This is a genomic window from Streptomyces sp. NRRL B-24484, from assembly GCF_000717715.1.
GTDB lineage: Bacteria > Actinomycetota > Actinomycetes > Streptomycetales > Streptomycetaceae > Kitasatospora.
Map to the genome: position 1 here is coordinate 55495 of NZ_JOAI01000001.1, position 396651 is coordinate 452145.

At 73.7% G+C, this 396651-nt stretch carries 349 protein-coding genes, 1 tRNA gene, 1 pseudogene and 3 riboswitches (1 of these 354 only partly in view); of the genes and pseudogenes, 147 read left to right on the plus strand and 204 right to left on the minus strand.

Going from position 1 to position 396651, the window contains the following annotated elements:
* From IE98_RS0100255 to IE98_RS0100265, 3 genes are all read left to right on the plus strand, one after another.
* Window positions 1-138 carry the end of an SDR family oxidoreductase gene (locus IE98_RS0100255; RefSeq protein WP_030262041.1) on the plus strand. It extends 1251 nt beyond the left edge of the window, so 138 of the gene's 1389 nt are visible here — the last part of the coding sequence; the start codon falls outside the window, past its left edge; the stop codon is at window positions 136-138.
* Window positions 139-239: 101 nt separating this feature from the next.
* Window positions 240-734, plus strand: coding sequence for a peptidylprolyl isomerase (locus tag IE98_RS0100260; protein WP_030262044.1), 495 nt, complete (start codon window positions 240-242; stop codon window positions 732-734).
* Between the two features lie 182 nt (window positions 735-916).
* Window positions 917-1486, plus strand: a complete 570-nt coding sequence (locus IE98_RS0100265) for an NUDIX hydrolase (protein ID WP_052389951.1) — start codon at window positions 917-919, stop codon at window positions 1484-1486.
* 30 nt (window positions 1487-1516) lie between these two features.
* Here the strand turns inward: IE98_RS0100265 and IE98_RS51815 are convergent, their stop codons facing one another.
* Window positions 1517-1648: a hypothetical protein gene (locus IE98_RS51815; protein WP_267882306.1), complete on the minus strand. Its 132-nt coding sequence runs from the start codon at window positions 1646-1648 to the stop codon at window positions 1517-1519.
* Between the two features lie 520 nt (window positions 1649-2168).
* Window positions 2169-4517 carry a Tex family protein gene (locus IE98_RS0100275; protein WP_052389952.1) on the minus strand — a complete coding sequence of 783 codons (2349 nt, stop codon included), beginning with the start codon at window positions 4515-4517 and terminating at the stop codon, window positions 2169-2171.
* Window positions 4518-4730: 213 nt separating this feature from the next.
* On the opposite strand from IE98_RS0100275, the gene IE98_RS0100280 reads away from it, so the two are divergent.
* The gene (locus tag IE98_RS0100280) at window positions 4731-6044 is read left to right on the plus strand and encodes a glycosyltransferase family 87 protein (protein WP_063748842.1); all 1314 of its coding nucleotides are present in this window, start codon (window positions 4731-4733) and stop codon (window positions 6042-6044) included.
* Between the two features lie 33 nt (window positions 6045-6077).
* On the opposite strand, the gene IE98_RS0100285 is transcribed toward IE98_RS0100280, so the two are convergent.
* Window positions 6078-6524 (minus strand): MarR family winged helix-turn-helix transcriptional regulator, encoded by a 447-nt coding sequence (locus IE98_RS0100285; protein WP_030262054.1) that lies wholly within the window; start codon window positions 6522-6524, stop codon window positions 6078-6080.
* Window positions 6525-6675: 151 nt separating this feature from the next.
* Here IE98_RS0100285 and IE98_RS0100290 point away from each other — a divergent pair, with 151 nt between their 5' ends.
* Together IE98_RS0100290 and IE98_RS0100295 are read left to right on the plus strand one after the other, a co-directional pair.
* The gene (locus tag IE98_RS0100290; protein ID WP_030262057.1) at window positions 6676-7050 is read left to right on the plus strand and encodes a cupin domain-containing protein; all 375 of its coding nucleotides are present in this window, start codon (window positions 6676-6678) and stop codon (window positions 7048-7050) included.
* Window positions 7051-7129: 79 nt separating this feature from the next.
* On the plus strand, window positions 7130-7864 hold the full coding sequence (locus tag IE98_RS0100295) for a DUF4230 domain-containing protein (RefSeq protein WP_078660673.1): 735 nt from the start codon (window positions 7130-7132) through the stop codon (window positions 7862-7864).
* A gap of 74 nt (window positions 7865-7938) precedes the next feature.
* On the opposite strand, the gene IE98_RS0100300 is transcribed toward IE98_RS0100295, so the two are convergent.
* The 8 genes from IE98_RS0100300 to IE98_RS0100335 all read right to left on the minus strand — a co-directional run bounded on the left by IE98_RS0100300 (window position 7939) and on the right by IE98_RS0100335 (window position 15035).
* A complete protein-coding gene (locus tag IE98_RS0100300; RefSeq protein ID WP_030262062.1) occupies window positions 7939-8205 on the minus strand; it encodes a hypothetical protein in 267 nt (88 codons plus the stop codon).
* 103 nt (window positions 8206-8308) lie between these two features.
* Complete coding sequence (locus IE98_RS0100305; RefSeq protein WP_030262065.1) at window positions 8309-8851, minus strand: gamma carbonic anhydrase family protein; 543 nt, start codon at window positions 8849-8851, stop codon at window positions 8309-8311.
* Between the two features lie 63 nt (window positions 8852-8914).
* On the minus strand, window positions 8915-9706 hold the full coding sequence (locus IE98_RS0100310) for an SGNH/GDSL hydrolase family protein (RefSeq protein WP_030262069.1): 792 nt from the start codon (window positions 9704-9706) through the stop codon (window positions 8915-8917).
* A gap of 82 nt (window positions 9707-9788) precedes the next feature.
* Window positions 9789-10205, minus strand: coding sequence for an avidin/streptavidin family protein (locus IE98_RS51820; protein WP_030262072.1), 417 nt, complete (start codon window positions 10203-10205; stop codon window positions 9789-9791).
* 130 nt (window positions 10206-10335) lie between these two features.
* Complete coding sequence (locus tag IE98_RS47605) at window positions 10336-11250, minus strand: hypothetical protein (protein ID WP_030262075.1); 915 nt, start codon at window positions 11248-11250, stop codon at window positions 10336-10338.
* A gap of 14 nt (window positions 11251-11264) precedes the next feature.
* Window positions 11265-12110, minus strand: a complete 846-nt coding sequence (locus IE98_RS50370) for a papain-like cysteine protease family protein (protein WP_052389953.1) — start codon at window positions 12108-12110, stop codon at window positions 11265-11267.
* A 171-nt stretch (window positions 12111-12281) separates the two neighbouring features.
* Window positions 12282-12941, minus strand: coding sequence for a hypothetical protein (locus tag IE98_RS48805; RefSeq protein WP_030262079.1), 660 nt, complete (start codon window positions 12939-12941; stop codon window positions 12282-12284).
* Between the two features lie 81 nt (window positions 12942-13022).
* Complete coding sequence (locus IE98_RS0100335) at window positions 13023-15035, minus strand: RICIN domain-containing protein (RefSeq protein WP_234443369.1); 2013 nt, start codon at window positions 15033-15035, stop codon at window positions 13023-13025.
* A gap of 468 nt (window positions 15036-15503) precedes the next feature.
* On the opposite strand from IE98_RS0100335, the gene IE98_RS0100340 reads away from it, so the two are divergent.
* Together IE98_RS0100340 and IE98_RS0100345 are read left to right on the plus strand one after the other, a co-directional pair.
* The gene (locus IE98_RS0100340) at window positions 15504-16337 is read left to right on the plus strand and encodes a DUF4184 family protein (protein WP_030262084.1); all 834 of its coding nucleotides are present in this window, start codon (window positions 15504-15506) and stop codon (window positions 16335-16337) included.
* Between the two features lie 7 nt (window positions 16338-16344).
* Window positions 16345-16860 carry a DinB family protein gene (locus IE98_RS0100345; protein WP_030262087.1) on the plus strand — a complete coding sequence of 172 codons (516 nt, stop codon included), beginning with the start codon at window positions 16345-16347 and terminating at the stop codon, window positions 16858-16860.
* 30 nt (window positions 16861-16890) lie between these two features.
* On the opposite strand, the gene IE98_RS0100350 is transcribed toward IE98_RS0100345, so the two are convergent.
* On the minus strand, window positions 16891-17484 hold the full coding sequence (locus IE98_RS0100350) for a dihydrofolate reductase family protein (RefSeq protein WP_030262090.1): 594 nt from the start codon (window positions 17482-17484) through the stop codon (window positions 16891-16893).
* A 103-nt stretch (window positions 17485-17587) separates the two neighbouring features.
* The gene (locus IE98_RS47615; protein WP_420706144.1) at window positions 17588-17947 is read right to left on the minus strand and encodes a substrate-binding domain-containing protein; all 360 of its coding nucleotides are present in this window, start codon (window positions 17945-17947) and stop codon (window positions 17588-17590) included.
* Here IE98_RS47615 and IE98_RS47620 point away from each other — a divergent pair.
* Entirely contained in the window at window positions 17855-18451 is a 597-nt protein-coding gene (locus IE98_RS47620) for a hypothetical protein (protein WP_030262097.1), read from the plus strand. The genes IE98_RS47615 and IE98_RS47620 overlap by 93 nt on opposite strands.
* 90 nt (window positions 18452-18541) lie before the next feature.
* Here IE98_RS47620 and IE98_RS0100365 read toward each other — a convergent pair.
* Window positions 18542-18895 (minus strand): annotated as a pseudogene (locus tag IE98_RS0100365) (winged helix-turn-helix transcriptional regulator); the annotation flags it as partial.
* 85 nt (window positions 18896-18980) lie between these two features.
* Between IE98_RS0100365 and IE98_RS0100370 the strand changes: the two are divergent.
* The gene (locus IE98_RS0100370; RefSeq protein ID WP_030262102.1) at window positions 18981-20192 is read left to right on the plus strand and encodes a pyridoxal phosphate-dependent aminotransferase; all 1212 of its coding nucleotides are present in this window, start codon (window positions 18981-18983) and stop codon (window positions 20190-20192) included.
* 110 nt (window positions 20193-20302) lie between these two features.
* Window positions 20303-20785, plus strand: a complete 483-nt coding sequence (locus IE98_RS0100375) for a peroxiredoxin (protein ID WP_030262104.1) — start codon at window positions 20303-20305, stop codon at window positions 20783-20785.
* A 54-nt stretch (window positions 20786-20839) separates the two neighbouring features.
* Here the strand turns inward: IE98_RS0100375 and IE98_RS0100380 are convergent, their stop codons facing one another.
* From IE98_RS0100380 to IE98_RS0100405, 6 genes are all read right to left on the minus strand, one after another.
* Entirely contained in the window at window positions 20840-22453 is a 1614-nt protein-coding gene (locus IE98_RS0100380; protein WP_043173172.1) for a purple acid phosphatase family protein, read from the minus strand.
* Window positions 22454-22586: 133 nt separating this feature from the next.
* The gene (locus IE98_RS0100385; protein WP_030262110.1) at window positions 22587-24941 is read right to left on the minus strand and encodes a glycosyl hydrolase family 95 catalytic domain-containing protein; all 2355 of its coding nucleotides are present in this window, start codon (window positions 24939-24941) and stop codon (window positions 22587-22589) included.
* Window positions 24942-24958: 17 nt separating this feature from the next.
* Window positions 24959-26905, minus strand: a complete 1947-nt coding sequence (locus tag IE98_RS0100390; RefSeq protein WP_030262113.1) for a beta-galactosidase — start codon at window positions 26903-26905, stop codon at window positions 24959-24961.
* A gap of 48 nt (window positions 26906-26953) precedes the next feature.
* Entirely contained in the window at window positions 26954-27919 is a 966-nt protein-coding gene (locus IE98_RS0100395) for a carbohydrate ABC transporter permease (protein WP_030262115.1), read from the minus strand.
* A complete protein-coding gene (locus IE98_RS0100400) occupies window positions 27916-28920 on the minus strand; it encodes an ABC transporter permease (RefSeq protein ID WP_199922847.1) in 1005 nt (334 codons plus the stop codon). Before IE98_RS0100400 ends, IE98_RS0100395 begins: the two co-directional genes overlap by 4 nt.
* Window positions 28921-29011: 91 nt before the next feature.
* Window positions 29012-30688 (minus strand): extracellular solute-binding protein, encoded by a 1677-nt coding sequence (locus IE98_RS0100405; protein WP_030262120.1) that lies wholly within the window; start codon window positions 30686-30688, stop codon window positions 29012-29014.
* A gap of 533 nt (window positions 30689-31221) precedes the next feature.
* On the opposite strand from IE98_RS0100405, the gene IE98_RS0100410 reads away from it, so the two are divergent.
* The 3 genes from IE98_RS0100410 (at window position 31222) to IE98_RS0100420 (ending at window position 35386) form a co-directional block, all read left to right on the plus strand.
* The gene (locus tag IE98_RS0100410; RefSeq protein WP_030262132.1) at window positions 31222-34041 is read left to right on the plus strand and encodes a glycoside hydrolase family 3 protein; all 2820 of its coding nucleotides are present in this window, start codon (window positions 31222-31224) and stop codon (window positions 34039-34041) included.
* 132 nt (window positions 34042-34173) lie between these two features.
* Window positions 34174-34836 (plus strand): ThuA domain-containing protein, encoded by a 663-nt coding sequence (locus IE98_RS0100415; protein ID WP_030262134.1) that lies wholly within the window; start codon window positions 34174-34176, stop codon window positions 34834-34836.
* Between the two features lie 76 nt (window positions 34837-34912).
* The gene (locus tag IE98_RS0100420; protein WP_030262137.1) at window positions 34913-35386 is read left to right on the plus strand and encodes a Dps family protein; all 474 of its coding nucleotides are present in this window, start codon (window positions 34913-34915) and stop codon (window positions 35384-35386) included.
* 47 nt (window positions 35387-35433) lie between these two features.
* Here the strand turns inward: IE98_RS0100420 and IE98_RS0100425 are convergent, their stop codons facing one another.
* Window positions 35434-36201 (minus strand): aminotransferase class IV, encoded by a 768-nt coding sequence (locus IE98_RS0100425; RefSeq protein WP_030262139.1) that lies wholly within the window; start codon window positions 36199-36201, stop codon window positions 35434-35436.
* Window positions 36202-36285: 84 nt separating this feature from the next.
* Here IE98_RS0100425 and IE98_RS0100430 point away from each other — a divergent pair, with 84 nt between their 5' ends.
* Window positions 36286-36771 carry a hypothetical protein gene (locus IE98_RS0100430; protein ID WP_030262142.1) on the plus strand — a complete coding sequence of 162 codons (486 nt, stop codon included), beginning with the start codon at window positions 36286-36288 and terminating at the stop codon, window positions 36769-36771.
* 3 nt (window positions 36772-36774) lie between these two features.
* Here the strand turns inward: IE98_RS0100430 and IE98_RS0100435 are convergent, their stop codons facing one another.
* Window positions 36775-37179, minus strand: a complete 405-nt coding sequence (locus IE98_RS0100435) for a hypothetical protein (protein WP_030262144.1) — start codon at window positions 37177-37179, stop codon at window positions 36775-36777.
* A 240-nt stretch (window positions 37180-37419) separates the two neighbouring features.
* On the opposite strand from IE98_RS0100435, the gene IE98_RS0100440 reads away from it, so the two are divergent.
* Window positions 37420-37854, plus strand: a complete 435-nt coding sequence (locus IE98_RS0100440; protein WP_030262147.1) for a CBS domain-containing protein — start codon at window positions 37420-37422, stop codon at window positions 37852-37854.
* Between the two features lie 57 nt (window positions 37855-37911).
* On the opposite strand, the gene IE98_RS0100445 is transcribed toward IE98_RS0100440, so the two are convergent.
* On the minus strand, window positions 37912-39567 hold the full coding sequence (locus IE98_RS0100445) for an FAD-binding dehydrogenase (protein ID WP_030262150.1): 1656 nt from the start codon (window positions 39565-39567) through the stop codon (window positions 37912-37914).
* Between the two features lie 292 nt (window positions 39568-39859).
* On the opposite strand from IE98_RS0100445, the gene IE98_RS0100450 reads away from it, so the two are divergent.
* Complete coding sequence (locus IE98_RS0100450) at window positions 39860-40786, plus strand: SGNH/GDSL hydrolase family protein (RefSeq protein WP_052389954.1); 927 nt, start codon at window positions 39860-39862, stop codon at window positions 40784-40786.
* 36 nt (window positions 40787-40822) lie between these two features.
* Here IE98_RS0100450 and IE98_RS0100455 read toward each other — a convergent pair whose 3' ends face one another.
* The 4 genes from IE98_RS0100455 to IE98_RS0100470 all read right to left on the minus strand — a co-directional run bounded on the left by IE98_RS0100455 (window position 40823) and on the right by IE98_RS0100470 (window position 46940).
* Window positions 40823-41755 carry a nucleotidyl transferase AbiEii/AbiGii toxin family protein gene (locus tag IE98_RS0100455; RefSeq protein WP_052389955.1) on the minus strand — a complete coding sequence of 311 codons (933 nt, stop codon included), beginning with the start codon at window positions 41753-41755 and terminating at the stop codon, window positions 40823-40825.
* Between the two features lie 107 nt (window positions 41756-41862).
* Entirely contained in the window at window positions 41863-44307 is a 2445-nt protein-coding gene (locus tag IE98_RS0100460) for an endonuclease/exonuclease/phosphatase family protein (RefSeq protein WP_106976474.1), read from the minus strand.
* 280 nt (window positions 44308-44587) lie between these two features.
* Window positions 44588-45544, minus strand: coding sequence for a serine protein kinase RIO (locus tag IE98_RS0100465; protein WP_078660679.1), 957 nt, complete (start codon window positions 45542-45544; stop codon window positions 44588-44590).
* Window positions 45545-45833: 289 nt separating this feature from the next.
* The gene (locus IE98_RS0100470; protein WP_043173173.1) at window positions 45834-46940 is read right to left on the minus strand and encodes a HoxN/HupN/NixA family nickel/cobalt transporter; all 1107 of its coding nucleotides are present in this window, start codon (window positions 46938-46940) and stop codon (window positions 45834-45836) included.
* Between the two features lie 313 nt (window positions 46941-47253).
* On the opposite strand from IE98_RS0100470, the gene IE98_RS0100475 reads away from it, so the two are divergent.
* Both IE98_RS0100475 and IE98_RS0100480 read left to right on the plus strand, forming a co-directional pair.
* Complete coding sequence (locus IE98_RS0100475) at window positions 47254-48192, plus strand: hydrolase (RefSeq protein WP_030262167.1); 939 nt, start codon at window positions 47254-47256, stop codon at window positions 48190-48192.
* A 172-nt stretch (window positions 48193-48364) separates the two neighbouring features.
* On the plus strand, window positions 48365-50314 hold the full coding sequence (locus IE98_RS0100480) for a CocE/NonD family hydrolase (RefSeq protein WP_030262170.1): 1950 nt from the start codon (window positions 48365-48367) through the stop codon (window positions 50312-50314).
* A gap of 62 nt (window positions 50315-50376) precedes the next feature.
* Here the strand turns inward: IE98_RS0100480 and IE98_RS0100485 are convergent, their stop codons facing one another.
* The 6 genes from IE98_RS0100485 to IE98_RS0100510 all read right to left on the minus strand — a co-directional run bounded on the left by IE98_RS0100485 (window position 50377) and on the right by IE98_RS0100510 (window position 57273).
* Window positions 50377-51579, minus strand: coding sequence for an NAD(P)/FAD-dependent oxidoreductase (locus tag IE98_RS0100485; RefSeq protein ID WP_030262173.1), 1203 nt, complete (start codon window positions 51577-51579; stop codon window positions 50377-50379).
* 111 nt (window positions 51580-51690) lie between these two features.
* Entirely contained in the window at window positions 51691-52632 is a 942-nt protein-coding gene (gene sigJ, locus IE98_RS0100490) for an RNA polymerase sigma factor SigJ (RefSeq protein ID WP_030262176.1), read from the minus strand.
* 212 nt (window positions 52633-52844) lie between these two features.
* Complete coding sequence (locus IE98_RS0100495) at window positions 52845-54185, minus strand: GH1 family beta-glucosidase (RefSeq protein WP_030262178.1); 1341 nt, start codon at window positions 54183-54185, stop codon at window positions 52845-52847.
* Window positions 54186-54205: 20 nt separating this feature from the next.
* Window positions 54206-55048, minus strand: a complete 843-nt coding sequence (locus tag IE98_RS0100500; protein WP_030262181.1) for a carbohydrate ABC transporter permease — start codon at window positions 55046-55048, stop codon at window positions 54206-54208.
* Window positions 55041-55955, minus strand: a complete 915-nt coding sequence (locus tag IE98_RS0100505) for a carbohydrate ABC transporter permease (protein WP_078660680.1) — start codon at window positions 55953-55955, stop codon at window positions 55041-55043. The genes IE98_RS0100500 and IE98_RS0100505 overlap by 8 nt, the downstream gene beginning before the upstream one ends.
* 1 nt (window position 55956) lies before the next feature.
* On the minus strand, window positions 55957-57273 hold the full coding sequence (locus IE98_RS0100510; protein WP_030262188.1) for an ABC transporter substrate-binding protein: 1317 nt from the start codon (window positions 57271-57273) through the stop codon (window positions 55957-55959).
* 164 nt (window positions 57274-57437) lie between these two features.
* On the opposite strand from IE98_RS0100510, the gene IE98_RS0100515 reads away from it, so the two are divergent.
* Both IE98_RS0100515 and IE98_RS0100520 read left to right on the plus strand, forming a co-directional pair.
* Entirely contained in the window at window positions 57438-58679 is a 1242-nt protein-coding gene (locus IE98_RS0100515) for an ROK family transcriptional regulator (protein ID WP_043173174.1), read from the plus strand.
* A gap of 381 nt (window positions 58680-59060) precedes the next feature.
* Window positions 59061-61583 carry a discoidin domain-containing protein gene (locus IE98_RS0100520; RefSeq protein ID WP_030262192.1) on the plus strand — a complete coding sequence of 841 codons (2523 nt, stop codon included), beginning with the start codon at window positions 59061-59063 and terminating at the stop codon, window positions 61581-61583.
* Window positions 61584-61671: 88 nt separating this feature from the next.
* Here the strand turns inward: IE98_RS0100520 and IE98_RS0100525 are convergent, their stop codons facing one another.
* A complete protein-coding gene (locus tag IE98_RS0100525) occupies window positions 61672-63903 on the minus strand; it encodes an MMPL family transporter (RefSeq protein ID WP_030262194.1) in 2232 nt (743 codons plus the stop codon).
* A gap of 331 nt (window positions 63904-64234) precedes the next feature.
* Between IE98_RS0100525 and IE98_RS0100530 the strand changes: the two genes are divergently transcribed.
* Together IE98_RS0100530 and IE98_RS0100535 are read left to right on the plus strand one after the other, a co-directional pair.
* Window positions 64235-65362, plus strand: a complete 1128-nt coding sequence (locus IE98_RS0100530; protein WP_234443357.1) for an alpha/beta hydrolase — start codon at window positions 64235-64237, stop codon at window positions 65360-65362.
* Between the two features lie 107 nt (window positions 65363-65469).
* Window positions 65470-67728 carry an ArnT family glycosyltransferase gene (locus IE98_RS0100535; RefSeq protein WP_030262199.1) on the plus strand — a complete coding sequence of 753 codons (2259 nt, stop codon included), beginning with the start codon at window positions 65470-65472 and terminating at the stop codon, window positions 67726-67728.
* Window positions 67729-67873: 145 nt separating this feature from the next.
* On the opposite strand, the gene IE98_RS0100540 is transcribed toward IE98_RS0100535, so the two are convergent.
* Entirely contained in the window at window positions 67874-68617 is a 744-nt protein-coding gene (locus IE98_RS0100540) for an HNH endonuclease family protein (RefSeq protein WP_030262202.1), read from the minus strand.
* A gap of 96 nt (window positions 68618-68713) precedes the next feature.
* The gene (moaA, locus tag IE98_RS0100545) at window positions 68714-69754 is read right to left on the minus strand and encodes a GTP 3',8-cyclase MoaA (RefSeq protein ID WP_052389956.1); all 1041 of its coding nucleotides are present in this window, start codon (window positions 69752-69754) and stop codon (window positions 68714-68716) included.
* 131 nt (window positions 69755-69885) lie between these two features.
* On the opposite strand from moaA, the gene IE98_RS0100550 reads away from it, so the two are divergent.
* The 5 genes from IE98_RS0100550 to IE98_RS0100570 all read left to right on the plus strand — a co-directional run bounded on the left by IE98_RS0100550 (window position 69886) and on the right by IE98_RS0100570 (window position 74638).
* A complete protein-coding gene (locus tag IE98_RS0100550) occupies window positions 69886-70488 on the plus strand; it encodes a nucleotidyltransferase family protein (protein ID WP_030262208.1) in 603 nt (200 codons plus the stop codon).
* 203 nt (window positions 70489-70691) lie between these two features.
* Window positions 70692-71510 carry a hypothetical protein gene (locus IE98_RS0100555; protein ID WP_234443358.1) on the plus strand — a complete coding sequence of 273 codons (819 nt, stop codon included), beginning with the start codon at window positions 70692-70694 and terminating at the stop codon, window positions 71508-71510.
* Window positions 71511-71655: 145 nt separating this feature from the next.
* Window positions 71656-72456 (plus strand): hypothetical protein, encoded by an 801-nt coding sequence (locus tag IE98_RS0100560; RefSeq protein WP_030262214.1) that lies wholly within the window; start codon window positions 71656-71658, stop codon window positions 72454-72456.
* 239 nt (window positions 72457-72695) lie between these two features.
* Window positions 72696-73502 carry a (2Fe-2S)-binding protein gene (locus IE98_RS0100565; protein WP_030262217.1) on the plus strand — a complete coding sequence of 269 codons (807 nt, stop codon included), beginning with the start codon at window positions 72696-72698 and terminating at the stop codon, window positions 73500-73502.
* 131 nt (window positions 73503-73633) lie between these two features.
* Window positions 73634-74638, plus strand: coding sequence for a DUF2637 domain-containing protein (locus IE98_RS0100570; RefSeq protein ID WP_030262219.1), 1005 nt, complete (start codon window positions 73634-73636; stop codon window positions 74636-74638).
* Between the two features lie 31 nt (window positions 74639-74669).
* Here IE98_RS0100570 and IE98_RS0100575 read toward each other — a convergent pair whose 3' ends face one another.
* On the minus strand, window positions 74670-76886 hold the full coding sequence (locus IE98_RS0100575; RefSeq protein ID WP_078660681.1) for a SpoIIE family protein phosphatase: 2217 nt from the start codon (window positions 76884-76886) through the stop codon (window positions 74670-74672).
* Between the two features lie 233 nt (window positions 76887-77119).
* Window positions 77120-77455, minus strand: coding sequence for an ATP-binding protein (locus IE98_RS50375; protein ID WP_234443359.1), 336 nt, complete (start codon window positions 77453-77455; stop codon window positions 77120-77122).
* A gap of 716 nt (window positions 77456-78171) precedes the next feature.
* Between IE98_RS50375 and IE98_RS0100585 the strand changes: the two genes are divergently transcribed.
* From IE98_RS0100585 to IE98_RS0100595, 3 genes are read left to right on the plus strand one after another with little or no spacing between them, the layout of a single operon-like run.
* A complete protein-coding gene (locus tag IE98_RS0100585) occupies window positions 78172-78882 on the plus strand; it encodes an urease subunit gamma (RefSeq protein ID WP_030262226.1) in 711 nt (236 codons plus the stop codon).
* Complete coding sequence (locus IE98_RS0100590; RefSeq protein ID WP_420706146.1) at window positions 78879-80603, plus strand: urease subunit alpha; 1725 nt, start codon at window positions 78879-78881, stop codon at window positions 80601-80603. Before IE98_RS0100585 ends, IE98_RS0100590 begins: the two co-directional genes overlap by 4 nt.
* Window positions 80604-80632: 29 nt before the next feature.
* The gene (locus tag IE98_RS0100595) at window positions 80633-81670 is read left to right on the plus strand and encodes an agmatine deiminase family protein (RefSeq protein WP_030262232.1); all 1038 of its coding nucleotides are present in this window, start codon (window positions 80633-80635) and stop codon (window positions 81668-81670) included.
* A 110-nt stretch (window positions 81671-81780) separates the two neighbouring features.
* Here the strand turns inward: IE98_RS0100595 and IE98_RS0100600 are convergent, their stop codons facing one another.
* Window positions 81781-81987: a hypothetical protein gene (locus IE98_RS0100600; RefSeq protein WP_030262234.1), complete on the minus strand. Its 207-nt coding sequence runs from the start codon at window positions 81985-81987 to the stop codon at window positions 81781-81783.
* Window positions 81981-82211, minus strand: a complete 231-nt coding sequence (locus IE98_RS0100605; RefSeq protein ID WP_159400792.1) for a hypothetical protein — start codon at window positions 82209-82211, stop codon at window positions 81981-81983. Before IE98_RS0100605 ends, IE98_RS0100600 begins: the two co-directional genes overlap by 7 nt.
* A 108-nt stretch (window positions 82212-82319) precedes the next feature.
* Between IE98_RS0100605 and IE98_RS0100610 the strand changes: the two genes are divergently transcribed.
* The 5 genes from IE98_RS0100610 (at window position 82320) to IE98_RS0100630 (ending at window position 85573) form a co-directional block, all read left to right on the plus strand.
* The gene (locus tag IE98_RS0100610) at window positions 82320-83111 is read left to right on the plus strand and encodes a GntR family transcriptional regulator (RefSeq protein ID WP_043173176.1); all 792 of its coding nucleotides are present in this window, start codon (window positions 82320-82322) and stop codon (window positions 83109-83111) included.
* A 233-nt stretch (window positions 83112-83344) separates the two neighbouring features.
* Window positions 83345-83737: an apotyrosinase chaperone MelC1 gene (gene melC1, locus IE98_RS0100615; RefSeq protein ID WP_030262243.1), complete on the plus strand. Its 393-nt coding sequence runs from the start codon at window positions 83345-83347 to the stop codon at window positions 83735-83737.
* A gap of 50 nt (window positions 83738-83787) precedes the next feature.
* Window positions 83788-84615 (plus strand): tyrosinase MelC2, encoded by an 828-nt coding sequence (melC2, locus tag IE98_RS0100620; RefSeq protein ID WP_030262246.1) that lies wholly within the window; start codon window positions 83788-83790, stop codon window positions 84613-84615.
* Between the two features lie 102 nt (window positions 84616-84717).
* Window positions 84718-84879 (plus strand): hypothetical protein, encoded by a 162-nt coding sequence (locus IE98_RS48810; RefSeq protein ID WP_159400793.1) that lies wholly within the window; start codon window positions 84718-84720, stop codon window positions 84877-84879.
* Window positions 84880-84946: 67 nt separating this feature from the next.
* On the plus strand, window positions 84947-85573 hold the full coding sequence (locus tag IE98_RS0100630; protein ID WP_030262248.1) for a TetR/AcrR family transcriptional regulator: 627 nt from the start codon (window positions 84947-84949) through the stop codon (window positions 85571-85573).
* A 39-nt stretch (window positions 85574-85612) separates the two neighbouring features.
* On the opposite strand, the gene IE98_RS44115 is transcribed toward IE98_RS0100630, so the two are convergent.
* Complete coding sequence (locus tag IE98_RS44115; protein WP_052389959.1) at window positions 85613-87571, minus strand: protein phosphatase 2C domain-containing protein; 1959 nt, start codon at window positions 87569-87571, stop codon at window positions 85613-85615.
* 319 nt (window positions 87572-87890) lie between these two features.
* Between IE98_RS44115 and IE98_RS0100640 the strand changes: the two genes are divergently transcribed.
* From IE98_RS0100640 to IE98_RS0100655, 3 genes are all read left to right on the plus strand, one after another.
* Window positions 87891-88382 (plus strand): hypothetical protein, encoded by a 492-nt coding sequence (locus IE98_RS0100640; RefSeq protein ID WP_030262254.1) that lies wholly within the window; start codon window positions 87891-87893, stop codon window positions 88380-88382.
* A 122-nt stretch (window positions 88383-88504) separates the two neighbouring features.
* Complete coding sequence (locus IE98_RS0100645; protein ID WP_030262257.1) at window positions 88505-89206, plus strand: DUF3105 domain-containing protein; 702 nt, start codon at window positions 88505-88507, stop codon at window positions 89204-89206.
* On the plus strand, window positions 89206-89904 hold the full coding sequence (locus tag IE98_RS0100655) for a DUF305 domain-containing protein (RefSeq protein WP_078660710.1): 699 nt from the start codon (window positions 89206-89208) through the stop codon (window positions 89902-89904). The genes IE98_RS0100645 and IE98_RS0100655 overlap by 1 nt, the downstream gene beginning before the upstream one ends.
* A gap of 66 nt (window positions 89905-89970) precedes the next feature.
* Here IE98_RS0100655 and IE98_RS0100660 read toward each other — a convergent pair whose 3' ends face one another.
* Entirely contained in the window at window positions 89971-91464 is a 1494-nt protein-coding gene (locus IE98_RS0100660; RefSeq protein ID WP_030262264.1) for an MFS transporter, read from the minus strand.
* A gap of 129 nt (window positions 91465-91593) precedes the next feature.
* Between IE98_RS0100660 and IE98_RS0100665 the strand changes: the two genes are divergently transcribed.
* Window positions 91594-92145, plus strand: a complete 552-nt coding sequence (locus tag IE98_RS0100665; protein WP_078660683.1) for a MarR family winged helix-turn-helix transcriptional regulator — start codon at window positions 91594-91596, stop codon at window positions 92143-92145.
* 69 nt (window positions 92146-92214) lie between these two features.
* Here IE98_RS0100665 and IE98_RS0100670 read toward each other — a convergent pair whose 3' ends face one another.
* Window positions 92215-92721: a methylated-DNA--[protein]-cysteine S-methyltransferase gene (locus IE98_RS0100670; RefSeq protein WP_030262269.1), complete on the minus strand. Its 507-nt coding sequence runs from the start codon at window positions 92719-92721 to the stop codon at window positions 92215-92217.
* The gene (locus IE98_RS0100675; protein WP_078660684.1) at window positions 92718-94361 is read right to left on the minus strand and encodes an AlkA N-terminal domain-containing protein; all 1644 of its coding nucleotides are present in this window, start codon (window positions 94359-94361) and stop codon (window positions 92718-92720) included. The genes IE98_RS0100670 and IE98_RS0100675 overlap by 4 nt, the downstream gene beginning before the upstream one ends.
* Window positions 94362-94596: 235 nt before the next feature.
* Between IE98_RS0100675 and IE98_RS0100680 the strand changes: the two genes are divergently transcribed.
* Window positions 94597-95625 carry a LacI family DNA-binding transcriptional regulator gene (locus IE98_RS0100680; protein ID WP_030262273.1) on the plus strand — a complete coding sequence of 343 codons (1029 nt, stop codon included), beginning with the start codon at window positions 94597-94599 and terminating at the stop codon, window positions 95623-95625.
* Between the two features lie 55 nt (window positions 95626-95680).
* Window positions 95681-96697 (plus strand): aminoglycoside phosphotransferase, encoded by a 1017-nt coding sequence (locus IE98_RS0100685; RefSeq protein ID WP_030262275.1) that lies wholly within the window; start codon window positions 95681-95683, stop codon window positions 96695-96697.
* 28 nt (window positions 96698-96725) lie between these two features.
* Here the strand turns inward: IE98_RS0100685 and IE98_RS0100690 are convergent, their stop codons facing one another.
* Both IE98_RS0100690 and IE98_RS0100695 read right to left on the minus strand, forming a co-directional pair.
* Window positions 96726-97280 (minus strand): Uma2 family endonuclease, encoded by a 555-nt coding sequence (locus tag IE98_RS0100690; RefSeq protein ID WP_078660685.1) that lies wholly within the window; start codon window positions 97278-97280, stop codon window positions 96726-96728.
* A 128-nt stretch (window positions 97281-97408) separates the two neighbouring features.
* Entirely contained in the window at window positions 97409-98671 is a 1263-nt protein-coding gene (locus IE98_RS0100695) for a glycoside hydrolase family 16 protein (RefSeq protein WP_030262278.1), read from the minus strand.
* A 345-nt stretch (window positions 98672-99016) separates the two neighbouring features.
* Here IE98_RS0100695 and IE98_RS0100700 point away from each other — a divergent pair, with 345 nt between their 5' ends.
* Together IE98_RS0100700 and IE98_RS0100705 are read left to right on the plus strand one after the other, a co-directional pair.
* Window positions 99017-99448: an ASCH domain-containing protein gene (locus tag IE98_RS0100700; protein WP_030262281.1), complete on the plus strand. Its 432-nt coding sequence runs from the start codon at window positions 99017-99019 to the stop codon at window positions 99446-99448.
* Window positions 99449-99494: 46 nt separating this feature from the next.
* Entirely contained in the window at window positions 99495-100175 is a 681-nt protein-coding gene (locus IE98_RS0100705; protein WP_030262284.1) for a VOC family protein, read from the plus strand.
* A 120-nt stretch (window positions 100176-100295) separates the two neighbouring features.
* On the opposite strand, the gene IE98_RS0100710 is transcribed toward IE98_RS0100705, so the two are convergent.
* A complete protein-coding gene (locus tag IE98_RS0100710; protein ID WP_030262287.1) occupies window positions 100296-103184 on the minus strand; it encodes a glycosyl hydrolase in 2889 nt (962 codons plus the stop codon).
* Between the two features lie 367 nt (window positions 103185-103551).
* Here IE98_RS0100710 and IE98_RS0100715 point away from each other — a divergent pair, with 367 nt between their 5' ends.
* From IE98_RS0100715 to IE98_RS0100730, 4 genes are all read left to right on the plus strand, one after another.
* Window positions 103552-104859, plus strand: a complete 1308-nt coding sequence (locus IE98_RS0100715) for an extracellular solute-binding protein (RefSeq protein WP_420706153.1) — start codon at window positions 103552-103554, stop codon at window positions 104857-104859.
* Window positions 104860-104933: 74 nt separating this feature from the next.
* Window positions 104934-105905, plus strand: a complete 972-nt coding sequence (locus IE98_RS0100720; protein ID WP_030262292.1) for a carbohydrate ABC transporter permease — start codon at window positions 104934-104936, stop codon at window positions 105903-105905.
* Window positions 105906-105910: 5 nt separating this feature from the next.
* On the plus strand, window positions 105911-106747 hold the full coding sequence (locus IE98_RS0100725; RefSeq protein WP_106976483.1) for a carbohydrate ABC transporter permease: 837 nt from the start codon (window positions 105911-105913) through the stop codon (window positions 106745-106747).
* Between the two features lie 49 nt (window positions 106748-106796).
* On the plus strand, window positions 106797-108221 hold the full coding sequence (locus tag IE98_RS0100730) for a GH1 family beta-glucosidase (protein ID WP_030262297.1): 1425 nt from the start codon (window positions 106797-106799) through the stop codon (window positions 108219-108221).
* Between the two features lie 137 nt (window positions 108222-108358).
* On the opposite strand, the gene rsgA is transcribed toward IE98_RS0100730, so the two are convergent.
* Entirely contained in the window at window positions 108359-109468 is a 1110-nt protein-coding gene (gene rsgA, locus IE98_RS0100735) for a ribosome small subunit-dependent GTPase A (RefSeq protein WP_052389962.1), read from the minus strand.
* A 464-nt stretch (window positions 109469-109932) separates the two neighbouring features.
* Between rsgA and IE98_RS0100740 the strand changes: the two genes are divergently transcribed.
* From IE98_RS0100740 to IE98_RS0100765, 6 genes are all read left to right on the plus strand, one after another.
* A complete protein-coding gene (locus IE98_RS0100740) occupies window positions 109933-111609 on the plus strand; it encodes a carbohydrate binding domain-containing protein (RefSeq protein ID WP_030262300.1) in 1677 nt (558 codons plus the stop codon).
* 319 nt (window positions 111610-111928) lie between these two features.
* Window positions 111929-113026, plus strand: coding sequence for a multiple monosaccharide ABC transporter substrate-binding protein (gene chvE, locus IE98_RS0100745; RefSeq protein WP_030262301.1), 1098 nt, complete (start codon window positions 111929-111931; stop codon window positions 113024-113026).
* A gap of 83 nt (window positions 113027-113109) precedes the next feature.
* Window positions 113110-114702, plus strand: coding sequence for a multiple monosaccharide ABC transporter ATP-binding protein (gene mmsA / locus IE98_RS0100750; RefSeq protein WP_078660688.1), 1593 nt, complete (start codon window positions 113110-113112; stop codon window positions 114700-114702).
* A 3-nt stretch (window positions 114703-114705) separates the two neighbouring features.
* On the plus strand, window positions 114706-115941 hold the full coding sequence (mmsB, locus tag IE98_RS0100755) for a multiple monosaccharide ABC transporter permease (protein WP_030262303.1): 1236 nt from the start codon (window positions 114706-114708) through the stop codon (window positions 115939-115941).
* A 134-nt stretch (window positions 115942-116075) separates the two neighbouring features.
* Window positions 116076-116540 (plus strand): RICIN domain-containing protein, encoded by a 465-nt coding sequence (locus IE98_RS0100760; RefSeq protein ID WP_030262305.1) that lies wholly within the window; start codon window positions 116076-116078, stop codon window positions 116538-116540.
* Window positions 116541-116586: 46 nt separating this feature from the next.
* Window positions 116587-117789 (plus strand): MFS transporter, encoded by a 1203-nt coding sequence (locus IE98_RS0100765; protein ID WP_052389963.1) that lies wholly within the window; start codon window positions 116587-116589, stop codon window positions 117787-117789.
* An 85-nt stretch (window positions 117790-117874) separates the two neighbouring features.
* Here IE98_RS0100765 and araA read toward each other — a convergent pair whose 3' ends face one another.
* Genes araA through araB form a run of 3 tightly spaced genes read right to left on the minus strand, consistent with a single transcriptional unit; the run spans window position 117875 to window position 121841 of the window.
* Window positions 117875-119383 carry an L-arabinose isomerase gene (gene araA, locus IE98_RS0100770; protein WP_030262309.1) on the minus strand — a complete coding sequence of 503 codons (1509 nt, stop codon included), beginning with the start codon at window positions 119381-119383 and terminating at the stop codon, window positions 117875-117877.
* 14 nt (window positions 119384-119397) lie between these two features.
* A complete protein-coding gene (locus tag IE98_RS0100775; protein ID WP_030262311.1) occupies window positions 119398-120069 on the minus strand; it encodes an L-ribulose-5-phosphate 4-epimerase in 672 nt (223 codons plus the stop codon).
* On the minus strand, window positions 120066-121841 hold the full coding sequence (araB, locus tag IE98_RS0100780) for a ribulokinase (protein WP_078660689.1): 1776 nt from the start codon (window positions 121839-121841) through the stop codon (window positions 120066-120068). Before araB ends, IE98_RS0100775 begins: the two co-directional genes overlap by 4 nt.
* Window positions 121842-122405: 564 nt before the next feature.
* On the opposite strand from araB, the gene IE98_RS0100790 reads away from it, so the two are divergent.
* Window positions 122406-122915, plus strand: coding sequence for a hypothetical protein (locus tag IE98_RS0100790; RefSeq protein ID WP_030262314.1), 510 nt, complete (start codon window positions 122406-122408; stop codon window positions 122913-122915).
* A 51-nt stretch (window positions 122916-122966) separates the two neighbouring features.
* On the opposite strand, the gene IE98_RS0100795 is transcribed toward IE98_RS0100790, so the two are convergent.
* The 3 genes from IE98_RS0100795 to IE98_RS0100805 all read right to left on the minus strand — a co-directional run bounded on the left by IE98_RS0100795 (window position 122967) and on the right by IE98_RS0100805 (window position 127503).
* A complete protein-coding gene (locus IE98_RS0100795; protein WP_234443360.1) occupies window positions 122967-124079 on the minus strand; it encodes a LacI family DNA-binding transcriptional regulator in 1113 nt (370 codons plus the stop codon).
* 1467 nt (window positions 124080-125546) lie between these two features.
* Complete coding sequence (locus tag IE98_RS0100800; protein ID WP_030262320.1) at window positions 125547-125816, minus strand: DUF5133 domain-containing protein; 270 nt, start codon at window positions 125814-125816, stop codon at window positions 125547-125549.
* A 316-nt stretch (window positions 125817-126132) separates the two neighbouring features.
* Complete coding sequence (locus IE98_RS0100805) at window positions 126133-127503, minus strand: YihY/virulence factor BrkB family protein (protein ID WP_078660691.1); 1371 nt, start codon at window positions 127501-127503, stop codon at window positions 126133-126135.
* Between the two features lie 224 nt (window positions 127504-127727).
* Here IE98_RS0100805 and IE98_RS52180 point away from each other — a divergent pair, with 224 nt between their 5' ends.
* From IE98_RS52180 to IE98_RS0100860, 11 genes are all read left to right on the plus strand, one after another.
* The gene (locus tag IE98_RS52180) at window positions 127728-127811 is read left to right on the plus strand and encodes a putative leader peptide (RefSeq protein WP_317634116.1); all 84 of its coding nucleotides are present in this window, start codon (window positions 127728-127730) and stop codon (window positions 127809-127811) included.
* A gap of 190 nt (window positions 127812-128001) precedes the next feature.
* A complete protein-coding gene (locus IE98_RS0100810; RefSeq protein WP_030262326.1) occupies window positions 128002-129726 on the plus strand; it encodes a nitrite/sulfite reductase in 1725 nt (574 codons plus the stop codon).
* Between the two features lie 150 nt (window positions 129727-129876).
* A complete protein-coding gene (locus IE98_RS0100815) occupies window positions 129877-130083 on the plus strand; it encodes a hypothetical protein (RefSeq protein ID WP_030262329.1) in 207 nt (68 codons plus the stop codon).
* Entirely contained in the window at window positions 130080-130778 is a 699-nt protein-coding gene (locus tag IE98_RS0100820) for a phosphoadenylyl-sulfate reductase (protein WP_030262331.1), read from the plus strand. The genes IE98_RS0100815 and IE98_RS0100820 overlap by 4 nt, the downstream gene beginning before the upstream one ends.
* A gap of 56 nt (window positions 130779-130834) precedes the next feature.
* Entirely contained in the window at window positions 130835-131416 is a 582-nt protein-coding gene (cysC, locus tag IE98_RS0100825) for an adenylyl-sulfate kinase (protein WP_052390010.1), read from the plus strand.
* Complete coding sequence (gene cysD / locus IE98_RS0100830) at window positions 131413-132351, plus strand: sulfate adenylyltransferase subunit CysD (RefSeq protein WP_030262336.1); 939 nt, start codon at window positions 131413-131415, stop codon at window positions 132349-132351. The genes cysC and cysD overlap by 4 nt, the downstream gene beginning before the upstream one ends.
* Window position 132352: 1 nt before the next feature.
* Window positions 132353-133672: a sulfate adenylyltransferase subunit 1 gene (locus IE98_RS0100835; RefSeq protein ID WP_030262339.1), complete on the plus strand. Its 1320-nt coding sequence runs from the start codon at window positions 132353-132355 to the stop codon at window positions 133670-133672.
* Between the two features lie 250 nt (window positions 133673-133922).
* A complete protein-coding gene (locus IE98_RS0100845; RefSeq protein WP_078660692.1) occupies window positions 133923-135071 on the plus strand; it encodes an aliphatic sulfonate ABC transporter substrate-binding protein in 1149 nt (382 codons plus the stop codon).
* Between the two features lie 134 nt (window positions 135072-135205).
* Window positions 135206-136015 (plus strand): ABC transporter ATP-binding protein, encoded by an 810-nt coding sequence (locus IE98_RS0100850; RefSeq protein ID WP_030262348.1) that lies wholly within the window; start codon window positions 135206-135208, stop codon window positions 136013-136015.
* A complete protein-coding gene (locus IE98_RS0100855) occupies window positions 136002-136901 on the plus strand; it encodes an ABC transporter permease (RefSeq protein ID WP_030262350.1) in 900 nt (299 codons plus the stop codon). The genes IE98_RS0100850 and IE98_RS0100855 overlap by 14 nt, the downstream gene beginning before the upstream one ends.
* Before the next feature lie 11 nt (window positions 136902-136912).
* On the plus strand, window positions 136913-137692 hold the full coding sequence (locus tag IE98_RS0100860; RefSeq protein WP_052389964.1) for a sirohydrochlorin chelatase: 780 nt from the start codon (window positions 136913-136915) through the stop codon (window positions 137690-137692).
* Window positions 137693-137705: 13 nt separating this feature from the next.
* Here IE98_RS0100860 and IE98_RS48815 read toward each other — a convergent pair whose 3' ends face one another.
* The 3 genes from IE98_RS48815 to IE98_RS0100875 all read right to left on the minus strand — a co-directional run bounded on the left by IE98_RS48815 (window position 137706) and on the right by IE98_RS0100875 (window position 139154).
* Complete coding sequence (locus IE98_RS48815; RefSeq protein WP_159400794.1) at window positions 137706-137879, minus strand: hypothetical protein; 174 nt, start codon at window positions 137877-137879, stop codon at window positions 137706-137708.
* A gap of 193 nt (window positions 137880-138072) precedes the next feature.
* The gene (locus IE98_RS48820; RefSeq protein WP_030262356.1) at window positions 138073-138528 is read right to left on the minus strand and encodes a hypothetical protein; all 456 of its coding nucleotides are present in this window, start codon (window positions 138526-138528) and stop codon (window positions 138073-138075) included.
* Entirely contained in the window at window positions 138525-139154 is a 630-nt protein-coding gene (locus IE98_RS0100875) for a TetR/AcrR family transcriptional regulator (protein WP_030262359.1), read from the minus strand. Before IE98_RS0100875 ends, IE98_RS48820 begins: the two co-directional genes overlap by 4 nt.
* A 105-nt stretch (window positions 139155-139259) precedes the next feature.
* On the opposite strand from IE98_RS0100875, the gene IE98_RS0100880 reads away from it, so the two are divergent.
* Window positions 139260-140357, plus strand: coding sequence for a hypothetical protein (locus tag IE98_RS0100880; RefSeq protein ID WP_063748843.1), 1098 nt, complete (start codon window positions 139260-139262; stop codon window positions 140355-140357).
* A gap of 14 nt (window positions 140358-140371) precedes the next feature.
* On the opposite strand, the gene IE98_RS41870 is transcribed toward IE98_RS0100880, so the two are convergent.
* On the minus strand, window positions 140372-141376 hold the full coding sequence (locus IE98_RS41870) for an SMP-30/gluconolactonase/LRE family protein (RefSeq protein ID WP_052389965.1): 1005 nt from the start codon (window positions 141374-141376) through the stop codon (window positions 140372-140374).
* A 116-nt stretch (window positions 141377-141492) separates the two neighbouring features.
* Here IE98_RS41870 and IE98_RS0100890 point away from each other — a divergent pair, with 116 nt between their 5' ends.
* On the plus strand, window positions 141493-142353 hold the full coding sequence (locus IE98_RS0100890; protein ID WP_043173178.1) for a helix-turn-helix transcriptional regulator: 861 nt from the start codon (window positions 141493-141495) through the stop codon (window positions 142351-142353).
* 7 nt (window positions 142354-142360) lie between these two features.
* Here IE98_RS0100890 and IE98_RS0100895 read toward each other — a convergent pair whose 3' ends face one another.
* The 6 genes from IE98_RS0100895 to IE98_RS0100920 form a co-directional block, all read right to left on the minus strand.
* Window positions 142361-142954 (minus strand): hypothetical protein, encoded by a 594-nt coding sequence (locus tag IE98_RS0100895; protein ID WP_030262370.1) that lies wholly within the window; start codon window positions 142952-142954, stop codon window positions 142361-142363.
* Between the two features lie 14 nt (window positions 142955-142968).
* Window positions 142969-143904, minus strand: coding sequence for a WXG100 family type VII secretion target (locus IE98_RS0100900; protein ID WP_052389966.1), 936 nt, complete (start codon window positions 143902-143904; stop codon window positions 142969-142971).
* Window positions 143904-144224, minus strand: a complete 321-nt coding sequence (locus IE98_RS0100905) for a hypothetical protein (protein WP_030262374.1) — start codon at window positions 144222-144224, stop codon at window positions 143904-143906. The genes IE98_RS0100900 and IE98_RS0100905 overlap by 1 nt, the downstream gene beginning before the upstream one ends.
* 218 nt (window positions 144225-144442) lie before the next feature.
* Window positions 144443-146098 (minus strand): DEAD/DEAH box helicase, encoded by a 1656-nt coding sequence (locus tag IE98_RS0100910; protein ID WP_030262376.1) that lies wholly within the window; start codon window positions 146096-146098, stop codon window positions 144443-144445.
* 174 nt (window positions 146099-146272) lie between these two features.
* Window positions 146273-146476, minus strand: a complete 204-nt coding sequence (locus IE98_RS0100915; protein WP_030262380.1) for a cold-shock protein — start codon at window positions 146474-146476, stop codon at window positions 146273-146275.
* A gap of 302 nt (window positions 146477-146778) precedes the next feature.
* Complete coding sequence (locus tag IE98_RS0100920) at window positions 146779-149022, minus strand: MMPL family transporter (RefSeq protein ID WP_030262382.1); 2244 nt, start codon at window positions 149020-149022, stop codon at window positions 146779-146781.
* Window positions 149023-149512: 490 nt separating this feature from the next.
* Here IE98_RS0100920 and IE98_RS0100925 point away from each other — a divergent pair, with 490 nt between their 5' ends.
* The 3 genes from IE98_RS0100925 to IE98_RS49960 all read left to right on the plus strand — a co-directional run bounded on the left by IE98_RS0100925 (window position 149513) and on the right by IE98_RS49960 (window position 153833).
* Window positions 149513-151744, plus strand: a complete 2232-nt coding sequence (locus tag IE98_RS0100925; RefSeq protein ID WP_052390012.1) for an MMPL family transporter — start codon at window positions 149513-149515, stop codon at window positions 151742-151744.
* 113 nt (window positions 151745-151857) lie between these two features.
* Window positions 151858-152745 (plus strand): phosphotransferase enzyme family protein, encoded by an 888-nt coding sequence (locus tag IE98_RS0100930; protein WP_030262387.1) that lies wholly within the window; start codon window positions 151858-151860, stop codon window positions 152743-152745.
* Between the two features lie 116 nt (window positions 152746-152861).
* Window positions 152862-153833 (plus strand): polysaccharide deacetylase family protein, encoded by a 972-nt coding sequence (locus tag IE98_RS49960; RefSeq protein WP_234443361.1) that lies wholly within the window; start codon window positions 152862-152864, stop codon window positions 153831-153833.
* Window positions 153834-153864: 31 nt separating this feature from the next.
* On the opposite strand, the gene IE98_RS0100940 is transcribed toward IE98_RS49960, so the two are convergent.
* From IE98_RS0100940 to IE98_RS0100950, 3 genes are all read right to left on the minus strand, one after another.
* On the minus strand, window positions 153865-154593 hold the full coding sequence (locus tag IE98_RS0100940; protein WP_030262392.1) for an exonuclease domain-containing protein: 729 nt from the start codon (window positions 154591-154593) through the stop codon (window positions 153865-153867).
* 217 nt (window positions 154594-154810) lie between these two features.
* A complete protein-coding gene (gene efeB / locus IE98_RS0100945; RefSeq protein WP_030262394.1) occupies window positions 154811-156046 on the minus strand; it encodes an iron uptake transporter deferrochelatase/peroxidase subunit in 1236 nt (411 codons plus the stop codon).
* A gap of 229 nt (window positions 156047-156275) precedes the next feature.
* Window positions 156276-157535: an SAV2148 family HEPN domain-containing protein gene (locus IE98_RS0100950; protein ID WP_030262397.1), complete on the minus strand. Its 1260-nt coding sequence runs from the start codon at window positions 157533-157535 to the stop codon at window positions 156276-156278.
* A gap of 414 nt (window positions 157536-157949) precedes the next feature.
* Between IE98_RS0100950 and glgX the strand changes: the two genes are divergently transcribed.
* The 3 genes from glgX (at window position 157950) to treZ (ending at window position 164258) form a co-directional block, all read left to right on the plus strand.
* A complete protein-coding gene (gene glgX / locus IE98_RS0100955) occupies window positions 157950-160064 on the plus strand; it encodes a glycogen debranching protein GlgX (protein ID WP_030262400.1) in 2115 nt (704 codons plus the stop codon).
* A gap of 85 nt (window positions 160065-160149) precedes the next feature.
* A complete protein-coding gene (gene treY, locus IE98_RS0100960) occupies window positions 160150-162522 on the plus strand; it encodes a malto-oligosyltrehalose synthase (protein ID WP_030262403.1) in 2373 nt (790 codons plus the stop codon).
* A complete protein-coding gene (gene treZ / locus IE98_RS0100965; RefSeq protein ID WP_267882307.1) occupies window positions 162519-164258 on the plus strand; it encodes a malto-oligosyltrehalose trehalohydrolase in 1740 nt (579 codons plus the stop codon). Before treY ends, treZ begins: the two co-directional genes overlap by 4 nt.
* A 90-nt stretch (window positions 164259-164348) precedes the next feature.
* Here the strand turns inward: treZ and IE98_RS0100970 are convergent, their stop codons facing one another.
* Window positions 164349-165086 (minus strand): SDR family oxidoreductase, encoded by a 738-nt coding sequence (locus tag IE98_RS0100970; protein WP_030262408.1) that lies wholly within the window; start codon window positions 165084-165086, stop codon window positions 164349-164351.
* Between the two features lie 92 nt (window positions 165087-165178).
* Between IE98_RS0100970 and IE98_RS0100975 the strand changes: the two genes are divergently transcribed.
* Complete coding sequence (locus IE98_RS0100975; RefSeq protein WP_043173182.1) at window positions 165179-166054, plus strand: LysR family transcriptional regulator; 876 nt, start codon at window positions 165179-165181, stop codon at window positions 166052-166054.
* A 27-nt stretch (window positions 166055-166081) separates the two neighbouring features.
* Here IE98_RS0100975 and IE98_RS0100980 read toward each other — a convergent pair whose 3' ends face one another.
* From IE98_RS0100980 to IE98_RS0100990, 3 genes are all read right to left on the minus strand, one after another.
* On the minus strand, window positions 166082-166900 hold the full coding sequence (locus IE98_RS0100980; protein WP_030262414.1) for an MBL fold metallo-hydrolase: 819 nt from the start codon (window positions 166898-166900) through the stop codon (window positions 166082-166084).
* Window positions 166901-166943: 43 nt separating this feature from the next.
* Window positions 166944-167837, minus strand: coding sequence for a transketolase family protein (locus tag IE98_RS0100985; RefSeq protein ID WP_030262417.1), 894 nt, complete (start codon window positions 167835-167837; stop codon window positions 166944-166946).
* Between the two features lie 92 nt (window positions 167838-167929).
* The gene (locus tag IE98_RS0100990) at window positions 167930-168634 is read right to left on the minus strand and encodes a transketolase (RefSeq protein WP_030262420.1); all 705 of its coding nucleotides are present in this window, start codon (window positions 168632-168634) and stop codon (window positions 167930-167932) included.
* Window positions 168635-168690: 56 nt separating this feature from the next.
* On the opposite strand from IE98_RS0100990, the gene soxR reads away from it, so the two are divergent.
* Both soxR and IE98_RS0101000 read left to right on the plus strand, forming a co-directional pair.
* Window positions 168691-169158 (plus strand): redox-sensitive transcriptional activator SoxR, encoded by a 468-nt coding sequence (soxR, locus tag IE98_RS0100995; protein WP_030262426.1) that lies wholly within the window; start codon window positions 168691-168693, stop codon window positions 169156-169158.
* 130 nt (window positions 169159-169288) lie between these two features.
* The gene (locus IE98_RS0101000; RefSeq protein WP_078660693.1) at window positions 169289-170137 is read left to right on the plus strand and encodes an SAM-dependent methyltransferase; all 849 of its coding nucleotides are present in this window, start codon (window positions 169289-169291) and stop codon (window positions 170135-170137) included.
* A gap of 96 nt (window positions 170138-170233) precedes the next feature.
* On the opposite strand, the gene IE98_RS0101005 is transcribed toward IE98_RS0101000, so the two are convergent.
* The 5 genes from IE98_RS0101005 to IE98_RS0101025 form a co-directional block, all read right to left on the minus strand.
* Window positions 170234-171142: a carbohydrate ABC transporter permease gene (locus tag IE98_RS0101005; RefSeq protein ID WP_078660694.1), complete on the minus strand. Its 909-nt coding sequence runs from the start codon at window positions 171140-171142 to the stop codon at window positions 170234-170236.
* Window positions 171139-172455, minus strand: coding sequence for an ABC transporter permease subunit (locus tag IE98_RS0101010; protein ID WP_030262434.1), 1317 nt, complete (start codon window positions 172453-172455; stop codon window positions 171139-171141). The genes IE98_RS0101005 and IE98_RS0101010 overlap by 4 nt, the downstream gene beginning before the upstream one ends.
* 7 nt (window positions 172456-172462) lie before the next feature.
* Window positions 172463-173788, minus strand: a complete 1326-nt coding sequence (locus tag IE98_RS0101015; protein WP_030262438.1) for an ABC transporter substrate-binding protein — start codon at window positions 173786-173788, stop codon at window positions 172463-172465.
* A 357-nt stretch (window positions 173789-174145) separates the two neighbouring features.
* Window positions 174146-175840: a glycoside hydrolase family 13 protein gene (locus IE98_RS0101020; RefSeq protein WP_043173184.1), complete on the minus strand. Its 1695-nt coding sequence runs from the start codon at window positions 175838-175840 to the stop codon at window positions 174146-174148.
* A 240-nt stretch (window positions 175841-176080) separates the two neighbouring features.
* Window positions 176081-177349 (minus strand): extracellular solute-binding protein, encoded by a 1269-nt coding sequence (locus tag IE98_RS0101025; protein WP_030262443.1) that lies wholly within the window; start codon window positions 177347-177349, stop codon window positions 176081-176083.
* 147 nt (window positions 177350-177496) lie between these two features.
* On the opposite strand from IE98_RS0101025, the gene IE98_RS0101030 reads away from it, so the two are divergent.
* The 3 genes from IE98_RS0101030 to IE98_RS0101040 are packed head-to-tail and all read left to right on the plus strand — an operon-like array spanning window position 177497 to window position 181093.
* Entirely contained in the window at window positions 177497-178000 is a 504-nt protein-coding gene (locus IE98_RS0101030) for a PadR family transcriptional regulator (RefSeq protein ID WP_030262446.1), read from the plus strand.
* On the plus strand, window positions 177979-178755 hold the full coding sequence (locus tag IE98_RS0101035; protein ID WP_030262449.1) for an ABC transporter ATP-binding protein: 777 nt from the start codon (window positions 177979-177981) through the stop codon (window positions 178753-178755). The genes IE98_RS0101030 and IE98_RS0101035 overlap by 22 nt, the downstream gene beginning before the upstream one ends.
* A 4-nt stretch (window positions 178756-178759) precedes the next feature.
* On the plus strand, window positions 178760-181093 hold the full coding sequence (locus IE98_RS0101040; protein ID WP_030262451.1) for an FtsX-like permease family protein: 2334 nt from the start codon (window positions 178760-178762) through the stop codon (window positions 181091-181093).
* Between the two features lie 183 nt (window positions 181094-181276).
* Here the strand turns inward: IE98_RS0101040 and IE98_RS0101045 are convergent, their stop codons facing one another.
* Together IE98_RS0101045 and coaE are read right to left on the minus strand one after the other, a co-directional pair.
* On the minus strand, window positions 181277-181927 hold the full coding sequence (locus IE98_RS0101045) for a TetR/AcrR family transcriptional regulator (protein ID WP_030262453.1): 651 nt from the start codon (window positions 181925-181927) through the stop codon (window positions 181277-181279).
* Between the two features lie 151 nt (window positions 181928-182078).
* Window positions 182079-182666 carry a dephospho-CoA kinase gene (gene coaE / locus IE98_RS0101050; protein WP_030262457.1) on the minus strand — a complete coding sequence of 196 codons (588 nt, stop codon included), beginning with the start codon at window positions 182664-182666 and terminating at the stop codon, window positions 182079-182081.
* Between the two features lie 207 nt (window positions 182667-182873).
* On the opposite strand from coaE, the gene IE98_RS0101055 reads away from it, so the two are divergent.
* Complete coding sequence (locus IE98_RS0101055; protein ID WP_030262460.1) at window positions 182874-183761, plus strand: alkaline phosphatase family protein; 888 nt, start codon at window positions 182874-182876, stop codon at window positions 183759-183761.
* 43 nt (window positions 183762-183804) lie between these two features.
* Here the strand turns inward: IE98_RS0101055 and IE98_RS0101060 are convergent, their stop codons facing one another.
* The 3 genes from IE98_RS0101060 to IE98_RS0101070 form a co-directional block, all read right to left on the minus strand.
* Window positions 183805-184458, minus strand: a complete 654-nt coding sequence (locus IE98_RS0101060; protein ID WP_030262462.1) for a class F sortase — start codon at window positions 184456-184458, stop codon at window positions 183805-183807.
* A gap of 29 nt (window positions 184459-184487) precedes the next feature.
* The gene (locus IE98_RS44125) at window positions 184488-184997 is read right to left on the minus strand and encodes a hypothetical protein (protein WP_052389969.1); all 510 of its coding nucleotides are present in this window, start codon (window positions 184995-184997) and stop codon (window positions 184488-184490) included.
* A gap of 176 nt (window positions 184998-185173) precedes the next feature.
* Window positions 185174-185815 (minus strand): MBL fold metallo-hydrolase, encoded by a 642-nt coding sequence (locus IE98_RS0101070; protein WP_030262468.1) that lies wholly within the window; start codon window positions 185813-185815, stop codon window positions 185174-185176.
* Window positions 185816-185879: 64 nt separating this feature from the next.
* On the opposite strand from IE98_RS0101070, the gene IE98_RS0101075 reads away from it, so the two are divergent.
* Both IE98_RS0101075 and IE98_RS48825 read left to right on the plus strand, forming a co-directional pair.
* A complete protein-coding gene (locus IE98_RS0101075) occupies window positions 185880-186296 on the plus strand; it encodes a MarR family winged helix-turn-helix transcriptional regulator (protein WP_030262470.1) in 417 nt (138 codons plus the stop codon).
* 120 nt (window positions 186297-186416) lie between these two features.
* On the plus strand, window positions 186417-186563 hold the full coding sequence (locus tag IE98_RS48825; protein ID WP_159400795.1) for a hypothetical protein: 147 nt from the start codon (window positions 186417-186419) through the stop codon (window positions 186561-186563).
* A 25-nt stretch (window positions 186564-186588) separates the two neighbouring features.
* Here IE98_RS48825 and IE98_RS0101085 read toward each other — a convergent pair whose 3' ends face one another.
* Both IE98_RS0101085 and rpsA read right to left on the minus strand, forming a co-directional pair.
* On the minus strand, window positions 186589-188847 hold the full coding sequence (locus IE98_RS0101085; protein ID WP_052389970.1) for an MMPL family transporter: 2259 nt from the start codon (window positions 188845-188847) through the stop codon (window positions 186589-186591).
* A gap of 204 nt (window positions 188848-189051) precedes the next feature.
* Window positions 189052-190542 carry a 30S ribosomal protein S1 gene (gene rpsA / locus IE98_RS0101090; protein WP_030262476.1) on the minus strand — a complete coding sequence of 497 codons (1491 nt, stop codon included), beginning with the start codon at window positions 190540-190542 and terminating at the stop codon, window positions 189052-189054.
* Window positions 190543-191065: 523 nt separating this feature from the next.
* On the opposite strand from rpsA, the gene IE98_RS0101095 reads away from it, so the two are divergent.
* Together IE98_RS0101095 and hrpB are read left to right on the plus strand one after the other, a co-directional pair.
* The gene (locus IE98_RS0101095; protein ID WP_043173244.1) at window positions 191066-191857 is read left to right on the plus strand and encodes a class I SAM-dependent methyltransferase; all 792 of its coding nucleotides are present in this window, start codon (window positions 191066-191068) and stop codon (window positions 191855-191857) included.
* Window positions 191858-191863: 6 nt separating this feature from the next.
* Complete coding sequence (hrpB, locus tag IE98_RS0101100) at window positions 191864-194359, plus strand: ATP-dependent helicase HrpB (protein ID WP_030262489.1); 2496 nt, start codon at window positions 191864-191866, stop codon at window positions 194357-194359.
* A 114-nt stretch (window positions 194360-194473) separates the two neighbouring features.
* On the opposite strand, the gene IE98_RS44130 is transcribed toward hrpB, so the two are convergent.
* On the minus strand, window positions 194474-194977 hold the full coding sequence (locus IE98_RS44130; RefSeq protein WP_052389971.1) for a hypothetical protein: 504 nt from the start codon (window positions 194975-194977) through the stop codon (window positions 194474-194476).
* A 96-nt stretch (window positions 194978-195073) separates the two neighbouring features.
* On the minus strand, window positions 195074-197752 hold the full coding sequence (gene polA, locus IE98_RS0101110) for a DNA polymerase I (RefSeq protein WP_078660696.1): 2679 nt from the start codon (window positions 197750-197752) through the stop codon (window positions 195074-195076).
* A gap of 252 nt (window positions 197753-198004) precedes the next feature.
* Between polA and IE98_RS0101115 the strand changes: the two genes are divergently transcribed.
* The 7 genes from IE98_RS0101115 to IE98_RS0101145 all read left to right on the plus strand — a co-directional run bounded on the left by IE98_RS0101115 (window position 198005) and on the right by IE98_RS0101145 (window position 205281).
* Window positions 198005-198460 (plus strand): PaaI family thioesterase, encoded by a 456-nt coding sequence (locus IE98_RS0101115; RefSeq protein ID WP_030262504.1) that lies wholly within the window; start codon window positions 198005-198007, stop codon window positions 198458-198460.
* A 234-nt stretch (window positions 198461-198694) separates the two neighbouring features.
* A complete protein-coding gene (locus IE98_RS48830; protein WP_159400796.1) occupies window positions 198695-199252 on the plus strand; it encodes a Tat pathway signal sequence domain protein in 558 nt (185 codons plus the stop codon).
* Window positions 199253-199539: 287 nt separating this feature from the next.
* Complete coding sequence (locus IE98_RS0101125; RefSeq protein ID WP_030262515.1) at window positions 199540-200766, plus strand: branched-chain amino acid ABC transporter substrate-binding protein; 1227 nt, start codon at window positions 199540-199542, stop codon at window positions 200764-200766.
* A gap of 168 nt (window positions 200767-200934) precedes the next feature.
* Window positions 200935-201864, plus strand: coding sequence for a branched-chain amino acid ABC transporter permease (locus IE98_RS0101130; protein ID WP_030262518.1), 930 nt, complete (start codon window positions 200935-200937; stop codon window positions 201862-201864).
* Between the two features lie 17 nt (window positions 201865-201881).
* Complete coding sequence (locus IE98_RS0101135) at window positions 201882-203708, plus strand: branched-chain amino acid ABC transporter permease (RefSeq protein ID WP_063748844.1); 1827 nt, start codon at window positions 201882-201884, stop codon at window positions 203706-203708.
* Between the two features lie 8 nt (window positions 203709-203716).
* Complete coding sequence (locus IE98_RS0101140; protein WP_052389974.1) at window positions 203717-204568, plus strand: ABC transporter ATP-binding protein; 852 nt, start codon at window positions 203717-203719, stop codon at window positions 204566-204568.
* A complete protein-coding gene (locus IE98_RS0101145) occupies window positions 204565-205281 on the plus strand; it encodes an ABC transporter ATP-binding protein (RefSeq protein ID WP_030262525.1) in 717 nt (238 codons plus the stop codon). The genes IE98_RS0101140 and IE98_RS0101145 overlap by 4 nt, the downstream gene beginning before the upstream one ends.
* A gap of 81 nt (window positions 205282-205362) precedes the next feature.
* Here the strand turns inward: IE98_RS0101145 and IE98_RS0101150 are convergent, their stop codons facing one another.
* Window positions 205363-206022 (minus strand): ANTAR domain-containing response regulator, encoded by a 660-nt coding sequence (locus IE98_RS0101150; RefSeq protein WP_030262528.1) that lies wholly within the window; start codon window positions 206020-206022, stop codon window positions 205363-205365.
* A gap of 96 nt (window positions 206023-206118) precedes the next feature.
* On the opposite strand from IE98_RS0101150, the gene IE98_RS0101155 reads away from it, so the two are divergent.
* Together IE98_RS0101155 and IE98_RS0101160 are read left to right on the plus strand one after the other, a co-directional pair.
* Window positions 206119-206193, plus strand: a tRNA-Leu gene (locus IE98_RS0101155).
* A 110-nt stretch (window positions 206194-206303) separates the two neighbouring features.
* Window positions 206304-207077 (plus strand): helix-turn-helix domain-containing protein, encoded by a 774-nt coding sequence (locus tag IE98_RS0101160; RefSeq protein ID WP_030262531.1) that lies wholly within the window; start codon window positions 206304-206306, stop codon window positions 207075-207077.
* A gap of 18 nt (window positions 207078-207095) precedes the next feature.
* On the opposite strand, the gene IE98_RS0101165 is transcribed toward IE98_RS0101160, so the two are convergent.
* Both IE98_RS0101165 and pyk read right to left on the minus strand, forming a co-directional pair.
* Window positions 207096-208097, minus strand: a complete 1002-nt coding sequence (locus tag IE98_RS0101165) for a hypothetical protein (protein ID WP_030262534.1) — start codon at window positions 208095-208097, stop codon at window positions 207096-207098.
* 186 nt (window positions 208098-208283) lie between these two features.
* The gene (gene pyk / locus IE98_RS0101170) at window positions 208284-209711 is read right to left on the minus strand and encodes a pyruvate kinase (protein ID WP_030262536.1); all 1428 of its coding nucleotides are present in this window, start codon (window positions 209709-209711) and stop codon (window positions 208284-208286) included.
* A gap of 410 nt (window positions 209712-210121) precedes the next feature.
* Between pyk and IE98_RS0101175 the strand changes: the two genes are divergently transcribed.
* Complete coding sequence (locus IE98_RS0101175; protein ID WP_030262538.1) at window positions 210122-211936, plus strand: bifunctional metallophosphatase/5'-nucleotidase; 1815 nt, start codon at window positions 210122-210124, stop codon at window positions 211934-211936.
* Window positions 211937-211989: 53 nt separating this feature from the next.
* On the opposite strand, the gene IE98_RS0101180 is transcribed toward IE98_RS0101175, so the two are convergent.
* The gene (locus IE98_RS0101180) at window positions 211990-213360 is read right to left on the minus strand and encodes an aminotransferase class III-fold pyridoxal phosphate-dependent enzyme (RefSeq protein WP_052389976.1); all 1371 of its coding nucleotides are present in this window, start codon (window positions 213358-213360) and stop codon (window positions 211990-211992) included.
* Window positions 213361-213459: 99 nt separating this feature from the next.
* Window positions 213460-213681 (minus strand): DUF6296 family protein, encoded by a 222-nt coding sequence (locus IE98_RS0101185; protein ID WP_030262542.1) that lies wholly within the window; start codon window positions 213679-213681, stop codon window positions 213460-213462.
* A 154-nt stretch (window positions 213682-213835) separates the two neighbouring features.
* On the opposite strand from IE98_RS0101185, the gene IE98_RS48835 reads away from it, so the two are divergent.
* On the plus strand, window positions 213836-214732 hold the full coding sequence (locus tag IE98_RS48835) for a hypothetical protein (protein ID WP_159400797.1): 897 nt from the start codon (window positions 213836-213838) through the stop codon (window positions 214730-214732).
* An 89-nt stretch (window positions 214733-214821) separates the two neighbouring features.
* Window positions 214822-215355: a GNAT family N-acetyltransferase gene (locus IE98_RS0101195; RefSeq protein ID WP_030262546.1), complete on the plus strand. Its 534-nt coding sequence runs from the start codon at window positions 214822-214824 to the stop codon at window positions 215353-215355.
* Window positions 215356-215365: 10 nt separating this feature from the next.
* Here the strand turns inward: IE98_RS0101195 and IE98_RS0101200 are convergent, their stop codons facing one another.
* The 21 genes from IE98_RS0101200 to IE98_RS0101295 form a co-directional block, all read right to left on the minus strand.
* Window positions 215366-216208: an alpha/beta fold hydrolase gene (locus tag IE98_RS0101200; RefSeq protein WP_030262548.1), complete on the minus strand. Its 843-nt coding sequence runs from the start codon at window positions 216206-216208 to the stop codon at window positions 215366-215368.
* 64 nt (window positions 216209-216272) lie between these two features.
* Window positions 216273-217730: an aldehyde dehydrogenase family protein gene (locus tag IE98_RS0101205; RefSeq protein ID WP_030262550.1), complete on the minus strand. Its 1458-nt coding sequence runs from the start codon at window positions 217728-217730 to the stop codon at window positions 216273-216275.
* Window positions 217731-217798: 68 nt separating this feature from the next.
* Window positions 217799-218665 carry a helix-turn-helix domain-containing protein gene (locus IE98_RS0101210; protein WP_030262552.1) on the minus strand — a complete coding sequence of 289 codons (867 nt, stop codon included), beginning with the start codon at window positions 218663-218665 and terminating at the stop codon, window positions 217799-217801.
* Window positions 218666-218928: 263 nt separating this feature from the next.
* A complete protein-coding gene (locus IE98_RS0101215; RefSeq protein WP_030262556.1) occupies window positions 218929-220389 on the minus strand; it encodes a glutamate synthase subunit beta in 1461 nt (486 codons plus the stop codon).
* The gene (gene gltB, locus IE98_RS0101220) at window positions 220382-224977 is read right to left on the minus strand and encodes a glutamate synthase large subunit (RefSeq protein ID WP_030262559.1); all 4596 of its coding nucleotides are present in this window, start codon (window positions 224975-224977) and stop codon (window positions 220382-220384) included. The genes IE98_RS0101215 and gltB overlap by 8 nt, the downstream gene beginning before the upstream one ends.
* 482 nt (window positions 224978-225459) lie before the next feature.
* Entirely contained in the window at window positions 225460-226200 is a 741-nt protein-coding gene (locus IE98_RS0101225; protein WP_030262564.1) for a VIT1/CCC1 transporter family protein, read from the minus strand.
* Window positions 226201-226409: 209 nt separating this feature from the next.
* Entirely contained in the window at window positions 226410-227342 is a 933-nt protein-coding gene (gene lgt, locus IE98_RS0101230) for a prolipoprotein diacylglyceryl transferase (RefSeq protein WP_052389978.1), read from the minus strand.
* 96 nt (window positions 227343-227438) lie between these two features.
* Window positions 227439-228272, minus strand: a complete 834-nt coding sequence (locus IE98_RS0101235; protein WP_030262570.1) for a DsbA family protein — start codon at window positions 228270-228272, stop codon at window positions 227439-227441.
* Between the two features lie 80 nt (window positions 228273-228352).
* Window positions 228353-228868: a MauE/DoxX family redox-associated membrane protein gene (locus tag IE98_RS0101240; protein ID WP_078660697.1), complete on the minus strand. Its 516-nt coding sequence runs from the start codon at window positions 228866-228868 to the stop codon at window positions 228353-228355.
* Between the two features lie 149 nt (window positions 228869-229017).
* Window positions 229018-229284: a hypothetical protein gene (locus tag IE98_RS0101245; protein ID WP_030262577.1), complete on the minus strand. Its 267-nt coding sequence runs from the start codon at window positions 229282-229284 to the stop codon at window positions 229018-229020.
* 241 nt (window positions 229285-229525) lie between these two features.
* A complete protein-coding gene (trpA, locus tag IE98_RS0101250; protein ID WP_030262579.1) occupies window positions 229526-230335 on the minus strand; it encodes a tryptophan synthase subunit alpha in 810 nt (269 codons plus the stop codon).
* Window positions 230336-230337: 2 nt separating this feature from the next.
* On the minus strand, window positions 230338-231585 hold the full coding sequence (gene trpB, locus IE98_RS0101255; protein WP_030262582.1) for a tryptophan synthase subunit beta: 1248 nt from the start codon (window positions 231583-231585) through the stop codon (window positions 230338-230340).
* Window positions 231586-231632: 47 nt separating this feature from the next.
* Entirely contained in the window at window positions 231633-231785 is a 153-nt protein-coding gene (gene trpM, locus IE98_RS52455; RefSeq protein WP_420706148.1) for a tryptophan biosynthesis modulator TrpM, read from the minus strand.
* Window positions 231786-231793: 8 nt separating this feature from the next.
* A complete protein-coding gene (gene trpC, locus IE98_RS0101260) occupies window positions 231794-232600 on the minus strand; it encodes an indole-3-glycerol phosphate synthase TrpC (protein WP_030262585.1) in 807 nt (268 codons plus the stop codon).
* Window positions 232601-232882: 282 nt separating this feature from the next.
* Complete coding sequence (locus tag IE98_RS0101265; RefSeq protein ID WP_030262587.1) at window positions 232883-233314, minus strand: DUF2752 domain-containing protein; 432 nt, start codon at window positions 233312-233314, stop codon at window positions 232883-232885.
* Window positions 233315-233451: 137 nt separating this feature from the next.
* Entirely contained in the window at window positions 233452-233709 is a 258-nt protein-coding gene (locus IE98_RS0101270; protein ID WP_043173247.1) for an HGxxPAAW family protein, read from the minus strand.
* 111 nt (window positions 233710-233820) lie between these two features.
* Entirely contained in the window at window positions 233821-234417 is a 597-nt protein-coding gene (locus IE98_RS0101275; RefSeq protein WP_030262592.1) for a TIGR02234 family membrane protein, read from the minus strand.
* A gap of 180 nt (window positions 234418-234597) precedes the next feature.
* On the minus strand, window positions 234598-235176 hold the full coding sequence (locus IE98_RS44140; RefSeq protein WP_078660698.1) for a Uma2 family endonuclease: 579 nt from the start codon (window positions 235174-235176) through the stop codon (window positions 234598-234600).
* An 8-nt stretch (window positions 235177-235184) separates the two neighbouring features.
* Window positions 235185-236702: an anthranilate synthase component I gene (locus tag IE98_RS0101285; RefSeq protein ID WP_030262598.1), complete on the minus strand. Its 1518-nt coding sequence runs from the start codon at window positions 236700-236702 to the stop codon at window positions 235185-235187.
* A 133-nt stretch (window positions 236703-236835) separates the two neighbouring features.
* The gene (gene hisI / locus IE98_RS0101290; RefSeq protein ID WP_030262602.1) at window positions 236836-237210 is read right to left on the minus strand and encodes a phosphoribosyl-AMP cyclohydrolase; all 375 of its coding nucleotides are present in this window, start codon (window positions 237208-237210) and stop codon (window positions 236836-236838) included.
* Between the two features lie 94 nt (window positions 237211-237304).
* Window positions 237305-237784 (minus strand): hypothetical protein, encoded by a 480-nt coding sequence (locus IE98_RS0101295; RefSeq protein ID WP_030262605.1) that lies wholly within the window; start codon window positions 237782-237784, stop codon window positions 237305-237307.
* A 120-nt stretch (window positions 237785-237904) separates the two neighbouring features.
* On the opposite strand from IE98_RS0101295, the gene IE98_RS0101300 reads away from it, so the two are divergent.
* Window positions 237905-238219, plus strand: coding sequence for an MTH1187 family thiamine-binding protein (locus IE98_RS0101300; RefSeq protein ID WP_030262608.1), 315 nt, complete (start codon window positions 237905-237907; stop codon window positions 238217-238219).
* A gap of 65 nt (window positions 238220-238284) precedes the next feature.
* Entirely contained in the window at window positions 238285-238803 is a 519-nt protein-coding gene (locus tag IE98_RS0101305) for a hypothetical protein (protein ID WP_159400798.1), read from the plus strand.
* Between the two features lie 49 nt (window positions 238804-238852).
* Here IE98_RS0101305 and IE98_RS0101310 read toward each other — a convergent pair whose 3' ends face one another.
* Entirely contained in the window at window positions 238853-239545 is a 693-nt protein-coding gene (locus tag IE98_RS0101310) for an ester cyclase (protein WP_030262613.1), read from the minus strand.
* 455 nt (window positions 239546-240000) lie between these two features.
* Window positions 240001-240291, minus strand: a complete 291-nt coding sequence (locus IE98_RS0101320) for a hypothetical protein (RefSeq protein WP_159400799.1) — start codon at window positions 240289-240291, stop codon at window positions 240001-240003.
* Window positions 240292-240606: 315 nt separating this feature from the next.
* Between IE98_RS0101320 and IE98_RS0101325 the strand changes: the two genes are divergently transcribed.
* From IE98_RS0101325 to IE98_RS0101340, 4 genes are all read left to right on the plus strand, one after another.
* Complete coding sequence (locus tag IE98_RS0101325) at window positions 240607-241620, plus strand: hypothetical protein (RefSeq protein ID WP_159400800.1); 1014 nt, start codon at window positions 240607-240609, stop codon at window positions 241618-241620.
* A gap of 55 nt (window positions 241621-241675) precedes the next feature.
* Window positions 241676-242041 carry a hypothetical protein gene (locus tag IE98_RS0101330; protein ID WP_030262622.1) on the plus strand — a complete coding sequence of 122 codons (366 nt, stop codon included), beginning with the start codon at window positions 241676-241678 and terminating at the stop codon, window positions 242039-242041.
* Between the two features lie 117 nt (window positions 242042-242158).
* On the plus strand, window positions 242159-242806 hold the full coding sequence (locus IE98_RS0101335; protein WP_030262625.1) for a TIGR03085 family metal-binding protein: 648 nt from the start codon (window positions 242159-242161) through the stop codon (window positions 242804-242806).
* Window positions 242807-242942: 136 nt separating this feature from the next.
* Window positions 242943-243722, plus strand: a complete 780-nt coding sequence (locus tag IE98_RS0101340) for a VOC family protein (RefSeq protein ID WP_030262627.1) — start codon at window positions 242943-242945, stop codon at window positions 243720-243722.
* A 49-nt stretch (window positions 243723-243771) separates the two neighbouring features.
* Here IE98_RS0101340 and hisF read toward each other — a convergent pair whose 3' ends face one another.
* From hisF to hisD, 8 genes are read right to left on the minus strand one after another with little or no spacing between them, the layout of a single operon-like run.
* Window positions 243772-244542 (minus strand): imidazole glycerol phosphate synthase subunit HisF, encoded by a 771-nt coding sequence (hisF, locus tag IE98_RS0101345; RefSeq protein ID WP_030262630.1) that lies wholly within the window; start codon window positions 244540-244542, stop codon window positions 243772-243774.
* Window positions 244539-244973 (minus strand): RidA family protein, encoded by a 435-nt coding sequence (locus IE98_RS0101350; protein WP_030262633.1) that lies wholly within the window; start codon window positions 244971-244973, stop codon window positions 244539-244541. The genes hisF and IE98_RS0101350 overlap by 4 nt, the downstream gene beginning before the upstream one ends.
* Window positions 244970-245695 (minus strand): bifunctional 1-(5-phosphoribosyl)-5-((5-phosphoribosylamino)methylideneamino)imidazole-4-carboxamide isomerase/phosphoribosylanthranilate isomerase PriA, encoded by a 726-nt coding sequence (gene priA / locus IE98_RS0101355; RefSeq protein WP_030262636.1) that lies wholly within the window; start codon window positions 245693-245695, stop codon window positions 244970-244972. The genes IE98_RS0101350 and priA overlap by 4 nt, the downstream gene beginning before the upstream one ends.
* Before the next feature lie 17 nt (window positions 245696-245712).
* Complete coding sequence (hisH, locus tag IE98_RS0101360) at window positions 245713-246348, minus strand: imidazole glycerol phosphate synthase subunit HisH (protein WP_030262639.1); 636 nt, start codon at window positions 246346-246348, stop codon at window positions 245713-245715.
* A gap of 31 nt (window positions 246349-246379) precedes the next feature.
* Complete coding sequence (locus IE98_RS49965) at window positions 246380-246532, minus strand: hypothetical protein (RefSeq protein ID WP_030262641.1); 153 nt, start codon at window positions 246530-246532, stop codon at window positions 246380-246382.
* Entirely contained in the window at window positions 246529-247122 is a 594-nt protein-coding gene (gene hisB / locus IE98_RS0101370) for an imidazoleglycerol-phosphate dehydratase HisB (protein ID WP_030262644.1), read from the minus strand. The genes IE98_RS49965 and hisB overlap by 4 nt, the downstream gene beginning before the upstream one ends.
* A gap of 6 nt (window positions 247123-247128) precedes the next feature.
* Window positions 247129-248226, minus strand: coding sequence for a histidinol-phosphate transaminase (locus IE98_RS0101375; RefSeq protein ID WP_234443362.1), 1098 nt, complete (start codon window positions 248224-248226; stop codon window positions 247129-247131).
* Window positions 248223-249530 (minus strand): histidinol dehydrogenase, encoded by a 1308-nt coding sequence (hisD, locus tag IE98_RS0101380; RefSeq protein ID WP_030262647.1) that lies wholly within the window; start codon window positions 249528-249530, stop codon window positions 248223-248225. Before hisD ends, IE98_RS0101375 begins: the two co-directional genes overlap by 4 nt.
* 93 nt (window positions 249531-249623) lie before the next feature.
* Between hisD and IE98_RS0101385 the strand changes: the two genes are divergently transcribed.
* Genes IE98_RS0101385 through ybaK form a run of 3 tightly spaced genes read left to right on the plus strand, consistent with a single transcriptional unit; the run spans window position 249624 to window position 252541 of the window.
* Entirely contained in the window at window positions 249624-251204 is a 1581-nt protein-coding gene (locus tag IE98_RS0101385; protein WP_030262650.1) for a hypothetical protein, read from the plus strand.
* 60 nt (window positions 251205-251264) lie between these two features.
* Window positions 251265-251993: an LON peptidase substrate-binding domain-containing protein gene (locus IE98_RS0101390; RefSeq protein WP_030262653.1), complete on the plus strand. Its 729-nt coding sequence runs from the start codon at window positions 251265-251267 to the stop codon at window positions 251991-251993.
* A 53-nt stretch (window positions 251994-252046) separates the two neighbouring features.
* Complete coding sequence (gene ybaK / locus IE98_RS0101395; RefSeq protein ID WP_030262665.1) at window positions 252047-252541, plus strand: Cys-tRNA(Pro) deacylase; 495 nt, start codon at window positions 252047-252049, stop codon at window positions 252539-252541.
* Between the two features lie 9 nt (window positions 252542-252550).
* Here the strand turns inward: ybaK and IE98_RS45615 are convergent, their stop codons facing one another.
* From IE98_RS45615 to IE98_RS0101415, 4 genes are all read right to left on the minus strand, one after another.
* Window positions 252551-253327, minus strand: coding sequence for a hypothetical protein (locus tag IE98_RS45615; RefSeq protein ID WP_063748845.1), 777 nt, complete (start codon window positions 253325-253327; stop codon window positions 252551-252553).
* A gap of 73 nt (window positions 253328-253400) precedes the next feature.
* Window positions 253401-254198 (minus strand): ABC transporter permease, encoded by a 798-nt coding sequence (locus tag IE98_RS0101405; RefSeq protein ID WP_030262672.1) that lies wholly within the window; start codon window positions 254196-254198, stop codon window positions 253401-253403.
* Window positions 254195-255193, minus strand: a complete 999-nt coding sequence (locus tag IE98_RS0101410) for an ABC transporter ATP-binding protein (RefSeq protein ID WP_052390016.1) — start codon at window positions 255191-255193, stop codon at window positions 254195-254197. Before IE98_RS0101410 ends, IE98_RS0101405 begins: the two co-directional genes overlap by 4 nt.
* A 199-nt stretch (window positions 255194-255392) precedes the next feature.
* Window positions 255393-256577: an NYN domain-containing protein gene (locus IE98_RS0101415; protein WP_030262678.1), complete on the minus strand. Its 1185-nt coding sequence runs from the start codon at window positions 256575-256577 to the stop codon at window positions 255393-255395.
* Window positions 256578-256739: 162 nt separating this feature from the next.
* On the opposite strand from IE98_RS0101415, the gene IE98_RS0101420 reads away from it, so the two are divergent.
* Complete coding sequence (locus tag IE98_RS0101420; protein ID WP_052389979.1) at window positions 256740-257501, plus strand: hypothetical protein; 762 nt, start codon at window positions 256740-256742, stop codon at window positions 257499-257501.
* 89 nt (window positions 257502-257590) lie between these two features.
* Here IE98_RS0101420 and IE98_RS0101425 read toward each other — a convergent pair whose 3' ends face one another.
* Window positions 257591-258619, minus strand: a complete 1029-nt coding sequence (locus IE98_RS0101425; protein WP_030262683.1) for an aspartate-semialdehyde dehydrogenase — start codon at window positions 258617-258619, stop codon at window positions 257591-257593.
* A 267-nt stretch (window positions 258620-258886) separates the two neighbouring features.
* On the minus strand, window positions 258887-259762 hold the full coding sequence (locus tag IE98_RS0101430) for a dihydrodipicolinate synthase family protein (RefSeq protein WP_030262687.1): 876 nt from the start codon (window positions 259760-259762) through the stop codon (window positions 258887-258889).
* Between the two features lie 72 nt (window positions 259763-259834).
* Between IE98_RS0101430 and IE98_RS0101435 the strand changes: the two genes are divergently transcribed.
* Complete coding sequence (locus tag IE98_RS0101435) at window positions 259835-260734, plus strand: LysR substrate-binding domain-containing protein (RefSeq protein WP_030262689.1); 900 nt, start codon at window positions 259835-259837, stop codon at window positions 260732-260734.
* Window positions 260735-260759: 25 nt separating this feature from the next.
* On the opposite strand, the gene IE98_RS0101440 is transcribed toward IE98_RS0101435, so the two are convergent.
* Complete coding sequence (locus tag IE98_RS0101440) at window positions 260760-261521, minus strand: class I SAM-dependent methyltransferase (protein WP_030262691.1); 762 nt, start codon at window positions 261519-261521, stop codon at window positions 260760-260762.
* A gap of 78 nt (window positions 261522-261599) precedes the next feature.
* Here IE98_RS0101440 and IE98_RS0101445 point away from each other — a divergent pair, with 78 nt between their 5' ends.
* Together IE98_RS0101445 and IE98_RS52185 are read left to right on the plus strand one after the other, a co-directional pair.
* Window positions 261600-262046, plus strand: coding sequence for a type II toxin-antitoxin system PemK/MazF family toxin (locus IE98_RS0101445; protein WP_030262694.1), 447 nt, complete (start codon window positions 261600-261602; stop codon window positions 262044-262046).
* A gap of 123 nt (window positions 262047-262169) precedes the next feature.
* Window positions 262170-262955 (plus strand): RDD family protein, encoded by a 786-nt coding sequence (locus IE98_RS52185; RefSeq protein ID WP_052389980.1) that lies wholly within the window; start codon window positions 262170-262172, stop codon window positions 262953-262955.
* A 60-nt stretch (window positions 262956-263015) separates the two neighbouring features.
* Here IE98_RS52185 and dnaE read toward each other — a convergent pair whose 3' ends face one another.
* The gene (dnaE, locus tag IE98_RS0101455; RefSeq protein ID WP_030262699.1) at window positions 263016-266549 is read right to left on the minus strand and encodes a DNA polymerase III subunit alpha; all 3534 of its coding nucleotides are present in this window, start codon (window positions 266547-266549) and stop codon (window positions 263016-263018) included.
* A 317-nt stretch (window positions 266550-266866) separates the two neighbouring features.
* Here dnaE and IE98_RS48840 point away from each other — a divergent pair, with 317 nt between their 5' ends.
* Window positions 266867-267457, plus strand: a complete 591-nt coding sequence (locus IE98_RS48840; RefSeq protein ID WP_030262701.1) for a hypothetical protein — start codon at window positions 266867-266869, stop codon at window positions 267455-267457.
* Window positions 267458-267534: 77 nt separating this feature from the next.
* Window positions 267535-268872, plus strand: coding sequence for a DUF2252 domain-containing protein (locus IE98_RS0101465; RefSeq protein ID WP_030262704.1), 1338 nt, complete (start codon window positions 267535-267537; stop codon window positions 268870-268872).
* 114 nt (window positions 268873-268986) lie between these two features.
* Here IE98_RS0101465 and IE98_RS44150 read toward each other — a convergent pair whose 3' ends face one another.
* Together IE98_RS44150 and IE98_RS0101475 are read right to left on the minus strand one after the other, a co-directional pair.
* Window positions 268987-270783, minus strand: coding sequence for a trypsin-like serine protease (locus IE98_RS44150; protein ID WP_159400801.1), 1797 nt, complete (start codon window positions 270781-270783; stop codon window positions 268987-268989).
* A gap of 233 nt (window positions 270784-271016) precedes the next feature.
* Window positions 271017-271514, minus strand: coding sequence for a hypothetical protein (locus IE98_RS0101475; protein ID WP_030262711.1), 498 nt, complete (start codon window positions 271512-271514; stop codon window positions 271017-271019).
* Between the two features lie 529 nt (window positions 271515-272043).
* Here IE98_RS0101475 and IE98_RS0101480 point away from each other — a divergent pair.
* Window positions 272044-275502 carry an ALF repeat-containing protein gene (locus IE98_RS0101480; protein ID WP_078660701.1) on the plus strand — a complete coding sequence of 1153 codons (3459 nt, stop codon included), beginning with the start codon at window positions 272044-272046 and terminating at the stop codon, window positions 275500-275502.
* A complete protein-coding gene (locus tag IE98_RS0101485) occupies window positions 275499-275834 on the plus strand; it encodes a hypothetical protein (RefSeq protein ID WP_234443363.1) in 336 nt (111 codons plus the stop codon). Before IE98_RS0101480 ends, IE98_RS0101485 begins: the two co-directional genes overlap by 4 nt.
* Before the next feature lie 144 nt (window positions 275835-275978).
* Here IE98_RS0101485 and IE98_RS0101490 read toward each other — a convergent pair whose 3' ends face one another.
* The 3 genes from IE98_RS0101490 to IE98_RS0101500 form a co-directional block, all read right to left on the minus strand.
* The gene (locus IE98_RS0101490; protein ID WP_199922848.1) at window positions 275979-276398 is read right to left on the minus strand and encodes a DUF3052 family protein; all 420 of its coding nucleotides are present in this window, start codon (window positions 276396-276398) and stop codon (window positions 275979-275981) included.
* A 2-nt stretch (window positions 276399-276400) separates the two neighbouring features.
* Entirely contained in the window at window positions 276401-277015 is a 615-nt protein-coding gene (locus IE98_RS0101495) for a dienelactone hydrolase family protein (protein ID WP_324605741.1), read from the minus strand.
* A gap of 103 nt (window positions 277016-277118) precedes the next feature.
* Window positions 277119-279443 (minus strand): collagenase, encoded by a 2325-nt coding sequence (locus tag IE98_RS0101500; RefSeq protein WP_420706149.1) that lies wholly within the window; start codon window positions 279441-279443, stop codon window positions 277119-277121.
* A gap of 277 nt (window positions 279444-279720) precedes the next feature.
* Between IE98_RS0101500 and IE98_RS0101505 the strand changes: the two genes are divergently transcribed.
* Window positions 279721-281385 carry an alkaline phosphatase D family protein gene (locus IE98_RS0101505; protein WP_052389984.1) on the plus strand — a complete coding sequence of 555 codons (1665 nt, stop codon included), beginning with the start codon at window positions 279721-279723 and terminating at the stop codon, window positions 281383-281385.
* A gap of 93 nt (window positions 281386-281478) precedes the next feature.
* Here IE98_RS0101505 and IE98_RS0101510 read toward each other — a convergent pair whose 3' ends face one another.
* The 9 genes from IE98_RS0101510 to IE98_RS0101550 form a co-directional block, all read right to left on the minus strand.
* Entirely contained in the window at window positions 281479-284142 is a 2664-nt protein-coding gene (locus tag IE98_RS0101510; RefSeq protein ID WP_030262730.1) for an MXAN_6230/SCO0854 family RING domain-containing protein, read from the minus strand.
* 179 nt (window positions 284143-284321) lie between these two features.
* Window positions 284322-285191, minus strand: coding sequence for an ABC transporter permease (locus IE98_RS0101515; protein ID WP_030262732.1), 870 nt, complete (start codon window positions 285189-285191; stop codon window positions 284322-284324).
* Entirely contained in the window at window positions 285188-287962 is a 2775-nt protein-coding gene (locus IE98_RS0101520) for an alpha/beta fold hydrolase (RefSeq protein ID WP_030262734.1), read from the minus strand. Before IE98_RS0101520 ends, IE98_RS0101515 begins: the two co-directional genes overlap by 4 nt.
* Before the next feature lie 55 nt (window positions 287963-288017).
* Window positions 288018-288632, minus strand: a complete 615-nt coding sequence (locus IE98_RS0101525; RefSeq protein ID WP_030262737.1) for an O-methyltransferase — start codon at window positions 288630-288632, stop codon at window positions 288018-288020.
* Between the two features lie 77 nt (window positions 288633-288709).
* Window positions 288710-289315, minus strand: coding sequence for an SUKH-4 family immunity protein (locus IE98_RS0101530; RefSeq protein WP_052389985.1), 606 nt, complete (start codon window positions 289313-289315; stop codon window positions 288710-288712).
* A gap of 87 nt (window positions 289316-289402) precedes the next feature.
* A complete protein-coding gene (locus tag IE98_RS0101535; RefSeq protein ID WP_030262742.1) occupies window positions 289403-290704 on the minus strand; it encodes an SUKH-4 family immunity protein in 1302 nt (433 codons plus the stop codon).
* A 73-nt stretch (window positions 290705-290777) separates the two neighbouring features.
* A complete protein-coding gene (locus IE98_RS0101540; RefSeq protein WP_043173188.1) occupies window positions 290778-292568 on the minus strand; it encodes a hypothetical protein in 1791 nt (596 codons plus the stop codon).
* Between the two features lie 37 nt (window positions 292569-292605).
* Window positions 292606-294030, minus strand: coding sequence for an SUKH-4 family immunity protein (locus IE98_RS0101545; protein ID WP_159400802.1), 1425 nt, complete (start codon window positions 294028-294030; stop codon window positions 292606-292608).
* Window positions 294031-294127: 97 nt separating this feature from the next.
* Window positions 294128-296866, minus strand: a complete 2739-nt coding sequence (locus IE98_RS0101550) for a toxin glutamine deamidase domain-containing protein (protein ID WP_159400803.1) — start codon at window positions 296864-296866, stop codon at window positions 294128-294130.
* A 1681-nt stretch (window positions 296867-298547) separates the two neighbouring features.
* Between IE98_RS0101550 and IE98_RS48845 the strand changes: the two genes are divergently transcribed.
* Both IE98_RS48845 and IE98_RS0101560 read left to right on the plus strand, forming a co-directional pair.
* Window positions 298548-298796 (plus strand): hypothetical protein, encoded by a 249-nt coding sequence (locus tag IE98_RS48845; RefSeq protein ID WP_159400804.1) that lies wholly within the window; start codon window positions 298548-298550, stop codon window positions 298794-298796.
* Between the two features lie 96 nt (window positions 298797-298892).
* On the plus strand, window positions 298893-299255 hold the full coding sequence (locus tag IE98_RS0101560; RefSeq protein WP_159400805.1) for a hypothetical protein: 363 nt from the start codon (window positions 298893-298895) through the stop codon (window positions 299253-299255).
* A 217-nt stretch (window positions 299256-299472) separates the two neighbouring features.
* Here the strand turns inward: IE98_RS0101560 and IE98_RS0101565 are convergent, their stop codons facing one another.
* Window positions 299473-299856 carry a WXG100 family type VII secretion target gene (locus IE98_RS0101565; protein ID WP_052389987.1) on the minus strand — a complete coding sequence of 128 codons (384 nt, stop codon included), beginning with the start codon at window positions 299854-299856 and terminating at the stop codon, window positions 299473-299475.
* Between the two features lie 188 nt (window positions 299857-300044).
* The gene (locus IE98_RS0101570; RefSeq protein WP_030262763.1) at window positions 300045-301076 is read right to left on the minus strand and encodes a saccharopine dehydrogenase family protein; all 1032 of its coding nucleotides are present in this window, start codon (window positions 301074-301076) and stop codon (window positions 300045-300047) included.
* Between the two features lie 122 nt (window positions 301077-301198).
* Here IE98_RS0101570 and IE98_RS0101575 point away from each other — a divergent pair, with 122 nt between their 5' ends.
* Window positions 301199-302182 carry a helix-turn-helix domain-containing protein gene (locus tag IE98_RS0101575; protein ID WP_043173190.1) on the plus strand — a complete coding sequence of 328 codons (984 nt, stop codon included), beginning with the start codon at window positions 301199-301201 and terminating at the stop codon, window positions 302180-302182.
* Window positions 302183-302240: 58 nt separating this feature from the next.
* A complete protein-coding gene (locus IE98_RS0101580) occupies window positions 302241-302759 on the plus strand; it encodes a nuclear transport factor 2 family protein (RefSeq protein WP_043173192.1) in 519 nt (172 codons plus the stop codon).
* Between the two features lie 48 nt (window positions 302760-302807).
* On the opposite strand, the gene IE98_RS0101585 is transcribed toward IE98_RS0101580, so the two are convergent.
* The 5 genes from IE98_RS0101585 to IE98_RS0101605 form a co-directional block, all read right to left on the minus strand.
* Window positions 302808-303524, minus strand: a complete 717-nt coding sequence (locus tag IE98_RS0101585) for a hypothetical protein (protein WP_030262769.1) — start codon at window positions 303522-303524, stop codon at window positions 302808-302810.
* A gap of 129 nt (window positions 303525-303653) precedes the next feature.
* On the minus strand, window positions 303654-305570 hold the full coding sequence (locus tag IE98_RS0101590) for an SUKH-4 family immunity protein (protein ID WP_030262772.1): 1917 nt from the start codon (window positions 305568-305570) through the stop codon (window positions 303654-303656).
* Between the two features lie 73 nt (window positions 305571-305643).
* Entirely contained in the window at window positions 305644-305931 is a 288-nt protein-coding gene (locus tag IE98_RS0101595) for a hypothetical protein (RefSeq protein WP_030262774.1), read from the minus strand.
* Between the two features lie 59 nt (window positions 305932-305990).
* Entirely contained in the window at window positions 305991-306290 is a 300-nt protein-coding gene (locus IE98_RS52460; protein WP_078660702.1) for an Imm49 family immunity protein, read from the minus strand.
* 28 nt (window positions 306291-306318) lie between these two features.
* A complete protein-coding gene (locus IE98_RS0101605) occupies window positions 306319-306672 on the minus strand; it encodes a hypothetical protein (RefSeq protein WP_159400806.1) in 354 nt (117 codons plus the stop codon).
* A gap of 166 nt (window positions 306673-306838) precedes the next feature.
* Here IE98_RS0101605 and IE98_RS0101610 point away from each other — a divergent pair, with 166 nt between their 5' ends.
* The gene (locus tag IE98_RS0101610; protein WP_030262780.1) at window positions 306839-308146 is read left to right on the plus strand and encodes an SUKH-4 family immunity protein; all 1308 of its coding nucleotides are present in this window, start codon (window positions 306839-306841) and stop codon (window positions 308144-308146) included.
* A gap of 29 nt (window positions 308147-308175) precedes the next feature.
* On the opposite strand, the gene IE98_RS0101615 is transcribed toward IE98_RS0101610, so the two are convergent.
* From IE98_RS0101615 to IE98_RS0101640, 6 genes are all read right to left on the minus strand, one after another.
* A complete protein-coding gene (locus IE98_RS0101615; RefSeq protein ID WP_030262783.1) occupies window positions 308176-308787 on the minus strand; it encodes a hypothetical protein in 612 nt (203 codons plus the stop codon).
* A gap of 88 nt (window positions 308788-308875) precedes the next feature.
* Window positions 308876-309382 carry a hypothetical protein gene (locus tag IE98_RS44160; RefSeq protein WP_159400807.1) on the minus strand — a complete coding sequence of 169 codons (507 nt, stop codon included), beginning with the start codon at window positions 309380-309382 and terminating at the stop codon, window positions 308876-308878.
* Between the two features lie 46 nt (window positions 309383-309428).
* Window positions 309429-309908, minus strand: coding sequence for a GNAT family N-acetyltransferase (locus tag IE98_RS0101625; RefSeq protein ID WP_052389990.1), 480 nt, complete (start codon window positions 309906-309908; stop codon window positions 309429-309431).
* A 1-nt stretch (window position 309909) separates the two neighbouring features.
* Entirely contained in the window at window positions 309910-310848 is a 939-nt protein-coding gene (locus IE98_RS0101630) for an RluA family pseudouridine synthase (RefSeq protein WP_030262799.1), read from the minus strand.
* 112 nt (window positions 310849-310960) lie between these two features.
* Window positions 310961-311674, minus strand: a complete 714-nt coding sequence (lspA, locus tag IE98_RS0101635; RefSeq protein WP_420706151.1) for a signal peptidase II — start codon at window positions 311672-311674, stop codon at window positions 310961-310963.
* A 101-nt stretch (window positions 311675-311775) separates the two neighbouring features.
* The gene (locus tag IE98_RS0101640) at window positions 311776-312282 is read right to left on the minus strand and encodes a TraR/DksA family transcriptional regulator (protein ID WP_234443365.1); all 507 of its coding nucleotides are present in this window, start codon (window positions 312280-312282) and stop codon (window positions 311776-311778) included.
* 626 nt (window positions 312283-312908) lie between these two features.
* Here IE98_RS0101640 and ileS point away from each other — a divergent pair.
* Entirely contained in the window at window positions 312909-316037 is a 3129-nt protein-coding gene (gene ileS, locus IE98_RS0101645; protein ID WP_030262804.1) for an isoleucine--tRNA ligase, read from the plus strand.
* A 347-nt stretch (window positions 316038-316384) separates the two neighbouring features.
* Here ileS and IE98_RS0101650 read toward each other — a convergent pair whose 3' ends face one another.
* The 16 genes from IE98_RS0101650 to rsmH all read right to left on the minus strand — a co-directional run bounded on the left by IE98_RS0101650 (window position 316385) and on the right by rsmH (window position 334667).
* The gene (locus IE98_RS0101650) at window positions 316385-317728 is read right to left on the minus strand and encodes a DivIVA domain-containing protein (protein WP_030262806.1); all 1344 of its coding nucleotides are present in this window, start codon (window positions 317726-317728) and stop codon (window positions 316385-316387) included.
* 49 nt (window positions 317729-317777) lie between these two features.
* Window positions 317778-318068, minus strand: a complete 291-nt coding sequence (locus tag IE98_RS0101655) for a YggT family protein (protein ID WP_030262809.1) — start codon at window positions 318066-318068, stop codon at window positions 317778-317780.
* A 75-nt stretch (window positions 318069-318143) separates the two neighbouring features.
* A complete protein-coding gene (locus IE98_RS0101660; protein WP_030262811.1) occupies window positions 318144-318752 on the minus strand; it encodes a cell division protein SepF in 609 nt (202 codons plus the stop codon).
* A gap of 210 nt (window positions 318753-318962) precedes the next feature.
* Entirely contained in the window at window positions 318963-319751 is a 789-nt protein-coding gene (locus IE98_RS0101665; RefSeq protein ID WP_078660703.1) for a YggS family pyridoxal phosphate-dependent enzyme, read from the minus strand.
* On the minus strand, window positions 319748-320482 hold the full coding sequence (gene pgeF, locus IE98_RS0101670; protein WP_063748846.1) for a peptidoglycan editing factor PgeF: 735 nt from the start codon (window positions 320480-320482) through the stop codon (window positions 319748-319750). The genes IE98_RS0101665 and pgeF overlap by 4 nt, the downstream gene beginning before the upstream one ends.
* Before the next feature lie 11 nt (window positions 320483-320493).
* A complete protein-coding gene (gene ftsZ / locus IE98_RS0101675) occupies window positions 320494-321708 on the minus strand; it encodes a cell division protein FtsZ (protein ID WP_030262817.1) in 1215 nt (404 codons plus the stop codon).
* A gap of 365 nt (window positions 321709-322073) precedes the next feature.
* Entirely contained in the window at window positions 322074-322826 is a 753-nt protein-coding gene (locus IE98_RS0101680) for a cell division protein FtsQ/DivIB (protein ID WP_052389993.1), read from the minus strand.
* Complete coding sequence (murG, locus tag IE98_RS0101685) at window positions 322819-323925, minus strand: undecaprenyldiphospho-muramoylpentapeptide beta-N-acetylglucosaminyltransferase (protein ID WP_030262822.1); 1107 nt, start codon at window positions 323923-323925, stop codon at window positions 322819-322821. Before murG ends, IE98_RS0101680 begins: the two co-directional genes overlap by 8 nt.
* 6 nt (window positions 323926-323931) lie before the next feature.
* Window positions 323932-325302 carry a putative lipid II flippase FtsW gene (gene ftsW / locus IE98_RS0101690; protein WP_063748847.1) on the minus strand — a complete coding sequence of 457 codons (1371 nt, stop codon included), beginning with the start codon at window positions 325300-325302 and terminating at the stop codon, window positions 323932-323934.
* 64 nt (window positions 325303-325366) lie between these two features.
* Window positions 325367-326794, minus strand: coding sequence for a UDP-N-acetylmuramoyl-L-alanine--D-glutamate ligase (murD, locus tag IE98_RS0101695; RefSeq protein WP_030262828.1), 1428 nt, complete (start codon window positions 326792-326794; stop codon window positions 325367-325369).
* A complete protein-coding gene (gene mraY, locus IE98_RS0101700) occupies window positions 326791-327852 on the minus strand; it encodes a phospho-N-acetylmuramoyl-pentapeptide-transferase (RefSeq protein WP_030262830.1) in 1062 nt (353 codons plus the stop codon). The genes murD and mraY overlap by 4 nt, the downstream gene beginning before the upstream one ends.
* A complete protein-coding gene (locus IE98_RS0101705; protein ID WP_030262833.1) occupies window positions 327849-329252 on the minus strand; it encodes a UDP-N-acetylmuramoyl-tripeptide--D-alanyl-D-alanine ligase in 1404 nt (467 codons plus the stop codon). The genes mraY and IE98_RS0101705 overlap by 4 nt, the downstream gene beginning before the upstream one ends.
* Window positions 329249-330937 carry a UDP-N-acetylmuramoyl-L-alanyl-D-glutamate--2,6-diaminopimelate ligase gene (locus IE98_RS0101710; RefSeq protein WP_078660704.1) on the minus strand — a complete coding sequence of 563 codons (1689 nt, stop codon included), beginning with the start codon at window positions 330935-330937 and terminating at the stop codon, window positions 329249-329251. Before IE98_RS0101710 ends, IE98_RS0101705 begins: the two co-directional genes overlap by 4 nt.
* Window positions 330937-333051: a peptidoglycan D,D-transpeptidase FtsI family protein gene (locus IE98_RS0101715; protein ID WP_052389994.1), complete on the minus strand. Its 2115-nt coding sequence runs from the start codon at window positions 333049-333051 to the stop codon at window positions 330937-330939. Before IE98_RS0101715 ends, IE98_RS0101710 begins: the two co-directional genes overlap by 1 nt.
* The gene (locus IE98_RS0101720) at window positions 333048-333506 is read right to left on the minus strand and encodes a cell division protein FtsL (protein WP_234443366.1); all 459 of its coding nucleotides are present in this window, start codon (window positions 333504-333506) and stop codon (window positions 333048-333050) included. The genes IE98_RS0101715 and IE98_RS0101720 overlap by 4 nt, the downstream gene beginning before the upstream one ends.
* A gap of 192 nt (window positions 333507-333698) precedes the next feature.
* Entirely contained in the window at window positions 333699-334667 is a 969-nt protein-coding gene (gene rsmH / locus IE98_RS0101725; protein WP_030262842.1) for a 16S rRNA (cytosine(1402)-N(4))-methyltransferase RsmH, read from the minus strand.
* A 536-nt stretch (window positions 334668-335203) separates the two neighbouring features.
* On the opposite strand from rsmH, the gene IE98_RS0101730 reads away from it, so the two are divergent.
* From IE98_RS0101730 to IE98_RS0101745, 4 genes are all read left to right on the plus strand, one after another.
* Complete coding sequence (locus IE98_RS0101730; RefSeq protein WP_030262845.1) at window positions 335204-335743, plus strand: beta-class carbonic anhydrase; 540 nt, start codon at window positions 335204-335206, stop codon at window positions 335741-335743.
* Between the two features lie 349 nt (window positions 335744-336092).
* Window positions 336093-337118, plus strand: coding sequence for an AAA family ATPase (locus tag IE98_RS0101735; protein WP_030262848.1), 1026 nt, complete (start codon window positions 336093-336095; stop codon window positions 337116-337118).
* Window position 337119: 1 nt separating this feature from the next.
* Window positions 337120-338463 carry a DUF58 domain-containing protein gene (locus IE98_RS0101740; protein ID WP_030262852.1) on the plus strand — a complete coding sequence of 448 codons (1344 nt, stop codon included), beginning with the start codon at window positions 337120-337122 and terminating at the stop codon, window positions 338461-338463.
* A complete protein-coding gene (locus IE98_RS0101745; protein ID WP_030262855.1) occupies window positions 338460-340898 on the plus strand; it encodes a transglutaminaseTgpA domain-containing protein in 2439 nt (812 codons plus the stop codon). The genes IE98_RS0101740 and IE98_RS0101745 overlap by 4 nt, the downstream gene beginning before the upstream one ends.
* 100 nt (window positions 340899-340998) lie before the next feature.
* Here IE98_RS0101745 and IE98_RS0101750 read toward each other — a convergent pair whose 3' ends face one another.
* The 3 genes from IE98_RS0101750 to IE98_RS0101760 all read right to left on the minus strand — a co-directional run bounded on the left by IE98_RS0101750 (window position 340999) and on the right by IE98_RS0101760 (window position 343073).
* Window positions 340999-341382 (minus strand): DUF3040 domain-containing protein, encoded by a 384-nt coding sequence (locus IE98_RS0101750; RefSeq protein WP_030262858.1) that lies wholly within the window; start codon window positions 341380-341382, stop codon window positions 340999-341001.
* Between the two features lie 272 nt (window positions 341383-341654).
* The gene (locus IE98_RS0101755) at window positions 341655-342407 is read right to left on the minus strand and encodes a methyltransferase domain-containing protein (protein ID WP_030262861.1); all 753 of its coding nucleotides are present in this window, start codon (window positions 342405-342407) and stop codon (window positions 341655-341657) included.
* 144 nt (window positions 342408-342551) lie between these two features.
* Window positions 342552-343073 (minus strand): SAV_6107 family HEPN domain-containing protein, encoded by a 522-nt coding sequence (locus tag IE98_RS0101760; RefSeq protein WP_052389995.1) that lies wholly within the window; start codon window positions 343071-343073, stop codon window positions 342552-342554.
* A gap of 625 nt (window positions 343074-343698) precedes the next feature.
* On the opposite strand from IE98_RS0101760, the gene IE98_RS0101765 reads away from it, so the two are divergent.
* Both IE98_RS0101765 and IE98_RS0101770 read left to right on the plus strand, forming a co-directional pair.
* Window positions 343699-344307 (plus strand): DUF4126 domain-containing protein, encoded by a 609-nt coding sequence (locus IE98_RS0101765; RefSeq protein WP_030262870.1) that lies wholly within the window; start codon window positions 343699-343701, stop codon window positions 344305-344307.
* A 63-nt stretch (window positions 344308-344370) separates the two neighbouring features.
* Window positions 344371-345756, plus strand: a complete 1386-nt coding sequence (locus IE98_RS0101770) for a phytoene desaturase family protein (RefSeq protein WP_030262873.1) — start codon at window positions 344371-344373, stop codon at window positions 345754-345756.
* A gap of 16 nt (window positions 345757-345772) precedes the next feature.
* On the opposite strand, the gene IE98_RS0101775 is transcribed toward IE98_RS0101770, so the two are convergent.
* Both IE98_RS0101775 and metF read right to left on the minus strand, forming a co-directional pair.
* Window positions 345773-346621 carry a hypothetical protein gene (locus tag IE98_RS0101775; RefSeq protein ID WP_030262875.1) on the minus strand — a complete coding sequence of 283 codons (849 nt, stop codon included), beginning with the start codon at window positions 346619-346621 and terminating at the stop codon, window positions 345773-345775.
* 87 nt (window positions 346622-346708) lie between these two features.
* Window positions 346709-347623, minus strand: a complete 915-nt coding sequence (gene metF, locus IE98_RS0101780) for a methylenetetrahydrofolate reductase [NAD(P)H] (RefSeq protein ID WP_030262877.1) — start codon at window positions 347621-347623, stop codon at window positions 346709-346711.
* Between the two features lie 167 nt (window positions 347624-347790).
* Here metF and IE98_RS0101785 point away from each other — a divergent pair, with 167 nt between their 5' ends.
* A complete protein-coding gene (locus tag IE98_RS0101785) occupies window positions 347791-348915 on the plus strand; it encodes a polyprenyl synthetase family protein (RefSeq protein WP_043173196.1) in 1125 nt (374 codons plus the stop codon).
* A gap of 159 nt (window positions 348916-349074) precedes the next feature.
* Here IE98_RS0101785 and thiE read toward each other — a convergent pair whose 3' ends face one another.
* From thiE to IE98_RS0101800, 3 genes are all read right to left on the minus strand, one after another.
* Window positions 349075-349719 (minus strand): thiamine phosphate synthase, encoded by a 645-nt coding sequence (thiE, locus tag IE98_RS0101790; RefSeq protein ID WP_030262883.1) that lies wholly within the window; start codon window positions 349717-349719, stop codon window positions 349075-349077.
* On the minus strand, window positions 349719-350084 hold the full coding sequence (locus tag IE98_RS0101795) for an Rv2175c family DNA-binding protein (protein ID WP_030262885.1): 366 nt from the start codon (window positions 350082-350084) through the stop codon (window positions 349719-349721). Before IE98_RS0101795 ends, thiE begins: the two co-directional genes overlap by 1 nt.
* A 117-nt stretch (window positions 350085-350201) precedes the next feature.
* The gene (locus IE98_RS0101800) at window positions 350202-351404 is read right to left on the minus strand and encodes an NAD(P)/FAD-dependent oxidoreductase (protein ID WP_030262886.1); all 1203 of its coding nucleotides are present in this window, start codon (window positions 351402-351404) and stop codon (window positions 350202-350204) included.
* Between the two features lie 68 nt (window positions 351405-351472).
* Window positions 351473-351585: riboswitch (TPP riboswitch) on the plus strand.
* Between IE98_RS0101800 and thiO the strand changes: the two genes are divergently transcribed.
* The 4 genes from thiO to pknB all read left to right on the plus strand — a co-directional run bounded on the left by thiO (window position 351580) and on the right by pknB (window position 355615).
* The gene (gene thiO, locus IE98_RS0101805; RefSeq protein ID WP_030262887.1) at window positions 351580-352734 is read left to right on the plus strand and encodes a glycine oxidase ThiO; all 1155 of its coding nucleotides are present in this window, start codon (window positions 351580-351582) and stop codon (window positions 352732-352734) included. Its footprint overlaps the riboswitch before it by 6 nt.
* Window positions 352728-352952: a sulfur carrier protein ThiS gene (thiS, locus tag IE98_RS0101810; protein ID WP_030262890.1), complete on the plus strand. Its 225-nt coding sequence runs from the start codon at window positions 352728-352730 to the stop codon at window positions 352950-352952. The genes thiO and thiS overlap by 7 nt, the downstream gene beginning before the upstream one ends.
* 2 nt (window positions 352953-352954) lie before the next feature.
* On the plus strand, window positions 352955-353752 hold the full coding sequence (locus tag IE98_RS0101815) for a thiazole synthase (protein ID WP_030262892.1): 798 nt from the start codon (window positions 352955-352957) through the stop codon (window positions 353750-353752).
* Between the two features lie 114 nt (window positions 353753-353866).
* Window positions 353867-355615: a Stk1 family PASTA domain-containing Ser/Thr kinase gene (pknB, locus tag IE98_RS0101820; protein WP_052389996.1), complete on the plus strand. Its 1749-nt coding sequence runs from the start codon at window positions 353867-353869 to the stop codon at window positions 355613-355615.
* Window positions 355616-355642: 27 nt separating this feature from the next.
* Here pknB and IE98_RS0101825 read toward each other — a convergent pair whose 3' ends face one another.
* A complete protein-coding gene (locus IE98_RS0101825) occupies window positions 355643-356272 on the minus strand; it encodes a sulfite oxidase-like oxidoreductase (RefSeq protein ID WP_030262897.1) in 630 nt (209 codons plus the stop codon).
* 189 nt (window positions 356273-356461) lie between these two features.
* Here IE98_RS0101825 and bfr point away from each other — a divergent pair, with 189 nt between their 5' ends.
* Window positions 356462-356941, plus strand: a complete 480-nt coding sequence (gene bfr / locus IE98_RS0101830) for a bacterioferritin (protein ID WP_030262899.1) — start codon at window positions 356462-356464, stop codon at window positions 356939-356941.
* Window positions 356942-356965: 24 nt separating this feature from the next.
* On the opposite strand, the gene IE98_RS0101835 is transcribed toward bfr, so the two are convergent.
* A complete protein-coding gene (locus tag IE98_RS0101835) occupies window positions 356966-357220 on the minus strand; it encodes a (2Fe-2S)-binding protein (protein WP_030262902.1) in 255 nt (84 codons plus the stop codon).
* Window positions 357221-357382: 162 nt separating this feature from the next.
* On the minus strand, window positions 357383-358732 hold the full coding sequence (locus IE98_RS0101840; protein WP_030262905.1) for a class II 3-deoxy-7-phosphoheptulonate synthase: 1350 nt from the start codon (window positions 358730-358732) through the stop codon (window positions 357383-357385).
* Window positions 358733-359033: 301 nt separating this feature from the next.
* Here IE98_RS0101840 and IE98_RS0101845 point away from each other — a divergent pair, with 301 nt between their 5' ends.
* Window positions 359034-360971 carry an anthranilate synthase family protein gene (locus IE98_RS0101845; RefSeq protein WP_030262908.1) on the plus strand — a complete coding sequence of 646 codons (1938 nt, stop codon included), beginning with the start codon at window positions 359034-359036 and terminating at the stop codon, window positions 360969-360971.
* Window positions 360972-361081: 110 nt separating this feature from the next.
* Here IE98_RS0101845 and IE98_RS0101850 read toward each other — a convergent pair whose 3' ends face one another.
* From IE98_RS0101850 to IE98_RS0101860, 3 genes are all read right to left on the minus strand, one after another.
* Window positions 361082-361753 carry a response regulator gene (locus IE98_RS0101850; protein ID WP_030262911.1) on the minus strand — a complete coding sequence of 224 codons (672 nt, stop codon included), beginning with the start codon at window positions 361751-361753 and terminating at the stop codon, window positions 361082-361084.
* Window positions 361753-362868: a MacS family sensor histidine kinase gene (macS, locus tag IE98_RS0101855; RefSeq protein ID WP_030262915.1), complete on the minus strand. Its 1116-nt coding sequence runs from the start codon at window positions 362866-362868 to the stop codon at window positions 361753-361755. Before macS ends, IE98_RS0101850 begins: the two co-directional genes overlap by 1 nt.
* A gap of 143 nt (window positions 362869-363011) precedes the next feature.
* Window positions 363012-363869, minus strand: coding sequence for a lysophospholipid acyltransferase family protein (locus IE98_RS0101860; RefSeq protein ID WP_030262918.1), 858 nt, complete (start codon window positions 363867-363869; stop codon window positions 363012-363014).
* A 289-nt stretch (window positions 363870-364158) separates the two neighbouring features.
* Here IE98_RS0101860 and IE98_RS0101865 point away from each other — a divergent pair, with 289 nt between their 5' ends.
* The 3 genes from IE98_RS0101865 (at window position 364159) to IE98_RS44165 (ending at window position 366583) form a co-directional block, all read left to right on the plus strand.
* Entirely contained in the window at window positions 364159-364962 is an 804-nt protein-coding gene (locus IE98_RS0101865; protein ID WP_043173197.1) for an alpha/beta hydrolase, read from the plus strand.
* 10 nt (window positions 364963-364972) lie between these two features.
* Window positions 364973-365587 (plus strand): hypothetical protein, encoded by a 615-nt coding sequence (locus IE98_RS0101870; RefSeq protein ID WP_052389998.1) that lies wholly within the window; start codon window positions 364973-364975, stop codon window positions 365585-365587.
* Between the two features lie 63 nt (window positions 365588-365650).
* Complete coding sequence (locus IE98_RS44165; protein ID WP_052389999.1) at window positions 365651-366583, plus strand: DUF4352 domain-containing protein; 933 nt, start codon at window positions 365651-365653, stop codon at window positions 366581-366583.
* Between the two features lie 48 nt (window positions 366584-366631).
* Here the strand turns inward: IE98_RS44165 and IE98_RS0101885 are convergent, their stop codons facing one another.
* The 5 genes from IE98_RS0101885 to IE98_RS0101905 form a co-directional block, all read right to left on the minus strand.
* Entirely contained in the window at window positions 366632-367432 is an 801-nt protein-coding gene (locus IE98_RS0101885) for an endonuclease/exonuclease/phosphatase family protein (protein WP_052390022.1), read from the minus strand.
* A 67-nt stretch (window positions 367433-367499) separates the two neighbouring features.
* Window positions 367500-368441, minus strand: a complete 942-nt coding sequence (locus IE98_RS0101890) for an ROK family glucokinase (protein ID WP_030262931.1) — start codon at window positions 368439-368441, stop codon at window positions 367500-367502.
* Window positions 368442-368637: 196 nt separating this feature from the next.
* Window positions 368638-368925 (minus strand): DUF5304 family protein, encoded by a 288-nt coding sequence (locus IE98_RS52465; protein WP_043173199.1) that lies wholly within the window; start codon window positions 368923-368925, stop codon window positions 368638-368640.
* A 395-nt stretch (window positions 368926-369320) separates the two neighbouring features.
* Entirely contained in the window at window positions 369321-370490 is a 1170-nt protein-coding gene (locus IE98_RS0101900; protein WP_030262936.1) for an ArsA family ATPase, read from the minus strand.
* A 6-nt stretch (window positions 370491-370496) separates the two neighbouring features.
* Window positions 370497-370931 carry an SRPBCC family protein gene (locus IE98_RS0101905; protein ID WP_030262938.1) on the minus strand — a complete coding sequence of 145 codons (435 nt, stop codon included), beginning with the start codon at window positions 370929-370931 and terminating at the stop codon, window positions 370497-370499.
* A gap of 386 nt (window positions 370932-371317) precedes the next feature.
* Between IE98_RS0101905 and IE98_RS0101910 the strand changes: the two genes are divergently transcribed.
* A complete protein-coding gene (locus IE98_RS0101910; RefSeq protein WP_030262941.1) occupies window positions 371318-373111 on the plus strand; it encodes an AMP-dependent synthetase/ligase in 1794 nt (597 codons plus the stop codon).
* A gap of 104 nt (window positions 373112-373215) precedes the next feature.
* Here IE98_RS0101910 and IE98_RS0101915 read toward each other — a convergent pair whose 3' ends face one another.
* Window positions 373216-374349, minus strand: a complete 1134-nt coding sequence (locus IE98_RS0101915; RefSeq protein ID WP_030262945.1) for a glycosyltransferase family 4 protein — start codon at window positions 374347-374349, stop codon at window positions 373216-373218.
* A gap of 191 nt (window positions 374350-374540) precedes the next feature.
* Between IE98_RS0101915 and IE98_RS0101920 the strand changes: the two genes are divergently transcribed.
* Window positions 374541-375929: a glycosyltransferase 87 family protein gene (locus IE98_RS0101920; RefSeq protein ID WP_234443367.1), complete on the plus strand. Its 1389-nt coding sequence runs from the start codon at window positions 374541-374543 to the stop codon at window positions 375927-375929.
* 128 nt (window positions 375930-376057) lie between these two features.
* Window positions 376058-376981: a carbohydrate kinase family protein gene (locus IE98_RS0101925; protein ID WP_030262950.1), complete on the plus strand. Its 924-nt coding sequence runs from the start codon at window positions 376058-376060 to the stop codon at window positions 376979-376981.
* Here the strand turns inward: IE98_RS0101925 and IE98_RS0101930 are convergent.
* The 6 genes from IE98_RS0101930 to IE98_RS0101955 all read right to left on the minus strand — a co-directional run bounded on the left by IE98_RS0101930 (window position 376966) and on the right by IE98_RS0101955 (window position 384307).
* Window positions 376966-378045: a hypothetical protein gene (locus tag IE98_RS0101930; RefSeq protein WP_052390000.1), complete on the minus strand. Its 1080-nt coding sequence runs from the start codon at window positions 378043-378045 to the stop codon at window positions 376966-376968. The two genes, IE98_RS0101925 and IE98_RS0101930, sit on opposite strands and share 16 nt — an antisense overlap.
* A gap of 257 nt (window positions 378046-378302) precedes the next feature.
* The gene (locus tag IE98_RS0101935; protein WP_030262953.1) at window positions 378303-379361 is read right to left on the minus strand and encodes an NlpC/P60 family protein; all 1059 of its coding nucleotides are present in this window, start codon (window positions 379359-379361) and stop codon (window positions 378303-378305) included.
* 238 nt (window positions 379362-379599) lie between these two features.
* Complete coding sequence (locus tag IE98_RS0101940) at window positions 379600-380667, minus strand: C40 family peptidase (protein ID WP_030262956.1); 1068 nt, start codon at window positions 380665-380667, stop codon at window positions 379600-379602.
* 10 nt (window positions 380668-380677) lie between these two features.
* Window positions 380678-380866, minus strand: a riboswitch (cyclic di-AMP (ydaO/yuaA leader).
* A 359-nt stretch (window positions 380867-381225) separates the two neighbouring features.
* Window positions 381226-382254 (minus strand): C40 family peptidase, encoded by a 1029-nt coding sequence (locus IE98_RS0101945; protein ID WP_030262959.1) that lies wholly within the window; start codon window positions 382252-382254, stop codon window positions 381226-381228.
* 190 nt (window positions 382255-382444) lie between these two features.
* Entirely contained in the window at window positions 382445-383806 is a 1362-nt protein-coding gene (locus tag IE98_RS0101950; protein WP_030262962.1) for an NYN domain-containing protein, read from the minus strand.
* 228 nt (window positions 383807-384034) lie between these two features.
* Window positions 384035-384307, minus strand: a complete 273-nt coding sequence (locus IE98_RS0101955) for a hypothetical protein (RefSeq protein WP_030262964.1) — start codon at window positions 384305-384307, stop codon at window positions 384035-384037.
* Window positions 384308-384457: 150 nt separating this feature from the next.
* Between IE98_RS0101955 and IE98_RS0101960 the strand changes: the two genes are divergently transcribed.
* Together IE98_RS0101960 and IE98_RS0101965 are read left to right on the plus strand one after the other, a co-directional pair.
* Window positions 384458-385303, plus strand: a complete 846-nt coding sequence (locus IE98_RS0101960; protein WP_106976480.1) for a rhomboid family intramembrane serine protease — start codon at window positions 384458-384460, stop codon at window positions 385301-385303.
* Window positions 385300-385581 carry an Lrp/AsnC ligand binding domain-containing protein gene (locus IE98_RS0101965; RefSeq protein ID WP_030262969.1) on the plus strand — a complete coding sequence of 94 codons (282 nt, stop codon included), beginning with the start codon at window positions 385300-385302 and terminating at the stop codon, window positions 385579-385581. Before IE98_RS0101960 ends, IE98_RS0101965 begins: the two co-directional genes overlap by 4 nt.
* 30 nt (window positions 385582-385611) lie before the next feature.
* Here IE98_RS0101965 and IE98_RS0101970 read toward each other — a convergent pair whose 3' ends face one another.
* The 3 genes from IE98_RS0101970 to IE98_RS0101980 form a co-directional block, all read right to left on the minus strand.
* A complete protein-coding gene (locus IE98_RS0101970) occupies window positions 385612-386982 on the minus strand; it encodes an aminotransferase class V-fold PLP-dependent enzyme (protein ID WP_030262972.1) in 1371 nt (456 codons plus the stop codon).
* A 49-nt stretch (window positions 386983-387031) separates the two neighbouring features.
* Window positions 387032-387149, minus strand: a riboswitch (SAM riboswitch).
* A gap of 114 nt (window positions 387150-387263) precedes the next feature.
* Window positions 387264-388337 (minus strand): anthranilate phosphoribosyltransferase, encoded by a 1074-nt coding sequence (gene trpD / locus IE98_RS0101975; protein ID WP_043173200.1) that lies wholly within the window; start codon window positions 388335-388337, stop codon window positions 387264-387266.
* 130 nt (window positions 388338-388467) lie between these two features.
* A complete protein-coding gene (locus IE98_RS0101980; RefSeq protein WP_030262978.1) occupies window positions 388468-388893 on the minus strand; it encodes a hypothetical protein in 426 nt (141 codons plus the stop codon).
* Window positions 388894-389216: 323 nt separating this feature from the next.
* Between IE98_RS0101980 and IE98_RS0101985 the strand changes: the two genes are divergently transcribed.
* The 5 genes from IE98_RS0101985 to IE98_RS0102005 all read left to right on the plus strand — a co-directional run bounded on the left by IE98_RS0101985 (window position 389217) and on the right by IE98_RS0102005 (window position 394003).
* On the plus strand, window positions 389217-389837 hold the full coding sequence (locus IE98_RS0101985) for a cytochrome c oxidase subunit 3 (protein ID WP_030262982.1): 621 nt from the start codon (window positions 389217-389219) through the stop codon (window positions 389835-389837).
* Window positions 389838-389992: 155 nt separating this feature from the next.
* Window positions 389993-390799, plus strand: a complete 807-nt coding sequence (locus tag IE98_RS0101990; RefSeq protein WP_030262986.1) for a c-type cytochrome — start codon at window positions 389993-389995, stop codon at window positions 390797-390799.
* An 8-nt stretch (window positions 390800-390807) separates the two neighbouring features.
* Entirely contained in the window at window positions 390808-391860 is a 1053-nt protein-coding gene (locus IE98_RS0101995; protein ID WP_234443368.1) for a ubiquinol-cytochrome c reductase iron-sulfur subunit, read from the plus strand.
* Complete coding sequence (locus tag IE98_RS0102000; protein WP_030262992.1) at window positions 391857-393515, plus strand: cytochrome b; 1659 nt, start codon at window positions 391857-391859, stop codon at window positions 393513-393515. Before IE98_RS0101995 ends, IE98_RS0102000 begins: the two co-directional genes overlap by 4 nt.
* A 119-nt stretch (window positions 393516-393634) precedes the next feature.
* Window positions 393635-394003, plus strand: a complete 369-nt coding sequence (locus IE98_RS0102005; protein WP_030262994.1) for a GntR family transcriptional regulator — start codon at window positions 393635-393637, stop codon at window positions 394001-394003.
* A 16-nt stretch (window positions 394004-394019) separates the two neighbouring features.
* On the opposite strand, the gene IE98_RS0102010 is transcribed toward IE98_RS0102005, so the two are convergent.
* From IE98_RS0102010 to IE98_RS0102020, 3 genes are all read right to left on the minus strand, one after another.
* Entirely contained in the window at window positions 394020-395288 is a 1269-nt protein-coding gene (locus tag IE98_RS0102010) for a L,D-transpeptidase (RefSeq protein WP_052390001.1), read from the minus strand.
* 181 nt (window positions 395289-395469) lie between these two features.
* The gene (locus IE98_RS0102015) at window positions 395470-395868 is read right to left on the minus strand and encodes a cytochrome c oxidase subunit 4 (RefSeq protein WP_030263000.1); all 399 of its coding nucleotides are present in this window, start codon (window positions 395866-395868) and stop codon (window positions 395470-395472) included.
* Window positions 395868-396651: cytochrome c oxidase subunit I (locus IE98_RS0102020; RefSeq protein WP_043173273.1), on the minus strand; the 784-nt coding region annotated here is incomplete at its 5' end. The genes IE98_RS0102020 and IE98_RS0102015, both read right to left, overlap by 1 nt.

The window sequence follows — 396651 nt, forward strand, 5'->3', positions numbered from 1 at the left end:
AAGGCGGCCGCGGGCTTCCGCACCCCGCTGGACATCGTCGACGGCGCCGCCCGGATCTACGACCCGATCGTCCGCGGCGAGTCCGGCGCGCCGGTGTCGGGCGTCTTCCTCAAGGACTACCGGGAGGCCGCCTGGTGACACGCCCGGGCAGGGGCCGGAACGGGGCGCCGACCGGCGGATGCGGGCGCCGCCACCGGGTGCTGTCGGCCTCCGGCCCCGGTCCGTGCCATGATTCCCCCATGGCTTCGAACGTTTTCTTCGACATCACGATCAACGATGAGCCGGCCGGTCGCATCGTCTTCAAGCTGTACGACGATGTCGTCCCCAAGACCGCTCAGAACTTCCGCGAGCTCGCCACCGGCCAGAACGGCTTCGGTTACGAGGGCTCCGGCTTCCACCGCGTCATCCCGAACTTCATGCTGCAGGGTGGTGACTTCACCAACCACAACGGCACCGGTGGCAAGAGCATCTACGGCGAGAAGTTCGCGGACGAGAACTTCGAGCGGAAGCACGACCGCCCGGGCCTGCTCTCGATGGCGAACGCCGGCCGCAACACCAACGGCTCGCAGTTCTTCATCACCACCGTCGTCACCAGCTGGCTGGACGGCAAGCACGTCGTCTTCGGCGAGGTCGTCGAGGGCCTGGACATCGTCAAGCTCATCGAGTCCAAGGGCTCGGACAGCGGCCGCACCTCGGCCAAGATCACCATCGCCAAGTCCGGCATCGTCGAGTAAGGCCCACCGGGCCCCGCTCCGGCCCGCCGTTCGCCCCCGCCGCCTCGGCGCGGGCGAACGGCGGGCCTTCGCACGTCCGGGCCCGTGCGCCCGCGCACGGTCCTTGAACGACGGCTCACCCTTCCGGTCGACGCGTCCCCGAACGCGCATCGACGGGGCGGTGGGCGGACTAGGATCGATCAATGACGGACACCACGGACAGAGCAGGGGAACTCGCGGCGCTGGCGGCCCGGTTCCCGCACCTGCACGCCCCGCAGCGGTGGGCGTGGGGCGGCATCGACGCACAGTTCTCCACGGAGCTCCCGCCGGACGAACTGATCACCAACATCCATCTGGTGGGCTTCACCGAAGGCGGGGTGGTGCTCTGCAGGGACGCCCGCGGGCACTGGTTCCTGCCGGGCGGCACCCGCGAGGCGGCGGAGTCGGTGGAGTCTTGCCTGGTACGGGAGTTGCGTGAGGAGGCGGGCGCGCGGCTGCTCTCCCCGCCGGTCTGGATCGGCCACCACCACGCCGTCACCGACGCCCCGGAGCCGTACCGGCCGTGGCAGCCCCACCCCGAGAAGGCCTGGCTGTGGGGCTGGGCCGAGGTGGTGGTGGACTCGCTGCCGACCAACCCGGACGACGGCGAACAGGTCGTCGAGGTACGGGCGATGTCCCCCGAGGAGGCCCAGCGCCTGCTGGTGCGCGGCCGGGAGGCCTGGTGGGGCGAGTTGGTGGCCCTGGCCGTCGAGTCCCGCGCGGCCCACGGCTGACCGCAGCCCCGCTCCGGCCCGCCCCGGCCCTCAGGACGGGTCGAGGGGGACGACCTGCCGCACGACGGGCACGAGGCAGCGCTGGGCGCTGCACGCCCCGTAGCTGAACACGGCTCCGGCCGGGCCCGTCCCGGCGCCGCGGACCGGCACGGTGAGGGTCACCGGGCCGTCCGGGTAGACCGGCAGGGCGACGCCGAGGCCGGACGGGCTGACGGTCAGCAGGGGCCGGTCCGCCGTCGGCGCGCCGGCCGCCGCGAGCGAGCCGTTGAGCCCGAGCCTGGTGGGGATGCCGAGCCCGGAGACTCCCCCGTCGGGGAGGTCGACGCTGTAGAGGTGGAAGCCCGGTTCCTGCGGGGTGAAGGTGGCCCGCAGGAGCCGGGGCGAGGCGCCGGCGGCGTCCAGCCGGAGTTCGACCGAGACGCCGCCGGTCGGTCATGGATGACCTGGGGAGGACAGCGGGCAGCCGTACGTGCCCCGACGGGGGTGCCCGCCCGAGGAGCCGTCCTCGCGGCCCCAGGCGGGCACCCGGGACGGACGCGGGCGGACTGCGCGTGTCGGGGCGGGTGTCACGGCGCCACGGGCCGGCCGACTTCGGTACGGCGGCACGCCGGCGGAGAGCACCCGGCCCCGGCCGCGGACCGTCCCCGGGTGGGACGGTCGCGGCCGGGGCCGGCGACTGCCGTTACCGGGTCAGGCCAGCCCGGCGGAGGGCGTCGGCCATGGCGGAGTTGACGGCCGGTGCCTGTTCGCGGCCGCCGCCGCGACGGTCCTGGCGGGGCGGGCGGGAGCCCCCGCGGTCGCCGCCGCCACGCCGGTCGCCGCGGTCGCCGCGCTCGCCCCGCTCGCCGCCCGGGCGAGGGGCGGCCTCGTCGTCCAGCCGCAGGGTCAGGCCGATCCGCTTGCGCGGCACGTCGACCGAGGTGACCTTGACGCGGACGATGTCGCCGGGCTTGACGACGTCCCGCGGGTCCTTGACGAAGTTCTTGGACAGTGCGGAGACGTGCACCAGGCCGTCCTGGTGAACGCCGATGTCGACGAAGGCGCCGAAGGCGGCGACGTTGGTGACGACGCCCTCCAGCACCATGCCGACCTCCAGGTCCCCGATCTTGTCGACGCCCTCCTTGAAGGTGGCCGTCTTGAAGGCGGGGCGGGGGTCGCGGCCCGGCTTGTCGAGCTCGCCGAGGATGTCGGTGACGGTCGGCACGCCGAAGGTGTCGTCGGCGAAGTCCCCCGGGCGCAGCGAACGCAGCACCGAGCCGTTGCCGATCAGTGCGGGCAGGTCGCCGCCGGTGGCGGCGAGGATGCGGCGGACGACGGGGTAGGCCTCGGGGTGCACGGCGGAGGCGTCCAGCGGGTCGTCGCCGCCGGGGATCCGCAGGAAGCCGGCGCACTGCTCGAAGGCCTTCGGTCCGAGCCGGGCGACGTCCTTGAGCGCGCGCCGGGTGCGGAAGGGCCCGTTGGCGTCGCGGTGGGCGACGATGTTGTCGGCGAGGGTGCCGGTGATGCCGGAGACCCGGGTGAGCAGCGGCGCGGACGCGGTGTTGACGTCGACGCCGACGGCGTTGACGCAGTCCTCGACGACGGCGTCCAGCGAGCGGGAGAGCTTCACCTCGCTGAGGTCGTGCTGGTACTGGCCGACGCCGATCGACTTGGGGTCGATCTTGACGAGTTCGGCGAGCGGGTCCTGCAGGCGGCGGGCGATGGAGACGGCGCCGCGGATGGAGACGTCCAGCCCGGGCAGTTCCTGCGAGGCGAAGGCCGAGGCGGAGTACACGGAGGCGCCGGCCTCGGAGACCATGACCTTGGTGAGGCCGAGGTCGGGGTGGCGCTTGATCAGGTCCTCGGCGAGCTTGTCGGTCTCCCGCGAGGCGGTGCCGTTGCCGATGGCGACCAGGTCGACGGCGTGCTTCTTCGCCAGGGCGGCGAGGGTGGCGAGCGCGGCGTCCCACTTGTTGGCGGGCTGGTGGGGGTAGATCGTGTCGTGGGCGACGACCTTGCCGGTGGCGTCGACGACGGCGACCTTGACGCCGGTGCGGAAGCCCGGGTCGAGTCCCATGGTGGAGCGGGTGCCGGCGGGGGCGGCGAGCAGCAGGTCGCGCAGGTTGGCGGCGAAGACGCGGACGGCCTCGTCCTCGGCCTCCTGCCGCAGCCGGGTGCGCAGGTCGATGCCGAGCCGGACGAGGATCCGGGTGCGCCAGGCCCAGCGGACGGTGTCGGTGAGCCACTTGTCGGCGGGCCGGCCGCGGTCGGCGACGCCGAAGCGGGCGGCGATCCGCTGCTCGTAGTCGTTCTCGCCGGGCAGGTCGCCGTCCTCGCCGTCGTACGGCGAGAGGTCCAGGTCGAGGACCTCCTCCTTCTCGCCGCGCAGCATGGCGAGGATGCGGTGCGAGGGCAGCTTGGTGAAGGGCTCGGCGAAGTCGAAGTAGTCGGCGAACTTGGCGCCGTCCTGCTCCTTGCCCTCGCGGACGGCGGCGACCATGCGGCCCCTGGTCCACATCCGCTCGCGGAGCGAGCCGACCAGGTCGGCGTCCTCGCCGAAGCGCTCGACCAGGATCGAGCGGGCACCGTCCAGGGCGGCCGCGGTGTCGGCGACGGCCTCGCCGAGGTACCCGGCGGCGAGGGCGGCCGGGTCCTGCGAGGGGTCGGCGAGCAGGGTGTCCGCGAGCGGCTCCAGGCCGGCCTCGCGGGCGATCTGGGCCTTGGTGCGCCGTTTGGGCTTGAAGGGCAGGTAGATGTCCTCCAGGCGCGCCTTCGAGTCGGCGGCGAGGATCCGCGCGCGCAGCGCGTCGTCCAGCTTGCCCTGGGCCTCGACGGACTCCAGGACGGCGGTGCGCCGCTCCTCCAGCTCGCGCAGGTAGCGCAGCCGCTCCTCGAGGGTGCGCAGCTGGGCGTCGTCGAGCGCGCCGGTGGCCTCCTTGCGGTAGCGGGCGACGAAGGGAACGGTCGCGCCGCCGTCGAGCAGGTCGACGGCCGCCTTCACCTGCCCTTCGCGGACGCCCAGCTCTTCGGCGATCTTGCGTTCGACCGGCATGGTCACGGGGCCTGCCACCTTCTCCCGGGGTTCCTCCTGGTACGCCCTGCATTCTGGCAGGTACGGCCTTCCGGATCGGGCCGGGCCGTGTCCTGCGGGCGGCGTGGCGCGTTGTGCTGACGGTCGGTGACACACGGTTTCACCGCGATTACCCGACTCGATTTGTCTGATATGAGATAGATCCCAGGCACGCGAAGCTTCTCCGTGGAGGCGATGGTGGCTCAGGCCCCGACCCCGGTCACCCAGTGGGGAATGCCCCTGGGCGGGCCGTTCCGCTGGACGCGGCCCGCGACCTGGCCCCGCGAGGCGCTCGCCCTGGCCGGGTACTGGACCGCCTCCCGCCTCGTCATGATCGGCATGCTCCGCTCCGGCAAGGCCGAGCAGGCGATCGAGGTGCACCGCACCTACTACCACTGGTTCCTGGTCCTCAGCGACGGCCACTTCCCGGTCGGCGACGTGACCTGGCAGTACCCGCCCGGCGCGGCGCTCGCCATGCTGGCCCCCGGGCTGCTGCCCTTCCTCACCTACCTGCAGGCCTTCGCCCTGCTGATGCTGCTCACCGACGCGGTCACCCAGGCCGCGCTGGTCCGGGTCTCGCTGCGCCGCAACGGCGGGGTGCACCGGGGGCGGTCGACGGCGGGGGCCTGGATGTGGGCGCTCTCCCTGCCGCTGCTGCTCGGCCTGCCGTACGGCCGCTACGACCTGCCGGTGACGGCACTGGCGATGGCCGCCCTGCTGCTGATGCCGAGCCGGCCGCGGGCGGGCGGGGCGCTGGCCGGGATCGGCGCGTTGGTCAAGGTGTGGCCGGCCCTGGTGGTGCTGGGCGCGCCGCGCGGCAAGGGGACCCGGCAGGCGTGGACGGGGATGTGCCTGTCGGCGGCGGCGCTGCTGCTGGTGATGGCCACGCTGTTCGACGGCGCGATGGACTTCCTGACCGCACAGCGCGGCCGGGGCGTGGAGATCGAGTCGCTCGGCGGCAGCGTGCTGCACGTGGCCCGGGAGCTGGGCTGGCCGGGCGAGGTGGAGATGCACTACGGCTCGCTGGAGTTCCTCGGCCCGCACGTCGGCCTGGTGGCCCGGGTGTCGCTGGTGCTGACGGCGCTGGCCTTCGGCTGGCTGCTGCTGTGGCGCTTCCGGGCCAGGCGGTGGAACCCGGCGCTGCCGTACGACGCGGCGCTGACCGCGGTGCTGCTCTTCACCGTGACCAGCCGGGTGATCAGCCCGCAGTACCTGATCTGGCTGATCGGGCTCGCCGCGGTCTGCCTCACCGTACGGGGCTCCTCGCAGCGGCCGGTGGCGGTGGTCATCCTGCTCGCGGTGGGCGTCACCACCGTCGACTACCCGCTCTTCTTCGACGCGATGATCAAGGGCGGCTGGCAGCCGACCCTGGTGATCGTGGCCCGCAACGGCCTGCTGCTCGCCGCCTCCCTCTGGTCGGCGGCCCGGCTGTGGCGCGTCTCGGTCTCCCCGGTCGCCGCCCTCCAGGAGGCCCCCCGCGTCAGCCGCGGCCCCATCCGGGTGGCCTGAGGGCCGGGAGCACACCGCCCCGCCCGGCCGCCGTCACCAGACCGGCCGGATGCGGCCGCTGGGGCCGAGCGCGGCGAGGTCGGCGGTGAGCCGGTGCAGGCGCTGGTCGCCGAGCGCCTCCCGCCAGGGCCGGACGGCGTCCGCGGCGGCCTCGTCGGCGGCGCGGGTGCAGGCCCACCCCCGCTCGGTGAGGACGACCAGCCGGGCGCGGGCGTCGGCCGGGTGCGGGTGGCGCTCGACGTACCCCTTGCGGACGAGCTCCTCGACCATCTGACTGGCCGCCTGCTTGGTCACCCCGAGGTGCTCGGCGAGTTCGCCGACGGTGGCGCCGTCGGGGGCGAGCCGGACGAAGGCGAAGCCGTGCGCGGGCCGCAGGTCCTCGAAGCCGCGGGCCCGGACGCCGTCGTCGATGCTGCGGACCAGGTCGGCGGCCAGGCCGATGACCAGGGGCGGCAGGGCGCGGGCGGCGGTCTCGTCCATGGCCGTCAGTCTAGGTGCTTGACGATCTCCGGGTCCCGAGGGCACATCGACCTCCACAACAGTCCAGCGGCTTGACCAAATCGTCAATCCGCTTGACCATATAGTCAAGCGAACTGACCTTCTTCACGCCAATCACACCAAGGAGACAGCTGTGCCAGTCGTCCGTCCCGACCACGCCACCGTGTTCGACCTGCACGGTGCCCGTTTCACCTCGCACGCCTCCGCCGCCACCGGGGCCGAGCGGCTCCGCGCCTGGCGGCTGGACGTCCCCGCCGGCACCACCGGCGTCGAGCACTCCGTCAGCGCCGAGGAGGTGCTGCACCTGCTCGACGGCTCGCCGGTCGTCACCCTCGACGGCGAGGCCACCGTCCTCGTACCGGGCGACACCGTCGTCGTCCCGGCCGGCAGCCGGCTGAAGGTGGACAACCCGGGGCCCGGTCCCGCCGCCGCCTGGGTCACCACCACGGCCGGGCTGCGGGCGACGCTGCCCGACGGCTCGGTGGTCGACCCGCCCTGGGCCGTCTGAATCGAACTCCGGATCGGGGGAAGGATCCGCGGGTCGGGCCGGACACCCGGGCCCGCCACCGATTCCAGGAGGTTCCGCGATGGCCCGCCGGTCCGCACCGAACCGCACGTCCGAGCACGACGACGAGTCCGAGGCGGACAGCGGACCCGCGGGCGGGCGGACCGCCCGCGGCGGGCGCGGCCGGCTCCCCTGGTACTTCGGGGTGCCGGTCGCGCTGGCCGCCGTCCTCGTCCTGCTGCTGGCGGTGGCCAAGCTCGACCTGCTGCCCGGCCTGCCGAACCCGTTCGCCGAGCGGGAGGTCGACCGCAGCGGGCCCGCCGTCCTCAAGTCCATCCAGAACATGAGCCGCTACACCGCGGCCACCGGCAACTTCCAGGTCATCGTCGACCTGGACCAGGACGCCAAGTTCCTGCCCTCGCAGCTGCTCGGCAAGCGCACCCTGTACGTCGCCACCGGCAGCGTCGGCGCCTACGTCGACCTCGGGGCGCTGCCGGAGGGCGCGGTGACCGTCTCCGCGGACCGCCGGACGGCCGCCATCGCCCTGCCGCACGCGAAGCTGGCCGACGCCACGCTGGACGTCCGCCGCTCCTACGTGTTCTCGCAGCAGCGCGGACTGTTCGACCGGATCGGCGACTTCTTCTCCGGGAACCCCGGCGACCAGCAGCGGCTGGAGGTCCTGGCGACCGAGAAGATCCAGACCGCCGCCCACGACACCGCGCTCACCGCCACCGCCGAGACCAACACCACCGCCGTGCTCCAGGGGCTGCTGCGCTCGCTCGGCTTCACCACCGTCACCGTCACCACCACCGGCTGACCGGGCCCGGGAGCGCACTTCGAGAGCGCCCGGACGGTCGGCCCAGGGGCGCGCGGGGGGCGCCTCCCGGGCGCCTAGCGGACCTTCCGGCGTTCCCACATCGGGGCGACGACCGCGACCAGGGCGACCGCGAAGCCGATCTGCAGCAGGTGGCGGGTCCAGTCGATGCCGCCGGTGTGGGCGACACCGAGCCAGCCGGCGACGCCGTTGCCGAGCAGTGCACCGGCGGCGCCGAGCAGCATCGTCAGCCACCACGGGATCGCCTGCGGACCGCGCAGGACCAGCTTGGCCAGGACGCCGAGGACGAATCCGATCAGCAGGATCCACAGCAGTTGGAACACGGTTCCTCCGCTCCGCCGGGCCTCCGCCCGCCCCGGCACCGCCGCTGGTTGTGGGTGATCACCAGCTTGCGTCCTGCCGGGCCGCTCAGCACGTCGGGGCGGTTCAGAGCGGCCGGACCCCCGGGGCGCCGACGCCGCGGTGGGCCTCGGCGAGCAGCAGGTAGCCCTCGGCGTTGGCCCGGATCCCGGCGCGCTCCTCGTCGGTGAGCGGGCGCCGCACCTTCGCCGGGACTCCGGCGACCAGGGAGCCGGGCGGCACCTCGGTGCCCTGGGTGACCACCGCCCCGGCGGCGATCAGCGAGCCGGTGCCGATCCGGGCCCCGTTGAGCACCGTGGCGCCCATGCCGACCAGCACGTCGTCCTCGACCGTGCAGCCGTGCAGCACCGCGTTGTGGCCGACCGAGATCCGCTCGCCGAGCTCCAGCGGGAAGCCGGGGTCGGCGTGCAGCGTGCAGTTGTCCTGGACGTTGGTGTCGGCGCCGACCGTGATCGTCTCGGCGTCGCCGCGGAGCACCGCGCCGTACCAGATGCCCGCGCGGGCGGCGACGGTGACCGCACCGACCACGACCGCGTTGGGGGCGACGAACGCCGAGGGGTCGACGGCGGGCACCCGGCCCGCGACGGCGGCGATCAGCGGCTCGGCCATGGTCGGTGCTCCTGGTCTCGATCGGTGCGGGGACGGCGGGTACGGGAGGGTCGGCCCTCGGGGTCAGCCCTCGTACGGGAGCAGCTCGGCGCGCTTGGGCGGGCGGCCGTCGCCGGAGGAGCGGCCGGTGAGGCGGCGGCCGATCCACGGGCCGAGGTGGCTGCGCAGCCAGCGCAGGTCGGAGCCGACCTTCGCGGTACGGCTCTGCGGGGCGGCGGGCGGCAGCGGGATGCGCCAGTCCTGGGCGGCGGGGCGGCCGAGTGCCTCGAGGACGGCGACGGCGACCCGGTGGTGGCCCTCGGCGGAGAGGTGGAGGCGGTCCTCGGCCCACATCCGCGGGTCGTCGAAGCAGGGGGCGCTGAAGAGGTCGACCACGACCGCCCTGCCGCCGGAGTCGCGGGCGATGCCCTCGACGAAGGCCTTGAGCTCCAGGACGGCCGGCAGCAGGCGGGTGCCGCCGGGCATCCGCCTGCTGGGGTCGGTGCTGGTGAACATGACCACGGTGGCGCCGCCGGCGAGCAGGGTGCGGGCGGCGACGCCGAACCGGTCCCTGACGTGGGCGATGTCGCAGCCGGGCCGCAGCACGTCGTTCAGGCCGCCGGCCAGGGTGACCAGGTCGGTGCCCATCGCGGCGGCCGGGCCGACCTGCTCGTCGCAGATCTGGCCGATCAGCTTGCCGCGGACGGCGAGGTTGGCGTAGCGGAACCCGCCGCCGTCCTGCTCGGCGGCCAGGGCGGCGGCGACGCGGTCGGCCCAGCCGCGGTAGTGGCCGTCGGGCAGCAGGTCGTCGCACATGCCCTCGGTGAAGGAGTCCCCGACGGCGACGTAGCTGGTGAAGGTGGCTGTGTTCTCCATGGCCCGACGATCGTACGCGCACCTGCTACCGGTCGGTACGAAGGGGCGCCCCGGAGCCGGGGCGCCCCTGGTGGGCGTGCGGTCAGCTCGGGTGGGAGGCGGGGCGGCGGCCGCGCAGGTGCCGCTCGACGTCCTCGGGGGCGGGGGCCTGGCGGGTGAAGACGTCCTGGCCGACCACGGTCGACTCCCAGACGTCGGCGGAGGCGGCCGAGCGGGTGAGCAGCCAGGTGGCGAGGATGGTCTCGTCGCCCTCCAGGTACTGCCCGCTCCAGCTGGTGACCGAGCCGGCGTCGCCCCGCTCGTTGCGCCAGGCGACCGTCCAGCCGACCGCGGTGCCACGGCCCTGCCCGGCGGGCGCGTCGTGGCGGCCGGTGAGCTCGTACGGGCCGGCCACCTGGCCCGCGCCCGACACGTACGTCCCGGTCAGGCCGCCCGACGTGTCGTCGGTGAGCCGCATGTGCGAGCCGAACTCGTTGTACCAGTCTCCGGCGATGGTCATCGATGGTCTCCCTGGGCGGACCCGTTCCGGCGGCCGCACCCGGTCGGGCGGCCGCGTGCCTCTCCCAGGATCGGGCCGGGGGGTGGGCTTCGCACCGCAACCCGGCCGGTGCGCGGGTCGCCGGCGCCGCTCAGGCGGTGCCGGCGGAACGGCGGCGGAGCAGCGCGGTCGCGGCGCCGCCCAGGGCGAGCGCCCCGGCGGCTGCGGCGGCCCACCAGGCGGTGCGGTCGGCGGGCGCCGCGGCGGGCGCGGCCGCCGCGACCGGGGAGGCGTCGGCCGCCGGGGCGGCACCGGCCACGGGTGCAGCAGTGCCGTCGAGGCCGGGGTAGCCGCCGGCCAGGCCCTTGCGGTCGTAGGCGGAGCCGGGCAGCTTGTCGCCGTAGCGGGCGTTGACCAGCTTCTGGTAGGCGGCGAGGGTGACGCTGTGCCTGCCGCCGAGGCCGCTGGTCGCCTCCTGGTTGAGCGCCTCGACCTGGCCCTTGTCGGTGAGCCGGTACCAGGCGTTCAGCTGCGGCTCGGTGAAGGTGCGGGCCTGCGCGGTGCCCTGTTCGGCGAGCGAGACCTCGGCGTCGCCGTCCCGGATGCCGGCGAGCTGCCAGCCGCTGCCCTTCTGGTCCTGCGGGGCGAGCAGCACGGCGGCCCGGTGGCCGTCGGCGGCGGCGACCCGGGAGGCCAGGTAGGAGAGGCGCAGCGCGCCGTCGGCGGTGGGGCGGGCCTTGCCGGTGACGAAGTCGGGGGCGAGTTCGTAGAGCGCCACCGGGTTCTTCAGGTCGAAGACGGGCGGCCCGGCCGGGGCGGCCGCGCTGCGCGGGGCGCCGACCGTGCCGCCGTCGGCGGCGGGGGCGGCCGGGGCGGCGGACTGCTGCCGGGTGACGGTCAGGAAGCGGGACACGGTGTCCCGGACCTGGCCGGACTGCAGGACCTGCTGGGCGGATCCGAGGTCGGGGCCGTCCGCGGCCTGCGCCGGGGAGGCGGAGGCGAGCAGGGCGAGGCCGGCGGTGGCGGCGAGCACGGCCGCCCGGCGGAACTGCGGGGTGGTGGTCACGGTCGGTCGTCTCCTCAGCCGTGGATGCCGATGCGGGAGTGGGTCCACTGGAACGAGTTGTTGTTGACGTAGGTGTTGTAGTTCCACCAGGTGTAGGTCTGGGTGGACGGCCACGGGTCGCCGACCGCGATCATGTTGCTGGTGCTGTCGTAGCCGTAGATGACGTTCATGTGGCCGCCGCCCGAGCGCCAGCCGATCCGGACGGCGAACGGGCGGCCGCCGGCGATCTCGGTGGTGGTCTCGGCGAAGGAGGCGCTGCGGTAGAGGCTGCGGCCGCTGGTGGAGAGCCCGAGCCCGGCCAGGCCGTTGGCCATGTCCTCCAGCGTCGCGGGCTGGTTGTTGCAGTCCACCCAGGTGCCGCGGGCGGCGAGCCGGCAGAACTCCTCCTGGCTGGTGCTGCGGCCCCAGTAGGTGGCGATGGTCACGCCCGAGGCGTCCCAGCACCACTGCGTCCTGACCTGCTTCTGCATGCCGATGGCGAGGGTCTTGGTGCCGGTGCTGGTGGTGGTCGTGGTGGAGCCGCAGACCTGCAGGCCGTTGGTGTTCTCCCGGATGAAGGCGTCGGCGATGTAGTAGGTGCCGGACCATATCCAGCGGGTGTTGCCCTCGACCTGGTCGCCGGTGGTGCGGCAGGCGGTCGGGACGTGGTCGCCGACCGCCGAGCTCCCGAGGATGCGGGCGGTCAGCGAGGGCTGGGTGCGCTGGTTGACGGTGCGGTAGCCGCCCTGGCCGCCGGTCACGGTGCCGGTGGTGCCGGCCTGGGCGAAGACGCCGATGGCGAACAGCAGGGCGCCGGAGAGCGCGGCGACGATCGCGGCCAGCAGGGTCTTCCTGCCGCGGGACGCGCGGAGTCTGTGCATGGTGCTCCTTGATCCGAAGGTCCGGGCCCGGCCGGCGGGGTCGCCGGCGGCGCGGACGCGTGGGCCGGATGCGCCCGGTCGGGACGTGCCCGGTCGGGACGTGCCCGGTCGGGACGTGCCGGGTCGGGACGTGCCGGGTGCGGGCCCACGGAGGGTGGGGACGGCGCTCCGTCAGGAACGGGCGGAGCGGCGGAGGATGTGGACGGCGGCCGCGACGGCGCCCCCGGCCAGCACGGCGGTGCCGAGGCCGGCGAGGGCGAGCAGCCAGGCGGGCCGGTCGCGGTCCTCGTCGGACGCGGCGGCGGCCGGTGCCGGGCTCCCGGAGGACGCGGGGCCGCCGGACGGGGCCGCCGTTCCCGCCGGGACGGGGTCGGCGACGGTGCCCGGCGAGGGGGTCGCGGCGGTGGGGCCCTGGGTGGCGGCGGTCGGTCCGGCCGACGGGGCGGAGCCCGGCGGGTCGGTCACCGGCACGTCCAGGGTGCCCTGGTAGCGGCCGAGTCCGGGGAAGGCGGTCTCGGCGGTGACGGTCCAGTGGCCGGGCGGCAGCACCTCGGCCGTGGTGAGGACGCCGGGCCGGCCGGGCACCGCCACCAGCCGCCAGGGGCCGAGGGCGGTGCCGTCCGGGGCGGTCGCGGAGAAGGTGCCCGCGATCCGCTCCTCGACCGGGTCGCGGTCGTTCTCCCACAGGGCGGTGGCCTGCGGGTGGCCGCCGGTGCTGCCGGTGACGGTGAGGGCGATGGTGTCGCCGTGGGCGTGGGCGGTCGCGGCCGGGCCGAGGACGAGGAGGCCGGCGAGGACGGCCGAGGCCGCTGCGGAACGTCGGTCGGGCATGGGCGTGCGCTCCTGGGCAGTGGGTGGTGCGGTGGGGGCCCGCCCGCGTGGCCGGCGGGCCCCCGGTGGCTCGGCGGGGCGTCAGGACGCCTTCTGGACCGTCCAGGTGTGGTAGCCGGAGCCGTTCGGGTCCTGGAGTTCCATCAGCCAGGCGCCGTAGTAGGGGCGGCCGGAGATGCCGAGGACGAGCGAGCTGTCCCGGGCGGTGACGGTGACGCCGCCGCCGGCGGTCGCGATCCGCCACTGCTGGGCGGCCGAGGAGCCGTTGCAGGGCTGCTGGTACACCCACTGGCCGGCGCCTGCGGCGCCGCCGAGCTGCAGGCACTTGCCGGAGACCGCGGAGCGGATCCGGGCGTAGCCGCTGCCGGCGTCGTCGAAGTACCAGCGCTGGCCGGTGTACCCGTTGGGCTGGGAGGCGACCAGCACGGTGCCGTCGGCCGACTTGCCGCCCCAGATCTCGGCGGCCAGCCCGCTGGCGCCGTTCACCAGGGTGTAGGCCGCGCTGGGCGTGGTGGTGCTGCCGGCCTTCGGGGTGTGGAAGGTGACGGTGCGGCCGGGCGCGGAGTCCTTGCCGGCGCTGTCACGGAAGGCCACCGCGACGCTGTAGTCGGTGTCGGGGCGCAGGTTGTAGATGCGCACCGAGTTCTGCTGGACCCAGGTGAGGAAGGCGCCGTTCAGCCGGACCTGGTACCAGTCGGCACCGTTGACGGCGGGCCAGTTGAGCACCGCGGAGTCGGAGGCGAGGCTGCCGACGGTCGGCACGGGGCCGGTGGTGCCGGTCGGCCCGGTCGGGCTCGGCTTGGGCGACGGGGTCGGCGAGGAGGTCGGCGACGGGCTCGGGTTCGGGTTGGGGTTGGTGCTGCCGCCGCCGGTCATCAGGAACTGGTTGTTCGCGATGTTCCAGTGGGTGGCGAGGTAACTACCGGCCTTGGGGCTGGTGTTGTAGTAGTCGTCGTGGTTGCAGTCGAGGCGCTCGTCGTGGCCGCGCTCGGGGCAGACCGTCCGCATCGTCGGGTAGTACGGCGAGTCGGAGTAGCACATGACGTCCCACTCGTCGGTGCAGTGCGCGCCGCGGCTGGTGTTGGGCGCGCTGTTGTTCACCGCGCCGAGGTTGTGGCCGAGTTCGTGCGCGGCGGTGGAGCCGCTCCAGCAGCCGGAGTCGGTGCGGCCGTACGAGGGGCCGAAGTTGGACAGGTTGTCCTGGCCGGGCCGCTCGTCGCCGTTGAAGGTGCCGATGCCGCAGTACACGTTGGCGTCCGCGAAGACCATGTACTTGCGGTCCTTGCGGTTGAAGCCCTTCTGGGCGAGGGCGTTGTTCATCGCGCTGAACTCGGCGAGGGCCGAGTCGGGCAGCTCGACGTTGAGCACCGAGGGCGTGCAGTCCGCGGCGGTGACGTAGCGGATGTGCCGGACGCCGCCGGTCTCCTGGGCGCTCGCGTAGTAGATGGTGTCCGCGTCGGCGGCCCACTTGCGGAAGGACGCGGCGTACTGCGCGTAGCGGTCCTTGCCGGGGCCGTGGGCGTACACCACCTGGACGCGGTTGCCGGTGCTGCCGTCGCCGTCGCACTGGACGGTCTGGTCGGCCGGGCCGGCGGCCGCGGTGCGGGCGGGCTTGGCGGTCGCGCTCGGCGCCGGGGCCGCGGCGGCGGTCCGGGCGGCCGTGGCGTCGACGGCCGCCTCCGTGCCGGCCGTCGGTGCCTGCGCGGCCTGGCCCGCGGGGGCGGTGCTGCCGGGTGCGGCGGCGGGCTCCTCGGTCTTCACCGCCGGCGGTGTGTCCTTCTTGACGTCCACGCCCTTGGGGGGCGTGTCCGGCCCGTGGGTGCAGTTGCCCTCGGCGGTCCGCAGGACGCCGACGCACTTGTCGCCCTTGGGTGCCGCTTTGAGGCCGGTGTACACCAGGCCGCGCGGCGGGTCGTTGCTCGGTATCGAGGCCACCGGGTCCGGGGCCTTGTCGTGCGCGGGTTCGGCGGCCGGCGCGGACCCGTCGGCGGAGACGCCGGCCGCAGCCGTCGTCCGCTCATCGGTGAAGACGCCGCCCATCGCGGCGCTGCCCACGAAGACCCCCGTTGCGGCCACCACGGCGGCGACCAGCATCACGCGGGTCCCCTTCCGCCGCCTGACCACTCTTCTACGACCGGACAAAACCAGACCTCATTCCTTGGAGGGGTTGAGTGCCGGGAATCCTGCCAGAACGTCCGATCGGCTTGGATACGCGTGTTCTACGCGCGAAGAAGTACGGGGTTCAACGACTCCACAATTCCTCCGGACGGTCGGTCAAGAATGCTGTGGAGAACTTGAGTTGGTCATCACGAGGAGGATTGGTCCAGACCGTTGAGCCATCCGATCCGTATGCGACGTTATTCAAACGTTATGTTTCGTGATCTACCGTTAGACGGCCCGTCAAATAGTGAAATTGCACAGAGTAGGTGCAATATCACTCAGCATCATGGCAAGAAGATTCCATTTGGAGATGTCCCAGCCGCGCTTATGGCGCCGAAGTGACGGTCCGTCATCACGTCGCCGCGGGGCGGACACAACGGGCACACCGGATAGCGTGGGCGGATGCCGTTCACCCTGAGCCATCCCGCCGCCGTGCTGCCGCTGATCGTCCGCGGGCGGGGCCGCGGGCCGCTGGTCGCCGCCGCACTGGTCGCCGGGTCGACGGCGCCGGACGTGCCGTACTTCGCCGACTCGGTCGTGCCCGGGACGTTCGGGCTGGGGACGGTGACGCACGCCTGGTGGGGCGTGCCGACCGTGGACGTGCTGGTGGCCGCCGCACTGGTCGGGCTCTGGGAACTGCTGCTGCGCGAACCGCTGCCGGCCCTGCTGCCCGCCCGCTGGGCGGCACGGCTGCCGGCCGGCGCACCCCGCCGGAGCGGCGGCGCGCTGCGCCGGACGTGGTGGTTCGCGGTGTCGGCGGCCCTCGGTGCGGCCACCCACGTCGGCTGGGACGGCTTCACCCACCCGGGCCGCTTCGGCGTCCGGCTGTTCCCGGTGCTGGACCGCCCCGTTCTCGCGGGCCGGCCGCTCCACGCCGTGCTGCAGTACGGAACGTCCGCCGTGGCGCTCGCCGTCCTCGCGTGGTGGCTGCTGCGCGGGTTCCGGCGCCGGGCCGGCCTCACCGCGGACGGTCCGCTCCCCCGGCCGGTGCCCGTCCTGGGCCGGCGGGCGCGGTGGGCGGTGTACGCGTGGATCGTGCTGGCCGCCGCCGTGGGCACCGCGCTGCGGATCGTGCAGTGGTCCGGCGGCCCGGGCGCGGAGCCCGGGTACGAGCTCGTCCCCACCGTCGCGTTCGGCTCGCTCGCGGGGGCCGGCCTGGCGCTGCTCTGCTACGGCGCCCTCCGGCGGCTGACGGCGGGAAAGGCACTGGCGCGGCGCTTCGACCGGGCGGCATGATCGCGCCATGACCTGGACCGCACCCGACACCAAGCGCACCGGCGGCTCCCTCGTGGCCGGCGAGCGCGAGATGCTGACCGGCTACCTCGCCTGGCAGCGCGACACCTTCCTGTTCAAGTGCCGGGGCCTGACGGGCGAACAGCTCGCACTGCGCCCGCTGCCGGAGTCGAACCTCTCGCTGCTGGGCCTGATCCGGCACTTCGCGAAGGTCGAGCGGACGTGGTTCCGCGAGCGCTTCGCCGGCCTGCCGGTACCGCGGCTGTACTCCGAGAGCCCGAACAAGGACGCCGACTTCGACGAGCTCGACCCGGCACGGGCCGAGGAGGACTACGCCCGGCTGCTGGAGGAGCGCCGGCTCGCCGACGAGGTCCTGGCCGGCGCCTCGCTCGACGACACCTTCGTGCTGGACGGCGAGGAGTGCTCGCTGCGCCTGGTGCTGTTCCACCTGGTGTCGGAGTACGCCCGCCACAACGGCCACGCCGACCTGCTGCGCGAGCACACCGACGGCGTCACCGGCGGCTGACCGGGCCGGGGGCGGCCGGCGGCCGGCCGTTCAGTCGCGGCGGACCCGGAAGCGCAGGTGGCACACCCGGTCGCCCTGGACGATCTCCGGGTCGTCCAGCACCAGCGGTGAGCCGTGGTAACCGCCGAAGTAGTGCACGCCGGCGCCGAACACCACCGGGACGAGGTCGACCAGCACCTCGTCCACCAGGCCCGCCGCGAAGGCCTGGCCGCCGACGTCGCCCGGGGTGACGGCGACGTCCCCGTCCCCGGCGTGCTGCTTGGCGAGGGCGACCGCCTCGGCCGGGCCGCCGGTGACGAAGGTGAACGGTGCGTCGGGGAAGTCCCACTCGTCCGGCGGGCGGTGGGTGACCACGAAGACGGCCTCGCCGACCGGCGGCCTGCCGTCCCAGCCGTTGGTGATGTCGAACAGACGGCGGCCGATCACCGTGGCGCGGACGGTGGACCAGGCGGAGCGCAGGTACTCCGCGCTGGCGGCCGAGACCCGGAACACCCGGTCCGGATCGGCGCCGGTGACCTCCACGTCCCCGTTGGCGTACCAGTCGAACAGGGCCCCGACCTGGTCGGAGTGGTCCGCGATGAATCCGTCCAGGGACATCGAGGCCTGTGTGATCACCCGTGCCATGTCCGCCTCCTGCCGCCCGCCGGCGGCCCGCCGCCGCCTGCCGCCCACCGTAGGGGCGGGCGGCCCGGGCGGGGCGCGGGACACACCGCGGCGGCCGGCACGCTCAGCCGGCCGGCGGGGCGGTGGACTCCCGGACCATCAGACGGGTGGCGAGCTCGACCCGAGGCAGGTCGACCTCCTCGCCGTCGACCAGCCGCAGCAGGGTGCGGGCGGCCATCGCCGCCATCTCCTGCAGCGGCTGGCGGACGGTGGTCAGGGTCGGGTTGCTCCACCGGGTGACCGGCACGTCGTCGAAGCCGACGGTGCTGAGGTCGTCCGGGATCCGCAGGCCGCGCTCGCGCAGCGCCGTGCAGGCGCCGAAGGCCTGCAGGTGACGGCCGGCAGCCCCAACCTGATCAGCCAGTACCGGGCCGAGGTCGACGAGATGGTCACCCGGCTCAAGGGCTACGACCGGCCGGTGCACCTGCGGATCGGCTACGAGTTCGACGGCCCGTGGAACTGCTGCGGCGCCGACTTCTACAAGCAGGCCTTCGCCTGCGTCAAGGGCCGGATCGACGCGCTCGGCGCGGCGAACGTCGCGACCGTCTGGCAGAGCGCCGCGTGGCCGCTGAACACCGACACCGACCACCCCGAGTGGAACCACGTCGTCACCGACCCGACCAACTCCCCCACGCCGGCGCCGACCCCGACGGGCAGCCAGGCGCCGTACACCCAGGGCGTGGCCGCCGGCTCCTCCCCGGTGGTGTGGTTCAGGCCGAACGGTTTCACCGCCTCCTTCGTCACCGTGCACCTCACGGTGAACGGCGGCGCGCAGGGCAACTACTTCCTGAGCCGGAACGCCGCGCAGGGCCGCTGGGAGCAGCCGGTGTCGGTGCGCTCCGGCGACCGGGTGAGCCACTGGTTCGACTACCAGCCGACCACCCAGACCTACCAGGTCTCGACCCCGGTCTTCACGGCCACCGTCTGATCCGGTGCGCCGACGGGCCCGGTGCGCCTCGCGCGTACCGGGCCCGTCCGCGTGCGCCGTGGGGCCCCGGGTCCGTCAGCCGACCGCGGTGTACCAGTGCTCGCGGACGGCGTCGGTCGGCCGGGGCTCGCCGAGGTCGGGGCCGCCCCAGACGGCGAGCGCCTCCAGGACGGGGCGCAGCTCCTGGCCCCGGGCGGTGAGTTCGTACACCGAGGCGTTGGCGGGGCGTTCCAGTCGGCGGCGTTCCACCAGTCCTTCGCCCTCCAGCTGCTTGAGCCGGGCGGCGAGGATGTCGGTGGAGACGCCGGGCAGGTCGGCGTGCAGGTCGGTGTAGCGGCGGGGCCCGCCGAGGAGTTCACGGACGATCAGGAGGCTCCAGCGCTCCCCCACCGCGTCCAGGGCGCGGGCGACGGCGCAGTACTGGTCGTAGCTTCGGCGTGGCATGGGGATCAGCATAGCCAAAAGGTTGGACTTTCCAAGTGGTTACTTGGTAGAACAAAGCAACCAGAGGTGAGGTCGGGAGGCCGCAGTGGAGTTTCGGCAGTCCAGCAAGCTCAAGGACGTGTGCTACGAGATCCGTGGCCCGGTGGTCGACCAGGCGAACGCCCTGGAGGAGGCCGGGCACAGCGTCCTGCGGCTGAACACCGGCAACCCCGCGCCGTTCGGCTTCGAGGCACCGCCGGAGATCCTCCAGGACATCATCCGCAACCTGCCGAACGCCCACGGCTACAGCGACTCGCGCGGCATCCTGCCGGCCCGCCGCGCGGTGGTGCAGTACTACCAGCAGCGCGGCGTCACCGGCATGACGGTCGACGACGTCTACCTCGGCAACGGCGCCTCCGAGCTGATCCAGATGGCCGTGCAGGCGCTGGTGGACGACGGCGACGAGGTGCTCGTCCCGATGCCGGACTACCCGCTGTGGACGGCGGTGGTGCGGTTCGCCGGCGGCCGCGCGGTGCACTACCTCTGCGACGAGCAGGCCGACTGGTTCCCCGACCTCGACGACATCGCCTCGAAGATCACCGACCGCACCCGGGCGATCGTCGTCATCAACCCCAACAACCCGACCGGCGCCGTCTACTCGAAGGAGCTGCTGGCGGGCATCCTCGACCTCGCCCGCCGGCACGGCCTGATGGTGCTGGCCGACGAGATCTACGACAAGATCCTCTACGACGGCACCGAGCACCACTGCCTGGCCGCGCTCGCCGACGACGTCCTCACCCTCACCTTCAACGGCCTGTCCAAGGCGTACCGGGTGGCCGGCTTCCGCAGCGGCTGGCTGGCCGTCTCCGGCCCCAAGCAGCAGGCCTCGGACTACCTGGAGGGCCTGACCATGCTGGCCGGCATGCGACTGTGCCCCAACGTGCCGGCGCAGTACGCCGTCCAGGCGGCGCTCGGCGGCCACCAGTCGATCAACGACCTCACCCTGCCGAACGGCCGGCTCACCGAGCAGCGCGACGTCGCCCACCGGGCACTGAACGAGATCCCGGGCGTCAGCTGCGTCAAGCCGAAGGGCGCGCTGTACGCCTTCGCCCGGCTGGACCCGGAGGTGCACAAGATCGTCGACGACGAGCGGTTCGTGCTGGACCTGCTGCTCCGCGAGAAGATCCACGTCGTCCAGGGCACCGGCTTCAACTGGCCGCGCCCGGACCACTTCCGCTTCGTCACCCTGCCGCGCGCCGACGACCTGGAGACGGCGATCAGCCGGATCGGCCGCTTCCTGGCCACGTACAGGCAGTGAGCGGCGGCCCGGCCGCCCGGCGGGGTGCATGACACCCGCCGGGCGGGGGGCTAGCATCGGGCTTCAAGAGACAGACAGGTCTGTCCACCTGATGCCCGAAGGGGACCTCCATGCCCAAGCCGCCCGAGGCCGGAACCCAGGCCCCCGACTTCGCCCTGCCCGGCCTGCTCCTCGACGGGGACACCGCGCAGCGCCAGGAGTACCGGCTCTCCGACGCCAAGGGCGGCGGCCCGCTGGTGCTGGTCTTCTACCCCGGTGACGACACGCCCGTCTGCACCAGGCAACTCTGCGAGTACACCTCCGACCTGGAGCGCTTCACCGGCCTCGGCGCCACCGTCTGGGGCATCAGCCCGCAGGGCCTCGACAGCCACGAGCAGTTCGCCCGCCGACACCGGATCGCCTTCCCGCTGCTCGCCGACACCGAGCGGACGGTCGCGAAGGCGTACGGCATCGCGGTGCCCGGACTCGGCCTGCGCCGCTCGGTGTTCATCCTGGACGGCGGCCTCGCCGTCCGCTGGAAGCACGTCGCCCTGGCCGGCCTGACCTTCCGCCACAGCGACGAACTCGCCGCGGAGCTGGCGAAGTTGGGCTGAACGACGACACCGGGCCCGCCTCCCCGACCGGAGGCGGGCCCGCTGCGTGCGGCGTCAGTGCGCCGTGCACTCGCCCGCCCGGCGGGCGATCGTGTAGTGGTCGACCTGCGTGCCGTCCTCGGCGAGGGCGGTGACCTTCATGGTGGCGGTGCGGCCCTTGTGCGCCGGGGCGACGTCCACCCGCACGAAGGAGTAGCCGGTGTAGCGCACCCGCGACCACTCCACCGTCTCCGGCACCTTCACCCCGCCCTTGGCGAAGTGGAAGGTGTCCACCGAGTCGCGGCGGTTCTCGTGGCCCTCGTAGGTGTCCGGCGCGTCGAAGGAGTACAGGCTGCGGCCGGCCGCGCCCGCCGTCACGTACACCACGCCGTCCTTGGCCGGCTCGACGGTGCCGCCGCTCGGCACCGCCTTCGCCACCTTGTTGCCGAGGATCGCGTCGGTGCGCTCGTACACGTGGTTGTGGCCGTTGACGACCAGGTCGACCCGGTACTTCTCGAAGAGCGGCACCCAGGCCTCGCGGACCCCGCCCTCGGAAGCGTGCTGGTGGGTGGTGGAGAAGGCGCAGTGGTGGAAGAAGACCACCACGAAGTCGACGGCCCCGTCGGCGCGCAGCGATTGCAGCGTCCGCTCCAGCCAGGCGGTCTGCCGGCCCGCGGTGAGGCCGAGGTTGGCCGGGATCTCGTAGGAGACGTCATTGGCGTCCAGCGAGACCACGCCGACGTTGCCGTAGACGAAGGAGTACACGCCGGGCGCGGTGCGCGGGTCCGGGCCGTTGCCGGGCAGGAAGAACCGGGCGTCCTCGCCGCCGTAGCCGTGGTGCGAGTACCAGGCCTCCATGTCGTGGTTGCCGTACGAGACCATCCACGGGACCTTCGCGGCGACCGTCTCGGTCTGCACCAGGAAGGCGTCCCAGGTGGTGGCCGAGTACACCGACTTGTCGGAGTCCTGGCCGGAGCCGGCCGGGTCGGCGTAGCAGATGTCGCCGGCGTGCAGGTGGAAGGCCGGCTTCTGGGCCAGGATCACGTGGTCGTTCCCGGCGGCGTGCGAGGAGACGCCCTGGTCGCCGAAGGCGGTGAAGGTGAACGGCTCGTACGGGCGGCCGCCGCGGCCGTGCCGGGCCGGTGCGGTGCGGAAGGTCGACAGGGTGGAGACCGCCTGGCCGGAGGCCGGGTCGAAGCCCTGGTGGCCGACGCCGTAGTAGTAGGTGGTGTCGGGCTGCAGGTGGTCCAGCGCGACGTGCAGGTAGTACTGGTCGACCGGGGTGCCGGTCGGGGTGAGCGCCGGGGTGTGCAGGGCGCGCACCTCCGCCTCCACCTTGTGCGAGAGGTCCCACGGATGGCGGCCGAAGCGCAGGAACGGCCGCTTCACCGGCACCGGGACCTGCCAGGAGATCCGGAACTGGGTGTCCGGCCGCGGGCCGAAGGCGAGGTGGCGGCCCGTCGGGGCGACCAGTGCGCCGTCGATGCCGTCGGTGACGGAGCCGCCGGCCGGCGCCGCCGCGGCGGTGCCGCTGCCCAGCGCACCGCCGACGGTCAGCAGACCCACCGTCACCGCCGAGGAGCGCAGCATCCTGCGCCGGGACAGCCTGCTGCGCAGGTACTCGTGCTGCTCGGCCGTGCTCATGCGGTCGGCGAGCCCCGCGGGCACGCCCATGTTCGGGATATCCATGCCCGGGAGGCTCCCAGCGGTGGTTGGCCCACGGAGGGACTCCGGGTGAACGGGCGCCGTCGTGCCGGTCTGCCGCCGAGCAAGAATCGGCCATCCGTTCGCAAAGTCCCCGGCCCGGCGGGCCGACGGCCCGTCAGAGCTCCACGGTGACGGTGTACAGCCGGCCCGCCGCCAGCTCCAGCAGCTCGCCGCCCTCCTTGTGCAGCGGGACGATCCGCAGCTCCACCGTGCAGGCCCGCTCGGCGCGCAGCGCCAGGGTGACCTGCTCGGGCGACCAGGACAGTTCCTCGACGACCGCCCCGAAGCGGGTGCGCGCCCCGGTGAGCCGGCCGCTCGGCAGGGCGGCGGGCAGCGCCGGCAGCACGGTCAGGTGGGCCGGGCGGCCGGGGCGGCCCGGGCGGGAGCGCAGCAGCATCTCGGTGAGCACGCCGGGCAGGGCGTGCGCCACGTCCGCGTTGAAGACGTCCCGGTCCGGGTAGTGGCTGCTCATCAGCGAGCGGAAGAAGAAGCCGCGGACGAGCAGGTGGGCGAGCTGGCAGGTGAGCAGCCCGGCGTCGTCGAGCCGGGCGGCGGCCAGCGCCCGGTGCAGGTGGCCGTGGCCGGAGTGGTTCTCGTCGCCGCGCAGCAGCAGCGCGGCGCGGGCGGCCGCGGCGAGCCCCGGGGTGGTGTCCGGGGCGATCTCGCCGAGCGGCCAGACCGGGTAGAGGTGGCTGACGTGCCGGTGGTCGTAGCCGTCCCGGTGGCCGGGCCAGGCCCATTCGGCGAGCGCGCCGTCCTCGTTGACCCGGTAGTCGGGCAGCCGGGCGGCCAGGGCCCGCCAGCCGGCGGTGCGGGCGGCGGGGGCGGCGCGGTGCCGGTCGGCGAGGTCGGCGGCGGTGGTGAGGGCGTGCCGGGCGGCGGCGACGTCCATGGTGGCGTTCACCGAGGCCGCGGCGGGCGCGGGTGCGCCGGTGGCCGGGTCGACGGGGTGGTTCTCCGGCGAGTAGGAGGGCACGATCGCGATCCGGCCGTCCGGGCCGGTGCGGGTGAGGAAGTCCTCGTAGAAGGCGGCGGTCTCCAGCAGGGCGGGCAGCAGCTCGCCGGTGAGGAGGGCGGTGTCCCCGGTGGTCTCGGCGTGCTCCAGCAGCGGGTGCAGCAGCCAGTCGGCGCCCGCCGTCCACAGGTGGTGCGCCCAGCTGGGGTTGAAGTGGTACTGCAGGCCGTTGGTGCCGTCGGTGTGGGCGGGGGCGACCGCGCCGCGGGTGCCGTAGAGCCGGCGGGCGTTGGTGCGCCAGTCCGGCAGCTGGTCGCGGACGAGGGCGGCGAGCGCCAGCGAGGCCTCGGGCAGGCCGGTCGCGGCGGCGCCGGCGAGCTGCAGGTTGAGGTTGGCGTTGGTGGTGAAGGCGCCGCCCCAGGCGGACGCCCAGTCGCCCGTCCACAGGCCGCACAGCCGCGGCGGGCGCGCCCCGGAGGAGGCCAGCAGGTGGTAGCGGCCGGCCGCGAACAGCGACTCCAGCAGCGCGAGTTGCAGGGTGGACGGGTCGGCCTCCTGGCGGGCCAGCAGCTCGGCGACGGGCAGCTCGCGGTCGGCGGCCGGGGCGTGCAGGTCGAGGGCGACCCGGTCGTAGGCCGCGGTGTGCAGGTCCAGGTGGCGCTGCAGCAGCAGCTCGTAGTCCTCGGACAGCGCGTACAGGCCGGTGTCCAGCCGGCCGAGGCAGCCGTCGGGTTCGGTGACCGGGCCGCGGGCGGTGCGGGTGAGGAGCAGCAGCTGGCGGGCGCCGCTCACGTGCACCCGGGGGCCGTCGCAGCGGACGGTGCCGCCGGGGGCGAGCAGCCGGGTGGCTCCGCGGTAGCCGAGCTCGCTGTCGGGGTAGCGGACGCGCAGCCGCAGCAGGGCGGTGTCCCGCGGGACCTCCCCTTCGGGGGCGGGGATCTCGGCGGGGCGGTAGACCGAGCGGACGGCGGCCCGCAGCTCCTCGGGCGCGCCGGGCAGCCGGGTGTCGAGGCAGACCTCGGCCTCCACGGCGCCGCCGCTCGGCGCGGTCAGCAGGTGCACCACCACGTCGTCGGCGCGGGAGACGAAGGTCTCGCAGCGCCACCAGCCGTCCGCCTCGTGCCATTCGGCGGCGGCGACGCCGGTGCGGAGGTCCAGGGTGCGCCGGTAGCCGTCGGCCTCGGCGGCCGGGCGGCGGACGCGGACGGCGAAGCCGGGGTGGAAGGACTGCACGTACCGGGGCTCCCAGTCGCCGCCGAACGCGGCCACCGCCTCCGCCTGCCGGCCCGCCAGCAGGGCGTCCTGCACCTCGGCGAGCACGGGGGCGAGCAGCGGCGGTTCGGCGCCGCTCGCCGGGTCGGGGCGGACCAGGTCGTGGTGGGTGATCACCAGCCGCTCGTCCTCGGTGCGGCCGTGCACGAGGACGCCGTGCCGGCCGTTGCCGCCGAGGTAGGCGTCCTCCCAGCGGGCGGCGGGTGCGGTGTCGTGGATGCCGTGCGTGGGGGCGTCGGGCATGGCGGAGTCCTGTCGGGTCACATGGGCCGCAGCACCGCTGCGCCGTGGGGGGCGAGGTGCAGGGCGGCGGTGTCGCGGGCGGTCAGCAGGTTCCGGTGAGGGCCGGACAGGGGGAGGTGCACCGGGGCGGCGGTGTGGTTGAGCACGAAGAGCAGTCCGCCGCGCCGGACGGCCTCCACTCCGTCGGGGAGGCCGGGCAGTTCGGGGTGCACACCGGCGGCGTCGGCGGCGCCGGCGAGCAGTCGCCGCAGGACGGCGGGGTCGGGCAGGGTGGCGAGGTAGTGGGCGCGGCCGTGCCGGGTGGCGGCGGGCATGCCGTCGGCGAACGAGGCGATCACCTCGGTGCCTTCGGCGAGGCGCAGCTCCTCGCTCCACAGGTCCGCGGTGCCGCCGCCGTCGAGGTCGGCGGGCGCGTCGAGCGGGCGCCATTCGAGCGGGTGGACGCCGAACAGGTCGCGCAGCCGTCCGTCCGTGCCGCCGGGACGGATCGTGTCCTGGTCGTCGGCGACACCGGTGAAGAAGCCGGCGACCAGGGTACCGCCGCGGCGTGCGTGGGCGACCAGGTTCTCGACGGCCCGGTCGGAGGCGAGGTAGAGGTTGGGGACGACGACCAGCCGGTAGCGGGTCAGGTCGGCCTCGGGATGGACGTAGTCGGCGGTGAGGTGGGCGTCCCAGAGGGCGCCGTGCCAGGCGAGGGCGAGCGGGACGAGGTCGACCCGGTCCGAGGGGCGGCCGGGCTGCTCCAGGGCCCACCAGTTCGGCCAGTCGAAGACGACGGCCACCTCCGCCCGGACGTCGGTGCCCACCACCTCGGCGAGCAGCGGGAGTTCGCGGCCGAGCGCGCGGACGGCCCGGTGCTGCGGAGTGTCCGCCCCCGCGTGCGGCAGCAGCGCGGAGTGGAACTTCTCGGCGCCCTGCCGGGAGGCCCGCCACTGGAAGAAGCAGAGGCCGTCGGCGCCGCGGGCGACGGCCTGCAGCGCCTCCAGACGGAGCCGCTCGGCCGGCTTGGCCCGGTTGACGCCGCGCCAGTTGACGGCGGACGCGGCCATCTCCATCTGCAGCCAGGGACCGCCGGCCTGGGAGCGGGTCATGTCCTGGCCGATCGAGGCGCGGACGACGGCCCGCGGGTCCGCCGGGTCGGGGTAGGCGTCGAGCGAGACGACGTCCTGCTCGGCGGCGAAGGCCCAGCAGTCCACGTGCGGGTAGAGGGTCATGGAGTTGGTGGTGACCGGCAGGTCGGGGCTGTGCCGGCGCAGCACGTCGCGTTCGGCGGTGAAGCACTCCAGCAGCACGTCGGAGCAGAACCGGCGGAAGTCCAGCACCTGCGCCGGGTTGGGCAGGTAGGGGGCGGCGAGCGGCGGCCCGACGGTGGACCAGCTGCTGTGCTGCTGGCTCCAGAAGGCGGTGCCCCAGGCCTCGTTGAGGGCGGCCAGGCCGCCGTGCCGCCTGCGCAGCCAGTCCCGGAAGCGCTCGGCCGTCTCCTCGCAGTGGCAGACCGGCCCGTACTCGTTGTTGACGTGCCACATCCGGACGGCCGGGTGGCGGCCGAACGCGGCGGCGAGGTCCTCGACCAGGGCGAGCGCGTGGCGGCGGTAGTCGGCGGAGGACGGGCACCACTGGTTGCGCGAGCCCCAGTGCAGGCGGGTGCCCTCGGCGGTGACCGGCAGGGTGCCGGGATGGAGCTCGCCGAGCCAGGGCGGCGGGGAGGCGGTGGGGGTGGCCAGGCAGACCTCGATCCCGCCTTCGTGCAGCAGGTCGAGGACGCGCCGCAGCCAGCCGAACTCCCGTGCGCCCGGGACGGGTTCCAGTCGGGCCCAGGAGAAGACGCCGACGGTCGCGGTGGTGACGCCGGCCTCGCGCATCAGCCGGACGTCCTCGGCCCAGGTCTCCTCGGGCCACTGCTCGGGGTTGTAGTCGCCGCCGAACAGGATCCGGCCACGGGTGGTGTCGGCGAGGGACGGCACGGGGGGTCCTTTCGAACGGCGGCGGGTGGTCGGTCGGCCTCTCGCTGCTCAGCCCTTGACGGCGCCGATCAGCATGCCCTTCTGGAAGTGCTTCTGGACGAACGGGTAGACGCAGACGACCGGCACCAGGGCGATCACCATGACCGCCATCTGCACCGAGAGCCCGGGCACCGCACCGGTGTTGATCGCCTGCGACATGCCGGTGGGGGCCTGGTGGCGCAGCACGAAGGAGTTGAGCACGTTCTGCAGCGGGTAGCGGCTCTGGTCGTTGAGGTAGAGCGAGGCGTTGAACCAGGAGCTCCAGTACCCCACCGCGTAGAACAGCGAGATGACGGCGACGACCGCGCGGGAGAGCGGCAGCACGACCTGCCACAGGATCCGCCACTCGCCGGCGCCGTCGATCCGGGCGGCGTCGACGAGTTCGGGGGCGGTGCCCATGAAGAAGGAGCGCAGCACGAGCAGGTTGAACACCGAGACGCAGCCGGGCAGGATCAGCGACCAGTAGCTGTCCATCAGGCCGAGGTTCTGGATCAGCAGGTAGCCGGGGATCAGGCCGGCGCCGAAGAACATCGTGATCATCATCATGGCGAGGATCGGCCGGTGCGCGAAGCTGCCGGGCCGGGAGAGGCCGTAGGCGGCGAGCACCGACACGGTCATCGAGACGGCCGTGCCGACCAGGGTGATGCCGGTGCTGACCAGCACGGCCCGGGTGACGGCGCCGCCGGAGAGCACCTCGGCGTAGGCGCGGACGGTCAGGTGCCCGGGCACGACGACCAGGCCTCCGGCGTCGGTGACGGTCGCGGCGTCGGAGAGGCTGGTGACGACGACCACCCAGAGCGGGCCGAGGACGAGCAGGCAGATGCCGGTCAGGGTGAGGCCCTTGAGGCCCTTGCCGACGGGCCCGGCCTCCTCCTCCCAGGCGGGGCGGGCGCCGGGCTCGGAGGGGCGGAGTCCGGCCGCGGCGGCCGGGTGCGCGGTGGTCGGCTGTACGGGGTCCACGGGTGCGGTGGTCACTTGGCGTACACCCCCTGCTCGCCCAGCTTGTGGGCGGCCTTGTTGGCCAGCAGCACCATGCCGAGACTGAACAGGCCCTTCACCAGGCCGGCCGCCGCCGCGTAGCTGAAGTCTCCGCTGCGGATGCCGCGGAACCAGACGTAGGTGTCGAGCACCTCGGAGACGCCGACGCCGACCGCGTCGCGCTGCAGCAGGATCTGCTCGAAGCCGACGGAGAGCGAGTCGCCGACCCGCAGCACCAGCAGCAGTGCGATGACCGGGCGCAGCGCGGGCAGGGTGACGTGCCACATCCGCCGCCAGCGGCCGGCGCCGTCGACGGCGGCGGCCTCGTACAGCTCGTCGGAGACGGCGCTGAGCGCGGCGAGGAAGACGATGACGCCCCAGCCGGCGTCCTTCCAGACGGACTGGGCGGTGAGCAGGTACTTGAAGAGCGTGGGGTCGGTCATCAGGTCGAAGCCCTCGACGCCGTGCCGGCGCAGCAGTTGGGCGATCAGGCCGGCGCCGCCGAGCATCTGCTGGAAGACCGTGACGACGAGCACCCAGGAGAAGAAGTGCGGCAGGTAGAGGACGCTCTGCACGAGGGTGCGCAGCCGGCCGCTCATCACGCTGTTGAGCAGCAGCGCGAGGGCGATCGGGATCGGGAAGAACAGCAGCAGCTGGACGGCGGTGATGGAGAGGGTGTTGCCGACCACCTCCCAGAAGCGCGCGTCGCCGAAGACGGCGGCGAAGTTCTCGAAGCCGACGAAGGCGCTGCCGGTGATGCCGCCGCCGTAGACGTCGTAGTCCTGGAAGGCGACGACGTTGCCGAGCAGGGGTACGTAGGTGAAGACCAGGAGCAGGCCGACGGCGGGCAGGGTCATCAGCAGCAGGGTGCGGTCGCGGCGCAGCCGCTGCCTGCGGGTGATGCCGTGCCGGGGTGCGGCGGGCCCTGCGGGTCGGCTGTCGGCGGGTGGGGCCGGCGGCGGTGCCGGCCGGTCGGCTGCTGGGGCCCTGCTGGTCATGGTGGGTGCTCCGCCCTGGCCGCCGGTGCGATGCGCCACCGGGCGGCCGTAGTGCATGTCGTGGGGTGCGCCGGCGCGGCCGGCGCGCGGGTCAGCTGGCGGACTTGTCGAGGATGTCCTGGTAGAAGGCGCGCAGTTCCTCGCCGCCGTTCTTGCGCCAGTTGTCGACCGCGTCCTTGACGTCGGAGATCTTCTTGCGGTTGCGCACGACGTCCTTCTGCAGGTCGTCGAACGGGGTGTAGAGCGAGGCGTAGCGGCTCGGCTCCTGGATCTGCATCGCGTAGAAGAGCGGCTTCTTGGCGAAGGCCATCATCCGGCCCATCCAGTTGGCGAAGTCGGTGGCGGCCTGCGGCTGGTCGGGCCAGGCGATGGTGGCGGCCGGCGAGGCGAGGAACTCGTAGGAGGAGATGACCTCCTTGGTGCCGAGGTCGGTCTGGACGGGGGTGCCGGAGGCGTCGCGGTTGTAGTGGACGCCCTCGACGCCGAACTTCTCCAGCACGAACTCCTTGCTGCCGAACGGCGCGGCGGCGTAGTCGGCGACGGCGAGCAGTTCCTCGATCTTCTCGGCGGGCAGCTTGGCGGAGAGGAAGCTGAAGATGCCGGCCGGGTTGCCGATGTAGAGCTCAAGCCTGCCGCCGTCGTGGGCGAAGAAGTCCATCGGCTTGATGCGGAACTTCGGGTTGGCCTTGGCCTGTTCGTTCATCATGCCGCGCATGACGTCGCCGTCGTTCATGATGAGCGACTGGCCGGAGGTGAAGCGGGTCTTGGCGTCGTTGGCCTTGCCGGCGACGGAGTCGGGGTGGACGCTGCCCTGGGCGTAGAGCTTCTGCGTCCAGGAGAGCGCCTCGATGTACTCGTCGGTCTCGACCAGGTGGACGAGCTTGCCGTCCTGCTGCTTCCAGTAGCCGGGCATCGTGCCGGGGACGCAGTTGAACATGACCTGCGCCGTCCACCACATGTCCTCGCAGGCCCAGACCTTGGCGGTGGGGCTGGTGATCTCCTTGGCGAGGGCGAGGAACTCGTCGGCGGTCTTCGGCAGCGTCCAGCCCTTCTCGGCGAAGACGTCGGCCCGGTAGTAGGGGACGACGCCGCCGAGCGGGCGGTTGGGCATCGGCAGGCCGCGCAGCTTGCCGCCGAACATGCACATCTTCCAGGCGTCGGTGGGGATCGCGGCGAGGTTGGGGTACGTCTTGGCCTTGTCGCCGGAGAGGTGCGGGCCCAGGTCGGCGGCCTTGGCGCTGATGGCGTTGGGGATCTGACCGTTGATGTTCCAGCCGGGGACGCAGAACAGGTCGGGGATGCTGTCGCCGGCGAGCACCGCGCCGAGCTTGTCCTGGTAGGTGACGCCGTCCTGCAGCTGCCAGTTCACCCTGATGCCGAGCGCCTCGTCCATCGCGGCGAAGTACTTGCTGCCCTTGCCCGGGTCGGAGCCCCAGAGCGGGGTGAAGAAGGTGTACGAGCCGCCCTTGCCGGGCTTGTCGGCGACGGAGGCCTTGAGTTCGGCGGGGAACTTCAGGAAGGCCGGGGTGGAGCCGTTCGCGCCGGGGATGTCCGGGGTGACGAGGGTGGAGGCGGCGAAGGCGGGCAGGGCGTTCTGCAGGGCGCTGCCGGTGGCGACACCGCCCTTGCCGCCGGTGCGGCCGGTGCCGGAGGAGCAGGCCGTCAGCAGGCCGCCGCCGGTGACCGCGGCGGCTGCGGCGACGGCGGTGCCGAGGAAGCCTCGGCGGGACGGGCGGGGGGCGGAGCCGACTCTGTCAGCGCTGGTCATGGCGGGTGGGGCCCTTCGTCGTGAGGTGGGGCGGGCACGGTGCGGCCGGTACGGGGCGGCCGGCGGCTCGGCCGCGCCCGGCCGGCGGCGTCCCCGGGTGCGGCTGGGTGGTGGGAGCTTCCGCGGCGGGCCGCGGGGTGTGGCGGCGGTGCGGGGCGGTCCGGGGCGGTACGGGGGCGGTACGGGGGGTGGCGCAGAAGGGCGCCCCGGCGGTGCGGCGGGGGGTCCGGCCGTACTGTCGAAGCGCTTCAACGTGGCGCCGAGGCTAGGCCAGCCGCGGCCGTCGCACAAGGGTTTGCACGTGCTTCACGGTTCAGGACTTGACGGCGACACAGGCCGTGCGACCGCTTCGGGACAGCCACCTGCGACCCTGTCGAATCGGTCTGGACCAGCGGGAACACCGTAAGCGGCGGACCCGGGACGGCGACCGGCCGTCTTGACAGCCTGCGACGCCACTGCCAATTTCGAAGCGCTTCGACCGACCACCTCATGAAGCATCAGCTCCGCCCCCGTGCCGCACCGGAGGACCATCCATGCCCGACGCCCCTTACCGCGACGCCCGGCTGCCCGCCCGCCGGCGGGTCGAGGACCTCCTGGCGAGGCTCACCACCGACGAGAAGATCGCCCTGCTGCACCAGCACGCGCCCGCCGTCCCCCGGCTCGGACTGGCCGCCCACACCACCGGCACCGAGGCGCTGCACGGCGTGTCCTGGCTCGGCCCGGCCACGTCCTTCCCGCAGGCGGTCGGCCTCGGCGCCACCTGGGACCGCGCGCTGCTGCGCCGGGTCGGCGAGGCGGTCGCCACCGAGGTCCGCGCCTTCCACGAGCGGCCCGCCGCGCCCGGCCGCGCCCGGATCGGCCTCAACGTCTGGGCGCCCGTGGTCAATCCGCTGCGCCACCCGCTCTGGGGCCGCAACGAGGAGGGCTACGCCGAGGACCCGCTGCTGACCGCCGAACTCGCCACCGCCTACACCGGCGGCCTGCGCGGCGACCACCCCGTGCACTGGCGCACCGCGCCCACCCTCAAGCACTTCCTCGGCTACAACAACGAGACCGACCGCACCACCAGCTCCTCCGACCTGCCGCCGCGCGTCCTGCACGAGTACGAACTGCCGTGCTACCGCGGCCCGGTGGAGGCCGGTGCGGTGGCCGCCGTGATGCCCTCGTACAACCTGGTCAACGGCCGGCCCGCGCACCTCACCCCCTACCTGAAGGAGGAGCTGCGGCAGTGGAAGAACGGCGCCGACCTGCTGGTCTGCAGCGACGCCGAGGCGCCGTCCAACCTGGTGGCCGCCCAGCGGTGGTCCGCCGACCACGCCGAGGCGCACGCCGCCGCGCTGCGTGCCGGGGTGGACAGCTTCACCGACCACGGCACCGACTCCCCCGTCACCACCGCCCGGCTCACCGAGGCACTGCGGCGCGGCCTGATCACCGAGGCGGAGATCGACGCCGCGGTCGGCCGGCAGCTGCTGATGCGGATCAACTGCGGCGAACTCGACCCGGAGCTCGACCCGTACGCCGGCACCGGCCAGGACGTGGTCGGCTGCGAGGCGCACCGCCGGCTCGCCCGGCAGGCCGCCCGGCAGGCCGTGGTGCTGCTGCGCAACGAGGGCGGCCTGCTGCCGCTGCCCGCCGACGGCACCCTCGCCGTGCTCGGTCCGCTCGGCGACGACGTGCTGCGCGACTGGTACAGCGGCTCGCTGCTGCACCGCACCACCCTGCTCGACGCCCTGCGCGAACGGCTCGGCGCCGACCGGGTGCTGTACGCCGACGGCCTGGACCGGATCGCACTGCGCTCCGCCGCCACCGGCCGCTACCTCTCGGCCGCCCCCGACGGCACCCTCGCCGTCTCGGCCGGGCACGTCGGCGGGCACGAGGGCTTCGCCGTCCAGGACTGGGGCCACGGCGTCACCACCCTGCAGGCCCACGACGGCCGCTACCTGACCAAGGACGGCTACGGACTGCTCGCCGCCACCGCCGACCACCCCGACGAGTGGGTCGTCCAGGAGACCTTCCGGCTGGAGCGCGGCGAGGACGGCCGGGTGCGCGTCCAGCACCTCGGCAGCGGCCACTGGGTGGCCCTCGCCGCCGGCAGCGACGCCCTGACCACCCACGCGACCTCCCGCGAGCAGGCCGAGCCGTTCACCGTCCGCACCGTCTCGGCCGGTGCCGAGCGGGCCGCCGCTCTCGCCGCCGCGGCCGGCACGGTGGTCGTCGTGGTCGGCAACGACCCGCACGTCAACGGCCGGGAGACCGAGGACCGCACCGACCTGGCCCTGCCGCCGCAGCAGGAGGAGGTGCTGCGCGCGGCCCGCGCCGCCAACCCGCGGACCGTCCTCGCCCTGGTCAGCAGCTACCCGTACGCGCACGAGCGGGCCGCCGCCGACGTCCCGGCCGTGCTGTGGACGGCGCACGGCGGCCAGGAGGGCGGCGCGGCCCTCGCCGACGTGCTGCTCGGCGACCACAACCCGTCGGGCCGGCTGCCGCAGACCTGGTACCGCGCCGACCAGCCGCTGCCCGGGCTGCTGGACTACGACGTCATCACCGCCCGCAGCACCTACCTCTACCTCGACGAGGAGCCGCTGCACCCCTTCGGCCACGGCCTCTCCTACACCGAGTTCCGCTACGGCGCGCTGACCGCCGCCGTCGACGGCGACCACGCCCTCGCGGAGCTGACCGTCGCCAACCGCGGCCCCCGCGCCGGCGCCGAGGTCGTCCAGCTGTACGGCCGTGCGCACGACGCCCCGGTCGCCACCCCGCTGCGGCGGCTGGTCGGCTTCGAGCGGATCGAGCTCGCCCCGGGCGAGGAGCGGCGGGTCGCCTTCCGCGTCGCGCTCACCGCGCTCGGCCGCTTCGACCCGGGGCACGGCCGCTGGACGGTCGACCCGGGCCGGTACACCCTCGCCGCCGGCGCCTCCAGTGCCGACCTGCGGGCCGCCGCCGAGCTCGCCCTGACCGGCCCGCCCGTACCGCCCCGCCCCGGGCTCGCAGGCCCGATCGCCGCCCGGGACTTCGACGAGGCGGCGGGCGTCCGGCTGGTCGAGCGCACCCGCGGGGGCGGCGAGGCGGTGGCGGGCGGAGGCGCCGCCCCGGCCCGACTCGGCTACCGCGCCGTGGACTTCGGCGACGGCGCGACCCGCGCCGAGCTCACCGTCGCCCGCGGGGCGGCCGGTCCGGCCGCCGTCGAGCTGCACCTGGCCGGCGCGGTCACCCGGATCGAGGTGCCCGGCACCGGCGGCCGGCACGCCTGGACGACCGTCCGGGCCGACCTCGCCGCGCCCGCCAAGGGTGTCCACGAGCTGCGGATCGTGCTGCGCGGCACACTGCGGCTGGCCGAGGTCGCCTTCGGCTGAGCCGAGTGCCGGCCCCGCGGCGGTCGTTGCGGGGCCGGCACTTGGCGATCCGCGCACGGATCGCGCACGGAGGGTGCACGGACCGTCCGAGCCCTCCCCGGGCGCGCACCCGCTCCGGCAGGATCGGCCCCCATGACCGCCAGGATTCTCATTCACACCCGCAACCTGCTCTTCCCGCACGAGTCCGTCGTGGACGGCGTGCGCGCGCTGCGCGAACTCGGCGCGGACCACGGCTTCGACGTGGACGCCACCGACCAGCCCTCGGAGTTCCGCCCGGGCTCGCTGCGCCGCTACGCCGCCGTGGTCTTCCTCTCCACCGGCGGCGACGTGCTGGACGAGCCGGGCCGGGACGCCCTGCGGGCCCACCTCGGCGCCGGGAACGGCTGGATGGGCGTGCACTGCGCGGCCGGCACCGAGATGGAGTGGCCCTGGTACGAGGGCCTGGTCGGCGCCCGCTTCCACAGCCACCCGCCGATCCAGACCGCCACCGTCCGCACCGCCGACAGCGGCCACCCGGCCACCTCCCACCTGCCGCCCAGCTGGACGTGGACCGACGAGTGGTACAACTTCCGCACCGACCCCCGGGAGCTCGGCGTGCGGGTGCTGCTCACCGTGGACGAGGACGGCTACGAGGGCGGGCTGATGGGCCCCGGCCACCCGATCGCCTGGTCCGGCGAGCACGACGGCGCCCCCACCTTCTATACCTCGATCGGCCACGCGCCGGAGGCCTACCGGGACGCCTGCTTCCGGGCGCACCTGCTGGGCGGTGTCCGGCATGCGCTCGGCGAGAAGTGAGAGATGCCCGGTTTGACCGATTTCCTGTGAGAGGCTGGCGGGCGCCGCAGTCGGACGAGCCCGAGGAGCAGCCCCGATGTACGCCATCCACAGCCCGCTGCCCGACGCCGACCGCACCACGGTCGGCGAGGCGCTGCAGGGAGCCCTGGTTGACCTGGTCGACCTCTCACTGGTCGGCAAGCAGTTGCACTGGAACGTGGTGGGCCCGCGCTTCCGCTCCGTCCACCTGCAGCTGGACGAGATCGTCGCGCTCGCCCGGCAGCACGCCGACACGGTGGCCGAGCGGGCCGCCGCGATCGGCTTCCCACCGGACGGCCGGGCGCGGACCGTCGCCGACAGCAGCGGCATCACCGCCCCCGCCTCGGGCCCCGTCCAGGACGACGACACGGTGGCGGCCCTGGTCTCCGCCCTCGGCGCGGTGATCGCCCGGATGCGGCAGCGGATCGCGGCCACCGCCGAGCCGGACCCGGTCAGCCAGGACATCCTGATCGGCCTCACCGCCGACCTGGAGAAGTACTCCTGGATGGCGCAGGCCGAGCACACCGACTGAGCCCGCCGCGGTGCGGGGCCGCGCGGGGACCGCCCCGCGCGGCCCCGCTACAGCCGCTCCCCCGGCACCGCCGCGTACGCCGCCCGCAGCGCCGACACCACCGGGTGCGCCACCGCCAGCGGCGTCCCGTCGACGGCCGCCACCGGCCGCACCCCGACGGCGGCGTTGGTCGCGAAGGCGGCCTCGAAGCCCGCCGCACCGGTGATCCGCTCGGCCCGCCACGGGTGGGCGGCCTGCAGCAGTTCCATGGTGGTGCCGCGCAGCTGATCGGCCGTCGGCCAGACGACCTCCGCGCCGCGGACGAAGCCGATGTTCCAGGTGCCGCCCTCGGAGACCGCCCCGGAGGCGTCGGTGAAGAGGGCGTCGTCGTAGCCGGCCGCCTGCGCCGCCCGCCGCTCGCGCAGCGCCCCGAACAGGCCGACCCCCTTGACGTGCGGCGCGTCCCGCTCGTACCGGACGGTCCGCACCCGCAGCGGCGGCAGCTGGGCCGGCCCGGCCGGACGGGTCGTCACCAGCACCCGCGGGCTCGCCGCGGCGCCGATCCGGCCGAGGTCCAGCTCCGGGTCGAAGACGGTCACCCGCACCGTCGCGGCCCCGGCCGTCGGCGCCGCCCGGCGCGCGTACGCCCGGACGCGCTCCAGGTCGAGGGCGGTGCCGAACAGTTCGCGGCAGTCCCGCTCCAGCCGGGCGAGGTGCAGCCCGAGGCCCCTGACCAGGCCGTCCTCCACCAGCACGGTGGTGAAGTGCCCGTAGTTGGTGAGCGCCAGGGCCTGCAGCTGTGCGGCCGTGGCCGGCCGCCCGTCGAGTTCCGCCATGCGCCCAGCATCGCAGCAGTCGCCGCGGTAGCCTCGGCTCGGCCCGGCGGGTACGGGCCGGCGGCGGCGACCGGTGAGGACGGCATGACGGCGATCGCGGTGACCGGGCACCTGGACCTCTCCGACCGGACGGTGCCGCTGGTGCGGGAGGAGCTGCGGGCGCTGCTCGCACCGCACCGCGCAGCCGGGTTGACGGGCCTCTCCTGCCTTGCCCCCGGGGCGGACTCGCTCTTCGCCGAGGAGGTGCTCGCCGCCGGGGGGCGCCTGGTCGCCGTCCTGCCCTCGGCGCGCTACCGCCGCTGGCTGGCCGAGCCGGACCGGCCGCGGTACGACCGGCTGCTCGGCCGCGCCGCCGAGGTGGTGGTGCTGCCGCACCGGGAGCAGTCCGACGCCGCCTACCAGGCCGCCAATGCCGAACTGCTGCGCCGCGCCGACCTGGTGGTCGCGGTCTGGGACGGCCGGCCGGGGCGCGGCCTCGGCGGCACCGCCGACATGGTGGCCACCGCCCGGCGGGCCGGGGTGCCGGTGCGGGTGGTCTGGCCGGACGGCTCGGCCAGGCAGGCGGCCTGACGGTCAGCCGGGCAGGTTCTCGCGGATCCGCCGGGAGACGGTGAACTCCTGCAGGTCGAGGGTGCCCGGCGCGGGCACCAGGCCGGGGCCGCCGGCCCGCACCCACTCCACCACTTCGTCGATCATGTCCTCGGAGAGCACCCAGCCGAGCCAGACCGGCCGCCCGCCGGCCTGCCGCCCCTCGGTGGAGGGGCCGACCACGACGACGTTGGAGTGTCCGCAGGCGTCCAGGCAGTCCACCGCGCGGACCTTGCCCGCCGTGCCGATCCCCTCGCGCAGCCGGGCCAGCTGGCCCTGGTGGTCGACGCCGGGGTGCTTGGCCGTCGTGCCGCAGCAGCAGCCCCGGCAGACGGTGACGGTGACCGGTGCGGCCGCGGCGGGCGGCTGGCTGCGGGGACGACGGGCCATGGGTTCCCTCCCTGGTGCCCGCCGCCGCGCACCGCCGAACGGGTGACGGCTCCGAGGACGGCGGACCGGTACGAACGGCGCCGCCGGAACGGTCGGCACCCGGGGAGATTCTGCCGCAGCGGGCCGCCGGCTCGGCGCGCGACCCCGGACGGGGATGCATATGGTGATCGCACCATCACGCTCCGCGCACCGTCGCGGCCGCGCCCGCGGCCGCCCCCGCGGACGACGAGAGGAACCCCCGTGACCACAGCCAGTGACATCATGCACCGCGGCGCCCAGTGCATCGACGCCGACCAGACTCTGATGGCCGCCGCGAAGATGATGCGCGACATGGAGGTCGGCGCCCTGCCCATCTGCGGCCCGGACGGGATGCTCAAGGGCATCATCACCGACCGGGACATCGTGGTGAAGTGTCTGGCGGCCGGCAAGGACCCGTCCACCATGATGGCGATGGACCTGGCCGGCCACCTGCACTGCGTGAAGGCCGACGACGACATGGAGGCGGTGCTCAAGAAGATGGAGCAGCACCAGATCCGCCGGATGCCGGTGATCGAGAACGGCCGCCTGGTCGGCATGATCAGCGAGGCCGACCTCGCGATGGGCCACCGCGACGGCCAGCGCCTGACCGACCGTCAGATCATCGAGTTCATGGACAGCATCTACGTGAGCCGCTGACGCCGCGACGCACCCCGGGGCGCGGAGGACCGCAGGGTCCGCCGCGCCCCTCGGGCGTCAGCCGGTCGCCGCCGCCGCGGCCCGGCCCGCGGCCCGGCCGGAGAAGAGGCAGCCGCCGAGGAAGGTGCCCTCCAGGGCGCGGTAGCCGTGCACGCCGCCGCCGCCGAAGCCGGCCGCCTCGCCGGCCGCGTACAGGCCGTCGAGCACGCCGCCGTCGGCGCGCAGCACCCGCGAGGAGAGGTCGGTCTCCAGCCCGCCGAGCGACTTGCGGGTGAGGATGTTGAGCCGGACGGCGATCAGCGGGCCGGCCTTGGGGTCGAGCAGGCGGTGCGGGGACGCGGTGCGGATCAGCTTGTCGCCGAGGTAGCGGCGGGCCCCGTGGACGGCGGTGACCTGGAGGTCCTTGGAGAACGGGTTGGCCATCTCGCGGTCCCGGGCCTCGACCTCGCGGCGCAGCTCGGCGGCGTCGATCGGCGACTCGGGCGTCCTGGCGTTCATGCCGCGGACGAGCTCGTCCAGGGTGTCGGCGACGACGAAGTCCACGCCGTGCTCCTTGAACGCCTCGACCGGACCGGTGGCGCCGGGCAGCGCCCGGCCGAGCACGCCCTTGATGGACTTCCCGGTGAGGTCGGGGTTCTGCTCGGAGCCGGAGAGGGCGAACTCCTTCTCGATGATCTTCTGGGTGAGCACGAACCAGGTGTGGTCGTACCCGGTGGTCATGATGTGTTCGAGGGTGCCGAGGGTGTCGAAGCCGGGGAAGAGCGGGACGGGCAGCCGGCGGCCGCGGGCGTCCAGCCAGAGCGAGGACGGGCCGGGCAGGATGCGGATGCCGTGCATCGGCCAGATCGGGTCCCAGTTCTGGAGGCCCTCGGTGTAGTGCCACATGCGGTCGCCGTTGATCAGGTGGCCGCCGGCGTCCCCGGCGATGCCGAGCATCAGGCCGTCGACGTGGGCGGGCACGCCGGAGAGCATCCGCTCGGGCGGGGTGCCGAGCCGGGCGGGCCAGGCCTTGCGGACCAGGTCGTGGTTGCCGCCGATGCCGCCGGAGGCCACGATCACGGCCTGCGCCCTGAGTTCGAAGGAGCCGGCGACCTCGCGGGAGCTGGACTCGCCGCGCTTGGCCGCGCTGGGGACGAGGATCTCGCCGCTGACGGTGTCCAGGGTGCCGCCGGTCGCGGCGAGCGCGGTGACCCGGTGACGGAAGCGGAAGTCGACCAGCCCCTTGCCGGCCGCGGCCTTGACCCGGCGGGCGAAGGGCTCGACCAGGCCGGGGCCGGTGCCCCAGGTGATGTGGAAGCGCGGCACCGAGTTGCCGGGGCCGGTGGCGGTGAGGCCGCCGCGCTCGGCCCACCCGACCACCGGGAAGAATCGCACCCCGCGCTCGTGCAGCCAGGCGCGCTTCTCGCCCGCGGCGAAGTCGACGTACGCCTCGGCCCAGCGGCGCGGCCAGGCGTCCTCGGGGCGGTCGAAGCCGGCGGTGCCGAGCCAGTCCTGCCAGGCGAGGTCGCGGGAGTCCCGGATGCGCATGCGGCGCTGCTCGGGCGAGTCGACCAGGAAGAGACCGCCGAAGGACCAGTGGGCCTGACCGCCGAACGAGGCGGCGGGCTCCTGGTCGAGGAGGATCACCTTGCGGCCCGCCTCGGCCAGTTCGGCGGTGGCGACCAGGCCGGCGAGGCCCGCTCCGATCACGATCACGTCGGCGTCGAGTGCCATCCGGGCGGTCCTCCAGGGCTGGGAGCGGCTTGTCGATCTCGGTGTGACCAGCATGGTGCGCCCCTGGCCGGGCGCAGGTCAACCGGCCGGTAACCCCACCGCCGGAATTTCGCTCCACCGAGTAGTGGAAATGCCGAACGCTTCACCGTGGAGCGTAATTCGGGGCGCGATCCGACGGAATTCCGGGCGCGAATTGAGCGTCGAATATCTGGACAACTGCGTTAACGTGCCAGTAACTTACTGGACAGTAACGCCCCCACCCCTGCCCCGTTTCTCTTCCCCAGGAGGAACCGTGTTCAGCCGTGCCCTGAAGCGCTCGTCCGTCCTGGTCGGCGCCGTCCTCGCGAGCACCGCCGCGGGACTGCTCGGCGCCCCCGCCGCGAACGCCGCGGACGCGGGCGGCGACTACGTCGCCCTCGGAGACTCGTACGCGGCCGGCGCCGGCGTCCCCTCGCAGTACGCCGGGCTCTGCCTGCGGTCGAGCAGGAACTACGGCCACCTGGTCGCAGCCGAACTCGGCAGTGCCAGTTACCGCGACGCGACCTGCGGCGCCGCCAAGGTCTCCGACCTGACGGAGGCCCAGTACGACGCGTTCATCCGGGTCAACGACCCGCAGCTCGACTCCGTCTCGGCCGGCACCGACCTGGTCACCCTCGGCATCGGCGGCAACGAGCTCGGCACCTCCGACCTCGGCATCGGCGACGTCATCGCCACCTGCATGGCGGGCGCCGTGGTCAACCCCTTCGGCACCCCCTGCAAGGACGTCTACGCCCACGGCCACTGGGACTTCCGCACCTGGTCCTGGCAGTGGGGCGAGGACACCCTGGTCAACCGGATCGACGCGGCCGGCCCGCAGGTCGCCGCCGCCCTGCAGAAGATCCACGCCAAGGCGCCGCACGCCAAGGTGCTGCTGGTCGGCTACCCGTCGGTGCTGCCCGACAACGAGCGCAACTGCATCGGCCGCCAGCCCATCACCACCGGCGACGTCGCCTACCTGCGCGGCATCCTGCACCGGCTGAACGACAAGCTCGCCGCCACGGCCGCCGCCAACGGCGCGACCTACGTCGACACCCTCACCCCCACCCGCGGCCACGACGTCTGCTCCGACGACCGCTGGATCGAGGGCGCCCTGCCCGGCTCCCCCGCCGTGCCCTTCCACCCCAACGCCACCGGCGAGAAGGTGATGGCCCGGGCCGTCCTCGCCGCACTCGGCAAGTAGCGGCGGCCGGCCGACGCCTGAGGGTGCCCGGCACCCTCAGGCGTTCACCGTGAGGGCACGCGCCAGGCGGTCGAGCCACTCCCCGGGGGCGCCCGGCAGCCCCTGCGGGTCGACCCGGCAGTGCGGCAGGTCCGCCGGACCCACGGGGTGCGGCGCACTGCGCAGCACCCGGCTCAGCAGGCGGGCGTCCAGCGCGGTGGCCGGGTGTTCGGCGAGCAGCACCGCGTCGTGGAGGTCCTTGCCGCGGGCGGTGCCGCCGCCGGTGCCCTCGGCGAGCAGCCACAGCAGCTTCCAGGCGAGCGACAGCTCTCGGCTCGCGGTGGGCAGGACGGCGGGCGGCCCGCCGTCGGCGCGCGGTATCGCGGTGAACACCGGGGGCTCGGGCAGCGGTTCGTCCCACGCGAAGTCGATCCGCAGGGCGCCCGACGGGAGCCCGGCGGCCGTCCACGGGACGGTCAGCCGCAGGCCGGTGGCGCCGCCGTAGAGGTCGTAGTGGCCGCCGAGGCCCTCGTGCCGGGCGGCCCCGGCGTCGAGCCGCAGGCCGGGCGCCGCCCCGGGCTCGTCGCGCAGCCGGTCGAGCAGGTCGCCGTACGGCACGTCCTCCGGCTCGGTGTCGTACAGCCAGTGCAGGCCCTCGGGCGGGAGCCGGACGCGCGGGCCGCGCGGCTCGGCGCCCTCCGGGTCCCAGGGTTCGGCGGCGCCCGCGCCGTGCGCGGTCTCCGGATCGCAGAGCACGGCGTCGGCGGTGTCGAGGTGCGGGTACGGGTCCAGCGGGTCGATCGGCACCGCGGGAACGGGACGCAGCACGAAGTCGAGGTCGGCGGGCAGCCGGGCGGTGTCCGGGCACCAGGCGGCGAGGACGGCACTGCCGCGCAGCACCAGGCCGTCGATCCACGGTGCGTCGGCGACGGTCGCGAGCACGTGGTCGAGCACGGCCCGGTGGGCCTCGGCGGTCGTCCGGCTGGTCACGGGCGCACGCTAGCGGCCGGCGCCGACAGCCGGACGGCCGGGGAACGCCGGCGGGGCGCCGCCCCCGGGGGAAGGCCCCGGGCCCCCCCCCGCCGTTCAGCCGCGGGTCACGGCTTGATGCGCACGATCTGCGGGTCGTGGTCGCTCGCCTGGGCGGCGAACTCGCTGTTGATGTGCACCACGTCGTAGTCGACGTGCTGGCGCTTCAGGCCGGGGCTGACCAGGATGTGGTCGAGCACCTGGGAGTTGCCCTGGTAGACGTACGAGTAGCGCTCGGAGGCCGGCAGCTCGTTGACCAGGTCGCGGAGCACGCCGCCCTCGGTGAGGGTCTGCAGCGCGGGCGAGAACTGGTAGTCGTTGAAGTCGCCGAGGGACACCACGCGGGCGTTCGGGTCGGCGGCGAGCAGCTTGGCCACGAAGGCGTGCTCGACGGCGGCCTGCTTGGTCCGCTGCACCTCGGAGCTGCGGGTCGGGGCCTGGAAGCGGCTGTCGATGCCCTGGTCGCCGCCCTTGCTGTTGAAGTGGTTGGCGATCACGAAGACCGGCTTGCCCTTGAACGAGAACTGGCCGACCAGCGGCTTGCGGCTGGTGGTCCAGGCCTCGTTGCCCGGGTCGATGCGGCCCGGGGAGGCGGTCAGCGCGGTGGCCTTGCCGGTGCCGGTGACGTCGACCGCGGTGGTGGCGTCGCCGCCCGGGATGTCGGTGAAGGATATCCGGGCGGGGTTGAAGAGGAAGCCCTGGCGGATGTTGCCGCCGGGCTCGCCGCCGTCCTTGCCGTCGACCGGGTCGATGGAGCGCCACTCGTAGGCCGGGCCGCCGGCGGCCTTGATGGCCGCGACGAACTTGGCGACGGTGGCGCCGGCGGTGACGGTGCCGTCGTTGACCGCACCGTTGTCGTCCTGGATCTCCTCGAGGGCGACCACGTCGGGCGAGCGCAGGTTGGTGACGATGCCCTGGGCGAGCTGGGCGAACTTCTCGTCCGGGTCGGACGGGTCGAGGTTCTCCACGTTGTACGTGGCGATGGTGGCCTCGCTCGGCAGCGGGCGGGCGGTGACCTCGCGCCCCAGCCCGTTGTCCTTGAGCGCGCCCATCGTGGTGGCCGCGACGGTGTAGCCGCCGAACTGGTTGTAGTCGAGCGGGCCGGCGGTGGTGCCGGTGAGGCGGTCGCCCACGTCGGCGACCGGGAAGGCGCCGTCGGCGGCCGGGATCAGCGACTGCACCATCAGGCGGCCGGTGTTGGGCTTGTCGTAGCCGAGGTAGACGACGCCGCCGCGGCGGGTGGCCGGGTCCTCGCAGGCGGCGTCCACCCACAGCTCGTTGTACTTGTCGGTGGCCTGGACGACGCGGGCGTCGGCGACCTCGACCCGCATGCCCTCCAGCGACTCGTACAGGTCGAGCGCGTACGTCGCGGGCTGCAGCGGCAGGTTCTCGATGGTGGCGCCGGCGGCCTCGGGGGCGTAGGCGGCGGGGATGCTGCGGCTGTCCAGGCGGACGGCGGCGGGCAGCGGGTTGCCGGAGGAGAGCACGGTGGTCTTCGGCGCGCTCAGCTCGGTGACGGACTGGCTGCCGCCGGTGAACGACGGGTAGTACTCGGTGACCTTCGCGGTGACCAGCACCGAGTCGCCGACCGCGACCGTCGGGGCGGCGCTGCCGGTGTAGACGAAGATCGCCTCGCTGGTGGCCGGGTCGGCGTCCGGAGTGGCGTCCTGGATCCAGAAGCCCTTGGAGCCGGTGGTGCGCACGCCGGTGACGATGCCGGGGATGCCGGGGATGGTGCTGCCGGCCTTCGGGGATATCCGGGTGTTGCCCTGGATGTCGTGGATCCGGACGGTGCCGGGCTCGGTCGGGCCGGTGGAGCCGGAGCCGTCGCCGGCGTCGGCGGTCTCGCCCTTGCTGTTGACCGGGGTCGGCACGTCGGCCTTCAGGTCGGCGGCGTTGTCGTCGGTGTCGGGCAGGCCGGCGCCGCGGGCGACCGAGGCGGTGTTGCTCGCGCCGGCGGCGGAGGCGCTGCCCTCGTGGACGACGGCGGTGCCGAAGCCGACCAGGTCGCGGATCCGGGTGTCGGCGGCGCAGTCGGCGGCGGTCTTGCAGGTCAGCGGGGCGGTGCCCTGGACGAGCGCGACGGTGCCGGAGGTGCCGGAGAGGGCGAGGGTGCCGGAGGCGTCCGGGGTGGGCAGGGCGACGGTGCCGCCGGTGCCCGCGGCCTCGGCGATCAGGAAGCGGCCGCCGGGCGCGATCGCGCCGCTCAGCGGGGTGACGCTCCAGGTGCTGCTGGCACCCGGGGTGCCGGAGATGTACTGGACGCTCCAGCCGTCGAGGCCGAAGGCGGCGCCGCCCTTGTTGGCGAGCTCGATGAAGTCGTTCTTCAGCGTGGCACCGGAGTTGCCGCCGCCGCCGTAGACCTCGGAGACGACCGCGTCGGCGGAGGGCGCGGCGGTGGCGAAGGGCAGCGGCACGAGGACCAGCGAGGCCGCCACGGAGGAGGACAGCACGGTCGCGCGCAGCAGTCTCCGGCGGGAGCGGGGGTTGCGGGCGGCGGTGGTTTCGGTCACCGGGAGGGGCTCCTTAATCTGCCGGCGGACGCGGGTCCACCGCGTGCGGGCAGCACGGTCACCCGGCGGACGTGGGCTCGCCGGGTGCTGAGGGTGTGTCAGAGTTGGTGACTACTCGCGTAGATACCGTGCAGTAAGATACGCGCGTAGAAGGTGACACGACAAGACATCCTGCGTTAACTCTCGGCAGACGCCGCACGCCCTCCGGTCACCGAGGCACCGTCAGGGTCCGTACCGGGCAGGCCGCGAGGGTCTGCCCGGCACGGACGGGCCGGCCCGGCTACCCCAGGCGGGCGTCGGCGGCGAGCGAGCCGACCAGGTCCCCGACCCGGCCCTCGGGCAGCCCGCGGGAGACGAACCAGGCCCCGACGTTGCGCACGTCCCGCTCCAGGAAGGACAGCCCGCGCGGGTTGGCGACCACGTCGACGATCTGCGGCACGTCGATGATCACCAGCCGGCCGTCGTGGACGAGGATGTTGTACGCGGAGAGGTCGCCGTGCGCGTAGCCGTCGACCGCGAGCACGGACAGGCTGCGGCCGAGCTGCTCCCACAGGTCCTCGACGTCGGCCTCCTCGGCGCGGAGCTGGGCCAGCCGGGGCGCGGCCGCACCGTCCGCGCCGCCGACGAACTCCATCAGGATCTCCGTCCCGGTGATCTGCACCGGGTACGGGACGGCCACCCCGGCCGACCAGAGCCGGCACAGTGCGGCGAACTCGGCGCCGGCCCACTGCCCGGCGATCGCCTCCTTGCCGAAGGCGGTGCGCTTGGCCATCGCCCGGGTGATCCGGGACTCCTTGTGCTGACGGCCCTCCAGGTAGCCGGAGTCGCGGTGGAACATCCGGTGCTGGGCGTCCCGGTAGCGCTTGGCCGCCATCAGGGTGCGGCGGCCGGTGCCCGGCACCGCGCGCTCCAGCAGGAAGACGTCGGCCTCCTTGCCGGTCTTCACGATCCCGAGCTCGGTGTCCACGGCCGCGAGTTCGGTCACCACCCAGTCGGGGCGCGGCTCGGGCCCCTTCTCGGTGGGGGTGGACCGGTCCCAGGTGGACCAGCGGTCGCCCTCGGCCGGGCCGTCGGACGCGGCCGGTGCGGGGCCGTCGGAGCCCTCCGGGAAGGCCGCCGCGGAGGAGGAGTACTCGGACTCGAAGTCGTCGAACCGGTCGGACCGGCGGCCGCGCCGCTGGCCGCCCTTGGGACGGATACGGGAGAAGGAATCGCTGTCGGCAAAGCGCTCGCGCACTGCGGTGGCTCCTGAGGAGTGGCCCACCGGGCGCGTCGGACGCGACGTGCTGTCAGCCGGTGGGGAGGTGACGATCGAGGAGGGCGTATGGCGCGCACACGAAGGCGCGCCGCGACACGGCGGCAACCATCCGGACACACCTCCTCGACGTCGGGTCCTCGCACGGCGTTCGCGAGGACGTCAGCACACTAGCCGCTCCCCGCGGCAGCGCAACCGATTATTCGACCGGGCGACCCGTCAGGGACGCGCGGGGCACTCCGGCCGCCGCGCGCCCCTGAACGGCCCGCCCTCAGTCGGCCTCGGCGGGGGCCGGCTCGCGGACGGCCGCGGACCACTTCTGCTCGACCTTGCCGAGCTTCCAGTAGGCGATGGCACCGGCCCAGGTGACCACGAAGAGGCCGACGATGGCGTAGCCGACCATGTTGAGGTCGAGTTCGGCGATCCAGCCGATCGGGCCGGTGGTGACGCCGAGCTTCTCGGCGAGCAGGCCGACCAGCTCGACGACGCCGATGACCAGGGCGACCAGCACCGACAGGCCGGTGACGGTGAGGTTGTAGTAGATCTTGCGGACCGGCTTGGAGAACGCCCACTCGTAGGCGAAGTTCATGAACGAGCCGTCGATGGTGTCGAGCAGGCTCATGCCCGCCGCGAAGAGGATCGGCAGCACCAGCAGCGCGTACCAGGGCAGCGAGAAGGCGGCGGCGCCGCCGGCCAGCACGAGCAGCGAGACCTCGGTGGCGGTGTCGAAGCCGAGGCCGAAGAGCAGGCCGACCGGGTACATGTGCCAGGGCTTGGTGACGGCGCGGGTCACCCGGCCGAGGATGCGGTTGAGGAAGCCGCGCCTGTCGAGCTGGCGCTCCAGCTCGGCCTCGTCGAACTCGCCGTCCTTCATGCTGCGGAAGACCTTGAGGATGCCGTTGAAGGCGCCGAGGTTGATCAGGCCGATCAGCACCAGGAAGGTGCCGGAGACGGAGACGCCGATCAGTCCGGTGGCGGTGTGCAGCGCGGACCCGTCGGACTCGACCTGCCCGGCCAGCGAGCGGATGCCGAAGGCGAGCAGCGCGCAGAGCCCGAAGACGATCGAGGAGTGGCCGAGCGAGAACCAGAAGCCCACCGACAGCGGCCGCTTGCCCTGGCCCATCAGCTTGCGGGTGGTGTTGTCGATCGCGGCGATGTGGTCGGCGTCGAAGGCGTGCCGCATGCCGAGGGTGTAGGCGGTGAGGCCCATGCCGGCGCCGAAGACCTGGCCGCCGACGTCGTAGTGGTGCGGGGCGATGACGGCGAGCAGGGTGAACCAGCCGACGACGTGGAGGGCCAGCACGAAGCCGCCCATGCCGGCGAGCCGGAGCCACTCCTCGCGGGTGAGCCGGTCGCGCAGACGGCTTGGCGTTGACATGGGAGTCCTCCCGGCAGCGGACGGATGAGCCGAGCCATCCTGTCGCCCCCGGAACTCAATTGCAAGTTATGTGCAACTGCTGAGCCGGGGCATTCCGAGCTGCACCGATGCACCGGGGGCGCATTTCGCGCAGGACATGTCACACGACGTACCCGATCCCTTAACCTCCCGCGTCTTCCTCCAGCCCCTTCTACGCGCGGATACTCGGCTCGGTGCACGGATCTACGCGCGGATACCCCATCTGTCCGCGTGCCCTTCCGTGCGCGGGTACCACTGCCCCCCGATCCCCCAACACCTCTCGGAGGAACGGCAGATGATCGGCACTCGCACCATCCGCACCAAGGCGGCGCTGGCCGCCACCGCGATCCTGGCGGCCACCCTCACCGGCCTCGCGGCGCCCGCCGCCCCCGCCGCGGCCGCCACCCCCCACCGGGTGCTCTTCGACAACAGCAAGGCCGAGACCGCCGGCAACGCCGACTGGATCATCAGCACCAGCCAGCCGGACCCGCTCGGCCAGAACGCCAACCCCGGCACCGAGAAGAGCTGGACGGGCGCCCTCTCCGCCTGGGGCGTCGCCCTGCAGAAGGCCGGCGGCTACAGCCTCAGGACGCTGCCGTCCGGCTCGACCATCAGCTACGGCACCGGCGCCGCGCTCGACCTCGCCAACTTCGACACCTTCGTGATCCCCGAGCCCAACATCCGCTTCTCGACCGCCGAGAAGACCGCCATCATGCGCTTCGTGCAGAACGGCGGCGGGCTCTTCCTCGTCTCCGACCACAGCAACAGCGACCGCAACAACGACGGCTGGGACTCCCCCGAGATCATCAACGACCTCTTCACCGGCAACGGCGTCGACAACACCTCGCCGTTCGGCTTCTCGGTCGACGTGAAGACCATCAGCACCGACAACCCGCGGGCGGTCAACGACTCCGCCGACCCGGTGCTGCACGGCGCCTTCGGCACCGTCACCGGCTCGATCCTGCGCTCCGGCACCACCTTCACCCTCACCCCCTCCGCCAACTCCTCCGTCAAGGGCCTGGTCTACCGGACGGGCTACAGCGGCAACACCGGCGCCTTCTTCGTCACCAGCACCTTCGGCAGCGGCCGGGTCGCCGCCTGGGGAGACAGCTCCCCGATCGACGACGGCACCGGCCAGTCCGGCAACACCCTGTACGACGGCTGGAACGACCCCGCCGGCACCGACGCGGCGCTCGCCCTGAACGCCACCGCCTGGCTCGCCAAGGCGTCCTGAGCCCGCCGGCCCGGCAGTCCCCGTCCCGCGGTGCGCGCCGCGGGACGGGGACTGCCGGGCCTCCCCGGACCGACCGCGGCCCGCCCCGGCCCGGTGGAAATGGCGCCCGGCCGCGCCCATCCTGGGGAGGTCGGGCCCGCCCCGGGCCGCCGTACGACCCCACGGAGGGCCCATGCAGCAGCCGGCCCCGTACCCCTACCGCACCACCCGCGAGGACGTCCGGATCGCCATGCCGGACGGCACCCGCCTCGCCGCCCGCCTCTGGCTGCCGGTCACCGACCACCCGGTGCCCGCCCTGCTCGAACACCAGCCCGGCGGGCTGGGCGACACCACCGCCGTCCGCGACGCCCAGCGGCACCCCTGGTACGCCGGCCACGGCTACGCCTCGCTGCGGGTCGACGCCCGCGGCCACGGCAGCTCCGAGGGCGCCCCCGCCGACCCGGCCTCGCCCGCCGGCACCGCCGACGGCCTCGCGCTGCTCGACTGGCTCACCGCCCGGCCCTGGTCCAGCGGCCGGGCCGGCGCCTTCGGCATCGGCCGCGGCGGCACCGCGGCCCTCGCGCTCGCCGCGCACGCCCCCGAGACGCTCGCCGCGGTGGTCGCCGTCTGCGCCGACGACCGCACCGCGCCCCTGCGGGACCTGGCGGGCGCCCCGCTCGCCGCCGCCGTGCACGGAGAGTCCGCCGCCCGGCTCGCGGCCGCCTGCCGCCCGCCCGACCCCCGGTACACCGGCGACGGCTGGCGGCGGCTCTGGCTGGAGCGCCTCGCCGCGCTCGATCCCGGCGCCGGCGACGAGGGCGAGCGGATCGGGCTCCGGGCGGTGCGGGCCGCCGTCCTCGCCTTCGGCGGCTGGGCCGACCCGCAGGCCGGGACGGTGCTCCGCCTGGTCGAGGAGCTCGGCGGGAACGCCCGCGGGATCCTCGGCCCCTGGCCGCACGAGTACCCCGACGAGGGCCTGCCGCCCGGGCCGGCCATCGGCTTCCTCCAGGAGACCCTCCGCTGGTGGGACCACTGGCTCAGGGGCGCCGACACCGGCGTCCTCAAGGAACCGGCCCTGCGCAGCTGGATGAACGAGTCGGTGCCGCCCGCCACCTCCTACGCCAACCGGCCCGGCCGCTGGATCGGCGACGAGAGCTGGCCCTCCCCCGACGTCCGCGAGGTGCACTACGGCCTCGACGACGCCCTGCGCACCGCCGGGACGCCCTCCGGCGAGCGCTTCGTCCCCGTCCGCTCGCCGCAGCACACCGGCATCGACGCCGGGGCCGTCCGGCCGCTCGGCGGACCCGCCGACCTGCCGCCGGACCAGCGCGAGGAGGACGGCCGCTCGGTCTGCTTCGACTCGGTGCCGCTGCCGGAGCCCGCGGAGGTGCTGGGCACCCCGTCGGTACGGCTGCGGGTGCGCATGGACGCCCGGCACGGGCAGGTCGCGGCGCGGCTGTGCGATGTCGCCCCGGACGGCTCCGCCACGCTGGTCAGCCGCGGGGCGGCGGCCCTGGCGGGCGGCATCGGGCCGGTGGAGGTCGAGATCGGGCTGGCCGCGGTCGCGCACGCCTTCCCCGCCGGGCACCGGATCCGGCTCGCGCTGTCCTCGGCCTACTGGCCGTGGCTCTGGCCGGTGGTGGAGACCGGCGGCTTCGAGGTGGACCCGGGCGGTTCGGCGCTGACGCTGCCGGTGCGGCACCTGGCCGCGGACGCGGGCAGCGGGCCGGTCTCCTTCGACCCACCCGAGCAGGCCGCGGCGCCGGCCGAACTGCACACCGAACCGCTCACCGCCCACCCGGAGCGGCAGGCGGTGCACGACGTGGCCGCCGGCGAATGGCGCCTGCAGCTGGCCCGCCCGGAGGGCGCGGTGGTCCACCCCGACGGCCTCGCCGAGGAGGAGCACGTCCTGGAGGCGTACCGCATCCGCTCGGACGACCCGCTGAGCGCGCGGGCGCGCACCGACCGCACCCTGCGGCTGGAACGGACCGACATCGGCTGGGACGTCACCCTGCAGATCCGCTCCGAGGCGAGCTGCGACGCCGGGCACGTCACCGTCCGCGACCACGTCCGCGCCTTCGAGGGCGGCGACGTGGTCTTCGAACGCATCTGGCGCCGCCGCCTCGCCCGGGGCGATCGCTAGGCCTCTCCGGAGGTCTCCCGGCACCACTGCCGGTGGCGGCCCCCGTCAGGCCGCGGCCCCCGTCAGGCCGCGGCCTCCGTCCTGGTGCGGGCCGGGAGCTCCGCCCGGACGACGCGCCGGCGCCGGGACGGCAGGCCCGCGGTCGGGTTGGCGACGCCCCAGGCCGCGCCCTTGCAGATCAGTTCCTTGTAGCGGGCGGCGAGGCGGCCGGTCAGGGCGCGGTCGACCGTCCGGTCGTCGGCGGTGACGAACTGGATCAGCCCCTCCTTGCGGCCGAGCGAGATGCACTGCTGGAAGTAGCGGATCGGGACGCGGGGGACCTCGGTGCCGGCGAGGCGGGCCGCGAGGGCGTCGGCGGCCTGCCAGGCCATCGGGACGCCGGAGGCGCAGGACATGCGCAGCGGCCTGTCGCCAGGGCCGATGGCCATCGCGGCGTCGCCGACGGCGTACACGTCCGGGTGGGAGACCGAGCGCATGGTGCTGTCGACCACGATCCGGCCGTGCTCGGTGACCTCCAGGGCGGTGGCCCGGGCGATCGGGTGGACGGCGAAGCCGGTCGTCCAGACGGCGACCTCGGCGCGGACGGTCCGGCCGTCGGCGGTCGTCACGCGGTCCGCCTCCACGGCGGTGACGGCGGCGTGCTCGTGCACGGTGATGCCGAGCCGGTCCACCACCTTCCGCAGGTGGGTGCGGCCCTTCTCGGAGAGCCAGTCGCCGAGGGCGCCGCGGGCGGCCAGGGCGACGTCGAGGTCCGGGCGGGCCTCGGCGATCTCGGTGGCGGCCTCCAACCCGGTCAGGCCGGCACCGATCACCACCACGGGCGCTCCGGCCTCCAGGGCGGCCAGGCGGTCGCGCAGGCGGAGGGCGCCGGGGCGGCCGGAGAGCTCGTGGGCGTGTTCGGCCGTTCCGGGGACGCCCCCGTCGTCCCAGCCGCTGCCGAGGGCGTAGACCAGGGTGTCGTACGCGAGTTCCTCCGGGTCGCCGCCGTCCGGGGCGGTGACCGTCACGGTCTTGCGGTCCACGTCGACGGCGGTGACCTTCGCGAGCTTCAGCGCGACGCCGGTACCGGCGAACATCGCGTCGAACGGCCGGGGCCTGAGGTCCTGGCCGGTCGCGAGCTGGTGCAGCCGGACCCGCTCGACGAAGTCGGGCTCGGGGTTGACGAGGGTGATGGCGACGTCCTCGCGGTGCAGCCGCTTGGCGATGCGGCCGGCGGCGACGGCCCCGGTGTAGCCGGCTCCGAGGACGACGATGCGGTGCTGCATGTCCCTGCTCCTGTCTGCGAGGTTCCGCCGCCTGCTGGCGCGGTTTCGCCTCCTGAACCGGACGGCCCGGCGTTTCCTGACAGGATCGGGATGTGAAGCACGTCACATTGGTCAGAGAGTGTGGAGCGCGCTCCCGTGGTCCGCGGCGGCCCACTGCTCGGTCGCACGGACGAGCTTGTCGGGGTTGACCTGGCTGCGCACGGCGGCGATGCCGTCGGCGGTGACCTCCAGGCAGGTGATCCCGACGACCCGGCCGTCCACGACCGCCACGACGGCGGGCCCGCCGTTGGCGATCGCGAAGTGGATCTCGGCCGCGCCGCCGATGTGGGCCCGCTTGGCCGCGCTGGGCTTGAACAGCCCGCGCAGGAACGTCGCGACCGCGAGCGCGCCCTCGAAGGCCTTCGCGCGGGCCGGGACCTTCCCGCCGCCGTCGCCGATCGAGACGGCGTCCTGGGTGAGCAGGCGCACGAGGGGTTCGGTGCGGCCGCTGGTCGCCGCGGCGAGGAACTCCTCCACGATCCTCCGGGCGGCGGCCTCGTCGATCTCGGTGCGCGCCCGGCCCTCCGCGACGTGCCTCCCGGCGCGGTGGTGGATCTGCTGGCTGGCGGCCTCGCTGATGTTCAGGATCTCGGCGATCTCCCGGTGCGGGTACGCGAAGGCCTCGCGCAGCACGTACACCGCCCGCTCGTTGGGCGACAGGCGCTCCAGCAGGACGAGGACGGCGTAGGACACCGAGTCGCGCTGCTCGGCGGTGTCGGCGGGGCCGAGCATCGGGTCCCCGGCGAGCAGCGGCTCGGGGAGCCACTGCCCCACGTAGGTCTCGCGCCGGGCACGGGCCGAAGTGAGCATCGTGAGGCAGAGGTTGGTGAGGACCTTGGTCAGCCAGGCCTCCAGCACCCGGATCTGTCCGGCGTCGGCGGCCTGCCAGCGCAGGAAGGTCTCCTGCACGGCGTCCTCCGCCTCCGCCGCCGAGCCGAGCAACCGGTAGGCGATGGCCTCCAGCCGGGGCCTGGCCGCCTCGAACCGGTCCACGTCGCTCACGATCAGGGCCATGCGGCCGATCCTAGTCGCCGCCGGGCCGGAGCGGGCCGACGAGGGAAACCGCAAGGGGCGCGGCCGGCTGCGCAGTTCGGCGGCGGGCCGCCGCACGGGCCAGGGGCTGCCCTGGTCGCACGGTGGCCCGCCCCGACCCGCTCGGTCGGCCGCGCCCCGGGGTGGTGGACCGTGAGGGTTCCGGCGGCCGCCGCGGCCGGAACCCTCGCCGGTCAGCGGGTGCGGTGGTTGCGGATGATCTCCGCGTACCGCTCGCCGCTGGCCTTCACGGTGCGCCGCTGGGTGTCGTAGTCGACGTGCACCAGGCCGAACCGCTTGTCGTAGCCGTACGCCCACTCGAAGTTGTCGAGCAGCGACCAGGCGAAGTAGCCGGCCAGCGGGGCGCCCTTGGCGACCGCGCGGGCGCAGGCGTCCAGGTGGCCCTCCAGGTAGGCGGTCCGCTCCGGGTCCTCGATCCGGCCGTCCGCCGTGACGGTGTCGCGGTAGGCGGAGCCGTTCTCGGTGATGTAGATCTTCCGGACGCCGTACTCCTCGGTGAGGCGCATCAGCAGCTGGTGGATGCCCTCGGCGTCCACCTCCCAGTCCATCGCGGTGTGTTCGGCGTTGCGGCCGGGGGCCTGCCGGAACTGCGGGACGGCGCCGGTCGGGTCGTCCTGCACGAACTGGCGGAAGTAGTAGTTGAGGCCGATCCAGTCGAGCGGGGCCGAGATGAGCTCCATGTCGCCGTCGCGGACGGGGAGTTCGACGCCGTAGAGCTTGACCATGTCCTCGGGGTAGCCGCGGCCGAGGACGGGGTCGAGCCACCAGCGGTTGATGTGCCCGTCGGCCCGGACGGCGGCGAGGCGGTCGGCCTCGCTGTCGGAGGCCGGGATGATCGGGCTGAGGTTGTTGACGATGCCGACCTGGACGTCCGGGTGGGCGGCGCGCAGCGCCTGCACGGCGTAGCCGTGGCCGAGGTGCAGGTGGTACGAGGTGCGGACGGCCGCGGTGAGGTCCGTCCAGCCCGGGGCCATCTTGCCCTCGAGGTGGCCGATCCAGGAGGAGCAGAGCGGCTCGTTGAGGGTGGCCCAGTGCTTGACGCGGTCGCCGAGGCGGTCGGCGACGACGGCCGCGTACTCGCCGAAGCGCTCGGCGGTGTCGCGCTCGGGCCAGCCGCCGCGGTCCTGCTGGGCCTGCGGGAGGTCCCAGTGGTACAGGGTGCCGTGCGGGGTGATCCCGGCGTCCAGCAGGCCGTCGACCAGGCGGTCGTAGAAGGCGAGGCCCTCGGCGTTGATCCGGCCGTCGGCCTGCGGCACCACACGGGGCCAGGCGACGGAGAAGCGGTAGGCGCCGAGGCCGAGCCGCTTCATGAGGCCGATGTCCTCGCTGTAGCGGTGGTAGTGGTCGCAGGCGGTGTCGCCGTGGTCGCCGTTGTCGATCTTCCCTGGGGTGTGGGAGAAGGTGTCCCAGATGGAGGGCGCACGGCCGTCCTCGTCCACGGCACCCTCGATCTGGTACGCGGAGGTGGCCGCGCCCCAGACGAAGTCGTCCGGCAGGGCGTTGAGGTCGTTCACAACTGGCCTTTCAATCAGGGTCACTTGACGGCGCCGGCGGTGAGTCCGGCGACGAGGTAGCGCTGCAGCAGGAGGAATCCGGCGACGACCGGGACGCTGACCACCAAAGAGGCGGCCATGACCTGGTTCCAGTACACGTCGTTGAGCGTCGCGTAGCCCTGGAGGCCGACGGCGAGGGTGCGGGTCTCGTCGTTGGTCATGACGGAGGCGAAGAGGACCTCGCCCCAGGCGGTCATGAAGGCGTACACGGCGACGGCGACGATGCCGGGAATGGCGGCCGGGATGATGATCTGCACCAGGGCCCGGACGGGACCGCAGCCGTCGACCAGGGCGGCCTCGTCGAGGTCCCGCGGGATGGAGTCGAAGTAGCCGACCAGCATCCAGATCGAGAACGGCAGTGAGAAGGTCAGGTAGGTGAGGATCAGTCCGCCGCGGCTGCCGTAGAGGGCGACGCCGGTGCTGTTGCCGATGTTGACGAAGATGAGGAACAGCGGCAGCAGGAACAGGATGCCGGGGAACATCTGCGTCGACAGCACGGTGACGGTGAACAGCCGGCGGCCGCGGAAGCGGTAGCGGCTGACGGCGTAGGCGGCGAGGATCGCGATGAGCACCGAGAGGACGGTCGCTCCGCCGGCCACGATGATCGAGTTGACGAAGTACTTGCCGAGCGGAACGGTCTTCCAGATGTCGAAGTAGGGCCGGACGGTGAGCGTGCTCGGTATCCAGCGGAACGGTCCCTGGACGTCCTGGAGCGGCTTCAGCGAGGAGCTGACCATGACGCCGACCGGGACGAGGGTGAAGACCGCGAGCAGGGCGAGCACGACCCGGCGGATCCACCGGAAGGACGCGGGCGGGTTAATCATCGGCGCCCCTCCGACGCGAGGTGATGAACAGGTAGACCGACGTCACCAGCAGCAGGAACAGCAGGAGCAGCACCGACATGGCCGAGCCCGCACCGAAGTTCCAGGTGACGAAGGAGGACTGGTAGATGTGGATGGAGATGAGGTCCGAGGCTTCCGGTGCCGACTTGCCGAACAGCACGTACGGCGTGTTGAAGTCGTTGAAGGTCCAGAGGAAGAGGACCAGCACGAGCACCAGGTTGACCGGGCGCAGCGAGGGCAGGGTGATCCGGCGGATCTGCTGCCAGACGCCGGCGCCGTCCATGGCGGCGGCCTCGTAGAGCTCGCGGGGGATGTTCTGCAGACCGGCCGTCAGGGTGAGGAAGGCGAACGGCCAGGAGCGCCAGACGGAGACGGTGACGAGCGCCGCGAAGCTGTTGTCGCCGATCAGCCAGAACGGCCGGTCCGAGGTGAGGTGGAGCTGGTCGTGGATGATGTGGTTGACCAGTCCGGTGTCCCGCTGGAACATGAACGACCAGGTGATGACGGCCGCGTAGACCGGCAGGGCGTAGGGCAGCAGGAAGGCTGCGCGGAGCAGCCCCCTGCCTCTGAAGGCGTCCTGCATCATGATCGCCGCCGTGGTGCCCACCAGCCAGGAGAGGCCGACGGCGAGGATCGTGAAGGCGCAGGTCACCCAGAACGAGTTGAGCAGCGACTGGCCGACGGGGGCACTGAAGTCCACCGCCAGGTGGTAGTTCCCGAGGCCAGTCCACGGTGCGGACGACCAGTCCCGGATGAAGAACTGGGTGAGCTGTTTGAAGCTCATCACGATGCCGACCACCATGGGCACCAGGTGGATCAGCAGCTCCAGGAGCAGCGCCGGGAGCAGGAGCAGGTAGGGCAGGCCGATTCGGCCGAGTCGCTGTCGCACGTCAGTTGGCCGGCATCTGCTGCTGGGCCTTGGTGAGTTCGGCCTTGACGGACTCGTCGGTGACCGGCTTGCCGGCGGCGGCCGCGGCGAGCAGGTTCTTGACGGCGGTGCCGACGAGGGTCTCGTACTGGCTCTCGTTGGCGACCTGCGGGAGCGGCTGGGCGCTGGAGCCGAGGACCTTGGAGAGGGCCTGGAGCTCGGGGGTGGCGAAGGCGGCGTCGCCCTGGGCCTCGGAGACCGGCGGGATCGAGCCGTAGGTCTTGTTGAGCTGGATCTGCTCGTCCTTGCTGGTCATGAACTTCACGAAGTCCAGCGCGCCGTTCAGGTTCTTGGTGTTCTTGAAGACGGCGAGGTTGATGCCGGCGACCATGGAGCTGGTGAGCTTGGTGCCGGAGGCGCCCGCGGGGACGGGGACGGGGGCGACGCCGTAGTCGTCGGGGTTCATCCCGTGCGACTTGAGGTTGGCGCCGGCCGACTGCCACATCATCATGCCGACCTTGCCGGTGGCGAAGTCGGTGACGGTCTGGTTGTTGGCGTACTCGGCGTTGCCCGGGGCGGCGATCTTGTCCTTGGCGATCAGGTCGACGTACTGCTTGATCGCGGCGACGGCCTCGGGGGTGTCGAAGGCGGGCTTGCCGGAGGCGTCGAACCAGTCGGCACCGTGCTGCTTGCCGAGGGTGAAGGCGTGGTGGACGTTCTCGGAGACGTTGCCGCCCTCGACGGCGATGCCGTACTTGCCGTCCTTGGTGAGCTTCTGGCCGTCGGCGATCAGCTCGTCCCAGGTGGCCGGCGGGCGCTCGATGCCGGCGGCCTGGAACATCTTCTTGTTGTAGTAGAGGCCGTAGGCCATCGAGTACAGCGGGACGGCGGCCGGGTCCTTGCCCGTCGCGCCGGCGGAGGCGATGGTGGCGGGCAGGAAGCGGTCCTTGCCGCCGATCTTGCCGAAGGTCGCGTCGTCGAAGGGCAGCAGGGCGCCGGTGGCCTGGAGCGAGGCGGACCAGGTGTTGCCGATGTTGAGGACGTCGGGGCCCTGGCCGGAGGTGGTGGCCGCGAGGATGCGGTTGAGCAGGTCGGACCAGGGGATGACCTCGAGCTTGACCTTGATGCCGGTCTGCTGCTCGAACTTTCTCAGCTCGGGCTCCAGGACCTGCTTGTCGTTCTCCAGGCTGGTGCCCTGGTTGCTGGCCCAGTACGTCAGCGTCTTGGGGCTGCTGTTGTCACCGGAGCCGCCGGTGCTGGAGCCGCCTCCGCAGGCGGTGGCGGTGAGTGCAAGAGTCGCGACCACGGCGGTCGCGGCAGCCAGACGGTTGATACGCATGACCATGCCCCTCTCGGGCGGGTGGATGGCGTGGTGGGGGTGGAAGGGCCCCGGCCGGGGCGCGAGCCCCGGAGAGGGCTTTCTTCAGGCCGTGATTTAACGTGTGAGAAAAGCTGGCGTCAAGAGGACGTGCAGCGCTAGATTCGCTGCAGGAGGGAGAACCGATGGCAGAGCGAGGCAAGCAGACGGTCCGCGACCTGCGGCGCGGCAGCAGATCGACCCTTTTGCAACGGTTGTATTTCGAAGGGCCGCTCAGCAGGCAGGAGTTGGGCCAGATCAGCGGGCTCAGCGCCGGTTCGGTCAGCAACGTGATCGGCGAGTTGCTGGCGGACGGGCTGGTCGAGGAGTGCGGATCGGTCGAGTCGGACGGCGGCCGGCCCCGCATCCTGCTGCAGGTGCCGCCCGAGCGGGCCCACCTGGTCGGCGTCGACGTCGGCGAGACCCAGGTGAGGGTCGCGCTCTTCGACCTGGGGCTCACCGAGCTCGCCGCCAGCGACCACCCGCTCTCGGACTGCGGGCACGACTCCGACCACGTGGTGGAGCTGATCCTCACCGGGCTCGCCGAGGTGCTGGACGCCACCGGCACCGACCCGGCCACCGTGCTCGGGGTCGGCGTCGGCGTGCCCGGCATCGTGGAGCAGGGCGACCCGGGCACCGACGGCCTCGGCATCGTGGTGCACAGCCAGACCGTGGACTGGGACGCCGTGCCGCTCGGCCGGATGCTGCGGGCCGGCACCGACCTGCCGCTCTACGTGGACAACGGCGCCAAGACGCTCGGCCAGGCCGAGATGTGGTTCGGTGCGGGCCGCGGCGCCCGGCACGCGGTGGTCGCGCTGTTCGGCTCCGGCGTCGGCGCCTGTGTGATCGCCGAGGGCGCCCGCTTCCGCGGCGCCACCAGCAGCGCGGGCGAGTGGGGCCACACCAAGGTGCACGTGGGCGGCCGGCTCTGCCGGTGCGGCTCGCGCGGCTGCCTGGAGGCCTACGTCGGCGCGGAGGCGCTGGTCGAACGCTGGGGCCGGGCACCCGCCGGGTCCAGCGAGAAGGCCGGACTGGCCGCCCTGCTGGCCGCCGCCGAGGCGGGCGAGCAGGACGCCGTCGACCTGCTGGCCGAGGCTGCCGAGTACTTCGGCGCGGCCATCGCCGACCTGATCAACCTGTTCAACCCGGAGCGGATCGTGATCGGCGGCTGGGCCGGGCTGATGCTCGGGCCGCGCCTGCTGCCCGCGATCCGGGACGCCGCGACCGCCTACGCCCTGCGCTTCCCCCGCGCGCAGACCTCGATCGACCTCGGCCTGCTCGGGCCGGACGCCGTCACCGTGGGCGCGGCCACCCTGCCGCTCTGGCACTTCCTGCAGTCCGGCGGCGAACTGCCCGCCCGGATGTCCGCCGCGGCCGCCACCGGCTGAGCCGCACCCCTCGCAACCTGCGCGAACCCGCCGTCCACTGCGCCTGGCGGCGGGTCAAAGGGCGCCCCGCACCGGCCGGTTGATCCGTATCGGAACTCCCGACCGGGGACTTGACACCCGAGATCGCAGCCCCACAGACTCCCTCCGGGGAGCGCTCTCTCGGCTCGGCCGCAAGGATTCCGGCCCGCCCCGCCCCGTAGTTCCCGGCGCCCCTGCGCCGCGCCGGCCCGTCGGTCACGGGCCGGTCCCCACGCCGACGCACGACGTCCGCGCCCCCACGAAAACCCCCACCCACCCCCACCGCAGGAGAAGCCCGTGAGGCTCACTTCAGCACGCCCCGGCGCCCGAGCCGGCCGCCGCGGCTCCGCCGCCCTGCTCGGCATGGCCCTGCTCTCGGGCGCCGTCCTGGCGCTCCCCGGCAGCGCCGCCCACGCCGCCGACACCCTGATCTCGCAGGGCCGGACGGTCACCGCCTCGTCGGTCGAGAACGGCGGCACCCCGGCCACCTACGCCGTCGACGGCAACACCGGCACCCGCTGGTCCTCGGCCGCGACCGACCAGCAGTGGATCCAGGTCGACCTGGGCGCCTCGGCGACCATCAGCAAGGTCGTGCTCCAGTGGGAGGCCGCCTACGGCAAGGCCTACCAGATCCAGACCTCCGCCGACGGCACCACCTGGACGACGATCTACTCCACCACCACCGGTGCGGGCGGCACGGAGACGCTCAACGTCACCGGCAGCGGCCGCTACGTGCGGATGAACGGCGTGACCCGGGCGACCGGCTACGGCTACTCGCTCTGGGAGTTCCAGGTCTACGGCTCGTTCGGCGGGACCACCCCGGACACCTGCGCGACCACCAACGCCGCGCAGGGCAAGGCCGCCACCTCCTCCAGCACCGAGAACGCGGGCACCCCCGCCTCGGCCGCCGTCGACGGCAACACCGGCACCCGCTGGTCCTCCGCCGCGAGCGACCCGCAGTGGCTGCAGGTCGACCTCGGCTCCGTGCAGCAGGTCTGCCAGGTCCAGCTGAACTGGGAGGCCGCCTACGGCAAGGCCTACCAGATCCAGACCTCGACCGACGGCACCACCTGGACGACGATCTACTCCACCACCACCGGCGCCGGCGGCAACGAGACCCTGAACGTCTCCGGCACCGGCCGCTACGTGCGGATGAACGGCACCCAGCGCGGCACCGGCTACGGCTACTCCCTCTGGGAGTTCGCGGTGCACACCGGCGGCGGCTCCACCGTCCCGCCCGTCCAGGGCGGCGGCGACCTCGGCCCCAACGTGATGGTCTTCGACCCGTCCACGCCGAACATCCAGGCCAAGGTCGACGAGGTCTTCACCAAGCAGGAGTCGAACCAGTTCGGCAACGAGCGGTACGCGCTGCTCTTCAAGCCCGGCACGTACAGCAACATCAACGCCCAGATCGGCTTCTACACCTCGATCGCGGGCCTGGGCCTGAACCCGGACGACACCACCTTCAACGGCGACGTCACCGTCGACGCCGGCTGGTTCAACGGCAACGCGACCCAGAACTTCTGGCGCTCCGCCGAGAACCTGCACCTCAAGCCGGTCAGCGGCACCGACCGCTGGGCCGTCTCGCAGGCCGCGCCGTTCCGCCGGATGCACGTCGAGGGCGGCCTCAACCTCGCCCCCGACGGCTACGGCTGGGCCTCCGGCGGCTACATCGCCGACTCGAAGATCGACGGCCAGGTCGGCAACTACTCGCAGCAGCAGTGGTACACCCGCGACAGCTCGATCGGCGGCTTCTCCAACGGCGTCTGGAACCAGACCTTCTCCGGCGTCCAGGGCGCGCCCGCCCAGGGCTTCCCGAACCCGCCGTACACCACGCTGGACACCACCCCGGTCTCGCAGGAGAAGCCGTTCCTCCACCTGGACGGCAACGACTACAAGGTCTTCGTGCCCGCGAAGCGCACCAACGCCCGCGGCACCTCCTGGGGCAACGGCACCCCGCAGGGCACCTCGGTGCCGCTGACCCAGTTCTACGTGGTCAAGCCCGGCGCCACCGCGGCCACCATCAACCAGGCGCTCGCCCAGGGCCTCAACCTGCTCTTCACCCCGGGCGTCTACCACGTCGACCAGACCATCAACGTGACCCGCCCCGGCACGGTCGTGCTCGGCCTCGGCCTCGCCACCGTCGTCCCGGACAACGGCGTCACCGCGATGAAGGTCGCCGACGTCGACGGCGTCAAGGTCTCCGGCCTGCTGCTGGACGCCGGCTCCGTCAACTCCCCCGCGCTGCTGCAGGTCGGCGACGCCGGCCCGGGCGCCTCCCACGCGGCCGACCCGACCGTCATCCAGGACGTCTTCGTCCGGGTCGGCGGCGCCGGCGCCGGCAAGGCCACCAACGGCATGGTGATCAACAGCAACAACACCGTCGTCGACCACACCTGGATCTGGCGCGCCGACCACGGCGCCGGCGTCGGCTGGGAGACCAACCGCTCCGACTACGGCTTCGTCGTCGGCGGCAACGACGTCCTGGCCACCGGCCTGTTCGTCGAGCACTTCAACAAGTACGACGTCTGGTGGAAGGGCAACGGCGGCCGGACGATCTTCTTCCAGAACGAGAAGGCGTACGACGCCCCCAACCAGGCGGCGATCCAGAACGGCGGCACCCGCGGCTTCGCGGCCTACAAGGTCGAGGACTCGGTCAACACCCACGAGGGCTGGGGCCTGGGCAGCTACTGCTACTTCAACGTGGACCCGACCATCGTCATGGACCACGGCTTCGAGGTCCCGGTGAAGTCCGGCGTCAAGCTGCACGACATCCTGGTCAACTCGCTCGGCGGCAACGGCCAGTTCGCCCACGTGGTGAACGACACCGGCGCCCCGACCTCCGGCACCTCCACCACGCCGTCCAACGTCGTCTCCTTCCCGTGACGGACCACCCCCGCACCTGACGGTCCGTCACACGGCGGCCGCCGCACCGGAGCACCGGTGCGGCGGCCGCGCCGTGCGCGTGCGGGGCTCAGGCCTCGTCGCCCTCCGGATTGATGTGCGGCAGGATCCTGTCCAGCCAGCGCGGCGTCCACCAGGCGTGCGGGCCGAGCAGCGTGAGCACCGCCGGCACCATCAGCAGCCGGACGACGGTCGCGTCGATCAGCACGCTCACCGCGAGGCCCAGGCCCAGCATCTTCACCACGATGTTGTCGCTCAGGATGAACGCCGCGAAGACGCTCACCATGATCAGCGCCGCACAGGTGATCACCCGGGCGGTGATCTCCAGCGCGTGCGCGACACTGCCCTTGGCGTCCCCGGTGCGCGTCCAGTTCTCGTGCACCCGCGACAGCAGGAACACCTCGTAGTCCATGCTCAGGCCGAAGACGATGGCGAACATCATCATCGGCACGTAGCTCTCGATCGGCACCGTCCCCGACACCCCCAGCGCCGGACCGCCCCAGCCCCACTGGAAGACCGCCACCACCACGCCGTACGAGGCCGCGATCGACAGCAGGTTCAGCACCGCCGCCTTGACCGCCACCAGCAGGCCGCGGAAGACCGCCAGGATGATCAGGAAGGCCAGCCCGACGACCACCGCGATGATCGCCGGCAGCCGGCTGGCGACGATGTCGCGGAAGTCCACCTGGGCGGCGGTCGTGCCCGTCACGTAGGTGATCGCCGGGGTGTTGGCCACGGCCTTCGGCAGCGTGGTGTCCTGCAGGTCGTTGACCAGCTGGGTGGTCTTCTCGTCCTGCGGCTGCTGGGCCGGGATCACCGTGGAGGTCAGCACGTCGTTGTCGCTGGACGGCAGGAACGGGCCGATGCTCGCGATGTTCGGGGTGCCGGTCAGGGCCTGCTGGACGGAGGTGACCACCGCCTGCTGGTTCGCCGCCGGCACGTTCGTCTGGTCGATCACCACCGTCAGCGGGCCGTTGGAGCCGGGACCGAACGCGTCCGACATCAGGTCGAAGGCCCGCTTGTCGGTGAAGGACGGCGGGTCGGCGCCGTCGTCGATGTGCCCGAGCTGGATCGAGAACAGCGGGATCGCCAGCACGCACACCACGACCACGCCGGAGACCAGGAACCGCCACGGGTGGCGCTCCACGACCTGCGCGTAGCGGTGCCAGGTGCCGGTGACCTCCTCGCCCGGCGCGGCGTTGCTCTCGGCGACCGGCTTGCGCACGTGCCAGCGGTCGATCGCCCGGCCGATGATGCCGAGCATCGCCGGCAGCAGGGTCAGCGCACCGGCGACCGCCGTCACCACGGTGACGCCCGCGGCCAGACCCAGCTTGGAGATGAAGCTGACCCCGGAGACCGACAGGCCCGCCAGCGCGATGATCACCGTGCAGCCGGAGACCAGCACCGCCCGGCCCGCGGTGGACACCGCGTGTCCGGCCGAGCCCGCCGGGTCCCCGCCGTCCATCAGCCCCTGCCGGTAGCGGGTCAGCAGGAACAGCGCGTAGTCGATGCCGACACCGAGGCCGATCATGGTGGCCAGGGTCGGCGACACGGTCGCGAAGGTGGTCGCCGCGGCGAGCAGGCCGAGGCAGCCGAGGCCGACGATCACCGCGATCAGCGCGTTGATCAGCGGCAGACCCGCCGCGATCACGCTGCCGAAGCCGATCAGCAGCACCACGATCGCCACCGCGAAGCCGATCGCCTCGCTGCTGCGGTCGTCGGCCTTCGGCCGGGCCGCCTCGCCCAGCGGACCGCCGTACTCCACCTGCACCCCGGCCTGGCGCAGCGGGGCGACCGCGTTGTCCACCTTGGTCAGGTAGTCGCTGCCGTAGGTGCTCGGGTTGGCGTCGGTCTTGAAGGTGATGAAGGCGGTCAGCCCGTCGGTGGAGAGCGGGCCGTTCGGGGTCTGGGTGGTCGGCTGGCCGGGCTGCGGCAGGGGGTTCTGCACCGACAGCACGTTCGGCACCTGCTGCAGGTTGGCGACCGCCTGGTTGATCTGGTCGGTGAAGCCGGTGAGCGCCTGGGCGTCGTGCAGCACGATCTGCGAGCCGACGCCGCCGGCGGCCGGGTTGTGCGCCCGCAGCACGTCGAGGCCCTTCTGGGCCTGGCTGCTGGAGATGTTGAAGTCGTCCGAGAAGGTGCCGCCGACCACCCGGTCGGCGGCCTGGATGCCGCCCAGCGCGACCAGCCAGGCGATCAGGACGAGGACGCCGTGCCGGGCGCACCATGCGCCGAGCCGGTGCAGCACCCCGGGTCGGCGGGTCCTTTCCGCGGCGGCGGTGCTCGGCGGCGATGACGGCATGCGCCCTCCCGGGGGTCGGCACGGCCGGGAGCCACCGGCGGTGCATGGGGCTGTCGGGTGCCGGCACGCCGGGGTGTCCGGCGGTGCGAGCGGGGATCGGCGGTGCGAACGGTGATCGGCGGTTGACGGCCGGTGACGAGCGTAGGCAGCGGACCGGCCGCCGGGCGGGCCGACACACCGCCCCGTCCCCCGGACGCCGCTGCCCCCCGGATCGGGTGCGGCCCCCGCCGACCGCCCGTCAGGTCCACTGCCGCACGGGCCGTCCGTGCACATTCTCGACACCGGCTGGGGGCGTTCTGAGTGCTTTCTGACAGTCCTCTACGATCAACGCGTGTTGAGCCTGACCGGACTGCCGCTGCGCGTCCTCGCCGTCCTCCTCGCCGTCGCCGCCTTCGCCGCGACCATGTGGCTCTGGCCGAGGCTGGCCGGCCGCAGCTGGAAGGCCTGGCTCGGCCGGCTCGGCGCCTTCTTCGGCACCCAGCTCGCCGTGTTCGCGGCGATCGGCCTGATCGCCAACGCCTACTTCGGCTTCTACACCACCTGGGGCGACCTGCTCGGCACCGACGGCAAGCCGGGCACGGTCGTCGACCACGAGCCCGGCGGCCGCGCCGTGTCGGTGCTGGGGCAGCAGAAGATGTACTCCGCGCAGGGCTCCGCCGAGGACCGCTCCGGGACGATCGAGAAGGTCCGCATCCGCGGCGCCGCCTCCGGCCTCACCGGCACCCCCGCCTACGTCTACCTGCCGCCGCAGTACTTCCAGCCCGCCTACGCGCACAGCCGCTTCCCGATGGCGCTGGTGCTCTCCGGCTACCCCGGCTCGGCGGAGAAGCTGATCTCGCTGCTGGAGTACCCGGACTCCACGCTGAAGGCGATCCAGGCCGGCCAGCTGCCGCCCACCGTGCTGGTGATGATGCGGCCCACCCTGGGCGGCAACCGGGACACCGAGTGCATGGACATCCCCGGCGGCCCCCAGGTGGAGACCTTCTTCACCGAGGACCTCCCGCGGGCGATGGCCGGCACCTACCGCGTCCTGGACCGGCCCGAGGCGCGGGCCGCGGTCGGCGACTCCACCGGCGGCTACTGCGCCCTCAAGTTCGCGCTGCGCAAGCCCGACTCGTACCGCTCGGCGATCTCGCTCTCCGGCTACTACAGCGCCCCGACCGATCCGACCACCGGCGACCTCTTCGGAGGCAAGCCGCACCTGAAGCAGGAGAACGACCTGCTGTGGCGGCTGCGGACGCAGCCCGCCGCGCCGGTCTCGCTGCTGCTGGCCACCAGCTACGACGAGCACAACTACGGCGCCACCCAGAAGATGGTCACCGCCTTCAAGGCGCCCACCCGGATGTCCACGATCACCCTGGACACCGGCGGCCACAACTTCCGGACCTGGACGCGGGAGATCCCGCCCGCGCTGGAGTGGCTCGGCCACCGGCTGGCCCCGCCCGCGCCCGCCGGCTGACGCACCGACGGCCCCGCCGGGACCGTTCCCCGGGGCCGAAGAAGATCACACCGGGCTCATAGGCCGCTCTCATGGGGCTCTCAGCCTGCGCCGCCAGCGTATCCCCCATGACCACGACCAGTTCCGTACCTCCGACCAGCGAACCGTGGCCCGAGGCCGCGAACTACCCGCCGCCGGCGCCCGCCGACCGGCGGGCCACGGTCGAACCGCTCTTCCCGCCGGCCGAGCTGCCGCCGCGCGGCCCCAAGGGGCCCGGGTCGTGGGCCGGCCGGCTGCGGACCCTGCCGGCCCGCGCCTGGCGCGGCCGCGCGGACGACCCGCGCTGGGTCCGGCCGGCGTTCCTGGCACTGCTCGCCGCGACCGCCGCCCTCTACTTCTGGAACCTGACCGCCTCCGGGTGGGCGAACTCCTTCTACTCGGCCGCCGTCCAGGCCGGCTCGCAGAGCTGGAAGGCCTTCTTCTACGGCTCCTCCGACGCGGCGAACTTCATCACCGTCGACAAGCCGCCGATGTCGCTGTGGCCGATGGCCCTCTCGGTGCGGCTGTTCGGCCTGAGCTCCGGCAGCATCCTCGCACCGCAGGTGCTGATGGCCGTGGCGACCGTCGCCACCGTGTACGCCACCGTGCGCCGTCGCTTCTCGCCGGTCGGCGGCCTGGTGGCCGGCGCCGCCCTGGCGCTCACCCCGGTCGCGGCCCTGATGTTCCGCTTCAACAACCCGGACGCGCTGCTGGTGCTGCTGCTCACGCTGGCCGCGTACGGCGTCGTCCGGGCGACCGAGACGGCGAGCACCCGCTGGCTGGTGTTCGCCGGCGTGATGTTCGGCTTCGGCTTCCTCACCAAGACCCTGCAGGCCTTCCTGGTGCTGCCGGCCTTCGCGCTGGTCTACCTGGTCACCGCCCCCACCGGCCTCGGCCGCCGGTTCCGGCAGCTGCTGTGGGCCGGCCTCGCCATGGTCGTCGCCGCCGGCTGGTGGGTCGCGATCGTGGAACTCGTCCCCGCCTCCGCCCGCCCCTACATCGGCGGCTCCCAGGACAACGACTTCCTCTCGGTGACCTTCGGCTACAACGGCTTCGGACGGATCACCGGCAACGAGACCGGCAGCGTCGGCGGCGGCGGCCGCGGCGGCGCCGGCGGCGGCATGTGGGGCGAGACCGGCATCACCCGGCTCTTCGACGGCGACATCGGCGGACAGATCGCCTGGCTGATGCCCGCCGCCCTGATCCTGCTGGTGGTCGGCCTCTGGGCGACCCGCCGCCACCCGCGCACCGACAGCGCCCGGGCCGCCTTCCTGGTCTGGGGCGGCTGGCTGGTCTGCACCGCGCTGACCTTCAGCTTCATGTCCGGCATCTTCCACCAGTACTACACGGTGGCCCTCGTCCCCGCGGTCGCCGCCCTCGTCGGCATGGGCACGGACGGCCTCTGGCGGGCCCGGCACCGGCTGCCGTACGCCGCCCTGCTCGGCGGCACCGTCGCCGTCACCGCGGTCTGGGCGTACGTGCTGCTCGGCCGCAGCGCCGACTTCCTGCCGTGGCTGCGCTGGGCCGTGCTGATCGGCGGCCTCGCCGCCGCGGTCGCCCTCCCGCTCGCCGGACGGCTCAGCGGGCCGCTCGGGGCACGACTGGCCACGGTCGCCGGGCTGGCGGCGCTGGCCGCGGCGCTCGGCGGGCCGACCGCCTACGCGGTGCAGACCGTCTCCACCGGGCACAGCGGCTCCATCGTCACGGCCGGCCCGCAGGTCCAGGGCGGCAACGGCTTCGGCGGACCCGGCGGCGGCCGGTTCCGGGCGGGCGGCGGCATGCCGGGCGGCACGGGGTTCCCCCCGGGCATGCAGGGCGGCCGGACCGGTCAGGGCCAGACGCAGGGACAGGGGCAGGGCTTCCCCGGGACGAACGGCCAGAACGGGTTCCCGGGCATGAACGGGCAGGGCTTCCCCGGCGCCGGGACCGGCGGCGACGGCCGGACCGGGCGCGGCGCGGGTGGAGCCGGCGGCATGGGCGGACTGCTCAACGGCGCCCGGGTGAGCAGCGAGCTCTCCGCCCTGCTCAAGCAGGACGCCTCGCAGTACACCTGGGTCGCGGCCGCCGTCGGCTCGCAGAACCAGGCCAGCTACCAGCTCGCCACCGGTGAGCCGGTGATGGCCCTGGGCGGCTTCAACGGCACCGACCCGTCGCTGACCCTGGCCCGGTTCCAGGAGTACGTGAAGGAGGGCAAGGTGCACTGGTTCATCGGCGGCGGAGGCTTCGGGGGCGGAGGCGGCATGGGCGGCTCCTCCGAGTCCTCGCAGATCGCCACCTGGGTCTCGGAGAACTTCACCGCCAAGACCGTCGGCAGCACCACCGTCTACGACCTGACGGCCCAGAAGTAGGGCTGCCCGCACAGCAGAGGCCGACCTCAAGGGGCGCGGGGAACTGCGCGCAGCGGAAGGTACGGACTGTTACCTCCCGCCCGCGCAGCCCCCGCGCCCCTGGCTTTGCTCTGCCTGGGCCGTCAGGTGCGCCGTTCCCGGAGGGTCAGCTGCACTGGGCGAGCATGGTCTGCTTGTCGGCCGGGGTGACCGGCAGGTCGTACTTGAGGGCGACCTGGGCGAAGCGGACGACGTAGGCGCAGCGGATCCCGGCGTCGGCGGGGAGCCACTCGGAGGGGCCGGAGTCGCCCTTGGCGGAGTTCTGCGGGCCGTCGGCGGGGATCAGGTTGAGCGGGTCGTTGGCGATCCGGACCCGCTTGGCCTTGTCCCACTTCGCGGCGCCCATCTGCCAGTCGTAGGAGAGCGGCATCACGTGGTCGATCTGGATCCTCGTGGCCTGCGCCTTCGTCCACTGCACGTCCTTCCCGGTGTACGGGTCGTGGATGGTCATGGACGTGACGGTGCAGGCGGAGCCGTCCTTGTGCTGGACGGAGCGGCCGTCCCGGGCGAGCAGGTCGTTGCGGGTGTCGCAGTTGTTGTGGCCGAGGGCGGTGCCGTCGACGTTGTCCGTCCAGGCGGGGCCGAACTGGTCGCGGTCGTAGCCGGTCCGGGGCCCCGCCGCGGCGGTGCGGACCTTGCCGATCAGGTCGCGGCCGGCCTTGTGGTCGGCGGCGGAGGTGAGCGGGCCGAGGCCGGGCTTGGTGCCGTCCGGGTTCTGCAGCGGGCTGGTGCCGAGGGCGCCGGCCGGGGCGTGGTCCGCCGAGCTGCCGGGGGTGCCGGAGGTGCAGGCGGTGAGCAGGAGGGCGGGCAGCAGCAGGGCGGACAGGGCGGTGGCAGGACGGGCGCGCACGGGTTCTCCCCCGACGGTGTGGCGGTGACGGCGCACCAGCAGAGCAGGGGCCGTCCCGCCCGGTCAAGCCGCGGGGTGGCGGCGGGGTGGCGGCGGTCAGCCGCCGATCGCGGACATCGGGCGGTCGGGGCGGACGAAGCCGGCCGAGTCGATGGCGTGGCCGGGGCCCTTGCGGGCGATGGTGGCGCGCCAGGCGGCCTCGATCCGGTCGTCGTCGGCGCCGCCACGCAGCAGGGCGCGCAGGTCGGACTCCTCGGTGGCGAAGAGGCAGTTGCGCAGTTGGCCGTCGGCGGTGAGCCGGACGCGGTCGCAGCCGCCGCAGAACGGCCGGGTGACGGAGGCGATGACGCCCACGACGGTGTCGGTGCCGGCGATCCGCCACTCCTCGGCGGGGGCGTTGCCGTGCCGGCCGACCGGGACGAGCTGCCAGCGGCCGCCGAGGTCGGTGAGGATCTCGTCGGCGGTGACCATGCGGGCGCGGTCCCAGGCGCCCTGGGCGTCGAGCGGCATGGATTCGATGAAGCGCATCCGGTAGCCGTGCTCGGCGGCGAACTCGACGAGGTCGCGCAGTTCGTCGTCGTTGACGCCGTGGACGGGGACGGCGTTGATCTTGACGGGGTCGAGGCCGGCGGTGCGGGCGGCGGCGAGTCCTTCGAGCACGTCGGTGAGCCGGTCGCGGCGGGTGATCTCGGCGTACCGCTCGGGGCGGAGGGTGTCCAGGGAGACGTTGACCCGGTGCAGGCCGGCGGCCTTCAGGTCGGCGGCGGTTCGGGCGAGGCCGATGCCGTTGGTGGTGAGCGAGAGCTCGGGGCCGCCGTCCGGGCCGTCGAGGGCGGTGAGGGCGGCGACCAGGCCGGGCAGGCCGCGGCGGAGCAGGGGTTCGCCGCCGGTGAGGCGCAGGCTGCGGATGCCGAGGCGGTGGACGGCGATCCGGGCGAGCCGGACGACCTCGTCGTCGGTGAGGAGTTCGGGGCGGGGCAGCCAGTTCAGGCCCTCGGCGGGCATGCAGTAGGTGCAGCGCAGGTTGCAGCGGTCGGTCAGCGAGATCCGCAGGTCGGTGTGGATCCGGCCGTAACGGTCGAGCAGGGGGCCGCCGGGGGGCTGCGCGGTGCCTGGAGCGGTGGAGCGGGGTGCCATGCGCCCAGTACAGGGCGCGGGCGGGGGTCGCGGCCAGCGGCGGAAGTTCCGGTGTCCGCCTCTGACCTGCGAGGTCGCCTTGTCGGATCGTCCAACTGCCGCTGCGGCGGCCGGGTCGGGAGACTGGGGGCATGAGTGATCGGCGGATTCCGGCCCTGGTACTGGCGGCGGGCGGCGGGCGGCGGCTGGGCGGTCGGCCGAAGGCGCTGGTGGAGCACCGCGGGCGGCCGCTGCTGGAGCACGCGCTGGAGGTGGTGCGGGCGGGCGGCTGCGGGCCGGTGGTGGCGGTGCTGGGGGCGGCCCGGGACGAGGTGCGGGCGCGGGCGGAGACGGGCGGCTGCCTGCTGGTCGACAACCCGGCGTGGGAGAGCGGGATGGGCTCCTCGCTGCGGGCGGGGCTGGCGGCGCTGCCGGCCGGTGCGCCGGCGGTGCTGGTGATGCTGGTGGACACCCCGGGGGTGACCCCGGAGGCGGTGCGGCGGCTGCTGGCGGCGCACCGGTCGGGCGGGCAGCTGGTGGCGGCGGCGTACGGCGGGCGGCGCGGGCATCCGGTGCTGATCGGGTCGCGGTACTTCGCGGAGGCGGCGGCCGGGGCCACCGGGGACGCGGGGGCGCGCGCACTGCTGGCCGCGCACGCCGGGGGGCTCCTCCTGGTGGAGTGCGGCGACGTCGCGGTGCCGGACGACCTGGACACCCCGGAGGACCTGGCCCGGTGGACGGCGTCCGCCGGCTGAACCGGCTTGCGGCGAAGGCGCGTTGGCCCCTCGCGTACGCCTCGGCCACTGGTGCCCCCGCTGTTCGGCGGGGGCGCCGCCGCCGACGGGTCGTACGCCCCTCAACTCTCCCTGAGGTTTGCCGTAACCCGTTCCACCACCTGCCCGGATCAGCGAAGATATGGGTGACCTGCCCAGCCGACACCGAACGGACGGTGCCAGCCATGACCGCAGTGCCGCAGCCCGACGACTTCAGCGACCGGGCGCCCGGCCCCGCCCCGTCCGCGGGTGGCACCGCGATCCGCTGCCCGGCCTGCCGTGCCGAACACGTGTACGAGCCGCCGAGCCTGCCGTGTCCGTGCGGGGCGCAGCTGCGGGTGCCGCTGCTGCGCGGCGGGGTGCCGGTGCAGGTGCGGTTCCGCTCCTGGGAGGACTCCTGGTTGAGCATGCGGTGCCCGCACTGCGGCCGCAACGACCAGTGGCCGCAGCCGGAGTTCACCTGCAACTGCGGGGCGACCGTCCGGCTGCCGGTGGACCGCTCCCCGCGGACGCCCTCCGCCGGGACGGCCGGCCGGCCGTTGGGCGCGCGGCCGTACACCACGGCGGTGCCGCCGGAGCAGGTGGCGTCGCCGTCGGGCCGGCACCGGCTGATGCGGCCGCCGTTCCGCCCGCAGCCGGTGCACGCGCCGCAGGACGCGCTGCCGGCCGCGGCCCGCTACCTGCAGTGGCTGGGCTTCGAGGACCTGGAGCTGACGGACGGCCAGGACCGCGAGGCGGTGACGCTGCTCGGCTCCCGGATGGTGGCCCAGGTGGACACCTGGCCGGACCCGGCGGACGTGAAGGCCGTCGAGTGCCTGTGGATGCAGACGCTGCACAGCGAGGAGATGGCGGCGGCGATGTTCACCCTGGCCGGCTACTCGCACCAGGCGGTGGTCCGCGGCGAGCAGTTGCTGGTCGCGCTGTTCACGCTGGACGCCTCGGGCATCCCGCAGCCGGCGAACGGCGCGGCCGAGGCGCTGATGGAGACCGGCTGGACGTCCTGACCCCCGCCGCGGCGGAGGGTGCCACTCCGCAATCCGTACCGCTCGTGATCTGGTGCACAAGCTCGCCCCCGTGTTGAATTGCCGCCACAGCGCGGCGGAGGGGACGGCCGCGCCCCTGCCGGATGGCGCACACAAGGAGGTGGCGTTGTCGGAGCACGGAACGGGCCCGGGGGGCGTGGCGGACGCCGTATGGCGGCTGCGGTCGCGCGGATGCTGGCAGGAGGCTGCGGAGTTACTGCGACCGCACGCCGGAAGGGATCCGACCGCCGCCCTGGAGCGGGCCGAACTCCTCATCGAGCAGTGCATGTTCACGGCCGCGAACTGGGCCGAGGCGGAGGCGGCGCTGCGGCTCGCCGAGGCTGGGGCGGCGGCGCCGGGGCAGCGGGCCGCGGCGGCCTGCGCCCGCGGGTTCCTCGCGTACGTGGCGAGCGTGCTGGGCAGGCGGGACCGGCTGGACGAGGCGCAGGCCGCGCTCGGCCGGACGTCCGCCCTGCTCGCCCCGGACGCGCCGGGCCGGCCGCTGCTGGACTTCCGTCGCGGCCTGGTCGCCGAGAACCTGCTGCACGACCCGGCGGCGGCGCGGATCGCCTACCGCCGGGCGCACGACGCCGCGGTGGAGCGCCACGACGACCTGCTCTGCTCGTACACCTGGCGGCACCTGGCCGGGCTGGCGCTGGCCGGCGGCGACCGGGAGCGGGCCAGGGAGGGGTTCCGGGCCTCGCTGCGGTTGCGTGAGGAACTCGGCTTCACGGTGGGGGTGGCGCCGGCCCTGGCCTCCCTCGCGGACGTCGTCGAGCCGGCGGAGGCGACCCGGTTGCGGGCCGAGGCGGCCCGGCTCGTCCAGGCCCTGGGCGGCGTGCCGGTCTGGCTGGCCGGCCGGCTGCAGGTCCCGTCGCAGAACGCGGACCGGGACGGCTCGGCGGTCCGGGCACCGGGGACGGCCTGAGGGGGCGGCACCCGCGCGGCGCGGGCCGCCCGCACCGCGCAGCCGCTCCCCCGGTCCGTCCCGCGACCGCGGCCGACGGCCCCGGCACCGGCGGCACCGACGCCCGCCCCGGGCGGCCTCGGCAGCCCCGCCGGCGTGAGCTAAGGTAAGGCTAACCTGTCCGGGGCGAGCAGTGCCCCGGACGGGTTCCGCCGACGCCGTCCCCGGGCTCCGCCGAGCCCCGTACCGCTGGGGCCCGCATGACCCTGACCGCCACTGAGGCCGCCCCGGTGCCGGCCCGCCCCGAACCGCCGCTCGCGGGCAGCTACCGCAGACTGACCGCCGCCCACCCCGCGCTGCGCGTCCGGCAGGCGCCGCCGCCCTCCGGCACCGGCTGGGTCGCAGCCGGGCGGCTGGCCGCCGACCCGGAGGCCGTCCGCGCCGCGATCGCCTTCGACGCCGAGGCCGGCGAGCGCGACCACGGCACCCCGCTGCGCCCGGACGTGGCGGCGGGCTTCTGCTTCCACCGCTGGGTGTGGCCGGTGGCGCTGGCGATCACCCTGCCGTGGTTCCTGGAGCGCCGGGTGCCGCGGCTGCCGGTCGGCCGGGTCGCCTTCCACCGGGCGCACGGCGAACTCGCCGTCGACCCGGTCGAACTGGTCGGCCTGCCGGGCGACCCGCTCGCCGCCGGGGGGCTGCTGCGTACGGTGCCGGACGAGGCCGCCCTGCGCGCCGAACTGCTGGACGCCGTGCACGAGCACGTGGCGCCGATGGTGGCCGCGTTCCGCCCCTGGGTGCGGCGCGGCCCGCGGACCCTCTGGGGCACCGCGACCGACGACGTGGTCGAGGGACTCTGGTTCCTGGCCGGCCGACTCGGCGAGGAGGAGCGCGCGGTCGCGGAGCTCACCGCCCTGCTGCCCGGCGGCGGACCGGCGCCCTTCGTCGGCGGCGCCGCCTTCCGCACGGCGGACGGAATGCGCACACGCTCTCGGTCGACCTGCTGCCTGTTCTACACCGTTAGCCCGAACGAGCTGTGTTTCACCTGCCCGCGGCAGCGGGAAAGGTGATTGCCATTCGAATATTCGCCGATAATTCCCCCGCACCGGTGCATCGCCGGTAATCCCGCCCTTCGGCGCCCGAATTCTCCGCCATCATGGTCCAGCCGTCCCTACGCAGGAAAGCGAGGCTGGTTCAGGTCATGAGACTGTCCGACATACCACTGGGCTGGGGCGCGGTGGGCACGGCCCTCCTGGTGGTCGCCGCCGTGCTCGTGGCGTTCGCCCGCAACCGGGCGGCCGCGGCGACGGGCGGGTCCGATTCCTGGGAGCGCTCGGAGGAACGCCGCCGCCGCAAGGAATCCCTGTACGGGGCCGCCTCGTACACCCTGCTCTTCTGCTGCGCCGCGGTCGCCGCGGCGCTGTCCTTCCACGGCCTGGTCGGCTTCGGCGTGCAGAACCTCAACCTCTCCGGGGGCTGGGAGTACCTGGTGCCGTTCGGCCTGGACGGTGCCGCGATGTTCTGCTCGGTGCTGGCCGTCCGCGAGGCCAGCCACGGCGACGCGGCCCTCGGTTCCCGGCTGCTGGTGTGGCTGTTCGCCGGCGCCTCCGCCTGGTTCAACTGGGTGCACGCGCCGCGGGGCCTGGGCCACGCCGGGGCGCCGCAGTTCTTCGCCGGCATGTCGCTCTCGGCGGCCGTGCTCTTCGACCGGGCGCTCAAGCAGACCCGCCGGGCGGCGCTGCGCGAACAGGGCCTGGTGCCCCGTCCGTTGCCGCAGATCCGGATCGTCCGCTGGCTGCGGGCGCCGCGGGAGACCTACGCCGCCTGGTCGTTGATGCTGCTGGAGGGGGTGCGCACGCTGGACGAGGCCGTGGAGGAGGTCCGCGACGACCGGCGCACGGCCGCCGCCGACCGCGAGCGCCGGCGGCGCGCCAGCCGGCGCGAACGGGCCGAGATCCGCGCCCTCGGCCGCCACCACGGCGTCTGGCGGCAGCGTTCCGCCGCCCGTCAGTTGGAGGCGGGCGGCACGGAGCCCGTCATAGCCGGCGACCCCGCCCCCGCCGAGGGGCGGGCGGCCCCGCACCCGGGGCTGCCCGTCCGGCCGGCGCCGAGTGTCGACCTGACGCCGGAGGAGGACACCATGACGCTGCCCCGCCTGGACTCCCTGGAGCAGAAGCTCAAGGACCTGGAGCAGCAGTTCGGCTGACCGCCGGACGCTCCCCCGGCCCGAGGTCCCCTCAGCTGTCCGTCGAAACGGGACCCTCGGCGGACAGCTCGAACCACATCCGCTTGCCGGAGCCGCGGGGCTCCACGCCCCAGCCGTCGGCGAGCGCCTCGACCAGCATCAGTCCGCGGCCGGAGGAGGCCTGCTCGCCGGGCGTGCGGCGGGTCGGCCACAGGTCCGACTCGTCCTCGACCTCGACCCGCAGGCGGGCCCGGCCCTGGCCGGGCGCCTGGTAGAGCCGGGCGGTGAACATCGCGTCCCGGTCGGTGTGCCGGATCGCGTTGGTGACCAGCTCGGAGGAGAGCAGTTCGGCGGTGTCGATGAGGTCCGGCACCTGCCAGCGTCTCAGCGCGTCCCGCAGTTCGCCGCGGAGCTCGGAGATCCGGGCGAGGTCGGCCTGGCCGATCCGGCGCCGCAGTTGCTGGGCGGCGCGGCCGCCGGAGGGGCCGTCCCAGCGGAGCAGCAGCAGCGCTATGTCGTCCTCGCGCTCGCTGGAGTCGGCGGCGCGGGCCGCGACCCGGTCGGCGAGCTCCTCCAGCGGTTCGCGGGCGGACTCGTCGCGGGCCGGCAGCGGTGTGGCGACCGCCTCGCAGAGCCGGTCGAAGCCGGTGTCGAGGTCCATGCCGCGGGCCTCGACCAGGCCGTCGGTGCAGAGCAGCACGGTCTCGCCGGGGTCGAGGCTGAACCGGGTGACCCGGTACTCCTCGTCGGGGTCGACGCCGAGCGGCAGGCCGCCGGCGACCGGCAGGACGGAGGCCGAGCCGTCGGCCCGGCGGACCACCGGGTCGAGGTGGCCGGCCCGCACCGCGTAGACCACGCCGTAGTCGACATTGACCTCGGCGTAGGTGCAGGTGGCGAAGTGGTCGGTGTCCAGGTCGGCGAGGAAGCGGGAGGCGCGGGCCATCACCGCGGCGGGCGGGTGGCCCTCGGCGGCGTAGGCGCGCAGCGCGATCCGGAGCTGGCCCATGATGCCGGCCGCGTGCACGTCGTGGCCCTGGACGTCGCCGATGACGAGGCCCACGTGGCCGCCGGGCAGCGGCACCACGTCGTACCAGTCGCCGCCGATCTGCAGGCCGGAGCCGGCCGCGAGGTAGCGGACGGCGGTGGTGACGCCGGGCACCGAGGGCACGGCGCGCGGCAGCATGACCCGCTGCAGGCTGGCGGCGAGCTCGTGCTCGGCGTCGTGCAGCTGGGCGCGGGCCAGGGACTGCGCGACCAGGCCGCCGAGGGTGGAGAGCAGGGTGCGGTCGTCGGCGTCGAGCTCGCGGTCGTCGTCGAAGCTGACCACGCAGACGCCGATCGCCCGGCCGCTGACGACCAGCGGCAGGAAGGCCCAGGCGCTGCGGCCGGTGCCTTCGCCGAGCTGCTCCCAGGCCTCCGGGTAGCGCTCGCGGTACTCGTCGCGGTCGGCGATGAAGACCGGGGTGCGGGTGCGGACGGCGAAGGACATCGGGTGGTCGGCGGCGAGCGGGGCGCGGTCGTGCCGGGCGATCAGCTCGCTGCGGTAGCCGCTGGCGCCGAGGATGGCGAGCCGGCCGGCCTCCAGGGAGGCGAGCGCCAGGCCGTCCGGCGGCAGGCCGGGCAGCGGCAGCTCGGTGAAGACCCGGGCGACGTCGCGGACGGTGACGGCCTCGGAGAGCGCGCGGGCGGCCTCCTTGATGAACCGGGAGCGCTCCTCGCGCAGCACGGCGAGCTCGCCGGCCTTCTCGCGCTTGTGCAGCTCGACGGTGGCGTCCCAGACGAAGCCGACCATCCGGGAGGGGCGGCCGAAGGCGTCGGCGAGGACCCGGCCGCGGAAGCGCACGGCGTGCATCTCGCCACCGGGGTGGACGGTGCGGTAGTACGCGCCGCACTGGCCGAGCTCGGCGACGGCCCGCTCGACCCGGCGGCTGACGACGGGGGCGTCCTCGGGGTGCAGCAGGGCGAGGAAGGCGGCGGAGCTGCGGTCGAAGCGGTCCGGGTCGAGGCCCAGGATGTCGCAGGCCCGCTGGTCGCCCTCGAGGATGTCGCGGCGGATGTCCCAGTCGAACGAGCCGATGCCGTTGGCGGCCATCGCCGGTTCGAGCCAGTCCGGGGTGGAGTCGCCGCCGCGGCCGGACAGGCTGCGGCCGGTCGGGGGGACGGGCAGGCCGGCGGTCGCGGTGCGCAGCGCGTGGCCCGCGGCGGTGCGCACCGCCTGGGCCGGTGGGCTCCGGCGCGCGGGCCCCTGCGGCTCGGGCTCTGTCGCCATGTGTCTCCTGCCGCTGCAGGCCGTGCCGTCCGGGCGGACGGCACGGCCGTGTCGTGATCGGATCGCGTGTGCCGGCCGGTGGGCCAGGTCGGGAATCGGTTCTTCCCGCCGCGCATCGCGCACACATTCTCACTAGCCTGTCGTATGTTCGGCAAGGCGGCAATCCCGGAGCACCGTCCGGGTGTCGCAAAGGTGGGGCAAAGATGGGGCCGAGGTAACGGTTCGTATACGTTTCAGGACGGTCCGAGCTCGAACCAGGTGACCTTGCCGTCGCCGCGGAGCTGCACTCCCCAGTCGTCCGCCAGCGCCTCGACCAGCAGCAGTCCGCGGCCCGAGGTCGCGTACTCGCCGGGCGCCCGGCGGCCGGGCAGCCCGGGCGCGCCATCACGGACTTCGATCCGCAGCAGCCCCTCCGGGGTGAGCGCCGCGTCGAACACCGCGCCGGTCGGGGTGTGCACCAGTGCATTGGTGATCAGCTCGGAGGTAAGCAGCTCCGCGACGTCGGCGCGCTCCGGCGGCAGCCCCCAGCGGTCGAGCACGGCCCGCAGCCGGCGGCGGACGGCGCCCACGGCGCTCAGCTCGCCCGGCCCCAGGACGGCGTGCAGCCTGCGATGGAGCCCGCAGCCGGCCTCCCGGGGCGGGGCCGGGGCGTCGTCGGGCGCCGCCCTCGGCGGCGGCGGGCCGCCGGCCCGCACCGGCGCCCCCGCGGTCTCCGCACCGGATGCACCGGACGTCCGCGGCTCACCGGCGGCACCGCCGCCCCGGGCGGTGCGACCGCCGGATCCCGTGCGCCCGCCGCCCGGCCCGGCGACCGCCGGCCGCCGGTGCGGAAAACGTGGCTGACCGTCCATCAAAACGCCCCCGCCCTGCTCAGGAACGCCCCACCGGTCCCCCTCCGAGGGCGTCCAGCCGTCGGAAGTCCTCATGCCCATTCCCAACGGCCCGCAACAGCCCGGTCCCGGCCATCCGGGGTGAAGCGGGGCTCGGGAGCGACCGTGTGATCCTCCGGACACGGTCGAAGAGGTTTGGCGGGGCGCACGGGGCCGCACCGAGCCCCGGCCGGGCGCCCCCGGCGCACGCCCGTCCGGCGGCCGGGGCCCCGCTCCGGTCGACGCCGGGGGCCGTCCGCGGCGCAGCCGGGGCGTCCCCGTCGCGCCGCCGTGCGGAGCACCACCGAGCGAGCAACGCTGGACACGGCGGCCGGGCCCGGGTTCAATGGGGCCCCGATGTTTGAACGCCGTTCTAACACCACCGACCACCCACCGGCACCCGCGAGCGAGGAACCGTGCGACTGACCCCCACCGAACGGGACCGGCTGCTGATCTTCACAGCCGCCGAACTGGCCCGCGCCCGCCGCGCCCGCGGCGTGAAACTGAACGTGCCCGAGGCCACCGCGCTGATCGCCGACACCGTCTGCGAGGCGGCACGCGACGGCCGGCGGCTGGCCGAGGCCATCGAGGCCGGCCGCTCGGTGCTCTCCGCCGACGACGTGCTGCCCGGTGTGCCCGACGTGGTGACCGTGATCCAGGTGGAGGCGGTCTTCGACGACGGCACCCGGCTCGCCGTGGTCAACGACCCGTTCCGCGGTGCCGGCTCGCTCGGCGACGAGGCGCCCGGCGCGGCTCTGGCCGGGCCCGGCGACGGCTACGACCCGGTGGAGGAGACGGTCGTGCTGCCCGTCCACAACACCGCGGCGGTGCCGATCTCGGTCACCTCGCACTTCCACTTCTTCGAGGCCAACCCGCGCCTCGCCTTCGACCGCGCCGCCGCCTACGGCACGCACCTGGCCGTGCCGGCCGGGTCCTCGGTGCGGTTCGACCCCGGGGCCACCGTCGAGGTCGGCCTCGTCCCGATCGGCGGCGAACGGGTCGCCATCGGCTTCGCCGGACTGGTCGACGGGCCGCTGGACGCGCCCGGCGCCAAGGAGGCCGCCCTGGAGAAGGCGCGCGCCACCGGCTACCTGACCAGCTTCGACGACGCGGAGGTCGAGTCGTGACAGCCATCTCCCCCCACGACTACATCTCCGTGCACGGCGCCCGCACGGGCGACCGGATCCGGCTCGGCGACAGCGGGCTGATCATCCGGGTCGAGTCGGACTCGCAGGAGCCGGGCAACGAGTTCCTGGCCGGATTCGGCAAGACCGCCCGGGACGGCCTGCACCTGAAGGCCACCTCGATCCGCGAGACCTGCGACGTGGTGATCAGCAACGTCGTCGTGATCGACGCCGTCCAGGGGATCCGCAAGACCTCGATCGGCATCCGGGACGGCCGGATCGTCTCGATCGGCCGGGCCGGCAACCCCGACACCATGGACGGGGTGGAGGTCGTCGTCTCGACCGGCACCACGATCGTCTCCGGCGAGGGCATGATCGCCACCGCCGGCGCCATCGACACCCATGTCCACCTGCTCTCGCCGCGGATCATGGAGGCCTCGCTCGCCTCCGGCGTCACCACGATCATCGGCCAGGAGTTCGGCCCGGTCTGGGGCGTCGGTGTCAACTCCCCCTGGGCGCTGCGGCACGCCTTCAACGCCTTCGACGCCTGGCCGGTCAACATCGGCTTCCTCGGCCGCGGCTCCTCCTCCGACCCGGCCCCGCTGATCGAGGCGCTCGCCGAGGGCGGTGCCTCCGGCTTCAAGGTGCACGAGGACATGGGCGCGCACACCCGCGCCCTGGACACCGCCCTGCGGGTCGCCGAGGAGTACGACGTCCAGGTCGCCCTGCACACCGACGGCCTGAACGAGTGCCTCTCCGTCGAGGACACCATCAGGGTGCTGGAGGGCCGGACGATCCACGCCTTCCACATCGAGGGCTGCGGCGGCGGACACGTCCCCAACGTGCTGAAGATGGCCGGCGTGGAGAACGTCATCGGCTCCTCCACCAACCCCACCCTGCCGTTCGGCCGGGACGCCCTCGGCGAGCACTTCGGCATGATCGTCTCGGCGCACGACCTCAAGGTCGACCTGCCGGGCGACGCCGCGATGGCCCGCGACCGGATCCGGGCCGGCACGATGGGTGCCGAGGACGTGCTGCACGACCTCGGGGTCATCGGCATCACCTCCTCCGACGCCCAGGGCATGGGCCGGGCCGGCGAAACCGTACGCCGCACCTTCGCGATGGCCGGCAAGATGAAGGCCGAGCTCGGCCCGATGGACGGCGAGGGCTCGTACGGCACCACCGCCGGCGGCGACGACAACGAGCGGGTGCTGCGCTACATCGCCAAGCTCACCGTCAACCCGGCCATCGCACACGGCCTCTCGCACGAGGTGGGCTCGCTGGAGGTCGGCAAGCTCGCCGACATCGTGCTCTGGCGCGCCGACCACTTCGGCGCCAAGCCGCAGCTGGTGCTCAAGGCCGGCTTCCCCGCGTACGGCGTGGTCGGCGACCCCAACGCGTCCACCGACCGCTGCGAACCGCTCGTGCTGGGGCCGCAGTTCGGCGCGCACGGTGCCACCGCCGCGGACATCTCGGTCGCCTTCGTCTCGCAGGCCGCCGCCGAGGCCTCCTACCTGGACGTCGCCGGCGACCAACTGCCCACCCGCAGGCGCCGGGTGGGTGTCCGAGGCACCCGCGGGATCGGCCCCAAGGACATGGTCCGAAACGCCCGCATCGGCCACGTCCAGGTGGAGGCCGCCACCGGCCTGGTCTCGCTGGACGGCGAACCGCTGCGCTCCGACCCCGCGGACAGCGTCTCGCTCAGCCGCCTCTACTTCCTCTGACCCCCACCACTGCATAGGAACGCACCCTCATGACCACTCCCGCCGAGCTCGGCTTCAGGATGCCCGCCGAATGGCACCCGCACGAGCGCACCTGGATGGCCTTCCCGACCGCCAACCCCACCTTCGACAGCCCCGAGCACCTGCACGCGGGCCGCGAGGCCTGGGCCGCCGTCGCCAACACGATCGTCCGGTACGAGCCGGTGACCCTGGTGGTCAACACCGGCGAGACCGACGAGGCGCGCAAGTACGTCGCCCCCGAGGTGGAGATCGTGGAGCGGCCGCTCGACGACGCCTGGATGCGCGACATCGGCCCGACCTTCCTGGTCGACGGCAGGGGCGCGGTGGCCGCGACGGACTGGATCTTCAACGGCTGGGGCGCGCAGTCCTGGGCCCGCTGGGGCAACGACCAGGACATCGCCGAGCACATCACCGGGCTCACCGGCGTGCAGCGCTTCGCCTCCCGGCTGATCAACGAGGGCGGCGGCATCCACGTCGACGGCGAGGGCACCGTCCTGGTCACCGACACCGTGCAGCTTGGCGACGGCCGCAACTCCGACTGGACCCGCGAGGAGGTCGAGGCCGAGCTGCACGCCTTCCTCGGCACCACCAAGGCGATCTGGCTGCCGCGCGGGCTCACCCGCGACTACGACGAGTTCGGCACCCGCGGGCACATCGACATCGTGGCCTCCTTCGTCCGCCCCGGCGTGGTCGTCGCGCACGTGCAGCCCGACCCGGCCCACCCGGACCACGAGGTCTGCCGGGAGCTGGTGGCGATCCTGCGCGCCTCCACCGACGCGCAGGGCCGGCCGCTCCAGGTGATCGAACTGCCCGCCCCCACCGTGCTGCTGGACGAGGAGGGCGAGCCGGTCGACTACTCGTACATCAACCACTACGTGGCGAACGGCGCCGTGGTGCTCTGCGCCTTCGACGACCCGCGCGACCAGGAGGCGGCGGCGATCCTCGCCGAGGCCTACCCGGGCCGCACGGTGGAGCTGGTCGACGCCCGCGAGATCTTCGCCAACGGCGGCGGCATCCACTGCATCACCCAGCAGCAGCCGCAGGGCTGACGAAGGGCCGGTTCCTGCGTCGGGGCCGGTGCGGTACCGCAAGGTGCCGCACCGGCCCCGGCGTTTCCGCACCCGGAGCGCGTCGACCGGACGGATTCACCCGAACGGATTCAGCCGCCGGCGGCCCGGGTGAGGACGGCGGTGACGGCGTCCAGGTAGTCGGACCAGCAGTCGCCGGTCGGCGGAGCGCCGGGCCCGCCGCCGTGGCAGCGGGCGCATCGGCCGCAGCGCCGGTAGCGCGGCACCTCGTCCGGCTCGGGCAGGGGTTCGCGGGACCCGCGGGGTGCGGGGTCGGGATCGGGGTTCGGCTTCAGCACGGGTCCTCCTGGACCTCGGCCCAGACCACGGTGCGACCGGAGCCGTCACTGGCGCCCCAGCGCGCCACGGACCTCAGGACCCGCAGCACGGCGGCCCACTGCTCGTCGGTGCACCGCTCCGGGATCGTCACGGTGATGCGGACAGCGCCAGGGGCTTTCCCGGTGGTCGTCGCGACCTCGCCGGTGGCCCGTTCGAGGGCTTCGCGCAGGACGTTCGCACGCACGCAGACCTGCACCGCCCCTTCCCTAGTAACAGACTGGAACTGTACTAATAGACTAGTGGCCGGACGGATACTCTGTCACCTCGCCGTCACACAGTGAGAGGACACAGGATGAGTCAGGACAGCTCGCCGCCCCCGTACCTCCGGGTGGCCGAGCGGCTCCGCCAGCGCATCCAGTCCGGCGACCTCGCACCCGGCGACGTCCTGCCCTCCCTCGCCGAGATCCGCACGGAGACCGGGTACTCCGGCACCGTGGGGCAGCGCGCCTACGCCGTGCTCGTCGACGAGGGCCTGGTCGTCGCGCGGCCCGGCCGCGGCCACTTCGTCCGCTCGCAGGAGGAGCGGCCGGTGCTGGTGCGCCGCCCGCGGGTCGCCGCCGGCTCCGGTTCGCCGACCGAGGCGCAGCTCACCGTCCAGGGCGTCCGGGCGAGTTGGGACAGCGAGTCGACGACCGCCCGGGCCGACGCACGGATCGCCGAGCGCCTCGGCATCACCGCGGGCGACCCGGTGATGCACACCGCCTACGTCTACCGCGCCGACGGCGAGCCGGTGCAACTGGCCGACTCCTGGGAGCCGATGGCCGTGACCGGCGGCACCCTGGTCGTGCTGCCGGAGGCCGGCCCGTACGCGGGCATCGGCGTCGCCGACCGGATGGCGCTGATCGGGATCGAGGTCGACACCCCGGTGGAGCGGGTCACCGCGCGCGGCGCCTCCCGCGCCGAGGCGGCCCTGCTCGGCACCACGCCAGCGGCCCCGGTGCTGGCCGTCGAGCGCACCTACTACGACCGGGCCGCCGGCCGCGCCGTGGAGACGGCCGACATCGTGCTGCTCGGCAGCCGCTGGGCCGCCGAGTACGGCACCCGACCCACTCCCGCGGACGGGCCCGCCGACGCGCAGGGCTGACCACCCGGACCGGACCGACGCGCCGTCAGCCCCCGCGCCGGGCACGGCCGGATCCGTTCGTTGAGCGTTCATCCGTGTCCGGATTTCGGTCTGTCGACCGGCCCCCGCCGATGGACGGTTCCGCGGGCCGACCGCGTCTTGCCAGCATGGGGACCGCGCGACGGCGCATATGCCAAAAGCACGTGCCACCGCCGACGCGTCGTCAGATCCGTTCCACCAGGGGGGAACCACCCATGTCCGAAGCCGGCAACCACGCCGAGCTGACCCGCCGCCGGATGCTCCAGGGCGCAGGCGTCGCCCTCACCGCCGCCGTCGGCACCGCCGTCCTCGGCCTCGCCGGGCCGACCGGCACCCCGGCCGCCGCGGCCGGGCCCGGCGGCCACGACACCTTCGACGAGGTCTACCGCGGCCGCCGCATCCAGGGCCGACCCGCCGCATCCGGCCACCACCACCACGGCGCCGACTACACCGTGCAGATCGACGGCGAGGAACTGCACGTCATGCGCAACGCCGACGGCACCTGGATCAGCGTCGTCAACCACTACCAGTCGCACCAGACCCCGCTCGCGCTCGCCCGCGCCGCCGTGGTCGAGCTGCAGGGTGCCACGCTCGTGCCGATCGCCTGACCGGCCCGCCCCTCCCCGCACTCACCCACCAGCACCTCCAGGAGGACACCATGGCGGTCCGCAAGAACCAGGCGACCCTCACGGCCAAGGAGAAGCGCGACTTCGTCGACGCCCTGCTCCAGCTCAAGCGGCTCGGCCGCTACGACGCCTATGTCGCCACCCACAACCGCTTCATCGTGAGCGACACCGACAACGGCGAGCGGACGGGCCACCGCTCGCCCTCGTTCCTGCCCTGGCACCGCAGGTTCCTGCTCCAGTTCGAGCAGGACCTGCAGTCCGTCAACCCCTCGGTCACCCTGCCCTACTGGGACTGGACGGCCGACCGCACCGCCACCGCCGGCCTGTGGGCCGACGACCTGCTCGGCGGCAACGGCCGCTCCGGCGACAACCGCGTCACCACCGGCCCGTTCGCCGCCGGCGGCGGCCAGTGGACGATCACCGTCCGCCCCGACAGCCGCGACTACCTGCGCCGCTCGCTGGGCACCGGCGTCGCCCAACTGCCCACCCGCGCCGAGGTGGAGTCCGTCCTCGCCGTCCAGACCTACGACGCCGCCCCGTGGAACAGCTCCTCGGCCGGCTTCCGCAACCAGCTGGAGGGCTGGCGCGGCGTCAACCTGCACAACCGGGTGCACGTCTGGGTCGGCGGCCTGATGGGCACCGGCATGTCCCCCAACGACCCGGTGTTCTGGCTGCACCACTGCTTCATCGACAAGCTGTGGGCCGAGTGGCAGCGCCGCCACCCCCAGCAGGGCTACCTGCCGACCGCCGCCACCGCCAACGTGGTCTCGCTGAACACCGCGATGAAGCCGTGGAACGACACCACCCCGGCCGACATGCTCGACCACACCCGCCACTACACCTACGACTCGGCGTTCTGACCGCCGGTCCGGCCCCTGCCGGACGAGTGATTGTGCGGGATGCGGGGCCCGCCGGACGGTGTCCGGCGGGCCCCGCGCCGTCCCGCACGGTGTCATGAGGGCATGACCACACACTGGCTGATCACCTTCACCGACGAGCTGATGCGCCTCACCGACGACCTCGACCAGGAGCGGGCGGCCGAGTTCGTGCGCAAGGTGTACGAGGCCGGCCGCACCGCCGGCCGGCAGGAGGAGGCCGAGGGCCAGGAGCACAGCGGCTGGTGAGACCGCTCCCCGGCACGCCGGGGCGACGCCCTAAGGTGGGGGGCCGGACCACGAGGAGGAGCAGGACATGGCCGAGCCGCGGGCGCGCCGGGCCGCACGGCCCCGCGAGGAGGTCTTCGCGACCGCCCGGGCCGCGATCGCCGAGCACGGGCTCGACAAACTCACCATGGCCGGCCTGGGCCGCGAGCTGCAGATGAGCGCCGGCCACCTCCTCTACTACTTCGGCAGCAAGGACCAGCTGCTGCTGGAGACCCTCCGCTGGAGCGAGGAGCAGCTCGGCGAGCGGCGGCGCTCCGCCCTCGCCCGGCAGGACCGCACCGTCCGGCAGCGGCTCGCCGCCTACGCCGGGCTGTACCTGCCCGAGGGGCCGGGCGACCCCCGGTGGATCCTCTGGGTCGAGGTCTGGGGGCGCTCGCCCGCCAGTGCCGAGATCCGGCAGGGCCAGCTGGAGATCGAGGCCCCCTGGCAGGCCGACCTCGTCGCGCTGATCGAGGAGGGCCTCGCCACCGGCGCCTTCCGCCGCCCGCCGGCCGGGGAGCGCGGCACCGCAGGTGCGGCACCGCAGGACCGGGCCCGGCAGATCCGCGCCGTCCTCGACGGCTTCGCAGTCCCGCTGGCCGTCGGACTGCCCGGGGCCGACCGTACGGACGCCTTGGCCCAGGTCGCCTCGGTGACCGCCGCCCTGCTGGACTGAGCGGCCCCCGGGCCGCGACCGGGCCGCGACCGGACGCCGCTACTCCGTCCAGAGCGCGGCGGCGGTGCGGTCGTCGGCGTAGCCCTTGGCCCGCACCTGGACCTGGCGCAGGAAGTCGACGCTGCCCGGCGGGTGCGGATGGGCCCAGTGGTTGGAGAGGAAACGCGCCACCGCGGGCTCGTCCGCGATCGGCCCGGCCAGGCCGGCCGTGCACAGCAGCAGGATGTCGCCGGTCGTGGCGGGCACCATCCGGAACCGGAACGGCCGGGGCGCCGCGGCGGGCGCCGCCGGCTGCGGCTCCCCGTCGGGGTGGTGCAGCAGCCGGGCCGCGTAGGCGTCGATCCAGTGGCCGGACCGCAGCAGGTAGAGCCCGCCCGGGCCGGTGCCGAACGCCGCCCGGTGCCCGGCCTCGCCGTCCAGCGGCACGAGCAGGCAGTGCAGCGCGCCGGACTCGCCGTCGCCGGGCTCCGGCGCCGGATCACCGGCCGGCCGCAGGCCGGCGGCCGCACCGACCGTGAGCCGCTGCAGGCCGTAGCGGAGCCGGTCGCGGGCCCCGGCGCGCAGGTCGGCGGCGAGCTCGACCCGGCTGCGGCCGATCGCGGCCGCCAGCTGCCGGGCGGCCTCCGCGGCGGCGGCCGAACCGGTCACCGCGTCCTCCGAACGGCCCGGCGAGGCGATCACCGCGAGCAGCAGGCCCTCCTCGCCCTCGCCGAACCGGGTCACCAGCAGGGCGTCGCGGCGCGGCTCGCCGCGGAACCGCGCGGAGTCGCCCCGGACGGAGACCGCACGCAGTATGGCCGGGCCGTACTGGGCGCCGTCGAGGACGGTGTCCGGAACGATCGTGCCCAGCCCGGCCGGATCGGCCGCCGGCAGCGCGGTGGGCTCCGGGCTGTACGTCGGAGGCCGCTCGCCCACGTGCGGGACGGGCGGCTCCAGCGGGACGCGCCGCGGGGCGGGACGGGGCTGGGCGGCGGCAGCGGGATCCGCGGCGGCGGCGGTGGCGCCAGCCGGGGCCGTCGGCCCGGGCTGCTCCTCGGCGGGCGGGTCGAGCTTGCGGAGGATCACCGTCGGACCGGTCACGGGGTCGGAGCGCTGCCCGGCGGGACGCACGTCGACGGTGACGTCGGGCTCCGGGGCGCGGTCCGGCTCCGGCTCCGACTGCGGGTCCGGGCGGCGGACCGTCCCCAGGGTGACCGTCGGATCGGGCTCGGCCCCGTCGGCGGGCCCGGGTGCCTCGGGGGCGGGCTCCGGTGCGGGGCGGCGGACCGTCCCGAGCGTGATCGTCGGATCGGGCTCGGGCTCGGCCGCGGGCTTCGGCTCCGCAGGTGCCGCCGGGGGTGTCGGCGGCGTCGGCTGCGTCGGCCGGACGGGCGCTGCGGCGCCGCCCGGAGCGGCCCCCGGGCCCCCGATCACACCGGCGGCCATGTCGAACCAGTCGTCGACGCTGGGCTCGTCGACACCCGGCGTGACGAGGCCGGGCTCGTCGAGGCCGGGCTCGTCGAGGCCGGGCTCCGGCGGGGCGACCCGGTCCCGGTCGGCGCGAACGGGCGGGGCCCAGAGCGGGCGGGGCGGGGCCGCGGCCGGCTCGGGCCGGGCTGCGGGCGGCGCGGCCGTCTCCCGTTCCGCAGCGGCCGGCGGCGCCCAGTGCGGGCGGGGCGGCTTCGGGGCGGGCCCGGGCCGGGGTGCGGGCTCCTGCTCCTCCCCGGCCACGGGCGGCGCCCGGTGCGGACGCGCCGGGGCTGCCGGTACCTCCTCCGCGGCGGGGCGCGCCGCGGGGCCCGCGGCAGGGGCCGACGGGTCCTCGGGGGTCCGCTCCGCCGGGGAGCCGGTGCGCTGGGGGCCGATCATGCCGGACGCGGAGTCGAACCAGTCGTCGACGCTTCCCTCGCCCGCGGCGGCTCCGGGGGCGTCCGGCAGGGTTCCCGCCGGGCCCGCGTAGACCGCCTGCCACCAGCCGTCCTCGGGCCGGTCGTGCGGGGATGCGCCCTGGTTGCTCACGTGGCGGCTCCTCGTGCCGTGTCTGCCGTCTGCCGAGCGGGCCGGTGTGCCGGACTCGGTTGGTCATTCTCCCGAAGGAGAACGACGGTGTCCGGCTTTCGGGGACACCCGGCCACCCGTCGGGTGCAGCGGCGGCGTGATCCGTTCGGATTCGGCCATCCGCACGGAGGCAGTGCGGACGTGCGGACGGAGGTGCCGGGGACGGATGTCCGGAGCGTCCTTTTTGGGGCCCTGAAATGCACAGGAAGGGCCCTCCGACCCGGGTCGGGAGGGCCAAGAGGGGGACCGTTTCACCCCTTCGGCTGATTAATATGTGCGCATGAGCGTGCCAGCATCCGCGACCGGCGAGCCGGGGCGGTCCGTCCGCGCCGGCGGTCGCCCGGCCGTGCTGCTGTGGGCGCTGCTGGTCACCGGTCTGCTGACGCTGCTGCCGTGCGCCGGGACCGCGAAGGCGGTGTCGGGCCACGCCCCGGCCGCCCCTCCGGTCTCGTCCGTCACCGGCCCGCACGCCACCGGCGCCGTCCCGGCCGCGCACGGCGCGGGACATGCCGTCGCCCGGTGGTCCGACGACGGCGGTCGGCACGTCTGGTGCTCCGCCGACGGCGACCACCCCGGCCCGGGCAAGGGCTGCACCAGCCACCCGTTCCGCGGGCTGGAGGCGCAGCTGCCGAACGCTCCCCCGCACCCGGTCGCGGTCGCCCTGCCGCAGCTGGTCCCGGCGCCGGCGCTGCCGGCCGCCGTCCCGCTCGACACGCTGGCCGGGCCTCCTCCGGCGCCCGACCTCCACGTGCTGCAGGTCCACAGGTCCTGAGCGGAACCCACCGTCGGCCGTGACCCGTGCCCCCGTGCACCGGACGGGCCGGCGGCTCCGCCGCCCCTCCCCCTCTCGCCCCACCGCCGTGCGCCGTGCACCGCGGAGACAAGGACACACTCATGGGTTCCGCCTCCAGGCAGTCGAAGCCGTCCAAGCAGGGTTCCGGCAACCCGGGCAACCGGCAGAGCCAGACCGAGCGCCAGGCCGACCGCCGGGCCCGCATCGCGGAGCTGCGCGCCGCCGAGCAGAAGCGCGACCGCCGCAACAAGGTGGTCGTCTTCGGCCTGGCCGGTGTGCTGCTGGCCGGCATGATCGGCGCCGGCACCTGGATAGCCCTGGACGCCAAGCACGACAAGGACGCGAAGGAGGCCGCCGCCAAGGCCCCGATCCAGGGCGTGCAGACCTGGGACAACCTGTCGCGCAACCACGTCGAGACCAAGGTCACCTACGCGCAGACCCCGCCGGTCGGCGGCGACCACAACCCGCGCTGGGCGAACTGCATGGGCGACGTCTACGACAAGCCGCTCGCCAACGAGAACGCCGTGCACTCGATGGAGCACGGCGCCGTCTGGGTGACGTACAACGCGAAGGCGTCCGCCGACGACATCAAGAAGCTGTCGGAGAAGGTCAAGGCGACCCCGTACACCTTCATGAGCCCGTACCCGGACGAGAAGAGCCCGATCACGCTCTCCGCCTGGGGCACCCAGCTGAACGTGGACAGCGCCAGTGACCCGCGGGTGGAGCAGTTCTTCACCAAGTACGTCCAGGGTCCGCAGACGCAGGAGCCGGGCGCGTCCTGCAGCTCCGGCGTGATGCCGTGATGACGGACGCCGAGGAGACCTCGGCCACCCGGACCGGGGAGTCCGGCGGGGGCGGTGCGCCGCGCCGTTCGCGGAAGCTGCTGTGGTGGCCGGCCGCGATCGCCGCGGTGATCGCGCTCTGCCTCGGCGTGTCCGCCCTGGTGGCGGGCGGCTCGGACTCCGGCGGTCCGTCGGCGGCGGCGACGCCCGCCACCGACTCCCCCGAGGCCGGGTTCGCCCGCGACATGGCGACCCACCACCAGCAGGCCATCGACATGTCCTTCATCGTCCGCGACCGCACGCAGGACGAGGAGGTGCGCAACCTGGCGTTCGACATCATCAACACCCAGGCGAACCAGCGCGGCATGATGTCGGGCTGGCTCGACCAGTGGGGGCTGACCCAGAGCACCTCGGCCAAGCCGATGGCGTGGATGGGGCACAGCTACGCCGCGCACGACGGCTCGCTGATGCCGGGCATGGCCACCAACACGGACCTGGCCAAGCTCCGCTCGCTGAGCGGCCGCGACGCGGAGGTGCTGTACCTGCAGCTGATGATCGAGCACCACAAGGGCGGCGTGGCGATGGCGCAGGCCTACGTCGACGTGGCCCGCAACGACGTCGAGAAGCGGCTCGCCCAGACCATGGTCAACGGGCAGAAGTCGGAGATCGACCTGATGACGTCGATGCTCGCGAAGCGCGGTGCGCAGCCGCTCTCCTGAGCGGGTGCGGCACGGGCGGGCGGGTCTGACGGCAGCGTCCGGCCCGCCCGTCGCCGTGTCCGGGGCTCACCCGGAACGGTGGCGGGCGGCGGACCGTTCGCGGGCCGCGGCCCGGGGACGGCCGGCGGTGCACAGCCGGACGGCGGCCAGCGCGGCGGCGACCAGGAGCAGCAGGACGGCCCGGCCGCCGTCCCCCGCCCCGGCCAGGTGGACGCCGAGCACCGGCAGGGCGGTGCCGAGCGCGGTGCCGAGGCTGCGCACCATGTTGACCATGCCGCCGCCGACCGCGGAGCTCTCCGCCGGGATCGACCGCATCACCAGCGTGTTGTTGGCGGGCAGCAGCAGGCCGAGGCCGTAGCCGGCGACGGCCAGCGGGACGGGGGCGAGCGCCGGGGAGACCGGCAGCACGGCGAGGACCAGCAGGCCCGCGGTGGTGACCAGGGCCCCGGTGCGGCCGCGGCGGGCGTCCGACCAGTCCCGGGGCAGCAGGGCGCCGCCCGCGGTGGCGGCGATCGCGAAGGCGGCCGGCAGGGCGGTGATGACCAGGCCGGCGGTGCCGGCGGGGACGCCGGCGGCGGCCAGCATCACCGGCCCGAGCACCAGCGGGCAGAACAGCAGCAGGTAGCCGATCAGGGCGACCACCAGGCCCGCCCGGACACCGGGGGTGTTGACCAGGCCGGGGGCGATGATCGGGGTGTCCGCCCGCTGCTCCTGCCGGACGAGGGCCGCGGTGAAGAGGCCCGCGGCGGCGAGCAGCACGAGCACGGCCCAGCCGGGCAGCGGCAGTCCGGCGGCGGTGGAGAGGGCGAGCAGCAGGGCCGTGGAGGCGGCGGCCAGCAGGGCGAGGCCGAGCAGGTCGAAGCGGGACTCCCGGCGGGAGCCGGCGGCCGCGGCCGGACGCGGCGGGAGGGGCTCGTGGCGGCTGCGCGGCAGCAGGAACCAGCCGGCCAGCAGACCGAAGACGGCGATCGGGACGTTGACCCAGAACGCCCACCGCCAGGAGGCGTGCGCGACGAGCAGCCCGCCGACGGTCGGTCCGAGCGCGAGGCCGAGCGCCTGGGCGGCGGCCTGGATGCCGAGGGCGGTGCGCATGGCCCCGGCCGGTACCCCGCGGGCGACCAGTGCGACACTGTTCGCCTGCATCATCGCCCCGCCGACCGCCTGGACGGCCCGGCAGGCGACCAGCACCCAGAGCCCTCCGGCGAGGCCGGCGGCGAGCGAGGCCAGGGCGAAGACCGCGAACCCGCCGAGGTACATCGTCTTGCGGCCGACCGTGTCCGAGAGCCGGCCGACCGGCGCCAGCAGGGCTACGAGGACCAGCAGGTAGGCGAGCGACACCCACTCGACGGAGGCGAAGCCGGCGTCGAAGTGCTGCTCCAGCGCCGGGAAGACCAGGGCGGTGACACTCGCGGTCAGCTGGCCGAGGAAGGCGCCGAGGCAGACGGTGCCGACCGCGAGCCAGTGGGCGTGCGGCCAGGCGGCGACGGTGCGCGGCCGGGGCCGCTCGGCCAGCAGCAGGACGCTGTCGACCAGCCGGGTGCGGTGGGCGGGTGCGGGCACGGCCCCATACTACCTCTGCCACAGACATACTCGTAAACAGATCATGTCTGCGGACAGAAGAGTCCGCACCTCGGTACGCCCGTGAACGGTGGGACGGGGGGCCACCGGTGAGCCGATACGCTGTCCGCCATGTCGGAGCCGTCCCACCCCGTGCCGCCCGCCGCGCCCGCGTCTCCCCCGCCCTGGAACGCGGCCGCCGCCTCCCCCCTGGAGGAGGCCGTGGCGATCGAGCGGGCCCAGCGGCTGACCGACGTGATCACCCGGCTGCGCCGGGCCCTGCGCAGCAGCATCCGCACCGACTACCCCTGGGAGTCGCTGCCGATGGCGCAGGTGGAACTGCTGCAGACGCTGGCCTCGGCGCCGATGCGGGTCGGCGAGCTGGCCGCCCGGCAGCGGCTGGCCCCGAACACCGTGAGCGGCCTGGTCGGCAAGCTGCTGGAGGCGGGCTTCGTGGACCGCCAGGCCGACCCGGGCGACCGCCGCACCGCGCGGATCGCGCTCACCGACGCCGGCCGCACCCAGCTGCTGGACTGGCGGCGTGCGCACGAACGCCGCCTCGCCGACGCCCTGGAGAGCCTCTCGCCGGTCGACCGGGACGCGGTGATGAACGCCCTGCCCGGCCTCGAACACCTGGCCCGCACGCTCGCCGGCGACACCGTCGCCCCGGACGACCGCGGCTGAGCCCCCCCGGCCCCGGCAGGTCCGTGACCCCCCGGGGCGGATCCGCCGCCCCCGGCAGCGGGACGGCGCTCAGAAGAGCGTGGCGCCGCTTTCGTGCTCCAGCAGCCAGCGCTTGCGGTCGATGCCGGCCGCGAAGCCGGTGAGGGCACCGCTCGCACCGACCACCCGGTGGCAGGGGCGGACCACCAGCAGCGGATTGGCGCCGACGGCGCCGCCGACCGCACGGACGGCCGTCGGCGGCAGCCCGGCCGCCGCGCCGAGCTCGCCGTAGGTGACGGTGCTGCCGTACGGGATGTCGTCCAGCGCCTGCCACACCCGACGGCGGAACTCGCTGCCCTCGGGGTCGAGCGGCAGGTCGAACGCGGTACGGGTGCCAGCGAAGTAAGCGGCGAGCTGGTCGACCGCGGGGGCCAGCGCCTCCGGGTCGGGCAGCCAGTCGGGCTCCGGTTCGGCCCGCGCGCCGCGCTGCCCCGGGGCGGTGACGCGGATCAGGGCGACCGCCCCGTCGCCGTCCGCCCGGCCGGCGAGCAGCAGCTCGCCGAGCGGGCTCGGCATGGTGGTGAACACCGTGGTCATCGCGCCACCTCCACGGCGGACCGCCCGGCGGGTACGGCGACCTGCCCGGCCGGCACAGTGCCCATCGGTGCGGGGTCTGCCGGTACGGGGCCTGCCGGTACGGGTCCGGCCGAGGCGAGCCAGAGCCGGTGCACCGCGTACGAGCGCCAGGGCGCCCAGGGGCGGGCGGCGGCCGCGGCGGCGGTCGCGTCCCCGGGCCGGCCGAGGCGCTGCAGCCCGTGCCGGACCCCGGCGTCGCCGGGCAGGAAGACGTCCGGGTCGCCGAGCGCCCGCATCCGCAGGTAGCCGACCGTCCACGGGCCGATCCCGGTCAGCGCGAGCAGCGCGGCCGAGGCCTCCTCGCGGTCCACCCCGCCGTCGAGCCGGACGGTGCCGTCGGCGAGCGCCGCGCACAGGCCGCGCAGGGCGCGGCGGCGGGCGGCCGGCATGGCGAGGTCGTCGTCCCGGGCCCCGGCCAGGGCGGCCGCGGTCGGGAAGAGCAGTCGCAGGCCGCCGCTCGGCGCGGGCAGGGCGGCCCCGTACCGCTCGGCGAGCCGGCCGGCGAGGGTGCGGGCGGCGGCGACCGTGACCTGCTGGCCGAGCACGGCGCGGACGGCGAGCTCGTGCGGATCGACGTGGCCGGGCGAACGGACCCCGGGGCGGGCGCGGACGGCCGCGCCGAGCAGGGCGTCGGCGCCGAGCTGCTCGTCCACGGCGTCCGGGTCGGCGTCCAGGTCGAACAGCGCCCGGAGCCGGTGCACGGCGGTGGTGAGGTCGCGCAGGTCGGTGAGGGCGAGACGGCAGTCCAGCCAGCCGCGGGTCGGCGGGTCGGCGGCGGCGAGCCCGTCCACCTCGGCGACGGCGTGGCCGTACGGGAGGGCCAGGGTACGGCGGTAGGTGCGCACGCCGGGGCGCCCGCCGGGGACGACCTCCTCGACGCCCGGCACGGCGCGCAGCGCGAGGAAGTCGAGCAGGTGGTCGCTGTCCAGCGCACCGCGGTAGGCGAGCCGCAGCGCGAGGGTGCCGGCCGTGGCCGGTCTGGCCCGCCGTCCCGCCGTCTCGGCCCGCAGCGCGGTCGGGGTGCGGTCGTACACCTCGCGCACGGTGTCGTTGAACTGCCGCACGGAGGCGAAGCCGGCCGCGAAGGCGATCTCGGTGACCGGCAGCCCGGTGGTCTGCAGCAGCAGCCGGGCGGTCTGCGCGCGCTGGGCGCGGGCGAGGGCGAGCGGGCCGGCGCCGAGCTCGGCGGTGAGCTGGCGCTGCAGCTGGCGGGCGCTGTAGCCGAGGCGCTCGGCGAGACCTGCGACGCCCTCGCGGTCGACGACGCCGTCACCGATCAGCCGGACGGCGCGGCCGACCAGGTCGGCGCGGTGGTTCCACTCCGGCGAGCCGGGGACGGAGTCCGGGCGGCAGCGCCGGCAGGCGCGGTAGCCGGCGCCCTGGGCGGCCGCCGCGGTCGGGTAGAAGGTGCAGTTGACGCGCTTGGGGGTCACCGCCGGGCAGCTCGGCCGGCAGTAGATCCCGGTCGTGCGGACGGCGGTGAAGAACACCCCGTCGAAGCGGGAGTCGCGGCTGTCCACCGCCCGGTACCTGGTCTCGTCGTCGATCACGCCCTCCAGTCTGCGCCACCCCCGCGGCACCGACCGGCGGAAATCGGACATCGCCGTCGCGGAACGCGCGCGGGGCGGGTGTCCGACACGACCCGATTCTTGGGAGCGCTCTCAATGGACTCGACGCACCCGATAGGCTCTGATGCGAACAGATCCGCGAGAGGAGCCCAGGGTGTCGCAGCACCAGCCCACCGGCGACGGACCACCCGCCGAGCCCTCCGGCGGAGCACCGGCCCGCGGCGGATCCCACCCCGGCCCCCCCGGGCGGGGCGACACCCCGGGCGCCATGCCCAGACCGACCCTGGAGTCCGTCGCCGAACGGGCCGGCGTCTCCCGGGCCACCGCCTCCCGGGTGGTGAACGGCGGCGCCGGCGTCCGCGCCTCGCTGCGCGAGAAGGTGCAGCGCGCCGTCGACGAGCTCGGCTACGTCCCCAACCTCGCGGCCCGCACCCTCGTCACCCGGCGCAACCAGGCGGTCGCCGTGGTCGTCGCCGAGCCCGAGAGCCGGCTGTTCTCCGACCCGTTCTTCGCCAAGCACCTGCGCGGCATCTCCCGCGAGCTGTCCTCGGCCGACAACCAGATGGTGCTGCTGCTCATCGAGGACCAGGCCGACTACGAGCGGGTCGGCCGGTACCTGGCCGGCGGCCACGTGGACGGCGCCCTGCTCTTCTCCCTGCACCACAGCGACCCGCTGCCGGACATGGCCCGCCGGGTCGGCCTGCCGTTCGTGATAGGCGGACGACCCGGCTGGGCCGGCGCCGAGTCCGACCGCGAGCTGACCTACGTGGACAGCGACAACCGCGGCGGCGGCCGGATCGCCGTCCAGCACCTGCAGTCCCTCGGCCGGACGCGGATCGCCACCATCACCGGCCCGCTCGACCAGACCTCCTCCGTCGACCGCCTCGACGGCTACCGCGACCTGCTGCCCTACGGCGACCCCGACCTGATCGCCGAGGGCGACTTCACCCCGGACGGCGGCGGCCGCGCGATGGCCGAACTGCTCGCCCGCCGGCCCGACCTCGACGCCGTCTTCGCCGCCTCCGACGCGATGGCCTCGGGCGCGCTGCGGGTGCTCCGCGAGGCCGGGCGGCGCGTCCCGGAGGACGTGGCCGTGGTCGGCTTCGACGACGTCGAGCAGATCGCCGCCTGGACGGAGCCCCCGCTGACCACCGTCCGCCAGGACATCGAGGACATGGGCCGCCTGATGGCCCGTCTGCTGCTGCGCCGCCTCTCCGGCCAGGGCGACACCACCGGCCGCCGCGGCCCCATCTCGGTCATCACGCCGACCCGGCTGGTCGTCCGCGGCTCCGCCTGACCCTCCGTCGGCAAAGCGCTCGCCGGACGGTTCGTACCCGTGCGATGATGACGCCATGTGGTCACGACTGCCCTTCGGGGAGCGGCTGAGGGCCGAGCTCGGCACGCCGCGCGGAGCCCGCAGGCTGGGCAGCAGCCCCCGCTCCCGGGTGTGGCGGGCCGAGCTCGCCGGCACCCCCGTGGTCGTCAAGCAGCTCCGCGCCGGGCCCGGCGCGGACGACCGCTACGCCCGCGAGACGGCCGCGCTGCGGATCGCCGCCCGGGCCGAACCCCCGGTCGCACCGCGGCTCCTCGGCGCGGACCCGGCGGCGCGGCTGCTCGTCCTGGAGCACCTGGAGCACGGCACGCCCCACGAGGACTGGGTGGTCGACCACGCGGCGGCGCTCGCCCGGCTGCACGCCTCGGCCGGGCCGGGCGACGGCGATACCCTGCCCGCCTGGACGGGCCCCGCCGGCGAGGACGTGGAGGCCTTCCTGCGGCTGGCCCGCACCCTCGGCGCCGTCGTGCCGGCCGGGGCGCGCGCCGAACTCGACGGCCTCGCCGACCGGCTGGCCCGGCTGCCCGGCCGCGCCCTGCTGCACGGCGACCCCTGCCCGGGCAACGACCTGCACACCGGGCAGGGCGTCCGCTTCGTCGACTTCGAGCAGGCCTCGCGCGGGCCCGGCATCGTCGAACTCGCCTACCTGCGGATCGGCTTCCCGACCTGCTGGTGCGCCACCGCACCCGCACCCGAACGGCTGGCGGCCGCCGAGGCCGCCTACCGCGCGCAGTGGCGCGCCAGCACCGGCACCGAGGTGGACGGCGACCTCGCCGACGCCTGCGCCGGCTGGCTGGTGCGCGGCGACGCCCTCGTCCAGCGCGCCCGGCGGGGCACCGCGGACCACCTGGCCAGGATCCCGCGCCGCGACTGGACCTGGGGCACCGCCACCGCCCGCCAACGGCTCGCCCACCGGCTGCGGACGGTCGGCCGCCTCACCGCCTCCCGCGACCTGGCACGCCTCACCACCGCCATGTACGAGGGCATGCTCGCCCGCTGGCCCGGCCTGCGCCCCCTCCCCGAACGGCGGCCGTAGGCCGCCCGCCGCGGCAGCCCGGTCCGTCTCAGCGGTAGCGGGGGAACCGGCCGGTGTCGATCAGCCACCGCCCGACGGGCACCTCCTGGCCGTAGTCGAACGTCCGGATCTTGCGGTAGGTCGCCCCGTCGGGCTCCTCCAGCACCTGGGCGGTGCCGCGGCCCGGGTCGACGATCAGGTACAGCGGGATGCCCATGGCCGAGTAGTCCGCGATCCTGTCGCGGTGGTCGTTCTCCGGGTTGCTGCGCGAAACCACCTCGATGACCAGGGCCACGGCCCTCGGGTCGACGGCCTCCTCCGGCTGCTCCTCGATCAGGTCCTCGGGCAGGACCATCACGTCCGGCACACGGAGGCGGCCGAGCACGGCGTCCTGCATGTCCGTGTCCATCAGGGCGTACATGTCGGGCGTCTGCGCCATGACCTGCCGCGCGAGGTTCATGGCGGTGAACCCGTGCGGTGTCGTGGGCGACGTCATCATGACCAGGCCCTGCGGACCGATCTCCACCCGGGGCTTGGCCGGCAGCGCGGACAGCTCGTCCGCGATCTCGCGGAGGCGGGCGAACGTGGCGGGATCGATGCTCACACCCCCACGCTACTGAACCCGGGGAGGCGGCGTCGGCCGCCGCAGGCGTCCCCGCACGGGCGGGCGCCCCGCGCCCCGGCGGGGAGCCGGGGGCGGGGCGCCGCGGTGGGCCCGTCGGGGCCGGGGGGTCAGCCGACGGTCCACTTCTGGGCCGCGGTGCCGTTGCAGGTCCAGGTCTGCAGCCGGGTGCCGTCGGCGGAGGAGCCGTCCTTGGCGTCGAGGCACTTGTTCGCACCGACGTTGGTCAGGTCGTGCGCGGCGGTGTACGTCCACTTCTGGGCGTTGGTGCCGTTGCAGGTGTACAGCTGGACGACCGCGCCGGCCTCGGTCGAACCGCCCGCCACGTCCAGGCACTTGCCGAGGGCGCGGACGGTGCCGTCGTTGCCCACCGTCCACTGCTGGGCCGCGTTGCCGGTGCAGTTGTGCAGCTGGACCGGGGTCCGGTCGGCGCTGGAACCGCCGGCCACGTCGACGCACATGCCGCCGATGCCGCGGATCGGGCCCGAGGCGGCCGGGCCGGCGCCGGAGGTGGAGGCCCGCACGTAGTCGACGACCATGGTCTGCGGGAAGGCCGTCGAACCGTCCGGGCTGCCCGGCCAGTCGCCGCCGACCGCCAGGTTGAGGATGACGAAGAACGGGTGGTCGAAGACCCACTTGTTGCCGTGCGTGTCGGCCGGGGTGCGGGTCTCGTACGGGGTGCCGTCCACGGACCAGACGATGGAGTTGGGGCTCCAGTCGACGGAGAAGACGTGGAAGTCGTCGGCGAAGGCCTTGCCGCCCGGCAGGCTGTACGCGGCGCCGAGGCCGCCCGCGCCGGAGTAGCCGGGGCCGTGGACGGTGCCGTGCACGCTGTTCGGCTCGCGGCCGATGTTCTCCATCACGTCGATCTCGCCGCTGTTCGGCCAGCCCGCCGAACCGAGGTCGTTGCCGAGCATCCAGAACGCGGGCCAGACGCCCTGGCCGCGCGGGATCTTGATCCGGGCCTCGAAGCGGCCGTACGCCTGGGTGAAGGTCCGGGCGGTGTTCAGCCGGGCCGAGGTGTACTGGCACTGCCCGTACCAGCAGCCGAGGCCGGGGTCGGTGTTCTTCCTCGCGGTGATGACCAGGTGGCCCTGGCCGTCCAGCGAGGCGTTGGAGGTGCTGTTGGTGTAGTACTCCAGCTCGTGGTTGCCGAAGCCGCCGCCACCGGTCTCCAGGGTCCACTTGCCGGCGTCGGGGCCGCGGCCCGCCGGGCCGTCGAACTCGTCGGACCAGGTCTGTGCGGCGGTCGCGGCGCCGGCCCGCGGGGCCACGGCGTCGTTGGCGGAGACCAGTGCCGCGCCCACGAGGGCCGTGGTGAGCGTGAGCACGAGTCCGCCGAGCGACCAGCGGCGTTTGCGGTGGGAGGCCATGGCAGGCACACCCCTTCCTGGGGACGTGGGGGTGGGGCAGGGAAGGACCGCACGTACTCGAAGGAGCGAGAGCGCTCTCTTCGCGACCGGGGCGGCTCCGGTGGGCCCACACGCTACCGACGAGTCACTGCGCCGACAATGTCGCCCCTCCTCGGCACCAAGCCCCTGACCTGCGACGATACAAATCTCCGCAGTTCCTTAAGCGTCTCTTAGGGCCTACTTGACCTGTGGACATCATCCGCGGGGCCCGCCGCACCGGAAATCGCTTGCCCGGCTGCCGGTCCGGGGCGCCGCCCGGCCGGAATCCCGGATGCCCACGACCGCCCGCCGCACTAGCCTGGCCGGATGGACCACGACACCCACCGGGGCCTGCCCAGGGCCGAGTTCGCCTTCCCCGGCCCGCTGCGCGACGCGCTGGTCGCGGCGATCCTGGACGGCTCCAAGACCAGCACCACCGGCCTGGTCGCGGAGTACGAGAAGCTCGGCGAGCCGCTGCCGGCCGCCGGCCTGCGGGAGGCCGTGGTGGACTCCGCGGACCGGGTGGTCGCGGTGATCGAGCTGACCGCGGTGCGGATCGCCCCGCTCGCCGAGGTCGACCTGGCGCACGCCGTGGCCGAGGGCGAGGGCTACACCTCGGTCGCCGAATGGCGGGCCGGCCACGAGGACTTCTGGCACGGTCCGGAGTTGCGGGCCGTCCTGGAGGACCCGGCCTTCACCGTCGACGACACCACCCCGCTCGTCCTGCAGCGGTTCCGCGTGGTCGACCGCGTCAAGTAGTCCGCGGCCGGAGGTAGTTGGTCGACGACCTGCTACGTTGGCGCGTATGACCGATGACGCGAGCGGAACCGGACGGATCAGGCCCCGGCACTTCCACGAGAGCGAGGGCGTGCAGGACTGGCGGGTGCTCGGCGAGGGCGCCTGCGCTTACTTCCGCACGGGCTCGTTCGCGGCCGGCGCGCGATTCGTCCAGGAGATCGCCGCGTTGACCGGTCCGGACGCGGACGCCCCCGACGTCGACCTGCGGCCCGAGGGCGTCACGGTGCGGCTGGTCGCGCTCACCGAGGACTACTACGGGCTGACCGGACGGCACGTCGGACTCGCCCGGGAGATCTCGGCGGTGGCCCGCAAGCTGGAGCTTCCGGCGGACCCGTCGGCGGTGCAGACCGTCCAGGTCACCGTGGACGCCCTCGCCGGGCCCGCGGTGGTGGCCTTCTGGCGGGCCCTGCTCGGCTACCGGGAGCGGGCCGGCAGTCCCAAGGACCTGGTCGACCCGCAGCGCCGCGGGGCGCCGTTCTACTTCCAGCAGATGGCGGAGCCGCGCCCGCAGCGCAACCGGGTCCACGTCGACGTCTGGGTGCCGCACGACCTGGCCGAGGCGCGGATCGCCGCGGCGATCGCCGCCGGCGGCCGGCTGGTGAACGACGAGTTCGCGCCCGCCCACTGGGTGCTGGCCGACCCCGAGGGCAACGAGGCCTGCGTCGGCGCGGCCGGCGGGCCCGAGTAGTCCCCCGGACGCACGAGGGCTCCCCGCCCGCCCCGGCGATGTGCGCGGGACGGACGGGGAGCAGCCGCTCAGGTGGTCGGCCCGGGGACGCGTGGGCCCCTGACGCCCCTGGGTCCGCGGCTAGTTGAACGGGATCCGCAGGACGGAGGCGCTGCCCTGGGCCTGGGTGGCGCCGACCCGCAGCTGGGCGGGGCCGCTGCCGATCGCGGACCAGACCTCGATCCGGACGGTGCCGTGGTCGAGGGTGCCGAGGGCGCCGGTGGCGGAGGCGAGTCCGGCCGCCGTGCCGGAGTAGCGCTCCCAGCCGGCGACCGGGTCGGTCGCGAAGTACCGGTAGGTCTCGACCCGGTCGAAGGTCCCGTCGCCGGTCAGGTCGTACGAGATCCTCGCCTGCTGGCCGAGGCCGACGGCGCTGCCGGTGTCGACCCAGAGGTCGAAGTCGGTGGCCGCGCCGGGCTTCACGGTGCCGCTGAGGTTGCGGATCTCGTAGACCTTGGACTGGTACGGGGTGCCGTCGTGGTTGGTGCCGCCCGCGGAGGGCAGCGTGTCGGTGGCGGCCGCGCTGCCGTAGGCGGTGGTCAGGGCGCCGCCGGGCTGCAGGTAGAAGGTGTTGCCGGTGGTGGCCGTCGCGGTCGGGGTGGGCGTCGGGGTCGGGGTGGGCGTGGGCGAGGCGGTCGGCGACCCGGTCGGGGTGGGCGACGGGGTGACGCCGCCGGTGCCGCCGTCCTGCCGGCTGCCGCGCTCGCTGGCGGTGGAGCGGGCGGGCACGGTCAGCGCGTAGCCGTCCGAGAAGTGCACGGTGCGGTCGGCGGTGGTGTAGTTGTGCGCCACGTGGGTGCGGGTGCCGCCGTTGCTGAAGACCGCCGCGGTCGGGGTGTCGGCGGTCGTCGCGGGGTCGAGCGTGCCGAGCGAGGCCAGGTCGTAGATCCAGTGGTAGGTGTGGGCCTTGGACTCGCCCTCCTCCGGGGTGTAGCCGGCGTTCCCGGCGTCCCAGTCGGCCTTGGCGGCGGCCGGGTCGGCGAGGGCCTCGGCCTCCCAGAGGATGTCCCGCCAGTCGGTGAAGGCGCCGCCGTTGTTGGCCTTGAGTTCGGCGAGGTTGGCCCGCAGGTCGTCCCGGCGGCGGGCGAGGTAGAGCGATCCGCCGTTGACGGGCAGGAAGTTGATGCCGTGGATCATACCGGGCGCGGCCGTCCACCAGGTGGAGTAGGCGGCGCCGCTGCCCCACACCATGCCGACGGTGGCGTGGCCGAAGGTGCTCGGGAAGACCGTGTGGTCGGCGTCGAACCAGTACTGCTGAACGGCGTTGGCCTCGGTGGTGTACAGGTAGACGCCGAGGTCGCGCAGGGCGGTGTCGCCGGTGGCGGAGCCGTAGAGCATCAGCGCGGAGCTGAAGTTGAGGCCCTCGGAGGAGGACTCCTGGTTGTTGCCGGCGGCGAAGCCGGCGTGGCCGGAGGCCCAGCCGTGGCCCGCGTAGATGTCGAAGTTGCGCAGCAGCGGGAAGCGGGCGTCGGTGCGGTCGGCGTTGGCGGCGTCCTTGGCGAGCAGCTTGACCATGCCGCCCCAGGCGGAGTCGGCGGCCCAGGCGGCGTCGTAGCGGGCGACGGTGGCGGCGGCCTGCACGAAGTAGCCGTAGTGGAAGTGGTGGTCGTTGAGTTCGGCGTCGGTGCCGTAGGAGGCGGGGTAGCCGATCAGCGTCTTCCAGGTGGAGTCGTAGGCGAAGACGGACGAGCCGGTGCCCTTGAACCAGGTTTCGAGCTTGCCCTTGAGCAGGCCGATCAGCTTGTCGCGGGTGGCGGTGTCGCCGAGCTGGTCGGCGACGGGCACGAGCTGGGCGAGCCGGCCGAGGGCCTTGCCCGTCCAGTAGGTGTCGGTGGCGCCCTGCCACGGGTCGGCGGCGTTCGCCTCGGCCCTGACCATGGTGTCGAGCGCGGTGCGGTCGTAGGCGCCGAGGTCGGGCAGGGAGGGCAGGACGCCGGTGACGGCCTGCGCGGTGGTGAACGAGGCGCCCTCGCGGACCTTCATGGTGCCGCGCGGCGAGGTGTAGGTGAGGGAGGTCAGCGGGTCGGCGGTGGCCTGCCACTGGTGCGGGTAGAGGGCGAGCAGGGTGCCCGTCCCGGTGCCCTCCTGCGCGGTGGTGGTGGCGGTGTAGGTGGTGTTCAGCGTGCCGGCGGCCTCCTGGTAGGTCCAGGTGGCCTTGGTGTCGGTGACGAAGTTGTACGCGTAGGTGCGGTAGCGGGCGAGGTCGGCGGGCGAGGGGAGCACGGCGACGGAGTAGTAGTCCTTGCCGCCGAGGGCGGCGGTGAGGGTGCTGCCGTTGACCGTCCAGTCGGTGCCGGTGGGGGCGAAGAGGCCGTAGTGGTGGCCGCCGACGGTGATGCCGAGGACGTTGCCCTGGTCGCTGAAGACGGTCGGGGTGCCGGCGGTGGTGATCTGGGCGGCGCCGCCGGTGGCGTGCGCGTAGACGTACGGCAGGCCGTGGCCGATGGTGGCACTGAAGGTGTGGCCGGCGTCGGACCAGTAGGGGGTGACCGTCCAGTCGGACCAGCCGTCGACCTCGGTGTCCGGCGAGTTGAGGCCGGCGACGCCGAGGGTGAGGTCCCGGGTGTGGGTGAAGTCGTACTGGCGGCCGTCCGAGGTGATGGTCGGCGTGGTTGGGTAGCCGACCTCCAGGCCGCTCGCGTTCGCCTTGAAGGTGAACGGGTGGGCGTACATGTTCTCGGAGTACGGGTTGCCCGCGTAGCGCTGGTAGATCAGCGAGGACCACCAGTCGTTGGTGGGGGCGGCCTTGCCGGCCGCCCGGGCGGTGACCTTGGGGGTGACGGGGGCGCCGTCGGAGTTGCTTGGCCCGACCGTGCCGGCGGGGCGGGTGTCGGCGTATCCGCCGAGACCGACCGGGACGGTCGCGGCGGCGGCACTGCCGGCGGCGACGGTCGCGGTGAGGGCTGCGGCTGCTGCCAGGGCCAGGGCGGTGACGGCCGCGGCCGGGCTGCGCAGGGATCTGAGCTTCATCGGTCCACCTCGGGTGGGGGTGGGGGACGGGGTGAGTGTGAGGGTGAGTGTTGAAAGCGCTCTCAGCGTCCGGACGGTAGGGCCGGATCCGACGGAGTGTCAATGCACTGAACCGAATCCGCCGAACTGCCCCTGCCCGGGCCGGTAATGGCCCGTAGGGCCGGGCGGAAGGGCGACGTCCGAGATCACGGTCATGTTTCGACCCCTTGACGGCCGCCCTCGGATCCCGGCACTCTCCTTGCATCGCTGAGAGCGCTCTCAGAAATGAGGCACCGGGCATCGACTTGCCGGCGGCCCGCGGAGAGCGCTCGCTCGTCAGCGTCCCCCTTCGCAGACTCCAGCCACCCACCCTGTCCGGTCAGGAGACATCCCCATGCGCCCGTTCAGAGCCCGCCGTACGGCCGCCCTCGGCACCGCCGCCCTCGCGGCGACCATGCTGCTCACCGCCTGTTCCTCCGGCGGCACCACGTCGAAGGACGCCGCCGACGGCAAGGTCACGCTGACGATCGACCTCTTCGGCACCTTCGGGTTCAAGGAGACCGGTCTCTACGACGAGTACACGAAGTCCCACCCGAACGTCACCATCAAGCAGTCGGACACCCAGGACGAGGGCCAGTACTGGCAGGCCCTGCAGACCAAGCTCGCCGGTGGCGGCGGTCTCGCCGACATCCAGGGCCTGGAGGTCGGCCGGGTGGCGAGCGTCGTCCAGAAGCAGGCCGACAAGTTCACCGACCTCAAGACCGTCGGCATCGGCGACGTCAACGACGGCCTGGTCCCGTGGAAGGGCGCTGCGGTCAAGACCGCCGACGGCAAGGTGCTCGGCGCGGGCACCGACATCGGCCCGGAGGCGATCTGCTACCGCACCGACCTGTTCAAGGCGGCCGGCCTGCCCACCGACCGCACCGAGCTGGCCGCCAAGTGGTCGACCTGGCAGGGCTACCTGGAGCTGGGCAAGCAGTACGCGGCCAAGGCGCAGCCGGGCAACGCCTGGACGGACAGCGCCGCGGGCATGTTCACCGCCGAGGTCGGCCAGCAGAAGGTGCGCTACTCCGACGAGTCCGGCAAGGCGGTCTACGAGACCAGCCCGGCGGTGAAGACGGCCTGGGACGACTCCACCAAGCTGGTCGCCGACGGCCTGTCGGCCAAGCTGCCGCAGTGGACCCCGGAGTGGAACAAGGCGTTCTCCACCGGCAAGTTCGCCACGCTGAGCTGCCCGGCCTGGATGATCGGCTACATCAAGGGCCAGGCCGGCGACGCCTTCGCGGGCAAGTGGGACATCGCCTCCGGCCCGGGCAAGACCGGCAACTGGGGCGGCTCGTACCTGGCGATCCCGCGGACGGCCAAGCACCCGAAGGAGGCCGCCGAGCTGATCAAGTGGCTGACCGCCAAGGAGCAGCAGGTGAAGCTCTTCACCAAGCAGGGCTCCTTCCCGTCGAGCACGGGGGCCCAGTCCGAGATCAAGTCGGTGCAGGACCCGTACTTCAACAACGCGCCGATCGGCCAGATCTTCAGCGAGTCCGCGGCCGCGATGCCGGCCCAGGTGCTGGGCACGGACGACGGTGTGATCGGCAAGGCGTTCACCGACGCGCTGGGCGAGGTGGAGCGCACCAACACCGCGCCGGCCACCGCGTGGCAGCACGCGCTGGACAACGTCAAGAAGGCCAACGGCAACTGATGCCGCGGCAGTGACCGACGCCTGATCACCGGCCCCCGGCCCGTCCGGCCGGGGGCCCCGTCCGAGGACTCCCCATGGCCATCTCCTCTCCCCCGGCCCCGGCCGCCGGGCGGCGCCCCGGGCAGCCGGCTCCGGCCGCCGCGGCGCGGCGGTCCGGCCCGCGTGCGGCGGGTCGGCTCGCCCCGTACGGGTTCGTCGCGCCGTTCTTCGTCCTGTTCGCCGCCTTCGGGCTGTTCCCGCTGGTGTACACCGCGTACGTGTCGCTGCACCGGGTGGAGCTGCAGACCTCGCAGCAGATGGACTGGCTGGGCCTGCAGAACTACACCCGGCTGTTCGAGGACCCGTTCTTCTGGAACGCGCTGGGCAACACCTTCACCATCGGTGTGCTGTCGACGGTGCCGCAGCTGCTGATGGCGCTCGGCCTGGCGCACCTGCTCAACTACAAGCTGCGCGGGCGGACGTTCTTCCGGGTCGCGATGCTGATGCCGTACGCGACCTCGGTGGCGGCGGCGACCCTGGTCTTCGCCCAGCTGTTCGGCCGCGACTACGGCCTGATCAACTGGCTGCTCACCTCGGTCGGCCTCGGCCCGGTGGACTGGCAGGCGAGCACCTGGGCCTCGCAGCTCGGCGTCTCGGCGGTCGTGACCTGGCGCTGGACGGGCTACAACGCGCTGATCTACCTGGCCGGCATGCAGGCGATCCCGGGCGAGCTGTACGAGTCGGCGGCGATGGACGGCGCCTCGCGCTGGCAGCAGTTCCGCCACGTGACGGTCCCCGGTCTGCGTCCGACGATCGTCTTCACCGTGGTGGTGTCCACGATCGGCGCCACCCAGCTGTTCGGCGAGCCGCTGCTGTACGAGGGCAACGCGGGCGGCGGCATCTCGCACCAGTACCAGACCCTCGGCCTCTACATGTACGAGCAGGGCTGGACCTTCTTCCACCTGGGCCGCGCGGCGGCCGTGGCGTGGGTGATGTTCCTGCTGATCGTGGTGCTCGCCCTGCTCAACGCGGCGATCGCCGCCCGGCGCAACCGTACGGACCGGTGATCGAGATGATGCTTGCCAAGCGCTCCCCCCTGCAGGGCGGCCCGGTCGCGTACGCGGTGCTGGGCGCGGCCACACTGCTGTTCGTCTTCCCGTTCTACTGGACGCTGGTGGCGGCCAGCCGGACCAACTCCGAGCTGAGCGGGGCGACTCCGGCGCTCACGCCGGGCCCGAACCTGTTCCACAACTTCGGCGAGGCGCTGCAGCAGGCCGCGATCGGCACCGCGCTGTGGAACTCGCTGCTGGTGTCCGCCGCGGTGACCGCCGGTGTGGTGCTCTCCTCGACGCTGGCCGGGTTCGCCTTCGCCAAGCTGCGCTTCCGCGGCCGCGGGCTGCTGCTGGCCGTCACGGTCGGCACCATGATGATCCCGCCGCAGCTGGGCGTGATCCCGCTGTTCATGGTGATCGTGAAGATGGACCTGCAGAACAAGCTGCCGGCGGTGATCCTGCCCTCGCTGGTCTCGGCGTTCGGCGTTTTCTTCATGCGGCAGTTCCTGATCCAGGCGCTGCCGGACGAGCTGATCGAGGCCGGCCGGGTCGACGGCGCCTCGGCGCTGCGGATCTTCCGCTCGATCGTGCTGCCGGTGGCCCGGCCGGGCATGGCCGTGCTCGGCATGCTCACCTTCATGGCCACCTGGAACGACTTCTTCTGGCCGATCGTCGCGCTGAGTTCGCAGAACCCGACGGTGCAGGTGGCGCTGAAGTCGCTCGGCCAGGGCTACGTGCCGGACCAGTCGGTCGTGATGGCCGGCACCCTGCTCGGCACGCTCCCGGTGCTGCTGGTGTTCGCGCTGCTCGGCCGGCAGATCGTCGGCGGCATCATGCAGGGCGCCGTCAAGGGCTGAGCCGCCCCCGCCCCCCGTGCATCCCCAACCACTCTCCCCGGAAGGCGACATGTCCGTCGAAGCCCTCCCCTCCCCCGTCCGCACCGGTTTCCCGGCCGGCTTCGTCTGGGGCGCGGCCACCGCCGCGTACCAGATCGAGGGCGCCGCCGCCGAGGACGGCCGCACGCCGTCCATCTGGGACACCTTCAGCCGCACGCCGGGCAAGGTCCGCAACGGCGACACCGGCGACATCGCCGCCGACCACTACCACCGGTACCGCGACGACGTGGCCCTGATGGCCTCGCTCGGGCTCGGCGCGTACCGCTTCTCGCTGGCCTGGCCGCGGATCGTGCCCGGCGGCCGCGGCCCGGTGAACGCGGCCGGCCTGGCCTTCTACGACCGGCTGGTCGACGAGCTGCTCGAGGCCGGGGTCGCCCCGGTGGCGACGCTCTACCACTGGGACCTCCCGCAGGAGCTGGAGGACGCGGGCGGCTGGACGAACCGGGACACCGCGTACCGCTTCGCCGAGTACGCGCAGGTCGCGGCCGAGCGCCTCGGCGACCGGATCGGCACCTGGACGACCCTCAACGAGCCGTGGTGCAGCGCCTTCCTCGGGTACGGCAACGGCATCCACGCGCCGGGCCGCACCGACCCGGCGGCCGCCCTGACGGCCCACCACCACCTGCTGCTGGCGCACGGCCTGGGCACGGCGGCGCTGCGCTCGGCGCTGCCGGCGGACGCCGAGGTGTCGCTGACGCTCAACCTGGCGGCCGTCCGCCCGCTGACCCAGGACGCGGCCGACCTGGACGCGGCCCGGCGGATCGACGGCCTGGCGAACCGGATCTTCCTGGACCCGGTGTTCCACGGCCGCTACCCGGCGGACGTGCTGGCGGACACCGCGGAGGTCACCGACTGGTCCTTCGTCCACGACGGCGACCTGGCGGAGATCTCCCGGCCGATCGACTCGCTGGGGATCAACTACTACACGCCGACCGTGGTGGCCGCGGACGACCCGCAGAACCCGGCGGCCCGCCAGGACGGCCACGCCGGCGAGCTCTCGCCGTGGCCGGCCGACCGCGGCGTGCGCTTCCTGCCCGCCGAGGGCAGCCGCACCGCGATGGGCTGGCCGGTGGACGCCGACGGCCTGTACGAGCTGCTCACCCGGCTCCGCGACGACCTGCCGGGCCTGCCGCTGCTGGTGACGGAGAACGGCGCCGCGTACGAGGACTACTGCGACCCGAGCGGCGCGGTGCGCGACCCGGAGCGGATCGCGTACCTGCACGGCCACCTGGACGCCGTCCGCCGGGCGATCACCGACGGGGCGCCCGTCCGGGGCTACTTCCTCTGGTCGCTGCTGGACAACTTCGAGTGGGCCTTCGGCTACAGCAAGCGGTTCGGCATCGTCCACGTGGACTTCGCGAGCCAGCGGCGCACCCCCAAGGAGAGTGCGCGCTGGTACGCGGAGGTGATCCGGACGGGGAACCTGCCGGCCTGACGGGCCGGCCGAGAACGCCGTGCGGCTGCCGGGGGCTGTGGGGGCTCCGGCAGCCGCACGGGCACGTCCGCCCGCCCCGACCCGGTCGGGGCGGGCGTCCGGCCGCCGGGCCCGGCGGGGCCCGGCGGCCTCCCGGCTCAGCGGGTACGGCGCGGGTCGTGCCGGCCGGGGCTCGACGGGCCCCGCATCGCCTTGGTGACGGCCTTCCACTTCCTGACCCGCTCGGCGGCGACCCGGGCGTCGCTGCGCGAGGCGATCCACTCGTTCTCACGCTGCAGCTTGAGGTAGCTGTCCATCCGGCGCTGCGGCAGCGTGCCGTCCTCCAGCGCGGCGGCGACCGCGCAGCCCGGCTCGGAGCGGTGGCTGCAGTCGTCGAAGCGGCACCGCTCGGCGAGACCGGCGATGTCGGCGAAGGCGAGGTCGACGCCCTCGCCGCCGTACAGGCCGACCTCGCGCAGCCCCGGGGTGTCGATGACCACGCCGCCGTCCGGCAGCGGGATCAGCTCCCGGGTGGTGGTGGTGTGGCGGCCCTTCTCGTCGACCGATCGGGTCTCCTGGACGGCCATCGCCCGCCGGCCCGCGAGGGCGTTGGTGAGCGTGGACTTGCCCGCGCCGGACTGGCCGACCAGGGCGGTCGCGCCGGGCAGGCAGGCGCGCAGCACGTCCATGCCCTCGCCGGTCTCGGCGCTGACGGTGAGGACGGTGGCGCCCGGGGCGATCTTCTCCACGTCCTCGCGGATGAAGTCGGCGTCGTCGACCAGGTCGGCCTTGGTGAGGACGACAAGCGGGGCGGCGCCGCTCTCCCAGGCGAGGGCGAGGAAGCGCTCGATCCGCCCGAGGTCCGGGTCGGCGGCGAGCGAGACCGCGATCATGACGGTGTCGACGTTGGCGGCGAGCACCTGGCCGTCGGAGCGGCCGCCCGCGGTCTTGCGGACGATCGCGGTGCTCCGGCCCAGCAGGGCGGAGACGGTGGGCAGGGGCTGCGCGGCGAGGTCGACGGCGGCCCAGTCCCCGGTGCAGGGGCACTTGACCGGGTCGGGGTCGCCGACCGGCCGGGTGTCGGCGCGGACGGTGCGCAGCTCGCCGGACTCGGGGTCGACGAGCAGGACGTCGCACCGGCCGCGGTCGACGCGGGAGATCAGGGCGGGGGTGAGCCCCGCCTCGGCGTGGAAGGCGAACTCGGCTGCCCTGTCCTCGTTCCAGCCGTGGGCGGAGAGCGGGAGGGCGGCGGAGGTGGAGCTGGTCACGGTGGGGTGGGCCCTTCGGCGAGGGTGGCCCCGGCGGTGCGCGCCCGACGGCGCGTCAAGGAGTCGTGGAAGTCAGCCGGTGGCCACGGGGGTGGGAGTGAACGACGTACGGACGCGGGCAGCGTCCAGCGCAGCGACGGTCATCACGGTCCTCACCTCCGGGTGTGCAGGGCTGGCACGACGGGGGGACGGCCCTCGGCGGGCCCTCCCGAACGGCACCACGGTAGCCACGGCCGGCGGGGCCGCGCCAGCGAATATTTCCGCGGCTGCGCGGGGGCTCGGCCGCCGGTCCCGGGCGGTCCCACCTGGGAGGGTGCCGTGTCGGGCCAAGTGCGGTTCCGCCGATGGGCGTTGACGGGCCCTTGACACCCGATATTGGTCTAGTCCATCTTGGCGGTGCACGCGGCCTGCACGGCTCCCCCGCACCCCTGCGGCCGCAACCCCCATCCCCCACTGGAGGTCCTGTGCGTTCCCGCAACCGCCTCGTGGCGGCGCTCGGCGCCGTCGCGCTGGGCTCGGCCGCGGCCGTCGCCCTGCCCGCTACGGCCCAGGCGGCCAACCTGCTCACCAATCCCGGCTTCGAGAGCGGCACGCTCAGCGGCTGGTCCTGCACCGGCGGGCTCGGCTCGGTGGTGGGCTCCCCCGTCCACTCCGGCAGCAAGGCGCTGGCCGCCGCTGCGAGCGCGAGCGACACCGCGCAGTGCACCCAGACCGTCTCGGTGCAGCCCAACACCACGTACACGCTGTCCGGCTGGGTCCGCGGCAGCTACGTCTACCTGGGGGTGACCGGCGGCGCCTCCACCTGGACGCCGTCCGCCGCCTCGTACCAGCAGCTGTCGGTGACCTTCACCACCGGTGCGAGCCAGACCAGCGCGCAGATCTTCACCCACGGCTGGTACGGCCAGGGCACCTACTACGCCGACGACATCAGCCTGGACGGCCCGGGCGGCGGCGGTGGCGGCGGAGACACCCAGGCGCCGACCGCGCCGGGCGGCCTCACCGCGACCGGCACGACCTCCTCGACCGTCTCGCTGTCCTGGAACGCCTCCACCGACAACGTCGGCGTGACCGGCTACGACGTCTACAGCGGCTCGACCGTGGTGGCCAGCAGCACCGGCACCTCGGCGACCGTGACCGGCCTGGCCGCGAGCACCTCCTACACCTTCACCGTCAAGGCGCGGGACGCGGCGGGCAACACCTCGGCCGCCTCCAACGCCGTCTCGGCCACGACCGGCTCCGGCGGCGGGGGCGGCGGCACCGGCTTCAAGCAGGCCGCGCCCTACCTCTACATGGGCTGGGGCGAGCCGCCGTCCGCGACCACGGTGATGAGCGCCACCGGCATCAAGTGGTTCACCATGGCGTTCATCCTCTCCTCGGGCGGCTGCAACCCGTCCTGGGACGGCCAGCGTCCGCTCACCGGCGGCGTCGACCAGCAGACGATCAACGCGATCCGGGCGGCCGGCGGCGACGTCGTCCCGTCGATCGGCGGCTGGCAGGGCAACAAGCTCGGCCCGAACTGCGCCACCCCCGAGGCCCTGGCCGCCGCCTACCAGCAGGTGATCGGTGCGTACGGGCTGAAGGCGATCGACGTCGACATCGAGAACACCGACGAGTTCGAGAACACCGTCGTCCAGGACCGCATCCTCGGCGCCCTGAAGATCGTCAAGCAGAACAACCCGGGCCTGCGGACGATCCTCACCTTCGGCACCGCGACCACCGGCCCGACCTACTACGGCAACCGGCTGATCGAGCAGGCGAAGGCGCTCGGCGCGGACATCGACGTCTTCACCATCATGCCGTTCGACTTCGGCGGCGGCGCCGACATGTACGGCAGCACCGTCAGCGCGGCCACCGGCCTGAAGAACAAGCTGAAGTCCACCTTCGGCTGGGACGACGCCACCGCGTACGCCCACGTCGGCATCTCCGGCATGAACGGCCTCTCGGACAACCAGGAGACCACCACGCCGGCGAACTGGACGAGCATCCGCGACTGGGCCAACGCCAACCACATCGCCCGCCTCGCCTTCTGGTCGGTCAACCGCGACCGGCCGTGCGCCGGCGGCGGCGTGGCCGAGAACTGCTCCGGCATCAACCAGAGCAACTGGCAGTTCACCTCGATCACGGCCGGCTTCACCGGCTGACGACCGCAGGACCGCAGAGCCGCCCCCGCCCTCCGGCGGGGGCGGCTCCCGCATGTCCGGGCCGCTTCTCCGGGGAAAATTGTTAGCGCTAACAGTCCGCCCGTCAAGCAGCCTGCACAGCGCTTCCATATCTATGCCCCCGCGTGACCCGATGGTGACTCCAACCCCTCTTGACGGGCTTCTTGTGAGCGTTAACACTCAGGTAACGCCAGGCCAGGGGCCCGACACCGGAGCCCCTGCCCCATACCTGCCCCCACCCCCGCTCGACCGACCCGGCGCTCCCCGCCCGCCAAGGTCGCGGCACACCCCTGGAGGAACTGTGCGGAAGCTCTCTACGGCCCTCGCCGCGGCCGGTCTCGCGCTGTCACTGGCGGCCTGCGGCCAGAGCGCCAACGGCGTCGGCGACGGCGCGTCGAAGGACGGCGCCAAGGGCGGGCTGGTCGGCATCGCCATGCCGACCAAGTCCTCGGAGCGCTGGATCAACGACGGCAACAACATGGTCAAGGAGTTCCAGTCCAAGGGCTACAAGACCGACCTGCAGTACGGCGACAACGTCGTCGAGAACCAGGTGTCCCAGATCGAGAACATGATCACCAAGGGCGCCAAGCTCCTGGTCGTCGCCGCGATCGACGGCTCCTCGCTCAGCGACGTGCTGCAGAAGGCCGCCGACGCGCACATCCCGGTGATCTCCTACGACCGGCTGATCCGCGGCACCAAGAACGTCGACTACTACGCCACCTTCGACAACTTCAAGGTCGGCGTCCTGCAGGGCACCTACATCGCCGACAAGCTCGGCCTCAAGGACGGCAAGGGCCCGTTCAACGTCGAGCTCTTCGCCGGCTCGCCGGACGACAACAACGCGCAGTTCTTCTTCAACGGCGCGATGAGCGTGCTCAAGCCGTACCTCGACAGCAAGAAGCTCGTCGTGCAGAGCGGCCAGACCGCCTTCAACCAGGTCGCCACGCTGCGCTGGGACGGCGGCGTCGCGCAGTCCCGGATGGACAACCTGCTGAGCAAGTCCTACACCAGCGCCCACGTGGACGCGGTGCTCTCGCCGTACGACGGCATCTCCATCGGCATCCTCTCCTCGCTCAAGGGCGTCGGCTACGGCAGCGCGGGCAAGGCGCTGCCGATCGTCACCGGGCAGGACGCCGAGCTGGCCTCGGTGAAGTCGATCATCGCGGGCGAGCAGACCCAGACCGTCTACAAGGACACCCGCGAGCTCGCCAAGGTCGCCGTCCAGATGGGCGACGCGGTGCTCACCGGCGGCAAGCCGGAGACCAACGACACCACCCAGTACGACAACGGCGCGAAGGTCGTCCCGGCCTACCTGCTGCAGCCGGTCAGCGTCGACAAGGACAACTACGCCAAGGTCCTCGTCGACGGCGGCCAGTACACGGCCGACCAGCTCAAGTAGCCCCGGGCCCGCACGGGCCGCCGACCCGGCGGCGGGGCGGGACCGCCCCCGCCCCGCCGCCCCCAGAGATACGGAAGCACCCCATGGCCGGACCTGTCCTCGAGATGCGTTCGATCACCAAGACCTTCCCCGGCGTCAAAGCCCTCTCCGACGTCGAGCTCAGCGTCGCCGCCGGGGAGATCCACGCGATCTGCGGCGAGAACGGCGCCGGCAAGTCCACCCTGATGAAGGTGCTGAGCGGGGTCTACCCGCACGGCAGCTACGAGGGCGAGGTCCTCTTCGAGGGCGAGCCCTGCCGATTCAAGGACATCCGGGCCAGCGAGCAGCGCGGCATCGTGATCATCCACCAGGAGCTCGCCCTGGTGCCGTACCTGTCGATCGCCGAGAACATCTTCCTCGGCAACGAGCACGCCAGCCGCGGCATCATCAGCTGGCACCGGACGCTCAACCACGCCGCCGCCCTGCTGAAGCGGGTCGGCCTGCAGGAGAACCCGCAGACCCGGATCGCCGACATCGGCGTCGGCAAGCAGCAGCTCGTCGAGATCGCCAAGGCGCTGGCGAAGGAGGTGAAGCTGCTCATCCTGGACGAGCCCACCGCGGCGCTGAACGACGAGGACAGCCGCAAGCTGCTCGACCTGATGCTGGAGCTCAAGGCCCAGGGCATCTCCTGCATCATCATCTCGCACAAGCTCAACGAGATCGCCCGGGTCGCCGACTCCGTCACGGTGCTGCGCGACGGCCGCACCATCGAGACCATCCCGGTCGGTGCCGACGGCATCGCCGAGGACCGCATCATCCGCGGCATGGTCGGCCGCGACCTGGAGCACCGCTACCCCGAGCGCACCCCCGAGATCGGCGAGGTCGCCTTCGCCGTCGAGGACTGGACCGTCCAGCACCCGATCGACCACCACCGCAACGTCGTCGACGGCGCCTCGCTGACCGTCCGCGCCGGCGAGATCGTCGGCATCGCCGGCCTGATGGGCGCCGGCCGCACCGAACTCGCGATGAGCGTCTTCGGCCGCTCCTACGGCCGGCACACCGGCGGGCGGGTCCTGGTGCACGGCCGGGAGGTCTCCACCCGGACGGTGCCGCAGGCGATCGGGCACGGCATCGCGTACGTCACCGAGGACCGCAAGCACCTCGGCCTCAACCTCATCGACGACATCAGCCGCAACATCACGCTGAGCGCGCTCGGCAAGGTGGCCCGGCGCGGCTGGGTGAACCGGCACGAGGAGACCAGGGTCGCCGAGGCGTACCGGGCGTCGATGAACATCAAGGCGCCGTCGGTGTTCGCCGAGACCGGCAAGCTCAGCGGCGGCAACCAGCAGAAGGTCGTCCTCAGCAAGTGGATCTTCGCCGGCCCGGAGGTCCTGATCCTCGACGAGCCGACCCGCGGCATCGACATCGGCGCCAAGGCCGAGATCTACCAGGTGATCGCCGACCTCGCCGCGCAGGGCAAGGCCGTGCTGGTGATCTCCTCCGAACTCCCCGAGCTCCTCGGCCTGTGCGACCGGATCTACACGATGGCCGAGGGCCGGATCACCGGCGAGGTGGCCCGTGCCGACGCCGACCAGGAGTCCCTGATGCGCCTCATGACCGTGAGCGCCGCCCCGCAGACCGCCGGCCCACAGACCGCAGCCCCGCAGACCGCCGCATCCCGACCCGAGCAGGTGTAAGGCATGGCCCAGACCCAGACCACCCCGACGACCCCGCCGGGTCCGGCGGCCCCCGCACGGACCCGCTCCACCGGTGCCGTCCTGGCCGACGCGCTGCGCGGCAACGTCCGCCAGTACGGCATGCTGGTCGCCCTCGCGCTGATCGTGGTGCTGTTCCAGATCTGGACCGACGGCACCCTGCTCAAGCCGCTCAACATCACCAACCTGATCCAGCAGAACGGCTACATCCTGATCCTGGCGATCGGCATGATGATCGTCATCATCGCCGGTCACATCGACCTGTCGGTGGGATCGCTCGCCGCCTTCGTCGGGGCCGCGGCGGCCGTGATGATGGTCAAGCACGACCTGCCCTGGCCGATCGCCCTGGTGTTCGCGCTGCTGATCGGCGCGCTGGCCGGCGCCTGGCAGGGCTTCTGGATCGCCTACATCGGGATCCCCTCGTTCATCGTCACCCTGGCCGGCATGCTGCTCTTCCGCGGCGGCACCCAGATCCTGCTCCAGGGCCAGTCGATCGCGCCGTTCCCCAAGGGCTTCCAGAAGATCTCCAGCGGCTTCCTGCCCGAGGTCGGCCCGCAGACCAACTACCACAACCTCACCCTGCTGCTCGGCCTCGGCGTGCTCGCGATCGCCGTGCTGCAGGAGGTCCGCGGCCGCCGCCAGGCCGCCTCGTACGGGCTGGAGCTGCTGCCCGTCGGCTTCTTCCTCGCCAAGCTCGCCGCCATCACCGCCGCGGTCCTCGTCTTCACCCTGCTGCTCGCCAGCTACCACGGCGCCCCGATCGTGCTGCTGATCCTCGGCGCACTGCTGGTCGGCTTCGGCTACCTGATGCGCAACTCGATCATCGGCCGGCACACCTACGCGATCGGCGGCAACGAGCCCGCGGCGAAGCTCTCCGGTGTGAAGAGCAAGCGGGTCGTCTTCCTGGCCTTCGTCAACATGGGCGTGCTCGCGGCGCTGGCCGGCCTGGTCTTCGCGGCCCGGCTGAACGCCGGCACCCCGCAGGCCGGCATCAACTTCGAGCTGGAGGCGATCGCGGCGGCGTTCATCGGCGGCGCCTCCGCCTCGGGCGGCGTCGGCACCGTGCTCGGCGCGATCATCGGCGGCCTGGTGCTGGGCGTGCTCAACAACGGGATGTCGCTGGTCGGCGTCGGCACCGACTACCAGCAGGTCATCAAGGGCCTGGTGCTGCTCGCCGCCGTCGGCTTCGACGTCTACAACAAGCGCAAGGTCGGTTCCTGACCCCGACCCTGCGCGAGCGGCTCCGCCCGGTGTGTGTGCGCACACCGGGCGGAGCCGTTCCCGTCGGTGCCGGCGCGTAGCGTGGACCTCCGAGGACGGCCGCACCCGGGCGGCCGGGCGGCGGTGGGAAGAACATGGGCGGAGCACGGTCGGGCGGGTCGGCGCACGGGCCGGTGGCGGAGGGCCGCTACCGGCTGCGCAACGTCGGCAGCGAACTGCTGCTGGAGATCGCCGGCGGGCGCGGCGGCAGCGGGGCGAAGGCCCGGCACGCGGCCGACGACGGCAGCGAGGCCCAGGTCTGGCGGGTGTCGCCGGTGCATCCCGGGGCGGGCCTGTACCACCTGGAGAACGCCGCGAGCGGCAAGCGCCTCGACGTCACGGGTGCCCGCACGGAGGACGGGGTGCCGATCCAGCAGTGGTCGCCGAACGGCTTCGGCGCCCAGGAGTGGCTGTTCGAACGGCACGTGGACGCACCGGGCACCTTCACGGTGGTCGCGGTGATCAGCGGCAAGGCCGTGGAGGGCTGCGCGGACGGCTCGGTGCGCCAGCAGGAGGACGCCGACACACCCGCGCAGTGGTGGCGGCTGGAGCCCGCCTGACGCGCGCCCCCGCAGGCCGGTGGCGCCGGGCCCGTACCGTGGGCGCATGAGCGATCGTCAGAGCGGCCGTCCGACCAGCGCCAAGGCGTACCTGGCCGCGTCCGGCGTCTTCGCGGTCTGCATGGCCGGCACCACGCTGCCCACCCCGCTGTACTCGCTGTACCAGGAGGAGCTGGGCTTCTCCGAGCTGGTCGTCACGGTGGTCTTCGCGGTGTACGCCTTCGCGGTGATCGGCGTGCTGCTGGCGGTCGGCAACGTCTCGGACACCGTCGGCCGCCGGCCGGTGCTGCTGGCCGGGCTGGGCTTCGCGGCACTGAGCGCGTTCTGCTTCCTGTTCGAGGGCGGGGTGCCGCTGCTCTGTCTGGGCCGGCTGATGTCCGGCCTCTCGGCGGGCCTGTTCACCGGCACGGCGACCGCGTACGTCCTGGAGCTGGCGCCGGCCGGGCGGGAGGGCCGGGCGGCGTTCGCGGCGACGGCGGCGAACATGGGCGGCCTGGGGCTGGGCCCGCTGCTGTCGGGGATCCTGGCCGAGTACGCGCCGGACCCGTTGGTGCTGCCGTTCGTGGTGCACCTGGTGATGGTGGCGGTCGCGGCGGGCGTGCTGCTGGCCCTGCCGGAGTCGGTGGCGGGGGCGAAGGGACTGTCCGCGGCGCGGGTGAAGGCGCCGAGCCTGCCGCCCGAGGTGCGCGGGGTGTTCGTGCCGGCCGGGGTGGCGTCCTTCGCCGGGTTCGCGCTGCTCGGGGTGTTCACGGCGGTGTCGCCGGCCTTCCTGGCGCAGACCCTGGACGTGCACAACCGGGCGCTGATCGGACTGATCGTCTTCGCGACCTTCCTGGCGTCGACCGGCGGCCAGTTGGCGGCCGGGTCGCTGGGGGCGCGGCGGGCGCTGCCGCTGGGCTGCGCGGTGCTGCTGGTGGGGCTGGTGCTGCTCGGCGGCGCGCTGCTGGCGGAGCTGCTGGCGCTGCTGGTGCTGAGCGCGCTGGTCGGCGGTTCGGGCCAGGGCCTGGCGCTGCGCGGTTCGGTCGGCGCGGTGGCCGCCGCGGCGCCCGCGGAGCACCGGGCCGGGTCGATCTCCTCGCTGTTCGTGGTGGCGTACACCGGGATCTCGATCCCGGTGATCGGCGTGGGTGTGCTGTCCGAGCCGGTGGGGCTGGAGGACGCGGGGGTGGTGTTCATCGTCTGCATGGCGCTGCTGACGGTCTTCGCCGGCTTGTACCTGCTGCGCCGCCCGGTGCCGGGCCGCCAGTGAGGGCCCGGGGCGCACGCGGACGGGCCCGCACCCCCGCGGGACGCGGAGGGCGCGGGCCCGGTCGGGCGCGGCCGGTGAGCGGGGCTCAGAGGGCCTTGGCGAGGCGGTGGTAGGCCTGGTTCCAGCGCAGTTCGCGGGTGAAGCGGCGCATGGTGGTGTCGGCGTCGATGAGGACGAGTTCGACGGAGAGCATCTCGGCGAGGTCGTCGAGCTCCTCGGTGCCGAGGGCCCGGGTGAGGACGGTGTGGTGGGGCCCGCCGGCGGTGAGCCAGGCCTCGGTGGAGGTGCGCAGGTCGGGGCGGGGCTTCCAGACGGCGCGGGCGACCGGCAGGTGGGGCAGCGGCTCGGTGGGGGCGACGACGTCGACCTCGTTGGCGACGAGGCGGAAGCGGTCGCCGAGGTCGGCCATGCCGACGACGACGGCGGGGCCGGGTTCGGCGTCGAAGACCAGGCGGACGGGGTCCTCGCGGCCGCCGATGGACAGCGGGTGGATCTCGCAGGAGGGGGTGCCGGCCGCGATGGTCGGGCAGACCTCCAGCATGTGGGCGCCGAGGATGAGTTCCTGGCCGGGCTCCAGGTGGTAGGTGTAGTCCTCCATGAAGGAGGTGCCGCCGGGCAGGCCCCGGGCGGCGCTCTTGAGGGTGCGCAGCAGGACGGCGGTCTTCCAGTCGCCCTCGCCGCCGAAGCCGTAGCCGTCGGCCATCAGGCGCTGGACGGCGAGGCCGGGCAGCTGGCGCAGGCCGCCGAGGTCCTCGAAGTTGGTGGTGAAGGCGCCGAAGCCGCCGTCGGTGAGGAAGGTCCGCAGGCCGAGTTCGATGCGGGCGGCGTAGCGGAGCGAGTCGTGGCGGTCGCCGCCGGCGCGGAGTTCCGGGGCGAGGCGGTAGAGCTCGTCGTACTCCTTGACGAGGCCGTTGACGTCCTCGTCGGTGGCGGCGTCGACGGCGGCGACGAGGTCGTTGACGCCGTAGGTGTTGACGGAGACGCCGAGGCGCAGCTGGGCCTCGACCTTGTCGCCCTCGGTGACGGCGACGTCGCGCATGTTGTCGCCGAAGCGGGCGAGCCTGAGGGTGGCGAGTTCGGCGCGGCCGGCGGCGGCGCGGGCCCAGGAGACGACGCGGCGGACGACGGCCGGGTCGCTCGCGTGGCCGGCGACGGTCTTGCGGGCGACCCCGAGGCGGGACTGGATGTAGCCGAACTCGCGGTCGCCGTGGGCGGCCTGGTTCAGGTTCATGAAGTCCATGTCGATGGTGGACCAGGGCAGCTGCCGGTTGGCCTGGGTGTGCAGGTGGAGCAGGGGCTTGCGCAGCGCGTCGAGGCCGGCGATCCACATCTTGGCCGGGGAGAAGGTGTGCATCCAGGCGATCAGGCCGATGCAGGAGTCGTCGGCGTTGGCGTCGAGGCAGGTCCGGCGGATCGCGGCGGCGTCGGTGAGGACGGGCTTCCAGACGATGCGGGCGGGGATGCCGCCGTCGGCGGAGAGCGCGGCCGCGACCTCGCGGGACTGCTCGGCGACCTGGCGCAGGGTGTCGTCGCCGTAGAGGCCCTGGCTGCCGGTGAGGAACCAGATCTCGCGGGTGTCGGCGGGGTGCGTCATGGGGTGGTTCTCCTTCACCGGGCCGCGGGCTGCTGGCCGTAGACGTTCTGGTAGCGGTGGTTGAGGTGGTCGATGTCGGCCTGCGGGATGGGCAGGGGTTCGCCGAGCTGCCGGGAGATGTGGACGGTGCGGGCGACGTCCTCGCACATGACGGCGGCCTTCACGGCGGCCCTGGCGTCCTTGCCGATGGTGAAGACGCCGTGGCTCTTCATCAGGACGGCGGGCGAGCGGTGGCCGCGCAGGGTGTCGACGATGCCCCGGCCGATGGAGTCGTCGCCGATGAGGGCGAACGGGCCGATCGGGATCTCGGCGCCGAACTCGTCGGCCATCGCGGTCAGCACGCAGGGCACGGCCTCGCCGCGGGCGGCCCAGGCGCTGGCGTACGTGGAGTGGGTGTGCACCACGCCGCCGACCTCGGGCATGTGGCGGTAGACGTAGGCGTGCGCGGCGGTGTCGGAGGACGGGTTGTGGTCGCCGGCCACGACGGTGCCGTCGAGGTCGCAGACGATCATGTTGTCGGGGGTCAGCTCGTCGTAGGCGACGCCGCTGGGCTTGATGACCATCAGGTCCTCGCCGGGGATCCGGGCGGAGACGTTCCCGGCGGTCCAGACGACGAGGTCGTAGCGGACCAGTTCCTGGTGGAGGTCGCTGACCTGGCGGCGGATCAGGTCGATCGGGGAGCTCATCGGTCCTCGCTCGTGCGGTGGGCGGTCAGGGCGGCGTTGCGGATGGCGCGGAGGCGGTGCAGCTGCTTGTCGGGGCCGGTGCCGAAGTGGTCGTGCAGGGCGCGGTACTCGGCGTAGAGGGCGTCGTAGGCGTCGGCGCGGGCCTCGTCCGGGAGGTGGGCGTGGCGGTGGACCCGGCCCATCGCCTCGGAGGCGGTGCGGACGTCGGGGTGGGCGCCGGCGGCGACCGCGGCGTGGATCGCAGAGCCGAGCGCGGGGCCCTGCTCGGAGGCGGCGAGCGAGACGGGGCGGCGGAGCACATCGGCGTAGATCTGCATGAGCAGGGTGTTCTTCTTGAGGCCGCCGGCGACGACGAACTCGGTGACGGGGACGCCGCCCTCCTCCAGTGCCTCGACGATGGTGCGGGTGCCGTAGGCGGTGGCCTCCAGCAGGGCGCGGTAGACCTCTTCGGGGCGGGTGGCGAGGGTGAGGCCGACGATCACGCCGGACAGGTGGTGGTCGACGAGGACGGAGCGGTTGCCGCCCATCCAGTCGAGGGCGATCAGGCCGTGGCCGCCGACGGGCTGGTCGGCGATCCTGCGGCTGAGGAGCTGGTGGAGGTCCTCGCCGGTGGCCCCGGCCTCGGCGAGGTACTCGGCGGGCACGCCCTGGCGCAGCCACCAGGCGAAGATGTCGCCGACCGCGCTCTGGCCCGCCTCGTAGCCGTAGGAGCCGGCGACGATGCCGCCGTCGACGACGCCGCAGATGCCGGGGACGTCGGCCAGTGCCGGGCCGTTGACGACGTGGCAGGTGGAGGTGCCCATGATGGCGAGCAGGCGGCCGTCGTCGACGGCGCGGGCGGCGGGGGCGGCGACGTGGGCGTCGACGTTGCCGGCGGCCACCGCGATGCCCTCGGGCAGGCCGGTCCAGGCGGCGGCCTCGGCGGTCAGCGAGCCGGCCCGGCTGCCGAGCGGGAGCAGCGGGTGCTCCAGGCGGGTGCGGGCGAAGTCGGCGAAGCCGGGGTTCAGCGCGGCGAGGTAGTCCTCGTCCGGGTAGGCGCCGTCCTGGTGGATGCCCTTGTAGCCGGCGGTGCAGGTGTTGCGGGTCTCGGTGCCGGTGAGCTGCCAGACGATCCAGTCGGCGGCCTCGATCCAGCGCTCGCAGGCGGCGTAGACCTGCGGGTCCTCCTCCAGCACCTGCAGGGCCTTGGCGTACTGCCACTCGGCGGAGATCCGCCCGCCGTAGCGGTGGATCCACTTCTCGCCGCGGGCGTGGGCGAGGGCGTTGATCCGGTCGGCCTGCGGCTGGGCGGCGTGGTGCTTCCACAGCTTGGGCCAGGCGTGCGGGCGGGCGGCCCACTCGGGCAGCGCGGCGAGCGGGGTGCCGTCGGTGCGGACGGGCAGCACGGTGCAGGCGGTGAAGTCGGTGGCGATACCGATGACGTCGGCCGGGTCGACACCGGAGGCGGCGAGGGCCTCGGGGACGGCGGTGCGCAGCACCTCGCGCCAGTCCTCGGGGTGCTGCAGGGCCCAGTCGGGGGGCAGCGGGCGGCCGGTGCCGGGCAGGCGGTCCTCGATGACGGCGTGCGGGTAGCCGTGGACGGCGGTGGCGATCTCCTCGCCGTCCCGGACGCGGACGACGACGGCGCGGCCGGAGAGCGTGCCGAAGTCGACGCCGACGACGTAGCGGTCGCCGCCGGCGGGCTCGGCCGCACCGGTCGGCCCGGTGCCGGGCGCGGCGCCGGCCTGCTCGGTGCCGGTCTGCTCGGCCCGGCTGGGGGGCGTCTCGGTCACTGTCTCATCCTTCGTACGGGGGTGGGGAGTTCGGGCCGGCCGCCGGCTGGTCCGCACCGTCGCGGGCCGGCGGCCGGCCGGTGTTCCGCTGCCCCACCCTCATCGGGAGCGGAACGGCGGCCGCCGGGCCGGGCAGACCGAAGCGGGGTGGCTGCCGACCGGCGGAGCGGGTGGGTCGGGCGACTCCGGATGCTGTGATTGTTAACGTTCACATTTTGGCTGTCAAGGGTGCGGGAAGGCACCGTCCGGACCGCTCCGCCCCGCGGACCCCCTCCCCCCACCGTGCGGCCGCGGCACCTCCGCCGCAGGTCGAATGCACGATCCACGCCCGCACACGCGATCCGGCGCCGACCCGGGCGGCCCGCGGCCCCGCCGCGCAGGTCGCGCCCGAAGCACCCGCCGGCCCCGGAACCGGTTCGCACACCGGGCGCACCGCCGGACACCGGCGGGGCGCGCACCGGCCGTCGCGCGGGCCCGCACCGCTCCCGGGCGCCGTTGAACACCGGACGGCCCCCGGCTGGGATGAGCCCTCCGCGTGATCACCGACCACCCCCGGAGGCCCCGATGACCGGAAACACCCCCGCCCGCTCCGCCGCGGCGCGCACCGCAGTGCGGCGCACCGTCCGGCGGGCCGCCCGCGGCGCAGCGGCGGCCGCGGCCCTCACCGGGGCGCTGGCGCTCGCCTGCCCGGCGCCCGCCGCGGCCGCCGCCTACACGAAGGCGGTCTACGCCCCCGACCGGGCCGGCAACACGCTCACCGGCTGGGGCAACCTCAGCCGGGACTGCAGCGGCACCGTCGGCTGCTACAACTACATCAAGATCGAGCGCAGCCGCTGGTACGGCTGGGACTTCATGGGCGGCAACTGGGCCAACAACAACGGCTGGAACACCGCGACCGCGACGGTCGCGACCGGCTGCTACGCCTACCGCACCACGGTGGACAGCTACAACGACATCGTCGGCGGGTACGGCGCGGGCGTGAACACCGGCCAGGTGGGCGCCACCGTCGACGGGCAGAAGATCTACCGCTTCCGGGTCACCTGGAGTTCGGGTACCCGGACGTACTGCCGCTGACCGGCGCCCTGCCCGGCCCCCTCGGGTCCGGGCATCACGGCACCGCGGGCATCACGGGCGGGCCGCTCCGGGGTACGAGGCCCCGGGGCGGCCCGCCCGCTCCCGTGCGTGCGGCTCGGGACCCGCCGGTCGGGCGGGCCGGCGGGCCGGGCCGGTGGAACGGCGCAGGACCATCTCCGGGGCGACCAGGACGTGGCTGCGGGCGTGCGCCACCCCGGCGAGCTCCTCGACGAGCAATTCGAGGGCGCGGCGGCCGAGTTCGCCGAAGTCCTGACGGACGGTGGTGAGCGGCGGGGTGAAGTAGGCGGACTCCGGGATGTCGTCGAAGCCGATCACGCTGATCTCGCCGGGCACCGGACGGCCGGCCTCGTGGAGCGCCCGGAGCAGCCCCAGGGCCATGTGGTCGTTGGCGCAGAAGACGGCGGTGACCTCCGGGTCGGCCGCGATCTGCCGGCCCGCCTCGTACCCGGACCGCGCGCTCCAGTCCCCGCTGTAGACCTGCGGCACCGGGGCCCCCGCCTCCTCCAGGGTGCGGCGCCAGCCGTCCAGGCGGTCCTGCGTCTCCAGCCAGCCGGCCGGACCGGCCACGTGGTGCACGGTGCCGTGGCCGAGGTCGAGCAGGTGGCGGGTGGCGGCGGTCGCGCCGGTGAGGTTGTCGACCGCGACCATCGGGACGCGCGAGCGGCTGCCCGAGCCCACCGCCACGACCGGGACGGAGCTGGAGAGCCGGGCCACCGCGCCGACCGCGGAGATCTGCGGGGCGATGACCGCGACACCCTCGACGCCCTGGTCGCGGAGGCGGTCCACGGCCTCCTGGACGGAACGGGCGTCCAGCGAACGGAGGCTGGCCACGCTGACGAAGTAGCCGGCGCTGCGGGCGGCCTGTTCGATGCCGTCGAGCATGGAGGCCGGACCGTAGAGGGTGCTGGCGAAGCTCACCACGCCCAGCGTCTGCGAACGGCGGGTCACCAGCGCCCGGGCCGCGGAGTTGGGACGGTAGTCCAACTCCCTGATCGCGGCGAGCACCTTGTCACGGGTGCCGGGCCGCACGTGCGGGGCGCCGTTCAGGACGCGGGACACGGTCTGGTGCGACACGCCGGCGAGCTTGGCGACGTCGGCCATCACGGGCTGTCGGGGATCCGTCCCGGCAGTCTCACTTCCCACTCACAGCCCCCCTTGTCGGTGCAGAGCCAGATGCGCTGCAACTGTCTCACGAGTGCGGAAGGGAGTGTAATTGTTTGCGTTCACATGGCAAGCGGCGGGAGCGGCCGACAGGGCGAGCCGGGGAACGGGACGGCTCGGCCCACCCGACGGTGGCGGCAGGCCGGCCCGGCCGACACCGCCGAGTCCGAAGAACGGGACACGACGTCCCACCGACGGCAGAGGCATGGCCCGCGCAGCCGACACCGCCGGCCCCGGGAACGGGACGGCACGGTCGAAAGGAGCGGACGGCAGGCCGGCCCGGGCCGACGGGCGCAGCGCGCGGGAACGGGACAGCACGTCCGGCAGGGTGCGGCGACGTGGCCGGTACGGCCGTCGGCGGACATACCGCGAGACTGCGGCTCGTCCAGCGGAGACGGGACGATACGGCCCGCACGGCCGACACCGTGCAGCAGGACACCTGGACGGCGGGGCCGAGAGCCGCAGGCCGCCACGCCGCGCCGGCCGAAACCGCACAACCCGCAGCACGGGACAGCACGGCCCAACGGCGGGCGCAGACACGGCCGGTACGGCCGACACCATGAGCCCGACAGGGCGGCGGCCCACGGCCGGAGGGCAGCGGCAGGCCATACCGGGCCCCTGCTACGGGACAACACGGCCGACAGGGCCCGGCATGGTGGCCGGTACGGCCGTCAGCACAGATCCCGCGAGGGGGCGGCACGGCCCACAGGCGCAGGGTGACATGGCCTTCACGGCCATCGCGCCGCAGCACGGAGTCCGGACAGCGGGGCCCACCGGCGGCAGGGACACGGCCGCCACGGCCGAGGCGGCGCGGCCGGAGCTACCGGCACACGGAGAGCAACCCGGCCCGTCCGGCCAACACACCGCGGCACGGAGACCCGGACAGCGAGGGGGAGAGCCGCAATCCGCGCGGCCGGCCAAGCCGACGCGGCGGCGGAACGGGGACACCGCGGCCCGCCGACGGCAGCGATGTGGCCGGCCCGGCCCACACCACGTGTCCCGACTCGCCGGCGGCCCGGCCCCGGACGGCGGGCGACATGGCCGACAGGGCCAACTCGCCGGCCCGGCAGGCAGAAGAGGACGGCACGGCCAGGAGTCGGACGCGGCATGGCCGGCGCGGCCGGCACACCGCAACCGAAGAGCGGGACGGCACGGCCAACAGGCGGGAACGCGCACGGCCGGGACGGCCGTACGGCGCGAAACCGGGACGGGGACACTGCGACCGGATGACGGGGGGCGCCTGGGCCGACACGGCCGGGACGGTGCGGCCGCGAGACCCGGACACCGTGGCCGGGAGTTGCGGGCGGCGGGGCCGACACGGCCCGTCCCCGCCGCCGGAGGCCGGGGAACGGCAGACAGGCGGCGGGGAACGTGGTCGGCCCCCGTCCAGGGCTCCCTCCGGCGCGGGGCTCCTGGACGGGGCCGGGTCTCACTGCCGGCCCTGCGCCGCTATGCGGCGACGACGGGCTCGGGCGTCACCACGACGGGCTCGACCCGCGCCGCCGACAGGGCGGCGGCGTGCGACGCGCTGTGCCGGGCGAGCAGCCGGCGGGCCCGGGCGAGGGCCTGCTGGGGGTCGCGGACGCCGGTGTACACGCAGACCGTGTAGAGGGCGTCCTCCCGGCGGCGCCGGACCGCTGTGTCCGGCGCGCCCACATCGGCGAGCGCGTCCAGTTCCGCAACCAGCGCACCCAGCACGACGTAGTTGATCAGCGGCATGGGTCAACTCCCTCGGTTCAAGGACGGACGGACCGATTCCGCATCCTGCTCGCGCGGCTACCCGCCCGTTCGCACGCCAAGCCAGGCTCCTTCGAACGGACGCACGGTCTTCACATATCTGCCACTTCGTCGACATGCTCCCGGCAAATATTCGGCCGACCGGCCGCCGGGGATCACCCGATCCGGCCGCGCGTCTTCCCCGACGGGGCGATCCGACACGGGCAGGGCGCCGGCGTCCGGCAGATCCGGGAGCAGCCCAGCGCCCGCATCCGGGCGTGAGGCGCACAGCGCGCGCCCGCAGGATCCGCCCAGGGCCCTACCGGCTGTCCCAGGGCGTGCGGGGGGCCTGCAGCGGCGGGACGGGCGGCATCGGCGGCGGGGGCGGCGGATACAGCGGGTCCGGCTGGTGGACGGTCTGCGGCGGGTGCGGGTGGTGGTGCGGCGAGGACCGCGGCGGTGCGGCCGGGCGGTCGGTGTCCGGCGGGGGCGGGGCCTGCCGGCGGCGCGCTCCGCCGCCGAGGATGCGGCGCAGCAGGCTGTTCGGCGGCAGGACCTCGGCCCAGCGCTCGGGGTACTCGGCGGGGACGCCGTCGTCGTCGTCCTCCTCGTCGTCCTCCTCGCCGCCGTCGGCGAGTCCGAGCTCGCGGACGAGCTGTGCGCGCTGGAGGGCACGGCGGGCGGCGGCCTCGCGGACGACCGTGGCGGCGGCGGCCTCGCTGACGCGCTCGTTCTCGGCGCGGGCGTCGGCGGTCTCGACGCTGGGCCAGCGGCGGTCGATGGCGGCGTTCATGGCCGCGCCGATGAGGACGGCGAGCGCCACCACGAAGATCCACAGCAGCACGGCGACGGGGGCGGCGAGCGAGCCGTAGACGGTCGGGCCCTCGACGGAGCTGACCAGGTAGACCCGGAGCAGGACGCTGCAGACCACGAGCACGAGCAGGGCGACGAGGGCGCCGGGGATGTCCTCGCGCCAGGGCGTGTTGGCGGGGACGGCGACGTGGTAGAGCGTGGTGAGGAAGATCACCAGGAGCAGGATCGCGGCGGGCCAGTAGAGGGCGTTGACCAGCCCCGCCGAGTTGGGCAGGGCGCCGATCACCAGGCCCGGGCCGGCGACGAGCAGCGGCAGGACGAGCGAGCCGATGACGAGGGCGCCGAGGTAGAGGCCGAGCGACATCAGGCGGGTCTTGACGATGCCGCGCTTGCCGTCGAGGCCGTACATGACGGTGATGGTGTCGATGAAGATGTAGAGGGCCCGCGAGCCGGACCAGAGCGAGAGCAGGAAGCCGATCGAGATGAGGTCGGGTCGGCCGTTGTCGAAGACGCTGGTCAGCAGGGGTTGGACGATCTGGTCGACCGAATCCGGTGAGAGCACCGTTTCGGATGCCGAGACGACGTCGTTCTTCAGCTTGTCGATGGTGCCGGCGCCGAGGATGTCGTCGAGGTAGCCGAGCGTGCCGGCGAGGCAGAGCAGCAGCGGCGGGATCGACAGCAGGGTGAAGAAGGCGGCCTCGGCGGCGAGTCCGGTGACGCGGTACTCGACGCAGGTGTTGGTGGTGTCCTTGAGCAGGGCCCACAGGGTCTGGCGCCAGCCGTTGCGGCGGGCGCGGCGGCGGCCGCCCCTGCGGCGCGAGGGCCGGTCGGGGGCCTGGCCGGGGGTGTCCCGCGGGTTACTGCCTGCTGCTTGCACGCCCCTACCGTACTGGGCGGTGTCCACTCCTCCGCGCACGCGCGCGTAGGGGGCTCCGGGGGGCCCGCGGACGGTCCGTCAGGGGCCCGGGAAGCGGTCCTCCGGTACGATCCGCACGGCTGTGACGACGGGGTATTCCCACACCATCCCACGATGCGAAACAACCGCGTCCACAATACGGACGTTAGTGGACCGAGGGTCGTTCGCCGTGCGAATCTCTTGCCATGCCAAGCGCCGGAGCCACCCTAGTAGGTCGACTGCACGTCGATCTCCTCCGCGTGTCCAGCGCCATCTGTCCGGTGACCTGAGCCCTACCCCCGCCGCCACCACGGCACCGGCGCCGGCACCTCGCGAATCCCCGCCGACGCGGATGCGCGGGCGCCCTCCGGCCAGCGTCACTGCACCCTGACGCCTGCAGCAACAGCGCAGGTCAGAGCAGTTGCGTGCCCGGGGATGCCGAACCCCCCATCAGAGCCAGCTGCCAAAGGACGAGACACCATGGCCCCTACCCCCGAACCGGTCGAGCCCACGGTCGCCGGCGCCCCCGTGCGTCGCGCCGCCGCCGCCCGCAAGGTGACCCGCCACCGTGGCGAGGGTCAGTGGGGCATGGGCCACTTCACGCCGCTGAACGCCAACGAGCAGTTCAAGAAGGACGACGACGGTCTCAACGTGCGGACACGTATTGAGACGATCTACTCCCAGCGCGGCTTCGACTCGATCGACCCGGCCGACCTCCGCGGCCGGATGCGCTGGTGGGGCCTCTACACCCAGCGCAAGGAGGGCATCGACGGCGGCAAGACGGCCGTCCTCGACCCCCACGAGCTGGACGCCGAGTACTTCATGCTCCGCGTGCGCATCGACGGCGGCCAGCTGACGGTCGCCCAGCTGCGGGCCGTCGCCGAGGTCTCCGAGCTGTACGGCCGCGGCACCGCCGACCTGACCGACCGCCAGAACGTCCAGTACCACTGGATCCGGATCGAGGACGTCCCGTCGATCTGGCAGAAGCTGGAGGCCGTCGGTCTGTCGACCACCGAGGCCTGCGGCGACACCCCGCGCGTCATCCTCGGCTCGCCGGTGGCCGGCATCGCCGAGGACGAGATCATCGACGGCTCCCCCGCCATCGCCGAGATCCAGCGCCGCTTCATCGGCAACAAGGAGTTCTCCAACCTGCCGCGCAAGTTCAAGTCGGCGATCTCCGGCTCGCCGCTGCTGGACGTGGCGCACGAGATCAACGACATCGCCTTCGTCGGCGTCGTCCACCCCGAGCACGGCCCCGGCTTCGACCTCTGGGTCGGCGGCGGCCTGTCCACCAACCCCAAGCTCGGCGTCCGCCTCGGCGCCTGGGTGCCGCTGGAGCAGGTCCCGGACGTCTACGGCGGTGTGATCGGCATCTTCCGCGACTACGGCTACCGCCGGCTGCGCAACCGCGCCCGGTTGAAGTTCCTGGTCGCCGACTGGGGCACGGAGAAGTTCCGCCAGGTACTGGAGGACGAGTACCTCAAGACCAAGCTGATCGACGGCCCCGCGCCGGCCGAACCGGTCGCCCGCTGGCGCGACCACGTCGGCGTGCACCGGCAGAAGGACGGCCGCTACTACGTCGGCTTCGCGCCGCGCGTCGGCCGGGTCAACGGCAAGATCCTCGGTCAGATCGCCGACCTCGCCGAGCAGCACGGCTCCGACCGCCTGCGCACCACCGCCGAGCAGAAGATGATCGTCCTCGACGTCGCCGAGGACCGGGTCGAGTCGCTGGTGGCCGGCCTGGAGGCGCTCGACCTGCAGGTCAAGCCGTCCACCTTCCGCCGCGGCACGATGGCCTGCACCGGCATCGAGTACTGCAAGCTCGCCATCGTCGAGACCAAGGAGCGCGGCCGCCGTCTGATCGACGAGCTGGAGCAGCGGCTGCCGGAGTTCGACGAGCCGCTCACCATCAACATCAACGGCTGCCCCAACGCCTGCGCCCGCATCCAGGTGGCGGACATCGGTCTCAAGGGCCAGCTGGTCACCGACGACAACGGCGAGCAGGTCGAGGGCTACCAGGTGCACCTCGGCGGCGCGCTCGGTCTGGAGGCCGGCTTCGGCCGCAAGGTCCGCGGCCTGAAGGTCACCAAGGACGGCCTGGCCGACTACGTCGAGCGCGTGCTGACCCGCTACCGGGCCGAGCGCCACGAGGGCGAGCGCTTCGCCCAGTGGACGGCCCGGGCCACCGAGGACCAGCTCTCGTGAGCGAGCGGAGCGAGCGAACCGTCAAGCGGCGCGGGTCTCGCGAAGCGACCGCCGAGCCCTGCGAGGCGGACGCATGAGCGAGCGGAGCGAGCGAACCGTCAAGCGGCGCGGGTCTCGCGAAGCGACCGCCGAGCCCTGCGAGGCGGACGCATGAGCGAGCGAGCAGCGCCGTTCCACTGCCCGTACTGCGGCGACGAGGACCTGCGGCCCTCGGAGGCCGGGCACGGCTGCTGGGAGTGCGCCTCCTGCCGGAGGGCCTTCCAGCTGAAGTTCCTGGGCCTGCTCCGGCCCGACGGCACCACGGGCACCACCGGCACGACGACCGGCACCGAGCACACCGAAGGAGGTGGCGAATGAGCACCACGACCGACTACGAGGCGCTGGCCACCGCGGCCGCCCGCGACCTGGAGGAGGCGACCGCGCAGGAGATCCTGCAGTGGGCCGCCGGCACCTTCGGCAAGCGGTTCTGCGTCACCTCCTCGATGGAGGACGCGGTCGTCGCGCACCTCGCCTCCACCGTGCTGCCCGGCGTCGACGTGGTCTTCCTGGACACCGGCTACCACTTCGCCGAGACCATCGGCACCCGGGACGCGGTGGCCGCGACCATGCCGGTCAACGTCATCACGCTCACCCCGAAGCTGACCGTCGCCGAGCAGGACGCCCGGTACGGGCCGAACCTGCACGACCGCGACCCGGACCTGTGCTGCTCGCTGCGCAAGGTCGAACCGCTCAACCGCGGCCTCGGCGCGTACGACGCCTGGGCGACCGGGCTGCGCCGCGACGAGTCGCCCTCCCGTGCCAACACCCCGGTGGTGGCCTGGGACGCCAAGCGCCGCAAGGTGAAGCTCGCCCCGATCGCCCGATGGACGCAGGACGACGTCGACGCGTACGTGCAGGCGAACGGCGTACTGCTGAACCCGCTGCTGTGGGAGGGCTACACCTCCATCGGCTGCTCGCCGCTGTCCTGCACCGCCAAGCCCGGCGAGGGCGAGGAGGGCCGGGCCGGCCGCTGGGCGGGCTCGGGCAAGACCGAGTGCGGCATCCACCTCTGACCAGCCACCAGACCGACGAGACCTCAGGAGAGACCACCGTGACCACAGCCGACACACTGGACGCCGGGGAAGCCGCAGAGGCGGCCCGCGCGGCCGCCCCCTGCGAGCGCGGCGCCACCGTGTGGCTGACCGGGCTGCCCAGCGCGGGCAAGACCACCCTCGCCTTCGCCCTCGCCGAGCGCCTGCGCGCCGAGGGCCACAAGGTGGAGGTCCTGGACGGTGACGAGATCCGCGAGTTCCTCTCCAAGGGCCTCGGCTTCACCAAGGAGGACCGGCACACCAACGTGACGCGGATCGGCTTCGTCGCCGAGAAGCTGGCCTCCAACGGGGTCAAGGTGCTCGCCCCGGTGATCGCCCCGTACGCGGACTCCCGCACCGCCGTCCGCGAGCGGCACGCCGCCAACGGCACCGACTTCCTGGAGATCCACGTCGCCACCCCGGTGGAGCTCTGCGCCGAGCGCGACGTCAAGGGCCTGTACGCCAAGCAGGCCGCCGGCGAGATCTCCGGTCTCACCGGCGTCGACGACCCGTACGAGGCGCCGCAGGACCCTGAGCTGCGCCTGCAGACCCGGGGCCGCGAGGTCGCCGAATCCGCCGCCGAGCTGCACGCCTTCCTGACGACAAGGGGCCTCGCATGACGACCGCCACGCACAGCCTCCTGGACACCCAGGAGAACCCGTACGCGCTGTCGCACCTCGACGCCCTGGAGGCGGAGTCGGTGCACATCTTCCGCGAGGTGGCGGGCGAGTTCGAGCGGCCGGTGATCCTGTTCTCCGGCGGCAAGGACTCCATCGTCATGCTGCACCTGGCGCTGAAGGCGTTCTGGCCGGCGGCCGTCCCCTTCTCGCTGCTGCACGTCGACACCGGGCACAACTTCCCAGAGGTCATCGAGTACCGCGACCGCACCGTGGCCCAGCACAACCTGCGGCTGCACGTCGCCAGCGTGCAGGACTTCATCGACGACGGCCGGCTGCGCGAGCGCCCCGACGGCACCCGCAACCCGCTGCAGACGGTGCCGCTGCTGGACGCCATCGAGCGCAACAAGTTCGACGCCGTCTTCGGCGGCGGCCGCCGCGACGAGGAGAAGGCCCGCGCCAAGGAGCGCGTCTTCTCGCTCCGCGACGAGTTCGGCGCCTGGGACCCGCGCCGCCAGCGCCCCGAGCTGTGGTCGCTGTACAACGGCCGGCACGCCGTCGGCGAGCACGTCCGGGTCTTCCCGCTCTCCAACTGGACCGAGCTGGACGTCTGGCAGTACATCGAGCGCGAGGGCATCGAGCTCCCCGAGATCTACTACGCCCACCACCGCGACGTGTTCAAGCGCGACGGCATGTGGCTGACCGCCGGCGAGTGGGGCGGCCCGAAGGAGAGCGAGCCGGTCGAGTCCCGGCTCATCCGCTACCGCACCGTCGGGGACATGTCCTGCACCGGCGCCGTCGACTCCGACGCCGCCACGATCGCCGACGTGATCGCCGAGATCGCCGCCAGCCGCCTCACCGAGCGCGGCGCCACGCGTGCCGACGACAAGCTGTCCGAGGCCGCGATGGAAGACCGCAAGCGCGAGGGGTACTTCTAAGATGACCACCACTCCGGAGACCACCGCCACCTCGCTGCTGCGGTTCGCCACCGCCGGCTCCGTGGACGACGGCAAGTCGACCCTGGTCGGCCGTCTGCTGCACGACTCGAAGTCGGTCCTCGCCGACCAGCTGGAGGCCGTCGAGCACGCCTCCCGCAGCCGCGGCCAGGAGGCGCCCGACCTGGCGCTGCTGACCGACGGTCTGCGGGCCGAGCGCGAGCAGGGCATCACGATCGACGTCGCGTACCGCTACTTCGCCACCGCCCGGCGCCGGTTCATCCTCGCCGACACCCCGGGGCACGTGCAGTACACCCGGAACATGGTGACCGGCGCGTCCACCGCCGAGCTCGCCGTCGTCCTGGTCGACGCCCGCAACGGCGTCGTCGAGCAGACCCGCCGGCACGCCGCCGTCGCCGCGCTGCTGCGGGTGCCGCACGTCGTCCTCGCGGTCAACAAGATGGACCTGGTCGAGTACGCGGAGCCCGTCTTCGCCGCGATCGCCGAGGAGTTCACCTCCTACGCCGCCTCGCTGGGCGTCAAGGACGTCGTCGCGGTGCCGATCTCCGCGCTGGCCGGCGACAACGTCGTCGAGCCCTCGGCGCACATGGACTGGTACGGCGGCCCGACCCTGCTGGAGCACCTGGAGACCGTCCCGGTCGGCAGCGACCACAGCAGCGAGCCGGCCCGGTTCCCCGTCCAGTACGTGATCCGGCCGCAGACCGAGGCCCACCCGGACTACCGCGGCTACGCCGGCCAGCTCGCCTCCGGCGTGCTGCGGGTCGGCGACCCGGTCACCGTCCTGCCGTCCGGGCACACCACCACCGTCGCGGGCATCGACGCGCTCGGCCGGGAGACGGACATCGCCTGGGCCCCCCAGTCGGTCACCGTCCGCCTCGCCGAGGACATCGACGTCTCCCGCGGCGACCTGATCGCGGCCGGCCCCGCCCCGGTGCCCACCAAGGACATCGAGGCGACCGTCTGCCACCTCAACGAGCGGGCCCTGCGCCCCGGCGCGAAGGTGCTGCTCAAGCACACCACCCGCACCGTGCGCGCGCTGGTCAAGGAGGTCTCCTACCGGATCGACATCGACACGCTGGAGCAGCGTTCCGGTGCCGACGGCCTGGAGGTCAACGACATCGGCCACGTGGTGCTGCGCACCGCCGAGCCGCTGGCCCTCGACAGCTACACCGACAACCGCCGGACGGGCTCGTTCCTGCTGATCGACCCGGCCGACGGCACCACCCTCACCGCCGGCATGGCGGGCGAGGCCTTCGACACCGTACGCGCCACCACCGAACCGATCGAGGAGGACTGGGTCTGATGCCCAGCGAGGCGTTCTCGGGCATGGACAAGGAAGGCGGCCGCATCGGCAGCGGCGTCCTCGGCAGCGGCCAGGGCGGCCTGACGCGATGTGGGGGCGGACAGGGGCGCTGAGCCCCTGTCACCGGGCCGGTTCCTTCCCACAGCAGGCACCGGCCCGGCTTGCCCGGCATGTCGACATGCCGTCAGCACCACACCGACCGACTTCCACCGGCGCTTCCCACGGCGCCCCCGTGAACGGGACGACTCCCATGGCACACGACTCCGCCACCACGCATACCTCCACCCGGTTCGGCAGCGGCCGGTTCAGACGGCCGGCCGCGGTCGCCGTCGCCGCGCTCACCGCCGCGGGCCTGCTGTCCGCCTGCAGCTACGGCTCCAAGAGCGAGGACAAGAGCTCGGCGGCCCCGGCCGCGGCCGCCTCCGGCGCCAAGCTCTCCGCGGACACCGTGAAGATCGGCTACTTCGCCAACCTGACCCACGGCACCGCACTGGTCGGCCTCAAGGAGGGCCTGTTCCAGAAGGAGCTGGGCGGCACGAAGATCAAGACCCAGATCTTCAACGCCGGCCCGACCGAGATCGAGGCGCTCAACGCCGGCTCGATCGACATCGGCTGGATCGGCCCCTCCCCCGCGATCAACGGCTACACCAAGTCCGACGGCAAGTCGCTGCGGATCATCGGCGGCTCGGCCTCCGGCGGCGTCCGCCTGGTGGTCAACCCCGACAAGATCAAGAGCCTGGACGAGCTCAAGGGCAAGAAGATCGCCACCCCGCAGCTCGGCAACACCCAGGACGTGGCCCTCCTCAACTACCTGGCCACCAAGGGCTACAAGGTCGACGCCGCGTCCGGCGCCGGCGACGTCAGCGTGGTGCGCACCGACAACAAGGTCACCCCGGACGCCTACAAGTCCGGCTCGATCGACGGCGCCTGGGTGCCGGAGCCGACCGCGTCCAAGCTGATCGGCCTCGGCGCCAAGGAACTGCTGAACGAGAAGCAGGTCTGGCCGGACGGCAAGTTCGTCATCACCAACATCATCGTCTCGCAGAAGTTCCTCAGCGCGCACCCGGACGTGGTGGAGGCCGTGCTGCGCGGCTCGGTGAAGACCAACGCGTTCATCAAGGCCAACCCGGACCAGGCCAAGGCGGCCGCCAACGCCGCGATCAAGGAGGCGGCCGGCAACGCGCTGGACGCCGCGATCCTCGACCCGGCGTGGAAGGACATCGAGTTCCTCGACGACCCGCTGGCGAACACCCTGCAGGCCGAGGCCGACCACGCCGTCACCGCCGGCCTGCTGAAGAAGCCCAACCTGGCCGGGATCTACGACCTGGCCCCGCTCAACAAGGTGCTCCAGGCCCAGGGCGGGACCGCCGTGGCGGACGCCGGACTCGGCGCCAAGTGATCCGCACCCGCTGACCCCGCGGTCCGCCCCGCCCCCGCCCAGTCGATGCCCAGTCACCGGGCGGGGCGGGGCCGGACCCCGGCCCCCGAGAGCCACCAGCCAGCCGCCCGTCCACTCACGGAGGAGGTCCCCGGATGACCCCGGCACTGACCACCACGGAGCCCGCCACCACCAGCGCTGCCGCGGCCACGATCGACCGGCCCGCCGTCCGCCTCTCGCACGTGCACAAGTCCTTCGGCCGGCCCGGCGCCGCCACCCCCGTCCTGGACGACATCAACCTGGACGTCGCCCCCGGCGAGTTCGTCACCCTGCTCGGCGCCTCCGGCTGCGGCAAGTCCACCCTGCTCAACCTGGTGGCCGGCCTCGACAAGCCCACCGCGGGCGACATCGAGGTGCCCGGCGGCCGTCCGGCCCTGATGTTCCAGGACCACGCGCTCTTCCCCTGGCTGACCGCCGGCAAGAACATCGAGCTGGCGCTGCGCCTGGCCGGCGTGCCCAAGGCCGAGCGCCGGGCCGAGGCCGAGCGGCTGCTGGAGCTGGTGCGGCTCGGCGGCGCGTGCAAGAAGCGCGTCCACGAGCTGTCCGGCGGCATGCGCCAGCGCGTGGCGATGGCCCGCTCGCTCGCCCAGGGCGCCAGCGTGCTGCTGATGGACGAGCCGTTCGCCGCGCTCGACGCCATCACCCGCGACGTCCTGCACGACGAGATCACCCGCATCTGGGCGGAGCGCAAGCTGTCCGTCCTGTTCGTCACGCACAACGTGCGCGAGGCCGTCCGGCTCGCACAGCGCGTCGTCCTGCTCTCCTCCCGGCCCGGCCGGGTCGCCAAGGAGTGGCGGATCGACCTGCCCCAGCCGCGCCGCATCGAGGACTCCGGCGTCGCGGACCTGTCCGTCGAGATCACCGAAGAGCTGCGTGGGGAGATCCGCCGCCATGTCCAGCACTGACACCACCACCCTGGTCAAGGACCCGGGCACGGACACCGCCAGCGTCGAGGCCGGCCTGGACGCCCTGGACTCCGTCCAGGTCCAGCGCACCCCGCTCGGCGAGGTGCTCCGCCAGAAGGTCCTGCCGCCCGTGCTCGGCGTGCTGCTCGTCATCGGCGTCTGGCAGCTCGCCTTCAGCCTGGAGCTGACCACCCCGGACAAGCTGCCCAGCCCGGCCGACGTCTGGTCCTCGCTCACCGACCTCTGGTACGAGGGCACGCTGTTCTCGATCATCTGGACCAGCGTGTGGCGCGGCATCTCCGGCTTCGTCGCCGCCGTCGTCATCGGCACCCCGATCGGCCTGCTGGTCGCCCGGGTCAAGCCCGTCCGCGCCGCGCTCGGCCCGGTGCTCTCCGGCCTGCAGTCGCTGCCCTCGGTCGCCTGGGTGCCCGCTGCCGTCATCTGGCTCGGCATCAACAACTCGGCGATGTACGCGGTGATCCTGCTCGGCGCCGTCCCGTCGATCGCCAACGGCCTGGTGTCCGGCGTCGACCAGGTGCCGCCGATCTACCTGCGGGCCGGCCGCACCCTCGGCGCCACCGGCCTCGCCGGCGCCCGCCACGTGCTGCTGCCCGCCGCCCTGCCCGGCTACCTGGCCGGCCTCAAGCAGGGCTGGGCGTTCTCCTGGCGCTCGCTGATGGCCGCCGAACTCATCGCCTCCTCCCCCGACCTGGGCCTCGGCCTCGGCCGCTACCTGGAGAACCAGCGCGAGTTCAACGACATGTCGGGCGTGCTGCTCGGCATCGTCCTGATCCTCGTCGTCGGCGTGGCGATCGATCTGGTGGTCTTCTCCCCGCTGGAGCGCCGCGTGCTGCGCAACCGCGGCCTGCTGGTCACCAGCCGCTGAGGACGCCGACCGTGCGCACCGGTACCCCGCCCGCCCCCGCCCGCCACGGCGGGGCGGGCGGCCCCGCCCTGCTGCTGATCGCCCACGGCAGCCGCGACCCGCGGCACGCCGCCACCGTGGACGCGCTCGTCCACCACGTCCGCGCCCTGCGGCCCGGCCTCACCGTCGCCACCGCCTACCTGGACCACTGCGCCCCGCGCATCCCCCAGGTCGCCGGTCGGTTCGGCGCGGCCGTCGCCGTCCCGCTGCTGCTCAACCGGGCCTTCCACGCCAAGAGCGACATCCCCGCCGCGCTGCGCGCCGCCGGCGCCGACCTGCCGCTCGCCGACGTGCTCGGCCCCTCCCCGCTGCTGCTCGACGCACTCGACCGGCGCCTCGCGGAGACCGGCCTCGACACCGCCTCCGCGGCCGTCCGCGCCCGCACCGGCGTGGTGCTCGCCGCCGCCGGCTCCTCCGACCCGGCCGCCGACGCCGCCACCCGGGCGGTCGCCGAGGCCTGGCGGCGCAGCCGCGGCTGGGCCGGCGTCGAGGTCGCGTACGCCTCCGCGGCCGGCCCGCGGGTGCCCGAGGCCGTCGCCGCCCTGCGCGCGGCCGGTGCCGGCACCGTGGCCGTCGCCCCCTACCTGCTCGCCCCCGGACTGCTGCCGGACCGGATCGCGGCCGCCGCGGACGGCGCCGACCTGCTGGCCGAGGTTCTGGGGGCCGCCCCCGAGGTCGCCGAACTCCTGCTGCAGCGCTACGACACCGCCGTCCGGCTCGCCGCGACCGCACCCGCGGCCCTGTCGGCCTGAGGCGCGCCTCGGCTCACTCGGCGAGACCGTCCGCGGTGGCGTCCAGCTGCATCCGCTCGTACTCGCCGAGGCAGGGGTAGAGGGTGCCGCAGTCCCGGCAGGCGCGGGCGAAGGTGACCGTGAAGGTGGGCCGCGACTTGAATCTCCCCGGCCGGGGGAAGCGGAGCCGCATCCGCTCCGTCGCCATCGAATCCGTCGTCAGTTCCCCCACCGGACTCAGCCGCTGAGACCCGCACATCCCGCATCGCATGCCGGGCACCCTACCCATCCCCCGACACGGACACGCGGGGAATCCCGGAGCCGGCGCTCCGGGTCGGTCAGGTCGATGTCGATCGGGAACGGCAGGTCGAGGGCGAGCCGCTCGCGGTGGATCCGGACGATCACGCACCCGATCGCGGGAGGAGCGCCAGGTAGCGGGGGTCGGCGGGGTCGGCGTCGGCCCAGCGCCAGGCGTGGGCGGCGCAGCGGCGCTGGTGGGGGGTGCCGGTGGCGAGGGTGGTGAGCAGGCGTTCCTGGAGGCCGCGGGCGCCGATCGCGCTGACGAGGACGGCGGCGAGCCAGCGCGGGGAGCTCGGGTCGTCGTCGTGGACGAGGGCCCGGTGGACGGCGTCGGCGTGGGCGCGGGCGAGGCCGCGGTCGGCGGTGAGGGCGCGGTAGGCGGTCTGCCGCTTGTGGCCGATGCGGTGGTACTGGGGGTAGTCGGGGTGGCGTTCGGCGAGGCGGGCGACCCGCGGGTCGTCCGGCTCCTCGAAGGGCAGGCCGAGCTCGGCGAGCAGTGCGTCCAGGGCCCGCTCCTGGAGGTCGAGCGCCTCGGCCGGGCCGGGTACGGCGGTCACTGCGTCTCCGGGGCGGGGTCGGTGCGCATGGAGGCGAGGGCGCGCAGGCCGTCCTCGACGACCGCCGGGTCGGCGTCGCCGAACAGCGCCTGCTGGGCGATGAAGCCCTGGGCGGTGGCGATGAGGGTGCGGGCGACGTGGTCGGCCTCCGGTCCGGGCGGCATCAGGCCGGACGCGCGGTAGCTGCCGACCAGGCCGGTCCAGGCGGCCCGCATCGCGGTGTAGCCCTCGTCGAGGGCGGCGGCGAGGGCGGGATTGCGCAGGGTCTCCGTCCAGACCTGCACGACGAGGCGGGCGAAGGCCTGTCGGTCGCCCTCGGGCGGGGCCTGGTCGAAGACGGCCCGCAGGACGCGGCCGAGCAGCACGTCCGGGGTGGGCGGCGGCACGGTCGCGGCGGCCTCGGCGAAGGCGGCCCGGATCACGCCGAAGGCCTCCGTCGCGATGGCGGCGACGATCTCCTCCTTGCCCGCGAAGTAGCGGTAGACGGCCCCGGCGGACAGCTCGGACTCGCGCAGCACGTCCTGCATGGACGTGGCGTGGAAGCCGTTGCGCGCGAAGCAGCGGGCGGCGCCGTCGAGGATCTGCCGGCGGCGGGCGTCGAGGTGTGCCTGGGATACGCGGGCCATGAGGTCCACCGTAAAACGAACGTTCATTCTTGACAAGTGCGACGGGCGGCCGGAGAGTGGGCCACGTAAAACGAACGATCCTTCTCTTTGAATCGAGGGGCTGCCATGTCCGCCTCCCCCGGGCCCGCCTCCCCCGGGTCCGCCCCCGCCGTCCGCCGCCTCGTCTCCGTCTGGGTGCTGGTGCCGCTGTTGGCCGCGTTCGCCCTGTGGGCCTTCGCCTGGCCGGCCTCCCGGCTCGCCCCGCGGGACCTGCCGATCGGCGTCGCCGGACCGGCCGCCGCCACCGCCACGGTCGAACAGCGGCTGGCGGCCCACCCCGGCGCCTTCGAGGTCCACCACTACACCGATGCGGCCGCCGCCCGGCACGCGGTCGAGCAGCGCGAGGTCTACGGCGCCCTGGTCGCCGCCCCCGGCGGCCCCGAACTGCTCACCGCCCCGGCCGCGGGCCCGACCGTGGCCCAGCTGCTCCGCACCGCCGCCGAGTCCGCGGCCCCCGCCGGCACGGCGGTGCACGTGACGGACGTGGTGCCGACCCCCGCCGCCGACCCGCGGGGTGCGGTCTTCGGCGCCGGCCTGCTGCCGCTGGTGCTGGCCGGCGTGGCGTCCGGCGCGGTGGTGACGGTCCTGCGGCTGCGCGGCGGCCGGGCGATCGCGGCGCTCGCCGGGGCCGCCCTGCTCACCGGCCTGGTCGGCGCCGGGGTCGCGCACAGCTGGCTGGGGGCGCTGACCGGCGCCTGGTGGGCCGAGGCGGGGGTGATCGGGCTGACGGTGCTCGCGGTCGGCGCCACCTCGGCCGGGACGGCGGCCCTGCTGGGCACGGCCGGCCTCGGGGTGGCCGGGCTGCTGATGGTGCTGATCGGCAACGCGTTCTCCGGCGTCGCCTCCGCCCCCGAACTGCTCCCCGCCCCGGCTGGCGTCCTCGGGCAGCAGCTGCCCCCGGGCGCGGCCGGGACGCTGCTGCGGTCCGTCTCGTACTTCGACGGCGCAGGGGCGGGCGGCCCGCTGCTCACCCTCTCCCTCTGGACCGGCCTCGGCCTCGCCGCCGTCGGCCTCACGGCGGCCCGCCGGCCCGCCGGAGGCTCCTCCCGGCCGGAGGGCGGGGAAGAACTGCGCGGTGCGGAGGCGGCTCGCGGTGCCGACCGGGGTCCGGCCCCCGTCGCTGCTGCGGCCGCCCGCGGACTGCGCGGTTCCCCGCGCCCCTGACGGCTTCCCTGCCGTCAGATCCGGTGCAGCGTGAACGTGTCGACGGGCGTCCCCGCGAAGAGCAGGTCGAGGCGCCCGTCGAGGACGTACACGCTGCCCGCCGGGCCGGGCGTGAGCACCGTCGGCGCCGGGTCGGTCAGCGGGTGGACGGTGGTGCGGGCGGTGCGCCAGCCGTCCGCGGAGCGGAGGTCGACGCGGGTGGTGGCGCCGGTGCCGCCGAGGCGGTTGGTGATGCCCTGCAGGGTGCCGTCCGGGCGGAGCAGCAGTCCGTCGAGGCCGGTGAGAGCGTTCGCGGGGCCGGTGACGGGGATCTCGGCGAGCTGCTGCGGGTGGTCGATCGGCAGCCGCCACAGGGTGCCGTCGTCGTACTTGCCGACCAGCAGGGTGCGGCCCTGCCGGACGATCCCGTTGAGGCCGAACCCGCCCTGCGGGGCGGCGAGCCGGCTGTCCCGGACGAGGACGCCGGCGGCGCCGTCCGGGGCGACCCGGTAGACGATCGGGGCGAAGGAGTCGGTGACGTACGCGGTGCCGTCGGGGCCGACGACGAGGTCGTTGGCGAGGTGGGACCCGCCGTCGGCGGCGACCGCGGCGAGGTCGGTGTAGAAGAGGCGCCGGCCGGTGGTCAGGTCGTAGGCGCCGATGCCGGCGATCCGCCCGGAGCCGCCGGGGGCGGTGCGCACGGAGACGCCCGGGTCCCCGTTGGCGACGAGGACGCGGTTGCGGGCGGCGTCGACGTGGATGCCGACGGCGGAGACCAGCACCGCGGGGTCGTCGACCAGGGTGGTGACGGAGCCGTCCGCGCGGACGGCGGAGACGGTGCCGTGGCGGAGCGAGCTCACCAGGAAGCGGCCGTGGGCGGCGTCCCAGGTGGCGCCCTCGGGGTGGAGGGTGTCGGCCGTGCCGGTGATCGCGGCGGGCCGGTGGTGGGCGGGTGCCGCGGCGGCCGGCAGGGCCGGTCCGGCGGCGACCGCCGCGGCGAGGGCGGTGATCAGGAGGGCGCTGCGTGCGCGCAGGTTCATCTGTCGTCCCGTCAGGAGCGTTGTTCGGACGGTGTCCAGCCTTCCGCCCGGTGCGGCGGCGCAGCAGTGCGTGGCGATACTGGTAGTCGGGCTACCAGGAGTCAGGGGGAGGATCCATGGCCGAGGGGGACGTGCGCCGGCAGGCGCTGTCGAACTTCCTGCGGACCCGCCGGGCGTCGCTGACGCCGGCGGACGTGGGCATCGCACCGGGTGTGCGCCGACGCACGCCGGGGCTGCGGCGGGAGGAGCTGGCGCTGCTGGCCGGGGTGGGGGTGACCTGGTACACGTGGCTGGAACAGGGCCGGGACATCCATCCCTCGCCGGAGGTGCTGGCGAGCCTGGCCCGGACCCTGCGGCTGGACGCGGCGGAGACGGCGTACCTCTTCCGGCTGGCCGGTGCGGCGCCGCACCGGGGGGCCTCGGACGAGGCGGACGGCGCGGAGGTCCCGGAGGCGCTGCTGCGGCTGGTGGACGCGCAGGATCCGGCGCCGGCGTTCCTGATGGACGCGGACTGGGACATCCGGGTGTGGAACGCCCCGGCGGAGGCGATGTTCGGCTTCGCCGGGATGCCGCCCGGGGACCGCAACCTGGCCTGGACGGTGTTCGCGGACGACCGGATCCGCCGCCGCACGGTGGACTGGGAGCAGCACGCCCGCCGCACGCTGGCGGAGCTGCGGGCGGCGTACGGGGAGCGGGGCGGGTCGGGTTCGCCGGCGGCGCGGCGCCTCACGGAGGTGATCGGGCGGCTGCGGGCGTCCTTCCCGGAGGCGGACCGCTGGCTGGACGAGCACCGGGTGAGCGAGAAGACCGGATGCGAGAAGGAGGTCCGGCACGAGGTGGTGGGCCTGCTGCGGCTGGACCAGGTGGTGCTGCGCGCGCCGGGCGGGCTGCAGCTGGTGGTGGCTGCGCCGCGCGACGAGGAGACCGGGGAGCGGCTGCGGCGGCTCGTTCCGGTCCCCTCGGCGGCGGCGGTCTGACCGGCCGTCAGCCGTGCCGGGCGGCTGCGGCGAGTTCGTCGGCGGTGGCGGGCATCGGGGTGGTGATGCCCGCCCAGGACCGGTCGGCGAAGTGCAGGTCGATCCGGCCGCGCTGCAGGACGCCGGCGGGGTTGCGGTGCAGCGTCACGGCCTGCCGGGGCGCCTCCCAGTGCAGCGCGTACTGCTCCTTGAGCTGCCACGGCCTGGAGCCGTCGACGACCACGAGGTGGCGCCGGTCGGTGACGGCGAAGGTGCCGGTGGCGGCGGCGCCTTCGTGCATCCGGCGGACGAACAGGCCGGCCGCGCTGTGCCAGCCGCCGGCCATGCCCTCGCCGTGCCAGACGGAGTCCGGCACGGCGTCCGCCATCCGGTCCCCGACCGCGCCGACGGCGGCGGAGACCGGGTTGACGGCGGCGTAGGCGCGGCGCAGTACGTTGAACCTCCTGCCGAGCTTCTGCTCCAGTTCGCTCGGCTGCCGCTGCGGCATCAGGTCGGCCGGCGGGTGCGGGATCCCGGGGGCGAGGCTGATCGAGGCCGCGCCGAGCAGGTGCTCGCCGGGCTGCAGGAAGGGCGTGACGATGTCGCGGTCGCGGTTGAGCACGGTCGGTCCTCCTGTCAGCCGAAGGCCGCGTCGAAGCGGGCCTTGCGCTCCTCCGGAGTGAGCTCCGGCGCCTGGCGGGGCTGGGCGATGCCTGCGTGTTCGCGGGCGGCGGTGGAGGGGTGCGGGTTGCCGGCGATCCGGTCGTCGATCTCGTCGGCGACGATGCCGGCTCCGGACTGGACGGCCTGCTGGACGGTCTGGCCGACCGGGTCGCCGGTGAGGCCGATGCCGTGCAGCGCGGCCTTGCCGATCATCTTGGTGCCCTTCTTGGCGAGGTAGGCCGGCACATCGATCGGCCGGTTCCAGGTCCAGGGCTTCTTGGGGTTGAGGTGGGGGCGCTTGGAGACCGCCTTGAGGGCCTTCATCGCCTCCTCGATCTTCTTCAGGGCGCGGGCCAGCTTGGCGACCAGGTTGGCGATCCGGGCGCTGGCGATGGTGCCCTCGGCGGCGGCCGCGGCGGCCTCCGCGGCGAGCGAGATGCCGGCGGTGACGACGCTGAAGGCGAGCGAGGCGGCGAGGGTGATGATCGCCCACTCGATGAGTTCGCGGATGACCGTCTCGACGAGGTCCTGGGCCATCCGGCTCTCGGCGGCGGCCTCGTCGAGGAGTTCGGCGGTGGCGTCCATGTCGTCCGCCTCGGCCTCCAGGGCCGTCTCGTACTCGGCGAGTTCCCGAAGGAACGCCTCGGCGGCCTCGCCCTGCCAGTCGTGGGCGAGGGCGGCGCGGTCCCGGCGCTGGTCGGCGACGACCTCACGCAGTTCGGTCGCCTGACGGCGCCAGAGCTGGGCGGCGGCCTCCAGGCCCTCGGGGTCGCCGGTGACGAACTCCAGCGGTTCGGCGAGTGGTTCGACGATGGGGCGCATGATCTCGTCGATCACGCTGCCCAGCGGGCTCATCCACTGGTTGATCTTGGTGTAGGCGTCGACGGCGCCGGACACGGGACCGGACATCACAGCCCCCTGGCGATGGCGTTGAGCGATTCGGCGGTCTCGGCCTCGGCCTGTTCGTAGGAGCGGGCGACGCCCTGGGCGTGCTCGTCGATGCGGGCCATGGTGTCGGCGGCCGAGGTGAGGTTCTCGACGGCGGCGTCGGCGCGCTCGGCGTAGTCGCGGCCGGTCTGCTCGGCCTCCGGCAGCTTGCCGAAGGCGTCCGGCGACAGCCGGTGGGCGCCGAGTTCGGCGCGGATGGCGCGCAGCTTCTCCGAACGGTCGGCGGAGGTGCGGGCGAATCGCCGCAGCGCCTCCGGATCGACGCGGTACTCCCCTGACACGACGTGTCCTCCCCCGTGCGGTGCGCCCGGTGCGGCGCCGAATTGACGGAACTTCCGGTTCAGGTCAAGGAAGGACCATGAACGGACAAAGAAGCTAACACACCTGTTCGCAATGGAGGGGAGGGTGATGTGAGGGTTGGTCGGTGATCCGGCGGTATCCGGGAAAAGGCGGAGGGGCGCCACCCGAAGCGGGTGGCGCCCCTTTCGTGGACGGCGGGTCAGCCGAGGTCGCGGCGCTGCCGTCCGGTGCCGTAGTTGGCGCCGCTGCGCGAGCCCGAGCCGGGCTTGGCCCGGCCGGAGGAGCGGCCGATGAAGCCGGCCGCGGTACGGCCGTTGCCGGCGCCGCTGCCCCCGCCGATGCGCTGCTTGGGGCGGGGCTGACGGGCGTTGCCGCTGGCGTCGACGTCCTTCGGCAGTGCGGAGCGCTTGCCGGGACGGCGGCGCGGCGCACCGGCGCGGGCCGGCTTCTCGCCGTTCTGCTCGGCGTCGGCGGCCGGCTCGGCCACCACGATGGCGACGGGCACGCCGCTCGGGGTGCGGGCACCCGTGATCCGGCGCAGCTCGGCGTCGTCCGGGCGGACCTTGGTGACGGTGGGCCGGATCCCGGCGGTGCCCATCAGCCGGTTGACCTCGCGGCGCTGCTCGGGCAGGACGAGGGTGACCACGGTGCCGGACTCGCCGGCGCGGGCGGTGCGGCCGCCGCGGTGCAGGTAGTCCTTGTGGTCGATCGGCGGGTCCACGTTGACGACCAGGTCGAGGCCGTCGATGTGGATGCCGCGGGCGGCGACGTTGGTGGCGATCAGCGCGGTGACCCGGCCGTCGCGGAACTGGTCGAGCACCCGGTTGCGCTGCGGCTGCGACTTGCCGCCGTGCAGGGCGGCGGCACGCACGCCGCTGGCCAGCAGCTGCTTGGCGAGCCGGTCGGCGCCGTGCTTGGTGTGCACGAACATGATCAGCCGGCCCTCGCGGGAGGCGATGTGCGCGGTGGTGGAGGCCTTGTCGGCGGGGTCGAGCTGGAGGACGTGGTGGTCCATGGTGCTGACCGCACCGGCCGACGGGTCGACGGAGTGGGTGACCGGGTCGTCGAGGAAGCGGCGGACCAGCCGGTCGATGTTGCGGTCGAGGGTGGCGGAGAACAGCATCCGCTGGCCGCCCTCGGCGACCTGCTCCAGCAGCTTGCTGACCTGGGGCAGGAAGCCCATGTCGGCCATCTGGTCGGCCTCGTCGAGGACGGTCACCGTGACGTCGCCGAGGGCCACGTCCTGGCGGTTGATCAGGTCGTCGAGCCGGCCGGGGGTGGCGACCAGCACCTCGACGCCGCGGCGCACCTGGTTGGCCTGCCGGCCGATCGGCATGCCGCCGACGACGGTGGCGATCCGCAGCTGCAGCGCCTGCGCGTAGGGGCTCAGCGCCTCGGTGACCTGCTGGGCGAGCTCACGGGTGGGCACCAGGACGAGGGCGAGCGGGCGGCGGGCGACGGCCCGCTTGCCGGCCGTGCGGGCCAGCAGCGACAGGCCGAAGGCGAGGGTCTTGCCGGAGCCGGTGCGGCCGCGGCCGAGCACGTCGCGGCCGGCCAGCGAATCCGGCAGGGTCGCGGACTGGATCGGGAAGGGCTCGGTGACGCCCTCCCGGGCCAGCGCGGTGAGCAGCGCCTTCGGCATGTCGAGCTCGGCGAAGGTGGCCGCCGGCGGGCGGGCCGGGGTGCCCTCGACGACGGTGAATTCCTGGCTCTCGGCGGCCGTGGGGCGCGCGGCGCGCGGCGCGCGCTGCATGCGGCGCTCGGCGCCGCCGCGGGGGCCGCCACCGCGCTGGGGGCGGCCGGTGCCCGGGGCCCGGCGGGAGGTGGTGCGCTGCGGGCGTGCCTGATCGGTCATGCTGCTCCGTCCTGATCGGCCGGCAGGCACGGCGATGCCGTGCGCCCGGACCTTTGCGGGTCGGCCGTCAGGAGTGGATGCGGGGCCGCCCCGGCCGTTCGGCGGCAATGGGCGAGGGCCCGCACCCGCAGGTGCGGACCCTCACTCGTCATGCGTGAGTCGGCTTGGCCGGACTCAGATGGGGCGGATGTTCTCCGCCTGGGGGCCCTTCTGGCCCTGGGTGACGTCGAACTCGACCTTCTGGCCCTCGACGAGCTCACGGAAGCCCTGGGCGTTGATGTTCGAGTAGTGGGCGAAGACGTCGGCGCCGCCGCCGTCCTGCTCGATGAAGCCGTAGCCCTTTTCGCTGTTGAACCACTTCACGGTGCCGGTAGCCATAACCGTCTCCTCATTCTGGGGCATCAAGGGTCTGCACCTCGCAGACCCCGAGTAGCCGCGATCCCCATCCGGAGACAAAACACCGGATAAAACAAATGCGCCTGGCGGGTGGAGCCGCAGGCGCACACGCACGTTCATGGGAACCAAAACTGCAACTGCTTCGACTGTAGCACGGCGGCGCCCCGCGATGATCGGGAGAGTTCTCCTCGTCACACCGGGGGCGCCCCGCGATTGAACGGCCCGCGGACGGGGCACACACGTCCGTTCGTGTGCCCCGCCCGCGGGTGCTCCGGATCGTGCGGTCAGATCCGGCCGGCCGGCTGCGGCTCCGCCTGCGGGACGGCGGGGCCGTCGTGGTCGGCGGCGTCCTGGTGGCCGGGCCACCAGGCCGCGCGGCCCAGCAGCGCGGTGATCGCCGGGGTGAAGAACATCGCCATCACGAAGGCCGAGATGATGATGCCGAAGGCGATCGAGAAGCCCATCTGGCTGAAGAGCGAGTTGCCCGCCAGCAGCATGGTGCCGAAGGTGGCCGCCAGGATGAAGCCCGCCGCGGCGACGGTCGGACCGGCGTGCTTGATCGCCTGGCCGGCGGCCTCGCGCGGGCTGCGGCCCTCCTTCACCTCCTCGCGGAGGCGGGCGATCATCAGGATGTTGTAGTCGGTGCCGATCGCGACCACGAACAGGTAGATGAAGATCGGCAGCATGAACATCAGGCCCGGCTCGCCGCCGATCCTCTGGAAGATCAGCGAGGTGGCGCCGAGGGTGGCGCCGAAGCCGAGACCGACCGAGGCCATCAGGTACCAGGGCGCGACCACGCTGCGCAGCTGCAGGGCCAGGATGACCAGGATGAGCAGCGCGGCGAGCGGGAACACCAGCGTGTAGTCGTGGACCATCGCGGTGTTGATGTCCTTGAAGATCGACGTCTGACCGCCGACCAGGGCCTCGGTGCCGCTCGGGGCGGACCCGTGGGCGGTGTCGCGCAGGCCGCCCATGGTGTCGATGGCCTTGTTGGTCGCGGGTGCGTCCTTGAGGATCACCGTGATGTCGGCGGTGAGCCCGTCCTTGCTGAGCTGGGTGCGCTCGGCGGGCACGGCGGCGACGCCCGGGGTCCCGGCGAGCGCGGTGCGGTAGGCGTCCAGGCCGGCGGTGTCGAGCTTGGCCCCGCCGGTCGCGGTCAGGTAGACGTGGCTCGGGTCGGCGGCGCCGGCCGAGAAGCCCTTCATCATCCGGTCCTGGACGACCATCGACTCCTTGGTCTTCGGCATCGAACCGCTGGCCAGGTCGAAGGTGCCCTTGTACCCGAGGGCGGCGGCGGCCAGGGCGATCAGCACCAGGCCGGAGGCGAGGGCGGCGACCGCCGGACGGCGCTGCACGCCGCCGCCGAGCGCGGCGAAGCGGGTGCCCTTGGCCTGCCGCATCCAGTGCTTCTGGAAGTTGCCGGCCGGACGCGGGCCGCGGGCGCCGCGAGCCAGCCAGGCCAGGTGGCGGCCGTCCCAGCGCAGCCACTCGACGACCCGGCGGAACAGCACCCGCTCGGGCAGCACCGAGAGCACGGCGGGGACGAGGGTGACCGAGGCGAAGGCGGTGACCGCGACGGCGATGGCCAGGGACGGGCCGAGCGCGGTGAACATGCCGAGGCTGGAGAAGACCAGGACGGCGAAGGCGGCGACGACGGCGCCCGCGGCGGAGGCGATCGCCTCGCCGACCCGGCCGACCGCGTTGACCACGGCCTCCTTGCGGTCGTCCCCGGCCCGCAGCCGCTCGCGGTAGCGGAACATCAGGAACAGGAAGTAGTCGGTGCCGACGCCGAAGAGCACCACGATGAGGATGGCGGACATCGAGTTGTCCGCCTTCAGCCCGAAGACCTTGCTCGCGTCGGCGATCAGACCGTTGGCCACCATCGAGTAGACGAAGATCGACACGATCGGCAGCAGCGCGACGATCGGGCTGCGGAAGATCAGCCAGAGCGTGAGCAGGATGATCACGACGGTGCCGATGCCGATCAGGGCCTCGGCCAGCTTGGACGAGTCCTGCTGGTCGAGGATGCTCGCGGCCGGGCCGCCGAGCAGCATCTTGACCGGGGTGCCCGCGGTCAGCTCGGTGCCCGCCTCGCGCAGCGCCTTGGCGGCGTCCGCGGCCTCGGGCTTCTGCATGACCTTCTTGTCGATGGCGATCATCGACATGCCGAAGGTGCCGTCCGGGGCGTAGGTCTTGCCGACCGGCAGGACGGTCTCGACGGACTCGATGTGCTTGTCGGCGAGGCCCTTGGCGACCTTCTCGGCGGTGGCCTTGTCGGCCTCGGTCAGCTTGCCGCCGTCGGTGCGCTCGAACAGCGCGAAGGCGCCCGGCGAGAAGTTCGCCGGGAAGGCCTTCGCCTGCAGTTCGGCGGCCTGGATCGACTCGTAGTGCTTCGGGAGGAAGGCGCTCTCGTCGGTCTGCGCGGTGATCGTCGGAGCGGTGGAGATGATCGCGACGGCTGCGACCAGCCACGCTCCGATCACCCACCAGGCCCGCCTGACGACGAAGTCTCCGATTCGGTGGAACATGCTCGTGATGCCTCCTGGGCATGGTTCACCGCAGCCCTCGGGGGACGGAAACCGGGCAACGGCAGGACCGGCCCGGGGAGAATCCCTAGCCGGTCGGCAGGCAAGTACGTGTGGGAGCATCCTATGCGATGCCACTAGCCGGTCGGCAGGTAACCCCGGCCCGACGGGCACCCCTAGGGGGTACCGGCTGCTTCCCGCCACCATCCTGACCTGCGCCGCCGCCGCGCACCTCCTGCTCCGGGCGGATCCCCCTCCCCCTCAGGGTGGAGCCGAAGACCGGCCCGGAGGAGGAGATCGGGGTGGGGAAAACCCCACCACGGCCCTCCGGGCAGGCCCAGGGTCGACTCACCCGCCAGCCGGATACTCCGTCAACTCCCCGCTTCCTAGGGTCGTTCCAGCAGCCGGGAACACCGGCACCAAGCTCCGGCGGACCGCACCCGCCGCTCTCCCTGGGGGACCTGTGACACCCAAGCTCGGCCTCGCCGCCGCCATGGCCGCGTGGAGCGCGAGACACCGCAAGACGGCGGTGTTCGGCTGGCTCCTGTTCGTCGTCCTCGCCGCGTTCCTGGGCGGCCTCCACGGCAGCACCAAGGTCACCGACTCCGAGGCGATGCCGGGCGAGGTCTCCCGCGCCGCGAAGATCCTCGACGACGCCGGCATCAAGACCCCCGCCGGCGAGACCGTGCTCGTCCAGAGCGCCGCGCTGACCGCGGACGACCCGGCCTTCCGGGCCGTCGTCGACGAGGCCGCCGCCGCCGTCCGGGCCACCGGCAGGGCCGCCGACCTGCGCAGCCCGTACGACACCGGCGCGGTCTCCGCCGACCGGCACTCCGCGCTGCTGCAGTTCAGCGTGGCCGGCGAGGACCGCGAGAAGGCCGTGGAGAACGTGCCGGCCGTGCTCGACGCGGTCGCCGGGGTCCAGGCGAAGCACAAGGACCTCACCGTCGAGGAGTTCGGCGAGGCCAGCTCCGGCAAGTGGTTCCAGGACCGGTTCAAGAACGACTTCCAGCGCGCCGAGTGGACGGCCGTCCCGCTGGCGCTGGGCATCCTGCTGATCGCCTTCGGCGCCCTGGTCGCCGCCGTGCTGCCGGTCGTCCTCGCGCTCACCGCCTTCATCGCCGCCGGCGGCCTGGTCGCCCTCTCCAGCGGCCTGCTGCACACCAGCGACGACGCGAGCTCGGTGATGCTGCTCGTCGGCCTCGCCGTCGGCGTCGACTACTGCCTCTTCTACCTGCGCCGCGAGCGCGAGGAGCGGGCCGCCGGACGCGACGCCGCCACCGCCCTGCGGGTCGCCGCCGCCACCTCCGGCCGGGCCGTGCTGGTCTCCGGCGTCACCGTGGTCGTCGCCATGGCCGGCCTCTTCCTCACCGGCATCGCCGACTTCCAGGCGATGTCCTCCGCCACCATCGTCGTGGTGATCACCGCCGTGCTCGGCTCGCTCACCGTGCTGCCGGCCCTGCTGTCGATGCTCGGCGACCGGGTCGACAAGGGCCGCCTGCCGCTGCTGCACAAGCTCCGCAGCAGCGAGGCCGCCGCCGGCGGCCGGGTCTGGAACGCCCTGCTCACCCCCGTGCTGAACCGGCCGCTCGCCGCCACCGTCCTCGCCGGCGGCCTGCTGCTCGGCCTCGCCGCACCACTGCTCACCATGCACACCGCCAACCTGACCTTCCAGCAGCAGCTGCCGAAGGGCAACGCCCTGGTCGCCACCTCGCAGCGGATCGAGAAGGCCTTCCCCGGCAGCCCCGCCCCCGCCCTCGTCGTGGTCAAGGCCCGCGCCGTCGACTCCCCCGAGATGAAGCAGGCCCTCGCCGACCTGAAGGCCCGGGCCCTGGCCACCGGGAAGATGCACGAGCCGATCCAGGTGACGGTGCACGGCGCGCAGAACGTCGCCCTGGTCGACGTCCCCCTCGTCGGCACCGGCAACGACGACGCCAGCACCGCGGCCCTGGAGGCGCTGCGGGGCGACGTGGTGGCGAACACGGTGCTCAAAGTGCCCGGAACGGAGGCCCCGGTCACGGGCAGCACCGCGGGCTCGCACGACTTCAACGAGCAGATGTCCGACTCGATGCTCCCGGTCTTCGGCTTCGTCGTCGCCTTCGCCTTCCTGCTGATGCTCTGCTCGTTCCGCTCGCTCGGCATCGCGCTCACCGCGGTGGTGCTCAACCTGCTGTCGGTCGGCGCCGCGTACGGCGTGCTCGCCCTGGTCTTCCAGCACGGCGTGGGCGCCTCGCTGTTCGGCACCGCCGGGGTGGGCGCGGTGGAGTCCTGGGTGCCGCTCTTCCTGTTCGTGATCCTCTTCGGCCTGAGCATGGACTACCACGTGTTCGTGGTCTCCCGGATCAAGGAGGCGCACGACCGGGGCCTGTCCACCCGGGCCGCCGTCTCCCACGGCATCCGCTCCACCGCCGGTGTGGTGACCAGCGCCGCGGTGATCATGGTCGGGGTGTTCGCGGTGTTCGGCACGCTGTCCATGCAGTCGATGAAGCAGATGGGCGCCGGCCTCGCCGTCGCGGTGCTGATCGACGCCACCGTGATCCGCGCGGTGCTGCTGCCCGCCGTGATGAGCCTGCTCGGGGAGCGCAACTGGTACCTGCCGCGCTGGCTGAACTGGCTGCCGAACCTCTCGCACGGCGAGTCCTTCCCGCCGGTCACCCCGGCCGCGCCCGCCCCGGCCGGCCTGCACCTGCCGGACGGCCAGTCCGCCGGCGGCGCGCGGGTCTGACCCTCCGCACGAACGACCACCGCACGAACGACCACCGCACGGCCGGGCCCCGCAGCACGCGGGGTCCGGCCGCCGTGCGCCAGGATGGTCCGGACCGCACCGAGGAGCCCGCCGTGACCGCCTTCGACGAAGCCCGCGCCCGCACCCTGCTGGCCGGCGCCTGCCGCACCGCGGGACTGCCCGCACCGGACGGCGCCCGGCTGCTCGCCCTCGGCGAGAACGCCGTGTTCGACCTCGGCTCCCCGGCACTCGTGGCCAAGATCGGCCGCAGCCCCGCGCTGCTGCCCCGCGCCGCCCGCGAACTGGCCGTCGCCGACTGGCTGGACGCCGCCGGCATCCCGGTCGTCCGCCCCCGGCACACCGAGCCCGTGACCGCCGACGGACACCCGGTCACCTTCTGGCACCGGCTGCCCGACCCCGTCCGCCCGGCGCGGACGGCCGACCTCGCGCCGCTGCTGCGCGCCCTGCACACGCTGCCCGCCCCCGACAGCCCCCCGCTCGGCCCCCGCGACCTGCTGGCCCCGGTCGACGGATGGCTCGCCGCGGCGGCCGGCCACGTCGACCCCGCCGACACCGCCTTCCTGCGCGCCCGGAAGGAGAGCTTCGTCACGGCGGCCGCCGAACTCACCCCCCACCTCGCCCCCGGTCCGGTGCACGGCGACGCCCTCCCCCGCAACGTCCACGTCGGCCCGGACGGCCCCGTCCTGCTCGACCTGGAGAACGTCGGCCACGACCTGCGCGAGCACGACCTCGTCGTCCTGGCGCTCAGTCACGACCGGTACGGCGTACCGGAGGAGGAGTACCGGGACTTCACCGCGGCCTACGGCTGGGACGTCCGGGAGTGGAACGGCTTCGCCGTCCTGCGCGGCGCCCGGGAGACGGCGAGCGCCGCCTGGGTCGCCCAGCACGTCCCCGGCAACCCGGCCGCGGCGGCCGAGTTCCGCCGCCGGGTGGACTCCTTGCGCGACGGTCACGCCTCCGTACGCTGGTATCCGTTCTGAGACCCGACAACCGGGTCCGTTCGTACCCGACGACGGAACCGGCGGTCCGCGCCTGACGTCGTCCCCGGCACACGCCCCCACCCGGGGTGGCCGGTACGACGTCAGGAGTCGTCACCATGCGGATGCCCAGCCCCCGATCCCGTCGCACCCTCGGCCTCGGCCTCGCTGCGCTGCTCGCGCCCACCGTGATCGCCGCTTGCGGTTCGGCCACCCACGCACGCACCGCGAGCGCCGACGGCGCCCGCACCACGGCCGCCGCCGTCACCCCGCGCGACACCGCCGCCACGAGCGGATCGCCGTCGGCCGCCGCGAGCGCCACCCCGGCCGTCCCCGCCCAGCGCAGCGCGCCGCCCTCGGCGAGCGCCTCCGCCACCACCGCGGCGCCGACCACCGCCGCGCCCGGCGGCAGCAGCAGTGCGGCCCCCTCCGCGCCGGGCGCCACCACGGGCCCGTCCGGCCACACCCCGAGCGGCAGCCCGACCCGCAGCCACCAGGTGCTCCGGTCCACCGCGAGCGGCGGCCGCACCGTCGCCCTCACCTTCGACGACGGCCCGGGCCCCGCCACCCGTCCGATCCTCGACCTGCTCGCGCAGTACCACGCCAAGGCGACCTTCTGCATGGTCGGCAACGAGGTCGACCGCGACCCGGCGGCCGTCCGCCTCGTGCTCGCCGGGGGTCACCGGCTGTGCGACCACACCGTCGACCACCCGCAGCCGCTGCACACCCGCAGCCACGACCAGCAGGTGCACGAGATCGCCGACGCGGAGCAGACGATCCTGCGGGCCGCCGGTCCGGGCGCCGAGGTGGCCTGGTTCCGCGCCCCCGGCGGCGACTTCACCGCCGAGAACGAGCAGATCGCGGTCGACCACGGCATGCGCTCGCTCGGCTGGTCGGTCGACCCCCGCGACTGGGCCAGGCCCGGTGTCCCGGCGATCGTCGCCAACGTCCAGCAGCACCTGCGCCCCGGCGGGGTGGTGCTGATGCACGACGGCGGCGGCGACCGCAGCCAGACGATCGAGGCGCTGCGCCAGCTCCTGCCCTGGCTGGTCGCGCAGGGCTACACCTTCGACTTCCCGGCCGGCGGCTGACCCGGGGCCCGACCGACGGACCGGGCCGCGGTCAGCCCGCCGCGGCCGCGGCGGGCCAGGGCACCACGGGCCAGGCCGGTTCGATCCGGGCCTGCGGGTCCGAGGTGCGGCGCAGGTACTGCTGGAAGGACGCGGCCTGCTCCGCGGCGGCCCGCACCTGGAGCGCGTGCAGGTCGGCGAGCCCGACGCCGCCCACCGCGGGGAAGGCCTCGCCGAGCCGGCGGGCCACCCGGGCCGCGGCCACCGCGTCGGCACCGGCCTGGTGCGCGCCGTCCAGCACCACGCCGTAGTGCTCGCACAGCGCCTGCAGGTTCCGCTTGCCGCGGCGGTAGCGGTCGGCGTGCTTGTCCAGCACCAGCGGGTCGATGACCGGCGCGGGCGTGCCGCCGAGCCGCGCCGAGAGCGGGCTGACGCCGTGTCGGCGGCACTCCCGGTCGAGCAGCGACAGGTCGTAGCGCGCGTTCATGATGACCAGCGGTGTGCCGGAGCCGAGGGCCTCCGCTATGGACCGGGTGATCTCCTCCACGGCGCCGGCCGCGGCCACCCCGCGCTCGCGGGCCTGTGCGGTGCCGATGCCGTGGATGGCGGTGGCCTGCGCCGGGATCGGTATGCCCGGGTCGACCAGCCAGTGGTGCTCCCGCGAGACCGTGCCGTCCGGCTCCAGCCGGACGAGGGCTGCGGTGACGATCCGGTCGTTCTCGATGTCCGTGCCGGTGGTCTCCAGGTCGAAGGCCAGCAGGCCGGCGGCCAGCCAGCTCATCGTGGGCCCCCGGCCGTGCGGTGGCCGTGGTGGGCGGGTGCGGTCGGCGTCCCCCTCCGGGTCGTCATCCGGCGCTCCTTCCGTCGCTCCTGCCGTGACGGGGACCATCATCGCCCGCACCAGTGACAGCCCCGCCGGTCGGGTCGCCCGGCGGGGCCGTCGAGGGGTGCTCCGACGCGCCGGAGCAGCACGTCGGGCGGGGCGTCGGGGCGGGGCGTCAGGCGGTGGCGAGCAGGCCGCTGCCGAGCCAGCCGTTCTCGTCCGGGACGCCGGGCAGCACGAAGAAGTAGCCGCCGCCGGTGGGCGCGAGGAAGGCGGCCAGCGGCTCGCCGTTCAGCCGCTGCTGGACGGCCTCGAACTGCCGGGCGAGGTCCTGCTGGTAGCAGCAGAACAGCAGCCCCATGTCGAGGTCGCCGGCCCGGTCGACGCCGCGGTCGTAGTTGTAGCCGCGGCGCAGGATCCGCGAGTCGGCGGTGGCGGCCGTGCGCGGGTTGGCGAGCCGGATGTGCGCGTCGAGGGCGATCACCGCACCGGACGGGTCCTTGCCGTACGCCGGGCCGTCCTGCTCGGTCGTGCCGCCGAGCGGTGCGCCGCTGTCGCGGTGCCGGCCGACGATCCGCTCCTGGTCGGCCACCGGCAGGGCGTCCCAGGGTTCGACCCGCATCCGGATGATCCGCAGCACCTGGTAGGTGCCGCCGGCCGCCCAGGCCGGTTCGCCGCCGGCCGCGGCGACCCAGACCAGACCGTCCATCACCCGGTCCGAGCCGGTGTCGGGGTTGGCGATGCCGTCCTTGAAGCCCTGCAGGTTGCGCTGCGCGCCGTCCGGCCGGGACGGGTTCTGGAAGCCGTCGATCCGCCAGGTCGGGCGGAGCGCGCCGCGGGTGTGCCGGGTCAGGTCGCGCAGGGCGTGCAGCACGGTGTCCCGGTTGTCGGCGCAGATCTGCAGCGACAGGTCGCCGTGCAGCTCCGGGCCGAGGTCGTCGCCGGGGAAGGCCGGCATCGGGGCGAGGCGCAGCGGGCGGGCGGCGGCGAGGCCGAACCGGTCGTCGAAGAGCGAGGCGCCGACGCCGACGGTGACGGTCAGTCCGTCGGCGGGGACGTCGGTGCCGAGCAGGCAGGTGTCCGAAGGCGGCTCTCCGGCGCCGGCCGGCGCGGGGGTGCCGCCGGCCGTCAGGAAGCGGATGCGGTCGGTCAGGGTGCGCAGCAGCTGTTCCAGGGCGGGCCGGTCGGGGGCGGTGACCTCGGCGGCGACGAAGGCGGCGAAGCGCTGGGCGGGCGTGGTGACGCCGGCCTGGTGCGGACCGTGGAAGGGGACGGCGTCCCGCCGGACGTCCGTCGCGGCGGCCGCGGGCCCGCCGGTGAGGACCGGTCCGGCGGCGACGGCGGCGCCGGCGGCGAGGGTGGCCTTGACGAAGCTGCGGCGGGCGGGGGCGGCAGTGGTCTGCTCGGTCATCGGGGGCTCCGGTGTCGAACTGCGTCGGGGGGAGCGCGGCAGCCGGCCGTCACGGCCGCTTCGCACACGCCCCAACCGTGCGGCGCCGACCCGCGCGCCGCACCCCGGACGGTCCCCCGATCCGCCGACCGGCCGCACGGGCGGGTCGCCGGGCACGGCCGACGGGAACGGCCGACGGGAACGGCGGGGCGTGACCTCGCCCACCGGTCCGCTCGGCCCGCACGGTCCGTCAGGACACCGCGCGGGAGTCGGCCCAGCTGCCCTCGAACTCCTCGCGGTAGACCTCCAGCAGCCCCGGCTCGGTGCCGCCCGACTCCTGGCCGGCGCCGCCGCGCAGCACGATGGCGGGCGACTCGATGCCGCGGGCGCGCCGCAGGTAGGGCTGGACGATGCCGACGTCCCCGGAGCGGCGGCGGCCGCCGGTCTGGCCGGTGACCCGGGGGCCCTCGACCAGGTAGGCGGTGAAGCGGGGCATCTCGTCGAAGACCCGGATCTCGAAGCCGCCCGGGTCGCGCAGCCGGGCCCGGACCCGCCGCACGTGCATGATGTTCATCTCGACGGACCGCCCGAGCTCGCCCCGGCCGAGGCCGAGTTCCCGCTCGCGCCGGCGCACCGCGCTGCTGGCCGGGTTGAGGAAGAGCAGGCGGACGCGGCAGCCCTCGCCGGCGAGCCGGACCAGCCGCTTGCCGGTGTAGTTCTGGCAGAGCATGCCGAGGCCGATGCCGACCGCGTCGAGCCGCCGGGCGCCGTCGAGCAGGTCCTCGACGGGGAGTTCGCGCTGCAGGCGGACCCGGTCGGCGTGCACGGCGACGACGTCGGCGTAGCGGCCGGCGACGAGTTCCTCGACGACGTCGGCGGGGACGCCGCCGGCGCCGCCGTCGAGCAGGCTGAGCAGCCGGGCGGCGGCGCGCTCGGTCTGGTCGAGGACGGTCTGCGAGAGGCTGCGGTTGCGGGAGACGACGTGCCGGGCGACCTCGAGTTCGTCGAGGGCGAGTTCGACCTCGCGGCGGTCGAGCACGTACGGCTCGAAGCAGGGCCAGTGCTGGACCATGAGTTCGCGCAGCTGGGGCAGGGTGAGGAAGACCAGCGGGTCGTCGTCGGCGGGGTCGAGGAGGTAGCCCTTGCGGCGGCTGACCTCGCGGACGGCGCCGGCCCGCAGCACCCACTCCTCGCCGGCCGGTCCGGCCGCGGCGGTGACCCAGTCCTCGCCGTGGGCGGGGGCGTAGATAGGGCGCAGCGCCTCGTCGACGAGGGCCCGCAGCCGCTGTTCGACGAGGTTGAGCCAGACGTAGGCGCGGCCGGTGAGGCGGACGCGGTGGTAGGCGTGGTCCCATTCGGGGGCGGTCCAGCCGAGCGGGGTGCCGTCGCCGGGGGCCGGTCCGGCGGACCGGCCGGGGAGGCTGGAGCGGATGACGACGGTCGGCGCCTCGCTGCGGCCCGGCTCCGGCCCGTCGAGGCCGTCGCCCCGGCCGTCGGCGGGGAACCCCATGCGCTACCTCACCTCTCGGCCGCCGCTCGTCCCGAGCGCCGGACCGTCAACTGACAGCGTCTCCACCATGGCGGCCTCGGCAGGGCCCGTCTCCGCATGGGTCGGCGGTGCGCGCCGCCGGACGATCAAGGGTACTGCCCGCTCAGGGCGGGACGCAGCCTGTTGACGGCACAACAATGCGGGGAGAGGGCGAGCGACGGCCCCGAGCGCCGGGTTTTCGCGCCACGGACACCCGTTCGGGCGAACAACAGGTGAATGGGTTCGGTCGGCGGGCGGGGGTTGGGGAGTATGCGACGTGTGCCGTACGTGTGCCGTGCGTCACGCCGGGGGCGGCCCGCACATGCCGGGGCCCGCCCACGGGCAGATCCGAGGGAGCGCCAGTTCCCCCACGGAGCAAGGAAGTTGAGGTCCCTCATGCAGGTCTGGCCAGGGCAGCCCTACCCGCTCGGCGCCACGTACGACGGGGCCGGCACCAACTTCGCGGTGTTCTCGGAGAGCGCCGACCGGATCGAGCTGTGCCTGCTGGAGGAGGACGGCTCGGAGACGGCGATCGAGCTCCGGGAGACGGACGCCTTCGTGCGGCACGCGTACCTGCCGGGCGTCCAGCCGGGCCGGCGGTACGGCTTCCGGGTGCACGGCCCGTACAACCCGGGGCTGGGGCAACGGCACAACAGCGCCAAGCTGCTGCTGGACCCGTACGCCAAGGCGATGAGCGGGGACATCGACTGGGACGAGTCGGTCTACGGCTACCACTTCGGCGCCCCGGAGCGCCGCAACGACCTGGACTCGGCCCCGCACACCATGCACTCGGTGGTGATCAACCCGTACTTCGACTGGGGCACCGACCGGCCGCCGCGCACCGACTACCACCGGACGGTGCTGTACGAGGCCCACGTGAAGGGGCTGACCCGGCTGCACCCGGAGATCCCGGAGGAGATCCGCGGCACCTACGCGGCGCTGGCGCACCCCGCGCTGATCGAGCACCTGGCGAAGCTGGGGGTCACCGCGATCGAGCTGATGCCGGTGCACCAGTTCGTCCGGGACCACCGCCTGCGGGACCTGGGGCTGTCGAACTACTGGGGCTACAACACCATCGGCTTCTTCGCGCCGCACGCCTCGTACTCCTCGACGGGGGACCGCGGGCAGCAGGTGCAGGAGTTCAAGTCGATGGTGAAGGCGCTGCACGCGGCGGGGATCGAGGTGATCCTCGACGTGGTGTACAACCACACCGCGGAGGGCAACCACCTGGGCCCGACGCTCTCCTTCCGCGGCCTGGACAACGCCTCGTACTACCGGCCGGCGAAGGACCGCCGGTTCTACGAGGACACCACCGGCACCGGCAACAGCCTGCTGATGCGCAGTCCGCACGTGCTCCAGATGATCATGGATTCGCTGCGGTACTGGGTCACCGAGATGCACGTCGACGGATTCCGCTTCGACCTCGCGGCGACCCTGGCCCGGCAGTTCCACGAGGTCGACCGGCTGTCCTCGTTCTTCGACCTCGTCCAGCAGGACCCGGTCGTCTCGCAGGCCAAGCTGATCGCCGAGCCGTGGGACCTGGGCGAGGGCGGCTACCAGGTCGGCAACTTCCCTCCGCTGTGGACGGAGTGGAACGGCATGTACCGGGACACCGTCCGCGACCTGTGGCGCGGCGAGAACGCCGCCCTGGCCGAGTTCGGCTCCCGGCTGACCGGCTCCTCCGACCTGTACCAGGACGACGGCCGCCGGCCGATCGCCTCGATCAACTTCGTCACCTGCCACGACGGCTTCACCCTGCGCGACCTGGTCTCCTACAACGAGAAGCACAACGAGGCCAACCACGAGGGCAACCGGGACGGCGAGTCGCACAACCGCTCGTGGAACTGCGGCGCCGAGGGCGGGACGGAGGACGAGGCGGTGCTGGAGCTCAGAGCCCGCCAGCAGCGCAACTTCATCGCCACCCTGATGCTCTCCCAGGGCGTGCCGATGCTCGCGCACGGCGACGAGTTCGGCCGCACCCAGCAGGGCAACAACAACGCCTACTGCCAGGACAACGAGCTCACCTGGGTCGACTGGCCGAACGGCGGCGCCGCCGCGCAGCTGCTGGAGTTCACCCAGGGCATGATCTGGCTGCGCCGCGACCACCCGGTCTTCCGCCGCCGCCGCTTCTTCCACGGCCGGCCGGTCTCCGGCACCCACGACGACCTCACCGACATCGCCTGGTTCACCCCCGGCGGCGAGGAGATGACCGACCAGGACTGGAAGACCAGCTACGCGAAGTCGCTGACGGTCTTCCTCAACGGCAACGCGATCTCCGAGCCGGACCGCCGCGGCGGCAAGATCGTCGACGACTCCTTCCTGCTGCTGTTCAACGCGCACTCCGAGCCGCTGGAGTTCACCGTGCCGGCCGGGCACGGCGAGGCCTGGCAGCTGGTCGTGGACACCGCGCAGCCCGTGCTGCCCGCCCGCGGCACCGGCACCCGGGTCAAGGCCGGCGACTCGCTCTGGCTCACCGACCGCTCGCTGATGGTGCTGCAGCGACCCGCGTGACGGCCGGGGCGCGGGGGACGGCCCGGGTGGGCCATTCGTGCCACCCGGGCGATAGCCTCGCCCGGGCCAGGGTAGGGATCACCCCATGACGTCCGCCGCCGCACACCCACCGACGGCCAGTTACCGGCTCCAGCTCCAGCCGGGCTTCACCCTGCGCGACGCCGCCCGCGCCGTGCCGTACCTGGCCGCGCTCGGCGTCTCCCACCTGCACCTGTCCCCGCTGCTGGAGGCCGTCCCCGGCTCCACGCACGGCTACGACACGGTCGACCACAGCCGGATCAGCGAACAGCTCGGCGGTGAGGCGGCGCTGCGCGCGCTGGCGGACGAGGCCCACCGGCACGAGCTGCGGCTGATCGCCGACGTGGTGCCCAACCACATGGCGCTGCCCGTCCCCGAGCAGCTCAACCAGCCGCTCTGGCAGGTGCTGCGGGACGGCCCGGACTCCCGCTTCGCCACCTGGTTCGACATCGACTGGACGGCGCAGCCCGGCCCCTCCGACGCGCCCGGCCGCGGCCGGCTGCTGCTGCCGCTGCTCGGCGACCGGATCGGCGCCGTACGGGACCAGCTGGTGGTGGACGGCGAGGTGCTGCGCTACCACGACCACGCCTTCCCGCTGCGTCCCGGCACCGCGCACCTGCCGCTGCCCGACCTCCTCGACCGCCAGTGGTACCGGCTGGCCTGGTGGCGGCTGGCCAGCAGCGAGCTGAACTACCGGCGGTTCTTCGCGATCAACGACCTGATCGCGGTGCGGGTCGAGGTGCCGGAGGTGTTCCGGGCCACCCACGAGGTGCTGCTGCGGCTGCACGGCGAGGGCGTGCTGGACGGCTTCCGGGTGGACCACCCGGACGGGCTGGCCGACCCGCGCGGCTACCTGCGGCGGCTCGCCGAGGCCACCGGCGGCGCGTACACGGTGGTCGAGAAGATCCTCATCGGCGACGAGCGGCTGCCCGCGGACTGGCCGTGCGCCGGGACCACCGGCTACGACGCGCTGCGCCGGATCGACGGGGTGCTCACCGACCACGCGGGCGCCGAGCGGCTGGTCGCGGCCTACCAGCGGGACGTCGCCGACCGGACGACCGCGGCCGGGGCCGCGCTGCGCGGGCGGGCCGAGCTGACCGTCCCGGAGGGCGAGCTGGCGGCCGAGGTGGACCGGCTGCTGCGGCTGGTGCGGCGGATCGGCGCCGCCGACAGCTCGCTCGCGGACCACCCGCAGCCCGCGCTGCGCGACGCCCTGTGCGCCCTGCTCACCGAGCACCCGGTGTACCGGCCGTACGTGGTGCCGGGCGAGGAGCCCCCGCCGGAGGCCGTCGCGCACCTGGCGGGCGGCGCCGAGGGCACCGCGGACCGGCTGCTGCGCGACCTGGCGCTCGGCCGGCGCGGCCGCAGCCCGGAGAAGGACGAGTTCTGCCGCCGGTTCGCCCAGACCACCTCGGCGGTGGCCGCCAAGGGCGTCGAGGACACCGCCTTCTACCGGTGGAACGCGCTGGTCTCGCTGAACGAGGTAGGCGGCGACCCCGGCCGGCCCGGCATCGGCCCGGCCGCCTTCCACCGCTGGTGCGCCGACCGGGAGCGGGACCGGCCGACCGGCATGACGGTGCTCTCCACCCACGACACCAAGCGCAGCGCGGACGCCCGGGCCCGGCTCGCGGTGCTCGCCGAACTGCCGGACGCCTGGGCAGCCGAGTGCGCGGCCTGGACGGCCGCCGCCGGGCCCTGCCCGGACCGCAGCACCGCCTGGCTGCTCTGGCAGACCCTGGTCGCAGCCTGGCCGATCGGAGAGGAGCGGCTCGTCCAGGTGGTGCTGAAGTCCGCCCGGGAGGCGAAGCTGCGCACCTCCTGGACGGCCCCCGACGAGACCTTCGAGCGGGTGCTGACGGCGTACGCGCGCGGTGCGCTCGCCAATGCCGGGCTCTGTCCGCGGATCGCCGGCTTCGTGCAGCTGCTCGCCCCGTACGCGCGCTGCAACACGCTCGCCTCGGCGCTGCTGCACCTGACCGTGCCCGGGGTGCCGGACCTGTACCAGGGCAGCGAGGAGCCGCTGCACACGCTGGTCGACCCGGACAACCGGGCACCGGTGGACCTCGGGGCGCTGGCGGTGCGGCTGACCGACTCGGCGACCGACCGCGGCGCGGACCTCGCCCGCGAGAAGCTCCACCTCACCACCACCGCCCTGCACCTGCGGCGCGACGTGCCGCTCGGCCCGTACCGGCCGCTGGAGGCCACCGGCCGGACGGCGGCGCACCTGCTCGCCTTCTTCCGCGGCCCGCGGGTGATCACCGCGGTGACCCGGCTGCCGTACGGCCTGCAGCGGGCCGGCGGCTGGGGCGACACCGTGCTGGAGCTGCCCGAGGGCCGCTGGACGGACGAACTGACCGGGCGGCACTACGAGGCCGGCCCGCTGCCGGTCTCCTGGCTGCTGGAGCGCCACCCGGTCGCACTGCTCACGGAGGGCCGTTGACCACGTACCGCGTATGGGCACCCGAGGCGGACATGGTGGAGGTGGAGGTCGACGGGCGGCCGCACCCGATGGCCCGCGAGGGCGACGGGTCGAGCGGCTGGTGGCAGGGCGAGGCGCCGGACGGCGACTACGGCTTCCGGCTGGACGGCGGCCGGGCGCTGCCCGACCCGCGCTCCCCGCGGCAGCCGGACGGCCCGGACGGACTGAGCCGGGCCGTCGACCACGCCGCCTTCCGCTGGTCGGACACCCCCTGGCGGGGCCGTCCGCTGCCCGGCAGCGTGCTGTACGAGCTGCACGTGGGCACCTTCACCCCCGCCGGGACCTTCGAGGCGGCGGCGGAGCGGCTGGACCACCTGGTCGACCTGGGCGTGGACTTCGTCGAACTGATGCCGGTCTGCCCGTTCCCCGGCCGGTACGGCTGGGGCTACGACGGGGTGTCGCTCTGGGCGGTGCACGAGCCGTACGGCGGGCCCGACGGGCTGAAGCGGTTCGTCGACGCGGCGCACCGCAAGGGCCTCGGCGTCGTCCTCGACGTGGTGCACAACCACCTCGGCCCGTCCGGCAACTACCTCCCGGTGTACGGGCCGTACTTCACCGACCGGCACCACACACCGTGGGGCTCGGCGGTCAACCTGGACGCGCCCGGCTCCGACGAGGTCCGGCGCTACCTGATCGGCAGCGCGCTGGCCTGGCTGCGGGACTACCGGATCGACGGGCTGCGGCTGGACGCGGTGCACGCCCTCGCCGACGACCGGGCGCTGCACTTCCTGGAGGAACTCGCCGTCGAGGTCGAGAAGCTGGCGGACGCCACCGGGCGGCCGCTGTTCCTGGTCGCCGAGTCCGACCTCAACGACCCGCGCACCACGGCGCCCCGGCAGGCCGGCGGCCTCGGCCTCACCGCCCAGTGGAGCGACGACTTCCACCACGCCCTGCACACCCTGCTGACCGCCGAGTCCGGCGGCTACTACGCGGACTTCGCCGCCGAGCCGTACGCGGCCTGCGCCAAGGCGCTGACCCGGGGCTTCTTCCACGACGGCGGCTGGTCGTCCTTCCGCGGCCGCTCGCACGGCCGGCCGTTCCCCACCGCGTACGGGCACCGGCTGCTCGGCTACGCGCAGACCCACGACCAGGTCGGCAACCGGGCGGCCGGCGACCGGCTCTCGGCGACCCTCTCCCCCGGACGGCTGGCCGCGGGTGCGGCGCTGGTGCTCACCTCGCCGTTCACCCCGATGCTGTTCATGGGCGAGGAGTGGGGGGCGAGCACCCCCTGGCAGTACTTCACCGACCACACCGACCCGGACCTCGCCGAGGCCGTCCGGCAGGGCAGGCGGCGGGAGTTCGCCGCGCACGGCTGGCAGCCCGAGGACGTGCCCGACCCGCAGGCCCGCTCGACCGTGCTCGGCTCCACCCTCACCTGGGCCGAGCGCGTCCAGGAGCCGCACGCCGGCCTGCTCGACTGGTACCGGCGGCTGATCCGGCTGCGCCGTACCCACCCCGAACTCACCGACCCGGACCTCGGCGCCGTCCGGGTCGAGCACGACGCCGCAGACCAGTGGCTGGTGGTGCACCGCGGCCCGTTCCGGGTGGTCGTCCACCTCGGCACCGGCGGCCCCCGGCGGATCACCCTGGACCGGCCCTACACCCGGACCTCGGCCCTGTACGGCGACTGCTGGCCCGAGTCCGACGGCTCCCTGCACCTGGCGGCGGAGTCGACCGCGGTCGTCCGGGTCGACTAGACCCTCGCACGGTCCCGGCGCGCACCGGGCCCGTTCGTCCGCCCGCGGCTCCGGGAGAAGGACCCCGGGCGACTCGCAGCGGGGTCGTGATCACCAGGGCACGACGCCGTCGTCCTCGAAGAACGAACCGGTCGGGCCGCCGTCGGGCAGCGTGGCGAGCCGGATCGCGGTGGCCGCGCCCTGTTCGGGAGTCCGGGGGCCGTGGAAGCCGGTGAAGTCGGTGGCGACCAGGCCCGGGCAGGTGGCGTTGATCAGGATGTCCGTACCGGCGAACTGCCGGGCGTACTGCAGGGTGAGGGCGTTGAGGAAGGACTTCGACGGCGCGTAGGCCGCCATGATCGGGCCGACCTCGACGTCCGGGTCCGCCTGCCGGGTCAGGGAGCCGACGCTGCTGGAGACGTTGACGATGCGCGGCGAGGCCGAGCGCCGCAGCAGCGGCAGCATCGCGTTGGTCACCCGGACGACACCCATCACATTGGTGTCCACGACCGTGCGGAGCACCTCCAGGTCGAGCACGGTCGGGTCCTGCACCCACCCCGGACCCATCTCGCCGGGGATGCCGGCGTTGTTGACCAGGGCGTCCAGGCGTCCTGCCAGTCGTTCGACCAGGTCCGCGGCATCGGTGACGCTCCGGTCGTCGGTCACGTCCAGCGGCACCTCGAAGGCGTCCACGCCGACGGCGCGCAGCTTCCCGACGGCGGTTTCGCGTCGGGCCGCGTCACGGGCTCCCACGCCCACGCGGTACCCGAGGCGGCCCAGCCCGGCCGCGATCTCGTACCCGATGCCCTTGTTCGCGCCGGTCACCAGCGCGATCATCGTTTCGCTCATGCCGATGATGGTGGCTCGCGGCCCGGTGGCGCGGCCAACACCGATACGGTGCCCTGTCATACCCGCCGGGTATCACCGCGTAGGCTGCGGCCGTGGACACCCTGGAAACCGCACTGGAAACCCGCGAGTTGAAGTACTTCGTGGCCGTCGCCGAGGAGCTGCACTTCGGGCGCGCCGCCGAACGCCTCGGCATGGCCCAGCCGCCGCTGTCGCGGGCGATCCAGCAGCTCGAACGGCGCCTCGGGGTCTGCCTGCTGGAACGCGACCGCCGCGGTGTCCGCCTGACCGGTGCCGGAGCGGTGCTGTTGCAGGAGGGCCGGGCGGCCCTCGACGCGACCGCTGCCGCCGCCCGCCGCACCCGGCGCGCCGGGGGTGCCGACAGCCCCGGCGGCCCCCGCGAACGGCTGGTCCTCGCGGTGAAGGCCGCCGCCTCCCACGAGCTGCTGCGGACGCTCCTCGCCGCCTACGCGGTCGAGCCCGGCAGCGCCGAGGTCGAGGTGCTGCTGTGCGGCATGTGCGAGCAGGAGGAGCTCCTGCGCGACGGACGTGCCGATGTCGCGCTGATGCACACGCCGTGGAACTCCCTCGCCGGCTTCGACAGCGAGGCACTCACGACCGAGGGGCAGGTCGCCCTCCTGCCTGCCGGGCACCCGCTGGCCGCCCGCGAGACCCTGTCCCTGGCCGACATCAGGGACGTACCCGATCTGCCGCTCGCCCGCTGGCCCACCCACGGCACCTACGCCCCCGGGCCGGGCCCGGAGATCCACAACCAGACGCAACTGGCCCAACTGACCGCCCTCGGACGCACCGTGGCGGTCGTCCCCGACTCCTCCCGCTCCTGGCTGTGGGCCGAGCACGCGGCCGTCCCCCTGACCGACGCGCCTCCCGTCGTGACCCACATCGCCTGGCCCGCGCACAGCCGCTCGCTGGCCCTGGCCGGCCTGGTCCGCACGGCGACGCGGCTGTGACCGGGACGCGAAGCCCGTCGAGTGCGCCTACTCCGGCTTGCAGACGATGAAGTGCTTGTACGGGTGGCGGCCCGGGCGGTCGCCGATCTCGCGGCAGGCGGCCTGCAGGTCGTGCAGGTCGGCGACGGAGAGCTCCAGCGGGGGCTCGTCCGGCTGGAAGGTCCAGCCGAGCGGGTAGTCGGTGCCCGGCTCGGTGGTCATCTCGATGTGGCAGCCGAGCACGTGGGTGACCTCGTGGGTGGCGGTGAACTCCACCAGGCGGTCGACGGTGCGCACGAAGGCCGGCCAGTCGGCGACGTACAGCCGGCCCGGGTAGACGGTGTCGCCGGTGAGCAGGAAGCCCGTCCGCGGGTCGTGGTAGGTGACCGAGGCCGCGTGGTGGCCCGGGGTGGCGAGGCACTCCAGCACCCGCCCGCCGAGGTCCAGCTGCCGGCTCTCCTCGCCCTGGAAGCCGAACCAGGCGAGCGCCTCGCCGGCCGGCACCAGTTCGGTGTCCGGCCGGTCCGCGAACTGGCCGTCGCCCGCCGTGTGGTCGCCGTGCCCGTGGCTGTGCAGCACCAGCAGCGGCAGGCCCGGGCTGCGCTCCTCGATCAGCTCGTCGACGGTGCGGCGCAGCGGCAGGTGCGCCGGGTCGGCGGTGGCGCCGGTGTCGATCAGCACGGCCCGCTCGGTGCCGAACAGCAGGTAGAGGAACGGCGCCTCGTAGTGGACGGCCTTGTTCTGCCGCAGGATGTACGTCGCCTCGTCGACCCGGTGGACCTGCAGGTCGGGGTCGGTGTTGTGCTTCGAGGACGTCGATCCGTGGATCCAGCGGACGTCCAGCGGTGTGCGGTGCTGCGTGTTCATGGCATCCCCCTTCGTCCGCGAAGCTACCAGGGGTCGGGCGTGTTCAGCGGAGGAAGGCGGTGATCCGGGTGCGCAGGCCGGCCGCGTCGAGGCCGTAGGCGGCGAGGTGCTCCGGGATCGAGCCGTAGTGGCGGTGCTCCTCGCGCGGGACGCCGAGGCCGAGGACCCGGTGCGGCAGGTCGGCGAGGGCGTCGTGGGCGGCGGTCGCGGAGGTGCCGGCGAGGTAGGGCTCGACGAGGACGACGTCGGGCCGCTCGCCCGCGGCGGCCCGCAGTCCGGCGGCGTCGAAGGGGCGGACGGTGGCCGCGTACAGCACGGTGAGGTCCAGGCCCTCGGTGGCCGCCAGGACGGCGTCGAGCATCGGGCCGACGGCGACGACCGTGCCGCGGCGGCCGGTGCGGACGGGCAGCAGCCGGCCGGGCTCGACCGGGCGGGCGGTGTCGTTGCGGTGGGCGGAGAGCCGCAGGTAGACGAGGCTGTCGCCGTCGGCGGCGGCGTGCCGCAGCAGGGTCTCGGCCTCGTCGGGGTGGCCGGGCACGTGGACCGTCCAGCCGGGCAGGGTGTCGAGCAGGGCGACGTCCCCGGGCGCCATGTGGGTGCGGCCGCCGGCCGGCCAGTCGTACGAGCCGGCGGCGCTGACCAGCACGGCGCCGACGCCCTGGTGGACGAGGTCGAGCTTGACCTGCTCCCAGGGGCGTTCGATCAGGAAGCTGGCGAAGGTGTGGGCGATCGGGCGCAGTCCGGTGAGGGCGAGTCCGGCGGTGACGCCGATCTGCAGCTGCTCGCGGATGCCGACGTTGACCACCCGGTCGGGGTGACGGGCGGCCGCCGGGCGGAAGGAGTCGGCGCCGATGTCGGCGAGGACGACGGCGAGCCGCGGGTCGTGGTCGAGGAGTTCGGTGGTGACGGCGGCGAAGCGCTCGCGCATGGTCTCCATGGCGGGGGCCTTTCTCGGGGCGGGGTGTCCGGGGCTCGGGTTCGGATCTCGGGTTCAGTGCCGGGTTCAGTACTCGGGTTCAGTACTCGGGTTCAGTACTTGGGTTCGACGCGGGCGACGACGGCGTGCGGGCGGCCGGGGTGCGGGGCGGTGAACGCGGCGTGCAGGGCCTCGTGGTCGCGGCCGTCCACGGTGGCGGTGGACCAGCCCTCGACGGCGAAGCGGGCCTCGATGGCGCCGCGCCGGCCGTGGGTGGCGGAGGAGTTGTCGATCACCACGGTGTGCAGCCGGTCCAGGCCGGTGGCGCCGGCGAAGGCGATCGCCTCGTGGTTGCTGCCCTCGTCCAGTTCGGCGTCGCCGACCAGCACCCAGACCGCCGGGTCGGTCAGGCCCTGGGCGCGCAGGCCGAGCGCGGTCCCGGCGGCGAGCGGCAGGCCGTGGCCGAGCGAGCCGGAGGCGATCTCGGCGCCGGGCACCAGCATCCGGTCCGGGTGGTGGCCGAGCGGCGAGTGGTAGCCGCCGAAGCCCGGCAGGACGGACGCGTCGAGGAACCCCTTGGCGGTGAGGACGGCGTAGTAGGCCATCGGGCCGTGGCCCTTGGAGAGCAGGAAGCGGTCCCGGTCCGGGTCGTCGGCGGTGGCCGGGCCGACCCGCAGCACGCGGTCGTAGAGCACCCAGAGGGCGTCCAGGGTGGAGGTGGCGGCGGGCCCGTGCTTCTCGTCGCCGGTCATCAGGGCCATCAGGGCGGGCAGGTCGGCGAAGGCGTACGGCCGCTGCCCGGTGGTTGCGGTGGTCATGCCGACAAGCCTGCAAGTTGAAGTCGACTTCAGGTCAAGCGGCTATCCTCGGCCGCATGGGACCGACCCGCCACGACCTGCTGACCATCGGCCAGCTCTCCGCCCGCAGCGGCCTGGCCACGTCCGCGCTGCGCTACTACGAGCGGATGGGGCTGATCCATGCCGAGCGGACGGCCGGCAACCAGCGCCGCTACGCGCGGTCCACGCTGCGGCGGGTCGCCTTCGTCCGGGCGGCGCAGCGGGTCGGCCTGTCCTTGGAGGAGGCCCGCACCACACTCGACCGGCTGCCGGAGGAGCGGGCGCCGAGCACCGCCGAGTGGGGCGAGGTGGCTGCCACCTGGCACGAGCGGATCGACCGGCAGATCGAGGAACTCCAGCTGCTGAAGCGTAAGTTGACCGGCTGTATCGGCTGCGGCTGCCTGTCGCTGTCGCGCTGCGCGCTGTACAACGCGGGTGACCGGGCGGCGGCGGCCGGGCCGGGTGCGCGGTACCTGCTGGGCGACCCGCCGGCCGGCAGGGCCTGACGACGCGTCGCTCCCGGTACGCACCGCCGCCGCGAAGGCCGGGGCCGGATCGGGCGTTCGGCCGCTGGAGGCACGTGCCGCCCGTCTATGCTGCCCCGGTGAGAGTCGAACGGCTGCGGGGAGATGGGTCATGACCGAGCATCAGGACATATCGCTGGACTGGATGTCCGGCACCGGCGAACCGCACGCGCCGGTGGACCTGCGCCCGGAGGTCCCGCACCCGGCCCGGATGTACGACTACTACCTGGGCGGCAAGGACAACTTCCCGGCGGACCGCGAGGCGGCCGAGAAGGTCCTCGCGCTGAGCCCGCTGGTGCGGCTCAGCGCGCTGGCCAACCGGGCGTTCCTGCAGCGGGCGGTGCGCCACCTCGCGGCGGACGGGGTGAAGCAGTTCCTGGACATCGGCACCGGCATCCCGACCGCGGGCAACACCCACCAGACCGCGCAGCTGGTGCACCCGGACGCCCGGGTGGCGTACGTGGACAACGACCCGATCGTGCTGGTGCACAGCCGGGCGCTGCTGGCCGGTTCCAGCCGCGGCACGGTGACGGTCACCCAGGCCGACCTGCGCGACCCGGCGAAGATCCTCGCCGACCCGCAGGTGCGCGAACTGCTCGACCTGGGGCGGCCGGTGGCGCTGCTGCTGTTCGCGGTGCTGCACTTCGTGGACGACGCCGACGACCCGTACGGCATCGTGCGGACGCTGGTCGACGCGCTGCCGCCGGGCAGCCACCTGGCGCTCTCGCACGGCACCGGGGACTTCGTGCCGGCGTCCGAGGCCGAGAAGGGCCCGGCGATCTACCGCAGCGCCACCGCGCAGCTGAGCATGCGCACCAAGGAGCAGGTGCTGAAGTTCTTCGACGGCCTGGAGCTGCTGGAGCCCGGCCTGGTGACGGCCCCGCTGTGGCGGCCGGACACCGCGCCCTCGGCGACCGACGCCGAGGTGGGCATCTGGGCGGGCGTGGGCCGCAAGCCCTGAGCCCTCCGGGCCGCCGCCGTCCCGCCTCGGCCGTCGGCCGTCGGCCGGCGCCCGTACCCCCCTGGTGACTCCGGGGGAACGGGCGCCGCACGGCGGCTACTTGACGGATCCGGCCATCGCGCCCTGCACGAAGTGGCGCTGGCAGGTGAAGAAGACGGCGACGGGCACCAGCAGCGACAGGAAGGCGCCGGGGGCGAGCACGTCCAGGTTGCTGCCGAACTGCCGCATCTGGGACTGCAGCAGGACGGTGAGCGGCTGGGAGTCGCTGCCGGCGAAGACCAGGGCCACCAGCATGTCGTTCCAGACCCAGAGGAACTGGAAGATCGCCAGTGAGGCGAGCGCGGGCATCGCGAGCGGCAGCGCGAGCCGGCGGAAGACCGTCCACTCGCCGCAGCCGTCGATCCGGGCGGCCTCCATGACCTCCTGCGGGATCTCCAGGAACTGGTTGCGCAGCAGGAAGACGGCGAACGGCAGCCCGTAGGCGACGTGGAACAGCACCACGCCGGGGACGGTGCCGAACAGGCCGACCGCGCCGAGCAGCCGGGCGACCGGCACCAGGCCGATCTGCACGGGCACCACCAGCAGGCAGACGACGACCAGGAACAGCCAGTCCCGGCCGGGGAAGTCGAGCCAGGCGAAGGCGTAGCCGGCGAGCGCCGCGAGGGCGACGGTGAGCGCGGTGGCGGGCACCGAGATCAGCACGGTGTTCCAGAACGCACCGAGCACCTCGCCGCCGCCGAGCAGGGCGGTGTAGTTGTCGAGGGTGAGCCTGGCGGGGTGGGCGAGCACCGTCCACCAGCCGGAGGCGGCGCTGTCCTCCTTGGGCCGCAGCGAGGTGAGCAGCAGACCGACGGTGGGCATCAGCCAGAGCGCGGCGGCGACGAGCAGCACGGCCCGGACGGCTCCGCTGCGGGTGCGGGCGGCGATCCGGGCGGCGAGCCGGGGCCGCGGCCGGGTGGACCCGGCGGTGCCGCCGGGGGCGGGCCGGGTGAGCAGCTGGGTCATCGGGTGCTCCTGCGGAAGCGTCGGACGTTGAGGACCATGGCGGGCACCACCAGCAGCAGCAGGAGCACGCCGAGGGCGCTGCCGAGGCCCTGGTCGTTGCCGCCGCCGAAGGAGACCAGCCACAGCCGCAGGGCGAGCACGCCGGCGTCCTGCTGGACGGGGCCGGGGGCGACGACGAAGACCAGGTCGAAGACCTTCATCACGTTGATGACCATGGTCACCAGGACGACGCCGAGCACCGGGGCGAGCTGCGGCACGGTGATCCGGCGGAAGATCTGCCACTCCCCCGCGCCGTCCATCCGGGCGGCCTCCAGGGTCTCCCGCGGCAGGTTGGCGAGGCCGCCGGCGATGACGACCATCGCGAAGCCCGCCCAGATCCACAGGTAGGCGCCGATGATCGCCGGGGTGACCAGGCCGGGGCCGAGCCAGGCGAGGCCGCGGTAGGGGGCGGCGAAGTTCGACGCGGGCAGTTCGACGGTGCCGCTCGGGTGACCGGGGAAGGCGAAGGAGCCGTCGGCGGCGGTGGTGGCGGTGGCGATCTGCCGCTGCCCGTCGAGCAGGCGGACGGTGACGCCGGGCAGGCCGTGCTCGCCGGGGTCGATCGTGCCGGGGGTGCCGCCGCCGGGGGTGACGTCGAGCCAGACGGTGCCGTGCACGCCGGCTCCGGCGGATGCGGCCGACCCGGTGGTGGCAGGCGCGGCCGGCTTCGCCGTGGCGGGCAGGGCGGCGGGCTTGAGTCCGACGAGCGGCACGGCGACGGCGCTGCCGGGTGCGGCCGGGACGGCGCGCACCGCACCGTCGGAGGCGGTGGCCGGGCCGCCGGGGCGGGGCCGGGCGCCGGGGTAGGAGGGGTCGGGGTCGAAGGTGTCGTGGACGGCGACCGCGGCGGCGTTCAGCACGCCGCGGGCCGGGTCCTGCTCGTAGACCAGCCGGAAGGTGATGCCGGCGGCGAGGAAGGAGATCGCCATCGGCATGAAGACCAGCAGCCGGAAGGCGGTGCCCCAGCGGACCTTCTCGGTGAGCACGGCGAAGACCAGGCCGAGGCCGGTGACCAGCGCGGGCGCCACGGCGACCCAGATCGCGCTGTTGCGCAGCGCGGTGAGGGTGGCGTCGTCGGTGAACGCGGTGCGGTAGTTGCCGAGGCCGACGAAGCCGGTGCCGGGCGCGTCGTAGAGGCTGCGGACCACGGACCAGCCGATGGGGTACAGCACCAGTGCGCCGAGCAGGGCGAGGGCGGGCAGCAGGAAGAGGGGGGCCGGGCCCCGGCGCCGCAGGGCGGCGCCGGAGCTCCGGGGTCGGGTGGGTGTCCTCATGGGGACGTCAGCCCTTGTACGCGGCGGCCGCGGCGGCTTCCAGCCGCTGGGCGGTGCCGTTGACGTCGGTCGGGTTCGCCAGGAAGTCCTGGAGGAGCTTCCACTCGCCGCTGCCCTGGGTGCCGCCGAAGGCGGCGGGGGCCTGGTCGGAGAGGTCGAAGCGGAAGCCGTCGGCGGCGGCGATCAGCGACTCGGCGGTCTGCCGGGTGGTGTCGTCCGGGTAGGCGGCGGGCTTGACGGCCTTGTTGGGTGACAGGAACCCGCCGGCGCCGGCCCAGACCTCGCCGGCCTCGGGGCCCGCGAGGAACTCCAGCAGCTGCTGGGCGGCGTCCTTGTGCTTGGCGTCCTTGAGGACGACGGCCGCGTCGCCGCCGCCGACGACCGGCGCCTTGCCCGTGCCGACGGCCGGGAACGGGAAGAACTTCGCGTCCTCGCCGACCTTCTTCTTGAGCTCGCCGGAGACGACGGCGCCGACGAAGTCGCCCTCGTAGACCATCGCAGCGGTCGGCTTGTCGCCGAACACGGCCTGGACGGACTCGGGGAAGTCGGTCTGCAGCGCGCCCTTGCCGCCGCCGGCGACGAGCTGCGGGTCGCCGAAGACCTTGCCGAGGGTGGTGAGGGCGGCGACAACGGTCGGGTCGGTCCAGGGGATCTGGTGCTTGGCCAGCTTGTCGTAGTTCTCCGGGCCGGCCTGCGAGAGGTAGATGTTCTCGAACCAGTCGGTGAGCGGCCAGCCGGCCTCGCCGGCCACGGAGAAGGCGGGCAGGCCGCTGTCGGAGACGGCGTGGCCGGCGGCGAGCAGCTGGTCGAAGGTGGTGGGCGGCTTGACGCCGGCGGTGTCCAGGGCGGCGGGGCTGTACCAGACGGTGGACTTGTGGGCGGCCTTGAAGTACAGGCCGTAGAGCTTGCCGTCGACGGTGCCGTAGTCGGCCCAGATCTTGGCGAAGTCGCGGTGCAGGCTGTCGGCGACGGCGGGGGCGAGCGGCTCCAGCCAGCCCTTGCGGGCGAACTGCTGGAGGACGCCGAGCTGCGGCATCATCACGACGTCCGGCGGGTCGCCGCCCTCGATCTTGCTGCCGACCAGGGTGGAGACGTTGTCGCCGGTGGAGATGTAGACGGTCTTCGCGCCGGTCTTCGCGGTGAAGGCGTCCAGCACCTTCTGGAAGTTCTTCTGCTCGACGCCCGTCCAGGCGGCGGCGACGCTGACGGTCTGCCCGTCCAGGGGCTTGGCGGTGGCGTGGTCGGCGGCGGTGCCGCCGCTGCCGCAGGCGGTGGCCGTGGCGGCCAGGCCGAGGGTGGCCGTCAGGGCGACGGCCGCTCGCAGGGATCGCATGTGGTGTCCTCTCGGTCGGCGTTCCGGCCGGGGCCGGGTGCCGTTTCGGGGGTGGGGCCGGCCGTGGGCGGCCGGGCTGCCGGTGGAGGAGTGCCGTGGGGGTGCCCGCTCCGCCGGGCCGCGGATGCGTGGCACGGTGGTCGGCGGAGCGGGCGGCGGCCGCGGTCAGGTGGGCGGCCGGTGCCGCGCGGGGAGGCAGGTCGCGCGGACGTCTTCGGGGGGTGGCCCGCCCCGCGGGCGGGAGGGTGTCGCGGGGCGGGCCGGTGGCCGCCGCGCCGGAATCGTCCGGGGCGGCCGGGGCCGCGGGTGTGGGCGCGCGGCCGTTCAGGGGTGCAGCGGAGTGTTAGTGACGGCGCGTCAGAGCGATGCTGCGCCGGCCGTCCACCAGGCGGCGGTGCCGGCGGGGAGGGTGCAGGGCGGGCAGGGGCCGCTGGCGAGCAGCGGTTCGCGGTCGACGGGGGCGAGGGCCGGCTCGTCGCCGAAGTTGACGGCGCACAGCAGGCCGTCGCCGCGGACGAAGGCGAGCACGCCGGGCGGGGTGTCGATCCACCGCAGGGTGCCCTCGCCGAGCTGCGGCAGGACGCGCCGCAGGTGCAGCGCCTCGCGGTACAGGTGCCAGGCGGAGCCGGTGTCGGCGAGTGCGCGTTCGGCGGTGTGCGCGGCGAAGTGGGCGGGCTGCGGCAGCCACGGGTCCTTGCCGCCGTCGGGGGCGAAGCCGAACGGCGGCTCCTGCCCGGACCACGGCATCGGGATGCGGCAGCCGTCCCGGATGCCGGTGCGGCTGCCGGTGCGGTGGTAGATCGGGTCGGTGAGCACCTCGTCGGGCAGGTCGTCGACCTCGGGGAGGCCGAGTTCCTCGCCCTGGTAGAGGTAGGCGGCGCCGGGCAGGGCGAGCATCAGCAGGGCGGCGGCACGGGCCCGGGCGGCGCCGGCCAGCGGGTCGCCGGCGTGGAAGCGGCTGGTGGTGCGGACCTGGTCGTGGTTGTTGAGCACCCAGGTGACGGTGGATCCGGTGGCGGCGATGTCGTGCACGGCGGCGTCGATGACCCGGTGCCAGTGCGCGGCGTCCCAGGGGGCGTGCAGCAGGTGGAAGAAGAACGCCTGGTGGAGTTCGTCGGGGCGCAGGTAGGCGGCCTGTTCGGCGGCGGTGGGTACGGAGGCCTCGCCGACGAGCAGGCGCTGCCGGCCGTCGCGGGCGGTGTACTCCTCGCAGACGGCGCGCCAGCGGCGCCAGATGCCGTGCACCTCGGGCTGGTTCCAGGCGAGCGGGTTGACCGAGTCGCGGGTGCGCTCGTCGGCCTCCGGGTCGGGCGAGTCGGGCAGCTCGGGGTGCTTGAACAGGCCGGCGGCGACGTCGATCCGGAAGCCGTCGGCGCCGCGGTCGAGCCAGAAGCGCAGGATCCGCTCGAACTCCGAAGCGACTTCGGGGCGGCGCCAGTTGAGGTCGGGCTGCTCGGGGGTGAACAGGTGCAGGTACCACTGGCCCCAGCTGCCGTCGGCCTCCCGGATCCGGGTCCAGGCGGGGCCGCCGAACATCGCCCGCCAGTTGTTGGGCGGCAGTTCGCCCGCCTCGCCGCGGCCGTCGGCGAAGTGGAAGAACGCCCGCTCGGAGCTGCCGGGTGCGGAGCGCAGCGCGGCCTCGAACCACGGGTGCTCGCGGGAGCAGTGGTTGGGCACGATGTCGAGGATCAGCCGCAGGCCCAGCAGCCGGCAGTCCTCGGCGAGCAGGTCGAAGTCGTCGAGGGTGCCGAACAGCGGGTCGACGGCGCAGTGGTCGGCGACGTCGTAGCCGTGGTCGTGCTGCGGGGAGGCGTAGAACGGGTTGAGCCAGACCCCGTCCACGCCGAGGCGCTTGAGGTACGGGAGGCGGGCGCGGACGCCGGCCAGGTCGCCGACGCCGTCGCCGTCGGAGTCCTGGAAGCTGCGCAGGTAGACCTGGTAGACGACCGCGTCCCGCCACCAGGGGCGGTCGGGGCCGGCCGCCGGCGGGGCGGTGAGCAGGGCACGGGCGGGCGCGGTCGGTGGATCGCCCGGGGTGGGGGACGTGAGCATTCGTCACCTTCAGGAAGGACACGGCGGGGCAGCGCCGCAGAGGTCGCACAGGGCCCCGCAGGTGCCGTCCCGGCGGCGGGGTACATGCATGTTATGTAGCTCGACAGGCGACGTCCAGAGCGGGTTCGCCGACAATACACGGACATATCCGCCCAAGCGCCAACAAAAGAAGGGGCCCGGATACTTAACAAGTAAGTATCCGGGCCCCTTCCGGGCTTCTTCCGGGGCCGCAGCCGGCGCTCAGCCGGTGATCGACTTCAGGTCCGCCGCCATCCGGGCCACCGCCTCGTCGGCGCTGCTGCGGCCGAGCAGTGCCTCGTACGCCGCCGCGCTCACCGCGAGGCTCACCTGCTGGTACTCCGGCGAGGCCGGCCGGCGCACCGCGCCCTCCAGCGCCTGCCGCACCACCGGCAGGTACGGATTGCGCCGCACCAGCTCCGGGTCGGTGTACAGGTCCGCCCGCACCGGTGGCAGTCCGCCCTCGGTCAGCACCCGGCGCTGCACGTCCCCGCCGGTCAGGAACCGGATCAGGTCCCGGGCCGTCCGGCCGTTCCGGGAGCGGGAGTTGACCGCCAGGTCGGAGCCGCCGAGAACCGAGGTGCCCGGGCCGTCCGGGCCCGGCAGCGGCACCACGCCGAACTTCCCGGCCACCGCCGACCCCGGCCCCTCGGCCTGCGGGTACGCGTACGGCCAGCAGCGCAGGAACAGCAGCCGGCCGTCCTGGAACGCCTGCCGGGACTCCTCCTCGCGGTAGCCGAGCGCCGCCCGCGGGATCCAGCCCTCCCGCAGCCCGCGCGCCAGGAACTCCAGGCCCGCCCGGGCCTGCGGGGTGTCCACCGCCACCGAACCCCGGTCGTCCAGCAGCCGCCCGCCCGCCGAACCGACCGCCTCCGCGACGTTCACCGTCAGCCCCTCGTACGGCAGCAGCTGTCCCGCGTAGCCGTCCAGGCCGTGCCGCGGCGCCACCTCCCGGGCGAGCCGTTCCAACTCGGCCCAGGTGCGCGGCGGCTGCGCACCCTCCGCAGCCAGCACGTCACTGCGGTAGTACAGCAGGCCTACGTTGGTGGTGAACGGCACCGCGTACAGCCGGTCCCGCCACCGCCCGGTGCCGACCGCGGACGGCAGCAGACCGGTGGGCGCCATCCCGGCGTCCAGCGGCGCGATCCAGCCCTTCTCGGCGAACTCGGCCGTCCACACCACGTCCAGGTTGACCACGTCGAAGCGGTCGCTGCCGCGGGACAGGCCCTCCGCCAGCTGCGCCCGGACCTCGTCCGCCGCGTCCGGCAGCTCCACCAGCGTCGCCCGCTCGCCGGGATGCCCGGCGTTCCAGCTGTCCAACAGGCCCTGCAGGTAGCCGGCCCGGTCCCGGCCGGTGACCAGGGTGACCGGCCCGGTGCCGGACGCGTCCGGGTCGTCGGCGTCGTCGGCGTCGTCGGGCAGCGAACAGCCGCCCGCCAGCAGCACGCCGGCCAGCACCCCCGCCAACTTCCCCAGACTCCGACGGCGCACCGAACCGACCTCCACTCCGCCCGCCGATGGGCGGGACCGCCCGCCTCGCGTACCGTGTGACCGGGCCGGGCCACCGGGCCGCGTCGCGGACGACAAGCCAATGACGACAGAGTATGCCCGGACGAACGAAGGGAGGGGAGGGTCCGAGTGCGGCTACCGCTGCTCGCGCTGCTCGCCAAGGAGCCGGCGCACGGCTACGAGCTGAAGCAGGCCCTTGAGCAGACCTTCGGCGCGGCGTACCCTCGTGCGAACATCGGCCAGATCTACGTCACCCTCGGACGTCTGGAGAAGGCCGGCCTCGTCGAAGGCCAGGACGTCGCCCAGGACGGCAAACCCGACAAGCGCGTCTACGCCATCACCGACACCGGCCGCCAGGAGGTGGCCACCTGGCTCGGCGAGCCCTCCGAGGGACCGCGGGTCCGCGACGAGTTCTTCCTCAAACTCGTGCTGGCCCCCGGGACGCAGCTCGCCGACCGGCTGACGCTGATCAACAACCAGCGCCGGCACTACCTGAACGTCATGCGCGGCCTGAACCGGATGGCCACCGAGGAACGCGGCAACCAGGTCTCCCAGTTGCTCATCGAGGGCGCCGTCCTGCACCTGCAGGCCGACCTCGACTGGCTGGAGAGATGCCAGGAGGAACTCACGTGACAGGCCAGGACACCGCCGTCCCGGTGTTGCGCGCCACCGGACTCGTCAAGACCCACCGGGCCGCCCGCGGCGGCGCCGAGGTCAGGGCCGTCCGGGGCGTCGACCTCACCGTCGGACGCGGCGACTTCGTGGCGATCACCGGCCCCTCCGGCGCCGGCAAGTCCACCCTGCTGCACCTGCTCGCCGGCCTGCGCCGCCCCGACGCCGGCGAGATCCACCTCGACGGCCGGCGCGTCGACACCCTCCGCGAAGCCGACTGGGCCGTGCTGCGCCGCCGCCGGATCGGCATCGTCTTCCAGACCGGCAACCTGGTCTCCGACCTCACCGTCGCCGACAACGTGGAACTCCCCGCCCTGCTCGCCGGCCACAGCGCCCGCACCGCCCGGGAACGCCGCGAGGAACTCCTCACCGAACTCGGCCTCGCCGACCGCGCCGACGCCGCACCCGGCGACCTCTCCGGCGGCGAACGCCAGCGCGCCGCCCTCGCCCGCGCCCTCGTCAACGACCCCGACCTGCTCTTCGCCGACGAGCCGACCGGCAGCCTCGACAGCCGCAGCGCCCGCGAGGTCCTCGCCCTGCTCACCCGCCACCACGCCAAGGGCCGCACCATCGTCCTCGTCACCCACGACGCCCGGGTCGCCGGCAGCGCCGACCGCGTGGTCAGCCTCTTCGACGGCCTGATCACCGACGACACCCGGATCGACGACACCCCGCCCGTCCGCGGTGTCCGCGACGTCCTCGACCTCGGCGGCTGAGCCCGTGCGCGCCGCCCTCCGCTGGATCCGCGCGGACCTCGCCTCCCACCGGCTGCCCGCCCTGCTCGTCGTGCTCGCCACCGCCGGCGTCGCCGCCGCGCTGCTGCTCGCCGGCACCCTGCTCAACAACGTCACCGGGCCCTGGCAGCGGCAGTTCGCCCGCGCCGACGGCGCCCACGTGTGGATCGAGACCCGCACCGACCACGCCGACACCGCGCTCGCCCGGCTGCCCGGCGTCACCGCCGTCGGCGGACCCTACGACACCACCACCGCCACCCTCACCGGACGCAACGGGCGGCCCGTCACCGGACCCGAACTCCCGCTCTCGCTGCGGGCCACCGACCCCGGCCCGCCCGCCCTCTCCGCCCCGCTGCCGGTCGCCGGCGGCCGACTCGACGCGGCCCGCCCGGACGGCATCGTCCTGGAGCACTCCCTCGCCTCCGCCGCCTGGGCCCGCCCCGGCGACCGGCTCACCCTGCGCGGGCCCGACGGGCGCAGCCACACCCTCACCGTCCTCGGCATCGCCGACAGCCCCGACCGCGCCCGCTACCCCGACCTGCGGCCCGGACTCGCCTGGGTGCTGCCCGGCACCCTCGACACCGTCCAGCCCACCGCCGCCCTGCGCGGCCACGCCGTCGGCCTCCGCCTCGCCCGCCCCGCCGACGCCGACTACACCGCCCAGCGCGCCGTCACCACCCTCGGTGGCGACGTCACCCGCGTCGCCACCTGGACCGACGCCCGCGACTCCCACGAACGCGAGAGCCGACCCGCCGGCCTGCTGCTCGGCCTGTGCGGCCTCGCCGCCCTCGCCGCCGCGGCCCTCGCCGTCGCCGGCGCCGCCGCCGGCCGGATCAGCTCCCGCCTCGGCGACATCGCCGCCCTCAAGGCCCTCGGCTTCACCCCCGCCGGGATCGCCCGGATGTTCGTCGCCCAGCACCTGCTGCTCGCCACCGCCGGACTGCTGATCGGCGGCGCCGGCGCGCTCGCCGCGGCCGCCCTGCTGCCCGCGCTCGCCCCCGACCCCGGCATCACCGCCACCCCGTGGGCCCTCGGCCGGGCCGTCTTCGGCAGCGGACCGCTCGCCCTGCTCGCCGCCCCCGCCTGCCTGGTCACCGTCGCCGCCGCCTCCGCCCTGCCCGCGCTGCGCGCCGCCCGGGTCCCCGCCGTCCCGCCCGCCGAGGGCGAACCCGCGCGGGACCGGCCGCCCCGCCCCGCCCGGCTCGCCCTGCTGCGCCGACTGCCGCCCGCCCTCGTCCTCGGGATCCGCGGCGCCGTCCGCGGCCGCGGCCGCACCGCCACCGCGGCCCTGCGGATCGCCGTCCCCGTCCTCGCCTGCACCCTCACCCTCACCGCCTGGTCCACCCTCGACGGGCTCGGCCGCACCGCCACCGCCGGCTCCGCCGCCACCCTCACCGTCCGCGCCGCCGGCCCGGACGACCCGCTGCCCGCGGCCCTCGCCGCCGACCCCGCCGTCTCCGGCGTCCACCCAGGCGCCGACCGGGAGGCCCTCGCCCCCGGCCAGTCCACCACCGTCACCCTGCGGGCCCTCGGCACCACCGACCGCCCCTACCCGTTCGACGTCGTCGAGGGCCGGACCGTCCGTGCCACCGGCGAAGCCGTCGCCGGTCAGGGCGCCCTCGACCTCCTCGGCATCCGGGTCGGCCAGTGGGCCCGCGTCACCACCGACGGCACCCCGCGGATCCTGCACGTCGTCGGCCGCATCGTGGAACCCGACCGCGGCGGCCGCATCGTCTCCACCGGCCTCGACACCCTCGCCGACGCCACCACCGCCGACCCGCGGCCGGACTACTGGACGGTCACCCTCCGGCCCGGCACCGACGCCGACCGGGTCTCCACCGCCCTCTCCGCCGCCTTCCCCGGCCGCCTCGACGTCCGGCCCACCACCGCGCCCTTCGCCGGACTCGCCACCGTCCGCGCCGCCGTGGTCGGCCTGGTCGCCCTGCTCGCCCTCATCACCCTCGCCGAACTCCTCACCGTCGCCGCGGTCGCGCTGCGCGCCCACCGCCGCGACCTCGCCCTGCTGCGCACCATCGGCCTCACCCCGCGGCAGGCGATGGCCCTCGTGGTGACCCGCTGCGCCACCGTCGCCCTCCTCGGCGGCCTGCTCGGCGCCGCCCTCGGCGTGCCGCTCGCCCTCGCCCTGATCGACGCCCAGGGCGCCGCGACCGGCGTCGGCGCCGGACTCGCCCACCCGCCCTCCGCCGCCGCCCTCGCCACCCTGGTCACCGCAGCCGTCCTCGCCGCGGCAGCCGCAGCCGCCCTCCCCGCCCTCCGAGCCGCCCGCGAACCCGCCGGCGAAGTCCTCCACCGCATCTGAGAACGGAACGGATCGGGGCAGGCCGGATCAGGGGCGCGGGGAACTGCGCAGTCCGAGGGTGGTCACAGCAACCATCAGGGCCGGCCCAGGTTCGTACGGTGGCCCGCATCCGAATTGTGCAGTTCCGCCCCGGCCCCCGGCCTCCGGCCGGGAGGTACCCCCACGCGCCCCCGGGGTGAACCGTCAGGCCTCCCAGAGGCCTGCGAAGAGGTCGTCGAGCCGGTCGTCGCCGATCGGCGGTTCGGGCAGCGGGTGGGCGCCGCGTACCCGGAAGCCGTCCAGCAGCAGCGCGAGGTGACGCCGCCACAGCCCCGGCCGGAGGCCCTCCGCCGCGGGCACCGCCCGGCACAGCGGCCCGAGCAGGAAGAGCAGGTCCGTCGCGACGACGTCGCACCGCATCGTGCCCTGTTCCTGCGCCCGGGCGACCAGGACCCCGACGGTCGCGGCGTTGCGGTGGCTCATGTCGGCGAGCACCGGAACGGTCGGAATGGCCATCGTCACCAGGTCGTTGATGCCGCGGCTGGTGGCGACGAGTTCGAAGATCCGGGTGAAGTAACCTTCGACGGCCGTCCAGGCGTCCTCGGCCGCGAGGGCTTCCTCGCCGGCCGCCGCGAGGACGGCCGCCGCGGGGCGGAAGACCTCGCCGATCAGGTCCTCGCGGGTCGGGAAGTGCCGGTAGAGGGTGGCGTTGCCGACTCCGGCGCGGCGGGCGATGACGTCGAGCGGGGCGTCGAGGCCGAGTTCGGCGAAGACGTCCGCGGCGGCCGCGGCCAGTGCCTCGCGATTGCGCCGTGCGTCCCGCCGCTGCGGTGCCGGCCGCTCCCCGTCTGCCACGCGCACACCCTAGCCGTCCCCGGATCGCCGGAAAACCTCCGAGAAGATCTCGTCACGGGATGTCGAGGCACCGGAGTCCCGCTCCAGGACGTGTCGTCAAAGGCGACGGGCGGCCCTGAATCGACCTCCCGGGTGCCCTCGAAGACCACTCCTAAGCGGTCAGTTGCTCCCAGACCTGCCGGATGCGGGCGGTGAGGTCGTCCAGCGATCCGCTGTTGTCGATGACGATGTCGGCGACGGCGAGCCGGTCCTCGCGGGTGGCCTGGGCCGCCATCCGGGCCTTGGCCTCGTCCTCGGCCATGCCGCGCAGCCGCACCAGCCGGTCGAGCCGGATCTCGTCGGGCACGTCCACGACCAGGACCTGCTGGTAGAGCGGGGCGAGGCCGTTCTCGGCGAGCAGCGGGACGTCGTGCACGACGACGTCCTCGGGTCCGGCGGCGGCCTCCAGGTCGGCGGAGCGAGCGCGTACCAGGGGGTGGACGATCGCGTTGAGCGCGGCGAGCCGCTCGGGGTGGCCGAAGACGAGCCGGCCGAGGGCGGGGCGGTCGAGCGAGCCGTCCGGCTGCAGGACCTCGGGGCCGAACTCGGCGACCACGGCGCGCAGTCCGTCCGTCCCGGGGGCCACCACCTCGCGGGCGATCAGGTCGGAGTCCACGATGACGGCGCCGAGTGCGGCGAGTTGCCGGGACACCTCGCTCTTGCCCGCGCCGATCCCGCCCGTCAGTCCGATCCTCAGCATGGCGCCCAGGCTACCGCCCGGTCACCTCCGGCCGCAGGCCGCTCCCCCGCCGGTCGCCGCTTCCCCGGCCGGGCGCCGCCGGGCGAACAGGGGTCGAACATCCGGCGGCGGTACGGCGAATTGCGGCCTCCCGGGGGTGCCGGGCGGCAGGTCGCGGGCGCGCGAGTGGTTAGGGTGCCGGGAACCGTCCCACCGAGAGGAGCACCGATGTCCCCCACCTGGCCCGCCGGTCCGAAGCGGGTGCTGGTCGTCGGCATCGACGGCGTCCGGCTCGACCTGCTGCCGTCGCTGCACACCCCGCACCTGGACGCGGTGGCCGGGGCCGGCTTCCTCGCCGCGGTACAGGTGGACGAGGCGACGCCGACGATGTCCGGGCCGTGCTGGGCGACGGTGGTGACCGGGGTCGGGGTGGCCAAGCACGGCGTGTTCGGCAACCACTTCGGCGGCAACCGGCTGGACGTCTTCCCGGACTTCACCACCCGGCTGGCGGCCGTGCACCGGCGCCGGACCTTCGCCGCGGGCGGCTGGGAGCCGCTGTTCCTGGCCCGCAGCGGCGGTCCGCTGTTCGCGGCACCCGGCCGGCTGGCGTACATCGCGCCGCTGGAGGACACCCCGGAGGCGTGGGAGGTCTGCGACGAGCGGGTGACCGCCGAGGCCGAGTACGTGCTGGGGCGCAGCGACGACGATCCGCAGGCCTCGTTCGTCTACCTGGGCGCGGTCGACGAGACGGCGCACTTCCTCGGCTGCGGCGAGGAGTACCGGCGTTCGGTGGAGACGGCGGACGTCCGGCTGGGCCGGCTGCTGGCGGCCGTCCGCGGCCGTTCCTCGTACGACGCGGAGGAGTGGACGGTGATCGTGGTGACCGACCACGGGCACCTGGACGGCGGCGGCCACGGCGGGCGCACCGACGTGGAGCGCACGGCGTGGATCGCGGCCTTCGGCCCGGGGATCGTCCCGGGCGGCCCGGTGCTGCCGCTGCACCACACCGACGTGGCGGCGCACGTGTACGCGGCCCTGGAGATCGTGCCCGACCCGCACTGGACGCTGGACGGACGCCCGTTCACCCCGGCGGCCCTGCCGGTCGCGGCGGTCTGACGGCCGCTCACCGGCCCGGCGCCGGTCGCCGGGCCGGTGGCCGTCACAGCGCCGACACCAGGTGGGCCGAGACCACCACGTTGCCCTGGTAGCCGGTGGCGCGGGTGTAGCCGCCGCCGCAGGTGACGACGCGCAGTTCGGGCCGGGCGGTGGCGCGGTAGACCCGGTCTGCGGGGAAGCCGGCCTTGGGCAGCACCTCGACGGTGTCGACGGTGAAGCGGGCGGTGCTGCCGTCGGCGCGCAGCACGTCGAGGGTGTTGCCGCGGTGGAGCGAGCCGAGCGCCCAGAAGACGGCGGGGCCGCGGTCGGTGTCGACGTGGCCGACCAGCAGGGCGTTCCCGGCGGCGCCGGGTGCGGTGCCGAGTCGGTACCAGCCGGCGAGGTTGCGGTCACCGACCGGCGGCACCTGGAGTCCGCCGGCCGCGTCGAGGCCGACCCCGGTGACGGGGGCGTCGACGCCGATCGCCGGGATGCGCAGCCGGGTGGGCCGGGAGAAGGGCATCGCGGCCGGTCCCGCCCCGGCCGGGGTGGCCGTCCCGGCCGCCGTCGGTGCGGCGGCGGGCCGGGCGTCGGCCGCGGCGGGGGCGGGCGGGGCCTGGGTGCGGGTGCCGTCGTGCACCAGCCAGGCACCGACGGTGGCGGCGGCCGTGGCCGCGGCGAGGGCCGCGTGGGCCCCGCGGGTCGGGGTTCGTCGCACCGTCGGTGCCTCCTGCGGCGGTCGTCCGGTCAGGCCCGGGCGGTGTGCCGGCGGCGCAGGACGACGGCGCCGCCGGCGAGGCCGGCCGCGAGTAGGGCCCCGCCGGCGGCAGTCTCGACCGGGTCCGCCCCGAGGACTCCGCCGCCGCCGCCGGCGAGGGAGGGCCCCGTGGGGACGGACGCGGTGGTGGTCGGGAAGAGCTCGGGGCCACAGGTGACGGCGGCGGAGGCGCCGCCGACGGTCACCTCGACGGTGTCGGCGCTCTTGGTGAGCACCTTCGTGCCGGCGGCGGTGGTGAAGCTGGTCCCCGGTGCGCCGGGGACGTGCTCGCCCTGGGCGTCGACGACGCGGACCTCGCCGACGCCGGCGCAGGCGACGACGTCGCCGTTCACCAGTTCCAGACTGCCGCCCTCGGTGCGGCCCTTGAACGGCGTTCCCGTGCCGCCGTCCGCGAACGCGGCGCCCGCGCCGGCGGTGAGCAGGGCCAGTACTCCGCAGGCCACGGCAGCGGCCGCACCCGCCCTCGTCCTGATCGACATCCGTCCTCCTTGCCCGTGGAACCGCGACGTCTCCGCGCTTCCCTGGCCCCACAGGGTCCCGGACCCGGGACGGACATACCACCGCCAATCGGGTGTTTATGACGACAACTCACATAATCCGCTTACGAATTGTCAGGGTTCCGGCAGCCCCGGCGGTGCGGTCGCGGCGCGAACGGTCAGCCGAGGTCGAGCTGCTCCCCCGCCGCGAGCTGCGCGAACGCGGCGCCGGTGCCCGGCCCGCCCTCGCCGAGCAACCGGCCGTGCACCATCTGCCCGATGTCGCTCAGCACGGCCTCGTGGATCGCCAACGCCCGCTCCGGGCCGGCCTCCCGGACGTAGTCGATCAGCTCCGAGACCTTGGTCCAGGGGCCGGCGATCGGCAGCAGCAGGGTGTCCACCGGGTGCGGCGGCACGGTCAGTGCGTCACCGGGGTGGAAGAGCCGGCCGTCGAGCAGGAAGCCGATGTTGCCGACACGCGGGACGTCGGGGTGGATGACGGCGTGCCACTCGCCGTGCACACTCACGCCGAGGCCGTCGATGTCGAAGGCGTCGCCCTCGCCGACCACGGAGACCCGCGCACCGACGCCCTCCAGCTGCGCGGCCACCGCACGGTTGGTCCAGATCCGCAGGCCGGGCTGCGCCTCGACGGCGGCGCGCAGCCGGTCCTCGGCGAAGTGGTCCATGTGTTCGTGGGTGATCAGGACGGCGTCCGCGCCCCGGGTGGCGTCGGCCTCGGTGAACGCTCCGGGGTCGATGACGACGGTGGTGCCCTGGTGTTCGATCCGGACGCAGGCATGTCCGAGCTTGGTCAGTCGCATGGGGAAAACACTACAGCAATGCTGCACAGTTTGGCTGCAGGAAATTCCCGGTAGCATGATCCCCATGGACGAGGTCGACCCCCTGGAACTGGCCGCAGAGCTGCGCACCGCCATCGGCACCCTGGTACGCACCCTCCGCCCCGGCGACGAACTGCCGCAGAACCAGGCCGCCGTCCTCGGCTGGCTGGTCCGCGAGGGCCCCCGCACCACCAGCGAACTGGCCGCCCTCCAGCGGGTCCGCCACCAGTCGATGGCCCGGACGGTCGCCCTGCTCGGCGAGGCCGGCCTGGTCGAGCAGCGGCCGCACGAGACCGACGGCCGCAAGCTGCTGATCACCGCCACCGAGGCCGGCACCGCCGCGATGCACGCCCAACGCGCCCGCCGCGAGGGCACCATCGCGACCGCCCTCACCGAACGACTCACCCCCGAGGAACGCCACCTCCTCCACCGGGCCGTCCCCCTCCTCCGCAAACTGGCCTGAGCCCGGAGCGACTCACCCAGGCGCACACGGGTACCCCCTCACCCGGACGGGCGCATGCCGGAGGGCCTGCCTTCGCGTTGGGCAGGCCGCCCGATCCGCGCATCCGAAGGGACGCCCGCCATGACCCCCGTCCGCACCGCCCTGGTCCTCGCCGCCGCCGTCTGCGGTCTGCTGCTGGGCACCGCGGGAGCCGCCTCCGCGTGCGGCCCGCTCGACGTCGCCGCCGGCCTGGCCCCGGGCTTCGGCAACGCCTGCGTCAACCGCTGACCGGACGGCCCCGCCGGGGCCGCGTTCAGCGGGCCAGCGCGACCTGCTCCGCCTCGACCTCGGCCTCGACCCCGACCTGCTCCGCCTCGGCGCGCTGCCCGGGCAGCACCGCCCGCGCGCCGAGCGGCGGCAGTTCCACGTGCTCGCTCAGCCCGATCTTCCGGTGCAGCCTGCGCAGCGGCGCCGGCGCCCACCAGTTGAACTCGCCGGCCAGGCTCATCGCGGCCGGCACCAGCAGGCACCGCACCAGGGTCGCGTCCACCGCGACGGCCACCGCGAGGGCGATGCCCATCTGCTTGACCATGAGCATCTGCCCGGCGGCGAACCCGGCGAAGACGATCACCATCAGCAGCGCCGCCGAGGTGATGATCTTGCCGCTGCGCTGCAGGCCGAGCTGGACGGACCGGGTGCAGCCGTGCCCCTGGTCGTACAGCTCCTTGATCCGGGCGAGCAGGAAGACCTCGTAGTCCATCGAGAGCCCGAACGCGAAGGCGAAGACCAGGACCGGGACGAAGGTCTCCAGCCCGCCCGAGGGGGTGAAGCCGAGCAGGCCGCTGAACCAGCCGTGCTGGAAGACCATGGTCAGCGCGCCGAGCGAGGCGCCCAGCGACAGCAGGTTCATCAGCAGCGCCTTGACCGGCATCACCACCGACCCGGTCATCAGGAACAGCAGCACCAGGGTGCCGAACGCGACCAGGCCGAGCGCCCAGGGCCCGCGGGTGGCGACCTCGTGCTGGAAGTCGGCGACCGAGGCCGCGTCGCCGGTGACGTAGGTGGTGAGCCCGCCGCGGTGGTCCCGCAGCTCGCCGACGACCTTCTTGGCCTGGGCGCCCTGCGGGTCGCCCTTCACCAGCACGTCGACGGTGGTGAGGCCGTCGCCGACCGGGGTGACCGCGCGGACACCGGCGACGCCCGGCAGCCCGGCGACCACGTCGTCGGCGTACGCCTGCGCGGTCTTCTGGTCGCTCTTCACGACCACGGTGATCGGGGCGGCGGCCTGCTCGGGGAAGCGCTGCGCGACGGTGTCGGCGACCTGCCGGGAGGCGAAGGACTTGGGCAGCACGTCGGCGCCGGAGCTGCGCGGGTGGGCGCCGAGGAAGGGCGCGCCGGCCGCGGTCAGCAGCGCCACGCAGATCAGCATCACCGGCAGCGCGCGCTTCTGGACGCGCCGCACCGTCCGCGAGAAGAAGCCCTCGTCGGGCACCGGCTCGGTCGGCGCCTTGATCCTCCGGCCGACGAAGCCCAGCAGCGCCGGGACGAGGGTGAGGGCGGCCGCGGCCGCGATCACCACGACGCTCACACCGGCCACGCCGACCGCACGGAACACCGGGCTGGTGAAGACGAACAGGCCGGACAGGGCGACCGCGACGGTCAGCCCGGAGAAGGCGACGGTGCGCCCGGCGGTGGCCGCGGTGCGCTCCACGGCCTGCGCGACGGTGGCACCGTGGCCCCGCTCCTCGCGGAAGCGGTTGACCATCAGCAGCGCGTAGTCGATGGAGAGTCCGAGGCCGAGCACGGTGGCGATCGGCAGCACGCTGGTGTCGATGTCCATGATCCGGCTGAAGCCGAACATGGCGAGCAGCGCGCCGCCGACCGAGGCGATCGCGCCGATGCCCGGCAGGCCGGCCGCGGCGAGGCCGCCGAAGACCAGCACCATGACGATCAGGGTCAGCGGCAGGGTGACGATCTCGCCGAAGCGGGTGTCCTTCTCGGTCTGCGCCTTGACCTCCTGCTCCAGCACGAGGTCGCCGCCGACGGTCACATGGGTGCCGGCCGCGTCGATCGCGTCCAGCCGCTCGGTCACGGCGTCCAGCTGCGCGGGGGTCGAGGCGTCGGCCATCCGTACGGCGACGAGGCTCGCTCGGCCGTCCGCGGCGGCCATGCCCGGGGTGCCCGAGTAGGCGTCGGCCACCGAGACCACGCCCGGCAGGTGGGAGATCTCGGCGGTCGCGGCGGTGACCGCGGCCCGTACCTTCTCGTCGGTGACCGGCGAGCCGTCCACCACGGCGGTGACGGTGCCCTTGACCGGATCCGCGGCCTGGACGGCGGCGGTGCCGCGGGCGGCCTCGGAGCCGCCGGAGCCGCCGCCGGCGACCGTCCCCTCGAAGACCCGGCCGCCGATCAGCACGCCGGCCGCGAGGACGAGCGCCCAGAAGGCGAGCACCCAGCGGCGGTGGCGGAAGCACGCCCGGCCGAGGGCTGCGAGCCGCCCGCCGACACGGTGGTCGGCGGGCGCGGGCACGGCGGCGGGGGAAGGCGATGCGGCAGCGAGGGGATTGCGCATGAAGGAGCCTTTCGGGCAGTTCCCCTCAATGTAGGCGCAAAGTCCGATTCGTCCTATAGACGGATGATGAGCCCCATCTCACAATTCCTGTGACGTAAGCGACATATAAGAAATAGCGGACAACAAAGCGGAACCCCCGCCCGGTCGATGCCGGGCGGGGGTTCCGCCTGCTACTGCTCAGCCCTCAGGCTGCGCGCACTGCGATCAGCTCTGGCCGCCGGCCAGCTTCTCGCGGAGCGCGGCGAGCGCCTCGTCCGAAGCGAGAGCGCCGGAGCCCTCGTCGCTGCTGGAGGAGTACGAGCCGCCACCGGAGACCGGGGCCTCCTCGCCGGCCTCGGCGGCAGCCGCGGCGTCGGCCTCACGGCTCTTGATGACCTGGGCCTGGTGCTGCTCGAAGCGGGCCTGGGCCTCGGCGTACTGCCGCTCCCACTCCTCGCGCTGCTTCTCGAAGCCGGGCAGCCAGTCGTTCGCCTCGGGGTCGAAGCCCTCCGGGTAGATGTAGTTGCCCTGGTCGTCGTAGGACGCGGCCATGCCGTACAGGGTCGGGTCGAACTCGACCGACGCCGGGTCGGCACCGAGGGACTCGTTGGCCTGCTTCAGCGAGAGGCTGATGCGACGACGCTCGAGGTCGATGTCGATGACCTTGACGAAGATCTCGTCGCCGACCTGGACGACCTGCTCCGGGATCTCGACGTGGCGCTCGGCCAGCTCCGAGATGTGGACCAGGCCCTCGATGCCCTCGTCCACGCGGACGAACGCACCGAACGGAACCAGCTTGGTGACCTTGCCGGGGACGACCTGGCCGATCTGGTGCGTCCGGGCGAACTGCTGCCACGGGTCCTCCTGGGTCGCCTTCAGCGACAGGGAGACACGCTCGCGGTCCATGTCGACGTCGAGGACCTCGACGGTGACCTCCTGGCCCACCTCGACGACCTCGGACGGGTGGTCGATGTGCTTCCAGGACAGCTCGGAGACGTGCACCAGGCCGTCGACGCCACCCAGGTCCACGAAGGCACCGAAGTTGACGATCGAGGAGACGACGCCGGAGCGCACCTGGCCCTTCTGGAGGGTGGTGAGGAAGGTCTGGCGGACCTCGCTCTGGGTCTGCTCCAGCCAGGCACGGCGGGACAGGACCACGTTGTTGCGGTTCTTGTCCAGCTCGATGATCTTGGCCTCGAGCTCCTTGCCGACGTACGGCTGGAGGTCGCGGACGCGGCGCATCTCGACCAGCGAGGCCGGCAGGAAGCCGCGGAGGCCGATGTCGAGGATGAGACCACCCTTGACGACCTCGATGACGGTACCGGTGACGATGCCGTCCTCTTCCTTGATCTTCTCGATCGTGCCCCAGGCACGCTCGTACTGAGCGCGCTTCTTGGACAGGATGAGGCGACCCTCCTTGTCCTCCTTCTGGAGAACCAGGGCCTCGATGTTGTCGCCGACGGAGACAACCTCGTGGGGGTCGACGTCGTGCTTGATCGAGAGCTCGCGGGACGGGATGACACCCTCGGTCTTGTAACCGATGTCGAGGAGCACCTCGTCACGGTCGACCTTCACGATGACGCCCTCAACGATGTCGCCGTCGTTGAAGTACTTGATGGTCTCGTCAATGGCGGCGAGGAAGGCCTCGGCGTCGCCGATGTCGTTGACCGCAACCTGCGGGGTGGTGCTGACAGAGGTGTCGGTGGGGCTCGTCATTAGGAAAAGGGCTCCGGTACGGACATGAAGTCGTAGGTAATGCCACGCGGAGGGCCCGTATCGCTCCCACCGAAAGCCGGACAGCCAAGAACACGGCGCACCGACCCCCATGAGAAATCCTGAAGGACAGGTGTCCGTCTTGCAGACCGTGGGGTCTTCGACAGATGCGAGCGCGACCTGCTCCGTCCGAGGCGCGCAGGCCCGCAGCGCAACTTGTAGCATACGGGGACAGCCGGGCACGGTCAACGCGAAGAGCGTCGAGACCGGTGGAGGCCGGGATGGATCAGGCCATATCCTCCAACAGCGCACCAGAACGGCGGCTGTCGCAGGGGGATGTCCCCGGATGCCACCACCCCGACCCGGTCCCGTACGGAGCCGGTTCACGGCAGCGGCGCTTCCGCACCCCACACCCTACGCGACGGGCCTCAGCATCGTGACCACCACCCCCGACCACTTCGCCGACGACGACCGTGACCGGCACGGGCAAGGCGACCACGGCGACCACGGCGAGGAGGACGACGCCGTGCGGCGCACGGCCGGCCCCGGCGAGTCCAGCCGGGCCAGCCGCCACTGGTGGGACCGGAACGCCGACGAGTACCAGGACGAGCACGGCGCCTTCCTCGGCGACGACCGCTTCACCTGGTGCCCCGAGGGCCTCGACGAGGCCGACGCCCGGCTGCTCGGCGACCCCGCCGCGCTGAAGGGCCTCGACGTGCTGGAGATCGGCGCCGGCGCCGCCCAGTGCTCCCGCTGGCTCGCCGCCCGCGGCGCCCGCCCGGTCGCGCTCGACATCTCCTTCCGCCAGCTGCAGCACTCCCGGCGGATCGACCTCGTCCGCGGCGGCGACCCCGTCGCCGTCGTCCAGGCCGACGCCGCGGTGCTGCCCTTCGCCGACGGCTCCTTCGACCTCGCCTGCTCCGCCTACGGCGCGGTGCCGTTCTCCGCCGACACCGGCGCCCTGATGCGCGAGGTCCACCGGGTGCTGCGGCCCGGCGCCCGCTGGGTCTTCTCGGTGACCCACCCGATCCGCTGGGCCTTCCCCGACGAGCCCGGCGTCGAGGGCCTCACCGCCACCGCCTCGTACTTCGACCGCACCCCCTACGTCGAGCAGGACGAGCAGGGCCGCGCGACCTACGTCGAGCACCACCGCACCCTCGGCGACCGGGTCCGCGAGCTCAGCACCGCCGGCTTCCGGCTGCTCGACCTCGTCGAGCCGGAGTGGCCCGAGGGCCTCGACCAGGAGTGGGGCGGCTGGTCGCCGCTGCGCGGCCGGCTGATCCCCGGCACCGCGATCTTCGTCGCGCAGCGGGGCTGACCGCCGGTGCGTCCCGCCGGCCTCGAACTGCCCGTCCGCACCGCCGTCCCGCCGCTGCAGCGCGCCCTCGCCGGGCACGGCGCCGCGGTGCTCGCCGCACCGCCGGGATCCGGCAAGACCACCCTCGTCCCGCTGGCGCTCGCCGGGCTCGCCGAGGGCCTGCCCGGACCCGCCCGCCGCGTCCTGGTCGCCGAGCCCCGCCGGCTCGCGGTGCGCGCCGCGGCCCGCCGGATGGCCTGGCTGCTCGGCGGCGCCGTCGGCGAGCAGGTCGGCCTCACCGTCCGCGGCGAGCGGAAGGTCGGGCCGCGGACGGTGGTCGAGGTGGTCACCACCGGCGTCCTGCTGCAACGGCTGCAGCGCGACCCGGAGCTGCCCGGCGTCGACGCCGTCGTCCTCGACGAGTGCCACGAGCGGCACCTGGACGCCGACACCGCGCTGGCCTTCCTGCTCGACGTCCGGGCGGCGCTGCGGCCGGAGCTGCAGCTGGTGTGCGCCTCCGCGACGTCCGACACGGCGGCCTGGGCTGAGCTGCTCGGCGGCGCGCCGGTGGTCGAGGCGCACGGCGTCTCCCACCCGGTCGAGGTGGTGCGGGCGCCGCCGCCGCGCGCCGTCCGGCCGCCGCACGGCACCCGGACGGATCCGCTGCTGCTCGACCACGTCGCCGCCACCGTCCGCCGGGCGCTCGCCGAACGCGAGGGCGACGTGCTCTGCTTCCTGCCCGGCGTCGGCGAGATCGCCCGGGTCGCCGGGCTGCTCGGCACCGGCACCGAGGTCCTGCAGCTGCACGGGCGGGCGCCGCAGGCCGTCCAGGACGCCGCGCTCACCCCCGGCGGGCGGCGCCGCGTCGTGCTCGCCACCTCGGTCGCCGAGTCCTCGCTGACGGTGCCGGGCGTGCGGATCGTCGTCGACTCCGGTCTCGCCCGGGAGCCGCGCACCGACCACGCCCGCGGCCTCGCCGGGCTGGTCACCGTCCGTGCCTCGCTCGCCGCCGCCCGGCAGCGCGCCGGCCGGGCCGGCCGCGAGGGCCCCGGCACCGTCTACCGGTGCTGGGCCGAGGCCGAGGACGCCCGCGCGCAGCCCTTCCCCACGCCCGAGATCGGCCTCGCCGACCTCACCGGCTTCGCCCTGCAGGCGGCCTGCTGGGGCGACCCGGACGCCCGCGGCCTCGCCCTGCCCGACCCGCCGCCCACCGGCGCGATGGCCGCCGCCCGCGAGACCCTGCGGGCCCTCGGCGCCGTGGACGCCGACGGCAGGGCCACCGACCGCGGCCGCCGGATCGTCCGCACGGGCCTGCACCCCCGGCTCGCCCGCGCCCTCCTCGACGGCACCGAGCTGGTCGGCGCCCGGCGCGCCGCCGAGCTCGTCGCCCTGCTCTCCGAGGAGCCGCCGCGCGCCCTCGGCGACGACCTGCTCGCCGTCTGGCGGACCGTCCGCGGCGCCGACGACCCGTACGCCCGCCGCTGGCGGGACGAGACCCGGCGGCTGCGGCAGGACGGCACCGGGCCCGCCGGGGTGGCCGACGAGGCCGCGGCCGGGCTGGTCGTCGCGCTCGCCCACCCCGAACGGATCGCCCGGGCCCGCGGCGGCGACCGCGGCTACCTGATGGCCTCCGGCACCGCCGCGGAGCTCGGCCCCGGTTCGCTGCTCGGCGGCGCCGAGTGGCTCGCGGTCGCGGTGGCCGACCGCCCGGCGGGCTCGCCGTCCGCCCGGGTGCAGCGGGCCGTCGCCCTGGACGAGGCCACCGCCCGGCGGGCCGGCGCCGCCCTGGTGACCGAACGCGAGGAGGTGCACTGGTCGGCCCGCGAGGGCGGGCTCACCGCCCGGCGGGTCGCCCGGCTCGGCGCGGTCGAGCTGACCGCGGCGCCGCTCACCGACCCGGACCCGGTGCTGGTGCGGGCCGCCCTGCTGGACGGCCTCGCCCGGGAGGGCGTCGGCACCCTGCTCAGCTGGCCGCCGGCCGCGGACGGGCTGCGGGAGCGGCTGGCCTTCCTGCACCGCGTGCTCGGCGACCCGTGGCCGGACGTCTCCGACGACGCCCTGCTGGAGCGGGCCGGCGACTGGCTGGAACCGGAGCTCTCGCGGGCCCGGCGGCGGGCCGACCTCGGCCGGATCGACACCGCCGCCGCCCTGCAGCGGCTGCTGCCCTGGGCGGGCGGCGAGGCCGGCCGACTGGACGAGCTGGCGCCCGAGCGGATCGCCGTCCCGAGCGGATCGCGGATCCGGGTGGACTACTCCGGCGAGCGTCCCGTCCTCGCCGTGAAGCTCCAGGAACTGTTCGGCTGGCAGGCGGCGCCGGCGCTGGCGGGCGGTCGCGTCCCGCTCACCGTGCACCTGCTCTCCCCCGCCGGCCGCCCGGCAGCGGTCACCGGCGACCTCGCGTCCTTCTGGCGGGACGGCTACCGGGCCGTCCGCGCCGACCTCCGCGGCCGCTACCCCCGCCACCCCTGGCCGGAGGACCCCACCACCGCCGAGCCCACCCGCCGGGCCAACCCGCGCAAGTGATCGACGGCCCGCCGGTGCGCCGGGCGGAGGCGCCCGGCCGGTCCGGGAGCGGCGGCCCGACGGGATCCGGGCCGTGGGCCCCCGCGAGGCAGCGGTACGCGCTCGACGGCACGCCTAGCGGGGCAGCGGGGTGCCGGTCTTCACCGGGTCGCAGGTCATGATCTCGCCGGCGGGGTTGGTCGCGCAGGTGCCGCCGCGGGTGGCGCTGCCGCCGTCGCTGCGCGGGTCGTCCGTACCGGGGCTGATCTGCCAGCGGGGCGTCGCGGCGGCCCGGCGGGTCGGTGCGCCGGCCTTGGCCGTCCGGGGCACGGTCGCCCGGGGCGAAGCCGCGTGGGCGGGGGCCGCGGACGGGGACGCCGTCGGAGTCGGGGTCGGCTCCGGCGCGGACGGGAGGGCCGTGCCGGCCGACGGGACGGCCGGACTCGCGGACGGCACCGGCGTCGGCGTGGGCGGGGCGGAGACGGCCGGCACCGGTCGGGCGGCGGGCGGGTGCTCCGGGCCGCCCGACAGCGCCCAGGCGCTGCCGCCCAGGGCCAGCAGCGCCGCACCGGCACCGGCACCGGCACCGATCAGCAGCGGGCGCCGGCGGCCCCGCACGGCTCTCGCGTCCTCGTCCATCTCCGCGCTCCTCTGCGATCTTGAATCGGGGGTGCGCGGATTCTAGGGCCGACCGGGCCCCCGCCCCCACGAGGGGTCGGGGGCCCGGTCGGAGGCTCAGTGGGCGGCAGCCTCCCAGTTCGGGCCGGAGCCGACGGAGACGTCGAGCGGGGCACGCAGCGGGTAGGCACCGGCCATCTGCTCGCGGACGAGCGCCTCGACCTGCTCGCGCTCGCCGGGGACGACCTCCAGCACGATTTCGTCGTGCACCTGGAGGAGCATCCGGGAGCCGAGGCCGGCCGCGGTGAGGGCGCGGTCGACGTTCAGCATGGCGATCTTGACGATGTCGGCCGCCGAACCCTGGATCGGCGCGTTGAGGGCCATCCGCTCGGCCATCTCGCGGCGCTGCCGGTTGTCGCTGGTGAGGTCGGGCAGGTAGCGGCGGCGGCCGAGCAGGGTCTCGGTGTAGCCGACCGCGCGGGCCTCCTCGACGACGTTGTGCAGGTAGTCGCGGACGCCGCCGAACCGCTGGAAGTAGGTGTCCATCAGGCCCTGGGCCTCGGCGGGCTTGATGCCGAGCTGCTGCGAGAGGCCGTACGCGGAGAGGCCGTAGGCGAGGCCGTAGGACATCGCCTTGATCTTGCGGCGCATCTCGGCGTCGACGGCGTCCCGGGCGACCTCGAACACCTGGGAGGCGACGGTGGTGTGCAGGTCCTCGCCGCTGAGGAAGGCCTCGATCAGGGCCTCGTCCTCGGAGAGGTGGGCCATGATGCGCAGCTCGATCTGCGAGTAGTCCGCGGTGAGCAGCGACTCGTAGCCCTCGCCGACGACGAAGGCGCGGCGGATCGCGCGGCCCTCCTCGGTGCGGACGGGGATGTTCTGCAGGTTCGGGTCCTGCGAGGAGAGCCGGCCGGTGGCGGCGACCATCTGGTTGAAGGTGGTGTGGATGCGGCCCTGCGGGGAGACCGTCTTGAGCAGGCCCTCGACGGTGGTCCGCAGCTTGGCCTGGTCCCGGTGGCGGAGCAGGATCACCGGGAGCTCGTTGGTGGTCTGGGTGGCCAGCCAGGTGAGCGCGTCGGCGTCCGTGGTGTAGCCGGTCTTGATCTTCTTGGTCTTGGGCAGGCCGAGCTCGCCGAAGAGGATCTCCTGGAGCTGCTTGGGCGATCCCAGGTTGAAGGGGTGGCCGGCGGCGGCGTGCGCCTCGTCGACGCAGCGCTGGATCTCGGCGGCGAACTGGGTCTCCAGGCCGGTGAGCCAGTCGCGGTCTGCGGCGATGCCGTAGCGCTCCATCCGGGCGAGCAGCTCGGCGATCGGCAGTTCCATGTCGTGGAAGAGCCCGGCGGCGCCGACCTCGGCGAGCCGGCCGTCGAACAGCTCGGCGAGGTCGAGGATCGCCCGGGCCTGGACCATCAGCGCGCGGGCGGCGGCGCCGGAGTCCTCCTCCGGGGCGTCGAAGGAGAGCTGGCCGGTCTCGGCCGCGGCGGCCGGGGCCAGCGAGCGGGCGAGGTACTCCTCGGCGAGGACGTCGAGGGTGAAGGTGCGCCGGCCGGGCTTCTCCAGGTAGGCGGCGAGGGCGGTGTCGGCGGTGACGCCGCCGATCCGCCAGCCCTGCTCGGCGAAGGCGCGCATGACGTGCTTGGCGATGTGCAGCGCCTTGGGGTGCTCCGGGTCGGCGAGCCAGGCGGTGAAGGCCTGGTCGTCGGCCTGGTCGAGGGCGGCCGGGTCGAACCAGGCCGCGGCGTCGCCGGCGGCGAGGGCGACCTCCTGGACGCGGCCGGTGCCGAGCGCCCAGGTGTAGACGGCGGCGATCGCGGTGCGGTCCTTGCCGTGCTCGGCGAGCCAGGCGGTGAGGGCGCCCGGCTCGGTCAGCACGTCGCCGTCGACCTCGGGGCCGGCGACGGTCTCCGGGGCCTCGGTCTCGGCGGCGCCGGCCGGGTCCATGGCGTAGACACGCTCGCGGAAGTTCGGGTTGCGGAACTCCAGCGACTCCATGATCTGGCCGACGGCCGGCTTGTCGAAGGGCCGGCGGGCGAGGTCGGCGACGCCGAGCGGCAGGTGGACGTCGCGCACCAGCTCGGTGAGGATGCGGTTGCGCTTGACCGAGTCGAGGTGCTCGCGGAGCTTCTCGCCGATCTTGCCCTTGACCTCGTCGGCGCGGGCGACCAGCTCGTCGAAGGAGCCGAACTGGTTGACCCACTTCGCGGCGGTCTTCTCGCCGACGCCGGGGATGCCGGGCAGGTTGTCGGACGGGTCGCCGCGCAGCGCCGCGAGGTCGGGGTACTGGGTGGGGGTGACGCCGTACTTCTCGGCGACCTTCTCGGGCGTGTAGCGGGTGAGCTCGGAGACGCCCTTGGTCGGGTAGAGCACGGTGACCCGCTCGTCGACGAGCTGGAGGGAGTCCCGGTCGCCGGTGACGATCTGCACCTCGAAGCCGTCGGCGGCGGCGGCCGTGGCCAGGGTGGCGATGACGTCGTCGGCCTCGAAGCCCTCGGCGGTGATCCGCGGGATGTGCATGGCGTCGAGCAGCTCGCCGATCAGGCCGACCTGGCTGCGGAACTCGTCCGGGGTGGCGGCGCGGTTGGCCTTGTAGTCCGGGAACTCCGCGGAGCGGAAGGTCTGCCGGGAGAGGTCGAAGGCGACCGCGAGGTGGGTGGGCCGCTCGTCGCGCACCGTGTTGGCCAGCATCGAGGCGAAGCCGTACACGGCGTTGGTCGGCTGCCCGGTGGTGGTGTTGAAGTTCTCCACGGGCAGCGCGTAGAAGGCCCGGTAGGCCATCGAATGCCCGTCGAGCAGCATCAGCCGGCGCTGCCCGCCGCCCGCCGCGTCCCCACCTGCGTCCGGCACAGCCCTGTCCGCACCCTGCACAGCCACGTCAACGTCCGTTCCTGCCGGTTCCTCTGCCACACCTCGATCCTAGGGCGCGGCACCGACACGGACCGCCACCGTGCCGGGGCCCCGGCGGTGTCGGCCCTGGCCGCCCCGGGGCCCGCGGGCCGGTCGTACGATCACAGACAGCACGACGACGTGACCCCCACCGGCAGGAGCACCATGACCGACGCGGCCCCCGTAGTACTGAACGTGCCCCAGGACGTCCTCGACCACTTCGCGAAGCTCGGGGTCAGCCCGGAGACCTTCTCCGGCGGGCACCTGGGCGAGAAGCTCGGCATCCGGATCACCGAGGCCTCGCCGGACCGGGTGGTGGGCACGATGCCGGTCGAGGGCAACCAGCAGCCGTACGGGCTGCTGCACGGCGGCGCCTCGGCCGCGCTGGCCGAGACGATCGGGTCGATCGGCGCGATGCTGCACGCCGGGCCGGGTCGGTACGCGGTGGGCGTCGACCTCAACGCCACCCACCACAGGTCGGCCACCTCCGGCCTGGTGACGGGCGTGGCCACGGCCGTCTTCAAGGGCCGCACCGCCGCGACGTACGAGATCGCGATCACCGACGACACCGGCCGGCGGATCACCAGCTGCCGGCTGACCTGCATGCTGCGCGACCTGTAGCACCCGCACCGTCGCGCGCCGTCCCGCCGCGCACCCGCCGTTCCCCGGCGGGTGCGCGGCGGTTCCGTACGGGCTCCGTTTGGGCACGGCCGGTCGGGGGCAGATCCTCCCGGACGAGGGGGCACCAGCATGTCCGGCGCACGGCACGGCGGAGCCGAACCCGGCGGTCACGGACACCTCGGCCCGATCGAGCCGGCCGAGGGGACGGAGGCACCGCCGCTCCCGCCGCTGCCCTTGCACCGGCTGCTGAGCGGACGTCAGAAGGCCGTGCTGGCCGCGGTGTTCGCCGCCGTGGTCGCGGTGCTGACGCTGCGCCACCCCGGACGCGACCCGACGCCCCCGCCCCCGGCCGTGACCGAGCCGGTGCCCTCGGTCGTCTCCCACCTGCACTACGCCGGCCCGGTGTCCCCGCCGGCCGGGCCGGGGCAGGTCTTCGCCCTCCGGGTGTCGGCGGAGGCGGACCGGCCGTACGACGTGGTGGCGGTCCGCCAGAGCTATCCCGGTTTGTCCGTCACGGTGACGGGCGGACTGCCCGTGACCGTCACGCCGGAGCGGCCGGTGCTGCTGACCGTGGAGTACCGGGTCACGGACTGCGCGGGAGCACCGCCGGACGCCGGGATGCCTTTCCTCGATGTAACGCTGCGTAACACGCGCGCAATCGAGACCGTGAGCCAGATCCTCGGCACGCAGTACGCCCGCGACCTGTCCCTGAGGCTGCATTCGGCGTGCCCGATTTCCGGTAACCGGACGCAGGTGTCCGCACACGCAGTGACGAACACTCATGTCCGATAGTCGAACACTGCCGGTAGCAGGCGTTTTCCTGTACGACACCGTTTCGGTGGGCGAGACGACACTTAGCAGCCCGCGCAGAACCGGGCGCGGATGACCAATATTCGAGATTTTCGAAGAGGTCCGCATAACAAGAGAATCACAGCATGTCCGCAGGTCTGCCGGAGCCTGCCGAAGCCGTTCTAGAGTCACGGCCAGTCACCGCGCCAACCGATCGGGCCAGGCCCCCAGCGCGCGACCCGGCACCGCCACTCCGGCGCACTGCCTACCTGATCCAGAAGGGGAACTTCGTGCGTAACCGTTCTCTGCTTGTCGTGAGCATCGCAGTCGTCGGAGCTCTCACCGTGTCGGCCTGCGGCTCCCGCGGTGAGAAGTCGGGCGCCAGCGGCGACGCCGGCGGCACCACCGTCACCATCGGCGTCGACGCCCCGCTGACCGGTCCGCTCTCCGCCCTCGGCCTCGGCATCCAGCACTCCGTCGAGCTGGCTGCCAAGATCGCCAACGACAACAAGGAAGTTCCCGGCGTCACCTTCAAGGTGAAGGCCCTGGACGACAAGAAGTCGCCCCAGGAAGGCCAGCAGAACGCCACCGCCCTGGTCGCCGACAAGAGCGTCCTCGGCGTCGTCGGCCCGCTGAACTCCGGTGTCGCCCAGTCGATGCAGCAGGTCTTCGAGTCGGCGAGCCTGGTCGAGGTCTCCCCGGCCAACACCAACCCGGCCCTGACCCAGGGCGAGAAGTTCGAGACCGAGAAGAAGCGCACCTTCAAGACGTACTTCCGCACCGCGACCACGGACGCCATCCAGGGCCCGTTCGCCGCGCAGTACGCCTACACCGACCTCGGCAAGAAGACCGCCTACCTGATCGACGACAAGAAGACCTACGGCGTGGGTCTGGTCGGCGCCTTCCAGAAGGAGTTCACCAAGCTCGGCGGCACCATCAAGGGCCAGGACCACATCGACGAGAACAACCTGGACTTCTCGGCCGTGGTCACCAAGGCCAAGGCCGCCGGCGCCGACGTGATCTACTACGGCGGCGAGTACCCGCAGTCCGGCCCGCTGTCCGACCAGCTCAAGAAGGCCGGCGTCACCGCCCCCGTCTTCGGCGGCGACGGCATGTACGACCCCGAGTACATCAACAAGGCCAACAAGAACGCCAACGGCGACTTCGCGACCTCCGTCGGCGCCCCGGTCGAGTCCCTCGACTCCGCCAAGAAGTTCGTCGCCGACTACAAGGCGGCCGGCTACTCCGACCCGTACGCGGCCTACGGCGGCTACTCCTACGACGCCGCCTGGTCGATCGTCCAGGCCGTCAAGGCCGTCGTCGCCGACAACGGCGGCAAGGTGCCGTCCGACGCCCGCGCCAAGGTCGTCACCGCGATGAGCAAGGTCGGCTTCGACGGTGTCACCGGCAAGGTCGGCTTCGACGAGTTCGGCGACGCGGTCAACAAGCAGCTCACCGTCTACACCGTCAAGGACGGCGCCTGGGCGGTCGCCAAGTCCGGCACCTACGCCGGCTGACCCACCCCCGGTTGATCCACGGCCGACCCACACGGCCGCACCCGGAGCAGCACGCAACAGAACGAACCACCGGCGGGGGCGCTGAGAACCAGCGTCCCCGCCGTCCCACAACGGTTCGTCCCCACCCCGCAAGCGAACCCCACCCCGAATCCACTCGGAGGCCCAGCGGTGCACGAACTGCCGCAGCAGCTGGCCAACGGCCTGATCCTCGGCTCCCTCTACGGGCTGATCGCGATCGGCTACACAATGGTCTACGGCATCGTCCAGCTCATCAACTTCGCCCACGGCGAGATCTTCATGACCGGTGGGTTCGGAGCCCTCACCACATACTTGGTCCTTCCCCCCGGCACCAGCCTCTGGCTCGCCCTGCCCCTGATGCTCCTGGGCGGCGTGCTGATCTCCGTGATCGTCGCCGTGGCCGCCGAGCGCTTCGCCTACCGCCCGCTGCGCGGTGCCCCGAAGCTCGCCCCGCTGATCACCGCGATCGGCCTCTCGCTCGCGCTCCAGCAGGTCGTCGAGCAGTTCTACCCGGGCGCCAAGTCCGGCCGCAGCTTCCCGCAGCTGCCCGGCGGCCCGTACCACATCGGCAGCGTCACCCTGCAGCCCGCCGACATCTTCCTCTTCGTCGCCGCCCCGCTCTGCATGGGCGCGCTCGCCGCCTTCGTCGGCAAGACCCGCACCGGCCGCGGCATGCAGGCCACCGCGCAGGACCCCGACACCGCGAAGCTGATGGGCATCAACACCGACCGCATCATCGTGATCGCGTTCGCGCTCGGTGCCGCCTTCGCCGCCGTCGCCGCGGTCGGCTGGGGCCTGCGCTACGGCCAGGTCTCCCCCACCATGGGCTTCCTCGCCGGCCTCAAGGCCTTCACCGCGGCCGTCCTCGGCGGCATCGGCAACATCTACGGCGCCATGCTCGGCGGCCTCGTCCTCGGTGTCGCGGAGGCCCTCGCCACCGCGTACATCCAGGAGATCCCCGGCATGCACCAGCTCGGCGGCGGCTCCTGGGCCAACGTCTGGGCCTTCGTCCTCCTGATCGTCGTCCTCCTCGTACGGCCACAAGGCCTACTCGGTGAGCGCGTCGCGGACCGAGCCTGAGGAACGGAGCAGCCACCATGACCACCACCAAGAGCCCCGCCCTCCCGCTGCCGCTCCCGGCCGCCAAGGCGCTCGTCCTCGCCGGCGGCCTCGCCACCGCCGCCTCCACGTTCATCCACTGGACCTGGACCTCGGAGTTCCCCGGCGACCTCACCGTCGACGGCTACCCCGGCGGCCTGCAGATCCTGACCCTCGCGGCCGGCCTGCTCATCGCCCTCTTCTCGCTCCCGCTGTACGGCGTGAAGGGCACCCGCTGGCTCACCCCCGCCGGCCCGAACGCGCCGCTGCTCGTCCTCGGCGCGGCCGCCGCGGCCACCACCTGGTTCACCCTGATCGCGATCGCCACCGAACTCGGCGGCCTCGCCAACCTGGAGCCCGGCGGCTGGATCGCCGGCGTCGCCTCCCTGCTCCCGCTGCTCGGCGCCCTCGGCCTGCCGCAGACCGGCCCCACCGTCGGACTCCCCTCCTCCGGCGGCGTCATCGCCATCGTCCGGCACTACCTCGGCTCCTTCGCCCGCCTCGTCGGCCCGAACCCCGACCTGGCCCCCGTGAAGCCGCTCAACCGCTGGGTCGAGACGCTGATCATCATCGCGGTCGCCGCCCTCGGCCTGACCGTCTTCACCTACGGCATCGTCACCGAGTACGGCGAGCTGTTCATCGGCTTCCTGATCCTCACCGCCCTCGGCACCTGGGCCCTGATGCGCGCCGGCCTCGTCTCCCGGCTGACCTCGCTCACCGCCCGCCACCGCGGCACCACCACCGCCGCCGCCTTCGCCGCGGCCGCCGCGTTCCCCTTCACCCAGAGCGACGACCACTTCGCCTCGGTCGGCGTCAACATCCTGATCTTCGCCACCGTCGCCCTCGGCCTGAACGTCGTCGTCGGCCTCGCCGGCCTCCTCGACCTCGGCTACGTCGCCTTCCTCGGCGTCGGCGCCTACGCCGCCGCCCTGGTCTCCGGCTCCACCAGCTCGCCCATCGGCCTGCACCTGCCCTTCTGGGGCGCCGCCCTGGTCGGCATGGCCGCGGCCCTGGTCTTCGGCGTCGTCATCGGCGCCCCGACCCTGCGGCTGCGCGGCGACTACCTCGCCATCGTGACCCTCGGCTTCGGAGAGATCTTCCGCATCGCGGTCAACAGCCTCGACGGCGTCTCCGGCCCCAAGGTCACCAACGGCCCGAACGGCATCCGCAACATCCCGGACCTCGACATCCTCGGGTTCGACTTCGGCCAGGCGCACACCTTCGGTGCCTTCACCCTCGGACGCTTCGCCAACTACTTCCTGCTGATGCTGCTCGTCACCGCCTTCGTCGTGACGGTCTTCAGCCGGGCGAACGACTCCCGCATCGGCCGCGCCTGGGTCGCCATCCGCGAGGACGAGACCGCCGCGCAGGCCATGGGCATCAACGGCTTCAAGCTCAAGCTGCTCGCCTTCGCCCTCGGCGCCGCGCTCGCCGGCCTCGCCGGCACCGTCATGGCCCACGTCAGCTACAGCGTCGTCCCCGACCCCTACCAGTTCGCCGGCGCCGTCCCGCCCAACAGCGCCTTCCTGGTCGCGGCCGTCGTCCTCGGCGGCATGGGCACCATCGCCGGCCCGCTCCTCGGTGCCACCCTGCTCTACCTGATCCCGGAGAAGCTCGTCTTCCTGAAGGAGTACCAGCTCCTCGTCTTCGGCATCGCGCTCGTCCTCCTGATGCGCCTGCGCCCCGAGGGCCTCATCGCCAACCGCCGCGCCCAGCTCGAGTTCCACGACAAGGACACCGACGACGCGGCCCCGGTGGAGACCGACGACGCACCCGCCAGCACCGACCCCGGCAGCACCGCCGGCCTCACCACCGCAGGGGCGTGAGACACACCATGACCACCCAGACCGTCCCGGCCCCCCGCCCCGAGGGCACCGCGGCCGCCACCCCCCTGCTCGAAGCCAGCGGCGTCGTCATGCGCTTCGGCGGCCTCACCGCCGTCAACAACGTCGACCTCACCGTCAACAAGGGCGAGATCGTCGGCCTGATCGGCCCCAACGGCGCCGGCAAGACGACCTTCTTCAACTGCCTCACCGGCCTGTACGTCCCCACCGAGGGCACCGTCCGGTACCAGGGCACCGTCCTGCCGCCCAAGCCCCACCTCGTCACCTCCGCCGGCATCGCCCGGACCTTCCAGAACATCCGGCTCTTCGCCAACATGACCGTCCTGGAGAACGTCCTCGTCGGCCGCCACACCCGCACCAAGGAGGGCCTGCTCTCCGCCCTGCTGCGCGGCCCCGGCTACAAGAAGGCCGAGGCGGAGGGCCGCGAGAAGGCCATGGAACTCCTGGAGTTCATCGGCCTCGACCACAAGGCCGACCACCTCTCGCGCAACCTCCCCTACGGCGAGCAGCGCAAGCTCGAGATCGCCCGCGCCATGGCCAGCGAGCCCGGCCTGCTGCTGCTCGACGAGCCCACCGCCGGCATGAACCCGCAGGAGACCCGCGCCGCCGAGGAGCTCGTGTTCGCGATCCGCGACAAGGGCATCTCCATCCTCGTCATCGAGCACGACATGCGGTTCATCTTCAACCTGTGCGACCGCACCGCCGTACTCGTCCAGGGCCAGAAGATCGTCGAGGGCGACAAGGAGACCGTCCAGAACGACGAGCGCGTCATCACCGCGTACCTCGGTGCGCCCCTGGAGGGCGCCACCGACGCGGCAGCAAGCACGGAGGCAGACCAGTGACAGCTCTTCTCGAGGTCGAGGACCTCCGCGTCTCCTACGGCAAGATCGAAGCCGTCAAGGGGATCAGCTTCTCCGTCAAGCAGGGCGAGGTCACCACGCTCATCGGCACCAACGGCGCCGGCAAGACCACCACCCTGCGCACCCTCTCCGGGCTGCTGAAGCCCACCCAGGGGAAGGTCACCTTCGACGGGCAGGCGCTCTCCACCGTCCCCGCCCACAAGATCGTGTCGCTGGGCCTGGCCCACTCCCCCGAGGGCCGGCACATCTTCCCGCGCATGAGCATCGAGGAGAACCTCCTCCTCGGCGCCTTCCTGCGCAAGGACTCCACCGGCATCACCGAGGACGTGGAGCGCGCGTACGCGCTCTTCCCGATCCTCGGCGAGCGCCGCAAGCAGGCCGCGGGCACCCTCTCCGGCGGCGAGCAGCAGATGCTCGCCATGGGCCGCGCCCTGATGTCCCGTCCCAAGCTGCTCATGCTGGACGAGCCCTCCATGGGCCTCTCCCCGCTGATGATGCAGAAGATCATGGCGACGATCGTCGAGCTCAAGGCCTCCGGCACCACCATCCTGCTCGTCGAGCAGAACGCCCAGGCCGCGCTCTCGCTCTCCGACCGGGGCTACGTCATGGAGACCGGCCGCATCGTGCTCACCGGCACCGGCGCGGACCTGCTCCACGACGAGTCCGTCCGCAAGGCCTACCTCGGCGAGGACTGACCCGGCGCACGCAACAGGAGGCCCGGCCGCACGCGCGGCCGGGCCTCCCGGCGTTCCCGGTACGGGGCTGTGTCCGCCCCGTCAGCCCTCGTCCTTGCCCGCGTCGGCCTTCTTGCGGTCCTGCGCCTCGCCCTCCTCGATCACGGCCTGCGCCACGGCGGCCATGGTCATCCGGCGGTCCATCGAGGTCTTCTGGATCCAGCGGAACGCCGCCGGCTCGGTCAGCCCGAACTTCGTCTGCAGCACGCTCTTCGCCCGGTCCACCAGCTTGCGGGTCTCCAGCCGCTGCGAGAGGTCCGCGATCTCCTCCTCCAGCGTGCGCATCTCGGTGTAGCGCGAGACCGCCATCTCGATCGCCGGCACCAGGTCGCTCTTGCTGAACGGCTTCACGATGTACGCCATCGCACCGGCGTCGCGGGCGCGGTCGACGAGCTCGCGCTGCGAGAACGCCGTCAGCATCAGCACCGGGGCGAGGTGCTGCTCGTGGATCCGCTCGGCCGCCGACAGGCCGTCCAGGACGGGCATCTTCACGTCCAGGATCACCAGGTCCGGCTTCAGCTCCTCGACCAGCTTCACCGCCGTCTCGCCGTCCCCGGCCTCACCGACGACGGTGTATCCCTCCTCCTCCAGCATCTCCTTGAGATCCAGGCGGATCAGCGCCTCGTCCTCGGCGATGACGATTCGGGTGATCTGGGGCGAGTCGATCTCAAGCGGCTGGGGCTGCTCGTCGGCGGTGCTCACGGGGCTCCTTGTTCCGGCGGGGTGCTGCATGCACGAGCCTACCCAGACACGGTATGTTGGTGACACGAGGGTGAGCGCTTCGCCTTCAAACCGTAGGCCCCGATAGCCCAATCGGCAGCAGGCGATGGTCTCAAACACCATACAGTGTGGGTTCGAATCCCACTCGGGGCACTTTTCCTTCAATTCCAAGGTCGCGACCGGGCCATCCGATCTTCACCGATTCGAGTGAGATCCGCGGCCGCCCGGCCGAACCGCCCACCGGACGGCGGACGATCGGCCACATGTACGACACGGCCACCCGTCGGCACGCACTCGCCCTCCACCGTTCGGGGCTGACCCTCAGCGAGACCAGCCGGGCCACCGGCATCTCCCGCTCCGCCCTGCGGGCCTGGACGCGGCGCATCGAACCGGCCCCGGGCACCACCGCCGAGTGCCCGCTGCGGACGGGCACCCTCGCTCCCGGTCTGCCGGCCGCCGACTACGGCTACCTGCTCGGCCTCTACCTGGGCGACGGCTGCCTCAGCGAGGGCCGCCGCGGCGTGCACGCGCTGCGGATCGCCTGCGGCAACGCCTGGCCCGGGCTCGTCGAGGAGTGCGCCCGGGCCGTCCGCGCCGTCATGCCGACCAGCGCGGTGCTGCGGGTCGCGGCGCCGGGGTGCACCAGCGTGGTCTCCACCTCCAAGCACTGGCCCTGCCTCTTCCCGCAGCACGGCCCCGGGCCGAAGCACCTGCGCCCCGTCCGGCTGGCCGACTGGCAGCGGCCCGTGGTGTCGGCGCACCCCTGGCCCTTCGTCCGCGGCCTGATCCACTCCGACGGCTGCCGCACCGTCAACACCGCGACCCGCCGCACCGGCGGGACGGTCCAACGGCACGAGTACCCGCGGTACTTCTTCACCAACGGCTCGCGCGACATCGTCCGCCTGTTCACCGACTCCCTGGACTCGCTCGGCGTCGAATGGCAAGTCCGGGAGCGGCGCACCGGCCACCTCGATGTCTCGGTGGCGCGGCGGGCCTCGGTGGCGCTGCTGGACGCGCACGTCGGCCCGAAGTGGTGACCCCCGGGTGCGGGCGGGTCAGCCGACGGGGCCGGCGGCGGTGACGCCGGTGACGTGGAAGACCGCGGTGGCGGGGGTTCCGTTGTGGTCCGGGTCGGTGACGGTGAGGGTGTAGTCGCCGTCGGTGGCGCCGCTGAAGACGAACCAGGCGGCCTGGTTCTGCCGGGTCGGCCGGTCCGGGTAGATGGCCTCGATCGGGGCGCTGCTGGGGCCGACCTCCTGGCCGCCGGGCAGCCGCAGGCGGAGGCTGTCGCCGCTGACGGCCATGCCGGCGGGGCCGACGGTGCCGGTCATGTCGTAGGTGAGGTAGAGGGCGCGCTCACCGAGCTTGAGCGGGGAGTTGGCGGTGTCGGCGCGCAGTTGGGCGCTCTTGAGGGAGAGGGCGAGGCGGCCGCCGGTGACGGTGTGGGCGGCGGGGAGGGCGAGGTCGAGGGGCTTGAGGTCGGCGGCGGCGCGGCCGCCGGTGCCGAGCGGGAGGACCGCCTGGTTCTGGCCGGGGTCGCCGAGCACGAGGGAGGCTCCGTCGAGGGTGAAGCCGGCGGGGGTGGTGAAGGTGATCGGGAGGGTGTTGCTCGCGCCGGGGGTGGGCGGGACGGCGGTGCCGTGGTCGCCACTGAGGGGGGTGCCGTTGACGTCGACGGAGATGGTGGGCCAGTCGTTGACGGGGGTGGTGCGGAAGGTGTTGGTGACGGTGGTGGTGAGGACGAGCTTGCCGCCGGTGGTGTCGGTGGCGGGGGTGGTGGCGGCGGTCTTGACGTCGAAGCGCAGGCCGCCCGCGTAGAGGGTGCGGCCGATGGTGGTGGTGCCGGCGGCGGGGGCCGCGGTGTGACCGGCGGCGGTCGTACCGGTCGCGCCGGTCACGGTGGCGGTGGCCTTGGCGGGTGGTGCAGCGGGGCTGTTGCCGCCGTCGGGCGTGCACGCGGTGGCGAGGCCGGCGGCGAGGAGGAGGGTGGCGGTGGCGAGGGCATTGGCTCTTGCAATGCGGGGGCTCGCGGTGCGGGGTCTGGCGCTGCTGCTCATGGTCGGTGTACCCCCTTCGGGCGGCCCTGCTGCCGGGCCGGTCGGGGGGAACGTACCCGCGGCGGACGGGCGTGAGGCGGGCTGTCACGGGATGGGGACGGTTCCGGTGCGCCGTCGGGTTGTTCGCAGCGGTGGTGTGACGGTGCGGCCCCCACCGGGGCGGGGGCCGCGGGTGAACGGGCCGTCTCAGTTGTCGAGTTCGCCGACGTGGTGGACGCGGACGAGATTGGTGGATCCGGCGAGGCCGGGGGGCGAGCCGGCGGTGATGACGACGATGTCGCCCTTCTGGCAGCGGCCGAGGCCGATGAGTTGGGCGTCGACCTGGGCGACCATCTCGTCGGTGGTGGGGACGAACGGGCCGAGGAAGGTCTCCACGCCCCAGGTGAGGGCGAGTTGGCTGCGGACGGCGGGTTCGTAGGTGAAGGCGAGGACGGGGATGGGCGAGCGGTAGCGGGTGAGGCGGCGGGCGGTGTCGCCGCTCTGGGTGAAGGCGATGAGGTACTTGGCGTGCAGGAAGTCGCCGATCTCGGCGGCGGCGCGGGCGACGGCGCCGCCCTGGGTGCGGGGCTTGTTGCGGTCGGTGAGCGGGGGGAGGCCGGCGGCGAGGACGTCCTCCTCGGCGGCCTCGATGATGCGGCCCATGGTGCGGACGGTCTCGACGGGGTACTTCCCGACGGAGGTCTCGCCGGAGAGCATGACGGCGTCGGTGCCGTCGAGGACGGCGTTGGCGACGTCGGAGGCCTCGGCGCGGGTCGGCCGGGAGGCGTGGATCATCGAGTCGAGCATCTGGGTGGCGACGATGACCGGCTTGGCGTTCCGCTTGGCGAGCTTGACGGCGCGCTTCTGGACGACGGGCACCTGCTCCAGGGGCATTTCGACGCCGAGGTCGCCGCGGGCGACCATGATGCCGTCGAAGGCGTCGACGATGGCGTCCAGGGCGGCGACGGCCTGCGGCTTCTCGATCTTGGCGATGACGGGGATCCGGCGGCCCTCCTCGTCCATGACGCGGTGGACGTCCTCGACGTCCCTGCCGCTGCGGACGAAGGAGAGGGCGACGACGTCGGCCCCGGTGCGGAGTGCCCAGCGCAGGTCGTCGACGTCCTTGTCGCTCAGCGCGGGCACGGAGACGGAGATGCCGGGGAGGTTGAGCCCCTTGTGGTCGGAGACGAGGCCGCCCTCCAGCACGGTGGTGCGGATGCGGGGGCCGTCGACGGCGGTGACCTGGAGGCACACCCGGCCGTCGTCGACGAGGACGTGCTCGCCGGGCAGGACGTCCTCGGCGAGGCCCGCGTAGGTGGTGCTGCAGAGGTCGCGGGTGCCGGGGACGTCCTCGACGGTGATGGTGAACTCGTCGCCGCGTTCAAGAAGTACGGGTCCGTCGGCGAAGGTGCCGAGCCGGATCTTCGGGCCTTGGAGGTCGACGAGGACGCCGACGCTGCGGCCGCTCTCGTCGGCCGCCTTGCGGACCCGGTGGTAGCGCTCCTCGTGTTCGAGGAGGGAGCCGTGGCTGAGGTTGAACCGGGCGATGTCCATGCCGGCCTCGACCAGGGCCTTGATCTGGTCGTACGAGTCGGCGGCGGGCCCGAGTGTGCAGACGATTTTTGCTCGGCGCATGCCTGTAGAGCCTAGGGATTACCGAGGCGTAACAACGGTGTTCCGGCGGGCCGCCTTGCGGCTGTTGCAGAAAGTTTTGATTAACAAACTGACACAACGTGAGCTTTGGCGCTGTGAGATCGAATTGGCGTCCGAAGCGGTCGCGGCCGACCTGCGGCGAAACCCGGGACGGCCGGGGCGGCGGCCGACAGGGTGACGTGCGAGCCGGCGGGTTGACGGTGTGTCGGTCCACGGCCGGACCGGTCGGCGCCATGTCGGGGTCACCGACATCTCACCTGTCCGCCACGTCCGGGGGCTGTCGCAGCGGGCGTTTTGGCGGCAGACTTCTACGCGCGTTTCTCTACGCGCGTCACCACCGATCGGCAGGACCGCCGCCGACCGTCCGTCACCGCCCCACGCTGGAGTCGTCCATGCCCCTGAACCGCCGTGAGTTCGTCTCGCGCTCGGCCGCCACCGCGGCCGGCGCCGCCCTGGCCGGCGGCCTGCCGGTCGTCGCGGCCGCCCCGGCCGCCGCGGCCCAGGGCGCGGACGCCCGGAAGGCCCCGCAGAAGCAGGGCTTCACCGTGATGGGCACCACCGACCTGCACGGCCGGGTGCTCAACTGGGACTACTTCACCGACGCCGAGTACGACGACAAGGCGCACAACGACGTCGGCCTCGCCAAGATCTCCACCCTGGTGAAGCAGGTCCGCGAGGAGAGGGGCTGCCACCGCACCCTGCTCATCGACTCCGGCGACACCATCCAGGGCACCCAGCTCGCCTACTACTACGCCCGCATCGAGCCGATCACCGCCAAGCGCCCGCCGCGCCACCCGATGGCCGCCGCGATGAACGCCATCGGCTACGACGCCGCCGCCCTCGGCAACCACGAGTTCAACTACGGCATCCCGCTGCTGCGCGCCTACGAGGAGCAGCTGGACTTCCCGCTGCTCGGTGCCAACGCGCTGTACGCCAAGAACGAGCGGCCCGCCTTCGAGCCGTACGTCATCAAGGAGATGCACCTCGGGCACGGCCGCCCGCTGCGGGTCGGCATCCTCGGCCTGACCAACCCGGGCATCGCGATCTGGGACAAGGCGAACGTCTCCGGCAAGATGGTCTTCCCGGGGATCGTCGAGGCGGCGAAGAAGTACGTGCCGCGGATGCGCGCGGCCGGCGCGGACGTCGTGGTGGTCTCCTCGCACTCGGGTGCGGACGGCGCCACCTCGTACGGCGACCAGCTGCCCTGGGGCGAGAACGTGTCGGCGCAGCTCGCCGAGGAGGTGCCCGGGGTCGACGCGGTGCTGGTCGGCCACGCGCACAAGGAGATCCCGCAGCGGCTGGTGGTGAACAAGCAGACCGGCCGGAACGTGGTGCTGTCCGAGCCGCTGTGCTGGGGCCAGCGGCTGACCTGCTTCGACTTCGAGGTGGAGTTCTCGCACGGCTCCTGGCAGGTCACCTCGGTGAGCTCGCGGGTGCTGAACTCCAACACGGTGCCGGAGGACCCGGCGATCGTGAAGCTGATCGCGGGCCAGCACAAGAAGGTGGTGGCGTACGTCAACCAGGTGATCGGCACCTGCAAGACCGAACTGTCCATCGCCGAGGCGCCGTTCAAGGACGTGCCGATCATCGACCTGATCGGCCGGGTGCAGGCCGACACGGTGAGGGCGGCGCTGGCGTCGACCGAGTACGCGAAGCTGCCGGTGCTGGCGCAGGCGGCGCCGTTCAACCGCACCGCGGTGATCCCGGCGGGTGACGTGCGGCTGCGCGACGCGGCGGGGCTGTACATCTACGAGAACACCCTGGAGGCGCGCATCCTGACCGGTGCGCAGATCAAGGACTACCTGGAGTTCTCGGCGCGGTACTTCGCGCAGCTGGCGCCGGGTGCGCCGGTGGACCTGGGCACGCTGACCAACGCCGGTTCCACCCCGGACTACAACTACGACTCGGTGTACGGCGTCTCGTACGACATCGACGTGGCGCAGCCGGTGGGGTCGCGGATCGTCGGTCTGTCGTTCGACGGGGCGCCGATCGACCCGGCGGCGCAGTTCGTGCTGGCGGTGAACAACTACCGTGCGGGCGGCGGCGGCAACTTCCCGCACGTGGCGGCGGCGAAGCAGGTCTGGTCGAACTCGGACGAGATCCGCAACACGATGATCGCCTGGGTGAAGGCCAAGGGCGTCATCGACCCGGCGGACTTCGGTGCGGTGTCCTGGCGCCTGGTCCGCGCGGGCGTGCCGTTGTTCTAGGCCGGGTCGGCGCACGGGGGCGCGGGGTTCCGTGCCCCCGTGCGCTGCCGGCCTCAGGCCGCGCACATCTCGCCGAGGAAGGCGTCGAGGACGCCGAGGTAGGTGTCGATGTCGGCGGTGTCGTGGGCGAATCCGGCGTGCGGGCCGGAGGAGCCGATGGCGTCCCAGACGCCGCGGTTGGCGAAGTAGACCCGCCGCGCGTCGGTGAACAGCGGGTCGAGGCCGGCGTGCGCCTCGCGGGCGTTGCGGGGCAGCTCGGGTTGCAGGCAGTAGCCGGAGCGGGCGCCGAAGCGGTGGGCGCGCCAGGGCAGTCCGCGGCTGCGGGCGGCGGCCTCGATGCCGTCGGCGAGGCGTTCGCCGAGCCGGGCGATCCGCTGGTGCTCGGCCGGGGTCATCAGTTCGGTGAGGACGACCTCGGCGCAGGCGAGCGAGAGCGCGTTGGCGAACAGCGTGCCGCCGAGGGCGAGCCCGACGGTGTCGCCGAGTTCGTCGGCGAGCTGGGCGGCGACCAGGTCGGCGAGGCCGTCGGTCATGCCGAGGGCACCGATCGGGATGCCGCCGCTGATGCCCTTGCCGCCGGTGACCATGTCGGGGGCGATGCCGTAGTGGGTGACGGCGCCGCCGTAGTGGTCGAACTGGGTGTGGGTCTCGTCCGTCACCAGCAGCGTGCCGTGGCGGTTGCAGGCCTCGCGCAGCCCGGGCAGGAAGCCGGGTTCGGGCAGGACGGTGCCGCAGTTGGTGAGCACGCCCTCGATCAGCACCGCCGCGCATCCGCGGCGGCCCAGGACCCGTTCGGCGGCGGCGAGGTCGTTGAAGTCGACGACGTCGAGGTCCGGCGGTGCGGCCAGGCCGGTGCACTCCGGCACCAGTCCGGTGCCGTCGTCGGTCCACAGCGTCTCCTGCAGTTGGCCGTGGTACTTGCCGGCGAACAGCAGCACGCCCTGCCGGCCGGTCGCCGCACGGGCGATCCGCAGTGCCTCGGTGTTGGCGTTCGAGGCGGAGAGGCTGAACTGCCACTGCGGGAGGCCGAAGCGCAGCCGCAGTTGCTCACAGACGGCGAGCGCGGACTCGGTGGGCAGGAACAGTTGGACGCCGCGGTCGGCCTGCGCGGCGAGGGTCTCGGTGAGCCGGGGGTGCGCGTAGCCGAGGACGGTCGACATGTCGCCGACGTTGAAGTCGAGGTAGTCGTTGCCGTCGACGTCGGTGAAGGTCGGTCCGCGGCCGTGGGCGAGCCACAGCACCGGGGTCCGGTAGAAGCCGGCCATCCACTGCATGGGCACGCCGCCGGGCATCCGGCTGCGGGCCCGGGCGGTCAGGGCCAGCGAGCCGGGCACGCGCGCCCGGAAGGCGGCGTCCTCGCGCTCGCGGATCACCGTGAGGGCGCGGCGCTGCCCGGCGTCGAGGGCGGGGGTTGCGGGGTCCATCGGCGTCCCCTCGGTGCGCGCGGCCGCGGTGCGCGCGGCCCCGGTGCCCGCCGGACCGGCCTTCGCGGGCCCGGCGGGCCGGGGCCGTAAGGGTTCGGGTCAGGCGCGGCGGTGGACGGTGGACGGCGGGGTGAGTTCCTGCCGCCCGCCGGTGGCGAGCATCCGGACCTCGTCGTGGTCGCTGATCTCGGCGCGGACGATGCCGCTGTCGTCGGTGTACACCGGGTGGCCGCCGGGGCCGAGGGTGCCGGTGGGGTGCACCACGACGATGTCGTCGGTGTCCTGGCCGGGGTGCGGGAAGGACAGCTCGTACTCGGTCATGGGGCACCTCCTCGGGCCGCGCGGGTGCGGGACCGCTCACCAGTGTCGCGCCGCGCGGCGGTCCGCGCGCCCCGGGGGCGGCGGCGGAACCCGCGGGCGGGGTGCTGCGTCCCACTGCCGTTGGGTTGGTTCGTACCGGCAGGGGGTCACTCGGATGCGCAGGGGTGTGGTGGCGGCGCTGACGGCGTTGCCGGTGGTTTGGGCGCTGGCGGGCTGCGGCAGCACGGTGGCGGGCGGCGGCCCGGAGCGGGTCGGCGCGACGGCGGACGGGCCCGCGCGGCAGCGGGCCGCCGAGGTGGCGGCGGCGTGGCCGGGGTCGGCGCAGGAGAGGGTCTGGCGGTCGGGCTACTACCCGGTGGGCGTGCCGGCGGAGTGGCTGCCGCCGGACGCGTTCCACAGCGGCGGGGAGAAGGACGCGTACCAGGCGGGGCGGCTGGTGCTGGCGGGCGGGCTGCCGCGGACCTTCTCGGGGCTGGCGCAGGTGCGGTGGGCGGACGGTGCGCAGCTGACGCTGCCGCTGCGGTCGGCGGACGCGGTGTTCCGGTCACTGACGGAGGGCAGGCCGGCGTGCAACGGCATCTGCGGGCAGCCGCTGACGGTGACGGGTGCGGAGCCGGGCACACGGGAGGTGTCGACCAGCCGCGGGCGGGCGGAGATCCCGGTGTGGCGGTTCCGCGTCGCGGGGTACGCCGAGCCGTTCACCTACCCGGCGGTGGAGGCGCAGCAGCCGCCGACGGGGCCGGCGAAGGAGGTGCCGGGGGCGCGGCCGGCGTCGTTCTCCTCGGTGTCCGCGGACGGGCGGACGGTGACGGCGGACGTGGCGCACGGCGGCTGCGAGCGGGTGGAGCGCACCGAGGCGTACGAGACGGGCGCGGCGGTGGTGCTGATCGCCCGGGTGCGGTCGACGGCGCAGCCGGGGACGGCCTGCGACGCGGCGCTGCACCTGTCGCCGGAGCGGTTCGCGCTGGCGGCCCCGCTGGACGGCCGGGTGGTGCTGGACCTGGCCACGGGCGCCCCGCAGGTGCCGACGGGGGCCGGGGGCGGCCGGTAGCGGCCGGTGGCGGCCGTCGCCGGGGTGCTGGCCGCGGTGGGTGTGCGGGGGCAGGATCGGGGTTTCGCGAGAAGGGACGGTGGTGCTGCGTGTGGCGTACCGAGCGGCTGGTGCTGCGGTTGTGGGAGCCGGGGGACGCGGCGCGCGCCCTGGACCTGTACGGGCGGTGGGAGGTGGCCCGGTGGCTGGGGGCGCAGCCGCGGGTGCTGGCGGACGAGGCGGAGGCGCTGGCCCTGGTGGAGCGTTTCCGGGGGCGGTCGGCGGACCCGCGGTTCGGCGTGTGGGCGGTCGAGCGGGCGGACACCGGGGTGGTGGCCGGGTCGGTGCTGCTGGTGCCGCTGCCGGACGGGGACGGCGAGGTCGAGGTGGGGTGGCACTTCCACCCGGACTGCTGGGGGAACGGCTTCGCCACCGAGGCCGCGCGGGCCGCGGTGGCGAAGGGCTTCGCGGACGGTCTGCCGGAGATCCGGGCCGTCGTCCGTCCGGGCAACGATCCGTCGGCCGCGGTCTGCCGGCGCCTCGGCAAGGCTCCTCTGGGCCGCACCACCCGCTGGTACGGCACCGAACTGGACGAATTCCTCCTCACGGCGGGCAACCGCCCAGGTGTCCCCACGCGCCCCTGAGGTGCTGCCCTTACCGGCCTGCGCAGGCGGCGAGCCGGGCGAGGGCGTCCTCGGCGGCGGTGAGGACGGAGATGTGGCCGTCGTCGGGGCGGGTCCACAGCTCGGCGGTGGGGATGCGGGCCGCGAGCCAGCGGCTGTGGGCGGCGGGGACGATGCGGTCGCGTTCGCCGTGCAGCAGCAGGACGGGCGTGCGGATCCGCCCGGGGTCGAAGCCCCAGGGGGCGGTGTAGGCGAGGTCGTCGTCGATCAGTGCGGCGGGGCCGGCGGCGACGGCGGGGCCGACGACGGTGTCGAACCAGGACCAGACGCCGTGCAGGGCGTCGAGGTCGCCGGGGGTGAACTCGCAGTCGTAGTCGGCGCCGTGGTCCTGCTGGTGGCGTTCCTTGGCGGTGCGGCCCGCAGCCGCGGCCCGCAGCGAGGCGACCCCGGAGGCGGTCATTCCGGTGTACCAGTCGAGGCCGTCTGCGCCGTGCGGGGCGAGTCCGGCGACGGAGGCGGCGGCGAGGACGCGGTCGGGCAGCAGGGCGGCGCAGGCGAGGGCGTGCGGCCCGCCGCCGGAGTGGCCGAGGACGGCGAAGCGTTCGATGCCGAGGGCGTCGGCGAGGGCGGCGGTGTCGGCGGCCGCGGAGGCGACGTCCCGGCCGGGGAGGGGTGTGGAGCCGCCGTAGCCGGGGCGGTCGTAGGAGACGAAGCGGATGCCGAGCCGGGCGGCGGCGGGCAGCAGGGGTGCGGGCGGTGTGCCGAGGTTGGGGGTGCCGTGGTGCCAGACGACGGTGAGCGGGGCGTCGGCGGGCCCGGTGTCGTAGTGGCGGAGGGTGCGGCCGTCGGGAAGTTCGAGCTGATGGTCCGTCATGGTGCGGAAGCTACCGGCCGGGGCCGACAACGGGCCCCGGCCGGTGGTGCGCCGGACGGGATCGTCAGAACGGGAAGCGGCTGCGGCCGTGCTGGATGGAGATCCACTTGACGGTGGTGAAGGCCTCCACGGTGGCGTCGCCGTTGAGGCGGCCGACGCCGGAGTTCTTCTCGCCGCCGAAGGGGACGATCGGCTCGTCGGCGATGGTCCCGTCGTTGATGTGGATCATGCCGGTGTCGATCCGCTGCGCGAAGCGGACGCCGCGCTCGATGTCGCCGGTGTGGACGGCGCCGCTGAGGCCGAACGGGGTGTCGTTGGCGATCTCGACGGCCTCGTCGTCGCCGTCGAAGGGCACCACGACGACGACCGGGCCGAAGATCTCACGGCGCAGCACGGGGGCGTCGTGCGGGACACCGGCGAGGACGACCGGGTCCATCAGGGTGCCGACGGTGGCCCCGCGGAGCAGGACCTCCGCACCGCCGGCGACGGCCTCGTCGACCTGGGCGGTGATGGCGTCGGCCTGGGCGGAGTTGATGAGCGGGCCGATGTCGGTGGCCGGGTCCCGGGGGTCGCCGACGGTGAGGGTGCGGATCTTGGCGACGAACTTCGCGGTGAACTCGTCGAGGACGGACCGGTCGACGAGGACGCGGTTGGCGGCCATGCAGACCTGGCCCTGGTGGGCGAAGCGGCTGAACACGGCGGCGTCGACGGCGTAGTCGAGGTCGGCGTCGTCGAGGACGACGAGGGCGCTGTTGCCGCCGAGTTCGAGGACGGTCCGCTTGAAGTGGGAGGCGGCGACGGTGGCGACGTGCCGGCCGACGGAGTCGGAGCCGGTGAAGGCGATGACCTTGGGGACGGGGTGCTCGATGAAGGCGTCGCCGATCTCGGCGATGTCGGTGAGGACGACGTTGAGCAGGCCGGCGGGCAGGCCGGCGTCCTCGAAGAGCTTGGCGATCAGGGTGCCGCCGGTGATCGGGGCGTCCTGGTGGGGCTTGAGGACGACGCCGTTGCCGAGGGCGAGGGCGGGGGCGACGGCCTTGAGGGAGAGGAACAGCGGGAAGTTGAACGGGCTGATGACGCCGACGACGCCGACCGGCAGGCGGTAGAGGCGGTTCTCCTTGCCGTCGACCGGGGAGGGCAGGATCCGGCCCTCGGCGCGCAGCGAGAGCTGCATGCACTCGCGGAGCATGTCCTTGGAGAGGGATATCTCGAAGGCGGCCTTGAGACGGGTGCCGCCGAGCTCGGCGATGATCGTGTCGGTGATCTCCTGCTCGCGGTCCTCGATGAGGCGCAGGGCGCGTTCGAAGACGAGGCGGCGGGTGTAGGGGTTGGTGGCGGCCCAGGTGCGCTGGGCGCGCTGCGCGGCCCGGTACGCCCGGTCGACCTCGTCGGCGGTGGCGACGGTGATGGCGGCGAGCTTCTCGCCGTCGTAGGGGTTGATGTCGACGATGTCCCACGAGCCGCTGCCGGGGCGCCACTGGCCGTCGATGTACTGCTGCGACAGTTCCGTGAAGTGAGACATCCGCTGCCTTTCGGTGAGGTCCGCCCTCGCGACCGGATTTGACGGAACCTCATCCTACTGACCGACGATCAGATGTCCTGGAGAACGGAACGGAGAAGGGCGAGCGAACGCTCGGGCGACAGGCTGGCCTCGCCGAGCCGGCGCAGCGCGGCGGCGTACTCGGCGACCTCGGCCGGCCGGTCCAGGTAGAGGGCGCTGGTGAACTGCTCCAGGTAGACGACGTCGGGCAGTTCGGACTCGGCGAAGCCGAGGACGGAGAACGCGCCGGCCTCGGCGCCGGGCAGGTCGGCGCCGAGCGGCACGACCTGCAGGGTGACCTCGGGGCGGGCGGCGGCCTCGATGAGGTGCTGCAGCTGACCGCGCATCACCTCGGGCCCCCCGCAGGGGCGGCGCAGCGCGGCCTCGTCGACGACGGCGTGCAGGGCGGGGGTTCGGCCGCCGGCGAGCAGTTGCTGGCGGCGCATCCGGACGGCGACCCGGCGGTCGACCTCCTGCGCGGTGGCGTGGTGCCGGCCGAGCAGGACGACGGCGCGGGCGTACTCCTCGGTCTGCAGCAGCCCGGGGACGAACTGGATCTCGTAGCTGGCGATCGAGGCGGCGGCCTCCTCCAGGCCGAGGTAGGTCTGGAACCAGGTCGGGACGACGTCCTCGTAACCGTGCCACCAGGAGACGGCGTTGGCCTCGGCGACCAGGCCGAGCAGGGCGGTGCGCTCCTCGCCGCGGTCGACGCCGTAGAGGGTGAGCAGGTCGGCGACGTCGCGCTCCTTGAAGCCGACCCGGCCGAGCTCCATCCGGCTGATCTTCGACTCGGACGCGCGGATCGAGTAGCCGGCCTCCTCGCGGGTGACGCCGCGTGCCTCGCGCAGCCGCCGCAGCTGGGAGCCCAGCAGCAGCCGGTGCGCGGTCACCCCGCCGCCCGTGTGGAGCATGCTCATCGCGCCGACCTCCGTGTCCGGTGGGGCAGTTGCCCGTCGGGCGCAGTCTGCCACCCGGGTCCGACAGCCGGAAGGGCGCGCCGCGCCGCTCCCAGCCGATTGCCAGGAAAGCCGCCGGGCGGGGGCCGGCACAGGCTGGACAGCAGGCAGCGCCTGCCCCCAACTGGTCGGGGAGTGGGCAGGCGCTGCAACCGCAGGGTCCCGGCGGCTCTGGCGGGTCGCGGTGTTACTGCAGCCGGAGTTGTCTCCGGTAGTGCGGGGTGTCAGACCACCAGGGGGCGGTCCGTCGGGCGGATCGGGGCGGGCAGCGGGGTCTTGCCGCCCAGGAACTTGTCCACCGCGGCTGCGGCGGAGCGGCCCTCGGCGATCGCCCAGACGATGAGCGACTGGCCACGGCCCGCGTCACCGCAAACGTACACGCCCTCGACGTTGGTGGCGAACTTGCCGTCACGGGCGACGTTGCCGCGGGCGTCCAGCTCGACGCCGAGCTGCTCGACCAGGCCGTTCTTGACGTCCGTGCCGGTGAAGCCCATGGCCAGGGTGACGAGCTGGGCCGGGATGGCGCGCTCGCTGCCGGGCACCTGCTCGAACTTGCCGTCCTTGAACTCGACCTCGACGAGGTGGAGCTGCTGGACGTTGCCGTCCTCGTCGCCGCTGAAGTGGGTGGTGGAGACGGAGTAGATCCGCTCGCCGCCCTCCTCGTGCGCGGAGGTGACCTTGTAGGTCATCGGCATGGTCGGCCAGGGCTGGTTGCCGGGGCGCTCCTCGCCGGGGCGGGGCATGATCTCCAGCTGGGTGACCGAGGCCGCGCCCTGGCGGTGGGCGGTGCCGACGCAGTCCGCGCCGGTGTCGCCGCCGCCGATGACGACCACGTGCTTGCCCTTGGCGCTGATCGGGGAGTCGACGTAGTCGCCCTCCTGCACCTTGTTGGCGAGCGGCAGGTACTCCATGGCCTGGTGGATGCCGGCCAGCTCCCGGCCCGGGACGGGCAGGTCGCGGGCGGTGGTGGCGCCGGCCGCGACGACGACCGCGTCGAAGCGCTCGCGCAGCTGCTGGCCGGTGATGTCCTCGCCGACGTGGACGCCGGTGCGGAAGCGGGTGCCCTCCGCGCGCATCTGCTCGATGCGGCGGTTGATGTGCCGCTTCTCCATCTTGAACTCGGGGATGCCGTAGCGCAGCAGGCCGCCGATGCGGTCGGCGCGCTCGTACACGACCACGGTGTGGCCGGCCCGGGTGAGCTGCTGGGCGGCGGCCAGGCCGGCCGGGCCGGAGCCGACGACGGCCACGGTCTTGCCGGAGAGGCGCTCCGGGACCTGCGGGGTGACGCCGCCGCCGTCCCAGGCCTTGTCGATGATGGTGACCTCGACGTTCTTGATGGTCACCGCGTCCTGGTTGATGCCGAGGACGCACGCCGACTCACAGGGCGCCGGGCAGAGGCGGCCGGTGAACTCCGGGAAGTTGTTGGTGGCGTGCAGGCGCTCGATGGCGCCCGTCCAGTCGTCCCGGTAGGCCAGGTCGTTCCACTCGGGGATGAGGTTCCCGAGCGGGCAGCCGTTGTGGCAGAACGGGATGCCGCAGTCCATGCAGCGGCCGGCCTGCTTGGTGATGATCGGCAGGAGGCTGCGCTCGACGTAGACCTCGTTCCAGTCCCGCAGACGGACGTCCACGGGACGGCGCTCGGCCAACTGCTTCGGGGTGGTCAGGAAGCCCTTCGGGTCAGCCATGTGCCGCCTCCATCATCTTGCGAGTGGTCTCGGACTCGGAGAGCCCGTCGCGCTCAGCGGCATCCTTGGCGGCGAGCACAGCCTTGTAGTCGGTGGGCATGATCTTGGAGAAGCGGGAGACGCCGCTGCCCCAGTCGGCGAGGAGCTCGGCGGCCACGGTGGAGCCGGTCTCCTCGTAGTGCTGCTGCACGGTCTCGCGCAGCCAGTCGCGGTCCTTGGCGTCCGGGGCCTCGATGCCGACCATGCCGCCGTTGACGTTGGCCGGGCGGAGGTCCAGGACGAACGCGATGCCGCCGGACATGCCCGCCGCGAGGTTGCGCCCGGTCTCACCGAGGACCACGACCCGGCCGCCGGTCATGTACTCCAGGCCGTGGTCGCCCACGCCCTCCACGACCAGGGTGGCACCGGAGTTGCGGACGGCGAAGCGCTCGCCGGCCTTGCCGCGCAGGTGGACGCGGCCGCCGGTGGCGCCGTAGCCGATGGTGTTGCCGGCGATCACGTGGTTCTGGGCGTCGGCGCCGATGGCCGCGGCGTCGCGGGCCGGGCGGACGACGATGACGCCGCCGGACAGGCCCTTGCCGACGTAGTCGTTGGCGTCGCCCTCCAGCCGCAGGGTGACGCCCTTCGGCACGAAGGCGCCGAACGACTGGCCGGCGGAGCCGGTGAAGGTCACGTCGATGGTGCCCTCGGGCAGGCCCTCGCCGCGGTACTTCCTGGTCACCCGGTTGCCGAGCATGGTGCCGACCGTGCGGTTGACGTTGCGGATCGGCAGCTGGATCCGGACGGCCTCGCCGCGCTCCAGGGCGTCCTCGGCCAGCTCGATGAGCTGGTTGTCGAGGGCCTTGTCGAGCGAGTGGTCCTGCCCGGTGGTGTTGTGCAGGGCCGCGCCCTCGGGCAGCTCGGGCACGTGGAACAGCGGCGCCAGGTCGAGGCCGGCGGCCTTCCAGTGGCCGATCGCGGCCCGGGCGTCGATGTGCTCGGCGTGGCCGACGGCCTCCTCGATCGAGCGGAAGCCCAGCTCGGCGAGGATCTCGCGGACCTCCTCCGCGATGAACTCGAAGAAGTTCACCACGAACTCCGGCTTGCCGGAGAAGCGGTCGCGGAGCACCGGGTTCTGGGTGGCGACGCCGACCGGGCAGGTGTCCAGGTGGCAGACGCGCATCATGATGCAGCCGGAGACCACCAGCGGGGCGGTCGCGAAGCCGAACTCCTCGGCGCCCAGCAGGGCGGCGATGACGACGTCGCGGCCGGTCTTCAGCTGGCCGTCGGTCTGCACGACGATGCGGTCGCGCAGGCCGTTCAGCAGCAGGGTCTGCTGGGTCTCGGCGAGGCCGAGCTCCCAGGGGCCGCCCGCGTGCTTGAGCGAGGTCAGCGGCGAGGCGCCGGTGCCGCCGTCGTGGCCGGAGACCAGCACCACGTCGGCGTGCGCCTTGGAGACGCCCGCGGCGACGGTGCCGACGCCGACCTCGGAGACCAGCTTCACGTGGATGCGGGCCTCGGGGTTGGCGTTCTTGAGGTCGTGGATCAGCTGAGCCAGGTCCTCGATGGAGTAGATGTCGTGGTGCGGCGGCGGGGAGATCAGGCCGACGCCCGGGGTGGAGTGCCGGGTGCTGGCGACCCACGGGTAGACCTTGTGGCCGGGCAGCTGGCCGCCCTCGCCGGGCTTGGCGCCCTGGGCCATCTTGATCTGGATGTCGTCCGCGTTGACCAGGTACTCGCTGGTGACGCCGAACCGGCCGGAGGCGACCTGCTTGATCGCGGAGCGGCGCTCCGGGTCGTACAGGCGGTCCGGGTCCTCGCCGCCCTCACCGGTGTTGGACTTGCCGCCGAGGCGGTTCATCGCGATGGCGAGGGTCTCGTGCGCCTCGCGCGAGATGGAGCCGTACGACATGGCGCCGGTGGAGAAGCGCTTGACGATCTCGGAGACCGGCTCGACCTCGTCGATCGAGATCGGGGTGCGGTCCTTGGCGTCCAGCTGGAACAGGCCGCGCAGCGTCATCAGGCGCTCGGACTGCTCGTTCACCCGGGAGGTGTACTGCTTGAAGATGTCGTACCGCTTGTTGCGGGTGGAGTGCTGCAGGCGGAAGACGGTGTCCGGGTCGAACAGGTGCGGCTCGCCCTCGCGGCGCCACTGGTACTCGCCGCCGATCTCCAGCGCGCGGTGCGCGGCCGGGATGCCGGAGGCTGGGTACGCCTTGGCGTGCCGGGCGGCGGTCTCCTTGGCGATCTCGTCCAGGCCGATGCCGCCGAGCTTGGTGGTGGTGCCGGCGAAGTAGCCGTCCACCAGCCCCTGCGAGAGGCCGATCGCCTCGAAGACCTGGGCGCCGCGGTACGAGGCCACGGTGGAGATGCCCATCTTCGACATGACCTTCAGCACGCCCTTGCCGAGCGCCTTGATCAGGTTCTTGATGGCCTTCTCGGGCTCGACGCCCTGGATGAAGACGCCCTGCGCGACCAGGTCCTCGACGGACTCCATCGCCAGGTACGGGTTGACCGCGCCGGCGCCGTAGCCGACCAGCAGCGCGACGTGGTGCACCTCGCGGACGTCGCCGGCCTCGACGACCAGGGACACCTGGGTCCGCTGCTTGGTGCGGATCAGGTGGTGGTGGATCGCGGAGGTGAGCAGCAGCGACGGGATCGGCGCGTGCTCGGCGTCCGAGTGGCGGTCGGAGAGGACGACGATGCGGGCGCCGTCGGCGATCGCGGCGTCGGCCTCGGCGGCGATCTCGGCCAGGCGGGTGGCGAGGCCGGCGCCGCCGGTCGACACCTTGTAGAGGCCGGACAGCGTGACGGCCTTCAGGCCGGGCTGGTCGCCGTCGGCGTTGATGTGGATGAGCTTGGCCAGCTCGTCGTTGTCGATCACCGGGAAGGTGATGCCGACGGAGCGGCAGTGCGAGGGCTGCGCGTCGAGCAGGTTGCCCTCGGGGCCGAGGTTGCTCAGCAGCGAGGTGACGAGCTCCTCGCGGATGGCGTCCAGCGGCGGGTTGGTGACCTGCGCGAAGAGCTGCACGAAGTAGTCGAACAGCAGGCGCGGCTTCTCGGAGAGCGCGGCGATCGGCGAGTCGGTGCCCATCGAGCCGAGCGCCTCGCCACCGGTCTTGGCCATCGGCGCCAGGATGACGCGCAGCTCCTCCTCGGTGTAGCCGAAGGTCTGCTGACGGCGGGTCACCGAGGCGTGGGTGTGGGCGATGTGCTCGCGCTCGGGGAGCTTGGCGAGCTGGATCTGCCCGGCGGCGACCCACTCCTCGTAGGGGTGCTCCCCGGCGAGGGCGGACTTGATCTCCTCGTCCTCGACGATGCGGCCCTCGGCCGTGTCGACCAGGAACATCTTGCCGGGCTGCAGGCGGCCCTTCTTGACGACCCGCTCCTGCTCGATGTCGAGCACGCCGACCTCGGAGGAGAGGACGACCAGGCCGTCCTCGGTGATCCAGTAGCGGGCGGGACGCAGGCCGTTGCGGTCGAGGACCGCGCCGACCTGGGTGCCGTCGGTGAAGGTGACGCAGGCCGGGCCGTCCCAGGGCTCCATCAGGTTGGAGTGGTACTGGTAGAAGGCGCGGCGGGCCGGCTCCATGGTGGCGTGGTTCTCCCACGCCTCCGGGATCATCATCAGCACGGCGTGCGGCAGCGAACGGCCGCCGAGGTGGAGCAGCTCCAGGACCTCGTCGAAGGAGGCCGAGTCGGAGTGGTCCGGGGTGCAGATCGGGAAGATCCGCTCAAGGCCCCGGCCGTTGGCGTCCGCGGGGATGAGGTCGGTGGCGAGCTGGGACTCGCGGGCGGTCATCCAGTTCCGGTTGCCCTTGACCGTGTTGATCTCGCCGTTGTGCGCGACGAAGCGGTACGGGTGGGCGAGCGGCCAGCTCGGGAAGGTGTTGGTCGAGAACCGCGAGTGCACCAGGCCGACGGCGGAGGCGTAGAGCCGGTCCGACAGGTCGGGGAAGAAGGGCTCCAGCTGGCCGGTGGTCAGCATGCCCTTGTAGACGATGGTCCGGGCGGACAGCGACGGGAAGTAGACGCCGGCCTCGCGCTCGGAGCGCTTGCGGACGACGAAGGCGATCCGGTCGAGCTCGATGCCGGTCTTCTCGCCGTGCGACACGAAGAGCTGGCGGAAGCGCGGCATGACCGAGCGGGCGGTGGCGCCGAGCAGGTCCGGGGTGACCGGGACGTCGCGCCAGCCGAGGACGGTCAGGCCCTCCTCGGCGGCGACGGCCTCGACGGCCGCGACCGCGGCGGCGTCGGCGGCGTCCTCGTCGGGCAGGAAGGCGATGCCCACCGCGTAGGAGCCGGCGGCCGGCAGCTCGAAGGAGACCTTGGAGCGCAGGAAGGCGTCCGGGACCTGCGTCAGGATGCCCGCGCCGTCACCGGAGTCCGGCTCGGCGCCGGTGGCGCCGCGGTGCTCCAGGTTGCGCAGGACGGTCAGCGCCTGGTCGACGACAGTGTGGTCGGCGATGCCGGTCAGCGTGGCGACGAAGCCGACGCCGCAGGCGTCGTGCTCGTTTCGCGGGTCGTACAGGCCCTGAGCAGCAGGTCGCGCATCCGGAACGAGCGCGTACGGGCGGCTGGCCTGCGCGGGCTCGTTGGCGGAGTGCATGGATGCAGACAGCATCGGCTCTCCCGTCGTCGTCTTGTGGCTTGGGAGCACACCGTCCGGCCGGGGAGCCGGAGGGGCTTGGTGCATTAAGGGACGACGTTGGCCCTCTGCGATTTTTCGTGCAGGTTACATGATGCCGGAGATCTTGCGAAGTGGAACGAAGCGTCCACATGGCGGACATAACCCGCAGGTCAGCGGTGGTTACCGATCAGTAGGACCGGCCCGGCGCAGCGCGCAACGGTGCGCGTGTTTCCACCAGTGTGCCCAACGGTCGCGCGGGTGAAACAGAGTCGAAACGCCCTGTCCATGCGCGCATGGACAGGGCTCCTGCGATTCCATCCCGTACGACCGACCGTCGGGATGGAATCGAGGGCCGGAAGCCGCCGCGGAGAGCGTAGAACAGGCACGGACCACGGGCCCATGTGTGGAACGTCACGCACCCCTCGGCATATCCATGCGGTGCGCTGTGGCATCGCACGAGGTCAGCCGAGCTGTCCGCCGATCAGCCGGCCGAGCAGGAAGGTCAGCCCGGCGGCCGCACCGCCCAGCGCCAGCTGCCGCAGGCCGCTGAACCACCAGCTGCGCGCGGTCACCCGGGCGACCACGGCACCGCACAGGAACAGGCCCGCCGCCGAGGCGATCAGGGCCGGCCAGAGCGCGGCTGCACCCAGCAGGTACGGCAGCAGCGGCAGCAGGGCGCCCAGTGCGAAGCAGGCGAACGAGGAGACGGCGGCGACCAGCGGCGAGGGCAGGTCGTCCGGGTCGACGCCCAGCTCCTCGCGGGCGTGCACGGCGAGGGTCTGCTCGGGGTCGCGGGACAGCTGCCGGGCCACCTCGTGCGCCAGCTCCGGCTCGACGCCCTTGGCCACGTACAGCTGGGCGAGTTCGGCGAGCTCGCCGTGCGGGTTGCGGCGCAGCTCGATCCGCTCGGCCTCGATCTCCGCCTCCACCAGCTCCCGTTGGGAGGCGACCGAGGTGTACTCCCCCGCCGCCATCGAGAAGGCACCGGCGGCGAGGCCGGCCAGACCGGTGAGGATGACGGCGCTGCGGCCGGCGTCGCCGCCGACCACGCCGCTCACCAGCGCGAGGTTGGAGACCAGGCCGTCCATCGCGCCGAAGACGGCGGGCCGCAGCCAGCCGCCGTTCACGTCCCGGTGGTGTCCCTCCTCCGGGATGCGCGGCTTCGGCTCGTCGGTGGCGGTCGGGTGCGTGGCGGTGCTCATGGGTCGGGCCCCCCTGTCGGACGTCCCCCCTGCGCAGCCTGGCACGGCGCCGTCGCCGTGGGCCTGGGCAGGGTTGCCCGCAGGGCTCTACGGGTTCGAACGTAGCCCGTTGACCTGCGACTTTCCAGCAAAGTAAGGCTGTCCGAACATGCCGGCGGCCGCCCTCCACACGGGGTGGCGGGCGGCCGTCGGGCGGGCTTTCGACCAGGTCAGACGGGCTGTTCCGGGGTGGCATCGACCGGCGCGGCGGTGCGCTCGGCGCCGCGGGCGCCGTCCGAGGACTGGGACGGGCCCTCCTCCGCGGCCTCGGCGCGGGCCGCCGGGTCGATGGACTCCGGTGCCTCCCGGCCGGGGCGCAGCCGGGCGGAGACCACCAGGTAGGCCACGGCGGCGACGAAGACGACGATCGAGGTCCAGTCGTTGAGGCGCAGGCCCAGGATGTGGTGCGCCTCGTCGATGCGCAGGTACTCGATCCAGAACCGGCCGACGGTGTACGCGGCGACGTACAGGGCGAAGGCCCGGCCGTGGCCGAGGGTGAAGCGGCGGTCGGCCCAGATCACCAGCAGGGCCACGCCGACGCACCAGAGCGACTCGTACAGGAAGGTGGGGTGGAATACGCCCTCGATCACGGTGCCGTCGGGCTCGACCTTGTGGATCTCAAGGCCCCAGGGCAGCGTGGTCGGCTTGCCGTACAGCTCCTGGTTGAACCAGTTGCCCCAGCGGCCGCAGGCCTGGGCGAGGGCGATGCCGGGCGCGATGGCGTCCGCGTAGGCGGGCAGCGGGACTCCGCGGCGGCGGCAGCCGATCCACGCGCCGACCGCGCCGAGCGCGATCGCCCCCCAGATGCCGAGGCCGCCCTCCCAGATCTTGAAGGCGTTCCACGGGTTCTTGCCGTCGCCGAAGTACAGCTGGTGATCGGTGATCACGTGGTACAGGCGGCCGCCGACCAGGCCGAAGGGCACGGCCCAGACGGCGATGTCGCCGACCGTGTGCTTGGCACCGCCCCGGGCGACCCAGCGCTTGCTGCCGAGCCAGACCGCGACGACGACGCCGATGATGATGCAGAACGCGTAGGCGCGCAGCGGGACCGGCCCCAGGTAGAGGACGCCCCGCGACGGGCTCGGGATGTATGCGAGATCCATGGCAGGGTCGACGCTACCGTGTCCCGGCCGCCGGATCGGCACCGGCGCGGGTCACAGCTTCCGAACGGTCACGGGGCGGCCGGGACGGCCGGTCGCTCAGGGGGTGGCCGCGGCGCTCGGGGCCTGGGCGCCGGGCGAACCGGTGGTGCCGGGCTTCTTGCCCTGGTTGGCCTCGTCGACCCACTTCACGAGGTTCTCCGGGGAGATCTGCTCGTCGCCCTTCTTCGGGTAGATCGGGGTGCCGTTCAGCGTCAGGGTCGGCGTGGACTTGAAGCCGGACTTGTCGAAGTCCTGCTGGACGGCGGAGACCCAGTCGCCGTAGGTGTTGTCGTTGACGCAGGCCCGGAAGGCCGGGGTGTCCAGGCCCGGGACCTGCTTGGCGAGGTCGATCAGGGCCTCCTTGTCGCCGTAGGTGTCGGAGGTCTCCGGCGGCTGGTTCTTGTAGAGGACGTCGTGGTACGCGCGGAACTTGCCCGCGTCCTGCGCGCAGGCGAGGGCGTTGGCGCCGTACTTGGAGCCCTTGCCGCCGAGCGAGCGGTCGATGAACGACACGATGTGGTAGTTCACGGAGAGCTTGCCCGCGTCCTCCAGCTCGTTGACGGTCTGGTTGAAGGCCTGCTCGAAGCTGCCGCAGGCGGGGCAGCGCGGGTCCTCGTAGACGGTGAGGACGGAGGGGGCGTCGGCGGCGCCGGAGGGGATGACGAGGTTCTTGTCGCCGATGGTGCCGGTGGGCGCGGCGGTCGGCGTCTCCGGCGTGGAGCGCTCGTTCTGCACGATCACGCCGGTGACCACGGCGGCGGCGATCACCGCGACCGCGACGCCGGCGACGATCAGCTGCTTCTTGCGGCGGCCACGGGCCTCGTCGGCGGCCCGCTGCTGCAGCATCCGCTCGCGGGCCGTGCGCTTTCCTTCTCGGTTCTTGTCGCTCATGGGTGCTGTTTCCAAGGCCGTGTCCGGGTCGTCGGAGGGATGCGGGGTGTCCGCGGGTCGGGTGCGGTGGCGCGGGGCGGTCAGGCGGCGAGCCAGGAGTCGACGGAGAACTTCGTCCTCGGCCGGAAGACCAGCCAGAGGGCGAGCAGGAGGAAGCCGGTGTCGCGGAGGATCTCCTGGAAGTACTCCGTCTTGGAGGCGTCGACCGCGCCGCCGCCGCCGAAGCAGCCGCAGTCGATGGAGATGCCGCGGGCCCAGGCCGAGGCGATGCCCGCGATGAAGGTGAGCAGCAGCAGGGCGGAGACCGCGGCGACCAGCCGCGTGCCGAGGCCGATCAGCAGCAGCACGGCGAGCGCCAGCTCCAGGAAAGGCAGGCCGTAGCCGACCGGCTTGACCAGCGACTCGGGCAGGATCTCGTAGGCGCGGACGGCCTGGGCGGCCTCGGCCGGGTCGGAGATCTTGGCGAGCCCGGCCCAGCCCCAGACCACGGCCAGGCCGAGCCGGACGGCGAGGCCGATCCATTCGGCGGCCGGCCCGGAGAGCACCCGGCGGAGCCCTCCGTCGGCGTGCGGCCGGATCGTCTGCGGACTTGCCATGGCTCTCCCCCTGGGCATGTGCGGCTCGGTGCGGCGGGCCGCGGCGGGCGGCCCCTGACGGATGAACCGTAGAGGAAGAGGTACGTTTCCTCCGCATTGACGAATTACGCCGAAAGAGTGATATTTTCGCTGCCCATGTCCGGCTTGTTCTAACGGGTCTGACGATCCGTCCGGCCGCAGCGGCCCCCCGGCGTGTCGGGGGCGGCGGCCGGGCGCCCGGGCGGAGCGGCCGCGGGGCCGCCGAGCTCGGCGAGGGCCGCCGCGGCCGCGGTGCAGGCCCGGGCGTCCCGGTCCGCCTGTTCGGCACCGCGTCTGGCCAGCGCCTGTCCGGCCGAGGCCTGCACCCCGAGGGCCGCGCCCAGGGCGAGGGCGGCGGCCGCCGCGCGGATCAGGACGGCACGGTGCAGGAACGGCACGGGCGGGCCTCTCGACGGTCTGGGCGGTTGCGGGGTGCACGAACCACGGAGTGCGGACGGCACCGTCAACCCGTCCCTCCGCTCAACGCGGGTCAATCGCGCCCGATGCGCCGAGCGCCCACTCTCCACTCGTCCGGGTGAACCGGAAGCCCGACCGGAGCACTCCGGGAGGCGCCGGGAACGTCGACGGCCCGCCGCCTCGGGCGAGGCGGCGGGCCGTCGGTCGTACGACGGGCGGGGCCTACCGGCGGCGGACCCCGGCCGCGAGGTCGGCGGCGAGCGCCCGCACGGCGTCCAGCGCCGCGGCGGTGTCGCCCTCGGCGTCCAGGATGCGCTGGACGAAGGCCGAGCCGACGATCACGCCGTCCGCGAAGCCCGCGACCTCGGCCGCCTGGTCGGCGGTGGAGACGCCGAGGCCGACGCAGACCGGCAGGTCGGTGGCGGCCCGGGTGCGGGCGACCAGGTCCTCGGCGAGGTTGCCGACCTGGGCCCGGGTGCCGGTGACGCCCATGACCGCGGCGGCGTAGACGAAGCCGGAGCCGGCCGCGGTGACCTCGGCGAGGCGGGCGTCCTTGCTGCTGGGGGCGACCACGAACACGGTGTCCAGACCGTGCTCGCCCGCCGCCTTGCGCCACTCCTCGGACTCCTCGACCGGCAGGTCGGGCAGGATGCAGCCGGCACCGCCGGCCGCCGCCAGGTCGGCGGCGAACCGGGCGACGCCGTAGCGGTCGACCGGGTTCCAGTAGGTCATGACCAGGACGGCCGCCTCCGGGTGGGCGGCGGCGACCTCGGCGACGGTGTGCAGCACGTCCTTGATCCGGACGCCGCCGCGCAGCGCGATGTCGTCGGCGGTCTGGATGGTCGGGCCGTCCAGCACCGGGTCGGAGTGCGGCAGGCCGATCTCGACGACGTCGCAGCCGCCCTCGATCAGGGCGCCGACCGCGGCGATGCCGCCGTCGACGGTCGGGAAGCCGGCCGGCAGGTAGCCGATCAGGGCGGCGCGGCCCTCCGCCTTCGCGGCGGCGAGGACGCTGCTGAGCTTGGATGCCATGGTCAGTTGCCCTCGCCGCTCTCGGTGGTCGCCTGGTCGTAGAGGCCGAAGTACTCGGCCGCGGTGTGCATGTCCTTGTCGCCCCGGCCGGAGAGGCTGACGAGGATCGTCGCCTCCGGGCCGAGCTCGCGGCCGAGCTCCAGGGCGCCGGCCAGCGCGTGGGCGCTCTCGATGGCCGGGATGATGCCCTCGGTGCGGGACAGCAGGCGCAGCGCCTGCATGGCGGCGTCGTCGGTGACCGGGCGGTACTCGGCGCGGCCGGTGTCCTTGAGCCAGGCGTGCTCGGGGCCGACGCCGGGGTAGTCCAGGCCGGCCGAGATGGAGTGCGACTCGATGGTCTGGCCGTCCTCGTCCTGCAGGACGTAGGTGCGCGAGCCGTGCAGCACGCCGGGGTCGCCCTTGGTGAGGGTGGCGGCGTGGCGCGGGGTGTCGGCGCCCTCGCCGGCGGCCTCGCAGCCGATCAGGCGGACGCCGGCGTCCGGGATGAACTCGTGGAAGATGCCCATCGCGTTGGAGCCGCCGCCGACGCAGGCGACGACCGCGTCGGGCAGCCGGCCGGTGCGCTCCAGGACCTGCTCGCGGGCCTCGACGCCGATCACCCGGTGGAAGTCGCGGACCATCATCGGGAAGGGGTGCGGGCCGGCGACGGTGCCGAACAGGTAGTGGGTGGAGTCGACGTTGGCGACCCAGTCGCGGAACGCCTCGTTGATGGCGTCCTTGAGGGTGCGGCTGCCGGACTTCACGGCGACGACCTCGGCGCCGAGCATCCGCATCCGGGCGACGTTCAGCGCCTGGCGCTGCGTGTCGACCTCGCCCATGTAGATGGTGCAGTCGAAGCCGAACAGCGCGCAGGCGGTGGCGGTGGCCACGCCGTGCTGGCCGGCGCCGGTCTCGGCGATGATCCGGGTCTTGCCCATCCGCCGGGTGAGCAGGGCCTGGCCCAGCACGTTGTTGATCTTGTGCGAGCCGGTGTGGTTGAGGTCCTCGCGCTTGAGCAGGATGCGCGCGCCGCCGGCCTCGGCGGAGAACCGCCGGACGTCGGTCAGCGGGCTGGGCCGGCCGGTGTAGTCCTTGAGCAGCGCGTCGAGCTCGGCGGTGAAGGCCGGGTCGGTCTTGGCCTTCTCGTACTCCTCGGCGACCTGTTCCACGGCGGCGACCAGCGCCTCCGGGATGAAACGGCCGCCGTAGGCGCCGAAGTAGCCGCGCGCGTCCGGGACGTGGGCGCCCGGCAGGTAGTCCTTCTCGGACATGGTGAAGCGTCCTTCTGGGTCGATGGGATGACAGGAGGGACGGCCGGTCAGCGGCCGTGCGTCCTGCGCCATCGACGGCCCGGCACCTGCCCGGGCTCGCAGCCGATCACGTAGCGCACCCGCCGCCCCAGCACCCGGCGTGCGGGCGCGCGGCAGCCGCGGGGGCGGCAGCCGGGGGCGAGGCGGGAGGCGAGTTTCACGGCAGCGGTCAGCCCTTGTGGCGCAGGGCCGGGTGGGCACCGGCGGCGACCAGGTCGGCCACCGCGGCCTTCGGGTCCCGGCCGGTCACCAGGGACTCGCCGACCAGCACCGCGTCGGCGCCGAGGTTGGCGTACTGGATGACGTCGAGCGGGCCGCGGACACCGGACTCGGCGACCTTGACGATCCCGGCCGGGATCGCGTCGACCACGTTGCCGAAGGTGTTGCGGTCCACCTCGAGGGTCTTGAGGTTGCGGGCGTTCACACCGATGATCTTCGCTCCGGCGTCCACCGCGCGGGCGATCTCCTCCTCGTCGTGCACCTCGACCAGCGGGGTGAGCCCGATCGACTCGGCCCGCTCGACGAGCGAGACCAGGGCCGGCTGGTCCAGGGCCGCGACGATCAGCAGGGCGAGGTCGGCGCCGTGCGCGCGGGCCTCCCACAGCTGGTACGCGGTGACGATGAAGTCCTTGCGGAGCACCGGGGTGTCGACCGCTGCACGGACCGCGTCGAGGTCCGCGAGGGAGCCGCCGAAGCGGCGCTGCTCGGTCAGCACGCTGATCGCGGCGGCGCCGCCGGCCGCGTAGTCCAGCGCCAGGGCGGCGGGATCGGCGATCGCCGCCAGTGCGCCCTTGGAGGGGCTGGAGCGCTTGACCTCGCAGATCACCCGGACGCCGTCGCCGCGCAGCGCGGCCACGCCGTCCTTGGCCACCGGTGCCTTGGCGGCGAGCTCCTTGAGCTCGTCCAGGGACACCTGGGCCTGTCGCTCGGCGAGGTCCTCACGGACCCCGTCGATGATCTCGTCGAGCACACTCACGCGAGCGCCCCCATGTCGTCTTATGGCTGGGTGCCGGGAGGTGCGGAGGACTCCGGACCCGCCCGGCCTGGCTGTGCGGTCAAAAACCTCGGGGGCGTTTCGCACGAACCGGTGAGGATGGTGTGCAGACGCGCCCCCGTTGGCCCTTCGATGGTATCGGGCGCGGGGGGCGCAAGGCGCATCCGCCCGGCGCGCGTCTCGCGGAGCGGACCACCCGGTGGTGCGCCGGCGGCGCCGGGTGGCGGGCGCACCGGACGGTCGCGGCACGACCGGAGGGGCAGGTCAGACCAGTGGCGGTGCCAGTCCGGCGCCCGCGGGCAGGTTGCGCAGCACGGTGAAGACCACCAGCGCCACGGCCAGCAGCACCGTCTGCGGGAGGGTGACGGCGAACCGCGGCGGCGGGCCGCCGGTGAGGGCGGCCCACAGCCAGCGGAGCCAGAACACCGCGGCCACCACGGCCAGCACCATGACCAGCAGGTTGTCGTGGCCGGCCGCGTTCAGGTCGCCGTGGGTCAGCGCGTGCACGCAGCGCAGGCCGCCGCAGCCCGGGCAGAACCAGCCGGTGGCCTGCAGCACCGGGCAGGTCGGGTAGTGGCCCGGCGCGTTGGGGTCGACCGCGGCGACGTACGCGGTGGGCAGCCCGACGGCCACCAGCGCCGCCAGCGGGCGGGCCAGCCGGCGGCCGAGCGGGGCGGGGAGGACGGGAGCGTTCACGCCGCCGATTGTCCTCCCCCGTCCGCCCGCTCCGGCGCAGGGCCGCGCGGCGGCCGTGGCGCGGCGGACGTGCGCGCGCCCCCGGTCACGGTGGGTGACCGGGGGCGCGGCGCTGCGGCGCAGGTGGGGCGCAGGTGTCAGGCGGCGCTGACGGGGGTGCGCTCCTCGACGGCCGGGGCGGCCGCGGGGGCGAAGTTGGTGCTGGGCTGCCTGCCCATGCCGGCCATCGACATCGCCTTGCCGACCACGCCGGCGGCCACCACGATCACCAGGCCGACCACGACGAGCAGCACGTTGGGGATGATCATGGCGACGCCGCTGACCGTGAAACCGATGAAAGCGATGGTCACGCCGGTCCAGGCGGCGGGAGTGTGGCCGTGCGCTGCTGCCGACATCTGCTGGTGCTCCTTGTTCTCCGGATCCCGGCCGGGCACCTCGGGGCGCTCGACGGGTTGACCCTTCCATTGTGCCGGGCCCTCACGCCCGTCCCCAAGGCGGGCCCCGGGTCAGTCGGTGGGATCTTCGCCACGGTCGAGGGCCTTCCACAGCTCCGCGGACCGGTCGGTGGGCCGCGGCCTGGCGGCCGCCTTCGCGGTCGGGGCCTCGTAGCGGGCGCCCATCGCCGGCCAGCTGCGGCCGGAGCGGACGGTCAGCATCCCGGCCAGCGCCAGCAGCACGCCGCCCACGGCGGCCACCCAGGGCCAGAGGGTCCGGCTGATCTGCCCGGCCTGGGCACCGGCCAGCGCGAGGCGTCCGGCGGCCTCCGCGTCCAGCCCCGCGGTGTCGGTGGCGCCGATCACCGCGCCGACGACCACACCGAGGCCGGCCACCGCGGCGAGCGCGCCGACCGCCGTGCGGGCGGCGCCGCGCACGGCGAAGACCGCGACGGCCGCGGCCAGGCCGGCCAGCGCGAGGCCGGTGGGCAGACCGGTCAGCTCGGAGCCGGTGACGCTGACCGCCAGCCGGCCGCCGGCCGTCCCGGCGACCACGCCCTCGGCCCAGGTCCGGCCGACGGAGGTCAGGACGAGCAGGGCGCCGACGGCGGTCAGCAGCAGCATCAGGGCGAGCGAGCGGCGGTCGGTCTTCGGTGCGGGAGAACTCACCCGACCAGTGTCGCCGACGGCCGGCGCGGGCCGGACGGCCGGGTCCCGGTACGGGGCGCGGGGTGCACCACCAGGGGGCATCACGGCTTGCCCGGTCATCGTCATGATGTCCGTCCCCGGACTGCGCAGTTCCCCGCGCCCCCACCCCGCGCCCCTGGGGGTGCGCCGTGAAGACACTCCCTACGCCGGTTCGCGGGGGAAGCCGCCGGTGGCGACGACCAGCGTCAGCCCCGGCAGCTGCACGGGCAGGTCCTCGCCGAACGGGATCCGCTCGGCGAGGTGGTAGGCGCCCGCGGGCCGGGGCTCCGAGTGCACGGTGCAGACGCCCTCGGCCGGGTCGACCACCACGCACACCGGAACGCCGTGCCCGGCGTACCGGCGCAGCCGCTCGGCGAAGCCGCCGTGCGGGCCGGCGGCGGGGACGACCTCCAGCACCGCTTCGAGGTCCGGCCACGCCCAGTGGCCGCGGCCGTCCGGCCGGGCGCCCTCGCCGACCACCACCAGGTCGGGGGCGCGGCCCGGGCGGGCGCCGGACGGGTCGAGCACCGCGTCGGGGACGGCGGCGCCGCGGCCCGCCAGCTGGTCCTCGATCTGGCGGGCGGCGTCGAGGACGATGGCCCGCCGGGCCGCACCGCGGGGGGTCACGACGGCCGTCCCGGCCGAGCTGCGGCCGCGGCGGGCCGGGGCGTGACGGCGGCGGGCGCGGTCGTGGCGGTCGTGGCGGTGGCGGTCATGGCGGCGGCCCTCCCTCCGCGGGATCGACTACCTCACGATACCGGCGGGCGCAGCGTGTTGGCCGTGGCCACGGCGCGCAGCACGGCGGCCGCCTTGTTGCGGCACTCGGTGTCCTCGGAGTGCGGGTCGGAGTCCGCGACGACGCCGGCGCCCGCCTGCACGTAGGCGGTGCCGTCGCGGAGCACGGCGGTGCGGATGGCGATCGCGGTGTCCGAGTCCCCGGCGAAGTCCAGGTAGCCGACGCATCCGCCGTACAGTCCGCGGCGGGTGGGCTCCAGCTCCTCGATGATCTGCATGGCGCGCGGCTTGGGGGCGCCGGAGAGGGTGCCGGCGGGGAAGCAGGCGGTGAGCACGTCGAAGGCCGTCCGTCCCTCGGCGACCCGGCCGGTGACCGTGGAGACGATGTGCATGACGTGGCTGTAGCGCTCGACCGACATGAAGTCGACGACCTCGACGCTGCCCGGCTCGCAGACCCGGCCGAGGTCGTTGCGGCCGAGGTCGACCAGCATCAGGTGCTCGGCGCGCTCCTTGGGGTCGGCGAGCAGTTCGGCGGCGAGTTCGGCGTCCTCGTGCGGGGTGGCGCCGCGGTGCCGGGTGCCGGCGATCGGGTGCAGCATCGCCTCGCCCTCGCTCACCTTGACCAACGCCTCCGGGCTGGAGCCGACGACGTCGAAGCCGCCCTCCGCGGTGCCGTCCGGCCCGGGGAAGCGGAAGAGGTACATGTAGGGGCTGGGGTTGGTGGTGCGCAGCACCCGGTACACGTCGAGCGCGGAGGCCGGGCAGGGCGCCTCGAAGCGCTGCGAGGGCACCACCTGGAAGGCCTCGCCGGCCCGGATCCGCTCCTTGATCGTCTCGACGGCGGCCCGGTACGGCGCGCCGCCGAACGGCGAGTGCGCCTCGGCGGCGGTCGGGGTGAAGGTGGCCAGGCCCGGGTCGACCGGCTTCAGCAGGTCGGCCTCCATGGCGTCGAGGCGGGCCACGGCGTCCGCGTACGCCTCGTCGACACCGCTCGCCAGGTCGTTGTGGTTGACCGCGTTCGCGATCAGCAGCACGGCGCCGTCGACGTGGTCGAGGACGGCGAGGTCGGTGGCGAGCAGCAGCGTCAGCTCGGGGAGCCTCAGGTCGTCGGGGGTGAGGTTCGGCAGCTTCTCCAGCCGGCGGACGACGTCGTAGCCGAGGTAGCCGACCATGCCGCCGGTGAGCGGCGGCAGGCCGTCGTCGGTGTGCCGCGGGGTGTGCAGGGCGGCGAGGGCGGCGCGCAGCACCTCCAGCGGGTCGCCGGTGGTGGGGATGCCGACCGGCGGGGTGCCGTGCCAGCGGGCGTTGCCGTCCGGGTCGGCGGTGAGGGTGGCGGCGCTGCGGACGCCGACGAAGGAGTACCGGGACCAGCTCCGGCCCTGCTCGGCGGACTCCAGCAGGAAGGTGCCGGGGCGCTCGCCGGCGAGACTGCGGTACAGCCCGATCGGGGTGAGGCCGTCCGCGAGGAGCCTGCGGGTGACGGGGATGACCCGGGTGTCGGCGGCGAGCTTGCGGAAGACCTCGATATCCATGGAGCGGGCACCGTTCGGAGGAGGAAGGGCGGGCGGGCTGCTGGCTGGTCGTGCGGGTGCCGGCGTGCGGCTGCCGGCCTGGCGGGCACCGGGCGGCTCGGGGCCGGTGGAGCGCCGCGGGGCCGGGGGAAGGCTAGCGGGCGACGGGCAGGACGTCCGCGTCGAAGCAGGTGCGGTCACCGGTGTGGCAGGCGGCGCCGGTCTGGTCGACCTTCACCAGCAGGGTGTCGCCGTCGCAGTCCAGCGCGACGGAGACGACCCGCTGGACGTGGCCGGAGGTGTCGCCCTTCACCCAGTACTCGTTGCGGCTGCGGCTCCAGTAGGTGCAGCGGCCGGTGGTCAGGGTGCGGTGCAGCGCCTCGTCGTCCATCCAACCGAGCATCAGCACCTCGCCGGTGTCGTGCTGCTGCGCGATGGCGGGGAGCAGGCCGTCGGCGGTCCGCTTGAGGCGGGCGGCGACGGCCGCGTCCAGGGCGGTGCTGCCGGGGGCTGCGGGAGTGGTGGACATGCGGACCATTCTCGCAGCTCCCGTCGGGCCCGGTGATCGCTGTTCGGGGAGTGGTCACCTGCCGTCCGCCCCGGGGCGTCCGGCTCGCGGGCGGTCAGCCGGCGCCGGGGCTCTCGCAGCCATCCGGCCAGACCACCCGGACGTCCAGGCCCGCCCGGCGGGCCCGGGCCACCACCCGGGCCGGCTCGCTGCCGGAACCGCCGTCCCAGACCGCGATCAGCTCGTCCACCATGCCCACCAGGGCCGGGCCGGTCTCCTCGCCCGGTCCGCCCGCCTCGGCCGCGGCCAGCCGGTGCACGGCGTTCGCCGAGTTCAGCAGCCGGCGGCGGGTGTCGCGGCAGCCCTCGCCCGCGAAGGCGCCGGCCCTGGCCTCCGCGGCGGACAGCAGCACCTCGATCCGCCCGCCGTGGTCGAGGACGGACTGCGCGAACCAGGTGTCCGGCCCGGGCCGCAGCCGGCCGACGCCGACCAGGTCGTGGGCGCCGTGCGCGGTGACGAGGTGCCAGAGTTCGCCCCGGACGAGCATCTCGGTCAGGTCCGAGAGGCGTTCGTGCCCGATGATTCCGACTCGCATGAGAAGTTGACCCCTAGTACGGGTCGTGCCGCCCCCAGCGTACCCACCGCTGCCGGGGCGGCCGCGACCGATGCCGGAGCAACAGCAGACGGGCCGACACGGGCCGGGAACGAGGACGGGATGATCGTGGCCTTCTCCGTCACGCCGCTGGGCATGGGCGAGGACGTCGGCGAAGCGGTGGCAGCGGCCGTGAAGGTGGTCCGCGACAGCGGGCTGCCCAATCGGACGGACGCGATGTTCACCAGTATCGAGGGCGGGTGGGACGAGGTGATGCCGGTGGTGCGGGCGGCGATCGAGGCGGTGAAGGCCTACAGCAGCCGGGTCAGCACCGTGATCAAGATCGACGACCGGGCCGGGGTGAGCGGCGGCCTGACCGCCAAGGTCGAGACCGTGGAGCGGTACCTCGCGGCGATGGAGGACCGCGGCGGCGAGTAGCGGTGATCCGCTGACGGCCGGCCCGGCGGCGGGCCAGAATGGGCGGGGAGCCTAGGGGGGTCGGGGTGGAGCAGGGGCGCAGGCGGGCGGCCGTGGCGGTGGCCGCCGCAGTGGTGCTGGCGGTCGTGCTGGCCGTGGTGCTGTGGCCGGACGGCCGCCACCGGGCGGCCCTTCCCCCGCCGGCCCCGAGCAGCTCCCCGCCCGGCCCGTCGCCGAGCCCGACGAAGAACCTGCCGTACCCCTGGTTCACGCCCGGGACGTGCTTCGACCACCCGCAGCTCAGCGAGGTGATCACCCGCGCCGAGGAGCGGCCCTGCGGGCAGCCGCACGACGGCGAGGCGATCGCGGACGTCCTGCTCCCCGAGGGGCTGACCAGCGACGTGCAGATCGGGCGGGCGATGCGGGAGCTGTGCGCGGCACCGCTCGCCGAACGGCAGCAGCGGCAGGGCGGCGGCGGGCCGTACTACGGCTTCCCTCTGGGGCCGTACCTGCAGTACTACGAGCAGGGCATGCGGGACGCGACCTGCACCATGACCACCAGCAACCGCCAGCACGGCCCCAAACTGACGGGCCGTCTGCGGTAGGGGGCGCCACCCCGGGGTGGCGCCCCTGAGGTGCGTCCCGGCGCCGTCCTCACATCCGGAGGAGGCCGAGCTGGCGCATCATGGCCATGTTGTCCCAGTTCCACCAGCCCTCGCAGATCATCCCCTCGCGGAACCGGAAGACGGTCATGCCGGTCATCTCGACCCGCTTGTGGGTGGCGGGCAGACCCATGAAGTCGCCCTTGTGCAGGCCGCTGAAGCGCCACATGGTGGCGACCCGGTCCCCGTCGGCCATCTGGTGGTCGATCGTGAAGGCGATGTCGAAGGCCTCCAGGTAGCCGGCGCACTTCGCCCGGATGGCCTCGCGTCCCATCGCGTCCGCGTCGTCGGCGATGTCGTGGTCGTGGTAGTCCTCGGCGACGACCTCGTCGAAGACGCTGAGGTCGCCGGCGGACATCCGCTGCATCAGCTGCTGGACGGCGGCCTTGTTGAGCTGCTCGTCGCGGACGATGTCCAGGTCGGTGAAGGTGGGCGGCTCGTCGCAGAGCGCGACCATCTCGTGGAAGATCCGGTCGGTCTCGGGGAGTTTCGAGTTCCGCATCGCCTCCTCGTAGGAGGGGAACTCGACGATCTCGACGACGTGCCGGGCGTCCGAGCGGTCGGCGCCGACCATCGAGTGGGTGGCCGTGCGGCGGCCGCGGGTCTGCTCGATCCAGTTGTCCATCAGCCGGTTCAGGTCGTCGACCTTGTCGGTCCTGCACTCGATGAGCTGGACGAACGTCATGATGCACCTCCGGGTGGCTCCGCCCCCTGGCCATGATCGTCCGCCGACCGCCGCACCCTCGGATTTCTTACGATCCTCCGGCTCCGCCCCACGGGCAAGGCGCACCGGGTGGCAGGGCGGACGGCGCAGCACCCACCGGTTCGAGCCGGAGGGGGAGAACGGGGGACGGGTGCTCGCGGTCCGGCGGGCGCGCCACGAGGGGGCGGCCGCCTCGATTCGACCGATCGCGACAGGAACGGCCGGAACTCGCCGGTCGGACGCGACCGGTCCGTGGAGGTGACTCCGGTGGCCGTACGGTGTGCCCCCCGGTCATCGGTCGGGGGGCACACCGCGGGCGGTCGCCGCCTCGAAGGTCGGCGCGGTGTGCGGTCGAGCCCGGCCCGTGTGGCACGGGGCCGGTCGTGTGCGGGGCGTTTCCGGGTGCACGGGAGCCTACGGTCTTGGCGACGGAACGGTCAGGAGACGAGCTGGTCGGCCTGGTCCTCGGTGGCGGGGCTGCTCGGTGCGAGGACCTCGACGGCCAGCTGGGCCCGCCGCATGTGGTCGGCGGCGGCCTGCTTGAACTCGGGCGACGCCGTCCGGGTCCGCAGGAGCTCGTCCACGGCCTCGCGGACCACCGCGTTCGGCGACATGCCGAAGATCGTCGCGTAGGCCTGGATCCGTTCCATCTGGTCATGTCCGAATCGGACGGACATCACCGCGGTCTTCCCCTTGTCGAGGGGGTCGGCGGTTTGACGGGCACTCATGGTCATGCGTCCTCCTCGACGGTCGGCGGGGAGGATCTGCTGCCCATGGTGGTCTCCCCGTCGCAGCCCCGGATCGTCCGGGATGCTTTGAGGCTACCCTCTTCAGACTACATCGAGACGCCGAACCCGCTTTCTTGTACGACTCTCACAAAGGTGACTGGCGTTCAGCACTACACAACTACTTTCGGACACTCGCTGGGAACTTCGAAAGTGGTCGGCGCGTTGCGTGTGTTGCAAGCTGTCTGACATACGCTCTGTAATAGTCGGCGCAGACAGCTTCGGTCGAAGCATCGTTCGGGTCAAAGGAGGCCGTTCGTGCAGCACAGCGAGGTACCCCCGGGAGAGTTCGGCCCTCTCCGCCTCATAGAGACGGGCATCGGGCTGGCCGAGGAGTTGATGGCGCCCGCCGTGGCCGAGCACCTCGCCATGAAGCGGGGCCGCCTCCGGTCGGAGGTCCCGGGCATGACGCCCGCCGAGGCGTTCGGCATCCTGCAGCGCGGGTCCGCGCCCGTCGGCGCCCTGCCCGCCCAGCGCGGCGCCCCCAAGCACTACGACTACTACCGAGATGCCTGTAGTCGGGTGTCCGAGTCCGCCATGGAGGCCGTCACTGCGACGGCCTCCGATCTGTATCCGGACATGGTCGTCTACGGACCGTACGACGGCTTGGACGACGACTGCCGGCAGAAGCAGATCCGCTACGACCGCACCAACGGCAAGCCGTTCGCCCTCGTCGGGTACACCGGGGACCTCCCCGGCTACCTCGGGAGCGGCACCTCGAGCTCGCTCGCCGGTGCGGTCCTGATGTCCGTACCCGGCTTCCCGCTCGTCACGGCCGTCGCCACCGGCAACAGTCGGGTCGGCGGCGCCTACGGCGGTTCGGCCTACCGCTGGGAGGAGAGCTTCGGATGCCTCCACCACTTCGGCGAGGCGGAGACCCACCCGGTGCCGCACGAGGTGGCGCTCCCCCATGCACTCGTCCGTGACCGCGCCACGATGGAGGCTCTCGGGCACCGGCCCTTCCAGTTCGGGGCCTCGGCCAACGCCGTCGTCACGGACGCCCTGCTCGCGGGCAACACCCCCGCGGCCGTCACCGTCGAGACCGACGCACTGGGCAGTGCTGCCGCCTTCGTCGCGGTCGCGGCCGGCTGTGCGGTCAAGCTGACCACTCCGTCGATGCCGGGCCGGCTCTGCACCTGGATGGTGATGGAGTACATCCTGCGCAACCTCGACGACGGCACGCCCGTACCCGCCCTGATCATCGGTCACGACGACACCACTCTGCAGGACCTCGCCCGCGACCTCCGCGAGGACCCTCATGTCCTCGTCTGACGCGGCACGCGAGCCCCACCCGATCCGGACCGACCCTCATCCCAGGGAGAACGCCGTGAGCACCGACGAGACCGACAACGTGATCCCGCTCCACCGCCCCGACCAGGAGGCCGGCCCGCTGCGCTGGATCAGCCTGCGCGGCAGGCTCCCGCTGCCCACCCGCCGGTTCCTCAGCAAGGTCCGCGTTCCCAACGGCACGTACGCCGTCGGCACCACGGGCCTCGGCGTCTGGCTCTACACCGGCCACCACATCGGCCCGCACCAGGTCTGGCCGGCCGTCGCCGTCAGCGCCATCGCCACCTTCTGGGACGCGGCACGACTGCACCAGAGCACCAAGCTGCGGATCCACCGCGAGACCCTGGCCCACCGCTCCCCCGCCGCCCCCGCTGCCCCCGCCGGCCGCCGCGACCGGGCCGCCTGACCGCCACCGCCCCGGCCCACGGCCACGACCCCCGGAATCCTCCGGCCCCGGACCGCCGATCGGTCCGGGGCCGACCGCTGTCCGTTCACCACCGGTCACCGCCCTAGGGTGGTGGGCATGACGAAGCATGCGCGGGGGGAACGCGAGCGGCTGGCCGGTCTGCTGGCGGCGGCGGGGCCGCAGGCGCCGACGCTCTGTGCGGGGTGGACGACCGCGGACCTGGCGGCGCACCTGGTGCTGCGGGAGCGGCGGCCGGACGCGGCGGCGGGGATCAGGATCGGGCCGCTGGCGGGGTGGACGGAGAAGGTGCAGCGCGGCTACGCCCGGCGCCCGTACGAGGAGCTGGTCGGCCTGTTCCGGTCGGGCCCGCCGGCGCTGTCGCCGTTCGCGCTGCCGGGTGCGGACGAGGCGGCCAACCTGGTCGAGTACTTCGTGCACGCGGAGGACGTCCGGCGGGCCGGCGAGGGCTGGCGACAGGAGGAGGTCGAGGCGCCGCTGGCGGAGGCGCTGTGGCGGCGGCTGCCGTTGCTGGCGCGGATGGAGGCCGGCCGTCGGACCCCGGTGCGGCTGGTGCTGGAGCATCCGGACGGGCGGACCTGCACGGTGGCGCACCGGACGGGCCCGACGGTGCAGCTGACCGGCGAGCCGGGCGAGCTGGTGCTCTTCGCGTTCGGGCGCGGGGCGCGCACCTCGCTGGCGGTGCGCGGGGCGGAGACCGCGGTGGCCGCCCTGCGACGCGCGCTTCCGCTGCCGGGTCCGCGCTGACCTGCGGCGACGCGTCCGGTTCGGCGGGCGCCGCGCGATTGTCAGTGGCGCGGGTCACACTGGCTGGTGGCCGCGGCGAAGCGTCTCCGCGCCCGGCGGAGCGGCCCGGCCACGACCCTCGAAGGGGCGCACCACGATGCTCACCACGGAGTTCCGGACGGGCTCTCCCTGCTGGCTCGACCTCGGGAGCCCGGACATCCCCGCGACCGCCGAGTTCTACGGCACGGTCTTCGGCTGGTCGTTCCGGTCGCTGGGCGAGGAAGCCGGCAACTACGGCTTCTTCGAGCAGGCGGGCAGGACGGTCGCGGCCGTCGGCCCGCTGACGGAGGAGGGCTCGTCCCCGGCGTGGACGCTGTACTTCCGCACGCCGGACGCGGACGCCACGGCGAAGGCCGCCGAGCAGCACGGCGGCACCGTCCGCGCCGAGCCGTTCGACGTGATGTCCGACGGCCGGATGGCGCAGCTGTCCGACCCGGCGGGTGTGCAGTTCGCGATCTGGCAGCCGGGCGAGACGCAGGGCCTGGACGCCGTCACCGACGCCAACACCTTCTGCTGGGCGGAGCTGCACACCGCGGACCCGGCGGCGGCGACGGAGTTCTACCGGGCGCTGTTCGGCTGGCGGACGGAGACGGTGGAGATGCCGGGGATGCCGTACACGGTGTACTCCACGGCGGAGGGTGGCACCGAGCGGGAGACGTCGTTCGGCGGGGTCGCGCCGCTGCAGAGCCCCGACGAGCCGGTGCGCTGGGTGCCGTACTTCGAGGTGACCGAGGTGGACGCGGTGCTGGGCCGGGCCGAGCACGCGGGCGGCCGGGTCGTGATGCCGGGCATGGACGTGCCGGGTGTCGGCCGGCTGGGCTGGGCGACGGACCCGCACGGCGCGGTCTTCGCGATCATCAAGAGCGAGATGCCGTAGCGCCGGGGTGACCGGCTCCGGTCCGGGCGCGCCCGGACCGGAGCGGGGTTCAGCGGACGGGGTGGCCGGTCTCCCGCAGGGCGTCCTTGACCTGGCCGATGGTCAGGTCGCCGAAGTGGAAGACGGAGGCGGCGAGCACCGCGTCGGCGCCGGCGTCGACGGCCGGGGCGAAGTCGGCGAGCTTGCCGGCGCCGCCGGAGGCGATGACCGGGACGGCGACGTTCTTGCGGACGGCGCGGATCATCTCCAGGTCGTAGCCGTCCTTGGTGCCGTCGGCGTCCATCGAGTTGAGCAGGATCTCTCCGGCACCCAACTCGGCGGCGCGGACGGCCCATTCGACGGCGTCCAGGCCGGTGCCGCGGCGGCCGCCGTGGGTGGTGACCTCGAATCCGGAGGGCGTCACCGTGCCCTCGGGGGTGCGCCGGGCGTCCACCGAGAGGACGAGCACCTGGCGGCCGAAGCGCTCGGCGATCTCGCGGATCAGCTCCGGGCGGGCGATCGCGGCGGTGTTGACGCCGACCTTGTCGGCGCCGGCCCGCAGCAGCTTGTCGACGTCGTCGGCGGTGCGGACGCCGCCGCCGACGGTGAGCGGGATGAAGACCTGTTCGGCGGTGCGGCGCACCACGTCGTAGGTGGTCTCCCGGTCGCCGGACGAGGCGGTGATGTCCAGGAAGGTCAACTCGTCGGCGCCCTGGGCGTCGTAGGCCTTGGCGAGCTCCACCGGGTCACCGGCGTCGCGCAGGTTCTGGAAGTTGACGCCCTTGACGACCCGCCCGGCGTCGACGTCCAGGCAGGGGATGACACGTACTGCGAGGCTCACTGCTTGCCTTCCAAGGAGGTTGCGAGTCCGGGACGGTGGGCCTCGACCTCGACCTCGACCATCATCCGGGAGTCGATCAGGCCCTGGACGACGACCATGGTCGCCACCGGGCGGATCGCGTCGAAGAGCTTCTTGTGCGCCCGGCCGACCTCGTCGCAGTCCCGGATGTGGGTGATGAACATCCGGGTGCGGACGACGTCGTCCGCGGAGAGTCCGAACTCCGCGAGGGCCTTGAAGGCGACCTCGAACGCCGCGAGGGTCTGGGTGTACGGGTCGCCCTCGTGCTGGACCATTCCGCCCTCGAACGCGGTGGTGCCGGCCACGAGGACGGTGTCCCCGACCGCGACCGCCCGGGAGTAGCCGAACTGGTCCTCCCAGGGGGAGAATCCGGACACACGCTGCGGGCGTTTCGCGGCCGGGACCTCGGTCATCGGGACACCGCCTCCAGGGCCTCTTCGAGGGTGAACTTCTGCTCGTAGAGGGCCTTGCCCACAATCGCGCCCTCGACACCCTCGCCGGTGAGGGTGGCGATGGCGCGCAGGTCGTCGAGCGAGGAGACACCGCCGGAGGCGACCACGGGCTTGTCGGTGGCGGCGCAGACGTTGCCCAGCAGCTCCAGGTTGGGGCCGGTGAGGGTGCCGTCGCGGTTGACGTCGGTGACGACGTAGCGGGCGCAGCCCTCGGAGTCGAGGCGGGCGAGGACCTCGTAGAGGTCGCCGCCGTCGCGGGTCCAGCCGCGGCCGCGCAGGGTGGTGCCGACGACGTCCAGGCCGACGGCGATCTTGTCGCCGTGCTCGGCGATGACCTTGGCGACCCACTCGGGGGCCTCCAGGGCGGCGGTGCCGAGGTTGACGCGGGTGCAGCCGGTGGCGAGGGCGGCGGCGAGCGACTCGTCGTCGCGGATGCCGCCGGACAGCTCGACCTTGATGTCGAGGCGGCCGGTGACCTCGGCGAGCAGGGCGCGGTTGCTGCCGGTGCCGAAGGCGGCGTCGAGGTCGACCAGGTGCAGCCACTCGGCGCCGGCGTTCTGCCAGGCCAGGGCGGCGGCGAGGGGCTCGCCGAAGGAGGTCTCGGTGCCGGAGGCGCCCTTGACCAGGCGGACGGCCTGGCCGTCGCGGACGTCGACGGCGGGGAGCAGTTCGAGGCGGCTCATGTGTTCGACCTTCGGCTTCAGAGGGTGGAGACCCAGTTGGTCAGCAGGGCGGCGCCGGCGTCGCCGGACTTCTCGGGGTGGAACTGGGTGGCCCAGAGCGGGCCGTTCTCCACGGCGGCGACGAAGGGGTGGCCGTGGGTGGCCCAGGTGACCAGCGGGGCGTGCAGCCGGGCGCTGTGGACCTCCAGTTCCCACCGGCGGACGCCGTAGGAGTGGACGAAGTAGAAGCGGGTGTCGGCGTCGAGGCCGGCGAACATCCGGCTGCCGTCGGGGGTGTCGACGGTGTTCCAGCCCATGTGCGGGACGATCGGGGCGTCCAGCGGTTCGACGGTGCCGGGCCACTCGTCGCAGCCCTCGGTCTCGACGCCGTGCTCGACGCCGCGGGCGAAGAGGATCTGCATGCCGACGCAGATGCCGAGGACGGGGCGGCCGCCGGCGAGGCGGCGGCCGATGATCTGCTCGCCGCGGACGGCCTTGAGCCCGCGCATGCAGGCCTCGAAGGCGCCGACGCCGGGGACGAGCAGGCCGTCCGCGTCCAGGGCGGCCTGGAAGTCCGAGGTGACGGTGACGTTCGCGCCGGTGCGCTCGACGGCGCGCTGGGCGGAGCGGAGGTTGCCGGAGCCGTAGTCGAGGACGACGACGTTCTTGGCCATGGAGATTCGGGATCCAGTCTTTCGAGGCCGGCTACAGGCGCATGGCGCCGGCGGCGAGGCACAGGACGGCGCCGATCGCGAGCACCGCGACGACGCCCTTGGGCAGCTTCTGCTTCCAGAACGAGATCACGCCGCCGGTCAGGAAGAGGCCGACGAAGATCAGTGCGATCGCGGACTTGCTCACAGTGCGCCCTTGGTCGAGGGGAGGATGCCGGCCGCGCGCGGGTCGCGCTCGGAGGCGTACCGCAGCGCGCGGGCGAGCGCCTTGAACTGGCACTCGACGATGTGGTGGGCGTTGCGGCCGTACGGCACGTGGACGTGCAGCGCTATCTGCGCCTGCGCCACGAAGGACTCCAGGATGTGCCGGGTCATGGTGGTGTCGTAGGTGCCGATCATCGGCGCCATGGTCTCCGGCTCGGTGTGCACCAGGTACGGGCGGCCGGAGAGGTCGACGGTGACCTGGGCGAGCGACTCGTCCAGCGGGACGGTGCAGTTGCCGAAGCGGTAGATGCCCACCTTGTCGCCGAGCGCCTGCTTGAAGGCGGCGCCGAGCGCGAGGGCGGTGTCCTCGATGGTGTGGTGGGTGTCGATGTGCAGGTCGCCGTCGGTCTTGACCGTGAGGTCGAAGAGGCCGTGGCGGCCGAGCTGGTCGAGCATGTGGTCGTAGAACCCGACGCCCGTCGAGATCTCGGTCTTCCCGGTTCCGTCGAGGTCGATCTCGACGAGGACCGAGGTCTCCTTGGTGGTGCGTTCGACGCGGCCGATACGGGACATTCGGGGTTACAGCTCCTTGATCACAAGTCGGACGGCGTCCAGGAAGGCGTCGTTCTCGGCGGGGGTGCCGGCGGTGACCCGCAGCCACCCGGGGACGCCGTTGTCGCGGACGAGCACGCCGTGGTCGAGGATCGCCTGCCACACGGCGTGGGTGTCGGCGAAGCGGCCGAACTGGACGAAGTTGGCGTCGGAGTCGGTGACCTCCAGGCCGAGCCCGCGCAGGGCGTCGACCAGGCGGTCCCGTTCGGCCTTGAGCTGGGCGACGTAGCCCAGCAGGGTGTCGGTGTGCTCCAGGCAGGCCAGCGCGGTGGCCTGGGTGACGGCCGACAGGTGGTACGGCAGCCGGACGAGCTGGACGGCGTCGACGACGGCCGGGTCGGCGGCGAGGTAGCCGAGCCGCAGGCCCGCCGCGCCGAACGCCTTCGACATGGTGCGGGAGACGACCAGGTTGGGGCGGCCCTCGATCAGCGGCAGCAGCGACTCGCGGTGCGAGAACTCGACGTACGCCTCGTCGACGACGACCAGGCTGGGCCGGGCGGCCTGCGCGGCCTCGTACAGGGCGAGGACGGTGTCGGCGGCGACGGCGGTGCCGGTCGGGTTGTTCGGCGAGCAGACGAACACCACGTGCGGGCGGTGCTCGGCGATCGCGGCGCGGGCCGCGTCGAGGTCGACCGTGAAGTCCTCGTTGCGCGGGCCGGAGATCCAGCCGGTGCCGGTGCCGCGGGAGATCAGCGCGTGCATCGAGTACGAGGGCTCGAAGCCGAGCGCGGTGCGGCCGGGGCCGCCGAAGGTCTGCAGCAGCTGCTGGAGGACCTCGTTGGAGCCGTTCGCCGCCCAGACCTGCTGCCGGGTGACGGCGTGGCCGGTGGTGGAGGTGAGGTAGCCGGCGAGGCCCTCGCGCAGCTCGACGGCGTCCCGGTCGGGGTAGCGGTTGAGGTGCCGGGCGGCCTCGGCGACCCGCTCGGCGATCCGGGCGACCAGTGCCTCCGGCAGCGGGTACGGGTTCTCGTTGGTGTTCAGCTGGACGGGCACGTCGAGCTGGGGGGCACCGTACGGGGACTGTCCGCGCAGTTCGTCGCGGATGGGGAGGTCGTCGATCCTCAAGAGGTGGGCACCGTCCAGTCGAAGCGGGCGCGGATGGCGTCGCCGTGGCCGGGCAGGTCCTCGGCCTCGGCGAGGTTGACCACGTGCGCGGCGACGTCGGCCAGCGCCTCGCGGGAGTAGTCCACGACGTGGATGCCGCGCAGGAAGGACTGCACGGACAGGCCCGAGGAGTGGCAGGCGCAGCCGCCGGTCGGCAGCACGTGGTTGGAGCCGGCCGCGTAGTCGCCGAGCGAGACGGGCGCGTACGGGCCGATGAACACCGCGCCCGCGTTGCGGATCCGGGCGGCGACGGCGCGGGCGTCCCGGGTCTGGATCTCCAGGTGCTCGGCGGCGTAGGCGTTGACCACCTCGATGCCCTGCTCCAGGTCGTCGACCAGCACGATGCCGGACTGCCGGCCGGCGAGGGCGGTGGTGACCCGCTCGCGGTGCTTGGTGTTGGCGACCTGGGCCTCCAGCTCGGCCTCGACCGCGTCGGCGAGCTCCGGCGAGTCGGTGACCAGCACGGAGGCGGCCATCGGGTCGTGCTCGGCCTGGCTGATCAGGTCGGCGGCGACGTCCCGCGGCGAGGCGGAGTCGTCGGCGAGGACCGCGATCTCGGTCGGCCCGGCCTCGGCGTCGATGCCGATCCGGCCCTTGAGCAGGCGCTTGGCGGCGGCGACGTAGATGTTGCCGGGGCCGGTGACCAGGTTGACCGGGCGGCACTCCTCGGTGCCGTAGGCGAACATGGCGACCGCCTGGGCGCCGCCCGCCGCGTAGACCTCGGTGACGCCGAGCAGGGCGCAGGCGGCCAGGATCGTCGGGTGGACGCTGCCGCCGAACTCCTTCTGCGGCGGGGAGGAGACCGCGATGCCGGGTACGCCGGCCTCCTGCGCGGGCACCACGTTCATCACCACGGAGGACGGGTAGACCGCGAGGCCGCCCGGCACGTACAGGCCGACCCGGTCGACCGGAACCCAGCGCTCGGTGACCGTGCCGCCCGGCACCACCTGGGTGGTGTGGTCGGTGCGGCGCTGCTCGCGGTGGACGAGGCGGGCGCGGCGGATCGACTCCTCCAGTGCGGCGCGCACCTTCGGGTCGAGGCTCTCCAGGGCGGCGGTGATCCGCTCCTCGGGCACCCGGGTGGACTCCAGCTTCACGCCGTCGAAGCGCTCGGTGATCTCGATCAGCGCCGCGACCCCGCGATGGCGTACGTCCTCGCAGATCGGCCGCACCTTCTCCAGGGCGGCCTCCACGTCGAACTCGGCACGGGGCAGCAGGTCGCGCGGGTCCGAAACGGAGCCGCGCAGGTCGATTCGAGAGATCACAGGGCCCAGTGTAAGGAGTGGCCGGAAACGGCGGCCCCGCATTTCAGTCCGTGATACGACTGCCGAGACGGCCGGAGATCACCAGGGGGGACGATGACGGACCGGGCACCGGACGGCTGGACGGACACGGAGCAGCGCCTCTGGGACGCCTTCCGGCACGGCGAGGTGCTCGACCTGCGGGCGGGCAAGGCCGAGGACGACGACCCGGCGGGCTCCGGCGACTGGGGCGCGGAGCGGACCGTCCGCGCCGAGGTGCTCGCCCGGCTGCTGCTCTCCGGCCCCGCGGCCGCACCCGGGCGGGTGGCGGCGCTCAAGCTGAACGGCGCGTTCGTCACCGGCCCGCTGCTCCTGGCCGGGGCGTCCCTCGGCCACTACATCGAGCTGCACGGCTGCCGCTTCGACACCCGGGTGCTGCTCTCCGAGGCCCGGGCGGGCACGATCCGGCTGATCGGCTGCCTGATACCCCGGCTCGACGCCTCCCGGCTCTCCGCCGACGGCGACGTGCACCTGGCGCGCTGCGTGGTGCCGCAGGGCATCCGGCTCACCGACGCCCGGATCGGCACCGACCTGCTGCTCAACCAGGCCGTCCTCGGCGCCGACCCGCACCACCGGGCGCTCTCCGCGGACGGGCTCACCGTCCACCAGGACCTGGAGGCCGAGCGGATCGAGGTGTACGGCGAGTTCGGCATCCGCACCGGCCGGATCGGCGGCCGGCTCTCGCTGCGCGGCGCCCAGCTGCGGATGCGCGACCCCGGCCGCAACTGCCTGAACCTGGCCCGCACCACCGTCGGCAACACGCTGTACCTGACCGGCTCGGCCGACAACCGCTGGACGACCTCGCCCAGCGACTACGCCTACGGCTACGGCCCGCCGCACGAGCCCGGGGCCGCCGTCACCCCGTTCCGCGCCTGGGGCGGGGTGCGGCTGGTCGACGCCCGCTTCGAGCAGGCCTGCCTGATCCACGAGGCCGAGTTCCACCTCTCCGCCGGGCAGGAGCTGTCGCTGCGCCGGATCCGGACGCCGGAGCTGCGGTTCGCCTGCAAGAAGGCCCCCGACGGCACCGTGTCGCTCTCCCGGGCCCAGGTCGGCAACCTGGTCGACGCCCCGCGGTCCTGGCCCGGCGCCGGCCTGGTGCGGCTCACCGGCTTCACCTACGAGTCGCTGCGGCCCGCGGAGCCGTTCGGCGTCGCGGAGCGGATCGCCTGGCTGGAGAACTCGCTCGGCGAGTACCAGCCGGAGCCGTACGAGCAGCTGGCCTCGGCGCTGCGCCGGGACGGCCGCGACGAGGACGCCCGGGAGGTGCTGTACGCCAAGCAGCGCCGCCGCCGCGCCGCGCTGCCGGTGCACGCCCGGCTGTGGGGGCTGCTGCAGGACGTCACCGTCGGCTACGGCTACCGGCCCGGCCGGGCCGCGCTGTGGCTGCTGCTGGCCTGGCTGCTCGGCACGGCGTACTTCACCGAGCAGCCGCCGCAGCCGCTGAAGGCCGACGAGGTGCCCACCTGGGACGCCGCGCTGTACACGCTGAGCAGGCTGCTGCCGGTGGTCGACCTCGGGCAGGGCGGCTGGAACCCGGACCGGCAGGGCCAGTGGGTCGCCGCCGGCCTGGTGCTGACCGGCTGGATCCTCGCGACCACCGCCGTCACCGGCGCGACCAGGCTGCTGCAGCGGGGCTGAGGCCCGCTCTGCGGCAAAAGGGCGAGGTCGCCGGGGCCTGCGGCAACTACGCTGTGCGCCGTGACAGAACGGCTGCCGCTCTTCCCGCTCAACACGGTCCTCTACCCGGGCCTGGTGATGCCCCTGCACGTCTTCGAGGAGCGCTACCGCCGACTCGTGGCCGACCTGCAGAAACTGCCCGAGGACGAGCCGCGCCGCTTCGGCGTGGTCGCCATCCGGGACGGCCGCGAGGTCGCGCCCGTCCGCGAGAGCGAGGGCCCGGCCGGGCCGCTCGACGGGCTCGGCACGGTCACCGGCGACCCGCGGGAGGCGCTGTACCGGGTCGGCTGCGTCGCCGACGTCACCTCCGTGCGGAGCCGCGCCGACGGCCGGTACGAGCTGCTGGTCACCGGCACCACCCGGTTCACCGTGGAGTCCGTCGACGCGAGCGGCCCCTACCTCGTCGCCGAGACCAGGCCGCTGGACGAGCCGTCCGGGCAGGGCTCCGGGGCGCTCGGCGCGGTGGTGGAGCGGGCCTTCCACGAGTACCGCAAGCGCCTCGCGGGCGCGAAGGAGGCCACCCTGGCCGGCGACATCGAGCTGCCGCTCGACCCGCAGGCGCTCTCCTACCTGGTCGCGGCGGCCACCGTGCTGCCCGCCCCGGTCAAGCAGGAGCTGCTGGCCTGCCCGGACACCGCCCAGCGGCTCACCGCCGAGCTGGAGCTGCTGCGCCGGGAGACGGCCCTGCTGGCCTGGCTGCCCTCGCTGCCCGCCGCGGACCTCACCCGGCAGGCCTTCAGCCCCAACTGACGCCCGGCCCGGACCCCCGACCGCACCCGACCGCACCCCGAGAAGGGCCGCCGATGGCGAAGAAGACGAAGAAGGGCGGCCAGGGCACCCCCGCCACGGTCGCGCTGGAGGCCGCGGGCGTGGCGTACACCGTGCACGCCTACGACCACGACCCGGCCGCGGCGTCCTACGGCGGCGAGGCCGCCGAGGTGCTCGGCATCGCGGCCGGCCGGGTCTTCAAGACGCTGGTCGCCGACGTGGACGGCACGCTGACCGTGGGCATCGTCCCGGTCTCCGGGCAGCTCGACCTGAAGGCGCTCGCCGCCGCGGTGGGCGGCAAGCGGGCCGCGATGGCCGACCCGGCGGCCGCCGAGCGCAGCAGCGGCTACGTCCTCGGCGGCATCTCGCCGCTCGGGCAGCGGCGGCCGCTGCGCACCGTGCTGGACGACAGCGCCCTCGGCCACCCGACGGTCTTCGTTTCGGCCGGACGCCGCGGCCTGGAGGTCGAACTGGCCCCCGCCGACCTGGTCTCGCTGACCGGCGCCCGGACGGCCGCGATCGGCCGCTGAGGCGGGCGGTCAGTCGCCGTGCGGGTGACCGTCGTGCGGCCGGCCCTCGTGCAGCGGGTCGTGGTGCAGCCGGTCGTCGTGGGCGCGGCCGTCCAGGGGGTGACCGGCCTCGGGGTGACCGCCCACGGGGTGTCCGGTCTCCGGGTGGCCGGCCTCGGGGTGGGGCCAGGCCCAGTACGGCGGCGGGTCCTCCTCGCGCTTGCCGAAGGCGGCGGACAGCACCAGCAGCAGCACCATCGCCGTCATCGGCCAGACGAGCAGAGCGCCGTGCGCGCCGAGCTCCAGCGGGGCGCTGAACCGGCCGCCGTCACCGACCTGCCGGGCGTGCGCGACCAGGTCGGAGGCGGGACCGAGCCGCGTGCCGAGCTGCCAGCCGATCACCGAGCCGGCCAGTCCGCCGACGGCGAGGCCGGCCGCGACCGCGACACCACCGCCCCGGCCGCGGGTGAACAGGAAGGCGGTCAGCGCGGTGGCCAGGCCGGCACCGAGGCCGAGCAGCGCGAAGACGCTGTCCGCACCGGCCCGCTGCTCGCCCTCCGGGTCCGCGTACAGCAGCTGGTCGCCCTTGACGACCAGGCCGACCCGGGGCGCCAGCCACAGCCAGAGCAGGCCGAGCACCACACCGAGCAGTGCGCCGCCGGCCGCGATCAGCACACCGATCCGCACCTCCGGGAGCAGGGCGCGCTTCGGCCGCTTCGGGCCGACCGGAGCGGGCGGCGGGGCGAAGGGGTCGTGCGGGGCGTACGGGTCGGCGCCCGGGCCCGTCGGTGTGTTCGGTGCGGTCACCCGGCCATCGTTTCACGACCGGCCCCGTTGCGGTCGGGGCGGGCGGCCCCGGTGCGGCCGCGGCCCGGCGGGGTCAGCGGGTGGCCCGCCGGTACGCCCAGGTCGCCACGGTGAGCGAGCAGAGGCCGACGGCCGCGCAGACGCCCAGGTCGCCGAGGACGGCCGCCCAGTCCGGGGCCGGGTCGAAGGTCCGGGCGAACGCCTCCACCCCGTAGGTGGAGGGCAGCAGGTCGCGCAGCCACTGGACGGGCTGCGGCAGGTTCCCGGCCGGCAGCACGCCGAGCAGCAGCGCGGCGGACATGCCGAGCTGGCCGAGCAGGGTGGCGATCTCCTGGCGCCGGGCGAGCAGGCCGCAGGCGGCACCGAGCCCGGACAGCGCCGCGCCGGCGAGCGGCACGACCGCGAGCAGCACCCAGAGGTTGCCGGCCGGCAGGTCGAACAGCCAGGCGCCGACCGCCGCGGTGACCAGGGTGCCGGGCAGGGTGAAGGAGGCGTAGGCGCCGGCCGCGCCGAGCACCACGGCGGCCGGCGGCACCGGCAGCGTCGCGTAGTGGTCGAGGCCGCCGGTGGCCCGCAGCTTCCCGAAGTACTGGGCGAGCAGGTTGAGCGCGACGAAGGCCACCACCAGCACCGCCGAGCCGGCGACGACCGCGCGCGCGGCCGGGTTGCCGCCGCCGTCGACGACGCCCCGCATCATCACCAGGATGCCGAGCGACTGGAAGGTCGCGACGAACAGCAGCGGGATGCGGGCGACCTTGGCCCGGGCGAGCTGGGCCCGGTAGACGGCGGCCAGCGAGGGCAGCAGCCGGGCGGCGGGGGCCAGCTCGGCCGGGGCGGCGACGGCGGGGGCCGGGGTGTCGAGGAGCGTCACTTGGCGAGTCCTTTGTGCCGGCCGCCGAGCTTGAGGTAGGCGTCCTCCAGGCTGGGGGTGGCCAGGGTGAAGTCGTCGAGCGCGGCGAAGGCGGCACCGCCGGTGACCGCGGCGACCAGTTCGCGGGCCTGCTCGGGGGTGGTGCGGACGGTCCAGCGGCGGCCGGTGCGCTCGGCCCGGGCGGCGAGCTCGGCGACGGCGGGGACGTCGAGCGGGGCGTCGGTGCGCCAGACCAGGTCGAGCCGGACGTCGCCGTCGACCAGCGCCTTGAGCCCGCCGGGCGTGTCGCAGGCGATGACCCGGCCCTCGTCGACGACGGCGACCCGGTCGAGCACCGTCTCGGCCTCGATCACGTTGTGGGTGACCAGCAGCACGGTGGTGCCGCGCTCCGCGCGGCGGCGGTCGACCGCGGACCAGACGGCACGCCGGGCGACCGGGTCCATGCCGGTGGTGGGCTCGTCCAGGACGAGCAGCGGGCGCTCGCCGACCAGGGCGGCGGCGAAGCAGGCGAGGCGGCGCTGGCCGCCGGAGAGCTTGGCGAGCGGACGGCCGGCCAGCGGTTCGAGGCCGAGTTCGGCGAGCACCTCGGCGGCCTCGGCGCGGGCCTGCGCACGGCCGAGGCCGCGCAGCCGCCCGGTGGTCTCGGCGGCGAGGGAGACGGTGAGCTCGTCCAGCGCGGTGGACTCCTGGCCGAGGTAGGCCAGCAGCCGGGCGGCCCGCTCGGGGTGGCGGACGATGTCGTGGCCGAGGATGTCGATGCTGCCGGCGTCCGGCCGGAGCAGGCCGGTCAGCTGGCGCACCAGGGTGGACTTGCCGGCGCCGTTGGGGCCGAGCAGGCCGAAGATCTCGCCGCGCCGCACGGTCAGGTCGATCCCGGCGTTGGCGGGGACCGCGGCGGCCTTGGCGCCGCTGCCGGTGCGGTAGGTCTTGGCAAGGCCGCGGACGGTGCAGCAGGCCGGACCCGGAAGGTCGTCCCGGGCCCGCGGCGGGACCAGGGGTGCCTGCCGGTCGGTGTCGCTCACGCGAGAGAACTTTACGCTCCGCGGCGCCCGAACCGGGCACGGGGGCCGGTCGGAGCCGGTGAGGGCGGTCGGGGGCCCGCGCGGTCCGGCGCGGTCCGGCGCGGCACGGCGCCGCTGCGCCGCCGGGCAGGGCCGGGCGCCGCACCGGGCGGTACGGCGGTACGGCCGGCCGTCAGTCGTCGGCCATCGCGGCGCGGCCGCCGGGGACGCGGGCGGCGAGCTCCTTCCAGAAGCCGTCCCGGATCGCGTAGCGGTCCGCCTCGTCTATCTGGTCGTCCTTGTGGGCGAGCAGGCCGAAGCGGGCCGCGTAGCGCAGCAGCTCGCCGTCGAGGCGGTGCGGGATGCGCGGGTAGTCCGTCCACAGCACGGCGAGCCGATCCGCCGCGCCGAACCGGTCGATCCAGCGGCGGGCGAAGACCTGGCCGACCTCGTGGGCGTCGCCGCCGACGCTGGTGATGTCCTCCTCGCGGTCCGCCCAGCGCTGGGCGGAGGTGGTGAGCTGGGCCAGGGTGGGCAGGCCGTCGCCCGCGGCGGCCGAGGTGTCCACGGGCGGCCGGTCCACCCAGCCGCGGTCGGAGGTCCAGCGCAGCACCGGCCCGCCGTGCACGGCGGCGGCCGCCCGGTCGACCGTGATCCGTTCGGCGGCGGACCGCACCGCCAGGTCCTTCGGGGTGGGCACCACCTTGAGCGCGGTGGCGGGCTGCGGCCGGTCGACCGCCGCCGCCGGGGTCTCGGGCTGCCCGGGGGCGGCGGCGAGCAGGCCCGCGATCCGCGGCGCCGCACCGGGCGCCGGGAAGGGCGCGGGCACCTCGCGCAGCCGGACCCACTGCTCCATCCAGGCGCGGTCCAGGACGCGCCGCTCGTCGGCCTCCGCGACGAGGTCCTCGGACTGGTTGAAGTCGCCGTCCGCGGCCTGCAGCGCCCACAGGTGGACGGCCACCCCCTGCTCCTTCGCGGACATCACCCCGGGCAGCAGGTCACCGTCGCCGGTGACCAGCACCACGTCGCTGCAGGCGTGGTTGCGGGCGAGCTCGGTGAGTTCGGCGTGCATCGCGGCGTCGACGCCCTTCTGCACCCAGCGGCCCTCCGCCCGGGTGAGCGCACCCAGCCGGACGGTGACCCGCGGCAGCACCCGCAGCCGCCGGTGCTCGGGCAGCGGACGGCGTTCCGGCGCGGCGTCGAACCAGTAGACCCGCAGCAGCGGCAGGCCGGTCTCCGCCTCGGCGCGCTCGCGCAGCGACCTGATCAGCACGGTGTGGTCGACCGTCACCCGGGACCGGGCGGGCTCGCCGACCAGCAGGCTGGCGGCGGCGCCGAGCAGGTAGCCGGCGTCGACGAGGACTACGCAGCGGTCCACGTCCGCTCCTCTCCTCCGGTGACCCCCGGTGGGGCGGGGGCGGACCACCCCTCGCGGGGCGGGCGATTGGGCAGTGCTTACCCTCGGATCCGGAGTCGAACCGCCGCCGGCCGACCGGGCCGTGCCGGAGCACTCCCGGCCTGCGGCGATACTGGGGGGATCATGCGGAAGACTTCCTGGGCCCTGTGCGCGGCCGCGACCGGTGCGGCGGTGGCCGTGCTGGCGGTACCGACCATCACCACCGACCGGTCCCACGGCGACACCGCGATCACGTCGATCAGCGTCAACGGCGGGCGGCCGGTGCTGCTCGGGCCGCAGAAGGCGATGACCTTCCCGCTGGTGGTGGAGGCCCGTGACGACTCCGGGATCCGCGCGGTCGACCCGGTCGGCGTGTGGGGGCCGAACTACGGCGTGCTCCGGGTGAGTCCGATGCGCTGCACCGCGTCCTCGGCGACCGCCTCGGTGTGCCGGGGCACGGTGACGGTCGACCCGGCGAAGAAGCAGATCTTCAACGACGAGGCCGGCACCTGGTTCGTCGACCTGCAGGTGCGGGCCAACGACGGGGACCGTCACGTGGCCAAGACGGCGGGCGGCTTCTCGCTGAAGCGGGCGGCCAAGCTGTCCGGCTCGGGCGTCCCGGCGAAGGCCGCGAAGGGCCAGCGGATCACCGTGCAGGGCTGGCTGGCCCGCTCGTTCTGGACGGACAACCGTTTCCACGGCTACGCGGACGGCGTGGCCTACCTGCAGTTCCGCCCGGCCGGCTCGCACCGCTGGACGACGGTCGCCGAGGCCGTCTCGACCGACTCCGGCACGGTGGAGGCCGAGGTCGCCGTGACCGGTCCGGGCGACTTCCAGTGGTACGCGCCGGGCGACAAGTGGACGGGCGACTCGGTCTCCGCGGAGATGCCGGTCGCGCTCCGCTGACGCCCGGCGCCCCCACGGCGGCAAGCGGACGGCCCCGCCCCCGTGTGCACGGGAGCGGGGCCGCCGGACGTGCCGTACGGACCGGACGGTCAGCCGCGGAGCTCGGCGGCGACCAGCTCGGCCAGCTGCACCGCGTTGAGGGCGGCGCCCTTGCGCAGGTTGTCGTTGGAGAGGAACAGCGACAGGCCGTTGTCGACCGTCTCGTCCACCCGGATCCGGCCGACGTAGGTCGGGTCCTGGCCGGCCGCCTGCAGCGGGGTCGGGATGTCGGTGAGCTCCACGCCGGGCGCGCCGGTCAGCAGCTCGACCGCGCGCTCCGGGGCGATCGGGGCGGCGAAGCGGGCGTTGATCTGCAGCGAGTGGCCGGTGAAGACCGGCACGCGGACGCAGGTGCCGGAGACCTTGAGCTCCGGGATCCCGAGGATCTTGCGGCTCTCGTGGCGGAGCTTCTGCTCCTCGTCGGTCTCGTTGGAGCCGTCCTCGACGATCGAGCCGGCCAGCGGGACGACGTTGAAGGCGATCGGGCGCTTGTAGACGCCCGGGGCCGGGTACTCGACCGCGGAACCGTCGTGGACCAGCGCGGTCGCGCCGTCCACCACCTTCGACGCCTGGTCGTGCAGCTCGGACACGCCGGCGAGGCCGCTGCCCGACACCGCCTGGTAGGTGGAGACCACCAGGGAGACCAGGCCGGCCTCCTCGTGCAGCGGGCGCAGCACCGGCATGGCGGCCATGGTGGTGCAGTTCGGGTTGGCGATGATGCCCTTCGGGCGGTCCGCGATCGCCTGCGGGTTGACCTCGGCGACGACCAGCGGCACCTCGGGGTCGCGGCGCCAGGCCGAGGAGTTGTCGATGACGACGGCGCCCGCGGCGGCGGCCTTCGGGGCCAGCGCCTTGGAGGTGGAACCGCCCGCGGAGAAGATCACGACGTCGAGGCCGCTGTAGTCGGCGGTGGCCGCGTCCTCCACGGTCACCTCGGTGTCCCGCCACGGCAGCGTGCGCCCGGCGGACCGTGCCGAGGCGAACAGCCGCAGCTGCTCGACCGGGAAGTCCCGTTCCGCCAGGATCTCGCGGACGACGCCGCCGACCTGGCCGGTGGCCCCAACGATGCCGATCCTCATTGCGTTTCCTCCATGTCGTGCTCGATCGGGTTGTGCTTGATCGCCGTCCGCACCCTGCCATCATGCCTTGTCACCGGCCCGGCCCGTCGCGGCGTCCCACGGTGTGGGCGGCGGCCGGGGACGGCGGGCGGCCCGCGGCCGGGAGCCCCTGCGGGTGAGCTGCGCGGGCTCCGCAAGATGTGCGGGTGCGGTCGGCGCGGACGGGGATTCGTCCGAAAACAATTCGTCACCGAACTCATCCGGCGGGCACTGCCCCCGGTGCCACTGTCACCGGGTCACCTCGGCGAGGCGGTCGAGGGCGGTGGCGACGGCGGCCGGGCCGGCGGGGAGCAGCGGCAGGCGGACGTCCGGGGTGGGGATGCGGCCCTGGGCGTGCAGGACGCCCTTGACCACCGCGGGGTTGGGTTCGGCGAAGGCGGCGCGGGCGAAGGCGGCCAGCCGGTGGCCGAGCCCGCGGGCACGGTCGGCGTCGCCCTTGCGCCAGGCGTCGGCCAGGTCGGCGTACTGCTCGGTGGCCAGGTGCGCGGAGGCGAGGATGCCGCCGTCGGCGCCGATCGCCATCAGCGCGGAGAGGTGGGTGTCGTCGCCGGCCATGACGCCGCGGTGCCCCTGCCCGAGCAGGTCGACGGCGGCGTCGTCGATGCCGCCCGCCGCGTACTTCACCCCGGCCACGCCGGGCAGCCGCAGCACCTCGGCGAGCGTCCCGGCGTCGAGCTGCTGTCCGGTGCGGTACGGGATGTGGTAGACGATCAGCGGGACGGGGCTGTGCGCGGCGAGGTGCCGGAAGTGCGCCAGCACACCGGCCGGGCCCGGCCGGACGAAGGCGGGCACGGTGGCCAGGGCGGCGTCGGCCACCCCGTCGAGGGCGGCCAGCGCCTCGGCGGTCCGGCGGGTGTCGCCGCCGCCGACGCCGACCGTCAGCGGTGCGCCGTGCGCCCGGCAGACCGGGGCGACGGTGTCGAGGACGAGGCGCTTCTCGTCCTCGTCCAGGGAGCCGGGCTCGCCGGTGGTGCCGAGCACGACCAGGCCGGCCGCACCGGCGGTGAGCAGGTCGCCGGCGAGCCGGGCCAGGGCGTCGGCGGCGACGGAGCCGTCCGCGGCGAACGGGGTGACGAGGGGTACGTGAATCCCGTGCAGGTCCATGCCGTCGAGCCTGACGTGCCGGCATCGTGCAGGTCCAGTTCACATTTCCGAGGCTTCTCGTAAGCTGAGCCGATGCTCGACGTCCGCCGCCTGCGCCTGCTGCGCGAACTCGCCCACCACGGCACGATCGCCGCGGTCGCCGAGGCCCTCGCGTTCAGCCCCTCCGCCGTCTCCCAGCAGCTGTCCGTGCTGGAGCGGGAGGCCGGGGTGCCGCTGCTGGAGCGGACCGGGCGGCGGGTGGCGCTGACCCCTGCCGGGCTGAACCTGGTACGGCACGCCGAGGCGGTGCTGGAACGGCTGGAGCAGGCCTCGGCGGAGCTCGCGCACGCCCGCCGCGGGCTGGCCGGGCCGCTGCGGATCGGCACCTACCCGTCGGCGGCGCGGGCGATCGTCCCGGCGGCACTGGCCGGCCTGGCGGCCCGTCACCCCGGGCTGGAGCCGATGGTCACCGAGGTCGACCCGGCGGCGGTCGCCGCGGCGCTGCGGGCGGGCGAGCTGGACGTGGCCCTGGTGCACGAGTACGACCTGGTACCGGCCGAGCCGGAGCCCGGACTGGCGCTCACCCAGCCGGTGTTCACCGAGCCGATGTACCTGGCGGCGGCCGCCGCGGGCACGGTCGCCGAGCACCGCGGCTCGCCGTGGATCATGGCTCCGGCGGGCACCCTCTGCCACGCGATGACGCTGCGGGCCTGCCAGAGCGCGGGGTTCACCCCGCGGGTGCGGCACCACGTCGACGACTTCACCACCGTGCTGGCCCTGGTGGCGGTCGGCCAGGGCGTCGCCCTGGTGCCGCACCTGGGCACGGTGCCCGCCCCGCCGCCGGGCGTGGTGCTCACCCGGCTGCCGATGTACCGGCGCACCCGGACGGCGTTCCGCGCCGGGGCCGCCGCGCACCCGGCGGTCGCCGCCTTCACCGCGGCGCTGCACTCGGCGGTGCCCGCGGAGCTGGGCGGCGGCGTCCCGCAGATCTGAGGGGCGACCGGACGTCGGCCGGGCGTCAGCCGGGCCTGCGGGCGTCGACCAGGCTGCGGGTCGCGTGCGCGACGAACGGTCCGTCCGACTCGATCAGCGCGTGCAGGTCGAGCAACCGGTCGCGGTACCGGTCGACGGTGAAGTCCGGCACCATCCAGATCACCTTGCGCAGGAACCAGACCACCGCGCCGATGTCGTGGAACTCGATCCGCAGCCGCTCGGTCCGCAGGTCGACGACCTCCAGCCCGGCGGCCTCGGCGGCGGCCCGCTCGTCGTCGGGGTGACGGCCGCGCAGGACGGCCTCCGGCAGCGGGCCGAGGAAGTGCTCGACCAGTTCGACGACGCTCGCCGGGCCGACGTGCTGGGCGAAGTAGCCGCCGCCGGGCTTCAGCACCCGGGCGATCTCCGCCCAGTGCGGCACCACGGGGTGACGGCTGGTCACCAGGTCGAAGGCGGCGTCCGCGAAGGGCAGCGGCGGCTCCTCGGGGGCCGCGACCACCACCGCGCCGAGCGGGTGCAGCAGCGCCGTGGCCTTCGCCAGGTTGGGCGGCCAGCCCTCGGTGGCCGCCATCAGCGGCGGGAAGGGCGCGGCGCCGGCGAGCACCTCGCCGCCACCGGTCTGCAGGTCGAGGGCGGCGCCGACCTGCGAGAGCCGTTCGCGCAGCAACCGCTGGTAGCCCCAGGAGGGGCGCTGTTCGGTGGCGCGGCCGTCGAGCCAGGAGAAGTCCCAGCCGTCCATGGGGGCCGCCGCGGCCTCGGCCACCAGGTCGTCGAAGGTGCGTGCCATGCCGCGATCCTCGCGCGGCGGGGGCGGCCGGGGCCACTGGTTATCGGGCGGACGCACCGCGGGCGCTACCCTTCGCGCATGGCAGAGCTGATCAACGAGGACGTGCCCGGCCGCTACGGCCCCGAGGCGACGGTCGAGGTCGAGGCGTACGAGGTGGGGCCCGTCCGCACCGAGTACTCCCCGCGACACGACGGGGACCCGGACCCGGGCGAGATCGTGTGGACCTGGGTGCCCTACGAGGAGCGGGACGGCCGCGGCAAGGACCGGCCGGTGCTGGTGGTGGCCCGCGAGGAGGGCGGCAGCCTGCTGGCCGTCATGCTCTCCAGCAAGGGCCACGACGGGGACCGGGACTGGGTGCCGATCGGCTCCGGCCCGTGGGACAAGTCCGGCCGGGACTCCTGGGTGGCGCTGGACCGCGTCATGCGGGTGTGGGACGGCGGCATGCGGCGCGAGGCCTGCGCCCTGGACCGGGCCCGCTTCAACCTGGTCGTCGACAGCCTCCGCCGCCGCTACCGCTGGCGCTGAGCCGCACACCGGTGGGGGCGGCCTGGTGCCGCCCCCACCGGTAACGATTCGCCGATCACCGCACCCGCCCCCGGTCGCCCTCGGTACAACAGGCGTACGACCTATCACCGGGAGCCCGCACACGTGAGCACCAACCACCCGTCGGGATACGGGTATCCGACGGACCCTCAGCAGAACCCCTACGCGCAGCAGGCCGGCCACCAGCCGCCGCCCGCCCCCGGATACGGTGCGCCGCCCCCTCCCCCGCCCGGACCGCCCGGCTACGGGCCCGGCGCGTACGGGCAGCCCGGCAGCACCGCCCCGGGGTACGGCGCACCCGGCCACGGCGTCCCGGGACAGGGCACCCCCGGATACGGCACACCCGAGTACGGCACTCCCGGCTACGGTGCGCCGGGGTACGGCACCCCCGGGTACGGTGCGCCGGGGTACGGGCAGCCGCCGCAGGCGCTGCCGCACTGGCTCACCCCGGCCGGCCCGCCCGGCGTGCCGCAGGCACCGGGGACCCGCGTCCTGGCCCCGCCCGGGGAGCGCCTGGTGGCTCGCCTGATCGACCTCGCGATCCAGCTGATCCCGGCCGTCATCCTCTACGCCCTGCTCGGGGAGTGGCTCGGGAACTTCTTCGTCGGCCTGCTGGCCTTCGCCTACGAAGCGGCACTGATGGTCACCCAGCACGGCCAGACGGTCGGCAAGAAGGCGATGCGGCTGCGCGTGGTGGACGCCGCGACCGGCGGCCGGCCGACCGACAGCGCCCTCTGGGGACGCTCGGCCGTCGCCACCGTGCCCGGCGCCGTGTACTGCATCGGATGGCTGTTCGAGATGCTCGACGCGGCGTGGCAGCTGTGGGACAAGCCACTGCAGCAGTGCCTGCACGACAAGGCCGTGCGGACCGTGGTGGTCAAGGAGGGCTGACGGGCCCCCCGCCCGGGGCCCGGGGAACCGCGTGGTTCCCCGAGCCCCGCGGGGCGGCCCTCAGACCGCCAGGCAGCTGGGGCCGAGGAGTTGCTTCAGGTCGCCGAAGAGGGCCGGGTCGGACTTCACCCGGTGCCGGTCCAGCCGCAGGACGGTGGTCTTGTTCCGTCCCTCCAGCCGCAGGCGCACCTCGGTGGTGCCCTTGTGGTGGGTGAGGACCTCGCCGAGGCGGGCGACCAGCGGCGGAGTGATCCGGCCGCTCGGGATGTTGATGACGATCGGCGCCTCGGCGTGCGCGTTGGAGAGGTCCGGGACGGACAGCTCCATGCCCATGAGCCGCGGCACGTCCTCCCGCTTGTCGAGCTTGCCGCGGACGAACACCACCGCGTCCTCGACGAGTTGGGACGAGACCAGCTGGTAGCTGGCGGGGAAGAACATGCAGTCGATGGAGCCGGCGAGGTCCTCGACGGTGGCGATCGCCCAGGCGTTGCCCTGCTTGGTCATCTTCCGCTGGAGGCCGGAGATGATGCCGCCGATGGTGACGATGGCGCCGTCCGGGCGCTCGGCGAGGTCGGCGACGGCGCAGTCGGCCTTGTCGGAGAGGACGTGCTCGATGCCGTGCAGCGGGTGCGAGGAGACGTAGAGGCCGAGCATCTCCCGCTCCTGGGTGAGCAGGAAGGACTTGTCCCACTCCTCCTCGGAGAAGACCACGTCGAGGCCGAAGCTCGGCTCGTCGGAGACGGAGTCGCCGCCGAACAGGTCGAACTGGCCCTCGGCCTCCTTGCGCTTGACCCCGACCACGTTGTCGATCATCGGCTCGAACTGCGCGGTGAGGCCCTTGCGGGTGTGCCCGAGGGAGTCGAACGCGCCGGCCTTGATGAGGGATTCGACCGTCCGCTTGTTGCAGACCACCGACTCGACCTTGTCCAGGAAGTCCGGGAAGGAGGCGAACTTCCCCTTGGACTTGCGGGTGCGGATCATCGACTCGACGACCGGCCCGCCGACGTTGCGGATGGCGGTGAGGCCGAAGCGGACGGTGTCGTTGCCGTGCGGGGTGAAGTCCGCGTCGGACTCGTTGACGTCCGGCGGCAGGACGCTGATGCCCATCTTGCGGGCCTCGTTGAGGTAGACCGCGGACTTGTCCTTGTCGTCCTTGACCGAGGTGAGCAGGCCGGACATGTACTCGGCCGGGTAGTTGGCCTTGAGGTACGCCGTCCAGTAGGAGACCAGTCCGTAGCCGGCGGTGTGGGCTTTGTTGAACGCGTAGCCGGAGAAGGGGACGAGGACGTCCCACACGGCCTGGATCGCGGCGTCGGAGTAGCCGTGCTCGCGGCAGCCCCTCTGGAAGGGGACGAACTCCGCCTCCAGGATCTCCTTCTTCTTCTTGCCCATGGCGCGGCGCAGCAGGTCGGCCTGGCCGAGCGAGTAGCCGGCGAGGATCTGCGCGGCCTTCTGGACCTGCTCCTGGTAGACGATCAGGCCGTAGGTGGGCCTGAGGATCTCCTCCAGGGGCTTCTCCAGCTCCGGGTGGATCGGGGTGATCTCCTGCTGGCCGTTCTTGCGCAGCGCGTAGTTGGTGTGCGAGTTGACGCCCATCGGACCCGGGCGGTACAGCGCGAGGACGGCGGAGATGTCCTCGAAGTTGTCGGGCTTCATCAGGCGCAGCAGCGAGCGCATGGGGCCGCCGTCGAGCTGGAAGACGCCGAGCGTGTCGCCGCGGGCGAGGAGTTCGTAGGTCGGCTTGTCGTCGAGGGGCAGATCAAGCAGGTTGATCTTGATGCCCTTGTTCTTCTCGATCGCCTTGACGGCGTCATCCATGATCGTCAGGTTGCGCAGGCCGAGGAAGTCCATCTTGAGAAGGCCGAGGCCCTCGCAGGTGGGGTAGTCGAACTGCGTGATGGTGACGCCGTCGGTGTGCCGGGTCCAGACCGGGATGTGGTCGGTGAGCGGCTCGGCGGACATGATGACGCCCGCGGCGTGGACGCCGGGCTGGCGGATCAGGCCCTCGATGCCGCGGGCGGTGTCGATGACCTTGCGGACGTCCGGGTCGGTCTCGTACAGGCCGCGGATCTCGCCGGCCTCGCTGTAGCGGGGGTGCGAGGAGTCGGTGATGCCGGAGAGCGGGATGCCCTTGCCCATGACGTCCGGCGGCATCGCCTTGGTGATCCGGTCGCCCATCGCGTACGGGTAGCCGAGGACGCGCGAGGAGTCCTTGATGGCGGCCTTCGCCTTGATGGTGCCGTACGTGACGATCATGGCGACCTTGTCGGAGCCCCACTTCTCCGTCACGTAGCGGATCACGTCGCCGCGCCGGCGCTCGTCGAAGTCGATGTCGACGTCGGGCATGGAGATGCGCTCGGGGTTGAGGAAGCGCTCGAAGATCAGGCCGTGCGGGATCGGGTCGAGGTCGGTGATGCCCATGGCGTAGGCGACCAGCGAGCCGGCGGCCGAGCCACGGCCCGGGCCGACCGCGATGCCCTGGCTCTTCGCCCACATGATGAAGTCGGCGACCACGAGGAAGTACGCCGGGAACCCCATCTGGATGATGGTGTCCATCTCGTACTCGGCGAGCTTCTTGTGCTCCTCGTCGTAGCCGCCCGGGAAGCGCCAGTCCATGCCCTCCCAGACCTTGGACTTGAAGAAGTCCGCCTCGGACTCGAAGCCCTCCGGGATGGGGAAGCGCGGCATCAGGTTCTTGAACTCGAACATGCCGGCGGTGTCGACGCGGGAGGCGACCAGCAGCTGGCTGTTGCGGCAGCCCTCCTGCCAGGCGTCGGAGGTGTCCAGGCCGTACATCTCGGCGGCCGACTTGATGTAGTAGCCGGTGCCGTCGAAGCGGAAGCGGTCCGGGTCGGAGAGGTTCTTGCCGGTCTGCACGCACAGCAGCAGGTCGTGCGCGCCGGCGTCGCCCTCGGTGGTGTAGTGCGAGTCGTTGGTGACCACCGGCGGGATGTTCAGCTTCTTGGAGATCTCCAGGAGGCCGTCGCGGACCCGCTGCTCGATGTCGAGCCCGTGGTCCATCAGCTCCAGGAAGTAGTTCTCCTTGCCGAAGATGTCCTGGTAGTCGGCGGCGGACTTCACCGCCTCGTCGAACTGGCCGAGGCGCAGCCGGGTCTGCACCTCGCCGGAGGGGCAGCCGGTGGTGGCCATCAGGCCGGCCGCGTGCTCGGCGATGATCTCCTTGTCCATCCGGGGCCACTTCACCAGCCAGCCCTCGGCGTAGGAGCGCGAGGTCAGCTTGAAGAGGTTGTGCAGGCCCTCCCTGTTGCGGGCCCAGATGGTCTTGTGGGTGTAGGCACCGGACGCGGAGACGTCGTCCTTCTTCTGGTGCGGCTGGCCCCACAGGATGCGCTTGGTGTTGGAGCGGGCCTCCGGGGCGACGTACGCCTCGATGCCGATCACCGGGGTGATGCCGGCGGCGGTGGCCTGCTTGTGGAACTCCGCGGCGCCGTACATGTTGCCGTGGTCGGTCATCGCGACGTGGGTCTGCCCGAGCCGCTCGACCTCCTTGAAGAGCTGCTTCAGCCGGGCGGCGCCGTCCAGCATCGAGTACTCGGTGTGGACGTGCAGGTGCGCGTACGGCTGGTCGCTCAAGGCGGGGCCTCCGGAGTCTCGGCATGATCGGAACCGGGCGCGAAACAGGTAAGGCCCGAGCACCTGTCAGGGCCCGGACCACGGCTTCCGCGTCGCGGCACCGAGTCTAGTCCCCCGTCGCACCCGCCCCGGGACCCGGCACGAGTGCTCTGCTCGCTCCCCACGTCGTTCCCCTCACTTCCGGGCGCCGACGGGTCACTTTCGGGCGTCGGCGGGTCACGTTCGGCGGTCAACGGGTCACGGAAGGAGACCCGGGGTTCCGGCCCGGCCGTTCGCGCCGATAGCCTCTGGCGCACTGACGTGCGAGGAGGGGTTCCATGGCATTCGGCCCGGTGGTGCAGCAGCGGGCGCGAGGCGGAGGGCTGACCGCGATCGGCGTGCTGATGCTCGTCCAGCTGGCCTCCGAGCTCGGCGTGCTCGCCTACGACGTCACGCAGAAGGGCCCCGGCTACCTGCTGACCGCCCTCGGCGTCTCCTACGCGGACTACGTCGACGCGCCGGTCGGCTTCTTCGGCTACGACACCGGGCTCTGCGTCGCCCTGGCCGTCCTCGCGGTCGGCGCCTTCACGGGCGGCCGCTGGGTCCGCCCGGCGGCGGTGGCGCTGACCTCGGTGACCGCCTTCGCCTCCCTCGGCCAGGTGCTGAACCAGGTGGTCCACTCGGCCTCCCGGCGGACCTTCGCCGAGCCGGTCAGCCACCTGTGGCTGAACATGACCCTGCTGCTCACCATCGGGATCGCGATCGCCGTCGCCGCGATCGTCGGCGCGACCCGTCCGACCGCCCCGGCGGCGCCCGCCCCGGTAGCCTTCCACCCGTACGTCCCCGCGCAGCGCCAGGCCCACCCGCCGATACCGCCGACGACGCCGCCCGGTCCCCCGCCGGCGCCGCCCGCGCCGCCGAACGCCTGAACCCCGGCCGTCCGCCGCGCGTCCTTCCCCTGCGGACCGGACAGCACCACCGACAGACCGCACCGATTGGAAGGCCCATGCCCGACCAGCCCACCGTCGCCGACCGCGAGCCGGAGCGCGCGGAAACCGTCCTGCGGGTCTTCGACTCCGCGTTCGGCGAGCTGCTGGCGCAGGACCCGGCCGCGTTCCGGGTGAAGTTCCGCAAGATGGCCGCCTCGGCCTTCGCCTTCTACCGGGGCACCGCGGCGCTCTTCTACGCCGACCTCACCACCGACCCCTACCGGGAGTACGGCGCCCGCTTCCTGGACGAGCGCACCGGCCGGGTCTGGATCCACGGCGACCTGCACGCCGAGAACTTCGGCACCTACCTGAACGCCGAGGGCCGGCTGGTCTTCAACGTCAACGACTTCGACGAGGCCTACGTCGGCGCCTTCACCTGGGACGTCCAGCGGCTCGCCGCCAGCCTCGCCCTGATCGGCTACGCCAAGGCGCTCTCCGACGACACCATCACCGGCCTGGTGCGCGCCTTCGCCGCCGCCTACCGCGGCCAGATCGCCGCGCTGGCCGGCAACGGCGCCGCCGCCCAGTTCACCCTGGACACCGCCGACGGGCCGATCCTCGACACGCTGCGCCGCGCCCGGCTGCAGACCCGGGTGGAGCTGCTCGACGCGGAGACCGTCGTCGAGGGCTGGGACCGCCGGTTCCGGATCGGCGGCGGCGCCTTCCAGCTGGACGCGGACACCCGCACCGAGGTGCTGGCCGCCTTCGACCGCTACCTGGAGACCCTGCCGCCCGCCTCCCGCACCCGCCCGGACGCGCTGCGGGTCAAGGACGTCTGCGGCCGCCGCGGCATCGGCATCGGCAGCGCCGGCCTGCCCTCGTACAACCTGCTGCTGGAGGGCCACACCGACGCCCTCGAGAACGACGTGATCATCTACATGAAGCAGGGGCAGACGCCTGCCGTGTCCCGGCACGTCACCGACCCGGCGATCCGCGGCTACTTCGAGCACGAGGGGCACCGCACGGTCATCTCGCAGCGCGCCCTGCAGGACCACAGCGACCCGTGGCTGGGGTACACCACCCTGCACGGCCGCGGCCAGCTCGTCGCCGAGGTCTCCCCGTACGCGGCCGACCTCGACTGGACGGACCTCAACGAGCCGGACGACCTGCGCACCGTCACCGAGTACCTCGGCCGGGCCACCGCCACCATGCACGCCGCCGCCGACGAGTCCTCCAGCGGCCACAGCCTCGTCCCGTTCTCCACCGAGCACGCCATCGACAAGGCGATCGCCGACGACGAGGACGGCTTCACCGGGATGCTCGTCGACTTCGCCCACGCGTACGGCGACCGCGCCCGCCGCGACCACCAGCTCTTCGTCGACCTCTTCCGCAACGGCCGCATCCCGGGGCTGTAGGCCCCGCCCGCGTCATGCGAAGGGCCCGGCGGTCCGGCGCAGCGTCTGCGCCGGGCCACCGGGCCCTCTGGTGTGCCCCCGCCGGATCAGTACCCGGCGATCAGTACTCGGCTGTCAGTACTTGGCGAAGTAGCCCGTCAGGTCCACGATGGCGTGGCTGTGCGTGGCGTGGTTGTACAGGTCGATCTGCCGGTCACCGGTGGCGACCGTGGCGTGGACCGAGAGGTTCTGGCCCGCCGAGAAGTTCAGCGAGCTGGACGTCGGGCGCGTGGTGCCGTGCGCGAACAGGCTGAAGAACCCGTCGGCGTCGCTGCCGGTGGTGGTCGCGTTCACCACCACGGCGTCCGCGGTGGCCGGCAGGTTGCCGACGGTCGTGACCTGCTCGAAGGCGAGCGGCGCACCGTTGTTCTGCCGGGTGTCCAGCAGACGGCCCGGGCTCACCGGGTGGAACAGCTCGGTCGCGCTGGGGCTGTAGTAGCCGACCAGGTCCACGATCGCGTTGGTGCTGCCACCCGAGTTGAACAGGCTGATCCTGCCGCCTGCCCCGATCGGCACGATGGCCTGGTTGGAGATGATCGACCCGGGCGTGAAGTTGACGTTCGAGGTGCTCGGGCGGGCCGCACCGGCCGGGTGCGCGATGAAGAAGCCGGCCGCGGTGGGCTGGACGGCGGTCAGCGTCACGACGGCCGCGGTGGCGTCGGCCGGGATGCCGTTCTGGCCCGTGATCTGGACGTCCTTCGTGGCGCCCGCACCGAGCGGACCGCCCGCCGAGCGGGTGTCCAGCAGGCGGACCGGAGTCTGCGGGGCGTACTTGTTGGGCGAGGTCGGGCTGTAGTAGCCGGCGACGTCGACGATCGCGTCGAAGTCGCTGGTGGTCGTCCACAGGTAGACCTTGCCGTCCGCACCGACCGGCGCGGTCACCAGGTTCGCGACGGTCTGGCCCGCGGCGAAGTTGACCGACGAGGTGGTGGGCTTGGCCTTGTCGTTCGGCTCGACCGCGACGAAGCCGGCCGTCGACGGGTTCACGACCGTCACGTTGAGGACCACCGCGCTGGCGCCCTGCGGCAGCTTGAACGGGCCGGTGCTGTCCGGGCCCAGGTTCAGCACCTTCTCGTTGCCGCCCTGCCCCGCCACCGGCGCCCAGGTGCGGCCGCCCGCGGAACGGGTGTCCATCACACGCGTGGCGGTGACGGGGGTGTACCCGGACGCCGGGTAGATGCCGGCCTTGTCCTGCAGCCAGGTGGCGAGGTCGTCGACGCGGGTGTCGTAGGCGCCGCTGTGCTCGGTCTCCTTGGAGCCGAGGCAACCGTTCTGCCAGGACCGGCTGTTGATGGCCACCAACTCGTAGCGGTAGCGGTGCTGGCCGACCGCGGCATCGGGGGTCAGGTCGACGCTCCGCACGGCCGGGCCGCCGGTGTCGCCCTTGCAGATGACGGCGTCGCTGCCCGAGGGCGCGGCCAGGTCGATGCCGGTCGCGCCCACCGCGCCCACCGTGAAGGCGTTGGCGTGCAGCTTGGCGGCCCACTCGGTGCGGGTACGGCCGTAGCCGGCCACCGTCACCGCGTCGCCCTTCTTCGGAACGCCGGCACCGATGTCGAGAACCTTGGACAGGCCCTGGACCGGTGCGTTGAGACGGGCCAGGACCAGGTCGCGGTCCGTCCGGGGAACGAGCTCGGCGACCGTGTACGTCGGTATCGGCTCGCCTGCCTTGTAGGCCAGCGACGGGATCGTCACGACCGTGGTGTCCTTCGGCGCACCGGGCGCCAGGTCGATGCCCGCGGCCGGGTTGTCGACGAAGCAGCTGGCTGCCGTGAGCACCCAGGACTTGTCGATCACTGCGCCCGAGCAACTGCGCTTGCCGTCACCGATGTCGAGCCTCGCGGTGAAGGAGTACTCGGTCGACGGAGACACGACCGCATGGGGGTCCGCATCGTCAGCGGTGGCCACGGTCGAGCCGCCCACGGCGAGCAGTCCGGCTGCGAGAGCAGTCGATGCGAGGCCTGTCAGCCAACTCGGCCGAAGGCGCTTGGAGTTCATGATGAAGATAACCTGTTCCAGGATGAGGTGACGGTCGGACGTTCCTGAGTCGCGCGGCACAACCCGGCCGCTGGTGCGGGCACCCTCGGCCGGGCACGCGCGGGCTGCTATCCGGTGATCCGGAGTTCGAGCAGGGTCGAGGCGTCACCCGTCGGAGACGCTTCGCCGAAGCCCTTGGCGGCGTCCTTCGGCACGTCGACGGTCTCGGTCTGCCCCTTGGTGGAGAGGCTGGCCTTCAGGGAACGGTCCCAGGTCTGAATCCGGTAGGCGTCCGTGATGTTGAGCACCAGGCGGCCGGTCGCATCAGGGGCGGCGAAGCAGATCCAGTTGTCGTGCAGGGTCACGCTGCGGGCCCAGACCTTGATCTGGTGCGGGTTCGCGCAGTCGGTGTAGGTGATGTGACCGTCACCGCCGACCACCTTGGCGCCGGTGGACCCGAGGATCTCGTCGGCACCGGGGTACGCACCGTCCTCGATCGCGAAGGGGGCACCCGCGTTCTCGGTCGGAGCGGTGTCGGCCGCAGCAAGTGGCGTGACGGAGGCGAGCACCGCCACGGACGCGGCGATGCCTGCAGCCAGCAGCCACCTGTGGGAGCGGGAAGCCATCGGGCCCCTTTCAAATGTGGGCGCGTTACTCGCAACAGCACCAAAACGGACTTGAGACACAAAGGACTGACGTGTGGTCAGCGCTGCCATGACAGGCGATCGCTGACGATCGGTAATATAAACTCGTTGTAAGCGTTGGGGGAAACTGAGGCGATCCGATTCTGCGAGGCGCTGCCCGTCGGGCATGCGCTCGTGCGGCATGCCCGAACACACCCGGACGGCACGGAACGAACCTCGCGACGACCGATTCGTATGCCCTTCGCACAGCATGTCCGTCACCCGACGGGCCGCGGTTTTCATCACGCACGCGCAAGGGGGATGCGGTGGTTCCTGGATCGTCCTGCACTGCAGGTGGGGGAAGCCTCACGGGCAGAGCCCGCCGGACCGGGAACGCCCCGAGCGGGGCCGTCACCCACCGCACCGACGGCGGAGTCCACGGACGGGCCCACGAAGCGGAACGCAGGGCTTCAGATATTCCTCCGCCTGCACGTCAGTGCACTGACGACCATTGAAATGAAACCCAGAGGCAATGGTGAGTTTGAAAACACATCACGGTCCGACGAAGCGTTTGTCGAGCCTACAAGCCGCTTGTCGAGTCCTCCTTCCCGCTGTCCTGCTCGGTGCGCTCGTATCGGCACCGCCCAGTGCGGCCGACGAACTTCCCACCCTGCCCGTGACCGACCGCGGAAAGGTCGTCGAGGCCTGGCAGTCCGGCGGCCCCGCCGTCCGGTCCGCCGCGGAGGCCGCCCTCTCCGGCAGTGACGACCAGGTACGGTCCTTCCTCGCCACGGACCGCGCTGCGGCGAAGGTGAAGGACGACCGCCAGGTGGCGCTGCAGATCGTCGCCGTCGGTGGGCGAGGACTGCGCCAGGCAGCCGAGCAGGCGCTCGCCGGTGCACCGCAGGACCTGGAGGCCTTCCTCAAGGACGGCTGGAAGGTCCCGCTCGAACAGGACCAGCGCGTCCGTGCGGCTCAGATCGTCGAGGCAGGCGGTAGGGGCACGAAGGCGGCCGGGAACGCCGCCCTGAACGGGTCGATCGACGACGTCCGACGCTTCCTGACGGAGACCCAGTACGGTCAGCGGGACGCCGACGACCGCGTCCGGGTCGCACAGATCGAAAGCACCGGTGGACCGGCGACCCGTCAGGCCGCGTCCTCGGCGTTGAACGGCTCGATCGACGACGTCCGCGAGTTCCTGGCCGTCGGCCAGCACATCGCCCGTGCGCGGGACCAGGAGTTCTCCAGCATCCAGCAGCTTGCCGTGCAGGCCAAGGAGGCCGGCGCCCAGGCCGCTCGGGAGACCGAGGCCGCCAAGGACGCGTCCGAGCGCGCGGTGGCCGCAGCCCGGCTGGCGAAGGAGGCCGCGGAGACCGCTGCGGCCGAGACGGCCGCAGCGAAGAACGATGCGACCAAGGCCGCATCGGCGGCCAAGCGCGCCGCCGACGCCAGCCGCCGGGCGGCCGACGCCGCCAAGGCCGCCATCTCCGCCGCACGGGCAGCCAACAACGCGGCCCGCATCGCGGCCGGCGCTGCGTCCGAGGCTGCCAGCGCCGCGATCGGCGCGGCCCAGGCTGCGACCCGTGCCCGCAATGCCGCCGCCTCGGCCGCGACGGACGCCGGGCAGGCCTCCGCAGCGCGGCAGGCCGCGGAGGCCGCCCGCACCGCTGCACAGCTGGCGTGCCAGGTCGCCGATGCGGCCGCGCAGGCCGGCGCGGCCGCATCCGCGGCCGGCGAGGCGGCCAAGGCCGCCGTCAGCGCGAGCAGCAACATGCAGGCCGCCGCCAACGCAGCCGAACAGGCCGGAAACCTCGCCGACCAGGCCGGCTCCTCCGCCGCGGAAGCCAAGCAGGCGGCCGACACCGCCCGGCGCAACGCGAAGGAAGCCACCCGGGCGGCGAACGCCGCCTCCGCGCTCGCCGCCGAGGCGGCCACCGCGGCCAAGCAGGCGCACGACGCCGCGTACTCCGCCGCCGCCCACGCCAACAACGCGGCTGCGGCCGCCGACGACGCCGCTGCCCATGCCGGCGACGCGGCCACCGCGGCCCAGCAGTCCACGGCGCACGCTGCTGCGGCACAGCAGGCAGCCGATTCCGCTCGTGCCGCCGTCGAGCAGGCCAAGGGCATCGAGACTCTGGCCCGCAAGAGCGAGCAGGAGGAGGTCACCGCCCGGACGACCGCTGCAGTCGAGCAGGCGCGGGATCTCAAGGCTCAGAACGATCTCGCCACCGCTGCTGCCGCACGCGCCGCCGAGGACGGGAAGAAGCTCGACGCGGAGGCCGTACGGCTCGCCGCCGAGGCCGCCGATCCTGGAACGGCGCCGGCCAAGGTCGTCGCCGACGGCCGCGGGATGGCCGTGGCAGCGATGAAGATCCGCGGTTCCTGGAGTCGTGCCGCCGCTCAGGCCGCACTGGGCGGTTCCGACCAGGACATGGTCGACTACGCCCGCACCGGCTGGCAGAACGCCGCCGCCCAGGACGAACGCGTCCACCTGCAGCACCTCGTCAACGACACCGGGCTCGACGCCGTGCACACCGCGGCCCTCAACGCCCTCGACGGCAACGCCGGGCAGATCCACACCTTCCTGGAGACCGGCCGGCACCAGGCCGCTGCGTCCGACTACCGCGTCCTCATCGCGAAGATCGCCGAAGCCGGGGACCGCGGCCTCAAGGACGCCGCGAACGCTGCTCTCAACAACGGCTCCGTCGACGCCCTCGTCACGTTCCTGAACAGCACGCAGTACAGCACCCGCGAGGCCGACGACCGGGTCCGTGCCGCGCAGCTCGCCGAAACGGGCGGCCCCGAGGTCAAGCTCGCCGCCGAGGCGGCCCTCGCCGGACCGGCCACCGGTCTGCGTGCCTTCATCGAGGTCGGCCGCTACCGCGCCCAGCGCAAGGACGACCTCACCACGGCCCACGTCGCCCAGGTCCAGAACCTGATCGCCGGCGCCGAGCAGGTGGCCGCCCTCGCCCAGCAGAACGCCTCCCAGGCAGCCCAGGCTGCTGCCACGGCCCGCCACGCAGCAGCGGATGCCGCCACCTACGCCCAGAAGGCGCAGGAGTCCGCCACCGAGGCAGCCGGATACGCCAAGCAGGCCGCAGACTCCGCGAAGGCCGCCGACACCTCCGCCGCCAAGGCCGCCGAGTCCGCCAAGTCCGCACGCCAGGCCGCTGCAGACGCGAACCGGGCCGCCATCCGAGCCGTCGAGTCCAGCACAAGGGCACAACTCTCGGCGACTGCGGCGCGCTCCTCCGCCACCGAGGCACGGACGGCCGCCGATCAGGCGAAGGCTTCAGCCACGGCGGCGGGGAAGGACTCGACGGCAGCATCAGCGGCAGGCAAGGAGGCGTTTGCGGCAGCCGTCGCCAAGCAGCAAGCCCAGGACGCACGTTGGCAGCAGATCGTCGAGGAGTGGCGGAAGAAGAACGCACAGGATGACCGGGCCGACGACGGATGGGTCCCCGACTGGCTTCAGGATCCCCTCCAGACCGCCGCCGACTACACGGTGGCTGTCCTCACCACCCCTGATGTCTGGATCGGAGCGGGTGAGACCGCGCTTGGCTTCGTCATGGTGCAGGCCGGACTGAGCGGCGACATCGCCGGCGGTGCGGTCTGCATCACCGGGGTCGGCTGCCTGGCCGGCGCGCCCGCCATCGCCGTCAGTACTGCAGTCGCAGTCGGCGGCGCCTACATGGCCGCCGATGGCATCCAGCGGTTCGACCAGGGTCTCGAAACGGCACTGCGCGAAGCAGAGCAGTCCACCGGACGCACAGCGGCCGGCGGCCGGAACGAGCAGCGTGTCATGGAACTCGTCAAGGAGAACGCCGAGTACGGCACGGAGCTCCCCATCAAGATGAAGGATCCACGATGGCCGGCGGAGGACGGCTGGGTGAAGATGGAACAGGTGGTCGACAACGTCGAAATCCACTACGTGTACAACAGGCGAACCTTCCAGTCGGCCGACTTCAAGTTCAAGGACCGCAGCCAGTGATCCAGCCCGACAACCACCCCGTGGAGAAAGGCGTGAGCGGAATGAGTGGTGATTCCGCACGCAGCCACGACCCATCGCCCGCGCCCCTTCCTACAGGCACCCGTGTCACCGTGGTCCGCGACCCGGAGTGGGACGGTCCTTGGCAGCGTGAATTCGAGGGAACGATCGACGATTTCGGTCCCCCGGAGTCCGTGGACCACCCCCTCGCGCACAGGGGCGAGCTGATGTACTGGGTCGACTTCGACGATCCGCAGCTCGATGCCGACGGGGACGGCCCGTACCGCAGGGCACAGATCTGGGACCGCTATCTGAAGCCGCGGAGTCAGGCGTAGCCATCAAGAACGCAGCGGCCCGTCACCATGGCGGGCCGCTGCGTCTTGCCTTCGCTCCCCCGAGCTGACGGCCTTGCACGCAATCAGCCGCCCGGTTCCGCCAGGAAGGCCAGGGCGGTGGCCCAGGTGCGTTCGGCGGACTGGTCAGGCCGTCCGCAGCTCCCTGCGGACGACGAACCGCAGGCCCGAGTACGTTCCGTCGACCGCGCAGACCTTGTTGTCGACCAGTCCGGTCGGGAGGGCGGTCTCGCGCAGGACGTCCTCGGTGAGGTCGGTGGGGATGCGGGAGGCCTTCTTGGGCCAGGTGATCCAGAGGCCGGCGGCCGGGCGCATGGCGGTGCGGAGGTCGGCGAGCCGGGTGGTGAGGTCGGCCCGGTCGCCGGGGAACCAAAGGGCGGTGTCGAAGGGGGCGGCCCGGTCCGGACGGTGCTGGATCAGCAGGTCGTCCGGGAGGCCGGGGATCGTGAAGCCCTCGGGGGCGTCCACGAGCAGCAGGGTGTGGCCCGGCCGGATGCCGAGCTTGCGGGCGAGCGGGGTGCCCGAGTAGCCGGCCGCGGCGGGCACCGTCAGCCGTCCAGCTCCGTGAGGAAGGCCAGGGCGGTGGCCCAGGTGCGGTCGGCGGCCTCCTCGTCGTAGTCGGGGAGCTCGGGGTCGGTGTAGATGTGCCCGGCACCGCGGTAGCGGTGGACCTCGACGTCGGCACCGGCCTTGGTCATCCGCAGGTACCAGGCGTTCAGCCAGTCCTCCGGCTCGAACGGGTCGGGCTCGGCGACGTGCAGCTGGACGGCGACGGAGGTGGCGGCGTCGTCGCGGATGTCGGAGGTGCCGTGCAGCAGGAGCAGGCCGGCGGCGTTGGTGTCCGCGAGGGCGAGGTTCTGGGCGAGGGCCGCGCCGAGCGAGAGGCCGGCGTAGACCAGGCCGGGCCCACCCTGGCCGAGCAGCGGGGCGGCGGCGTGCACGGCACGGCGCAGCAGTTCGTCGGTGGTGATCTCGTCCTTGTACGCCATGCCGTCCTCGACGGTGTCGAAGACCCGGCCGTCGTACAGGTCGGGGGTGTGCACCTCGTGTCCGGCGGCGCGGAGCCGGTCGGCCGCGGCGTGGACGGCCGGGCGGAGTCCGTAGGCGGAGTGGAAGAGGACGATCTGGGCCACGGGATGCTCCTGCGTGCTGGGAGACGTGATCGGGGACGGTGCGGTCTCCCATGATCCCCCACGGTGCCGGCAAAGAGCGTGCCCGGCCCGCCGGGGTGCGGCGGGCCGGGCACGGGCATCGGAGGTGGCGGGGTCAGGAGGTCTCGACCCAGACCCCGTCGAAGCCCTGCTTGGCGTGGAGGCTGACGAAGTTCCAGCCGGCGGGCGGGTTGGTCACGGTGAGCGTTTCGGCGTTGCCGGTGCCGGCCGACCTCGTGGTGTAGGCGCCGGTGGTGGCCCAGTTGGCGTTGCTGTAGTAGAGGTCGGCGTCGCCGGTGCCGCCGCCGCTGGTGACGGTGAGGCGGGCGGTGCCGGCCGGGACCCACAGGTAGAGGTAGCGGTAGTCGCCGGTGGGCGAGGCGAGGTTGCTGCGGCGGCAGCCCGGCTCCAGGCGGCGGGTGTCGGGGGCGGTGCACTCGGGGCGGCCGCAGCCGGTGGGGGTGCAGCTGCCGAGCCAGCGGTCGAAGTCGGCGTCGTAGCGGGTGCCGATGGTGCCGGTGAGCAGGGTGCGGGCGCCGGCCCAGTCGCCGGTGCGGTAGCGGGCGAGCAGGGTGTCGACGTCGGCCCGGTGCGTCTCGACCATGTAGCGGACGGCCAGGTAGCCCCAGTTGTAGATGCGGGTGGAGTCGGCGTTGTCGTAGGTGGTGTCGAAGAGGGTGCTGAGCCGGTAGGTGTGCTTGCCGGCCTGGGTGAGGGCGTCGGTGTAGACGGCGCCGCGGTAGGAGTAGGAGACGTACTCGGCGAAGCCCTCCACCCACCAGACGGTCGGGGTGGCGGTGCCGGCCGCGAAGTCGCCGTACATGTCGAAGCGGCCGTCGAGGTAGTGGGTGTACTCGTGGTTGAGGTTCCAGATCTGGAAGTCGGGGCGCAGCCACTCGGCCTCGTGGGCGATGAACCGGGGCTGGTTGCCGGCGGCGGCGGGGTCGCCCTCCAGGTACATGCCGCCGTTGTCGGTGCTGATGCCGTAGATGGCTCCGGCGTAGGTGCGGTAGTCGGTGCTGGAGTGGAAGACGACGACCTCGATGGTGGTGTTGCGGTCGTCGGCGACCGGGCCGTTGTCGCGAACGATGCCGTGCACGTAGGCGTCCTGGCCGGCGAGACTGGTGCAGGTGGCGGTGAGCTGGTCGGCCGTCATCTGCTGGGCGAGGATGCGGATGCTCGGGCTGCAGGTGCGGGTGACGGTGAGGACGGCGGCCTTCAGGCGGTTCGCGAGGTCGCAGGTGCCGTAGTAGGCGCACTGGGCGGCGTCGTACTCGGCGGCCATCTCGGCGAGGCCGACCCAGAGCTGGGCGGTGGTGCCGGTCATCGCGGTGCGGCCGAGCAGGTCCTTGACCAGCGGGCGGACGGCGGTCTGGAGTTCGGGGTGCTGGAGGAAGCGGGCGAGTTCCCGGCCGGCGTTGGAGACCAGGTAGCCGCGGTCGCCGCCGAGCATCCCGAGGTGGGCGGTCGCGAAGGCGCCGAGGGTGTCGAGGACGCCGTGGTCTGCGGTGACGGTGGCGACGAAGTCGGGTGACTGGTGGCCGCGCCAGAGCACCGTGAAGGTGTTGTTGACGGCGTTGAGCATCCACCAGGAGGCGTCGTAGCGGGTGTCGTAGTCGGTGAGCAGCCGCCGGACGACGGCGAGGTAGCGGGCGTTCTCGCCGGAGCTGTCGATCAGGGTGACGGCCTCGGAGAGGGTCTGGCCGTTGGCGTCGGTGACGTCGCGGGAGTGCGGGGCGGCGAAGAAGGCGTCGAGGGCGGCGCGGATCGAGCCCTGCAGGGTGGTGCCGTAGCTGCCGACGTCGCCGGAGTGGTACCACTGCACGTAGTAGCCGGCCCGCAGGTAGAGCACCAGTTGGGCGGCGGAGGTGCTGTTGTCGCCGGGGTAGGCGGTGGAGACGTCCCGCAGGGCGTCGGCGACGGAGACCATCTGGGCCTCGCGGAAGGCGCCGCGGGCGTCCGTGCCGGTGAGGGTGAACAGGGTGTTGATGCAGCCGGTGTCGGCGGCCTTCACGGCCTGGACGAGGGCGGCGCCGGTGCGGCCGGTGAAGTCGCCGACCGAGCAGGCCGCGGCCGTGGTGCGGGGCGCGACGGCACGGGCGTCGGCGGAACGGGAGTCGGCGGTGCGGGGCTTGTCCCGCCGGGTGGCGGCGGCGTCGTAGGCGGGCTGGGGAGCCCGTTCGGCAGGGCGGGAGAGGGTGGCCTCGGCGGGGGCGAGTGCCGTCCCGGGCTGCTGGACGGTGGCCGGGCTCGGCGCGGGGCCGGTGGCGCCGGCAGTACCGGAGCGGCTGGTGGCGGGGTGCTGCGGGGTGCTCGGGGCGGCCTGGCTGGGGGTGGAGAGCAGCAGACCGAGCGTCAGGCAGCAGACGAGGGCGAGGGCGAGGGCGAGGGCGAGCCGTCGCAGGGCGCGCAGGGGTGAGGGTATCCGGGAGGTGTGCACGTGGGGGCCTCCGGGCCGGGTGAATCGGCCGCGTGGGGGCGGCCGTTGACGGTGACGGGCAGGGCGGAGCGGTCCGCACGGCTCCGCTGTCCGTGAAGGTGTGACATGTACAATTGCACGCGTCACATGGCATGGGAAGTCCTCGCGCAGGCCCAAGTTCGCTTCGCAGACGCCCAGTTGGGCTTGAGCTGCAGCGAAGCGGCGTGGACATGAAGAGTCAGGGAATAGTCGTCCCAAAGTATGGACATCTGATTACCAGCCAGTAGCCTCTGACGCTGTGACAGAGACCCCCGACCCCGTGTTCCCCGCCGTCGCCCGGCCGCGCCGCCGCCGCGTGCTGAAGGCCGCCGCCCTCACCGCCGGTGCGGCCGTCCTGCCGATCGCCGCGGGCACCGCGCCGGCCACCGCCGCCACCGCCCCGCAGTTCCTGCACGGCGTCGCCTCCGGCGACCCGCTCGCCGACGGCCTCGTGCTCTGGACGAGAGTGACGCCCACCCCGGACGCCGTCCCCGGCTCCGGCGCCGGCCCGGCCACCGACGTGGTCTGGCAGATCGCCACCGACAGGTCGTTCACCTCGGTGCGCGCCAGCGGCACGGTCACCACCACCGCCGCCACCGACCACACGGTCAAGGTGGACGTCCGCGGCCTGACCGCCGACACCGTCTACTGGTACCGCTTCACCGCCGGCGGGGCCTCCTCCCCCGTGGGCCGCACCCGCACCGCCCCGACCGCCGACGCCGCCCTCGACCGGCTGCGGCTCGGCGTCGCCTCCTGCGCCAACTGGGAGGCCGGCTACTTCTCCGCGTACCGCCACCTCGCCGCCCGCGGCGACCTCGACGTCTTCCTCTTCCTCGGCGACTACATCTACGAGTACAAGACCGGCGAGTTCTGCGCCGCCGGCAAGGTCGTCCGCCCGCACGACCCCGCGCACGAGATCACCACCCTCGCCGACTACCGCACCCGGCACGGAAAGTACAAGACCGACCCGGACCTGCAGGGCCTGCACGCGATCGTGCCGACCGTCGCCATCTGGGACGACCACGAGTTCGCCAACGACGCCTGGTCCGGCGGCGCCGAGAACCACACCCCCGGCACCGAGGGCGACTGGTCGGCGCGGATGGCCGCCGCCAAGCAGGCGTACTTCGAGTGGATGCCCGTCCGCCCGTCGATCGCCGGCACCACCTACCGCCGGCTGCGCTACGGCAAGCTCGCCGACCTGCACCTGCTCGACCTGCGCTCGTTCCGCTCCCAGCAGGTCAAGGTCGGCAGCGGCGACGTCGACTCCGCCGACCGCACCATGACCGGCCGCGCCCAGCTCGACTGGCTGAAGTCCGGCCTCTCCGCCTCCGACACCACCTGGCGGCTCATCGGCAACGAGGTGATGATCTCCCCCGTCGCCTTCCTGTCGCTGCCGGACTACCTGCTGCGGCCGATCGCCAAGCTGCTCGGCCTGCCCGGCGAGGGCCTCGCGGTCAACCCGGACCAGTGGGACGGCTACACCCACGACCGCCGCGAGCTCCTCGGGCACCTGAAGAACAACGGCATCGGCAACACCGTCTTCCTCACCGGCGACATCCACTCGGCCTGGGCCGCGGACGTCCCGAGCGAGGCCGCCACCTACCCGGCCTCGGGCAGCGTCGCCACCGAGTTCGTCGTCACCTCGGTCAGCTCCGACAACATCGACGACTACCTCAAGGTCGCCCCGCAGACCCTCTCGCTGGTCGCGGCCGCCGCCATCCAGGCCGCCAACCGCCACATCAAGTGGGTCGACCTCGACTCGCACGGCTACGGCGTCCTCGACATCACCCCGCAGGCCGTGCAGATGGACTACTACATCCTCTCCGACCGCACCCGGCGCGACGCGACCACCAAGTGGACCCGCTCCTACCGCACCCGCACCGGCACCCAGCAGGTCGAACGGGTCTGGTCCCCCGTCAAGTGACGTCGGCGTGCCCGCCCGCGGCAGGAGAGGCCGCGGGCGGGCACCCGACACCCGTGCCCGGGCGGTCGCTCGACGGGCCCGAGCGCCCCGGGGCTACGACTCGCGGGGCGCGAAGCGGGCCAGCAGGTCGCCGGCGGTGAGGCGTTCGACCTCCGCCGGGGCGGCGTCGAACGGGCCCGGGTAGAGACGGTAGGCCGCACCGGCGAGCTTCTCCGGCGCCGAGACGTCGCCGTCCACCAGGGCGACGAACGCCCTTGTGCCGGCCAGGCGTTCGGTGGCGGTGGCCCGCTCAATGGCGTCCGGGCCGACCAGCTGCCGCAGGCGGGCGGCGAAGGACTCCACCGGCTCGTCCTCGCGCCGGCGCCAGCTCCGCAGCCCCGCGCCGTCCCGGCCGCGGACGAGCACCTCGTCGGCGCCGGCGGCGGCCTGCGCGACGGCGAGGTCCCAGAGGGTGGCCCGGTTGCCCGGGGAGAAGTGGTCGAGGACGTCCTTGGAGAGCCGGCCGACCTCCTCGCTGTACCGGCGGACGCTGTGGAAGCCGCCGTCCGCCCCGGTGTTGAGGTCCGTCCAGGTGTAGCGGCGGTCCGCCAGGTCGACGATCATCGGGACGCAGACCTTGGCGTCGCCCATCAGGTCGAGCCGCTGCCGGACGGCCTTCGGGTCGTAGTGGCCGGCGCCGCGGTCGGCCGCGGAGAGCTGGATGAAGCCGGCGAAGGCGTCGGTGAGCTGCTCGAAGGCGACGTCGTTGTAGCTGAAGACGATCATCACCGCGTAGCGGCTGCCGGCAGCGGCGAGCCGCCCGAGGTCCAGGTCGACGAACTCGGTGGCCCCGTGCGGCGGCGGCGCGGAGACGAAGTCCCCAGAGTGGACGGCCGCCCGGTCGCCGTGCACCAGCTCGGTGTAGTCGCACAGCCCGGTGAACCGCCACTCGGCGTCGTACAGCGCGACCGACAGGTCGAGGTCCACCCGCAGGTGCTCGGGCTGCATCCAGTGCAGGAACAGCCGCAGGCGCTCGCCGGCCGGCAGCCGCTGCCGGCTGCCGCGCGGGACGGCGACCAGGGTCTTGGCGGCGGCCCGCTCGGCGAACGGCACCACCAGGTCGGCGAGGCCCTCGTCGACCAGGGCGAGGTCGTAGCGCTCCCCCGCGCACCGCCGCAGCAGTTCCGCCTCCACAGCGGCCACGACGGGCCGGGCGAGTTCGGCCGGGACGACGGTGCCGTGGTCCTCCCGGGCGTGCGCCAGGGAGACGGTGCCGCGCGGGAAGTACAGCCGGCGCTCGCCCTCTTCGCGGTGGCCGCGCAGCCGGCCGTAGGCGCCGAGCAGCGGGCCGGGGGCGGCGCCGCGCAGGGCGTCGGTGACGGTGCGCAGCACGTCCGCGGGCAGCGGTTCGGCGGGGGCGGTGGCGGCCTGCACCCGGAGCAGGTGGTGCAGGCGCCGGGCGAGTTCGCCGGGCCGGGCGGCCAGGGCGCGGGCCGCGCCGGCGACGTCCCCGGCGGCGAGCCGGGACTCGACCCGGCCGGCGAAGCCGGTGAAGCCCAGCCTGGTGCGGCCGCCGGTCTCCACCACCCGCAGCGGGTGCGGCGGTTCGGCGAGCTCGGCGCCGACCGGGTGCTCCCGCAGGTCCGTCCCGCGCAGCAGCACGAAGGCCGCGGCGATCGTCGGGTAGCGGTCCCGGTACTCGTACGGGTGGAGGAGTTCGCCCGCCCGCAGCCAGGCGGAGCGGTGGCGGCGCAGGTCCTCGGCGAGCGAGGGCAGCGGCAGGCCGTCGAGGATCGCCAGCAGGCCGCGGCGCAGCGGGCGGGGCAGGTTGCGCAGCCGCAGCCGCCGGGCGGTGGCGGGCAGCAGGTCGGGCTCGGCGCCGGACCGGCACCAGAGCAGCCGCAGCACGTCGGTGGCGGTGTCGATCCGTTCGGCGAGCACCGGCAGGGCCGCAGCCGGGTCGCGGCGCAGCAGGGCGGTGAGGACGACGGCCTTGGTCTCGCGGACGGGGATCTGCGCGGGCAGGCGTGCGGTGAGGTCGTCGGGGGCGAGGGCGAGCAGTGCGGCGAGGTCCTCGCGGTCCTGCGGGGCGAGCGGGGTGCGGCGGGCGAGCAGCCGGGTCAGTTCGGCCAGTGCGACGTCCGGGGTCGCGCCCTCGGCGAGCCGCAGCGGGCGGAGCGTCTGCTCGCCGCCGAACTCCTCGGCGGCCTTGCGGCCGGCCGGGTTGTCCTCGCCGAGCCAGGGTTCGTCGGCGAGCGGGGTGTCGCACAACGGGCAGCGGTCGCCGCGTCCTTCGGCCGTCAGGCCGTCGTGGCAGCCGGGGCAGAGCAGGTGGGCGCAGGGGGCGAGGGCACTGATGCCGGCCTCGGCGCCCGTCCGGCCGCAGTGCGCGCAGGGCTGGCGCGGCTGGTTGAGCAGGAAGGCGCGGATGCTGCGCGAGTAGAGGATGCGCGCGTGGTCGGGCACCGCGTCCGGGAACCGGTGGAACAGGGTGAGGTGTCGGCGGTCGGCGCCGAGCAGGTGGTCGATCCGGGCCAGCAGTCCGGTGCCGGTGGCGGCCAGCGCCGTGGGCGTGAGCCGGGCCAGGGCGCTCCGCAGCGCGGCGGTGAGCAGGTAGCCGCGCTGGGCGAGGTCGGCGTCCAGGGCGACCAGGCCGGCGGTGTTCCACGGGTCCGCGGCGGGCAGCAGTCCGCCGGTGGGGACGCAGACGGCGCCGCGCCGGCGGAGCAGGAACGAATCGAGGTCGACGTCGACGTCAGCCGAGGCGACTCGGGTCATACGGAGAATCCCCCGGGGGATGCGAAGGCGGGAGAGGAAGAAGGGGGGCGGAGAGGGGGCGCGCTGGTTCTTTTCGAAGGGGAAGGAGAAGGAAGCACGCCGCGGAGCCGCCCGCATCCGCGACCCTAGGACAACCCCGCCCGGGGCCGCCAGCGATTAAATCCCGGCCCTGCGGGGCGTCAGGAGACCACGTCCTTGCGGGCGAAGCCGCGGAAGGCGAGCGCGAGCAGGACGATCGCGTAGGAGACCGAGAGCGAGACGCCCTGGATCATGCCGCCCCATTCGAGGTGGGGTTGGAGGGCGTCTGCCCAGGCGTACTGCCAGTGCGCGGGCAGCCACTCGCGGAGGTCGCCGAGGGCGGTGACGGCGTCCAGGACGCCGGTGATGATGGAGAGGAAGACGGCGCCGCCGACCGCACCGAGCGGGGCGTCCGTCGCGGTGGAGAGCCAGAACGCCAGGGCCGCGATCACGAGTTCGGCGAGGATCAGGTAGCAGACGGCGATTCCGAGCCGGGGCAGCGCGGTGGCCGCGGGCAGGCTGGTGCCGGTCGGCAGCTTCAGGTCGCCCCAGCCGTAGGCGGCGGTGCCGACGGCCAGCCCGACCAGCGGCAGCAGCACGATCGCGGCGGCGGAGAAGGCCAGCCCGACGGTGAACTTGCGGGCCAGCAGCCGGGCCCGGGGCACCGGCGCGGCCAGCAGGTAGCGCAGCGAGGACCAGCCGGCCTCCGAGGCCACCGTGTCGCCGCAGAACAGCGCGACCGGGATGACCAGCAGGAAACCGGTGCCCATGAAGAGAAGGGTGGCGGCGAAGTTCGGCCCGGAGGAGGTGGCGAGTTCGATGAAGGTGGTGCGGTCCGGCCGGTCGGGGGTGCCGCCGATCTGGAAGGCCGCGAGGATGACGAACGGCAGTGCGGCGAGCAGCCCGCCGATCACCAGGGTGCGGCGGCGCCGCAGCTGGCGGACGGCCTCGACGCGCAGCGGCAGGGTGCGGCGGGCCGCGTAGCCGGTCGCCGCCTGCTCCGCGGCAGGAGCGGGTGCGGTGCTGCTCATGCCGGGCCTCCGATCAGGGACAGGAAGGCGTCCTCCAGGCGGCGCTGCGGGCCGACGCCCGTCACGGGCACCTCCAGGCGGACGAGTTCGACGACCAGCCGTGCGGCGCTGCCGCCGTCGTCGAGGCGGACGAGCAGGCCGCCGTCGACCGGCTCCGCCGAGACGACGCCGTCGAGCGCGGCGAGCTTGTCGGCGGCCGCGGCGAGCTCCTCGCGGCCGTGGCCGGGCGCGGTGGAGACGAGCAGCTGCTCGCCGCCGCCGACGATCTCGGCGACGGCCCCGGCGGTGACCAGGCGGCCGCGGTCCATGACGACGAGGTGGGTGCAGCTCTGCTCGACCTCGGACAGCAGGTGGCTGGAGACGATGACGGTGCGGCCTGCGGCGGCGTACCGGATCATCACCTCGCGCATCTCGCGGATCTGCGGCGGGTCGAGGCCGTTGGTCGGCTCGTCGAGGATCAGCAGGTCGGGCAGGCCGAGCATGGCCTGGGCGATGGCGAGGCGCTGCCGCATGCCCTGGGAGTAGGTGCGGACGGCGCGGTCGAGGGCCTCGCCGAGGTCGGCGATGGCGAGCGCCTCGTCCAGATGGGCGTCCTCGGCGGGCCGGCCGGTGGCCTGCCAGTACAGCTCCAGGTTGGCGCGGCCGGTGAGGTGCGGCAGGAAGCCGGCGCCCTCGACGAAGGCGCCGACCCGCGACAGCACGGGCGCACCGGCCCGCACCGCGTGCCCGAAGATCCGGATCTCGCCCTCGTCGGGGCGGATCAGACCCATCAGCATGCGCAGGGTGGTGGTCTTGCCGGCGCCGTTCGGGCCGAGCAGGCCGAGCACCTGCCCCTGTTCGGCGCGGAAGGACAGCTCGCGCACCGCGTACCGGTCGGCGGCGCCCTTGTAGCGCTTGCTGAGGCCGGTGATCTGCAGCGGGACGCCGGCGAGCGCCGGGTCGGCGGGCAGCTGCGGGCGGCGTCGGCGGCGCAGCAGGAGCAGCCCGGCCGCGACGGCGGCGGCGAGCAGCGGCAGCACCCAGACCCGGGCAGGCAGCGGGGCGGCCTCGGTGTGCAGACCGGCGACGGTCGGGACGGCGACCGGCCCGGCGACGGCGACGGTGTAGCTCGCGGGCTGCGCCGGGGAGGCGTAGGCCAGGTCGGTGGAGGCGAGGACGAGCCGCAGCCGGTGCCCGGCCGGGAAGGAGTGGTCGACGGCGGGCAGCGCGATCTGCACGGTGCGGCCGCCGGGCGCGTCGGCGCCGGTGACCCGCAGCGGGGCGACGAGCTGCTGCGGCAGGGTCTGCTTGCCGTCCGGGCCGAGGTCGTAGAGCTTGGCGAAGAGCACCGCGTCGGGCCGGTCGGCGTGCACGGTGACGGAGACCCGGGCCTGACCGGTGAGGTCGAGCCCGGTGGTGAGCGGGTCGGAGTCGAACGCGGCGTACTGGCCGGGGAAGTCGAGGGCGAGACCGCTGCCGAGGGAGGCGGCCTGCGAGAGCGCGCCGATGCCGGGGACGGTGGAGATGTTCGGCGGGGCGCCGCCGGGCGGGTTGGCGATCGTCTGCTCGCGGCCGGCGAGTTCGACGCTGCGGGTGGCGGTGCCGCCGAGGCCCGGGTAGGCGTCGGCGTCGGCGCCGCGCAGCACGGCCTGGAAGCCGGTGGAGTCGACGCCGCCGGTGCGGGTGACCCGGAAGGCGGGGCCGGTGCCTGTGCTCTTGCCGGCCAGGTAGTGGTCGAACCAGGCGGTGACCCGGGCGTCGGTGCGTTCGCTGCCCTCGGTGCCGCCGTCGTGGCCGCCGGCGAACCAGTCGACGGCGACGGGGGCGCCGTTGGCGGCGACCGCCCTGGCGATCCGGTCGCCCTGGTCGAGCGGGAAGAGCGAGTCCTGCTGGCCCTGGACGACGAGGGTGGGCACCTTGATCCGGTCGGCGGCCGAGGACGGGCTGGACTTCTCCAGCACCGCGACGGCCTCCGCGTCGGGGCGGCCGGCCGCGGCGACCCGGTTGTACATCGCGCACAGCTCGTCGAGGAAGCGGCCGCAGCCGACCGCGCCCTGCGGTACGCCGGGCTGTCCGTCCTGCTGTCCGTCGCGGGATCCGCCGGCGGGCCCGCCGGTGGGGGCGCCGGCCGAGCCGGTGGTGAAGAAGAGTCCGGCCCAGAGCTTCTTGAAGACGCCGTCGGCGGCCGTGGAGCCCTGGGCGGCCTGCGGGAAGAGCGCGTCGGCGAGGTTCCACCAGGTGATGCCGGCGGCGACCGCGTCGATCCGCGGGTCGTGGGCGGCGCCGAGCAGGGCGGCCCCGCCGCCGTAGGAGGCGCCGGTGATGCCGACCCGCGGGTCGCCGGTCTTGTCGAGCTGGACCTCGGGCCGCTTGGCGAGCCAGTCGACGAGCCGGCTGACGTCCTGGATCTCGCGGTCCGGGGCGTCCAGGCCGATCCGGCCGCCGGAGTGGCCGAAGCCGCGGGCGGACCAGGTGAGGACGGCGTAGCCGGCGCGGGCGAGCTGCCGGGCCCGGTCGCGTTCGCCCTCCTTGGAGCCGCCGAAGCCGTGCGCCAGCAGGATCGCCGGGCGCGGGGAGGTGCCGGTGGTGAAGAACGAGGTGTCGACCCGGACGGTCGCACTGCTGCCCGCGGTTTCGGGCATGTCGAGGAAGCGGTCCTCCTGGCGCACCTCGGGCCCGGAACCGCCGGCGGCGGTGCCGATCGCCCCCACGACGACCAGCACCGCCGCAACCATCCATGCCACCAGCGCACGCCGTCCCAGCCAGCGCCGCCGGGCCCACCCGAACCCCATGGCCACCGACCCTAACGCCGTTCGGGGTAGGGAGCCCGTAAAGGGCGCGATCACGTCATTCGCGCCGGTCGTTCGGGTGCGGCACGGCGGGGCGGGCCGTCCTGACCGCCATGAGCAGACCGGTCGACCAGGCGAGGCGGACGGTCCGGAAGTCCGGGTGCTCCGTCAGGTGCGCGACGATCCGGGCGACGGCGGCGGTGTGCTCGGCCGGCCAGTCCGGCAGCGGCAGCAGGTCGTCGATCAGGTAGGTGCCGCCGGGGGCGACCATTTCCAGCGCCCGTTCCAGGTGCGTGAACTTGCCCGGCCAGGTGTCGGCGAAGACCAGGTCGAAGGGTTCGCCACGGTACGCCTCCAGCCAGGCCCCGCCGTCGCCGGCGACGAACGAGCAGCGGCCGTCCCCGGCCAGTTCGGCGCGGGCGAGGTCCTGCACGGCGGTGTCGAGCTCCACGCTGACCAGCCGGGCGTCGGCGTCCATGCCGCTGAGCAGCCAGGCCGCGCCCTCGCCGGCACCGGTGCCGAGTTCCAGGATCCGCCCGCCGGGGCGGGCGGCGGCGAGGACGGCGAGCAGTGCCCCCGTCCGCTCCTCGCAGGAGAGCGTGAAGCCGTGGGCCTTCGCGGCGGCCCGCAACACGGCGACGGCGGGCGGCAGTTGCGTGGGTGTGTCGTCCATCGGGCCAGTCTGCCGCCGGTGCCCGCGGTGGCGCAGTCGGATTTCCCCGCTGCGCCGGGCGGTGTCCGTGGGCGGTGTCAGTGGGCGGGGAGTTCGTCCTCGTACTCGTCGAGGTACTCGAACACCGTGGTCCACAGCCAGGGGTGGGCGGCCAGCAGGCCGAGGGCGTCCAGGTCGGCGTCGAAACGCTCGATCGTCTCGTCGCAGCCGACCTCGTCGACCTGCTCGACGGCCTGCGCCGCCAGGCAGAGGACCTGGACCAGCAGGGGCAGGGACGGCGCGTAGCGGCCGCCGTACCCGCGGCCGCGGTCCCAGCCGTCGGGCGCGAACAGGTCGACGGCGCCCGTCCCGGCGTCGAGCACGAAGACGGCGTCGGTGTGGTCCATCACCTTGAAGCAGGTGTCGGAGACGGCGTCCTCGCCCTGCGGCCGGGAGGCGCCGTAGAGCTCGTCGGGGTCCTGGGCCCACAGGCCCTCCTCGCGGAGGAAGCGCGAGTCCAGGCCGATCCGGCCGAGCCGGGTGCAGGGCAGGCCGACCTCGGTGAGGAAGCGCCGGGTCGGGGCGTGGGTCAGCGCGTCCGGCAGCTCGGCGCCGGTCGGCCGCCAGACGCCCTCCTCGCCGAACAGCCGCACCAGCAGGGCGGCGTCAGGGGTGGCGGGGTGCTGCTGGACGGCGTCGGTCACGTCGGTCTGCTCCGGTTCCGGGCGGGGTCGTGGGGTCGGCGGCGGCGACGGCGGCGACGGGCCGGCCGGTTCGCCGGGTGCGTCCGCTCAGAGCAGGCCGTCCCACATCTGCTCGACGACGACGGCCCACCAGTTCTCCGGGTCCTGGAAGACGGTCGGGTCGAGGGCGGCCAGCCGGTGCTGGAAGCCGTCGGTGGCGTCCGCGGCCGCGTGCGGGTCGAGGCCGCGGCGGGCCGGCCGGTGGGCGGCGAGGAGGGCGAGGCAGCGGACGTACGCCGAGAGGTCGTGGTTGAGGTAGCGGCCCGTCCCGTTGTCGGGGTCGACCGCCCAGACGCGGCCGACGCCCTCGCCGGTGCCGGTGCCGCCGTCGCCGCACTGCACGGCGACCAGGGCGTGGCCGTCGGTGCCGATCAGCACGTACTCGGCGAGCGCCGCGCGGGCGGCGTCCGGGACGCGGCTGCCGCGGCCGACCGCGTCGAGGTGCGCGGCGACGTCGGGCAGGCCGGGCAGCACGGTGAAGAAGCCCTCGACCCGGGCCGGCAGGCCCGCCCAGACCAGGGTGGAGCGGGCGGCGTCCGGGAGGGCGGTGGCGGCGGTGTCGTCGGCGTCGTAACGGTGCACGCCGTCGGCACCGAACTGCTCGGCGAGGCGGCGGCCGAGGGCGGCGTCCCGCTCCTGATCGGCGGGCTCGACCCCGCGCGGGAACGGCGCCCGGTTGGGGTGCGGCGGCAGCGGCCGGCCGGCCTCGCGGAAGACCTGCTCGGTGGCGGCCGTCAGGCTGCGGACGGCGGCGGCGCGGCGGTTGAAGCGCGGGCCGTGGTCCTGGCCGTAGGAGAAGGAGGCGACGGGCAGTTCGGCGAGCAGGACGGCGGCGCAGTAGCCGCCGGGCAGCTCGCAGGGCCGCAGGTCGGAGTGGACGGCGAGGACGGCCTCCGGCGGCACGCCCTGCCGCTGCAGGGTGCGCCAGGCGTCCAGTTCGGGGTGGGTCCCGCCCGGGGCGGACATCCGGAACAGCGACTGCTCCTTGCCGTCCGCGTCCCGGTAGGTGAGCACGGCGGTGGCCCCGGGACCGGTCGCGAGCGGCCGGTCGGGGTCGTAGGTGCCGGCGCCGAGGCTGTCGCGGTAGAGCTGGACGACCTCCTCGACCGGCACGGACGGCCACGTGGTGAGCCGGCCGGTCTCCCGGTCGACGACGGCGCTGGCGGAGCCGATGTCGGCGGGCGCCCGCCGCCCGCCCTCGGACGCACCGGCGCCGGCCTCCCCGGCCTCGGCCCAGACCACCCAGCCCAGGTCGAACTCGTGGACGCCGACGGTGCGCCACTGCTCCTCGGGCCGGTCGCCGTTGATCCACCGGTGGGCCGCCTCGACGGCCTGTGCGCGGGTCGTCACGCGGTCGTTCTCCTTCAGGACCGGGGCCCGCAGGCCCGGTGGTTGGGGGTGTGCACTGCTGCCGCGGCCCGGGTCACACCGGCGCCGGCACGGTGAGCCGCAGGGCGCTCAGCCCTGCGGCGTCGGCGAGCAGCAGCACGGCGTCCGGGGTGACGTCGGCGCCGCCGAGCGGGCCCGCGGAGAGGAAGACCCCGACCGGGTCGCCCTCCTCGCGCGGCCACAGCCGTACGTAGTCGCCGCCGATGCCGAGCCGTACCGGGCAGGCCGCCCGCTGCTCCTCGGTCAGCACCGCCAGGTGCTCGCCGGGGACGTCGACCGGCTCGCCGGTCGGCACCGCGTGGACGGCGAGCCGCTCCGCACCCGCGACGCGGGCCGCCACGACGGGCGTGCCGTCGGGTGCGGTCGCCGCGGTCAGCGCGGTGACGCCCGGCAGGGGGCGGGCCCACAGCGTCCGCCAGGGCAGGGCGGGGCCGAGCTCGGGGGCGGGCAGGCCGTCCTGGCGGCAGGCGTGCTCCAGCAGCGCGGCCCGCACCGACGGACCGGCCTCGGTGCGGGTGAACAGCGGTGCCAGCCGCAGCCAGGTGCGGGCGAGCGGCGGCAGCTCCGCGCCGGTGGCCGCCAGGTGCTCGACGGCGGCCCGCAGCCGGACCTGATCGGCGTGCACCAGGAAGCCCGGGTCGGCGATCAGGCCCGCCAGCGTCCCCGCCTCCAGCGCGTGGCCGGTCAGCTGCTCGCGCAGGTACGGCGAGGCGTGCTCCCACCGGCCGGGCCCGTCGGGCAGGCCGTTCAGCAGGGCGGTCGCGATCCGGCGCTGGGCCTCGCGGACGGTCGAACCGAAGCGCTCGCGGATCTCGGCGCCGATCTCCGGGTGCACCAGGCGCACCGCGGGGTCGTCGCGCTCACCGACCAGTTCGAAGAACGGCAGCAGCAGGGCCCGGCCGTCGGCGAAGGCCTTGGACAGGTCGCGGCCGGCGACCGCGGAGGCGAGCGGCGCCCAGAGCGGGAACGGCACGGCCGCGCCGTCGCCGGCCAGGGCGAGCGGGGCGAGCAGCCGGCGCAGCGTCAGCTCGTCGGCACCGCAGCGCCCGGCGTGCAGGTCGAGGACGTCACCGACGCCGGCCGGGAGCTCCACCGGCCCGTCGGCCGGGGCGGCGCGCAGCGACCAGGCGGTGAGCCGCACCACCAGCGGGCCGGCGGCCCGGGCGGCCAGTTCGGCGGCGAGGGCGGGCCGGTCCAGCGTGTGCTCGGCCTGCCGGACCAGGGCCTGCGGGTCCGCCCAGGGTTCCCCGTCCAGGTCGATCACCTGCAGCCGCCCGGCGGGGATCCGCTCGGCGAGCCAGGCGGCCTGTTCCTCCGGCACGTCGGCGAGCACCCGCACCCACGGCGAGAGCGCCAGCGGCAGCAGGACCTCGGCGGCGACCCGCGCGGGTTCCTGCAGGGCGCGCAGCGGCCCGGCCCGGTCGACGTCCGGGACGACGAGGGCGGTGGCGGTGGTGCGCTCCTCGGCGAGCCGGTCGAGCAGGTCCTCGGTGCGGTCGGCGTCGAGGCCGAGGACGTCGGCGGCGGTCCAGAGCAGCTGGGCCGCCGTCAGCCCGGTGGGGTCGCAGACGAGGGGCGGCGGCAGTTCGGCGGCCGGCACGGTGGCCGGGTCGAGTGCGCCGAGGTCGAGCCGCTCGCGGGAGGCGGGATCGCACAGCATCAGGAAGCCGGTGAGCAGCCGGGAGCGGCCGGAGCCCGGGCGGCCGGTCAGCAGCACCACCTGCGGGGCCGACGGCCCGGCGGTGTGCCAGGCCGCGAGGGCGCGCAGCGCCTCGCCGCGGCCGCCGACGTAGGGGTGCGGCCGGTGGGTCGTCGGATCGTTCACCTGGTCGTCTCCGGGTTCGTGCCGTACCGGGGCGGGGTCACTCGAAGTCCTCGCGGTCCTGGAAGACCTCCTGCCAGAACGTCGAGGAGGCCGTCACCGGGTCGAGCTCCTCGGCCCACACCCGCAGCGCCCGCTCGGCGTCGGCGAGTTCGGCCGCGGTGGCACCGTAGTAGAACGACGCGTAGAGCCGCAGCAGGGCGGCGAACCGCTCGACGGAGGAGGCGATCGGGCCGCTGTCGTAGTCGCCCTCGTACCGCTCGGGGTCGAGGAGGCCGACCCGGCCGGTGGCGCCGTCCACCACGATCAGCCGCTCCAGGTCCTTGGCGATCAGGTAGCAGAACTCTCCGCGGTCGTCGCCGTCCTCGTCCCCGTCCCGGAAGTCCTCGGTGCGCAGTTCGCCGAGGCCCTCCCGGGCGAGCACCTCGCCGCTGAGGTCCAGCAGCGGGATCCGGACGGCGGGCAGGCCGACCTCGGTCAGGAAGCGGCGGGTCGGGCCGTGCTCCAGGCCGTCGGGGAGCTCGGCGGGGTCGGCGGACCACAGCCGGTCGGCGCCGAAGCGGTCGGCCAGCCAGCCGCGGGTCACCGTCCGGGCCGCGTCGGGCAGCTCCGCCGGGGCGACCCGGGTGGTCACGTCGTCCTCGGCGGGCATCGGCCAGACCGGGGTGCGCGCCTCGTCGAGCACGGCCGCGGACTCGTCGATCTCGACGGCGTAGTACCCCCAGCCGCCGCCGAGGACCGCGAGCGCGCCCGTCCGGACGGCCTGCCCGACCTGCTCGTGGCAGACCGGGAGCGCCTTGGCCCCGCCCTGCCAGCCGTCCGGGCCGTTGGTCGCGTCCTCGCCCCGGCGCGGCAGGTCCGCGGGCAGCAGCGGGACGTACTCCTCGGGGAACTCGTCGTGGGCGTACGGCCGGTAGAGCTTCGGCCCGGCGACCGGTTCGCCGGTGCGCAGGTCCACCGCACACTCGTGGAAGCCCTCCTCGTCGTCGGGCTCCATCCGCTCCATCCGGGCCAGGACGAAGGCCTCGTGGGCGAGGACGAGCTGCTGCCCGTCGCGCTCCACGAGCTGCAGGCCGGTCACCCGGCCGCCGGGGGCCGAGCAGGTGGCCCGGGCGCCCGGCGGGACCCAGCGCGACCAGACCGTGCGCCAGGGCAGCCGCGGCGCGGCCGCCAGCAGGGCGGAGGCGTCCTCGGACCGGCCGTGGCTGACGAGCAGCAGGTGCAGCCAGGCGAGCCACTCGGCGCCCTGCTCGGCGTCCGGCCGCACGCCGAGCCGGTCGAGGTGGTGGATGTCCTCGGCGAGGGTGCCCGCGGGCACCCCGTCGGGCCAGCACTCGGCCATCGCCGCCAGCAGCTCCGCCCGGCCGACCCGTGCCAGGAACTCCGGCCGCTCGATCAGCGCGGGCAGCTCGCGCACGTCGAAGCCGCCGGTCGGGCCGGGGGTCTGGTCAGGTCCGGGGGTCATGGCGCCTCCGTGGGCGGTGCTGGTCGGCGTCGGCCGCTGCGGCCGGTCGTCACTGCGGTCGGTGGTCACTGCGGTCGGTGGTCACTGCGGTCGATTGTCACGTCTGCGGCGGGACGTACTGGTTCGGGGTCCGGTTCTTGTCCAGCTCTCCGCTGGTGGCCATGTCGTACCACAGGTCGCCGAGGCGGTTGAGGTGGTCCTGCATGTCCTGGTCCATCTTGGTGGCCGCCGCCTCCCGTTCGGCCGCGGTGTCGTGGCCGTCCGCCATGTCGCCCTTGCGGTAGCCGACGCCGTAGCCGACCTCGGTGTCGGGCATCGACTCGGTCAGGTAGCGCGAGCAGTGTCCGTGGCCCGCGCCCTGGCCGCAGGGCTCGCGCTCCGTCCAGAGGCTGGCCACCGTGTAGTCGCCCGCCTCCGCACGCTGGTTGAGGCGCTCCATCCAGCGGCCCAGGTGCGGCTCGGAGTGCTCCGGCTGCATGCCGGCCTTGCCCGGCGGCAGCGAGCTGTCCACGACGTACCGGACCTTGCCGTTGCTGTCGACCACCTCGATCGCGGCGTAGTTCTTTCCGGTGAAGTCGGGCCGGTGGTCGCCCTTGACGTGCGCGATGGTCTCCCGGCGGATCGCGAGCTCGACCTGGCGGTCGGTCATGTTGGCCTTGTCGGGGTGGAGCTCCCGGTACCGGTCGACCATGTGCTCGCGGACCAGCCGGGCCGGGCTCGGGCCCTCGGGCTTCTCCCCCTCCTTGAGCGGGCGGTGCTCGTTGCCCCGGGGGCCCTGCCAGAAGTCGTGGTTCTGGTGGGTGGCCACACCGCGGGACTGGTCGTCCTCGTGGTGCTTGTCGTTCTGCTGCTTCTCGGCCTCGGTCTCCGACATGTCCGACCGGTCGTGGTCGTCCCGGTAGTGGTACGGGTCGGCGGCGTGCTCCGGGCTCGAACCGACCGCGTACTGCTGGTGGTAGGACAGGCTCAGCCGGCCGAGGCTCGCCACGACGGCGCCCTGCTCGCTCTGGTGCAGGTCCTTGAAGCCGGGCAGCCGGTGCTCCAACTGCTCCTTGTCGAAGGCGAGCTGGAATTCCGCGTCCGGGTCGTCCTTGTGGTCCTTGTTGTGCCGGGCCTGGTCGGCGGTGTCCTGCAGGAAGTCGCCGAGCGACTTGTCGGTGAACCGGTCCTGCAGGAACTGGTGGGCGACGTCCAGGTCCGACTGCCGGACATTGGCGTTCTCGCGCTCGCGGAAGGTCCGCTGCTCGTCGTCGCCGAGCATGTTGTAGTGCGTGTGGTCCTTGGGCTGGGCGTCGTGGTACGGCGTCGAGCCCTGGCGGTCGTCCGGCGTGCCGGACTCCTGGGTGCCGGCGTCCGGCATGTCGGTGTCGTGGTGCGTGGTGCCGTCGTGCGAGGCCGGGTCGTGCGAGGTGCCGGACCCCGGCGTGTGGCCGTGCCCGGAGTCCACCTCCATGTCGTCGGGGCTCGGCTTCTGCTTCTTCTTGGGCGGCCCGGCCTCCCCGTCCGGCTCCGTGCCGTCCTCGTTGTGCTTGGTCTTGCCCGCCGGGTCCGCAGGGCGGCGGTCCGCGGAGTCGGAGTCCCGCCCGGGGCGGTCGGGGTGCTCGGCCCGGTCGGGGTGCTCGGCGCCGTCGCTGCGGTCGGGACGGGTCGTGGAGCCGGCACGGGAGTCCGGGCCCGTGTGGGAGTCGGAGCCCGTGCGGGAGTCGGAGGGGCGGTGGTCGGACGTGATCGGCCGGCGGTCGGCGTCGAGCGGGATCGCGAAGACGCCGTGGTCGCCGTTGTGGAGCGGCTTGTCGCTGCGCGCGCCGGTCTGGTTGTCCAGGTAGACGATCTTGCCGTCGTGGTTGACCACGTTCCAGGCGTGCGCGCGGCCGTGCTCGTCCTGGGTGACGATGACCGCCTGCGACCCGTGGCCCGACTCGCGGAGAGTGTCCTCCAGCCGGTGGAACGCCTGGTCCCCGTTGCCCAGGTCCCGGAAGGGCGCACCGAGTTGGCGCTCGGCACGGTCCCGTCCGCCGCGTTCGCCGTCCGGGCTCCCGTCGTCGGTGCGGGCCGCGGCCGCGGTCGGGTGGCCGCTGTAGGTGTCGGCGCTGGACAGCGCCACGTCCAGGCAGTTGTTGTCGCGACCGGGCTCGCGGTGCCCGTCGCCGTTGACCGCCCCCGGCCAGTCCCCGTACGGGTCCGGGTGGCGCTGCGGGGTGCCGTCCGGGTTGCGCGGGATGCGCCGATCCAGCTCCTGCTGGTGGTGCTCCTCCACGCGGGCCAGACCACCGGGCGTGTCGTACGGGCGGCTGTCGGAGAGCGGACGCTCGTGCGGAGGCACGTCGGCGTCGGGACGGCCGTCGTGGTCCGCGGGGGAGTCGGCGTCCTCGGCCGGGTCGCGGTGGTGCTGCTCGTCGGGCTTGCCGTGGTCCTCGGGCCTGCCGTGGTCATCGGCCTTGGCGTGGTCGTCGGACTTGGCCTGCTCGTCGCCCTTGGCGTGGTCCTCCGGCTTGGCGTGGTCCTCCGGCTTGCCGTGGTCCTCCGGGCGGGTGTCCGGGCCGTGGTCGGGGCGAGCGGTGTCCGGGGTGCGCGCCGGGCCGTCGCCGCCCGGGCGCGGCGCCGTACCGGTCGGACGGTCGGCGGACGGCCGCTGGTCGGCGGCACGCGGGTCCGCAGTGCGCGGGTCGGCCGTCCGGGGGTCCTGACGCGAGGGCCGGTCCGCGTCGGGGCGCGGCGCAGCGGACGGGCGGTCGACAGCGGGGCGGTCCGCGCCGGGGCGGTCCGCGCCGGGCTGGCGGCCGAGGCCGGTCGGGCGGTCGCCGTGCTCCGGACGTCCGGCGGACTGGCCGGGCACGGAGGTCGGACGGTTGCTCGACGGCCCGTCACCGCCGGTGCCCGTGTGGGGCACGGGACCGCCCTGGCGGGGCGGCGTGCTGCCGGACGGCGTCCCGGCGCCGGGAACACCGGCACCGGGGACGGGCCCGGTCGCGATCGGACCGGTGGCGGTGGGCGTCCACGGGTTCTGGCCGGACGGGCCGGACTGGCCCGGCGTGGCGTCCGGACCGGCGGCCGGATTGTGCGTGGGAGGGGCGTCGGCGACCGCCGTGGAGGCCGTCTCGACCGTGGCGCGGTGCGGCCCGTCCGAGGAGGACGGGGACGGGCGCGAGTGGTCCGGCCCCGAGGACGGTCCGCCCGCCGACGGGATGCCCGCCGACGGCACGTGCGGAACGCCGCCGCCCGAGGGCGCACCCCGGCCGTCGCCCGCGCCGTGCGAACCGGGCGTCGCATCCGGGGCCGGCGTGCTTCCGGGCGTGGAGTGGTGGGGGGCAGCGTCCGGTGCCGGTCCGGAACGGTCCGACTGGGAGGGGATGTCGCCGCCCGGTCGGGACGGCCCGCCGTCGGAGGCGTGCGCAGGTGCCGGGGCGGCCTCTCCGCCGCGCACCGGGCCGTACGGGGGCGTCGCACCGCGGTCCGCACCACCATGCGGGGGCGTGGAGGCACCGTCGTCACCGCGGACCGGCCCGTACGTGGGACGGGAGTCGCCGGAGTGCGCAGGCGCGGGAGCGGAGTCGGGGGTCGGGTGGGACGGCGCCGGCCCCGGACGGGTGTCCGTGCTGCCGTGCGCGGACTGTCCCTCCCCCGTGTGCTGCGGACCGCCGTGGGACGGTGCCGGCGCGGGCGAGGCATCAGGAGTGTGGTGCGCGGAAACGGGCCCGGGCCGGGGGGTGTCCGCACCCGACCGGTCCCCGTGACCGTCGCCGGCATGCGCCGGCCCGTCCGACCCCGCACTCGGCCGCCCGTCCACACCCGTGTGCGCCGGAGGCGTGCCCGTGCTGTCGTGCCGAGCAGGAGCAGGCCCGTCCGAACCCGGCGTCGACCGCCCGTCCGAACCCGCATGCGCAGAACCGCCACCAGCACCGTCCGACCCCGCACTCGGCCGCCCGTCCACACCCGTGTGCGCCGAAGGCGTGCCCGTGCTGTCGTGCCGAGCAGGAGCAGGCCCGTCCGAACCCGGCGTCGACCGCCCGTCCGAACCCGCATGCGTCGGGGCGCCGGTGTCGGGTCCGGAGGAGGGGGTGTGCGAGCCGGACGGCGGCGGGGTACCGTCGCCGCCGGAGGGGGTGTGGTGGGCTGCGGGGGCCGGTGCCGGGTCGGAGGTCAGCCGGGTGCCGAACGGGTCGAGCGGTGTCGAACTCCGGTTGTCGCGGCCGTCGTTGCCGTGCTGGGCGGTCGCCCCACCGTCATTGCTGCTGCTGTTGTTGTGCGAGCCGGAGTCGCCGCTCGGACCGGACTGGCCGCCCGAGGAGGTGTGGTCGGTTCCGGTGCTCGCGTCGCCGCCGCCGGGCCGCCCGCTTCCGGACGAGCCGCTCCCCGACGAACCGCCGTTGCCCGAACCACCGCCGGACGGGGCCGAGGAGCCGGACGAGCCCGAGGTGTGCGAGCCGCCCGACGAGCCGCCGTCGCCCGAGGCACCGGTGGAACCGTCGGAGCCTGACGCGTGCGAAGACCCCGAAGCTCCGGAGGATCCGGAGGAGTTGGACGAGGATCCGGAGTCCCCACTGCCCCCGCCGTCGTGCCCGCTCTCGCCGCCGCCCTCGTGGCCGCCGCCGCCCTCGCCGTGGCCGCTGCCGTGCCCGGCCGCGCTGTCGATACGGTGCCGGGCGGCGCCGCCCGCCCGCGAGCCGAGCCCGTCCTTCAGCGACTCACCGAAGGTCTGCTTCCAGTTCTCCGCGGAGGACTTCCCCTCCTCCCAGCCCTTCTTCACCGTCCGGCCGACGTCATAGCCGTCCTGCGCACCGAAGCCCTGGTTCACCGTCTGCGCGATCAGATCCTTGATCATCGCCTGCACTGCAGACACGATCGGATCCTTCAACGTCTCCATGATCGCCTCGATCAGCGCCTCACGGAGCTCCTTCAACAACCGCCGCACGATCATCTTCGTCGCCTGCGTCGCCCCCAACGCACCGACCTCGGACAGACCGAACGTGAACGGCGCCGCCGCCTGCGCCGCAATGATCTCCGCAGCCAGAATCACCAACTGCGCAATCACCGCGATCTTGCACGCGATCACGATCACCGCAGCAGCCTCGAACGCCGCCGCGATCAACCGCGCAGCCTGCGCCGCATCCGCGAGATACCCGTCCCCACCCGTCGAGAACTTGTCGAACGCCTTCCCGAACGCATCGACCGAATCACCCGCATTCGCCGACCGCACACTGTTCGCCGCCGACAACGCCCGATAATTCAACTCGTCGACCTGATCCGCGAAATCACGCCACACCTGGGCGCACTCACGCATCTTGTCCTCGTCCGCCTTCGGCCAGTCGAAGCCGAGCATCTCCAGGACCCACTCAAGGCCGTCCGGCAGCATCAGCGACACGAGTCAGTTCCCCCTAGCGGATTCCCGCACCCTCCTGGCGCGGGAGCAAAGACGACGGTCGGCAGGCGGTTGTGCGCCCGTCACACCTGCGGGCGGTACATGGTGTGGATCTCGTTGCCCAGTGCGTCCGTCCGGCCGCCGAGGGCGTCCAGCCGGCCGGTGGTGTCGGCCTCGTTCGCCTCGTGGTTGTCGGCCATCGCCTGGAGCTTCTGGCCCATCTCGCCGAGCCGCTGCGCCAGGGAGTCCATGGACTCCTGCATGCCGTCGCGCAGGCCCTCGTACACGATGCCGAACTTCTCGCCGAGGTCGTCGTCGCCCCACGGGGGCTCGTCGCCGCCCTCCAGGGCCTCCAGCCGGGACTTCATCCGGTTGGCAGCCTCCTGGAAGTCCTTGCCGACCGATTCGAGGTTCCGGCCCTGGGACCGCAGGTTCCCCTCGTCGACGACGATCTGCTGCTGCGCCACCGGAAATCCCCGTCCCCCGTACGACCGGGACCGCGGCGGACCCGCGCGATGCGAACCGGTCCGGCAGTCCCACTACCCGTCAACCGCATGATCCTACGGCGTGACGGCGGGCCCCCGGCACCGCGGGGGCCACTTCGCACGACCTCCACCTAACCGGAACGCCCTGCACCGCTTGTGTCGGACGCACCTCAGGAATCCACCTCCACGGTCACGTGCGGGGAGAGCGCCCGGAGGAAGTCGGGGGCGTCGAAGAGCCGGCCCGCGGAGGCGACGCCGACCGCCCTGGTCCGCCCGGTCAGGATGCGGTCGACCGCCTCCACCACGAGCGGTGCGGTGACGGCGTAGATGTCCTTCCCCCGCGCCACCGCCCGCCGTTCGCCGTCGCCGGAGCGCACCACCACCTCGACGAGGAAGGTCTGCGCGGAGCGCCCGTGCTCGTCCGCCGCGGTCGGCGCCGGCGTGTCCGGGGCGGCGAGGTCCCCGGCCGCCTCGACCGTCATGTAGGTGCGCACGTCGGGGACGGCGAGGTGGCTGGGCAGGGTGACGACGTCGGCCATCGTGAACTCCCCCACGACGGGCCGGGTGCCCAGCGGGGCGGGGAAGGCCCACTCCAGCAGCGGCGCGTCGTCCCGGCGGTACTCCAGCCGCCCGCCCGCGTAGCGGACCCGTCGGCCGTCCCGCCGCTCCCGGGAGACCGCACCCGCGGCCCGCGTCCCGGCGGTGGGGTGCCAACTGCTCAGCCCGTACGCGACGTGCACCTCGTCGGCCGCCGTCCGGTCGCCCATCGCCGCGGTGGCGAGCAGGTCTCCGAGGCCGCCGAAGAAGGCCATCGCCGGGAGGACCACCGTTCCCGCGGCAGCGGCGCGGTCCGCGAAGTGCGTGAACGTGTCGAGGTTGGCCTCGATCTCGGCCGCCACGTCCACGTACGGGATCCCGGCGCGCAGCGCCGCCTCGATCACGGGGCCCGCCGTCACGGCGAACGGCCCGGCGCAGTTGACCACGGCCGCCGCGCCGGCCAGCGCCCGGTCGAGCGCGTCGGGGTCGTCGACCGACGCCGGACGCACCTCCAGGCCGGGCTCGGACACCGCGAGCTCCGCCAGCTTGCCGATGTCGCGTCCGGAGAGCACCGGGAGGTAGCCCCGCTCCCGCAGTTGCGCCACCACGAAGCGCCCGGTGTGCCCGTACGCGCCGTAGACCGCCACCGTCGGCACCGATCCCATGGGTCCTCCCCCGAACTCGATTGGCCCGCCACCGGTCCGCGGCGTTCCGTCTCCGACAATCCTGGCGGCGGCGGCACTGCACCACGAGTGTCCGGAACGACACGACCCGTACACTTCCGGACATGGGCACTGTCGCGCTGGCCGTCACCGAGGGCATGCTGCACTTCGAACTGTCCGTGGCGTACGAGGTCTTCGGGAGCGGGCCGGTCGGCGGCGCCACGTCCTGGTACGAACTCGCGGTCTGCGGGCCGGAGTCCGTGCGGGTCGGCCGCTTCCGGCTGGAGCCGGACCACGGCCTCGACCGGCTCCCGTTGGCCGACACCGTGATCGTCCCCGGCTGGGCCGACGTCGACGCGCCCCCGCCCGCCGAGCTGGTCGACGCGGTGCGGGCCGCCCACGAGGCGGGCGCGCGGGTGGCCTCGCTGTGCACGGGCGCGTTCGTCCTGGCCGCCGCCGGGCTGCTGGACGGACGGCGCGCCACCACGCACTGGGCGCACACCGCGGTCCTGGCCGCCCGCCATCCCCGGGTGGCGGTCGATCCGGACGTCCTGTACGTGGACAACGGCAGCGTGCTCACCTCGGCCGGCAAGGCCGCCGCACTGGACCTCTGCCTGCACCTGGTCCGGCTCGACCACGGCTCGTCGGTCGCCAACGCGGTCGCCCGCCGCCTGGTCGTACCGCCCCACCGGGACGGCGGGCAGGCCCAGTTCGTCACCACGCCGGTGCCCGCCCCGGACAACCACCCGCTCGCCGACCTCTTCCCCTGGGTGCTGGAACGGCTGGACCGGCCGCTGACCGTGGAGGACCTGGCCCGCCGGGCGCGGATGAGCTCGCGCCACCTGGGCCGCCACTTCAGGTCGGTCACCGGCACCACCCCGCTGCAGTGGCTGCTGGTCCAGCGCATCCGCCATGCCCAGGAGTTGCTGGAGACCACCGACGAGAGTGTGGACACCGTCGCCGCGGCCACCGGCATGGGTACCGCCGCCACGCTGCGTCGGCACTTCAACCGCACGGTCGGCGTGCCCCCGGACACCTACCGCCGCACCTTCCGCACCCGGACGGCCACTGCACGGGAGTCCAGCACCCGCTATCCCCTGCAGACTTGAGCGGTGGGCAGGGAAAATCGGTTCGCCCTCCACCTGTCCCGTCCGGTAGAACTCGGAAATGACGAACGAATCGATGGATCCCCTGGACCGGCTCCTGGCGGAACACGCCTGCGAGCGCCTGCTCATCGACTTCCTGCACCGCCTCGACCTGGGCGAACCCGGCAGTGTCGCCGAACTGTTCACCCCCGACGGTGTCTGGGACTGGCCGGCGGGCGAGCGCCGCATCGAGGGCCGCGACGCCCTGCGGAGCTACTTCGGCTCCCGGCCCGCCGACCGCCTGTCCCGACGGCTGTGCAGCAACGTCCTGGTCGACGTCCACTCACCGACCACGGCCACCGCCACCTCCTACTTCGCCACCTACCGCGTCGACGGCTGGACGGGCGGCATGCTGCCGACCCGGCTCCCCGCCAACGTCGGCCACTACGAGGACACCTTCCACAGGACGGACGGCCGTTGGCTGCTCGCCACCCGCACCGTCCACCTCCCGTTCGGCGGCCCCACCGAGCGGCTCCGGCCCGCGGAATCCGCCACCGGAGCCCCGGCCGACGCCCCCGCCACCCCCGCCGGACACGGCTGACCCGGCTGACCCGGCTGACCCGGCTGACACACGTGGCCGTCGAGGCCGTCAGCGATCACGGTGCCCCCTCGCCACCACTGCCGCCGACCGGCCCACCCCGCTCGGCGGGGCGGCCGGTTCGGCCCGGTGCGCAGGAGTACCGGCGGGCGCCGCAGCGGTCCGGTCCACCAGGAATCCCGGATCGGCGAGCCACTCCCCCAACTCCCCCGCCAGCACCGCATGCACCGGCCGCGCCGCCCGCAGGTACCCGGCCGCAGCCGGCTCCCCCGCAGCCCCAGCACAGCCCGGTGCACCGCACGCTGCTGATCCGCAGTCATCGGCAAGTGCTCCCGCACGGGCCCGGTGTTCCCCGACCCCGGTGAGCCCCACGCCCTCGGAGTCGAGTACCAACAGGTCGTGCTGCTCGGCGAACGCCTCCGATTCCGCAGCCGCCACCGGCGCACGGAACGTCTCCGATGCGGCAACAGCCTGCAGCCAGCACGCCTGCTGACCGGAGAGACCGGCCAGCCGGACCGGCCGGGCGGGCGCAGCGGAGGCGGCTTCCCCGACCACCACCGGCACGCCCGGCTGCTCACGTGCATGGTGCCGGGCCCACAGCCGGACCCTCGCCGGCTCCTCCACCGACGCCAGCAACGGCCCCGCGGCCCCGACCCGGTCGAGCACCAACTGCTCTGCCCCACCGGTCTCTCCCACCGACCGCATCGCCTCGGCGACGACCGTCTCCAGGCTCAACCCGGTGCAGTCGATCCGCACGATCCCCGCCACGGCTCCTCGCTCCCCCCGACGTCGTCACCGCGGCCGCTCGGCAGGCCGGGGTGAGCGCCGCGCGCCATCCGAATATCCACGCCTCACGTGGGGATCTCGCCGATCGGCTCGCTGCCGGACCGCGGAGCTCTACTCGGGAGTCTCCTCCCACAGGTCGAGCAGGGTCGGCGCGAAGTACTTCTGCTCCCAGAACCCGGCCTCGGCGGCCGCCGGATCGATCGTCCCGATCCAGCCGAGCACGTCCTCCTCCAGGTTGAAGGAGTCGTCCACGCCGAGCAGGACGGGCACCTGCAGCACGGCCCGGTGCACCATCACGATCCGCAGGAACTGAGGCAACCCACCGGCCACCAGGACGAGGTCGCGGTTCCAGTCCTCACCGAACACCTCGCCGGTCCGGCCGTCCAGCAGGATCGGCGAACCGAAGAACCGGCCGAGCCCGGTCAGCAGCCCGGGGCGCCCGTCCGCCGGAACCAGTCCGTCTGGCGCGAGTTCGGGGGTCAGCAGTCCCGGATGATCCGCCACCGGCCAGCCCACCTCGCTCAGGAACTCCCTGGTGGCACCGTGTTCGACCGCGACCGGAAGCCCCTCGGGCGGCACCGGGCGGCACGCTCCGCGGCCGAACGCCCAGTCCTGTTCCAGTTCCTCCCGGCCGAGCGGCCCGTCGAAGGACACCTCCGGCCGGGGCCACCGCGCGCGGCCGCTGAGCGGGCGCCCAGGCCCTCCGCGCGGAAGCCTCGGCAACCGGGCCATCAGGTCCTCGTGCACCACTGCGCCGAACAGCCCGCACCGCCCCATGAACACCCACGTCGTGCCGTCCGCCGGGTCCGAGGGCGTGCACTGCACGGCATGCACCACCGACTCCCCCGCCCACGGCAGCTCGGCGGCCTCCTCGTACTGGCGGCCGAGACCGGCGGAGCTCCACTCCCCGTCCATGTGGAGGGCCGTGCGGCCCGAAAGGTCCTTCTCCCGGGGGAGGACGTTCTCGTGCACCTCGGTGTCCACCCCGCCGAGCTTCTCGCCGGTGCGGAAATTCCACAGCTGCTCGTACACCGTGCTGTGGCCGTCCCAGGGCTCGTGCCGGGTGGCGAGGGTCGGACCGCCGGGCCCGTGCACCAACAGGATCCTGTCCTGCTCGGTCTCCGCGGGCGTCCGCGGCGCGTACCCGCTCGGCCACCGCCAGTGCGACCAAAGCGTCTGCCACGGCAGCCGCACCCGGGTCGCCACCTCGTCCGCCGCAGCCGTGAAACCCCGCCCCACCAGGGTGTGGTGCACCCAGGACAGCCACTCCTCGTGGCTCGCCGGCGCAGCCACCCCCTCCAGCAGCACGCAGTGCAGATCACCCGCGACCGTACCCAGCGGCACACCCTCCGGATACGCCAACGCCAGCCCCAGAGCGAGGCCGTACCACCCCGACTCCACCAGGAAGTCCGGATCGGCGAGCCACTCCCCCAACTCCCCCGCCAACGCCGCATGCACCGGCCGTGCCGCCCGCAGGTACCCGGCCGCAGCCGGCTCCTCCCGCAGCCCCAGCACAGCCCGGTGCACGGCACGCTGCTGGTCCGCCGACAGCGGGAAGCTGCGTCGCACCTCCCGGTGCACGTGGACGCGGGCGAAGCCGATGTCTCCGCCGTCCCGAACGAGCAACGGGTGCCGCTCCACAGCCTCCTGGAGCTCCTCGTCGTCGACCGGCCCCGCCAGAGCCGCGACGACAGCCCGCCAGACGACGAGCGGCGAACGCCGCAGCTCCAGCGCACCCGAGGCCGCCGACAGCACCCGGTCGAGGGGCCCTTGCGCGGTCATCTCGTCGACCACGGGCCCGAACGGGACCTCCGGGGCGATCTCGACACCCACCCCCAGCACCGCCTTGGCCCGGCGCGCCCACTCCTCGATCCGGCCGGGCTCGGCCGAACTGATCAGCGGCCCCGCAGACCCGACACCCTCCAGCCGCACACTCGACGCCCCACCCTCCTGCACCGCCCGCAACGCCCGGGCCTGCACCTCATCCACGTGCAACCCGTCGCAGTCCACGATTGCCGGAATGTCCACGGTGCTCTCCCCCGCTTTCCCCCTGGTCACAGGCTCACTCTGTCACGTGCCCACGCCCTTGCCGGACGGAGCATCAGTCCGGGGGTACCGGCACTTCGCCGGAGCCGAGGAAGAGGTAGTCGTACACCTTCCGGAGGTATGCGTAGAGTTCGTCGTCCGACTCGAAATCGACGGACGTCAGGTCGCAGTACTCGCCGTGCGACAACGGCCGCTTCTCCAGGACGTAGTCGAACATCTTCCGGAGACCGTCGGCCCAGGACGCCCGCTTCACGTTGGCCAGAACGACGGGCATGTAGGCGTAGGCCGTCTCCACGTGGAGATACTGCCTGATGAATCCGGCCGGCACCATTCTCGGGTCCATGGCCAAGGCTCTCCATTCCGCGCTGCCGCGGGCGGGAACGCATCATCCTCGCGCGGGTCTCACGTGGGGAACTCGCCGACCCAGGTGCCACGGAGCAGGTGGTGCGGGAGGTACTCCGACTCGACGTCGATCGGCATGCCTGCATCGTGGGCGAGGCACGCCATCGCCAGCGGGGCCGGGGCTACCAGTCCGGTGGTGTCGAGGGGGCGGGCCGGGGTACTCGGGCGGCCGTCCGACGGGACCCGGTCGGTCGGAGGCGGGGTTGTTCCGCTGTCCGGGGAGGGACGGTGTGCCGGAGCCGGCCCTTCACCGACCCCGCACGGACACCGCGACAACCCTGCACACCGGGCGCAACTCAACCCGCGACGAACAGCGGACGACGAGCCGTCACTTCCGCCGGTCGTCGCGCTTGGCGGAGCCGCTCTCGGCCTCCTCCTGCTCGCGGACCAACTTCTCCGCGCGCTCCTCGGACCTGCGCCGGTCCTCCGGCGACAGGTGCTCGGCGGCGTCGTGGATCTCGCCGAGCCGGCCGGTGATCGCGTGCATGTAGCGGTCGGACTCGATGACGTCCTTCATGCCTATCCGGCCGCTGAGCACGCCCTTCGCCATCTCCTGCAGCTCGGGGCCGACGTTGGAGTTGTTGGCGAGGGTGCGCAGAGCCTTGTGCAGCGAGGCGGCCTGGGTCGGATTGTCCGCCACGTCCAGCAGTTCGTCGTCGCCGATCTCGTGCTCGTCGGCCATCGCGGCCACCTCCCCGTCGTCCTCAACCTTGGACTGCACCCGGACCGCGGCGGGCCAAGACCGGTCGGCCGCAGTCGCATTCGTCGTGCGATCATATGCAACCGTTCGGAGTCGACGGTGCCTGACGGTAATCTCGGCCGGAGTCCGCCACCACGGAGGAGTCGTCGTGATCACCCAGGAGCAGGCCCTCGCCGCAGCCGACCGCTGGCTGAACGGTGAAGCGCCGGCCGAGCGGCGCCGTGCCGTCCGCCACCGCGAGTTCGGTCTCGGCTGGGTGGTCTGGGCCGCGCCGGCCCCGCTGGAGCGCGACCCCGTCACCGGGGAGCGGCGCCCGCCGGCCGACCTCGGCGACGCCTGCGGCGTGGTGGACCGGGAGAGCGGCGAACTCACCGTGTGGCCCTCGATCCCGGTGGACGAGGTGATCCGCTCGTACGAGGCCAAGCACGCCGAGCGGGCGCACCGGAACGACCCGCCCGCCACCGGCCCGGGCAACACCGCCGTCGCCACCTACGTGAACCCGGCCGACGGCCAGGAGGTCATGCTCTACCGCAACGCGGGGCCGGGTCTGCCGCCGGCGGAGTACCAGCTCGCCGCGGAGCTCGACCGGCTGGGCGTCCCGGCCGGGAACGTGGTGGCCGTCCACACCGACCTGCGCCCGGCCACCCTGCCCGGCGGCTACACCGCCGCCCTGCTGGAGCGCGCCTTCCCCAACGCCGAGGTCTCCTGCTCGCACACCTACGGCATCTTCGCCGACGAGCGGGCCGAGGGTGCCGCGGCGCTCACGCTGCACGCCGAGCGGATCGCCCGCCTCGCGGGGCAGCCGCTGCCCCCGCGGCCGCACCGGGTGCCGGCGCCGCAGCCCGGCGAGGTCGAGCCGGCCGCGGCGGTCCGTGACGTGGCACTCGGCCGCCGGATGGCCGAGGCGTTCGGCGAGGTCGTGCGGTACGACGCCGACGACATCGCGGCCAGTGCGCTGCCCGAGCCGACCCGTTCCACGCTGACCTGGGCGGGGCTGCCCGCCGACGTCCCCCTGTTCTTCGCCGCGGACCGCCCGGACGCCCCGCCGGCCGGCGGCCTCCTCGCCGACCTGCGCAGCCACCTGACGGCCGCGGGCACCGAGCTGGAGGAGTCGCTGCTCGACGTCCTCGCGGGCTGGACGAGGGTCGGCTCCGACGGGCTGTGCATCGTCGCGGTGCAGTGCGCGGGGGACGGGCAGAGCCTCGGTTCGGTGTGGGCCGTCAACCCGCGCACCGGCAGCGGACGGTACGTCAACGCCTCCCTCGCCGCCTTCCTGCGCGGTGTGGACGCCCTGGTGACGGCCCGTGCCGCGATGCGCGGGCTCGACCCGCTGGCGGCCGGTGCCGCGGTCGCCGCACTCCAGACGGAGCTCGCCGGGATCGACCCGCAGGCCTTCCACAAGGACTCCACCTGGTGGAACGTGGTCGTCGAGCAGATGTGGCACGGCCTGTTCTGATCGCGTCCGCCGTACTCGGCGGGGTGCGCTCAGCAGAGCTCGACGCGTACCAGGGCGGCAGCCAGCGCGGGCAGCTCGGGGCCCGGTACCAGGGCGCCCAGGGCGTCGCCGTCCGTCGGCAGGCCGAGCGAGGCGGCGGCGTCCCGCGCGCGGCGGTCGAAGGACGGGCGGAGCTCCGGCCAGATGCCCTGGGCCTCGCGGCAGAAGATGTCCGCGCCGACCGGCCCGGTCCGGGGGAACTCCTGGAGCAGCCGGTGCACCGCCGCCGGGTCGCCGCCCGCTTCAGCGCGCAGCCGGCGCAGGTCGCCGCGCCACCGTTCGAGGAGCAGCTCGGCGCCGCGGCCGAGGGCGGTGGCGGTGCTCTCGTCGTAGCGGACGTAGTGGGCGCGGCCGAGGGCGTCGACCCGGTCCTGCCGGTCGGAGTCGGCCATGGCCTGCGGGGTGCGCAGGCCCGCCTGGAAGAGTTCGCGGGCGGCGGCGGTCGCGATGTCGGCGTGGATCCGCGCGGAGCAGAGCAGGGTCAGCACCAGCAGTTGGTGGAGCGGCGCCGGCTTGTCACGCAGGGTGATGCCCGCCTCCCGCGCGTAGGTCTGTCCGCGCTCGCGCAGCAGGCGGGCCGCCGTCTCCACAGCCTCGCTCACGGGGGAGCGCCTACCCCGGTCCGCAGGTTCGAAGCACGGCCCGTGGGCCTGATGGCCGACCGGCCGATGTGCAAGGGCTGGGCGGCGGTCAGGCGCACCACGAGCCGCCGGTGCGGCTGGCGCGGGCCTCCACGGTGTAGCCCTGTCGGCCGTCGAAGGCCCAGGAGACGGCGAGGTGGGCGGTGGTGCCGTCGACCTCTTTGGTGAAGCAGAGCCCGATCCGCTCGCCGCCGGGGTCGGTGCGCCAGGCCGGTTCCTCCGGGTCGGGCGGGGCGGGCTGCCAGCCGTTGCGGGCCGCGGCGGCCCGGTAGTGGGCGACCACGTCGGAGCGCCGGGCGGGTTCGGCGTAGCCGCGGCCGGCGGCGGCGAAGCGGTCGTCGTCGTCGCAGCCGGTGTACTGCTCGCCGTCCGGCCGGGCGCCGTCGGGCGTGCCGAGGGCCGCGACCTCGGCGGCCATCGGGTCCTCCAGGCGGCGGTCGGCGAAGGTGCAGCCGTACAGGCCGCCGTCGAGCGCCCAGTACCCGCCGCCGACGACCAGCGCGGCGAGCACCAGTCCGCCGACGACCAGCGATGCTCCCGCCCGAAGATCGTTCACGGGCGGGAGCGTAGTGGTCGGCGAGCGGCGGAGGAAGGGGCTCCGGTCAGAACACCCGGACCATGGTCCGGTGCGGGATCCCGGCGTCCTCGTAGACCGGGCCCTCGGCGGTGTAGCCGAGCCGCTCGTAGAAGCCGAGGGCCTGGACCTGGGCGTGCAGTTCGAGTTCGCGGGCGCCGCGCTCGCGCCCGGCCCGCTCGATGGCGCGGACGAGGTCGGCGCCGAGGCCGGTGCCGCGCGCGGCCTTCCGCACGGCGAGGCGGCCGAGCAGGACGCGGCCCTCGACGCCGGTGATCTTCAGGGCGTCGGCGCCGTGGATCAGGCGGCCGGTGCCGAGGCCGGTGCCGTCGGGGGCGAGGGCGAGCAGGTGCACCGAGGTGGCGTCGAGGTCGTCGTACTCGAGCTCCTCGGGGACGTTCTGCTCCTCGACGAAGACCTCGCGGCGGACGTGCCGCACCTGGGCGAGGTCGGCCTCGCTCGTCGCGATCCGGATCTCGACGACGGGCCGGTCGGTCGCGTCGGCCATGTCAGCTCTCCGCGGCGATGATGTCGAGGGCCTTCTGCAGGTCGGCGGGGTACTCGCTGCGGAACTCCACCCACTGGCCGTCGGAGGGGTGCTCGAAGCCGAGCTGGACGGCGTGCAGCCACTGGCGGGTGATGCCGAGGCGCTTGGCGAGGGTCGGGTCGGCGCCGTAGGTCAGGTCACCGACGCAGGGGTGGCGCAGCGCGGACATGTGGACCCGGATCTGGTGGGTGCGGCCGGTCTCCAGCTTGATGTCGAGCAGGGAGGCGGCGCGGTAGGCCTCGATGAGGTCGTAGTGGGTGACCGAGGGCTTGCCGTCGCGGGTGACGGCCCACTTCCAGTCGTTGCTGGGGTGGCGGCCGATCGGGGCGTCGACGGTGCCGGTGAGCGGGTCGGGGTGGCCCTGGACGAGCGCGTTGTACCGCTTCTCGGTGATCCGGTCGTGGAACTGCCGCTTCAGGTCGGTGTAGGCGCGCTCGGACTTGGCGACGACCATCAGGCCGGAGGTGCCGACGTCGAGGCGGTGCACGATGCCCTGGCGCTCGGCGGCGCCGGAGGTGGAGATGCGGTAGCCGGCCGCGGCGAGGCCGCCGATGACGGTGGGGCCGGTCCAGCCGGGGCTGGGGTGGGCGGCGACGCCGACCGGCTTGTCGACGAGGACGATGTCGTCGTCGTCGTGGACGATGCGCATGCCCTCGACGGGCTCGGCGACGATCTGCACGGGGGCGGCGGGGGCCGGGATCTCGACCTCCAGCCAGGCGCCCGCGGTGACCCGGTCGGACTTGGCGGCGACGGAGCCGTCGAGCGTCACCTTGCCGTCGGCCGCCAGCTCGGCGGCCTTGGTCCGGGAGAATCCGAACATCCGGGCCAGGGCGGCGTCGAGGCGCTCACCCTCCAGGCCGTCGGGTACGGGAAGGCTGCGGGTCTGCGCTGCGATACTCACTCGTACGAGTATGCCGGACCGCGGGGGGCGGCCCGACCGCCGCGGACGCGCTGCGCCCCGCCGGCACGGGGCCTGCGGGGCGGGTCGTCGTCGGGCCGTCGTGCGGCCGCGGTCACTCCGTGCGGTCGCCGGTGCCCTCTCCGCCGTCCTGCGCGGTGCTCTGCTTGGCGCTCTGGTGGGTGGTGCCGTCCGGGTTGGAGCCGCGGAAGGACAGCAGCACCACGAGGACGCCGCCGCAGACGATCGCCGAGTCGGCCAGGTTGAAGACCGCGAAGTGCTGGACGGAGATGAAGTCCACCACGTGGCCGCGGAACACGCCGGGCGAGCGGAACAGCCGGTCGGTGAGGTTGCCGAGGGCGCCGCCGAGCAGCAGGCCGAGCGCGATCGCCCAGGGCAGGCTGTGCAGGCGGCGGGCGATCCGCCAGATCACCACGATCACGGCGGCCGCGATGGCGGTGAAGACCACCGTCATCGCCTGGCCCATGCCGAAGGCGGCACCGGGGTTGCGGATCACCTGGAAGGTCATGACGTCGCCGATGACCTGGATCGGGCGGTGGCCCTCCAGCCGGGCGACGACCAGCAGCTTGCTGCCGAGGTCGATCAGGTAGGCGAGCAGGGCGACGGCGAGCAGTACGCCGACCCGGCGGCGGCGGACGCTGCGGGCGCCGCTCGCCGCGGTGGCACCGGCCGCGGCGGTGCCGGGCTCGGCGGCGGACTCGTCCACGGCGGTCTCCGGCTCGTGCGGCACGCGTGCGGTGGGGACGGCTTCGTCCTGCGTCTGGGGGGAACCTGGAGTGCTGATGATCCGCTCCGCTGCCGTGTACAAGAGGACCGGCCCGAGGCGGGCCGACCTGGGCCGGGGTTACGGGGACGAGCGTACGGCACTCGGCGGCCGGACCGCCCGTTCCCCGCAACCCCGGACGGGCGCTACCTGCGCTCCTGCTTGGCCTTGCAGCTGACGCAGAGCGTCGCCCGCGGGAACGCCTGGAGGCGGGCCTTGCCGATCGGCTGGCCGCAGGACTCGCAGATGCCGAAGCCGACGCCCTCCAGCCGGGCGAGGGCCCGCTCGGTCTGGGCGAGGCTGTCGCGGGCGTTGTTGGCGAGGGCGAGCTCGCTCTCGCGGTTGATGTTCTTGGTACCGGCGTCGACCTGGTCGTCGCCCGCGCCGTCGTTGGAGTCGCGCATCAGGCCGGTGATCGCGGCCTCGGAGGCCTCGATCTCGGCGCGCAGGCGCTCCAGGTCGGTGTTGAGCTCGGCGTGCAGCTCGACCACCTCGGCCGACGTCCAGGCGTCCTCGCCGGGGCGGACGGGCAGCTCGGCCGGGTCCACCGACTCCGCTCCGCCGCTCCGGGCGCCGGAGCCCGCCGGGACATGGGTGCGGCTGGTCGCCGCCCGGCCGGTGGTGGTGCTGGTCTTCCGCCGTGCAGTGCTCACGGTCCCCTCCCCTGGGTCGCCTGCCACAGCCTCCCGCGTCCGCTTGGTGGCGGTACGCGTGCCAGTTGCTCTCTCAGCCATGGCTTTCGACCTCATTTACGAATGATGCGAACCGCCGGTTCCCGGCGGTTTCTGGTGCCGGAAAGATAAACCCCATCGAATCCGGTCACAACGTGACATACCGGCGTCAGATCCGATCCCACTCGGGCAGCCTCTGCCGCCACCGGTGCCCGGGTGCTGACCCTGTTGTGCCCAGATCGCCACCGGCTAATCGCCACCGGCCGGCGGCGGCCCCGCCCGGCGGTGCGGTGCCACAACCGGTTTGCCACGGCCGATACACTGGCCTGGCAAGGCGCAGATGGGACGAGTACCGCTGTACGCAGCCACCAGCGACCCGGGGACGGTGCGAGCCCGGGGGTGTGCACGGCGCGAAGATCACCCCGGAGCCGCCGGAAGAACGGCCGCACGACCTGCTCGGGCGGCCCGGTAGAACCGGCAGCAGACCCAAACAAGAGGGTCGCGGGCCACTCCGGCCGCGGCCAAGGAGGGTGGTACCGCGGGACGGCCTGCCGTCTCGTCCCTCCGTCGGAGCCAGTCCACGCATCCGTCGGAGGTAGACGCCAGCGATGAGCACCTACAACCCCGTCCCCGCGCAGGTCGATCTGCCTGCGGTCGAGCACGGCATCCTGTCGTTCTGGCAGGACAACAAGATCTTCCAGCGCAGCCTGGAGCAGTCCGAGGGCCGCCCTGAGTGGGTGTTCTACGAGGGCCCGCCGACCGCCAACGGCATGCCCGGCGCCCACCACATCGAGGCCCGCGTCTTCAAGGACGTCTTCCCGCGCTACCGGACGATGAAGGGCTACCACGTCGCCCGCAAGGCCGGCTGGGACTGCCACGGCCTGCCGGTCGAGCTCGCCGTCGAGAAGGAGCTCGGCTTCTCCGGCAAGCAGGACATCGAGGCGTACGGCATCGCCGAGTTCAACGCCAAGTGCCGCGATTCGGTGACCCGGCACACCGACGAGTTCGTCAGGCTCACCGAGCGGATGGGCTACTGGGTCGACCTCGACGAGGCGTACCGGACGATGGACCCCTCCTACATCGAGTCGGTCTGGTGGTCCCTCAAGCAGATCTTCGACAAGGGCCTGCTGGTCCAGGACCACCGGGTCGCCCCCTGGTGCCCGCGCTGCGGCACCGGCCTGTCCGACCACGAGCTGGCCCAGGGCTACGAGACCGTCGTCGACCCCTCGGTCTACGTCCGCTTCCCGCTGACCTCCGGTCCGCTGGCCGGCGAGGCCGCGCTGCTGGTCTGGACGACCACCCCCTGGACGCTGGTCTCCAACACCGCCGCCGCCGTGCACCCCGAGGTCACCTACGTGGTGGCCACCGACGGCACCGAGAAGCTCGTCGTCGCCGAGCCGCTGGTCGCCAAGGCGCTCGGCGAGGGCTGGGAGACCACCGGGCAGAGCTTCACCGGCGCCGAGATGGAGCGCTGGACGTACGACCGGCCGTTCCAGCTGGTCGAGATCGAGAACGCGCACTTCGTGGTGACCGCCGACTACGTCACCACCGAGGACGGCACGGGCATCGTCCACCAGTCGCCCGCGTTCGGCGCGGACGACCTCGCGGTCTGCCGCCGGTACGGCCTGCCCGTGGTCAACCCGGTCGGGACGGACGGCACCTTCGCCGCGGACGTCCCGCTGGTCGGCGGCGTCTTCTTCAAGAAGGCCGACGAGACCCTCGTCGCCGACCTGCAGGCCCGCGGCCTGCTCTTCCGCCACCTGCCGTACGAGCACAGCTACCCGCACTGCTGGCGCTGCCACACCGCGCTGCTCTACTACGCGCAGCCGTCCTGGTACATCCGCACCACCGCGGTCAAGGACGCCCTGCTCCGGGAGAACGAGAACACCAACTGGTTCCCCGAGAACGTCAAGCACGGCCGCTTCGGCGACTGGCTGAACAACAACATCGACTGGGCGCTCTCCCGCAACCGCTACTGGGGCACCCCGCTGCCGATCTGGCGCTGCGACGAGGGCCACCTCACCTGCGTCGGCTCGCTCGCCGAGCTCTCCGAGCTCACCGGCACCGACCAGAGCGGCCTCGACCCGCACCGGCCGTTCATCGACGACATCACCTTCGGCTGCCCGCAGTGCTCCGGCACCGCCGTGCGCGTCCCCGAGGTCATCGACGCCTGGTACGACTCGGGCTCCATGCCCTTCGCACAGTACGGCTACCCGTACCGCAACAAGGAGCTGTTCGAGAAGCGCTACCCGGCGCAGTTCATCTCCGAGGCGATCGACCAGACCCGCGGCTGGTTCTACACGCTGATGGCCGTCGGCACCCTGGTCTTCGACAAGTCCTCCTACGAGAACGTGGTCTGCCTCGGCCACATCCTCGCCGAGGACGGCCGGAAGATGTCCAAGCACCTGGGCAACATCCTCCAGCCGATCCCGCTGATGGACCAGCACGGTGCGGACGCCGTCCGGTGGTTCATGGCCGCGGGCGGTTCGCCCTGGTCCGCGCGCCGCGTCGGCCACGGCACCATCCAGGAGGTGGTCCGCAAGACGCTGCTGACCTACTGGAACACCGTCGCCTTCCAGGCCCTGTACGCGCGGACCGCCGACTGGTCGCCCTCCGCCGCCGACCCGGCGCCCGCCGACCGGCCGCAGCTCGACAAGTGGGTGCTCTCCGAGCTCAACACCCTCGTCCGCGAGGTCGACCTGGCCCTGGAGGCCTACGACACCCAGCGGGCCGGCAAGCTGCTGTCCGCCTTCGTCGACGACCTCTCCAACTGGTACGTCCGGCGCGGCCGTCGCCGCTTCTGGCAGGGCGACGCGGCCGCGCTCGCCACGCTGCACGAGGCGCTGGAGACCGTCACCCGGCTGATGGCCCCGCTCACCCCGTTCATCACCGAGCGGGTCTGGCAGGACCTGGTCGTCCCGGTCACCCCGGGCGCCCCCTCCTCCGTCCACCTCGCGACCTGGCCGACCGCCGACGAGACGCTCGTCGACGCCGACCTCTCGCGGAACATGGCGCTGGTGCGGCGCCTCGTCGAACTCGGCCGGGCCACCCGCGCCGAGTCCGGGGTGAAGACCCGTCAGCCGCTCTCCCGCGCGCTGATCGCCGCACAGGGCTGGGACGAACTCCCCGCCGACCTGCGGGCGCAGATCGCCGAGGAGCTCAACGTCACCACCCTGGAGTCGCTGGCCGGCGTCGGCGCCTCGCTCGTCGACACCTCCGCCAAGGCCAACTTCCGGGCCCTCGGCAAGCGGTTCGGCAAGGGCGTCCAGGACGTCGCCAAGGCGGTCGCCGCCGCGGACGCCGCCGTCCTCGCCGCCGAACTGCGCGCCACCGGCACCACCGGGGTCGAGCTGAACGGCGAGCGGGTCGAGCTCTCGCCGGACGAGGTGATCATCACCGAGACCCCGCGGGAGGGCTGGGCCGTCGCCAACGAGTCCGGCGCGACCGTCGCGCTCGACCTCGCGATCACCCCGGAGCTGAAGCGGCTCGGCATCGCCCGCGACGCCATCCGCCAGATCCAGGAGGCCCGCAAGAACTCCGGCCTGGACGTCGCGGACCGGATCGTCCTCCGCTGGCGCGCCACCACCGAGGAGACCGCCGAGGCCATCGCCGAACACGGCCCCCTGGTCGCCGACGAGGTCCTCGCCGTCGACTTCGCCGCGGGCGCCGCCGACTGGGAGTCCGAGAGCTTCACCGACGACTCCCTCGGCCTCGCCTTCCAGCTCCGCAAGGCCTGACCGGCGAACCCCCAGAGGCACGGGGAACCGCACACCCCTGAGGGGCTCACCCGCCGGAAACCGGCGAAGCCCCCCAGGGGCGCGGGGAACCGCGCAACCCTGAGGGGGCTCACCGGACAGAAACCGGCCAGCCCCCAGGGGCGCGGGGAACTGCGCGATTCGGAAGGAATCCCACCTCCGAATCGCGCAGTTCCCCGCGCCCCTGATCCGTTCCTGCCCGCCCCCGCGGGGAAGCCCGCATCCGGACTGCGCAGTTCCCCGCGCCCCTGTTCTGATCCTCCCGACACACGAGGGCGCCCCCTCCGTGATGTCGATCACAGTGGGGGCGCCCTCGATGTGGGTGGTGCTTAGTTGTCGCCGTCCTCGTCGATGAGGAAGCCCCGCATCGGGGCCGGCGCCTGCTGCATCGGCTGCGGCGGCTGCGGACGGACCGCGGCCATCGGCTGCGTCATCCCGGCGGGAGCCATCTGCGCGGCACCGCTGCCGCCCGGCTGGCTGCCGAAGCTCGGGCTGCTGCCGCCACCGAAGGAGTTCCCGCCGAACGACTGGCCGTTGCCGCCGAACGACGGCTGGTTGCCGCCGAAGGAGGGCTGGCTGCCGAAGCTCGGGCTGCTCACCGAGGAGGCCGGCGACATCGACGACGCCGCCGGGGGCAGCGAGGCGGTGGCCGGGATCCGCGGCGGGGCCAGCGAGTCGTCCGCCTGCGACTCCAGCTGGCGCAGCTGGGTCTCCAGGTAGGACTTCAGGCGCGTCCGGTACTCGCGCTCGAAGGCGCGCAGGTCCTCGACCTTGCGCTCCAGCGTGGCGCGGGCGGACTCCAGCGAGCCCATGGCGACGCGGTGCTTCTCCTGGGCGTCCCGCTCCAGGGCGTCGGCCTTGGCGCGGGCGTCCCGCTCCAGGCCCTCGGCGCGGCTGCGGGCCTCGCCGACGATCTTGTTGGCCTCGGAACGGGCCTCGGAGATCGCCTGGTCGGCGGTCTGCTGGGCGAGGGCGAGCACGCGGGCGGCGCTGTCGCCGCCGGGCTGCTGCTGCGGCTGGCCCATCGGCACGCCGAGCGGGCCGCCCATCGGCTGGCCCATGGGCTGACCCATGGGCTGACCCATCGGGCCGCCCATCGGCGCGAGCTGCTGCTGGCCGCCCATGGTCTGCATCGGCTGGGGCTGACCCATCGGGCCGCCCATCGGCTGCAGCATCTGACCGCCCATCGGCTGGACCAGCTGCTGCTGGCCGCCCATGGTCTGCATCGGCTGGGGCTGGCCCATCTGCTGGGGCTGGCCCATCTGCTGCGGCTGGCCCATCTGACCGGCGCCGGGGCCGGGCGGAAGGGCGGGGGCGCCGGAGGGCAGGCCGAGGGGCTGGTTGCCCATCTGCTGCTGCGGGCCGCCCATCTGCTGCGGACCGGGACCCTGCTGCTGGCCGGGCACCGGCGGACCGGATATGGCGGCGGGCACGGGGGCGCCGGCGGGACGTGCGTCCTGCGGCGGCTCCTTGCGCATGTTGGCCTGGTTCTGCGCGGCGGCACGCGTGGCGGCGGCCAGCTTGGCGCGCAGGTCCTCGTTCTCGCGCAGCAGGCGGGTCAGCTCGGCTTCGACCTCGTCGAGGAAGGCATCGACCTCGTCCTCGTCATAGCCTTCGCGCAGCCGGACGGTCGTGAACTGCTTGTTCCGAACGTCCTCGGGGGTCAATGGCATCTCTTCACCTCAACGTGATCGTCGGCACTCCGGAATCCTGTCGCATCGCTCACAACGACAGGGACCGCACGAGCGAGATCAGGACATACACAATGATCATCAGTACGAAGAAGGACAGGTCGAGCGCCACGCCCCCGAGACGCAACGGCGGGATGAAGCGCCGAAGAAGCTTGAGCGGCGGATCCGTGACAGTGTACGTGGCCTCCAGGACCAGGACCATGGCCCTTCCCGGCCGCCACGAACGCGCGAACTGGAAGACCCAGTCCATCACGAGGCGGAAGAGCAGGATGAGCAGGAAGACTGTCAGCGCGTAGTAAAGCACCGCCCCGACGATCCCCATCTCGTCTCCCTCTCCTGGTCATCAGCCCGTCGGTGACGCACTGTCGAACGGTCCACACGTAAAGTCGTGGCCGGGTCAGCTCTGGTTGAAGAACCCACCCTCGGCGATCCGAGCCTTGTCCTCCGCCGTGACATCGACGTTAGCAGGAGACAGGAGGAACACCTTCTGTGTCACGCGCTCGATACTGCCGTGCAGACCGAAGACGAGTCCAGCGGCGAAGTCTACGAGCCGCTTGGCGTCCGTGTCGTCCATCTCGGTCAAATTCATGATCACAGGCGTGCCGTCGCGGAACTGTTCCCCGATGGTACGGGCCTCGTTGTAGGTCCGCGGGTGCAGCGTGGTGATGCGGTAGGGCTCTCGTTCGTTCACTACCTTGGGCATGATCACCGGGGCGCTCTTCTCCAGGTTCTGGCGGCGGTCGGGTGTGATGGACGACACGGGCGCCATCCGCGGCGCCTCCTGCCGGATCGGAACGGCGGCCGGGACGGGCTGCGGCGCGATGTGCGCGACCGGCGCGGGCGCCGGGCGCTCGGCGGCCGCCGGGCGCAGGTCCTCGGTGCGGCCGGTGCGGATCGGCTCGGGGTCCGCGTCGTAGTCGTCGTCGGGGTCGTACCCCTGGCCGTCGTACGTCTCGTCCTCCACGAGGCCGAGGTAGACCGCCATCTTGCGCATTGCGCCGGCCATGCTCCTGTCTCCTCCGCTCTGTGGTGGATCGACTCCGACGCCGGCCTCGGCCTGCGGTCCCCGCAGCGGCCCGGGCTCGCCGGACCGACGGCCCGTCAGGCCGTGAGGATTCTGCGGAGATGCGATCCACGAAGTTTTCGCTAGCGCGCTGGAACTGCTGCTAGGTTCTGTCCTGTTTTGTCCTGCAGTCTGATCTACTAACCGGTGACGTTACCCGAGCGGTGACCGCACACCGAGTACCGCCGTACCGACGCGTACATGTGTCGCTCCGGCTGCCACGGCCTGCTCAAGGTCCCCGCTCATGCCTGCGGAGACCATCGTGGCAGTCGGATGGCTCGCCCGTACGGCGCTTGAGATTTCCGCCAGCCTGGCGAAGGCGGCGGCCGGATCGCCGGCCAGCGGGCCCGCCAGCGGAGCCACCGTCATCAGCCCGTCGAGCCGCAGTCCCGGCGCGCCGGCGATCAGGTCGGCGAGCGCCTCGACCTCCGTCGGCGCCACCCCGGCGCGGTGCGCGCCCTCCCCGGCCTCCTTGTCGAGGGCCACCTGCACCAGGCAGCCGAGGGGCGCGCGGCCGGCCCCCCGCACAGCGGCGGAGAGCGACTCCACCAGGCGCGGACGGTCCACGGAGTGCACCAGGTCGGCGTACCGGACCACGGAGCGGACCTTGTTGGTCTGCAGCTGGCCGACGAAGTGCCAGGTCAGCGGAAGGTCCACGCAGCGCTCGGCCTTGGGGGCGGCGTCCTGGTCGCGGTTCTCGGCCACGTCGGTGACTCCGAGTCCGGCGAGCAGGGCGGTGTCCTCGGCCGGGTAGGTCTTGGTGACCACGACCAGGGTGACCTCGTCGCGGGCGCGGCCGGCGGCGGAGCAGGCGTCGACGATCCGCTTCTCGACCACGTCGAGGTTGGCGCCCAGCTGCTCGTACCGCTCGCGCTGCCGCTCGTCGAGGTCGGCGGCGAAATCGGCCCGGCCCGGGAACGGTCCGTAGATGTCGTTCGTCATGAGTGTTCGGGGCCCAACCAGACGTAGCTCGCGAGCCGGCCGGTCCGCTGCTCCCGGCGATAGGAGTAGTGGTCGTCCGACTCCAGGGTGCAGACGTCGGAACGCACCACGTCGGTGACGCCCGCCGCGGCGAGCTGGGCGACGACGCCGGCGGCGACGTCGAGCGCCGGGGTGCCCCAGGAGGTCTCGGCGTGCGCGGCCGGCACGACCGCGGCGACCTCGGCGCGCAGTGCGGCGGGCACCTCGTAGCAGCGCCCGCAGACGGCGGGGCCGAGCACGGCGGTGATCCGCGCCGGGTCGGCGCCGAGCTCCGCCATGGCGCGCACGGCGGCCGGGACGACGCCCGCGGCGAGGCCGGGCCGGCCCGCGTGGGCGGCGCCGACGACGCCGGCTGCCCGGTCGGCGAGCAGCACCGGGGTGCAGTCGGCGGTGAGCACGGCGAGGGCGAGCGGGCGGTCGGTGACCACCGCGTCGACGGTGGGGGCCTGCCCGTCGGGCTGGCGCTCCGTCACCACGGCCACGTCCGCGCCGTGCACCTGGTTCATCCAGACCACGTCGACCGGGTCGAGGCCGAGTTCCCGGGCGGCGAGCTCCCGGTTGCGCCGGACGGCGGCCGGGTCGTCCCCGACCGCACCGCCGAGGTTGAGCTCCCCGTACGGCGAGGTGCTCACCCCGCCCCACCGGGTGGTGGAGGCGAAGTGAGCACCGTGTCGACTGATGTGAGGAATCACGTGCGAGACGTCTACTTCAGGAAGTCGGGCACGTCGAGCTCCTCGGCGGGGCTCTCCACGTACGGCTGGCGGGCGGGCTGCACCTGCGGCGGCACCGGCGGGACGGCCGGGGTGATCCGGGCCGGCACGTCGGCCGGGCGGTCACCGTCGTCCGAGCGGGAGGTCACCGAGCCGATCCCGTAGGAGGGCCGGGTGGCCGGGCGCTCCGGGGCGGCGGCGGGCGGGGTGGTCGAGGAGGAGGACGCCTTGACGACCGGGTCGCGGACGATCGCCGGCGGCTGGCCGCCGTCGAAGCCGGCCGCGATGACCGTGACCCGGACCTCGTCGCCGAGGGCGTCGTCGATGACGGCACCGAAGATGATGTTGGCCTCGGGGTGGGCGGCCTCGCTGACCAGCTGGGCGGCCTCGTTGATCTCGAACAGGCCGAGGTCGGAGCCGCCGGAGATGGAGAGCAGCACGCCGCGGGCGCCGTCGATGGAGGCCTCCAGCAGCGGCGAGGAGATCGCCATCACGGCGGCCGCCTTGGCGCGGTCCTCGCCTCGGGCGGAGCCGATGCCCATCAGGGCGGAGCCGGCGTCCGACATCACGGACTTGACGTCGGCGAAGTCGAGGTTGATGAGGCCCGGGGTGGTGATCAGGTCGGTGATGCCCTGAACACCGGAGAGCAGCACCTGGTCGGCGGAGCGGAAGGCGTCCAGCACGCTCACCTGGCGGTCCGAGATGGACAGCAGGCGGTCGTTGGGGATGACGATGAGGGTGTCGACCTGCTCGCGCAGGGCGGCGATGCCGTCCTCGGCCTGGTTGGCGCGGCGGCGGCCCTCGAAGGTGAACGGACGGGTGACCACGCCGATGGTGAGCGCGCCGAGCGAGCGGGCGATGTTGGCCACGACGGGCGCACCGCCGGTGCCGGTGCCGCCGCCCTCGCCGGCGGTGACGAAGACCATGTCGGCCCCCTTGAGGACCTCCTCGATCTCCTCGCGGTGGTCCTCGGCGGCCTTGCGGCCGACCTCGGGGTTGGCGCCGGCGCCGAGGCCCCGGGTGAGTTCACGGCCCACGTCGAGCTTCACGTCGGCGTCGCTCATGAGGAGGGCCTGCGCATCGGTGTTGATCGCGATGAACTCGACGCCCTTGAGCCCGACCTCGATCATCCGGTTGATGGCGTTGACACCACCGCCGCCGATTCCGACGACCTTGATGACTGCGAGGTAGTTCTGGGGTGCTGCCACGTCGAAGGCCTCTCGCCTCGAATTTCCGGGTCGGCTCCCCTGGTCGCGAAGGCCGACGGATGTCGATGGGTGGGAAGCGCGCGCTTTCGGTGCTGGTATGTCCGAAATGCCGACCGCCGACCCGAACCCTAAACTTGAGGTTTAGGGTTGTAACTGCGGCTGTGTCACTTCACCGTTGGACACAGCCCGGTGACACAGGACAGTAGGTCGCATCCGGTCGGTGTTCAACGAACAACGCCGAGCTTCCCGTTTTTCTTTTGAGCCTATGTGATCATCGACTCCCCGGCGAAACCGGGGTGACCACCAAGGGTCGGACCGGAGCCTCGGCGCCGTCAATACCGCCCCTTGGGGAAGAACTTACCGGATCATCCAGACACGGCCGGGGCATCCGGTGCACTCACGTCGTAATTGGCGGCTTTCCGGCCGAGCAGGGCGGTCAGCACCCGGGCCTTGCGCTCCGTCCGCTCCGGGCTCCCCCAGCGCACCGTCGCCCCGCCCGCCAGCTGCAGCCGGATGTCGTCGTAGCTGTGCACCTGGACCGCCCCGGCCTTCCCGGCCAGTTCGGCGGGCAGCCCGGCCGCGACGGTGATCGCCGCCCGCACCAGGGCCGGCCGGTCGAACAGGTCCAGCGTGTCGTTCGCCTGCTGACCGAGCTGCAGGTCCACCACCGGCACCCCCGCCGGGGCGGACGCCTCGGTGGCGAAGGTGAAGCCCCCCGCGTCCACCTGCGCGAACCTGCCGTCGTCGGTGCGGACGGAGGCGACCGCCCGACGCTCCGTCACCTTGACCCGCAGGGTGTGCGGCCAACCGCGCCACACCTCGGCCTTCGCCACCCGGGGCAGCGCCTCCACCCGCTTGCGGGCCTCGTCGAGGTCGACCCGGGCGAGCGGTCCGTGCCGCAGCCCGCCGAGCGACGCCGCCACCTCGTCCCGGCCGAGCTTCCCGCTGTCCAGGCCCTGGACGGCGACGGCGCGCACGTCCAGGGCCGAGGAGAGGAAGACCGTCCAGCCGAGCACGCCGGCCACCAGCGCGCCGAGCGCGCACAGCACCGCGATCCCCCGCCGGGAGAGCCGCAGCCTGGTGGCCGGCGCGGGCGCCGGGTCGGCGGGGTCAGCCACGACGGCGGCCGCCGCGGGAGGCCTCGATCGCCTCGTAGACCATGCGGACCAGCAGCTCGTCCGCGTCCCGGCGGCCGAACTCGGCGGCCGAGCGGCTCATGTCCCACAGCCGCGCCGGGTCGGTGAGCACCGGCAGCACGTTCTGCAGCACCCACTCCGGGGTGAGTTCCGCGTCGTCGACCAGCAGGCCGCCGCCGGCCTTCACCATCGGCTGGGCGTTCAGCCGCTGCTCGCCGTTGCCGATCGGCAGCGGGACGAACGCGGCCGGCAGGCCGACCGCGGCCAGCTCGGCCACGGTCATCGCGCCGGCCCGGCAGAGCATCATGTCGGCCGCGGCGTAGGCGAGGTCCATCCGGTCGACGTACGGCACCGGCCGGTACGGCGGCATGCCGGGGATGTCGTCCACGTGCGGCAGCTCGTTCTTCGGGCCGACCGCGTGCAGGATCTGCACCCCGTACTGCTGCAGGCGCGGGGCGATCGCCTGGACGGTCTCGTTCAGCCGGCGGGCGCCCTGCGAGCCGCCGGAGACCAGCAGGGTGGGCAGCCGCTGGTCGAGGCCGAAGTAGTGCCGGGCCTCCGGCCTGACGGCGTTGCGGTCCAGGGTCGCGATGGTGCGGCGCAGCGGGATGCCGATGTACCGGGAGTCGCGGAGCTTGGAGTCCGGGGTGGAGACGGCGACGAAGTCGGTGTAGCGGGCGCCGATCTTGTTGGCCAGGCCCGGCCGGGCGTTGGCCTCGTGGACGACGATCGGCACGCCGGCGCGCTTGGCGGCGAAGTAGGCGGGCATGGCGACGTAGCCGCCGAAGCCGACCACCACGTCGGCGTTGACCCGCTCGATGACGTCCTGGGCGGCGCGCACGGTGCCGCGCAGCCGGCCCGGGACGGTGATCAGCTCGGGGGTGGGCTTGCGGGGCAGCGGCACGGCGGGGATCAGCGCCAGTTCGTAGCCGCGTTCGGGCACCAGCCGGGTCTCCAGGCCGCGCTCGGTGCCGAGGGCGGTGATCCCGACGGACGGGTCGTGCCTGCGGAGCGCGTCCGCGAGCGCCAAGGCCGGCTCGATGTGACCGGCGGTCCCGCCGCCGGCGAGTACGACATGCACCGAAATTCACCGCTCCCTGCGCGCCGGACGTGCGGCCGGCTTGCGCGCTGTGGTTCGTCGTCGTGGCACCACCCTGGCCAGGAACGTCCCGGCCCGGGTGGGGTTCCGGGCGGCCAGGGCCGCCTTCGCCGCCGGGGTGCTGCGCGCGAAGCTGACCAGCACGCCGACGGCGCACAGGGCCGACAGCATGGCGGACCCGCCGTAGGAGAACAGCGGGAGGGGGACGCCCGCGATGGGCAGCAGTCCCAGTGCCGACCCCAGGTTGACCATGGCCTGCGCCATGATCCACGTGGTGGCGGCTCCCGCGGCGTACCTGACGAAGGGGTCCTTCGTGCCGATGGCCACTCGGATACCCGCGTAGCCTAGTGCCGCGAAGAGACCGAGCACCGACAGCGTCCCCACCAGACCGAGTTCCTCGCCGGTGGCGGCGAAGATGAAGTCGGTGTGGGCCTCCGGCAGCTGGCCCCACTTCTCCACGCCGGCGCCGAGGCCGGAGCCGAACGGGCCGCCGGCGGCGAAGGCGTAGAGGCCGTGCAGGGCCTGGAAACAGTTGATGTTCGGGTCGGGCTTGGTGACGCCGATGCAGGCCAGCCGGTCGAGCCGGTGCGGCACGGTGATGATCAGCGCGGTGCAGGCGACGACGGCGATGCCGAGGGTGGCGGCGAACAGCCGCAGCGGGGCGCCGACCATCCAGAGCAGCCCGAAGAGCATCGCCACCAGGACCATCGTGGTGCCCATGTCGCCGCCGAGCATGATCAGCATCATCAGCAGGACGGTGCCGGGCACCAGCGGGACGAGCAGGTGCTTCCACTGGTCGAGGGTGTGGGTGCGGTGCTTGCGGGCGAGCAGGTCGGCGCCCCAGAGCACCAGGGCGAGTTTGGCGAACTCGGAGGGCTGGACCTGGAAGAAGCCGAAGCTCAGCCAGTTCCGGTTGCCGTTGACCATCACGCCGATGCCGGGGATCGCCACCAGGAGCATGCCGGCCATCACGGCGAGCAGCAGCGGGTACGCGAGCAGCCGCATCGCCTTGACCGGCGTGCGGGCGAGCAGCACCAGCATGACGGCGCCGAGCATGGTGGCGACCAGCTGCTTGCGGAAGAAGAAGGTGATCGGCAGGTGGTGCTCCATGACCAGGATCTGGGAGGAGGAGAACACCATGACCAGGCCGAGCACCACCAGCAGCATGGTGGAGCCGAGGATCAGGTAGTAGGGGGTGAGCGGGCGTTCCAGCATCCAGCGCACCCGGGCGCGCAGCGCGCGGAGCCGGGTGACCGGGGTGGCGGCCTTGAAGGTGGTGGTGGTCGCCGAGATCAGCTGGAGGCGGGCGGAGCCGCGCTCCGGTGGGGCGGCCGTTCCCGCCTTGCCCTCACCGGACACCTGCTCCCCCTGTCTCTGCCGTGGTCGGGCCGGACGGCAGCTGCTGCCGTCCGGCCGGTTCCCGCTATTCCATCAGGTCCAGGACCGCGGCGGCGAAGAGGTCGCCGCGTTCTCCGTAGTTGGTGAACATGTCCATCGAGGCGCAGGCGGGCGCCAGCAGGACGGTGTCGCCGGGCTTCGCCAGCGAGGCCGCCGTCCGGACGACGTCGGCCATCGCCTCGGCGCCAGTCTGGCCCGCGGCGGCTTCGACGACGGGGACATCCGGTGCGTGTCGCACGAGCGCCTCGCGGATCAGCTCGCGGTCCTGGCCGATCAGCACGGCCGCCCTCAGGCGGTCCGCGGCGGTCGCGACGAGCTCGTCGAAGGTGGCGCCCTTGGCGAGTCCGCCGGCGATCCAGACCACCGGCTCGTACGCGGCGAGCGAGGCCGCCGCGGCGTGGGTGTTGGTGGCCTTGGAGTCGTCGACGTAGGTGACCTCGTCGACGACCGCGACCTGGGCGATCCGGTGCGCGTCGGGCCGGAAGGCGCGCAGGCCGTCGCGGACGGCCTTGGTGTCCACGCCGTAGGCGCGGGCGAGGGCGGCCGCGGCCAGCGCGTTGGCGATGTTGTGCGGGGCGGGCGGCACGACGTCGGCGACGGCGCCGATCTCGGCCGCGCTGTTGGCCCGGTCCTCGACGAAGGCCCGGTCGACGAGCAGGCCGTCGACCACGCCGAAGTTCGAGGGGCCGGGGGCGGCGAGGCCGAAGCCGACGGCCCGGCAGCCCTCCTCGACGTCGGCCTCGCGGACCAGCGCCTCGGTGGCCGGGTCCGCCAGGTTGTAGACGCAGGCGACCTCGTTGCCCTCGTAGATGCGGCCCTTGTCGGCGGCGTACGCCTCCATCGAGCCGTGCCAGTCGAGGTGGTCGGGCGCCAGGTTGAGGACGGCCGCCGAGTGCGGGCGCAGCGAGGGCGCCCAGTGCAGCTGGTAGCTGGAGAGCTCGACGGCGAGGACGTCGTAGGGCTCCTCGGCGAGCACCGCGTCCAGGACGGAGACGCCGACGTTGCCGACGGCGGCGGTCCGCTCGCCGGCCGCGGTGAGGATCGAGGCGAGCATCTGGACGGTGGTGGTCTTGCCGTTGGTGCCGGTGACGGCCAGCCAGGGGGCGGGCTCTCCGGTCGCCGGGTGCGGGCGGCGCAGCCGCCAGGCGAGTTCGACGTCGCCCCAGACGGGGACGCCGGCCTGCTCGGCGGCGGCGAACAGCGGGCTGTTCGGCGGCCAGCCGGGCGAGGTGACGATCAGTTCGGTGCCCTCGGGGAGGGTCGCGCCGTCGCCGAGGCGTACGGCGATGCCGGTGAGGTCGGCGGCCTTGGCGCGCAGCGCCGGGCCGTCGCCGCCGTCGACGACGGTCACCTCGGCGCCGAGGTCGCGGAGCACCCGGGCAGCGCTGACGCCGGACAGGCCGAGGCCCGCCACCACGGCCTTCAGGCCGTTCCAGTCGGGGTTCTCCGTCATCCGGCCACCCATCCTGCGTAGAAGAGTCCGAGGCCGACCGCGACGCACAGGCCCTGGATGATCCAGAAGCGGACGACGATGAGCACCTCGCTCCAGCCCTTGAGCTCGAAGTGGTGCTGGAGCGGCGCCATCTTGAAGACGCGCTTGCCGGTCATCCGGAACGAGCCGACCTGGATGATCACGGACAGGGTGATGATCACGAACAGGCCGCCGAGCAGGGCCAGCAGCAGTTCGGTGCGGGAGCAGATGGCGAGGCCGGCGAGGGCGCCGCCGAGGGCGAGCGAGCCGGTGTCGCCCATGAAGATCTTGGCGGGCGAGGTGTTCCACCACAGGAAGCCGAAGCAGGAGCCCATCAGGGCGGAGGCGACGACGGCGAGGTCGAGCGGGTCGCGGACGTCGTAGCAGTTCGCGGTGGCGGTGATCATGTGGGCGCAGGTCTGGCCGTACTGCCAGACGCCGATGAAGACGTACGCGCCGAAGACCATCACGGAGGCGCCGGTGGCGAGGCCGTCGAGGCCGTCGGTGAGGTTCACGCCGTTCGACATCGCGGCGATCATGAAGTAGGCCCAGATGACGAAGAGCACCGGGCCGATGGACCACTTGAAGTCGTTGACGAACGACAGGTGGGTGGAGGCGGGCGTCTGGTTGCGGCTGTTGGCGAACTGCATCGACAGGACGGCGAAGGCGAGGCCCACGAAGGACTGGCCGAACAGCTTCGCCTTGGCCCGCAGGCCGAGGGAGCGGCGCTTGACGACCTTGATGTAGTCGTCGAGGAAGCCGACCAGGCCCAGACCCACCGTCAGGAACAGCACGAGCAGGCCGGAAGCCGTGGGCGACTCGCCCGTTATCGCCTTGGTGGCGAAGTAGGCGATCAGTGTCGCCAGGATGAACGCGATGCCGCCCATGGTGGGGGTGCCGCGCTTGCTGTGGTGGGCCTTGGGGCCGTCGTCGCGGATGTACTGGCCGTAGCCGTGCCGGGCCAGCAGCTTGATCAGGGCGGGCGTGCCCAGCAGCGACAGGATCAGACCGATGCCGCCGGAGAAGAGGATCTGCTTCACTGAGCGGCCCCATCGGCGAGCAGGGCCTCGGCGACCTTCTCCAGGCCCGCCGAACGGGAGGCCTTCACCAGCACCACGTCCCCAGGCTGCAGCTGACTGCGCAGCAGCTCGATCGCCGCGTCCGCGTCGGACACCAGCACCGACTCCTCACCCCACGAACCTTCGTTCCTCGCGCCGAGTTCCATGCAGGCCGCCTCGCGTCCGCCCACCGCCACCAGCTTGGTGACGTCGAGCCGGACGGCGAGCCGTCCGATGGCGTCGTGCTCGTCGAGGCTGTCCTCGCCGAGCTCCCGCATCTCCCCGAGCACCGCGAAGGTGCGGCGGCGCTCCGGGCCGCGGCCGGCCATCGACACCAGCGCCCTGAGTGCGGCCCGCATCGAGTCGGGGTTCGCGTTGTAGGCGTCGTTGACGACGGTGACACCGTCGGCCCGGTCGACGACCTCCATGCGCCAGCGGGACAGCGCACCCGCCTCGCTGAGCGCTTCGGCGGTGTCGTCGACGGGCATCCCGAGCTCCACCGCCACCGCTGCGGCGGCGAGGGCGTTCGAGACGTGGTGCTCACCGTACAGGCGCAGGTTCACGGGTGCGGAACCGGCCGGGGTGATGAGCGTGAAGGACGGCCGGCCGGTTGCGTCCAGGCGAACTCCGTCCGCCCGGACGTGGGCGTCCCGGCTCTCGCCGAACAGCACGACGCGGCCCTTGGTGCGGCTCGCCATCGCCCGTACCAGCGGGTCGTCGGCGTTGAGGACGGCGACGCCGTCGGCGCCGAGCGCCTCGACGATCTCGCCCTTGGCCTGCGCGATGCCCTCCTTGGAGCCGAACTCGCCGACGTGGGCGCTGCCGACGTTGAGGACGACCGCGACGTCGGGCGGGGTGATGCCGGTCAGGTACTCGATGTCGCCCTTGTGCCGGGCGCCCATCTCCAGCACCAGGTGCCGGGTGCCGGCCTCGACCCGCAGGGCCGTCATCGGGTGCCCGATCTCGTTGTTGAGGTTGCCGGGCGGGTACACGGTCTCGCCGCGGCGCTGCAGCACCTGGGCGATGAGGTCCTTGGTGCTGGTCTTGCCGGAGGAGCCGGTGAGGGCGACCACGGCGGTGCCGGTGGCGCGCTCCACGACGGCGCGCGCGAGCCGGCCGAGGGCCGCCACCACGTCGTCCACCAGGATCGCGGGCACGCCGACCTGGCGGGAGGCCAGCACCGCGACGGCGCCGGCCCCGACCGCCTTCGCGGCGTAGTCGTGGCCGTCCGCGTGCTCGCCGACCACGGCGACGAACAGACCGCCGGGCTGCACCTGGCGGGAGTCCACCACGACCGGCCCGGTCACCACGGCCCCGGGGTCGGCGCCGTCGAGCGTGCCGCCGACCGCGGCGGCGGCCTCGGCGAGGGTCAGTGCGATCACGGCTGCTCTCCTTCGGGGGCCTGCTGGGGGCGGGCGGTCCGCGCGATGGCCTCGCGCAGCTCGTCGCGGTCGTCGAACGGGCGGACCTCGCCCTTCGCGTACTGGCCGACCTCGTGGCCCTTGCCGGCCACCAGGACGGTGTCCCCGGCGTGCGCACGGGCGACGGCGTGCCGGATCGCGTCGGCGCGGTCGGGCACCACGAGCACCTCGCCGCGTTCGTCCTCGGGCACCTCGGCGGCGCCGGCGAGCATCGCGGTGAGGATCGCCAGCGGGTCCTCCGAGCGCGGGTTGTCGCTGGTCAGCACGGCGGTGTCGGCGATCCGCGCGGCGATGGCGCCCATCGGGCCGCGCTTGAACGGGTCGCGGTCGCCGCCGCAGCCGACGACGACGTGCAGCCGGCCCTTGGTGACCTCGCGCAGCGACTCCAGGACGGCCTTCAGGGCGTCCGGCTTGTGCGCGTAGTCGACCACGGCGACGTACGGCTGGCCGGCGTCGACCCGCTCCAGGCGGCCGGGCACGCCGGTCGAGGCGGCGACCCCGGCGGCCGCGGCGTGCAGCGGCACGCCGGCGGTGACCAGTGCGGTGATCGCGCCGAGCGCGTTGGCCACGTTGAACGGGCCGGGCAGCGGCACCGAGGCTTCCGCGGCGGCGCCGTCCGGGCCGACCACGCGGAAGGTCGAGCCGGCCGGGCCGAGCTGGACGTCCACGGCCCGCCAGTCGGCGTCCGGGTCGCCCTTCGCGGAGAAGGTCACCACCGGGATCGGCGCCTCGCCGGCCAGCCGGCGGCCGTAGGCGTCGTCGAGGTTGGCCACCCCGCAGCGGGCCTTGTCGGTCTGGAAGAGCCGGGCCTTGGCCCGGTAGTAGTCCTCCATGTCCGGGTGGAAGTCGAGGTGCTCGGGGGTGAGGTTGTTGAACAGCGCGACGTCGTACAGCACCCCGTCGACCCGGCCGAAGACCAGGGCGTGGCTGGAGACCTCCATGACGACCGCGGCGGCGCCGCGCTCGCGCATCACCGCGAGGACGGCGTGCAGGTCGGTGGACTCGGGGGTGGTCCGCTCGCTCTTGATCCGCTCGCTGCCGACCCGCATCTCCACGGTGCCGATCACGCCGGGCAGCAGACCGCCGCCGCGCAGGCCGGCCTCGACCAGGTAGGAGGTGGTGGTCTTGCCGTTGGTGCCGGTCAGGCCGATCATCAGCAGCTGCTCGCTGGGGCGCCCGTAGACCGCGGCGGCGAGGTGGCCCATCGCGCCGCGGACGTTGTCCACGACCAGCAGCGGCACACCCGAGTCGGCGGCGAGTTCGGCGCCGGCCGGATCGGTCAGCACGGCGACGGCGCCCGCCGCCACCGCCGCCGCGGCGAAGGCCGCGCCGTGGTGGTTGGCACCGGGGAAGGCCACGTACACGTCGCCGGGGCGGACGGCGCGGGAGTCGTGGGTGATGCCGGTGACCCCGGTGTCCTCCGCGCCCTCGGCGGGCGCCAGGCCCAGCTGTCGGGCGACCTCGGCGAGCGGCAGCGCCGCCGGGCTGGAGGGGCGGGGCGGGCTCGCGGAGATTTGATCGGGTTTCGGCACGGCGGGCAGGGTATCGGCCGAAGGGCCTCCAGGGCCAAACCGGGCGGGGGTGCCCCCGTCGTTCCGCTCCGCCGGGCGCGGATCGCTGCTGCGGTGGTCGGGGGCGTCGTTCATCAGGGCTTCCAGTCGACGGGCAGGTTCGGCGCCTCGCTGCCGCTCGGCGCGACCCGCAGGGTCTTCAGGGCGAACTCCATCACCTGCTTGAACACCGGGCCGCACAGCTGGCCGCCGAAGTGGCCGTTGACCGGGTCCTGGATCACGCAGGAGACGGTGACCCGGGGCCGGTCGGCCGGTGCGAAGCCGATGAAGGAGGCGGTGTACCCGGAGTACCGGCCGGTCCTCGGGTCCACGCGGTTGGCGGTGCCGGTCTTGCCGGCGACCCGGTAGCCGGGGATCGCCGCCTTGGTGCCGGTGCCCTGCTCGTCGGTGACGACGGACTCCAGCATCTCGGTCAGCGTCTTCGCGGTGGCCTCGCTGACCACCCGGGTCTGCGCGCCGGGCGGGGTCTGGGTGTAGCGCCCGTCCGGGCCGGTGGTGCCCATGACCAGGCCGGGGGCGACCCGCACCCCGCCGTTGGCGATCGTGGAGAAGACCGAGGTGGCCTGCAGGGCGTTGACCGACAGGCCCTGCCCGAACGGGATGGTGTACTGCTGCGAGCCCTTCCAGTCCTCCGGCTTGGCGAGGATGCCGCGGGTCTCGCCGGGGAAGCCGAGGCCGCTCGGCTGGCCGATCCCGAACTTCTGCAGGTACCCGCCGAGCACCTTGTTGGCCTCGCCCTGGTCCTTGCCCAGGTGCTCGGCGGCCTCGATGGTGCCGATGTTGGACGACTTGGCGAGCACGCCGGCCAGCGTCAGGTACCAGGTCTCGTGGTCGACGTCGTCGTGGAAGACCCGGTCGGAGCGCTGCAGGGTGTTCGGCACGGTGACGTGGGTGTCCCAGCTCGCGGTGCCGGTGTCCAGCACCGCGGCCATGGTCATCAGCTTGGCGGTGGAGCCGGGCTCGTAGGCGTCCTGGACGGCGGCGTTGCCGAGCTGCTCGGGCCGGGCCGAGGAGAGCTTGTTCGGGTCCAGGCCGGGCGAGGTGGCCATGGCGAGGATCCGGCCGGTCTGCACGTCCTGGACGACGACGTAGCCCTTCTCCGCCCCGGCGTTGGCGACCTGGTCGGTGATGGCCCGCTGGGCCGCCCACTGGATGTCCTTGTCGACGGTCAGCCGCAGGTCGGTGCCGGGCACCGGGGTCTGCATGCCGCCGCCGGAGCCGGGCACGATCCGCCCGCCGACGGAGGCGTAGGTCGAGCGGCCGTCCACGCCGGCGAGGTCCTTCTGGTACTGCAGTTCCAGCCCGCCGGTGCCGGTGCCCTCGGCGTTGACGAAGCCGACCAGGTTCCCCGCGAGGTCGCCGGCCGGGTAGACCCGCCGTTTGCTGGGCGACCAGACCACCCCGGCGAGGAAGTTGGCGCAGGCGGTGTCGACCGCGGTGCGCCCGCCCTTCTCCGCGGGCTTGCCGAGCAGCTGCCGCTGCCCCCGGCAGGCCTTGGTGTCGGCCTGCTTGGCCAGGTCGGCGCGCAGGTCGGCGATCCTGTTCTTCGCCTCCGGCGTCTGGCGCGGGGCGAGCAGGGCGTACCGGCTCTTCGGGTTCTTCGGGTTGAGGTGCAGCAGTCCGGCGATCTTCTCCTTGGGCGAGCCGAGGATCGGGGCGAGCAGCGCGGCGGCCTGCTCCGGTGCGTCGGGGAGGTGGGTGGCCTCGGGGGTGAACAGCGTGGGGTCGGCGGTGATGTCGTAGGCGTCCACGGTGGTCGCCAGCACGGTGCCGTCGCTGGACGTTATCGAGCCGCGCTCCGCGGACAGCACGACCGGCACGTACTGGTTGGCGCCGGCCTCGGAGGCGAGCGCGTGCGAGTCGAGCAGTTGCAGCTGGACGAGCCGCCCGGCGAACACGGTGAAGACGACGACCAGCGCGATGCCGGCCAGCCGCAGCCGCTTGCGCGGGTCGGCGAGCCGGATCATCCGCGGCTGCGGACGGGCGGCGGGCCGCTGCGGGCGGCGGGCCGGACGGGCGGTGCGCGGGTCGGCGCCGCGGGCCCGGTCGGGGCGCGGGGGTGTCCGGCGGGCCTGGTCGGCGCCGCGCGGGCGGGGGGTGCGGGCCCGGTCCGCGGGTTTGCGTCCGGGCTCCCCCGGGCGGTGCGGGCGGCGGTCGCCGGGGCCCTGCGGCCGGCGCGGTGTGCTCATCGTCCGCTCCCGGGGTGCGGGGCCGTCGCGGTGGCCGTGGCCGGCGGGGCGGGTGCGATCTGCACCCCGTCGTCGGACGCGGTCGGCGCGGGGGACGCCGGCGCGGATGCGCCGGCGGAGGGATCACCGGACGGGGCCGGGGGCGCGGCGGAGGCGTCCTCGGGCCGCTTGACCGGCGCGCTGTCCTGGGCCTGGCCGGGCTTGCCGAGCACCTTGCCGTCGTCCTGCAGGAAGGCCGGGCCGCCGCCGGGCACCATGCCCAGTTCGCGGGCGCGGCGGGCGAGCGCGTCGGGTGCGGCGTCCTGGTCGATCTGCGCCTGCAGGCCCTGCTTCTCGTCGGTGAGGTCGGTGGTCTGCTTCTTCAGCCGGGACAGCTCGAACGAGCCCTCGTTGAGGGCGGTGTTGAGCATCAGCAGGCCGAGCAGTCCGGCCGAGAGCAGCACCACGATCAGCACGGCGAACGGGGTCCGCCCGCGGACGGACCGGGACTGCGGACGGGCGCTGATCCGCCCCCGTCCCGCCTGCCCGGGGAGCGCACCGCTCCTCCGGGTCCGACCGCCCCGCCCGCCCGCGGGCAGCAGGGGCCCACCGCCGGCCACCGGCACTGCGCCCTCCCTCTCGCCGTTCCTCGCTCGCGTCCGCCCCGGTCAGCGCCGGGTCGCCCTGATCCTCTCCGCCACGCGGAGCCGGACGGGCGCGGCGCGCCGGTTCTCCTCGATCTCCGCCTCGGTGGCCAGCTCCGCCCCGCGGGTGTGCAGCTTCAGCCAGGGCTGGTGCTCCTCGGGCACGATCGGCAGCCCGGGCGGGGCGGTGGACGTGGCACCGGCCTGGAAGTACTGCTTGACCAGGCGGTCCTCCAGGGACTGGTAGGACATGACGACCATCCGGCCGCCGACCGCGAGGCGCTCCAGCGCGCCGGGGATCGCCCGGTCCAGCACCTCCAACTCCCCGTTGACCTCGATCCGCAGGGCCTGGAAGGTGCGCTTGGCCGGGTTGCCGCCGGTGCGCCGGGTCGCCGCCGGGATGGCGTTGCGTACCAATTCGACGAGACGCGCACTGGTGGTGAACGGTTCCTTCTGCCGTTCGCGGACGATCACCGAGGCGATCTTCCCGGCGAACCGCTCCTCGCCGTAGACCTTGAGGATCCGGGCGAGGTCGCCGTGGCTGTAGGTGTTGAGCACCTCGGCGGCGCTCAGGCCGCTGGTCTGGTCCATCCGCATGTCGAGCGGGGCGTCCTGGGCGTAGGCGAAGCCGCGGTCGGCCTCGTCCAGCTGCATCGAGGAGACGCCGAGGTCGAAGAGGACGCCGTGCACCTCGGGGATGCCGAGGTCGTCGAGGACCTCCGGGATCTCGTCGTACACCGCGTGCACCAGGGTGGCCCGGTCGCCGAACGGGGCGAGGCGCTGCGCGGAGAGCTCCAGTGCGGCCGGGTCGCGGTCCACCGCGACCAGCCGGGCCTCGGGGAACTGCGTGAGGATCGCCTCGCTGTGGCCGCCGAGGCCCAGGGTGGCGTCGACCACCACCGCGCCGGGCGCGGTGGCCGCCGGGGCCAGCGCGTCCATGCAGCGCTGCAGCATCACCGGGACGTGCTTGGGTGCCGGACTCTCGTTGGACATCGCGCGGTGGCGCCCTTCCTCGGTGCGGCCGCCCGGGCCCGGACGGCTGGCCCCATTCTCGCCCACGGCCGGAGCGGATCCGGCCGCCGGGGCACGGGCCGCCCGGACGCACGCGGCCCGCGGTCCCCGCCCGCTCGCCTGGGGAAGGTGACCGCCCGGCACCGGGGAAGGTGCGCCAGGTGGCACAGGAGCGGGTGGAGGCCGCGGGCCGCGTACGGGAGCGCCCCCGGTGCCGGCCCGAGGGGGCGTCGGCGGGGCGCGGTGGGCAGTGCTCCACTGCGCCGCCAGACTATCGCCCGCTCACGCCGAGTCAACGCTCCCCGACGGAGCGCCACCCGGGCGGCGGTACGGCCCGGTGCAGGTCACGGCCGTCGCGGTCCGGCCGGGCCGGGCGGGCGCACCGCGGCGGCCCGCGCCGGTCATACCGGGACCAACTTCGCAACCCGGCCGGCCCGCGGCGCAGCGCGGCTATGGACTCGATCACAGCCCGGGGCCGCCCTCACCACGGCACCGGGATTCGGATTACCTTCGTCACCATGACAGTGACCCCCGACCGGCCCGTGCCGAACGCCGCTGCCAGTCCTTCCTCCGGCATCATCGACCGCTTCGTGGCGTCGAACCGCGAGTACGCGGTCGAGTTCCGCGACGGCGGCATGGACGCCCGCCCCGTGCAGAAGGTCGCCGTGGTGGCGTGCATGGACGCCCGCCTCGACCTGTTCGCCGCACTCGGCCTGGAGCTCGGCGACGCGCACATCATCCGCAACGCGGGCGGTGTCGTCACCGACGACACCATCCGCTCCCTCACCATCAGCCAGCGCGCCCTGGGCACCCGCTCGGTCGTGCTGATCCACCACACCGGCTGCGGCCTGCTCGGTCTCACCGAGGACTTCCGCCGCGAGCTGGAGGCTGAGGTCGGCCAGCGCCCGCAGTGGGCGGTGGAGGCGTTCGTGGACCTGGACGGCGACGTCCGGCAGTCCATGCAGCGGGTCCGCACCTCGCCGTTCGTGCCGCACACCGACGACGTCCGCGGCTTCGTCTTCGACGTCCACACCGGACTGCTCCGCGAGATCGACTGATCCGACGATTGCGCGTCCGCCCCGCCCGGGGCGGACGACCGCTCCCGACCCGGCCAGCGTCGTCCGGGTCCCTTCCCCTCCCGTCCCCTCCCGGGCCGCCCGTCCCCGGGGCCCCGGTTGTGCCGGGACGAACCGGGACACTGCACGCGTCTCGCCCGCCCGAGTGACTTCCGGCCGTGCGACAGGGAAGAATGCCCGTGCAGGCCCGGCCCCGATCGACCCGGGGCGGCCCGCCGCACGCCCACCGCCCGTGCCACTCCTCGCCGGACTCGCACGCCCGCCCGGGCGGTGCGCCATCGGTCGGCCGGCAACCTGAGCCGGCACAAGAGGTCCACATGGGAGCGAACGGGTGACGACCTACAACACGCAGGGCACGGCGGGCGCGACCCGTTCCGACGGCTTCGCGGCCCGCAGGCCCGCGGGGCTCCAGGAGCTGGGTGCGGTGGCCGAGCGCATCCGCGCGTCGGTGGAGAGCGTCATCGAGGGCAAGCCGGAGGCCGTCCGGATCGCCCTGACGGTGCTGCTGGCCGAGGGCCACCTGCTGCTGGAGGACGTGCCCGGCGTCGGCAAGACGATGCTCGCCAAGGCGCTGGCCCGGTCCGTGGACTGCACCGTCCGCCGCATCCAGTTCACCCCCGACCTGCTGCCCTCCGACGTGACGGGCACCAACGTCTTCGACCAGCACCAGCGGGACTTCGAGTTCCGGCCGGGTGCGATCTTCGCGCAGATCGTGGTCGGCGACGAGATCAACCGGGCCTCGCCGAAGACCCAGTCGGCGCTGCTGGAGTCGATGGAGGAGCGCCAGGTCACCATCGACGGCACCAGCTACGAGCTGCCCTCGCCGTTCATGGTCGTGGCGACCCAGAACCCGGTCGAGATGGAGGGCACCTACCCGCTGCCCGAGGCGCAGCGGGACCGCTTCATGGCCCGGGTGTCGATCGGGTACCCCAGCGCCGAGGCCGAGTTCGCGATGCTGGACGTGCACGCCGGCGCCAATCCGCTGGAGGACCTGCAGCCGGTCGCGCACGCCGCCGACATCCTCAAGCTGATCGAGGTGGTCCGCTCGGTGCACGTCGCCGACGCGGTGCGCCGCTACGCGGTCGACCTGGTCGCCGCGACCCGTTCCCACCCCGAGCTGCGGCTCGGCGCCTCGCCGCGCGCCACCCTGCACCTGGTGCGGGCGGCCCGCGCCGCGGCCGCGCTGGAGGGCCGCGACTACGTGGTGCCGGACGACGTCCAGGGGCTGGCCGTGCCGGTGCTGGCGCACCGTCTGCTGCCGACCGCCGAGAGCCGGATGAACCGGCGCACCGCCGAGCAGGTCGTGCTGGACCTGGTCGCGCGGCTGCCGATCCCCCGTCCGCAGGGGCGCGGCTGACGTGGCCGCGGGCGAGAACCCCCCGCCGCAGGCCGGGCAGACGCCGCACGGACTGCGGTCGGGGCTGCACGGGCTGACCACCCGGGGGCGGTCCTTCCTCGCCGCCGGGGTCACCGCCTCGCTGTGCGCGTACGTCTTCGGGCAGGACGCGCTGCTGCGGGTCGGCGTGCTGCTCGCGGCGCTGCCGCTGGCCTCCGCGATCTGGCTGCTGCGGACCCGCTACCGGGTGGCGGGCGGCCGCCGGCTGTCCCCGCACCGGACGCCGGCCGGCCAGGAGGCCCGGGTGCACCTGCGGCTGGACAACGTGTCCCGGATGCCCACCGGCGTGCTGATGCTGGAGGACCGCGTCCCGTACGTGCTCGGGCCGCGGCCGCGGTTCGTGCTGGACCGGGTCGAGCCGCACGGCTACCGCGAGGTGTCCTACCGGGTCCGGTCCGACCTGCGCGGCCGCTACCCGCTGGGCCCGCTGCAGCTGCGGCTCTCCGACCCGTTCGGGATGTGCGAGCTGGGCCGCTCCTTCAACGCCTCCGACGTGCTGACGGTGGTGCCGCAGGTGACGCCGCTGCCGCCGGTGCGGCTGCCGGGCGAGCGGGCCGGGCACGGCGACACCAACGCCCGGGCGCTGGCGCTGGCCGGCGACGACGACGTGATCCCGCGCGAGTACCGGCACGGCGACGACCTGCGCCGGGTGCACTGGAAGTCCACCGCGCGGTACGGCGAGCTGATGGTCCGCCGCGAGGAGCAGCCGCTGCGGGCGCACGCCGCGGTGCTGCTGGACACCCGGGAGATCGCGCACCGCGGCACCGGGCCGGGCTCGTCCTTCGAGTGGGCGGTGAGCTGCGCGGCGTCCGTCGGTGTCCACCTGGTCGACCGGGGCTACCGGACGCGGCTGGTCACCGACACCGGCCACGCGGTGCCGTCCGCGGGCAACCAGGCCGGCACCACGCCCGCCGAGGCGAACGGGCTGCTGCTGGACGAGCTCGCGGTCGTCGGCAACTCCGACGGCGGCGGGCTGGCCCGCGCCGAGGAGGTGCTGCGCGGCGGCGAGGGCCTGCTGGTCGCGATCGTCGGCTCGCTCGACTCCGAGCAGCTGGAGCGGCTGTGCGGGCTGCGCCGCCGGGCCGCCGGCGCGGTGCTGTTCCTGCTCGACACGGCGACCTGGGCGGGCCTGCGGCACCTGCTGCCGGACACCGCGGACGGTTCCTTCGAGGAGCAGGCGAAGACGCTGCGGCGGGCCGGCTGGACGGTGCTGCCGGTGAAGGCCGGCGCCTCGCTGCCCGAGCTGTGGCGCACGGCCGACCGCACCGAGCAGTCGAGCCCCTACCGAGACGAGGTCGGCACGTGACCACCCGGGCCCGATTGACGATCAGTGCGGCGACGGCGACCGTGCTCACCTCGACGTGCCTGCTGCCGCTGATCACCACGCACGGCTGGTTCGTGCAGGCCGTGCTGATGGTCCTGGTCGCGGCCGGGGCCGGCACCGGGCTGCGCCGGCTGGCCGTCTCCGGCTGGGCGGTGACGCCGTTGCAGCTGCTGGTCGTGCTGTACGCGCTGATGCTGCTGTCGGTGCGCCGGTCGATGACCTGGGGGCTGCTGCCCGGCGGCCGGGCGCTGGACGCGCTGAGCTCGCTGCTCACGCAGGCCGGCACGGACCTCGGCCAGTACGCGGTGCCGGCGCCGGACACGGCGGGCCTGCGGCTGGTGCTGGTCGGCTCGGTCGCGCTGGTCGCGGTCCTGGTGGACGCGCTGGCGGTGACGCACCGGCGGGCGGCGGCGGCCGGTCTGCCGCTGCTGGCGCTGTACTCGGTGGGCTGCGGCCTGTCCGGGGTGGGCTCGGGCTCGTGGATCTGGTTCCTGCCCGCGGCCGGCGGCTACCTGCTGCTGCTCCGCGCCGAGGGCCAGGACCGGCTGTCGCGCTGGGGCCGGGTGTTCAGCGGCACCGGCAAGGCGACGAACACGCCGCCGGTGCACAACGGGCACCGGGTCGGCGTGATCGCGCTGGTGCTGGCGGTGGCGGTGCCCGCGTTCCTGCCGCAGGCGGGCCTGGGCCTGGTCGGTGCGATAGCCGGCAACGGCGGTTCGGGCACCGGCAGCGGGTCGGGGTACCGGGTGACCTCGCTGAACCCGGTGGTGGCGCTGACCGAGAGCCTGCACCGGACGGACGCGGTGCCGCTGCTGCAGTACCGCACCACGGCGCAGTCCGTCGGCGAGATGTACCTGCGGATCGGGGCGCTGGACGAGTTCAACGGCGTCGACTGGCGGTTCTCCCCGCAGAAGCTGCAGCAGCGGCCCGACCCGCTGCCGAAGCCGACGGGCCTGACCTCGTCGATCGCGGTCAGCCAGGCGAGCACCCACGTGGCGATCTCGAAGAACCTGCGGACGGACTGGCTGCCGCTGCCGTACCCGGCGAGCACCGTGTCGGTGCCGGGCAACTGGCGGTACGAGCCGGAGACCCGGACCCTGGTCGGCGCGGACGGCCAGAAGACGGACGGCCTCACCTACGACGTGACCAGCCTGGACGTGCAGCCGACCGCGGAGCAGCTGCGCTCGGCCGGCCCCGTCCCCGCGGACCTGCCCGGTCGCTACCTGCAGCTGCCGGACTCGCTGCCGGCGCAGGTGGCGAGGACGGCGCAGGAGGTGACGGCGGGCAAGGACAACGCCTTCGACCGCGCGGTGGCGCTGCAGGACTGGTTCACCTCGCCGGCGTTCCACTACGACACCGACATCGAGGCCGGCACCGGCAGCACGGCGATCCTGAAGTTCCTGCAGGACCGGCGGGGCTTCTGCGTGCACTTCGCGTCGACCATGGCCGCGATGGCCCGCACCCTGGGCATCCCCGCCCGGGTGGCGATCGGCTTCACGCCGGGCAGCACCACCGACGGCGCGTCGTACGTGGTGCGGTCGACGAACTACCACGCGTGGCCGGAGCTGTACTTCGCGGGCACCGGCTGGGTCCGGTTCGAGCCGACGCCGTCGGCCGGGCAGGGCGCGATCGTGCCGGGCTACACCCGCCCGGAGACCGCTCCGTCGGCGGGCGCGACCACTGCGCAGCCGACCGACGAGCCGAGCGGCGCCGCCTCGGCCTCGCCGGGTGCGACGAACAGCTGCGGCGGCGGCCACCGCGCGGAGGACTGCGCGGACCAGCAGACCGCCGCGGCGCAAAACCTGCAGGGCGAGCCGTGGTGGCTGTCCTGGCGGGTGCTCGCGACGTTCTCGCTGGTGGCGCTGGCCCTGGTGCTGCTGGCGGTGCCGGCGCTCTGGCGGGCCAGGCTGCGGCGGCGGCGGCTCGGCGCCGGACGCCACCTGGCGGGCGCCGAGCGGACGGTGCTCTCCGACGCGCAGGTGCTGGCCGCCTGGCAGGAGCTGATCGACTCGGCCTGGGACCTCGGCATCCCGCCGGACGACGCCAGCACGCCGCGCCGCACCGTGGCGCGGATCGCGCAGCTCGGCTCGTTGGACGGCGAGGCGCAGGCCGCGGCCGGCCGGGTCGCGCTCGCCACCGAGCAGGTGCTGTACGCCCGGGAGACCGGGCCGGTGCCGCCGCTCGGCGCGGACGTGCTGGCCACCCGGGAGGCGCTGCGGGCCTCGGTCGGCCGGTACGGCCGGCTGCGCGCGGTGCTGATGCCGCCGTCGGCGGCGCGGCTGTGGTGGCGGGCGACCGAGCGGGTCGGCGCGGTGCGGCAGGCGGTGCGCGGCCGCTTCGACGTGGCGGCGGGTGCGGTCCGCGGGGCCGTCCGGAAGGTGCTGCGGCGGCACCCCGAGGAGGGCGGCCGGTCCTGACCGGCGGCCCTGCGGCCGGTGCGACGACGGCGCCGGGGGCTGACGGTTCGGTGAACCGTCCGCCCCCGGCGCCGTCGGTCGTTCGTGGTTCCCGGGGTTCCTAGAGGCCGTCGTGTTCGTCGCGGCGGCGTTGCCAGCGCTGTTCCATCCGGTCCATCACGTTCGCCTTGCGGCGGGGAGCGGGGGATGCCTTGGGGCCCGATCCGTGCCCGAGGGCACCGCGCCGCCAACCGGTCACGGCAAGGACCGCGCAGCCAAGCATCACCAGGAAACCGATCACGCTCACCCAGATCAGCTGGGCGACCATGCCTCCCATCAGGAGACCGACGCCAGCCACGAACCCTGCGGCGGCCAGGTAGACCCTCCGACGGGTGTAGGTGCGCAGGCCGGTTCCCTCAAGCGCTGACGCGAATTTGGGATCTTCGGCGTACAGCGCTCGCTCCATCTGCTCGAGCAGTCGCTGCTCGTGCTCCGAGAGCGGCACGGAGTCCTCCTACTCGTCGGTCGCGGGGCGACCGGTCCGCCACCCCTGGGCCTGATCCTGTGAGGTCCATATGCCCCAGGCGTTCGGGTGTCATGCTTTCCGGCTTTACCCAGATCATACGGTCCACAGGGCCGGTTCGGGGTGGTGGTGGACACGTGCCACCAACCACTTCGGAGCCGCCCTGCACCGGTGCAACGCCCCCGCCCGCGCACAAGTGCCCGGATCATCGGAATCTCCGCAGACCAGGGGCGCCCGGGCGCCCGGCGGCGGGGTCAGACCAGGGCCGCCAGCAGGTGCAGCTGGGTCGCGACGGCGTGGAAGGCGGGCTCCTCGGCGGCCGCCAGCTCCAGCTTGAGCAGGGCCTCCATCGCGCCCGGTTCGGTGTCGACGAGCACCCCGGGGACGAGGTCGGCGAAGACCCGTACACCGTGCACGGAGCGCACCTGGAGGCCGGCCGCGGAGGTCAGACCGGACAGCTCCTCGCCCGTGAAGCGGCGCGGCATCGGGTCAGCGGCGCCCCAGCGGCCGTCCTCGGCCTCCAGCACCGTGCGGGCCTCGACGAAGTGGCCGGCCAGGGCGCGGGCGAGCACCGCGCCGTTGCGGTTGGCGGCGAGCAGGCTCACCAGGCCGCCCTTGCGCAGCGTGCCGGCGAGGCTGCCGAGCGCCTCCGCCGGGTCGTCGACGACCTCCAGCACGCCGTGGCAGAGCGCCGCGTCGACCGATCCGGCCTCGACCACCTCGGGCAGCGTCTGGGTGTCGCCCTGCACCGCGCGGACGAGGTCGGTGACCCCGGCCTCGGCGGCGCGCCGCTCCAGCGCGAACAGCGCGTCCGGGCTCGGGTCGACGACCGTCACCCGGTGGCCGAGCCGGGCCACCGGCACGGCGAAGTTGCCGGTGCCGCCGCCCGTGTCGAGGACGTCCAGCACCGGCCGGTCGAGCTCCGCGGAGCGCTGCTCCAGCGCGGTGCGCACCACCTCCCAGACCACGGCGGTACGCAGGGCACTGCGGGGACGCGTCGGGTACACGGCGGGGCTCCTCGGTACTGGGATCGATCACCGAACGCCACCACCTTAGGCCCTGCGCCGCCCGCCGACGGGTGCCCGCGCGGCCGCCGGCCCCGCCCCGGGCCGCGGCCGCGCGGGCCCGCCCCGGACGGGCCCGCGCGCAGGTCACTCCGCCAGCGGTAGGGACTGCTGGGGGGCGCCCGGGCCGAGGCCGAGCAGGCGCTCGACGATGCGCAGGTACAGCCCGGTGTTGCGGATCAGGTCGTCGGCGTCGCGGGCGGTCGCGGCGGTGCGGATTCCGGCCTCGGCGGCGGCCCTGCGCCGTGCGCCCGCGGAGAAGTAGACGGCCCACTCGGTGAGCTCCGGGGCCACCCCCGGCAACAGCTCCCAGGCGCTGCGGATGGCCTTGCGGCGGCGCGGGTGGGGATCGGGCCGACCGCGCACCGCGAGCACCGCGGCGGTGGTGCGCAGGGCGGCGAGGTGGGCGGTGGCGTAGCGCTCCAGCGGGTCCGGCAGGCTGCGGGCGGCGGTGAGGGTGCGGTGGGCCTGGCGGAGCAGGTCGAGGGCGGCGGGCGGGGCGGCGGCACGCCGCACCACGGGGTGGACGTCGGCGGGGCGGGTGCGTCCGGCGGGCAGGGTGTCGGCGACAGGGTGGCGGGTGACGCGCTCGGGGCGGCTGATGGTCATGGTCTCCCCCGGTCCGATGCGGGTGCCCGGGCCGGACGGCCCGCGCCCCTCCAGCGTGGCAACCGGCACTGACAATCCCGGGTGCGAACGGTCCGGCCGGGGCGCGGTCCCACGGCCCCGCGGGGTGCGGCGGCGGTGCGGCGGGGTGCGACGGCGGAACGTGCGGCGGGGGCGGCGGTGCCCGGCCGGACCGGCACCCCCGTCGCCGTCCTGCCCTGCTCCGCCGCCCCGCACGTCCGCCGGAGGCCGTTCCCCCGGCCTCCGGTCTCCCCCGCTCGGGCCGTCCCCCCGGACCGCGCTCCGCCGCCCCGTGCCGGCGGTGCGCGGCCCCGATCGGCCCGTGCACGCGACCGGGCCGGCCGGCCGGTCCCCCACTGGTGGCGGACGGCCCCGTCGCTTCCCGGGCGGAGCGTCGTGCGCCCCTCCCGGCGTCCACCACTATGGCGTCCCCACAGGTCAGCGGGTATCCGTCGGCGTACTCATTCGGGGCCCTGAGTATCCGTACTCAGGGCCCGGCCGGTCGGCCGCGCGGGAACCGGCGGGCCGTGCGGCGCGTCCTTGCAGCACCGGTACGGTACGTCCCGACCGCCCGGGTGTCGGGCGGCCCTGCCGGAGGGGAGCAGAGTTGAGCATCATCCCGTTGATCTTCACCAGCGGTTGGGCGAGCGGTGTCAACGCCTACGCCGTGGTCCTGCTGCTCGGCCTGTTCGGCCGGTTCGGCGGCGCGGAGTCCGTGCCGCAGTCGCTGGAGCGCACGGACGTGCTGATCGCCGCCGCGGTGCTGTTCCTCTGCGAGGCGGTGGCCGACAAGATCCCGTACGTGGACACGGTGTGGGACGTGGTGCACACCGTCATCCGCCCGGCCGCGGGCACCGTGGTCGGCGTGCTGCTGGCGAGCAACGACCCCGGCTCGCTGAACGGGATCGCGGCCGGCGCGCTCGGCGGTACGACGGCCCTGGTCAGCCACGGCATCAAGGCCTCGCTGCGGATGGCGGTCAACACCTCGCCCGAGCCCGCCTCGAACATCGTGGTCAGCCTGCTGGAGGACCTCTCGGTGGCCGGCCTGGTCACCCTGGCGGTCTTCCACCCGTGGGTGGCGGCCTCGGCGGCCGCGGTGCTGCTGGTGGTCGGGGTGCTGCTGGTCTGGTTCGCCGTCTCCCGCATCCGCCGCTTCCTCCAGCGCCGCCGCGAGCGCAGGGCCGCGCGCACCGCGACCGTCCAGCCGCAGTACTGACGAGCACGTGGGGGCGGCAGCCCCCGGGTGACCTGCGCGGGTTCGCCCGTAGACTCAGCGCCCATGGCACGGATCGTCATCATCGGCGCAGGCATGGCCGGACTCGCGGCAGCGGCCCGGCTCGGCACCCTCGGCCACCGGGTGACGGTGTGCGAGGCCGCCCCGACGTACGGCGGCATGGTCGGCCGGTACGAACGGGACGGCTTCGCCTTCGACACCGGGCCGGGCGTGCTCAACCTGCCGGCCGTCTACCGGGACCTGGCGCTGAAGAGCGGCCGGGAGCCGCTGGAGCAGCTGGTCGACCTCGTCCCGGTGGAGCCGGAGAGCCGGCACCTCTTCCCGGACGGCACCGACCTGGTGCTGCCGAACGCCTCCCGCGGCGGCGTCGCCAAGGCCCTGGACACGGCCTTCGGCGCCGGCTCGGGCGACCGCTGGGGCGAGGTGACGAACCGCGGGCGGGCGGTCTGGGAGGCCACCCGCCGCCCGCTGATGGAGGAGCCGCTGCCCGAGGGCCGGCTCGCCGACCCGTACCCGCGGCCGCCGCGCCGCGGCCCCGCCAAGTGGCTGCCGCGCGGCTCGTACACCCTCGGCGACGTGGCCCGCCGCGAACTCGGCGACCACCCCGGGCTGACGGCGCTGCTCACCGAGTACGCGACCCGGTTCGGCCTCGGGCCCGACGCTCCGGCCGGGGCGACCGTGCTGGCGTACATGGAGCAGTCCTTCGGCGTCTGGTACGTCCGCGGCGGCATCCGGGCGCTGGCCGACGCGGTGTTCCGCCGCTGCGAGCAGCGCGGCGCCGAGTTCCGCTTCGGCACCCGGGTCGCCGAGGTGCTGACCGCGGGTGGCCGGGCCTGCGGGGTGCTGACGGCCGACGGCGAGTGGATCGAGGCCGACCTGGTGCTCTCCTCCTCGCCCGACCCGGGCCTCGGGTGGGAGAAGCCGGGCGGCGGGCTCGGCCGGGTGCGGGTGCTGCTCGCCCTGCGCGGGGCCCGGCCGGAAGGCACCGTGCACCGGACGGTGGTGCACGCCGGGGGCGCGGACCGGGAGAGGGACGCGCTGCTGCACGAGGAGAGCGTCCCCGAGGGGCCGACCGTGCAGGTGCTGCGGCCGGACGACCCCTCCCTGGTACCGGACGCCGACCACGAGGCGGTCACCCTCACCGTCACCTGCGGGGTGCGCGGGAGCGACGACCTGGACGCCTACGCGGGCCGTCTGCTCGACCACCTGGCGAAGTCCGGGCTGGACCTGCGCGAGCGGGTGCTGTGGCGCGAGGTGCGGTCCACGGCGTGGGTTCCCGTCCCCTCGCTGGCGGGCGGCACCCTCAACCCGCCGAACGGGACGGGTGTCCCGGGCCTGTACCGGATCGGCGGCGGCGCCCACCCCGGCGGCGGGCTCGCCAGGGTCGGCATGTCCGCTTCGATCACCGCCGGGCTGATCGGCCCGGCCTGACGCCCGGCCGCGGGGCTCAGCCCTGCTGCTGGTAGTCCCAGGTCTGCTGCTGGTACTGGCCCTGCTGCTGCGGGACGGCCGGCTGCTGCTGGTACTCCCAGCCCTGCTGGTAGTAGTAGCCCTGCTGCTGGGGCTGCTGGACCTGCTGCGCCTGCTGGTCGGCGAACTGCTGCGCGGCGTACGGGTCCTGCTGGTACTGGGCGTAGGCGGCCTGCTGGGCCCAGGCCGCCTGCTGGCCGTACGGGTCCTGCTGCTGGTACTGGGCCTGGGCGAACTGCTGCTGCGCCGCCCACTGCTGGTCCCAGCCGTAGCCGTGGCCCGCCTGCTGCTGGGCGTGGACGTCCTGGTGGACGGCCTGCTGCGGGACGGACTGCTGGGTCCAGACCTGCTGCTCCTGCTGGTACGCCTGCGGTTCGGCGTAGACGCCGTCGGCGGCTATCTCCTCGACCTCGGTGTACGCGCTCAGCGCCGGGTCGGCCTCGACCGGGCCGACCGCACCGACGACCGGGGGCTCGGGCAGCGCCTCCTCCTCGGCCCCGGCCACGCCGCCGGTGGCGGCGCTCAGCAGCGGGACGCGGGCCAGCGGGCCGGGCAGGGTGCCGTCCTGGCGGCGCAGCGACCAGCCGGCGACGAAGCCGCGCTTCACCGAGGTGGTCACGAAGAACTGACCGGCCGCGAAGGCGGCGGCGCCGACGCCGATGACCAGCACCGACTGCAGGCGCATGCCGCCGACCACCGTGAGGAAGCCGGCCAGGGCGACGCCGCGCCACACCACCGGGGCACGGTTCTGCAGCAGGAGTTCGGCGATCAGCCAGAGCGCGACGACGGCGAGTGCGGCGTACAGCAGCAGGTATCCGATGCCCATCCCGCTACCTCCACTCGCGCGCGCCGCATGTGCGGGCGACTGTACAGGCTGCGGGCGAACACCACTGCATCCTCGACGGGACCGGTCTCAGCGCCGGTGGAGACCGAGATTCTGGTAGATCTCCAGGGTCGAGGTGGAGTGGTTGAGGGTGATGAAGTGCAGGCCCGGCGCGCCCTCCGCGAGCAGCCGCTCGGACATCGCGGTGGCGTGGTCGATGCCCACCGCCCGCACCGCGTCCGGGTCGTCGGCGACGGCCAGGAAGCGGTCCTTCAGCTCCTCCGGGAAGTCGGAGCCGGACAGCTGCGGGAAGCGCTCCAGCTGCCGGATGTTGGTGACCGGCATGATCTCCGGGATGATCGGCGTGGCGCAGCCCGCCGCCGCGACCCGGTCGCGCAGCCGCAGGTAGTCCTCGACCTCGAAGAACATCTGGGTGATCGCGTAGTCCGCGCCGGCCCGGCACTTGGCGACGAAGTGGCGGATGTCCTCGTCCCAGTTCTCCGAGCGGGGGTGCATCTGCGGGAAGGCGGCCACGCCGACGCAGAAGTCGCCGATCCCCTTGATCAGCTCGACCAGCTCGTAGGCGTAGGTGACGCCCTCCGGGTGCCGGACCCAGGCGCCCATCGGGTCGCCGGGCGGGTCGCCGCGCACCGCGAGCACGTTGCGCACGCCCTCGTCGGCGTACTGGCCGATGATGTTGCGCAGCTCGGCCACCGAGTGGTCGACGGCGGTCAGGTGGGCGACCGGGGTCAGGGTGGTCTCGGTCGCGATCCGGCCGACCATGTTGACCGTGCGGCTGCGCGAGGAGCCCCCGGCGCCGTAGGTCATGCAGACGAAGTTGGGGTCGAGCGCCTCGACCCGGCGGATCGCGTCCCAGAGGCGGCGCTCGCCGACCTCGTTGCGCGGCGGCATGAACTCGAACGAGAACGACCGGTCACCGGCCGCCAGCAGGTCCCGGACGGTCGGCGCGTGGTCGGTCCGGGTGGAGGGGATGCCGAGTGCCATGCTGGCAGGCTAGCGGTCAGGCGCGGAGGGTGACCAAACGTAGTCCACTGAATGAGACGTGCACGTGGGACACGGCGTGACCGGGGCCACCCGCGCGTCCGCGCCGACCGGCGCGGACGACCGATTCGGGCCCCGGACGACCGCCGGATAGGCTGATTGTCAGCCCAATGATCCGGAGTCCCACCGTGCCCTCCTCCACCAGCCTGCCAGCCAACCCGATCGACCGCGAGGCCGTGCGCGACCGCGTGAACGCCGCGCTCGCCGCCTTCATGGACGGCCGGAGCACCCTGCTCGCCGGCATCTCCCCCCAGCTCGGCCCGGTCTCCGAGGCACTGCGCGACTTCCTGCTCGACGGCGGCAAGCGGCTGCGGCCCGCCTTCTGCTACTGGGGCTGGCGCGGCGCCGGAGGCTCCGCCGACCACCCCGGCATCGCCGACGCGGCCGCCGCCCTCGAACTCCTCCAGGCCAGCGCCCTCGTCCACGACGACCTGATGGACCGCAGCGACACCCGCCGCGGGCTGCCCTCCGTCCACCGCCGCTTCGAGGGCATGCACCGCGAGCACGGCTGGCGCGGCGACCGCGAGCAGTACGGTGCCAGCGCCGCCGTCCTGCTCGGCGACCTGCTGCTGATCTGGTGCGACGAGCTCTTCCAGAGCTCCGGCCTGCCGGACGACGCGGTGCGCGCCGCCAAGCCCGTCTTCGACCTCATGCGCACCGAGGTCATGGTCGGGCAGTACCTGGACGTGCTCGAACCGGTGGCCGGGGACTCCGCCGACGCCGGGGCGCTCGACCGGGCGCAGACCGTCCTGCACTACAAGTCCGCGAAGTACACCATCGAGCGGCCGCTCCAGGTCGGTGCCCTGCTCGCCGGCGCCGGACCGGAACTCGTCGAGGCCTACGGCGCGTTCGGGCTGCCGCTGGGCGAGGCCTTCCAGCTCCGCGACGACCTGCTCGGCGTCTTCGGCGACCCGGCGGTCACCGGCAAGCCCGCCGGGGACGACCTCCGCGAGGGCAAGCGGACGCTGCTCGTCGCCCACGCGATGCGGGGGCTCTCCCCCGCGGACGCCCGGCACCTGGACGAGCGGCTCGGCGCGGCCGACCTGACGGCCGCGGAGATCCCCGTCCTGCGCGGGCTGGTGGAGCGCAGCGGCGCGGCCGACCGCGTGGAGCGGCGCATCGAGGAGCTCCTCGACCAGTCCCTCGCCGCCCTCGACGCCGCCCCCCTCGCCGACGGCCCCGCCCGCTCCACCCTGCTCGCCCTCGCCGAAGCCGCCACCATCCGCAAGCACTGACGAACGGCTTGAACGAGGGGATGCCCGCCAGGGGCGCTTGGGGGCACCTCCCGGCCGAAGGCTGGGGGAGAACTGCGCAATTCGGATGCGGCCGTCACAACGGTAAGGGCCGAGCCGGATTACGCAGTCTCCACGCGCCCCTGGCGGGCTTGCCCGGCCTCAGGCGTCGCGGATGCGGCGGGCCAGGGAGGCCGCGGCCGCGCCCGGGTCCTCGGCGGCGGTGATGGCCCGGACGACGACGATCCGCCGGGCCCCCGCGGCGAGGACCTCGTCGAGGTTGGTCCCGTCGATGCCGCCGATGGCGAACCACGGTCGGTCCGTGACGGCCTTCGCCGCGTAGGAGACCAGGCCGAGACCGGGCGCCGGCCGGCCGGGCTTGGTGGGGGTGGGCCAGACGGGGCCGGTGCAGAAGTAGTCGACGCCGGCCTCGGCGACCGCCGCGTCGACCTCGGCCTCGGCGTGGCAGGACCGCCCGATCAGGACGTCCTCGCCGAGGATCGCGCGGGCCGCCGGCACCGGCAGGTCGTCCTGCCCGAGGTGCAGCACCTGCGGGCCGGCTGCGTGCGCCACGTCCGCCCGGTCGTTGACCGCGAAGAGCTTGCCGTGGCGGCGGGCCGCGTCGGCGAAGACCTCCAGGTGTTCCAGCTCCTGGCGGGCCTCCAGGTTCTTGTCCCGGAGCTGGACGATGTCCACTCCGCCGGCCAGCACCGCGTCGAGGAACTCGGCCAGGTCGCCCTGCTCGCGGCGGGCGTCGGTGCACAGGTAGAGCCGGGCGTCGGCCAGCTGCTCGCGCGGGTCGGCCATCAGAGCGCCATCGCCTGGGCGCGGCGCTTGACCTCGGTGGCCCGGTTCTCGTGCAGGGCCTGGATGGGGCTGCCGGGCAGCGACGGGTCCTCGGTGAAGAGCCACTCGAGGATCTCCTCGTCGCTGAAGCCGGAGTCCCGCAGGACGGTCAGGGTGCCGATCAGGTGCTTGACCGGGCCCTCCGGCGTGATGAACGCGGCGGGCACCTGCAGCGACCTGTTCTCCCCGCGGCGGACCGCCAGCAGCGTGTTGGCCTTCACCATGTTGCGGACCTCGGTGACCTGCACACCCCACAGTTCGGAGATGTCGGGCAGGTACATCCAGGCCGGGACCAGGGCGTCAATCTTGGGATCGATCTCACTCACGGCACCAGACTGCCACCTGCCGGGCCCCGCGCGCACGCAGCCCGCCCCGCCCGCCCGGTACCGATGGCGGATCGTGACCGGACGACCGCCGGGCGCGACGCCCCGGGTGGCCGCGGCTCAGGCCGCGGCGGCCTTCAGCTGGACGGCCGGGTCGGCGGCACGGGCGCGGTCGAGCGGGGTGCCGCGCCCGATGAGCCGCTTCGCCTGGTTGAGGTCGCGGGGCCGGTCCACGGCGAGCAGCGCGACGGGGGCGCCGCCGCGCAGCCACAGCACCGACCAGGACGGCTCGTCGGGGCTGCCGCGCCACAGCAGTTCGTCGGCGTCGGCGTGCCGGCCGGCGTACTGGACCATGCGGCCGAACTGCTCGGACCAGAAGTACGGCACCGGGTCGTAGGGGGTGTCGGAGCCCAGCACCGAGGCGGCCGCGGCGGCGCCGGACTGCAGGGCGTGGTCCCAGTGCTGCACGGTGAGCCGGGTGCCGGCGCGGCGCGAGGGATACGAGGTGCAGTCGCCGGCCGCCCACACGCCGGGGGCGCCGGTGCGCAGCCGCTCGTCGACGAGGACGGCGCCGGCCGCGTCGAGGGCGACGCCGGAGCCGGCCAGCCAGCCGGTGGCGGGGCGGGCGCCGATGCCGACGACGACGTGGTCGGCGGCGATCCGGCTGCCGTCGGCGAGCAGCAGGCCGCCGGGTTCGACGGCGGCGACACCGGTGCCGCAGCGCAGGTCGACGCCGGCGTCCGCGTACCAGCGGGCCATCAGGACGCCGAGTTCCTCGGGCAGGGCGCCGGGCAGCGGGGCGGGGCCGGCCTCGACGACGGTGACGTGGCAGCCGAGCTGCCGGGCGACGGTGGCGGTCTCGGCGCCGATCCAGCCGGCGCCGACCAGGGCGAGCCGGGTGCCGGGGGTGAGGTCGGCGCGCAGCGCGAGGGCGTCGTCGAGGGTGCGCAGCAGGCGGGTGCCGGCGGCGGCGGGCAGGGTGAGGGCCTGCGCGCCGGTGGCGATCACCAGGGCGTCGTGGGCGAGCGGGCCGGCGTCGGTGTGCAGGACGCCGGGTTCGAGGCCGGTGGCGCGGCGGCCGAGCAGCAGCTCGACGCCGAGCTGCTCCCAGTCGATGTCGAAGGCGGTGGAGTCGCTGGTGCCGAGCAGGACGTCCTTGGAGAGCGGCGGCCGGTCGTACGGGCGGTGCGGCTCGTCGCCGACCAGCGCGACCGTCCCGCGGAAGCCGCCCTGCCGCAGGGCGAGGGCGCACTGCGCGCCGGCCATGCCGGTGCCGGCGATCAGGACGCGGTCCGTTCCGTTCAGCTCTGCCACGGCGGCCACCCTATCGGCCGGGGTGTCCAGCCCGTGTACGCCCTTTCGGGGTGGGCGACACCCGGCGTTATGGTGGGTGCACACCACACGGGAGCCCGGTGCACCGGGCTGAGAGGCGGGCTGGAGCGGCCCGCGACCGTCCGAACCTGATCCGGGTCATGCCGGCGAAGGGAGAATCAGCGACGTGGCACGGTCCCATTCAGACGTGCTGGTGGTCGGCGGCGGCATCATCGGGCTCGGCGTCGCCTGGCGGGCGGCGCAGCGCGGCCTGGCCGTGGCCCTGGTCGATCCGGTGCCCGGCGGCGGTGCCGCGCAGGTCGCCGCGGGCATGCTGGCGCCGGTGACGGAGCTGCAGTACGGCGAGGAGCCGCTGCTGCGCCTTGGCATGGCGTCGAACGAACGGTACGGGGAGTTCGCGGCCGAGCTGACCGAGGCGACGGGCCTGGACACCGGCTACCGGCGGACCGGCACGCTGGCGGTGGCGCTGGACGCGGACGACCGCGAGGAGCTGCGCGAGCTGCACGGTTTCCAGGCCCGGCTGGGTCTGGACTCGCAGTGGCTGACCGGCCGGGAGTGCCGCCGGCTGGAGCCGATGCTGGCGCCGGGGGTCCGCGGCGGTCTGCTGGTCTCCGGGGACCACCAGGTGGACGGGCGGCGCCTCGCCCGGGCGCTGGTGGTGGCCTGCGAGCGGGCCGGCGTGGTGCTGCACCGGGAGTCCGCGGTCGAGCTGCTGGTCGAGGACGGCCGGGCGGCCGGGGTGCGGACGGACGGCGGCGCCGAGCGCGCGGCCGGGCAGGTCGTGCTGGCGGCGGGCTGCCGCAGCCATCTGCTGCCGGGTCTGCCGGAGGGCGTGCTGCCCCCGGTGCGGCCGGTGAAGGGCCAGGTGCTGCGGCTGCAGGTGCCGGCGGCGTACCGGCCGTTCCTGTCGCGCAACGTGCGGGCCGTGGTCCGCGGGCAGCACATCTACCTGGTGCCGCGGGCGGACGGCGAGCTGGTGATCGGTGCGACCAGCGAGGAGCAGGGCTTCGACACCACGGTGACCGCCGGCGGGGTCTACGAACTGCTGCGGGACGCGCACGAGTTGGTACCGGGGCTGACCGAGCTCCCGCTGGTGGAGACCGGTGCCGGGCTGCGTCCCGGCTCGCCCGACAACGCGCCCCTGCTGGGGCCGACCCGGCTGCCCGGGCTGGTCGCCGCGACGGGCCACTACCGCAACGGCGTGCTGCTGACGCCGGTCACCTCCGACCTGCTCGGCGCGTACCTGGCGACCGGGAGCGTCCCGGAGCTCGCCGCCCCCTTCTCCCCCGACCGTTTCCACTCGAAGGCCCTCGCATGCTGAACACCGATCCGGTGCCCGTCCCCCTGACCGTCAACGGCGAGCCGCAGGAACTGCCTCCGGGCACCACGCTGGCCGAGGTGGTGGCCCGGGTGTCCGCCGCGAACACCGGTGTGGCCGCGGCGGTCAACGAGGCCGTGGTGCCGCGCGGCGCCTGGCCGGCCACGGTGCTCGGCGCGGGCGACCGGGTGGAGATCCTCACCGCCGTCCAGGGAGGCTGACGATGGCCGACGACCTGTTCACGATCGCGGGGACGACGTTCACCTCGCGCCTGATCATGGGCACCGGCGGCGCCCCCAGCCTGGACGTGCTGGAGCAGGCGCTGCAGGTGTCCGGCACCGAGCTGACCACGGTGGCGATGCGCCGGGTCGACGCCTCGACCCAGGGGTCGGTGCTGGACGTGCTGACCCGCAACGGGATCCGGGTGCTGCCCAACACGGCGGGCTGCTTCACCGCCGGCGAGGCCGTGCTGACGGCCCGTCTGGCCCGGGAGGCGCTCGGCACCGACTGGGTGAAGCTGGAGGTCATCGCGGACGAGCGGACGCTGCTGCCCGACCCGATCGAGCTGCTGGACGCCGCCGAGACCCTGGTCGACGACGGCTTCACGGTGCTGCCGTACACCAACGACGACCCGGTGCTGGCGCGGAAGCTGGAGGACGTCGGCTGCGCGGCGATCATGCCGCTGGGCTCGCCGATCGGCTCGGGCCTCGGCATCCGCAACCCGCACAACTTCCAGCTGATCGTGGAGGGCGCGGGCGTGCCGGTCGTGCTGGACGCGGGCGCGGGCACCGCCTCCGACGTGGCGCTGGCGATGGAGCTGGGCTGCTCGGCGGTGATGCTGGCCTCGGCGGTGACGCGGGCTCAGGACCCGGTGCTGATGGCGGACGCGATGAAGCGGGCCACCGAGGCCGGCCGGCTGGCGTACCGCGCGGGCCGCATCCCGCGGCGCTTCCACGCCGAGGCCTCCTCCCAGATGGCCGGCCGCGCCCACCTCGACACCCGCGAACACCCGGCGTTCTAGGAGGGCGCGCGCCCCGGCGCGCGACCGCATGTCTCAACATCGGCACAACCGCGCCGCACGCGGCGCCGTGCCGGGCCGGGGGTCACCCCTGCGCCCTACACTCCTCGGGTGGACATGACGCTCGACGACCCCCTGATCGGTGCCCTGCTCGACGGCCGGTACCGGGTTGATCGGCGCATCGCCGTCGGCGGCATGGCCACGGTGTACCGCGGGACGGACACCCGGCTGGACCGGGTCGTCGCGCTGAAGGTGATGCACCCCGCGCTGGCCGCCGACGGCGGCAACGAGTTCACCGGCCGGTTCATCCGCGAGGCGAAGGCCGTGGCGCGGCTGTCCCACCCGAACGTGGTGAACGTCTTCGACCAGGGCGCGGACGGCCGGGCGGTGTTCCTGGCGATGGAGTACGTGCCCGGGCGGACCCTGCGCGACCTGCTGCGCGACCGCGGGGCGCTGTCGGCGCGGGCCGCGCTGGACATCCTGGAGCCGGTGCTGGCGGCGCTGGGCGCGGCGCACCGGGCCGGCCTGGTGCACCGGGACGTCAAGCCGGAGAACGTGCTGATCACCGACGGCGGCATGGTGAAGGTCGCGGACTTCGGCCTGGTCCGGCTGCTGACCGGCACCGAGGGCGCGGGCGACGCCGTCACCAGCACCACCTCGACCGGCACGGTGCTCGGCACCGTCTCCTACCTCGCGCCGGAGCAGATCCGCCAGGACGGCCCGACCGACCAGCGGGTCGACGTGTACGCGGCCGGCATCCTGCTGTACGAGATGCTGACCGGCGCCAAGCCGCACACCGGCGAGAACGCCATGCAGGTGATCTACCGGCACCTGAACGAGGACGTCCCGGCGCCGTCGCTGGCCGCCCCGGGGGTGGGCCGCGAGCTGGACGCCATAGTGGCCGCCGCGACCGCCCGCGACCCGCAGGCCCGTCCGTGGGACGCGGTGGAGATGCTGGCCGCGCTGCAGCGGGCCCGCCGGGCGCTCACCCCGGCGCAGCTGGACGCCGAGCCGCCGGCCTCGACCCGGCCGACCCCGCAGTACCCGACCGGCGAGGTCACCGCGGTGGTCGACCGCCCGGTGGAGCGCACCAGCGTGCTGGACGTGCCGGCCGACCTGCTGACCCCGCCGCGGCCGTACGACGAGTCGCCGCCGGCCCGGCCGGCCCGTGCGCCGCGGCCACCGCGCTCGCGCGCGCCGCTGGTCTGGGGTGCGGTGATCGCGGCCGTGCTGCTGCTGGTCGGCGGGGCGACGTACCTGCTCTCGGACGGGCTGTACACCACGGTGCCGACGGTGCTCGGGCAGACCGAGGCGCAGGCGGTGGCGACGCTGGACGGGGCGGGGCTGCGCGGCACGTTCACCCAGCAGTTCAGCGAGACGGTCAAGGCCGGACAGGTGATCTCCACCGATCCCGGGGTGGGCGCCCGCGCCCGCAAGAGCGATCCGGTGAAGGTGCTGCTCTCGAAGGGCCCGGACCGGGTGGCGGTGCCGCCCGTGGAGGGTCTGTCGCTGGAGCAGGCCCGCAAGGCGCTCACCGATGCCAGGCTGGCCCCGGGGACGACCCGGGAGGAGTTCGACGACGACGTGCCCGAGGGCTCGGTGATCAGCGCGGACCCGGGACCCGGCACCTCGGTCAGCCCGAACACGCCGGTCGCGCTGGTGGTCAGCAAGGGCATGCGGCTGGTGCCGAACGTGCTCGGCATGAGCAAGGACGACGCGACCCGGGCGCTCACCGACGCCGGCTTCAAGGTGCAGGTCAACGGCCTGAACCTGTTCGGGACCGGCAAGGTCTCCGCGCAGCTGCCCAAGGCCGACACCCCGCGTGCCCAGGGCAGCACCGTGGTGATCAGCTTCGGGCTGTTCTAGCCGGTCGCCCGCGGGTCGTCGCGGCCGTCAGCGCAGCGGACCGTCCCCGGGCTCCTCCTGGTAGGAGTAGCGCTGCTCGGCCCACGGGTCGGCGAGGTTGTGGTAGCCGCGCTCCTCCCAGAAGCCGCGGCGGTCGGCGCGCATGTACTCGACCGCGCGGACCCACTTGGGCCCCTTCCAGGCGTACAGGTGCGGCACCACGAGGCGGACGGGGAAGCCGTGCTCGACGGTGAGCGGCTCGCCGTTGCGGTGGGTGGCGAAGACCGTCCGCGGGTCGGTGAAGTCGGCGACCCGCAGGTTGGCGCTGTAGCCGTACTCGGCCCAGACCATGACGTGGGTGACGCCGGGGGCCGGCGGCACCAGGTCGAGGACGGTCTTGGCGGCGACGCCGCCCCACTCGTTGCCGAGCATCGAGAAGCGGGTGACGCAGTGCAGGTCGCCGCGGACGGTCACCCGCGGCAGTGCGTGGAAGCCCTCGAAGTCCCAGCGGTGCTTCTCGGCGGAGGCGGTCGCCCCGAACACCTGGAAGTCCCAGCTCTGCGGCTTGAAGCGGGGCACCGGTCCGTAGTGCAGCACCGGCCAGCCGCGCTGGAGGCGCTGGCCGGGAGGGAGCCGCGGGTCGGACGGCTGCGGCGGTTCCGGTTCGTGCTGACCCATGCCTCCATGGTCGCAGACGGCGGGCGGTCCACGGTGCGCGCCCCTCGCGCACGCCCCCTCCATCGAACCCGCACATCGGAAAATCGGACATTGCACATAAATGGGGGTAAGTGTGAACTTACTGGAAACCATGCCCGTTCCAGTGCCACCATGCGGGCAAGCGACGGACGGCAATCAGGAAGGCACGCCATGCAGGGCGACCCCGAGGTCATCGAGTTCCTCAACGAGCAGCTCACCGCCGAGCTCACCGCCATCAACCAGTACTTCCTGCACGCCAAGATGCAGGAGAACAACGGCTGGACGAAGCTCGCCGCGTACACCCGGCACGAGTCCTTCGACGAGATGAAGCACGCGGAGACGCTGACCGACCGGATCCTCTTCCTGGACGGCCTGCCCAACTACCAGCGACTGTTCCACGTCCGGATCGGCCAGACGGTCAAGGAGATGTTCGAGGCCGACCGGCAGGTCGAGGTCGAGGCCATCGACCGGCTGCGCCGCGGCATCGTCGTCATGCGGGCCAAGAACGACGTCACCTCGGCCAACATCTTCGAGGCGATCCTCGCCGACGAGGAGCACCACATCGACTACCTGGACACCCAGCTCGAACTGCTGGAGAAGCTCGGCGAGCCGCTCTACCTCGCGCAGCTCATCGAGCAGCCGGAGAGCTGAGGCCCCACCGCCGCGGGCGGGCCGCTAGGCGGCTTCGAGACCGCGCTCGGGCAGGGTCTCAGCCACGGGATCGGCCAGCCCGAGCTTCGCGGCCAGCCTGGCCGTCGGGCACGGGCGGGCACCGTGCTCCCCGAGCAGCGCCTGGATCCGGCGGACACAGGAACCGCAGTCGGTGCCGGCCTTGCAGCCCTTGGCTATCTGCCGCGGGGTGACGGCGCCGCCGTCGATCTCCCGCTTGACCTGGGCCTCGGTGACCGCATGGCACATGCACACGTACATCGGCGGCTCTCCCGGGGCTGGTGTTCCTTGATCGGCAAGGCTGGCCTTACCTCGCTAAGCCTTACCTTACCCAAGGTACCCGCAAAGCGAAGCCCCTCCGCCCCCGGAGACCGGGAAAGCGGAGGGGCCTTTGTCACATTGCGATCATCACGGCCGCCGGACTCACTGGCTGCGGTACATCTCCGCGACCAGGAAGGCCAGGTCGAGCGACTGGCTGCGGTTGAGCCGCGGGTCGCAGGCCGTCTCGTAGCGCTGGTGGAGGTCGTCGACGAGGACCTCGTCGCCGCCGCCCACGCACTCGGTGACGTCGTCACCGGTGAGCTCGACGTGGATGCCGCCCGGGTGGGTGCCGAGCGCGCGGTGCACCTCGAAGAAGCCCTTGACCTCGTCGAGCACGTCGTCGAAGCGGCGGGTCTTGTGGCCGGTCTCGGCCTCGAAGGTGTTGCCGTGCATCGGGTCGCAGATCCAGACCGGCTGGGCACCGGAGGCGGTGACCTTCTCGACCAGGGCGGGCAGGTGCTCGCGGATCTTGCCCGCACCCATCCGGGTGATGAAGGTCAGCCGGCCCGGCTCGCGGTCCGGGTCGAGCCGGTCGATCAGGGTGAGCGCCTCGTCGACCGAGGTGGTCGGGCCGAGCTTCACGCCGATCGGGTTGCGGATCTTCGAGGCGAACTCGATGTGCGCGTGGTCCAGCTGACGGGTGCGCTCGCCGATCCAGACCATGTGGCCCGAGACGTCGTACAGGTCGCCGGTCCGCGAGTCGGTGCGGGTCAGCGCCGTCTCGTAGTCCAGGATCAGCGCCTCGTGCGAGGAGTAGAACTCGACCGTCCGGAACTCCTCCGGGGCCACCCCGCAGGCGTTCATGAAGGCCAGCGCGTTGTCGATCTCCCGGGCGAGCTGCTCGTACCGCTGGCCGGAGGGCGAGTTGCGCACGAAGTCCTGGTTCCAGGCGTGCACCTGGCGCAGGTCGGCGTAGCCGCCGGTGGTGAAGGCGCGCACCAGGTTGAGCGTCGCAGCGGACGCGTTGTACATCCGCTTGAGGCGCTCCGGGTCCGGGATGCGCGACTCGGGGGTGAAGTCGAAACCGTTCACGGAGTCGCCGCGGTAGACCGGCAGGGTGACGCCGTCCCGGGTCTCGGTCGACTTCGAGCGCGGCTTGGAGTACTGGCCGGCGATGCGCCCGACCTTGACCACCGGCACCGAGGCGGCGTACGTGAGCACGGCCGCCATCTGCAGCAGGGTCTTCAGCTTGTTGCGGATCTGCTCGGCGGACACGCCGTCGAACGCCTCGGCGCAGTCACCCCCCTGCAGCAGGAAGGCCTCCCCGCGTGCGACGGCACCGAGCCGGGCACGCAGCTGGTCGCACTCGCCGGCGAAGACGAGCGGCGGATACGAGGCGAGGTCCGCAAGGGTCTTGCGCAGTGCCTCGTGGTCCGGCCATTCGGGCTGCTGCGCCGCGGGAAGGGACTGCCAGGAGAAGGCAGCCCCGTTTGTCTCAGTTGTCACGGTCACGAAGCAAGGCTACGGGGTGTGACAACCGAATTGTGCCCGCCGCCCGATGGGTGAGACGGGTGATGGACATTTCGGTGAGCGACTTCACACGGCCGGGGCATCCGCTACGCTCGTCCCCGTGACCGCATCGCACACCTTCTCCTGGTGGTGGGCCAGCCCGATGGGCGGCCCACAGCTCGCGCGTCCCTAAGACGACACGACGGCCGCCCCTCGGGGCGGCCGTCTGCGTGTTCCGAAGGAGCAGGCGGCCCTCCCGCGAAGAGCGACCGACCCGCCCGCCTCCCGGAAGGAACGCCGCACCGTGACCCGCCCTGCCGACCTGGTCGCCCGTCTCACCGCGCCCGGCGCCCCCGCGTTCGCCCTGCTGCACCGCCGCGCCCCCCGGCTCGCCCCGGACACCGTCGAGGTGCTGATCGGCACCGTCGGCGTCCACGACACTCTCGCCGACCTGCCGGTGCCGGACGGCGTGCCCGCCGGCGGCCCCCGGCACGACCTGCTCGCCCTCGTCCCGTACCGGCAGATCCGCGAGCGCGGCTTCGAGGCCCACGACGACGGCACCCCGCTGCAGGCGCTCGCCGTCGAGGAGCAGTACGCCCTCGCCCTCGACGAGCTGCTGCCCGCCCTGCCGCAGCGCCCCGTCCGGCTCACCGGCGGCGGCTTCGACATCACCGACGAGGAGTACGCGGAGATCGTCCGCCGCGTCATCGAGGACGAGATCGGCCGCGGCGAGGGCGCCAACTTCGTCGTCCGCCGGGACTTCCACGGCCGGCTGGAGGGCTTCGACACCGCCCTGGCGCTCACCCTCTTCCGGCGGCTGCTGGAGCAGGAGCGGGGTGCCTACTGGACCTTCCTGGTGCACACCGGCGAGCGGATCGTCGTCGGGGCCTCGCCGGAGGTGCACGTGCGGCAGTCCGGCGGCACCGTCGTGATGAACCCGATCTCCGGCACCTACCGCCACCCGGCCGGCGGCCCCACCCTCGACTCGCTGCTGGAGTTCCTGCACGACCCCAAGGAGCTGGAGGAGCTCACCATGGTGGTCGACGAGGAACTCAAGATGATGTGCACCGTCGGCGACCTCGGCGGCCAGGTCCTCGGCCCCCGCCTGAAGGAGATGGCCCACCTCGCGCACACCGAGTACGAGCTGCGCGGGCGCACCTCGCTGGACGTCCGCGAGGTGCTGAAGGAGACCATGTTCGCGGCGACCGTCACCGGCAGCCCGGTGCAGAACGCCACCCGGGTCATCCACCGCTACGAGGCCACCGGCCGCGGCTACTACTCCGGCGCACTCGCCCTGATCGGCCGCTCCGCCAGCGGCGGCCAGCAGCTCGACTCCCCCATCTGCATCCGCACCGCCGACATCGACCCCGCCACCGGCGAGCTGGTCGTACGGGTCGGCGCCACCCTCGTCCGGCACTCCGACCCGCACTCCGAGGTCGCCGAGACCCACGCCAAGGCCGCCGGGGTGCTCACCGCGATCGGCGCCCGCCCCGCCCCACCGAAGCCCGCCGGCCGCGGCGCCGGACCGCGCCTCGCCGACGACCACCGGGTCCAGGCCGCCCTCGACGCCCGCCGGGCCGGCCTCGCCCCGTTCTGGCTGCGGATGCAGCAGGGCACCGAGCCCGTCGAGGGCCTGGACACCCTGGTCGTCGACGGCGAGGACACCTTCACCTCGATGCTCGCCCACCTGCTGTCCTCGCTCGGCCACCGGGTCACCGTGCTGCGCTACGACACCCCCGGCCTGCCCGAGCGGGTCGCCGCCCACACCGGAGCACTGGTGCTCGGCCCCGGCCCCGGCGACCCGGCCGACCCCGCCGACCCCAAGATGGCCGTGCTCCGCCCGATCGTCGCCGACGCGCTGGCCGCCGTCCGCGCCGGCACCCGCACCGCACCGCTGCTCGCCGTCTGCCTCAGCCACCAGCTGCTCTCCGCCGAACTCGGCCTGCCGCTGCGCCGCAAGGCCGTCCCCTACCAGGGCGCCCAGGAGACCGTCGACCTCTTCGGCACCCGCCGCACCGTCGGCTTCTACAACACCTTCACCGCCCGCTGCGACGACGCCGCCGCCGAACGGCTCGCCGCCGAGGGCATCGAGGTCGCCCGCGACCCGCTCACCGACGACGTCCACGCCCTCCGCGGCCCCGGCTTCGCCGCCCTCCAGTTCCACCCCGAGTCCGTCCTCACCCGCGAGGGCGTCGACATCGTCGCCGGACTCCTCCGCACCGCGTCCCCCGTCGCCGGCTGAGCGCCCGCACCCGCACCGCCCGGCCCCCGGAGCACACCGTCCGGGCCGGGCGGCGCACGTGCGGCAGACTTCCCGTGGACGGGCACCACCCAGGGGCGCGTGGGGGTGCGCTAGCCCTGGCTCAGTTCGTCGTCCAGGCCCTGCTCGATCGCGTAGCGGACGAGTTCGACGCGGTTGTGCAGTTGCAGCTTGCCGAGGGTGTTCTGGACGTGGTTCTGCACGGTGCGGTGCGACAGCACCAGCCGGTCGGCGATCTGGCGGTAGGACAGGCCCTTGGCCACCAGCCGCAGTACCTCGGTCTCCCGGGTGGTCAGCTGCGGCGCCGCGGGGGACGCGGCCGGGGCGGGCTCGGTGGCCAGCCGGCGGAACTCGCCGAGGACGAGCCCGGCCAGGCCCGGGGTGAAGACCGGGTCGCCGAGCGCGGTACGGCGGACGGCGTCGATCAGCTCGTCCCGGCCCGCGGACTTCACCAGGTAGCCGGTGGCGCCGGACTTGACCGCCTCCAGGACGTCGGCGTGCTCGCCGCTCGCGGAGAGCACCAGCACCCGGGCGCTCGGGTCGTGGGTGACGATCCGGCGGCAGACCTCGACGCCGGGCAGAGCGGGCAGGTTGAGGTCGAGGACGACGACCTGCGGCACGGTGGCCAGGGCGCGGCGCACCGCCTCCTCCCCGTCGCCCGCGGTGGCGACGACGGCGAACCCGGCGTCGGCGAGGTCCCGGGAGACGGCGTCCCGCCACATCGGGTGGTCGTCGACGACCATGACCCGAACCTGATCCGACATCACTGCCCCTTCCTGGGCACCCGCATCTCGACCTCGGTGCCCTCGCCGGGTACCGAGTACAGCTCGGCCGTGCCGCCGAGGTCGCGCAGCCGCCCGCGGATCGACTGCGAGACGCCGAGGCGTCCGGCCTCCTCCGCCTCGCCGAGCCGCCCGGCGGCGAAGCCCGCGCCGTCGTCGCGGACGGAGACGGTGACGGCGTCCGGCTCGTCCTCGACGAGGATCCACGCCCGGGCGTCCTCGCCCGCGTGGCGGCGGACGTTGTCCAGGGCCGCGCCCACCGCGGCGGCGAGTTCGCCGGCGGCGTGCGCGGGCAGCAGCACGGGGGTGCCGGGGGCGGAGAGGGTGACCCGCTCGCCGGTGTGCGGGGCGATCAGCTGCCGGAGGTCCTGCTCGGCGGGCGGCGGCTCGCCGGAGGCCTGGGCGGGCAGCGGTCCGCCGGTCATCAGCGCCCGCAGCGCGCGTTCCTGCTCGCCGGCCAGCCGGCCGAGGTCGCCGATGTCCCCCTCGCGGCGCTGGACGAGGGCGAGCACCTGGAGGACGCCGTCGTGGATGTCCCGGGAGAGCCGCTCGCGTTCGCGGGTGGCGGCCTCGACCTGGAGCGCGCGGGTGAGCACGGCCTCGCTGGCGCGGGCGAGCTCGATGACGTAGCCGATGGCGCAGCCGGCCACCATCAGCAGCACGATGTTGTGGATGTTGTCCGGGGTGATGCCGCCGTGGCCGAGGATGTTGGCGAGGCCGACGACGGTGGCGGCGAACGCGGCGGGCTTCCAGCCGCCCTTGCCCGCGAAGCCGAGCACGCTGCCGGCCGCCCAGATGGTGGGCAGGGTCGGGGCGCCGCCGTGGATGCGGGCCGGCTGGTCGATGATCCCGCTCATCACGATGCCGGTGACGGCGAACGCGAGGTCGGTGCCGAGCACGTACCAGGTGCAGCGCTGCGGACCGGCGAAGGCCCGGGCGCTGGCGAGCGTCCACAGGGTGAGCGCGCCGAGGTAGATCCAGCCGGAGACCGGGTGGAGGAAGTCGTGGAAGGAGTTGAGGTAGCGCAGGATCGCGTAGGCCAGGGCGAGCACCCGGAAGTAGCCGATCGCCCGCCACAGCGGCATCTCGACGGACATGCCGCCCACGGTCAGCGCGCCCGACCGCTGCACCGCTGCCGCGACCGGGCCGGCCGCCCGGGTCGCGAGCCCGGCTCTGTGGTCCTCCGCCATCCGTCGTCCCCCCGACCCCTCGTCCCCAGGCCCCAGGCCCCAGACGCGCCCTACTCGGGCTTGTCCTGCTGCTCCTGCTGTTCCTGCTCCAGCCGCGCGGCCTCGTCCTCGGCGGCCTTCTCGGCCTCGTCCTTGGCCGCCTTCTCGGCTTCCTCCTTGGCGGCCTTCTCGGCCTCCTTCTCGGCGGCCTTCTCCGCCTTCTGCGCGGCCCGGCGCTCGGCGTCGGCGCGCTTCTTGTCCTCGGTGATCTGGCGCTTGGCGGCGGTGGCGTAGATGTCCACGTACTCCTGGCCGGAGAGCCGCATGATCTCGTACATCACCTCGTCGGTGACGGAGCGGAGGATGAAGCGGTCGTTCTCCATGCCGTGGTAGCGGGAGAAGTCGAGCGGGCGGCCGATCCGGATGCCGGGGCGGATCCCGAAGTTGGGGACGACCTGGCCGGGGGGCTGCACCTTCTCGGTGTCGATCATGGCGACCGGGATGACCGGGGCGCCGGTCTGCAGCGCGACCCGGGCGAGACCGCCGACCTTGCCGCGGTACAGCTTGCCGTCGGGCGAACGGGTGCCCTCGGGGTAGACGCCGAACAGCTCGCCGCGCTCCAGGACGGCGACGGCGCTGCGGATCGCCGCCTCGCCGGCGCCGCGCGCCCCGGACCGGTCGACCGGCAGCTGGCCGACGCCCTTGAAGAAGGCGGCGGTCAGCTTGCCCTTGAGGCCGGGGGTGTTGAAGTACTCGGCCTTGGCGATGAAGGTGATCCGGCGCTTGATCAGCGCGGGGAAGAAGAAGGAGTCCGAGAAGGACAGGTGGTTGCTCGCGATGATCGCGGGACCCTCGTCGGGGATGTTCTCCGCGCCCTCGAGCCACGGCCGGAAGAAGATCCGCAGCAACGGCGCGACGATCATCTTCATCAGTCGGTAGAACAACCCGGGCCTCCTGTTGTACGGACCGGTCGATCCTAATGCCCACAGCCGCGCGCGTGTGCACCGGCAGGCCCGTGATGCGGCGGCTGCGGCCCCTGTACGGGCCGCCGCGGCCGTGGGACGATGCCGCTCCGGGTACCCGCGGGTAGCCGCCGCTCCCCCGGGCCCGTCCGGTGCCCGCGATCCCGTCCCGTGCGCCGGGGATCCCGCCCGGAACCGGTCCGGGACCCCGTCCCGGATCCCGCCAGGGACCCGTCCGAGCGAAGGAGCTCCGAGGATGCCGCTGCTGCCCGGCGCAGAACCGTTTCACCACAAGGGCGGGCCGGTCGGCGTGCTCCTCGTCCACGGCTTCACCGGCTCGCCGCGGTCCATGCGGCCGTGGGCCGACCACCTGGCCGCCGCGGGCCTGACCGTCGCGCTGCCGCTGCTGCCCGGCCACGGCACCCGCTGGCAGGACATGCAGCAGACCCGCTGGGAGGACTGGTACGCCGAGGTCGACCGCGAGCTCCGGGCCCTGCTGGACGGCTGCGAGCAGGTCTTCGTCTGCGCCCTCTCCATGGGCGGCGCCCTCGCGCTGCGGCTCGCCGCGCAGCACGGCGACGCGATCTCCGGCGTCGTCCTGGTCAACCCGTCGGTCCGCTCGGACAACCCGGCCACCGTCCTGCTGCCCGCCCTGCGGCACCTCGTCCCCAGCCTGCCCGGCATCGCCGACGACATCGCCCTGGAGGGCGTCTCCGAGTACGGCTACGACCGCACGCCGCTGCACGCGGCCTGGTCGCTCTCCCGCCTCTGGCGCACCGTCCAGGCCGAACTGCCCGCCGTCCGGCAGCCCGTGCTGCTGCTGCGCAGTCCCCAGGACCACGTGGTCTCCCCGGCCAACTCGGAACTGGTGCTCGCCCGGATATCCTCGACGGACGTGACGGAAAAACTGTGCGAGCGCAGTTACCACGTCGCCACGCTGGACCACGACGCCGGAATGATCTTCGAGGAGAGCCTCGGGTTCGTCCGCCGGCTGGCACCGGCGGCGAAGACCGATGCGAAGACCGATGCGACGACCGATGCCGAGCACCACCTGGGCTGAAGGGCCGGTAGTGAACGAGACCAGCAAGGCGGGCGGCGGCGAGGAGCTGCCCGAGGACGGCACCGCGAAGCCCGGACAGGACCAGGAGACCACCGCCGGTTCCGAACCGCCCGCCCGGCGGCCCGCGGCCGGCAGCCAGGCCGAACAGGACGCGATCTTCGCCGCCCTGGTCGCGCAGTTCGACGACCCCGTCGACCTGACCAACCCCGAGTGGCCGGAGATCGAGAACCTCCGCGCCCAGGAGTCCCCGGCCGCGGACTCCTTCGACGAGTTCGCGCCCCGCCCCCGGCCGCGGCCGAGACCGACCACCCCCGAGCAGGTGGCCGGGCCGGTGTCCGGCCCGCGCGACTACGGCCTCCGGGAGGACCCGGACGAGGGCCACTTCGTCCCGCCGGAGCCCCCGCCGCTGCCCAAGGCCGACACCACCGCCAAGTTCGCCTGGATCGCCGTGCTCGGCGGCCCGGCCCTGCTGCTCATCGACACCCTGGTCTGGCACGAGGTGGCCGGCTGGCCCGCGTGGGTCGGCGTCACCGCCTTCCTCGGCGGCTTCGTCACCCTCGTCGCCCGGATGAAGGACAAGGACGACGACGAGCCGGAGGACCCGATGGGCGGCGCCGTCGTCTGACCGTCCGCCCCCGTGCCGCGGCCGTCGCCCGCCCGTAGCCTGGGAGGGCGGGAGGCGACGGCCATGGCACGGATCGGCACCCTGGCGGGAACGGCGGTACTGGCGGCGGCACTGGCCGCGGGCTGCAGCAGCCACTCGGTGGTGACGGCTCCGGCGAGCAGTCCGACGAGCGGCACGGGCTCCGGTTCCACCGGCTTACCCCGGTCGGCGCAGGTCGGGGACACCCTCGAACTGGCCGGCAACGAGAAGGGCGCCCGGATCGCCGTGACGGTGACGGCGGTGGCCGACCCGGCGACGGGCGCCGACGCCATCTCCACGCCGGGCGCCGGCGAACGGCTGGTCGCCGTGCAGTTCCGGCTCCACAACATCGGCTCGGCGGTGTACTCCGACGCCCCGGCCAACAGCGCCACCGTGATCGACGAGCAGGGGCAGGGCTTCAACACCTCGGTGACCACCGAGGTCACCGCCGGGCCGGGATTCCCCGCCGGGGTGCACGTCGCCCCCGGCGACACCGCGCTCGGCTACCTCGCCTTCGAGGTCCCGGCGGGCTCCCGTCTCGCCAAGGCCCAGTTCACCCTGAATTCCGGCTTCGCGGACCAGACCGGCCAGTGGGCGCTGCCCGCCGCCACCGCGGCCCCCACCGCGACCGCCACGGCCGCGCGGACCACGACCGTCACCGCGACGGCCACCGCCACCGCCGGCCCCCGGACGGCCGCCGCCGCACCGCGCCAGGCCGTGGAGGACTACTACGCCGCGATCAACGCCCGTGACTACGCCCGCGCCTGGGCCCTCGGCGGCCGCAACCTCGCGCCGAGCTACGGGCAGTTCGTCAACGGCTTCACCGGCACCGCGGCCGACACCGTGACCGTCACCGCCGTCAACGGCGACACCGTCTCCGTCCTCCTGGACGCCCTGCAGACCGACGGCACCCACCACCACTACGCCGGCACCTACACCGTCCGCAACGGCATCATCGTCGCCGCCTCGATCCACTGACCGCTTGCCCCACACCCCCGCCGATCCCACGCCCCCTGCTCCCCCGCCTCAGCCCCCCGCGGGGATCCGCACCACCGCCACCACCGGCAGATGATCCGTCGCCACCACCAGATCCGCCGCCGACACCCCCGCCAACCCCTGCGGCACCCCGCACGCCAGCACCTCCACACCGGGCGTGGCGAAGATCGCGTCGATCCGCTGGTGGGGGTCGGCCGGGACGGAGGTGAAGGTGCCGCCCCAGGGGGCGACGGTGTGGGCGTCCTGGTACGCGGCGGCCATCCGGCGCCAGCCCGGGCCGTCGGGGTGCTCGTTGAAGTCGCCTGCGACGATGCCGTGCTCGTCCGGGTCGAACTGGTCCGGGAGCAGCGCGAACTGGCGGAGCCGTTCGGCCGGGTCGAGGGAGAGGTGGCAGCTGGTCACCGCGAACGGGGCCGAACGGCCCACCCGTAGCAGGGCGGTGGCGAATCCGCGGGCGTGCAGGCCGCGGGTCTTGGGCAGCAGCCGGTCGCGGACGGCGAGGACCTCGACCCGCAGCTTCCCGAGCAGCAGCGGTCCGGCGGCGATCCGGCCGCCGCCGGAGAGGACGACGGTTCCGGTGCGGTGGGCGAGCCGGGCGGCCTGCTTCCGGGGCCGCCAGTACCGCGGGGACTCCTGGATGCAGACCACGTCCGGATCGCAGGCGCGGATCACCCGGACGAGGGCGTCCCGGTCGTCCCGCAGCGAGCGGACGTTGTAGCTGAGGATGCGGACCCGCTCGGCGCCGTCGGGTTCGGCGCCGGAGGCGGGCAGGGCGGCCGGCCCGGTCGGCGGCACGGGTCCGGGGGCTGCGGACGGCTGCTCGGCAGGCATGCCGGCCATGCTAACGGCGAGGCCGGGGCGGCTGCCCCAACCTCGCCGTCGGAGATCGGACGATCCGTCAGACGCGCGCCAGGTCGGCGGCGCCGGCGATGCCGGCCGCGGAACCCATCGTCGCGAGCAGGACCTCGGCGCGCGGGCGGTGCACGCCACCGGTCAGGTAGGTCTCGAAGGCCGCGGCGACCGGGTCGAGCAGCAGGCTGCCCGAGTCGGAGACGCCGCCGCCGAGCACGAAGACGCCCGGGTCGAACAGCGCGGCGAGGTCGGCCATGCCGCGGCCGAGCCAGTCGGCGAGCTCCGAGTAGCACTCCAGGGCGAGCGGGTCGCCCTCGGCCGCGGCCTCGGTGATGTGGATGCCGCGAATGGTCTCGGCGACGAAGTCGTTGAGCTCCAGCATCCGCTTGCCGGCGATCGGGTCGGCGGCGGCCTTCTCGCGGCCGTAGCGGCGCAGCGCACGGCCGGAGCCGTACTGCTCCCAGCAGCCCTTGCCGCCGCAGCCGCAGGCCAGGCCGTCGGGGACCATGTTGAGGTGGCCGATCTCGCCGGCGACGCCGAAGCGGCCGCGGTGCATCCGGCCGTCGAGGACGATGCCGCCGCCGATGCCGGTGCCGACGGTGATCAGGACCATGTCCTCGTAGCCGGCCGCGGCGCCGAAGCGGAACTCGGCCCAGGCGGCGCAGTTCGCGTCGTTCTCGACGACGGTCTCCAGGCCGGTGAGCTCCTCGATGCGCTGCTTGAGCGGCTCGTTCTCCCAGTCGATGTTGGGAGCGAAGATCACCGTGGAGCGGTCGCGGTCCACGAAGCCGGGGGCGCCGACACCGACGGCCGCGACCTCCGGGTACTCCTCCTTGAGCTCGCGCACGGCCTGCGCGATCGCGTCGACCGCCCACTGGGGGTCGGCCGGGGTGGGCACCCGGGTACGCGCAAGGATTTCGCCGGTCTCGTCGACCACGCCGGCCGCGATCTTCGTCCCGCCGACGTCGACGCCGATGGTCAGAGCCATGTGTCCCTCAGCTATTCACTCGTTCCCGCTGAGCGGAACGGTACCCGCTGAGCGGTGCTCCCGTACACACCGAGGCCTACATTAACCGAAGCCAATTTCCGGATTGCCGGGTCAGCTGCGTTCAGAAGTCGTAGACTTCGCGGCTTTGAGTGATGCGTGAAGGCGCCACAGTCACCTCGTCTGACCTGCGGCTTCACTACTTGTCGGAGGCCCCGTCGAGGTCGATGTGCTCGGCCTCGGCGTGTCCGGCACCGGCCCAGCGCTGTTCATGACCTGAGACGGCTGCGCGGTACGCGGCGAGCAGTTCGCCGCCCGCGGCGGCGAGATGTCCGTACACCTCGGGGTTCTGCTCGCGCAGCCTGGTGCCGTACTCCTGGGCCTTGCCGCCGAGGGCGAGGGCGAACCTCCGGACCTCGTCGACCAGCGGCCCGAACTCCGCGCCGAGGCCCTGCCCGGCCGTGCCGTCCGCCTTCTCGTCCGCCATCCGGCGACCTCCTCCGTGCGTCCTCGGCGCGGCATCGCGGTGACGCAGGGGCGTCGCCGGTGCGCTGCCGAGCCGTCCGGCCGGGACCGGCCGGGCTCCAGACGCTACCGGACGGCGTATCGAAGGCCGCCCGGCGCACCGGACGCGCGCCGGGCGCACACGCCCATCACACACGCCCCTTCCCTGCACCGGCCGACCGGCGCGCGGCAGGGCCGCCCGCAACCATCGGGGCCGCCACGTGCGCCAGTGCGTGCCATGGGGGCGAGCGGCGCCCGCCACGGGCCGGGGCTTGTCCGCCACGGGCCGGGGCTTGTCCGCCACGGGCGAGGAGGGCCAGTCGCGGGCGAGACGGGGTCCGCCCCGGGCGAGGAGGGCAAGTCGCGGGCGAGGCGGGGTCAGCCGCGGGCCGGCCAGAGCGCGGGGTCCGGCGCGAACCGCACCGACAGCACGCCGTCGTGCAGCCCTGCGCCGCTCACCGTGCACCGCCGCAGGGCGGAGGGCAGCGGGAGCAGCCGGCGGTGGCCGCCGGTGCCCACGACCAGTTCGTCCCCGCGGCGCACCAGCTCCAGTCCGGACCGGTCGGCGCCGGGCAGGGCGAGGTGCCAGACCAGCAGTCCTTCCGCGGCGAGCCGGTCCTCGACCCACGGCTCGGGGGCCTCGCCGGGTTCGGGCACGCCGGCGGCGTACAGCTGGTCGGCGATGTCCTCCAGGGCGACCTCGGGCCATCCGGCGGTGAGCAGCGGCACGGCGCCGAGGCTGGCGGCGAGCTCGGCCAGGCGTTCCTGCTGGCGGGCGGCGCGGGCGGCCAGCCAGGGGTCGGGCGAGGCGGTGGCCGCGGACGGCAGCACCCGGTGGGCGACGACCGCGTCCAGGCGACGGCCGTACAGGGCGAGGGCGGCGCGGATCCGGCGCAGCTCTCCGTTGCCGTGGGCGTCGGCGTCCACGACCAGGCGGACGGAGGTGCCGGGCGCCTCGATCACGGCGCGGGCCTCGGCGAGGGCGGCGCAGGCGGCCGTCCGGGCCTCGAACAGCCAGTCGGCGGGCATCGGCACCCCGGCGAGCGCGGCCAGCAGCGGGCGCAGCGCGCGGGCGGCCTGGCGCTGCTCGGGCAGCAGCCGGTCGAGGTAGCGGACGAGTTGCTCGGGCAGTGCCAGGGTGGCGAGCAGGTCGGCCGGGGGCGGGGCGGCGACCACGACGGTCTCGGCGTCGGCGGAGCGCAGCGCGCGGAGCAGGGCGAGCTGCCGGGTGCCGGGCAGCGGGGTGAGCTCCTCGGGGTCGAGCGGCTCGGCCCCGAGCAGGTCGAGGGCCGGCGCGAGCCGGGCGCCGAAGCCGTCGAGGGCGCTGCGCAGGGCGGCCTGCTCGTCGATCCGGGCGACCGCGAGCCGGTCCGCGCAGGGTGCGGGCTCCGCGGTGAGGCGGGTGTCCAGCAGGTCGTCGAGGGCGCGGTGCGGGTCGTCGGCGGCCAGCAGCAGGGTGCGCCGGCCGGCGCGGGCGCTGTGCAGGGCGGTGGCGGCGGCGACGACGGCCGAGCCCTCGCCGGTGACGAGGACGGTGCGGGGTGACACCCGGCGTCAGCCCTCGACGCGCTTCTTCAGGCCGGCCAGGGCCCGGTCGATGATGACCTTCTCCGCCTTGCGCTTGATCATGCCGAGCATCGGGATCTTGACGTCGACGGCGAGCTGGTAGGTGACCTCGGTGCCGCCGCCCTTGACCGCGGCGAGGCTGTAGGAGCCGTCGAGGGCCCGCAGCATCTGGCTCTTCACCAGCGTCCAGCGGACCTCGCGGTCGCCGTCCCAGGTGTAGGCGAGGACGTGCTCGTCGCGGATCGCGCCGGCGTCGAGCACCAGGCGCACCTCCGAACCGCGGCCGTCCGCGGCGGTGTTCAGCACCTCGATCTCCTTGACCTCGCCCGTCCACTCCGGGTAGGCCGCGAAGTCGGCGATCGCGGCCATGACCTCGGCCGGGGTCGCGTCGATGATGATGCTCGACCTGGTGTGCTCCGCCATCACGGCCCTCCGCGTCTCTTCAGATGTGCGCCCAGGGCAGGCTATCGCGCCCGCGGGTGCGCGCCGGGCGCCGCCCTGGGCATCGGGGCTCGCGAGGGGTTCGCGAACGGCTCCCGGCGGGCCCGCGGCACCGGGCGGACGCACCCGCGCGGGGTGGGTCCGGGGCCGGTGCGGAGCCGGTGCGGAGCCGGTCGGCGGGGCCTGTGCGGGGGCACCGGGGGCTACCGACACGTCGGGCATCGGCTGTCGTAAGGTGCGAGACGAAACATCCCCACCCGTTCTGCGCGGTGTGACTCTTCGAACAACGGAGCCGACAGCTCTGGTCGAATCCGGCTACCGAGCAGTAACGTCCTGCCGTCCCGCAGCGTCGCAGACGAGGAGCAGTCTTGCTCGAGTTCAGCCTTCCGGCCCGCTACCAGGTACCGAGCGGCGGAAACCTCTCCGACCTGATCCACCAGAACGCCGAGCTGCACCCCGGCGTCGCCGTGATCAGCCGGAAGGTGGCCGGGCAGTGGCAGGACCTGACGGCGGCCCAGTTCCTCTCCGAGGTCCACGCGGTGGCCAAGGGGCTGATCGCCTCCGGCGTCGAGCCGGGCGACCGGGTCGCGGTGATGTCCCGCACCCGTTACGAGTGGACGCTGCTCGACTTCGCGATCTGGTGCGCGGGCGCGATCACCGTGCCGGTGTACGAGTCCTCCTCCGCCGAGCAGGTGCAGTGGATCCTCGGCGACTCCGGTGCCGTCGCGGTGGTCACCGAGACCGCCGGCCACGCCGCCGTCCTCGCGGAGGTCCGGGACCGCCTGCCGCAGCTCCGGCACGCCTGGCAGATCGAGGACGGCGCGGTCGCCGCCCTCACCGCGGCGGGCGCCGACGTCACCGACGCGACGGTCGCCGAGCGCCGGGCCGTCCCGGACGCCGACACCATCGCCACCATCGTCTACACCTCGGGCACCACCGGCCGCCCCAAGGGCTGCCAGCTGACCCACCGCAACTTCCTGGCGGAGCTGGGCAACGTCACCGCCCGCCTGGAGCCGCTCTTCCGCACCGGCGAGAGCTCCGTCCTGCTGTTCCTGCCGCTGGCCCACGTGCTCGGCCGGATCGCCGAGATCGCGGCGGCCATCGCGCCGATCAAGATCGGCCACGTCTCCGACATCAAGGACGTCACCGCCGAACTCGGCTCCTTCCGGCCGACCCTGATCCTCGGTGTGCCGCGCGTCTTCGAGAAGGTCTTCAACACCGCCCGCGCCAAGGCCCAGGCCGACGGCAAGGGCAAGATCTTCGACAAGGCCGCCGACACCGCCATCGCGTACAGCCGCGCGCTGGACGCCGGCGGCGCCGGGCTCGGCCTGAGAATCAAGCACTTCGTCTTCGACAAGCTGGTGTACGCCAAGCTGCGGGCCGCCCTCGGCGGACGGGCCACCCACGCCATCTCCGGCGGCGCCCCGCTCGGCGAGCGGCTCGGCCACTTCTACCGCGGCATCGGCTTCACCGTCCTGGAGGGCTACGGCCTGACCGAGACCTGTGCGGCCACCGCCTTCAACCCGCACGACAAGCCGAAGATCGGCACCGTCGGCCAGCCGCTGCCCGGCTCCGCGGTGAAGATCGCCGAGGACGGCGAGGTGCTGCTCAAGGGCCCGCAGGTCTTCACCGGGTACTGGAACAACCCGGAGGCCACCGCGGAGGCCCTGCAGGACGGCTGGTTCGCCACCGGCGACATCGGTTCGCTGGACGACGAGGGCTACCTCACCATCACCGGCCGCAAGAAGGAGATCATCGTCACCGCGGGCGGCAAGAACGTGGCGCCGGCCGTGATCGAGGACCGGATCCGGGCGCACGCCCTGATCGGTGAGGTCATGGTGGTCGGCGACCGCAAGCCCTTCGTGGCCTGCCTGATCACCCTCGACCCGGACTTCTTCGACAAGTGGAAGGAGCTCAACGGCAAGCCGGCCGGGGCCGGCCTCGCCGACCTCGCCGAGGACGCCGACCTGCTCGCCGCCGTGCAGTCCGCCGTGGACGACGGCAACCAGGCCGTCTCGCACGCCGAGGCCGTGAAGAAGTTCCGCCTGCTCGACACCTCCTTCACCGAGGAGAGCGGCCACCTCACCCCCTCCCTCAAGCTGAAGCGCAACGTCGTCCTCAAGGACTTCGCCGCCGACGTCGAGGCCATCTACCAGCGCTGAAGCGGGTGACCGCGAGGGGCGCGGCGAACTGTGCGAATCGGGGGCAACGGTCCGTGCCTTCCGTCTCGCGCGGTTCACCGCGCCCCTCGGTGGTTGTCCCGGTGCTACGCCAGCAGCCCCGTGAGCCGCTGCGCCAGCAGGTCCCAGCGCCAGGAGCGCTCCACCCAGCGCCGTCCGGCCTCCCCCATCGTCCGCCGCAGCTGCTCGTCGTGGAGCAGCCGCACGATCCGCTCCGCCGCCGCCTCCGCCGAGCGGCCCGGCACCACGTAGCCGGTCTCGCCCTCCAGGACGGCGTCCGGGGCACCGCCGGAGTCCCCGGCGACCACCGGCAGGCCGGTCGCGGAGGCCTCCAGGTAGACGATCCCGAGGCCCTCGACGTCCAGCCCGCCCCGCCGGGTCCGGCAGGGCATCGCGAAGACGTCGCCGGCGCCGTAGTGGGCGGGCAGTTCCTCCCACGGCACGGCCCCGGTGAAGCGGACGGAGCCGGCGACCCCGCGGGCCTCGGCGAGCTTCTCCAGGTCGTCGCGGTAGGGGCCGTCGCCGACGATCAGCAGGACGGTGTCGGGCACCGCCGCGAGGATCTGCGGCATGGCCTCGATCAGGGTGTCCTGGCCCTTGCGCCGGACGAGCCGGGAGACGCAGACGACGACCGGCCGGTCGCTGAGCCCGAGCCGGGCGCGGACCTCGTCGCCGCCCGAGTCCGGCCGGAAGGTCCGCTCGTCGACGCCGGGCGGCAGCTGCACCATCCGCCGGGCCGCCTCCGGGCCGACCGCGTCGGCGATCCGGCTGCGGGTGTACTCGCCGAGGTAGGTGAGGGTGTCGGTGCCGGCGCCGATCCGCCGCAGCAGCTGCCGGGAGCCGGGCAGCTGGGCCCAGGCGGCCTCGTGGCCGTGGGTCATGCCGAGCAGGCGCTGGGCGCCCGCATGCCGCAGTGCGGGGGCCATCAGGCCGAGCGGGGCGGCGGCGCCGAACCAGACGGAGCTGCAGCCCTCGGCGCGGAGGATCTCGGCGGCCCGCCGGGTGACCCGCGGGGTGGGCACCATCATCTTCGTCCGGTCGCGGATCACCGGGAACGGCTGGCGGGCGTCGAACTCGGCGACCTCCTTCCCGTCGCGCCAGGTGGAGGCGTACACCACGATGGAACCCGCGGGCTGGCGGACGGCCATGTTGTGCACGAACGCCTGGATCCCGCCGGGCCTCGGCGGGAAGTCGTTGGTGACGATGAGGGTCTTGTGCATGCCACGGCTCGCTCGGTCGGGGGTTGCATGGTGCAGTGGTCGGTGATCCGTACCATAGGTCAACACCACGGCCCGCCGGGAACGAAGGATCACAGCGCAACCGTTTCCGGTCCGGGCCGGTCCTATGTGCCGGGGCCCCGTTGCGCGGGCGCCACCGCGACCGGCGTCAGCGAGTCGAACGAGGGAGCGCAGTGGAGTTGGCCCCGACCGGGCGCACCGGCAGCACCAGCAGCACCGAGCGCCTCGCCCTGACCGGCTCGCCGCCGCCCGCGCCGGCCGGCGGTGCGCTGTGGGCGCTCGGGGCGTCCTGGGTGGTCACCCGGGTGCTGATCGTGCTGATGGCCGTCGGTGTGCTGAGGATCTCGGGCACCGACGTGAGCTCAGACGTCTCGGTGATCTACCACGGCTGGTACGAGGTGCTGCGGACGGGCACCTTCCCGCTGGACGACGTGACCTGGCAGTACCCGCCCGGGGCGGCGCTGGTGATCCTGCTGCCGGGCGTGCTGCCCTGGTCGTACCTGGTGTCCTTCTTCGTGCTGTGCGGCGTGTTCGACGCGCTCACGGTGGGCGCGCTGATGCGGGTCGGCACCCGGCGGGGCCGCAGCTTCACCGGCGCCTGGATGTGGGTGGCGGGCGTGCCGCTGCTCGGTCCGACGGTCTACTGCCGGTACGACATCATCGTCACCGCGCTCGCGGTGGGCGGTCTGCTGCTGGTGCTGCGCCGGCCGGCCCTGGGCGGGTTCCTGCTGGGGCTGGGCGGGCTGGTGAAGGTGTGGCCGGTGCTGGCGCTGGCCGGCACCCCGCGCGGGCGCCGCACCCGCCGGGCGTGGACGGCGGCGGCCGCGACCGCCGCGTCCCTGGGCTTCCTGCTGACCGCGGGCATGAACGGCGCCTTCGAGTTCCTGAAGTTCCAGAAGGAGCGGGGGATCGAGGTGGAGTCGCTGGGCGCGCTGCCGCTGCACTTCGCCAAGCTCTTCGGCGCCTGGGACGGCCAGGTGACCATGAACTACGGCTCGCTGGAGATGCTCGGCCCGTGGGTGCCGGTGGTCTCCCGGGTGTGCGTCGCCGGCACCCTGCTGGGCTTCGGCTGGCTGCTGCTGTGGCGGCTGCGGGCGGTGCGCTGGCAGCCGTCGACGCCGTACGACGCGGCGCTGGCCGCTCTGCTGGTGTTCACCGTGACCAGCCGGGTGATCAGCCCGCAGTACCTGGTGTGGCTGGTCGGCCTGGCCGCGGTCTGCCTGACGGTGCGCGGCACCCGGCAGAAGCCGGTGGCGGTGCTGATCCTCGCGGCGACGGTGCTGACCACCGTGGAGTTCCCGATCCTGTTCGGCGCGGTGCAGCACAGCGAGCCGTGGGGCGTGGCCGTGCTCACCGCCCGGAACCTGCTGCTGCTGGCCGCCACCGTGCTGTCCTGCCGGCGGCTGTGGCGCTCCACCCGCGGGCCGGACGCGCAGGCCACCCTGGTGCTGCCGCCGGAGCCGCCGGTGCAGGGCTACCCGGTGCGCCCCGGCATCGCGTACGAGCAGGCACTGCTGGACGACCTGGACCGCCCGGTGGGCCGCCCCGCGACCACGTCCTGACCGCACCCCCGCCCGCACCTCCCGCCCGTGCGCCGCTTCGCTGCAAGTTTCTGAAAGGCCTTGCAGTGGTGCCCGCGCGGCTGGCAGCATCGTCCGCTGTCAGCCGATGCCGCCTGTGGAGGTTCCGCGTGCCCGACAACCCCGACCTCGACGTCCTGGTGGTGGGCGGTGCGGGCGTGGACACCATCGTCCGGGTCGACCGGCTGGAGATCCCCGCGTCCGACTCGCTCGGCGTGCCCCCGGTGCACGACTACGCGGGCCACACCGGCAGCGGTGTCGCCCTCGGCTGCCACCGGCTGGGCCTGCGCACCTCCTTCCTCGACTTCCTAGGCGACGACCCGCAGGGCGAGCTGGTCCGGGACGCCTTCCGCCGCGCGGGCCTGGACTTCCACCACCTGGTCTCCCCCGCGGGCACCCCGCGCGGGGTGAACCTGGTCGACGCCGACGGGCTGCGGTTCTCCTTCTACGACGGCCGGCACCCGGCCGACCTGCGCCTGCCCGCCGCCTTCTACCTGCCGTTCCTGGAGCGGACCCGGCACGTCCACCTGTCGATCACCAACGTCAACCGGGACATGCACCCGGACATCGAGCGGCTCGGCGCCACCAGCTCCACCGACCTGCACGCCTGGGACGGCGAGAACGAGCACCACCGGCACTACGCGCTCCGCTCCGACCTGGTCTTCCTGTCGGCCGCGGGCTGCCCCGGCCGGCACGAGGAGGTGATGCGCTCGGTGCTGGACGGCGGCCGGGCGCGCCTGGTGGTCGCGACCGCGGGCGCGGCCGGCAGCTACCTGCTGGAGCGCGGCAGCGACACCGTCCGGCACGTGCCGGCGGTCGACCCCGGCGGGCCGGTGGTGGACAGCAACGGCGCCGGCGACGCCTTCGTCAGCGGCTTCCTCGCCGGCTGGCTGGCGGGCCGGCCGGCGGAGGCGTGCATGCTGGCGGGCTCGGTGGCCGGCGCCCACGCCTGCACCGCGGCGGGCACCCACAGCGCCCTGATCGACGGCGCGGGCCTCGCAGCCGGTCTCGCGGCCGCTCAGCGGCGCAGCTGACGCACCAGGTCGGCCGTCCAGGCCTTGGTGAAGGCGGGCAGGTCCAGGCCGAGCTCGGCCTTGAGGACGCCGTCCAGCCGGGCGGGGTCGCCCATCGCACCGACCGCCCGGTAGAACGCGACGAGCCGCCGCGGGCCGAAGGCGTGCGCGATCATCTCGCAGGCGAGCCAGGCCTGCTCGTAGGCCTGGGCGATGCCGGCCGAGCCCGCGGCGAAGTCGGTGTCGGCCGGCAGCGCGGTGGGCACCCGGCCCGCGGCGACGTCGCGGGCGAGCTCGGGCGCGATCTGCCGGGCGGTGCGCCCGGCCCCGCGGTAGCCGGTGTAGTCGGCGACGCCCTCGGAGAGCCAGAGCGGTGTCCAGCTGCGGGTCGCGGCGCGGGTGGCCACGTGGGTGGCCTCGTGGGTGATCACGACCTGCCGGCCGAGGTCGCTGAGGCCGCGGAAGGCCTCCGGGTTGACCATGATCCGGTCGGCGGGGGTGGCGGCGGGCTCGCCGCCGGCGGCGACGGTCACCGCGGCGATCCCCTGGTAGGAGCCGGCGGCGACGTCGAGCATCCGGGCGAACTGCGGCTCGGTGGCCGGGGTGAGGACGAGCAGCCGGCCGGGCCAGTCCTGGCCCCACAGCTCGGTCACGGCGGGCACCGCCCGGTCGGCGACGGCGGCGAGCCGGTCGAGCTCCTCGGCGCCGTCGAGGCCGAGCACCAGGCAGTGCCTGCCCTCCGCCGCCCGCACCTCGCCCAGGTCCCAGAGGGCGGCGCTGCCGTCCGGCTCGTCCGCGGAGAGCAGCCAGCCGGCCGGGCCCGGGTCGAAGGTGAGGCGCCGGGAGAGCACCGCGGGGTGCTCGTCGGCGCCGCGCAGCCGGTGGGCGAGGCCGGCGGTGACGGTGATCCGTCCGTCCGGTCCGGGCTCGGTGATCCCGCTGATCCGGTACTCGACGGCGGAGAAGGGCACGGCGGCGACCCGGGCGGCGGCCTGTTCCTGCGCGGGCCGGGCCGCGGGGGCGACCCCGGCGAGCAGGGCCGTCCGGTCGGCGCGCAGCAGGGCGCGGGCGCGGCCGGCGAGCACGTCCTCGATGCGGGCCCGGACGCCGGCGCTCGGCGCGCCCTGCGGGAGCAGGTCGTCCCGGGAGCCGGTGGCCCGCAGGACGCGGGGGGCGGAGAGCTGGGCGAGGCCGCCGACGGCGAGCAGCAGGGCGGCGCGCCGGGAGAGGCGGCCGCCGGCGGCGGGCGGAACGGAGCGGCCCGCCCCGGCGGGCCGGGGCAGGTCGGTGACCAGGGGTTCGGCCTCCCCGCCGGACGGGCCGGGCTGCCGGTGGTAGGTGCTCAGACCCGCACCACCCCGCTGACGGGCATGGCACTCACGCTCTCGTAGCGGACCCGGGCTCCGGGGTACGGGGCGTGCACGACCACACCGCCGCCGGCGTACATGCCGACGTGGTGCATGTCGCTGTAGAAGATCACCAGGTCTCCCGGTCGTGCCTCGGACAGGCTGACTCGCCTCCCCGCGTGTGCCTGCGCCTGCGAGGTGCGCGGCAGGGTGACTCCGGCCTGCCGCCAGCTCCAGTACATCAGACCGGAGCAGTCGAACGTGGCAGGGCCGGTCGATCCGTAGACGTAGGGCGATCCGATCCGGCTGATCGCGGCGGCCAGCGCGGCGGCCGCCCGGTCGGAGGAGGGCGGCTGGTCGCCGAGGTCGATCCGGCCGGTGCCGCGGGCGGCGCGGCGGGCGGCGTCGTCGGCGTCGTCGACGGCCAGCCGGGCGCGTTCGGCGGCGGTGAGGCCGCCGAGCAGGCGCTGGGCGTCGCCGAGCCGGCGGCGGACCTCGTCCTTGTGCTCGGCGAACGAGCGGCGGGCGTCCTCCAGCTCGGCGAGCTTGGCGGTGGCCTCGGCGCGGCGCTGGTCGAGGCGGCGCTGCCGGTCGAGCACCCGGTGCAGGGTGTCGCTCTGCCGGGCGTTGGCCTGGTCGAGGGCGCGGGCGCGGGTCAGGTAGCCGGCCGGGTCGGACTCCAGCATCAGGCGGACGGTCGGGTCGAGCCCGCCGTCGCGGTACTGCGCGGCGGCGGCGGTGGCGAGGTCGCCGTACAGGCCGTTCAGCTCTTCCTGGCCGGTGGCGACCTGGTCCTGCAGCTGGCCGGCCTCGGTCTGCAGTCGCTTCTGGTCCTCCCCCGCGGCGCTGGCCCGTTCGCTGGCCTGCTCGGCCTCCTCGTAGAGGCGGTCGACCTGCGCCCGGACGTCGGCCGTCCGCCGGGAGGGATCGGCCGGGGCGCCGTGGGCGGCGGTGCCGGCGGTGGCGCCGACGGCCGTGGCCGCGGCGGTGGTGAGCACCAGGGCACGGGCCAGGGTGTGGCCGCCCGGCAGTTGGGAACGTCGGTGCGCGGACATGCGGCGGCGGCTCCGTTCCTGCGGACGGACGGCCGCCGCCGCCCCGGTCGGGCGGCCGTCCTCGCGGACATCCGGGGGCAGACGTTAGCGAGTCCGGCCGATGTAGTCCAAACCCAGCTATCACCGAATATTTGACCTTCAATCGGACATTCTGCCGAACGGGCCGTTCGGTGCGGCAACGGCCGCGGGCCCGGCCCCACAGGGGAGCCGGGCCCGCGGGGAGCCGCCGTACGGGCCGTCAGACCCGGACGATCGCCGAGATCGGCATGGCCGTGGCCGAGACGTAGCGGACGACCGCGCCGGTGTGCGGCGCGTGGATCACCTGGCCGCCGCCCACGTACATGCCGACGTGGTGCTGGTCGCCGTAGTAGATCACCAGGTCGCCGGGCTTGGCGTTGGCGATGTTGGTGCCGATGTTGGTGCCCGCGCCGGCCTGCGACTGCGAGGTGCGCGGGATCGAGACGCCGGCCTTGCCGTACGCCCACTGCATCAGGCCGGAGCAGTCGAAGGTGCTCGGGCCGGTCGCGCCGTAGACGTAGGGGGCGCCGAGCGCGGACTTGACGGCCGCGATCGCCTTGGCGGTGTAGGAGCCCGACGGCACGTCGACACTGCCGAGGTCGGGTCGGGCGGTGTCCCGCGAGGCCCGGTCCGCGGAGGCCTTGGCGGTGGAGGCCGCCTTCGCCTCGGCCGCGGCCAGGTCGTCCTTCTCCTTCTGGGTGAGGGTGTTCAGCAGGGCGCTGGCCTTGGCCAGCTTGTCCTGGAACTCCTCCTTCTTGGCCTTCAGCGCCTTGGTGCTGGTGTCCAGCTCGGCCAGCTTGTGCTCGGCCTCGACCTTCTGACCGTCCAGCTTGGACTGCTCGGCCTTGAAGGACTTCAGGGTGTCGGCCTGGGTGGCGCTCATCCGGCTGACCGCGCCGGCCTGGCCGAGGAAGTCGCCGGGGTTGCTGGAGAGCATCAGCTGGACGGTCGGCGAGATGCCGCCGTCGCGGTACTGCTGGGCGGCGACCTCGGCGAGGCGGCCCTGGACGCCGCTGACCTGCGCCTGCTGACGGGCGACCTGGTCCTGCAGCTGGGTGACCTGCTTCTGCAGGTCCTGCTGCTTCTGCTCGGCCGCGAGGTACGCCTCGTTGGAGGCCTCGGCCTGCTCGTTGAGCTGGTCGACCTGGGCCGCGACCTGCTCCTTGGTGGGCGTCGGGTCCGCGTGCGCACCGGTCTGCGAGGAGAGGGCCACCGCAGTGGCGGCTGCCGCAGTCAGGATCGAGGCACGGGTACGGCCGACGGGCTTGGGACGACGATGGGACGCCACGAAGGCGGACTCCTTCTTCCTCACACCGCCTACCGGGTGAGCTGACGGGTTCGGGCCGGAAGCATTGCCCTACGACGCCTCACGCCCGCACCCGCCCGTCCGCGGTCCGACCGCGGTCCGGCCGGCGCGGCCGACCTGACGCCGATTCACCCCGGGGGAAACGTGGTTCCCCGGCTCCGTTCGACAGCACCCCCGCAGGGGCTCCCCGTGGACGGTCGGGACCGTCCTGCTGCGTCGCGGACTCGGCGGCGACCACCGCCGCCGCCCGGGTTGGGCGAACCACTGTGCGGTGATCCGTGGGGATGACCCTAGTAACCGATCCGTGATCCGTTCAAATCCTTGTCAGAAAAACGACGGGGAAATGTTGTCGTGAAAATGTGATTGCGACCGCCGGTGACCGGCGGTCCACGCTCGGCTGACGCGATGTCACCCGCCGGCGGACAAAACGCGACGCCCGGGCGTGTCGCAGATCACACGGTGATCGCGACGCGCCCGGGCGTGTCATGCGGCATCAGAAACGCCGCAGGTGAGGCTTATGTCCGGTTTGCTACTGGACGGTCAGACGCGGCGGATCGTCTTGATCGGCAGGGTGTCGGCGTCCATCACCTTCACCACGTCGCCGGTGTGCGGCGCGTGGACGACGAGGCCGTTGCCGATGTACATGCCGACGTGGTGTGCGTCCGAGAAGTAGATGACGAGGTCACCCGGCTGGGCGTCGGCCAGGGAGGGGACCCGGCTGCCGACGCTCGCCTGCGACTGCGAGGTGCGCGGCAGCGACACGCCCGCCTTGGCGTACGCCCAGACCATCAGGCCGGAGCAGTCGAAGGAGCTCGGGCCGGTGGCGCCCCACACGTACGGGGTGCCGCGCTTGCCCATCGCCGCGGCGACCGCGGTGGCCGCGTAGCCGGAGGCCGGCGGCAGGCTGCCCAGGTCGTAGCGGCTGTCGCCGCGCGAGGCGCGGTCGGTGCCGAGGACCGCGGCGCGCTCGGCGGCGCTCAGCGTGCTCAGCAGGCTCTGGGCCTCGGAGAGCTTCTTCTGGACCTCGGACTTGGCGTCGTTCAGCACCTGGGTGGAGCGGTCCAGCTCGGACAGGATGGCCGCGGCCTCCTGCTTCTGCTGGTCCAGCCGGCGCTGCTGGTCCCGCAGGCCCTTCAGCGTCGAGGCCTGGGTGTCGGTGGCCTGCTCGTTGCTGGACGCCTTCGCCAGGTAGTTGTCCGGGTTCGAGGAGAGCATCAGCGCGACCGTCGGGTCCACGCCGCCGGTGCGGTACTGGTCGGCCGCGACCGCGGACAGGCCGGACGCCACCTGCGAGAGCTGCTCCTGACCGCGGGCGATCTGGTCCTGCAGCTGGTCGGCCTGCTTGCGCAGCTGGTCGGCCCGCTCCTTGGCGCCGTTGTACTTCTCGGCCGCCTGCTCCTGCTCCTCGAGCAGCTTGTCGACCTGGACCTTGACCTCGTCCTTGCTGGGCTTGGCCGGTGCGGCGTGCGCCGCGGCCTGGGCCGACAGGGCGACCGCGGTCGCGGCGGCAGCGGTGAGCACGGTGACCCGCGCGCGGCTCGGCTGCTTGGGACGGCGGTGGGAGGCCAAGGGACTAGCTCCTTCTTCCTGCTGGACTCACCCGATCGGGTGTAGTCCGGAAAATAGGTTTGACGCCAGACCCTAGTGAAGATCCGACTCCTGCGCCACTCCCGTGTCGGGCGAACTTGGCGCCGAACGCTGGAATTCACCACCCCGACACAACCCCGCCACCCCGCCCGCCACCTGGGCCGACGGCCCGTCAGGGCCGGGCGAGCCGGTTGAGCAGCAGGATCGACGCGACCGGGCGTGCACCCGCCTTGCGTACGCCGTCCGCGACCTCCCGATCCGTGGAGACCACCACGACCGGGCGGCCCTGCGGCTCCGCCCGCACCAGGCGGCGGATCAGCTCGTCCGCGGTCTCTCCCGTCCGGCTGAAGCGCACCCGGACCCCGCGCGGCGGCGCCATGATCACCGGGACGTCGAGGTCCTGCCCGTCGAAGACGCAGGTCACCTCGGACTGGGTGCGCTGCGCGAGCATCGCCAGACCGCCCAGCAGCCGCATCCGCTGCTGCTCCAGCGGCAGCGTCGGGTACCCGGTCTTGGTCACGTTGTAGCCGTCGACGACCAGGTGCACCTGAGGAATCGCCAGCAGCTGGTCGAGCAGTGCCGGGTCGTCCTCCGCCAGGCCGCGGCGCGCCACGTCGTGCGGGTTGGCCGAGCCGGGCTCGACCGCGTCCACCAGGTCGGCCGGGCGCAGCTGCGCCACCGGCAGGGCGAGCTCGCGCTGCAGGCCCTGCGCCGACTGCAGCACCGTGTCGAGCAGCAGCCGCAGCCGCATGTCCTCCACGCTGCGGCCCTCGCGCGCCGACCGCCGGCCGGCCTCCGCGACCGTCTCCAGCTCGGTGATCCGGTGCCGCAGCCGCCGCGCCTCGCCGTCCGCCGCACTGCGCTCGGCCGCCGCGGCGGCCCGCACCGTCTCCAGCTCCGCCAGCAGCTTGCGGGCCTCGGCCTGCGCCCGCCGGGTGTCGCTCTCCAGGGTCCGGACGCGCTTGCGCAGCGACTCCGCCTCCCGGCGGACGCCCTCCGACTCCGCGCGCTGCCGGTCCAGGTCCGCGCGGGAGGCGGCGCGCACCTCGGCCAGTTCGGCCTGCAGCTTCTCCACCACGCGGGCGGCCTCGGCGGCGGCCCCCTCGGCGTCGGCCCGCTCGACCTCGTCGCCCGCCTCGGCCACCAGCCGGCTCCAGCCGGCCGGGCGCAGCAGGTAGGCGGCGGCGGCCACGTCCATCGGGTCGGCGGCGGCCGGCACGGCGCCGGCCTCCAGCGCCTTCACCAGGTCGGGCTGGCCGAGCCGCAGCCGATCGGCTATCCGGACGCGGAAGACCGGCTCCGCGTCCAGCGCCGCGGCCAGCGCGGTCGCCGCGTACTTGGCCCGGCGGGCCGGGGTGAACTTGGCGTACGGGCGCAGCCCCGCGGGCAGTTCGCCGCTCGGGATCGCGCCGAGCGCGTCGGCGGCGATGCCCACCACGCGGCGCCGGACCCCTTCGGGGAGCGGCCGGTCCAGCTGCTCGGACGGTGCGTCCCCGGCCGCGGGCTGCTGCCCGGCCCCGGCGGCGTCCGACAGCTCCGCGTCCGCAGCGGCCTGCTGCCCCTGCGGCTCCGCCGGCCCGCTCGCTGCGTCCACCACGTCCTCGGCTCCGATCCTGCTCCCCGGGCCCGCGCGGCCGGTGGCCGCTGCCCTCGAAATGCACCGCTCTGTGTAATTGTCCCGTCTACCGTGCCCCGCCGGGCACCGCGCCACACACCCCGGCGGCGCCAGGGGCTCCACCGGGGTGTGTCGGCACGCTCGGGCTCAGGCGCCCGGCTCGTCCGCGGCCGGCTGCTCGGCGGCGTCGGCGCCGGGGCGGGGCACCAGCTCCACCTGGTCGACGGCGTTGCACCAGCGGCAGCGCACGGACTCCAGGGTCTCGCTCAGCACCTCGGTCTCCTCCACCTTCGACTCGCCGCCGAGGTCGAAGTGCAGGTACTCCACCACCCGGGCCGAGCGCGTCACGTCGAAGCGGGTGAGGTTCCCGCAGAGCGTGCAGCGCCAACGGGTCTCGGCGGTGGGGGCGGCGATGGTCATCGGAGGTCCTCTCGGATGGTCCCGGGTCCGGTCGACCAAGCCTATTGCGTACGGCCCTTCCGGCGGTCACCGGTCCTGAGGGGCGGACAGGTCACCCGCTTGCAGCACCGGACGGTGTCACCGCGGGTGCACCGAGGAATGCTCGCTGTCATGGCCGTCCCCGCCCCTGTCCCCGCCCCCGTGCGCGCAGCGGCGGGCCCGGCCGCCGCTGCGCCGGCGCGTGCCCCGCTCGTCACCTACGTGCTGATCGCGCTGAGCGCCGTCGTCCTGCTGGCCGGCCCGAGCTTCGGCCTCAACCCGCGGTACGGCACCGGCAACGCCCGCGTCTGCGCGGAGCAGCGCTTCGAGCAGCACTGGGGGGCCGTCCCGGCGGAGCTGCTCGCCAACCGGCCGCTGGACGCCGGCCGGCTGGCGGCGCTGCCCCCGGCGGTGCCGGGCTGCACGGTCGCCCCGACCCCGCACAAGATCCCGTTCCTGTCGGTGCTCAGCTCACTGTTCGTCCACGCGGGCTGGCTGCACCTGGTCGGCAACCTGCTCTTCCTCTACGTCTTCGGCCCCGACGTGGAGGGGCGGCTCGGGCGGCTGCGCTTCCTCCTCTTCTACGTGGGCATCGGATACCTGGCGACGTACGGCTGGGCGCTGGCGGAGGCGGACTCCGCGGAGTCGGTGCGGGCGCTGGTCGGCGCCTCGGGCGCGATCGCCGGGGTGCTCGGCGGCTACCTGCGGCTGTACCCGCGGGCCCGGGTCACCGCACTGGTGCCGGCGCTGTTCTTCCTTCCGCTGCGGTTCCCGGCCTGGCTGGTGCTCGGGCTGTGGTTCACCCTGCAGTGGTGGCCGGTCGGTCCGGCGGTGCCCGGCGTGGCCTACCTGGTGCACGTGATCGGCTTCAGCGCGGGGTGGCTGCTCGCGCGCCCGGTGCGGCCCCGGACAGGGCAGACGCGCCGCCTGACGGCGGATACGCTGGGCGGAACCCCACACACAGGAGCCGAAGAGTGATCACCGCGATCGTCCTCATCAAGACCAGCGTCGACCGGATCCCCGAGATCGCCGAGGCGATCGCCGCGATCGAGGGCGTCAGCGAGGTCTATTCGGTGACCGGCAGCTACGACCTGGTGGCGATGGTCCGGGTGCGGCAGCACGAGGACCTCGCCGAGGTGATCCCCGGTCAGGTCAACAAGGTCCCCGGCGTCGAGCACACCGAGACCCAGATCGCCTTCCGCACCTACTCCCAGCACGACCTGGAAGCCGCCTTCGCCCTCGGCCTCGACGAGTAGTAAGGGGACCCCGGGGGCGCCCGGGCGCGCTCAGTCCCTCGACGCCGAGGTGTCCGCGACGCAGCGGCCGCCCTCGTTGCGGTAGGACCAGCGGGCGCCGTCCGTGACCAGCTCGCGGACGGCGGCCAGGAAGCGGTCCACGTGCTCCTCCGGGGTGCCCGCGCCGAAGCTCACCCGGATCGCGTTCAGGCTCCGCTCCCCCGGCAGCGACGGCTCCGGCGCGCCGCACGCGGACGGCGTCGCCTCCTCCCCGCCGAGCAGGGTCCGCACCAGCGGGTGCGCGCAGAAGAGGCCGTCCCGGACGCCGATGCCGTACTCGGCGGAGAGCGCCGCCGAGAAGTGCGAGCTGTTCCAGCCGCGGACGACGAAGGAGAGCACGCCGACCCGGGCCGAGCCCTCGCCGAAGAGGTTGAGCACCTTGACCTCGGGGACGTCGGCCAGCCCGGCGGTGAGGCGCTCGACGAGCGCCTGCTCGCGGGCCTCCAGCACGTCGAAGCCTGCCTCGGTGAGCGCCCGGCAGGCGGAGGCAATGGCGTAGGCGCCGATCACGTTGGGCGAGCCGGCCTCGTGCCGGGCCGGGCCGGTGTGCCACTCGACGGCCACCGAGCCGTCGGCCTCGCGGGCCACGGTACGGCTGGCGCCGCCGCCGGCGAGGTAGGGGTCGGCCGCGTCCAGCCAGTCGCTGCGGCCGGCGAGCACCCCGGCGCCGAACGGCGCGTACAGCTTGTGGCCGGAGAACGCGACCCAGTCGACGCCGAGTTCACGGACCGACAGCCGGTGGTGCGGGGCGAGCTGGGCGGCGTCCAGCACCACCCGGGCGCCGTGCCGGTGGGCGGTCTCGGTGAGTTCGGCGATCGGCCACAGCTCGCCGGTGACGTTGGAGGCGCCGGTGACGCACAGCAGGCGCGGGCCGTCGGGGGTGCCCGCGGCGAGCGCGGCGTCCAGCGCGGCGACGGCCTCGGCGCGGGAGCGCGGGGCGCGCAGGTACTCGACCGTCAGGCCGGCGTGGCGCCAGGGCAGCAGGGATGCGTGGTGCTCGGTCTCGAAGGCGAACACCCGGGTGCCCGCCGGGACGGCCCCGGCCAGCAGGTTGAGCGAGTCGGTGGTGGCACGGGTGAAGACCACCTGGTCGCCCTCGCGCAGGTCGAGGAAGTCGGCGACGGTGCGGCGGCTCTGCTCGAACAGGTCGGTGGAGAGCTGCGAGAGGTAGCCGGCCCCGCGGTGGACGCTGCCGTAGTAGGGCGCGTAGGCGGCGACGTCGTCCCAGACCCGCTGCAGGGCGGGGGCGCTGGCGGCGTAGTCGAGGGCGGCGTACCCGACCTTCTCGCCGGTGGCGAGCGGCACCCGGACGTCGTGGCCGAGGACGGCGAGGGGGGCGCAGAGATCGGTGGAAAGCGACATGGAGATGCACTCCTTCACGGGGTGAGGACCCCGGGGAAGCATCGCCGGAAGTCCGCGCTTGCCACGCGGACGGTTCGCCGCACGGCCCGGTCCTCACCCAGGGCACCCCGCCACGGACGGAGGGTTGCCGGACAGCAAGCTGGGGCTTGACGCTGCCACTCATGACCTGTGCAGGACTCTAGGTGACCGCTGCGCGACCGGTCAAGCACGGACGGGCGCACGGGGAACCGGCCTGCTGCCGGTGGTGCCCCCGTGCGCCCGTAGCCCTCCTCGTACGCGTCCTACTTGCTCGTCGCCTCGGCCCAGCGCTTCAGCGTCGCCTCGGCGGCGCCGGAGTCGATGGCCGCCGCCGCCCGCTCGATCCCGGCCGCGAGCTGCTCGGCGAGCGGTGCGTCGGTGAGGTCGAGCGCGGCCAGCGCCGCCGCCGTGTTGAGCAGGACGGCATCCCGCACCGGCCCCTGCTCGCCGGCGAACAGCCGCCGGGCGACGCCCGCGTTGTGCTCGGCGTCGGCGCCCCGCAGCGCCTCGATCCCGGCCAGTTCGATCCCGACGTCCCGCGGGTCGAACTGCGTCTCGGTGACGGCGCCGTCCTTGACGATCCAGACGTGCGAGGTGGTGCAGACGGTCAGCTCGTCGAGCCCGTCGTCGCCGCGGAAGACCAGCGCGGTGGCGCCGCGCCGGGCGAGGACGCCGGCGATCAGCCCGGCGAGCCGGGTGTCGAAGCAGCCGACGGCGTGCGAGGTGACGCGGGCCGGGTTGGTGAGCGGGCCGAGGATGTTGAACGCGGTGGGCACGCCGAGCCCGGCCCGCGCGGTGGCCGCGTGCCGCATCGCGGGGTGGAACTTCGCGGCGAAGCAGAAGGTCAGGCCGACCTCCTCGGCCACCTCGGCGACCCGGCTGGCGCCGAGGTCGAGGCCGATGCCGAGCTTCTCCAGCACGTCGGAGGAGCCGGAGGCGGAGGAGGAGGCCCGGTTGCCGTGCTTGACGACCTTGGCGCCGGCCGCGGCCGCGACGATCGCCGACATGGTGGAGATGTTGACGGTCTTCGCCCGGTCGCCGCCGGTGCCGACGATGTCCACGGCCGGGCCGGGGATGTGCAGCGGCTCGGCGTGCGCGTACATCGCGTCGACCAGGCCGGCGATCTCCTCGACCGTCTCGCCCTTGGCCCGCAGCGCGACCATGAAGCCGGCGACCTGGACGGGCGAGGCCTCGCCGCTCATGATCTGGTCCATCGCCCAGGAGGTGTCCGCCTCCGCGAGGTCCTCGCCGCGCAACAGGGCCGACAGGACGTCGGGCCAGGTGCGGACCACCTGCACGGGGTCCTTGCCGCCGTTCGCAGGGTTCACGTTCACCATGGCCGACTCCAGCTCTCATCGGTAGTGCGCCGATACAGGGACGGAGCCAGCCTAGCGAGCGGCGGCGGGCGGCCGCGCCGATCCCGCCGCCCCTTCTCTCCTGGTGAGACGGGTGGTGCCGCGCGGCCCGTCAGCGGTGGGCGGGCGTCCGCTTGGCGATCCGGGCGCGGAGCAGGGTGGCCGCGGCCCCGGCGAGGGCGACCGGGTCGACCGGCTGCGCGATGGCGGCGTCGGCACGGCTCCAGGCGGCGAGCCAGGAGTCCTGCGGCCGGCCGATCAGGACGAGCACCGGCGGGCAGCCGTAGATCTCGTCCTTGAGCTGGCGGGTCAGACCGAGGCCGCCGGCGGGGACGGCCTCGCCGTCCAGCACGCAGAGGTCGACGCCGCCCCGTTCCAGGGCGCGGAGCACGGCCGGGGTGGTGGCGCACTCCAGGTACTCGACGGCGGGGAGGTCCGCGGCGGGCCGGCGGCCCAGCGCCAGGGTGACCTGCTCGCGGGTGTTGCGGTCGTCGCTGTAGACGAGAACGGTGAGCGTCTCGTCGGTCGTGTGCGCCATGGGCCCTGCTCCCGGGTGCTCGTCCTCTTATATGTGCCGCTCCGAACGGCCCAGTGTGATCCGGACCACGTTCACCTCCGGATGCTACTCCGGCGGAGCCCTCCCGGTGAGTCCCTGACGCGATCTCCCTCAAGCCGCCGCGCCCGGATCTCACCCGCGCGGGGTACACGGCATCACCCACCCCGAACAACCGTCAGAAATCGGACACCCGCTCGGAGCAGCGCCGGACGTCCCCGCAGGCCAGGCCCGACGGGGCATACCGCACGCACCGGACACTCCGAGGAGCACCCCCCGGCGTGAAGACGGAATAAGGGACCGACATAATGTCCGTCGTGGCGACAGCAACAGCAACAGAAACCGGACACGCGCACGGAGCGGTCAACAGGCCGAACCTGGTCAGCGTCGGAACCATCGTCTGGCTGAGCTCCGAGCTGATGTTCTTCGCGGCCCTGTTCGCGATGTACTTCACGCTCCGCTCGGTCATGGGCTCGGAGTTCTGGACGGAGAAGGCGGACGCCCTCAACGTGCCGTTCTCCTCGGTGAACACCACGATCCTGGTGCTCTCATCCCTCACCTGCCAGCTCGGCGTGTTCGCCGCCGAGCGCGGTGACGTGAAGAAGCTCCGCTCGTGGTTCACGATCACCTTCGTGATGGGCGCGATCTTCATCGGCGGCCAGATCTTCGAGTACACCGAGCTGGTCAAGGTGGACGGCCTGTCGCTGTCCTCCGACCCGTACGGCACGGTGTTCTACCTGACCACCGGCTTCCACGGCCTGCACGTGACGGGTGGTCTGATCGCCTTCCTGCTGGTCCTGGGGCGGACGTACGCCGCCAGGCGGTTCACGCACGAGCAGGCCACCGCCGCGATCGTCGTGTCGTACTACTGGCACTTCGTCGACGTCGTGTGGATCGGCCTGTTCGCGACCATCTACCTGATCAAGTAAAGGCTGATCAGGTCGCTGGCCGCCGGCCGGAGAGCACCCGCCGCGTGCGGGAGCCCCGCCGACCAGTCCGCCCCGACCCGGGTACCGGCCCCGAGCAGACCGGTCCCACGGGCGCAGCCACCCAGCCGACCAGATCCTGACACCGGGGTTAATCCGTGAAAAAGCTCTCCGCACGACGGCGCCACCCACTGGCGGCGCTGGTCGTCCTACTTCTCGCCCTGGCGGCCACCGGGGGGCTGTACGCCGCGTTCGCGCCCGCCGAGAAGGCGCAGGCCGACACCTCCGCGCAGTCGCTCGCCATCGAAGAGGGCAAGAAGCTCTTCGCCGTGGGCTGCTCCTCCTGCCACGGCCTCGACGGCCAGGGCAGCTCCGACGGCCCGAGCCTGGTGGGCGTGGGTTCCGCCGCGGTCGACTTCCAGGTCGGCACCGGCCGCATGCCCGCCCAGCAGAGCGGCGCCCAGGTGCCCTCCAAGAAGGTCGTCTACTCCCAGGCGCAGATCGACCAGCTGGCCGCGTACGTGGCCTCGCTCGGCCCCGGCCCGGTCGCTCCGACCAAGGAGCAGTACACCTCGACCGACCCGAACGACGTGGCCAAGGGCGGCGAGCTCTTCCGGACCAACTGCGCCCAGTGCCACAACTTCGCGGGCAAGGGTGGTGCCCTGACGAAGGGCAAGTACGCCCCGACCCTGGAGAACACCTCCCCGAAGCACATCTACGAGGCCATGCAGACCGGCCCGCAGAACATGCCGTCGTTCCCCGACACCACCATGCCGGAGGAGCAGAAGAAGCAGATCGTGGCCTTCGTCAGCCACACCAACGACGAGCCCAGCCCCGGCGGCCTGTCCCTGGGCAGCCTCGGTCCGGTGACCGAGGGCCTGTTCGGCTGGATCTTCGCCCTCGGTGCGCTCATCGTGACCGCGATCTGGGTCGCCGCCCACACCACCAAGGCCAAGAAGTCATGAGCCACGAGATGTCTGACGAGAAGCTGCCGGAGTCGCACGGCTCCGAAGGGCACGAGGTCGCCGTCCACGGCGACCCGTTCGCCGACCCCGGTCTGCCGGCCCACGAGCCGCGCCGGACCGACATCGACGAGCGCGCCGCCAAGCGCGCGGAGCGGCAGGTCTCCCTGCTGTTCATCGTCTCGATGCTCGCCACCGTGGGCTTCATCGCCTCGTACGTGGCCATCGACATCGACAAGATCGTCTACATCTTCCCGCTGGGCCACGTCAGCGCGCTGAACTTCGCGCTCGGCATGACCCTCGGTGTGGCGCTCTTCTGCATCGGCGCGGGCGCCGTCCACTGGGCGCGCACCCTGATGTCGGACCACGAGATCCCGGCCGACCGCCACCCGATCGAGGCCGACGACGAGCTGCGCGCCGACGTCATCGAGCAGTTCAGGACGGGCGCCGCGGAGTCCGGCTTCGGCCGCCGCAAGATGCTCCGCAACACCCTGATCGGCTCGATGGCGCTCGTCCCGCTGTCCGGCGTGGTGCTGCTGCGCGACCTGGGCCCGCTGCCCGAGGACAAGCTGGCGCACACCGGCTGGGAGGTCGCCACCCCGGCCAAGCCCCTCAAGCTGATCAACATGAACACCAACGAGCCGATGAAGCCCGAGGACATCGTCACCGGCTCGCTGACCTTCGCCAAGCCCGAGGGCCTGGAGGAGGACGAGGAGTTCTTCCAGGAGCAGATCGCCAAGGACGCCCTGATGATCATCCGGATCGCTCCGGAGGACCTGAAGGACCAGAAGTCCGCGGACCTCGGCTTCGAGGGCATCCTGGCCTACTCGAAGATCTGCACCCACGTCGGCTGCCCGATCAGCCTGTACGAGCAGCAGACCCACCACGCGCTCTGCCCCTGCCACCAGTCGACCTTCGACCTGGCGGACGGCGCGCGCGTCATCTTCGGCCCGGCCGGCCACCCGCTGCCGCAGCTGAAGATCACCACTGACGAGAAGGGTTTCCTGGTCGCCACCGGCGACTTCCAGGAGCCCGTCGGCCCGAGCTACTGGGAGCGGCCGTGAGCACCGCGAACAGCGCCAACTCCGGCGCATCCAAGCCGGCCAGCACCCGTGCCAAGCCTGCGAACAAGTTCGAGGCGGCCGCTGACTGGACGGACGGACGGCTGGGTATCTACACCCTCGCCAAGTCCAACCTGCGCAAGATCTTCCCGGACCACTGGTCCTTCATGCTGGGCGAGATCTGCCTCTACACCTTCATCATCATCATCCTGACCGGCGTCTACCTGACGCTGTTCTTCAAGCCGAGCATGGCCGAGACCGTCTACCACGGCACCTACGCCCCGCTCAACGGCATCCGGATGTCCGAGGCCTACGCCTCGACCATGGACATCAGCTTCGAGGTGCGCGGCGGTCTGCTGATCCGCCAGATCCACCACTGGGCGGCGATCGTCTTCGTCGCCGCGATGCTGGTGCACATGATGCGCGTCTTCTTCACCGGCGCGTTCCGCAAGCCGCGCGAGATCAACTGGCTCTTCGGCGCCGGTCTGCTCTTCCTCGGCATGTTCGACGGCTTCATGGGCTACTCGCTCCCGGACGACCTGCTGTCCGGCACGGGTATCCGCTTCATGGAGGGCGCGATCCTGGCGGTGCCGCTGGTCGGCACGTACCTGCAGTTCTTCCTGTACGGCGGTCAGTTCCCCGGCACCGACATCGTGCCGCGGTTCTTCACCATCCACGTGCTGCTGATCCCGGGCATCATGCTGGGCCTGCTGGTGGCCCACCTGATCCTGGTCTTCTACCACAAGCACACCCAGTTCGCGGGCCCCGGCCGCACCGAGAAGAACGTCGTCGGCATGCCGCTGATGCCGGTCTACATGGCCAAGGCCGGTGGCTTCTTCTTCCTGGTGTTCGGCGTCATCGCGGCCGCCTCGGCGATCGCGACCGTCAACCCGATCTGGGCGTACGGCCCGTACCGCCCCGACCAGGTGTCGACCGACGCCCAGCCGGACTGGTACATGGGCTTCTCCGAAGGCCTGATCCGCGTCATGCCGGGCTGGGAGATCCGCGCCTGGGGCCACACCCTGAACCTGGGCGTGTTCATCCCGCTGATGGTCTTCCCGCTGGTCCTGATGGCCATCTGGGTCTACCCGTTCATCGAGGCCTGGGTCACCGGCGACAAGCGCGAGCACCACATCGCCGACCGCCCGCGCAACGCTCCCGTCCGCACCGGCTTCGGCGCGGCCTGGATCAGCCTGTACGTGCTGCTGCTCATCGGCGGCGGCAACGACCTGCTGGCCACGCACCTGCACCTGTCGATCAACTCGATCACCTACTTCGTCCGGGTCGGCTTCTTCGTCGTGCCGGTGGTGACCTTCTTCATCACCAAGCGGTGGTGCCTGGGTCTCCAGCGCCGCGACAAGGACAAGGTGCTGCACGGCCGCGAGAGCGGCGTCATCAAGCGCCTGCCGCACGGCGAGTTCGTCGAGGTCCACGAGCAGCTGCCGCAGGACAAGCTGTACAAGCTCACCGCGCACGAGCAGCCGCAGCCGCTCGAACTGCCGGCCGAGGTCGACGAGAACGGCGTGGCCCGCAAGGCCGGCCGGATCGCGAAGACCCGCGCCAAGCTCTCCGAGGCCTTCTACGGCGACGGCGGCCAGATCGCCAAGCCGACCGCCGAGGAGCACCACGAGATCACCAGCGGCCACGGCCACCACTGATCCCGTAGCGATCGCCACACGGTCCGAGGGCCCCTGCCGAACACGGCAGGGGCCCTCGGCCCTTTCCGCGCCCGACCGCACCCCGGGCCGGCCGTCCGGGGCCCTGTCACAATGGGCGCGTGCAGCTGACCATCGATCACACCGCCGCCACTCCCCCGTACGAGCAGGTACGGAGCCAGATCGCGGAGCGGGCCCGCAACGGGGAGCTGCCCGTGGGCCTCAAGCTCCCGACCGTCCGGGCGCTGGCCGAGGAGCTGGGGCTGGCGGCGAACACCGTCGCCCGCGCCTACCGGGAGCTGGAGGCCGACGGGGTGGTGGAGACCCACGGCCGGCGGGGCACCACGATCGCCGCCACCGGGGACAGCGCCCACCGGCTGGCCGCCTCCGCCGCCGCCGAGTTCGCGGACCGGGTGCACCGGCTGGGCCTCGGCCGCGAGGAGGCCCTGGCGGCCGTCCGTACGGCCCTGCAGGTGGCCTACCGCGGCTGAAGGCCCGGCCGGCCGGTCAGAGCTGGGGCTGCATGTCCCCGGAGGCCTGGACGGCCGTGTCGGCGCTGCCCGCGGTGGAGACCTGGGCGCCCGTCGCCGAGTGCTTCACGTAGTCCGTCCAGCTGATGTTCCAGTCGCCGAAGCCGTTGCCGAACGGCTCCATCTCGTGGCCGAGGCTGTTGACGACCTGGACGATGTCGCCGACCCGGGTGTTGTCGAAGAACCACTTGGCGTTCTCCGTGCTCATCCCGGTGCAGCCGTGGCTGACGTTGGCCACGCCCTGGGAGCCGACCGACCAGGGGGCCGCGTGCACGTACTCGCCGCTCCAGGTCACCCGGGTGGCCCATTCCACCTGCAGGTCGTAGGAGTCGGCGCTGCCGGCGGCGATGCCGATGGTCTCGCCGCTCATCCGGACGCTGGCCTCCTGGCCGAGGACCACCTTGATGCCGTTGCGGGTGTCGAAGCCCGGCTTGCCGGTGGTGACCGGGATCGTGCGGACCACCTGGCCGTTGCGGCGGTACGTCAGCTCGTGGGTGGCGGCGTCCACGACGGCCTCCACGCGGTCCCCGGTGCGGAAGGACAGGCTGGCCGGGTCGCCGCCGTACAGGCCGTCGGATATCGCGGCGCCGGTGAGGTCGAAGGAGAGCTTCACGGTGGCGTTGGCCGGCCAGTACTGCTCGGGGCGGAAGTGCAGGTCGCTGTCGTCCACCCAGTACCAGGCGCCGGTCACGGCGGGCGCGGAGGTGACGGTGAGGCCCTGCTCGACCGCGCGGCGGGCCGCCGGGTCCTTGACCGGGGCGGAGAGCTTCACCGTGAGCGGCTGGCCGACGCCGTAGACGCCGCTGCCGGAGGAGTCCGGGCCGAGCTGGGCGGTGAGCAGGTGCTGCGCGGCGAGCGTGCTGAACGCCGTGGTGGTCTCGCCGCGGCCGCCCTTGCCGTCGTCGGCGGCTATTCGGGCGGTGTAGGCGGTGCCCGCCCGCAACCGCCCGGTGGTCTGCCAGCTGTGCCCGTCGTCGGCCAGCTTCCCGGCCACCAGCCGGCCGTCCGGGCCGGTGACGGTGACGTCCGTGAGGGTGCTGCCGGGTTGGGCGGTCACGGTGAAGGGCTTGGCGGGGTCCACCCGCTCCCCGGCCGAGGTCCGCACCAGCGGTGCGGCGTCGACGGTGCGGGTGACCGGTCCGACGGACCGGTCCTGGTTTCCGGACGAGCAGGCCGCGATCGGGGCCAGCAGGATGAGGGCCGTTATGCCGGCCTTGCCGTGTGCGAGTCTCCGACAACCGTTCACCGGTGCCTCCGAGGTCTCCCGACGATGTACCAGAGCCTAGGAACGGCGGGGAGCGGTCAGCACCCCGGGAGGCGCCCCGGTTGACCCGGCCGGGTGAGGCGGCGACGGAGCGTGAGTGCGGGCACGGCGAAGGGCCGGGCTCCCCGAGGGGTGCCCGGCCCTTGGCCTGACGTGCCGGAACCTACTGGTTCTGGTCCTCGCCGCGGTAGAACTCGAAGACCCAGCCGTAGAGGCCGATCAGGATGATCGGCAGCGACCACCAGAGCAGCCACCAGCCGAAGATCACACCGAGGAAGGCCAGCGCGCCGCCGATGGCGAGCGCGAGCGGCTGCCAGCTGTGCGGGGCGAAGAAGCCCACCTCGCCGGCGTCGTCCGCGACCTCGGCCTCGGGGTTGTCACCCGCGCCGCTGTCCACCCGGCGGGCGGTGAAGGCGAGGTAGTACCCGATGAAGGCACAGAGGCCGAACGCCAGGAACAGCGCCGTGGTGCCGGCCGGCTCCTTCGACCACAGGCCGTAGACGATGGCCATGATCAGGATGAAGGCGGCGAAGCCGCCGAAGATCTTGCCCTGCTCCTTCATCAGGCGTCGCCCTCCTTCTTCTTGTCGAGCTTCGGACGGTCGTACTGCGCCGGGGTCACGCCCGCGAAGTGCTTCGCCGGCTCACCGTGGTTCTCCAGGTAGTCCAGCGCGGCGATCTCCGGGTGGTGCAGGTCGAACGCCGGGGACTCCGACCGGATGCGCGGCAGCGTGAGGAAGTTGTGCCGCGGCGGCGGGCAGGAGGTGGCCCACTCCAGCGAGCGGCCGTAGCCCCACGGGTCGTCCACCTCGAGCTTCTCGCCGTACTTGGCGGTCTTCCAGACGTTGTAGAGGAACGGCAGGATCGACAGGCCGAGCAGGAACGAGCCGACGGTGGAGACGCTGTTCAGCGTGGTGAAGCCGTCGGACGCCAGGTAGTCGGCGTAGCGGCGGGGCATGCCCTCCGCACCGAGCCAGTGCTGGACGAGGAAGGTGGTGTGGAAGCCGATGAACAGCGTCCAGAAGGTGATCTTGCCGAGACGCTCGTCGAGCATCTTGCCGGTCATCTTCGGCCACCAGAAGTGGAAGCCCGCGAACATCGCGAAGACGACGGTGCCGAAGACCACGTAGTGGAAGTGGGCGACGACGAAGTACGAGTCCGAGACGTGGAAGTCGATCGGCGGGGAGGCGAGCAGAACGCCCGTCAGACCACCGAAGAGGAAGGTCACCAGGAAGCCGATCGTCCACAGCATCGGGGTCTCGAAGCTGAGCGATCCCTTCCACATGGTGCCGACCCAGTTGAAGAACTTCACACCGGTCGGGACGGCGATCAGGAAGGTCATGAAG

Coding starts and splice junctions, on each gene's coding strand:
- IE98_RS0100265 (WP_052389951.1), top strand. CDS start 917: ATGACGGACACCACGGACAGAGCAGGGGAACTCGCGGCGCTGGCGGCC.
- IE98_RS0100525 (WP_030262194.1), bottom strand. CDS start 63,903: ATGCCGTCATCGCCGCCGAGCACCGCCGCCGCGGAAAGGACCCGCCGA.
- IE98_RS0100980 (WP_030262414.1), bottom strand. CDS start 166,900: ATGAACACGCAGCACCGCACACCGCTGGACGTCCGCTGGATCCACGGA.
- IE98_RS48840 (WP_030262701.1), top strand. CDS start 266,867: ATGGCATTCGGCCCGGTGGTGCAGCAGCGGGCGCGAGGCGGAGGGCTG.
- IE98_RS0101135 (WP_063748844.1), top strand. CDS start 201,882: ATGACCACCACCAAGAGCCCCGCCCTCCCGCTGCCGCTCCCGGCCGCC.
- IE98_RS0100285 (WP_030262054.1), bottom strand. CDS start 6,524: ATGGACGAGACCGCCGCCCGCGCCCTGCCGCCCCTGGTCATCGGCCTG.
- IE98_RS0100695 (WP_030262278.1), bottom strand. CDS start 98,671: ATGGCCTCCCACCGCAAACGCCGCTGGTCGCTCGGCGGACTCGTGCTC.
- IE98_RS0100880 (WP_063748843.1), top strand. CDS start 139,260: ATGTCCGCCTCCCCCGGGCCCGCCTCCCCCGGGTCCGCCCCCGCCGTC.
- polA (WP_078660696.1), bottom strand. CDS start 197,752: ATGCTGCTCGACGGGCATTCGATGGCCTACCGGGCCTTCTACGCGCTG.
- IE98_RS0100990 (WP_030262420.1), bottom strand. CDS start 168,634: ATGACCACCGCAACCACCGGGCAGCGGCCGTACGCCTTCGCCGACCTG.
- sigJ (WP_030262176.1), bottom strand. CDS start 52,632: ATGGCCCTGATCGTGAGCGACGTGGACCGGTTCGAGGCGGCCAGGCCC.
- IE98_RS0101295 (WP_030262605.1), bottom strand. CDS start 237,784: ATGCGAGTCGGAATCATCGGGCACGAACGCCTCTCGGACCTGACCGAG.
- IE98_RS0100630 (WP_030262248.1), top strand. CDS start 84,947: ATGGCCGAGCCGCGGGCGCGCCGGGCCGCACGGCCCCGCGAGGAGGTC.
- IE98_RS0100520 (WP_030262192.1), top strand. CDS start 59,061: ATGGCCCTGCTCTCGGGCGCCGTCCTGGCGCTCCCCGGCAGCGCCGCC.
- IE98_RS0101235 (WP_030262570.1), bottom strand. CDS start 228,272: ATGAGCGACAAGAACCGAGAAGGAAAGCGCACGGCCCGCGAGCGGATG.
- IE98_RS0101960 (WP_106976480.1), top strand. CDS start 384,458: ATGGCCGTCCCCGCCCCTGTCCCCGCCCCCGTGCGCGCAGCGGCGGGC.
- IE98_RS0101650 (WP_030262806.1), bottom strand. CDS start 317,728: ATGCCATTGACCCCCGAGGACGTTCGGAACAAGCAGTTCACGACCGTC.
- thiS (WP_030262890.1), top strand. CDS start 352,728: ATGCTGAACACCGATCCGGTGCCCGTCCCCCTGACCGTCAACGGCGAG.
- IE98_RS0100845 (WP_078660692.1), top strand. CDS start 133,923: ATGGCACACGACTCCGCCACCACGCATACCTCCACCCGGTTCGGCAGC.
- IE98_RS0102015 (WP_030263000.1), bottom strand. CDS start 395,868: ATGAAGGAGCAGGGCAAGATCTTCGGCGGCTTCGCCGCCTTCATCCTG.
- IE98_RS50370 (WP_052389953.1), bottom strand. CDS start 12,110: ATGCACAGACTCCGCGCGTCCCGCGGCAGGAAGACCCTGCTGGCCGCG.
- IE98_RS0101835 (WP_030262902.1), bottom strand. CDS start 357,220: ATGTACGTGTGCATGTGCCATGCGGTCACCGAGGCCCAGGTCAAGCGG.
- IE98_RS0100665 (WP_078660683.1), top strand. CDS start 91,594: ATGTCGGAGCCGTCCCACCCCGTGCCGCCCGCCGCGCCCGCGTCTCCC.
- IE98_RS0101655 (WP_030262809.1), bottom strand. CDS start 318,068: ATGGGGATCGTCGGGGCGGTGCTTTACTACGCGCTGACAGTCTTCCTG.
- IE98_RS0100950 (WP_030262397.1), bottom strand. CDS start 157,535: ATGGGGTTCCCCGCCGACGGCCGGGGCGACGGCCTCGACGGGCCGGAG.
- IE98_RS0101285 (WP_030262598.1), bottom strand. CDS start 236,702: ATGGATATCGAGGTCTTCCGCAAGCTCGCCGCCGACACCCGGGTCATC.
- IE98_RS0100470 (WP_043173173.1), bottom strand. CDS start 46,940: ATGTCAACGCCAAGCCGTCTGCGCGACCGGCTCACCCGCGAGGAGTGG.
- thiE (WP_030262883.1), bottom strand. CDS start 349,719: ATGGCCGACCCGCGCGAGCAGCTGGCCGACGCCCGGCTCTACCTGTGC.
- IE98_RS0101035 (WP_030262449.1), top strand. CDS start 177,979: ATGCCAGGAGGAACTCACGTGACAGGCCAGGACACCGCCGTCCCGGTG.
- IE98_RS0101070 (WP_030262468.1), bottom strand. CDS start 185,815: ATGCGACTGACCAAGCTCGGACATGCCTGCGTCCGGATCGAACACCAG.
- IE98_RS0101310 (WP_030262613.1), bottom strand. CDS start 239,545: ATGACGTTCGTCCAGCTCATCGAGTGCAGGACCGACAAGGTCGACGAC.
- IE98_RS0101860 (WP_030262918.1), bottom strand. CDS start 363,869: ATGAAGATGATCGTCGCGCCGTTGCTGCGGATCTTCTTCCGGCCGTGG.
- IE98_RS0100765 (WP_052389963.1), top strand. CDS start 116,587: ATGAGCGATCGTCAGAGCGGCCGTCCGACCAGCGCCAAGGCGTACCTG.
- IE98_RS0100900 (WP_052389966.1), bottom strand. CDS start 143,904: ATGTCCGGTCCCGTGTCCGGCGCCGTCGACGCCTACACCAAGATCAAC.
- IE98_RS0100915 (WP_030262380.1), bottom strand. CDS start 146,476: ATGGCTACCGGCACCGTGAAGTGGTTCAACAGCGAAAAGGGCTACGGC.
- IE98_RS0100480 (WP_030262170.1), top strand. CDS start 48,365: ATGCAGCAGCCGGCCCCGTACCCCTACCGCACCACCCGCGAGGACGTC.
- ileS (WP_030262804.1), top strand. CDS start 312,909: ATGAGCACCTACAACCCCGTCCCCGCGCAGGTCGATCTGCCTGCGGTC.
- IE98_RS0100310 (WP_030262069.1), bottom strand. CDS start 9,706: ATGGAGAACACAGCCACCTTCACCAGCTACGTCGCCGTCGGGGACTCC.
- IE98_RS0101115 (WP_030262504.1), top strand. CDS start 198,005: ATGACCGACGCGGCCCCCGTAGTACTGAACGTGCCCCAGGACGTCCTC.
- IE98_RS0101785 (WP_043173196.1), top strand. CDS start 347,791: ATGATCCGGAGTCCCACCGTGCCCTCCTCCACCAGCCTGCCAGCCAAC.
- IE98_RS0100775 (WP_030262311.1), bottom strand. CDS start 120,069: ATGAGCTCCCCGATCGACCTGATCCGCCGCCAGGTCAGCGACCTCCAC.
- IE98_RS0101015 (WP_030262438.1), bottom strand. CDS start 173,788: ATGCGATCCCTGCGAGCGGCCGTCGCCCTGACGGCCACCCTCGGCCTG.
- IE98_RS48815 (WP_159400794.1), bottom strand. CDS start 137,879: ATGGCGACGGAGCGGATGCGGCTCCGCTTCCCCCGGCCGGGGAGATTC.
- mmsB (WP_030262303.1), top strand. CDS start 114,706: ATGGCCCAGACCCAGACCACCCCGACGACCCCGCCGGGTCCGGCGGCC.
- IE98_RS0100260 (WP_030262044.1), top strand. CDS start 240: ATGGCTTCGAACGTTTTCTTCGACATCACGATCAACGATGAGCCGGCC.
- IE98_RS0100670 (WP_030262269.1), bottom strand. CDS start 92,721: ATGACCACGGTGTTCACCACCATGCCGAGCCCGCTCGGCGAGCTGCTG.
- IE98_RS51820 (WP_030262072.1), bottom strand. CDS start 10,205: ATGACCATCGCCGGAGACTGGTACAACGAGTTCGGCTCGCACATGCGG.
- IE98_RS0101715 (WP_052389994.1), bottom strand. CDS start 333,051: ATGAGCACACCGCGCCGGCCGCAGGGCCCCGGCGACCGCCGCCCGCAC.
- IE98_RS0101905 (WP_030262938.1), bottom strand. CDS start 370,931: ATGGCGGAGCACACCAGGTCGAGCATCATCATCGACGCGACCCCGGCC.
- IE98_RS0100730 (WP_030262297.1), top strand. CDS start 106,797: ATGTCCGTCGAAGCCCTCCCCTCCCCCGTCCGCACCGGTTTCCCGGCC.
- IE98_RS0101760 (WP_052389995.1), bottom strand. CDS start 343,073: ATGACCATCAGCCGCCCCGAGCGCGTCACCCGCCACCCTGTCGCCGAC.
- IE98_RS0100555 (WP_234443358.1), top strand. CDS start 70,692: ATGACCGCAGTGCCGCAGCCCGACGACTTCAGCGACCGGGCGCCCGGC.
- IE98_RS0100575 (WP_078660681.1), bottom strand. CDS start 76,886: ATGGCGACAGAGCCCGAGCCGCAGGGGCCCGCGCGCCGGAGCCCACCG.
- IE98_RS0100940 (WP_030262392.1), bottom strand. CDS start 154,593: ATGAGCTGGCTGGCCGCCGGCCTGCTGGCCTTCGACCTGGAGACCACC.
- IE98_RS0101520 (WP_030262734.1), bottom strand. CDS start 287,962: ATGGGGTTCGGGTGGGCCCGGCGGCGCTGGCTGGGACGGCGTGCGCTG.
- IE98_RS0100610 (WP_043173176.1), top strand. CDS start 82,320: ATGAGTCAGGACAGCTCGCCGCCCCCGTACCTCCGGGTGGCCGAGCGG.
- metF (WP_030262877.1), bottom strand. CDS start 347,623: ATGGCACTCGGCATCCCCTCCACCCGGACCGACCACGCGCCGACCGTC.
- IE98_RS0100475 (WP_030262167.1), top strand. CDS start 47,254: ATGATCGGCACTCGCACCATCCGCACCAAGGCGGCGCTGGCCGCCACC.
- IE98_RS0100550 (WP_030262208.1), top strand. CDS start 69,886: ATGAGTGATCGGCGGATTCCGGCCCTGGTACTGGCGGCGGGCGGCGGG.
- IE98_RS0101205 (WP_030262550.1), bottom strand. CDS start 217,730: ATGTCTCACTTCACGGAACTGTCGCAGCAGTACATCGACGGCCAGTGG.
- IE98_RS0100985 (WP_030262417.1), bottom strand. CDS start 167,837: ATGGAGACCATGCGCGAGCGCTTCGCCGCCGTCACCACCGAACTCCTC.
- IE98_RS0100815 (WP_030262329.1), top strand. CDS start 129,877: ATGAGCGAGCGAGCAGCGCCGTTCCACTGCCCGTACTGCGGCGACGAG.
- IE98_RS0100820 (WP_030262331.1), top strand. CDS start 130,080: ATGAGCACCACGACCGACTACGAGGCGCTGGCCACCGCGGCCGCCCGC.
- IE98_RS0101445 (WP_030262694.1), top strand. CDS start 261,600: ATGGCAGAGCTGATCAACGAGGACGTGCCCGGCCGCTACGGCCCCGAG.
- IE98_RS0101175 (WP_030262538.1), top strand. CDS start 210,122: ATGCCCCTGAACCGCCGTGAGTTCGTCTCGCGCTCGGCCGCCACCGCG.
- lgt (WP_052389978.1), bottom strand. CDS start 227,342: ATGGATCTCGCATACATCCCGAGCCCGTCGCGGGGCGTCCTCTACCTG.
- IE98_RS0100725 (WP_106976483.1), top strand. CDS start 105,911: ATGATGCTTGCCAAGCGCTCCCCCCTGCAGGGCGGCCCGGTCGCGTAC.
- IE98_RS48825 (WP_159400795.1), top strand. CDS start 186,417: ATGACCCCCGTCCGCACCGCCCTGGTCCTCGCCGCCGCCGTCTGCGGT.
- melC2 (WP_030262246.1), top strand. CDS start 83,788: ATGGCGGTCCGCAAGAACCAGGCGACCCTCACGGCCAAGGAGAAGCGC.
- IE98_RS0100405 (WP_030262120.1), bottom strand. CDS start 30,688: ATGACCAGCGCTGACAGAGTCGGCTCCGCCCCCCGCCCGTCCCGCCGA.
- IE98_RS0100305 (WP_030262065.1), bottom strand. CDS start 8,851: ATGGCCGAGCCGCTGATCGCCGCCGTCGCGGGCCGGGTGCCCGCCGTC.
- IE98_RS0100925 (WP_052390012.1), top strand. CDS start 149,513: ATGGCCGCGTGGAGCGCGAGACACCGCAAGACGGCGGTGTTCGGCTGG.
- IE98_RS0101595 (WP_030262774.1), bottom strand. CDS start 305,931: ATGGACCCGAGAATGGTGCCGGCCGGATTCATCAGGCAGTATCTCCAC.
- IE98_RS0100595 (WP_030262232.1), top strand. CDS start 80,633: ATGACCACTCCCGCCGAGCTCGGCTTCAGGATGCCCGCCGAATGGCAC.
- hisB (WP_030262644.1), bottom strand. CDS start 247,122: ATGTCCCGTATCGGCCGCGTCGAACGCACCACCAAGGAGACCTCGGTC.
- IE98_RS0100875 (WP_030262359.1), bottom strand. CDS start 139,154: ATGGCCCGCGTATCCCAGGCACACCTCGACGCCCGCCGCCGGCAGATC.
- rsmH (WP_030262842.1), bottom strand. CDS start 334,667: ATGTCCAACGAGAGTCCGGCACCCAAGCACGTCCCGGTGATGCTGCAG.
- IE98_RS0100280 (WP_063748842.1), top strand. CDS start 4,731: ATGGTGGCTCAGGCCCCGACCCCGGTCACCCAGTGGGGAATGCCCCTG.
- IE98_RS0100570 (WP_030262219.1), top strand. CDS start 73,634: ATGAGACTGTCCGACATACCACTGGGCTGGGGCGCGGTGGGCACGGCC.
- IE98_RS0101005 (WP_078660694.1), bottom strand. CDS start 171,142: ATGACCCAGCTGCTCACCCGGCCCGCCCCCGGCGGCACCGCCGGGTCC.
- IE98_RS0100970 (WP_030262408.1), bottom strand. CDS start 165,086: ATGAGCGAAACGATGATCGCGCTGGTGACCGGCGCGAACAAGGGCATC.
- coaE (WP_030262457.1), bottom strand. CDS start 182,666: ATGCTGAGGATCGGACTGACGGGCGGGATCGGCGCGGGCAAGAGCGAG.
- IE98_RS0101865 (WP_043173197.1), top strand. CDS start 364,159: ATGCCGCTGCTGCCCGGCGCAGAACCGTTTCACCACAAGGGCGGGCCG.
- IE98_RS0101570 (WP_030262763.1), bottom strand. CDS start 301,076: ATGGGATCGGTGCCGACGGTGGCGGTCTACGGCGCGTACGGGCACACC.
- IE98_RS0101955 (WP_030262964.1), bottom strand. CDS start 384,307: ATGACCATCGCCGCCCCCACCGCCGAGACCCGTTGGCGCTGCACGCTC.
- IE98_RS0101660 (WP_030262811.1), bottom strand. CDS start 318,752: ATGGCCGGCGCAATGCGCAAGATGGCGGTCTACCTCGGCCTCGTGGAG.
- IE98_RS0101665 (WP_078660703.1), bottom strand. CDS start 319,751: ATGACGAACGACATCTACGGACCGTTCCCGGGCCGGGCCGATTTCGCC.
- IE98_RS0101510 (WP_030262730.1), bottom strand. CDS start 284,142: ATGACCCGAGTCGCCTCGGCTGACGTCGACGTCGACCTCGATTCGTTC.
- IE98_RS0101210 (WP_030262552.1), bottom strand. CDS start 218,665: ATGAGCATGCTCCACACGGGCGGCGGGGTGACCGCGCACCGGCTGCTG.
- IE98_RS41870 (WP_052389965.1), bottom strand. CDS start 141,376: ATGAACCTGCGCGCACGCAGCGCCCTCCTGATCACCGCCCTCGCCGCG.
- IE98_RS0101915 (WP_030262945.1), bottom strand. CDS start 374,349: ATGCACAAGACCCTCATCGTCACCAACGACTTCCCGCCGAGGCCCGGC.
- IE98_RS0101055 (WP_030262460.1), top strand. CDS start 182,874: ATGTCCCCCACCTGGCCCGCCGGTCCGAAGCGGGTGCTGGTCGTCGGC.
- IE98_RS48810 (WP_159400793.1), top strand. CDS start 84,718: ATGACCACACACTGGCTGATCACCTTCACCGACGAGCTGATGCGCCTC.
- IE98_RS52465 (WP_043173199.1), bottom strand. CDS start 368,925: ATGGCGGACGAGAAGGCGGACGGCACGGCCGGGCAGGGCCTCGGCGCG.
- IE98_RS0100335 (WP_234443369.1), bottom strand. CDS start 15,035: ATGCTGGTCGCCGCCGTGGTGGCCGCAACGGGGGTCTTCGTGGGCAGC.
- IE98_RS0101995 (WP_234443368.1), top strand. CDS start 390,808: ATGTCTGACGAGAAGCTGCCGGAGTCGCACGGCTCCGAAGGGCACGAG.
- IE98_RS0100655 (WP_078660710.1), top strand. CDS start 89,206: ATGACGGACGCCGAGGAGACCTCGGCCACCCGGACCGGGGAGTCCGGC.
- IE98_RS0100675 (WP_078660684.1), bottom strand. CDS start 94,361: ATGTCCGATTTCCGCCGGTCGGTGCCGCGGGGGTGGCGCAGACTGGAG.
- IE98_RS0100515 (WP_043173174.1), top strand. CDS start 57,438: ATGGCAGAGCGAGGCAAGCAGACGGTCCGCGACCTGCGGCGCGGCAGC.
- IE98_RS0100850 (WP_030262348.1), top strand. CDS start 135,206: ATGACCCCGGCACTGACCACCACGGAGCCCGCCACCACCAGCGCTGCC.
- IE98_RS0100640 (WP_030262254.1), top strand. CDS start 87,891: ATGAGCGTGCCAGCATCCGCGACCGGCGAGCCGGGGCGGTCCGTCCGC.
- IE98_RS0101580 (WP_043173192.1), top strand. CDS start 302,241: ATGACGAACGAATCGATGGATCCCCTGGACCGGCTCCTGGCGGAACAC.
- IE98_RS0100345 (WP_030262087.1), top strand. CDS start 16,345: ATGACCTGGACCGCACCCGACACCAAGCGCACCGGCGGCTCCCTCGTG.
- trpA (WP_030262579.1), bottom strand. CDS start 230,335: ATGGCATCCAAGCTCAGCAGCGTCCTCGCCGCCGCGAAGGCGGAGGGC.
- IE98_RS0101180 (WP_052389976.1), bottom strand. CDS start 213,360: ATGGACCCCGCAACCCCCGCCCTCGACGCCGGGCAGCGCCGCGCCCTC.
- IE98_RS44130 (WP_052389971.1), bottom strand. CDS start 194,977: ATGGACGAGGACGCGAGAGCCGTGCGGGGCCGCCGGCGCCCGCTGCTG.
- IE98_RS0100700 (WP_030262281.1), top strand. CDS start 99,017: ATGGACCACGACACCCACCGGGGCCTGCCCAGGGCCGAGTTCGCCTTC.
- IE98_RS0100415 (WP_030262134.1), top strand. CDS start 34,174: ATGACCGCCAGGATTCTCATTCACACCCGCAACCTGCTCTTCCCGCAC.
- IE98_RS0101575 (WP_043173190.1), top strand. CDS start 301,199: ATGGGCACTGTCGCGCTGGCCGTCACCGAGGGCATGCTGCACTTCGAA.
- IE98_RS0100710 (WP_030262287.1), bottom strand. CDS start 103,184: ATGAAGCTCAGATCCCTGCGCAGCCCGGCCGCGGCCGTCACCGCCCTG.
- IE98_RS0100430 (WP_030262142.1), top strand. CDS start 36,286: ATGACGGCGATCGCGGTGACCGGGCACCTGGACCTCTCCGACCGGACG.
- IE98_RS0100920 (WP_030262382.1), bottom strand. CDS start 149,022: ATGTTCCACCGAATCGGAGACTTCGTCGTCAGGCGGGCCTGGTGGGTG.
- IE98_RS0101480 (WP_078660701.1), top strand. CDS start 272,044: ATGGTGAGTTTGAAAACACATCACGGTCCGACGAAGCGTTTGTCGAGC.
- IE98_RS0101890 (WP_030262931.1), bottom strand. CDS start 368,441: ATGGCTCTGACCATCGGCGTCGACGTCGGCGGGACGAAGATCGCGGCC.
- IE98_RS0101000 (WP_078660693.1), top strand. CDS start 169,289: ATGACCGAGCATCAGGACATATCGCTGGACTGGATGTCCGGCACCGGC.
- rpsA (WP_030262476.1), bottom strand. CDS start 190,542: ATGACGAGCCCCACCGACACCTCTGTCAGCACCACCCCGCAGGTTGCG.
- IE98_RS48835 (WP_159400797.1), top strand. CDS start 213,836: ATGCGCAGGGGTGTGGTGGCGGCGCTGACGGCGTTGCCGGTGGTTTGG.
- IE98_RS0101075 (WP_030262470.1), top strand. CDS start 185,880: ATGGACGAGGTCGACCCCCTGGAACTGGCCGCAGAGCTGCGCACCGCC.
- IE98_RS52180 (WP_317634116.1), top strand. CDS start 127,728: ATGCCAAGCGCCGGAGCCACCCTAGTAGGTCGACTGCACGTCGATCTC.
- IE98_RS0101085 (WP_052389970.1), bottom strand. CDS start 188,847: ATGCGCAATCCCCTCGCTGCCGCATCGCCTTCCCCCGCCGCCGTGCCC.
- IE98_RS0101430 (WP_030262687.1), bottom strand. CDS start 259,762: ATGGACCTGCACGGGATTCACGTACCCCTCGTCACCCCGTTCGCCGCG.
- IE98_RS0101435 (WP_030262689.1), top strand. CDS start 259,835: ATGCTCGACGTCCGCCGCCTGCGCCTGCTGCGCGAACTCGCCCACCAC.
- IE98_RS0101225 (WP_030262564.1), bottom strand. CDS start 226,200: ATGAGCACCGCCACGCACCCGACCGCCACCGACGAGCCGAAGCCGCGC.
- ybaK (WP_030262665.1), top strand. CDS start 252,047: ATGGCGAAGAAGACGAAGAAGGGCGGCCAGGGCACCCCCGCCACGGTC.
- IE98_RS0100425 (WP_030262139.1), bottom strand. CDS start 36,201: ATGGCGGAACTCGACGGGCGGCCGGCCACGGCCGCACAGCTGCAGGCC.
- IE98_RS0100380 (WP_043173172.1), bottom strand. CDS start 22,453: ATGGATATCCCGAACATGGGCGTGCCCGCGGGGCTCGCCGACCGCATG.
- IE98_RS0101935 (WP_030262953.1), bottom strand. CDS start 379,361: ATGTCCGCGCACCGACGTTCCCAACTGCCGGGCGGCCACACCCTGGCC.
- IE98_RS0101165 (WP_030262534.1), bottom strand. CDS start 208,097: ATGAGCAGCAGCGCCAGACCCCGCACCGCGAGCCCCCGCATTGCAAGA.
- IE98_RS0100535 (WP_030262199.1), top strand. CDS start 65,470: ATGACCACGACCAGTTCCGTACCTCCGACCAGCGAACCGTGGCCCGAG.
- mmsA (WP_078660688.1), top strand. CDS start 113,110: ATGGCCGGACCTGTCCTCGAGATGCGTTCGATCACCAAGACCTTCCCC.
- gltB (WP_030262559.1), bottom strand. CDS start 224,977: ATGCACTCCGCCAACGAGCCCGCGCAGGCCAGCCGCCCGTACGCGCTC.
- IE98_RS0101020 (WP_043173184.1), bottom strand. CDS start 175,840: ATGCTCACGTCCCCCACCCCGGGCGATCCACCGACCGCGCCCGCCCGT.
- IE98_RS0101770 (WP_030262873.1), top strand. CDS start 344,371: ATGGCACGGATCGTCATCATCGGCGCAGGCATGGCCGGACTCGCGGCA.
- IE98_RS0101545 (WP_159400802.1), bottom strand. CDS start 294,030: ATGACCCCCGGACCTGACCAGACCCCCGGCCCGACCGGCGGCTTCGAC.
- IE98_RS0101465 (WP_030262704.1), top strand. CDS start 267,535: ATGCCCGACCAGCCCACCGTCGCCGACCGCGAGCCGGAGCGCGCGGAA.
- pknB (WP_052389996.1), top strand. CDS start 353,867: ATGACGCTCGACGACCCCCTGATCGGTGCCCTGCTCGACGGCCGGTAC.
- IE98_RS0100835 (WP_030262339.1), top strand. CDS start 132,353: ATGACCACCACTCCGGAGACCACCGCCACCTCGCTGCTGCGGTTCGCC.
- IE98_RS0100375 (WP_030262104.1), top strand. CDS start 20,303: ATGCCCAAGCCGCCCGAGGCCGGAACCCAGGCCCCCGACTTCGCCCTG.
- IE98_RS0101010 (WP_030262434.1), bottom strand. CDS start 172,455: ATGAGGACACCCACCCGACCCCGGAGCTCCGGCGCCGCCCTGCGGCGC.
- IE98_RS0100720 (WP_030262292.1), top strand. CDS start 104,934: ATGGCCATCTCCTCTCCCCCGGCCCCGGCCGCCGGGCGGCGCCCCGGG.
- IE98_RS0101340 (WP_030262627.1), top strand. CDS start 242,943: ATGCTCACCACGGAGTTCCGGACGGGCTCTCCCTGCTGGCTCGACCTC.
- IE98_RS0101825 (WP_030262897.1), bottom strand. CDS start 356,272: ATGGGTCAGCACGAACCGGAACCGCCGCAGCCGTCCGACCCGCGGCTC.
- IE98_RS0101970 (WP_030262972.1), bottom strand. CDS start 386,982: ATGTCGCTTTCCACCGATCTCTGCGCCCCCCTCGCCGTCCTCGGCCAC.
- IE98_RS0100295 (WP_078660673.1), top strand. CDS start 7,130: ATGGCCCGCCGGTCCGCACCGAACCGCACGTCCGAGCACGACGACGAG.
- IE98_RS0101850 (WP_030262911.1), bottom strand. CDS start 361,753: ATGTCGGATCAGGTTCGGGTCATGGTCGTCGACGACCACCCGATGTGG.
- IE98_RS0101515 (WP_030262732.1), bottom strand. CDS start 285,191: ATGAGCAGCACCGCACCCGCTCCTGCCGCGGAGCAGGCGGCGACCGGC.
- IE98_RS0101420 (WP_052389979.1), top strand. CDS start 256,740: ATGCGGAAGACTTCCTGGGCCCTGTGCGCGGCCGCGACCGGTGCGGCG.
- melC1 (WP_030262243.1), top strand. CDS start 83,345: ATGTCCGAAGCCGGCAACCACGCCGAGCTGACCCGCCGCCGGATGCTC.
- IE98_RS49960 (WP_234443361.1), top strand. CDS start 152,862: ATGCGGATGCCCAGCCCCCGATCCCGTCGCACCCTCGGCCTCGGCCTC.
- efeB (WP_030262394.1), bottom strand. CDS start 156,046: ATGACCGAGCAGACCACTGCCGCCCCCGCCCGCCGCAGCTTCGTCAAG.
- IE98_RS0100685 (WP_030262275.1), top strand. CDS start 95,681: ATGTGGTCACGACTGCCCTTCGGGGAGCGGCTGAGGGCCGAGCTCGGC.
- macS (WP_030262915.1), bottom strand. CDS start 362,868: ATGTCCGTCGAGATGCCGCTGTGGCGGGCGATCGGCTACTTCCGGGTG.
- IE98_RS48805 (WP_030262079.1), bottom strand. CDS start 12,941: ATGCCCGACCGACGTTCCGCAGCGGCCTCGGCCGTCCTCGCCGGCCTC.
- IE98_RS0101335 (WP_030262625.1), top strand. CDS start 242,159: ATGACGAAGCATGCGCGGGGGGAACGCGAGCGGCTGGCCGGTCTGCTG.
- IE98_RS0101200 (WP_030262548.1), bottom strand. CDS start 216,208: ATGACGGACCATCAGCTCGAACTTCCCGACGGCCGCACCCTCCGCCAC.
- IE98_RS0101300 (WP_030262608.1), top strand. CDS start 237,905: ATGATCGTGGCCTTCTCCGTCACGCCGCTGGGCATGGGCGAGGACGTC.
- IE98_RS0101140 (WP_052389974.1), top strand. CDS start 203,717: ATGACCACCCAGACCGTCCCGGCCCCCCGCCCCGAGGGCACCGCGGCC.
- IE98_RS0101985 (WP_030262982.1), top strand. CDS start 389,217: ATGTCCGTCGTGGCGACAGCAACAGCAACAGAAACCGGACACGCGCAC.
- IE98_RS0101710 (WP_078660704.1), bottom strand. CDS start 330,937: ATGAACGACGCCCCCGACCACCGCAGCAGCGATCCGCGCCCGGCGGAG.
- IE98_RS0100790 (WP_030262314.1), top strand. CDS start 122,406: ATGACCGGAAACACCCCCGCCCGCTCCGCCGCGGCGCGCACCGCAGTG.
- IE98_RS0101425 (WP_030262683.1), bottom strand. CDS start 258,619: ATGAGGATCGGCATCGTTGGGGCCACCGGCCAGGTCGGCGGCGTCGTC.
- murD (WP_030262828.1), bottom strand. CDS start 326,794: ATGACGGAGAACCCCGACTGGAACGGCCTGAAGGCCGTGGTGGCGGGC.
- IE98_RS0100350 (WP_030262090.1), bottom strand. CDS start 17,484: ATGGCACGGGTGATCACACAGGCCTCGATGTCCCTGGACGGATTCATC.
- IE98_RS0100910 (WP_030262376.1), bottom strand. CDS start 146,098: ATGACCGATCAGGCACGCCCGCAGCGCACCACCTCCCGCCGGGCCCCG.
- IE98_RS0101440 (WP_030262691.1), bottom strand. CDS start 261,521: ATGGCACGCACCTTCGACGACCTGGTGGCCGAGGCCGCGGCGGCCCCC.
- IE98_RS0100800 (WP_030262320.1), bottom strand. CDS start 125,816: ATGCCGCTGATCAACTACGTCGTGCTGGGTGCGCTGGTTGCGGAACTG.
- priA (WP_030262636.1), bottom strand. CDS start 245,695: ATGAGCCGCCTCGAACTGCTCCCCGCCGTCGACGTCCGCGACGGCCAG.
- IE98_RS0100510 (WP_030262188.1), bottom strand. CDS start 57,273: ATGCGTATCAACCGTCTGGCTGCCGCGACCGCCGTGGTCGCGACTCTT.
- trpD (WP_043173200.1), bottom strand. CDS start 388,337: ATGGTGAACGTGAACCCTGCGAACGGCGGCAAGGACCCCGTGCAGGTG.
- hisH (WP_030262639.1), bottom strand. CDS start 246,348: ATGGCCAAGAACGTCGTCGTCCTCGACTACGGCTCCGGCAACCTCCGC.
- treY (WP_030262403.1), top strand. CDS start 160,150: ATGACGTCCGCCGCCGCACACCCACCGACGGCCAGTTACCGGCTCCAG.
- IE98_RS0100445 (WP_030262150.1), bottom strand. CDS start 39,567: ATGGCACTCGACGCCGACGTGATCGTGATCGGAGCGGGCCTCGCCGGC.
- IE98_RS0100645 (WP_030262257.1), top strand. CDS start 88,505: ATGGGTTCCGCCTCCAGGCAGTCGAAGCCGTCCAAGCAGGGTTCCGGC.
- IE98_RS0101350 (WP_030262633.1), bottom strand. CDS start 244,973: ATGACCGAGGTCCCGGCCGCGAAACGCCCGCAGCGTGTGTCCGGATTC.
- IE98_RS0100890 (WP_043173178.1), top strand. CDS start 141,493: ATGGCCGAGGGGGACGTGCGCCGGCAGGCGCTGTCGAACTTCCTGCGG.
- IE98_RS0101815 (WP_030262892.1), top strand. CDS start 352,955: ATGGCCGACGACCTGTTCACGATCGCGGGGACGACGTTCACCTCGCGC.
- IE98_RS0100500 (WP_030262181.1), bottom strand. CDS start 55,048: ATGATTAACCCGCCCGCGTCCTTCCGGTGGATCCGCCGGGTCGTGCTC.
- IE98_RS0100760 (WP_030262305.1), top strand. CDS start 116,076: ATGGGCGGAGCACGGTCGGGCGGGTCGGCGCACGGGCCGGTGGCGGAG.
- IE98_RS44165 (WP_052389999.1), top strand. CDS start 365,651: ATGGCACGGATCGGCACCCTGGCGGGAACGGCGGTACTGGCGGCGGCA.
- trpB (WP_030262582.1), bottom strand. CDS start 231,585: ATGTCCGAGAAGGACTACCTGCCGGGCGCCCACGTCCCGGACGCGCGC.
- IE98_RS0101160 (WP_030262531.1), top strand. CDS start 206,304: ATGTACGACACGGCCACCCGTCGGCACGCACTCGCCCTCCACCGTTCG.
- IE98_RS0100340 (WP_030262084.1), top strand. CDS start 15,504: ATGCCGTTCACCCTGAGCCATCCCGCCGCCGTGCTGCCGCTGATCGTC.
- IE98_RS0101215 (WP_030262556.1), bottom strand. CDS start 220,389: ATGGCTGACCCGAAGGGCTTCCTGACCACCCCGAAGCAGTTGGCCGAG.
- IE98_RS0100410 (WP_030262132.1), top strand. CDS start 31,222: ATGCCCGACGCCCCTTACCGCGACGCCCGGCTGCCCGCCCGCCGGCGG.
- IE98_RS0101385 (WP_030262650.1), top strand. CDS start 249,624: ATGACGGACCGGGCACCGGACGGCTGGACGGACACGGAGCAGCGCCTC.
- IE98_RS0100680 (WP_030262273.1), top strand. CDS start 94,597: ATGCCCAGACCGACCCTGGAGTCCGTCGCCGAACGGGCCGGCGTCTCC.
- IE98_RS0101885 (WP_052390022.1), bottom strand. CDS start 367,432: ATGCCTGCCGAGCAGCCGTCCGCAGCCCCCGGACCCGTGCCGCCGACC.
- IE98_RS0100810 (WP_030262326.1), top strand. CDS start 128,002: ATGGCCCCTACCCCCGAACCGGTCGAGCCCACGGTCGCCGGCGCCCCC.
- IE98_RS44125 (WP_052389969.1), bottom strand. CDS start 184,997: ATGTCGATCAGGACGAGGGCGGGTGCGGCCGCTGCCGTGGCCTGCGGA.
- IE98_RS0101525 (WP_030262737.1), bottom strand. CDS start 288,632: ATGGACGACACACCCACGCAACTGCCGCCCGCCGTCGCCGTGTTGCGG.
- IE98_RS0100385 (WP_030262110.1), bottom strand. CDS start 24,941: ATGCCCGACGCCCCCACGCACGGCATCCACGACACCGCACCCGCCGCC.
- IE98_RS0101775 (WP_030262875.1), bottom strand. CDS start 346,621: ATGGGCATCGGATACCTGCTGCTGTACGCCGCACTCGCCGTCGTCGCG.
- moaA (WP_052389956.1), bottom strand. CDS start 69,754: ATGGCACCCCGCTCCACCGCTCCAGGCACCGCGCAGCCCCCCGGCGGC.
- IE98_RS0101320 (WP_159400799.1), bottom strand. CDS start 240,291: ATGAGTGCCCGTCAAACCGCCGACCCCCTCGACAAGGGGAAGACCGCG.
- araA (WP_030262309.1), bottom strand. CDS start 119,383: ATGACGCACCCCGCCGACACCCGCGAGATCTGGTTCCTCACCGGCAGC.
- IE98_RS0100565 (WP_030262217.1), top strand. CDS start 72,696: ATGACCCTGACCGCCACTGAGGCCGCCCCGGTGCCGGCCCGCCCCGAA.
- IE98_RS0101560 (WP_159400805.1), top strand. CDS start 298,893: ATGATCGCCTCGATCAGCGCCTCACGGAGCTCCTTCAACAACCGCCGC.
- IE98_RS0100435 (WP_030262144.1), bottom strand. CDS start 37,179: ATGGCCCGTCGTCCCCGCAGCCAGCCGCCCGCCGCGGCCGCACCGGTC.
- pyk (WP_030262536.1), bottom strand. CDS start 209,711: ATGCGCCGAGCAAAAATCGTCTGCACACTCGGGCCCGCCGCCGACTCG.
- IE98_RS0100400 (WP_199922847.1), bottom strand. CDS start 28,920: ATGACCAGCAGGGCCCCAGCAGCCGACCGGCCGGCACCGCCGCCGGCC.
- IE98_RS0100420 (WP_030262137.1), top strand. CDS start 34,913: ATGTACGCCATCCACAGCCCGCTGCCCGACGCCGACCGCACCACGGTC.
- IE98_RS0101270 (WP_043173247.1), bottom strand. CDS start 233,709: ATGTCGGCAGCAGCGCACGGCCACACTCCCGCCGCCTGGACCGGCGTG.
- cysD (WP_030262336.1), top strand. CDS start 131,413: ATGACGACCGCCACGCACAGCCTCCTGGACACCCAGGAGAACCCGTAC.
- IE98_RS0100705 (WP_030262284.1), top strand. CDS start 99,495: ATGACCGATGACGCGAGCGGAACCGGACGGATCAGGCCCCGGCACTTC.
- glgX (WP_030262400.1), top strand. CDS start 157,950: ATGCAGGTCTGGCCAGGGCAGCCCTACCCGCTCGGCGCCACGTACGAC.
- soxR (WP_030262426.1), top strand. CDS start 168,691: ATGGGACCGACCCGCCACGACCTGCTGACCATCGGCCAGCTCTCCGCC.
- IE98_RS0101240 (WP_078660697.1), bottom strand. CDS start 228,868: ATGGCAAGTCCGCAGACGATCCGGCCGCACGCCGACGGAGGGCTCCGC.
- IE98_RS0100485 (WP_030262173.1), bottom strand. CDS start 51,579: ATGCAGCACCGCATCGTCGTCCTCGGAGCCGGCTACACCGGGGCCGTC.
- IE98_RS0100855 (WP_030262350.1), top strand. CDS start 136,002: ATGTCCAGCACTGACACCACCACCCTGGTCAAGGACCCGGGCACGGAC.
- IE98_RS0101475 (WP_030262711.1), bottom strand. CDS start 271,514: ATGGCTTCCCGCTCCCACAGGTGGCTGCTGGCTGCAGGCATCGCCGCG.
- IE98_RS0101730 (WP_030262845.1), top strand. CDS start 335,204: ATGACAGTGACCCCCGACCGGCCCGTGCCGAACGCCGCTGCCAGTCCT.
- IE98_RS0101980 (WP_030262978.1), bottom strand. CDS start 388,893: ATGGCGCACACGACCGACGAGACGCTCACCGTTCTCGTCTACAGCGAC.
- IE98_RS0101625 (WP_052389990.1), bottom strand. CDS start 309,908: ATGGCCGACGCGACCGACCGGCCCGTCGTCGAGATCCGGATCGCGACG.
- IE98_RS0100275 (WP_052389952.1), bottom strand. CDS start 4,517: ATGCCGGTCGAACGCAAGATCGCCGAAGAGCTGGGCGTCCGCGAAGGG.
- hisI (WP_030262602.1), bottom strand. CDS start 237,210: ATGTCCACCACTCCCGCAGCCCCCGGCAGCACCGCCCTGGACGCGGCC.
- bfr (WP_030262899.1), top strand. CDS start 356,462: ATGCAGGGCGACCCCGAGGTCATCGAGTTCCTCAACGAGCAGCTCACC.
- IE98_RS0101185 (WP_030262542.1), bottom strand. CDS start 213,681: ATGACCGAGTACGAGCTGTCCTTCCCGCACCCCGGCCAGGACACCGAC.
- IE98_RS0101605 (WP_159400806.1), bottom strand. CDS start 306,672: ATGGCCGACGAGCACGAGATCGGCGACGACGAACTGCTGGACGTGGCG.